Consider the following 455,914-nt stretch of genomic DNA (forward strand, 5'->3'; position numbering starts at 1 on the left):
AAGATGGCCGACGAGGTTATTTGGCATTTGACAAGTGCACGCTGTTGAGTTCTCAAGGATCAGACGCACCCACCCACCAACCACCACACAAGGCAGCCAGCACAGCAGGGCAACTTCACTATTCTAGCTCTCGGTTCTCGACCCGTCAAACTGACGTTCCTCGCCTCGAGGGCTACCCTTCCCGGCCCGAGAGCCGTCCGGACCAGATCCTGATCCAGTGGAGGGGGTTCGTTCTCCGCTTGAGGGGGCGGGGCCTCTCGGCCGCTCCGCTCTACCCTTTGGGGCGAACAAGAGATACTCTACGTCGGACTCGCGCCGGCTGGCCAATCGGCCGTGTCTCCCGGGCGTGTCGCGGTCACGGATCCGCGAGATTCCGGGGTGAACCGCCACCGCGCTAGCGTTGACCGCATGAGCGAAGAACGATGGGTGTGGGGCGTGGGCCTCGCGACGCTTGCTGACGACGGAACGATGCTGGACACGTGGTTCCCCTCCCCCGCTGAAGGCCGCATCCCGCTCGGCTACGACCCGCAGATGCCGCCCGACGAGCTCGAGCGGCTCGCCGTCGCCGACGCACGGCGATCCGTCACCGTCGAGGTGGTCACCGTCGAGATCGAACTTGACGTGGCGCCGGCATCCACGGCCGACGCGTACCTGCGCCTGCACGCGCTTTCGCACCGGGTGGTCCGCCCGAACGAACTGAACCTCGATGGCATCTTCGGTCACCTTCCGAACGTCGCATGGACGACGGCGGGGCCGATGCACCCCGATGCACTCACGCGCCTGCGGCCGTTCCTCGCACGCGACGGCATCCAGGTGCAGGGACTCGACAAGTTCCCCCGCCTGCTGGACTACGTCACTCCGGCCGGCGTTCGCATCGCCGACGCCTCGCGCGTGCGGCTCGGCGCGTATCTCTCCCCCGGGACCACGGTCATGCACGAGGGCTTCGTGAACTTCAACGCCGGGACGCTCGGTCAGAGCATGATCGAGGGCCGTGTCTCGCAGGGTGTCGTGATCGGCGACGGCAGCGACATCGGCGGTGGCGCCTCCATCATGGGCACCCTCTCCGGCGGCGGAACGCACAAGGTCTCGGTCGGAGCCCGCACGCTCCTCGGCGCGAACGCCGGCATCGGGATCTCACTCGGAGACGACTGCATCGTGGAGGCCGGCTTGTACGTCACCGCCGGCACCAAGATCGTGGTGGCAGACGCGCCGCCGCGCGCCGAGGGCGGCCCTCAGGTGGTCAAGGGGTCCGAGCTGTCAGGACGCGACGGCCTGCTCTACCGCCGCAACTCCGTGACGGGCGCCGTCGAGGTCGTTCAGCGCGCCGGCACCGGCGTGACACTCAACGAGGCTCTGCACGCCTGATCGCCCCAGAGCGGAATCGGCCCGGACGCGTCAGCGTACCGGGCCGATTCTTCGGGTCGTGCGCTCACGCAGTGCCGGGATAGTCGCGCTCGCGAGCGCCCACGTACAGCTGCTGCGGACGGCCGATCTTGGTCTGCGGGTCCCCCGAGGCCTCGCGCCACTGCGCGAGCCAACCGGGAAGACGTCCGATCGCGAACAGCACCGTGAACATGCGCGTGGGGAACCCCATCGCCTTGTAGATCACGCCGGTGTAGAAGTCCACGTTCGGGTAGAGACGGCGCTCCTTGAAGTAGTCGTCGTTGAGAGCGATCTCTTCGAGCTGCTTGGCCAGGTCGAGCAGCGGATCGCTCACCCCGAGCGCCTCGAGCACTTCGTCGGCGGACTCCTTCACGAGCTTGGCGCGCGGGTCGTAGTTCTTGTAGACCCGATGGCCGAAGCCCATGAGCTTGACGCCGTCCTCCTTGTTCTTGACCCGCTCGACGAAGCGCTGCACGCTCTCGCCGGAATCGCGGATCTGGCCGAGCATGTTCAGCACGGCTTCGTTCGCCCCGCCGTGGAGCGGCCCGTAGAGCGCGTTGATGCCGGCCGAGATCGACGAGAACTGGTTGGCGCCGGTCGAGCCGACCAGGCGGACGGTGGACGTAGAGGCGTTCTGCTCGTGATCCTCGTGGAGGATCAGCAGCCGCTCGAGCGCGCGTGACATGACCGGGTTCACGTCGTACACCTCGCTCAGGACGCCGAAGTTGAGCTTGAGGAAGTTGTCGACGAATCCCAGCGAGTTGTCGGGGTACAGGAACGCCTGCCCGATGCTCTTCTTGTGCGCGTAGGCGGCGATCACCGGCAGCTTCGCCAGCATGCGGATCGTGTTGAGCTCGACGTGCTCGGGGTTGTTCGGGTCGGATTCGTTCTCGTAGTAGGTCGAGAGCGCGGCTGTCGCCGCCGACAGCACCGACATCGGGTGCGCGGTGTGCGGGAGCGCGGAGAAGAAGCGCTTGAGATCCTCGTGCAGCAGGGTGTGTCGACGGATGCGGCCGTCGAACTCGGCGAGCTCGTCGGCCGTCGGAAGCTCGCCGTAGATCAGGAGCCACGCCACCTCGAGGTAGGTGCTGTTCTTCGCCAGCTGTTCGATCGGGTACCCGCGGTAGCGCAGGATGCCCTGGTCGCCGTCGATGTAGGTGATCGCGGACTTGGTCGCCGCGGTGTTCACGAAGCCGTAGTCCAGTGCCGTGTGCCCGGTCTGTCGCGTGAAGGTGGAGATGTCCACGCTCGGGGTTCCGTCACTCCCGCGCAGCAGCGGGAAGTCGGCCGTTTGTTCGCCGATCGTGAGGGTGGCCTTCTCCTGCTGGGTGCCCGCGTCGCTCACGGCGCCTCCTCGCGATTTCTGGTCGTGCCGGGGGTGTCGTCCCGCCCCTGCGGGGACGCAATGGCGTGTCCGCGAGGAACGAGGAGCGGGGACGGAGATGCCGCACCGCCGCTCATACAGCCTAGTGCGCCACCGCGCCTACTGCTGACACGGCCAAAGGGACGGAGCATCCGGTGGAGGAATCCTCACACCGACGCCGACAGCCGCGCAGCCGCTGCGGCGACGCGCTCGTCGGTGGCGGTCAGCGACAGCCGGATGTGCTGCGGGAAGTGGGTTCCGTAGAAGTGACCGGGACCGGCCAGGATGCCGAGATCGGCGAGCCGGCCCAGGCTCTCCCAGGCATCACGACCCTCTGTCGCCCACAGATACAGGCCCGCCTCGCTGCCGTCGATCCGGAAGCCGGCCGCCTCCACAGCGGGCCTCAGCACGTCTCGGCGGCGGCGATACCGCTCCTTCTGCTCGACCACGTGCCGGTCGTCGCCCAGCGCCGCGACCATTGCGGCCTGCACCGGGAGCGGCAGCATCAGACCGAGGTGCTTGCGTCCCGTGAGCAGGCGCGAGACGAGCTCAGGGTCGCCGGCCAGGAATGCCGCGCGGTAGCCCGCGAGATTGGACTGCTTGCTGAGCGAGTACACCGACAGGATGCCACGCAGCTCGCCGTCCGTCACTCGAGGATCCAGCGACGAAGGGATTCGGGTCCAGTGCCAGGGCTCGTCCCAGCCGAGCTCGGCGTAGCACTCGTCGGAGACCAGGACGGCGCCCAGCTCACGCGCGCGCGCGACGGCCGCGCGCAGCGCCGCGACGTCCAGCACCCGCCCGTCGGGGTTGCCGGGCGAGTTCACCCACGCCAGCCGTGTGCCCACCGGCCACGCCGCCGGATCGTCTGAGGCGACCGGCGTCGCGCCGACCAGACGCGCGCCGACCTCGTATGTCGGATACGCGGCTCGCGGATGGACGACGACATCGCCGGGGCCGAGGTCGAGCAGCAGCGGCAGCAGCGCCACGAACTCCTTCGACCCCACGGTCGGCAGAACGTGATCGGCCGTGAGTCCCGGAACGCCGCGCCGGTGCGCGTACCACTGCGCGATCGCCGACCGGAGAGCGGGCGTGCCGACGGTCTGCGGGTAGGCGTGCGCGTCGGTTGCGGCGCGCAGCGCCTCGGCCACGACATCGGGCGTCGGATCGACCGGCGACCCCACCGACAGGTCGACGATCCCGTCGGGATGCGCGCGAGCGAGCGCAGCGTACGGCGCGACGGCGTCCCAGGGGTAGTCGGCGAGGTCGGCGACCCCCACGTCAGTGTTCCTGCGGTGGCAGTGCGGCGATGATCGGGTGGTCCTTGTGGATCACGCCCACCTTGGCCGCACCGCCGGGCGAGCCCACATCGTCGAAGAACTCGACGTTGGCCTTGTAGTAGTCCTGCCACTCGTCGGGCAGGTCGTCTTCGTAGTAGATCGCCTCGACCGGGCAAACCGGCTCGCACGCACCGCAGTCCACGCACTCGTCCGGGTGGATGTACAGCGACCGGTCACCCTCGTAGATGCAGTCCACCGGGCACTCGTCGATGCAGGCGCGGTCCTTGACATCGACGCAGGGAAGAGCGATCACATACGTCACAGGACCAGTCTAGTTGCGCGGCCCCGGCTCGGGTCGCCGTCGGCGACCGGTCCCGCGAGCGATGCCGGCGGTCAGTGTGAGACGGTGCGCGCGGCGCCCCGCCGCGTCCGCTCGGGCCACGCGACGATCACCGCGACGAGGATCGGCACCGCGAAGGTCCATGCGACGGCCAGTTCGGTCTGCGGCACGATGACCGATCCTCCCGGCCCGCTTCCCGAGAACACCAGGGTCGCGAGCATCATGCCCAGGCCGGTGGCGAGCGTGGCCCCACGATCGGCTGTCAGCAGGCGCACGGCCAGCAGCAGCGCGGCGCATCCGATCGCGGCGAGCACCAGACCGACCGGGAGCCATGCGATCCGGTAGGCATGCGCGATCGTCCCGGCCAGCCCGTACACGGCGCCCACGAGCAGTGCGACGATCCAGGTGCCGATACGGGCGAGGACTGACGTGCGCACCCGTCGACTCTAGCCGGGCAGGAGCCTCAGCCGTGTCGCGATGCGCTCATGCTGCCCAGCCCCACAGCCGCAGGAGCGCCGCCACCAGTGCCGCCGCGACGACCACGACGAGGAACGGCGCCCGCAGCAGAAGCAGCCCTGCGGCGACGAGCACCGCCGGGACGCGAGCGTCGACGACCACGGCCTGACCGGCGCCGACGGTCTGCACCGCCACGAGCGCCGCCAGCAGCGCGACGGTGAGCAGGTCGGCGATCCGCAAGGGGCGCGGCGACTCGACCCATCGCGGCGGGATGAGGTAGCCGATGGTCTTGAGCGCGACGCAGATGATGGATGCCAGGAGCACCGCGTTCCACATGGTCATGGCATCCCCTCCCGCTCGGGAACGTCGTCGGGCTCGTCGCCCAGCGCTCCGGCGACGGCCGCCTGTGTCTCCGGTCGTCCCAGCCAGTTCGTCCATCCGACGACGATCGCCACGGCCGCGGCGATGATGACGGGCAACCCCGGCATGAGCACCGGCGTGAGGATCGTGGCGATGACCGCCGCGGCGATCCCCACCACGATCGGCTGCCGTGCACGCAGGCGCGGCCACAGCAGTGCCAGGAATGCGGCGGCCGCCGCGGCATCCAGCCCATACGCCCGCGGGTCGCCGAGCACGTCACCCAGGAGCGCGCCCGCGAGGGTCGACAGGTTCCACCCGACGTAGATGCCGATTCCCGTGACCCAGAAGCCGACCGTGCGGGCGCGCTGTCCCGTCTGAGCGAGGGACACGGCGGTGGACTCGTCGATCGTGAACTGCGCGGCCGCGGCCCGCCGCCAGAAGCCGGAGCCGATCACGGGCGACATGCGGATGCCGTAGGCGACGTTGCGCACGCCCAGGAGGGCCGCGGAGGCGATCGCCGACGGTACCGCAGGGAGGCCGCCCGCGGCCACGATTCCGACGAACGCGAACTGCGATCCGCCCGTGAACATCACGAGGCTCAGCACGCAGGTCTGCCAGACGTCGAGCCCGGAGGCCACTGCCAGCGCACCGAACGAGATTCCGTAGGCGCTGGTCGCCAGCGCGACCCCGAGACCCTCGCGTACGGCTCTGCGTGCCTCACCGGCGCTGTGCGCATCGTCGAAGTGCGCGCCGTCGACGGCATGGTGGGGACTCACCTCGTCATGCTAACGAGGGCGCGCGACATCGGCGCCGGGCCGACACGCGGTCAGTGGCCTGGTCACCACCGGAGGCGCAGCATCCGGTGGGGAACCTCTTACGCGTTGGCGTCCTGACGCTTGAGGCGCGCGGTCGTCCGGCCACGCTCGGTCGCGTTCAGCACGACCTTGCGGATGCGCACGATCTCGGGCGTCACCTCGACGCATTCGTCGTCGCGGGCGAACTCCAGGCTCTCTTCGAGCGACAGCTGCCGCGGCGGCGTCATCGACTCGAACGTGTCGGAGGTCGACTGACGCATGTTCGTCAGCTTCTTCTCCTTGGTGATGTTCACGTCCATGTCGTCGGCGCGCGAGTTCTCGCCGATGACCATGCCCTCGTACACCTCCTGCGTGGGCTGGACGAAGAACGACATGCGCTCCTGCAGCGCGATGATCGCGAAGGGCGTCACGACGCCGGCGCGGTCGGCGACGATCGAGCCGTTCTGGCGTGTCACGATGTGACCGGCCCAGTCGTCGTAGCCGTGCGAGATCGCGTTCGCGATGCCGGTGCCGCGCGTGGTCGAGAGGAACTCGGTGCGGAAGCCGATGAGGCCGCGTGAGGGGACGATGAACTCCATGCGCACCCAGCCGGTGCCGTGGTTGGTCATGTTGTCCATGCGGCCCTTGCGCGCCGCCATGAGCTGCGTGATGGCGCCGAGGTACTCCTCGGGGGCGTCGATGGTGAGGTGCTCGAACGGCTCCTTCACCTTGCCGTCCTCGCCCTTGCGGGTGACGACCTGCGGCTTTCCGACGGTCAGTTCGAAGCCTTCGCGACGCATGTTCTCGACGAGGATCGCCAGCGCCAGCTCACCGCGGCCCTGCACCTCCCACGCGTCGGGGCGACCGATGTCGACGACCTTGAGCGAGACGTTGCCGATGAGCTCCCGGTCGAGGCGGTCCTTCACCATGCGCGCGGTCAGCTTGTGGCCCTTGACCTTGCCGACCAACGGGCTGGTGTTGGTGCCGATCGTCATCGAGATCGCCGGGTCGTCGACGTGGATCTGCGGCAGCGGCCGGACATCCTCGGGGTCGGCGATGGTCTCGCCGATCGTGATGGAGTCGAAGCCGGCGATCGCGACGATGTCACCCGGTCCGGCCGACTCGGCGGGGTAGCGCTCGAGGGCACGGGTCTTCAGCAGCTCGGTGATACGGGCGTTGCTGGTGGTGCCGTCGTGACGCACCCACGCGACCGTCTGACCCTTGCGAAGCGTGCCGTTGAAGACGCGCAGCAGCGCCAGGCGACCGAGGAACGGGCTCGAGTCGAGGTTGGTCACCCACGCCTGCAGGGGCGCCTCGTCGTCGTAGGACGGTGCGGGCACGTGCTCGAGGATCGCCTCGAACAACGGCTCGAGGTCGGCGTTGTCGGGCAGTTCGCCGTTGGCGGGACGGGTACGGGATGCCGCGCCCGCACGGCCGCTGGCGTACACGACGGGCACGTCGAGCAGTGCGTCGACGTCGAGGTCGGGGACGTCCTCGTGAAGATCGGAGGCCAGGCCCAGCAGGAGATCGTGCGCCTCCTCCTCGACCTCGGCGATGCGAGCGTCAGGACGATCCGTCTTGTTCACCAGAAGGATCACCGGCAGCTTCGCCTCAAGCGCCTTGCGCAGCACGAAGCGGGTCTGCGGCAGCGGGCCCTCGCTCGCGTCGACCAGCAGCACGACGCCGTCGACCATCGAGAGGCCGCGTTCGACCTCGCCGCCGAAGTCGGCGTGGCCGGGGGTGTCGATCACGTTGATCGTGACCGGCACATCCGTGTGAGCGCCGTTGTAGGTGATCGCGGTGTTCTTCGCGAGAATCGTGATCCCCTTCTCGCGCTCGAGATCGTTCGAGTCCATCGCACGCTCTTCGACGTGCGCGTGCTCGCCGAACGAGCCGGTCTGGCGGAGCATCGCGTCGACGAGAGTCGTCTTGCCGTGGTCGACATGGGCGACGATGGCGACGTTGCGGAGGTCCGGACGGAGGGCGCGGGCCATGAGGGAATCCTTGCGAAAGTGGGAGATGCCGGAATTCGGCATCCCCCACTCTATCGGTCACGCCTGTGCGTCAGCTCGCAGCCGAGCCGCTGCGCTGCAGCAGAGCGGCCCGCGCCTCGCGGCGCACTCGCTGCTCCTCAGGGTTGGGGACGGGCACCGCGGCGATGAGTCGCTGCGTGTACGGGTCCTTCGCGCCGCGGAGGATCTCGTCACGGGTGCCGGTCTCGACGAGCTTGCCGTGGTGCATCACCGCGATGCGATGAGCCAGGATGTCGACCACGGCCAGGTCATGGCTGATGAAGAGGCAGGCGAACTGCAGCTGCTGCTGCAGCTCCTGGAGCAGATCCAGGAACCGTGCCTGCACCGACACGTCGAGCGCGGACGTCGGCTCGTCCGCGACCAGCAGCTCCGGAGCCAGCGCGAGTGCGCGTGCGATGCCGACACGCTGCCGCTGACCGCCCGAGAGCTCGTGCGGGAAGCGGTTGCGGTACGAACGGGGCAGCTCCACCTGCGTCAGCAGCTCCTCGACGCGCTTGTCGAGATCCTTGCCCTTCGCCACACCGGCGAGCAGGATCGGCTCGCCGATCGACTGACCGATCGGCATGCGCGGGTTGAGCGAGGACGCCGGGTCCTGGAAGACGATGCCGGTGCGACGTCGGATCGCGAACAGCTCCTTCTGCGAGGCGTGCGAGATGTCCGTCCCGACAGCGCTCAGCTTGCCCTCGGCGATCGGCAGCAGGCCGATCGCCGCGCGGCCGAGTGTCGTCTTGCCCGAGCCGGATTCGCCCACGAGGCCCACGATCTCACCGGGGTAGATGGCGAGGTCGATGTGCTCGGCGGCCCGGAAGGCGGGGATCCGGCCGCGCTTGGGGTAGTCGATCGCGACGTCCTCGAAGTGCAGCACGGGTGTGCGCTCGTCGATGATCTCGTCGGCTGCCTCGGAGGCCCGCTCTCGGATGGCCGACACCGCCGGCACCGTCGAGGTCTCAGTCGCCACCGCGGTGGGGCCGGCATCCGCGTCCTCCAGCACGCCGAGTCCCAGGTGCGGGACCGACGCGAGGAGCTGCTGCGTGTACGGGTGCTGCGGGTCGTGGAAGATCTTCTCGACCGTGCCGGATTCGACCACGACGCCGTTCTTCATCACCATGATGCGGTCGGCGAGGTCGGCCACCACGCCCATGTCGTGGGTGATGAGGATGATCGCCGAGTCGAGGCGCCTGTGGAGATTGCGCAGCAGGTCGAGCACCTCGGCCTGCACGGTGACGTCCAGGGCGGTGGTCGGCTCGTCGGCGATCAGCAGCAGCGGGTCGCACGAGATCGACTGCGCGATCATCGCGCGCTGACGCTGCCCGCCCGACAGCTGGTGCGGGTACTTGTGGAACGACTGCTCGGGGTTGGGCATCTCGACCATCGTGAGCAGCTCGATCGCGCGGGCCTTCGCCTCGTTCGGAGAGAGCGAGCGGTCGTGCGATCGCAGCGACTCCATGATCTGGAACCCGACGGTGTAGACCGGGTTGAGCGCCGTCATCGGCTCCTGGAAGATCACCGCGATCTCATTGCCCCGGAGCGAGCGCAGGGTGGCGTCGTCGGCACCCCGCAGCTCGCGGCCGAGCAGCTTGATCGAGCCCGTGACGCGGGCATTCTCCGGCAGCAGGCCGAGCAGAGCCATCGAGCTCGTGCTCTTGCCGGAACCCGACTCGCCCACGATCGCGAGAACCTCGCCGCGGCGCACCTCGTAGTTCATGTCGATCGCGGCGGGGTAGAACTCCCCCTCGACCCAGAACTCGACGCCGAGCGTGTCGACCTGCAGGATCGTCTCCGGCAGGACCTCGTGCGACGCGGTGGTTCCTGCGTCGATGCCCGTCGTGTCAGTCATTCGTGATGTCCCATCTGCGAAGCTTGAAGTCATGTCGTTCCAGGAGGTCCACTACCGGCCGGTCTTCGGCCGCATCCTCGCTGTCGTGACCGTTGTGGTGTGCGCCCTGGGCGTCGTCGCCGTGATCTGGTCCGACCCCGCCTCGGCGTTGCGCTACGTATGGCCGATCCTGCTCGTCGCCGTTCTGGCGTGGGCCCTGTTCTGGCGCCCCAGCCTTCGGGTGCAGGAGCACGGCATCACCGTCGAGAACGTGCTGCGCACGCGTTTCGTGCCCTGGCCCGCGATCACCGCCATCGATACGCGCTACTCGCTGACGCTGCACACCGCCGACGGTCGCGTCCCGGTGTGGGCGGCGCCGGCGCCGGGCCGTCACCGCACGCTCGGTCTCGCGCCCAAGGATTTCGACGGCATCGGCGGTTCGGCCCGAGGCGGCGCCGGCGAGCTGAGGCCCGCCGACGCCGTCACGGTGCCCAGCGGCAACCTGGCTCAGCTGATCCGCGGCCACTGGGAGCGGCTGCGGGATGCCGGAGCCTTCGCCAGCGGCGTGGACCCCGAGGCGTCGACCGCGACGTGGCACTGGGCCACGATGACGAGCCTCGTGGCCCTGGCGGTCGCGACGGTGGTCGGCCTGCTGATCTAGCAGCGCCACCGTCATCGCTCCGGGTCGAGGGGCTTGTGCTGCACGTCGCCCGGCTCTTCCGGCCGCGGGTCGTGGTAGTTGACCACATCGCCGGTGTAGGCGGTCTCGATGCCGACATCCACCATGTGGCCGTCGGTCGTCGACGGCGTGGTGTCGACAGCGGTCGGACGCGGTCCCTTGGCGCGACCGGCACGGGCCATCGCACGCTCGCTGGGCATCTTCTTCTGGCGCGGGTCGAACGCGTCGCGCAGACCGTCGCCGATGAAGTTGACGCACAGCGCGATGGCGATGATGAAGATGCCGGGCCACCAGAAGATCCACGGCCGCGTCGAGAAGGCCGCCTGGTTCTCGGAGATGATCTTGCCCAGCGACGTGTCGGGCGACTGCACACCGAAGCCGAGGAAGCTCAGCGCCGACTCGAGCAGGATGGCGCCGGCCATCAGCAGCGTCGCGTTGACGACGATCACGCCGACGGCGTTGGGCAGGATGTGCCGGAAGATGATCCGGCGGTCGCGAGCGCCGGATACGCGGGCGGCGTCGACGAACTCGCGTTCGCGCAGTGAGAGGAACTCCCCTCGCACCAGCCGGGACATGGTCGTCCAGGCGAAGAGGCCGATCACGACGCCGAGCACGGCCGCGCCGAGGCTGCCGAAGGCGTTGCCGAGCACCGATCCGATCACGATGAGCGGGATGGTGATGATGATGTCGGTGAAGCGCATCAGCACCGAGTCGGTCCACTTGCCGTAGTAGCCGGCGACCGCACCGATGACGACGCCGATGATCGTCGCCACGACGCCGGCGATCACCATGACCATGACGGACTGCTGGGTGCCGCGCATGACGACCGCGAAGATGTCGCGGCCCACTTCATCCTGACCGAACGGGTGGTCCCCGAACTGGAGCGGCCACAGGCTCAGCGTCGGGACGCCGTTGTTCACCTTCGGGGGGATTTCGTTCCACGAGTACATCCACCAGCCCGGGATGCGTAGACCCCACAGGTCCACGCCCACTGAGGTGAACGCGAGGATGATGATGAACGCCAGGACGAAGATCGAGATCATCGCTGCGCGGTGGCGGAAGAAGCGCCGCCGGACGATCTGCCCCTGGCTGAGGCCCTCGGTCTCCTTCTGCTCGATCGTGATCTCGCCGATGGCCTGAGTCTCGAGGCCGGGCTCTTGTGAAGTCGTGCTGTTCATGTCAGCCCACCTTGATTCTCGGGTCGAGGGCCGCGTAGACGAGGTCCGCGATGAGGTTGAAGACGACGGCCAGCGTGCCGGTCACCACGAAGAACGCCATCACCGGGTTGGGGTCGTGGGCGTCCAGGGCCGTGACGAAGAGGCGCCCCATACCGGTCCAGCCGAAGACCGTCTCGGTGATCACCGCGCCGCCGATGAGCGCGCCGATGTCGAACGCGATGATCGTGGTGATGGGAATCAGCGCGTTGCGGAACGCGTGGCGCACCACGACGGTGCGCTGGGTCAGGCCCTTCGATCGCGCCGTGCGGATGTAGTCCTGGTTCATGACCTCGAGCAGGCTCGCTCGCGAGTAGCGCGTGTAGCTCGCGAACGAGATCAGGATGATCGCGATCGTCGGCAGCAGCAGGTGGGTGTAGAGATCGATGCCCTGCACCCAGAAGTTTCCGCCGAGCCCGGGAGTCGAGGCCCCCACCGTTGCAATCGGACGCCCGCGGACTCGGCTGGAGTTCGCGTACGCCTCCCAGTACGAGAAGTACTTCTCGAGGGCGATGAACGAGGCGACGAAGAAGCCGACGATGGCCGTGGTCCGCACGACGGGCCCGCGATCGGGCGCGCCCATGAACCAGCCGATCGCTCCGCTGACGACCACGGCGAGGACCGCGAGCACCAGGAAGAACCAGAGGGTCATGTTGTTGAGGATCGAGTTCATCATCGGGAAGTACAGCGCGATGCCGATGACGGCGACGATCAGGGACGCGTAGAGGGCCTTGCGGTTGCGCAGACCGGTCGAGATCGCCGTGACGCCGACCGCGGTGCCCAGCGCCAGCGCCGCGTACACGACGATGCCGATGCTCGGGTCAGCGAACCACTGCGTGACCGAGAGGAACGTCAGCACCGCGGCCGTCGCAACCGCCGAGACGCCGAGGACGATCAGCCGCCGCTTCCATCTGCCGCCGATGAGCGACATCCACACCAGGCCGGCCACGACCGAGATCCCGGCGATCGCGGGTATCGAGATCGTCGGATCACCGAGCCAGTTGTTCAGCTGGATCGCACCGTACTGCTTGAGGAGCACGGCCACCCAGAAGATCGGCAGGGAGAAGAACAGGAACGCCAGCAGGGTGACGGAGTAGTCGAAGCCGGTGTACTGCCGCAGCGCCGACACGATACCGACGGTGATGCCGAGGACGATCGCCACGATCGTGGCGGTGGTGACCAGCGTCAGCGTTGACGCGATCGCATTCCCCAGCAGCGCGTTGACGGGCTGATTCTGGATGCTGACCCCGAGGTCGCCGCGGAACAGGCCGCCGAGCCACAGGAAGTAGCGCAGCGGGGGCGGGACGTCGAGATTGAGGAGCTTGGTGCGAGCTTCGATCAGCTCGGCCTTGTTGGGCGCGTTGCCCTGTCGGAGATCCTCGAGCGGGTCACCCGAGAGTGACGTGAGGATGTACATCAGGAACGTGGCGGCGAAGAGCACGAAGATCGACGCGATCAATCGCCGGATGATGAATGAAGCCATGGTGTGGCCGCCTGCCAATCGGTGAGAGAGCGCGAGCAGGCGACCGGATCGTGTCCGGTCGCGGGCTCAGCCACTCGGAGGAGTCTAACGCGGGCGGGGTGCAGGCCCCTTGGGACCTGCACCCCACCCGGTGCGCGCTCAGCCCGAGCCGGGCGCGCACCGCGCTATCGGATTACTCCTCGGAGCCGCCGTCGGTCACGGCCCAGTCCCACGCGTTCCAGAAGATCGTGGGAGCGATGATCGACGGGTCGATGTTCTCCACACGGTCGCTGTACGCGGTGACACTCGGGAACTGGAAGATGGTCACGCCGTAGAAGTCCTCCCACAGCAGGCGATCCATCTCCACCTGGAGCTCGATCTGCGTCTCCGCATCGAAGGTGCCGTTCAGCTCGGTGATGATCTCGTCAACACGCTCGTTCGAGTAGAAGTTCATGTTGTTGATACCACCGGTGACGAACGTCGGCAGCGAGTTGGTCACACCGAGGCTGGTCGACTGCCATCCGAAGAGCGATGCGTCGTAGGCGCCCGGCGTGCCGAGCAGGCCGCCCCACTCCTCAGAACCGCAGTCGGTGACGTTGAAGCCGGCCTGAGCGGCCGACGCCTGGATGAGCGCGAACTCGTTCACACGACGCGGGTTGTTCGACGCGTACAGGATGCAGACCGAGGTGTCGGTGATGCCGGACTCGGCCAGCAGCGCCTTTGCACCCTCGATGTCGACCTCGGCGAAGTCCGCCGACGTGTTGGTCGAGGCCGCCTCGTCGTAGCCCTCGGCACCCGGGACGAACAGCTGCGAGTCACGCAGGATCGCGTCGTCGCCGATGATCGGCTTGATCAGCGTGTCGACGATCTCCTGACGCGGGATGACCTTCATGAAGGCCTCGCGCGCCTTGGCGTTCGAGAAGATGTTCTGCGAGTTCTTGCCCTGGTCGAACTGCAGGTCGACGTGCTCGTACGTGCCCTCGAGACCGGTCAGGACCGTGATGCCGTCGATGCCGTCGAGCGCCGTCTTGATGTCGGCGGTCGCCTGCGGCGAGATGATGTCGACCTCGCCGTTCTCCAGCGCCTGAACCGCAGCGAGCGGGTCCGGGATGAAGCGGATCGTGATCTCTTCGATGTTCGCCGCGTTCTCACCCTTGTACTCGGGGTTCGCCTTGAGCGTGATGTACTCGTCGGCCACGAAGTCCGTGATCATGTACGGGCCGCTCGCGAGGTAGCGCTCCGGGTCGTCGGGCAGCTCGGTGAAGTTGAAGCCCGAGTTCCAGAACGACGAGATGGGCGCGAGTGCAGCCGCGTCCTCGCTCTCGATGGCATCGAGAAGAGCCTGCTTGGCCTCCTCGTTGTCTTCGATGCCGAGGGCGTTCTTGGCCACCACGTGCGCCGGGAGCGGCGGGGTGAAGACCAGGTCCCAGTCCACGAAGGGCTGGTCGAACGTCATCGTGATCGAACGGCCGTCTTCGCCGATCTCCGGCGTCTCGGACACGAGGCCCATGCCGGACTCCGGCGTGGCGCCCGAGTCGAAGTACACGACGTCGGTCGGGAACGACTCGGTGAATTCACCGGTGTCGGGGTCGGTGAAGTCGTCCGGGCTGAAGTCGGGCGTGTCCAGCGCGCGCGACAGAGCGGCCCAGTTGAGCATGAGGTCGGCCGCGTCGATCGGCGTGCCGTCCGACCAGGTGACATCCTCGGCGAGCGTGAACGTGACGGTGAGCGGGTCCTCGCTGACGAGCTCGTAGGTGCCGAACGACGTGTTCTCCACCAGCTCCGGCGTGTTGTTGTAGTAGTTGAACCCGTCGAGCGTCAGGTAGTTGATGTTGTTGTTCGCCGTGGCGTTTCCGAACGACGTGTTGCCGTTCATCGAGTAGAACGCCTGGTTCCACGCGGCGGTGATCGCCGAGCCTTCGACAAGACCCGAATCGTCGCCGGTGTCGTCGCCGCCGCCCGCGGCGCAGCCTGAGATCACCAGGGCGCCGGCTGCGGTGAGCGCCACCGCGGCCGAGATGCGCTTCATTCTCACTGTTCCTCCTGTGCAGGGTTGTGCGCACACGTCAGGCCTTGGCCGAACGGGGCGCGGATGGGAAAACCATAAGCACCCGTTGTGAGATGGTCAAAACGATGGACGAAAACGTTACAGAGCCTTAACTCAATCGACCCGAAGTGTGACAATCTGACAAGATGACGGCGACCAATCGGCTTCCGGATGTGAGGGAATCGACGATCGCGGTTCCGGTCTCGGCAGGAGAGCGTCGGCGGCTCACGTGGGAAGTGTGCCTGGTCCTCGCGATATCGGTCGGCCAGTCCGCCGTCTACTCGCTCCTGTCGCTCCTGCGCCGCCTCCTCGCGCCGGTCCCGCTGGGCTCGCAGCAGACGCAGGTGAACCCGTCGCGCGACGCACTCGCGCTGTGGGACATCGTGTACCAGCTGCTGGCGGTGTTCTTCGATCTCGCCCTCGTCGCGCTCGTGATCTACCTGCTGTGGGAGCCGGGGCAGAACGCCCTGCGCCGCATCGGCCTCGACTTCACGAGGTTCGGCGGAGACCTCGGCCGCGGCATCCTGCTCACCGCCGTCATCGGGATCCCGGGGCTCGCTCTCTACGCCGCCGGCCGCGCGCTGGGCGTGACGGTCGCCGTCGTGGCATCGCCGCTGGATGCCTCGTGGTGGACGGTGCCCCTGCTGATGCTGGCGGCGCTGCGGGCGGGGCTCACCGAAGAGGTGATCTTCATCGGCTACCTGTTCGACCGGCTCCGGCGGTTCGGCTGGAACTGGTGGGCCATCATCCTGTCCACCGCCGCACTGCGAGGTGCCTACCACGCGTATCAGGGCATCGGCGCGATCGTCGGCAACGTCGCGATGGGGATCGTGTTCGGCTGGTGCTACAAGCGATGGGGTCGCGTCATGCCGCTCGTCATCGCCCACACGATCCTCGACATCGTCGCCTTCGTCGGATACCCCGTCGCCGCCGCGCTGTGGCCGGCCGTCTTCGCCCCACCCCCCTCGCCCACTCCGACCCCGACCCCGACCCCGAGCCCGGGTTCCTGACGCCGGGTCAGGCGAAGGCCTCGATCGGCGGGCACGCGCATACGAGGTTGCGGTCGCCGTATGCCTGGTCGATGCGACGGACCGGCGGCCAGTACTTCGTGCGCACGAGCGAATGCACCGGGTAGACCGCCGTCTCGCGCGAGTACGGGTGGGTCCACTCCCCCGCCACGACCGCCTCGGCGGTGTGCGGGGCGTTGACGAGCGGGTTGTCCGCCGCGGGCCATTCGCCGGCCGCCACGGCCAGCGCCTCGGCCTTGATCGCGATCATCGCCTCGATGAAGCGCTCGATCTCACCGAGGTCCTCGGACTCGGTGGGCTCGACCATGAGCGTCCCGGCGACCGGGAACGACATCGTCGGTGCGTGGAAGCCGTAGTCGATCAGGCGTTTGGCCACATCGTCGACGCTCACCCCGGTCGCCTCCCGCAGCGGACGGAGGTCGAGGATGCACTCGTGGGCGACCAGGCCGCCCTCGCCGGTGTAGAGCACCGGGAAATGCTCGCGCAGGCGCGCCGCGATGTAGTTGGCCGACAGAACGGCCGACGCCGTGGCATCGCGGAGCCCGTCGGCGCCCATCATGCGCACGTACGCCCACGAGATCGGCAGGATGCTCGCCGAGCCGTGCGGCGCGGCCGAGATCGGGCCGCCGTCGAAGACGCCGCCCGCGTGGTCCTTGCGCTGCGAGAACGGATGCGACGGCAGGAACGCCGCGAGGTGGGCTTTGGCCGCGACGGGTCCGACCCCGGGTCCGCCGCCGCCGTGCGGGATCGCGAACGTCTTGTGCAGGTTGAGGTGCGAGACGTCGCCACCCAGGTCGCCGAAGCGCGCATAGCCGAGGAGGGCGTTGAGGTTGGCGCCGTCGATGTACACCTGGCCGCCGGCGTCGTGCACGGCCTGCGTGATCTCGAGCACGTCGTGCTCGTACACGCCGTGGGTCGACGGGTACGTGATCATGAGCGCCGCGAGCTCGGACGCGTGCGCCGCGATCTTCGCGCGCAGGTCGCCGAGATCCACGTTGCCGGCTTCGTCGCATGCCACGACGACCACCCGCATGCCGGCGAGCACCGCCGAGGCCGCATTCGTGCCGTGCGCCGACGACGGGATCAGGCACACGGTGCGATCCAGGTCGCCGTTCGCGCGGTGGTAGCCGCGGATGGCCATGAGCCCTGCCAGCTCGCCCTGCGAGCCGGCGTTGGGCTGCAGCGAGACGGCGTCATAGCCGGTGACCTCGGCCAGCCACACCTCGAGCTGCTCGATGAGGGCGAGGTATCCGTGCACGTCGGCCTCGGGCGCGAACGGATGCACCCGCGAGAACTCGGGCCACGACACCGCCGCCATCTCGGTGGCCGCGTTGAGCTTCATCGTGCACGAGCCGAGCGGGATCATGCCGCGATCGAGGGCGTAGTCGCGGTCGGCGAGCTGCTTGAGATACCGCATCATCGCCGTCTCGGAGCGATGCGTGTTGAAGACCGGATGGGTCAGGAACTCATCGCGACGTCGCAGCACCGACGGGACCGCCGCGAGGGGCGCGGCATCCGTGAAGGGCACCGTCCGCTCCCCCTGCTCGCCTGCGCCGGCGAACTCGTCCTCAGGCAGTCCGAACGCCCATGCGACCGCGGCGAGGTCGGCGTCGGTCGTCGTCTCGTCGACCGAGACGCCCACGGTCGCCTCGTCGACCCACAGCAGCTGGTAGCCGAGCGAGCGCGCCCGCTCGATGACGCGGCCCGACGGCCCGGGAGTGGTCACGCGCACGGTGTCGAAGAACGAGTCCGACGCCAGCGACAGCCCGTAGGAGCGCAGCCGGACGGCGAGGGCCTCGGCCTTCTGCGCGACCTCCGTCGCGATGGCTCGCAGGCCCTCAGGCCCGTGGTAGACCGCGTACATCGACGCCATCACGGCGAGAAGCACCTGCGACGTGCAGATGTTGGACGTCGCCTTCTCCCGGCGGATGTGCTGCTCGCGCGTCTGCAGCGCGAGACGGTAGGCCGGATGCCCCGCCGCATCCTGCGACACACCCACCAGCCGTCCGGGCAGCTGCCGCTCCAGACCCTGCCGCACCGCCATGTATCCCGCATGCGGCCCGCCGAATCCCAGGGGCACGCCGAAGCGCTGCGTCGTCCCGACCGCGACGTCGGCGCCGAGCGAGCCCGGCGAGCGCAGCAGCGCGAGACCGAGGAGGTCGGCCGCGGCGACGACGAGACCGCCGGCCACGTGCACGGCGTCGATCACGCCCGACGGGTCCCACACGTTCCCGGACGCACCGGGATACTGCACGAAGGCGCCGAACACGGACTCGGGCACGGCCGCCCCGTGCGCGAGGTCGAGCTCGAGCAGCTCGATGCCGACGGCGGCGGCGCGGTGGGCCAGCAGCGCCTTGGTCTGCGGCAGCGCGTCGGCGTCGACGGCGAACACGTTCGACGCCGACTTCGAGGCGCGCCGGGCGACCAGCATCCCCTCGACGACGGCGGTGGACTCGTCGAGCATCGACGCGTTCGCGGTCGCGAGTCCGGTGAGGTCGGTCACCATCGTCTGGAAGTTGATGAGCGCCTCGAGCCGCCCCTGCGAGATCTCGGGCTGATACGGCGTGTAGGCGGTGTACCACGACGGGTTCTCGAAGATGTTGCGCGCGATCACCGAGGGCGTGAGTGTGTCGTAATAGCCGAGCCCGATCATGGGGCGTGCCGTGCGATTCTGCGAGGCCAGAGCGCGCAGCTCGGCGAGCGCCTCGGCCTCGGTGGCCGCGGGCGGGATGTCGGTCGTCGCGCGAGGACGCGAGCGGACGGATGCCGGCACTGCCGCCTGCACGAGAGCCTCGACCGTGTCGTAGCCCAGCGCGTGCAGCATGATGCCCTGGGCGGCCGCATCCGTTCCGATATGCCGCTGCGCGAACCCTCCCGTCACTGGTCGCCGCCCGTGAAGGCGACGTACGCGTCGCGATCCAGCAGCTCGGCGACGTCGGTTGCATCGACCCGGAGCCTGACCAGCCAGCCCTCGCCGAACGGGTCGGAGTTGACCAGCGACGGGTCGTCGACGACGGCGTCGTTGGCCTCGACGACGACCCCGGTGAGTGGGGCGTAGAGCTCGCCGACCGATTTCGTCGACTCGATCTCGCCCACGACCGTGGCAGCGGTGACGGTGGAGCCTGTGGCGGGCAGCTCGACGAACACGACGTCGCCGAGCTTGTCTGCGGCGTAGTCGGTGATGCCGACCGTCGCGATGTCGCCGTCGAGTGCGACCCACTCGTGCTCGTCGGTGTACTTAAGGCTGTTGAGGTCGGTCATGAGTTCCTCCGGTAGAAGGGCAGGGTGGTGACGGTGGCGGGGATGCGGGTACCCCGCACGTCGATGAAAAGGGCGGTGCCGGGTTCGGCGAGCGCCGGCGGGACGAAGGCCATGGCGATCGGATGCCCCAGGGTCGGGCTCAGCGCTCCGCTCGTGATCTCGCCGATCGGCGTCTCGGCGTCCGCCGCGTCGAGCACGGCGTAGCCGGCACGTCCGGCACGCCGACCCTCGGCCTCGAGTCCGACGAGCACGGGCGCATCCGGCGTAAGGACGGAGGCCAGCCCGTCCTTGCCGGCGAAGTCGGCCTTGTCGACGGCGACGGCACGGCCGAGGCCCGCCTGGGCCGGCACGATGTCGAGCGACAGCTCGTGGCCGTAGAGCGGCATCCCGGCCTCCAGACGCAGAGTGTCACGGGCGGCGAGGCCGGCCGGCACGAGACCGTGGGGTTGGCCCGCTGCGAGAAGTGCGTCCCACAACGCAACGGCGACCCGGTTCTGCACGAGCAGCTCGAACCCGTCCTCGCCCGTGTAGCCGGTGCGGGCGACGAACAACGGTTCGCCCTCGAACGTCCCGGCAGCCCATGCGTAGTAGCCCAGATCGGCGAAGGCCGGCCAGACGTCGGCGATCCCCGTCGTCGCCTCGACGACGGGGAGGGCCGCCGGGCCCTGCACGGCGATGAGCGCCACCTGGTCGGTGACGTCCTCGACGGTTGCGACCCCCGACACGCCGTCGATATGCGCAAAGTATCCGGTTCCCGTGACCGCGGGCGGTTCCCGCAGGAACGTGGCGGCGACCGGCGCGCGGTCGACGCGCTCGGCGAACGCGGTCGCGACGGCGTCACGATTGCCGGCATTCGCGATCACGAGGAATCGGTCCGCGGCGATCCGGTACACGATGACGTCGTCGACGATGCCGCCGGACTCCGCCAGGACCAGGGAGTACTTCGCCTTGCCGTCGCGCATCGCCGAGATCCGCCCGGCGAGCGCGTAGTCCAGGAACGCCCCCGCGTCCGCCCCGGTCACGAGGAACTCGGCCATGTGCGAGATGTCGAACAGGCCCGCGGCGGAGCGCACGGCGTGGTGCTCGGCGAGGTCGGAGGTGTAGCGGACCGGCATGAGCCAGCCGCCGAAGTCGGTGAAGGAGGCGCCCAGCGCTCCGTGGCGGTCGTGCAGCACCGTGGTGCGCGGGGGTGGGGCGGATGCGGTCATGAGTTCTCCCGGGATGGGCGGGCGGACGCCTGGCGACGTCCGTGAACTCCCCCTCTGTCATGGGCCTGAGAGTTTCGCCGGATGCAGCACCCGGGTTTCACCGTCGGCGGATTCGCAGTGAATCGCTTTCCAGAGTCGGCCTCACCCGAGCGGTACGCGGTACCTGAGAGATTGGCGGGGAGGCTTGCTCCTTCGGTGCTCGGCGATGATGCTGCCGAGGCTCTCCCGCGCGGGTCGTTGGCCGTTATTGACTTGCGCAGTCAGCATAGCCTCCGACGCGTCATCCCACGCAGTTTCCGGATGACACGCGGTCCGACAGCGACGGCGCCTGCGCGGCGACCGGCGTGAGCTCGGTCATCGTCATGGCGTACCCGAGGTCGGGATCGTTCTCGCCGCGCGCGAACACGACGCCCGCGAGCGCCCCGTCTCCGGTCAGCAGCGGACCTCCCGAGTTGCCCGGGCGGACCGCGGCCTGCAGCGCGTAGATGTCGCGCGGGTTCCAGCTCTCGTCGTAGATATCGGGAACCGGGACAGTGCCCGTCGAGAGCACGCCTGCGGGCTCCATCGTGAAGGGACCGCCGTGCGGATACCCCTGCACGACGGCGGCCGTCCCCGGTGCCAACGTCTGCGAGAACGGCAGCGGCGCGACGCCCAGGTCGTCGATCGCGATGACGGCCAGATCGTCGATCGCATCGAAGTAGACGATGCGCCCTTCGCGTGCCGGGACGCCGGGCAGCTCGACAACCGGCGTGTCGACCCCCGCGAGCACGTGCGCGTTGGTGACGACCCGGTCCTCGGCGACGACGAATCCGCTGCCGGTCAGTCCCCGTCCGCACGCATACGCGGTGCCCGAGACACGGGCGACGGATGCCGCGGCACGGGCCAGTTCGGGATCGTCCAGCTCGACCGGCGGAGCGGGTTCGGCCGACGCCGGGCCGAGCAGGCTGCCGAGTTGCGGCAGTCCGTCGTCGATGACGGCGCCGCGCAGCTGCGCGAGCGCGGCGTCGACCGGGTCGGGCGTGAGCGCCTCGATGCCGCGCAGCACCTGCGACGACGCGACGGCCGACGACACCACGGGCACGCCGGCGACCGCGATCGCGGGTGCGACGAGAGCCAGGGCCAGCGCCGCCGCGACGAGGGAGGCGATGCCACCGAGGAAGCGCTCGACACCGCGGAGTTTCAGCCGGTCGGCTCCCGAGCGCAGGGCTGCTCCCACCGCGGCACCGAGGACCGCCCCGAGGGCGACCAGTCCGAGCGCCGTGGCGAGCACGGCCGGGCCGCGCCACGCGGGCGAGGCCACCCATGTGCTGACGAGCGGCGTCAGCCAGTACGCCGCGAAGGCCCCGGCCGCGAGTCCGGCGAGTGTGCCGATGCTCGCGAAGAATCCGCGTCGGATGCCGGCGGCGAGGGCGGCGATCAGCAGCAGCACGATCAGCACGTCGACGACGATCACGCGCACTCCTTCCGGGGTCGTCCGGCCAGGCTACGCACGCAGCCTGAGAGGGCGCCGCGACGGCGGCCGCCGGCATCCGCTGTCACACGTTTTGAGTTCTGGTCAACGTGACACTATGATCGGAGTAAGGAGTTAGAGTCACTATGACCAGAACGGTGCTCATGCCCGCACAGACGATCCCCACCGTCGCCGACGACGCCACCCGCGTCGCGGTGTCGACGGTGATCTTCACCCTGCGGCGCCTTGCCGGCAGCGATGCCGCGGCGGTCGCGCTTCCGCTCGTGCGCCGCACGCGCGACCCCCACGAGGGTCAGTGGGCACTTCCCGGCGGCTGGCTCGACGTCACAGAGGATCTCGGGGCGGCGGCATCCCGCACCCTCGCCGAGACCACCGGGCTGGCTCCGAGCTACCTCGAGCAGCTGTACGCCTTCGGAGCGGTCGACCGCTCCCCCACGCGCGTCGTCTCGATCGTGTACTGGGCGCTCATCCGTCCCGACGAGATCGTCGACGCCGTCGAGAACGTCTCGTGGTTCGACGCCGCCGCGCTCCCCGAACTCGCGTTCGACCACAACGAGATCGTCGACTACGCACTGTGGCGGCTGCGCAACAAGGTCGGCTACAGCCGCATCGCGCACGGGCTCCTCGCCGACGAGTTCACGCTGGCAGAGCTGCGCGAGGTGTACGAGACGATCCTCGGCCGTCGCCTCGACCCGGCGAACTTCCGCCGGCAGGTCGAGAACTCCGGCAACCTCATCCCCACCGACCGCTTCCGCACCGGAAGCCACCGGCCCGCGCGGCTGTACCGCTACAACCAGGACGTCGAGCTGGCCGAACGCGGCCCCCTCGGCGCCCGCGACTGACGACCCGAACGGAGCACCGTCATGCCCGCCGTCAACATCACCCTCACCCACCCGGAATCGGCCGACGCATCGGTCGACCACGCGATCCAGGCGATCGTCGCGGGGGCGTCGACCGCCGAAACCTGCAGCACCGACCTCGCGGTCGGACCGTGGGACTTCGACACGCGGCCCGGCTACGGCCCCGGGTCATCCATGGGCGACGTCATCCCGACCGGGTCCCCTCGGCAGGGCGAGCTGCCGCGCGAGTATCGCGAGGCGTCGGAGGACGAGCTCGACGCGCGCATCCGTGCGGCCAAGGCGACGCTCGGCGAGCGCGTCGTGGTGCTGGGTCACTTCTACCAGCGCGAAGAGGTCGTGCGCCACGCCGACTACGTCGGCGACTCGTTCCAGCTCGCGAACGCGGCGCTGGAGCATCCCGACGCTGAAGCGATCGTCTTCTGCGGAGTGCACTTCATGGCCGAGACGGCCGACCTGCTCTCGCGTCCCGAGCAGGCCGTGATCCTGCCGAACCTCGCCGCCGGCTGCTCGATGGCAGACATGGCCGACATCGATCAGGTCGAGGAATGCTGGGAACAGCTCGCCGAGGTCTACGGCGACATGGACACCGTCGACGCGGACGGGCTCGTGCCGGTGATCCCGGTGACCTACATGAACTCCTCGGCGGCGATCAAGGGCTTCGTCGGGCGCCACGGCGGCATCGTGTGCACCTCCTCCAACGCCCGCACCGTGCTGGAGTGGGCGTTCGCGCGCGGGCGTCGGGTGCTGTTCTTCCCCGATCAGCATCTCGGCCGCAACACCGCCAAGGCGATGGGCGTGCCGCTCGAGCAGATGCCGATGTGGAATCCGCGCAGGCCGCTGGGCGGAGCATCCGTCCCGACCCTCGAGGACGCCCGCGTGATCCTGTGGCACGGCTTCTGCTCGGTGCACCGCAGGTTCACCGTCGACCAGATCGAGGCGGCACGGGCGGAGCACCCGGGCGTGCGCGTCATCGTGCACCCGGAGTGCCCGATGGAGGTCGTCGACGCGGCCGACGAGGCCGGGTCGACCGACTACATCCGCAAGGCGATCGAAGGCGCCACCGAGCCGACCACCTTCGCGATCGGCACCGAGGTCAACCTCGTGCAGCGCCTGGCCGCCCAGCACCCGCAGCACGAGATCTTCTGCCTCGACCCGGTCGTGTGCCCGTGCTCGACGATGTACCGCATCCACCCCGGATACCTCGCATGGGTGCTCGAGGGGCTCGTCGAGGGCCGCGTGGTCAATCGCATCACGGTCTCGGCCGACGTCGCCACGCCGGCGCGCGTGGCGCTGGAGCGGATGCTGGCGGCCAAGCCGCCGGCCGGGCGCGTCGAGAAGGCATCATGACGCCGGCTCCCGCGGCATCCCCGCACGCCGTCATCGTCGGTTCGGGCATCGCCGGACTCCTCACCGCGCTGCACGCCGTCGAGCACGGCTGCCGGGTGACGCTCGTGACGAAGGACGTGCTGGACCACGCCAACACGCGCTTCGCCCAGGGCGGGATCGCCGGGGTCATGTTCGCCGACGACCGGACCGACGACCACGTCCGCGACACGCTCGTCGCCGGAGCGGGCCTCAGCGACGCCGCCGCCGTGCAGGTGCTGGTCGACGAGGGCCCCGCGCGCATCCGCGAGCTGGTGGCGCTCGGCGTGGCCTTCGACCGCGACGGCGAGGGCGCCTTCGTCAAGGGGCTCGAGGCGGCCCACTCCTACCCGCGCATCCTGCACGCCGGAGGGGATGCCACCGGCACCGCGATCGAGAAGGCACTGGTCGCCCGGCTTCGCGCCAGCGATGTGGCCGTCATCGAGCATGCGTTCCTCGTCGGCCTCGTGGTCGCGCAGCAGCGCCTGCGCGGCGTCGACCTCCTCGTCGGCGAGACCGCCGACACGGTAGGCACGCGCCGGGTGGTCGAGGCCGACGCGGTGGTGCTCGCGACCGGCGGCGCCGGCGAACTCTACGCGCACTCGACGAACCCCGTCGTCGCCACCGGCGACGGCATAGCCGCCGCCATCGGCGCCGGCGCGGCCGTGGCCGACCTCGAGTTCTTCCAATTCCACCCGACGGTATTGGCGGCCGGGGAGTCGTTCCTGGTGTCGGAGGCGGTTCGAGGGGAAGGTGCGACGCTCCTCGATGAGCAAGGGCGCCGATTCGCGCTCGACGCGCACCCCGACGGCGAGCTGGCGCCGCGCGACGTCGTCGCCCGTGCGATCGCGCGCCGGATGGAGGCTCAGGACGGACGCCCGGTGTTCCTCGACGCGACGTCGCTGGGAGCGACGGATGCCGCGGCCCGCGCCGCCTTCCTCGCCCGGCGCTTCCCCACCATCGACCGCGCCGTGCGCGAGCGTGGACTGGACTGGGCGCGCGAGCCGATCCCCGTGACGCCCGCGGCCCACTACCTGATGGGCGGTGTCGTGACCGACCTCGTGGGGCGCACCACCCTGCCGGGGCTGTACGCCGTGGGCGAGGTCGCCCGCACCGGCGTGCACGGCGCGAATCGGCTGGCCTCCAACTCGCTGCTCGAGGGCGCCGTGTTCGGCGCACGCGCCGGCGACGCGATCGCCGGCGATGCGGCATCCGGCGCCTGGCCCTCGCTCTCCCCCGCGCCGGTTCACTTGCCCTCCATGTACGACCGAGCGCCCGTTTCGCGTACATCCACGGCAGGTGAACCTGCAGGTGGCGAGGAGTTCTCGCGGCGAGCGCTGCAGGAGCTCATGTGGGAGCACGCGGGACTCGTGCGGGATGAGCGAGGCCTCGGGCACGCCGCATCCGTCATCGCCGGCTGGCGGGCGCAGTCGCGCGCCGTCCATTCGGAGCGCGACTTCGAGGACGAGAACCTGCTGCTGGTCGCCGAGCACCTCGTCGCGGCAGCCCTTGCCCGGCGGGAATCCGTCGGCGCGCATTTCCGCAGCGACGCCGGCCAGGCCGAGCCCGCCGCGGCCCGACAGGAGGCCCTCGCGTGCTGAACCGTGCCACCATCGACCGCATCGTCGCCGCCGCCCTCGATGAGGACGCACCCTGGGGCGACCTCACGAGCGAGTACCTCATCCCCGAGAACGCCCGCGCCCGGGCCGACCTCGTCGCGCGCGAGGCCGGGGTCCTCAGCGGTGGCGACGTCTTCGCCGCCGCCTTCCGCCTGACCGACCCCGCCATCGACGTGCAGCTCGTCGTCGAGGACGGCGAGTGGTTCGAGCCGGGCGCCGTGCTCGCAGTCGTGACGGGTCCGGCGCGGGGCGTGCTGACGGCCGAGCGCATCGGCCTGAACTTCCTGCAGCGCATGTCGGGCGTCGCGACTCTCACCGGCCGCTACGTGGCCGAAGTCGCCCACACGCATGCGCGCATCACCGACACGCGCAAGACGACGCCGGGTCTGCGCGCGTTCGAACGCAAGGCCGTGCGCGACGGCGGCGGACGCAACCACCGCCATTCGCTGTCGGATGCCGTCATGGCCAAAGACAACCACCTCGCCGTGCTCGCGCGGCGCGCCGAGCCTGAGGCATGGGGCGCCACGATCACGGCTGCTCTGCAAGCCGCCAAGGACCGCCTGCCCCACACGACGCATCTCGAGGTGGAGGTCGATCGCCTGGACCAGATCGAACCGGTCCTCGCCGCCGGCATCGGCACGATCATGCTCGACAACTTCACGCTCGACGAGCTGCGCGCCGGCGTCGCGCAGGTGGCCGGCCGTGCCACGGTCGAGGCGTCGGGTGGCGTCTCGCTCGAGACGGTGCGGGCCATCGCCGAGACCGGGGTCGACGTCATCTCGGTCGGCGCGCTGACCCATTCGGCGCCCGCGCTCGATCTCGGCCTCGACGTGCGCATCGACGCTCCCTGAGGCCGCGGGGCGACCAGCATGCTGTATCTCGACAACGCGGCCACCACGCCGGTGCGACCCGAAGTGCTCGACGCGATGATGCCTTACCTCACGCGCTGGTTCGGCAATCCGTCGAGCCACCACACCGTGGGCGAGGCGGCCGCGGATGCCCTGGCCGATGCCCGCGCGCGGGTCGCACGCGTCCTGGGCATGCGGACCGGCGATGTCGTCTTCACGTCGGGCGGCACCGAGGCGAACAACCTCGCGGTCAAGGGCATCGGGCTGGGCGCGTGGCAATCCCGCGGCAAACGCCACCTCGTGACGACGCCGATCGAGCACGAGTCCATCCTCGAATCCGCGTCCTACCTCGAGCGCCTCCACGGCTTCGCGGTGACGCGCCTTCCCGTCGACGAGTACGGACGGGTCGATCCGGACGCGCTCGCCCGCGCCGTGACCGGCGACACGGCACTCGTGAGCATCGGCTACGCGAACAACGAGGTCGGAACGATCCAGGACGCCGCAGCCCTCGCCGCGACCGCGCGCGAGCACGGCGTGCCGTTCCACGTCGACGGGGTGCAAGCGGCGGGATGGCTGCCGCTGTCGGCCGCCGAGCTCGGATTCGACGCCATCTCGCTCGCCGGCCACAAGCTCGGCGCCCCCAAGGGCACCGGCGTGCTCGCCGTGCGGGGACGGATTCCACTCGAACCGCTCCTCCACGGCGGTGGTCAGGAGCGCGGACGACGCAGCGGCACCGAAGACGTCGCCGGTGCGGTCGGCTTCGCGACGGCGCTCGAACTCGCCGAGGGCGAAAGAGCCGAGGCATCCGCCCGCGTCTCGGCGATCCGCGACCGCTTCATCGCACGCGTCCTTGCCACGGTGCCGGCGGCCGCCGTCACCGGTGATCCCGTCCATCGCCTGCCGGGCACCGCGAGCTTCACGTTCGCAGGCACGAGCGGGGAGGCCGTCCTCCTCGAGCTCGAACGGCGCGGCGTCGTCTCGTCGAGCGGCTCCGCGTGCGCCGCGGGGAGCGACGACCCCTCGCACGTGCTCGTGGCGATGGGGGTGACACCCGCCGTCGCGCAGACAGCGGTGCGCCTCACGTTCCCGCACTCGCTGCGCGAGCCGCTCGATGCCGTCGCCGACGCGGTCGCGGCATCCGTCACGGCCGTACAATCGGGCCCGTGACCTCGCCGAGTCCCTCCCCGACCGCGCCGCTCGTGACCGTCGTCGTGCCCGGTTTCGATGTCGCGGAGTACGCGGGCGAGGCACTCGACTCGCTCCGCGCGCAGAGCTTGAGCCAGTGGACCGCCGTCCTCGTCGACGACGCCTCGTCGGACGCCACCGGCGCGATCTTCGACGCCGCCGCGGCCGCCGATGCGCGCTTCGAGGCCGTTCATCATCGCGAACGGCAGGGGCTCGGCGCCGCACGCAACACGGGGCTCGAGCGCGTACGCACGCCGTTCGTCGCGTTCCTCGACGCCGACGATCTCTACACCCCTCAGGCTCTGGACCGGCTCGTCGCGACCCTGGCCGCGAGCGGCAGCGACTTCGCGCTCGGTGCCTACGTGAGACTGCGACCGGACGCCACGGGCGGATATGCCGCGGGCGTCGTGCAGCCGTGGGTCGCGGCCGCCACGGACCCGGCTCGATCGGGCATCACGCTCGAGGCCCACCCCGAGGCATCCGGCAACATCGTCGCCTGGTCGAAGGTGAGCCGCACAGACTTCTGGCGGCGCGCGGACCTGCACTTCCCGGTCGGGAAGATGTACGAAGACCAGATCGTCGCCCAGCAGATGTACACCCGTGCACGCGCGTTCGATGTCATCCCCGACGTCATCGTGCACTGGCGCGAGCGGGCCGACGGATCATCGATCACCCAGCACAAGGACGAGCTGCCCGTGCTGCGCGACTACCTCGAGGCGCTCGCAGGGGGCATCGCCGTGCTGGATGCCGCCGGCCAGGCGCGCGCGGCGGCCGCCCGGATCCGGCTCGTGCTCGCGATGGACGTGCCGCCGCTCGTCGCGCTCGCGATGAACCACCCCGACGACGCCTACCGGCGGGCGCTCGGTACATTCGTGCGCGGGTTGTGGGACAGAGCCGACGGCGATGCGCCGGCCGAGCCCGTGGCGACCGCTCTGGCCGCGGCGCGCCTGTGGTGACCTGCGCTCAGCGGACGTCGGGCGCGGCGTCGGCGCGGCGCTCGGCGAGGTCGGCCGGCGGCACGGACTCGGCGATGTCGAGCTCGGTGTCGAGCACGCGGGTCGTCGCCAGCTGCTGAGCGGCGAGTTCGGCGTAGAGCCCTCCTGCCGCAAGCAGCGAAGCGTGCGTGCCGGACTCCACGATGCGCCCCGCCTCGACGACGTGGATGACGTCGGCGGCGATCACGGTCGACAGCCGGTGCGCGATCGACAGCGTGGTGCGCCCGCGCGCCGCCGCGTCGAGCGCCTCCTGCACGACGCGCTCCGAGACGGTGTCGAGCGCCGACGTCGCCTCGTCCAGCAGCAGGACCGGAGGGTCCTTCAGCAGCACACGTGCGATCGCGATCCGCTGCTTCTCTCCGCCCGACAAGCGGTAGCCGCGCTCGCCGACGACCGTGTCGTAGCCGTTCTCGAACCGCTCGATGACGTGGTGGATGTTCGCCGCCCGGCACGCGGCCTCGAGTTCGGCATCCGTCGCATCCGGCCTCGCATACCGCAGGTTCTCGCGGATCGTGGCGTGGAACAGGTATGTCTCCTGCGACACGATGCCGACATGGTCGATGATCGATTCCTGGCGCAGGCGCCGCACGTCCTCCCCCGCGAACAGGACGGCGCCGTCGGAGGCCTCGTACATCCGCGGCGTCAGGTACAGCACCGTGGTCTTGCCGGCCCCGGACGGACCGACGAACGCGACGTGCTGCCCGGGCTCGGCCACGAAGGAGACGCCGCTGAGCGTCGGGCGCGCATCGGCGGAGGCATCCGGATACCGGAAGACCACGTCGCGGAACTCGATGCGCCCGATCGGGCCGGGCGCGTCGTCCACCGAGATCGCGTGCGGGTCGTCGCGGATCGCGGGGACCAGATCGAGGTACTCGAAGATGCGGGCGAAGAGCGCCGCCGATGTCTGCAGGTCGAGCGAGACCCGCATCAGCCCCATGAGCGGCATGAGCAGGCGCGCCTGCACCGTCGTGAACGCCACGACGGTTCCGGCGGTGATGGCGTCGGTGCCGCCGACGATGAAGTAGCCCGACACGAGGTAGATCACCGCGGGGACGCTCGACATCAGCACCTGCACGACCGCGAAGAACCCCTGCCCGCTCATCGCGCGGCGCACCTGCAGCCGGACCTGGTTGCGGTTCTCGTCGGCGTAGCGAGCCGACTCGGTGCGCTGCCGGTTGAAGGATTTCGACAGCAGGATGCCCGAGACGCTGAGGGTCTCCTGCGTGATCGCGGTCAGCTCCGACAGCGACTCCTGCGTCTCGCCCGCGATGCGGGCACGAACCTGACCGACGCGCCGCTGCACGATCACCAGGATCGGCATGAGGACCACGGCGATGATCGTGAGCCGCCAGTCGATCAGGATCATCGCGACCAGCGACGCCACGACCGTGACGGTGTTTCCGAGGATGCTCGTCACGGTGTTCGTGAGCACGCCCGACACGCCGCCCACGTCGTTCTGCAGGCGCGACTGGATGACGCCGGTCTTGGTGCGCGTGAAGAATCCGAGCTCCATCGCCTGGAGATGATCGAACAGCTTCACTCGCAGGTCGCCGGTGACGCGGTTGCCGACCGTGGAGGTGAGCCACGTCTGCACCACGCCCAAGGCGGCCGAGAGAAGGAAGAGTCCGATCATGAGGCCCACGAGCCGCCACAGCAACGGGATGTCGGGGGCTCCGCCGTCTACGGGGAAGAGCGCGTCGTCGAAGATGCGCTGCACCAGCAGTGGCGGGATCACGGCGATGCCGGCGCCCACCACGACAAGCACCCCCGTGATGACGATCGACCACAGGTAGGGACGGAACAGTGCGACCACGCGCCGCCCGAGGTTCGGGATCTTGGGCGCCTCGGCATTCAACCGTCGTTGCGCATCGTTGTCGACGGGGCGGAATCCGGGATGGCCGCCGCCACCTCCTCCGCCTCCGCCGCGCATGCTCACGCATGCCAGCCTAATGAGGCCCCCGGACGCGGCGGCGGGACTGACGGATCCGGATGCCGCGGCGCTAGGCTTGCGCCATGACCTCGACGTCCGGCAGCCCCGAGCACGACGGCAGCGACCTCGCCGAACTGCGCAAAGAGATCGACGCCCTGCAGGCGATCCCGCACGAAGAGGTCGTCAACCCGCTGCCGAAGAACGTCGAAGAGCGCGAGCCCACGCCGCACGCGACCGACGCGATCGGCTCCGAGAAGTGGGACGAGCCGGCCGAGGACGAGACGCTCGAGGGCTGATCCGCCGGATTTCAGGATCCGTTTCCCGAGATCGGGAATGCGATGTCGGTGGTCGTCGTTATGGTGGAGGCTTGCCATCCTCGGGTGGCGTTTTGCTGTCCATCCGAGCCCCGAGGAGACGACCTATGGCCGCCATCGACACCACCCCCGGAACGGGCAGCATGCCAGCCGTGAATCCCGCCGCCGCGGCGACCGTCCCGACACTGGGACGTGAAGAGAGCCGTGTCATCTGGCTGCTGCTGGCAGCCGCGTTCGTCGCCATCCTCAACGAGACGACGATGGGCGTCGCCATCCCGCACCTCATCGATGACCTCGGCATCACCGCGCTCGCCGCGCAGTGGCTGACGACGGCGTTCATGCTGACGATGGCGGTGGTCATCCCGATCACCGGCTTCCTGCTGCGCCGTTTCACCACCCGCACGATGTTTGTCGCCGCGATGGGCTTGTTCTCCGCCGGCACGCTCATCGCGTTCCTCGCGCCGGGCTTCCCGGTGCTGCTGGTCGCCCGCATCGTGCAGGCGTCGGGCACCGCGATCATGATGCCGCTCCTCATGACCACGCTCATGACCGTCGTGCCCGCGGCGATCCGCGGCCGGATGATGGGCCGCGTCAGCATCGTGATGTCGCTGGCTCCGGCCATCGGCCCGACGCTTGCCGGTGCGTTGCTGAACGCCTTCGAATGGCGCTGGATCTTCGGCGTGGTCCTGCCGATCGCCGTCGTGGCACTCGTCGTCGGCGCCCGGTGGATCCACAACCTGGGCGAGACCACGCGCGCCCCGATCGACGTGCTCTCGGTGATCCTGTCGGCCCTCGGGTTCGGCGGTGTCGTGTTCGGACTCAGCCAGCTCGGCGGAGGCGGTCACGGGACAAGCGCCGAGGCCGCGGCCGCGACGGCCACCTCGAACACGACACTCGTCGTGGCGCTCACCGTCGGGGTCATCTCGCTCGGCCTCTTCGGCTGGCGTCAGGTGCTCCTGCAGCGGAAGGACGACGCGCTGCTCGATCTGCGGGTCTTCCGGTCGGCGAACTTCTCGCTCTCGATCGCCCAGATGGCCATCATGTCGATGGCGTTCTTCGGCGCCATCACTGTCGTTCCGCTGTACCTGCAGCGCGTTCTCGAAGTCGACCCGCTCGTCACCGGGCTGGTCGTCCTTCCCGGCGCGCTGGCGATGGGGCTCGCCGGTCCCGTGATCGGCCGCATCTACGACCGCTGGGGCACGACGGTCCTGCTGGTGCCGGGCGCCGTCATCACCACGGCGATGCTGTGGTCCTACACGACGTTCTCGACCCAGACGCCGGTCCCGCTGATCGCCGTCGCGCAGACGATCCTGTCGTTCGGTCTCGCGCTGTCGTTCACGCCCCTGTTCACCGCGTCACTCGGCTCGCTGCAGCCGCGGTTCTACTCGTACGGCTCGGCGATCCTGGGCACGGTCCAGCAAGTGGCCGGCGCTGCGGGCATCGCGCTCATGTTCGGTGTCATGGCGGCGGCGACCGCCGGTGCCGCCGCGGGCGGTGCGGGCGAGATCGCGGCCGAAGCGGCGGGGACGCAGGCGGCATTCCTCGTGGCCGCGATCCTGGCGCTGCCGCTTCTGGTGGGCGCGTTCCTGATCCGCAAGCCGGCCGACCAGCCGATGGGAGCACTGGCCGCGCACTGACCGCCGGCCGACCCGGCAGAAGGACATGCCGGAACGGATGCCCCACCCCTCGACGCAGGGGTGGGGCATCCGTCATTCTGGATGCCCCACCCCGCGCCCGACCGGAGGTTCCGATGATCGTCACCACACCCGCCGTCGACGAAGCGGCCGGTCACGCCGCCGAGATGTATGACGAAGACCTCCGCGCGGACGGGTTCGTGTTCGCGTACACCCGCGCGATGGCCGTGAATCCCGAGGCACACGAGGCGTTCGTGGCTCTCGTGCGCGCGATCGTGCCCTCGATCGGCGTGCGCACGTACGAGTTGGCGACACTCGCCGCGGCACGGGCGATCGGATCGCCGCACTGCCTCCTCGCCCATGCGCGCAAGTCCCTGCGCGCCGGCGTCCTGGACGAGGACCAGTTGGAGCGTTTCGCACGCACAGGCACCGCCGAAGGACTGGACGAACCGGACGCGGCCGTCGTCGCGTTCGCCGAGAAGCTGTCGGTCGCGCCCGGGAACATGACGGACGCCGACACGCTGCGCCTGCGCGACGCCGGCTTCACCGATCGTCACATCGTCGATATCACCCTCGCGGCCGCCGCTCGCAACTACTTCAGCCGCGCGCTGCTGGCGCTGGCGGTTCCGATCGACGAGGTCCCGGGGCTCAGCGCCGAGCTGTCGTCGGCGCTGCGGTCGGCGTCGCTCAAGCGCGACGTCAGTGGTGAATGATCGCCTTCAGCGCGATCAGGATGCCGCCGAACGCCGCCGTGATGACACCGCCCAGCAGCCGTGAGGCCCAATGGGTGCTCCACGCCGCGACGGCGATCCATCCGAGTGCACCCAGCATGACGGTGTTGACGATCAGCGCGAGCCAGATGGCCAGCGTGTCGTCGATGAGGTCCGTCGTGCCGAGCAGCAGGATCAGCAGAGGCGGCACGGACGCGACCAGCAGCCCGAGCGAATGGCGTGCGGACGCGAGCAGGCTCTCGCCGAGCCCGGCCTTGCCGTCGGTCATCGCCAGGCGTCCCAGTGTGCCCGCGTAGACGTGCGCGATGAAGAAGACCACCACGGTGACGGCTGTCGTGATGAGGGCGTTGGCCGACGTGCCGACGATGGAGCCGCTGACGACGATCATCCCCGATACGAGGATGAGTCCGTAGACGGCCTCTTCCGACATGAGGACACGGGCCAGTCGCGGGGTCACCCGCAGCTGCTCGTCGGTCACGGCCGTGGGTTCCGCGGTGGGGCGCGTCAGCCGATGCTGCAGCTGCCGCCACCGCAGCAGGAGTCCGACGACTCGACCACGGTGAGAAGATTCTTGTCGTCCGGCACGGGCTGAAGGGTGACCGGGGACGGGAGCTGCGACGTCGTCATGGCGACCATGCTACCCGCGCCACGGCGACGTGGCCGCGCCCGTCACTGAGACACCGATCTCAGAGCGGCGCGTCCCCGGTCTGACACGTCGGACAGTACTGCGCCGAGGCGCCCGAGAAGGTGAAGTCGCGCACCGTGCCGCCGCATACCGGACACGCCTCGCCCGTGCGACCGTGCACCCGCATCGCGGCGACCTTGGCGGCCTTCAGCTGATCGATCGGGATGCCACGACGGGCGTCGATCGCTCCCCGCAGAACGGCGACGGTCGCCTCGAAGAGCCGCTGTCGCTCTTCGTCACCGAGGGCGGCGGCGTGGGCGACCGGCGAGATCTTGGCGGCATGCAAGATCTCGTCTGAGTACGCGTTGCCGATCCCCGCGAGCGATTCCTGCTCCTGCAGGATCGCCTTGATCTGCTTGCGGCGACCGCCGAGCGCGGCGTCGAACGCCGCCCGCGAGAATCCGGGGTCGACGGGATCGGGCCCGAGCTTCGCGATCGCCGGCACGTGGGCCGGATCGCCGACGACGAAGAGTCCGAGCGAGACCCAGGTGCCGGCATCCGTCATCTGCATGGCCGCATCGCCCGACAGCTCGAACGTCGCCAGCGCCGGGGGCTGATGCGGGTCGGTGTCGACAGCGTCCCGCTCACCCTCGACCCAGCGGATCCAGCCGTGCCGCCCGAGCGACACGACGAGACTGTCATCGCCGACCTTCAGCTCGATGTGCTTGCCGTGGCGCGCAGCACCGGTGATCGTGCGACCGATCAGCGTCGAGGGCGGGGAGTCTCGCGTCTTGACGATGCGGAACTCGAGCACGTCCACCGCCTCGATCCGCCGGCCCGATGCGGCAGCGTCGAGGAATCCGGCGAGCGCATCGACCTCGGGTGACTCTGGCATGCGCCCATCCTGCCACCGGCTGCGGACACCGCCCCGTCAGGCGTGCGCGGGCGGACGATGCGGGATCGGCTCCGGCTTGAGGGCTCCGGCTCCGCGGGAGCGCTCGACCATCTGGACCGCGGCGCGGAACATCCCCTCGAGCGACGGGTAACGGGCCACGCCGAAACCGATCGAGACCCAGACGACTTCGTACATGCCGCTCTCGACCAGTTCGACGTAGGCGACGACGCTGGCGGCGTCGCTGCGCGCCACGCTGCGGTCGCAGAGCCGCCACGAACGCTCGGCCAGCGGCACGAGCGCGAGTTGATGGACGTCGTCACGGTGCATGTCTTCCTCCTGTGCGCACGACTACTCGTGGCGGTCTGCCGGAATGGGCCGCGCCCGCTCGAAGCGCCGTCGCTCGGCCGCTTCGGGCGGCCGCTCACTCGCCGCTGCGCGGTCGGTTCCCCGGTCCGGGTCGGCGGTGCGCGCGGCGTCCCGTTCGTGTTCGGTCGGTGCGACGGTGCGTCGACCACTCGAGGCGTGGGCCATGGCGAACCTCCTGAAAAGAAGGATGCGCCGTCGTCGGTCCCGGGGCCAGGGGCTTGACACATCGACCCCGCCCGGGATAGCTCCGGTGGGCGTCGTGCATTTCCCCCGTCGGTGTCCTCGCTACGCTCGCCGGAACGGGGTGTCAACCCCCTGCGCTGGGTGCCTCACGCGTCCGTAGCGTCGGTGGCGAACAGTGCCGGAGCGACCGTCCGCACGGGTCGCGCCGGCAGCGCCGAACCGAGAGGAGCACACCATGACCGTCGCCCGTGACATCATGACGCCCGACCCGCGCTGCGTGGGCGAGAACGAGACCCTGGTCGAGGCGGCACGTCTGATGGCGTCCCTGGATGTCGGCGCCCTGCCGATCTGCGGAGAGGACAAGCGGCTGAAGGGCATGCTCACCGACCGGGACATCGTGGTGAAATGCCTTGCTCAGGGAGGCGATCCCGCGACCACCAACGCCGGTGCGCTCGGCGAGGGCAAGCCGATCACGATCGGCGCCGACGACGACATCTCCGAGGCGCTGGACACCATGAAGCGCCACCAGGTGCGACGCCTGCCCGTCATCGACGGACACGACCTCGTCGGCATCATCAGCCAGGCCGATATCGCGCTCGCGCTCTCGGCGGAGGACACCGGCGAGACGGTCGCCGAGATCTCGGAGTGACCCCGATCACGGCCGGCTGAGCTCCGCGAGACTCCACGCCTGCTCGCGCTTCACGAGAGCCCGCGGATCGCCGCGAGCAGGCTTCCCGCGCACCGGGCGAGGAAGTCGCTCTGATCCTGGCCGACATGGTGCAGGAACACCTCGTCGGCGCCGGCCGCGGCGAGCGCGGCCACGCGCTGTGCCACCTCGCTCTCGTCGGCGGACACGAGCACGCCCCGGCGCAGCGCGTCGACGTCGTCCGGATCCGAGACGCGGTCGAATTCCTCCGGCTGCATGATGTCCCACATCAGCTCCGCCGGCGCGGTGGAGTGACGCCACTGGTCGGCAGCGATCCGAAGCGCCTCGGTCTCGCTTCCGGCCAGGCTGACGTGCATCTGCACCGCGCACGGGCCGGTGCCCCCGGCATCCCGGTATGCCGTCAGGATCCCGCTCACGGCGTCGGGGTCGTGGCCCACGGTGATGAGGCCGTCGGCCCACGATGCCGCCCACGCTGCGGTCGGTGCGGAGGCCGCCGCCGCGCGCAGCGGTGGGGGCTGCGCCGGCCGACTCCAGACGCGCGCGTCGTGTACCTGGAACATGCCGTCGTGGTCGACGCGCTCTCCCGCGAGGAGGCGCCGTATGACGGTTGCCGATTGCAGCAGTCTTTCCTGCCTCTCGCCCTTCGGGGGCCACGGGTCGCCGGTCACATGCTCGTTGAGCGCCTCGCCGCTGCCCAGGGCCGGCCAGAAGCGCCCGGGGAACATCTCGCCCAGCGTCGCGATGGCCTGCGCGGCGATCACGGGGTGATACCGCTGGCCCGGCGCCGTCACGGTGCCGAACGGCAAGGACGTCGTCGCCAGCGCCGCGCCGAGCCAGCTCCACGAGTACCCGGACTCCCCCTGCGGCAGGCCCCACGGTGCGAGGTGGTCCGAACACATGGCTCCGTCGAAGCCGGCGCGTTCCGCCTCTTGGACGTCTGCCAGCAGCTGCGACGGAGGGATCTGCTCGTGGGAAGCGTGGTAGCCGAGAAACACCATGCTCCCAGCCTGCGCATGGCGCAGTGGGCCCGCCACGGCGTTGCCTCACGGCCGGGATCGTGATAACCCCGGCAGCGCTCAGCGCGTGTCGGGGGCAACACCCCAGAGCTGGTAGCTCATCACGGATCCCGTCGGCAGCGGCACCTCGGGATCGTCATCGAGGTAGATGGTCTCGCTCGCGACGATGTGGCCTGTCGCCGTCGAGACCAGCAGCACCTCCTCGTGGCCACCGTCGGCCGAGACGGCCGAGAGGCCGAAGACCTCACGCCCGGCGCGGTCCTTGCTGATGCCGAGCAGCTCGAGATCGGGGTATTCGCCCAGCACTGTCAGCAGATCGGCCTGCTGCGCGTTGGTGAGCGTCCAGTGGTTGAGCAGGTCCTCCACGGCTCGCAGCGCCCCGGTGGGATCGCCCTCGGACATCGCGACCGCCTCGGCGACGTAGGCGCGGTAGAAGTCGGCTCCACTCCCGGCCACCAGGAACGGCAGGGGCTCGCCGTCGATCATCATCTGCTCGCCGGGGATCTGGTCGTCGCGCAGCACGGATCCCTCGGGTGCGAGATCCTCTCGCGTCGGCGGTTGCGCGCCCTCGCCGCCCACGACGTATGAGCCTCCCGCGGTCACCCGGATGCGCATGTCGAGGTTCTCGTCCCACGTCGTCGTCATCACCTCCGGCGAGATGACGGTGCCCTTGTCGGGGCCGTCCATCGTGATGTGGGCGTACCACGCGATCGTCGTCGCCTCGCGCAGCGGTCCGGCGGGACCGGGGCTTTCGGCCAGTCGGGCCCGCGCGCGTTCCAGATGCCGTTCGAGGGTGAGATCGGATGCCTCGTAGCGCAGCGGCGGCAGGCCCTGTGCCGCTGCGGGCGCGGGGACGGCGAAGGGGTTGACGACCAGCACCACCACCACGGCGACCAGGGCAGCCGCCAACGCCGGGAGCGACACGCCCCACCACAGGCGGGCGCGGCGCGTGCGCCGGCCGGTTGCCTGCTTGCCAGCGTCGGCGGCGTCGGCATCGATCGCGGCGGCGATGCGCGCCCACGTTCGGTCCTGCCGTTCGGCGAGCTCCTCTTCCGTCACGTGCCGCGCGGGATCGAGGGCGCGGATCAGGCGGGCGAGCTCATCATCGTCCATCTCGTTCCGACGCATAGGTCTCGGCCTCCTCTCCGTCGATCGGGTCCGTCGGCCACGCCGCCCGCAGCGCCGCCTTCGCGCGGCTGATGCGCTTCCACGCCGCCTGCTCCGAGCACCCCAGCACCACCGCGATCTGCGCGGCCGTCAGCCCGTCCCAGTAGGCGAGCCGCAGGATCTCGCGCTGCGCCTGCGGGAGCTGTCCGAGCAGCCGGTCGAGGGTGTCGAGTTCGCTGCTCTCGTCGTCGGGAGCATCCATGATGTCCGCGTCGCGGAGGGCGCGCCGTTCACGGGCTTGCCGGCGCAACTCCGCCTTGACGAGATTGCTCGCCGTTCGGATGAGCCATCCCACCGGCTGCGGGTGGTCATCGGGGAGCTTCCGCCACGCGAGCTCGAACGTCGAGGCGACGATGTCGTCCACGCCCGGCCCACTCAGCCGCCGGGTCGCGAAACGGTGCACCGCCTCGTACTGCGCGCGGTAGAGCGCCTCGAACCCGTCTCGCATACCCGTCCTGAACCCGGAACCAACCTCGCAATGCTCTCACGTGGGGCTGACGCCTCTTCACGATGGCGCCATTCACGACAGTGCCATTCACGACAGTGCCATTCACGACAGTGCCATTCACGACAATGCCATTCACGACAATGCCATTCACGACAATGCCATTCACGACAATGCGGTGGACGGTGGTGTCCATCCGTGCGCCTCCTTCGGCCCCTCACAGGGGAATGCTCGGTTGGGCGCGATCCTGACCGATGTTCGCGGTAGCGTGAGAATGGACATGCCATGACGAACGAATTCGACATCACCCTCGAAGAACTCGAGCGGCCGACCGCCCCGAGCGCTTCAGTTCGTCGTTCCTCGCGGTGCTGCCAGTGACGGGCGCCGCGGTCTCCACCGTCGGCCGGGTGATCGGCAGTGAGACGGTGTCGGCCACCGATGACGTCGCGGCACGCCTGGACGAGCTGCAGTTCGATCTGGGCGAGGGGCCCTGCTGGGAGGCCGTCGGGGGTGCGAGCTTCGTCGCCGAACCGGACTTCCGCTCCGACGGGGCACGTCGGTGGCCGCGATTCGTCGCAGCGGCGGCCGCCGGGGACGAGATCGCCTCGATGTTCGCGCTCCCCCTCGCCGTCGGCGACCTGAGGTTCGGAGCAGTCGATCTCTACTCGAGACAGCGTCTCATGCTCGACGACCGCCACATCCGCCAGGCGACGGCGATGGCCGAGATCATCGGGCGCCACGTGCTGCGCGATGCCCTTTCGAACTTCGAAGGGGACGCGGCCGCCGACGCCAAGCCGTACTCGCGCCGTATGGTCCACCAGGCGAGCGGCGTCGTTCTCGCACAGCTGGGCCTCTCGCCGGACGACGCCCTGCTCGTGATCCAGGCCCACGCCTTCGCGACCGGCGAGAGCATGATGCAGGTGTCGAAGGACGTCGTCGCGGGTCGGCTGCGTTTCGTGCGCCAGGCATCCGGAATCGAGGCGACGAGATGACACCGCTCACGCGTGAGGCCCGTCTTCTCGAGACCTTCGCGATCCTGGCCGACACCTTGGTCGACGATTACGACGTCGTGGAACTGCTGCAGACGCTGGTCGACGCGTGCCGTGACCTCTTCGACACGACGGATGCCGGCATCCTGCTGGCCGATTCCACCGGGGTTCTCGAACTGATCGCCTCGACCAGTGAGGCCGCCGAGCTCGTGGAGCTCATGCAACTCGGTGCCGAGGCCGGTCCGTGCGTCGAGAGCTACCGCAGTGGGAACCGCGTTTCACTGCCGGACATCGAGGATGCCCCGGAGACCTGGAGAGCGTTCCAGCAGTCCGCACGAGACAACGGGTTCGCCGCCGTTGAGGCGATCCCGATGCGGCTGCGCGACGTCACGATCGGCACGTTGAACCTGCTGCGATCGACGCCAGGAGCGCCTCCCGAGGAGGATGTGGCCACCGCGCGTGCCTTCGCCGATGTCGCCACGATCGGCATCCTCCACGAACGAAGCCTGCGCGAGTCTGAGATCCTGGCGACGCAGCTGCAGACCGCGCTCAACTCCCGCGTCCTCATCGAGCAGGCCAAAGGGGTCGTCTCCTTCACCGCGGGGGTTCCGGTGCACGAGGCGTTCACACTGATCCGCGCATATGCGCGCGGACGGGGCCTTCACCTCAGCGACGTGGCTGCGCGGCTGGTGAGCCGTGAGCTCCGTCTCGACCCCGACCCGCACTGACTGCGCACCCAGGAACCTCCCGGCTGCGCCGCTGCTTCCCTCCGGTCATTGACGTGGCGTCTCCCGGTTGGGATGCTGACCACGTCACATACGGCGCTGGGGACGAAGGTGATGACCGTGGCGATATCGATTCGTGCCGCTCAGGCGAAGTCGACTGTGGACGTCGTGACGACGTTCCTGGCACGCATCCGTGCCCTCGCGGATGATCCCGGCACGCTGGATCTCACGTTCGGGAACCCGCACGAGATGGCGCTGCCCGGCTTCACCGACGCCGTACGTGCGCAGATCGAGCCCCGATCGGTGGACTGGTTCGGGTACAAGGCCAGCGAGCGCGTGGCGCAGGAGGCGGTCGCCGCCGGACTGAGCGCGGAGCTCGGATTGCCGTTCGAGCCCGAAGACATCGCGATGACGCAGGGGGCGTTCGGTGCGATCTCGCTCGCCTTCGCTCTCTTGACCGATGCCGCGGACGAGGTCGTCATCCCGGCCCCGGGCTGGTTCTGCTACGAGCCGACGCTGCATGCCGTCAACCTCGTCCCCGTACGCGCGGCGCTCGACCCGGCCACTTTCGATCTCGACCTCGACGCCATCGCGGGTGCGATCACTCCGCGCACCAGGATCGTGATCGTCAACTCCCCGGCGAACCCCACCGGTCGCATCTACTCGAAGCAGACGTGGGATGCTCTCGCCGATGTCCTCGAGCGGGCCTCCCACACGCACGGGCGCCGAATCTGGCTGCTCTCCGATGAGCCGTACCGGCGGATCCGCTTCGACGGGCTGGACTTCGCCTCCCCCGCCGCTTCCTACCCGTGGACCGTCATCGATTACAGCTATGGAAAGGTGCTCCTGACACCTGGACAGCGGCTCGGGTATCTTGCGCTGTCCCCTCTCATCCCCACCGACGAGCGCGAAGAATTGCGCGATGCTCTCATGCCCCTCGGGCTCGCGATCGGATGGGGGTTCCCCGATGCTGTCATGCAGTACTCGGTGCCCGCCCTCGAGAAGCTCTCCATCGATCTGGCCGAACTGACACGCAAGCGGGATCGGCTCTACGGTGCGCTGACGGATGCCGGACTCGAGGTGACGCGACCCGAGGGCACCTTCTACCTCTGGGGGCGTGCGCCCGGCGGCGACGCTGTCGCCTTCTGCGACGCGCTCGCGGAGCGCGGCGTCTACGTGATGCCCGGCACGCTGTTCGATCAGCCGCAGCATTTCCGCATCTCGTTGACGGCGACCATGGAGATGATCGAGGCCGCACTCCCCCACCTGCTCGACGTCATCGCCGCGAGCCGCGGCGAGGCCGCGTGACGCGCTGAGGAGGTCAGGCGCGCCCGTCCACGTCGAGCGCCGACTGGATGTCGCGGATGATCGAGCCCAGCACGCCGGATGCCAGCAGCCCGGCTCCCAGCGGACCGGCGGAGTCCTCGCCCAGTGCCGGCAGCTTCCGCAGTGCGGCGACGACGTCGTCCGGCATCCGCTCCACCTGCCACCGCACCTCCGCCCGAGTCGCGTCCGTGCCACCGGGTGCCGCCAGGCCCGCCGCCCTGGCGGCGTAGGCCGCCGCGCCGAGCGCATGCGCGCCCATGTGTGCGACGCCTGCCGCCTGCGCGGCCGCCCGCGCTGCCGCCACCGCCGCTGGATCGCTCACGCCACGGGCCGCGCGGCCGGCGACGAACCTTCGCCGGATCTCGACCGCGGCGGTCAGCTCACCGCGGGCGAACGCGCGCGCCCGGGCGATCGCATCACGCGGCCGCTGGTCACCGGGCACCGCGGTCTCGAAGAGAGGCAGGACGCGCTCGGCACAGTCCGCCGCCCACGCGGCCACCTTGCGGCGATCCGCTTCGCTGAGCGTCTGCGGCGAGCTCACTCGGCGGCTCCTCGCCGGCCGCGACGGAGGGCGCGCGCCCGCGCCTCCTCGTGGGCCGTGCGCAGCAGCAAGATCACCGCGGCCCCTGTCGCGTCGGCCGGGTTCACCACCGACACCCACCCCGCGGCGCCGTAGAGCGGGTGTGCGAAGAACGCATCGGCCTGCGCCGGCACGGCGCCGGAGTCGACGATCTTCGCAGCAAGCTCGCGCCCGACGTGGATGTTCACCCGGAACCGGCCGGCCGTGCCGAGCTCGGACGTCTCGTCGTCGGGATAGTCCTTGGTGATGATCGTCCCGTAGGGCTGGGTCCGTTCCGGCATCATCCCGTCCGGCGCGTAGTAGAAGAACGCGTCGCCCCACGCGAGCTCAGGGTACGGGCCGCTCTCGTCCGGAACGATGACGAGCGCTCCCTCCAGTGATCGGACGGCACCCACGAGTTCTTGAAACTCCATTCCTCCATGGTGGACTTCATGTGCTTATGTGGACTTCGCCCGCGAGAATGCCCGTGAATCGAAGGAGCGGGGATGGCAAACCCTCCAGAGCGGCTGCTGACCACCGCGGCCGTCGGCCGGCTCGTGGGGTACTCGGTCCAGCAGGTGCGCGATCTCGAGCTTCTCGGTGTCATCCCTCGGGCGCAACGCGCGCCGAACGGCTACCGCGGCTACGACGATCGCCACGTGACGGCGCTTCGGGCCTACCGGGCGATCGCGGCGGCGATCGGCCCCGTACCGGCACGGCGGATGTTCCCGACTCTCGTCGCGGGCACCGTGGACGATGCCGCGGAGGCGATCGACGACCTGCACGCCGGGATCGCGCGCGAACGCTCGGACGTCCGACAGGCGCTCCGCGGCCTCGGAGCAGTGCTGGCAGACCCGACCGATGAGTCCGACGAGCGCGACGTCATGGCGATCGGCGAGCTCGCCGAGGCCCTCGGCGTGCGACCGTCCGCTCTGCGGCACTGGGAGGATCAGGGACTCGTCCACCCTGCCCGCGCGCGCGACTCCCGCCGCTACGGCACCCGGGCGATCGCCGAAGCCCGGATCGTATCGGTGCTGCGCGCGGGTGGCTACGGCATACCGCAGATCGCACGGGTGCTCGGTCAGTGGCGCACCCGCGGTCTCACCGCCGAGGCGACGGCGATGCTGCACGCACGCCTCGCGGACCTCACCTGCCGCAGCATCCGCCTGCTCGAGGGGGCGGGCCATCTGCACGCCCTGCTCGACGGGAGTCAGCGCGAGACGACCCGCTGATAACGCTCGAACACCACGCCGTCCGCGAAGGTCCGGGTCTCGATCAGCTTCAGCTCGATGCTTTCGGCGACGGGCGGCAGGAACGGTGTCCCGCCGCCGACCACGATAGGGTTCCGGAACATCCGGAACTCGTCGACCAGTCCGAGTCCGATCGCGGTTGAGGCGAGCCCCGCACCGCCGATCTCGACGTCCTTGTCCGTTGCGGCCTGCGTGGCGGCGACCTCATCGGCGAGGGATCCCGCAGCCAGACGTGCGTTGCCTTCCACGCGATCGAGCGTACGTGTGAAGACCACCTTGGGGATGGCGCTCCACGCATCGGCGAACGCCTCCGCGTCCTCGCTGTCGCGGAGCGCCGGGTCGGTCTCCCACGGCAGCATGGTCTCGTACAGCTTCCTCCCCAGGAGGCAGGCGCCGAGCTCCCGCACCTCGTCGACATGGAACCGGAACTGCTCGTCGCGTGGAGCGCTCCACGCGAACCCTCCCTCACGGTCGGTGATGAATCCGTCGGCGGAGACGCTCATGGAATAGACCAGCATGAGTCAGTCCTACCGCACGTCATCGACAGAGGATGTCACGCGTTCCGACCTCAGCTCCGCAGACCTGACATGGTACGTACGCGAGCGTGGAACTCAGTCCCAGTCGAGGTACTCCTCGATGACGACCGCCGTCTGGATGGGATGCGTGAGCGGGAACAGATGACCCGCGCCGGGAATGCCGGTGACACTGGCGCGATCGCGCGCGGTCGCGTGCAGACGCTCGCCGTTCGCGGGCGGCGTGACGTCGTCGTCGGTTCCCTGGATGATCAGCACGGGGATCGCCGGAGGCAGATCGATCTGCTCGTCCTGCACCCCCAGCAGCAGCACGCCGTTGACCCGACCGGTCTGCTCCGCGGCGAACGCCCGGGCAACGGTGCCACCGAATCCGTGGCCGCCGATCCAGGTGTGATCCAGGCCCAGGTGATCCAGAACGCCCGCGATCGCGCTCACACGCTCGCTGAGACCTTCGCCGTCGCCCGGCAGCTCCGACACGGCCGGGGTGCTGATGCGTACGACGCGGAAACCCGCCTCCTCGGCGAGATAGTGCCCGACGACGCCGAGCGCGTCACGCTCCAGCCCGGGCTCCGGGATCAGCACCAGGGCGACGGGGCCCTCGCCCTCATCGACGTAGCGGATCGCGCGGCCGTCGGGCTCGAAGATCTGGGTTTCGGTCATGACGGAGGATCCTCTCGCGTAGGAACTGATCGGGGGGTGTGCGAGCCCAGGCGGACGGGCCGGTGACGCGGGGTCAGACGTTGAAGCGGAACTCGACCACGTCGCCGTCCTGCATGACGTAGTCCTTGCCCTCGAGGCGGGCCTTCCCCTTCGCACGGGCCTCGACGACCGAGCCGGTCGCGACGAGGTCGTCGAACGAGATCACCTCGGCCTTGATGAAGCCCTTCTCGAAGTCGGTGTGGATGACTCCGGCGGCCTGAGGAGCCTTCCAGCCCTTGCCGATCGTCCATGCGCGGGCTTCTTTCGGCCCGGCCGTCAGATAGGTCTGCAGGCCCAGAGTGTCGAAGCCGATCCGGGCCAGCTGATCGAGACCCGACTCATCCTGACCGGTGGAGGCAAGCAACTCCGCGGCGTCCTCCGGATCGAGGTCGATCAGCTCGGATTCGATCTTCGCGTCGAGGAAGACGGCCTGCGCCGGCGCGACCAGCGCCGCCAATGCCGCCTTGCGCTCGGCATCCGTCAGCACCGCCTCGTCGACGTTGAAGACGAAGATGAAGGGCTTCGCGGTGAACAGGCCCAGCTCACGGATCGGGGCGAGGTCGATTCCCGACGCCGACAGCAGCTCGCCGCGCTGGAGCGCCTCCTGCGCGGCCTGCGCGGTCGCCAGCACGTTGGGGTCGAGCTTCTTGCCCTTGACCTCCTTCTCGTACCGCGTGATCGCCTTCTCGAGGGTCTGGAGGTCGGCGAGCTGGAGCTCCGCGTTGATCGTCTCCATGTCGTTCCGCGGGTTCACCGCGCCCTCGACGTGGACGACGTCGTCGTCGTCGAATCCGCGCACGACCTGGGCGATCGCATCCGCCTCACGAATGTTGGCGAGGAACTGGTTGCCCAGCCCCTCCCCCTCACTGGCGCCTCGCACGATGCCGGCGATATCGACGAACGACACCGCGGCGGGAAGGATCCGCTCGGAGTGGAAGATCTCGGCGAGCTTCGCAAGTCGCGGATCCGGCAGGTTGACCACCCCGATGTTGGGCTCGATCGTCGCGAAGGGATAGTTCGCCGCGAGCACCTGATTCTTGGTCAGGGCGTTGAAGAGGGTCGACTTGCCGACGTTCGGGAGACCGACGATTCCGATGGTGAGAGCCACGGGCATCCAGCCTACCCGCCGCCGAAGCGCGGGCCCGGCCGCTCAGTGCGGATCCACCCGCCACCGCATCAGGACGTTCCCCGACTCCTCCCACACCTGGGTGCCGAGCAGCTTCAACGCGACAGGAGGGCGTGAGTCGAACAGCGGCACGCCCGTTCCGGCAATCAGGGGGAAGGTCACGAGGTGCAGCTCGTCGACCAGCCCCGCGTGCATGAGGTCGTTCCACAGCACACGACCGAGGAGGATCAGGATGCCGCGCCCATTGCCCTGCTTGAGTCCGCGGATCTCGTCACGCGCCTCGGCGATGCGCACGATGCGCGCGTTCTCGTAGGGCGCGAGGTCGTCCTCGGTGATCGTGTCCGACACGACGAGCTTCTCGACGCCGAGGATCAGCTCGGCGAACTCGCGCCGGATGACGGTGGCGGTGCGGTCACCGCGGACTCCGGTCCAGTATTCGAGGTTGCCCAGCGCCGAGCGCCGCCCCGAGAGGACGAGCGTGTCTGATTCCCGCAGCAGTGCCGTGGTGTGGTGATCGAACGAATCGGCGCCGGCGTAGTCCGGATGCTGGTGCTCGAAGAACGACGCGATGTCGTGGCGGTCGTCCTCGTAGCGGCCGTCGACCGTGACGAAGTTGCAGACGGTGAGCGTGCGCATCGCCTCACGCTAGCCGGATCGGCGAGGGGGATCCACGGACAACGCCGACGCGGTCGCGGTCATCGTCAGCCGCGGATGCCGCGATAGGCCCGTGTCACATAAGGAATGTCGACGACCTCCGCGCCGGACTCGTCACGGCGTCGCTGCGCATCGAACAGCTCTCCCACGGCTGCCAGTATCCGCGCGCGTTCCTCGGTCGTCGCCGTGATGATGTAGCTGCGCGACGACACCATGTCGAGGAACGGCGCCCGCGTGAGCGTGCGCGTCCAGTGCCACCGGTGCTCTTCGAGAGGGCCGATCGGCGCCGCGACCTGCGCGCCGCCGTCGGCGAGCATCGTCTCTGCGTGACTGCCGTGCATCACGCGAGTGAGCTCAGCGATCCACGGGACGGCCTCGTCACGGATGTTCCACACGAGCCCCAGGACGCCTCCGGCCCGCAGCACGCGCCCGGCCTCCTGGGACGCGGCGGCCACGTCGACCCAGTGCCACGCCTGGCCGAGGAGCACCGCGTCGAGCGACGCGTCGGGCAGCGGCATCCGCTCGGCCGTTCCCACGAAGGTGGGCACGCCGTGGACGTGCTCGCGCAACTCGGCGAGCATGCCGGAGTCGGGGTCGATCGCGACGACGTCTGCACCAGCCTCGACGATCGTGCGGGTGAGCTTGCCGGTTCCGGCGCCGACATCCGCGACGCGTAGCGCGCGATCGTGCTGCCGGACCGGCGCGAGCATCCAATCCACCGCTTCTCGCGGATAATCCGGCCGGCCCGACTCATAAGCCCCGGCCACAGCGCCGAACGACACCGACATCTCTTCGTGGCTGCTCATACCCCGAGCCTATGACGCCCCCGCCTGGCCGCGCCGAGCACGGCGCGCCTGACGCGGCGATCCCCGACGCCGGGTGAGTCTGAGGGGGTGCCTCTGGATTTCACCGCGATCGACTTCGAGACGGCGAACTCCAGCAGCGCCTCCGCCTGCGCCGTCGGGCTCGTTCGCGTGCGCGACGGCGAAGTGGTCGACAAGACCGGGTGGCTGATCCGGCCGCCGGCCGGACACGACGTGTTTTTCGAACTGAACACGCGCATCCACGGCATCCGTGCCGAGGACGTCGTCCACGCGCCGACGTGGACCCAGCAACTCGGCGCCCTCACCGCATTCGCCGGCGACGACGTGCTGGTCGCCCACAACGCCGGCTTCGACATGGCGGTCATCAAGCGCGCCTGCGACGCCACCGGCGACGACTGCCCGCCCTACCGCTACGCCTGCAGTCTTCAGGTGGCCCGCAAGGTGTATCAGCTGGACTCCTATCGCCTGCCCTTCGTCGCCGCCGAGGCGGGCTTTCCCGACTTCCCCCATCACAACGCCACGGCGGACGCCCTCGCCTGTGCCCACGTCATGATCGACGCGGCGCGCCGCCTGGGCGCCGATGACGTCGACGCGCTCGTCCACGCTGCCGGTGTGCGCGTCTCGCAGATCCTCATCGCCGAGACGCCGGCGATCTCGTTCGCCGTCGCCTGACCAAGACCTGGCCCGCTCAGAGCGGCATCGGGTCGGGCTCACCCCTCCGGGGCGCGGTACTTGTTCTCTGGTTCCCAGACGATGTCGGCGGTCTCATCCAGCTCCGCCGACACCGCGCCGCTCGTCGGTCAGCACGATAGCGGAGCGCCGAGCACCGCCGGCGAGCGAGTGGCAAGCCGTGCGAGGCGCCGTCGGGCGCGCCACCGACCCGATGTCGGGGGTCGCAGGCACCCTGGGTCTATGGACGGCCTCCTCATGTCGATGCTCGCGATCGCGACGCTCGTTCTCGGCGCGCTGGCAGGCTGGGCGGCCGGACTCGCCCGAGGCGCGGCACGCGCCGTCCGTGAGACGGCGGACCTGCGCGCGCAGCTGGCCGCGTCCGAAGCAGCACATCGGGGCGTGCAGGCGCAGCTGGACCATCAGCACTCGCTGTACCGCGAGCTGGCGTCTCAGGCTCGACACGACCAGGCCGCCCGCGAGGAGCGCGAGCGTCGCGAGCAGTCGGTGCTGCGCGCGCTGGCACCCGTGCAAGAGACACTCGCCGCGATGCACCACAAGGTCGACGAGCTCGAACGCGACCGGCACACCCAGTTCGGCACGCTGGCAGAGCAGCTGCGCCGCGCCCACGAGTCCGACGAGGCGCTGCGCGCCACCACCGAATCCCTCGCCGGAGCGCTGCGCTCCGGCGCGACACGGGGCGTCTGGGGAGAGACGCAGCTGCGCCGCGTCGTCGAAGCGGCGGGTCTGACCCACCACGTCGACTTCGACCTGCAGGCATCCATCACCTCCGATGCGGGAGACGGACGCCCCGACATGGTGATCCGCCTGCCCGGCGACAAGGCGATCGCCGTCGACGCCAAGGTCCCGCTCGACGCCTACCTCGAAGCCAGCGCGATCCCGTTCACGGCGCAGGGTCCGGAGGCGGCCCGCCGCACCGCCCTGCTCGGCAAGCACGTGAAGGCCGTCCGCTCGCACGTGGACGCCCTCGCGCGCAAGACGTACTGGGCCGGGCTGTCGTCGAGCCCCGAATTCGTCGTGTGCTTCGTGCCCAGCGAATCTCTGCTGGCCGCCGCGCTCGAGGCCGACCCGTCGCTGCTGGACTATGCGTTCAGCAAACGGGTCGCCCTCGCGTCGCCGGTGAACCTGTGGGCGGTGTTGAAGACCGTCGCCTTCACGTGGACCCAGCAGGACGTCTCGCAAGAGGCGCGCACCCTGTTCGAGCTGGGCAACCAGCTCTATGAGCGGCTGGGCTCGCTAGCCTCCCACGCCGACGACCTGAGGCGTGCGATCGAGCGGACCGTCGACAGCTACAACCGCTTCGCCGGCTCTCTCGAGACCCGCGTGCTGGTGAGCGCCCGCAAGTTCCCGGGCATCGACGCGACCAAGCTCGACGCCGTGAGCGAGCCGGCGCCGATCGAGAAGGCACCACGCCGCCTCACGGCTCCCGAGATGCTCGACCCCGCGCTCGAAGAACCCGCACGTGATCAGCCGTCGCGTGATCACGCACTGGGCGAGCCGATGCCCACCTCGATCGCGGAGCTCGGCGACGTGCGCGCTCGCATTGGCGACGCGAACGGGTAGCCGCGAGAGGTCAGGCGCCGCCGGGGACGAAGCTGAGCAGGACGATCACCGCGGCCGAGACGCCGACGAACGCGCCGACCATCCACCACGCGCTGAGCTCGTGACCCTCTTCGCGCCGCACGCGCAGGAGCACGTCAGGACGCCGGGCGGGATCCACGGCGTTCTTCACGACCGCGTTCTGAACGACGGCATGAGCGCCGGTCTGGGGCGAGGACTTGCCCACCGTTGCAGACATCGACAACCCCCTACGGACTGGGAAACAACGAAGTGTCCCCCTCGACACGTCTCCGATTCTGCCAGACATCCCTCCGCATCAGCGTCACGAAACGGTCACACCGGTCCCATGAGTCCCCACAGTCCCATGAAACACGGCAGTCCCATGAGGGTCCTCACATGCGCGTCGCCCGACGTCCGCAAGACTGCGCCGGGTCAGAGCCACTTCGAGATGAGGTGTTCCGATGTGATCCGGCGCAGTGTGCCGGACGCCCCGCGCAGCACCACACTCTCGGTGTAGACGTACCCGCCCTCGCGACGCACCCCTGCCACCAGCTGGCCGTCGGTCACTCCCGTCGCGACGAAGATCGTGTTGCTCCCCCGCACGAGCTCGTCCGCTTCATAGACGGTGCCGTCCAGCTTGAGGCCGGCGTCGATGCCCTTCTGCTTCTCGTCGTCGTCCCGCGGCCACAGGCGTCCCTGGATGTGCCCGCCGAGCGCCTTGATCGCGCATGCCGTCACGATCCCCTCCGGGCTGCCACCGATGCCGACGCACATGTCGGTACGCGCGTTGTGGCGCGCCGCGTTGATGCCGCCGGCCACGTCGCCGTCGCTCATGAGACGCGTGCCGGCTCCCGCCTCACGGATCTCGGCGATCAGCTTCTCGTGGCGCGGACGGTGCAGCACTGAGACGACGATCTCGTCGACGGGCTTGCCGAGGGCCTTCGCCAGCCTCCGGATGTTCTCGCCGATGGGCAGCCGAATATCGACGACCCCCACGCCAGCGGGACCTGTCACCAGCTTGTCCATGTAGAACACGCTCGAGGCGTCCAGCATCGTGCCGTGGTCCGAGACGGCGATCACCGACAGCGCGTTGTTGCGACCGGCCGCCGTCAGCGATGTGCCGTCGATCGGATCCACCGCAACATCGGCCTGCGGCCCGCGACCGTTGCCGACACGCTCCCCGTTGAAGAGCATGGGCGCCTCGTCCTTCTCGCCCTCGCCGATGACGATCGTGCCGTCGAAGTTGACCGTGGTGAAGAACGCCCGCATCGCGTCGACGGCCGCACCGTCCGCGGCCTCCTTGTCACCCCGGCCGATGAACGGGACGGCCCGGATCGCTGCCGCCTCCGTGGCACGGACCAGCTCGAGAGCGAGGTTGCGGTCGGGTTGCAGGGGACTCATGTCCGCGGTCAGGCTCACCATGTCGGTCAGCCTAGCCAGCATGCACCCGCACGACTCGAGCTTTCGGCCCGCACGCGACGAAGGAATCGCACTTCTTTCGCGGATGACAGGACCGCCGACTCCGCGCCCACTTCACACACCGGCGGCCGGTCCGGTGACCCCGGCTTCGCTAGGCTTCTTCGTGAAGCTCGTCCCGATAGAAACAGAACTAGGGAGCACTCATGCCCGTCGCCACCCCGGAGCAGTACGCCGACATGCTGGACCGCGCGAAGGCCGGTGGCTTCGCGTATCCCGCCATCAACGTCTCGAGCTCGCAGACCATCAACGCGGTCCTCCAGGGGCTGACCGAAGCAGGATCCGACGGCATCCTCCAGGTCACCACCGGCGGCGCGGATTACTTCGCCGGCCACACCGTCAAGGCCCGGGCAGCCGGCGCCCTCGCGTTCGCGAAGTTCGCCACCGAGGTCGCCAAGAACTACCCGATCACGGTCGCTCTGCACACCGACCACTGCCCCAAGGAGGCCCTCCCCGGCTTCGTGCTGCCCCTCATCGAGGCGTCGGAGGAAGAGGTCAAGGCCGGTCGCAACCCGATCTTCCAGTCGCACATGTGGGACGGCTCGGCCGTGCCCCTCGACGAGAACATCGAGATCGCCAAGGAGCTGCTCCCCCGCCTCCGCAACATCAACGGCATCCTCGAGGTCGAGATCGGCGTCGTTGGCGGCGAAGAGGACGGCGTCCAGCACGAGGGCTCGAACGACGCACTGTACACGACCGTCGCCGACGTCACGAAGGCGGTCGAGGCGCTCGGTCTCGGCGAGAACGGCCGCTACATCTCAGCCCTTACCTTCGGCAACGTGCACGGCGTCTACAAGCCCGGCAACGTCAAGCTGCGTCCCGAACTGCTCGGCGAGATCCAGGAGGGCATCGCTGCCAAGTTCGGAACCGGACCCAAGCCTCTCGACCTCGTCTTCCACGGCGGCAGCGGCTCGACTGACGACGAGATCGCGCTCGCGGTGGCCAACGGCGTCGTGAAGATGAACATCGACACCGACACGCAGTACGCCTTCACCCGCTCGATCGCCGGCTACATGTTCTCGAATTACGACGGCGTGCTGAAGGTCGACGGCGAGGTCGGCAACAAGAAGCAGTACGACCCGCGCGCGTGGGGCAAGATCGCCGAGTCGGCGATGGCCGTCCGCGTCGTCGAGGCGACGAAGCAGCTGGGCTCGCACGGCAAGAGCCTCGCCGCGAACTGACTCAGAAGAACGGATGCCGCGCCACCGAGCCCCTGAAGGGCCAGGTGCCGCGGCATCCGTCGTTTCCAGCCGGCAGGCACTCGTCTGCTGCGTGGCGCCGCCGGGTCGGAATCACCCGCGGTCCGGCGCTCCGTCGAGATCGCTGCGCATCAGCACGCTGTCGTCGTCGAGCGCACGGATCTCGATCGCCACGATGTCTCCAGCGTCGAGCGCGGTCGCCGCGCTCAGCCGCGCCGTCGTGCCCGGCCGTGCGCGCCACGTCGAAAGCTGCGTCGCGGTGCCCTCGGCGTCGATGACGACCAGCGCATAAGGCCAGCTCTTGCTGCTCTCCCCCTCGCCGCCGGCATCCCCCGCGTACCGGCACTCCATCTCGAGGCGGGTTCCCCACGCGGCATCCGACAGCTCCACTGTCGCCGTCCACGGCACATCCACGACAGGATCCAGCGCCACCACCTCGATGCTGCGAAACCCCGGCGCGATGACCAGCGTCACCGCGATCACGATCGCCGCCGCCACCCCGGCGACCGCGACGATGCCTCCGGTCCACGCCCATCCGCGCCGTCTGCGCGGTGGACGCGATGTGCTCGGCCGCTCCCGCCCGAGCGAGATCAGCTCGTCGCGGCGCCGCGGATCGGGGCCGCCGTCGGGCACACCCGCCGTGAGCATCGCGTCGGCTCGTTCGGGTGTGATCCGGCCGAGAAGCCCCAGCGTCGGCGCCAGCTCCCCGATCGCCGCGCGGCAGATCGGGCACTCCTCGAGGTGCGCTTCGTAGCGTCGCCGGTCCGAAGGGCTGAGCGCTCCGAGCACGTATGCGGCGTCCCACTCCGCGACCTCAGCGTGTCCCGGGTTCATCGCGTCACCCCCCTCTCCTGCAGCGCGAGCCGCAACGCCCGCAGCCCGTAGTGCAGTCGTGACTTCACAGTGCCCTCCGGGATCTCCAGCTCGGCCGACATCTCGGCGATCGTGAGGCCGCCGTAGTACGCGCGCACCACGACCGCACGATGCTCGGGCGACAGCGCGGCCAGGGCCTCCTCGATGAGGATCGCTTCGAACAGCGCGTCGGTCGCGTCGGCCGACGCCCGCTCGGGCATCTCGGGCACGTCGATCTCACGTCGGCGCCGCGCACTGCGCACCTCGTCGATCACCAGGTGGCGGGCGACCGTGAACATCCACGACCGCGCGGCCGACGGTTCGTCCGCGAGGATCTTCGGCGTGCGCCACGCGCGCAGCAGCGTCTCCTGCACGACGTCGTCCGCGCCGGCACGATCGCCCGTGAGATGCACGACGTATCTCCACACGGGCGCTGCGTGCGCGTCGTACAGCGCGGCCAGACGCACGGCATCATCCGCGGGCCCGTCCGCGGCGTCCTCCGTCGCGCGTTCGCGTCTCATCCTCACCTCCCGCAGGAGACACGAGGCCCGCGCGTGCGGGGTTCATCCGCACCTGGATTCGCACGCCTCGTGATCAGAGTATGGACCTCTTGCGCGCCATGTTCGCGACCCCGCCGCACCTCGCTCCAGCGTCGGTGTGGGAGATCGCCGGCTGCCCCGTCGGCGTCGGGGACATCCTCGTCGATGGTGTCAGCGCAGTGTGCCGAGGAGGGCTTCCCACGCGGCCGGGTCGTTCATCAGGGGAATCACCATGAGCACGCCCGCGAGGAAGGTGAACAGCACGCCGGCGACCAGCGGGATCCACCACGTCAGCCGCCCCTTGCTCACGCTCCACCACGAGACCGCGGCCGTCGCGAGCCAGCCGACGGTCAGCAGCAGCGCTGCCGCAATGCCCCACGGGCGCCCCGAGGCCGGATCCGACAGCTCGGCCTCGACACCGAGGACAGTGAACATCGTGTCCGCGTATGCGGAGTAGTCCAGGAACGCCGGGAACGACGAGATGACGTTGACCAGCCCATACGCGAGCAGGGCGAACGTGACGATGCGATCGACCGCGCGCCGCCGCGTCGGCACCACGTCTGCACTCGGTGCGGCTACCGCGGGCGCCCCCACCGGGGCGGCCTGCTCGACGACGCGCCCGGCGTCGAGGGCGACGGTCACGTCGGGCTGCCGGATCCGCGCCCGCTGCTCCTCGGGCGTGGCGTACTCGCCATATTGCGGCCGGGGCCGCGATGATTCAGCACTGTGCGGCCGGGGCCGCGATGATTCAGCACCGCCAGGGCTCGGCTCGGGAACAGCCGCGTCGGTCACGCGCGGGCCCGCCCGCCCAGGGCCCGGTCGTCACGCTTGCCCGAGGCATCCGTCCGCAGCTCCTTGGGGAGCGAGAACTGCAGGTCCTCTTCGGCGGTGCGCACTTCTTCGACGTCGCGGAAGCCGGCGCCGGACAGGTCGCGCAGCACCTCCTGCACCAGGACGTCGGGCACCGACGCGCCGCTGGTCACGCCGACCGTCTCGACACCCTCGAGCCACGCCTGCTCGATCTCGTCGGCGTAGTCGACTCGGTACGCGGCCTTCGCACCGTACTCGAGCGCGACCTCGACGAGCCGAACGCTGTTGGACGAGTTGGCCGAACCGACGACGATCACCAGATCGGCGTCTTTCGCGACCTTCTTGATCGCAACCTGGCGGTTCTGCGTGGCGTAGCAGATGTCGTCCGACGGCGGGTCCTGCAGGTGCGGGAACCGCTCGCGCAGGCGGCGGACGGTCTCCATGGTCTCATCGACCGAGAGCGTCGTCTGCGACAGCCACACGACCTTCGACGGATCGCGCACCTCGATCGTGTCGGCCTCGTCGGGCGAGTTGACGATCGTGACATGATCGGGTGCCTCGCCCGCCGTGCCCTCGACCTCTTCGTGGCCTTCATGGCCGATGAGCAGGATCTCGAAGTCGTCGCGTGCGAACCGCACCGCCTCGCGGTGCACCTTGGTTACGAGCGGGCACGTCGCGTCGATGGCGAGCAGACCCCGATCGGATGCCGCGTTCACGACCGCCGGCGAGACCCCGTGCGCGCTGAAGACGACGTGCGCTCCCTCGGGCACCTCGTCGACCTCTTCGACGAAAATCGCCCCCTTGCCCTCGAGCTCGGTGACCACATGGATGTTGTGAACGATCTGCTTGCGCACGTACACCGGGGCGCCGAAGCGCTCGAGCGCCTTCTCGACGGCGATGACCGCACGATCCACCCCCGCGCAGTAACCACGAGGCGAAGCCAGCAGCACCCGCTTGTGTCCGGGGACGGCGTTATCCTGGAGCGGTTCGCGCCGCCGCGGGATTCGCGGGACGGGCATGCTCACAGATCTCGTACCCAAGGTGCCGGTGCTCACCCCACGAGTCTACGGGCGGCCCCGTGGACGGGACCTGTGAGTGAGAGGACCGCATGACCACGTTCCAGCCCGCCACGATCCCCGGCGAGCCGCCGCCCGCGGACTCGGTCCGACCGCGGGACTCCACACCTCAGGCGCCGACGTCGGTGGCTCGGCTGAACGACACGATCCGCGGCTTCATCCAGAACTGGGGCTCGGTCTGGGTCGAGGGCGAGATCACGGCGTGGAACCAGCGGGGCGGCAACGTCTTCGGCCGCCTCAAGGACCTGGCCACCGATGCGACCATCTCGTTCCGCATCTGGTCGTCCACGCGCGAACGGCTGCCCGATGACCTCAAAGTCGGAGATCACGTCATCGCCTGCGTCAAGGCGGACTACTTCAGCAAGACCGGCGACTTCAGCTTCGGGGTCTCCGCCATGCGCCACGTCGGGCTCGGCGACCAGCTGGAGCGGCTCGAGCGCCTGCGGGTGCAGCTGCGCTCCGAGGGGCTGTTCGACCCGGCTCGCAAGAAGCGGATCCCGTTCCTCCCTCACGTCATCGGCCTCATCACCGGAGAGAACTCGGATGCCGAGAAGGACGTGCACCGCAATGCCGAGCTCCGCTGGCCGCAGGTGCGCTTCCGCACCAAATACGCCGCCGTGCAGGGCGACCGCTGCGTGCCCGAGACGATCGCCGCACTGAAGGCCCTCGACGCAGCCCCCGAGGTGGATGTGATCGTCATCGCCCGCGGCGGCGGCGACCCGCAGACGCTCCTGGGCTTCAGCGACGAGCGCCTGGTGCGTGCCGTCGCCGCCGCGACCACTCCCGTCGTGAGTGCGATCGGACACGAGAACGACCACCCCCTCCTGGACGACGTCGCGGACCTGCGCGCCTCGACGCCGACGGATGCAGCCAAGCGTGTGGTCCCGGATGTCGCCGAGCAGCGCGCGATCGTGGCACAGCTGCGCTCACGGCTGACCTCGCGCTTGACACAGCGGCTCACCCACGACATCGCGCAACTCGAGCAGCTGCGCTCGCGGCCGGTGCTGCGAGCCCCGGAGTCGCTGCTGACCTCGCGCGCTCACGAGATCGAGCTGCTCGCCGCACGCGGCCGGGAGCGGGTCGACCGCGCGCTGGACGTGCAGGGGCGCCGCACGGCAGAGTTGCGCGCGACCCTGCGTGCCCTCTCCCCCGCGTCGACGCTCGCGCGCGGCTATGCCATCGCGCATCTGGCCGACGGCGTCATCGTGCGCGACGCCGCTCAGGCTCCGGCATCCACCGCCGTTCTCGTGACGGTGGGCCGGGGATCGTTCGCGGCACGATCCGAAGGGCCGATCGAGGAGGACCCTGGCGACGGGGCTTCCGGGGCGCCGACGTAGGATGGAAGCCATGACCGAGACCAGCGGCGCGCCTACCGACGTCGCGTCGCTTTCGTTCGAGCAGGCCCGCGACGAACTCGTGCGCGTGGTCGCCGAACTCGAGCAGGGATCGCCGACGCTCGAGCATTCGCTGGCTCTGTGGGAGCGCGGCGAGGCTCTCGCGGCACGTTGCGAGGAATGGCTGCTCGGCGCCAAGCGCCGACTCGAGGCCGCACGCGCATCGACCGCGCGCGACGAGGGCGGCGAGGCGTGATGGCGCGCGATCCCCGTGTCGTCGCCGAGCTCGGCCGCCCCGAGACTCCCGATGAGACCGCCGCCCGCAAGGCCGAGTCCTCACGGGTCTACCGATCGAGCCAGAACACGCGCAATCTGGTCGCGGCGCTGCTGGTGACGCTCGCGGTGGTCGCGGTGATCATCTTCGCCGTCCCGCGGGGCACACCGCCCGAACGGGAGCCGATCGACATCGCCGCGGTCGCCGAACGCGCCGGGAACGCCGAGGGCCGCGAGCTGATCGCGCCCGAGCTCTCGGACGACTGGATCGTCAACAGCGCCGCCGTCGAGGACGAGGGCTCATCCCGGGCGTGGACCATCGTGCTGGCGCCCGCAGACGAGAACCAGCCCGGGTTCCTGCGCGCCTCCCAGGGCTTCGACGCCGACGAGGCCTGGCCCGCGCGCGTTCTCGCCGGTGCCGCGCCGGTCGACACTGTGACCATCGGCGGGATCGCGTGGGACCGCTACGAGCTCGACCCGTCACGCAACGGCAACCTCTCGGTCGCCCTCGCAGCCCCTGCGGGTGCCGACACCGTCCTGATCTACGGCACGGCCGACGACGACGCACTCCAGGAGGTCGCCGCCGCCGTCGCCGCCGAAGTGGCCGCTCTGCGAGAGGAATCGGAATGACCGCACCGTCGATGCCCGGGGCCGAGACCACACCCGCGAAGGCCTGGCGCGAGATGCAGCGCGGCAACGCCCGATTCGTCGCCGGTGAGCCGCACCACCCCCGGCAGGACGTCGACCGGCGCCACGATCTGGCGAGCGGGCAGCGCCCCCGGGCGGCCCTGTTCGGCTGCTCCGATTCTCGCCTCGCAGCCGAGATCATCTTCGACAAGGGACTCGGCGATCTGTTCGTCGTCCGCAACGCCGGGCAGGTCATCTCCGACTCCGTGATCGGCAGTCTCGAGTACGCCGTGGCCGTCCTGGAGGTTCCGCTGATCGTCGTCCTCGGGCACGACGAGTGCGGGGCGGTCCGCGCCGCCATCGACAGCACGGACCCGGATGCCGCGCCCCTGCCGCCGCACATCTGGCGTCTGATCTCCCCCATCGTGCCCGCGGTGCGCCGCGTGCAGCGCGCCGCGAAAGACCATGGCGCCCCGACGGATCACATCGACGCCGAAGAGGTCGGCCGCGAGCACCTGCGCGACACCGTGGGCGAGCTGCTGCACTCATCGGAGCTGATCAGCGACGCCGTGGCCGAGGGCCGCCTGGCGATCGTGGGCGCGAACTACCGCCTGGCCGAAGGCGCCGCGGTTCCCGACGTGGTCGTCGGCATCGCCGAACCGGCCTGACCCGACTCTTCCCTCTCCCGCACCGTACGAAACGTGAGGAACAACGACGTGACCGACATCGAGTACCGCATCGAGCACGACACCATGGGCGAGGTCCGCGTCCCCAAGGACGCGCTCTACGCCGCGCAGACGCAGCGCGCGGTGGAGAACTTCCCGATCTCGGGCGACCCGCTGGAGCCGGCGCAGATCGTCGCACTCGCGCGCATCAAGAAGGCGGCGGCCCTCGCCAACAAGGAGCTCGGGACGCTGGATCCCCGCATCGCCGACGCGATCGCGGGCGCCGCCGACCGCATCATCGCGGGCGAATTCGCCGACCAGTTCCCGATCGATGTCTACCAGACCGGCAGCGGCACCTCGTCGAACATGAACATGAACGAGGTGCTCGCGACGCTGGCGACCCAGTCGCTCGGCTCGCTCGTGCACCCCAACGACCACGTCAACGCGTCCCAGTCGTCGAACGACGTCTTCCCCACCTCGGTGCACATCGCCGTCACCCAGGAGCTCATCGACGACCTCATCCCGGCGCTGGACCACCTCGCGGTCGCCCTCGAGGCGAAGGCCGAGGCCTGGAAGAGTGTCGTCAAGTCCGGTCGCACGCACCTGATGGACGCCACGCCCGTGACCCTCGGACAGGAGTTCGGGGGCTACGCCCGTCAGATCCGCCTCGGCATCGAGCGGGTGCAGGCCGTGCTGCCCCGTGTCGCCGAGGTTCCGCTGGGCGGCACCGCGGTCGGCACCGGCATCAACACGCCGCTCGGCTTCCCGCAACGGGTCATCGAGCTCATCGTGGCCGACACCGAACTGCCGATCACCGAGGCGAAGGACCACTTCGAAGCGCAGGCCAACCGTGACGGCCTGGTCGAGGCGTCCGGCGCCCTCCGCACCATCGCGGTGTCGCTGACGAAGATCAACAACGACCTGCGGTGGATGGGCTCCGGTCCGAACACCGGTCTCGGCGAGCTTCACATCCCCGACCTTCAGCCAGGATCGTCCATCATGCCGGGCAAGGTGAACCCCGTCGTTCCCGAGGCCACCCTCATGGTGTGCGCGCGTGTGATCGGCAACGACGCGACCGTCGCGTGGGCCGGCGCTTCGGGCGCCTTCGAGCTCAACGTCGCCATTCCCGTCATGGGCACCGCTGTGCTCGAGTCGATCCAGCTGCTCGCCAACGCCTCGCGCCTGCTCGCAGACAAGACGATCGACGGACTCCAGGCCAACGTCGAGCGCGCGGCCGCCTACGCGGGGATGTCGCCGTCGATCGTGACCCCGCTCAACAAGCTCATCGGATACGAGGCTGCGGCCAAGATCGCGAAGCACTCCGTCTCGAAGGGCATCACCGTCCGCGAAGCTGTCATCGACCTGGGCTTCGTCGAGCGCGGCGAGGTGACTCTCGAGCAGCTCGACGAGAAGCTCGACCTGCTCTCGATGACCCACCCGGGCTGAACGGCACGCCCACGACGATGCTCATGGAAACGCCGCCGCGCGCGGCGGATCCGCCCCCGGTGCCGCAATCGCGTCTGCGGCGGGATAATCGGGACGTGGCCCGAACCGCCCGTCCCATTCCCGCACGCGTCAGGATCCTCGCGGCGATCCTCGCGGTGGCCTGCGTGGGCCTTGCGATCGTGGGGAGCGTGACGTTCTGGGTGCAGCGCGAACAGGTCGTGCAGAGCGTGGACGACCGGCTGAAGAACCAGGTGCAGTTCCTGCAGGGGCTCGCCGAACGCGACAGTGCCGGAGAGACGGGCTCCGGCGCCGAAGAGGCGACGGCCGAGGTCGACGTCGACGACTACGACACCGTCGACGGATACCTCAACGCGGTGGTCGCTCAGCTCGCCCCGGCGCGCAACGAGGCGTCGCTGGCCCTCCTCGACGGCGCACCACGCTGGATTCCTGCGACCCTCTCGGGCTTCGACGTCTCGGACAACCAGGCATTCATCGATCGCATCCTGGCCGAGACGCAGGACGGAGAGGCCCATAAGGGCACCGCAGTCACCGACCAGGGGTCGCTGCGCTACATCGCGATCCCGGTGACGATGCCCGGCGACCCGCAGCAGGGGCTCTACGTGCGGGCGATAGACCTGGGCGCCGAACTCGAGCCCGTGACGATCGCGATGCTGACCTACATCATCGCGGCGATCGCGGTGCTGGCGGCCATCGCCGTCGTGGGCTGGTTCGTGACCGGGCGGCTGCTGTCGCCGATCCGGCACCTGCGCGAGACGGCGGATGCGATCTCGATCACGGACCTGTCGCTGCGATTGTCGCCGCAGGGCAACGACGACATCGCCGACCTGTCGAGGACGGTGAACTCGATGCTCGATCGGCTGGAGGGATCGGTCGACGTCCAGCGTCAGCTGCTCGACGACGTCCGGCACGAGCTGAAGACGCCGATCACGATCGTACGCGGGCACCTCGAGCTGATGAATCCCCGCGACGCGTCCGATGTGTCGGCTGCCCGCGAGATCGGCATCGCCGAGCTCGACCGGCTCGCCCGTCTGGTCGAAGACATCGACCGGCTCGCCACGGCCGAGGCCGACACCTATGCGGCCGCCGAAGTCGACCTCGCCGGCCTGACCGCCCGCGTGGGAGAACTGGTCGCCGTCATCCCCGGCCACGTCTGGACGGTGGAAGAGCACGCCACCGGCACGATCCTCGGGGACCACGACAGGCTGTTGCAGGCGTGGCTGCAGCTCGCGGACAACGCGGCGAAGTACACGCCCCAAGGCACGGCCATCGAGATCGGCAGCTCGCTGGATGCGGACGGCGCCCACCTGTGGGTGCGCGACCACGGCCCCGGTATCCCGCCGGCTGCCCGGCACCGCATCTTCCGCCGCTTCGACCGCGCGCAGGGTAAGCGCGCAGTCGGCGGGTCGGGTCTCGGGCTCGCGATCGTCGAGGCCATCACGAAGGGCCACGGCGGCCGCTGCGCGGTGACCGACACTCCCGGCGGCGGCGCGACGTTCACGATCCATCTTCCCCCTCACGAGACGGAGCTTCCGGCGCCCGTGAGAGCCGGGGATGTCGTCCTGCAACGAGAGGCTTCCGGATGACGAAGATCCTGATCGTCGAGGACGAGCCGCGTATCGCCTCGTTCGTCAGTCGCGGGCTCGAGGCCGCCGGGTACGAGACTGTGGTGGTCGAGGACGGTGCGGACGCGCTCGCGGCCGCATTGCGCGGCGATGCCGACCTCGTGCTGCTGGATGTCGGGTTGCCCACGATGGACGGGTTCGAGGTGCTGCGCGAGCTGCGATCCCGCGGCTCGGTTGTGCCGGTCATCATGCTGACCGCACGCTCGAGCACGCGCGACACGGTCGAGGGCCTGGACGCGGGTGCGAACGACTACGTTCCGAAGCCGTTCGTGTTCGAAGAGCTCCTCGCCCGCGTGCGCTCGCGTCTGCGCGAGACGGTGCCGCAGCCGGGCGTCGCGATCTCGCACGGCGACGTCGTCCTGGACATCCTCGCCCGCCGTGCCACCGTGGCCGGCAGGGAGGTCGACCTCTCGGCGCGCGAATTCGCCCTCGCCGAGCAGTTCCTGCGCAACCCGGGCAGGGTGCTCAGCCGCGAGCTCCTCCTCAGCCGGGTGTGGGGCATGGATTTCGACCCCGGCTCCAACGTCGTCGACGTGTACGTACGGTACCTCCGAGGGAAGCTGGGCTCGGACCGCATAGTGACGGTCCGCGGCGCCGGCTACCGCTGGGAGTGATCCCCTCCCCCGCCGGGCAAGAGGAAGCCCCCGGTGCTGGGGGACACCGGGGGCTGGGAAAGGCCGGATTGGGGGATCCGACCGGTTATCGACCGCGCCTGTCTGGGGAATCGCGCGATCGATCCTTGTTCGAGCCCGGCCGGTCTGGCCGCTGCTCGTGATCGGGGCCCGCGTGTGCGGGATGCGAGTCTGGACCCGCATGGGCTGGACGTGAGGAGGGGTGTTCAGGGGTGACCGGGGCCAACTCTGGTGCGGGTGCGGGCTGCCTGTCGGCGCTCAGCTCGTCACCGCCGAGCTGACCCCACTCGTCCTGCCCGGACTGCCGCTCGTCTGACCGCTTCTCGTGAGACCCCTGCTCGCCTCGGTCGTGGTCGGGCCGGGCATTCGGACGGCGCTCGGCTTCGGCTTGCAGGCCCTGCACCCACGCTTCGATGCGCTCCGTCGACCAGCCGTGCGTGCTCGCCCAGGAGCGGACGTCGTCCCACCGGCCGGCGGCCGCAGCGGCGGCGACGCCTTGCTGAGCGTCGGCGGGCGCGGCAGGGGTGACGGGTGCCTCGGAAACCGATGTCGCGGGAAGGGCCTGCGGCGGGTCGACCACGAGCGGGGTCGGCGCCGGGAGCGTCTCGGGACCGGAAATGGACTCGGAAGGCGTCGGAGCCGACGAGGGCGACGCGGGCACGACCACACTCGCTGCGGCGACGCTGGAGCCGACAGAATCGGCCAGAGCCGCCGAGTTGCTGATGGCGACCGCGCACACCACGGCGACGCTCGCCGCGACGGTGGACACGCCACCCATCACGAGCCCCACCCGTCCGTCCACGGTCGTCCTCCCCTTCCGATGGCGTGAAAACGCCCTCGTCCATGGTGACAGACCCCACGGGGGTCAGGTCACCAGAGGCCATGAGACTCTTCTCATTCGCCCCCGACTCCGCACACCATGCCTGCTCGCCCCACATGGCACGGCCGCCGGCAACACGACGGGATCGGGATGCCGTGGCATCCCGATCCCGTCTCTCCTCCCACGTATCAGGCGAGCTCGCCGGCCTCCAGCAGATCGGTCACCAGCGCGGCGATGGCCGAGCGCTCCGACCGCATCAGCGTGACGTGGCCGAAGAGGCCGTGGCCCTTCAGCGTCTCGATCACCGAGGCGACGCCGTCGTGCCGGCCCACCCGCAGATTGTCGCGCTGTCCCACGTCGTGGGTGAGCACCACACGCGAGTTCTGACCGATGCGGCTGAGCACCGTGAGCAGGACGTTGCGCTCCAGCGACTGCGCCTCGTCCACGATCACGAACGCGTCGTGGAGCGAGCGCCCGCGGATGTGGGTGAGCGGCAGCACTTCGAGCATGCCGCGCTCGATCACTTCTTCGAGGACGTTGGAGGACACCACCGAGCCGAGCGTGTCGAACACGGCCTGGCCCCACGGGTTCATCTTCTCCTGCTGGTCGCCGGGAAGGTAGCCGAGCTCCTGCCCGCCGACCGCGAACAGCGGACGGAACACGATGATCTTGCGCTGCTGCTGGCGCTCGAGAACGGCCTCGAGTCCCGCGCAGAGGGCCAGCGCCGACTTGCCGGTACCTGCCCGTCCGCCGAGCGACACGATCCCGACCTCGGGGTCCAAAAGCAGATCGATCGCGATGCGCTGTTCCGCCGACCGGCCGTGCAACCCGAACACCTCACGATCCCCGCGCACGAGCCGGTACTCGCTGTCACCCACGACGCGTCCGAGCGCGGAACCGCGCTCGGAGTGGATGATCAGGCCGGTGTTGACCGGCAGGCCCTGAACGTCGCCGCTGATTGCGACCTCGCTCTCGTACAGGTCGCTGACGTCGTCGCCCGACACGTCGATCTCGGCGATGCCGGTCCAGCCGGAGTCGACGGCCTGCTCGGCAAGGTACTCCTCCGCGGAGATGCCGAGCGAGGCCGCCTTGACGCGCATCGGCAGGTCCTTCGACACGACAGTCACCTCCTGCCCGTCCTGGGCCAGGTGCATCGCGACGGCGAGGATGCGGCTGTCGTTGTCGCCGAGGCGCATGCCTGATGGGAGCACCGTGGCGTCGGTGTTGTTCAGCTCGACCCGGAGGGTGCCGCCGGCGCCGACCGGGACCGGGAAGTCGAGCCGGCCGTGCTCGACGCGAAGCTCGTCGAGGTGACGCAGCGCCTGCCGGGCGAAGTAGCCGATCTCGGGGTCGTGTCGCTTGCCCTCCAGCTCGGTGATCACCACGACCGGGATCACGACGCTGTGCTCGGCGAAGCGGAAGAAGGCCCGCGGATCGCTCAGCAGCACCGATGTGTCGAGCACGTAGGTGCGGAGATCCTGATCGATCCCCCCGACCTGCTCGAGGCTCTGACTGCGCTGCTTGTGTGGTGCTCGTGTGGTCACAACCCACTCCCGCCCCGGGTGGAGAACCCGGCAGTCACGAGTCGACCAGGGTCACGAGTCGTTTCCGAAAGGCCGACTCGAACGGGCGCCTTGCCCGATGTGATGAACGTACGTCCGCCCGCCGACATCCGGTGCGCACGACACGCACAGGATCGTGTCGTTCTGGTGAACTTCAGCTCACCAGACGCGAGCAGAGGAGAATGCCGCGAGTGCGTCGCCGAACAGGCGCAGCGTGTCTGCTCCGGTGCCCACGTGCGGGGCCACCCGGATGCGGCCGGCACGGGTCGTCACGGTGAGCCCGTGGTTGGCGAGGGACGCGGCCAGGGGCGCAGCATCCTGTGCGGCGGGCTCGAGGGTCACGATGCCGGCGCGACGCTCGGGTTCGCGCGCCGTGACGACGGGAACGTCGTAGCGGTCGGCGAAGAACATGACGTCGGCGGTGCGCGCCGCCAGCTCGGCCTCGATCGCGGCGACGCCGACGTCGGCGACTTCGCGCAGCGCGGTCGCGAGCCGCGCGGCGGCGAGCATGTCGGCGCCCGCCACCGAGAACGCCTGGGCCGACGACGACGGCGCCGGAACCGCGTCGACCGGCAGATCGCCGTCGACCCCGTGGAATCCCGACAGCACCGGCGCGATCCGCTCCAGCGCCCGATCGCCGAACCATGCGAAGCCGGTGCCCCGCCCCGCGCGCAGCCACTTGTAGCCGTGCGCGCACACGACGTCGGCGACGGTGTAGTCGACATCCACCACCCCGAAGCCCTGCGTCGCATCGACGATGAGCAGCCGGTCGCCGAGCACTTCGCGCAGCGCCGGGAGGTCCGCTCGGTAGCCCGTGCGGAAATCGACGAGGCTCACCGCGAGCGCCCGCGTCTCGTCCACGAGCGCGTCCCGCACCACGTCGGGGGTGATGCAGCCGTCCTGCGGTTCGAGCCACTGCACATGGATCGTCCCCAGCGCCTCCGATGCCCGGGTCGCGGCGACGGTGAGGCTCGGGAACTCACCGCGCCCCAGCATGAGCCCGCCGGCGAGACCGTAGATCGCGTGCATGAGGCCGTACGTCGTGGACGGCTGCAGGACGACCTGCGCGGCATCCGTCGTCCCGATCAGCTGCGCGGCGAGCTGCCGCGCCTCGCGGACGTGGTCGCGCACGAGCTCGATGCTGCTCCGCCGCCCCGAGCCGAGCAGTTCGGTGTCGCCCTGCGCCTCGGTGCGCACCGCGGGTGAGAGCGGTCCGAACGCGGCCCAGTCGAGATATCCCGGCTCCCCATCGAACGAGGCCGCATATGAGTCCAGATCCACGCCGTCATTCTGGCAGAGCCGGGAGCTCGCGTGCGCGCGGGTCGGGCGCGGGGTCAGCCGCCGAAACGGCGGTCGCATGACGCGAAATCCCGGATCGCCCGCAGGAAGTCCACCTCGCGCAGGTCGGGTCCGAGGGCCTCGACGAAGGAGAACCTGCGAATGTGAACGACGCGGGCGCTCAGCCGCCGAAACGGCGGTCCCGTGACGCGAAATCCCGGATCGCCCGCAGGAAGTCCACCTCGCGCAGGTCGGGTCCGAGGGCCTCGACGAAGTAGAACTCCGAGTGCGCACTCTGCCACAGCAGGAAGTCGCTGAGCCGTTGCTCGCCCGAGGTGCGGATCACGAGGTCGGGATCGGGCTGTCCGCCGGTGTAGAGGTGTTCGCCGATCTGCTCGGGGGTCAGGCTCGCGGCGAGCTCCTCGAGCGAGCCGCCTTCGCGGTCGTGCTTGGCGATGATGCTGCGCACCGCGTCCACGATCTCGCCCCGGCCGCCGTAGCCGACGGCGAGGTTCACGTGCAGTCCGGGGTGGTCGCGTGTGCGCTCCTCCGCATCGGCGAGCACGCGCGCCAGCTCGGCGGGGAGAGCTGCGGAACGACCGACGTGCTTGACTCGCCAGTCCCGCTCGTGCGAGAGCTCGTCGGCCAGCTCGGCGATGATCTCGATGAGGTCGGAGAGCTCGCGCGAATCGCGCTTGACCAGGTTGTCGTTGGACAGGAGGTACAGCGACACCACCCCGATGCCGACGTCGTCGCACCAGCGCAGGAACTCGCGCATCTTCGCCGCGCCGGCCCGGTGCCCGTGCGAGGCTGAGTCGAAGCCGAGCTGCCTGGCCCAGCGCCGGTTGCCGTCGATCATCATCGCCACGTGCCGCGGCACGGTCTCGGGGTCGAGCCGTCGGCGCAGGCGATTGATGTAGACCCGGTAGAGCGGTCCCCTGCCCTCATTCGACGAAGCACGCGCCACACGCCTACGCTACCCCGCCCGAGGGTGCTCCGCCCATGTGCCGACACGGGCATGCATCGCCCCCTACCCTGGGATCATGAGCCGCCGCGCACGCCTTCCGCAGGCCCCAGAGGTTCCCGTGCTCCCGCTCATGGACGCCGCGGCAGTGGACGCGGCCGCTCCTGAGCTCAAGCCCACCTGGCGGGGATGGATCCATGCCGGCACCTTCCCGGTCGCGATCGTGGCCGGCATCGTGCTGATCGTCGCGGCGCAAGGGGAGCCGGCGAAATGGGCGTCGGCGGTCTTCATGACCACGTCACTGCTGCTCTTCGGAAGCTCGGCGATATACCACCGCTTCGATTGGAAGCCGCGCACGAAGGCGATCCTGAAGCGGATCGACCACGCCAACATCCTGCTGCTCATCGCCGGCACCTACACGCCCATCGCGACGCTGGCTCTGCCGCCCGAGAAGGGAATCCTGCTGCTGTCGGTGGTGTGGAGCGGCGCCTTGCTCGGCATCCTGTTCCGCGTCTTCTGGCTCCACGCGCCCCGCTGGCTGTACGTGGCCCTGTACCTCGTGCTCGGCTGGGCGGCGATCATGTACATCGTCGACCTCTTCAACGCCAACGCCGTCATGATGCTTCTGGTCATCATCGGCGGTCTGCTCTACACGTTCGGCGCGGTCGTCTACGCGCTCAAGCGCCCGAATCCGTGGCCGGGACACTTCGGCTTCCACGAGATCTTCCACGTGTGCACCGTGCTGGCGTTCCTCTGCCACTGGACGGCATGCCTGCTGATCGCACTCGATCCGTACTCGCCGTCGCTCGGCATGCCCGGCTGACGAGATCGCGGATGCCGCGGCCCGGTCAGGTTCGCGCGGGCGGCTCGTCCCCGGCGTCGGTGCTCTGGTCGTCGGCATCGGTGGCCTCGATGGCCCGCTCCGCCTGCTCCTCGGCGTCGAGCTCTGCTCGCAGCTCTTCTTCGATGTCGGCGCGGACCCGTCCGCGGCGGATGCGGCGCAGCATGTCCCATACCAGGAGGATCACGGCCACCGCGACCAGCGCGGTGATGATGAAGCCTTCGACACCGGGGGTCACCAGCTCGGGATCGACCTGCGGCGTCGGGGTCGGCGTCGGGGTCGCCGCGGCACCGGCCAGGGCGGCGAGCACGTCGTGCATGGGTGTCCTCGTTCTGCCCGGTGGCGGGCCGTGCGGGTGTCGGCGGCGACACGCGGGAGCGCATAGCCTGGAGTCCCAGCCTAATCTTCCGACGGATCCGAGATGACGACGCAGGACATGCTCGACGAGCGCTACGGGCGCCGCCGCTCGCCCGCGCGACGGTGGCTGATCGGCGGCGCCGCCGTCCTCGCCGTGGCCGTCGTCGCCGCCTTCGGCTGGCTCACGGTCCAGGGCTCTCTGGACGCGGTCGACGTCGACACCACTTCGTTCGCGATCGTGGACGAGCACGCGGTCGAGCTCGGATTCCAGATCACCGCTCCCCCCGGCCGAGCCGTCGCGTGCGCCATCGAGGCCCAGGACGAGGACCACGGGGTCGTGGGCTGGCGCGTCGTCGAGATCGAGGCATCCGACACCCATGCGCGAGCTTTTCGCGAGCTGATCCCGACCACCGCCGAGGCCACGACGGGCTTCGTGAACTCGTGCTGGGTTTTGTCCTCGTCCGCAACCTGACGTAGTCTGTCGGGACTGCAGTCGATCCGCGCCCTGGCCGAGAGCCGGGGCGTTCGGTTTATCGACGTGCCCCCGCCGACCGAAGGAGTCAGCCGTGTCGAACGATGCACCCGAGACCTTCCTCACCCAGGATGCCTACGACCGTCTCGCCGCCGAGCTCGAGCACCTCTCCACCACGGGCCGCGAAGAGATCGCCAAGCGCATCGAGGCCGCCCGCGAAGAGGGCGACCTCAAGGAGAACGGCGGCTACCACGCGGCGAAGGACGAGCAGGGCAAGCAGGAGGCACGCATCCGTACGCTGCAGCACCTGCTGAAGTCGGCCAAGGTGGGCGAGGCGCCCGAGAGCAACGGCGTCGTCCAGCCGGGCACCGTCGTCACCGCGGTCATCGCGGGCGGCGAAGAGGTGTTCCTGCTCGGCAACCGCGAGATCGGCGTCGGCTCCGAGCTCGACGTGTACAGCGAGGCGTCGCCGCTGGGCGCGGCCATCATCGGCCGCAAGGAGGGCGAGAAGACGTCCTACACCGCGCCGAACGGACGCGAGATCGCCGTCGAGATCGTGAAGGTCGACACCTACAACGGTCAGTGACCCGGCGCGCCGCGGTCGCCGTCAGTCCGGAACCACGTTCGGCGTGTAGCCGGCGTCCTCGAGCACCGAGATGACGTGCGCGCGGTGCTCCTCACCGCGGGTCTCCACGCTCAGCTGCAGGATGACCTCGCTGATCTGAAGCCCCTGGCCGTGCCGGGTGTGGAGCACTTCGATGACGTTCGCGCCCGCGAGCGCCAGCAGTTCCGACACCCGCGCGAGCTGGCCCGGGCGATCGGGCAGTGGGATCTGCAGCGTCATGTATCGACCGGATGCCGAGAGCCCGTGAGCGACGACGCGCTGCAGCAGCAGGGGGTCGATGTTGCCGCCTGTCAGCACGCTCACAGTGGGACCCGTGGCCTCGATCTTGCCGGCGAGGATCGCCGCGACGCCCACGGCGCCGGCCGGCTCGACCACCTGCTTCGCCCGCTCGAGGAGAACCAGGAGCGCACGGGCGATGTCATCCTCGGTCACGGTGACGACCTCGTCGACGAGCTCGCTGATCATGCGGAACGGCAGGTCACCGGGCCGGGCGACCGCGATGCCGTCGGCGATCGTCGGCTTGGTGGCGACTTCGAGAGGATGCCCTGCATGCAGCGACGCGGGATAGGCCGCGGAGTTCTCTGCCTGGACTCCGATGACGCGGACGGTGCGACCCGCCGCGGCGGCCCGCGCCTTGACCGCGGCCGCGACGCCCGCGATCAGGCCACCGCCGCCGATGCCGAGCACGATGGTGTCGAGGTCGGGCATCTCGTCCATGAGCTCGAGGCCGAGCGTGCCCTGACCGGCGATCACGTCCGGATGGTCGAAGGGGTGGATGAAGACCGCACCGGTACGCTCGGCGAACTCGGCTGCCAGCCGCAGCGGCGTCTCGACGGTCGCGCCCTCCAGGACGACGTCGGCGCCGTAGCCCCGCGTGGCGAGGAGCTTCGGTACCGGCACGCCGAGCGGCATGAAGATCGTGGCGGGGATGCCGAGCGACTTGGCGGCCAGCGCCACGCCCTGCGCGTGGTTGCCCGCGGAGGCCGCGACCACGCCGCGTCCGCGTTCTTCGGCCGTCAGCTGAGAGAGCCGGTAGGTGGCGCCGCGGATCTTGAAGGATCCGGTGCGCTGCAGATTCTCGAGCTTGAGGTGGACGGGAACGCCCAGCAGCTCCGAGAGGTGCTGCGACTCCTCGAGGGGTGTGCGCACGATGACACCGCGTAGTACGGCCGCGGCATCCTCGACGTCCGACAGCGTCGGCACCTCGGCTCGATGCGAGTGCATGGTCGTCACGGGCGGATCCTCCTCGGGCGGGGAACGGTGCTCCAGATCAGATCACCGCTGGGTCTGACGCCGGTCTCCCACGCCCGTTGGCCGAGATAGACCGCGACGACGTTGACGAAGGCCGCGAGCGGCACCGCGAACAGGGCACCGGGGATGCCGGCGATCATGGCGCCTCCGGCCACGACCAGCACGACCGCGAGCGGGTGGACCTTCACCGCCGAGCCCATGAGGAGGGGCTGGAGCACGTGGCCCTCCAGCTGCTGGACGCCCAGGACCACGATCAGCATCCACAGCGCGATCCACGGACCGTTGTACACCAGGGCAAGGAAGACCGCGACTGCACCGGTGACCACGGCGCCGACGAACGGGACGAACGCGCCCAGGAAGACCAGGACCGCGACGGGGATGGCCAGCGGCACGCCGAGCAGGAATGCGCCCAGGCCGATGCCGATGGCGTCGATGGTCGCGACCAGCAGCTGCGTGCGCGCGTAGTTCACGACCGTCACCCAGCCCGCACGGCCGGCGCCGTCGGCGGCGGGGCGCGCCCGCTTCGGGAACAGCCGCAGCACCCAGCGCCAGATGCCGGCGCCGTCGGCCAGCAGGCACAGCAGGATGAAGATCGCCAGGAGCGTCCCGGTGACCACGTGCCCGACGGTGGAGCCGATCGCGAGGGCGCCCGACCACAGCAGCTCGGCCTGTTCCTGCAGGAAGCTCCACCCCTGGGCGAGCAGATCGTCGATCTGTTCCGCGCTGAGATGGAGGGGGCCGTCGATGAGGTACTGGCGGAACTGGCCGATCGCATCGACCGTGCGGTCCTGCACTGTGGACCACTGACGGGTGATCTGCCAGACGGCGAGCCAGAGCAGACCGGTGACGATGGCGAGAGTGCTGACGACCGACACGACGATCGCGATCCACCGCGGCACGCGGTGACGCAGCATCCACGTGAACCAGGGGTACAGCAGCGCGCTCACGAGGATCGCGATGAGCAGCGGGATCACGAGGAGCTTGAGCTGGATCACCAGCCACACGGCCACGCCGATGGCGGCGGCGACCACGAGGAACCGCCAGGAGTACGCGGTCGCGATCCTGAGGCCGCGCGGCATCGAGCCGGACAGCTCGGTCGAGACGACTCTGCTCCTGTCGCGAAGGGCGTCGAAGAGCGAGCCGCGGGGCTTTTCGTCGGAGCCGCTCATCCCGCCAGTCTAGGACTGTCGCATTCCGCGGGAGTCATGCACCGCCGCTCCTCGCGGCACCGCCGTGGCGTGTCGGTGCCCGTCGCTAGGCTGACGCGCGTGAAGTCGAACCTGAGCGCCGTCGAGGCGCGCCGCATCGCACTGGCCGCTCAGGGGTTCGGGCGTCCGCGTCCCGCCACCGCGGGAACCCGGCAGCTCAACGGCGCTCTCTCCCGGATGGCGACGCTGCAGATCGACTCGGTCAACGTGTTCGCCCGCTCGCACTACATGCCGCTGTTCTCGCGACTGGGTGCCTACGACACCGCGGCCCTCGACCGGCTCCTCTTCGCGCGGCGCGCGCCGTACGTCGAGTACTGGGCACACGTCGCCGCCTTCATCCCGGCGTCGGACTGGGGCCTGTTCGGCTTCCGCATGCAGGCGTTGCGCGAGAAGTACGGATCGCAGCCCGGCGGGTGGTTCGACACGCACCGCGAGACGGTCGACTGGATCCGCGCCGAGCTGGCCGATCGCGGGCCGCTGCGCCCTGCGCAGATCGAGCACGACTCCCGCAAGGCGTCGCGCGGACCGTGGTGGGACTGGGACGTGGTCAAGCACGCGCTGGAGTACCTGTGGCTGTTCGGCGAGGTGGCGATCGCGGGGCGTCGCGGCTTCGAGCGGCGGTACGGGCTCGCGGAGCAGGTGATCCCGCCCGAAGCGCTTGCCGTGCAGGTGCCGCGCGACGAGGCGATCCGCGAGCTCGTCCGCCGTGCCGCCCGCGCCTACGGCGTCGCGACGGCGGCCGATCTCGCCGACTACTGGCGCATCGCCGATCGCAAGGCGGTGCTCTCGGCGATCGCCGAACTGACCGATACCGGCGAGCTTTACCCCGTCACCGTGGCGGGCTGGACGACCGGCGGGCGACCGGCGAAGGCGTGGCTGCACGCGGATGCGTCGGTTCCGCGTCGCGTCGACGCGACCGCCATCCTCACTCCGTTCGACCCCGTCGTGTGGTTCCGCGATCGCGCCGAGCGCCTCTTCGACTTCGAGTACCGCATCGAGATCTACACGCCCGCGCACAAGCGGCGTTACGGCTACTACTCGCTGCCTGTCCTGGTGGGCGACGACATCGTCGGCCGTGTCGATCTCAAGGCCGACCGTGCGACCTCCCGGCTGCTCGTCCAGTCAGCGTGGTGGGAGCACGGTGCACCCGTCGACGCGGCCGCGCGGCTGGCCGAAGAGCTGCGCACCGCCGCAGCATGGCAGGGGCTGGAGGCGGTGTCGATCTCACGCTGGGGGGACGCGGTCGACGACCTGGCGCGCGCGATGCCCGGTGCGCTGCGCCACGACGCCGGCTCACGCGAGCCCGTCGCGCTCGCTGCCGACGAGCCGTCGGGCTAGCGTGGTGGGGTGAAGCGGGCTGCCGTCGTGGGGATCGTCGCAGGTGCCGCCGTGGCGGTCGCGGCGACCGGTGCGGTCGCCTGGATCCTGCTGCGCCCCGCGTCGGCGGACGACGTCGCGCGCGACTACCTCGCCGCCCTCACCGAGGGCGACTGGGAGGCGATCGACGGGATGCGCGCCGACCGGCTCGCAGACGACGCCGAGCAGATCGTCGCGGACGCCTTCGTCGGCGCGGCCGGCTACGCGCAGGAACCCCTCATCCTTACCGTCGGCGAAGAGCGCGATGGGCGCGTCGACGTGGAGGCGACTGCCGAGATCGACGGTTCGTCTCGCGACATCCTGTTCACTCTGACCCGTGTCGGCTCGGATTGGAAGCTCGCGGGAGAGGACTACCTCGCCTCGCTCACGGTCCGCGCCGCGATCGAGGACGGCACGACGCTGCCCGCGGTGCGGATCGGCGACGCCGTCGCTCCCACCGAGACCGCCGTAGCGCTCCTGCCGGCCGTGTACGACATCGGGCCGGCCCCTTCCGGCGTCCTGGAGGGCGGCGCCGTCATCGGGGTGAGCAACGACGAGCCGGCGACCGTCGAAGTCGCGGCATCCTTCTCTCCGGACGCCGCCGCTCAGGCACAGGAACAGCTCGACGCCCACGTCGAGTCGTGCACTCGGGCCAGCGCCGAGGTGCCCGCCCACTGCGGCCTGATCGTGCCATGGCAGGCCGACCTGGCCGAGCTCGAGCGCATCGCGTTCCGCGTCGAGCGGCTTCCCGAAGTGACCCTCTCCCCCACGGGCACGTCGTTCGACGCCACCGGCGGCATCGTGGTCGCCACCGCGCACGGCCTGCGTCGCGACGGAACTCCCGGCTCGTTCACGTACCGCGCCGACGACTGGGCGCTGCGCGGCTCGATCCGCTTCTCGGGCGATGAGATGGTGCTCGCGGTCCGGTGATCAGTCCGTCGAGGTCGCGACTCCCCGCACTTCGAGGCTGACCCACCGGGCGAGATCGGCGATCTCGCCATCGACTGCTCCGGCCAGCGCCTCGTCGAACGGCTCGTCCTCGTGCACGGCGAAGACGCGCAGCACACCCTGCTTGCGGTCGGCCTTCGCGTCCAGCTTGCCCACGAAGCGGTCGCCGTGCAGGATCGGCAGCGCGAAGTAGCCCCACCGCCGCTTGGCGGCCGGCTTGTACATCTCGAGCAGGTACTCGTAGCCGAACAGCTCCTCCAGCCGCCGTCGGTCGAACACCAGACGATCGAAGGGCGACAGCAGCACGGTTCTCGGCTCGAAGCCTCCCTCGTCGTCCCGCAGCGCCTGCGCATCGACGCGCCACGTGCCTTCGATGCCGTCCACGACCGCCTCTTCGCCGACCTCGCCCACATCGATCGGCTCGAGGGGCTGAGCGATGCTCTTCGCGCGAGCAAGACCCAACGACGCCAGGCGGCGCTCGGCCCGCTCCCGAGCGGCGTCTTCGTCAGAGAGTTCCGGCACGTCTGCCGGATACACCCGTTCCGCCAGGTCGAACAGGCGACCCGCGCGATCCCGCGACGAGATCGCGACTTCGCCGCGCAGCACGAGCATCTCGAGCAGTTGCAGGGTGTTGCGGTTGTTCGTCCACCCGGACGACCGCCACGAGACCTGGGCCGTGTCGGGGATGTCCGCCGGGCGCAGAGGTCCTTCGCTGCGCAGCCGTTCCATCACCTCACGACGGAAACGGTCGTTCGCCGCGAGCCATTCGCGCGCCTCGGCGGACCGCGGGCGCTGTCGCATGTCGGGCAGCAGCAGCGGCAGGTCGGTCATCGTCCGGTAGAACCCGCCCCACTCGAAGATCGCGCGATCTTCCTCCACGAGTCGCACCAGATCCGCCGGCTGATACGGCCACCCCAGACGACTCCACAGGATGTGGTCGGCACTGGGCGCGATCGCCGCGGTGGGCTCGATGTTGACGATCGTCAGTGCGTCGATGGTCTCGACGATGCCGGCCGGTCGCTCCCCGCTCAGCAGCTGTGCGCGCACGGCGATGCGGCGCGCCTGCTCACGGGAGAGGCGATGCGGCATGCGTCAGAACTGGACGCGCGGGGGTTCCGAGATGGCGGCGCCGTCGATGACCTCGAAGAACTCGCGCTCGTGGAAGCCCAGATTGCGGGCGAACATGTTGTTGGGGAACACCTTGATCTTGGTGTTCAACTCGCGCACCCCGCCGTTGTAGAAACGCCGCGAGGCCTGCACCTTGTCTTCGGTGTCGACGATCGACTGCTGCAGCTGCAGGAAGTTCTGGCTCGCCTGCAGCTGCGGGTAGGCCTCGGCCACGGCGAACAGCGACTTCAGAGCCTGTTGCATGTGCCCCTCGGCGACGCCCGCCTCGGCGGGGCCCGACGCCGAGAGCGTCTCGGCCCGTGCGCGGGTGACGTTCTCGAACACCGCCTTCTCATGAGCGGCATAGCCCTTGACGGTCTCGATCAGGTTCGGCAGCAGATCGGCGCGCCGCTTCAGCTGCACCGTGATGTCGCTCCAGGCCTCGTCCACGCGGACGTTCAGCTGCACGAGCGAGTTGTAGGTCGCCCACAGGTAGATGCCGGCGATCAGCACGAGCGCCACCACGATGATGACCGCGATCAGCCATTCCATACCGAGACTCCGTTCGAGGTTTGCCCTCATCCTAGCCACGCGCACCGGAGCGGAATGCGCCCGCGACCAGGACTCTCAGCCGTTACCCACCGAGCACGCGGTCCAGATATGGGTTGCGCAGCAGCCGGTCGGGATCGAGGCGGTCGCGCAGAGCGAGGAAGTCGTCGAACCGCGGATAGCGTTCGCGCAGGACGCCCGCGTCCAGCGAGTGCATCTTGCCCCAGTGCGGGCGCCCGCCGTGGCGCAGCATGATCTGCTCGACGGCATCGAAATACTCCGTGGGATCGTCCCGCCAATACCGGTGTACGGCGATGTAGCCCGTCGCCCGGCCGTACGCGGTGGACATCCAGACGGGATCGGCCGCGGCGAACCGCACCTCGACGGGGAACGAGATGCGCCAGCGGCGCTCGTCGACCAGTGCGCGCAGTTCGTCGAAGGCCGCCCGCACGTTCTCGACGGGCAGGGCGTACTCCATTTCACGGAATCGCACCGCCCTGGCCGTCGCGAACACGCGGGCCGAGGCATCCGTGAACTCCCGATCGCCCCACATGCGCACCGACAGGCGGTTGATGGCTGGGATCGTCACGGGCAGCGCACGCGCGACGCTGCATGCGACCTGATGCAGACCGGTGCCGACGAGAGCGTCGTCGATCCACTTGCCGACGGGGGTGAGCGGATGCCGCGGCGCATTGCCGGGCAGCCGCGTGTTGGTCTTCGTCATGGCGCGGTCGGTGTGCGGGAACCAGTAGAACTCGAAGTGGTCGGCCGCCGTCGCGCGCTCTTCGAGGGCCGCAAGGACCTCTTCGAGCGGTTCGGGCCGCTCCACGGCGTGCAGGACGAACGACGGCACGCATTGGAGGGTCACCTCGACCAGAATCCCGAGCGCTCCGAGGCCGAGCGCCACCGCCGGCACGAGGTCGGCGTTCTCGTCCTCGTGGATCCGCAGCAGCTCGCCCTTCGCGGTGACGATGGTCGCTCCCACGACCTGCGTCGCGAGGCCGCCGAACCTGGCACCCGTGCCGTGCGTTCCGGTCGAGATCGCACCGGCGATCGACTGCCGGTCGATGTCCCCCAGGTTCTCCATGGCCAGTCCGTACGGCGCCAGCAGCGCGGGGACCTGGTGCAGGCGCGTGCCGGCGAAGAAGGTGGCCCTCCCCCGTTCGACGTCGACGGAGACCAGCCCGGCCAGATCCCGCAGCTCGAGGAGCACGCCGGGTGCTACCGCGATGCCGGTGAAACTGTGTCCGGCGCCCACCGCCTTGATCGGAGCTCCGCGCCCGGCGGCCGCCGTCACCGCCCGTTGAACCGCCTCGATCGTCGGCGGGAACTCCACGCGCTGGGGACGTACGCGCTCGGACCGCCCCCAGTTCTGCCACGTGCCGCCCGGGCGCGTCACAGGAACGCCTGCCCGTCGCCGCGGTAGGTCGCAACCGTGCCGACCGTGCCGCCGGGCACCGCGCTGTCCACGAGGTGGTAGCGATCGATCCGTTCTGCCAGCTCGCCGCTCTTGGCGTGGCGGAACCACACCCGGTCGCCTACCTTCAGAGCGCGCGCCGCGTCGCCACGCAGCGGCGTATGCACTTCACCCGCCCCCTCGCGCGCAGCCGTCCGCAGCTCCGGCGGCCACACGGCCCGCGGCTGCCGCGACTCCAGTGCCGGTCCTGACGCGATCCAGCCACCGCCGAGGACGGTGGCCACATCGGGTGCGGGCTTGCGCACGACCTCGAGTGCGAACGCGGCGGCGGGGGCCGGATCGAACGCGCGGTAGCCGTCGAACAGGTGGCCGGCGAGCAGCCCGCTGCCCGCGGTGAGCTCGGTGACGGAGAGATCGGATGCCGTCAGCTCGAGCGAGCCGGTTCCGCCGCCGTTGACGAACTCCAGCGGCGCGATGTCACGCAGCGCGGAGACGATCGCGGCACGCCGGTCGAGCAGCTCCGCCGCGGAGCGTCGCTGCATCCACCGGATGATCGTATCGCCTGGACCGGTGGCATCCCCCTGGCCGGCGATCTGCGCCTCGTACATCATGAGGCCGACCAGCCGGAACCCGTCGCGGCCCGCGATGGTGCGTGCCAGTGCCGCCACCTCTGCGGGTTCGTGCACGGGCGAGCGGAGGACGCCGACGTGGCCGAGCCCCGGCGCCCGCCATGACGCGTCGGCGTCGATCGCGACGCGCACTTCCGGACGCGATCCGGGCGCGGCCGTCGAGTCGACGAGGTCGAGCTGGGCCGGATCGTCCACCATGAGCGTGATCCGCGAAAGCGCGTCCTCGTCCGCGACGAGCGCGGCGATCGCCGCGCGGTCGGCGGTGGGGTATCCGAGCACGATGTCATCGTGAGCGGGCATCTCGCCGTGCGGCTTCGAGAGCCACAGCGCCTCCGGCAGCGTGAAGGCCAGGATGCCCCGGTAACCCGGCAGTGCGAGCACCGAGTCGAGCACGGCGCGCACACGCACGGACTTGCTCGCCACGCGGATGGGGACACCGCCCGCACGCACCACCATGTCGAGGGCGTTGTAGCGCAGCGCGTCGACGCTGAGCGCGGCCACCGGCCCGCTCACCGCCGCGACGGCGCGCGACATCGCCCCCCAGAAAGACGAGGGTTGCTCCCACGGCTTGGTCGCCGGGGTCGTGGACAGCAGATCGAGATTCATACGTCCCGCTTCGGGTGCGCGCGCATGGGCAACAGCCTAGAGGCCGCCGGACTCGTACCCCCGCTGGGACTCGAACCCAGACTGAAGCGATTTTAAGTCGCCTGCCTCTGCCGATTGGGCTACGGGGGCGCGGTCGAACCCCGGACCGGGATCGACGTCCCTCAGGCTACCGTCAGACGCTGCAGGGCGCGGTCTCAGCGGCTCGCTGACACCTTGTCTGCTTCGACCTTCTCGGGCTGATCCGCCTGCTTGCCGGCGCCGCGAGGCTCGGCCGGCGGCGTGACCGCGGGCTGCACCGGGCGCGGACGTGCCGCGAACTCCTCGAACACGTAGCGAGGGCTCTGCACGGTCGACAGGTTGACCAGGTCGCGACCGAGCCAGAAGTTGTTCCACCAGCCCCACAGCACGCGCCACTTGCGCTCCCACGACGGCATCGCCAGGCCGTGGTAGCCGCGGTGGGCGAGCCATGCGATCGGACCCGTGAGGGCGAGCTTGCCGGACTGGAAGACGCCGACCCACAGGCCCAGGCCCGCGACGGCGCCCAGGTTCTTGTGGAAGTACTCGCGCGGCAGCTCGCCGCGCAGCACCCCGACGAGGTTCTTCGCCAGCAGCTTGGCCTGTCGCACGGCGTGCTGCGCGTTCGGCACGCAGTATCCGCCGACACCGCCGCCGGACAGGTCGGGCACGGCCGCCACGTCGCCGGCCGCCCATGCGCCCTCGACGAACTCGTCTTCGCTGCCGACGCGCAGGTCGGCGCGGGTGCGGATACGGCCGCGCTCCTCCACCGGAAGGTCGCCGCCGCGCACGACAGTCGGGTTGGCCATGACGCCGGCGGTCCAGATGATCAGGTCCGTCGGGAGCACCTCGCCGGTGGACAGCTCGACGTTGCCGTCGACCGCGCCGGTGACCTGCGTGTCGAGGTGCACGGACGCGCCGCGCTTGGCGAGGTTCTTCAGCACCCACTCGCTCGTCTTCAGCGAGACCTCGGGCATGATGCGGCCCATCGCCTCGATGAGGTGGAAATGCGTGTCGTCGAAGGTGAGCTGCGGATAGCTCTTCACCAGCGATGAGGCAAGCGAGCGCAGCTCGGCGAAGACCTCGATGCCGGCGAACCCACCGCCGACCACGACGACCGTGAGCAGCCGGTCGCGCTCGGGACCGGGGGGAAGGACGGACGCCTTGTCGAAGTTCGACATGAGCTTGTCGCGGATCGCGACGGCCTCTTCGATCGTCTTGAGGCCGATCGCGTTGTCAGCGATGCCGGGGATCGGGAAGGTGCGCGACACGGCGCCGGCGGTCACGACGATCTGGTCGTACTCGAACTCGTAGGGATCGCCCGCGACGGGCGTGATCGTGGCCACCTTGCTCGCGTGATTGATGCCGGTGACCTTCGCGGCCACGACGTGCGTGCGCTTGAGGTGCCGACGCAGCGCCACGACGGAGTGGCGAGCCTCGATGGAGCCTGCCGCCACCTCCGGGAGGAAGGGCTGGTACGTCATGTAGGGCAGCGGGTCGACGATCGTCACGTCGGCCTCGCCCTTGCGCAGGTGCTTCTCGAGCTTCCAGGCAGTGTAGAAGCCTGCGTAGCCGCCACCGACGATGAGGATCTTGGGCACGGTGTTGGTCACGAGTGGAGAACTCCTCCTGTGTCAGCGGCTCGGCGCGCGGGACGCCAATCGGATGCGTCGGACAGCTGCGGTGACGCCGAGCGCCACCAGTATAGCCGCCGCTGTGGCGGCAGTGAGCGGCAGCGTGCCGTACAGCAGGGTGTCGGCGTCGGGAAGGAGCGGCGAGGACGCACGCTCGACCGGTTCGGCGGGCGGGAGCGCCGGAACATCGATGGTCGGCGCCGGCTCTTCCGGGCGTGGCTCGCTCTGCGCACGACGATAGACCAGCACCCACTCCTCGAGGCTCCCCATCGGATTCGAATCGACTTCGGGCACCGACGCCGAGACGGCTGCCGCGGCATCCACCAGTCCGTTGCCGTACAGAAGCGGATCTGATTCCGTGGCACCGGCCGGCGGCCGCGCCGTGCGGACGATGCGGTTGATCACGTTGTCGGCGTCGAGGTCGGGATGCGCGGCGCGCACGAGTGCCGCGATGCCCGCGACGATGGGCGCCGCGCCGCTCGTGCCGTCCCACACGACGATCCGGCCATCGGCCGAGACGCCCAGCAGCTCTTCACTCGGTGCGGCCACGCCGATCGTGATGCCCTGCGTCGACGCGTCTACGCTCGCGTTGCCCTGCGGGTCGACACCGGCCACGGTCAGCACGCCGGGGATCGTGGCGGGCGCGCCGACCCGGGTGGTGCCGCTCCCCCTGTTGCCGGCGGCGACGACCACGACGACGTCGTTCTCGAACGCATACAGGAACGCGTCGTCCCAGCTCTCGGGCCAGTCCGGCACGTTCGTCGTGAGCGACATGTTGATGATGTCGGCGCCGTGGTCCACCGACCAGCGGATCGCCTCGGCGATCTGGTCGGCGAAGGGACGCGTGGCCGTCGAGCCGAACCCGACCGAGACGGACAGCAGCTGCGCCTCCGGCGCGACGCCGATCATGCCGGTGTCGGGACCGGTCCCCCGGCCCGCGGCGAGCGAGGCGACCCAGCTGCCGTGGTCGGCGTCGACGGCCCCGACAGGAGTGCGGCCGTCGTCCGAGCCGACACCCGATACGTCGGTGCCCCCGGTCACGGCTCCCGTGAACTCGACCGGGCCGCGCGCGATGCCGGTGTCGATGACGGCGATCGTGACGCCCGCGCCGCGCGTGGTCTCCCACGCCTTCTCGATCCCGTAGTCCTCGAGCCAGTACTCCGCGGCGCGGACCGGGTCCTCGGCCGGCGGAGTCGGCGCGACCGCCGGCGGCGTCGATGCCTGCGCGGCCGCCGACGGCGCCACCGCGAGGCTGAGCGCGAGTCCCGCGGCGGCCGCGGCCAGCAGGCGCCGCGTCATCCGGCCGTTCCCGGCTGCGCGCACACGCAGCGCAGCGGCGACCACGTCGACATCGCCAGCGCGCGGTCGCCGATCGGATTGACCCCGGGACCGGCCGCGAGAGCGTGTCCGGCCAGAGCATGCAGACATTTCACCCGCGTGGGCATGCCGCCCGCCGAGATCCCCGAGATCTCTTCGACCTCGCCGTACTCGGCGCGATCGCGCAGATACGCGGCGTGGGCCTGTGCGTAGGCGACGGCGAGGTCCTCGTCGGCGGCGAGCTCGTCGTTGAAGGCGCGCATGACGTGGTCGGCCTCGAGCACCGACATCGCCGCCGTGGCCGCGGGATGCGTCAGGTAGTAGAACGTGGGAAAAGGGGTGCCGTCAGGCAGCCGCGGTGCGGTGGCCACCACCGTCGGGTTGCCGCACACGCAGCGCGCCGCGACGCCGAGCACGCCTCTCGCGGGGCGGCCGAGCTGCTCGCGCAGAACGGCGAGGTCGGCCTCGCTGACCGCGGGGAACGGCGGGGTCGTCACAGGGGCCTCCAGGTCGCGGGGGTCGAGACAGTCGTGGTCAGAGTACCGGCGGCGCCTGGGACGGCGCTGGACCGCACCGCACGTCAGGGCGTCGGCGTGGGACCGGGATCGGGGACGCCGACCGTCACCGGTGCGACGGTCTGCGCGAGGCCCGCCTCGGTCACCGACCGCACGAGCTGCGACATCCAGTCCGTCCGAGTCTGCTCGACGTCCTCGCTCACGGGCGCCTGCTCCTGCGGCTCGAGCTCGGGAGGAAGATCGTCATCGACGAGGTAGATGACCTCGCCCGGCTTGACGTAGTACAGCCGTTCGCGGGCCTGCGTGGTGATGTAGGCAGGATCGTTCCAGCGCTCGCGCTGCGACTCGAGCTCTTCGACCTGTTCGCGGCTGAGCTGCACCGCCGCCTCCAGCGCCGCGATCTGCTGCCGCTGATCGACGTAGGTGCCGATCGTGGGCACCAGCACGAATGCGGCCAGGACGACCAGCCCGAGCATGATGACCATGAAGCCCGACAGCCGGATGCCACCGAGCCACTCCCTCACGTCCACCGGTCGTCGCGGGGGACGCTGCCGCGGCGGGCGCGACGCACCCCCGGGACGGGAAGGGGAAGCCGTCATGTCCGCCACGGCTCCCCCTCTCGTCATCCGTCGTCGCGTCAGCCCTTGTAGCGCGGGAAGGCGGCCCGGCCGATGAACGTCGCGGCGTCGCCCAGCTCTTCCTCGATGCGCAGAAGCTGATTGTATTTCGCGACCCGCTCGCTCCGGGCGGGCGCGCCGCTCTTGATCTGACCCGCACCCGTCGCGACCACGAGGTCGGCGATGGTGGTGTCCTCGGTCTCGCCCGAGCGGTGGGAGATCATCGCGGTGTAACCGGCACGGTGCGCCATGTCGACGGCATCCAGCGTCTCGGACAGCGTGCCGATCTGGTTCACCTTGACCAGCAGGGAGTTGGCCACACCACGAGCGATGCCGTCGGCCAGACGCGTCGGGTTCGTGACGAACAGGTCGTCACCGACGAGCTGGATCTTCGACCCGAGCGCGTCCGTGAGCGCCTTCCAGTTGTCCCAGTCATCCTCGGCCAGCGCGTCCTCGATCGTCACGATCGGGTAGTCGTTGACCAGGCCGACGTAGTACTCGGTCAGCTCGGCGGCGGTCCAGTCCCTGTCGTCCAGGCGGTACACGCCGTCGTTGAAGAACTCGGTCGCCGCGACGTCGAGACCCAGTGCGATCTCGGTGCCCGGCGTGAAGCCCGCCTTCTCGATCGCCTTCACGAGGAAGTCCAGGCCCTCGCGGTTGTTCGGCAGATCGGGGGCGAAACCGCCCTCGTCGCCCAGACCCGTCGCGAAGCCGGCGGCCTTCAGCTCGCCTTTGAGGACGTGGTAGACCTCGGTCCCCCACCGCAGCGACTCCGAGAACGTCTCGGCGCCGATCGGGGCCAGGAAGAACTCCTGCATGTCGATGCCGTTGTCGGCGTGCGATCCGCCGTTGATGACGTTGAACAGGGGCACCGGGAGGACATGCGCGTTGGGACCGCCCAGGTAGCGGAACAGCGGCAGGTCGGCCGAGTCTGCGGCGGCCTTGGCGACGGCGAGCGAGACGCCCAGGATCGCGTTCGCGCCGGTGCGCGACTTGTTCTCAGTGCCGTCGGTCTCGATGAGGATCTCGTCGATGACGCGCTGCTCGCTCGCCTCCACGCCCTCGATCGCCGGGCCGAGCTCGTCGATGACGGCGGCCACGGCCTTCAGGACGCCCTTGCCCCCGTACCGGCTCTTGTCGCCGTCACGAAGCTCGTACGCCTCGAAGGCGCCGGTGGATGCGCCGGAGGGAACGGCGGCGCGCTGGACGATTCCGTCGTCGAGCAGCACCTCCACTTCGACGGTCGGGTTTCCGCGCGAGTCGAGGATCTCGCGCGCGCCTACAGCCTCGATCAGTGCCACTGAGGGACTCCTTGCTTGTGGAGGGTGGTTCGTCGGAGCATCGTCGGTCCGCACCCGAGTCTAGTGATCCGCCCGGCACCCCCACAGGCACGCAGGTCACACGACCAGCGCGATCGCGATCCCGTCGTAGCCCTTCGCATCGAGAGTCTGTATCGCCGTGGCGTCGAAGCGCGGGTCCCGCCCGAGCATCTCGAGCCCGCGCTGCACGCCGATGATCTGCGCGCTCTCGGTCGCGGGATTGGCCACCTCTCCCCCGCGCACCGTGTTGTCGACCACGACGACCGTCCCCGGGCGTCCCAGCCGCGCGGCCCAGTCGAGGTAGACGGTGTTGGACTCCTTGTCGGCGTCGATGAAGACCAGGTCGAACGGTGCGGTGCTTCCGTCCAGGATCGCCTCGGCGAGCGTCGGGAGCACGTCGGCGCCGCGGCCGAGCCTGATCTCCACCTTCTGGCCGACCCCGGCCCGCTCCAGGTTGGCACGAGCGATGTCGGCGATGCGGGGCTCGGCCTCGATCGTCACGACCCGCCCGTCATCGGGGAGGCCACGGGCCAGCCAGATGGTGGAGTACGCGCCGAGCGTCCCGATCTCGAGCACCCGCTTCGCGCCGGTCATGCGTGCGAGGAGGTGAAGGAGCTTGCCGTTGACGGGCGCCACTTCGATCGGAGGAAGGCCCGCGGCGTTCTGGTCGGCGACGGCCTGCTCGAGGTTCGGATCGTGCCCGACGAGCGTGTCGGTCAGGTACGTGTCGACGCGTCGCCACACGTCAGGGGTCGGCTGGCTCATGAGCCCAGCCAACAAGCGGCGGGCGCCGCCGTCAAGGACGCGCCGCGGTATCGCGCACAGCGAGCGCCGACAGCACCGCTGCCCCCGTCGCCGCATCGTCGACCGTGACGACGAACGGGCCGCCGCTCCGGCGAGCGACCTGGATCGCCTCGCCGCCCCGCAGCACGATTCCGAAGCGTCCGTCCAGACCCGACCGGATCCCCCAGCCTCCGAAGTCCGCCATCGGTGCCACGCTCACGACGGAGACACCGGCGACATCCGCCAATGCCACCCCGAAACGGGGGAATCCGGCGATCGAGGTCACCCGCAGTCCCGCCTCGGACACCCGGACGCGGAAGACGCACGTCGTGGCGGACAGGATCGCGAACAGCACCGCCAGGGCGGTGAAGAGCCACCACAGCTCGCCACCGGTCAGCCCGGTCACGATCGCCAACCCCGCCATCAGCGTCGTCACACCGATGATGGCGACGATCGCAGGGCGCGCCATCGTCGTGGTGCGCAGCCAGACCGCGCGTTCACCAGGCTCGAGGTCCAGCGCCGAGGCCGGGATCGCCGCCGTTCCGCCGCTGACGGCCACCGCCGGCTGCAGGAACCATGCGACGATTCCCGTGATGATGCCCGCGCCGGCGGCGATCGCGAGAGGGATCAGGATGCTGGGCGCATCGGCGGCATCGTCGAGTCCGCGCTGCGCGGCAAGGGCCGCGGTGATGAGCGTCATGAGGAAGAGCGACAGGCCGCAGCTGAGCGCACCGAGGAACCGCAGCACCGGCCCCCATTCCCCGGAGCGGCTCCCCGCGATCCCGATGCCCGCGAAGAGACCGGCCAATCCGTAGCCGAGGATCGCCGCCAGCAGCGGCGACGACCATGCGGGACCGAACCGGTCCGGCGCGCCGTCCGGGCTCCAGTGGACGGCGATGTCGGCCGGCACGTCGCCCAGCCACATGATCATCAAGGCGACGGCGACCGACGTCCCCGCGATCGGGATCCAGGTCGCGACGGCGAGGTAGGCGCGGCGGGCCCGCCGGACGTCGGCTGTGGATGTCGTGGTCATCGATGCTCCTTCACGAGTGAGGCGAGTGTGTCGGCCGACAGGCCCAGCGCCTTCGCGCGGGCCGTGAGCGCTGCGATGTCGTCGTTGAGCTGCGAGAGCGGCAGCGCGGCGTCGGTGAGAACCGCTCCGCGCCCGCGCCGCATGTCGACGAGGCCCTCGTCACGGAGCTCCTGGTAGGCGCGCAGCACGGTGTGGAGATTCACCCCCAGCGCCTCGGCCACGTCCCGCGCCGACGGCAGTCGGTCACCCGGACGCAGGCGCCCGGCTGCGGCATCCGCTCTCACCGAGGCGGCCACCTGCGCGAAGAGCGGGTCATCGCTCGTCGGGTCGATTCGGATCAGCACGCGACTATTCTATAACAAGTAGAACAGTTGCACGATCCTCACCGGCGTGGATTGTGGGTCGTCGACAACGGATTGGAATCCTCGCGCGCGAATGCGCCAGCATTCTGCGCATGCGCGTGACTCCTCGTCGTCTTGCCGTCGGAATGAGCCTGTGGGCGCCCAACCTGTGGAGCGGCATCCGCGTCCGCAGGTTCGCCGAGGACTGGACGAGCGCGACGGTCGAGCTGCACGTGAACCTCATCACCCGCAACTACGTGAAGACCGCGTTCGGCGGATCGATGTCGGCCATGACGGATCCGTACTTCTTCATGCTCGTGATGCACCAGCTCGGGCGGAACTACGTCGTCTGGGACACTCGCGGCGAGATCGAGTTCGTGAAGCCGGGTCGCGGCGTGCTGACGGCGCACTTCGAGGTGCCGCGCGAGAAGGCCGACGAGCTTCGCGAGCGGGCCCGCGGTGGCGCGAAGGTGCTCGAATGGTTCGAGACCGACATCACGGATGTCGCGGGAGACGTCGTCGCGCGCGTGCGCCGCGAGGTCTACGTGCGAGAGAAGAAGCGCGTCACGCAGTCCACGACGGGCGGCGTGTGAGCGCAGACCGCGGCATCACGTGGCGGCGCGATACTCCGACGGCGTGAACCCGAGCACCGTGCGGAAGTCGTTCGCGAGGTGCGCCTGGTCGGCGTAGCCGAGCTCGGCGGCCACATCGGCCAGCAGCACCCCGGCATCCTCGCGCACGCGCTGCGCGGCCTCCTGCAGTCGCCGGCGACGGATCATCGCCGCAGGCGACAGTCCGACGGTCCGATGCGCGAGACGCTGCAGTGTGCGCACCGAGACGCGCAGCTGCTCCGCCGCGTCCTCGACGCGCAGGACTCCGGGGTCGGTCATGAGCAGATCCGCCATGTCGTTCGCGAGCCGGCCCTCGGCACTGGGCGGCCCGGCCCGGTGGACCAGCCACGACGCCACCACGAGCGTCGCCGCATCCACATCGGGCATCGCCGCCACGACAGCGGCGTGCATCTCGCCCGCGTCCAGCGCGGCGAAAGTGTCGACCAGCGCGCTCGGCGACGACGCCAGGCGCGAGAGGGCCGCCGGGCGCAGCAGGGCTCCCACCGCCCAGCCGCTGCCCGTCAGCACGCGCTCGGACGCCCGCGTCGTCGAACCCCAGAGGGTGACGCCGTCGGGTTCGACGGCCAGGTTGGCAGCCGGGTAGCCGAGGATCGGCTGACGCGTCTCGACGCCGTCCGGAAGGTCCCACTGCGGGATCCAGAACCATGAGACGAGACCGGATGCCTCCGCCGGCGGGGGCATCCGCGTGAAGCGCGGGAGCCGGTCAGGGAAGAGCACGCCGCGGGCAGGATCGATCGCACGCGAAGAGTCGGTCACGCCGCCCACGCTAGTGCGCGGCACCGACGTCACAGGTTGTCGTGAATCTCCAAGCCCGGCGAGCAGGTCGCGGCGCACGATGGGGACATGACCGATGAAGAGAACACCACCGGCGTGACCGGTGCGCATACGACCGCCGGCCGCCCGAACGTCGCGACGACGCTCACCCCGTTCCTCGCGATCCGCAACGCAAAGGCGGCCCTGGAGTTCTACCGTGACGTCTTCGGCGCGAGGGTCAGCGACGTGACCGAATTCGACGGCGTCGTGGTCCACGCGGGCCTGGACTTCGGCCTCGGCCTGCTGCAGATCGGCGACCCGAGCCCCGCGTACGGCACCGTGCCGGCGCCGGAGGGCGATGACGACTGCTATTCGATCGGCATCTACGTGCCCGACGTCGACGCCGTCACCGCACGAGCCGTCGCCGCCGGCGCAACCGTGCGCGAGGAGCCGTCCACCTTCGTCTCGGGCGATCGCTTCGCCAGCATCCGCGACCCTTACGGCGTGCGCTGGTCGATCATGACTCGCGTCGAGGACCTCTCGGAAGAGGAGAGCGCAGCTCGTGTCGCCGAATGGGCGGCCTCCGTCAGCACCGGCTGACCCGCTTCCGCGCGGCGGACGCTGCTACGGCGTGGCCAGGACCTCGAGGGCGGCCGGCAGCAGCGCCTCGGCCGTGCGGCGGTAGCCGAGCGCGCTCGGATGGAAGCGATCCAGGCTGAACATCTCGTCGGGCTGCGTGATGAAGAACGGCCCCACCGCACGCCGCAGCGACACCGCGCGGGCGCCGTGCCGCTCCGCCGCCCGCGCCTGCGCCTCGGCGAGCGCCCTCGACAGCCGCGAGCCGAGCGATCGGAGCGGTTGGGGCACCGGGCGCAACGCCCCGAGGTCGGGGCACGTACCCACGACCACCCCCGCTCCCAGCGCCTGCAGCCGCACGACGGCGTCCTCGAGGTGCCTGACCGCGACCGGGATCGGCACACGGTGGGTGACGTCGTTCCCGCCGACGATCACGACGGCCACGTCGGGACGATAGTCGTCGGGAAGGGTCGCCAGCTGCGCCGGCAGGAGGGACGACTCCGCCCCGACCATCGCCGCCGTGCGCAGCCGCACCGGCCGGCGCGCGGCCCGCGCGAGACCTTTGGCAAGTCGTGCGCCCAGGGTGTCCTTGCGCCGCTCCGCACCGAGGCCGGCGGCGATCGAGTCGCCGAGCACCACCAGCTCGATCGGCGGGGCGTCGTAGCGCCGACGCCAGACGCGATCGGCGTCCAGTGCCTCCTCCCCCAGCGGCTTGCCGATGCGGCGCCGGGCGACCACAGCCTGCCGCCGCAGGACGGCGCGCGCCCCGATGAGCGCGACGCCCCCTCCGACGAGGACGCCCGCAGCGCCGATCACGACGCTGCGCGACCAGACGACGCGCGCACGAGGCATGCCGACATCCCACAACGGCCACGTGAACGGATGCCGTCACGCCGGTGACCGTTCTCCGACGCCGACGCCGCGGCTACGGGCCGGTCAGGTCGGCGACCACCGCGGCGATCCGGCGCTCGCGCGTCTCGGGCCGCTTGGCCTCGGCCACGCCGCGCGCGAGTTCCTTGCGGCGCGAGTACGACAGAGCCTCGAAGGCCGCGCGCACGCCCGCTGCGGCATCGAGAGCCGCCGCGAGATCGCCGGGCACGTCGACCTCCCGCTCGGTGGTGTCGAGCCGGATCGTGGCATCCACCTCGTCGCCGATGTCCACACCCAGCTGCGCACGCACGGCCTTCGACAAGCCGATCACGTTGCGGCCGTCCATCACGCCGAGCCGCACTCGCGCGGTGCGACCGCCGATGTCGACGACGACCGCGGCGCGCTTGCCGCCGCCGAGCTCCTCGACCTGGGTGTCGGTCAGATCGATCGCGGTCGCGGGCCCGAACGGGGCCAGGACGGTGTGGAGGTGCAGAGCCATGCGACGATCATGCCCCGCCGAGACGCACCCTCGCGACCCGGCACCGTCGCCGTCACCGCGACCGGATAAGGTGCGCGCATGGCGTCTCCTTCGCTCCAGCGACGACTCGGGCTGACCGATGCCGTCTTCATCGGGCTCGGTGCCATGATCGGCGCGGGCGTGTTCGCGGTGTGGGGGCCGGCAGCGGATGCCGCGGGCAGCGGCCTGCTCATCGGGCTGGCGATCGCGGCGGTCGTCGCGTTCGGCAACGCCACGTCGTCGGCGCAGCTGGCGGCCGTTCACCCCACGTCGGGTGGCACGTACGCGTACGGCCGCGCCGAGCTCGGCCCGTGGTGGGGCTTCACCGCCGGCTGGGGCTTCGTGATCGGCAAGACGGCCAGCTGCGCAGCGATGGCGCTGACCTTCGCGGCGTACGCGGCTCCGCCCGGGTGGGAACGGCCCGTCGCGCTCGCCGCGGTCGCCGCCTTGACGATCGTCAACTGGTTCGGTGTCACCCGCACCGCCCAGGCCGCCCGCGTCATCGTGGTCGCGGTGCTGCTCGCGCTGGCTGTGGGCGTGACGGCGAGCATCTCGGCCGCCGACGCACCCGGCTGGCTCAGCCCGGACACGCTGGCGGAGGGTGGCGTCTACGGCACACTGCAGTCGGCGGGCCTGCTGTTCTTCGCGTTCGCCGGGTATGCGCGCATCGCGACGCTCGGCGAGGAGGTGCGCGACCCGCAGCGCCTCATCCCGCGGGCCATCGTCCTGGCGTTCCTCATCGCCCTCGCGGTGTACATCGCCGTCGCGGTCGCGGTGCTGAGCACCCTCGGGCCGGCCGGCACCGCGGCATCCGCCCAGCCGGTCGCGGACGCCGCGGCGGCGTCGGGCTGGGCATGGGTCGATCCGGTCGTCCGCATCGGGGCGGCGGCGGCATCCCTCGGCGCCCTGCTGGCACTCATCGCCGGCGTCAGCCGCACGACGTTCGCGATGGCCCGCGAGCACGACCTGCCGGTGGCGCTGGCTCGCGTGCATCCGCGATGGCACGCGCCGCATCGTGCCGAGCTCGCCGTGGCGGCCGCCGTGCTGCTGCTGGTCGCATTCGTAGACCTGCGCGGAGCGATCGGATTCTCGTCCTTCGGGGTGCTGCTGTACTACCTCGTCGCGAACGTCGCAGCCTTCCGCCAGCGTGGCGACGCGCGGCGTTACCCCGTCGCGCTGCAGGTGATCGGCGGGATCGGATGCCTCGTGCTCGCCGCGACACTCCCTTGGCAGTCGGTCGTGGCAGGCGTGGTCGTCGTCGCCGCCGGCATCGCCTACCGCGCCGTCCGGCTCAGGCGAGCGGCTTGACCTCGAGCGCGTCGCGCGTCGTACCCGCCGTGACCGTCGCGAACGCGGCATAACCGTCGGAGGCCGCGCGCTCGAGCAGCGCCTTGAGGTTCTTGGTGCGCTGCTCCAGCCGCACGCGCGACCCTTCCGCGATCAGCGCGGCCTTGAGCGCGAGAAGCCGCCCGTCGGGCACGTCGCGGTCGTGGACGAGCACGATCGCCCGGCCCGCGGCATCCGTCTGCCCCTCGACGAGGTCGACGAGACGCTCGAAGCCGATCGAGAATCCCACGGCGGGCACGTCCTGCCCGAGGAAGCGGCCGATCATGCCGTCGTAGCGACCACCGCCACCCAGCGAGTACGCGACGGACGGGTGCGCGAGCTCGAAGATCGTGCCCGTGTAGTACCCCATGCCGCGCACCAGGAACGGGTCGAACACCAGCGGGATGTCGCCGGGGGTCTCCGGCTCCGAGGCCTCGGTGGTCCGTGCTGCGGCGACAGCCTCTCCGATGCCGACGAGGTGGGCCACGATGTCGTCGGGAGCGCCCTCGGGAAGCGCCTTGCGGATCTGCCGCTCGCCGTACGCGTTGTACTCGAGCGTCTGCGGGCGGTTCAGGAACGCCTCGAAGGCGTCCACGGCGCCGGGGGTGGCGCCGCGCTCACGCAGCTCGACGACGATGCCCGCCGGTCCGAGCTTGTCGAGCTTGTCGATCGTGATGAGAACGCCCGGCCGCTCCTCGGCGCGGAATCCGAGGCTGTCGAGCATCCAGTCCAGCACGCCCCGGTCGTTGATGCGCACGCTGCCACCCTCGAGCCCGAGCGCGTCGAGGGTGTCGAGCGTCGCGACGATGAGCTCGGACTCGGCACGGGACGAGGCATCCCCGATCATGTCGATGTCGCACTGCATGAACTGGCGGTACCGCCCCTTCTGCGGCCGCTCGGCGCGCCACACCGGGGCGATCTGGATCGAGCGGAAGACAGGCGGCAGCTGCCCGCGATTGGTCGCATAGAACCGCGCGAGCGGCACGGTCAGGTCGTAGCGCAGCCCCAGATCGGTGAGCGCGGACGGGTCGTCGGCGGCTGCCCGGATCGCGTCGGCATCAAGTCCGCGCTTGAGCACGTTGTAGGCGAGCTTCTCGTTGTCGCCGCCGATGCCGGCGTGCAACCGGCCGTGCTCCTCCATCACCGGGGTCTCGATCTCGTCGAACCCGTGCGCGCGATAGCGCTCGCGGATCACGGCGAGCACGCGCTCGCGGCGGGCCTTTTCAGCGGGAAGGAAGTCGCGCATTCCGCGCGGCGGATTGACGGATGCCACGAAGCCATCTTTCCAGGTCGCGTCCACCGATCGATTCCGCCGTGTTGTCCGCGGCATCCCCGGCCGCTCCGCCGACCCCACGCCTCGCGAGATCAGGTGATTTCACGAGCGTAGGACGTTGGCGCGTGGATCGTCCTCCCCCGGTGACATCACCTGATCTCGTCGCGGCGGGAAGCCGCCTCAGTCGCGCGGATGTCTCCCTCGAGTCTTCGCAGCCGCTCGCGGAGCGCCCGCTCAGCGTCCCAGCCGTTCTCCCGCGCCGTCGCCACGAGCTCCAGGAGCGTGTCGCCGAGCTCGGCCTCCGACCTCGGTTCGGCCGGTTTCGTCTCGTCGCTGCGCTCCTCGCTCAATGCCCGGGGGGTCGGCGGGAGGTCGACCTGGGCTGCCTTGCCAATGAGCTTCTGGGCGAGCGCGAGCGACGGCATCCGCTCGCTCACGCCGTCGAGGACGCTCGTGCGCTCGTTCTTCTCGGCGGCCTTCGCGGCGTTCCAGTGCACGAGCACCTCTTCGGGCGTCGTCGCGACCGCATCACCGAAGACATGCGGATGCCGCCGGACCATCTTGTCGGTGAGCCCGCGCGCCACGTCGTCGATGTCGAACGGCTCGTCGGGGTCTCGCGAGGCGATCTCGGCGTGGAAGAGCACCTGCCACAGCAGGTCGCCCAGCTCTTCGCGCAGCTCGGCACGCGAGCCCTCCTCGACGGCGTCGATGAGCTCGGCGCTCTCCTCGATCAGATACGGCACGAGCGCGCGGTGGTCGATCTGCTGCGTCCACACGCACCGGTCCCGCACCGCCCGCATCGTGTCGGCCGCCTCGCGCAGGGCGTCGGAGGATCCGGCGGTCTCCGTCATGCGATCTGGCCATTCTGCTCGTCCATGCGGGGCAGCTCATCGCCGCGCGACGAGGGATCGATCCGGCGGTAGTGGCGAGCGCGCAGTGCGACCAGGACCGCTGCGAGAACGATCGAGATCGCCGAGCCTCCGAGGACGCCCAGCGTCGCTTCATCGCGGACGAGCGGGGCACCGGCGAAAGCGAGCTCGGAAAGCAGGAGCGACACGGTGAAGCCGATGCCGCCGAGTGCGCCGGCAGCGAGTAGATCGGCGAAAGACAGATGCGGGGCGGCGCCGCGGTTCCCGATGCGCAGCGAGATCCAGCCGGCGATCGAGATTCCGATGATCTTCCCTACGGGCAACGCCACGAGAATCCCCCAGAACGCCGGCGAGAGCTGCGACGGCGAGACGGCCGGGATGACGACGAGTGCCGCCGAGAACGCGAACAGCGGCAGGACGATCCCGTTCACCCAGGGCTCCAGCTCATGACGCGCGCGCAGGGCGGGCTGCTGCGCCATCGCCAGTCCCAGAGCCACGCCTGCGATCGTCGCGTGCACGCCCGACAGGTAGACGAGGACCCACGCGGTGATCGCGAGGACGATCAGGATGATCGCGATCGGGATGCGACCGCGCGTATCGAGCTGACGGCTGAGGATCCCGAAGACGATCACCGCCACGCCTGCCAGGGCGAGCAGGCCGACATTGACGTCGTTGGTGAAGAGCACGGCGATGAACACGATGCCGACGATGTCGTCGAGGATGGCCAGGGCCAGCAGGAAGATCCGGATGCCGGAGGGAAGGCCCTTGCCGAAGACGGCGAGAACACCCAACGCGAATGCGATGTCGGTCGCCGTGGGAATGGGCCATCCGTCTGAGGCATCGGATCGGGCTGCGAACAGGAGGAAGACGGCGATCGGGACGAGCACGCCGCCCGCCGCCGCGATCGCGGGCTGGAGAGCCTTGCGGGCCGAGTTCAGCTCGCCGTTGGTGAGTTCGAACTGCAGCTCGACCGCCACGATGAAGAAGAAGACGGCGAGAAGACCGTCCTGCACCCAATGCCCGACCGACATCTCGAAGACGCCGGGAATGCCCAGGTAGGCGTCCTTCACAGCCGCGATCCCTGGTCCGGCCGGTGAGTTGGCGAGAATGAGGGCGAGAACCGCTGAGACCAGGAGGATGATCGCTGGAAAGCGGGCAGAGCGGAGCAGGGACACACGGGTCCTTTCGTCGGGGTCGGCGGATCGCGCCACAGCGCATCGCCGACCAGACTTCCCGGCACACCAGGGGGCAAGTCTACTGACACCCTCGGCTGCACGGGTCCGGGCCGCGTCACACGAAGACCCGTGTCATCGGGGCGGTACGAGCCGCCGTTAGCCTGGACGGATGCGCGAACTCACCCACACCGAAGCGATCGACGTCGTCGGACGATTCGAGGCGGAGCAGGAGATTCCCGAGCGCATGCGCGCCGATGTGCGAATGCTGGGCACACTGCTGGGGCGCGTCCTGCGAGAGAGCGGATCGCCCGGCCTGTACGAGGACGTCGAGCGGCTGCGGATCGCGACGATCCAGGCCTACACCGACGAGACGCCCGAAGCGTTCGCGCGCGCGGCGGCGATCGCCGACTCGTTCACGATCGAGCGGGCCGACGAGGTCGCCCGCGCATTCACCGCGTACTTCCACCTCGTCAACCTCGCCGAGGAGCACCAGCGCGTGCGCATCCTGCGGGAGCGGGACGGCCGCCCCGACCGTGAGCGTGCCACCGACTCCGTCGCCGCGGCGTTCATGCGCCTGGCCAGTGAGGTCGGCGACGACACCGCGCTCGCGCACCTGCAGAACATGCGCTTCCACCCGGTCTTCACCGCGCACCCCACCGAGGCCCGCCGCCGGGCCGTCTCGTCCAGCATCCGTCGGCTGGCTGCACTGCTCGAAGAGCACGACTCGTCGCTTCGCAACGGTGCGGATGAGCGGCGCGCCGAGCGACGAATGATCGAAGAGGTCGACACGCTGTGGCGCACGGCGCCGCTCCGCCCCGAGAAGCCCTCGCCCGTGGACGAAGTGCGTGCCGTCATGGCGGTCTTCGACGAGACGCTGTACACCGCGGTCCCCCACGTCTACCGTCGCGTCGACGACGCGCTGCAGGGGCCGGCCGCCGGCGGACGCGCGCCCGTGGTGCGGCCTTTCGTGCGCGTGGGCTCGTGGGTCGGCGGCGACAGGGACGGCAACCCGTTCGTGACGGCATCCGTCACCCGCAAGGCGGCGAAGATCGCCAGCGAGCACGTCCTGCTCGGACTCGAGCGCACCACCAGCCGCATCGGGCGCACGCTCACGCTCGACGCGACGACCACGCCGCCGAGCCCGGCGCTGCTCGCGCTGTGGCAGCGACTGAAGGCCGCCGACGAGGAGGCCGCGAAAGAGATCGCCAAGCGCTCGCCCGACGAACCGCACCGGCGCATCCTGCTGCTCGTCGCGCGCCGGATCGAGGCGACGCGCGAGCGCAACGCCGACCTGGCGTATCGGGACCCCGAGCACCTGCTCGCCGACCTGCGCGTCGTGCAGGACTCGCTCGTGCAGGCGGGCGCCCCCCGCCAGGCATACGGGCACCTGCAGCAGCTGCTGTGGCAGGTCGAGACCTACGGCTTCCACCTCACCGAGCTCGAGGTGCGCCAGCACTCCGCGGTGCATGCGAAGGTCCTCGCGGAGCTGGATGCCGCGGCATCCAGCGGCGCACCGCTCAGCGAGCTCGCCGATGAGGTGCTCGACGTCATCCGCACGATCGCGTTCCTGCAGGAGCGCTACGGCCCGCGTGCCGCCGGTCGCTACATCGTGTCGTTCACGCAGTCCGCCGACGACCTCGCCGCCGTGCACCGCCTGGCCCGCCACGCGGTCGGGCCGGACGGCACGCCCCCCGTCCTCGACGTCGTGCCGCTGTTCGAGACGTTCGCCGACCTTCAGGCCGCACCCGGCATCCTCGCCGAGATCGTCGATCACCCCGAGTTCGCGGCCCGCCTCGAGGCGACCGGGCGCCGCCTCGAGGTCATGCTCGGCTACTCCGACTCGTCGAAGGACGTCGGCCCGGTCGCAGCGAACCTCGCGCTCTACCAGGCGCAGGCGGCCATCTCGGCCTGGGCGCGGGAGAACGGGATCGAGCTGACGCTCTTCCACGGCCGCGGCGGCGCCCTGGGGCGTGGCGGCGGGCCCGCGAACTCGGCGATCCTCGCGCAGCCGCCGCACTCGGTGGACGGGCGGTTCAAGCTCACCGAGCAAGGTGAGGTCATCTTCGCCCGCTACGGCGACCCCGCGATCGCCATGCGCCACATCGATCAGGTCGCCGCGGCGATCCTGCTCGCTTCGGCGCCCTCGAACGAGGAGCGCAACCGCGCGGCCGCCGAGCGGTACGCGGACGTGGCGGCGACGCTGGATGCGGCATCCCGCGAACGCTTCCTCGCCCTGGTGAAGGCGCCCGGCTTCGCCTCGTGGTTCGCGCGTGTGACTCCCATGGAAGAGATCGGGCTGCTCGCGCTCGGCTCGCGCCCCGCGCGGCGCGGGCTCTCGGTCGAGTCGCTCGAGGACCTGCGCGCCATCCCGTGGGTGTTCGCGTGGACGCAGGCCCGCATCAACCTCGCCGGCTGGTTCGGCCTGGGCACCGCGCTCGAGGCGGTCGGCGACGAGCCGCTCCTGCAGCGTGCGTACCAGGAATGGCCCCTCTTCCGCACGCTGGTCGACAACGTCGCGATGAGCCTCGCGAAGGCCGACGACCGCATCGCGCGCCACTATCTCGAACTCGGCGACCGCGACGATCTCGCCGCCCTCGTCCGCGACGAGATGGCGCTCACCCGCTCGTGGGTCATCCGCGTCACCGGCGGCACCGAGCTGCTCGGCAACAAGCCCGTGCTGCAGCGCGCCGTCAAGATGCGCAGCCCCTATGTCGACGCGCTGTCACTGCTGCAGCTGCGCGCCCTGCGCGCGCTGCGCGACGCTCCCGAAGACGCCCCGGTCGATCCCGAGCAGCAGCGGCTGCTGCTGCTGTCGGTCTCGGGAGTCGCCGCCGGCCTGCAGAACACCGGCTGATCAGAACACCGGCTGAGCGTCCGCGCCGACACGCGCGTCGCTGCCGCATGTGTGGGCGGCCGGGGTTACCGTCGGCGCATGGGCAGAGCAGGAGATGACGCGACGCTGACGCTCGCGATCGACGTGTGCCCGGTGTGCGCGTCGTCGGAGGTCCGCATCGCCGAAGAGTGGTTCGTGCTGGAGTTCGACCGCGGCGACGAGTTGCGCCATGGACAGTTGGACGCCAGCCCGCACTTCGGCTGCCGCGACTGCGGCGCGGACTGGAGCTGACGATCGATCGCGTCAGTCCACGCGGCGATCGTCCGCGTGCCGCGCGAGACTTCGCCCGTATCGCTCGGTGAGCTGCACCATGAGGTCGGGCGTCTCGCGGTCCAGGCCGAAGACGTAACCCGGAAAGTCCAGCTCGCGCTGCGCCGCCCAGATCTCGTCGTGGCGCTCGGGTGGCAGGATCTGCACCGGATCCCCCACAGCGACCCAGCCGATCGGCACCGTCGTCTCGGGGGCGAGCGTCGTGCGCAGGTGGACGACGCCGTTGATCCGCACTTCGCTGCGCCGCCCGATCCTGGCGCCGTTGAAGACACGCGTTCCCGTCGCGAGGAACACCTCGTCCTCGATGACGGCGCCCGAGACGCTCGCCATCGGACCGATCAGCACGTGGTCTCCGACGTGCACGGGGTTCGTCGCCGTCGCACGGACGAGCGCGTTCTCCATCACGATCACATTCGCGCCCAGGGTGATGGGTCCGCCCTCAGCGGTGATCACGGCGCCGTGCAGGATCTGGCAGTCGGCGCCGACCTCGACGTCGCCGCTGATGACGGCCGTCGCCGCGACGACGGCATCGGGATGGATGCGGGGCTGGGCCCCGAGGTGCTCGAATCGCATCGGTCCTCCTGATCGGCGCCAGCGTAGCGCGGCCCGGCGCCCTCGCGTCACTCACCCGAGCAGGCGGGTTAGGCTGGAGTCTCCCCTCCGAGCTATTGCGCGTTCTGCGCATGCCACCGGCCACCACCGCAGATCCGCGTCCGGCCGGATGCCCCGCGAACCCGCGGGTGCGGGCCGCCGGCCGGGGAATCCCCTGGCTCCGGCAAGAAAGCTCCACCCGTGACCGAAACACTCGTCGCTCTGCCCCCTGTCGTTCGCGACGTCTACGCCACCGTCCTCGCCCGCAACCCCCACGAGCCCGAGTTCCAGCAGGCCGTGCACGAGGTGCTCGAGTCGATCGCCCCCGTGCTGGACGCGCACCCGCAGTTCGTGGACGGCGGCATCGTGGAGCGACTCGTCGAGCCCGAACGGCAGATCCTCTTCCGGGTGCCGTGGGTCGACGACCGCGGCCGGCTGCAGGTGAATCGCGGCTTCCGCGTGCAGTTCTCGTCGGTGCTCGGCCCGTACAAGGGCGGGCTGCGCTTCCACCCGAGCGTCAATCTCTCGATCGTCAAGTTCCTCGGCTTCGAGCAGATCTTCAAGAACGCCCTGACCGGCCAGGGCATCGGCGGCGCGAAGGGCGGCAGCGACTTCGATCCTCACGGCAAGTCCGATGCCGAGGTCATGCGCTTCTGCCAGTCGTTCATGAACGAGCTCTACCGTCACCTCGGCGAGCACACCGACGTGCCCGCCGGCGACATCGGCGTGGGTGCGCGCGAGATCGGCTACCTCTTCGGCCAGTACCGCAAGATCACCAACCGGCATGAGTCGGGCATGTTCACCGGCAAGGGCGTGCAGTGGGGCGGCGCCGAGGTCCGCACCGAGGCCACCGGCTACGGCGCGGTGTTCTTCGTCCAGGAGATGCTCGCGATGCGCGGCTCCTCGCTCGAGGGCACTCGCGTCGGAGTATCCGGCTCGGGCAATGTCGCCCTCTATGCGATCAAGAAGGCCTGGCAGCTGGGCGGCACTCCGGTGACGGCATCCGACTCGTCCGGCTACGTCGTGGACGACGCGGGCATCGATGTGGACCTCCTGCGCGAGATCAAAGAGGTCGAACGCGCCCGCATCGCGGAGTACGCCGCGCGACGCCCCGGTGCGCGCTTCGTCGAGGGCGGGCGCCCGTGGGAGGTCCCTGTGGACATCGCGATCCCGTCGGCCACGCAGAACGAGCTCGACGAGGACGACGCCCGCACCCTCATCGGCAACGGCGTGCGTGCCGTCGCCGAAGGCGCGAACATGCCGTCGACGCCCGGCGCGGTGGCCGCGTTCCAGGAGGCGGATGTGCTGTTCGGTCCCGGCAAGGCGGCCAACGCGGGCGGCGTCGCGACGTCGGCGCTCGAGATGAGCCAGAACGCAGCGCGCCAGCGCTGGAGCTTCGACGACAGCGAGGCCAAGCTGCGGTCGATCATGAAGGACGTCCACGACGCGGCGTTCGACGCCGCCGCACGCTACGGCCGCCCCGGCGACTACGTCGTGGGGGCGAACTCGGCCGGGTTCGAGCGCGTGGCCCACGCGATGCTCGCACAGGGCGTCATCTGACCGATCCACCGCGACGGTGGTGCGGGTTGGACGTCAGGCCAATTCCGATACGGCGACGTCGGTCTTGACGGGCCACAGCTGGTCGAGCAGCTGCCCGACCCACGCGATGAGGTCTGCATCCGACACTCGCTCGCCGCCGGCGGTCGGCAAGGGCACCACGACCGCCTCGCCGCCGGACATCAGCTTGGCTTTCGGGTAGAGGCGCTGCAGCCGCACCCGCATCGAGTCGGGCAGATTCGCGGGCGCGATGCGAAGGTTCGGGCCCATCGCCACGACATCGGCGAGCCCCGCCCGCCCAGCCCGACGACGCAGGCGGGCGACCGCGAGCAGCCCCTCGAGCTCGGCCGGCGGCTCGCCGTAGCGGTCGGTGAGCTCGTCGACGACGAGGTCGAGGGCGTCGTCCTTGGCCGACGCGGATGCTGCGGCCGAGAGCTTCTGGTAGGCCTCGAGACGCAGCCTCTCGCTGTCGATGTACGACTCGGGGATCCGCGCCTGCACCGGCAGCTCCAGCCGCAACTCGGTCGGGCCCTCGGCCTCTTCGCCGCGGAACGTCGCGACCGCCTCGCCGATCATGCGCAGATAGAGGTCGAAGCCGACCCCTGCGATGTGCCCGGCCTGCTCGGCGCCCAGCAGATTGCCCGCACCCCGCAGCTCGAGGTCCTTCAGGGCGACCTGCATGCCGGAACCGAGATCGTTGTTGACGGCGATGGTCTCGAGCCGATCGGCCGCGGTCTCGCTGAGCGGCTTCTGCTCGTCGTAGAGGAAGTACGCGTAGGCGCGCTCGCGCGCCCGTCCCACGCGGCCGCGCAGCTGATGCAGCTGCGACAGCCCGTATTTGTCGGCGCGGTCAATGATGATCGTGTTCGCGTTGGAGATGTCCAGGCCCGTCTCGACGATGGTGGTGCACACCAGCACGTCGAAGCGACGCTCCCAGAACGCATCGACGACCTCCTCGAGCGCGTGCTCCCCCATCTGCCCGTGGGCGACGGCGATGCGCGCCTCGGGGATCAGCTCGGCCAGCTGCGCCGCGACCCGCTGGATCGACGACACGCGGTTGTGGACGAAGAACACCTGGCCCTCGCGCAGCAGCTCGCGGCGGATCGCCGCGGCGATCTGCTTGTCGTTACGGGGGCCGACGTACGACAGGATCGGATGCCGGTCCTCGGGCGGCGTCTGCAGCGTCGACATCTCGCGGATGCCGGTGACGGCCATCTCGAGCGTGCGCGGAATCGGCGTCGCGCTCATGGCGAGGATGTCGACGTTGGTCTTGAGCTTCTTCAGCTGGTCCTTGTGCTCGACGCCGAACCGCTGCTCCTCGTCGATGATCATGAGACCGAGGTCCTTGAAGAGCACCTTCTCGGTGAGGATCCGGTGCGTGCCGATCACCATGTCGATGGTCCCGTCGGCGAGTCCGGCGACCACCTCGCGCGCCTGCTTGTCGGTCTGGAACCGCGAGAGTGCCTTCACCTTGACCGGGAAGCCGGCGAAGCGCTCGGTGAAGGTGTCGAGGTGCTGCTTGACGAGCAGCGTCGTGGGGACGAGCATCGCGACCTGCTTGCCATCCTGAATCGCCTTGAACGCGGCGCGGACGGCGACCTCTGTCTTGCCGAACCCGACGTCGCCCGACAGCAGCCGGTCCATCGGGATCGGCTTCTCCATGTCGGCCTTGATCTCGTCGATCGTCTGCAGCTGGTCGGGCGTCTCGGCGAACGGGAACGCCTCCTCGAGCTCGCGCTGCCACGGCGTATCGGGGCCGAAAGCATAGCCCTTGGCCGCCATGCGGGCCGAATAGAGCTTCACGAGCTCGACGGCGATGTCGCGCACCGCGCGGCGTGCCTTGCTCTTGGCCTGCGCCCAGTCGCTGCCGCCCATCTTCGACAGGGTCGGAGCCTCGCCGCCGACGTAGCGTGAGAGCAGGTCGAGCTGGTCGGTGGGCACGAAGAGCTTGTCGCCCGGATAGCCGCGCTTGGACGGCGCGTATTCGAGCACCAGGTATTCGCGCACGCTCTTGACCGGGTTGCGCCCGCCACTGGACACCTCGCGCTGCGTGAGCTCGACGAACTTGCCGATGCCGTGCGTCGCGTGCACGACGTAGTCGCCGTTCTTCAGCTGCAGCGGATCGACGACCGCCTTGCGACGCGACGCGAGCTTCTTCACCACGCGCTGGTCGCCGCCGATGGTGCGGCCGTAGAACTCCGACTCGGTGAGCACGGCGAGCTTGGCATCAGGCACTTCGAAGCCGCGCTCGAGCACCGAGACGACGAGGTGGGCGACGCCCGGCTCGGGCGCTCCGAGCACGTCGTCGACGCGGCGTGCCGCGATCCCCCGCTCGGCGAGGACGTCGCGTGCGCGCTCGACCAGTCCGGTTCCGGATGCCGCGACCACGACGCGCCAGCCGTCGGCCAGCAGTGCGCCCACATGCGCGGTCGCACCTTCGACGTTGCCATGGAACGACGGCACGGCGGTTCCCGGCACACGGATCGTCGTCGCGGCCTGCAGGGCGACGTCGATGTCGGCATCGACCGCGGTGTCCAGCAGTCCCTCGGCTGCGGCATCCGCCTCTCCGGAATCGAACGCGCTCAGCGTCCACCAGACTCCGCCGCGATCGCGGGTGGCCTCGCGCAGGCGCGGAAGCGTCAGGAAGTCTCCGGCTCCGAGGTCGACGGGCGTCGAGGCGCCGGCCGTCGCGGCGCTCCAGGCCGCGTCGAGGAACTCCCTGTTGGTGTCGCCGAGCGTGATCGCACGCGTCACGGCACGTTCGGGATCGGTCAGGGCGACCGCGGCCGCCTCGGGCAGATAGTCGACCAGGGTCACGAGCCGGTCCACGACCACGGGAAGAAGCGATTCCATACCCTCGACGGGGATGCCCTCCCCCATCTTCTCGAGCATCCCGGCCAGGCCCGGGAACTCGTCCCGGAGTCCGCGGGCGCGTGACCGGACGGCATCCGTCAGCAGCAGCTCGCGGCTGGCGAGCAGGGTGACCTCGGCGACGTCGCCGGGCAGCGAACGCTGATCGGCGACCGAGAACGCGCGGATCTGGTCCACCTCGTCGCCGAAGAACTCGACGCGGTACGGGTGCGCGGCCGTCGGAGGGAAGACGTCGAGGATGCCGCCGCGCAGGGCGAACTCTCCGCGCCGCGAGACCATGTCGACGCGGTGATACGCCAACTCGACCAGACGTGCGGCGACCTCGCCGAGATCGTGTCCGCGTCCCCCGGCGACGAGTTCGACCGGGGCGACATCGGTCAGCCCCGCGGCGAGCGGCTGGCTCGCGCCGCGAACGGAGGCCGTCACGACCAGAGGAGTCGACGCATCCCATCGCGCGATCCGCGTCAGGACCTCGAGCCGGGTGCCGACGGTCTCGGCACTCGGACTCAGGCGTTCGTGGGGCAGGGTCTCCCACGCGGGGAAGTGCAGCACCTCGGCACCGGGGAGCAGTGCGCCCAGGGCCGGGCCCACGGACTCGGCGCGACGCCCCGTGGGGGCCACCAGCAGCACCACCGGCGGCTTGCCGGCCGCCCGCCGCCGTTCGACCAGGGCGGCGAGCAGCGGTGCGCTCAGACCCTCGACGAGCGAGAAATCGGCGTCGACCGATGCCGCGGCGACCGCATCCTGGAATGGTTCAGCCTGCTCGAGGGCGCGCACGATCCCGGGAACTGTCACCGCACGAGTCTACGTCGCACCACCGACACAGGGGTCGCCGCCCCTCGTCGCGTCGGCCTCTCCTCCTAGGATGAGACGCGTGAGCGACCCCACCGAGCCCGCGCCCGCCGCCGCCCCGAATCAGGGTGCCTCCGCGGATGAGGGCGCCTCCGCGACTCAGGAGCAGGGCGCCAAGCGGAACGTCGCCCCGCATGCGGCGCCTGATTCCGCGTCGCACGGCGGCTGGGCAGCCCCGGCCGCGCCACCCTTCGGCGTGCCGGCGGCACCTGACCAGCAAGGCGGCGCCACGGCCCGGTTCGCTCCCCCGCCCGGATACGCGGCGCCCGCGGGTTACCCCGCGGCGACCGGCTACCCCGGCGCGGTCGCGCGATACCCCACGGGCGCACCTGCCACCCGCGGCCGCGCGCTCGGCACCGTGGCACTCGTGCTCGGACTCCTGGCCACGGTCGGGGCGAGCCTGCTCGCCGCCCTCGCCTCGTTCAACATCGGGCTGGGCACCGGGCGCCAGATCGCGATGGGCGCTCTCGGCACCGATTTCGACTGGTCGATCCTGACGCCGGTGCGCGACTGGGTCCTCATGGGCGAGATCGCGTTCTGGGCCGGCACGGCGATCGGCATCTGGGCGCTCGTCCAGGGGATCGTCGCCATCGTCACCCGCCGCGGCCGCGGTGCCGGCATCGCCGCCGTCGTGATCGCCGCCGTCGGACCGCTGATCTTCGGCGCCGTCGTGCAGGGATTCCTCACCGCCGGGTTCGCCGCGGGAAGCGGCATCGGCGGCTGACCCGTCACGCCCGCGGAGCGTGGTGCTTCTGCTGCGCGGCCAGCAGGCCCTCGTCGACGAGCTGCTCGACGGCGTCGGCGGCGTCCCCGACGAGGATCGGCAGGTTCTTGCGCTCCGCCGCACCGAACGGGTCGAGCACCCAGTCCGCCGGATCCTGCCGGCCTGCGGGGCGGCCGATGCCCACGCGCACGCGTGCGAACTCGCCCGAGTCGAGCGCCTTCGCCACGTCGCGCACGCCGTTGTGGCCGCCGTGCCCGCCGCCGGTCTTGAGCTTGATCGTGTCGAACGGGATGTCGAGTTCGTCATGCACGACGACCACATGGCCCGGCTCGACACCGTAGAACTTCGCCAGACCGGCGACCGGCCCGCCTGAAACGTTCATGAACGTGTTCGGCTTGGCGAGGATGAGCTTCGCCCCTCCGGGACGCAGCCACGTCTCCACGACGCGGGCGTTCGCCTTGTGAGCGCGGAAGGTCTCGCCGCGTCGCGCGGCGAGCTCGTCCACGACGAGCTGCCCCACGTTGTGGCGAGTCAGTTCGTAGCGGGGGCCGGGATTGCCCAGTCCCGCGATCAGCCAGACCTGTGCCATGTCTCCATCCTGCCCGACCGGGACGATCGCGATCGCCCCGGCGAGACGAACGAGGGGGCGCGGTGTCCCGCGCCCCCTCGTCACATGCTCTGCGACGTTTACTCGGCCGCTTCGCCACCCTCTTCTGCCTGCTCGGCCTGCTCGGCGGCGACCTCGGCATCGGCCTCGGCGATCTCGTCCTCGGCGGCCAGCGTGGCGGCCGGGACCGAGATGGCGACCACGAGGACCTCGGGGTCGGCGGCCAGCGCCGCGCCCTTGGGCAGCTTCAGGTCGGCCGCGGTGATGTGCGTGCCGTCCTCGAGGCCCTCGACGTCGACCTCGATGTTCTGCGGGATGTGGGTCGCCTCGACCTCGAGCGCGATGGTCTGCGCGTCGAGGTTCGCGATGGTGCCGGCGAACGGCTCGCCCACGACGAGGATCGGCACCTCGACCTGGACCTTCTCGCCCTTCTTGACGACGAGGAGGTCGATGTGCTCGATGACCTGGTGCACCGGGTCCTTCTGGACGTCCTTGACGAGCGTCAGCTGGTGAGTGCCGTTCACGTCGAGCTCGAGCACCGCGTTCGCGCGGCGGATGAGCAGCGCGGTCTGGTGACCGGGCAGCGCGACGTGCACGGGCTCGGTGCCGTGGCCGTAGATGACGGCGGGAATCTTGCCGGCCGCGCGAAGACGGCGGGCGAAGCCCTTGCCGAAGTTCTCGCGGAGCTCGGCGTGGACTTTGGTGTCGGGTTCGGTCGACATGGTTCTCCTTGCGGGCACATGGCCCACTTCTGTGCGGCTCGAAGCCGGATGAATCGGCCTGCGCGGTGGCGGGGCCCGGGATTATGGGATCTGTTCTCGACTCGAACGCACACGCGTGAGGAAAGCCAGGTGGGCCTGCATCACCGCGTCGATCACGGATGCCGCAACCCGACGCTGCCGCCGGGCGCGAGGCATCCCTCGCCGAAGTTCGAGACCAGTCTACCAGCGCCCCCGCTACGATGAGGAACGCCCCCGCTTCACGACCCGCGGGCGACGGAGGATCCCATGGATTACGGCTTCTGGTCCCACGCTCTGCTGTGGCTGATCGGCGCGATGGCGGCCATCGGCGGTCTCGGCGTCATCCTGTCATTCTGGGGTCTCGGGCGTCAGGCCTACCGCAAGGACTGATCGGTCACCGCTGCGCGCGCCGTCGCGCGTCGAGCGCGCGCGTGACCTCGGTGACGACATCGTGGGGCGCGCGGTCGTTGTCCACCACGACACCCGGCTCGTCGTCGTCGAGGTGCTCGAGTGCCTGCAGCTGTGACGCCAGCAGGGCCGGAGGCATGAAGTGCTGACGCGTGCTCATGCGCCGCGCCAGCTCGCCGGGCGAGACGCGCAGTTCGACGAACACGGCGTCGGGCGCCCCCTCGAGGATGCGCTGCCGATAGCGGCGCGCGAGCGCCGAGCACGCCACCACGGCCCCCTCGGGCGCCGAGGCCAGCGCGTCCGCCACGATGTCGAGCCACGGCATCCGGTCGCTGTCGTCCAGCGGCGTGCCCGCCGCCATCTTTGCCACGTTCCCGGCAGGATGCAGATCGTCCGCATCGATGAACGCGACGCCGAGACGCTCGGCGAGCACCGCGCCCACGACCGACTTGCCCGACCCGCTCGGGCCCATCACCACGATGCGCCGTCGTCCGGTCTCCGCCTGTTGTCCCTGAGCCACGCGGCCACGTTAGCGGACCGGCCTCACATCCCTGCCGCGCGCGGGGTGAGCACACGGCCACGCGGTGTAACACGGATGGGCCAGACTCTAGGCTGGATGTGACCCCGACCCCAGGAGCATGTGTGTCTTCGAACGATCCTTCGCGCACCGGCGAGCAGGCCCAGACCAGCATCTCGACCGATCAGGACCAGGCTCCTGACGAGGCCACGACGGCGCACGAGGCCGCCCCCGCCGCCGAGGACGTCCCTCGCCCGACTCCGGAGCCGGAGGGTCCGGATGCCGTCGCGGCCGCGACCGCGAACATCGGCGTCGTGGGACTCGCGGTGATGGGCTCCAACCTGGCCCGCAACCTGGCCAGCCGTGAGGGCAACACCGTCGCGGTGTTCAACCGCAGCCACTCCAAGACCGATGAGCTGCTCTCGACCCACCCCGAGGCGAACTTCGTGTCGGCGTTCTCGTACGAGGAGTTCGCCGCGTCGCTGACCACGCCGCGCACCGCGGTGATCATGGTCAAGGCCGGTAAAGCGACCGATGCCGTCATCGACGCGCTCGTGAACGTGTTCGAGCCGGGCGACATCATCGTGGACGGCGGCAACGCGCTGTTCACCGACACCATCCGCCGCGAGAAGGCGGTGCGCGAGACCGGCATCAACTTCGTCGGCATGGGCGTCTCGGGCGGCGAGGAAGGCGCGCTGCTCGGCCCGTCGCTCATGCCCGGCGGCTCGGACGAGTCGTGGATCACGCTCGGACCGATCCTGCGCTCCATCGCCGCCGTCGCCGAGGGCGAGCCGTGCGTCACCCACGTCGGCCACGACGGTGCCGGGCACTTCGTCAAGATGGTGCACAACGGCATCGAGTACGCCGACATGCAGCTGATCGCCGAGGCGTACGACCTGATCCGCCGCGGCACCGGCCGCTCCCCCGCCGAGATCGCCGACGTGTTCGCCGAATGGAACCGCGGCGAACTCGAGTCGTACCTGATCGAGATCACCGCCGAAGTGTTGCGGCAGGTGGATGCGGCCACCGGCAAGCCTCTCGTGGACGTCATCGTCGACCAGGCGGGCGCGAAGGGCACCGGCGCATGGACGGTGCAGACCGCCCTGTCTCTGGGCGTGCCGGTCTCTGGCATCGCCGAGGCCACGTTCGCGCGCTCGCTGTCCTCGCACCCCGAGCAGCGCGCCATCTCGCGTTCGCTGCCGGGCGCGGAAGAGGACCTCGAGGTTGAGGACGTCGACGCCTTCATCGAGGACGTGCGCCTCGCGCTGTACGCGTCGAAGATCGTCGCCTACAGCCAGGGCTTCGACGAGATCCGTGCCGGCGCCGCCGAGTACGGCTGGAACATCGATCTGGGCGCCATTGCCAAGATCTGGCGCGGCGGCTGCATCATCCGTGCGCAGTTCCTCAACCGCATCACCGAGGCCTACGCCGAAGCACCCGACCTGGCGGTGCTGCTGACCGCGCCGTACTTCGTCGACGCGCTCGGCCGTGCTCAGGGGGCGTGGCGCCGCATCGTATCGACCTCGGCGAACTCCGGCATCCCCGCCCCGGCGTTCTCGTCGTCGCTGGCCTACTACGACGGCTTGCGCGCCGAGCGCCTGCCCGCCGCGCTCATCCAGGGCCAGCGCGACTTCTTCGGCGCCCACACCTACAAGCGCATCGACAAGGACGGCACCTTCCACACGTTGTGGTCGGGTGACCGCTCCGAGATCGAGGCAGAAGACACGCACTGAGCGACGGACCCGCCGCGGGTCGCGCTCCGCGCGTCCGCTGCGGGCATCGCGCAGAAGGCCGGGCACCCGCGAGGGGCCCGGCCATCGTGCGTCGCGGGGAGGTCAGGCCGGCGCGATGTTGTGGTTGCGTCGGAACACGTTCTGCGGATCCCACTCGCGCTTGACCGCGGCCAGACGCGCCATCGTCTCGGCCGGGTACATGCGCTGGGCCCACGAGGGGTCGGTCGATGTCGTGAAGTTGCCGTACACGCCCGCACCGAGAGCCTCGATCGCGTCCCATGCGGCCAGCGCGGCAGCGCGACCGGCGTCGTCGAGCATGCCGGGCACGTCGAACGCCCCCGCCATCGCGAACCACGTCGCATCTCGTGCAGGGAAGGGCGTGTCGGCCTGCGCGACGTCTGCATAGGCGCCGCCCAGTGAGCGCAGGAACGCCACCGACGCCGGGTTCTGCTGGCGGAAGGCGACGATGCGCTCGATCGCGTCGTCGCCGAGTTCGCGCAGCAGCGTGTTGCCGCCGACGAACCCGGGCATGGGGCGCTCGGGGTCGAACTCGGGCGTCTCGAGGAGGATGTCGGGGTACGACTGCACGCCGAACTCGCGTTCGGCCAGGCCGGGCGTCTCGAAGAGGGGCGCGAGGGCGCGTCGTGCGGCGTCCTCGTCGTCGCCGATCCACACCGCAGTGATGGTCGCACCCGCGGGCGCGCTGGGATCCATCGCGGGGACGTCCATGTACGTCACCGTGAGGTCGCGGGGGGCGCCGGTCATGACGTCGCGCAGGGCACGGAGCACCGGTCGCGCATCGCCCTCGACGCCCAGCACGGCCACGACGACGCGGTCGAGCGGGTGCGCCTCGAAGTCGAACCGCGTGACGACGCCGAAGTTCCCGCCGCCGCCCCGCAGCGCCCACATCAGTTCGGGGTGCGAGGCATCCGTCACCTCGACGACATCCCCTCCGGAGGTCACGAGCTGGGCGCCGACGAGCTGATCGGCGGCCAGTCCCCACGCGCGGACCATCCACCCGATGCCCCCGCCGAGCGTGAGCCCGCCGACGCCGACCGAGGCGGTGTCGCCGGAGCTGATGCCGAGCCCGTGCTCGGACAGCGTGTGCGCCACGGCACCCCACTGCGCCCCGCCGCCGACTCGGACACGGGTGCCCTCGACCGAGATGTCGTCGAGGGCGGAGATATCGATCGTGAGGCCGCCGGCCACGGTGCCCCACGCGCTGTGCCCGCCTCCGCGGACCAGGACGTCGAGCCGCTCGGCGGCGGCGTATCGGACGGCGCCGCGCACGTCGTCGACGGTGCTGGCGCGGATGATGAGGGCGGGTTCTCCGATGCCGGAGTGGAAACGGCGGGCGGATTCCCAGTCGGAGTCGCCCGGACGGATGACGGTACCGCCGATGGCGGTGGTGAGATCGTCGATGGTCATGACCGCAAACATAGAGTGCACCGCCGACATCCGGCAGTGTTGTTCGCCGTCAGCGAGTGAGACACGCCGGGGCTCCCGCCGGCGCACCGGCGATGCACGAGGTCGGCCGGGCCGCGTAGGCTCGGCGCTGTGACGAGCATCCTGTACATCGGCGGAACCGGGACCATCAGCGCGGCATGCGTGCGGCGGTCAGTGGCACGAGGTGACGAGGTCACCGTGCTCAATCGCGGGACCGCTCGACGCCCGTTGCCGGACGAGGTCGAGGTCGTCCAGGCCGATGTGCGAGACGGCGATGCCGTGCGCAGCGCGCTCCAGGGCCGGCAGTTCGATGTCGTCGCCGAATTCCTCGCGTTCACCCCGGATCACGTCGCCGCCGACCTCGAGCTGTTCGAGGACCGCACCGGCCAGTACGTCTTCATCAGCTCGGCATCGGCGTACGAGAAGCCGCCCCGTCGCGTGCCGGTGACCGAGTCGACGCCGTTGCGCAACCCTTTCTGGGCATATTCGCGCGACAAGATCGCGTGTGAGGACGTCCTGGTCGCCGCGCATCGCGAGCGGGGACTGCCCGTGACGATCGTCCGTCCGTCGCACACCTACGACGAGCGGCTGCTGCCGACGCTCGGCGGCTGGACCGACATCGCGCGGATGCGCGAGGGCCGCCCGGTCATCGTGCACGGCGACGGCACCACTCAGTGGACGATCACGCACAGCGACGACTTCGCCGTCGCGTTCACGGCGCTGCTCGGAAATCCGGCGGCGATCGGCGACTCGTTCACCATCACCGGCACCCACGCGCCGACCTGGAACCAGATCTACGGCTGGCTGGCGGACGCCGCGGGCGTCGCCGAGCCGGACCTCGTGCACGTCGCCTCGGAGACGATCGCCGCGTTCGCGCCCGATCTCGGTCCGACGCTGATCGGCGACAAAGCCCATTCGATGGTGTTCGACAACTCGAAGATCACCACGCTCGCCCCCGAGTTCCGCACCACGATCACCTTCGACGAGGGCGCTCGCCGGATCCTCGCCCACTACGACGCCCACCCCGAGGACCAGCGGGTGGACGCGGACCGCGACGCGGTGTTCGATCGCATCGCGAGCCACGTCCGCACTGCGGGCTGACGCCGGGCAGCAGCGCCGGCCGGCGCGGAGGCATCCACCGGTCGTCTGCCCTCCCATTCACAGGTCGCGCATAGCGCTCTCCATAGGAACTGCATAGGTTCACGGCCACAATGGACGCATGACCTCACCCGCCCCTGCGCTCCTCCGCCCCGACGGCTCGGCCCTTCGCGTGCTCGTGGTCGACGACGAGCAGATGCTCACCGACTTGCTGTCGATGGCGCTGCGGATGGAGGGCTGGGAGGTGCGCACCGCCGGCTCGGGCTTCGAGGCGCTGCAGGCCGCGCGCGATTTCGGACCCGACGCGATGGTGCTCGACATCATGATGCCGGATCTGGACGGTATGGCCGTGCTGCAGCGGTTGCGCCAGTCCGGCGACGATGTGCCGGTGCTGTTCCTCACCGCGAAGGACGCCGTGAGCGACCGCGTCGCGGGCCTCACGGCCGGCGGCGACGACTACGTCACCAAGCCGTTCAGCCTGGAGGAGGTCGTCGCCCGCCTGCGCGGGCTGATGCGTCGCGCGGGCACGGCGCACACGGCCGGCGCCGAGCCGATCCTGCGCGTGGGCGACCTCTCGCTCAACGAGGACAGCCACGAGGTCGAGCGCTCCGGCGACGAGATCGAGCTCACCGCGACCGAGTTCGAGCTGCTGCGTTACCTCATGCGCAATCAACGCCGCGTCGTCTCGAAGGCGCAGATCCTCGATCGCGTCTGGAACTACGACTTCGGCGGACGCTCCAGCGTCGTGGAGCTGTACATCTCGTACTTGCGCAAGAAGATCGACGCCGGCCGCGAGCCCCTCATCCACACCGTGCGCGGCGTCGGGTACATGATCAAGGCTCCACAGTGACCGATGCCCCGGCCCCGCGCCCGGCGGAGGCGGGAGCCCTCCCCGAGCAGGATCAGCAACCGCCGCGGCACGCCCCCTGGACCCTGCAGCGCAAGCTGATCGTCACCGTGGTGTCGATCACGTCGTTCATCCTGGTCCTGGTCGGCGTCGCCACGAGCGCGATTCTCGGCGCCGTCGTCGAAGAAGGGCTCACGAGCGAGCTGCGCGAGCAGACCCAGCGCACGGCGAGCTTCGCGCGGCCGTACCTGGTCGGCGGCACGTCGGCCGAGGACATCCTCGCTCAGCAACCGATGCCCGCCGGCACGCTCCTGGTCGTCCAGACCCTGCCCGCTGCCGCGACCGCCGCCTACGTGGACGAGGACGGCGCAATCGTCGCGCTCACCGACGAGCAGCTCGAGCAGCTCGTCGCGACCGTCCCGAGCGAAGGACCGCTCGTGGTCACCGTCGACGACGTGGGCACGTTCCGGGTGGAAGGCGAGCGAATCGGCCAGTCGTCGTTCGTGGTCGTCGGCCTGTCCCGCGACAAGGTCGCCCACACGATCGCGCAGATGCTCACCACGATCGGGCTGTTGACGGCGGGCGGCCTGATCCTGCTCGCGACGGCGACCGCCTGGACGATCCGTGCGGGCCTTGCGCCGCTTCGCGCCGTGGCCGACACGGCGGCGCGTGTGTCGACGCAGCGGCTGGACCAGGGCGAGGTGTCCATCGCCGAGCGCGTGCCCGCCGCCCAGGCGGATCCGCGCACCGAGGTCGGGCGCGTGGGCGAGGCACTGAACTCGCTGTTGGATCACGTCGACGAATCTCTGACGGTCCGCCAGCGCAACGAGGAGCGGATGCGGGCCTTCGTCGCCGATGCGAGCCATGAGCTGCGCACGCCGCTGGCCTCCATCCGCGGCTACTCGGAGCTGTCGCTGCGTGCACTCGGCCGGGATCACAGCGCCGACACGATCGATAACACCGAGACATCGCTCGAGCGCATCCAGGCGCAGTCGCTGCGCATGACCTCGCTCGTCGAGGATCTGCTGCTGCTCGCGCGTCTGGACGAAGGACAGGAGCTCGTCTTCGGCACCGTCGACCTCACGCGGCTCGTGATCGACGCCGTCGGAGACGCGCGCCCCACCGGGACCGGCCACACGTGGGTGCTCGACGTGGGCGACGAGCCGGTGCTGATCGCGGGTGACGCGGGACGGCTGCACCAGGTCGTGGCCAACCTGCTGGCGAACGCACGCACGCACACTCCAGACGGGACCACGGTCACTGTGAACGTCGCCCGCGAGGGCGCGAGTGCGGTGGTGCGCGTGCACGACGACGGCCCCGGCGTCGACCCGGCGATCGCGGACGAGCTGTTCGAGCGCTTCTCGCGCGCCGACCGCTCGCGGGCTCGTCAGACCGGCGGCACCGGGCTGGGCCTGTCGATCGCGCGTGCGATCGTCGACGCGCACCGCGGCACCCTCACCGTCTCCAGCTCGCCCGGCGACACGACCTTCGAGGTGCGGCTGCCGGCGCGTCCCGCCGACCCCGCCGTCTGACCCCGGCCGGTTCGGCGAGCATCCACCTGACGGACGAAACGGCGGGTGGCACCCGCGGAGGGGGCGCGAGAATGAACGCGGCGGGGCGGATCAGTAGCCGCTGAACGCGTCGGTCGTGATCGACCGGGCCCGCTCGAGCGCCGGCGCGAGATCTGCGATCAGGGCCGCCGGGCCGGAGATGTACGCGTGTCGCGCACCGATGTCGGGGACGACCCGCAGCAGGCCGTCGGCGTCCAGGCGCACGCCGCGCGCCCGCTGCCAGTGCGGCGGCAGATCGGCGGGACGGTCGCGCGAGAAGACCACGACGTGGACGCCGGATGCCTCGATCTCTTCGCGATACGCCAGCTCCGCGGCATCCGACACGACGTAGACCAGCACGATGTCGCGCTCCTGGCCCGTCAGCCGCGCGTGGCGCAGCTGCGAGACGAACGGGGTGACACCGATGCCGGCGGCGACCATGAGGATCGGCGCGGTGTCGCGCTTGGGCAGCAGGAAGTCGCCCCATACCCCGGTGATCGCGAGCCGGTCGCCTTCGCCCACTACCGCGAGGGCCTTCTTGTACGAGCTCAGCGGCTTCGTGCTGGAGCCGTCCTTGAACGCGACCTTCAGCTGCGGCAGATCCTCGGGCGCCGAGGCGATGCTGAACTCGCGCCGCGTGCCACGCGCATCGGGATGCCGGTGCGGGACCTCGAGCTCGAGGTACTGCCCGGGTACGAACGACAGCCGGTCGTGCACCCGGAAGGTGAGCTCGCGCACGGTCGGGGTCGGCTCGGCACGCGAGACCAGCGTCAGGCGCACAGCCGTGCGCACCGCGAAGGCGAAGGCGACGAGGTTGCCGATGAGCAGCGCTCGCTCCTGCCCGAGCGTGATGTCGCCGACCGGGATCGGCCAGCCGGCCAGGACGCCGACCACCGCGGCGACGGTGAACTGCTGCCAGCGGCGCGGCGGGAGCGTGAGCGGCTCGGAGAGCATGAACGCGCCCAGGAACAGGAACGGCGACGACCACAGGATGGGCCACAGCAGTTCGAGAACCTCGACCTCGACCCCGGCGGACTGGTACTGCGCGGCCGTGCGCACCACGGCGACCGCCACAGCGATCACGACGAATCCGGTGATCACGCGCAGCTTCTCGGTGCGCACCAGCAGCAGGACGCCCAGCACGATGACGGGTGCGGCCATCGCCGGCGTGCCGACCCACCACGATGACGAGCCGAGTGCCGGCCACGCGACGCCGAGCAGCGTGAGCACGGTCGCACCGACGGCGGCGGGGTTGAAGATGTGACGCCCCCGCCACGCCAGGACGTATTTCGACAGCGACGCGGCGAGAGCGGCGATCGCGATGCCGGCGACGCCCGCGAGCTCGAGAGTGGGCCGCAGCACGAACAGCAGGATGTGGGCGGTGATCAGCGAGGACTCGATGCGCCACGGCAGGCCGAGCACACGCTGCATCGCCGCGTCCACGCCGACGCAGACCACCGCCAGCACGGCCAGCGTCACCACGAGCTCGAGCGGGCCGGGTCCCACGAGCCCGAAGAACGACAGGAGCACCGCGATCACCGCGAGCGCCGCGAGCGCGAGGTAGGCCAGGCGGTACATCGACACCCGCCCGAGCACCGCGAAGACGCGGTTCCAGACCGCCGTCAGCGTTCCGAGCATGTCAGGCCGCCCGCAGCGGCTCGAGAGCGAGGGAGTCCGTCACCCTTAAACGCTATCCCGTCGCACGAACAGGTCGGCGCGGCAACCGGGAGACCACTCGACGTGGCCGTCGGTCGTCATGCGCACCCACTCCACACCCCAGTCGTGCGCGATCCGCGGGCCGCCCTCGAAGAACAGCGCGGTCGCGATCGCGTCGGCGGTCATCGCATCCGCGGCGACGGCCCACGTGGCCGCGATGGTGCGCACCGGCTCCCCCGTGCGCGCATCGAGCACGTGATGCAGCCCCGCCCCGGTCGCTCCGGGCCACGCGCGCCGATTGGTGGCAGAGGCGCAGAGAGCGGCATCCGTCACCTCCCACACCCCGATGGCGCGCCGGGGGTCGAACGGATGCTCCAGCCCGATGCGCTGCGGTGCGCCGCGCACCGCGAGATCGCCACCCGCGTCGACGACGAGGTCGCCGCCGGCGGCGGCGCCGACCACCCCGAACACGAGGTCGACCAGCCGGCCCTTGCCGATCGCACCGACGTCGATCGTCGCCTGCTGCCGCAGTTCGAGGACGCCGTCCTGCCATGTGAGCAGGTCCTGCCACGCCGACGGCGCCGGCACCGCGCCGGAGTCGCGGAACGAATATGCCGCGTCGTAGCCGCGACGCTCGAGCACGTCGCCGACCAGCGGATTCACCGCGCCGGCCGTGGCGTCGGACAGCGCCGCGTAGGCATCGAGCATGGCGACGGCGTCGATCGGCGCCGGGATGCTCCGCGGCCGCCGGGCCAGATCGCTCACGGTGGAGTCCTCGCGGAATCGCGACCATGCGCGATCGAACCCCTCGATTACCCGCATCGTCGCATCCCGCACTGCGGCGGGAAGCTCGTGCGCGGTCACGACCTCCCACCGCGTACCGATCGCGTCGAACCGCCACACCGCCGGTGCCGCGCCCGCGCCCGTCATCGCGTCACCGGGCCCCGTCACTCGGCGGCGTCGGCCTTGATCGCCTCGATCGCCTGGTTGAACCCGCCGCTGGTGAGGGAGGAGCCCGCCACGCGGCTGACCTGGATCTCGTCGATGTCCTGCCCGACCACCACGTCCGCGATCCCGCCGATGAACTGGCCCTGGTACTGCTCCGATTCGGCGCGCTGCGGGTCGCCGGTCACCTCGACCTCCGTGACCGCACCGCCCTCGAGGGTCACGGTGACAGAGATGGTCTCGACCGTCTCGGGAGTCGCGTACGTGCCCGCGGCGGTGTACGTGCCGTCGGCGTACGTGCCGGACCCCGTCGAACCGGATCCGGTCGAGCCCGCGTCATCGGACGGCTCGTCGGCGGCGCCACCCGACGCCGGTGTGCACCCGGCAAGGAGGGCGATCCCCGCGACAGCCGCCAGAGTGGCGCCGACGCGAGCGGGACGGTGGGCGAGTGCGGTGCGGATCATGACGGTCCTCCTGGCTCGTGTCGTCGAAGCCGTGATGTCGCGGCCCCGCTGGAATCCTCGCAACGCGTCCTATGAAGTGCCTTTGAAGGGTGCCGCCGTCGGGGACGAAGACTGTCGTACGCGCAGGGCGGCCTTGAGGCCCTCGACCGCCAGGAAGATCGCGACCGCCAGCACGACGGGCAGCACCCAGTCCACGAGCGCGAGCGGGCGAGCATCGAACAGCACGTGCATGAACGGGACGTAGGTGTAGATGGCCTGCAGCACGAGGAGCGCCAGAGCCGACCACCATACGGCGCGGTTGCCGCGGAGCACGTCGGTGGTCAGGCTCGACCGAGTCAGGAAGCGGCAGTTGAACAAGTAGGCCAGCTGTCCGAGCGCGAGCATGAGGACCGCCTCGGTGCGGGCGACCTCGACATCCACTCCGGCGGCGACCACGCCGTAGAACACGCCCATCGCGGCCCCGCCGATCAGGAGCGAGACTGCGAGCACGAAGCCCAGCTCGCGGCCGTCGATGATCGGGCCTCCGCTCGGGCGCGGAGGGCGGCGCATGATGCCGCGCTCGGCCGGTTCGTAGGCGAGCGCGAGCGACAGCGTGACCGCCGTGACCATGTTCACCCACAGCACCTGCACCGACGTGAGCGGCAGCGTGAGGCCGAAGAGCACCGCGACGAGGATCACGAGGGACTGCGCGCCGTTGGTGGGCAGCAGGAAGACGATCGACTTCCGCAGGTTGTCGTAGATGCGCCGGCCCTCGGCGATCGCGCTGCGGATCGTGGCGAAGTTGTCGTCGGCGAGCACGAACTCCGCCGCCTCTTTCGTCGCCTCGGTGCCCTTGATGCCCATCGCGATGCCGACGTCGGCGCGCGTCAGCGCCGGCGCGTCGTTCACGCCGTCGCCCGTCATGGCCACGACCTCGCCGTGCGACTGCAGCGCCCGCACGATGCGGATCTTGTGCTCGGGGCTCGTCCGGGCGTACACGTCGACGTCGCGCACGACGTCTTTGAGCTGCTCCTGGCTGAGCGCCTCGAGCTCGGCGCCGGTCAGCACCTCGGCATCGGCACCCGCCAGGCCCATCTCGGTCGCGATCGCCAAGGCCGTCCCGGCGTGGTCGCCGGTGATCATCTTGACCCGGATGCCGGCGGCGTGACAGTCCGCGATGGCGGCGATCGCCTCGGGCCGGGGCGGGTCGACGATGCCCCACAGGCCGAGGAACTCCAGGTCGATGAGGTCGTCGAGCGTCACCGCGTCGGTCCCGGCCCTGACGGGCTTGCGCGCGGCGGCGAGCACTCGCAGGCCTTGCGAGCTGAGCTCGGCGACCGCCGCCTCCCACCGGACGAGGTCGAGCGGTTCCGAGCCGTCCGCGCCGCGCTGGGTCAGCGAGCGCTCGAGCAGCCGGTCGGGCGCACCCTTGACCAGGATCGCGCGCGAGGCACCTGCCGCGCCCGAGCTCTGCGCCGACTCGTTCACGGTCGCCATCAGCTTGTTCGCCGAGTCGAACGGCAGCACGGCGACCCGCCGGCTGGTGCCGCTCGACACGCCGCCCTTCATCGCCACGACCTTGAGCGCGCCCTCCGTGGGCTCGCCCACCAGGCTCCAGGAGCCGTCGTCTGCGCGGACGATGTGCGCGTCGTTGCAGAGGGTTCCCACCGAGAGCACCGCGGCCAGATCCGCTCCGGCCGCAGCCCCCGTCGCCGGCACGACCGCGCCCTCCGGTGTGTAGCCGATGCCGCTGACGTCGTAGTCGGCGAGCGGCGTCACCACCCGCCGCACGGTCATCTCGTTGCGGGTGAGCGTGCCTGTCTTGTCGGAGCAGACAGTCGTCACCGATCCCAGCGCCTCGACGGCGGGGAGCTTGCGCGTGATCGCGTTGTGCCGCGCCATCTGCTGCACGCCGATCGCGAGTGTGATCGTGACGAGCGCCGGCAGCCCTTCGGGGATCGCCGCGACGGCGAAGCCGATGGCGGCCGAGACGAGCTCGGCGAACGGCATCCCGTGCAGGAAGCGCCCGATCATGAGCATCACCGCCGCCATCGCGAGGATGACCAGCGTGAGTACCCGGCCGAAGCCGTCGAGCTGACGCGTGAGCGGGGTGGCCAACGCGCCCGCTTCGTCGGCGAGACTCTGGATGCGGCCGATCTCGGTGTCGGACCCCGTCGCGGTGACCACGCCCCTGCCCTGCCCCGCGCTCACGATCGTGCCCGAGAACGCCATCGATCCGCGGTCGCCGACCCCGGCATCGGGGGCGACCGGGTCGAGGCGCTTGGACGACGGCAACGACTCCCCCGTCAGCGCCGACTCGTCGACCCGCAGCTGGAAGGCCTGCAGCAGCCGCAGATCCGCCGGAACCTTGTCGCCGGGCATCAGCCGCACGACGTCGCCCGGCACGAGGTCGGCCGACGGCACCGTGACCCAGCCGCCGTCACGGCGCGCGCTGGCGTCAGCCGACAGCATCCCCCGGATCCCCGCGAGCGCCTTCTCGGCTCTGCCCTCCTGGATGAAGCCGATCACGGCGTTGATGATCGCGACGGCCATGATCACCGAGAAGTCGACCCAGTCGCCCATGAGCGCCTTGATGACTGCCGCGCCGAGCAAGATGTAGATCAGCGTGTCGTTGAAGTGCGACAGGAACCGCACCACGGCCGGCCGGCGGACCGGCTCGGGCAGCCGATTCGGCCCGGCCAACGCGAGACGCTCGCGGGCGGATGCAGTGCTCAGGCCCGCGGCATCCGCGCCCAAGTGGGCCAGCACGTCGTCGGCAGGCTGCGCCCACGGACGATCCACGGTGAGACGGGCCTCGGTCAGCTGCTGTGTCATCGCGCCCCTGGTCCCTCCGTCGTGATGCGGTCTGCGCTCAGGCCGCCCCGTCGAACATGCTCGTGACCGATCCGTCCTCGAAGACCTCGTGGATCGCACGGGCCAGCAGGGGCGCGATCGGCAGGATCGTCAGCTTCGGGAAGCGCTTCTCTTCGGGGATCGGGATGGTGTCGGTCACCACGACCTCGTCGATCGCCTCGCTCTGCAGGCGCTCGGTCGCCGGATCGCTGAAGATCGCGTGCGTCGCGGCCACGATGACGCGCACGGCGCCGCTGGCCTTGAGAGCCTCGGCGGCCTTCACGATCGTGCCGCCGGTGTCGATCATGTCGTCGACCAGGAGGCACACGCGACCGCTCACGTCACCGACGATCTCGTTCACGGTCACCTGGTTCGCCACGTTCGGATCGCGCCGCTTGTGGATGATCGCGAGGGGCGCCCCCAGGCTGTCCGACCATGTGTCGGCCACCCGCACACGCCCGGTGTCGGGTGAGACCACCGTGAGCAGCTCGCGGTCGGCGGCGGTGAGCGTCGCTTGGAAGTACTCCAGCAGCACGGGCTTGGCGAAGAGATGATCGACGGGGCCGTCGAAGAATCCCTGGATCTGCGCAGCGTGCAGGTCGACGCTCATCACACGATCGGCGCCGGCCGTCTTCAGCAGGTCGGCGACCAGACGCGCGCTGATGGGCTCGCGCCCGCGTCCCTTCTTGTCCTGCCGGGAGTACGGGTAGTACGGCGCGACGACGGTGATGCGCTTGGCCGACGCGCGCTTGGCGGCATCGAGCATGATGAGCGTCTCCATCAGCCACTCGTTGACCGGCGGGCCGAAGCTCTGGATCAGGAAGAAGTCGCAGCCGCGGATCGACACCTCGAACCGCGTGAGGATCTCGCCCGAGGCGAAGGTGCGGTACTCGGTGGGCACGAGCTCGGTGCCGAGATGCTCGGTGACCTCGGCGGCCAGCGCCGGATGCGAACTGCCGCGCGCGACGACGAGGCGCTTCTTGGTCTTCGCGACGAGGCCGGGGGCGATGTCGTTCGCCCGGTCGAGCTCAACGGTCTTCTTCTTGCGCCCCATCGTCCGCCTTCTGTGCGGACCGAGCCTTGGCTGCGGCATCTGCCGCACCGGTTCCCGGTCTGTTCTTCTCGACCCAACCCTCGACGTTGCGCTGAGGGGCGACACTGAGCGCCAGGGCTCCGGCAGGAACATCCTTGCGGACGACCGCCCCGGCCCCGGTCTTCGCGCCGTCCCCCAGCCTAACGGGCGCCACGAGCACGGTGTGCGAACCGGTGTGCACCTCGTCGCCGATCACGGTCCGGTGCTTGGCGACATCGTCGTAGTTGGCCGTGATCGTCCCGGCGCCGAGGTTCGTGTGGCTGCCGACCTCGGCGTCGCCCAGGTAGATGAAATGGGGCACCTTCGTGCCTGCGCCGACCGTGGCGTTCTTCGTCTCGACGAACGACCCCATCTTGACGCCGTCGGCGAGGATCGTTCCGGGCCGCAGGTGGGTGTACGGCCCGACCGTGACTCCGGCGCCGATGACGGCGAGGTTCGCCTCGATGCGGCGCAGCACCGCGCCCTCGCCGACCTCGCAGTCGACGAGGCTGGTGTCGGGTCCGACCACGGCCCCGGTCGCGATCGTGGTCGCCCCGAGGATCTGCGTGTTCGGCAGCACCGTGACATCGGGGGCGAGCGTGGCGTCCACATCGATCCACGACGTGGCGGGATCGACGACGGTCACGCCCTCGAGCTGCCAGCGCCGCACCGTGCGCGCATTGAGCACGCGCCCCGCCTCGGCCAGCTGCACCCTGTCGTTCACGCCCAGCGCGGCCGCAGCATCCGGAGCCGGCGAAGCCGCCACCGACAGGTGTGACGCGCGCAGCAGGGCCACGACGTCGGTGAGGTATTTCTCGCCCTGCGCGTTCGCGGTGCCCACGAGCGACAGCTGCGCCCGCAGCTCGGCGGCGCGGAAGACGTAGACGCCCGCGTTGATCTCGGTGACGGATGCCTCGTCGGGCGTGGCATCCTTCTGCTCCACGATGCGCGAAACGGTCCCGTCGGCGTCCCGGATGACTCGCCCGTAGCCCGACGCGTCGTCGACGACGGCGCTGAGCACCGTTGCCGCAGCCGAGGTGTCGCGGTGCATGCGGATGAGGGCGGACAGCGAGTCCGGCTCGAGGAGCGGAACGTCGGCACTCAGCACCAGGACGTCGCCGGCGAAGTCCGTCAGCGCGTCGAGGGCCACCTCGACCGCGCGCCCGGTGCCGGGGATCTCGTCCTGGTCGACCACGACCGCCGCCGGCGCGACCTCGGCGACCGCTTCGGCGACGCGATCGCGCTCGTGCCGCACCACGACCACGACCCGCTCGGGGCCGAGCGCGGATGCCGTGTCGAGCACATGGCCCACGAGGGGGCGACCCCCGATGCGATGCAGCACTTTGGGCAGCGCCGACTTCATACGGGTGCCCTGGCCGGCAGCCAGGACGACGACGGCCAGACGGCTCTCAGGAGTGGTGTCGGTCATGCTCCGCCGCCAGGACTCGAACCTGGACCTAACAGCTCCAAAGGCTGTCGTGCTGCCATTACACTACGGCGGACCGCGGCAGCCCAAGGGCGGAATGCCGCCCGACAAGTCTGCCAGACCCTGCGACGGTGCCCCTCCGCAGGAACCGCCCGCCACGGCCCCGATAATGGGGGGATGACGGCGCAGAGCGACGAGGTCGACCGCATCGTCGAGGCATGGACCGCGCAGCGGCCAGACCTCGACTTCTCACCACTCGGCGTGCTCTCCCGCGTCGACCGGCTCTCGCGGCATCTGGATCGCGCCCGTCGCGACGCGTTCCGCCGCAGCGATCTCGAGCCGTGGGAGTGGGACGTCCTTTCGGCGCTGCGCCGGGCGGGCGAGCCGTTCCAGCTCAGTCCCAAACAGCTGCTGCAGCAGACGCTGGTCTCGAGCGGCACCATGACGAACCGCATCGACCGGCTGGTCGGGCGCCGCCTGGTGCGTCGCGAGGCCGATCCCGACGACGGTCGCAGCGTCCTGGTCACCCTCACGGACGAGGGCAAGATCCGGGTGGATGCCGCGATCACGCGTCTGGTGGATGCCGAGGCCGTGCTGCTGGGCGCCCTGTCGCGCAGCGACCGCGACCGGCTGGCGGCGCTGCTGCGCAAGCTGAGTCTCGGTTTCGACACCGCCGGCTGACTGCCGGCGCGGGCGAATCGCCCGCGCCGGCGACGTCTACCGTGCGGCTCGCCGCCGTCGGACGACCAGCACGACGCCGATGCCGAGGACGAGCAGGAGCAGCGCGACGGACAGCGTCGGAACCACGTCCACTCCGGTGAGCGGAAGTGAGCCCGCGCCCGCACCGGCCACGGCCGAGAGCGTGAACCGATCCGACATCACCGAAAGGCCGGACGCCCCGATCGCCTCGAGCCGGTGCGTGCCCGGCGCCGCCTTGACCGGGACCCCGAGGATTCCGGTCACGGTGCCGTCCGCACCCGCCGTGAGCACCTCCTCCAGTGCGAGCGGAGCGGAGTGGAGCACGAAGCGCACCTCCTCGCCGGGCTGGAAACCGCGGAATGCGACCTGCATGCGCCCACCCGGAGCCAGCGCGTATCCGGGTGCCGGTCCCACGCTCCCCGAGGGCACGACGGTCCCGCCATCGCCCGGCTCGCCGTCACCGGGGTCGCCACCGCCCGGCTCCCCTTCACCGGGGTCGCCGCCGCCCGGCTCCCCTTCGCCGGGCTCCCCTTCACCGGGGTCGCCGCCGCCCGGCTCCTCGCCCGGGTCGGTCTCGCCCGGGATGGTCGTGAAGGTGCGCACCGGCGAGTACTCGATGCCGCCGTGCGGTCCCTCGGCGATCACGTACCAGCCGTGCTCGCCGTTGGCGAGGTCCTCCCACGACACGGTCGCGCGCTCCCCCGACGGCGCCCCTGTGACGGCGCCGATCTCGTTCGCGGTCAGGATCTCGGCCCGGAACGAATCCGTCGCGAGGGTCTTCGCCTGCGGAACGATTCCCGCCGCCGCATAGGGGATCTCGAACTCCTGCATTCCGGGCGGGTCGTTGAGCGAGGCGTCGTCGGAGTCGAAGTCGTCGAGCGACGGCGAATACGTGCGGAAGACGATCCGCCCGCCGTCGTTGTCGAAGTGCGCGAGCCGCAGATAACCCTGACCGCCCTCGGGCAGACCCTGGTAGTCGAACAGCATCGAGTAGACCGTGCGATCCGCGACGCCGTCGCCGTCGTCGTCGATCTCGTCCGTGCGCGTATAGGCGTCGTGGTAGTGACCCGAACTCACCGCGAACACGTTCGGGTTCGGCGTGACGACTTCTTCGAACACGCGCTGCGGGAACGGCCCCAGACCGCCTGTCGTCAGCATGTACTCATGCAGGTTGATCCAGACCTTGCGCTCGGGGAACTGCCGGATCACCTCGTTCATCCATGCGATGTCTTCGCTGTTGGCCGCCTCGTCGTTCGGCGTCGGCCACCCCATGTACAGGAACAGGAAGTCCACCCCGCCCACCGACACGAGGTCGTAGTGACCTCGGTTGTCTTTATACGAGCCGCCGTACCAGGGGTTGCCGGCGAAGCGCGCCTCCCCGAAGAACTGCGAGTACTGGGTGTAGTCCGCCGCGAAGCCGCCGACGTCGTGATTGCCGGCGAGCACGCCATAGGGCAGCGCCGCGTCGTCGAGCATGCGGTACGCGGCATCCGCGTTCGCCCACTGGTGCGGCTGGGTGTGGACGTTGACGATGTCGCCGTTGTGGATCAGGTACTGCAGGTTGAGATTCGCCCGCTGCTCGAGCAGGAACTCGTGGATCGCGAGCTGATGCGGGTAGTACCCGTCGGTCTCGTTGTAGTACTGCGTGTCGGACTCGATTCCGACCGTGAAGTCGAACTCGCCGCGCGACGTCGCCCCGGGATGGTAGGGATCCACCGGGCTTTCACGGGTGGACAGATCCGTGGCGGCGAAGCCCTCGGAGTGCTGCACCAGGAAGGTCAGCATGCCGTCGGACGCGTGAGCGTCGACCGGGACGAGCGCCTCGAGCGTGAACTCGGTCGCCGCGCCATCGGTCGTCAGCACCTGGTCGGCCTGCGCCCACGCGCCGTCCACCGTGCGCGCGTAGAGCGTCACCTTGGCGTCGGCGTTCGCACTCCCGCGCCAGTCGGCGCGCACGAGCGACCCGCCGCCGGCACCCTCCGGCACCGCGACGGTGAAGAGCTGGTACGGAAGAGCGGTCGTGCTCGTGGTCTCGACGTTCACGCCGTCGGTGCCCAGCAGCTTCGCGAGGTCGTCCGCGCCCAGTGCGACTCCGGCGCTGCGATCCGCGGTGCCCGAGTCGGTCACCGTGCCCGTGGACGCCGTCATGCCCGCGTCTCCGGGTGCGAAGCCGTACCCCTCGCGGAAGCTCAGGTCGAGGGCGTCCTGCTCAGGCGAGCTCGGCGTCGCTGTGAGATCGGCACGGTCTCCCTCGACGATCTCGCCATCCCCCGGCCCGTCCAGCACGACGCCGGGCTGCTCGTCCGCGGTCTGGAACGCGATGCTGCGCGTCACCGCGTTGCCGACCTCGTCGGTCGCGGTGAACTCCGCGACGTGCGCGCCGGGCTGCAGCGCCAGCGAGGTGGTCGCCAGCGGAAGCGAGATCGGGGCGCCGTCCAGGGTCGCCGTGATCGTCTTCACACCCGCTCCCGCGTCGGTGGCGGTCGCGTCCACCGCGAAGTGGCCGCGGTAGCGCTCCCCGTCGACGAGCGGGCTCTCGATGACCGGCGCCGTGTTGTCGACGTGCACGGTGCGCTCCGCCGCGGACTCGCCGGCGGTCGCCGCGACGATGTGGGCGCCGTCGGCGACCTCGGTCGTCTTCCACACCGTCGACACCGAGGTGAACGCGTCCTCCGGGATCGTGAACGTGGCCAGGAACGAGACGAGGTTCGCGTCGGAGTAGGCGATCCTCGAATCGGGCGCGGGGCACTCGACGAACGCGGGGGCGGTGACGGCCCCCTCCTGCTCCTTCGTCGTGGCGCAGTGTTCGGGCCGCAGGACGCGGCCGTCCGGCAGCGCGAGTCGCAGGTTCATCGTCGTGAAGTCGTCGTTGTTCTCGTTGACGTTCGCCTCGGGCCAGGCCTTGGTCCCGGCCGCGATGGTGAGCGTGAGCTGCTGCCCTGGCACGACCCGCTCCACCGGCACCGTCGCGTCGACCGTGACGATGCGCGAGTAGTAGCCCTCGTCGAAGATCCGCAGCACCTCGTCGCCGAGCTTCACGCCGTTGCGGAAGAAGGCGTCGGTGTTCGTGGCCTCGAAGGCGAAGACGGGACCGGTCTCGAGCGAGGGGACGGCATCCGCGACCGGCTCGCCGTCGATCGTCAGCTCCAGTTCCGACCCGCCGATGTCGGCTGTGGCCGAGATTCGGGCGTCGCCTCCGACGAACTGGCCTTCGACGAGGTTGATCCGCACCGGGTCCGGCTCGCCGTCGACGAGGTCCACCCGCACCGGGCCGAGCTCGGCCTCCTGTGATCCGTCGCTCGCGATCAGCGTGTACTCGATCCAGCGCTTGCCGAACAGATCGGCTGCCGGCACGGAGTAGTAGTACCGGTTCGCGGCCTCGAAGGCGAGATTGCGGGTCTCGGTCGCGCCGAGGTTGTCGCGCATGCGAAGCGTGACCGTGCGCACGAGGACGTCGTCGGTCACATCGAAGCCGAGGTCGAGATCCGCGGTGTCGGGCACGTCGGAGCTGCCTGTCAGGTCGGTGATCGCCGGCGCGCTGCCCGCCGCCGGGGCGACGACGAATCCCGCGGGCACCTGATCCGCGCGCACAGAGCCGGGTGTGGGCGCATCGAGTCGCATCATCGTCTGGACGGTGCCGTCCGCCGGTGCAGGTGCCCACAGCGGAGCCGCCGCGACGGGGTTCCATCCGTACTGGATCGCGGTGCTCGCGGTGGTCTGGTCGTCGGCGAAGTAGTACGCGCGGCTGATGTCGTGCCCGGTGTTCGTGCGCACCTGAAGGCCGCGCGACCCGCCGTTGGCCATGCCGCCGTTGAACAGTTCCACGATGTCTTCCCCGAGCACCAGGCTCGTGCCGAACGCCTCGTTGAAATCGGCGACCGTCAGCCCGGCGGCCACGCCCGCGGGGTTCTTCACCCAGAGCACGAGCGTGGCGCCGGCAGCGATCGTGACGTCGCCCGGCTCGGCGGGCCACAGCGTCGAGCTCGTCGTGACGGGCCCGGCGAGCGCGTTGTCGGTGTAGAGGTACGACAGCGTGTAGTCGCCGAAGTCCACCGGTGCGTCCGAGGCGTTGTAGACCTCGACGAACTCGTAGGCGTCACCGCCCCCCATGTTCGCGGTGTCGGGTGCGACCTCGGTGATCTGCAGCACGGGCGCGCGCAGCTCCGGGTCGGTGGGACGGGTGAGCGCGCTCGTCACCTGCTCGAGCGTGACCGTGCCCGGAGTGACCGGGACGGCGGGGCCGGCTTCCTGCAGGACCGCGTCGACGCCGCCGATGGTGCTCGGCACGGCGAACCGCGCGTTCCAGTTGCCGGCGGGGTCGGTGTCGGCGGGCGCCCACGCGCGGCTGATCGTGCCGTTCGCGCCGACGAGGCTGAAGCCCCGATCACCGCCGTTGGCGATGCCGGCCTGCGGCCCGAAACGGTAGACCGGCACACTCGTGTCGGCGCCGACGGCAGCACGGAACTGCTCCTTCGTCAGCGCCGACTGGGCGGAGTCGGCGCCGTAGTTCAGCCAGAACAGCGCCGAGACGCCGGCGGGGATCACGACCGGCGCATCGTCCTCCCCATCGAGGTGGAGGAACGGCTGAGGTGTTCCGGCGTTCCACTCGCTGGTGTGGTACCGAAGCCCGATGCCGGCCGCTGTCAGGTCGATCGGCTCGGTCGTGGTGTTCGTGACCTCGACGAACTCCGCGACGTCGGCCCCGGGATTGTCGCCGTGGATCTCGGTGATCGCGAGGGGGAAGTACTCCCCCGCGTTGCCGTCGGCGCCCGGACCGGGCTCGGCCGGCTCGCCCGGCGTCGGCGTCGCCGTCGGCGTCGGCGTCTGCTCGGGCTCGGGCTCAGGGCGCACGAGCTGATCGGGCACGGTGACGCCGGGTGTGGCGGGGCCCGTCGTCGGGTTCGTGAGAGTGATCCCGGTCTCAGGTACGCGGAAGTGGTCGGACTGACCCTTGGCCGCCGCGGCGCGGTTGTAGTCCGACCCGGAGACGGGGTCGGTGCCCTCACCCGCGTAGAGGCGCAGCGATCGCGCACCCGAGTTGGCGAAGCCGCCTTGACCGGCGGCGTGGAAGAGCGGATAGGTCGAGTCCGCGTCGCCGTAGTGCGCGCGGAAGTCCGCCTCCGCGAGCTCCCACTGCTCGACGGCGGCCTCGCCCGTCCCGACGGCGTAGCGCAGCCAGAACACGGCGCCGGCGCCCGCGGGGATCACCGCGTCGGCGAGTGCCGCGCCCGTTCCCGGCTCGACGGCGCGGATGAGCGCGGCGTCGTTGTACCGAAGCCGGTAGTCGGCGAAGTCGACCGGCTCGGCCGTGGTGTTGGTGACCTCGAAGAATTCGAAGTAGTCCTGGTCGCTCGGCGTGCCGGCGTTGTCCTGCATCACCTCGGTGATGATCAGAGGCGGCAGGGCGTCCCCGGCGGCAACTGCCGGTGTGGTGACACCCACCCCGGTCAGGGCGACGGCGACGGCGGCGAACGAGGCGAGGGCAGCGCGCGGGCGCGCCAGGACACGGGAGATCACGATGTCCGAGCACACTCACGACATGTGTCACGCAGGGGTACGCCGGGTGAACGGGAGCGGAATCGCGCCCGACCGTTCCGGCGTCCAGGCGATCCGCTCGGTCAGCCGATGTGCTCGGTGAGCTCGAACCAGCGCTCTTCGACGCCGTCGCGCTCCTTCTCGAGATCCGAGATGCGCGCCATCTCGGCCCCGAGACCCACGTAGTCGGACTGGTCGTGATCGGCCAGGGCGGTCCGGGCGGCGGCGATCTGCGCCTCGAGCTTCTCCAGCCGCCGCTCCAGGGCGGTGACCTCTTTCTGCGCGGCGCGCAGCTCGGCGCCGGAGAGCGCGGGAGAGGCGGATGCCGCGGCCGGGGCATCCGCCTCTGCCGGCCGTTTCGTCTCGCTGCGCTCGCTCAACGAGCGGGCGCGCAGGCGCAGATACTCGTCGACGCCGCCAGGCAGGTGGCGGAGGTGCCCTCCGAGGATCGCGTACTGCTGATCCGTGACGCGCTCGATGAAGTATCGGTCGTGCGAGACCACGAGGAGCGTCCCCGGCCACGAGTCCAGCAGGTCCTCGATCGCTGCCAGCATGTCGGTGTCGAGGTCGTTCGTCGGCTCGTCGAGGATCAGCACGTTCGGCTGCTGGAGGAGGATCAGCAGCAGCTGCAGACGGCGCTTCTGGCCGCCGGAGAGGTCTTTCACGGGCGTCGACAGCTGGGCGCTCTGGAATCCCATGCGCTCGAGCAGCTGACCCGGCGTGAGATCCTGCGCCTTCGAGCCCGTGCCGAACGTGTAGGTGGTGCGCAGCCCCGAGATCACGACCCGGACCGGATCGCCGAGGTGCTCGTCCAGCTCGTCCATGCGCTGCGAGAGGTTCGCGACCTGGACCGTCTTGCCACGCTTGACGCGCCCCGACGTGGGCGTCACCTCGCCCGAGACGAGCCCCAGCAAGGTCGACTTGCCCGCGCCGTTGACGCCCAGGATGCCCGTGCGCTCACCGGGAGCGATGCGCCACTCCACCGGGTGCAGCACCTCACGCCCGTCATAGGCGACAGACGCGTCCAGCAGGTCGACGACGTCCTTGCCCAGGCGCGACACCGCGAGCGACTGCAGCTCGGTCTTGTCGCGGATCTCGGGGACGTCCGAGATCAGCTCGTTCGCCGCGTCGATGCGGAACTTCGGCTTGGACGTGCGCGCCGGAGCCCCCCGCCGTAGCCAGGCCAGCTCTTTGCGGGCGAGGTTCTTGCGGCGGGCCTCGATGGCCGCGGACTGGCGATCGCGCTCGACTCGCTGCAGGATGTAGGCCGCGTACCCGCCCTCGAACGGCTCGACGATGCGGTCGTGCACCTCCCACGTGCGGGTGCAGACCTCGTCGAGGAACCAGCGATCGTGCGTGACGACCAGCATCGCGCCCTGGTTCGCCGACCAGCGGCGCTTGATGTGGTCGGCCAGCCACGCGATCGCCTCGACATCGAGATGGTTGGTCGGCTCGTCGAGGAAGAGCACGTCGTGGTCGGCGGCGAGGAGCGCCGCCAGCGCGACGCGTCGGCGCTGCCCGCCCGAGAGTCCGGTGACGGGACCGTCCCACTCGATCTCGCCCAACAGACCCGAGATCACTTCGCGCACGCGTGCGTCGCCTGCCCAGTCGTGCTCCGGGCGATCTCCGACGACCGATTCACGGACCGTCAGCGCGTCATCGAGCGTGTCGGCCTGATCCAGCACGCCGAGGCGCACGCCGCTGCGCACCGTGACGCGCCCCGAATCCGGTTCGAGCCGGCCGGCCAGCATCGCCAGCAGGCTCGACTTGCCGTCGCCGTTACGACCCACGACGCCGATGCGGTCGCCCTCGTCGACACCGAGCGAGACGCCGTCGAAGACGACCTTGGTGGGGAACTCCAGATGCAGGGCCTCGGCCCCGAGAAGATGTGCCATGTCTCCCCAAGGCTAGGCGAGCAGGAGGTCAGTCGACGATCTGCACCCTGCGGTCGAACGCCACGTATCCCGAGAAGTCCCGCCCGACACGCTCGATCGCCGTCGGGTAGAGCGTCGGATACGACCACGCGCCGTCTGCCAGCGCGGCGCCGTCCTTGCTCACCGAGAAGTACTGAGCCTCGCCCTTCCACGGGCACGTGTAGGGCGTCGGGCTCTCAACGAGCGCGTCGTCCGAGAGCGAGACCGGCGGCCAGTACCAGTTCCCCTCGATGCGCACCAGGTCGTCCTTGTCGGCTTCGGCGATCGTCACGCCGTCGAGCACTGCCTTCATGTTTCCTCCGTCGGGGATGGTTGCACCCGTCAAGCCGAACGCCGTCCGCAACCGGGATGTTCCCACCGGTGCAGACGGGCGTTCAGTACCAGATGCTGAGCCGAGGCGCCGTGTGCCAGCCGAAGACGCGGGCAGCGGCCTCGATGTCATCCGACTGCACGCGACGGGCCGCCGCGAGCGTCGCCAGCGACACGCCGCCGAGGTAGACCGCCGACAGTTCCTGGATTCCGAGGGTCACGGTGACCGCACCCGCCGGCGTCTCATCAGCCGGGAGAGGCGTCACACGGCCGGCGCCTTCCGCTCCGACTTCGAGGAGGAAGCGACCGCCGGCCAGGCCGAGCGGATCGGACACGTCGAGCAGCAGCGTTCCGGCGACCGGGTACCGGCGGGTCTCGAGCGCCCGCGGGACGTCGAGGATCCGCACGTACTGGTGGTCCGTGAGCGTGACGGTCGCCGCGCGCTGATCCGCGATCATCCACAGCAGCGGCTCGTCGGCGGCGAGCTCGGACGCGCGCACCTCGGCGACCAGATCGAGTTCGAGGAGGAAACGCCACAGCGCCGCGTAGGCGTCATCGGTCTCGGCGAGCAGGTACCCGACGTTCACGGTGGCCTTGGTGAAGTCGTCGTGGTTCTCGCTCACCGTGTACACGGCGAGGCCGTGCACCTCTCCCGACGCGTCGGTGTACTGCACGGCACGCTTGTCGCCCGCCTTCTCGGCGTCCGGACGGGTGCCGGCGAAGTTGTCCCAGTGTCCACCGGGCACATCGATCTCGCCGGGCACACGACGGCGCGAGCGCTCGTGCAGGACGGGGAGCAGTTCGCGCAGCCGCTCTCGCGAGATGAAGTCGACCCGGCCTTCGGGCCGCGGGCCGATCCAGGTGGCACGACGGGTCTCGATGCGCCACGCCGCCGCGGCAGCCGCCGGCGCGAACCCGTAGCGGCCGTACAGGGTCGACTCGCTCACCGTGAGCATCGCCATCGGGATGCCTGCGGCATGAGCCGTGCGCAGCTCGCCCTCGAGCATCGCGCGGGCGATGCCGCGGCGTCGGTGGGTCGGCGAGACGGTGACGGCAGAGATCGCCGCCGAGGGGATCGCACGATCGCCCGGCACACTGAGCTCGCCCAGCCATGAGGCGATCGTCGCCGCCGGCGCATCCGCCGTCGGGGCGGCGGAATCGAAGACGCCGGTGACGCGTCGATAGCCGCTGCGCTCCCGCGTGGCCGCGATCTGCTCGTCGCTGCGTTCACCGTCCTGGAATCCGCGGGCGGTGACCTGAAGCCACGACGAGAAGCCGTCGCCGCCGACCTCGACTCGCCGGTACTCCAGACCGTTCTCGGCGAGACGGGTGCGCGACTGCTCGTCCAGAGGCGCAGCGCGGAAGGCATCCCGAGCCGACTCCGGGGCGACCGGGGCGTCGGGCTGGGTGGTCGTGGTCATCGTGTGTCCTCCTCGGTTATCACGGGTCGGTGGCCTCGTCCGGGGTCGCAGTCGGGGTCTCGGCAGGTCTCAGGCGGCGACGCGGGCGCCGGCGACGGGTCCGTGCACGTGAAGCGCCTCGAACCCCGCAGCCGACAGCGTCACCTGCAGCTCGAGCGCCGACTCCGGGTCGGCGGTCAGGAATGCCAGCGTAGGGCCTGACCCCGACACGAGGCCCGCCAGCGCACCCGTCTGCTCGCCCAGCTCGAGGGCGCGGCGCAGTTCGGGACGCAGCGACAGCGCGGCGACCTGCAGGTCGTTGCGGATGTGCGCCGCCAGGGCGACCGGATCGCCCGCGCGCAGCGCGTGCAGCACGGCAGGGTCGACCTCGGGCACGCTCGGGGCGGCGACGATGTCGGGGCCGGTGCGCAGCTCGTCCAAGTGCGCGTACACCTCGGGCGTCGACAACCCGGAGTCGGAGGGCAGCACCACCCAGTCGAAACGTCCCTTGGCCAGCGCCGGGCTCAACTGATCCCCGCGCCCGGTCCCGACCGCGGTCCCGCCCATCAGGGCGAAGGGCACGTCGGCGCCCAACCGCGCCGCGAGCTTGTGCAACTCGGTTCCGCCGAGCTCCGCCCCCCACAGCGCGTCGCACGCGACGAGCGCTGCCGCGGCATCCGCTGATCCTCCGCCCATGCCGCCCGCCACCGGGACGTGCTTGACGATGTCGAGGTGCACCCCGCCGTCATAGCCGATCCGCTGCGCGAGCAGTCGGGCCGCCCGCACGGCGAGGTTGCGGTCGTCGGCCGGGACGCCCGACACGTCGACGGTGCCCGAGACCGCCACGGTGAACTCGTCGGAGGGCGTCGCCCACACGTCCTCGAACAGCGACACCGCCTGATACGCCGAAGCGACGTCGTGGTAGCCGTCCTGCTGCACGCCGCCGACCTCGAAGAAGAGGTTGAGCTTTCCCGGTGCCCGCACGTGGACGCCGGCGGCGGCGAGGGCCTCGCTCACCGTCGCGCCGATTCCGCCCAGAGGTCCACGTCGATGCCGTCCGACAGTGCGTCGATGCGCTCGATCTCCTCGGTGCTGAAGGCCGGGCCGTCCAGCGCGCGCAGGTTCTCGTCGAGCTGCTCCGGACGGGAGGCGCCGATCAGCGCGGAGGTGACCACCGGGTCGCGCAGCACCCACTGGATCGCCAGCTGGGCGAGCGACTGCCCGCGCTCCTTCGCGATCACGTCGAGCCCGCGCAGCACGGCGAGCCCCTTCTCCGAGAGTTGCTGCTGCGGGAGGGACGCCCGCTGCTGCGCGCGTTCGGCGGGTCCTCCGCCGAGGTACTTGTCGGTGAGCAGCCCCTGCGCGAGCGGGGTGAATGCGATCGCTCCCATGCCCTCCTGCTTGAGCACGCCGGTCAGTCCGTCCTCGATCCAGCGGTTGAGGATCGAGTACGCCGGCTGGTGGATGACCAGCGGGGTCCCGAGCGAGCGAGCGACGGATGCCGCGACCGCGGTGCGCTCCGCGCTGTACGACGAGATGCCCACGTAGAGCGCCTTGCCCTGCCGCACCAGCGTGTCCAGGGCGCCCACGGTCTCTTCGATCGGCACGTCGGGGTCGACGCGGTGCGAGTAGAAGATGTCGACGTAGTCGACGCTCATTCGCTTCAGGGACTGCTCGGCGCTGGCGAGCAGGTACTTGCGAGAGCCGCCGTTGCCGTACGGTCCGTGCCACATGTCGTAGCCGGCCTTGGACGAGATGATGAGTTCGTCACGGTACGGCGCGAAGTCCTCGCGCATCATCCGGCCGAAGTTCGTCTCGGCCGAGCCGTAGGGCGGGCCGTAGTTGTTGGCGAGGTCGAAATGCGTGATGCCGCTGTCGAAGGCGTGACGCAGCAGCGCCCGCTGGTTGTCGAACGGGATGTTGTCGCCGAAGTTCCACCACAGGCCGAGCGAGATCGGCGGAAGGGTGAGGCCGGAGGTGCCGACCTGTCGGTACTGCCCACCGGCGTACCGATCCTCGACGGCGGAGTAGGGGCGGTGGAGGTCGCCTCCACGGGAACGGTAGCGCGGCTCGTCGGTCACCGGTCCAGGCTATCGACGTCTCGCCCCGCCCGCAGGAACGCGGCGACACGCGCCCGCAGCAGGGAAGTCGCTGCGAGGAAACACGAACGACACATGAAGCGCCTACTGTAGGAGCAGCGCAGTCCCCTGCGCCGCCGCGGCTTCCCGTGAGTTCCGACCGGTCAGCCGCATCCCTCGCCAGACGCCTGGACGTCACCGGCGTTCCCCCTCGCCGCGAAGGAGGTTTCGATGCCCGCTCTGTCGGTAGTCCCCCCGCAGCCGGACCCATGGTCCGAACTGCTCGATCGTCGTGATGTCGTGCTCGATCGCGGCATCCTGCATCTCGTGCATGACACGGTGACGCCGGAGCAGGCGCGCATCGAAGACCTGCTGCTCGTCGCCTCCGCCCTCGAGGACGCCGGGATCGGGGTGACGCTGATCCGTCAGGATCGCGCCGTCCCGGCACTCGTCGTCGACGTCGCCGCGCGCGACGCCGCCTTCGCCACGCTCGGCGCGCTCTGCGACCGCGAGCCGCTCTACATCAAGGCCAAGCGGCGCCCGCCCGTGCTGGCGAATGCCGCGGTCGTCCCCGGCGCGGAGCCGTCGGTGGTGCGGGCCTACCGCCCGCGCGTGAGCGCGAACGGCTCGCTGCGGTACGGCGCCTCACTGGCTGCCCGCATCGAGTTCTGGCGACAGCAGGACGACGTCCTCGAGGCACCGAACGACAACGCCCTCACTCGCCGGCTCGTGCCCCTTGCCGACCTGACCTTCACCACCGTGCAGCGCTACGGGCGCACGTGGCGCACCGTCTCGGGCATGTTCGACCCCCAGCCGCACGAGTTCACCGAAGACGTCGACATGGTGTTCTCGTGGGTCGACGGCTCGTCAACCGAGTTCCAGCGTCAGCGCGCCGCGCGCATGGCCGAGTACGTCGTCGGCGAGGGAGACGACAGCCCCGCACGCTACCGGCATGTCGACGAACTCAGGTATGCCCTGCGCAGCGTCCACATGTACGCCCCGTGGGTGCGGCGCATCTTCATCGCGACCGACTCGCCGGCGCCCGCGTGGCTCGCAGACCACCCGAAGGTGACGATCGTGCGCAGCGAGGAGTTCTTCGCAGACCCGTCCGTGCTGCCGACGCACAACTCGCACGCGGTCGAGGCTCAGCTGCACCGCATCCCGGGCCTGGCCGAGCACTTCCTCTACTCCAACGACGACATGTTCTTCGGGCGCCTGATCGAGCCCGAGCTGTTCTTCACCCCGGGCGGGGTGACGAAGTTCGTCGAGTGCGAGGTGCGGATCGGCGCGGGAGAGCCTGCGCTGCACCGCAGCGGGCACGACAACGGTCTGCGGGTCAACCGCGCTCTGCTGCGCGAGCGATTCGGCCGCACGATCGTGCGCGACCTCGAGCATTGCGCGGCACCGTTGCGCAAGAGCGTGATGGCCGAACTCGAAGAGGCGTTCCCCGAGGACTTCGCCCGGACCGCGGCATCCCGTTTCCGCTCCGCGAGCGATATCTCTGTCACCAACAGCCTCTATCACTACTACGCCCTCATGACCGGCCGCGCCGTGGCCACGCACCGGCCCCGCGTTCGGTACGTGCAGACGACCTTGTCGGCGTCGCTGCGGCGCCTGGAGCGGCTCGCGGAGCGCACCGACATCGACATGTTCTGTCTCAACGACGGCGGCGAAGTCGAGGTGCCCGAGGCGATCCGCGTCGAGGCCATGCGTACCGCGCTGGAGCGGATGTTCCCGGTGCGGGCTCCGTGGGAGCGGGCCGAGGCTGCCGAGACCGGCTCGGCGGTAGAGGTCAGCGGATCAGAGCGATCGGCTCGGTCGGCGCATCCCTCGGCGCGCGCGCGGCGTCCGCGGGCGCGTCGCTGAGCGGGCGCACACCGGCCGCACGAAGACGGTCACGCGCTTCGTGCGCATCGATGTGCTCGAGGGTGCGCGGAACGTCGACCGGCACGACCGAGTGGACGATGGTGTCGTCGTACACGTGCACGAGATTGAAGGCCTGAGCCCCGTCCTGCGGCCTCGTGCCCCCGGTGGGCACCGTGAGGTCCTGGGCATAGCAGGTGGACGAGGCGACCGAGACGGGGATGCCGGCGAAGGTCGCGAAGGTCGAATAGTGCAGGTGCCCGGCGATGATCGCGCGCACATCGGTGCCGCGCACCACGTCGGCCAGGCGCGACTGGTCGAGCAGCTCGACGCTGGCAGCCAGCGGCAGCACGCTCGGCACGGGCGGGTGGTGCATCGCGAGGATCGTGCCCAGCGGTGCAGGGGTCGCGAGCGCGTCGCCGAGCCATTCGAGCTGGCCGTCCGTGAGCTCGCCGTGGTGGTGCCCCGGCACGGTGGAGTCGAGTGTGATCACGCGCAGCCCGTCGAGCTCGTCGACCCGGTCGATCGTGTCGACGCCGGGGAGTTCTCCGAGGAGCGAGGTGCGGAACGCCGCGCGATCGTCGTGGTTGCCCATGACCCACAGCACCTGCGCGCCCAGCCGCTCCGCGAGCGGTTCGACGATGTCGCGCAGTTCTCGGTACGCGCCCGGCTCGCCGAGATCGGCGAGGTCGCCCGTGAAGATCAGCGCGTCGGGCCGCACGCCGCTGGCCTCGACCGCGTCCAGGGCTCGCGCAAGCCGTTGCGCTCCGTCCACGACGTCGAACAGGCGTGAGCCCCCCGCACGCAGGTGCGTGTCGCTCACGTGCAGCAGGATCCGCTCGGGTGCGGGGTACTCTGCGGTGCGCATCGTCTCGCCTTCTTCGCCTCAACCAGCCGGCTCGCCTCGACCACCGGGACCTGTCGGCAGGCTACCCCCGCGGCACGGGCGGGCCCTGGCAACACGGTGAACGTTGCGTGAATGGCCGAGATCAGACCGCGAGCGCGATCCGCACGAAGTCGTCGATCGAGAGCTCCTCGCCGCGCGCCGTCGGGGCGACTCCCGCGCGTTCCAGCACGGCCGTCGCCTCGGCGGCCGAGCCGCCCAGCACGGCGGCCAAGGCCTGCCGGAGCATCTTGCGACGTTGCTGGAACGCGGCATCCACGATCCGGAATGTGCGGCGGCGCAGGTCGACGTCGCCGCGCGGCTCCTTCCCGCTCGAATCGGCACCGTTCGAATGGGCACCGTCGCGATGGAATCCGACCAGCACGCTATCGACATTCGGCACCGGCCAGAACACCTGGCGCGACACGGTGCCGGCCAGGCGCCACGGTCCGTACCAGGCGGCCTTGACACTCGGCGCTCCGTAGACCTTCGAGCCGGGCGGAGCGGCGAGACGCTCCCCCACCTCGGCCTGCACCATCACGACACCGCGCTGCAGGCCGGGAAACGTCTCGAGCAGATGCAGCAGGACGGGCACCGACACGTTGTAGGGCAGATTCGCCACGAGCACTGTGGGGTCGCCGGGCAGCTCGGTCACCCGGAGCGCGTCGGCGTCGACCACGGTCAGCGCGCCGTCGGCGACGCCGTGCGCGGCCGCGGTCACCGGCAGGCGCTCGGCGAGCCGATGGTCGATCTCGACGGCGGTGACGGCTGCCCCGGCCTCGAGGATCGCAAGCGTCAACGATCCCAGCCCCGGGCCCACCTCGACCACGCGCTCACCCGGCGACACCTGGGCGACCTGGACGATCTTTCGGACCGTGTTGGCGTCGACGACGAAGTTCTGGCCCAGCTTCTTGGTCGGAGTGACATCGAGTTCGGCGGCCAGCGCGCGGATCTCCGCCGCGCCGAGGAGAGTCACAGGCATGCGATCACTGTACGGCGTGCCGGGACGCAACCTCGGATCCGCAGGTGCGGAGCCACTGCATGACACGCCGCCGTCGCATGCCGGCGCGGCGGCGTGTCACGTCAGCGATCCGCTCATGCGGATCCGATTCAGTGCGCCGCGCGTCCCTCTCGGCCGCGGCGCGGTCCGACCGATAGCGTGACGGCATGAACACGACCGCATCCATCCCCGCCGACGCGTTCTCGCTCCGCAGCTCGTACGGACGCCGGGCGATCGGCCTGTCGGTGGCAGCGGCCGTCGGCGGCTTCCTGTTCGGCTTCGACTCCTCGGTGATCAACGGCGCCGTCGACTCCATCTCGGCCGACTTCGGCATCAACGAGATCCTCACCGGGTTCGTCGTCGCGATCGCCCTGCTCGGGTGCGCGGTGGGCGCGATCCTCGCCGGCAACCTGTCGGACCGCTGGGGGCGCCTGCGGGTGATGTTCATCGGCGCGATCATGTTCTTCGTCAGCTCGCTGGGCGCGGGCCTGGCATTCGCCGTGTGGGATCTCGCCCTGTGGCGCGTCATCGGCGGCCTGGGAATCGGCATCGCGTCGGTCGTCGCGCCGGCCTACATCGCCGAGGTCGCACCCCGCCAGATCCGCGGCGGCCTGGCCTCGCTGCAGCAGCTCGCGATCACCCTCGGCATCTTCGCGGCGCTCCTCTCGGACGCGCTGCTGGCCAACACCGCGGGCGGCGCCGACAGCCCCCTGTGGTTCGGGCTCGAAGCATGGCGGTGGATGTTCATCGTGGGCGTCGTGCCGTCGGCCGTGTACGGCATCCTGTCCTTCACCCTCCCCGAATCGCCGCGCTATCTGCTCGCCAAGGGTCGCACCGAAGAGGCCCGGGCGATCTTCTCCCGCCTGGTGCCCCCCGCCGACCTCGACCACACGATCCGCGACCTGCAGACCGCGATCGAAACCGATCGCAAGAACGCCGGCGTCTCGCTCCGCGGGCCGGTGCTCGGCCTGCAGCGCATCGTGTGGGTCGGCATCATCCTGTCGGTGTTCCAGCAGTTCGTCGGGATCAACGTGATCTTCTACTACTCGACGAGCCTGTGGCAGTCGGTGGGCTTCGACGAGACCGACTCGTTCACGATCAGCGTCGCGACCTCGATCACGAACGTGCTGGTCACCCTGATCGCGATCTTCCTGGTCGACCGGGTGGGCCGAAAGCCCATCCTGCTCACCGGCTCGGTCATGATGACGCTGTCGCTCGCGCTCATGGCGGTGTCGTTCCTGTTCTCCGAGACCGACGCAGAGGGCGCCGTCACTCTTCCCGCCCCCTGGGGGCCGATCGCCCTCGTGGCCGCCAACGTGTTCGTCGTCGGATTCGGCGCGTCGTGGGGGCCGCTGGTGTGGGTGCTGCTCGGCGAGATCTTCCCCAGCCGCATCCGCGGCAAGGCGCTCGGTGTGGCCGCCGGAGCGCAGTGGGTCGCGAACTTCCTCATCACGATCTCATTCCCCGCGATGTCGGCGCTGTCGCTGCCGCTCACCTACGGCATGTACGCCGTCTTCGCGGCGCTGTCGTTCGTGTACGTCGCGTGGCGGGTCCCCGAGACCAAGGGCATGGACATCGAGCAGACCGAGACGCTCTTCATCCGCAAGAGCGCCGCGCCCACGACCTGAGACGGATGCCGCGGCCGCGGCATCCGTCATCGTCCGCCTCTCGTAGGATCGAGGGATGCCCTCGCTCGGCGATCTGATCGCACCCCGCCGCCTGGGGGTCGACTTCCGGTGGCTGCTCGCGTCGTCGTGGACCAGCAACATCGGCGACGGCATCGCCCTGTCGGCGGCGCCGCTGCTCATCGCCTCGATGACGTCGTCGCCGATGCTCGTCGCGGCCGGCGCGATGATGCAGTTCCTGCCCTGGCTGCTGTTCGGGCTGCTCGCGGGTGCTGTCGCCGATCACCACGACCGGCGACGGCTGGTCATGCTCGCCAACGGCTCACGCGCGGTGGTCGTACTCGCCCTCGTCCTCTTCCTCGTGACAGGGCACGCGAACGTGTGGATCGTCCTCGCGACGGCCTTCCTCTACGGCACCGCTGAAGTGTTCGCCGACTCGGCCGGCAGCACACTTCTGCCGATGCTCGTACGACCCGTCGATCTCGGGATCGGCAACGCCCGCATGCAGGCGGGCTATCTCGTGGGAAACCAGCTCGCCGGTCCCCCGCTGGGCGCCTTCCTGTTCGCGATCGGCTCGTTCTGGCCGTTCCTCGTTCAGATCCTCTGCGTCGCCCTGGCCGTGGTCCTCATCTCGCGGATCGCACGAACACCCGTGCCCGCGCGGGACGCCCCCGAGCCCGGCGCGAAGGCGCATCCGATCCGCGAGGGCCTGCACTGGCTGCGCGGCAACGCGCCCGTGCGCACGCTCGTGATCATCATCCTCGCCTTCAACGTCACGTGGGCGGCGCCGTGGAGCGTGCTCGTGCTCTACGCGACCGAGCACCTCGACATGGGTCCAGTCGGGTACGGCGCGCTCACGACGGCGTCGGCGATCGGCGGCTTGATCGCGATCGCGAGCTTCGGCTGGCTAGAGCGCCACATCTCGTTCGCGACGCTCATGCGCGTGTGCCTCTCTCTCGAGGCCCTCATGCACCTCGCTTTCGCATTCACCACGTCGGCGGCCGTCGCCTTCGTCCTCATGTTCGGCTTCGGACTGTACGCATTCGTGTGGGGCACCATATCGACGACCGTCCGTCAGCGCCTCGTGCCGCTCCAGCTGCAAGGCCGCATCGCCTCGGTGAACATGGTCGGCGTCTTCGGTGGCCTCGTGATCGGTCAGTTCATCGGCGGCATCCTCGCCCAGACCTGGGGGCTGACCGCGCCCTGGTGGTTCGCGTTCGCCGGAGCGGCGATCACGCTCGCCCTCGTATGGCGTTCGATCTCGCACATCGCGGCGGCCAAGCCGGTTCTCGATGCCGACGACGCGGAGGAAGCGGCCCGAGAAGAGGAGCCGGGCGCCGGAGGTCTTCCGCTGATCGACTGATCGCCGCCGTCAGTCCTCGAATGAGCCGTAGACCTCGAGGGTGTTCGCGGCCAGCTGCGCGCACAGCTCGTCGAGCTCCACCTCGAGCTGGACGGCCAGGAAGCGCACCGTCACCGGGATCAGGTACGGCGCATTCGGGCGACCTCGATGCGGCGTCGGCGTCAGGAACGGGGCATCCGTCTCGACCAGGATCCGCTCGCGCGGCGTGACCTTCAGCGCATCGCGCAGGTTCTGCGCGTTCTTGAACGTGACGTTGCCCGCGAACGACAGGTAGTAGCCGCGCTCGGCCGCGACCTCGGCCATCGCGACGTCGCCCGAGAAGCAGTGGAACACCGTCCGCTCGGGCGCGCCCACGCGCTGCAGCGTCTCGAGCACGGCATCGTGCGCGTCGCGATCGTGGATCTGCATCGCGACGCCGTGCTTCTTCGTCAGCGCGATGTGCGCCTCGAAGCTCTCGTACTGGGCCGCCAGCCCGTCCTCCCCCGTGCGGAAGAAGTCCAGTCCCGTCTCGCCGATGGCGCGCACGCGCGGCTGCGCGGCGAGCGCGTCGATGACCGCGATCGCCTCGTCGAGGCGACCGGCCACCGCATACGCCGGGGCCTCGTTCGGGTGGATCGCCACGGCCGCGAGGACACGGGGGTGGGATGCCGCGGCCCACGCCGACCAGCGGCTCGAGTCGATGTCGCCACCGGCCTGAACCACCCCTGCGACGCCCACCGCGGCGGCGCGGTCGAGCTGCTCGTGCAGCGAGAGGGGTTCCTCGCCGTCCTCGATCTCGAGGTGCGCGTGGTTGTCGTACACCGGCACCGTGAGCGGCTGGGGCGGATCGGGGTAGGTGACGTCGCGCCCGCCCTTCTCACGCGTGCGCACGTACTGCGACGGATCAGCCGATTGACTCATGGCACCTCTTCTGTGACACGACGGGTCGTCAGACCGACTGCTCCACGCGGGGGAAGAGCGGGGCCAGGCCGTTCACCGACGTGCCGGGCTTGAGGACGCCCCACGCGCCGGCGTCGCGGATCGGCTGATCCTGCAGGCGCCCGATCGACTCCGCCGCGCCGAGCGCGATCCACAGCTTCTCGGTCGAGACCGGCATCACCGGCGAGAGCAGCACGGCCAGCGCGCGCAGCCCCTCGGCCGCCGTGTACAGCACGGTGCCCAGACGCTCGCGCTGGGCGTCGTCCTTGGCGAGCGCCCACGGCTCGTTCTCGGTGATGTAGAGGTTGAGCGCGTCGACGATCGTCCAGATCGAGGTGATCGCCTCGTCGATCCGGAACCGCTCCATCGCGGCGTCGGCCGCGGCTGCGGCATCCGCCACCGTCTTGTGGATCTGCTCGTCGGCCTCGGTGTACGCGCCCGGCGGGGGCACGACGCCCTCGAAGTAGCGCTCGACCATCGCGGTCGTGCGCGACGCGAGGTTGCCGAACCCGTTGGCCAGCTCGGCCTGGTACCGGGCCGACAGGTCCTCCCACGAGAACGACCCGTCCTGCCCGAACGCGATCGCCGACAGGAAGTAGAAGCGGTACGCGTCCGAGCCGAACACGTCGGTGATCTCGGTCGGCGCGATGCCGGTGAGCTTCGACTTCGACATCTTCTCGCCGCCCACCAGCAGCCAGCCGTGCGCGAACACGCCCTTGGGCACCTCGACGCCGGCAGCCATCAGCATGGCGGGCCAGATCACCGCGTGGAAGCGCAGGATGTCTTTGCCGACCACGTGATAAGCGGGCCAGCGGCGGGAGAACTCCTCGGGGTCGGAGCCGTAGCCGACCGCCGTGGCGTAGTTGAGCAGGGCGTCGACCCACACGTAGATGACGTGGCTCTCGTCCCACGGCAGCGGGATGCCCCAGTCGAACGCCGACCGCGAGATCGACAGGTCCTTCAGCCCGTTCTTGACGAACGAGACGACCTCGTTGCGCGCCGAGTCCGGGCGCACGAAGTCCGGCACGCTCGAGTACAGCTCGAGGAGCTTGTCCTGGAACTCGCTGAGCTTGAAGAAGTAGTTCTTCTCCTGCAGCAGCTCCAGCGGCTTCGAGTGGATGGCGCAGACCTTGAGGCCCTCGAACGCGCCGGTGCCGTCGACGATCTCGGACTCGGGCTTGAACTCCTCGCAGCCCACGCAGTACAGCGCCTCGTACTCGCCCGCGTAGATGTACCCGCGGTCGTAGATGGCCTGCACGAACTGCTGCACGCGCTCCTCGTGCCGAGGCTGCGTCGTGCGGATGAAGTCGTCGTTGGCGACGTCCAGCGTCTCGAGCAGCGGGAACCACGACTCGGTGACGAGCTTGTCGACCCACTCCTGCGGCGTGACCCCGTTCGCCGACGCGGCGCGCATCATCTTCTGGCCGTGCTCGTCGGTGCCCGTCAGCATCCATGTGTCGTCGCCTGCCTGGCGGTGCCAGCGGGCGAGCGCGTCGACGGCCACGGTCGTGTAGCCGTGGCCGATGTGGGGCACGTCGCTCGGATAGTAGATCGGCGTCGTGATGTAGAAGGACTGGCGGCCGGAAGTCACCCGACGAGTCTAGTTCGAGCGGATGCCGCGCCCGGCGGTGTGACAGCGGACCCCGGGCATCTCGCCCCCACCCGGTTCGTTCGTCACATATGCACGGGAAAACGCCCGATCGCGTACATGTGTGACGAATGAACGCGGTGGTCGGGGCAGCGCCCGCTGCGAGCGTCAGGCGAAGAAGCCGAAGGAGCGCTAGGCCGGACCCGTCAGCGACGCCTGGTAGAGCTCGCGGCTGGAGTGGCTGGTCAGTCCCGCCACTTCGGCCGCGGCATCCTTTCGCCGTACGCCCTCGCCGACGAGTGCCCGCACCTGCGCGACCGCATCGGCGAACGGCACCTCCCGCGCGGCGCCGCCCTCCACGACGAGTACGACTTCGCCGCGCACACCGCCGTCGGCCCAGGTCGCGAGCTCTGCCAGGGTGCCGCGCACGACCTGCTCGTGCAGCTTCGTCAGCTCACGGCACACGGCGCCGCGCCGGTCGGCGCCGAACACGGCCGCCATGTCGGCGAGGGTCGCCGCTACACGTGAGGGGGCCTCGAAGAACACCATGGTGCGCGGCTCGGCGGCCAGCAGACGCAGCGCTCCCATGCGCTCACCGTGCTTGCGCGCAACGAAACCCTCGAACGTGAAGCGATCGGTCGGAAGGCCCGACACGGCGAGCGCGGTGACGACGGCGCTGGGTCCGGGGATGGCGGTGACCTCGACACCTGCGGCCGCGGCCGCGGCCACGACGCCGTAGCCGGGATCACTGACCGTCGGCATGCCGGCATCGCTCAGCACGAGCACGTCCTGCGTCCGCGCGAGCTCGACGAGCTCCGGCGCGCGGTCCTTCTCGTTGTGGTCGTGAAGGGCGATCAGGCGCGGTCGGTTCGTCACCCCGAGAGCAGCGAGCAGACGCTGCGTGGTGCGGGTGTCCTCGGCGGCGATGATCGTCGCCTGCTCGAGCGCTTCGACGAGGCGGCGGGAGGCATCCCCCAGGTTTCCGATCGGCGTCGCCGCGAGGATGATCACGCCCTCAGCCTAGACTTGGCCGGGTGACGGACGCCCTCCGGCCAGCTGCCGACCCGCCTGCCGCACCGCTCCTCCCCCCGCCTTCCCGCCGGCCCGCGCGCCCGAGTCTGTACGACCGGTTCGCGCGGCGCGTGAACGCCGACGAGCGGGCGCGGCGGCTGTACCGGTGGCTCGGGCCGGCGATCGTCGTCGTGCTCGCCGCCGTCGCGCGGCTGTGGAACCTCGGCGCCGCCCACGACCTGATGAACCAGTTCGACGAGACGTACTACGTCAAGGACGCCTGGACGCTGCTGCAGCTGGGCTACGAGGGGTCGTGGCCCGAGGACGGCAACGCGAGCTTCCTGTCGGGCGACGTCGGCGTCTTCTCGACCGACCCCGCATTCGTGATCCATCCGCCGCTCGGCAAGTGGATCATCGCCCTCGGCATGCTCGCGTTCGGCCCGGGCTCGGGATGGTCGTGGCGTCTCACGACGGCGCTGCTCGGCACCGCCGCGGTGCTGCTCCTGATGCTCATCGCCCGGCGCCTCACGCGGTCCACCACGTTCGCTGTCGTCGCGGGACTGCTGATGGCCTTGGACGGCCTCGCGATCTCGATGAGCCGCGTAGCACTGCTCGACACCGCACTCACCTTCTTCGTCCTGCTGGCGTTCCTCTTCGTCCTGGTCGACCGGGAACGCACCATGACGCGCATCGCCGAGACGGTCGCCGCCCGCTTCGACAGCGACACGCCCCCGTCATGGGGGCCGCTGCTGTGGAACCGGCCGTGGATCCTGGCCGCCGGAGCAGCCCTCGGCGCCGCGTGCGGGGTCAAATGGTCCGGGGTCTGGGTGCTCGCAGGCCTGGGCATCTACCTCGTCGTGACCGACGCGCTCGCCCGCCGCCGCGCGGGCGTGCTGTTCTGGCCCTCCGACGCGCTGCGTCAAGGCGGCGTCACCTTCATCCTCCTCGTCCCGATCGCCGCGCTCGTCTACCTCGCCTCGTGGACCGGCTGGCTCGTCACCGACGGCGGCTACGACCGCCATGTCGCCGACGCGAACCCCGCGACCGGGCTGTTCTCATGGGTGCCGCTGCCGTTGCAGAGCCTGTGGCAGTTCCACGTGACCATGTACAACTCCGCGGCCGGCATCACATCGGGTCACACCTACGCGAGTCCCGCGTGGCAGTGGCCACTGCTGCTGCGCCCGACCGGCATGTACTACCACCACGATTCGCTCGGCGTGGACGGCTGCGCCGCGGCGAACGGGTGCTCGCAGGTCGTGTCGAGCATCCCGAATCCGCTGGTCTGGTACGCCGGGGTGGCCGCGGTGCTGTACCTGGCGTACAGGTTCGTCGTGTCGCGCGATTGGCGCCACGCCTTCGTGCTCACCGGGATCGTCGTCACTTACGTGCCGTGGCTGTTCTTTCCCGAGCGAACGGTGTTCCAGTTCTACACGGTGCTGATGCTGCCGTTCATGCTGCTGGCGCTCACCTTCGCCCTGCAGCGCATCGCCGCATCCGGCAGCGCAGACGATCGCCGCCACACCGGCCAGCGGCTCGTGCTGGTGTTCCTGGGCGTGGCGCTGGTCCTCGCGGCGTTCTGGTACCCGGTGATCTCGGCGATGAACGTGCCCTACGACTTCTGGCGGCTGCACAACTGGCTGCCCAGCTGGATCTGATCTCAGTCCCCCAGCTCGGCGGGATCGGTCACCGGCAACCGGCACGCGAAGTCGCGGCAGTCGTAGGCCGTGGGAAGCCCGTCGCGCGTCGCCTTCTCGGCGAAGAGCTCGAACCCCGCCTCGCTCCACGCACCCGCGACGCTCTGCGCGAGCACCGTGAACAGATCGGAACGGATGCCACGGCCCGCCGCCACGAGGCTGGCACCGGTGGCGACACCCGACACCGGGCTCGATACCGACTCGACACCGCCAGCACCCGCGGCTGCACCCGCGGCTGCGGCATCCGGCAGCACGATCACGAGCTGGCGCGGCGCCGTCGCAAGGGTCGCCGCCACGCGCAGCAGCGCCCCGTACGCGAGGGGCTGCTCGACGGCGGCCCGGATGTGCGGCGCTAAGATGCGCTCGGCCATCGCGCGATAGCGGTCGCCGGCACCCGCGAGCCACAGCGCCACGGCAGCCTCGGCGAGCGCCGCGCGCCCGGAGGGTTCATCGGCGTCGGAGGCGGCATCCGGCGCACCGATCCCCTGCGCCGCCAGCACCGGGTCGCCACCGCCCGGCACGGCGACCTCGCCGTCGTCGGCCACGCACGCGTCGACCAGCTCCCGCGCACGCACCGCGTAAGCGACTTCTCCGGTCGCGAGGGCCAGGGCCGTCAGCCCGGCGGCGAGCTGCCCGTAGTCGGCCGGTGTCGCAGCCGCCGAGGACGGGATCTCGTCGAGGGACGCGCGCAGCAGGCGGCCGTCGGGCGTCACGTTGCTCTCGAGCACCGCATCGGCCGCCCAGCGGGCCGACTCGAGCCAGCGCTCCTCGCCGTAACGCGCCCCGGCACGGGCCAGAGCGCCGATCGCGAGGCCGTTCCAGCCCGTCACGACCTTGCCGTCGACCGCGGGTGGCTGCAGGTCTGCGCGGGCGGCGGCATCCCGTGCGTAGTAACCGCCCTCACTGCGCTCGCCGCCGATCCATGACTCCGAGTCCTGCGCGGCCCCGAACCCGCCGGTCGGCTGCTGCAACACGTCGATGAGGAAGCCTGCGATACCCCTCGCGACGTCGTCCGAACCGGCATCCGTGGCGACGTCGAGCAGCTGCGCGTTGTCGGTGAGCATGCGCTCGTAGTGCGGCACCGTCCAGTCCGGGCGCGTGGCATACCGGAAGAACCCGCCCTCGACCGGGTCGCGCAGCGGCGACGCGGCCATCGCGGCGAGGGCGCGGTCGGCGACGACGGATGCCTCGGCGGCCGTCTCGCGCACGAGGCGGGCCTGCAGGAACTTCAGGGCGGTGGCGACGGGGAACTTCGGCGCCGCCGACGCGGGGGCGCCGAAGCCACCGTAGCGCGGATCCTCACGTGCCGCGAGTGTGCGCGCTGCTTCGGCGATCTCGGGCGCGGTCAGCACTTCGACGGTCACCTCACCGGCGGGCCCGGAGCCCACCGAAGCGCGGACGTCGGCGAGCGCGCTCGCGACAGCATCCGCCGTCCCGTCGATCTGATCGCGGCGCTCGGTCCACGCCTCGCGCACCGCCGCCAGCACCTGGCGGAACGACGGCAGGCCCCCACGAGGCTCGGGCGGATAGTACGTACCCGCGTAGAAGGGGCGCCCCTGCGGCGTCACGAAGACCGTGAGCGGCCAGCCGAGGTTCGGCGCGAAAGCCGAGGCGGCGGCCATGTAGGCGGCGTCGACCTCGGGATGCTCCTCGCGGTCCACCTTGATCGCGACGAAGCCGGCGTCGAGGTCGGCTGCGGTGTCGGCATCCTCGAACGACTCGCGCGCCATCACGTGGCACCAGCGGCATGTCGAGTAGCCGATCGAGACCATGACCGGCACATCTCGTGCGCGAGCCTGCGCGAAGGCCTCCTCGCCCCACGGGAACCACGCCACCGGATTGCCCGCGTGGGCTCTCAGGTACGGGCTCGTGGCTTCCGCGAGGCGGGGATTCATGGCATCCGGTCCCTCCGTCAGTTCACCTCGTCGGGGTGCGAGCTGACGCGTCCCGAACCGTCGCCCGGGTCCATCGCGTCGATCGCGGCCACCTCGCCGGGGCTGAGCTCGAAGTCGAAGACGTCGAGGTTCTCTTCCAGCCTCTCGCGCCGAACCGACTTGGGGAAGACGATGAAGCCCTTCTGGAGGTGCCAGCGCAGCACGGCCTGCGCCGGCGTCTTGCCGTGCGCCTGCGCGGCGGCAGCGACGGGCTCGGCGCCGAAGAGGTCGTACTTGCCCTGGCCGAGCGGACCCCACGACTCGATCCGGACGTCGTGGGCGGCGGCCCAGTGCGTGATGTCGCGCTGCTGGTACGCGGGGTGCAGTTCGATCTGGATCACGGCCGGCACGACGCCGGTGGCCGCGATGATGCGCTCGAGGTGCGGCACCAGGTGGTTCGAGACGCCGATGCTGCGCGTGAGGCCGGCCTCGCGCAGCTCGACCATCTTCTCCCACGCGTGGACGTACTCGTCTTTGGCGGGCGCCGGCCAGTGCACCAGGTACAGATCGACGTGGTCCAGGCCCAGCCGCTCGAGGCTCTCTCCGATCGCGGCGCGCGGCTCCTCGTCGTGGTGACGGTCGTTCCACAGCTTGGTCGTGACGAACAGCTCGTCCCGAGCGATGCCGCTCGCGGCGATCGCAGCGCCGACGCCCTCTTCGTTGCCGTAGATCGCGGCGGTGTCGATGTGCCGGTAGCCGACCTCCAGCGCCTCGGCCACGGCTCGCTCGGTGTCGGCAGCAGGCACGCGGAAGACGCCGTAGCCGAGCTGCGGGATGGTGTGGCCGTCGTTGAGAGTCAGGGTGGGAATCGTCATGACTCCCAGCCTACGAGCGCCGCCGCGTCCCGCCGCGAGATCAGGTGATTTCACCGGGGCAGGACGAATCCGGCCGAAACGACCTACGCCGGCGAAATCACCTGATCTGGTGAGGAGCGTCAGCGGAAGCGGCGGCCCTGGTCTCGTCGGAACAGCGTCACCGCGAGCGCGAAGGACGTGACAGTCCACACGACGATGCCGACCCACACCCACCACTCCAGCGGACCACCCTGGACCGCCCAGATGACGAACTCGCGGGCCTCGCGCGACGGCGTGAAGCGCGAGATGGTGTCGAGCCAGGGCGCGAACATCTCGGGTGGCAGGAACAGACCGCCGATGAAGGCGAGCGAGAACATCACGATCTGCACCACGGCGATCGCGGCCTTGAAGGGCAGCGCATAGCCGATCGCGCTGCCGATCAGCATGAACGGGAGCGACGCGACCGCGAGCGCGACGAGGCCGGCCAGGAGGCGGCCAGGCGAGGCCTCGGCCGCGGTGAACAGGCCGCCCACCACGATGACCGGCACGATCGCGATGAGACCCAGCACGCCGGTGGACAGGATCTGCGCGAGCACTCGTGCGGTGCCCGGAGCCGGCAGCGTCCGCAGATACGGATCCCACGGCTTCTCGCGGTTCTCCGAGATGTTCAGGCCGAACGAGAAGAGCGCGTTCGACATCACGGCGAACACCGAGAGCGAGATCACCGCTTGTGTCGCGTACTCGGGGTTGTCGGCGACGACCCGCTGCGGCACCACGAAGAACAACAAGGCGAGAGCCGGGAATACGAGGGTGCCGATCACCGCGATGGGCACCCGCAGCGTCTCGATGAGCACGTACTTGGCGTGGAGGAAGGTGAGCCGGGCCGTCGAGACGGGCCGTGCCGTGATGGTGGTCATGCTGCCTGCCCAGCCTTTCGAGGGGACTCATCTGCAACGCGGGATTCGGTCAGCGCGAGGAAGGCCTCTTCGAGCGTCGCTCCGCGCACGGTGAGGTCATGGAACGCCAGCCCGGAGCCGACCAGCTCCCGCACGAACTCGTCGGCATCCGTGACCGTGAAGATCTCGCGGTCGTCGGACCGTTCGTGGCGCACGACGCTCGCCAGCTGCTCGATGCGCTCGGGCTCGTGGCTCGAGAGCTGCACGCGTCCGACTCCGACACGCGCCACCACGCGGGCGACCGTGTCATCGGCGAGCATCCTTCCCTCGCCGACCACGATCACTCGCTGGGCGAGCGCCTCGATCTCTTCGAGGTAGTGGCTGGTGATGACCACGGTGGCGCCGGCCTCGTGCTGGCGCCGGATGGCCGCCCACAGCGTTCGCCGGGCATCGACGTCGAGGCCCGTGGTGGGCTCGTCCAGGAGCACGAGGCGCGGGCGCCCGACGAAGGCGAGCGCGACCGCCAGGCGCCGCTTCTGCCCGCCCGAGAGCGCGCCGCACTGACGACGGAGCATCTCGGCGAGGCCGAACTCCTCCGCAAGCTCACCCGAGGGCACGCGATCGGCGAAGTGACCGCCGACGTAGTCGATCACCTCGCCCACCCGGAGCGTCTCGGGCAGCGCCGTCTCTTGCGGCGTGGTCCCGAGCGCCGTGCGGCGGCGGGCATCCTGCGGACTGCCGCCGAAGAGGGTCACCGTGCCGGCGGTCGGACGGCGCAGCCCCTGCAGCAGCGAGAGCAGCGTCGTCTTGCCGGCGCCGTTGGGGCCCAGAAGGCCCACGAGGGTGCCGGCATCGATCGTGAGCGAGATGTCGTCGACCGCCACGACGTCGCCGTAGCGGCGCGTGACGTGGTCGAACTCGGCAAGGGTCATGGTTGTTCTCCCAGAACGGAACGGAGGGTCTCGACGTAGTCCTCGAAGGCACGTCGCCCCTGCTTGGTGAGGGACAGGTAGGTGGTCGGGGTGCGACCCCGGTGCGTCTTCTCGACGGCGACGTATCCCGCCTCCTCGAGCTTGCGCACGTGGGTGGAGAGGTTCCCCGCGGTCATCTCCAGCAGCTCCTGCAGACGCGGGAACGTGATGCTCTCGTCCCGGTGGAGCGTCGCCAGCGCCGCGGTGATGCGCAGCCGCGCCGCGGCGTGGATGACCGGGTCGAGCTCACTCATCGACGTCCTCGGCGGCGTCCGGCCGGCGACGGCTGCCGCGCAGCCATAGCCACGCGACGAGTGCGCCCAGGAGGAAGACTCCGCCGGCGGCGAGCGCGAACACCAGGTAGTGGGTGGGATACCCGAAGAACGGCGCGACGGCGGCGACCACGATGAACCAGCCGCCCATCGCGATGGAGAGCCAGTTGCGCCAGATCCCGCCCGCGAGCACGTACATGATCCCGACGAAAATCGTCGAGGCCGTCGGGTAGTAGATGCTCGCCAGCTCGGGCGGCATGCCGTTCACGATCAGCGCCTGCCCGAGCGCGGTGAGCGACAGGAACCCCACCGGCCACACGAGCCCGTACACCGTGCCCGTCCACGCCGCGCCCGGTGCGGAGCGGATGCCGCGGCTCATGCGGGCGCCCATGACCGCGCTGACCACGAGGGCGCCCGCCATGAGCAGCGCGAAGGCGATGGCCGCCACCGCCACGGGAACCGAGATCGCGGGCCGCGCACCGTCGATGAGCCACAGCAGCATGAATCCCACGAACCATGCGATGCCCCACGCGAGCAGGATGGCGGGCACTCCGGCGGCGAGTCGGCGGCTCATCCGCTCCTGTTCGGAGCGGATCAGGTCGAGCATCGCGGCGACATCGGCCGGCTGCTCTCCGTCTTCGTCGGGGGCTTCAGGGGATCGCATCATGCTCCGTTCGCGAGGAGGAAGGGGACGGCCAGCGACGGCAGCGACGTCAGGAGGTTCACGAGCCCGTGCGCGACGATGAGCGGCAGCAGCCGGCGCTGCCGCCACGCGATGATGCCGGAGCCGACGCCCCAGACGAAGAACGCGCACGCGTAGACCAGCACCGCGTCCGGCGTCGGCGCGTACCAGATGTGCTGGAGCCCGAAGAAGACCGACGCCACGACGATGGCCAGAGCCACCGGCATCCGTCTCGAAAGATCCTGCTGCGCCGTTCCGCGATAGACGAACTCCTCGACCGGCGCGTTCAACGGCGCGAACGTCACCACGGCGACGATGGCCAGGACGGATGCCGCAACCGGAGACAGCGGCGGGAGCGCCTCCGGGTCGAAGAACACCGTCTCGAACGCGACGAACATCGCATCGCCGTGGAGCACGCGCATGACCAGCATGATCGTGAGGACGAACGGCACATACAGGACCACGAGCCACAGCAGCCCCCACAGCACGTCGCGACCGACGCGGCCCCGGCGGTAGGCCACGAGGTCGCCCAGTCCGCGACCCTCTGCGCGCAGCCGGCGCAGGACCAGGCCGAGGCATACGAGATTCACGGGGAGCATGGCCACCGCCGCGATCAGCGGCGGCACGGGGAAGGCGGTCGCGGTGCCCGACGCCCAGCCCACGATGAGCCACGCGAGCGTGCACGCCGCCGCGACCATCGCGACTCGTGCGGCCGGCAGCCCGAGCCCCCACGCGAGCGCGCCGGCTCGCGACCTCGCGGCGGCGGGGCTGCCCGTGGGCGTCTGTGTCATTGCGACCATGTGAACTTTGTACCGCAAAGTACTCTGCGACACAACACGGCCGTGATTCAGCCGGGGCGAACCGCCCGCCGAGCGGGATACGATCAAAGGCTATGTCCGCGCCCGAACCTGTCATCTCCTACCCCTCCGAGCTGCCCGTCAGCGCGGCGCGGGCAGAGATCGCGGCAGCCATCCGCGACCGTCAGGTCGTGATCGTCGCCGGGGCGACCGGGTCGGGCAAGACCACGCAGCTGCCGAAGATCGCCCTCGAGCTCGGACGCACGCGCATCGCCCACACCCAGCCGCGGCGCATCGCCGCCCGCACGATCGCCGAGCGCGTCGCCGAGGAGCTGCAGGTGCCGCTGGGCACCACGGTGGGTTACAAGGTGCGCTTCACCGACAAGGTGTCGGCCGACACTCGCGTCGCACTCATGACCGACGGCATCCTGCTCAACGAGATCCATCGCGACCGTCTGCTGCGCCGCTACGACACGATCATCGTGGACGAGGCCCACGAGCGATCCCTCAACGTGGACTTCCTCATCGGCTATCTCACCCGGATCCTGCCGAAGCGCCCCGATCTGAAGGTGATCGTCACGAGCGCGACGATCGATCCCGAGAGCTTCGCCAAGCACTTCGCGGAGCCGGACGGCACGCCCGCGCCGATCATCGAGGTGTCGGGCCGCACGTATCCGGTCGAGATCCGGTACCGGCCGCCGGCCGCGCCCAGCGCGTCGGCCGAGAACGCCGGCGGGGATGACGTCGACGGAATCACGGCGGCGCTGCGCGAGCTCGACCGCGAGTCCGCCGGCGACGTCCTGGTCTTCCTGCCGGGCGAGGCCGAGATCCGCGACGCGACCGATGCCGTCCGCGGCATGTACGCGAAGGATGCCGCCCCCACAGAGGTGCTGCCGCTGTACGGCCGACTGAGCTCGGCCGAGCAGCACCGCGTCTTCGAGTCCTCGAAGGTGCCGGGCGTACGGCGCCGGGTCATCCTCGCCACCAACGTCGCCGAGACGAGCCTGACGGTCCCCGGCATCCGGTATGTCGTCGACACCGGCACCGCGCGCATCTCGCGCTACAGCAACCGCAGCAAGATCCAGCGACTGCCCATCGAACCGGTGTCGCAGGCGTCGGCACAGCAGCGCTCGGGGCGTGCAGGACGCACCAGCCCGGGCGTGGCCATCCGGCTGTACTCGGAAGAGGACTTCGCGTCTCGGGACGAGTTCACCGAGCCCGAGATCCTGCGGACGAGCCTCGCCTCGGTCATCCTGCAGATGCTCTCGCTGGGGTTCGGCGACATCTCGTCGTTCCCCTTCCTCACTCCCCCCGACTCGCGCGGAGTGCGAGCCGCGCTCGAGCTTCTCGTCGAACTCGGCGCGGTGCGCCCCTCGAGCGGCTCGCAGGCGCGATCGGGTGCGGGATCCGGCGATCACCGGCTGACCGACCTGGGCCGCGACATCGCGCGCCTGCCGATCGATCCCCGGTTCGCCCGCATGATCCTCGAGGCGCAGCGCACAGGGGTCCTTCGCGACGTGCTCGTGATCGTCGCGGGGATGTCGATCCAGGATGTGCGCGAGCGACCGGAGGAGCGTCGCGAGGAGGCGGACCGGCTGCACGCGCGCTTCACCGACCCGACGAGCGACTTCCTCACGCTCCTGAACCTGTGGAACCATCTGCAGGAGAAGCAGTCGGAGCTGGGGTCGAGCGCGTTCCGGCGGATGTGTCGAAGCGAGCACCTCAATTACGTGCGCGTGCGGGAATGGGTCGATGTCCACCGGCAGCTGAGCGCGCTGGCCGGTGCCCGCAAGTCAGCGCCGGGATCCTCCGGCGGCGCCGACGAGATCCACAAGGCGATCCTGTCGGGGCTGCTCTCGCACCTGGGCATGCTGGATGAGCGGACGACGTCGAAGGAGCCGGCGCGAGGCCGTGGCGGTGCGGGTGAGCGGGAACAGCGCCGCTCGGCCGAGTACGTCGGGTCGCGCGGGACGCGGTTCGCGATCTTCCCCGGCTCGGGCATGAAGAAGAAGCGGCCGCAGGCGGTCATGGCCGCCGAGATCGTCGAGACCAGCCGCCTGTTCGCCCGCACCGTGGCCGCGATCGACCCCGCGTGGGCGGAGCCGCTGGCCGGTGACCTCGCCAAGCGCCGGTTGAGCGAGCCGCACTGGTCCAAGGCGGCGGGTGCGGCGTCCGCCTACGAGAAGGTCACGCTGTTCGGCCTCGAGATCGTGCCGCGGCGCCGGGTGCAGCTGGCGCGGTTCGACCGCCCGCTCGCGCGCGAGCTGTTCGTGCGGCACGCGCTGGTCGAAGGCGACTGGGACTCGTCGCACCTCGACAAGCGGCTCACCGCCTTCGAGCGCCGCAATCTCGAGCTGCGGCGCCGGCTCGAGAAGATCGAGGAGCGCGAGCGCCGCCGCGACATCCTGGTCGGCGACGAGGCCGTCTTCCGGTTCTACGACGCGCGGCTGCCGCGCGACGTGTTCGATGTGCGCTCGTTCGAGGCGTGGTGGCGGGATGCCGCGGCCCGCACGCCACGTCTGCTCGACATGAGCGAGGCCGACCTGCTCGACGAGGCCTCGCGGGGAGACGAGCGCGACTTTCCGGCGCGGTGGCAGCAGGGCGACCAGGTGCTCTCGCTCGCCTACCGCTTCGAGCCGGGCGCTCCCGACGACGGTGTGACCGTCGTCGTGCCCCTCGCCCTCCTGGCCCAGCTGCGGCCGGACGGCTTCGACTGGCAGGTGCCGGGCATGCGCGACGAGCTCGTGACGGCGCTGCTGCGCTCACTGCCCAAGGCCATCCGCCGCCACGTCGTGCCCGCGGCGGACTGGGCGGCCACGCTGTCGGCCGAACTCGACGGGCAGGGTCCCGAAGCCACGCGGGGGGTGCCGCCGACGCCGCTGCGCGATGCGCTGGCGGCGCGCATCCAGCGCGTCGCGAACCAGCCGGTGTCTGCCGGCGACTTCGAGCTCGAGCGGGTGCCCGCGCATCTGCTCATGTCTTTCCGCGCCGTCGATGAGCGCGGCCGCACGGTGGGCTCGGATCGTGATCTCACGGCGTTGCAGGACCGGCTCGCCGGACGCGCGCGCGACTCGGTGGCGCGTTCGCTGCGCGCCCCCGTCGGGTCGTTGAGCGAGGAGCGAAGCGCCGAGGCGAAACGCCTCGAGCGACTTCGGGACGTTCCGGGCGTTTCGTCTCGCTTCACTCGCTCAACGAACGGAAAAGCGTCCTTCGCCGAGCGCACGGGGCTCACCGAGTGGTCGTTCGGCGACGTGCCGGCGGTCGTCGACACGAAGGTCGCCGGCGGCGTCGTCCGCGGCTATCCCGCGATCGTCGACGAGGGCGCCTCCGTCGCGCTGCGGATCGAAGCGACGCCCGAGGCCGCGGACCGCGCGACCCGCGACGGCATGCGACGACTGCTGCTGCTGTCGGTGCCCTCGCCGGTGGCATACGTGCTGGAGCATCTGACCTCCGCCGAGAAGCTCGCACTGGCGGCATCCCCCTACCCGTCCGCGAAGGCCCTCGTCGAGGACTGCCGCGTCGCGGTGGCGGATGCCGTCATCCAGCGCACCGCGGCCGGCCCGGTCCGCACGCGCGCAGAGTTCGAGGCGGTGCGCGACGCGCTGTCGGCGGTCGTTGTCGATGAGCTGTTCCAGACGGTGTCGCTGACCGCGCGGATCCTCACCGCCGCGCGCGAGGTCGAGAGAGCGCTGCGAGAGCAGAATTCGCTGACACTCCTCGGAGCGCTGAACGATGTCAAGGGCCAGGTGGCCGGCCTCGTCTTCCCTTCCTTCGCCTCGCGAACCGGCACCGCCCGCCTGACGCACCTGCCCCGCTACCTGCGCGCCGCGCTCGACCGCATACGCGCGCTCTCCGACAACGCCGGCCGTGACCGGCAGCGCATGACCGAGTTCGAGCGGGCTGCGGCGCTCTACTCCGACGCGGGCGGGACGATCCCGCCCTCGCGGGATGCCCCGCCGCACCTGGTCCACGCACGGTGGCTCCTGGAGGAGTACCGTGTGAGCCTCTTCGCCCAGGCGCTGGGCACCGCCGAGCCGGTGTCGCTGCCGAGGATCCAGAAGGCCCTGAGCTCCGGCTGAGCGGGGATGGTGACGGCGTCGCCTCATGACGCGCCAGGAATATCCGATACGCAGAGGAAGGTTGCGCCCGACATGAGCGTTGCCATCGCATACACCGAGTTCGGCGGCCCCGAGGTGCTCCGTCAGATCGACATCCCGACCCCCGTTCCCGGGCCGGGTGAGGTCGTCGTCCGGGTGGAGGCTGCCGGCGTCAACCCGATCGACGCCAAGCTCCGATCGGGCCGGCGCCCCTCGGGCGAGATCACCCAGCCACGCCGCGTCGGCAACGACGGCGCGGGGGTCATCGCCGCCGTCGGCGCAGATGTCGACGGACTCCGCGTCGGCGACCCCGTGGCCTTCTCGGGCGCCACCGGGGCGTACGCCACGGAAGTGCTGCTGCCGGCCGGCCGCGTGCATCCCCGGCCGCCCGGCGTGAGCGCGGCCGACGGCGCTGCCCTGGGAATCCCCGTCGGCACCGCGTACCAGACGCTGCGCTCTCTCTCGGTCGGCGCCGGCGACACCCTCCTCGTGCACGCCGGCTCGGGTTCGGTGGGACAGGCCCTGATCCAGTACGCCGTGCTGTGGGACGCGACCGTCCTCGCCACATCATCGGAGCGCCGGTACGACCGCGTGCGCGCGCTGGGCGCCACACCGATCGTGTACGGCGACGGCCTGCTCGACCGCGTCCGGGCCGCCGCGCCGCAGGGCGTGACCGTCGCGATCGATGCGGCCGGCACCGACGAAGCGCTGCAGACCTCGATCGAGGTCGTGGCCGACCGGCAGCGGGTCGCGACCCTCGTGCGGGGGAAGGATGCCGCGGGCTGGGGCATCCGCGCGTTCTCAGGCGGTGCTCCCATCCCGCTCACCGCGCAGCAACTGGCGTGGCGCGACGAGGCGGTGCCCGTCACGCTCGCCCTCCTGGCGGCGGGACGCTTCTCGCTCGAGCTCGGCCCGACCTTCCCGCTGGCGGACGCGGCGGAGGCCCACCGGGTGGTCGAGTCCGGCGTCGACGGCAAGGTGACGCTCGTCCCGTAGCGGCGGGCGGGCGCGCGGTCACGGACGGCGCAACAGTTCGACACACGACGGGGGCGGGAATGCCCGTGGCCCGACAATGGTTCGCATGCCTCACGACCCCCGACCCGCCGTGTCGCCGCGCCCGGCTGCCGCGCCGCGCTCGTTCGCGACGGCGCAGGTGCAGGCCGGGTTCGACCCGGGTATCGCCGAGAACACCGCCGTGCCCGCGATCCACCAGTCCAACGGGTTCGAGTTCCGCTCCCTGAGCGAGGCGCGCGACCTGTTCGCCCTTCGCCGCGAGGGCAACATCTACAGTCGCGCGGCCAACCCCACGGTGCTCGTGTTCGAGAAGCGCGTGGCCGAGCTCGAGGGCGGCATCGGCGCCGCCGGCGTCGCGTCCGGGCAGGCCGCCGTCGCGGTCGCGCTGCTGGCATTGGCCCGTCAGGGTGAGCACATCGTCGCCGCGCGCCAGCTGTACGGCGGCACCGTCGACCTGCTGCAGGACACCTTCGCCGACTGGGGCATCGACGTGACCTTCGTCGATCAGGACGACACGGATGCCTGGGCCGCGGCGATACGCCCCACCACGCGCGCGCTGTTCGCCGAGTCGATCTCCAACCCCATCGCGCAAGTCCTCGATCTCGGGGCGGTCGCGGCCGTCGCACGAGCCGCAGGGGTTCCGCTCGTGATCGACAACACCGTCGCCACCCCGTACCTGCAACGCGCGAAGGACTTCGGCGCCGACATCATCGTGCACTCGGCCACCAAGTTCCTCGGCGGTCACGGCACGTCCCTGGGCGGCGTCGTGGTGGATCTGGGCACTTTCGACTTCTCCGCCGAGCCCGATCGCTGGCCGCAGCTGACCGACACGTACCGCCGCGTGCCCGACGGGAGTCTCGTCGAGCGCTTCGGCGCCACCGGATCGCCGTACATCGCCTTGGTCAAGACGAAGTACGTGCACGACCTCGGGCCGTCGCTGTCGGCGTTCAACGCGTTCCAGCTGCTGCAGGGCCTCGAGACCCTCGATCTGCGCGTCGAGCGGCACACGGCGAGCGCGCTCGAGGTGGCGCGATTCCTCGACGCGCACGCCGCCGTCGCGCGCGTGCACCACCCGGGCCTCGAATCCAGCCCCTGGCATGCCAACGCGCAGACCTATCTGCCCCGGGGCGTGAGCGCGGTCTTCGCGTTCGATCTGCTCGCCACGGGCGACCCCGACACGGATTTCGAGCTGGTCGAATCGTTCATCTCGCGCCTCCAGGTGATCAGGCTCGTCGCGAACATCGGCGATGCCCGCAGCCTCGTGGCGCACCCGGCGTCCATGACGCACAGTCACATGTCACCCACTCAGCTCGCCGAGGCGCACATCGGATCGACGACGGTGCGGCTGTCCGTGGGCCTGGAAGACCCGCGAGACCTCGTCGCCGACCTGGCGCGCGCGCTCGAGCCGCTCACGGTGCCGCAGCCGCAGCTCGCCGACAGCGCGGCACGCTAGCCCGGGTTCAGCGTCGCGGCGGCGGGCAGTAGCCTCGGAGTCATGACCTCGCCTGCTTCCCCGTCCGCCGCCGGTCTTCGCTGGGGCATCCTCGGTCCCGGTGGCATCGCACGTGCCTTCGCCGACGATCTGCGCACCGCGGGACTCGACCTCGCCGCCGTCGGCTCGCGGAGGCTGGAGTCGGCCGCCGAGTTCGCCGGGCGGTTCGACATCGCACATGCCCACGGCTCGTACGAGGACCTCGTCGCCGACCCGGACGTCGACATCGTGTACATCGCGACGCCGCATCCGATGCACGCCGAAGGCGCACTGCTCGCTCTCGACGCGGGCAAGCACGTCCTCATCGAGAAGCCGTTCACCATCAACGCCGCCGAGGCGGCTGCGGTGCGCGATGCCGCGGCCGACCGCGGGCTGCTCGCGATGGAGGCGATGTGGACGCGGTACCTGCCGCATATGGTCCGCATCCGCGAGATCGTGGCGTCGGGCATGCTCGGCGAGCTCCGCGCGCTGACGGCCGATCACACGCAGCGGATCACGAGCGATCCGCTGCATCGCATCAACGCCCTCGAGCTGGGCGGCGGGGCCCTGCTCGATCTCGGGATCTACCCGATCTCGTTCGCCTGGGACATCCTCGGCGCGCCGCTGTCGGTCGCCGCGTCCGCCCGACTGGGCGAGACGGGAGCCGACACCGAGGTGGCCACGATCATGGCGCACGAGTCGGGTGCACTGTCGACGACGATCTCGGCATCCCGTGCGGCGGGTCCCAACACCGCCGCGATCATCGGCACCGATGCCCGCCTCGAGATCGCCCGTGTCTGGTACACCGCCACATCGTTCCGGGTGGTGTCGCACGACGGCACGATCCTCGAGGATTACGTGTCCGAGATCGACGGGCGCGGCATGCAGTTCCAGGCGCTGGCCGCCGAACGCTACATCTCAGGCGGCGGCAACGACTCCGACATCCTGCCCATCGACGAGACGGTGGCGATCATGTCGACGCTCGACGAAGTACGCGAACTGGTCGGGGTCCGCTACCCCGGGGAGGAATGACATGCCCGACATGCAGAACGCGCGGGTCGCGGTGTACCTCGACTTCGACAACATCGTGATGTCCTGGTACGACCGGGTGCACGGCAAGAACTCGTACGCGCGGGATCGCCAGAGGATCGCGACGGATGCCTCCGCCCCTGAGATCGCCGAACGGCTGGCCGCCGCGACGATCGATGTGGGCGCGATCATCGACTACGCCACGTCGTTCGGCACGCTCGTGCTGACGCGGGCATATGCGGACTGGTCGGCCCCCGTCAACGCCGTGTACCGCTCGCAGCTCGTGGCCCGCGCCGTGGACCTGGTGCAGCTGTTCCCGGCCGCGGCGTACGCGAAGAACGGCGCCGACATCCGGCTGGCCGTCGACGCCGTGGAAGACATGTTCCGGCTGCCCGACCTCACGCACGTCGTGATCGTCGCGGGCGACTCGGACTACGTCCCGCTGGCACAGCGGTGCAAGCGGCTGGGCCGCTATGTCGTGGGAGTCGGGGTGGCGGGCTCGACCGCGAAATCCCTGGCCGCGGCGTGCGACCAGTTCGACTCGTACGATGCGCTCCCGGGCGTCGCCGCGCCGCCGGTGACAGACAAGAAGGATGCCGCACCCACCCGCCGCCGCGCCAAGAAGGCGGCAGCCGACCCGGCAGGCGCGCTTCTCGAACGCGCGCTGCGCCTGGAGAGCGACAAGGAAGACGTCGAGTGGCAGCACGCGTCGGCGGTGAAGAGCCTGATCCGCCGGCTCGACCCGTCGTTCAGCGAGAAGGCGCTCGGGCACAAGAGCTTCTCCGAGTTCGTCAAGGCCCATCCGACGGTGGCCGAGGTCGACGAGTCCGGCAACATCGTCCTCATCCGCCTCGCCGCCGATCAGACCTGAGCCTCGGTCGAGGGAAAACGCTCTTCCGGTACAGTGTGCTCTGTGGCACGCCGAAACCCGCCGCCGGGCTCGCAGACCTCGCTGCGCGAGGCCAATCGGGCGCGCGTGGTCGAGTCCCTCAAGCGCCACGGCCGTCTGACGCAGATCGAACTCGCCGGCAGCACCGGTCTGTCGCCTGCCACGGTCTCGAACATCGTCAAGGAGCTGACGGCCTCCGGCCTGCTCCACACGTCCTTCACGTCGCGCAGCGGCCGGCGCGCGACGCTGGTGTCGCTCGCGCGCAGACTGGGCCTGGTCGCCGGCGTTCACTACAGCTCGCGGCACCTGCGGATCGCCATCGCCGACACCGCCCGCACGATCGTGACGCAGTCCTCGCTGCCGCTGCCGCTGGACCACCGCCACGACGCCGAACTCGACCGGCTGGCGCTGCTGCTCGGCGACATGATGGAGACGATCGGCGGATCGCTGTCGGATCTGCTCTCGGTCGGGCTGGCTCTGCCCGCCCCCATCGATCCCCGCACCGGCATGATCTCGACGCCGGGCCTGCTCCGCGGCTGGGAGGGCGTCGCGGTCGCCGAGAGCCTGTCGGCCCGCATCGGCCGCCAGGTGCACGTCGACAGCGAAGCCAACCTGGGCGGACTTGCCGAGGCTCGCGAGGGCAACGGCCGCACGGCCGCCTCCTCCGTCTTCATCCGCGTCGGCCACACGATCAGCGCCGGGCTCATCGTCGGCGGTGACCTCTTCCGCGGCTTCAACGGCAAGGCCGGCCAGATCGGCCACGTGACACTGGACGAGAACGGTCCGATCTGTCGCTGCAGCAATCGCGGATGCCTCGAGACGTATGCCGGCGGACCGGCTCTGCTGTCGCTGTTCCCGCCGAGCGTCGGAATGCACCGGCTGGGCGACCTCCTGCACGCGGCCGAGGCCGGCGACGGCAGCGCCCGGCGCGTGATCGCCGACGCGGGCAGGCACATCGGCATCGCGGCGGCGAGCCTGTGCAACCTCTTCGACCCCGAGCTGATCGTCGTGGGCGGCGAGCTGGGTCAGGCAGGCGAGATCCTGATGGCTCCGATGCGGCACTCCCTCGAGCGCACGGCGCTGCCCGCGGCGGGTGGCCTGCCCGAGATCGTGGGCGCCTCTTTCGGGGAGTGGGCCGAAGCGCGCGGAGCGATCGCGATCGCCGTCGACCACGTCACGGTCGATGCCCAGAACCTGCCCGCTTCACCCGATCTTCCCGCCGCGTCGTCGCTGCCGTTCTCGGCGTAAACTCAACCGATGCCGGGATCGGGAGCAGCCCTCACGAGGGCACGTCGAGCGGTGGCGGCAGCATCCGCCGCCGCCGTCCTCAGCGTGGCGCTGGCCGCGTGCGCTGGGTCGGCCGATCCCGGAGCGAGCGGGGCGGCCGACGACACGATCGCCCTGCTGCTGCCCGATGCCAAGACGGCGCGCTACGAGACGTTCGACCGGCCGCTGTTCGAGGCTCGCGTGGCCGAGCTCGGCGACTACGACGTGCTGTACTCCAACGCCGATCAGGATGCGGCGAAGCAGCAGCAGCAGGCCGAGTCGGCACTGGCCGCCGGTGCCGGCGTCCTGGTCCTCGATCCGGTCGACGCCAACGCCGCGGTGAGCATCGTGAACTCGGCGAACGCGAAAAGCGTGCCGGTGGTGTCGTACGACCGGCTCGTCGCCGGCGGTGACCTGGCGTACTACATCTCGTTCGACAACGAGAAGGTGGGCCTGCTGCAAGCGGAGGCGTTCGTCGAAGGCATCGGCGATGCGGCCGCAGGCGAGGGCATCCTGATGGTCAACGGCTCCCCCACCGACAGCAACGCGGCGCTGTTCAAGCGCGGCGCGCACAGCGTCATCGACGACAGCGGCCTGCGGGTGCTGGCCGAGTACGACACACCGGGATGGAACCCCGAGAAGGCGCAGGAGTGGGTCGCCGGTCAGATCGCGCAGCACGGCGACGCGATCACCGGCGTGTACGCCGCGAACGACGCCACCGCCGGCGGTGCGATCGCGGCGCTGCGCGTGGCTAACGTCGATCCGCTTCCGATCGTGACGGGGCAGGACGCCGAGCTCTCGGCGATTCAGCGGATCCTGACGGGCGACCAGTACATGACCGTCTACAAGGCGATCAAGCCGCAGGCGGAGCTCGCGGCCGAGGTCGCCGTGGCGCTGTTGCGCGGTGAAGAGGTGACCGCGCCGATGGAGATCGACGGCACACCCACGACGCTCCTGGAGCCGGTCGCGGTGACCGTCGACAACATCATGGAGACGGTCGTCGCCGACGGCTTCTGGAGCGTCGACGACATCTGCGCGCCCGCGTACGCCGATGCGTGCGAAGCTGCGGGCATCGGGTAGGGTCCTGTCCCTGGTCGGGGATTCGAGACGGCGGAGAGGTCGGGGCGATGATGTCGATGACGCACCCGCGGGCGGGACGCCCACGGGAGCGCGTGCTGACGATGCGGGGAATCGGAAAGCGATTCGGTGCGGTCAGGGCGCTCACCGACGTGGACTTCTGGGTCGACGAGGGCGAGGTGGTCGCGCTCGTCGGCGACAACGGCGCCGGCAAGTCGACGCTGGTCAAGGTGCTCGCCGGCGTCCACCCGCCCGACGCCGGCACGATCGAGTTCGACGGCGATCTCGTGCAGATCGGCTCACCGGCCGACGCGCAGGAGATGGGGATCGAGACGATCTTCCAGGACCTCGCGCTGTGCGACAACCTCGATGTCGTGGCCAACCTGTGGCTCGGTCGTGAGCTCATCGACGGGGCCACACTCGACGAGGTCGACATGGAGCAGCGCACCTGGACCCTGCTGCGTGAGCTGTCGGCCAAGATCCCCTCGGTGCGCGTGCCGGTGGCTTCGCTGTCGGGGGGCCAGCGGCAGACCGTCGCGATCGCCCGCTCGCTCATCGGAGACCCGCGCGTGGTCATCCTCGACGAACCCACGGCAGCCCTCGGCGTCGCTCAGACCGCGGAGGTGCTGAACCTGATCGAGCGGCTGCGCGAACGCGGACACGGCGTCATCCTGATCAGCCACAACATGGCGGACGTGCTGGCCGTCGCCGACCGCGTCGTGGTGCTGCGGCTCGGACGGAACAACGGGGTGTACAACGTCGCCGACGTCACGAGCGAAACCCTCATCGCAGCCATCACCGGCGCCGCCGACAACGCCGCCTCGCGCCGCGCGGCCGAACAGCCCGGCCCGGTCGCACCGCCCCCGGACGACGTCGTGCCCGCCAATACCGACGGCGACGACGCAGCGCCTCCGACGGGCGGTGGAACGGTGATCCGGATGCCGCAGACCGGCGCGCGCCGTCGGCCCGGCGGCCGTACGGACGGGCGTCGATGAGCCTCGCGGGCGACGAGGTCGCAGGCGACGACGGCGGGGGGCTGTTCGGGTCCGGTGGAGTGCGCGCCGGACTCGCGATGTTCGCCGCTCGATTGCGCGGCGGGGACCTCGGCGCCGTGCCGGCGGTCCTGGGCATCGCGGTGATCTGGCTGGTGTTCCAGCTTATCAATCCGGTGTTCCTCTCGAGTGAGAACGTCGGCAACCTCGCCATGCAGTGCGCGGCGACCGGCACGATCGCGCTGGGAGTGGTGCTCGTGCTGCTGCTGGGCGAGATCGACCTCTCGGTCGGATCGGTCTCGGGCCTTGCGGCGGCCGTGCTGGCCGTCACATTCGTCCAGCTGCAATGGCCGCTCGTCTTCGCCCTTCTGGCCGCCCTGGCGATCGGATGCCTGGTCGGGCTGCTCTACGGGTACCTGTTCACGCGCTTCGGCCTGCCGAGCTTCGTCATCACGCTCGCGGGCCTGCTCGGCTTCCTCGGGCTGCAGCTGTGGGTGCTGGGCGAGACGGGTTCCATCGGGATCCCGTTCGACTCGTGGATCGTCCAGTTCGCCCAACAGATGTACCTGCCCGCGTGGGCGTCGTACGTGGCCGCGGTGCTGGCGGTCGCCGCCTTCGCCTGGTCGCTCGTGCGGCGCGCCCGGCGCCGCGCGTCCGCGTACCTGGTGAGCCAGAGCTACACCCAGATCGCGCTGCGCAGTGCCGCTCTGCTGGTGTTCCTCGTCGTCGCCGCGTGGTACCTCAACCTCGATCGCGGCGTCGGCGTCATGTTCGTGTTCTTCCTGGTCCTCGTCGTGGTCGCGAACTTCGCGCTCACGCGCACCCGCTGGGGCCGTTCGGTGTACGCCGTCGGCGGCTCGGTCGAGGCGGCGCGACGTGCCGGCATCCGGGTCGAGCGGATCTATCTGTCGGTCTTCGCCCTCTGCTCGGCGCTCGCTGCGGTCGGTGGGATCCTCGCCGCCGCGCGGCTGGCCTCGGCCAACCAGAGCTCGGGCACCGGAGACGTCAATCTCAACGCGATCGCCGCCGCCGTGATCGGCGGGACGAGCCTGTTCGGCGGTCGCGGCTCGGCGTACTCCGCGCTGATCGGGATCGTCGTCATCCAGTCGATCTCGTCGGGACTGACACTCATGAACCTCGACTCGTCGGTGCAGTTCATGGTCACCGGCGTCGTGCTGGTGCTGGCCGTGATCGTGGACTCGATCTCGCGACGCACCCGCGCGGCGAGCGGACGCGCCTGACGCGACACGACCCGATCTGCCTTCATTTCACGAACGCAATTCCCCCGGCACGCGCTCGAGGCGTCCGGCGTTGCCAAAGCGTTACGTTCAAGACTTGACGCCAAGAATCGATCAGGAAATGATCGCTCCAAGCACGATGTGCGCCAGGGCGACCTGGGAATCGCACCCTTCAAAGACGAAAGGCAAGAGATGAAGAAGTCTTCACTGCTCACCGTGGCCGCCCTCACGGGCTCCGCCGCGGTGATGCTCGCCGGCTGTGCCGGCGGCGGCACGCCGACCGACGGCGGCGATGGCGGCGACGGTGGCGGCGACGCCGCCGGCCGTGCGTGCGTGATCCTGCCCGACGCGGCCTCGTCCCCCCGCTGGGAGAACTTCGACCGCGTCTACCTGCAGGAGGGCCTGGAAGCAGCGGGCTTCGAGGTCGACATCCAGAACGCGCAGGGCAACGTCAACACCTACTCGACGATCGCCGATCAGCAGCTCACGCAGGGCTGCGGCGTCATGCTGCTCGTGGACTACCAGGGCGCCGCTGAGGCCGTGGCAGCCGATGCCAAGGCCGAGGGCATCCCCGTGATCGCCTACGACCGCCCGTTCGCCGGTGCGGACTACTACGTGTCGTTCGACAACGTCGAGGTCGGCCGCCTGCAGGGTCAGACCGTCCTCAACGGCCTCGAGGCCAAGGGCGTCGCCCCGGCCGACGCCACCGTCGTGTACATGGGCGGCGACCCGACCGACGGCAACGCGAAGATGTTCCACGACGGCGCCGTCGAGGTCATGGAGGAGGCCGGCATCACCGCGGCCGCCGAGCCCCCCGGGGTGTGGGACCAGGCCGAGTCGCAGACCAACTTCGAGCAGGCCCTCACGAGCTTGAACGGACAGGTCGATGGCGTCTGGGCAGCCAACGACACCAACGCCGCCGGCGTCATCAAGGTGCTGCAGGACAACAACCTGCAGGGCGTGGCCGTGTCGGGTCAGGACGCGAACGTGGCCGGTCTGCAGAACATCCTGCTCGGCTGGCAGACCGCGACCGTCTACAAGCCCGTCGCCGATGAGGCCGCCGCCGCGGTCGAGGTCGCGATCGCGCTGCTCAACGGCGAAGACGTCGAGACGGACGCCGAGCTCGATGACGGCACGCCGTACATCCAGGTGACGCCGGTCCTGGTCGGCCCCGAACAGGTCAAGGACGTCATCGCGGCCGGAGACGCGTCGTTCGACGATGTCTGCACGCCCGATGTCGCTGCCGCCTGTGAACAGTACGGAGTGACCGAGTAACGTTCGGACCACGGCCGCGAGGGCGTCGCGTCATCGAAGGCGCGGCGCCCTCCGCGCGCTCGGCACCCGACAGCGCAAGGAAGCGAGCATGTCAGACACCAACGTCCTCCCCGCCACCGGCCTCGGCACAGATCCGATCATCCGGCTCATCGGGGTCAAGAAGTCATTCGGCCCGGTCAGCGTCCTCAAAGGCGTCGACCTCGAAGTCCACCCCGGAAGAGTCACCGCATTGGTCGGCGACAACGGCGCGGGCAAGTCCACACTCATCAAGGGTCTCGCCGGCGTCCAGCCGTACGACGAGGGCGAAGTCCTCATCGACGGCGAGCACCGCGACCTGCACACGCCACGAGACGCGGCGCATCTCGGCATCGAGGTCGTGTACCAGGACCTCGCCCTGTGCGACAACCTCGACATCGTGCAGAACATGTTCCTCGGACGCGAGGAGGTGTCGCTCGGCACGTTCGACGAGGGGCGCATGGAGAAGGACGCCTCCGACACGCTGCGCTCCCTCTCGGTGCGCACAGTGAAGTCGGTGCGGCAGAAGGTCTCGAGCCTGTCGGGCGGGCAGCGGCAGACTGTCGCCATCGCCCGCGCGGTGCTGAAGAAGGCGCGCGTGGTCATCCTCGACGAGCCGACCGCCGCACTCGGCGTCGCGCAGACCGAGCAGGTCCTGAACCTGGTCAAGCGTCTCTCCGAGCAGGGCGTGGCAGTGGTCCTCATCAGCCACAACCTCGCCGACGTGTTCGAGGTCGCCGACGACATCGCCGTGCTCTACCTCGGCCAGATGGTCGCGCAGATCCCGACGAGCCAGACGACCCGCGACGACGTCGTGGGATACATCACCGGCACCAAGACCCTCGGCGTGCAGATCGTCGGCACCGAGACCATCCGCACCGAAGGAGGCGTGGAATGAGCAGCAACGCGACCCGGACCGAGGCGGCACCCGACCCGGTCGCGAGCGACCTGATCGGCAGCGGCGTCGAAGGCGGGCTGATGGATCAGGTGCAGGCCTGGTGGCAGCGCGTGCGCGGCGGTGACATGGGGGCACTCCCCGCCGTCGGCGGACTCGTGGTGCTCGGCATCCTGTTCTCGATCCTGAGCCCGTTCTTCCTCACCGAGCGCAACTTCGCCAACCTGCTGAACCAGGCGGCCACCCTCGTCGTGCTCGGCATGGCGCTGGTGTTCGTGCTGCTGCTGGGCGAGATCGACCTGTCGGCCGGTGTGACCGGCGGCGTGGGCATGGCGCTGTTCGTCGTGCTGAACGCCCAGTTCGGCATCCCCTGGCCGCTCGCGCTGCTCATCGGCTTCGGCTTCGGCTTCCTGACCGGTGCGTTGATAGGTTTCTTCGTCGCCCGGATCGGGATTCCATCGTTCGTCGTGACGTTGGGGCTCTTCCTGGGATTCCAGGGCCTGGCGCTTGTCATCATCGGCCCCGGCGGGCTGTACCGTCTCGAGGTGCCCGAGCTCGTCGCGATCCAGAACGGCAACCTGCCGGTCTGGGGCGGCTGGCTGATGCTCGTGATCATGCTTGCGATCTCGGCCGGGACCTCGTTCTGGGACCGCGCCCGGCGCTCCCGTGCCGGTGTGCCCAACCGCACGGTGTCGCTGGTGTGGATCAAGCTGGCGGTGATCGCGGTCATCGGCGGCACCGTGGTGTACATCCTGAACCAGAACCGCGGGCAGTCCGTGGTCGAGGTCGCCGGTGTGCCGATCGTCGTGCCCGTCGTGCTCACCATCCTGTGGATCGGGTCGTTCGTGCTCGACCGCACGAAGTTCGGGCGCTACGTCTACGCGATCGGCGGCAACGCCGAGGCCGCGCGTCGTTCGGGCATCAAGGTGCGCTGGATCAAGTGGTGGGCGTTCGTCATCTGCTCGAGCCTCGCGGTGTTCTCGGCTCTGCTCAGCGTCGCCCGCGTGGGATCGGTCGACGCCACCGTCGGCCGCGACATCGTGCTCTCGGGCGTCGCCGCGGCCGTCGTCGGCGGCGTGAGCCTGTTCGGTGGACGAGGGCGCCTCATCCACGCCGCGATCGGCGCGCTCGTGATCGCCGTCATCACCAACGGCCTTGCCCTGCTGAACCTGCCGGCGGGCATCAACCTGCTCGTGACCGGTGGCGTGCTGATCCTCGCCGCGACTGTGGATGCCCTGTCGCGGCTGCGCTCAGGCGGTGCCAGAACCTAGTCGATCGGACTGCGTCGCGGGCGCCGGGCGGGTATCCGTCCGGCGCTCGCGCGTGTCACGGTCCGTGGATCGCGAGGCGCTCCTCCACCCATCCCGGCACGACGCGGCTCGCCGGGCCGGCGCGCACCTCGTCGAAGGGCACGAGGGCCTCGCTGGGCTCGAGGTTCAGCTCGACCGTGCGCGCACCGCAGGCCGCCGCCAGCGCGGCGTACCCGGCCGCCGGATACACGGCGCCCGACGTGCCGATCGAGACGAAGATGTCGCACACGAGGATGGCCTGCTCGATGCGCTCGAGGTCGTACGGCATCTCGCCGAACCAGACGACGTCGGGGCGCAGCATCCGCTCGCCGCAGGCAGGGCAGGGCGGACGCTCGATCAGGTCCGACTGCCACACCGGGCGTGCACCGCACGCGGCGCAGAGGGCGCGCAGCAGCTCGCCGTGCATGTGCACCAGGTTGCGCGAGCCCGCGCGCTCGTGAAGGTCGTCGACATTCTGCGTCACGACGAGCAGGTCATCGCCGATCGCCCCCTCGAGCCGGGCGAGCGCGCGGTGGGCAGGATTGGGCTCCACGCCCGCCAGAGCCCGGCGCCGAGCGTCGTAGAAGGCCAGCACGGTCTCGGGGTCGATCTCGAACGCCTCCGGCGTGGCGACGTCTTCGACGCGGTGCCCCTCCCACAGCCCGTCGGGACCGCGGAAGGTCGGCACGCCGCTCTCGGCCGAGATACCGGCGCCGGTGAGCACGACGATCCGTGTCATCGAGTCGGGTCCTACGCGTCCCCGGCGGTGGACGTGGACGCGGACGGCGACCGGCTCAGCAGCGCGCGCAGCGACTGGATCGTGTCGGCCTCGTCGGGGCGCTTGTCGGGCCGGTAGCCCTTCACGCGCGCGAACCGCAGCGCGACACCGCCCGGGTAGCGCGTCGAGCGCTGCACGCCGTCGATCGCGATCTCGACCACCGTCTCGGGTCGCACGTGCACGGCATAGGCCGAACGGTGCGTCTCGATCGTCGGAAAGTGCGCGGTCTGCCACCGCAGGGTCTCGTCGGTGAGCCCCTTGAACGTCTTGCCCACCATGACGAAGCCTCCGGGTTCACCGAACGACCCGTCGGGGTCGCGCGCACCCAGGTGCAGATTGGACAGCTGCCCGGTTCGTCGTCCCGAGCCCCACTCCACGGCCAGCACCACGAGATCGAACGTCAGCACCGGCTTGACCTTGATCCAGCTCTTGCCCCGCCGCCCGGCGGCGTAGGCGGAGTCGATGCCCTTTACCATGACGCCCTCGTGGCCGGCTGCGAGCGCCTCGCGCGAGAACTGCTCGGCCCGCTCGGCGTCGTCGGTCACGATGCCGGGCATGCGGGAGGGCCCCGCGATCTGCTCGAGCACATCGAGCCGGGTCGCGAGCGGTTCGTCGATCAGGTCCCGGCCGTCCAGGTGCAGGATGTCGAAGAACCACGGCCGCAGGACGGCCGCCGCGCCCTCGTCACGCCCGTCGACGATCAGCGAGCCGAACCGGGCCATGGTGTCCTGAAACGGCCTGGGTCCGCCGTCCTCGTCGAGCGACAGCGTCTCGCCGTCGAGGATCACGCGCTGCGCGGGCAGAGCCCGGGCGGCATCGACGATCTCGGGCACACGATGCGTGATGTCGGCCAGGCTGCGAGTGAAGACGCGCACGGTGTCGCCGTCGCGATGCACCTGGATGCGGGCGCCGTCGAGCTTGTACTCGACGGATGCTGCGCCTCCGAGGGCAGCGAGCGCTTCCGCCGTCGAGGCCGCCGTCGAGGCGAGCATCGGCAGGACGCCGCGGCCGACCTCCAGGCCGACGGCGTTGAGGTCGTCGGGGGTGCCGGTGAGCGCGATACGCGCCGTCTCGCCCAGATCCCCTGACAGCATCGCGGCACGGCGCACGGTCGCGGCATCCCGCTCGGAGGCCTTCGCGATCGCGTCGAGCAGGACGCCCTCGAGCGCGCCGGTGCGCAGCTCGCCGAGGATCACGCGCGCGAGGAAGTCCCACTCCCCCGCCGTGGACCGCCCCGCAAGCTCGTCGAGCGCACCGCGCCGGACGGCGACGGATCCTGGTCCGTCGGCGACGGCGAGCCGCGTGAGGGCCGTGTCGACGTCGAGCACGGACAGCGACGGTTCGGCGGCATGCTCGATGTCGAGGTTGTTCAGGCTCCGCCAGCCGACGCCGATCCGGCCCTGCCGGGGGCGAGCCGTGAGCAGGCCGATGGCCGGCGGGATCTCGTCCGGGTCGAGATCGCGCAGCGCCGCCGCGAGCGCGGCGACCTTGGCCAGCCTCGACGACGTCGCGGTCACGGCATCCGTCGCCGTCACGAGCTCATGCAGCAGCATTCCCGCATTCTCGCACCCGCGGACGACACCGGCCCGCCCGATGCGGCCGCGCCTGCTCGGTGCGACGCGGTCCCGGCAGCAGGCTGGCTCGGCGCCGCCCTCCCCCGCAGGACGCGAATCCGCCGCTCCCGTCACACCCGACCTCCGCCCGGGCACGCATCGCCGGAAAGCGTCACGCGCGCGCCCGCGCGACCACCTCGCGCAGCGCACCCTCGAGCTCGGGGAAAGCGAACGCGTAGCCCGCCGCGGTCAGCACGGCAGGCGCCGCCCACCGGCTCTTGAGCACCAGCTCGGGCTCGGTGCGCAGCACCCACATCGCCGGCTCGAGCATGAAGCGCCACGCCGGAAGCCCGATCGGCGCGCCGACCGCCCGCCGAAGCGTCGCCATGAGGCTGCGGTTGTCGCTCGCCCCGGGCGCGGCGAGGTTGACCGGACCGGCGATGCCGGGGTCGTCGCGGATGAATCGCACAGCCCCGACGACATCGTCGATATGGATCCAGCTGAAGCGCTGCCGCCCGCGCGACCGGTGCGAAGGCGCACGCCCGTTGCCGGTCGGGTGCGATCCGATGCCCCGGTAGCGGCGGTGCGTGAACCACCAACCGTCGTACTGCGGCCCGCCCAGCCCGAGACGGGCGAGTCGCACCAGCGTCGCTGTGGCCGGTCCATCGCCGAGCACGATCGCCATGCGAAGGGCGACTCGGCGAGTCGCGGGAAGGTCCCCTGAGAAGAACTCCTCCTCCCACGCCCGCGCGACGTCGACCGAGAACCCGCTGCCGAGCTCGCCGTCGGCCTCGGTCTGCGGGCGGTCCATCGCGTACCGGTAGATGGTGGCGGTGCTGGCGTTGAGCCACAGCGGCGGCGGGGCTGCAGCATCCGTCACCGCCTGCCGCAGGAGGCGTGTCGTCTCGACGCGCGAACGCAGGATCTCGTCGCGGTTCGCGTCGGTGTAGCGGCAGTTCACGGACTTGCCGGCGAGGTTCACGACGATCGCCGCGCCGTCGACGAGCGACCGGATGCCGCGGCCGTCGACCCACGTGACGTCGGCGCCGGAGCGACCGATCGTGCGGACGTCGTAGCCGTCATCGGCGAAGGCACGCACGAGAGCAGTGCCGACGAAGCCGGACGCCCCCGCGACGACCGCGCGGCCTCGCGCCACGGGCGCATCGATACGGGGATCCATCGCGTTCAGTCTGGCACCAACCCGAGAGCGACTGCGGACGCACAGAGGATGATGGAGTCATGCCCGCTCCCCACCGCCCCGGTCTTCGGGTCAGTTCGGGACTCACGATCCCCGAGTCCGAGCTGTCCTGGCGGTTCTCGCGGTCGTCCGGCCCCGGCGGGCAGGGCGTGAACACCGCCGACTCCCGAGCGGAGCTGGTGTGGGATGCCGCCCGCTCCGCTGCGCTCTCGCCGGTGCAGCGTGAGCGACTGCTCGAGCGCCTGAGCGGTCGTCTCGTCGACGGTGTGCTCACGATCGCGGCCTCGGAGCACCGCGCACAGCTGCGGAACCGGGATGCCGCGCGCGCCCGCCTGGCGGCCGTCGTGGCGGAGGCGATCCGGCCGCCTTCTGCCTCGCGGCGACCGACGACCCCGAGCCGGGGCGCGAAGGAACGGCGGCTGACGGCGAAGAAGCGGCGCACCGACGTCAAACAGCTGCGCCGCCGCCCCGCAGACTGAACCCAGGGACGGGGAGCGGAACAAGCGGCATCCCGTCGGACGGTGTTCTTCCGCGCGTCACCTGGCACGCCTAGCGTTGACGACACCCCCTGTACGACGCCGTCCCGAAGGAGACCCGATGTCCCCCCGCTTCCGCTGCACGCTCGCCGTGGCCGGCGCCCTCGCGCTGGCCGACACCGGCGCCGCCACCCCGGCTCTGGCCGCTCAGCCGCACGTCGGGTCCCCCGAAGCGGCCCAGGCCGATCCCCTGCGCGTCGCGACGTTCAACCTGTCGCTCAACCGCAACGCGCCCGGACAGCTCGTCGCCGACCTCTCCACCGGCGCCAACGCGCAGGCGCGCACAGTGGCCGAGATCATCCAGCGCGCCGACCCCGACGTCGTGCTGCTCAACGAGTTCGACTACGTCGAGGGCGGGGTCGCCGCCGACCTCTTCCGCGACAACTACCTCGAGGTGAGCCAGAACGGCGCACCCGCCCTCGACTACCCGTACGCGTTCGTCGCTCCCTCGAACACCGGCATCCCGAGCGGATTCGACCTCAACAACGACGGCACCGTGGGCGGCGGCGACGACGCCTTCGGCTTCGGCGTGTTCGAGGGCCAGTACGGCATGGTCGTGCTGTCGAAGCATCCGATCGTCACGGACGACGTGCGCACCTTCCAGCGCTTCCTGTGGAAAGACATGCCCGGCGCGCTGCTGCCCGACGACCCGGCGACGGCGGCACCGGCCGACTGGTACTCGCCCGACGAGCTCGCCGTGATGCGGCTCTCGAGTAAGTCCCACTGGGACATCCCGGTACAGGTCGGCCGCCAGACCGTGCACCTGCTGGCCTCGCACCCGACTCCGCCCACCTTCGACGGCGCCGAAGACCGCAACGGGCGTCGCAACCACGACGAGATCCGCTTCTGGGCCGACTACGTCACCCCGGGTCAGGGCCGCTACATCTACGACGACGCCGGCGTGTGGGGCGGCCTCAATCCGTCACAGGCCTTCGTGATCGCGGGCGACCAGAACGCCGACCCGCTGGACGGCGACTCGGTGGACGCCGCGATCGATCAGCTGCTCGGCAACAAGCGCATCGTCGACCCGCTGCCGACGTCGGACGGCGCCGTCGAGGCCGCCGCGCTGCAGGGCGGCGCGAACGCCACCCACCGTGGCGACCCCGCCTTCGACACCGCCGACTTCGCCGACACCGCGCCGGGCAACCTGCGCGCAGACTACGTGCTGCCCTCGCGCAAGCTGCGGGTCGCCGATGCCGGCGTGTTCTGGCCCGTCTCGTCCGACCCGCTGTCGGCCCTCACCGGGACGTTCCCGTTTCCGAGCAGCGACCACCGCCTGGTGTGGATCGACCTGGAGCTTCGCCACGCCGGCCACTGAGTGATCGTCAGGCCGTGGCGGCAGCCGACTCCGCCGCCACGGCCTCGACGAACCGCTCGTAGTCGTCGGGCCTCTCGTCCGCGACGATCGCGCGCAGCACGACCTCGTCGGCAGCGTCACGATAGTGACGGATGCCGTCGGCGAACCGATCCGGACCGATCACGGTGTCGCGCGCGGTGATGCCCAGTCGCGTGAAGTTGGCGGCGTACGACGGGTAGCCCGCATAGCGCTCCGCTTCGGCCTCGAGTCGCGCCCCGGCGGCAGGTTCGCTTGCCGCCCGCACGTACAGCGCCACGTGCGCGGCGGGCGCCAGGGCGTGCGCCTCGTCGGTCTGCGCGCGTGCCCGGTCGGGTGTCAGCCAGCTCAGCAGAAGCCCGTCGGATGCCTCGGCCGCGAGCCGTCGCATGCGCGGCCCGAGCGCACCCACCACGACATCGGCGCTGCCGGACGGGCCCGTCCCGCGCATCGCCCTCAGAGCCGTCGAAACGCGACCGAGAGAGCCCGGTGCCCCGGCGCCGGAGCCGATGCCGAGCACGAGCCGGTCGACGGGCAGTCCGAGCTCGTCCACACGGGCGAGGACCTCGGCGGGCGGGCGCCGATCGATGGGGATCACGCCGGTCGCCAGCACCAGTCGCTGCGTGACCTGGGCGGCGGCGGCGAGCACCGCGAGCGAGTCGTGCCCGGGCGTGTCGTTGACCCACAGGGCGTGGAGCCCTGCCCGTTCCACCAGCGGTGCGAGCCGAGCCGCCAGCTCGGGTCCTGCCGCCGCGGCGATTCCGATCGACAGGAGGCCGGTCACCGGGCGGCCGTCGCGTCGACGAGACGACCGACCTCACCGGCGGCGGCGTAGAACTCCGCCAGGTCGACGCGTGACGAGGGCAGCAGGATGACCTCGTCGACTCCCGCCTCGAAGAAGGCCCGCGCGCCTTCGGCGACCCGCGCCGGATCACCCCACACCGCGCGTTCGAGTGGGTCGGGCTTGTCGCCCACGTCCGCGCGGGCACGGGCCTCGGCATCCGTTCCGAACGCCGCCACCACGTAGGCGACGATGTCCAGCTCGCGGGCGCGGTTCTCGGCGGCGCCCTCCCAGCCCGCCGCTGCCCGCGCCTCGCGGATCGCCGCGACCGCGGTCGCGATCTCGCCCGGCGTATGACCGCTGTCGAGCACGGTGCCGTCGGCGACCTCTCCGCTCAGCTGCAGCGTCTTGGGGCCTTCGGCGGCGGCGTACACGCGCGGGGCGGCCTCGGGCGGGTAGTCCAGTCGGACGGCGTCGAGCGTCACGTAGCGCCCGTCGACGTCGACCTGCTCGCCTGCCAGCAGCGCGCGCAGCGCCGGCACGTATTCACGCATCAGGGTCAGCGGCGAGGCGACGCGGGCGCCGACCTGGCCCATCCATGGCAGCACGCCGTGCCCCACGCCGGGGAGCAGCCGCCCGGGGAACAGGCGCTCGATCGTGGCGATCTCCATGGCGGTCGCCGCCACGTTGCGCAGCGGCATCGGCGCGATGCCGATGCCGATCTTGAGTCGCTCGGTCCACGCGAGCGCGGCGCCGACGGTCGCGAACGCCGACTGCCGGAAGCAGTCCTCCCAGATCCACAGCTCCGGCACGCCGGCCGCCTCTGCGGCGAGGACGGCGTCGCGGAATTCGTCGGGTGAGTGCGTGTACGGGTTGAAGATCGCGCCGATGCGTGTCATGCGACCACTCTGTCAGCGGGGGACGACACACGCGAGCCCGGGGTCAGGCGACCGGCAGCCTGGGCACTGCCTTCAGAAGCTGTGCCGTGTACGGATGCCCCGGCTGAGAAAGCACGCGATGGGTCGGCCCCTCTTCGACCACCCGTCCGCTCTGCAGCACGGCCACCCTCGCGCACAGCGCCGAGACGATCGTGAGGTCGTGCGACACGAGCACCATCGCGATGCCGCGTTCGCGCGCGAGGCGCTGGAAGAGCTCGATGACCGTCATGCGCACCGAGGTGTCCAGCGCGCTGACCGGTTCGTCGGCCAGCAGCAGCCGCGGGGCGGGTGCGAGCGCGCGCGCGATCGCGATGCGCTGCCGCTGGCCCCCCGAGAACGCGTCGGGATAGCGGGATGCCGCATCCGCCGGCAGATCCACCGCTCGCAGCAGCTCGGCCACACGGCCGGCGCGTGCGGCGCGGTCCAGCCCCAGTCCGAGTGAGCGGATGGGCTCGGCGATCGAGTCGCCCACCCGCACTCGGGGATCGAGCGACGAGAACGGATCCTGGTACACCGGCTGCACCGCGCGGCGGAAGAGGCGCATCGCGGCCCGGTCGCGGCGATCCAGCGGCGCGCCGTCGAACAGAACACGCCCGCCGGTGGGCGTCGCCAGTCCGAGCAGGACGCGCAGGAGCGTCGTCTTGCCCGCACCCGATTCCCCGACGAGCCCCACGCTCTCACCCGCGGTCACGGCCAGGTCGATCTCATGCAGGACCGGGGCGTCGTGGTGATAGCGGAAGCTCACTCGGTCGGCGGCCAGCAGCGCCGACTCTCGCGGCGGCCTCGTGCCCTCGGCATCCGTCATCGTCGCGTCCCCTCTCCGCCGCCGGGCAGGAACGACTCGAGTTCACGCGAGGCCGACACCAGGGTGCGCGTGTAATCCGCGGCGGGTGCCGTGAGCAGCGTCGTGGTGCCGGCGAGCTCGATCTGCCGGCCGTCGCGCATCACGAGCACGCGGTCGGTGATGCCGGCCACGACCGGCAGGTCGTGGCTGATGAAGATGAGCGACATCCCCCGTTCCTCGACCTCCCGCTGCAGCAGGGCCAGCACGCCGGCCTGCACCGTCACGTCCAGCGCCGTGGTGGGCTCGTCGGCGATGAGCAGTCGCGGACCCGCCGCGAGCGCGAGGGCGATCGCCACGCGCTGGCGCTGACCGCCCGAGATCTCGTGGATGTACGCGCGCGCGATGCGCTCGGGGTGCGGAAGCTGCACGTCGGCGAGCGCGTCGAGCACCGCGCGTCGCAGGGCGTCGCCGCGCAGTCCGCGATGGTGGGCGAAGGGCCAGGCCAGCTGCTTGCCGATGCGCATCAGCGGGTCGAGCGAGGCCAGCGGCTCCTGGAACACGGCACCGACGGCGGACCCGCGCACGCGATCCAGCCTGCGCTGCGACGCGGCGACCACGTCGACGTCACCCCCGGATGCCGACAGCACGGCGCGACCGCAGGCGCGCAGGGGGTGCGCGAGCAGGCCCAGGATCGCCAGCGCCGTCAGGGACTTGCCCGACCCCGACTCCCCGATGATGCCGAGGCGCTCGCCCTCGCCGAGCTCGAACGAGACGTCGTGCACCAAGGTGCGGGGCTCGGCTCCCTCGAACCGCACGCCCAGTCCGTCGAGGGTCAGCAGGGCGGTCACCGGATGCTCCTCGAGGCGGGGTCGGCGACGTCGCGCAGTCCGTCGGCGAGCAGGTTCATGCCGATGATGGTGGCCACGAGCAGGATGCCGGGGAGGATGGCGGCGGCCGGCGAGACGAGCACGGTGCTCTGGGCCTCCTGCAGCATGCGTCCCCACGATGCGTTCGGGGGCGGCGACCCGAGACCCAGATACGACAGCGATGCCTCGGCCACGACCGCGCCGCCGAACTGCAGCGCGAACGGCACGATCAGCGTCGGCCACACGTTGGGCAGCACGTGGATGCCGATCAGGCGCAGCATCCCCGTGCCCGAGGTGCGCGAGGCCGTGATGAAGTCCTGCGCGAGGACGCGCGTCGTGGTGATCCGGGTGAGCCGGGCGATGACGGCCGCGCCGGCGAGCCCGATGGCCAGGATCGCCGACTCCATCGAGGCGCCGCGCCAGGCGACGATGAGCATCGCCAGCAGCAGCGTCGGGAAGGCGATCGCGATGTCGAGCAGGCTCGAGATCGCATCGTCGAGCCACCGGCTGGCGACGGCGGCGATGAGCCCGAGCGTCACACCGAGGATCGCGGCGATCAGCACGGAGCCGAACCCGACGATCAGAGCGAGCCTCGCGCCGACCATGAGCTGCGAGAAGAGGTCGCGGCCCAGGCGATCGGTGCCCGCCCAGTGCTCTGCAGACGGCGGCATGAGGCGCTCGCCCGTGGTGTCCTCCAGGCCGAACGGCGTCCACACCAGCGACACCAGCGCGACGACCGCGATGACGCCGAACAGCACGCCGCCCACGGCGAGGTTGATCGAGCGCCGGGCACGAGGACGCCGTCCGGATGCCGCCGGCGAGGTCGCGTCGTCGGGGATGGTGGGGATCGTCACGGTCATGCGGCCGCCTCCGCGGTGGTCGCATCGGTCTGCGCCGGTGCCGTGCGTCGGTTGCCCGAGAGCGAGCCGCGCAGGCGCGGATCGATCAGGCGCTGGATCACGTCCGCGGCGAAGCCCAGCAACAGCACGAGGGCGGTCGAGAAGAGCAGCACGCCCTGCACGCTCGGGAAGTCCTGCTCCTTGATGCCGACCAGCAGCATGTCGCCCAGGCCGGGCAGTGCGAAGACGCGCTCGATCACCACCGCGCCGACGAACGTCGTCGAGAGCATGATCGCCAGGATCGAGATGACCGGCACGACGGCGTTGCGCACGCCGTGCCGCCACAGCGCCGTACCGAAGCTCTGTCCCGTCGCGCGAGCGGCTCGCATGTACTGCTGACCGAGGATGTCGAGGGTCGCGCTGCGGACATAGCGGGCCAGGTCGCTTCCGGCCACGAGCGCGATGGTCGTGACCGGCAGCACGAGCGCGTAGAGCGCGGCGCCCGGGTCCTCCCAGTCGGTGCGCGGAAAACCACCGGCGGGGAACACGCGCCAGCCGAGCGAGAGCACCGCGACGAGCAGGATGCCGACCCAGAACACCGGCACCGCTCCCCCGAGCTGCGACAGCGCCGAGAACGTCGCGCCGTACCAGGTGCGCGACTTCCAGGCCGCGAAGAAGCCGACGGGCACCGCGATGAGCACGGCGAGCAGGAACGAGAGCAGCGTCAGCGGCAGCGTGACGTTCAGGCGCCGGACGATCTCGTCGCCGACCGAGAGGCGGTTCGTGAACGATTGGCCCAGGTCGAGCGTGACCAGCTGGCGCAGATAGTCGACGTACTGCTCCCAGATCGGGCGGTCGACGCCCAGGCGAGCCGCGGCGGCTGCGATGTCGGCATCCGTCGCCCCCACCGAGATCAGCGCGAAGACCGGGTTTCCGAGCACGCGCAGCACGACGAACAGGATTGTCGCCGCCAGCACGAAGGCCAGCAGCAGCAATCCTGTCCGTCGGAGGAGATAACGGCCTATGATGCCGCCTTCTCGATGCCGTACACGTAGAACAGCGAGTTCAGGCCGTTCTGCGGAACACCACTGACGCCCTCGGCGGCGATCCGCAGCTGCGGGTTGAGGTACAGCCACACGCTCGCCGCGTCGTCCGAGATCTGCTGGTTTGCCTTCTTCACCAGCTCGGTCTGCTCGTCCGTCGACGCCGCCTTCTCGGAGTCGGCGAGCCACGTCTGCACGTCGGCGTTGTCGTAGCCCCAGTAGAAGTCGGGGTTGCCGTAGAAGTTGATGTCGCGGTCGTTGACGTGGCCCTGGAGCGTCGCCTGGAAGTCCTTGTCGGTGTAGACCTTCTGGTACCACTCGTCATCGGTGATCACGTTGATCTCGACAGTGATGCCGACCTTCGCGAGCTCTGACTTGACGAACTCGGCGACGGTCGAGTGCACGCCGGAGTCTGGCGTGTCCAGCGAGAAGGTGAAGCCGTCGGCGTAGCCGGCGTCGGCCAGCAGCTCCTCGGCGAGTTCGACGTCGTACGGGTTGTTGTCGGCGAGGTCGATGAACCACGGCTCCGACGGCGGCACCATCGAGCCGATGAGCTGGCCGCGGCCGTCCCAGATAGCGTCGAGCAGCTTCTCGCGGTCGATCGCGGAGTAGATCGCCTTGCGAACCTCGACGCTGTCGAACGGCGCCACGCGGTCGTTGAACGCGAGGAGCTCCTTCGTGGTGGACGTGCCCTCGATGATCTCGAAGCCGGCGGCCTCGAACTCGGCGAGGCTGTCGGGGTTGGACTGGCTCGTCACCAGGTCGACCGCGCCGGTCAGCAGCGCGTTGTTCAGCGCGGTCGGGTCGGCGTAGTACTGGTAGACGACGCCGCCGTTGGCCGGAGCCTCGCCCCAGTACTCGTCGTTCAGCTCGAGGGTGATCGAGTCGCCCTTGCGGTAATCGGCGAGCTGGTAGGGACCGCTGCCGTCCTCGGTCGCCGTCAGGTCGCCCGCTGCCGGATTCACGATCCACACGTAGCCGAGGTTGTACGTGAAGCTGATCGAGGGCTGCGTGAGGGTGACGGCGACGGTCTTGTCGTCCACGACGTCCACGTGGTCGATGACGCTCAGCTGCCGCTTGCGCGCCGCGATCGACTCCTCGCTCACGAACCGCTCGAGGCTGTACTTGACCGCTTCAGCGTCGACCGGGTCGCCGGAGTGGAAGGTCGCGTCCTCCTGAAGGGTGAACGTGTAGACCAGGCCGTCCTCCGACACCTCGGTCTCGGCCGCGAGGAGCGGCTCGACCGTGGCGTCGTCGGTGATCCGGAACAGACCCTCGTAGACGTTGCCGGTGAACACCTCGGTCACGCCCGAGCTGCCGCCGAAGATCTGGTCGAGGTTCGTGGGCTCGTTCTGCGAGCCGACGACGATCTCGGCGTTCGGGTCGGCCTCGCCGGTGGCGCCGCCCGAGGACGGTGCGCCGGAGGCGCAGCCCGCGAGGACGAGGGCGGCGGCGGTGAGAGCCGCGGCCGCGGCTCCCAGACGTCGGATACGTGAGGACACGTCGGTTCCTTTGCTGTTCGGGTGAAGCAGGTGCTGGTCGGGTGTTCGCGCCGGCGGCGCGCCGGGCTACAGCGTGAAGCCGTCGGCGAAGCGCACGCGCTTCTCGCCGGCCCGGATGGGGAAGGGCAGCCGGTTCTGCAGCGGCGGCAGAGGGCAGTTCATCTGGTTCGAGAATCCGCACGGCGGCACGGTCGCGCGGTTGAAGTCGATCGTGATCGGGATGCTGTCGCCCGGGGCGAGCGCGTGGTCCGAGGTCGGGTGGTCCAGGAACAGGAACCGCCCCGCCCCATAGCTCTCGGCTCCGTTCGTGCGGTCGCCGAACACCAGCTGCAGCTTGGCGTGACCGCCGTAGACCGTGTCGAACGCGTTGAGGCGGTACTCGGTGCCGTCGACCTCGAACACCAGGTCGCCCGAGACCGGCAGCGCGCGGGTGGCGCCGGCATCCTTGATGTGCTCGAACGGCACGACGCGTTCTTCGTCGACCAGCTCGAAGCGGCCGGGAAGGATCCACGCCGGGTCGTAGTCGTAGTATTCGATCTCCTCGAACGCCTGCTGCGCCGGCGAATCCTGCCGCCAGATGCGGTAGCCCTCCTGCGTCAGACCGCTTTCGAGGTCGGCTCGCTGCAAGCGGGTGAAGAGCGCGTCGTCGGGATGCCCCGTGCGCGCTTCGCTCTCATCGACCGGCGGCCGGCCGGCCGGCGACCAGTGCGTCAGCACCAGCGACAACGCGCCGTCGGGCTCCGTCACCTTGCGGCGCCGGGCTGCGATCCAGTCTTCGTGCTCGAGCAGAGCTGTAGAACTCACCATCACAGGAGATCAAATCGCGAGCGCCTTCCGGAAATTCCGTTTCACAGTGTTTCACTATGAACGAAGGGTTCGGGCAAAGTGCGAATCCGCCGAGGTCAGCTCCATAGTGGCCGCGCGCCGTGGGGACAACCCCGTTTCGCCGCCGGTCGCGCCCGTTGCACGCTGGCGCCATGGCACGCGTCGGAACGTCGGGATGGGTGTACCCGCATTGGCGCGGCGCGGTCTATCACGGACCGCAGAGCGGCTGGCTCGCGCAGTACGTGGCCGAGTTCGACACCGTCGAACTGAACGGCAGCTTCTACCGCTGGCCGGGCGAGGCGCGCTTCGCCGCGTGGCGGGAGCGCCTCCCGGAAGGGTTCGAGATGACGGTGAAGGCGCCGAGGGGACTGACCCATGCCCGGCGCCTTCGCGAGCCGGAAGTGTGGATCGACCGCGTGACCTCAGGACTCCACGCCCTGCGAGGGCGCCGCGGACCGCTGATCGTGCAGCTGCCGCCCACGATGGAGCGCGACGACGCGAGGCTGGATCACTTCCTGACGTCGCTGCCGGACTGGACTCGGCCGGTCGTGGAGTTCCGGCATCCGTCATGGAACGAGGAGGAGGTGTTCCAGCTGCTGGAGCGTCATGGCGCCGCGTACTGCGTCATGAGCGGCGCGAAGCTCCCCTGCATCCTCCGCGCGACCAGCCGCCTGGTCTACGTGCGGTTGCACGGTCCCGACACCGAGCGGCTGTACGGCGGCTCGTACTCCGACGACGATCTGGCGTGGTGGGCCGAGCGCATCCGGGAGTGGGAGCGCGCCGGCCACGACGTGTACGCCTACTTCAACAACGACGGCGAGGCGCACGCAGTGTTCAACGCACGGACCCTGAAGCGGATGCTGGCGGCGTGAGCCCCGGCGGGACGCTCTCGATCACGCCCCGACCACCCATTCGAAGCCGTCGGGGTCGACGAATCCGCCGCCGTCCGAGTGGATGCGCAGACGGTGCGACCCCGACCCGTCGGGGTCGACGCCGGCGGACTTCGCGAGCGCACGCCGCTTGTACAGGCCGAGGCCGATCGTGCTCGACGGCGTCGCGAAATCGACGTAGCTGCCGAAGCTCTTCGCCACCCGGAGTCCGCGCTCGGAATAGAACCGCTTGCTCGCCGGCACGTCGTCAGCCCCGAGCAGGAGCACGATGTTCTCGAAGGCACGGCTGACGGGCATGGTGTCCTTCTTCGCCGATGTGGCGAGGTTCCAGATCGCGCCGTCCGGTGCCTGCACGACGCCGCCGACGCCCCACAGCGATTTCTGCACCGGCTTGAGGACGCCGGCGCCCCGCGCCACGGCGGCGTCGAAGAGCGCAGCCACGTTCGCCGGCTGCGCCACGACCAACGACATGGTGAATCCGCGGAAGCCGTCGCTCGGTGACTCGGCCGCGCGCGTACGGACCTCGGAGTCGAGTCCGAAGGCGTCGCGGTAGAACGCCGAGGCCACCTCCGGCTCAGCTGCCTCGAGCGTGATGGAGTGGATGTTCGTGATGGTGTGGATGTTCGTGTCGGTGCTCATACGGACGACGCTACGCACGCGCATCCGACGACGCTTCTCGATTCCTGCTCGATACGGCGAACGCCCGGCCCCTCGCGGGACCGGGCGCTCGGACCTACGGACGAGACCTATGCCGCCGCCGGAATGCGGGCTGTGGCGCGCACCACGAGCTCGTCGCCCGCGGCGTCCACGCTCACGGATCCGCCGTCGACGAGCTCGCCCGACACGAACAGCTCGGCGATCCGATCGTCGACCTCGCGCTGGATCAGTCGGCGCAGCGGGCGCGCGCCGTACTCGGGCTCGTAGCCGTGCTCGGCCAGCCAGTCCACGGCGGCGTCGGTCACCTCGAGCGAGATCTCGCGACGGGTGAGGCGCCCCTCGCTCGCGCCCAGCAGCAGCCGTACGATGTCGCGCAGCTGCGCCTTCTCGAGCTTGCGGAACAGCACGATCTCGTCGATCCGGTTGAGGAATTCGGGACGCATGGCCTCGCGGAGCTTGCCGAACACGCGGTCGCGCAGGTCCTTCTCCGAGCCGAACCCGGTCGAGCCGCCGCCCTCGGCGATGAAGCCGATGGCGCCGCCGCGCGAGGCGAGGAACTCCGAGCCGAGGTTCGAGGTCATCACGACCACGGTGTTGCGGAAGTCGACAGTGCGTCCCTGACCATCGGTGAGGCGACCGTCGTCGAGCACCTGCAGCAGCAGGTTGAACACGTCGGGGTGCGCCTTCTCGATCTCATCGAACAGCACGATGGAGTACGGGTTTCGGCGCACTCGCTCGGTGAGCTGACCGGCCTCGTCGTAGCCGACGTATCCGGGAGGCGCACCGACCAGCCGCGACACCGTGTGCCGCTCGCCGAACTCGCTCATGTCGAAGCGGATGACCGCGCCCTCGTCGTCGAAGAGGGACGCCGCGAGCGCCTTCGCGAGCTCGGTCTTGCCGACGCCGGTGGGACCGAGGAACAGGAACGAGCCCACCGGACGGTGCGCGTCGCCCATGCCCGTGCGGTTGCGGCGGACGGCCTTGGCGACCGCTGCCACGGCGTCCTCCTGGCCGATGACGCGGGCGTGCAGCTCTTCCTCCAGCTGTGCGAGCCGCTCGCGCTCGGTCTCGGTGAGGCGATTGACCGGGATGCCGGTGGCCCGGCTGATCACGGCGGCGATCTCGGGCTCGTCGACGATCGCGTCGGGGCGCACGGCGGCACCGGCGCTCGTCGCCTCGTCCAGGCGGTCCTGCACGTCGGCGATCTCGTCGCGGATACGGGACGCCTCCTCGTAGTGCTCAGCCGACACCGCGGCGTTCTTGTCCGCCTCCAGCGTCGCCAGCCGCTCCACGAGCGCTGTCACATCGACCTGGGCGCCGAGCCGCAGGCGCAGCCGCGCACCCGCCTGGTCGATGAGGTCGATCGCCTTGTCGGGCAGCACACGCTCGGTGAGGTACCGGTCGCTCAGCTCGACGGCGGCGCGCAGCGCCTCGTCGGTGTAGACGATGCCGTGGTGCTCCTCGTACGCGGGCTTCAGTCCGTGCAGGATGCGGACGGCATCCTCGACGGACGGCTCACCGACCTTGACCGGCTGGAAGCGGCGCTCGAGCGCCGGATCCTTCTCGACCGTGCGGTACTCCTTGAGCGTCGTCGCACCGACCAGGTGCAGGTCGCCGCGCGCGAGGCGGGGCTTGAGGATGTTGCCCGCGTCCATGCCGCCGTCGCCCGCGCCGCCGGCGCCGACGACCGTGTGCACCTCGTCGATGAAGACGATGAGCTCGCCCTTGTGCTCCGAGATCTCGTCCATCGTCTTGGTCAGGCGCTCCTCGAAGTCACCGCGGTAGCGGGTGCCCGCGAGCATCGCGGCCAGATCCAGCGCGACCACGCGCTTGCCGAGCAGCTGCTCGGGAACGATGCCGTCGACGATCGCCTGGGCCAGACCTTCCACGATGGCGGTCTTGCCGACGCCGGCCTCTCCGACCAGCACCGGGTTGTTCTTGGTGCGGCGGCTGAGGATCTCGATCGTCTGCTCGATCTCGTCGGCGCGGCCGATGACCGGGTCGAGGTCACCCGCCGCCGCGCGTGCGGTGAGGTCGGTGCCGTACGTGTCGAGCATGGGTGTTCCGGATGCCGCGGCATCCGGTCCCGCATCGGTGGACGCGTCGCCGCTCGGGGCGACCGTCTCGCGCACGCTCTGGGTGAGCGCCTCGGCCGTGACGCCGGCGCGAGCCAGCACCTGACCCGCGGGGGTGTCCTGGGCCAGCACGAGGGCGAAGAACAGGTGCTCCGGGTCGACGTAGGTCGACCCCGAAGAGCGGGCAACCTGGAAGGCGTGGAACAGCGCGCGCTGCACGGACGGGGTGACGACCGCGCCATCGACGTCTGCCGCCGCAGAGGCGGACGGCAGCCGTTCCTCCGCCGCGCGCACGATGGCGCGTGCGTCGGCCCCGATGCGCTCGATCGCGTCGGAGGCGGGCGGTTCGGATGCCAGCACGCGCAGCACGTGCAGAGCGTCGAGCTCACGCTGACCGCGCTCGAGCGCGTAACGACCCGCGCGCTGCAGCAGGTCCTGCGTGCGCGCACCGAGGAAGCGACTCAGATCGATCGACCGCTCGGCGCGGGCTTGTTCGCCCGCGAGGTAGCGCGCGAGGAACTCGTCGAAGGCGCGCGAGCTGTCGTCGGCACCGTTCGAAGGGGTGAAGTCTTCGGGCATTCGATTCTCCTGAACTTGAGTGGAGGAGTGTCAAGTTTACGAACTTGAGCACAGCCGTATCAAGTTCAACGGCAAGAGTTGCTCGCTATTCCCGCCCTCGTTCGCGGACAGCGGACGTCCGGGGTGCGGCGTAACGTGAGCGACGAGGGCCGCCGGGGCCCCGCGGACAGGAGGCAGTGCCATGGATTGGAAGATCGAGCTCATCTTCGTGCCGGTGAGCGACGTCGATCGTTCGAAGGAGTTCTACGAGCGCATCGGATTCCACGCCGATCACGATCAGACCCCGTACGAGGGCCTGCGATTCGTGCAGATGACTCCGCCCGGATCGGCCTGCTCCATCGCCTTCGGCACCAACCTCGGCAGCACCCTCGCACCGGGACAGCAGAACACGATCCAGGTCGTCGTACCCGATGCCGATGAGGCACTCGCGCACCTGCGCGGACTCGGCGTGGAGGCTCAGGGTGTGGATGAGCAGGCATGGGGCCGCTTCGTCACGTTCGACGACCCGGACGGCAACACCTGGACGCTGCAGCAGCTGCCGCCGCGCGACTGAGCGATCGCCTCAGTCCCAGCCGCCGGGCGGGCCAACGATCAGAAGGATGACGAACACCGCGATGACGGCGGCCGCGAGCAGGATCGCGAGCGTCCACGGGCGGCGCAGGAACCACCGCATGAGCCGGTCGTGCCACGCGGCGTCGCGGGGATCACCGGTGGGCTCGAGGCGCCACGGCCCCTCGAGCCTGCCGGAACGGTGGAGCCACAGCTCGGTCGGGATGGTAGCGTACGGCACCACCGCGCTCGCGATCGCGATCACCGCCGGACCGGCACCCCACCGCTGATTCTTCGCGACCAGCACGGCGGTCGCGCCGTACGCGAGGAAGACGAAACCGTGGATGCCGCCACCGATCGTGACCGCGATCGAAAGGTCCGCACTCGCCCGCAGGATGAGCCCGAGGATCAGCAGGGTCCATGAGATCGCCTCCGCGATCGCCAGTGTGCGGAACAGATTCAGGGGCGCGCGGAACACAGGTCTCCTCGGGTCGGGTCTTCCAGCCTACGGTCGTCCCGCAGGCCGCCACGGCAGACGGCTACCGTTGAGCGGTGACCTTCTCGCTGGACGCGCTGCGCCGCTGGCCCGACATCGAGGCCCCTGATCTGGTGGCCGCCGATGCCGCCGATCGGCTGCTCCTGGACGAATCGGCGTCCGCCCGGGCAGCTGCGGATGACGGCGCGCTCGTGGTGATCGGCGACGGCTACGGCGCGCTCACTCTCGGCGCGGCGGATGCCGGTGCCCACAACATCCGCACCCATCAGGATCCCCTGACGGGCGAGCGCGCACTCGTCGCCAACGCCGAGCGCTTCGGGCTCGCCGGGGATTACACGTCCCTGCCGCTGGATGCTGACCTCGTGCAGTGCGCCCAGGTCGTACTGCTGCGGCTGCCCAGGTCGCTCGACGCGCTCCGCGACATCGCGGGCCTCGTCGCGGCGCATGCCGCGCCCGAGGTCGTGCTGTATGCCGGCGGCCGTGTGAAGCACATGTCGCTCGCGATGAACGAGGTGCTGCGCGAGCACTTCGGCCGTCTCGACGTCACACACGCGCGGCAGAAGTCGCGGGTGCTCGTGGCGCGGGAACCCCACGACGGTCGCGATCCCGCACCCCTGCGCGACACCCACGGCGACCTCGTCGTCTGCGCCTTCGGCGGTGCGTTCGCGGGCACGTCGATCGACATCGGCACGCGCTTCCTTCTCGAGCACCTCCCTTCGGATCTGTCCGCCGTCGACGAGGCGATCGACTTCGCATGCGGCACCGGTGTCGTCGCCGCAAGCCTTGCCCGACAGCATCCGGAACTGCGTGTCTACGCGAGCGATCAGTCGGCAGCGGCCGTCGCCTCGGCCCGCGTCACGGCTTCCGCCAACGGCGTCGGCGACCGCGTCACGGTCGCCCGCGACGACATGCTCTCGGATCGTCCGGACTCGAGTGCCTCGTTCATCGCGCTCAATCCGCCGTTCCACTCCGGCTCCGCCGTGCACGAGGGCATCGCACCGCGTATGTTCGCCGATGCTGCGCGCGTGCTGCGGTCCGGTGGTGAACTGTGGACCGTCTGGAACTCAGGGCTGCGCTACCGTCACGCCCTGGAACGGCTCGTCGGGGCGACGCGTCAGGTCGCGCGAAACGCGAAGTTCACGGTGACGGTCTCGACGAAGCGGTGACGCCCGGCATCACGCGTCCGCCCAGCCGGCACAGCCATCGCCGTCGAGGAACGGCTCGAGGACATCCAGGAAGAGATGACCGGGGGGCCGGCGCGAGTTGGCCGGCTCCCCCGATGGTCGCGAACTCGGGACTCGCGACCGGGGGCACCGGATCGGGGGTCCGGCACACGCCCCTTCGATAGAGACGGAAGCGCGACGGTTCTATTACGCCACTCGGCGGAACACGCACAGGGTACGAACGCTGGGCCCCGGCAGGGGATGCCCGGGGCCCAGCCGCCACGGCCATCGAACTCCCCCAAGGCGAACGAGCTCCGTGGCATGGAGGGGTGCTGGGGACACCATCTCCGAGGGCGCTGGGGACGCCCTGGTTTTGAGATTAGTGCCACCGCAGTCCCTCCACCCGGGGCGACACTTCGGATGACTTGTGCGGTTTTCGGCTCCCAGGCAGCACAAACGACGAGCGCCCTGCCCGACAGCAGTCGGACAGGGCGCTCGCCACGGATGGGGAAGACCGTGTCGAGGCGCCCCCTCTCCTCGACGACTCGCGCGACGGCGGCTCGCACTTCATCTTCCGCGGTGACGTCTGCCTGGATGAAGCTCACGTCCGCTCCGGCCAGCTGCCACTCCCTCGCCACATCCGCGCCGGCGGTCGAACGGTCAAGGATCACCACGCTCGCTCCTTCCGCAACGAGCGCGTTGACGCAAGCTCGGCCGACGCCGGAGGCTCCTCCGGTGACCAGCGCGACGTGACCTGTCAGCTCGAGGTTCATGAGCGGGGCCCCTCAACTTCGCGCACGGTGCTGGTCATCCTCGCGCCTTTTCGAAAGCGAGCGTGGGAAGGTCCACGATGTGCGCGCCCCCGTCGGCAACGATGGTCGCTCCGGTGATGTACGAAGACTCCGCGGAGCCCAAGAAGCGCGCGACCGCGGCGACCTCGGCTGGCGCTCCTGCTCGTCCGAGCGGAAGGTCGACAGTGACAGCCTCGTAGGCCGACTCCCGGCTGGAGAACACGTTGGCTGCGACGAGCTCATCCATCTCTTCGTCGGCCATTGGGGTACGTATCCATCCGGGGCAGATGGTGTTCACTCGGACGCCGTGAGCGCCGTAGTCGCGTGCCAGCGACTTCGTGAGGCCGATGAGTGCGTGCTTGGCCGCCGTGTACGCGGCCATTGACGGTCCCGCGAACAGTCCAGATAGTGACGAGATGACCACGATGCGCCCTCGGGACTCGATGAGCGCAGGCAGGAACTCCCGGGTCATGACAAAGGTGGTGTTGAGGTTGGCGTGAACCGCCGTAGCCCAGTCGTCGTCGCTCGTGTCGCCCACCGCGGCGAAGCCGGGTCCCCCGGCGTTGCAGACAAGCGTGTCGATACGGCCGTACATCTCGAGCACGGTCCGGAGCGTTGACTTCGCGTCAGCGGCGTTTCCCGCGTCGCTGACCAGCGGCGTCGCGCCGATGCGCTCGGCGATCTCCCGCAACGGTTCGGGGCGCCGTCCCGTTATGACTACCCGAGCACCTTCGGTTGTGAACCGTTCGGCGATGGCAGCGCCGATTCCGGTCCCGCCTCCAGTGACAAGGACGACGTCGCCGTCGACGGTGGAGCCGGAGTAGGGCATGCGAGTTCCAATCCTCAGGGCGAGCAGGCGGTGAGAAAGAGTGAGGGAGGCCGTGCTCGCTCACGGCCTCCCTCGGGTCGCCTCGGGAGTCAATCGAGGCGACAGCTTCAGTCAGCGGCTGATCACCTTGGGTGCTGCGACCGCCTTGAGTCCGGCGACGCCGAACTCCTGTCCGTATCCGGACTGCTTGGTGCCACCGAACGGGACGACCGGGTTGAGTGCGCCGTGCTGGTTGATCCAGACCGTTCCCGCCTGGATGCGCTTCGCCACTTCGACGGCGGCGTCAACATCGCTCGACCACACCGACGCTCCGAGGCCTTGCTCCGAGGCGTTGGCTCGACGGACGGCGTCGTCGACGTCGGTGTAGCGGATGACGGGGATGGCGGGGCCGAACTGCTCTTCGTCCACCAGTCGGGCGCCGTCGTCGATGTCTGCGACGACGGTGGTGCGGTAGAACAGAGGGCCGAGGTCTTCAGCCGGCTCGCCGCCGGCGACGATCCTGGCTCCGTTAGCGCGCGCGTCGTCCACCAAGTCCTTGACGATGTCGAACTGGCCCTGGTTCTGCAGCGGTCCGAGGACGTTGCCTTCGCCGAGGCCTGGACCCATGGGCATGGCGTTCGCCATTCCTGCCAGCGTCTCGACCACCTGGTCGTACACCGAGTCGTGAACGTAGAGCCGCTTGAGGGCCGCGCAGGTCTGGCCGGTGTTGATGAAGCAGCCCCAGAACAGGTTCTCGGCGATGGCCGAAACATCCGTCCCGGGGAGGATGATCCCGGGGTCGTTGCCGCCCAGTTCGAGGGTCAGTCGTGCGAGGTTCTGCGCGGAGGACTCGACGATGCGGCGACCTGCTTCGGTTGAACCGGTGAACATGATCTTGTCGAGGCCCGGGTGCGAGGCGATGGCTGCGCCGACGTGACGGTCACCGGAGATCACCGTGAGGACGCCGTCGGGCAGGTGGCGGTTGAAGACCTCGGCGAGGGCGAGCACCGACAGCGGGGTGTAGCTGCTGGGCTTGGCGACCACGGTGTTGCCCATCCGGAGGGACGGGGCGATCTGCCAGACCGTGATCATCATCGGCCAGTTCCATGGGCCGATGGCACCGACGACCCCGAGGGCGTCGTAGTGCACTTCGGCACGGGCGGGCCCGTCTTCGAAGACGACCTCGGGTTCAAGGACGGTGTCCGCCGCGTTCCGCGTCCAGGCTGCGCACGCGCCGACCTCGAACCGAGCGTTGGGTCCGTCCAGCGGCTTGCCCTGCTCGCGGGAGAGGATCTGCGCCAGTTCCTCGAGGTTGGCCTCCAGGTCGTCGGCGATGGCGTTGAGGATGCGCGACCGCTCGGCGTGGCCGAGGGCGTTCCAGGCAGGCTGCGCTGCCCGGGCTGCAGCGATGGCGGTCTCGAGGTCGTCGACGGTGTGCACCGGGACGTGGCCGATGGTCTCGCGTGTGGCGGCATCGGGGATGGCGCGCCCTTCGCCTTCAGGAACGGTGATGGCGTCGAGGATCGTGGTGGTGGTCATGATTTCTCCTAGGTCCCAGAGTTGTGCAGCAGTGCACTACTCGTTCGGGTATGGGGTGTCGTCGAGGATGGTGAACTGGCTGTCGAACGGGATGTGGACCGTGTCCAAAGTGGGTCCGTCCCAGCAGAACATCCGGCCGACCGACCGCTTGTTGGTGAGGTCGATGGTGACGATGGACTCCACGGGCATGACCTGCTCGCTCCAGTGGAGCAGCACGATGCCGTCGGCCAGTTCGAATACCTGGATGGGGTCGGCGCACGCGAGACCGACTTCCGCGCCCTTCACGCAGTGCCACACGAATGTGCCTGCGTTGAGGTAGATGTGCTCGTAGTGCTCCGTCGGGCTGTACCGGTAGTAGATCCGCTTTCCGACCAGCTCGCTGGTGTTCGGGCGGGGCTCGATTTCTCCGGCGCCGGTGACGCGGCCGGAAAGGATGTCGGTCTTCATTCGTACCCGGCCGTCGCGGTCGACGAACGAGGAGTCCGCGACGGTGATGCGCCCGTCCGATGCGTCGATGACCATGGAGACGTCGCTGGAATGGATGCCTTCACCCTTGATGAAGTCGACGAAGAAGATGCCGGGGCGAACTTCGACAGCACGATAGGGGTGGGTTCCTGTGAGCCCGGACCCGTCACCGTCGATGATCTCCCAGGTGATCTGCCCGTCCTCGAACGTGTGGCGGATGGTCCACCCGTTCTCGAACCGAACGTCGATAGGGCTGCCTTCGAGCTTCTCGCTGGCGGGGAGGCTGGGTTCACCGAATCCTTCGAGCATGGCGGTGACGTCCGGCCATTGCTCGGTCGGGACGAACCCCTGCTCGGTGGGGGCGAGCTGACTGGGGGTGCTCGACATGGTCTTCCTCTCGGACGGGGTGGGGCTAGTTACCGGCGCCGACGACGGTTTCGAAGTCGACGTTCTTCTTGAACACCGGCAGCAGGGCGCCGAGGACGAATGCCAGTGGGATCGACCACAGGAGCGTGCGGGCGACAACACCGTCGTCGAACAGCAGCGCGTTGTAATTGAGGATTGAGATGATGAGCACCGCGACCATGAGGGCCACGGCGGAGAACGGTGCCACTCGAGTGGTCCAAAATCCGCTCTCGAGCTTCTCGCGGATGAAGAAGACCACGATAGCGACCGATGCGAACGCCATCATCACGACGAATCCGATGGTGCCGAGGGCGACGAACCACGCGAACACGACGGTGATGGGATCGGCGCCGGACCAGAGGAATGCCATCAGGATGACACCGACGACGATGCCGTTGACGAGGGCAGCACGTGCCGGGGCCTGCGAACGCTTGGTGACCTGGGCGAGCGGCTGAGGCAGCGCGCGGGCGCGGGCGAGAGCGTACATGTAGCGGGCGAACATGTTCTGCACCCCGATGAGCATCGCGATGAAACTCGACACGACGAGGACCTGCATCAGCACGTCCAGCCACGGGCCGACGAAGTCGCGGGCAACTGCGAAGATGATGCCCGCGAGGTCATTGGCGGCGGCTTCCTGGACGTTGTCAGGTCCGACCGCGACGCTGACGGCCCAGGTGGCGAGAGTGTAGAAAACCCCAACGAAGATGATGACGGCGAAAAGCGCGCGCGGGATGGTGCGGCGGGGCTCGCGTGCTTCTTCGCTGAAGACCGTCGTGGCCTCGAACGTGGTGAAGCACGCGAAGACGAACAGGATCGCCACACCAAGGCCCGGCTGCACGAGGCCGGAGGGCGCGAAGCTGACGAGCGAGAGGTCCTTGCCAGCCGAGTTTGCGAACACGCCGATGATGAGCGCGGCAACAGCGATGATCTCAAGGATGAGGAGCACGCCGAGGATCCGAAGGTTCAGGTCTACGCCGAGCATTGTCAGGCCAGTCGTGAGGATCAAGAATCCAAGGCACCACACCCACACGGGCAGGTCGATCCCGAGGAACGTAGCGAAGAGTTGCTGGGCGAAGACACCGAACTGTGACCACAGTCCGATCTGCAGGGCGATGTATGTCACGACGACGATGCCAGCGGCCCCCGTCGCGGCGTGCCGGCCTAGGCCGCGTGCGATGTAGGCGACGAAACCGCCTGCGCTAACGACGTGTCGGCTCATCTTCAGGTAGCCAATCGCGAACACCGCAATGACGGCCGCGACGAGCACGTAGGTCAGGGGAACGACCGGTCCCATGATGGAGAAGATGACCGGGCTGGCTCCGACGAATGCGGCCATCGGAGCCGCGGCGGAGATGACAAAGAATGCCACCCCGATGAACCCGAGGCTGTTCGCCTTCAGGTTTGTCTGCCCCATCTGCGGAGCAGTCAGGGGGTGTTCTGTCGCATTGCTCACGGGTACTCCTTTGGACCAGGTCATCGCGGCGAGCGAACGGAATCTTCGCTCTGTTCGGGTAAGGGCATCTCTACGCGAAGCTGAGTTCATGGAACTAAGCATTTGCTTAGTGGAAAGTTACGCCCGGTTCCCTACTGCCGTCAAGAGGGCACTTCCGGATCAGTGGTCACGGTTGGACCCAGGCCGCAACGCTGTGCTTATGCTGAGGGCATGACCCGCGAATCGAGGGCCCTTGGCTATGGCGACGGACGGGAAGCTCTCCTGAAGGCGACCGTCGCGGTCGTCGCGCGCAAGGGCCTGCGGGGACTGACGTTTCGCGCGGTCGCCGAGGAAGCCGGAGTGAATAACACTCTCATCGCGCACTACTTCGGGAACAGAGACGGCCTCCTCGCGGCCGCTCTCGAGTGGAGCGCAGACCGCTCCATCGGTGCGGCAGATCTGTCCGAGTATGCAACGGATGCTGAGCACTTCCGCGCCGCACTGGTGAGCAACGTGCTCTCGGAGCCCGATGTCGAGATCTTCCAGTTCGAGATGATTCTTGAGTCCAGCCGCCGGCCAGAGCTGCAAGCACCAGTGCGGCGCCTGTACGAGCGCTACGTAGCCGCACTCGCGGCCGGTCGCGAGAAACTAGGCGCCCCAAGCAGCGAACCGCTGAACCTCGCCCTCTTTGCAGCTCTCGACGGACTGATGCTCCAGTACCTCAGCCGATCCATCACCGCTGAGCAACTCGAGGATGCCGTCGCCGCACTTGGCATCGCCGTGGCATCGGCGCCGGCGACGTCGTCCACCTCTGCCTAGACGGTCAGCCGTGGCGGGTCATCGCTGGCGGTAGTCAAAACTAAGCATTTGCTCTATTGTCTTCCTCACCGCACTGCTGCGGACCTAGGAGGACACAGATGTCAAGCAAAGCGTTCACAAGTGCAGGCACCCTTGACCGCAACGCGGCCGAGCCGTTCGAGGTAGGGGTCGTCCAGTGGCTGCGCCGACCCGGAGACGGCGAGCGAGCGGACCTGTCGTCCGGTTTCTGGTTCATTCACCCTGACGAGACGCCTGGCCCGATGGTCGTTGTCGGGCATGCGGACGAAACCGTCTACATCCTCGAAGGGCGCGTGCGGATTCAGCCGGACGGCGGCGAGGAGATCGAGTTGACTGCAGGCGGGTCAGCATCCATCAACAAGGGCGTTTCGGCCACCTGGACCGTACTCGAGCCGACCGTCGAGTTCTTCGTTTACTCCTGAATCGAGCATTCGTGGCCAACGACTACGACGTCATCGTCATCGGAGCGGGCTTTGCCGGTCTCACCGCTGCTCGCGAGCTCTCCCACGCAGGCAAGCGGGTGGCAATCCTCGAAGCACGTGACAGAGTCGGCGGACGCACTTGGCTCGCTGAGCGAATGGGCATGGACCTCGAACTCGGTGGAACCTGGGTGCATTGGACGCAGCCCCACGTCTGGGCTGAGTTGCGCCGGTACGGGATCGGGCTTGTCCCGAGTCCCACCCCGCAGGACGCCTATTGGTGGGATGGAAGCCGAGCACGCGTCGGCACGCCTAGCGAACTGCTGGAGTTGCTCGACCACCCGAACAGACTCCTCTTGGCGGGTGCGCGGGACGTCTTCCCGCAACCGTTCGACGCTCTGTCCTCGCCCCGCGCGGCCGAAATCGACGGGCTCTCGCTGCGGGACCAGATCGACTCGCTGCCTCTTACACCAGACCAGGCCACGCTTCTTCGCTCGTTCTGGACGCTCAACTTCAATGGCCGCATCGACGACGCGGCCTTCACGCAAGCACTCAGATGGGCGGCCTTGGCGAACGGCGACTGGAAGGTGATGTTCGAGGCGTGCGCCAGCTACAAGGTCGCGGGTGGCACGTCAGCACTCGCTGAGGCGATGCTGTGGGACATCGACGCCGACGTCCGCTTCAACGCGGACGTGCAAACCATCACACAGGAAGACAGCCAGGTAGTGGTGACCAGCGCTGACGGCTCGGTCCGCACTACCGACCATGTCGTCGTCACCATTCCTCTCCACGCACTTCCACGAGTGGCCTTCACTCCCCCGCTGTCAGAAGAGATCAACGGCGCCGTCGAGCTGGGTCAACTGGGACTCGGCACGAAGATCTGGTTCACCATCGACGGAGAGCACCCCGCATTCGTCGCGTTCGGCGGAGAGGACTGGCCACTGAACTTCTTCCAATCCGAGTACGTCCGAGACGGACGAACGTTCGTCATCGGCTTCGGCCCGGATGCTGGCGCCATCGATCCCGGGGACCTAGACGCGATTCAAGAGGTGCTGCGGCGATTGATGCCCCACGTCCGTGTGGTCGAGAGCGCAGCCCACGACTGGGTCGCCGACGCGTTCGCGCACGAGACTTGGCCGATGCATCGCACGGGGTTCCTCACCCGCTCGCTCGAGGCGCTGCAACGACCGCAAGGACGAGTGCTGCTTGCCGGCTCGGACGTAGCCGACGGCTGGTGCGGCTTCATTGACGGGGCCATTGACAGTGGCCTCAAGGCCGCACGCACCGTCATGCAAACCGCGGAACTAGCGCCCCCTCGAGTCGTCTGACCGATGCGGCGACAGAGTGTGACCGCCTGCAGGTTCGACCCTTCCCGAAAGTCAACAGGAGCCGGCACTCACGCAGGACGACCCCGAAGCTCGGGTGTCCCGAAGGTTCAAGTGATGCGACTACTCCCGACACGCAACTCGCCACATCGTGCGCCCATCCTGCCAGTCCTCGAAACCAGCAGATCGAAGCGAGCGCATTAGGCCGGTCAGTGCCTTGTCGCGCTCCGCTCCCGGCGGATAGCCTCACCGTGGCGGAGATCGGAACTGCGTTGGGCGTGGGGCGTTCGACGATCCACCGCGCACTCCGGAGAGCGCGCAACTGGGCGTTCACGCGGACCCCAAATTGGACATTGCGGAGACGTCGAATGCAGCCGGAACCAGATCTTCCCAACTCCGGTAAGTCACTCACGGATGCCGAAATCGCTTTCGCCCTGGCAGCTGGGGTCCCAGGACGCGCGTTGTCAGAGGAGGCGCGACTTCAAAGCCAAGAACACGAACAGTGGTCAGCGGAGGTCATTGCTGCGGAGCTTCGCAGCTGGCCCACCCTCGATGACGTTGCAGGCATGCTGAATGTTGAGTCCCTGGCTGTGCGACAGCTCGTCCAGGACGGGGAGTTGACGAGTGTAGTCATCGGAGGCGCCATCGCTATTCCGCCATGGCAGCTCACGGACGATGGTCGGTTGCTGCCCGGCCTGAAAGCGGTCATCGCAACGCTTACGCCCCACGATCACCCCTATTTCGTACAGCGTCTAATGACGTTCCCCGTCGACGAGCTCGAGAACAGATCCGCAAGAGAGGCATTGGAAGAAGGCGAGCCAGTCTCACTGATCATCGAGTGGCTTAGCTGGCGCGGAGGTGGGGGCCGACGAAAACTCGCCCAAACCGACCGCGAGCCCCCAATGCTGGCTACCGCCGCCTCTACTTGCGAGTGGGCTATCCGCGCTACTGCAATACAACGCCGTTACGCGACGTCTCCCCCGACAAACTCCTCGATGAAGTCGATGAACTTGAGGGCGTCGGCCCGCGTGGCGCCATGCTTCACGAGCGCCTTTACGAGCTCGGGCTTCAGCCGCTCCCGCAGCTCAACCGGAATGACGTCCATGGAGAGCATGTTTCCCGCGTAAGCAACTGCCCGTACCGCCGCAAGTAGCCCGTCCCGTCGCAACGCGATCTCATCCTCAGAGAGTCGCGAGCGATCCAGCCCACCATGTCCCTCACCCGCGAGCAACACGGAGTATGCCAGGACCTTGGCCGCGCGACTAACGTCTCCATGCTGGAGCCACACATTCGCAGACGGCCACAGCCCCTCCGCGAAGAGCAGCTGAGTCTCGTGCTTCTGTGATGACTACCTTGCCAGAATGAGGACGCCGCTTAGGCAGCCATCCCGTTCACGGGGTCCTGAGTCAGGCGGTCGCGGAGCTGCGTTGGCAGAATGCCTCGACTCGCGAGCACGCTGGCGACGAGGTCACGCACCTCGGTGGGCTGTCGACCTGGCGCCTTCGTGAGGAGCTCTTCTCACGCGGCTTCGACGTCGTACGCGATCTCGCTCACTAGTGCAGGCGCATCGAGATGTACGTGGGCTTCTGCACCCTTGGCGCCATCGGTGTCCACTACCTCGGGTACAGACGCGCCCCGAGTGCTTGTTCAAGTCGTGCGACCGTTCGGATGTCCGGCCACACGTCGCCGGCAAGGACCTTTCGCACCGTGGCCTCGTCAAGTTCCGCCGCGCGGGCGACACCCCTGACACTCGTCGCCCCCATCGCGACGCGCAGATTCAGCACGATCTGCCGCGCGATCTCTCCCGCAGCGTCCCTGGACTCACTGTCCGGCCAAGACCTCGTCAGTTCGGCCGGCTTTGCGCGCTTCGAGTCACTCACAGAGCCCTCACCCACGCGTTGGTTGCGATCCCAGTGGTTTCATGTGCCAACCACGCAATCTGTGCCACGTCGCATGATGTGTGCCAACTTCAGCGAGTTGAAATGCCACAATGCGAGCCGCCGCACAGGGACCTAGAAGTCCCAGTCGTCGTCCTCGGTGGCCTCGGCCTTGCCGATGACGTACGACGAGCCCGACCCGCTGAAGAAGTCGTGGTTCTCGTCGGCGTTGGGCGACAGCGCCGACAGGATCGCCGGGTTCACGTCGGTGACGGTCGCGGGGAACATCGCCTCGTAGCCCAGGTTCATGAGGGCCTTGTTGGCGTTGTAGTGCAGGAACTTCTTGACGTCCTCGGTGAGGCCGACGCCGTCGTAGAGGTCCTGCGTGTACTGGATCTCGTTGTCGTAGAGCTCGTACAGCAGCGAGAACGTGTAGTCCTTGATGTCCGCACGCGTCGCCTCGTCGACCTTCTCGAGCCCCTTCTGGAACTTGTAGCCGATGTAGTACCCGTGCACGGCCTCGTCACGGATGATGAGGCGGATGAGGTCAGCGGTGTTGGTCAGCTTCGCCCGCGACGACCAGTGCATCGGCAGGTAGAAGCCGGAGTAGAACAGGAACGACTCGAGCAGGGTCGAGGCGACCTTGCGCTTGAGCGGCTCGTCTCCTCGGTAGTACTCCATGACGATCCGAGCCTTCTTCTGAAGGTTCTCGTTCTCGACCGACCACCGGAAGGCCTCGTCGATCTCCTTCGTCGAGCACAGCGTCGAGAAGATCGATGAATAGGACTTCGCGTGCACCGACTCCATGAACGCGATGTTGGTGTACACCGCTTCTTCGTGCGGCGTGATCGCATCCGGGATGAGCGAGACGGCGCCCACCGTGCCCTGGATGGTGTCGAGCAGCGTCAGTCCCGTGAACACCCGCATCGTCAGGGTCCGCTCCTCGGGAGTGAGCGTGTTCCACGACTGGATGTCGTTGGACAGCGGCACCTTCTCGGGCAGCCAGAAGTTGTTGACGAGGCGGTTCCACACCTCGAGGTCCTTGTCGTCCTCGATGCGGTTCCAGTTGATGGCCTGGACGTGATCCAGGAGCTGGAGCTTCTCGCTCATGTTCTCTCTTCCTAAAATCCCAGATCAGACTGTCAAAGTGTGCACGAGACGCACTCCGCCATGTCCGTGCCCTCCAGCGCCATCTGGCGGAGGCGGATGTAGTAGATCGTCTTGATGCCCTTGCGCCACGCGTAGATCTGCGCCTTGTTGATGTCGCGCGTGGTCGCGGTGTCCTTGAAGAACAGCGTCAGCGACAGACCCTGGTCGACGTGCTGCGTCGCGGCGGCGTACGTGTCGATGACCTTCTCGTAGCCGATCTCGTAGGCGTCCTGGTAGTACTCCAGGTTGTCGTTGGTCATGAACGCGGCCGGGTAGTACACGCGACCGAGCTTGCCCTCCTTGCGGATCTCGACCTTCGCGGCGATCGGGTGGATCGAGCTCGTCGAGTTGTTGATGTAGGAGATGGAGCCGGTCGGGGGCACCGCCTGCAGGTTCTGGTTGTAGATGCCGTACTGCTGGATCGAGGCCTTGAGCTGGCGCCAGTCGTCCTGCGTCGGGATGTGGTGACCGGCGAACATGTCCTTGACCTTGTCGGTGGCCGGAACCCACTCCTGCTCGATGTACTTGTCGAAGAACTCGCCCGTGGCGTACTTCGAGTCCCAGAAGCCGTCGAACACCTGGCCGCGCTCGATCGCGATCTTGTTCGAGGCGGTCAGAGCGTGGAACAGCACCGAGTAGAAGTAGATGTTCGTGAAGTCGACGCCCTCTTCCGAGCCGTAGTACACGTGCTCGCGAGCGAGATAGCCGTGCAGGTTCATCTGGCCCAGGCCGATGGCGTGCGACCGGTCGTTGCCGTCCTCGATCGAGCGCACCGAGCGGATGTGGCTCTGGTCGCTCACCGCGGTGAGCGCGCGGATGCTGGTCTCCACGGTCCTGGCCAGGTCACCGCCGTCCATCGCCAGCGCGATGTTGAGCGAACCCAGGTTGCACGAGATGTCCTTGCCGATCTGGTTGTAGGACAGGTCCTCGTTGAACGTCGTCGGAGTGTTCACCTGCAGGATCTCGCTGCAGAGGTTCGACATGTTGATGCGGCCCTTGATCGGGTTGGCCTTGTTCACCGTGTCTTCGAACATGATGTACGGATAACCCGATTCGAACTGGATCTCGGCGAGCGTCTGGAAGAACTCGCGCGCGTTGATCTTCGTCTTCTTGATCCGCGGGTCGTCGACCATCTCGCGATACTTCTCGGTGACCGAGATGTCGCCGAAGGGCACTCCGTAGACGCGCTCGACGTCGTACGGCGAGAAGAGGTACATGTCCTCGCCGTTCTTGGCGAGCTCGAACGTGATGTCGGGAACGACGACACCGAGCGACAGCGTCTTGATGCGGATCTTCTCGTCGGCGTTCTCGCGCTTGGTGTCGAGGAACCGCATGATGTCGGGGTGGTGGGCGTTGAGGTAGACCGCGCCGGCGCCCTGGCGTGCTCCGAGCTGGTTGGCGTAGCTGAAGCTGTCTTCGAGCAGCTTCATCACGGGGATGATGCCCGAGGACTGGTTCTCGATCTGCTTGATCGGCGCACCCGACTCGCGGATGTTCGACAGCAGCAGGGCGACGCCGCCGCCGCGCTTGGACAGCTGCAGCGACGAGTTGATGCCGCGCGAGATCGACTCCATGTTGTCCTCGATGCGCAGCAGGAAGCACGAGACGAGCTCGCCGCGCTGGGCCTTGCCGGCGTTGAGGAACGTCGGGGTCGCCGGCTGGAACCGGCCCGAGATGATCTCGTCGACGAGGCTGGTCGCAAGCTGCTCGTCGCCGTCGGCGAGGGCGAGGGCGGTCATGACGACGCGGTCTTCGAAGCGCTCGAGGTAGCGCTTGCCGTCGAAGGTCTTGAGCGTGTAGCTGGTGTAGTACTTGAACGCTCCGAGGAACGTCTCGAAGCGGAACTTCTTGCCGTAGGCGAAGTCGTTGAGCTTCTGGATGAACTCGAACGAGTACTTCTCGAGCACGGCGGGCTCGTAGTACTCCTTCTCGACCAGGTAGTCCAGGCGCTCCTTGAGCGAGTGGAAGAACACCGTGTTCTGGTTCACGTGCTGCAGGAAGTACTCCCGTGCGGCGCGCTTGTCGGCGTCGAACTGGATCTTGCCGTTGGCGTCGTACAGGTTGAGCATCGCGTTGAGGGCGTGGTAGTCCATGCCTTCGAAGCGCGCCTCTGTCTTGAATGTCATCTCGGTCAGTGCAGTGTCTGCCATCTTTCCAATCCCTCGCTCACGCGTTCCACGTCTTCAGGCGTGCCGAATACCTCGAGCCGGTACAAGTGCGGCACGTGGCACTTGCGGCTGATGATGTCGCCGGCGAGACAGAAGTGCTCGCCGAAGTTGGTGTTTCCCGCGGAGATGACTCCGCGGATGTGGCGCCGGTTGCGCTCGTCGTTGAGGAACCGGATCACCTGCTTGGGAACGGCGCCCTTCTCCTCGCCCCGCCCCTGGCCTCCGCCATAGGTCGGCGTGACGAGGATGAAGGGCTCGTCTACCACGAGCGGCGGATCGGTCCCGTGAAGGGGGATCCTCACCGCCCGTGCGCCCAGCTTGTCGATGAAGCGCGCCGTGTTCCCCGAGATGCTCGAGAAGTAGACCAGCAGCGGCGCATCCGTCACGACGCGCCGCGTCGTGAGCGCCGACATGTCAGGCCAGACGCGAGGCGAGTTCGTCGATCTTGTCGGGACGGAAGCCCGACCAGTGGTCTTCGTCGGTGATGACGACGGGCGCCTGGAGGTAGCCGAGCGCCTTGACCTGCTCGAGGGCCGCGGGGTCCTGTGAGAGGTCGTGGATTTCGTATTCGATGCCCTTCGAGTCCAGCGCTCGGTAGGTCGCCGTGCACTGTACGCACGCGGGCTTCGTGTAGACCGTGATCGCCATGTCGATCTGCTCTCCTCAGTACTCTTCCGGAAGAATCCGGGTGATTCTCCGGCAGGCCCCCCACCGGGAGTCCAATACTACATATGGGTACCGACATTCGATAGCACCACAAGGGCTAGTAGTTACATCCGTGTGATTTTCCACCGTTGTCCCCATGTACAACACAGGTTCTCCACCGATTCATCCACAGCCGGCGACGCGATCACGAGTCTGGAAAATCCCTGAATCACGCGCGTTTCGGATGCCGCGGCCGCATCCATCCACAGAGCGGACGCTACGCGCGGCCTCCGACATCGGATGTGCCTGTGGATGGCGTCCTCGGCGTGTCGCGGCGTGTCGCGCGCCGGCGTGCGGGGACGCCCCGTGCATGGCAGAGCGGCACGGCGCAGTAGCGTTGTCCAGTGGCTGGCTACGGTGATCTCCTTCGCACTCCGGGAGTCGGCCGCATCATCGCCGCACAGCTGACCGCGCGCTTCCCGAACGGCATGACGAGCCTGGCGATCCTGCTGCACATCGAGCATGTGACCGGCTCCTACGGCGCCGCCGGCCTGGTGCTGGCGGCCACCTCGATCGGCCAGGCGGTCGCCGGCCCGGTGACCAGCCGATGGATGGGCCGCTGGGGCATGCGCCGGGTGCTCACGGCGACGCTCGCCGTCTGCGCCGCGTCGCTCGCGGCGATCGCCCTCTTCTCGCTCCCGGTGCCCGCGTACATGGCGCTGGGCCTGATCTGCGGCCTGGCCACGCCGCCGGTCCAATCGGCCGTGCGCACGATCTACCCCAAGATGGTCACGTCCAGGCAGCTCACCCCGCTCTTCTCGCTCGATGCGTCGCTGCAGGAGATCATCTGGATCTTCGCGCCGGTGCTCATCACGTTCGTCGCCACGCAGGCGGGCACCGTCCCGGCGCTGCTGCTCATCGTGGCGACGCTCATCGGCGGTGGCGCGTGGTTCATCCTCTCCCCCGAGGTCGGCCGCGTGCGCATACCGCGCAGCCGCCGTCGCCTGGGCCGCGTCCTGGCCAGACCGCCCGTGCTGCTCGCGACGATCGTCGGATTCCTCCTCATCGGCGCGTGCGCGGCGGTGGAGGCCGGCGTCGTCGCCACGTTCGATCACGGCGGCCTCGAAGCGGGTCTCGTCCTCGGCGTGTTCGCCGTGGGCAGCCTGGCGGGTGGCCTGTCGTTCGGCCACCTGCCCATCGGTCGCTGGGCGATGGCCCGACGCCTGGGGATCTTCACGGTGGGCATCGCATTGACCGTGATCTCGCTCAACGTGTGGTGGCTCGGAGGCACGCTTCTGCTCGCGGGAGCGGGGATCGCCCCCGCGCTGGCGGTGATCTACGCGATGACCTCGGCGAGCGTGAAGTTCAGCGACACCGCCGAGGCGTTCGGGTGGATCGGCACCGGCCAGCTCATCGGCGCCGCCGCGGGATCGGCGATCGCCGGATTCCTCATCGACGACATCGGACCGACGGGCGCGCTGATCGCCGGAAGCGGGTTCGCCGTCGCCGGCCTGGCGGTCGCCATCATCTTCGTTCGCGGCTTCCCCGACCTGCGCGATCGCGATGCGAGCCCGATCCCCGACACCGAGCCCGTCCAGACGATCGGCTGACGCGGGCCGGCGCTGCGAGGGCTACGCGATGCGGCGCAGCAGCTCGAGCACGGCGAGCGCGTACGCATCGGCAGGTTCGGGATGCTGGAACGCACGCTGCTCGTCACCGAGCACGATCTCGACCTCGTGAGTGTCGGGCAGCCGCCGCAGCGCCCGGAACGCGCCGCGGAGCAGCTCACGCAACTGGTGCTCGTGCGGCAGCCACAGCGCGTCCTCGAGCGCCACGGAGTCCAGCGCCCACTCCGTCGTGCCGTTGAAGGCGAGGATCCGTCCGGTCGGGTACTCGCGCGGCTCGATCGTCATCTCACTGACAGTGAAGACGTCGGCCTCGAACTCGGGCTCGTCGAGCTGGAACCGGTCACCCGAGCTCGGGTGCCACACCAGCCCGGCATCGCGCAGCGCGACAGCCATTTCCGTCGAGATCATCCCTCCATTGTGGGACCATCACGCCGCGACGAGCTCTCCCGCCTCACTGCGTGCAACCTGCGCGGCCGGCGCCGAGGCGAACGCCGGCTCGGGGAGCGAAGCCGCCTCCTCCTGCCACTCGAGCACGATGCCGCCGCTCGAGTTGGCCTGGTTCGCGAGGTCCCGCAGGTACTCTCCGTCCAGAGGCTCGGGATCGGGGTTCGCGAAGACGAACCGCAATGGGATCGACGGCTGCATCCAGATAGAAGTGCGACCCGGCGCATGGCCGTCGAAGTGCCGCCATGTGAGGAGGAAGCTCTCGCCGCGGCGGAGCTTGGTGGTCACGACGACTTTCACGTGCGCCAGGACCCGGTCGGGGATTTCAGCGGGGCCGGTCTCGGACCCGTAGTAAAGGTGCGCCATGTCTCTCCCCTTCTCGTGTGTCTACACTGTATCTCGTGCAGTGTATTTCTAGTTCAGTGTATATGTAGTTTACTAACTAAGAAATCATGCATCTGTCCTAATGCGTGGTGTACTATGCTGAGGCGCACGAAGCTTCGCGGAGGTCTGCCATGCCACTCACCGTCGTCCGTCACGAAAGTGAGCACCTGTACGCCGAACAGCCCGAGACCGATGCCGGTCGCAGGCTGAGCGAGGCGATCCTTCACCTGTGGCGTGCTGAGCGCGATCAGATGGAACAGGCGCAGCAGTCGTCTGAACTCTCGACCATGGACCTCACCGCCCTGCGCTACCTCGTCCAGGGTCGGCGTGATGGCCGAGACCTCGGCCCCAAAGACCTCATGGTGATGCTCAACACGTCGAGCGCGACCGTCACCAACGTCGTGGACCGACTCGTCGCACGCGACTACGTCCAGCGTGTCGATCACCCGACCGATCGGCGCGCCCACTACCTCGTCGCGACCGATGCTGCGGTCCAGCGCGTGGACGACTCCTTCGCGCCGCACCACTCCGCGATCGTCGCCGTCATCAACGAACTGCCCGAGCACGAGGCCGAGTGCGCGGCCGACGTCGTGCGTCGCATCGCGAAGGAACTCGACAAGTTCGTGTGACGCGGCACGAGGCCGCCCTAGGCTGGAGGCCGTGTCTGCCCCGGTGCTCCTCCCCCGCCTGACGTGGGGGTTCGTCACCGCCTCCCGTCGAGCGCTCCTCGTCCACGGCCTCGGCTCGAACGGAGCGCTGATGTGGCGCTATGGCGTGGCGCTGGCTGATGCCGGCTGGCGGGCGGATGCCGTGGACCTGCGCGGTCACGGCACGGCCCCGCGAGCACTGGACTACCGCATCGCCGCGTACGCGGCCGATCTGGCTCAGACGCGCCCATCGGACGGCGGCGCGTGGGACCTCGTCATCGCGCACTCTCTCGGGGGCGCGGCATCCGTCGTCGCCGTCGCGGACGATCCGCAGTGGACCCGCCACCTCGTCCTCGTCGACCCGGCGATCGCGCTCACCGACCGCGACCGCGAGATCGTGCGAGACAGCCAGACGCGCTCGTTCGAGGATCCGAGCCAAGCCGCCGTGCGGGCGGAGCACCCCGGCTGGCACGAGCACGACATCGAGCTGAAGGCGGTGTCGGCGCAGCAGGCGAGCCGGTGGGCGGTCGAGCAGACCAGCTCGCAGAACGAGACGTGGGACGTGACGGATGCCGCGATCCGCGTGGACGTGCCCACACATGTGATCGCGTCGGACCCCGCCGTCTACTCGATCTTCCGCGGCAAGCCGGCGGAGTCCGTCGTGACCCGGAATCCGCGGTTCGCGATGTCGGTGGTGCCAGGCGCCGGCCACTCGCCGCACCGCGATCAGCCCGAGGCGACGCTCGCGGCACTCCGTGATGCCCTCGAGGGCTGGGGCTTCAACCGCTGAGCAGCCCGCGGAGTGCAGCGCCGGCATCCGCCCGACCCGGCCCACGACGCGCCGCACGCGGCCACAATGGGATCGTGACCGCCGACTTCGACCCGACCGCGATCCTGTCCGATGAGCTGCTCGAGCGCGTGCGCGGACGCGCCGCCGCGCACGATCGCGAGAACACCTTTCCCGATGACGACCTCGCCGACCTGAAGCAAGCCGGTTACCTGGGCATCCTCGTGCCTCGTGAGCTGGGCGGTCTGGGGCTGGGGCTGGCCGAGGCATCCGTCCTGCAGCAGCGGCTGGCGGGAGCGGCACCTGCCACCGCCCTCGCGATCAACATGCATCTGGTGTGGACGGGTGTCGCGAAGGTGATGGCGGACCGCGGCATCGACGCCCTGCGATTCGTGCAGGAGGGAGCCGCGGCCGGCGAGGTGTTCGCGTTCGGCATCAGCGAGGCCGGCAACGACCTGGTGCTGTTCGGGAGCGGGACGGATGCCGCGCCCCTCCCTGACGGGAGCTATGCGTTCACAGGCACCAAGATCTTCACCTCGCTCGCCCCGGTGTGGACCCAGCTCGGCCTGCACGGCCTGGACACGTCGTCGCCGGACGCCCCGCAGATGGTGTACGCGTTCGTGCCGCGGTCCGAGATGCAGGCGGACCGCGTGGTGGTGCGCGACGACTGGGACACCCTGGGCATGCGGGCGACGCAGTCCCGCACGACCGAGCTGCACGGCGCAGTCGCTCCGGCTGACCGCGTGGTGCGACGGCTCACGCCCGGCCCGAACCCCGATCCCCTCGTGTTCGGCATCTTCAGCGTCTTCGAGCTGCTCCTGGCGTCGGTGTACACCGGGATCGCGCGCCGGGCGCTGGATCTCGCGGTCACGGCCGCCGGCACCCGCACGTCGAAGCGCACCGGCAAGGCGTACAGCCAGGATCCCGACATCCGCTGGCGCATCGCCGGCATGGCACTCGCGTACGACGCGCTGCCGCCGCAGATCGAGGCGCTTTGCTGCGACGTCGACGAGCTCGCCGATCACGGTCCACGGTGGTTCTCGCTGCTGGCGGGCGTCAAGCACCGGGCCGTCACTGCGGCGAAGGCCATCGTGGACGACGCCGTGCTGGTCGCGGGCGGCTCGTCGTACTTCTCACGCAATGAGCTCGGCCGCCTCTACCGCGACGTGCTGGCGGGGCTGTTCCACCCCTCCGACCCCGAGTCGGCGCACTCGACGGTCGCGAGCGCGTGGCTCGGGCCGTTGGAGGAGTAGCGGACTCAGGCGTCCTGGATGTAGTGGCGCACGGTCTCGTCGCGCTGCACCAGGAAGTCGTCGTCCTCGGGGTAGTACACCGCGGCGTCGACGTCGGCCCCGGCGAATTCGCGGACGGCGTTCATCGACTCCCACCGCGACACCGTGAGGATCTCGGTCGTGCCGTCGCCGAGGTCGCGCGTGAGGATCCAGGCGTCGAGGTTGCCCGGCGTCGACCGGTACTCCCCCATCCCAGTGCGTTCGACGTACTCGACGTACTCGTCGCGCTCCTGTGTGCGGATCACGCCGCGCCACACGCGGACGACGGGCTGGTGCGAGGTCATGAGCCCATCCTGCGATGATCCGGGGCGCGACGGAAGGGCTCGCGGCGCATATGGGCGCCCGTGCGAGGATGACCGCATGGCGCGAACTCCGACCCACCTACTGAGCGCGGCCGACCAGGAGCGCCGGCGCGGACTGCGATTCATGAAGGGTGTCGCACTGGGCGCGCTGGTGTTCATGGCCGTGCTGTTCGCCATCTCGTTCGCGTTCCAGCAGCAGGTTCCCGCGCTCACGTACGTGCGTGCGGCGGCCGAGGGCGGCATGGTCGGCGCGCTCGCCGACTGGTTCGCGGTGACGGCTCTGTTCCGGCATCCGCTCGGAATCCCCATCCCGCACACCGCGATCATCCCCAGCCGCAAGGACGAGATCGGACGCACCCTCGGCGAGTTCGTCGAGACCGAGTTCCTCCGCGGCGATGTGGTGCGCACCAAGCTCGAGGCGACGGCGATCGCGTCGAGGCTCGGCGACTGGCTGCGGCATCCCCCGCACGCCGAGCGTGTGGCGGCCGAGGCCTCGGTCATGGCCGCCGGCGTGCTGCAGGCCCTCAGTGACGACGACGTGCAGGATGTCATCGAAGACCTCGCGCGCGAACATCTGATCGCCCCGGAGTGGGGTCCGCCGCTGGGCGAATGGCTCGGGCGCATCGTCGAATCAGGTGCGCACCACGGCGCGGTCGACATGGCGCTGGAGAACATCGCGACGTGGCTGGGCACCAACCAAGCCGCGTTCAGCGGTCTCGTCTCGCGACGGCTGCCGTCGTGGGTCCCCTCGGTCGCGCACCGACTCGTCGACGACACCGTGTACAACGAGGCGGTCAAGTTCGTGGCGGCGATCCGTGCCGACGCCGATCATCCCGCCCGCCGCGCGGTCGACGGGTACCTCGAGCGTCTCGCCGACAACCTGCAGCGCGACCCCGCCACGATCGGCCGGCTCGAAGACGCCAAGCACGCGGTGTTCGACAGCCCGCGCATGCGGGCGCTCGCCGCCGAGGCGTGGAACACCGCGAAAGCCGGACTGCTGCGTTCTCTCGCCGACCCCGACAGCGGTCTACGGCGCCGCGCGGCGCGGGCGCTGGCCGAGATCGGCGAGCGATTGACGACGGATGCCGCACTCCAGCGCCGTGTGGACTCCTGGGCGACCGGCGCCGCCGTCTTCCTCGTCGAGCGCTACCGCCACGACATCGCGTCGATCATCACCGACACGGTGGAGCGGTGGGACCCCGCCGAGACGACCGAGAAGATCGAGCTCATGGTCGGGCGCGACCTGCAGTACATCCGCCTGAACGGCACGATCGTCGGCGCGCTCGCGGGGCTCGCCATCTTCTCCGTCGCCCACGCGTTGCTGGGGTGAGACGGGCTACCCTGAAGCCGTGTCGCGCGACGAGCCCATCGACCAGCCCACGGATGAACCCACGCAACTCCTCTTCAGCTACGGCACGCTCCAGCACGCCGACGTGCAGCTCGACACGTTCGGGCGCCTGATTGCGGGCGACGACGATGCGCTGCCGGGCTACACCGTCGACTATGCCGAGATCGCGGACCCGCGCGTGGTGGACCTGTCGGGGCTCTCGGTGCATCCGATCGTGCGCGCCACGGGCAACCCGCTCGACAAGGTGCTCGGCAGGGCGCTGTGGGTCACCGACGACGAACTCGACGCGTCGGACGAGTACGAGGTCGCCCTCTACCGGCGGGCGTCGGTCGTGCTGGCCAGCGGACGCACGGCCTGGGTCTACGTCTCGGCATGACACGGCGGTAGCGTCGTGGGGTGACGTCTCCCGCTGACCCGCCGCCTGCCGCCGACCAGCTCTCCGTCGATCCGCTGTGGCCTCGCGCGGGCGGCTGGCCGCGAATCGGCGACGATGGCGGATGGGATGCCGCGGTGCTGGGTCTCCCGGCATTCCGCACGTCGCTCTCGCCGACGGGAGCCCACGCCACGCCCGCCGCCGTCCGGGCGGCGTTGCGCCGCTTCAGTCCCACGCTCATCGGACCGCCGCCGATCGACCTCGGCGAGGTGCTGCGCATCGCGGACGCCGGCGACGTCGATGAGCCGGACGGACCGGCCGGCGAGGCATCCGTCCGCACCGCCGTCGCGTCCCTCAGAGAGCGCGCCGGCCTCGTCGTGGCGCTCGGCGGCGACAACTCGATCACGTACGCGGTCGCGCAGGGTGCGGCAGCCTCCGGACTGATCACCCTCGACGCGCACTTCGACCTGCGCGACGGCGTGTCGAACGGGTCCCCGGTGCGACGGCTCGTCGAGGCCGGCATGGACCCCCACCGCATCGTGCAGGTGGGCATCGCCGACTTCGCCAACTCCGCCGCGTACGCGCGCCGCGCCATCGACCTCGGCATCACCGTCATCACCCTCGACGAGGTGCGGCGCCGCGGCATCCCGGACGTAGTCGCCCACGCGCTCGCGATCGCGGGCTCCGACGGCGGCCGGATCCATCTCGACATCGACGTCGACGTGTGCGACCGGGCGGTCGCTCCCGGCTGCCCGGCCTCGGTGCCCGGCGGGCTGCAGGCCTGGGAGCTGCGTGCGCTCGTGCGAGCCGCGGCATCCGATTCCCGCGTGCACAGCGCCGACATCGTCGAGGTGGACGCGACGGCGGATGCCCCCGACGGGCGCACCGTGCGGCTCGCGGCGCTGTGCGTCCTCGAACTTCTCGCGGGAAAGGCGATCGCGCGATGACCGGCGCGGGGATCACGCTCGTGCTCGTGCGGCACGCCAAGTCGGACTGGGGCGACCCTCACCTCGACGACCACGACCGCCCGCTGAACGATCGTGGCCGGCGCGACGCGCCGCGCATGGCGCGGCGGCTTGCCGAGACGGGATTCCGGCCCGACGCGCTTGTGTCGAGCACCGCGGTGCGGGCCCGCACGACGGCCGAGGCGTTCGCCGAAGAGCTCGGCGCCGCCGTGACGCTCGACCCCGAGCTCTATGGAGCGCCGGCGCGCGCCCTGCTTGCCGCCGCCGCGGCGACCGGCGTCCGATCGGTGCTCGTCGTGGCGCACGACCCCGGGATGAGCGTGCTCGCGGCTCAGCTGTCGGGCGACGGCATCGCCCACATGCCCACGTGCGCCGTCGCGACGTTCCGCTGGGACGACGGGGACTGGGATGTGGCGACCGCCCTCGATCCCGCCGAGTGGACGCTCGACACACCCCGCTGAGCTCGCCGCGGTCTCGCCGCTCTCAGAGCCGCTCCCCGCCGACCCACACCGTCCGCACCAGCGGCACGCCGGGTCGGTAGGCCAGGTGCACGCGCGTGGGGGCGTCGAGCAGCACGAGGTCCGCTCGCATGCCCGGAGCGATCCCGCCGACGTCGTCGCGGCGCAGCGCCCGCGCACCGCCGGCGGTCGCCGCCCACACGGCCTCGGCCGGCGTCATGCCCATCTCGCGGACGGCGAGCGCGACCATGAGCGGCATCGAACTGGTGAAGCTCGACCCCGGGTTGCAGTCGCTGGCCAGCGCGACCGTCACGCCCGCATCGATCAGGCGGCGAGCTTCGGGGTAGCGCTGGCGGGTCGAGAACTCGACGCCGGGCAGCAAGGTCGCCACGGTCCGCGAACCCGCGAGGGCCGCGACGTCCGCGTCGCTCAGGTAGGTGCAGTGGTCGACGGATGCCGCCTCCAGCGCCACCGCGAGGCGCACGCCCTCGCCCGGCCCGAGCTGGTTGCCGTGCACACGAGGCGCGAGTCCGTGGGCGATGCCCGCCACGAGGATGCGCTCGCTCTCGGCCGGAGTGAACGCACCACGCTCGCAGAACACGTCGATCCAGCGACTGTGCGCCGTGCAGGCACGGAGCATCTCGCCGCAGACGAGCTCGACGTACTCCTCGCGGCGATCGGCGTACTCGGCCGGCACGACGTGCGCCCCGAGGAACGTGACCTCGGTCGTGACCTCCGCCGCGAGCCGGGCGAGGCGTGCTTCGTCGGCCACCGTGAGCCCGTAACCGGTCTTGATCTCGAACGTCGTCGTTCCCTGCACGTGCAGCTCGTCGACGAATCCGGCGAGCCTCGCCCGCAATTCCTCGTCGCTCGCCTCGCGCGTCGCCGCCACGGTGCGCCGTATGCCACCGGCGGCATACGGCGTGCCCGTCATGCGCGCCTCGAACTCGTCGGCACGGTCTCCGCCGAAGACGAGATGCGTGTGGCTGTCGACGAACCCCGGGATCACCGCCCGCCCGCCCGCATCGACGACCTCGACCCCGCCTCCGCCGTCGCGATGGCGCGTGATGTCGTTCGGACGCTGAGACCGCAGCTGCTCTCCGGCACCGTGGCGCGTCGACGCCACGTCGCGGTCGGAGATGCGCGAAGCGGCGTCGGACGCGGCCCCGACCCACGCGATACGCGTGCCCTCGATCAGCACGGCGGCGTCCCGGAGCGTGCCGCAGGGATCACCGTTGCGGCCGACGTTGGTCGTCAGCTCGCCGATGTTCGTGATCAAGGTCGCGCCCACAGCATCCCTCTTCCCTCGCGAGACTTCACCGCTGTCACGGTTCCGGCGTCGAAACCTTGCACACGCGGAGTCGCGAGACGAGATCGCCGTCGCTACGCACCGAGCATCGGCACGTTCAGGCCGCGCTCGCGGGCGACCTCCTTCGCGCGATCGTAGCCCGCGTCGACGTGCCGCATGACCCCGGTGCCCGGATCGTTGGTGAGCACGCGCTCGAGCTTCTCCGCCGCCAGGGCAGTGCCGTCGGCCACCGTGACCTGTCCGGCATGGATGCTGCGGCCGATGCCGACGCCGCCCCCATGATGGATCGAGACCCATGCCGCTCCCGATGCCGTGTTGAGCAACGCGTTCAGCAACGGCCAGTCGGCGATCGCGTCAGACCCGTCGGCCATGGCCTCGGTCTCGCGGTACGGCGAGGCGACCGAGCCGGCGTCGAGGTGATCGCGGCCGATCACGATGGGGCCGGTGAGTTCACCCGAGGCCACCATCTCGTTGAACTTCAGGCCGGCGAGGTGGCGCTCCTTGTAGCCGAGCCAGCAGATGCGCGCGGGCAGTCCCTCGAAGTGCACGGCGTCACCGGCCTTCTCGAGCCAGCGCACCAGTCCGGCGTTGCCGGGGAACAGCTCCATCATGGCGCGGTCCGTCTTGCGGATGTCTTCGGGATCGCCCGACAGCGCCACCCAGCGGAACGGGCCGCGACCTTCGGCGAACTGCGGGCGGATGTACGCCGGCACGAAGCCCGGGAAGGCGAAGGCCCGCTCGAACCCGCCGAGCTGCGCCTCGGCGCGCAGCGAGTTGCCGTAGTCGAAGACCTCGGCTCCGGCATCCATGAACCCCACCATCGCCGCCACGTGCTTGGCCATGCTTCCGCGCGCGCGAGCCGTGAAGGCCTCGGGATCGCGGGATGCCTCGGCCTTCCAGTCCTCGAACGCGATGCCCGCGGGCAGATAGGCCAGCGGGTCGTGGGCGCTCGTCTGGTCGGTGACGATGTCGACCGCGACCTCGCCCGCGCGATGGCGGAGCAGGACGTCGCCGAAGACCTCAGCCGCGTTGCCCACGACACCCACCGACAGCGCTTCGCCGGCGTTCTTGGCCGCCACGACCCGGGCGACGGCGTCGTCGAGGTCGGTGGTGTACTCGTCGAGGTAGCCGTGCTCGACCCGGCGCTGGAGGCGGGACTCGTCGACATCGACGATGAGGACGGCCCCGCCGTTGAGCGTCACCGCGAGCGGCTGCGCCCCGCCCATGCCGCCGCAGCCGCCGGTGAGTGTCAGGGTGCCGGCCAGGCCGTCGCGGCCGAGGGAGCGGGCGACCGCGGCGAACGTCTCGTACGTGCCCTGCAGGATGCCCTGCGTGCCGATGTAGATCCACGAGCCCGCGGTCATCTGCCCGTACATCGTGAGGCCCAGGTGCTCGAGCCGGCGGAACTCGGGCCAGGTCGCCCAGTCCCCCACGAGGTTCGAGTTCGCGATGAGCACGCGCGGCGCCCACTCGTGCGTACGGAAGACGCCGACAGGCTTGCCCGACTGCACCAGGAGCGTCTCGTCGGGCTCGAGCTCGTCAAGGGTGCGGACGATCGCGTCGTACGCCTCCCAGCTGCGCGCGGCCTTGCCGGTGCCGCCGTACACGACGAGGTCCTCCGGGTGCTCGGCGACCTCCGGGTCGAGGTTGTTCATGAGCATGCGCTTGGCAGCCTCGGCGCCCCAGCTCTTCGCCGTGCGCTCGCCGCCGCGTGGCGCGCGAACGGTTCGCGAAGCACCGAGCGACGCGCTCCGGGTCGGGATGGTGTCGGTCATGAGGTCGATTCCACACGCCCGGCCGCGCCGCGGCAACGGCATTCGCCGCCGCGGCGTCTGAGATACCAGACATACGCCCCTGGCATTGCCTGGGCCCGACAGGGACTGGTCCAATGGCAGGCATGACCGCCGCATCGGCTCGCACCGACCGCGAACGCGGAGAGCAGCTACGCGCGATCCTCCGTGGAACCGGCGTCCCCTCGCAGCGGCTGCGCGACGACGGCCTGATCGAAGAGATCCCCGAGCTCGCCGCGCTCGCCCGCACACCGCAGGATCCGATGTGGCATCCCGAGGGCGACGTGCTCGTGCACTCCCTGTGGGCAGCCGATCTTGCCGCGCAGCATGCCGACGAGACGATGCCGCCCCCGCCGCAAGACGCGCGCGAGCTGCTCGTGCTCGCGGCGCTGTGGCACGACATCGGTAAGCCCGAGACGACCCAGCGACGCAACGGCCGCATCACGTCGTACGGCCACGCCGAACGAGGTGCCGAGATCGCCGTCGCTCTGGGGCGCAGGCTCGGGCTGCCCGTCCCGCTCGTGCGCGCAGCATCCGCCATCATCGCGACCCACATGGCGCACGTATCGGTGGCCGGCCGGCCGAGTCCGAAGGCGGTGAAGCGGCTGCGCGACCGTCTGCGTGCCGCCGGCACGTCGCTCGAGGACTGGGCTGTCGTGGTGCGCTGCGACGGCGACGCGCGCGGAGCCGCTGCTCGACCGGATGCGTCGATCCCGTGGTTGCGGGTCGCCGCGACGCTGCCGCCGCTGCTGGAATCTTGAACATATGTGTTCGGCTTGCTAACGTGACGCCCGCGCCCTAACTCGTACACTGCTGTTCGCAAACCGTGCGGGGCGCGGAAGGAGCGAAATCCATGAGTGACACCTCTGGCCGCATGGGCACGGGGCTGCCCGCCACGCCGCCGACCGGCATCCGGATTCGACGGGCGACCGAAGCGGATGCCGCGCTCGTCGACATACTCGTACGCGAGATCGCCGCGCACCAGGGCGATCACGTCCAGGCGACTGCCGCCGACTGGGGGTCTATGCTGACGCGCGACGATGTGTGCGTGCTGCTCGCCTTCGACGGCGAGCGGCCCGCCGGCTACGTCTCGACGCTTCGACGGTTCCACCTCTGGTCCGCGTCGGACCTCATCGCCCTGGACGACCTCTGGGTCCGGCCCGAGGCGCGCGACAAGGGCGTGGGCCGCGCGCTGATGCAGGCGGTCGCGGATCTCGCCGCACCCGAGCGACTTGCCATCGTGTGGGGTGCACGCGCCGACAACGAGGCCGCGCACCGGTTCTACCTGCGCCTCGGCGCCGCCATGACGACGAAGGAGATGTTCAGCTGGCGCCCGGCGTCATCGGGCGTCTGAATCCCGCTTGTTGAACACTCGTGTTCATGTTATCTTCATCCCGTACATAGTCGTTCGACTTATTCGAAGGGTGAAACGATGTCGACCTCTCCTCGTGAAACGCCCGTGGCGACCGAGCAGTACCGTCGTCGCTGGCAGATGCTGGCCTTCCTCGGGATCGCCCAGCTCATGCTGATCATCGACGTCACCGTGGTCGCGCTGGCGTTGCCGCAGATCGGCTCAGACCTCGAACTCTCCCGCAGCGCCCTGACCTGGGTCGTCAGCATCTACGCCCTCGTCTTCGGCGGCCTGATGCTGCTCGGCGGCAAGGCGGCCGACGTGTTCGGAAGCCGCAGGGTCGTCCTCATCGGGCTCGCCGTGTTCACGATCGCGTCGCTGCTGACGGGATTCGCGTCCGATCCGGTCACACTTCTCGTCGGTCGCGGGCTGCAGGGCCTGGGGGCAGCGGCGATGTCGCCCGCGGCGCTCTCGGTCATCGCGCGCACCTTCGCGGGCGCCGAGCTGGCGAAAGCGCTCGGCGTGTGGTCCGCGCTGGGCGGCGCCGGCGCGGCACTCGGCGTCCTGCTCGGCGGACTGTTGACATCAGGCCCCGGCTGGTCCTGGGTGTTCTGGGTCAACGTCCCCATAGGAGTCCTCCTCTTCGTCGCACTCCAGCGCACCGTGCCGAAGCTGTCGGGAGCGGGTGGCGCGCTCGATTGGCTCGGCGCCGGGCTCGTGACGCTCTCGACCGCGGCCGTGATCTACGGACTCGTGGCAGCCGGAGAGAGCGGCTGGCTCAGCCCTGTCGTGCTGCTGCCCATCCTCGCCGGCGCGATCGGGTACTCCCTCTTCGCGTGGCGACAGCGCGTGGCTCGCGCACCGCTGATCGACCTCAGCATGCTCACACGCCGCCCGGTCGTCGCCGGGCTCGGACTCATCTTCGTCGCGACGGCGCTGATGATCGCCGTCTTCTTCCTGGGCTCGTTCATCTTCCAGCGTGTGCACGGATTCTCAGCCCTCGACACCGGCCTGGTGTTCCTCCCCGTCGCCGTCGGCACGATCGCCGGCGCGCAGGTCGGCGGCCGGACGCTCCCCCGGTTCGGTCTGCGCACGATCGCCGTCACGGGCCTCGTCATCACGACCATCGGGCTGGCCGCGGCCGCGGCGATCGCCAGCATGACGGTCCTCGTCATCGCGATGAGCGTCGCGGCATTCGGGATCGGCATGGTGTTCGTCGCCGCCTCGACGAGCATGTTCACCGCTGTCGCACCGCATGAGGCGGGCGTCGGGTCGGGCGCGCTCAGCACGATGCACGAGTTCGGCGCCGCGACCGGCGTCTCGGCGGTGTCGAGCGTCGCCGCGGCCGCGCTCGTCGGCAGCGCCCTCACCGCGTACAACCTCGCACTGTGGTTCGGCGTCGTGGTGGCCGCGGTCGCTGCCGTCGTCGCGGTACTGGTGGTGCCGGGTCGCTCGCCGGCCCGGACGAGTTAACTCGCAGGCGCTGCGAGTGCCGCGAGCACCGTCTCGGTGACGAGTCGAGGGGCGTCGGCGGCCGTGATCTCGCCGCGGTGCACAGCACCGGACGCGGCGTGCAGCACGGCCTGGATCGTGGTGATCTGCCACTCCACCGGCATGTCAGCCCGGAACTCCCGCTCCTGCCTGCCGCGCCTGAGGAGCGCTCGCACGCGCTTCGCCGGCCCCTCGTGCGCGCGCCGCAGCTCGTCCGGCGGCAGCGCCTGGCCCGCGGCGACGACGATCGCGCCGAAGCGATGCGTGAGCAGCCAGGTCGCCTCGAGCAGCTTGGCCATCGCCTCGCGCGGATCGCCGCTCAGGTCCAGATCCCGCAGCGACTCCTCGGTCTGCGCGATCGCCCGCGTGGCGACCTCCGTGATCAGGGCCGTGCGCGAGTCGAAGTGCCCGTAGAGGGTCACCCTCCCGACGCCCGCAGCCTTCGCGATGTCCTGCACGCTCGCATCGGGATTCACTGCCAGCAGCGCGGTGGCCGCGTCGATGATGGACTCGATGTTGCGCCGGGCATCGGCACGCTTCGCCTGTGCGGTCACCGCAGCCATCGCCGCTCCTTCCCGTACAACTCTGTTCAGCTTAGCGGCTCGGTCTGCGGCGGCCAGGAATTCGGGCTCACGCGCGAGCGTGCGCAAGACCGGCATTCGCCACCGCACCGCTTGCCACGAGCGCGGCGACGGCCTCCATCTCGGGTGAGAGGAATCGGTCGGTCCCAGGCCCATCGACGCCGGCCGCGCGCACCAGACCGCGCACGGCAGCCGTCGCAGGCCCGGGCTGCAGCGGCGCTCGCAGATCGAGCGCGCGGGCGGCGGTCAGCACCTCGATGGCGAGCACGCGCGTGAGTCCGTCGAGCGCGCGGCGCAGCTTGCGCGCCGCTGCCCAGCCCATCGAGACGTGATCCTCCTGCATCGCAGACGACGGGATGGAGTCGACGGATGCGGGCACCGCGAGCCGCTTGAGCTCCGAGACGATCCCGGCCGCCGCGTACTGCGCGATCATCAGCCCGGAGTCCACACCCACTTCGTGTGCGAGGAACGGCGGCAGTCCGTTGCTGCGGGCGGGATCCAGTGCGCGGTCGGTGCGGCGCTCCGAGATCGAGGCGACATCGGCCACAGCGATCGCGAGGAAGTCCAGCACGTATGCCACGGGCGCGCCGTGGAAGTTGCCGTTGGACTGCACGCGGCCGTCGTCGGTGATCACGGGATTGTCGACGGCGGCGGCGAGCTCCCGCGACGCGATCAGACGCGCGTGCTCGACGGTGTCACGCGCCGCGCCATGCACCTGCGGCGAGCACCGCAGTGAATAGGCGTCCTGCACGCGCGTGCAGACGGACGGGTCGCGATGCGATGCGACGATGGGCGAATCGGCGAGCACGGCGCGCAGGTTCGCCGCCGACGCCGCCTGCCCGAGCTGGGGACGCAGCGCCTGCAGATCGGCGGCGAACACCGCGTCGGTGCCGAGCTGCGCCTCGACCGACATCCCGGCCGCGACATCAGCCGTATCGAGCAGCATCGACAGGTCGTCGATCGCGAGCAGCAGCATCCCGAGCATGCCGTCCGTGCCGTTGATGAGGGCGAGCCCCTCCTTCTCCCGCAGGACGAGAGGGGGGACGGTCCCCACGCCCCCTCCAGGCGCCGCTGGCGCGTCGCCCGGAGCCTCCGGGCGCGTGGGCCCAGCCGCGGCGAGGGCCTCCGCGGCAGGCACGAGGTCGCCCTCCGCTGTGCGGACCTCACCCTCGCCCATCGCGGCGAGCGCGACGTGCGACAGCGGGGCGAGGTCGCCCGAGCATCCCAGGGAGCCGTATTCGCGCACGATCGGCGTGATCCCCGCGTTGAGCATCGCCGCGTACGTCTGGACGACGACCGGACGCACTCCGGTATGACCGGTCGCCAGCGTCTGCAGCCGCAGCAGCATCAGCGCCCGCACGACCTCGCGCTCGACCTCGGGGCCGACGCCGGCGGCGTGCGAGCGGATCAGGCTGGCCTGCAGCTGCATACGCCGGTCGGGGGCGATGAAGGTCGTGGCCAGCGCGCCGAATCCTGTCGAGATGCCGTAGTGCGGCTCGGGGTCGTCGGCGAGCCCCTCGACCAGCGCGCGTGTCGTGGCGACGCGGGAGAGCGACTCCGGGGCGACCTCGACGCGAGCGCCGTGGCGCGCGACGGCGACGACGTCTTCGGGACGCAGCGGTGTCTCGCCGATCGTGACGACGGTACTCTCGCGGGTCTCGTGGGCAATGCTCATGCCTCGATTCCACACCGCATGACTTCCGCAGGACAGTGGGCCGTGGCATCCTGTGTCTGTCATGCCAGACGGATTCGCGACCGCCGGTCGCCCCCAGGTGCCCGCGGCGGATCAGACGCTGCGCATCCTGTCATTCCTCGCCCGCCAGCGCGGGCCGGTGCCGGCGCGCACGGTCGCCACGGCTCTCGGCATCCCACGCTCGAGCGTCTACCACCTGCTGGCCGCACTACAGGAGCATCAGTTCGTCGTCCACCTCCCGGAGGACCGGCGCTGGGGCCTCGGCATCGCGGCGTTCGAGCTCGCCAGCGGCTACGCCCGTCAGGAGCCCCTGGCGCGGCTCGGCGGTCCCGTGCTCGCCGAGCTCGTCGACCGCACGCACGAGAGCGCGCACCTCGCCGTGATGCACGGCCGCGACGTGCTCTACATCGTCGAGGAGCGGGCGGCACGGCGGCCGGCGCTCGTGACCGACGTCGGAGTTCGCCTGCCCGCGCATCTGACCGCCACCGGAAGGGCGATGCTCGCCGCCCTGCCGGCCGAGCAGGTGCGGGCGCTCTACCCGGATGCGGCGTCGTTCTCGGATCGCACCGGACAGGGCCCGCGGCGACCCCGCGAGCTCCGCGAGGTGCTGCGCGAGGTGCGTGCCCGCGGATACGCCACCGAGGATGGCGAGGTGACGCTGGGGCTCGCCTCTGTCGGTGTCGCCGTGCTCGACCACGTCGGCTGGCCGGTGGCGGCGATCGCCGTCACCTATCCGACCGAGGGCGACCGCGATCCTGTCGAGTTCGCCGGAGTGATCGGAGCCATGGCACGGGAGCTCGGGCGGCGTATGGGGGGACCGCGGAAGGTGGATCCGAAACTCTGAAAGACCCTTGCAGGAAGTCAGGTCACGACCTAATCTGAAATCCCCTTTCAGATTGGACGATCATGTCGCCGCGAGAGCTGAAGCGCACCATCACCGATCCGGCCGCCCTCGACGCGCTCGCCCACCCCGTCCGCCTCGACCTGCTCAGTTATCTGATGTCCCACGGCGCGGCAACCGCGTCCGAGTGCGCGAGAGCGGTCGACGACAACCCCTCGAACTGCAGCTACCACCTGCGTGTGCTCGCGCGACACGGGCTCGTCGAACCCGTCGAGTCCCCCGACGGCCGCGAACGGCCATGGCAGGCGACGGTGACCGGTCTGCATCTGGATCTCGAGTCGGACGACCCGTCCGTGGTGGCGAGCGGGACTGCGATGCTCGAAGCATCCCTGCAGCTGGACCACCAGCTCGCTCGCGAACACGTTCGGCATCGCGATCGGATCGAGGGCGCGTGGCGCGATGTCGACGCGCACGCGCGCTATGGGCTGCGCGTCAGTCCGGCCGAGCTGCGGTCCATCGTCGAGCGCATCGACGCCATCGTCCGCCCCTACATCGCCGCGACGCGCGACGATGACCCGGACGATGCCGACATCGCCCATCTCTCCGTCGTCGCGTTCCCGCGGCCCGCCTTCCGCGACGATCCGACGTGAGCTCGCCCTCCGCGTTCGCGATCCCGGCCTTTCGGCGGCTGTGGGCGGCCGGACTCATCTCCGACACCGGCGACTGGCTGCTGTTCATCGCGCTGCCCCTCGTCGTGTTCCAGCTGAGCGGCTCGGCGCTGGGCGCGTCGATCGCGTTCCTGCTGGAGCTGGCCCCGGCGGTTCTCCTCGCTCCGCTCGCCGCCCGGCTCACCAGCCGCTTCGACAGGCGGTGGATCATGGTCACCGTCAATGTCGGGCAGGCGCTCGCCCTTCTGCCGCTCCTCACGGTGCATGGTGCGACCGAGCTGCCGATCGCCTACGGGGTGATCGTGGTGCACGCCTCCCTGAGCACGCTGTTCGAACCTGCGAAGAACAGTCTGCTGCCGGACCTGGTCGCGAACGACCGCCTGGTCTCGGCGAACGCGCTGATCGGGCTGAACCAGAATCTCGGTCGCCTCATCGGCGGACCGATCGGGGGACTCCTCCTGATCGTGGGCGATCTACGTCTCATCGTCGCGGCCGACGCCGTGACCTACCTCATCTCCGCCGCGCTGATCTCGACGCTACCGGCGACCTCCACCGCCGCGGCGCGCGGGATCCCCGGAACGGACACCGAGGCCCGGCGGTCGATCGGACTGAGCGCGGCGCTGCGGATGCGCCGGCTGAGCGGTGCGTACGCCGTCATCTTCGTATCCAGCGTCGCACAGGGCATGTTCGTCGTGCTGTTCGTCCTGTTCGCCCTGGGCCCGCTGCGCGGATCGGATGCTGACGTCGGCCTGCTGCGAGGCATCCAGGCCAGCGGTGCGATCGTCGCCGGGATCGTCCTCGGCTTCCTTGCCCGAGGTGCGTCGCCGCGAGTACTCGCGGGGGCCAGCCTGCTCGTGTTCGGCGCGCTCTCCCTCGCGACATGGAACCTGCCGCCGATCACGACCGACCTGTGGCCGTACGTGCTTCTGTTCGCGGCCGTGGGCGCCCCTGGAGTGGTCATGCTCGCAGGGCTCATGAGCGTGCTCCAGGAACACTCCGAACCGCACCACCGGGGGGCGGTCTTCGCGGCGGTGGGGCTGGTCGCTGCGGTCGGCCAGGCCGGCGGAATCCTGCTCGGCGCTCTCTCCGACGGTCCGGTGGGGCTGATGCCGCTGCTGCAGGCACAGGGCTGCCTCTATCTGCTGAGCGGTGTGATCGCCTTGCGATGGCTCCCGCGAGCGGATCGGGACCGCACGCCCGCGGGGCCGGCGGGGGCGGCCACCCGCGGTCGCCGCGCTTGATCCGGTGGCGAGGAGAGCAGTTCGGGCGCGGGCGCGCAGCGCCTCGGGCGGCTCCCGTCGAAACCGCGGTCGCTACCGCAGGACCAGCCGAGGTTCGACGAGGACGTGGGCTTCTCCGGATGCCGTGATCCGTGGTGCGACGACGCTGCCGGTCGGTCCCATCAGCAGCTCGAGCACGCCGGACGCCACGCGCTCGGGGAGCTGTTCGACGCTGGACAGCCCGATCGCCTCGATGGCGGGCGTGTTGTCGAAGCCGATCACCGGAAGGTCGGGTCTGCCGGCCGACGCCGCCGCGAGATGCGCACCGATCGCGAGCGAGTCGCTCACGCACACGATCCCGTCGATGGGGGCACGGTCCTCCCAATCCTCTGCGAGGGCCGTCGCCACGACGCCGCGGGCGCGGCCGACGCTCTCTTCGGAGGTGAAACGCAGGGTACTCGCTCCGGCCGCCGCCATCGTCTCTCGCCAGCCGCGTTCGCGATCATCACCGGTCCCGGATCCGGCGGGCCAGCCGAGAAAGGCGATGCGCTCCCCCGCGTGGGCCAGCAGATGCTCGGTGGCAGCGCGCGTGCCGGCGGCGCCGTCAACGTCCACCCAGAGGTGCGCGGGTGAGGCGACGTCGTCCTCTCCCCACGGCCGGCCGAACGAGACGAACGGAACGGCGTTGTCCGCCAGCCAGCGCGTGCGCGGATCGCCGTGGAAGGTTCCGGTGATGACGACGGCGTCGACTTCGCCGCTCTCGGTGAGCTCTCGCATCCGGTCGATCTCGTCGATGGGCGTGCGCGCCGCGTAGAGCTGGATGCGCATCCCGCGGTCACCGGCACGCTCGGTGAGGGCGTGCACGAAGCGGTCCAGGACGACTCCCGAGATCCCGCCCGCGTAGGGATCGAGATGGATGCCGATCGTCGAGCTGCGTCGAGTGCGCAACCTTCGGGCCGCCGCGTGAGGGCGATAGCCGAGCTCGGCGATCGCGCCCTGCACCCGCTCGCGGGTCGCTTCGCGCACGATCTCGGGCGTGTTGAGCACATTCGACACGGTCTGGCGCGAGACGCCGGCGGCGCGTGCGACGTCTTCGACGGTGGGCGGCTTCGCCATGTTCGACCTTTCGCGCCGGGAATGAGATCGTTCAAATCGTTATCCTATGACCCGCCCACGGCCCTTGACAGCGCGCCGATCACCTTCCTAACGTGAGGGTGGCAACAGATTTTGATCGTTCCAATTCCAGCGATCGATCCGTCACGACTCATCGAAGGAGAGAGACTCATGACACGGCACACCACGCGCGCCCTCCTCGGCACGGGCGCCCTCCTGCTCACCGGAGCACTCGCGCTGACCGCCTGCGGCTCCGGCTTCACCGACGACACGGCCGGCGGCGGCGATGGCGAGCTGACCTCCAGCGACGACGCGCTGTCGGTCCTCATCGGCTCCTCCGGCGAGGCCGAGACGGCGGCCGTCGAAGAGGCGGTGGCCGCCTGGTCCGAAGAGTCCGGCATCGACGCCGAGGTGCAGGTCGCCAATGACCTGCCCCAGCAGCTGTCGCAGGGGTTCGCTGCCGGGTCTCCGCCCGACGTGTTCTATCTCGCCACCGAGGCGCTCGCCGGCTATGCCGGCAACGGCTCGATCCTCCCCTACGGCGACCTGCTCGAGAACAAGGACGACTTCTATCCGTCGCTCGTGGAGAACTTCACCTTCGAGGACGAGTTCTACTGCGCACCGAAGGACTTCTCGACCTTGCAGCTCATCATCAACAAGGGACTGTGGGATGCCGCGGGCCTGACCGATGCCGACATCCCGACGACCTGGGACCAGCTGGCCGAGGTCGCCGCGACGCTCACCACAGGCGGCGTCACCGGGCTGGCATTCGGACCGGAGTACCAGCGCATCGGCGCGTTCATGGCGCAGGCGGGCGGGCAGCTCGTCAGCGACGACGGCACACAGGCAGTCGCGAACAGCCCCGAGAACGTCGAGGCCCTCACCTACGTGCAGGAGCAGATGAACGCCGGGAGCTTCGCATACTCCTCCGACCTCGACGCCGGCTGGGGTGGCGAGGCGTTCGGCAAGCAGTTGTCCGCCATGACCATCGAGGGCAACTGGATCACCGGCGCCATGACGAACGACTTCCCGGATGTGGAGTACGTCGTCGCCGAACTGCCCGAGGGGCCGGCCGGTCAGGGCACGATGCAATTCACAAACTGCTGGGGCATGGCGGCGGACAGCCCGAATCAGCAGGGTGCGCTCGAGCTCATCGAATACCTGACGAGTGCCGAGCAGCAGCTCGCGTTCTCGGAGGCGTTCGGCCCCATGCCGTCCGTCGAGTCCGCCGCCGAGCAGTGGACGAGCGACAATCCCGAGCTCGCGCCGTTCCTCGCCGGCGCGGACTACGCGCAGGGCGTTCCGACGAACGACGGCATCGCGGCCGTGATCACGGACTTCAACGCCTCACTCGAAGGTCTGAAGACGGGCGATCCGCAGCAGATCCTCGACACCGTCCAGAGCAACGTCGAAGCGGTCGTGGGCTGATCCCATGGCCTCGGCCGTATCGGCGCCTTCCCGCGCCCGGAGGCCCCGCTCGGGCATCCGGGGCGGGGAGGCGCTCGCCGGATGGCTGTTCACCACCCCGGTGATCGTCATCCTGGGAGTGTTCCTCCTCGTCCCGGTCCTGATGGCGCTGTGGGTGAGCTTCTCCGATTGGTCCGGGCGCGGCAGCCCGCTGTCGGGCAACGTCGGGTTCGTCGGGCTCGAGAACTACGCGGCCATCACGGTCGACGGCGGACTGCCCACACGGGACTTCGGCACCGCACTGCGCAACAACGCGTGGTACGTGGTACTGGTCGTACCCCTTCAGACCGCGCTGTCGCTCTTTCTCGCTGTTCTCGTGAACCGGGCGATCCTGCGCGGGCGAGGGATCTTCCGCACCGCGTTCTACTTCCCTTCGGTGACCGCATCCGTCGCGATCACCGTGCTGTGGCTGTTCCTCTTCTCAGCCTCCGGCGTCGTCAACGAGATCCTGTCGTGGGTCGGCATCAATGGGCCCAACTGGTTCCAGGACCCGAGCGGCATCCTCCACAACGCCCTCGGCGCGGTCGGCGTGACATCCGGCCCCGCTTTCCTGACGGAGAACGACTTCCTCGGCCTGTCGTGGTGGAACTGGCTCGCGGGGCCCTCCGTCGCCATGACCGCGTTCATCTTCATGGCCGTCTTCACCACGAGCGGCACGTTCATGCTCCTCTTCATCGCCGCGCTGCAGAACATCGGCGGCGACATCCAGGAGGCTGCGATGATGGACGGCGCGAACGCCTGGAAGCGGTTCTGGCGCGTGACGCTGCCGCAGCTGCGGCCGACCCTGTTCACTGTGCTCACGCTCGGCCTGATCGGCTGCTGGCAGGTGTTCGACCAGATCTACACCGGCACGCAGGGCGGACCGGGCAAGACGACGCTCACGCCCGCCTACCTCTCCTACTCGGCGGCCTTCCTCGATCAGGACTGGGGACAGGGAGCGGCGATCGCGTTCATCCTCTTCGGCATCATCGTGTTGTTCACCATCCTTCAGCGATGGGTGCTGCGCGAGCGTCCCGTATCCAAGCGGCGAGCGCGCCAGTATCAGCCAAGGCGCCCGGCACCCGCTCAAGGAGGTGATCCGCGGTGACCGGCACGACCGTGACCGAGACGGATGTGCTCATCCGCCAGCGTCAGCCGGCGCCTGCGGCGCGGCCACTGCGCCGGTTCCGCGCGAGCGTCGGGTGGCAGATCGCTCTCTATGCGCTGCTGATCGCACTGGCCATCGTCTACATCTATCCGTTCCTGGTGCAGGTCTCGACCTCGTTCAAGACGGATGCCGAGGCTGCGGTCAACCCCGTCTCGCTGATTCCGCAGACCTGGTCGACCGCGGCGTACGAGCAGCTCTTCCTGCGCAGCGATTTTCCGGTGTGGTTCGCCAACTCCGCGATCGTCACCGTCTTCGTGACGCTCGGTCGCGTGTTCTTCTGCTCGCTCGCCGGCTACGCGCTCGCTCGGCTGCACTTCCGGGGCCGCGGCGTCGTCTTCGCCGCCGTGGTCGCGGTCATGGCGGTGCCGACGGTCGTGCTGCTCATCCCGAAGTTCCTCGTCATCAACCAGCTGGGAATCTACGACACGTATGCCGGCATGATCCTGCCGCTGCTCGTCGATGCGGCGGGGGTGTTCATCATGAAGAACTTCTTCGAATCGATCCCCGTCTCCGTCGAGGAGCAGGCGCGCATCGACGGAGCGGGGACCTTCCGGGTGTTCTGGTCGGTCGTGCTTCCCATGGCGCGTCCGGCGCTGATCACGATCGTGATCCTGTCGTTCCAGGGATCGTGGAACGAGCTGTCGCACTTCATCGTGTCGACGCAGTCGCCCGCGCTGACCACGCTGACCAAGGGCGTGGCGTCGCTCGCCTCCGGCCAGCTGAGTCAGGGGACGCAGTACCCCCTGAAGCTCGCCGCCGCGCTCATCATGACGATCCCGGTCGCCGTGATGTTCTTCATCTTCCAGCGGCGCATCTTGAACGCCAGCGAAGGAGCCGTCAAGGAATGAACTCCCCCACGTCGAGCACACCGTCACTGCAGCCGTTGCTGAGCGACGCGGTGATCGCCTTCCGCGCGCCGACGCAAGTGTGGTCGGCTCGCGACGGAGAGATCGGCGCGGCGTCGATCGACGGCATCTACCACGGCGACGTGCGGCACGTGCGGGCGCAGCGGCTGACGTGCGACGGGTCTGCGATCGAGTGGATAGCGACCGCGGCGCACGGCGCCGACCGCGTGGTCTTCGAAGGTCTGCTCCGCGGCCTGGACGACGCGTGGCCGGATCCCAAGGTGCGTCTGGCGCGCGATCGTCGCGTCGCGCCGGGGCGCGTCGTCGAATCCGTGACGGTGAGCTCGCATCTCGGCGAATCCATCCGCACCGCGCTCACGCTGCGCCTGGAACCGGATTTCGCATGGCTGCACGAGGTGAAGTCCGGCGGCGCGCAACCTCGTGCCGCCCTTCTGGAGGTGAGGGTCCGCGCGGCCACGGCGTCCGCCGGGGACCAGCGGTTCGTGCTCCGAGCGCCGGGCTCGACGGTTCGCGACGAGGCGGGCGCCCTCATCGCGGAGTGGGACCTCACTGTTCCCGCACGGGGGTCCGTGACGGTGAGCTGGCAGATCGACCTTCACGACGACGCCCTGGTCGTGCGCGCTCCCAGGTCGCGGGCCTCATGGGACGCGACCGCTGTCGCCGCGGCGGCACGCACGTCCGACCCTCGGCTGGGCAGCTGGCTCGAGGTCGCGCTCGACGACCTGGACGCACTGCGGCTCGCGCTGCCCGACAGGCCTGACGACGAGTTCTTCGCCGCCGGCGCCCCGTGGTTCTTCACGCTGTTCGGCCGGGACTCGCTGTGGGCCGCTCGGCTCGCGCTGCCGCTCGATGTGCGGATGGCGGCATCCACTCTCCGCGTTCTCGCGAGGCTGCAGGGCACCGCCGACGATGTCGACACGGCGCAGGAGCCCGGAAAGGTCCTCCACGAACTGCGGGCGACGAGTCTCGAGCTGCCGGGTGAGGGGATCTCGTTGCCTCCTCGGTATTACGGCAGCGTGGACGCGACCCCGCTGTGGGTGTGTCTGCTCGCCGACGCATGGCGAGCCGGTATGCCCGAGGCCGAGGTGCGTGAGCTGCTGCCGGCGCTGGGTCGTGCGCTGGACTGGATCCTCGAGCACGGCGACAGCGACGGTGACGGGTTCCTCGACTACGTGGATCGCACGGGCCGAGGTCTGGCCAATCAGGGCTGGAAGGACTCGGGCGACTCGATCCAGTGGCGCGACGGGTCGCTCGCCGAGGGACCGATCGCGCTGTGCGAGGTGCAGGCCTACGCGTACGAGGCGGTGCGCGCCGGTGCCGACCTCCTCGAGGCGTTCGCTGCGGACGCCCGGGCGATCGCCGCTCCCGATCCCGGCGCGCTGCGCACCTGGGCGGCGGATCTCCGAGCCCGGTTCGCGGAGTCGTTCTGGGTCGAGACGCCCGAAGGGCGCTACCCCGCGATCGCCCTCGATCGGCACAAGCGTCCGGTCGACACCCTGACCAGCAACATAGGGCACCTGCTCGGAACCGGCCTGCTCGACCCGGACGAAGAGGCGCACGTGGCTGCTCTCCTTGCCGGCACCACGATGTCGAGCGGGTTCGGTATCCGCACCATGTCGACGCAGGCTGACGGGTACTGGCCGCTGTCGTACCACGGTGGCAGTGTCTGGACCCACGACACCGCGATCTGCGCGCACGGCATGGCGCGCGCCGGTCTGCTCGCGCCGGCGCGGGCGGTGGTCGAAGGACTGCTCGCCGCCGCCGAAGGTTTCGACTACCGCGTCCCCGAGCTCCATGCCGGCGACTCCGCCTCGGCGACGCCGACGCCGATCCCCTACCCGGCGGCGTGCCGGCCACAGGCCTGGTCTGCCGCAGCCGCCATCACGTGCCGCGAGATCCTGAGCCGGAGCGCTGAGTAGCGCGGCCGCGCCGCGCCTCAGTCGACCTTCGCGACCGTCCCGCCGGTGAGGCGCACGAGTTCGTCATAGGTCAGCGGGAACACTGTGTGCGGCGTGCCGCCGGCCGCCCAGATCTCGGCGTAGCGCGCGAGGTCCTCGTCCACGATGGTCGTGAGGGGAGCCGGATGCCCCGTCGGGGCGACGCCGCCGATGGCCTGACCGGTGGCATCCCGCACCTGCTCCGGCGTCGCACGCGTGATCTTCGTGCGGCCGAGACGCTCCGCCAGCGCTGCGGTGTCGACGCGGTGCGCGCCGCTGGTCATCACCAGCAGCGGCTCGCCGTCGCTCCAGAAGACGAGGCTGTTCGCGATGGCGCCGACCTCGACCCCGAGCGCCGCCGCAGCGAGCGCAGCGGTGGCCGCGGCATCCGGAAGCACCACGATGTCGCCGGCGATGCCGGAGGCACGCAGGGCGTCGTGGACGAGCCGGCTGCGGGTGGGGAGGTCGACGGGGGCAGGCGTTTCGGTCACGGCTCCACCCTACGAGTGAGCGGTCAGACCGCGCGCGAGGATCTCGCCGTGCGGCATCAGCAGCCATCCGTCCTCGGATGCCGCCCATTCGCGCCAGCCGTCCGAGATGCGCTGCAGCAGCGCGTCGTCGGCGCCCGTCGCGCGCGCGGCGTCCGCGAAGGCCGACTGCCACACACGGTCGGCCCACATGCCGCCCCACCAGGCCCGGTCGGCCTCGTCCTCGAAGAGCCACGTCGACGCGGTGGCGCGGACATCGGCGAAGCCCGCTTCCCGCGCCCACGCCTTCAGCCGGCGCCCGGCGTTGGGGTCGCCGGCGACGCTGCGGTGCGTCGCGACGTACAACTCGAGCCACTCGTCCAGCGCGGGGATCAGCGGGTACCAGATCACGCCGAGGTAGTCCACGTCGCGCGCCGCGACCACCCCATCGGGTCCGGCGACCCGGCCGATTTCGCGGAGCATGTCGACGGGCCGCTCCACGTGCTGCAGCACCTGGTGCGCGTGCACGACATCGAACTCCCCCGCCGCGTACGGCAGGGCATAGGCGTCGCCCACCTCGAACGAGAGGCCCGCCGCCTGGTGGTCGGCCGCGGCCTGCGCGACGACGTCGGCCGAGGCATCCGTTCCCACCACGCGGCCGGGCGCGACCCGAGCCGCGAGATCCGCGGTGATCGTGCCCGGACCGCTGCCCACGTCGAGGATCGACATCCCGGGCTTCAGGTGCGACAGCAGGTACGCGGCGGAGTTCTCGGCAGTGCGCCACCGGTGCGAGCGCAGGACGCTCTCGTGGTGGCCGTGGGTGTAGGCGTCGGGCATCCGTCGATGCTACCGAGCATTCGCACTCTGACGATTCCGCACGGCCAGAGCGTCGGATCGTGACGCAATGTGCGTAATCGTCGCGGTGACGGTTGAACAATTCGTCGCGACGGTGTGCAATGGAGACGGATGCCGCAAAGCCGCGGCGTCCGCAGCGCACTGCCCACGAGGCCCGCCGAAGGAAGACCCGCGATGATGCACACCCTGCCCCTGCCCGACTTCACCCACGAACGCGTGGAGGTGATCATCGGACGACGCAGCGGCCTGTTCATCGCCGTCGCGCTGCATTCGTCCGTGCTCGGCTCCGCACTCGGCGGTGCGCGCCTGTGGACCTACCCGCACTGGAGCGACGCGCTCGGCGACGCACTGCGCCTCTCGGCCGCGATGACGCTCAAGAATGCGGCAGCTGGACTCGATGCGGGCGGCGGCAAGTCCGTGATCGCCCTGCCCGAGGGGACGATGCTCGACGCCGAGCGCCGCCGCGCGGCGTTCCTCGACCTGGGCGACGCGGTCGAATCTCTCCACGGCCTGTACCGCACCGCCGAAGACGTCGGCTCGACCACGGACGACATGCTCGTCGTCAGTGAGCGCACCGAGCACGTCGTCGGCCTGCCCGACACGGTCGGCGGCTCCGGCGAGCCCGCCGGACCGACCAGCCTCGGCGTCTACGAGTCGCTGCGTGCGACCCTCGAGCGCGTCACCGGCTCGTCCGATGTGGCCGGGCGTCGCGTCACGATCTCGGGGCTCGGCCAGGTCGGCAGCCGACTGGCCGTCCGCCTGTCCGCCGAGGGGGCCACGCTCACCGTGACCGACGTCAACCCCGCCAAACGAGACCTCGCGCGCGAGCTCGGGGCCGAATGGGCGACGCCGGGCGAAGAGCACCTCGTGCCGGCGGACGTGTTCGTCCCCGCGGGGATCGGCGGCCTGCTGACCGACGACGTCATCGACGCACTCGACGCGAAGGCCGTGTGCGGCCCCGCGAACAACCCCCTCGCCGAGCGCGCCGGTGCCGAGCGGCTGGCCCAGCGCGGCATCCTGTACGCCCCCGATTTCGTCGTGAACGCCGGGGGCGTGATCTACCTCGACCTCGAGGCGAAGAAGCTCGGCACGCGCAGCGAGATCATGGAGCGGGTCGCGCACATCGGCGACACCGTGCGCCGCGTCTTCGACGAGGCGGCGTCGCGCGGCGTGACTCCGCTCGAAGCCGCCGAGGGTCTGGCCGCCGAGCGGCTCGCGGCCGGCAACCGCCAGTCGGCACTGGTGCACGGAGTCGCCTGACCCGACCTCACGCGGGGTGCGGTCCAGGTTCAGCAGGGTACGGATGCCGCAAACCTGCCGAACCTGGACCGCACGATCCCGGCCGACCACTAGGTTGGCGCCATGGACGGCATCTGGCTCGCAGCGCTGAGCGGGTTGATCGGCGGGGGCACGCTGCTGGTCGGGGCCGCCGTCGCATGGTTCGTCGACATCCCGCAGCGCCTGGTGGCGGGCATCATGGCGCTGGGTGCCGGGGTGCTCATCTCGACTCTGGCGTTCGAGCTCGTCGAGGAGGCCGCCGCGGACGGCGGCCTGGTGCCGACGACGGTCGGGTTCCTCGCGGGCGCGGTGCTCTACATCGTCGCGGACTGGCTCGTGTCGCGTCCGACGCAGCGGCCTGCCGATCCGCCGGCGAACATCGTCGCCCGCCGCGCCGGCGCCAAGCTCGCAGGCGGCACCGGCGTGGCGATCGCGATCGGCGCCCTCATCGACGGCATCCCCGAGTCGATCGTGATGGGACTCTCAGTGCTCCAAGGCGGCATCAGCATCCCGATCGTGGCGGCCATCGCGATCAGCAACTTTCCCGAAGGGCTCGGTTCGACGGCCGCGCTCAAGCGGAGCGGCTCGGGCGGCAGGTCGGTCGCGCTGCTGTGGACGGGGATCGCGCTGGTGACGGTCGTCGCCGCCGTGCTGGGCTTCGTGGCGTTGCAGGCCGCGCCCGCCAACCTCATCGCGCTCATCACCACGATCGCGGCCGGCGGTCTGCTCGCGATGGTCTGCAACACGATGATCCCCGAGGCGTTCGACGAGCAGCACGCGCTCACCGGCCTGTGGGCGACGTTCGGGTTCCTCGGCGCGTTCCTGTTGCACGAGCTCGCCGGCTGACGGATGCCGCCTAGAGCGGGCCGTCGGGTCCGTACGAGCGACTGACGGTCGCGACGCGGACCTGGTAATCCTCGTACCAGACAGCGCGACCGCGTTCCTGGGCGATGAGGTGCTCGGTCACTTGCTTCCACGCTGCGGCCGAGGAGTCATCCGCCCAGTACGAGACCGTGATCCCCAGCCCCTCGCGCGCAGACTCGACGCCGAGGAAGCCGGGCTGCTGCGCGGCGAGATCGACCATCCGCTGCGACATCACGCCGTAGCCGTTCTCCCCGTCCGTGCGAAGTGACGTGAAGATGACGGCGGTGTAGGGCGGTTCGGGCGTCTGCGCGATCGACATGATCACATCCTGACATCGTCGAGAGTCCGGGATGCCGGGGCCATCGACCGCCACGATCGCCCGAGTCGCCCGATCACGCCCCGGGGACGGCGACTCGTCCGCGGCGTCGCCCGCGGACTACGCGGTCGCCGACCAGGGGTCGTCGTCGAGAGCGGCGGCGCCACCGGCGGCCGATTCGACGTTGATTGCGAGCCCGTGCAGCAACTCGAGCGCTGCGCGCGCCTCAGCGATCCGCCCCTCGACTGCGAGCTCCCGGATTCTCACGGACGGGCGGTGCAGCAGCACGCCGGCCAAGTGCCGCAGCGCGGCCTCGGTCTCGTCACCGGCGCCGCGGGCGCGGGCCCGGGCGATCTCGTCCTCGACGAGCGCGAGAACGTCGCTGCGCAGCGCAGTGATGGCGGGCCCGGCGAGTCGGTCCGCGTGGAACTCGGTCGCGGCATCCCCCACGATCGCCCGCGCGTCGGCGTGCGCGCTGAACTCGGCGAGCGGCGCGTGCAGCCGGATGGTCTCGAGGTCGAGCAGCTCTACCCCGGTCACACCGCCCACGTCGGGGGCGACGTTGCGCGGCAACCCCAGGTCGATGACCAGCACGCGGTGTCCCGGTGTGAACGCCTCGGCGTGCACCACGGCGTCGGCCGTGCAGGTGATCACGACGTCGGCCTCGGCCGCCGCCGCGCGGAAGTCCGTGACGGGCACGAGCGAGTGCTTGACGGCGAACGCCTCGGCGCGACCCGACGGCGAGAAGACGTGGATGTCGCCGGCACCGCGGGCGCGCAGCGCGTCGACGGTGCGCGCGGCGTACCGCCCGGTGCCCACGACGACCACGCGTGCGGCAGCCCAGTCGGCGACGCGGCTGGATGCCAGTTCGAGGGCGAGGCGGACGAGCGAACGATGCGCGCCGCGCAGCCGCGTGCGATTGCGCACGCCACGGCTGGTGTGCGTCGCCCGCTGGAACAGGCGCTCGAGCTCGCCGCTGGTCAGGCCGTCGGCCCGCGCGGCGTCGAGTGCACGGCGCACCTGGCCCGAGATCTCGTCCTCGCCGACGACCATCGACTCCAGCCCGCTCGTCACCGCGAAGAGGTGGGCTGCGGCATCCGCTCCCTGGTGCACGGCGACGGAAGACCGCAGGTGGTCGACGGGAATTCCGGATGCCCCGGCCAGCGCGTCGACGACGGATTCGACCGCGACGGCCTCGCCGCCGGTGAGCGGCTCGTCGATGTCGAGGTATGCCTCGAACCGGTTGCAGGTGGCTAGGACGACGGCGCCGGAGACGAAGATCTCGTCGTGCACGAGGGCGCGGGTGGCCGACGGTGCGCCCACGGAGAGACGCTCCAGGATGTCGAGGCTCGCGTTCCGGTGGTTCGCGGTCAGACAGAGGAGCACGCCCCCATCTTAAGGCACCGCTGCGGACACCGGCTGCGATGGGGGTCCCACAGAGCGGGAGCCTAAGGTGGAAGGCGTGCCGCTCGACTCCTCCCACCCGATGCTCGCTGAGGGCTACACGCCTCCGCCCCTCGTTCGCGCGTACCGCGGCGAGCGCCTCGAGACGCCCCCGGTGTGGTTCATGCGGCAGGCCGGGCGCTCACTGCCCGAGTACCGCGAGCTGCGGGTCGGCACCGACATGCTCGACGCCTGCCTGAACCCCGAGCTCGCCAGCGAGATCACCCTCCAGCCGGTGCGCCGGCACGCCGTGGACGCCGGCATCTTCTTCAGCGACATCGTCATTCCCGTCAAGGTGGCGGGCGTCGACGTGCGCATCGTCGCCGGTCGCGGACCGGTCCTCGAGCATCCCGTGCGGACGGCGGCGGATGTCGCGGCACTGCCGGTTCTCGATCCCGCAGCGCTCGCCCCGATCCGCGAGGCCGTCGCGCTCACCGTCGGCCAGCTCGGCACGACACCGCTCATCGGGTTCGCCGGGGCGCCGTACACGCTCGCGTCGTACCTGGTCGAGGGTGGCCCGTCGAAGGAGCAGCTCAAGACACGCGCGCTCATGCACTCCGACCCCGAGACGTGGAGGGCACTGCTGTCGTGGTGCGCCGGGATCACAGGTGCGTTCCTCGCAGCCCAGGTCGAGTCGGGAGCTTCGGCGGGCCAGCTGTTCGACTCGTGGGCCGGCTCGCTCAGCCTGGCCGACTACACCGAGCACGTGGCACCGTTCTCGGTCCGCGCGCTCGAGCCGGTGCGCGAACTGGGCGTGCCGCTGATCCATTTCGGCGTCGGAACCGGCGAGCTCCTTGCGGCGATGCGCGACATCGGAGTGGATGCCGTCGGCGTGGACTGGCGTCTTCCCCTCGATGAGGCGGCGCGACGTCTCGGCGGCGACGTGACCCTGCAGGGCAACATCGACCCCGCTCTGCTGCACGCGCCTTGGCCCGTGCTCGAGGCGCACGTGCGCGACGTCATCGAACGCGGTCGGGCCGCCCGCGCGCACGTCGTCAACCTCGGCCACGGCGTCCCGCCCGACACCGACCCGGCCGTGCTGACGCGCATCGTGGAGTTCGTCCACCGAGATGCCTGAGTTCTCCGTGGTCGGCGGCGGTGTCGCCGGCCTGGTCACCGCGCGGCGGCTCGCCGCCTCGGGCGCCGCGGTCACGCTCTTCGAGGCATCCGATCGCCTGGGCGGCACGGTCGCGCGGCACGAGGTCGCGGGGATCACGCTGGATGCCGGAGCAGAGAGCTTCGCCATCCGCGGTGGCGCCGTCGATGCGCTGCTGACCGAGCTGGGCATGGCAGGTGACATCGTCGCTCCGGCGCCGGGTCCGGCGTGGCTGCAGCCGGCCGCCGGAGATGCGGTGCCGCTGCCGGCGACCGCCCTCCTCGGCATCCCGTCCGATCCGCTCGCCGACGACGTGGTGCGGGTCGTCGGGCGCGAAGCCGCCGAGCGTGCAGTCGCGCTCGACGCTGCGCCGGTCATCGCCGTACCGCCGACGCTGGGCGCGCTCGTGCGTGAGCGGCTCGGGAGCGACGTGCTCGATCGGCTCGTCGCGCCGGTGGTGCACGGCGTGCACTCGCAGCATCCCGACGACGTTCCTGTGGCCCGCGCGCATCCGGGTCTGACGGATGCCGTCATCGCGGCGGGCTCGCTCTGCGGTGCCGTCGCGCGGCTGCGTGCCGCTGCACCTCCCGGCTCGGCGGTCGCCGGCATCCGCGGTGGCATCCATCGGCTGGTCCCCACGCTGGCTGAGGATCTCGTGAACCTGGGTGGCGACATCCGCCTCGGCACGCGGATCGACGACCTCGAAGCCCTCGGCGGCACGGTGATCGTCGCCGGCCCCGGCATCGCCGCCCCGGCGGGACCCGGCCGCCGCATCGACCTCGTCACCCTGGTCGTGGAGCAGGACGAACTGGATGCCGCGCCTCGAGGCAGCGGGATGCTCGTGGCCCAGGGCGCACCGGTCGGCGCGCGTGCACTCACGCACGCGACCGCGAAGTGGGCCTGGCTGCGCGAAGCCGCCGCCGGACGCCACGTGCTGCGCCTGTCGTACGACGCGACCCCCGTCGAACCCGTCGCGTCGGCGCGCGCCGACGCCGAGACGATGCTCGGCGTGCGATTGCCGGCCGTGGTCGGTACGGCGGTGGTGTCGTGGACGCGGCCCGCTCCCACCGCGCCGCCCGCGGGCCTCGCCGTCGTCGGCGAGACCGTCGCCGGCTCGGGTCTGGCCGGCATCGTCGCCCACGCCGAGCGCACCGCGGCCCAGCTCCTCGCCCGCTGACCCCTTCGGTCGCCGCGGCCGCCCCGGTTGCGCGACCGCCGCGGTTGCCGGGAACAGGTGTTCTGCCGCACACAGGCCGGCTCCGCCCTGAACCGTCCTGCACTCGGAAGAGCACCTGTTGCGCGCAGCGGACGGCTGACCCCCCGGGCAGGACGCTCCCGCCAAGGTGGGAGGATGGATCTATGAGCGATTCCTCGGCCGCGAACCCGTCCGCAGACCAGGCGCCCACCGCCGAAGCCCTCGGATACACGCTGTGGGCCGTGTTCCGCCGCGATCCCGCCATGTCGGCCGGCGGACCCGCGCCGTCGGCGACCGGAGGCGACCTGGTCGCGGCAATCGAGTGGGTCGAGGCATCCGGCGTCGCCGTCCGCGGGATCTACGACGTCTCGGGCATGCGGGCCGACGCCGACATCATGGTGTGGCTGCACGGCACGATCGACGAGAACGGCGTCGGAACCGCCCCGGAGGTGCTGCAGGCGGCGTTGCGCAAGCTGCGCCGGACCGAGCCGCTCGCTTCACTGCTGCCGGTGTGGAACGCGATGGGCGTGCACCGCGACGCCGAGTTCACCTCGAGCCATCTGCCGGCCTTCATGCGCGGCAAGGAGCCCGAGACCTGGCTGACGGTGTATCCGTTCGTGCGGTCGTACGATTGGTACATCCTGCCCGACGACGAGCGGCGGCAGATGCTCGCCGACCACGGCCGCAAGGGCGCGCGGCACCGCAGCGTTCTGAGCAACACGGTGGCCTCGTTCGCTCTCGGCGACTACGAGTGGATCCTCGCTCTGGAAGCGCCCGAGCTGGTCGACCTGGTGGATCTCATGCGCGACCTGCGCCAGACCGAGGCGCGCCGCCATGTGCGCGAAGAGGTGCCCTTCTTCACCGGCCGCCGGATCCAGCTCGACCAGATCCCCGAGGTGCTGGCATGAGCGTGCTCCGCATCGGCACGCGCGGCAGCACGCTCGCGCTCACACAGACCGGCATGGTCGCCGACGACCTGGCCGACGCGACCGGGGCCACGACCGAGCTCGTCACGATCACGACCGACGGCGACCGCTCGAACGAGCCGCTCTCGCGCGCCGGCGGCACGGGCCTGTTCACCGGCGCCCTGCGCGACGCCCTCGTCGACGGGCGCTGCGACGTGGTCGTGCACTCGCTCAAGGACCTGCCGACCGCCCCGCACGACCAGCTCGTGGTCGCCGCGATCCCGGCGCGCGAGGATCCCCGCGACGCCCTGTGCGCGCGCGACGGTCTCACTCTCGACGCGCTTCCTGCGGGCGCCCGCGTCGGCACCGGGTCGCCGCGCCGCATGGCACAGCTTCGCCGGCGACGCCCCGACCTCGAGGTCGTCGACATCCGCGGCAACGTCGACACCCGTCTCGGCAAGGTCTCCAGCGGGGAGCTGGATGCCGTCATCCTCGCCGCCGCCGGGCTCAACCGCATCGGGCGTACCGACGTGATCACCGAGCTCCTCGACCCCGATACATGGCCGACGGCTCCGGGTCAGGGCGCCCTCGCCGTCGAGGTTCGTCGTGGTGAGGAGGATCTCGTCCAAGCCCTCGATCACCCCGAGACGCGCGCCGCCGTCGAGGCGGAGCGCGAGGTCCTCGCGCTGCTCGAGGCCGGATGCTCGGCGCCCGTGGGCGCCCGTGCCGTCGTGGACGCCGGCCTGCTGCTGCTCTCGGCCAGCGTCTACAGCCTCGACGGCGCGACGGCGCTCACCTCGTCCCACGCCACGCCCTGGCCCGACGATCAGGGCGATCCGTCGCGCGAGGTCGCGGCATCCGTCGCCCGTGAACTGCTCGGCGCAGGCGCCGCCGACCTGACCGGAGCCCGCCCATGAACAGTGCCTCTCCCGAGGGGGCCGGCCCCCTCGGCCCCCGGAGCTCATCCGCGGGCGACCGCCCCCTCACCCCCGTGCGTCCCCGTCGCCTGCGCGCCACCCCGGCGATGAGGCGCCTGGTCGCCGAGACCCGGCTGCACCCCGCCGAGCTGATCCTGCCGATGTTCGTCCGCGAGGGCGCGACCGCGCCGATTCCGATCTCGTCGATGCCGGGTGTCGTGCAGCATTCGACCGAATCGCTCAAGAAGGCGGTGACGGATGCCGCGGCCGCCGGCATCGGCGGCATCATGCTGTTCGGCGTGCCCGAGCACAAAGACGCCGTGGGCTCGGGCGCGACCGATCCCGACGGCATCCTGAACGTGGCGACCCGGATCGCGGTCGCCGAGGCCGGGGACGCGCTCGTCGTGCAGACCGACCTGTGCCTGGACGAGTTCACCGATCACGGCCACTGCGGTGTGCTCGACGAGAACGGCTACGTCGACAACGACGCCTCGCTCGAGCGGTACCGCGACATGGGCGTGGCCCAGGCCGAGTCCGGCTCGCAGCTGCTGGGACTGAGCGGCATGATGGACGGCCAGGTCGCCGCGGTCCGGGATGCGCTCGACGATGCCGGCTTCGGCAACACGCCGATCCTCGCCTACGCCGCGAAGTACGCCTCGGCGTTCTACGGGCCGTTCCGCGAGGCCGTGCAGTCGTCGCTCGAGGGCGACCGCCGCACCTACCAGCAGGACCCGGCCAACCGCCGCGAGGGCATGCGCGAACTCGACCTCGACCTCGCCGAGGGCGCCGACATCGTCATGGTCAAACCCGCCATGAGCTACCTCGACGTGCTGGCGGACGCCGCGGCGACGAGCCCCGTCCCCGTGTGGGCCTACCAGGTGTCGGGCGAGTACGCGATGATCGAGGCCGCCGCGGACCACGGCTGGATCGATCGGCGTCGCGCGATCGAGGAGTCGGTGCTCGGCATCCGCCGTGCCGGCGCCGACGCCGTGCTGACCTACTGGGCAACCGAGCTTGCGGGATGGATCCGATGACGACGAACGCACAGGAATTCGCCCGCGCCCGCGGCGCCATGCCGGGCGGAGTGAACTCGCCGGTGCGCGCGTTCGGCTCGGTGCACGAGACCCCGCGCTTCTTCGTCGCGGCGTCGGGCGCGTATGTCACCGACGTCGAAGGTCGCGAGTACGTCGACCTCGTCGGGTCGTGGGGTCCCGCGATCCTCGGGCACGCGCATCCCGCCGTCGTGAAGGCGGTGCAGGATGCCGCGGCCCACGGTCTCGGCTTCGGCGCGAGCACCCCCGGCGAGACCGAGCTGGCCGAGCTCATCGCCTCGCGCGTGGTCCGTGACGGTGCCGCTCATCCCGTCGAACGCGTACGGCTGGTCTCCACCGGCACCGAGGCGACGATGACGGCCATCCGGGTCGCCCGCGGCGCGACCGGGCGCGACCTCGTGGTGAAGTTCGCCGGCCATTATCACGGGCACTCCGACGGACTGCTCGCCGAGGCGGGTTCCGGGGTCGCGACGCTCGCACTGCCGGGCTCTGCCGGCGTCCCCGCGCCGATCGCCGCGCAGACTCTCGTCATCCCCTACAACGACCTGGACGCCGTCCGCGAGGTGTTCGCCGCGCGCGGCGCCGAGATCGCCGCGGTGATCGTCGAGGCGGCGCCCGCCAACATGGGCATCGTGCCGCCGGCGCACGGCTTCAACGCTGCACTCGCCGACATCGCGCACGCGAACGGAGCCCTGCTCATCCTCGACGAGGTGCTGACCGGCTTCCGCGTCGGCCCCGCCGGCTGGTACGGCATCGACCCGGTCCCGTTCGCGCCCGACCTGATCACGTTCGGCAAGGTGGTCGGCGGCGGGCTCCCGCTCGCGGCACTCGGAGGATCCGCGGCACTGATGGAGCTGCTCGCACCGCTCGGCCCGGTCTACCAGGCCGGCACGCTGAGCGGCAATCCGCTCGCGGTCGCGGCCGGGCGGGCGACGCTCGATCACCTCGATGCCGCGGCCTATGCCCGCCTCGACGCCGCGTCGACGACGATCGCGGATGCCGCGGCATCCGCTCTCTCGGAAGCCGGTGTGACGCACGTCGTGCAGCGCAGCGGAAACCTGTTCTCGATCCAGTTCGCCGAAACGGCGCCGCACGACTACGACACGGTCAAGGCGCAGGAGGCGTTCCGCTATCCGCCGTTCTTCCGGTCGATGCTCGAGCAGGGCGTCTCGCTTCCGCCCTCGGTTTTCGAGGCGTGGTTCGTCTCCGCTGCGCACGACGACGCGGCGGTCGCCCGGATCGTGGACGCGCTTCCTGCCGCCGCTCGTGCCGCTGCGGCGGGTGCCCCAGACTGATCGTCGAAGATCAGGATCGATCGAGTCGCGCCTGCAGAGCGCGCGCGATCTCTCCGGCGGCGACCAGCTGGTCCGGCGTCAGCGCGTCGACGAAGAGCTCTCTGATCGCGCGGAAGTGCGGCGTGATCGAACCGCGGAACGCCGCCGCCCCGGCATCCGTGAGCACGATCTCGGCTCCGCGGTTGTCGGTGGCACAGTCTTCGCGCGAGATCAGGTCGCGTCGTTCCATGCGCGCCAGGTGATGTGAGAGCCGACTGCGCTCCCATCCGATCTCGGATGCCAGATCCGACGACCGCAGCCGATGCCCGGGCGCCTCACTGAGACCGAGCAGCACGACGTAGTCCCCCGGCGACAAACCGGTGTCGTTCTGCAGCCGCCGCCCCAGCTCGGCGCGGACCGCCTCGGTCGTCTCCACGAAGGCGCGCCACACCTCGAGCTCTTGCCGGTTCGGGGTTCGACGACCTGGTCGACTCGTGCTCACGGCACCTCCTTGATTGACACGTCAACTATATCGGGTCCATACTTGATCGCAAAGAGATTGACACGTCAATCTTGTGGATCGGCTCGCGACCCGAGCCTGGACGTGAGGAACCCGCGATGAACGACATCGAGTTCGGACTGAACACCTTCGGAGACGTACCGGAGGGCGACGACGGCACCCTCGTCAGCTACGCCGCTGCGATCCGTCAGACGGTGGATGAGGCGGTGCTGGCCGACCAGCTCGGTGTCGACGTGTTCCTCGTCGGGGAGCACCACCGCCCCGAGTACGCCATTTCGAGCCCCGAGACCGTGCTCGCCGGTATCGCCACGCGCACCTCCCGCATGCGTCTCGGCTCCGGGGTGACCGTGCTGTCGTCCGACGATCCGGTCCGCGTGTTCCAGCGTTTCGCGACCCTCGATGCACTCTCGAACGAACGCGCCGAGGTGATCCTCGGCCGCGGTTCGTTCACCGAGTCGTTCCCGCTGTTCGGCTACGACCTGGCCGACTACGACGTGCTGTTCGAGGAGAAGATCGAGCTCTTCGCCGAACTCGTCAAGGAGCGCCCGGTGACCTGGTCGGGCACGAAGCGCGCGCCACTGGTCGATGCCGACGTCTTCCCGAAGACCGAGTCCGGGCGGCTGAACACCTGGGTGGGTGTCGGGGGATCGCCGCAGTCCGTCGTTCGCACGGCGCGCTACGGATTCCCCCTCATGCTCGCCATCATCGGCGGCGCTCCCGAGCGCTTCGCCCCCTACGTCGACCTGTACCGGCGTGCGTCCGAGCAGTTCGGCACGATCGCCCATCCCGTCGGCATGCACTCCCCCGGCTTCATCGCCGACACCGACGAAGAGGCGCGCGAGCTCGTGTGGCCCCGCTATCGGGTCATCCGCGACCGGATCGGGGCATTGCGTGGCTGGCCGCCGATCCGTCGCGAGGACTACGACGCCGACATCGCCCACGGCTCGATGTACATCGGCTCGCCCGAGACCGTGGCGCGCAAGATGGCGCACGCGATCCGCGCGCTCGACGTGGGACGGTTCGACCTCATCTACACGACCGGCACGATCCCGGCGAGCGCCCGGCTGCGGGCGGTGGAGCTCTATGGAACGCGCGTGATCCCCATGGTGCGCGAGCTGCTCGCCGAGGCTCCGGTGAGCGCTTCGGCCGACGTCCGGTCATGAGCGACCAGGCAGCGCCTCACGCCACGACGCTGGGCATCCTCGGCGCGGGCAAGGTGGGCACGGTGCTCGCCCGCCTTGCCGTCACCGCCGGCTACCGAGTGCTCATCGCGGGCTCCGGTGAGGTCGAGCGCATCGCGCTCACCGTCGAGGTCCTCGCTCCCGGCGCGGTCGCCACCACGGCGCGCGAGGCCGCAGCGGGCGCCGACATCGTGATCCTCGCCCTGCCTCTCGGCAAGCACCGTGCCCTGCCGGTGGAAGAACTGCGCGGCAAGCTCGTGATCGATGCGATGAACTACTGGTGGGAGGTCGACGGCGTGAGAGACGACCTCAACGACCCCGCCACCTCGACGAGCGGCATCGTGCAGCAGTTCCTGCCGCAGTCACGCGTCGTGAAGGCCTTCAACCACATGGGCTACCACGACCTCGAGGCCGAGGCGCGCCCGAACGGCAAGCCCGGCCGTAAGGCGATCGCCCTGGCCGGCGACGACCCCGACGACCTCTCCGCGGTCGCGCGGCTCATCGACGACGTGGGCTTCGACCCGGTGCCCGCGGGCACCCTGGCCGACGGCATCCGTCTCCAACCCGGCGCAGAGGCGTTCGGCGCCAACGTGACGGCCGGCGAGCTGCGGGCCATGCTGGATCGCTTCCCAGAGTCGGCCGGAGGGCTCGAGGCGCTGTTCGCGCGCTCCTGAGGGGGGACGGATGCCTCGGCTATCGCTCGCCGCACCCTCGGCGTAGCCTTCTCAGCCATGAGCCGTCGTGCGCTGGTCGTCGTCGTGACGCTGCTCGCCGGCATCCTGGCCGGCTGCGCCGGCCCGGCCGACACCGCCGGTCGGTCCGCGAGCGCGACGGCGCCGTCCACTCCGACACCCACCACCTCCGAGATCCGTCACGAGACCGCCGCCGCGATCGACACGGCGTTGCGCGACGAGCTGCTCGAGATGCTCGCGCAGGACCAGGCAGATCGGCTGTCCGGCGATGGGGACGGGACGGATCAGGAACGCACCGAGCGCCTGGCCGAGATCCTCGCTGAGCACGGCTGGCCGTCGTACTCGCTCGTCGGCGAGGAGGCCGAAGATGCCGCGTGGGCGATCGCGCAGCACTCCGACCACGACCCCGAGTTCCAGCAGCTGGCGCTGCGATACCTGCAGGCCGCCGTCGAGGCCAATGACGCTTCGCCCGGCAACCTCGCCTATCTCACCGACCGGATCGCCGTCGGTGCCGGCCAGCCGCAGGAGTACGGCACGCAGTTCGGCTGCGGCGAGGACGGACCGGCGCCCGCCACACCCATCCGCGATGAGGCGGGCGTCGATGCCCGCCGCGCCGACGCCGGACTACCACCCCTCGCCGACTATTACGCCGAACTCGAGGCGGTCTGCTCCGAGGAGGAGCAGTACTGATCGCGACAGGCAGGGAGCATCCCGATGACACGACCGACGAATCCGGGGCCGGCGGCGGGCGCGCGCGACAACGGGTCGCCGCCCGCACTAGTGTCGGGGCTGAGATGGCTCAAGTCGACGACGTCCGCCCGCTCGGCACCGAACTCGAGCGCTCGTACGAGGTGTACGTGCGCGGCCGGTTGAAGTTCCGTGTCGGGCAGATGGTCTATGTCGCGTTCTCGCTCGACGAGACGGTGATGGGCTTCGCGTTCCCCAAAGAGGAGAGGGCGGCCCTGGTCGGGGGCTCGCCGCACAAGTTCCAGCTGCCCTCCGAGGCCGACATGCGCTTCCACTGGGTCCACGCCGACCTCGCCGCACTCGACCCGGCCGAGGCGCGCGAGCTGGTCGTGGATGCCTGGCGCATGGTGGTCCCGCAGAAGGTCGCGCGCGCCTACGACCTTGCGAATCCAGACGGCCCGGGCGGACCGCCGACGACGAAGAAGTCCTGAGGTTCGCGGTCGTCCGGCGGGAGCCTGAGCGTAGGTTCGCCCTCTGATCGGACTCACCCACCCGGAACTTCGTCGTCCGGGCGCCCGCGGAGCAGCGCGGCTCCGTGCCCATGTCGTCGTCACACGGCACTCTCGGCGGTCAGGTGCAGGAGCAGGGCCTGACCCGGGTTGAGCACCGGCAGCGGGAGACCCTCAGCGAGCACGGCTCCGGTGCAGGCGAACGAGGCGTCGGTCATCCACGCGGGATCGGCGATCTGGTGACGGATGCCGCCCCCGATCTCGTCGCGGACGCGCACCCGATACGTGAGGGACGGGTCTAGTCCAGGGATCGGCACCCGGGGGCTGTGCGCCGTCGCGCTGGTCGCGGTGCGCACCCACGCGAAGACGGCTTCGGATCGGTCGGGACGGACGACGCCGTGAAGGAGCGCGCCGTCGTCGACGTCGTCGGCGCGCACGGTGGTTCCGGTGTGCAGCAGGTCGCGAAGCTCCCGGTACAGGCTCGCCCATGCGGTGATGGCGGCGCGTTCCTCGCGTGTGGCCGTCGTAATGTCCCACTCGAGGCCGGCGTGACCGAACAGGGCAGTGATCGCACGGAAGGAGAAGCCGGCGTGACGGTGTGTGGTGTGCGCCTCGGCAGGTCCGACGTGCGCGCCGATCAGCTCCGGCGGCAGCAGTGTCTGCGTCCAGCGCTGGATGTACTGCCGTTCGACGGGGTCGTTGCAATCCGATGCCCACACCCGGTCGGTGTATTGCAGGATGCCGAGGTCTTCGCGCCCGCCGCCGCTCGCGCAGGACTCGATCTCGAGCCTCGGCTGACGACGGCGGACCTCATCGAGCACCCGATACACCCCGCGCGTGTGCGCGTGCACCTGGCGGGTGCCCCGCACACCGAGCGCGGCGTGGAGGTCTCGGTTGTGGTCCCACTTCACGAAGTCCACTCCCACGCTGTCGACGATCCCATCGAGCCGATCGACGATGTAGGCGACGACCTCATCGCGGGAGTAGTCGAGCACGAACTGATGCCGGGACTCGAGCAGCGGGGACTCCTGCAGGATCCAGTCGGGATGCTGTCGGGCGAGGTCGGAGTCGGGGTTGACCATCTCGGGTTCGAACCAGAGCCCGAACTGCATCCCGAGCGCGTGCACCCGGTCCGAGAGTGGCTTCAGCCCCTCCGGCCAGACCGTGTCGTCGACGTACCAGTCACCGAGACCGGCGGTGTCATCGCGTCGACCGTGGAACCAGCCGTCGTCGAGTACGAAGCGCTCCACGCCCACGGCCGCGGCGGTCTCGGCGAGCGCGCTCAGCGTGGCCAGGTCGTGGTCGAAGTAGACGGCCTCCCAGGTGTTGAGCAACAGTGGCCGCGGCGATCGCGGGTGGTTCGGCCTGGCGCGGAGGGACGTGTGGAATCGGGCGGTGATGCCGTCCATGCCGGCGTCGCTCCAGGCGAACATCACGGTGGGCGATTCGTACGAGGCGCCGGGGGCAAGCCTCACCTCTCCCGCGTCTACGAGCTCGCCGCCGCCGACCACTGACGTATGCACGCCCGCACCCTCCGGCAGTCGCTCAACCAGAGTCTCCTGATTGCCGCTCCAGGCCACGTGGGCTGCCCAGACCTCCCCGCTTCGGAACCTGAAACCGTCTGTCCCGGTCATGGTGAGGTACGACGAGTCGTGCCCGGGACGGCCGCGGCGCGAGGAGCGAAGCCAGGTGCCGTCACGTACCTCCGAGCGCTGCGGCGAGTGCTCGCGCGTCCACCGCCCGGTGAAGTCGATGATCTCGCTCGCGCGGGCCGGCAACGGCATCAGACTGCGGAGCGCGGTGACGTCCATCCAGTGTTTCGAGGAGATGTTGCGCAGTGTCAGGTTCACATGAAGGATGCCGGCCTCGTCCAGTCGGTACGCGAAGGTCGCCTCGGCCGACGATGTGGCGTCCCGCAGCGTGAAGGTGACACGGGTGCCGTCCTGGTCGGTGGAGGCCAGCGCGAACGTGTCCAACATGACGTCGTCGGAGTGCGCTTCCACCGCCGGGGTGCCCGACCATCCGTACGCACGGGCGGCGACGATCGAGAACGAGCGCGGGATGTCGGGCGAGCTGTTCATCACGGCGGGCGTCGAACTGGCCACAAGTCCGGGCAGGTCCGAATCGGCGAGCTCGGCTCCCCAATGCACCACGGCCGGCACGCCGAAACCGTCTGCCGCGAAGACCACGCTCGTTCCCGCCGCGTGCAGATGCACGACGGATGCCGCGGCTCGAGCGGCCTCCCCGACTTTCTGAGCGGCGTGAAGTTTGATACTTGACGTCATGAATTAATGATGCGTACCCTCGACCCAGACCGCAACCCGAAATCCCGATCGACAACGGAGTCTTGTGTGAACGCTTCCGTCCCCGTCACCGCTGTGGAGGTCCGCCACGGCGCTCGGCACGCGACTCTGGCCATCGTCGACGGCCGCCCGTCACTGGATCTTCGTGTCGACAACGCGTCGCTACTGCGGGTCAGCCTGGGGGTGACCGTGGACGGCATCGACCTCGGAAGCGACGCCGAAGTAACCGGCAGCACCGAGGCCAGCGTGCACGAGCAGTGGCACGCCGCTTTCGGCAAGGCAGCCGGCATCCGCAAGGTCGACCACCGCGAACTCACGGTGACGCTTCGCACCGGCGCCGTCGAGTGGGCGGTGATCGTGCGGGTCGCCCCCGACGGCTTCGCGTTCCGCTACCGGCTCCCCGACTCGGCGACCCGACTGGGCGCGGAGCACACGCGCGTGGCAGTCTCCGACGACTCGCGGGTATGGACTCTGGCCTACCAGACCTGGTACGAGACCCCCCGGTTCGGGGCCGACCTGCGTGACCTGGCACCGGGCGAGTACGGCTTCCCTCTGCTCGCGGAGGTGAGCCGCGGCGCCTTCGTGCTGCTCAGCGAGTCCGACATCGACGGCCGCTCCTCGGGAGCACACGCCACCTTCGACGGCGAAGCGTTCACCGTCACACCAGCCGACGCCGAGCTCGACGTCGCCGGCGGACACCTCACTCCCTGGCGCGCAGCGCTCGCCGGCACGCTGCCCGAGATCGTCGCCTCCACCCTTGTAGACGACCTCGCCCCGGCGGCCTCCCCGTCGGCGGTCGCGGCCCGCCCAGGCCGCGCGGCCTGGTCCTGGTGGTCCAGTCAGTACTCCGGCGCATACCTGGATGTTCAGAAGCGGTTCACCGACTTCGCCGCAGAGCAGGGATGGGAACACGTGCTCGTCGACTGCGGCTGGGACCCGGCGTGGGTGCCGGATCTGGTGGCATACGCCAGCGCCCGCGGCATACAGGTGCATCTGTGGAGCGCGTGGAACGACCTCGACGGGGAGGAGAACCTTCGCAAGCTCGCACTGTGGCGCTCGTGGGGTGTCGCCGGAATCAAGGTCGACTTCATGGAGTCCGAGGCTCAGGAGCGTTACCGGTGGTACGACGCGATCATCGCCGAGACCGCCCGTGTCGGTCTCGCCGTCAACTTCCACGGCTCCGTGATCCCCCGCGGCTGGGCGCGCACCCACCCGCACGTCATCACCTACGAGGGCATTCGCGGAGCGGAGTACTACGTCTTCTACGGTGATCCGCTCACGGCCGCCCACAACGTCATCCAGCCGTTCACCAGGAACGTCGTCGGCTCCATGGACTACACGCCGGTGACGTTCAGCGCCCCGCACCGCGAGACCAGCGATGCGCACGAGCTCGCGCTCGGCGTGGTCTACGAGAGCGGCATCACCCACTTCGCCGACGACCCCGACGAATACCGGTCGCGTCCGCTGGTCGCAGAGTTCCTCGCAGAGATCCCCCCGCGCTGGGACGAGGTGCGACTGCTGGACGGCCACCCCGACTCGCACGCGGTCGTCGCCCGCCGCAGCGCCGACCGATGGTTCGTAGGTTGCATCGCCGCGGCGCCGAACGAGACCGTCGTCACCTTCGACCCGGCCGCGCTCGTCGGATCGCCGGCGGACGTGTGGTCGATCCGCGACACCGACGGCGCGCTGAAGGAGGCGACGACCACGGGTGTGCTCGACAGCGTCGAGGTGCGCCTGGAGCCCCGCGGCGGATTCGTCACGGTCGTCGCCCCCACCGGCACCGCGCTGCGGCGCGCCGCTGCCCGCCCCGTGCTCACGGCACCGCGCGCAGGACACCGGACCGTCGTGTTGACCGGCGACGAGGTCGCCGTCGAAACGGATGCCACGCGCGTGCGCGTTCCTCCGGGCTGGACCGCGGCCCGGACGGACGCGGCCGAATGGGTCGTCCGGCCGGCGGCGCGACTGCCGGCCGGAGATCTCGCGGTACTGACCCTCGAGACTGACGGCGATGACGGCGTACCCGTCGTGACGCACGTCCGGGTGGTCACGCCGCTGACGGGCGGGCCCCACGACCTGTCCACGATGCCGTTCCTGTCGGCGCGCAACGCGGTCGGCCCTGTCGAGCGCGGAGCCGCGAACGGCGGAGGTGACCCGCACGACGGCGGACCCCTGCAGGTGCAGGGACACGTTTTCGTCGACGGTCTGGGCGTCTCGCAGGATTCTGCGGTCGAATTCGCGATCCCCGGTACCGCGACCCGCCTGACGGGATCTGTCGCGATCGACGACGAGACACCCGATGCGTCGGCCGTCGCCGAGATCCTCGTCGACGGAGCGAGCCGAGCCCGATTCGCTCTCGCCGGCAACACCGAACCGCTCGGGTTCGAACTCGACGTCGCGGGAGCGAGGGTGCTCTTGCTGCGCACATACAACGACTCGGCCGAGGAGGCGCACGTCGACTGGCTGACGCTGCGGCTGAGCGAATGAAGCCCTGGCGTCACGGCCAGGCTGACCAAGAGGAGAACGATCACATGCGCAAATGGATTGCGGGGAGCGTGACGGCGGTCGCCGCTGTCACCCTGCTCGCCGGATGCTCCGGCACCGGCGGCGGAGCGGGCACCGAGGGAGGCGACGTCACCCTGACGTACGGGGTGTGGAGCCAGGACGAGACGATGCAGCAGCTCATCGACGCGTTCGAGGACGAGAATCCCGGCATCACCGTGGACCTGCAGGTCAACCCGTGGACGGAGTACTGGACGAAGCTGCAGGTGGGCGCACAGGGCGGCACAGCCCCAGACGCGTTCTGGATGCTCGGCGACCGCTTTCAGGTCTACGCCGCCAACGACCAGCTGCTCCCGCTCGGCGACGCGATCGAGCAGGCAGGGGTGGACACGGGTGTCTACCCTGAGGCCCTGGTGAACCTGTTCACCTACGACGGTGAGCTGTACGGCCTTCCGAAAGACTTCGACACGATCGGCCTCTGGTACAACAAGGCCCTGTTCGACAAGGCCGGTGTCGCCTACCCCACCGACGAGTGGACGTGGGGCGACGTGTCGGCCGCCGCCGCAGAGCTCACCGATCCCGCCACCGGTGTGTACGGGATCGCCGCTCCGCTGAACCGGCAGGAGGGCTTCTACAACACGGTCGCACAAGCCGGCGGGTACATCGTCGAGGACGGCAAGTCCGGCTACGACGACCCGAAGACGCAGGAGGGCCTCCAGTTCTGGACCGACCTGCAGGCGGCCGGCGTCTCCCCGACGCTCGAGCAGTTCGCCGACACGGAGGCCGTCGCTCAGTTCGAGAACGGCACCGTCGCGATGTACTACGGGGGCTCGTTCTACGCGCAGCGGTTCTACGACAACGCCGAGCTGCGCCCGAACGTGGATGTCACTGTCCTCCCGCAGGGTGCCGAGCGGGCCACTGTGATCAACGGCATCCAGAACGTCGGCTTCGCCGGCACCGAGCACCCGGAGGAGCTGAAGAAGTTCCTGCTCTTCCTGGGGGGCAAGGAAGCGGCCGAGATCCAGGCGGCGACCGGTGCGGTCATCCCCGCATACGAGGGCACGCAGCAGGCATGGGTGGACTCGATGCCGGAGTTCAACCTGCAGGCTTTCATCGACGAGGTCCCCTACGGTGTGGTGTATCCGGTCTCGGCCGACACCGCCGCATGGAACGCCCTCGAGGACCAGTACCTGCCGCCCGCGTGGAACGGCACCGAGACCGTGCAGGAAGCCGCCGACAGGCTCGCCACGGCCATGAACGACGTGCTCGCGAAGGAAGAATGAGCAGTCATCCGAACGGGCGGAGCGCCGGCCGGCGCTCCGCCCCCATCTCCCGCTCCCGCAGCCGTCTGAGGCAGAACCTTCCCGGGCTGGCGTTCATCGCGCCAGCGCTGGTGGGACTGCTCGCTCTTTACATCATTCCGTTGCTCACCACCGTCTACCTCAGCTTCACCGAGACCAAGCCGTTCGGCGGCGAGACGTTCACGGGCATCGACAATTACGCCACCCTGATCGGCGACCCGCAGTTCTGGTCCGCGCTGCGCAATAGCGCGGTCTACACCCTCATCGTTCTGATCGGCATCCCGATCGGCATCATCATCGCGACTCTCATCCACAACGTCCGCCGCGGGAAGAGCGTCTACCGCGTGCTGTTCTTCCTCCCCATCGTCACGCTCCCCGTCGCGGTCGGGATGGTGTGGCGGTACATCTTCAACGGTGAGTTCGGAGTCCTCAACCAGGCGCTCGCCGTCGTCGGCATCGACGGCCCGAGCTGGGTCGCCGACCCGACCTTCGCGATCTACGCGGTCGCCGTCGTCGGCATCTGGATGAGCCTCGGCACCAGCATCATCATCCTCGGCGCGGGCCTGCAGGGCGTTCCTCCCGAACTTCACGAGGCCTCATCGATGGACGGCGCAGGACCGGTCCGGCAGTTCTTCGCGATCACGCTCCCGCTGCTCTCGCCGAGCATCTTCTTCGTGTCGGTGCTGTCTGTGATCTCGTCGCTGCAGATGTTCGACTTGATCTACGTGATGCTGATCCGCGGTTCGGAGGCCGAGACCGCATCGCAGACCATCGTGTACTTCTTCTTCCAGCAGACCTTCCTGCGCTTCGACCGCGGCTACGGCGCGGCGATCGCCATCGTGCTGCTGCTGTTCATCATGCTCGTGACGGCCGCACAGTTCCGGCTGCAGCGAAGGGCGGTGTTCTATGGCTGAGACCGCCACTCTCGTCACGAACAAGCCGGCGGCCCGGGTCGCAGAGCCGGTACGCCGCAGGGGTCCTCGATGCTCGCAGTGGTACCTGCACGCCGTTCTGATCGCGTGCGCCGCGCTGATGGTGTTCCCGTTCCTGTGGCAGATCCTCACCGCGTTCAAGACGATCACCGAATCACGCGCCGTGCCGCCGGTCTTCTTCCCCGAGTCGCTCGATCTCGGCGCGTTCGAGCGATTCTTCGCCACCGTCCCGTTCGGGAGCATGCTCGGCGTGTCGGTCGGAGCACTGGTCATGCGTGTCATCGGTCAACTGGTGGTCTGCACGCTGGCCGCCTACGGTTTCGCGAGATTCCGGTTTCCTGGCCGCAACGTCCTGTTCGTGCTGTTCCTGGTCATGTTGATGGCGCCCAGCCAGCTGTTCCTGATCGCCCAGTTCGACCTGATGAAGGCTCTCGGGCTGTTGAACACGGTCCCCGCCATTGCGATCCCCGGCATCTTCTCGGCGTTCGGCACGTTCCTCCTCCGCCAGGCGTTCCTCGCCCTCCCGGCCGACTACGAAGAGGCGGCGCGACTCGACGGCGCGAACTCGTTCCAGATCTTCTGGCGAATCATGCTTCCGATGGTCGGTCCCACCGTCGCCGCGCTCGCGGTCCTGACCTCCCTCTACTCGTGGAACGACCTGCTCTGGCCGCTCATCGTCACGTCGTCGCCCGACACGATGACGCTGCCGGTCGGACTGGCCAATCTGCAGGGCCAATATGGAACCGACTACCCCACGCTCATGGCCGGCTCGTTCATCGCATCGCTCCCGCTCGTGCTCATCTTCATCGCGCTGCAACGGCAGTTCTTCGCCGGCATCGCCTCAAGCGGACTGAAAGGCTGAATCCGTGAATCGCATCCCGGTCACCTCCCCTGCCTCCGTCGCCGTCTTCCGCCGCATCCTCACCCATGGGCCGATCGGACGCGTCGACATCTCGCGCGCGACCGGACTGTCGCAGGCGGCGGTCACGAAGGCCGTGACCCCCCTCATCGGCGCGGGCTTCATCGTCGAGAGCGACGAGAACCGGCCGTCGCCGTCGATCGGCCGCCCGATCAGCCCACTCGCCGTCGCACATGACCGCGCGCACATCATCGGGGTCAAGATCACCGCCGACCGCACGTACGGCGTGCTGACCGACCTCGGCGCCAACACCCTCGCGCGCACCGAGGAGCTCAACGCCACGCCTGCCGTCGCAGACGTGATCACCGCGGTGACGCGGGTCGTGGACACGCTGCGCGCCGCCTCCGGCACCCCGATCGACGGACTCGGCGTGGCGGTGTCGGGCGATGTCGATCGTGATGGCGGCGTCGTCCGCGACTCACCGCTCCTCGGATGGCGCCAAGTGCCCCTGGCGAAAGCGCTCGAGGAAGCCACCGGCATCCCCACGGTGCTCGAGAACGACGTACGCGCCCTCGCCGTCACCGAGCTGTTCTTCGGATCGGGCAGGGACGCCGAATCGTTCGCGATCGTCACCATCGGAACGGGCATCGGCTGCGGCATCTACCTGCACGGCCGGGTGGTCCAGGGCGCTCACGGCGTCGCCGGGGAGATCGGGCATCTGCCCCTCGCGTCCGACGACGCGGTGTGCGCGTGCGGGCGGCGCGGATGCGTGGAGGCGGTCGCGTCCACTGCCGCGATCCTCGATCTCGTGCGCCGCGGCCACGACGACGACTCCTTGACGATCGACGACGCCTTCGCGCTCGCGCACCAGGACGATCCCATCGCGCGGAACGCCTTCGAGCAGGCGGGTGCCGTCATCGGGTCCGCGCTCGCGGCGCTGGTCAACCTCATCGGCCCGGAGCTCGTCGTGATCGCGGGCGAGAACGTCACCGAGTACGAGCTGTACGAAGCGCACCTTCGCTCCACGTTCGCCGAGCATGCGTTCGGCGCGGCGAGCGACTGCGAGATCGTCCTTCGACCCCACGTGTTCGACGACTGGGCCAGAGGCGCCGCTGCATGCGTCGTGGAGGTCATCGCGAGCGGCGTCTCCGCAGGAAGCTAGGGGTCAAGCCGCCCAGCGCCGCGCCTAGAGCAGAAGCCGGACGCCCGATCAGACATGCTTTGCATGTCCGGTCGGGCGTCTGATCGGTGGACCTGAGGGGAATCGAACCCCTGACCTCCTCGATGCGAACGAGGCGCGCTACCAACTGCGCTACAGGCCCGTGAACCTCCGCAACATTATCACGGCTCCCCCGCCCCTCCCGAATCGAGCGGGGCCGTGACCGACGGGCTACTGACCCGAGGCGCGACGCTCGAGAAGCTGCCGCACGTGCGCCTCGATCTCGGCGTCATCGACGTAGCCCATGCGCGAGAAGTCGGTGTCATTCTTGGCCACCCGCGCCGTGCGCGCGGTGTCGATCGACGGGGGACGCTCGGCCTCCGCCCGTGCCCGCATCGCCTCTTCGAGGGCCGCCTGCCGCAGCGCTGCGCGTGCCGCAGCGGCGTCGAGCACGGCGGCCGCGCGCGATCCTGCCGAAGCCGTGAGCGGACGCGGCAGCTCGCGCGGCGCCCACTCGCGCTGCTCGGGCTCGAGTTCGACGTCCTGCAAGGGTGTCGCACGCCGGGGCGCGGCATCCGCCATCCGGACCGTCGCGCGGGCGGTCACGCGCGACATGCGCTGGAGGACGAGAACGGATGCCGCGGCCACCGCGACGCCACCCCACATCAGCAGCTGCGCACCACCCGTGAGCACCTCGAACACGCCCCAACCGGTGAGCGCCATCCCGGCGATGCCGGCGAGCGTCGCGACCAGACGCAGCCGCCGGCGCGCCCGCGCGCGGCGCGATTCCGGAAGCGACCGCGCCTCGGCGAGCGCGGCCGCAGCCGCGGCCTCTGCCGCCGCGCGCTCCGCGCGAGCCCGCTCCAGGTCGACACGGGCTGCGGCTTCCGCTGCGATGCGCTCTGCGCGGGCTCGTTCCACATCGACCTTGGCGTGCTCGATCGCTGCCTGCTCACGCTCGGCGAGCGCGCGCTTGGCGAGGCGCTGCTGGGCGGCGGCGGTGCGGGCGTTGAGCTCGAGGCGCACCTCTTCGGGGGTTTCGCTCGTCTCGGCCAGCACCCGCAGGGCCTGGTTCAGGCGGACGGCGTTGCGTTCGGCGGCGTCGTATTGACGCCGACTGTGCCACGACGGCAGCAGATAGACCAGCCACAAGAGCACGGCGACGAGCACGATGACGCCCCCGCCCAGCACCTGCCCGTCCATGCTGACCACGGTAAGCGACCGGATGCCCGTGCCCCCGCATCCGCTCGCGTGTCGGCGCGCCCCGCTCGCTGTGGATTACGCGTGAAGTCGGTCAGACGGCGGCACCGTGGCCGCGTCCTGAGGCGCTCGGCCCGAGACCCACCGCTGCAGCACGCCCTCGGGAACGTCCTCCCGCACCAGCGCGAAGGCGTAGTGATCGCGCCAGTCGCCGTCGATGTGGATGAAGCGGCGCCGCAGCCCTTCGTAGCGGAAGCCGAGTTTCTCGACCACGCGCAGGCTCGCGCGGTTCTCGGGACGGATGCAGATCTCCATACGGTGAAGCCGCAGTTCCGAGAAGCACACGTCGGTCGCGAGAGCCACCGCGGTGGGGGTGATCCCGCGGCCAGCGAACCGGCGGCTCACCCAGTAGCCGATGGTCGCCGAGGCCAGCGAGCCGCGTGCGATGCCCCACACGTTGAGCTGCCCGGCTACTTCGCCGTCGTACTCCATGACGAACGGCACGCCGCCGCCGTCGCGATACTGCTGCAGCAGCCGACGCACGCCGACGCGCATGTCGAACGACACCGGCCCGTCGGGGCTCGTGGCCTCCCAGGGCCGCAGCCAGTCGCGGTTGCTGAGCAGCTCGTTCTGCAGCACGCGCGCATCGCGCTGGCGGATCAGCCGGATCGACACCAGGCCGTGCCTGCGGGGAGCCGTCAGGTCCATGTGACCCCCTCGAACGGGCGGCGTCAGAGCTTCGCCGCGAACTCCTTGAACCAGGGACGCAGATCCGGACCGAGGTCTTCGCGATCGGCCGCGAGCTGCACGATGGCCTTGATGTAGTCCACCCTATCGCCGGTGTCGTATCGACGGCCACGGAACACCACGCCGTACACGCCGGGCCCGTCCGGGTCGGCCGCGAGCTCCTGCAGCGCGTCGGTCAGCTGGATCTCGCCGCCCTTGCCGGGCTCGGTGCGCTCGAGGACGTCGAAGACGTCGGGCGCCAGGACGTAGCGGCCGATGATCGCGAGGTTCGAGGGCGCCTCCTCCTTCTTCGGCTTCTCGACGAGGCCGGTGACCTTGACGAGGCCGTCGTCGCCCGTCTCTTCGACCGAAGCCACTCCGTAGAGGTGGATGTGGTCGGGGTCGACCTCCATCAGCGCGACGACCGCCGCGCCGGTGCGCTCGTGCGCGGCGATCATCGTCGTCAGCAGCTCGTCGCGCTCGTCGATCAGGTCGTCACCCAGCATGACGGCGAAGGACGCGTCGCCGACGTGGGCGCGCGCACGCAGCACCGCGTGGCCGAGTCCCTTGGGCTCGCCCTGCCGCACGAAGTGGATGTCGGCGAGGTCGCTGGATTCGAGCACGCGACGCAGCCGGTCGTCGTCGCCCTTGTCTTTCAGCTTCTCTTCGAGCTCGGGCACCGAGTCGAAGTGGTTCGAGATGGCGTTCTTGTTGCGCCCGATGATCACGAGGATGTCGTCGATGCCCGCCTGGGCCGCCTCTTCGACCACGTACTGGATCGCGGGCTTGTCGACGACGGGGAGCATCTCTTTCGGCATCGCCTTCGTGGCCGGAAGGAAGCGGGTGCCGAGGCCTGCGGCCGGGATGACGGCCTTGATCGAGGTGTGGGGCATGGACCGATTCTAGGCTCAGCCAGGGTTCCGCCCGCGCTCGCCTGCCGTCGCACTGTGACCGCCACGTAGAATCGGGGCATGCCCGACGCCATCGCCGATGCCAAGCGGGCGCTGCGCGCAGAGATCCGCGAGCGGCGCCAGCTGCTCTCCGAGCAGGCGCGCGAGTCGGCCGCGGACGGCATCCAGGCCCAGCTCGACGCCCTCGTCGACGAGCTCGGCGTCCGATCGATGTCGTGTTTCCTCTCGACCACCGCCGAGCCGGGCACCCGGGCTTTCGTGACGGATGCTGTGGCCCGCGGCATCCGGATCCTCCTTCCTGTGACGCGTACGGACGGCCTGCTCGACTGGGCGGTCGCCACCGACGACGGCGATATCGCAGAGGGCATGTACGGCCTGCCCGAGCCGGTGGGCGAACTGCTCGGGCCGATCGCGGTCAACGACGTGGACCTGCTCGTGATCCCCGCGGCCGCGGTCGACCCCACCGGCATGCGCCTGGGCTGGGGGCGAGGATTCTTCGACAAGACCCTCGGCTCGATGCAGCACTGCCCTCCGGTCTACGCGGTCGTCTACGACTCCGAAGTGCTCGACGAGGTCCCCAGCGACGTCCACGACCAACCCGTGACCGGAATCGTCACACCGACTCGCACCATCACCCTCGCGCCGACCCGGCGCTGAACGCACCCGAGACCCTCCGAGAGAGCCATGCCCACCTACGCCTACGCCTGCAAGCAGTGCGGCCACCGCTTCGACGCGGTGCAGTCCTTCGCCGACCCCACCCTCACCGAATGCCCCGAATGCGGCGGACCGCTGCGCAAGGAGTACGGCTCGATCGGCGTGACCTTCAACGGCTCCGGCTTCTACCGCACGGATTCCCGCGCCGGCGCGAAGAGCGCCGGCGAAAAGTCCTCGGCGGGCGGCTCGGAGGCGTCGGGTGGCGCCTCGACGCCGGCTCCGACATCATCGAAGACCGAGGCGAAGGCCTCGCCCGCATCCACGGGTTCATGACCGGCTCGCGGCCGGAACAATCGAGGGGTATTCACGTGATCAAGGGCTTCAAGGAGTTCATTCTTCGCGGCAACGTCATTGACCTGGCGGTCGCCGTCGTCATCGGCGCGGCATTCACGGCCGTTGTCAATGCGATCGTCTCGAGCCTCATCAACCCTCTCATCGCCCTCTTCTGGCAGCCTGACGCGAACGGTCAGATCGGCGTCACCGTGAACGGTCTATGGGGCGAGGTCACGTTCCCGATCGGCGACCTGATCAACGCGGTCATCGCGTTCCTCGCGGTCGCGGTCGTGGTGTACTTCGTGTTCGTCTACCCGATGAACCGACTCAAGGAGCGCGCCGCCGCGAAGGCCGGCATCACTCCCGCCGACGAGGAGCCGAAGCTGCCCACCGAGCAGGAGCTGCTCGTGCAGATCCGCGACCTGCTCGAGAAGCAGCGGGCCTGAGTCAGTAGTGCGGCGGGACGTCTCGCTTGAGGCGCTCGTCGTTCGGACCCTGTGAGGTTCCGGATGCCTCAGCTGCGGCATCCGGAATCTCGTCGTCTGCGGGGGTGGGCTCCGGGGTGGTCCCGGGCGCGGGCGTGAGCTTGGCCCGACGGGACCCGGGCACCCGCTCGATCCGCTGACGCCTAGTCGACGACATCGATCGGCTGCGTCTCGCTGTCGACACGCGGGGCGTCGGGCGGCACGCCGAGCATCGCCGCGATGCGCTTGGCGACATCCGCGGGATCGCGATAGAGGTCGAACGAGTGCACGCGCACGTAGTGCCAGCCCAGGCGCCGCAGCACCTGCGGGCGCAGGCGGAGGGATTCGCGCAGCGACTCGCCGATGGTCTCGGGGTCGCTCTCGACGACGACGGCCTTGCCGTCGTACTGGGCGACCAGCGGCAGCCGTCCGCGATAGTGGACGTCCACCGACAGACCCGCGCGGCGCAGTTCGCGAGCGAGGGCCAGAGTCAGAGGGTCGGCGAGGTCTTCGAGCCGGGCCTCGCGCGCCCGCGCGGCGATGCCGCCCAGGATCGTCATGAGCGTCGCGGCGCCGTATTCGAGACGGCCGTCGTCGAAGGCGGACGGGCGGATCGACGACACGATCACCATCGAGCGTCGGGCACGCGTCATCCCGACGGTCAGCAGGCGCTCGCCGTCCGGCGTCGAGAGGTCGCCGAAGTCGCTCAGCACGCGACCGTGCTTGGTCAGGCCGAAGCCGAGCGAGAAGATGACGCGGTCGCGGCTCTCGGCCACCGATTCTTCGAGCGTCAGCACGGCGAACGGCTCGGCCGTGTCGCGCGAGACGAAGTCGGCGACGTCGGAGCGGCCCGCGAAGGCCGCCTCGACGGCCGCGCGGATGCGCTCGGCGTGCCGGGTGCTCGCCGTGACGACCATGAGCGACTCACTGCCGCGGTTGACGGCATGCTCGACGACGAGGGTCACGACGCGGGCCACTTCGGCATCGGGGCTCTCGACCGCGCCGGTGATCGGGTCGGGCGTGCCGTTGCCTCCCTCGACGTAATCCACCGCGAGGCTGCCTCGACCGAGGTACGAACCGGCCCACGGCAGCGACACCAGCTCACCGCCGTAGAACGCGTCGTTGACGAGCTCGGCCAGGTCCTCGCCACCCGCGCGGTAGCTGCGGGTGAGCGTCTCGACGGGCAGCAGCTCGGCGAGGCGCTCGAACACGCTCGTGGTGTCGAAGGGCACCTCGGATTCGTCCTCGTGAGGCACCGTCGTGGTCGATCCCGGTCCGGGAGCGCTCGTGAAGCTCGCGGCGACGCGGAACGGCGTCGGCTTCTGGGTCACCGGGTCGCCGAAGGCGACCACCTGCACACCGCGACGCAGCGCCGGCGCAGCCTCTGCCAGGCACAGGGCTGCGGCATCCGCCACCACGACGACGTCGAATCCGATCGACGCGGGGATTCGGGGAACGTCGTAGGGCGAGGCCAGCCACACCGGAGCGAGCGTGCGAGAGAGCGTCGGGGCCACCGCGGCGAGTTCGCCCGCCGAGATCGTGCCGCGCTTGAGCGCCTTCTTGAGCGCATCGGCCTCATCGGCATGGTCGACGATGCCGATGCGCCACTGCGTCGCCAGCTGCGCCGCGAGAAGGGGGCCGGATGCCGCGGCATGGGCTTCGTCGACGAGCCGGAAGTCTCGTTCGAGCCGGTCGACGACGGCGGTGTTCGCGCCCAGGACGGCGCGGTCGGTTCGCAGCAGGAGTTCGAGCGCGGACTGCCACCAGGCGAACTCGAGCTCGGCGGCGACGCGGTCTTCGGGAACGTGCCGCACCGACAGCTCGGTGAGCAGCGGCTCGAGGCCCAGCGCGGCCAGTTCGGTGCGCAGCGTCGCGCGCTCCTTGAGGTTGTCGAACACGTCCGAGTCGGCGGCGAGCCCCGCCAGCGTGCGCACGAGCTGCTTCACGGGCATGCTCGCCAGCTGTTCGGGCGCCTCACGGCCGAGGACCGCGTCGAGTTCGGCGAGGTCGGCGTCCACGCGCTGCCATGCGACGTGGACGTCGCTCAGTCCGAGGGGCAGCTCGGGGCTGACACCCGCATCGACGTAGCGCTGCCATTCGGTGCGCTGCTGGTGGATCCGCACGAGCGCCTCGTGCATGTCGGGCACGTGCACGCCCGGCCGCACATACTCCCGTGACAGCCGGCGCAGGCGCCGGCGGTTCGGGTTGGTCATGTTCGGCGAATCGCGGCGCGATCCGTGCGCCTGGATCAGCTCTCCCAGCGGCCGCTCGTAGACGGTCAGGCTGAAGCGGTCGAGCGAGTCGCGGATGCCCTGCAGCAGCCGCAGGTAGGTGCCCAGCTCGGCGATCGTGCGGAACGGCCGCATACGCGTCTGCCCGATCAGCTCGTAGCCGCGCTCGAGCAGGCTCGGCACGTCGCTGCGATGCAGTTTGCCCGCCAGGGCGTGCGCCGCGCGGGCCTGGTCGACGGTTGCGAAGGTGACGCCGTACCAGGGTGAGTCGTCCGGACCGAAGCGGAATTCACCCAGCCGCGCGGCGGTGGCGAGCTTGGTCGCCGCCTCCCGGCGTGTGGTCGCGAGGCGCTCGAGCGCGTCGACGTCGAACCGCGCCGCAGTCTGCGGCGGCGAGTCGCCTTCGGCGAGTGAGGCGAGCGCGCGCAGGATCTCGAGCACCGAGACGCCGAGTGACGGATGCCGCGCCGTCACGGCCGTGCGGTAATCGCGGAGCACCCCTCGTAGGCGCACGAGCGCGTCGTCGATGTCGGCGACCTTCGGCGGCTGCGCCTTCTCATTGCGCCCGATCGCGCGGATGAGGTCGCGCTGCAGCCGGTCCGGCGAGACGGCCAGTCCTGCCAGCCCGACGCCGGCGAGGCGGTGCCGCACGCCGTCGAGGGTGGACCGGCGGGCGCTCACGACGAGCACCCGCTTGCCGTCGCGCACGAGGGCGCCGACGGCGTTGATCACTGTCTGGGTGCCGCCGGTGCCCGGCAGCGTGTGCACGACAAGGGACTGGCCGGCGGCGATCCGTGCCAGCACCTGCTCCTGCTCGGAGTCGGCGTCGAGCAGCAGCATGTCCGCGGCAGGCGGCCGGTCGTCGGGGCTCGTCCACGCGGGCCGTTCGCGGCGCGCCGTGAGGGCTTCGCGGTCGGCGGGGTGCCCGGCCAGCGCGTTGAGCACAGGGTGGTTCAGATCGGCGGCGTCGGCTGCCATGGGCCCGCCGACGTCGGCGAAGCTCGAGACGAGCAGACGAGGGCTGACGGCATACGACTCGATCGACGACGTCAGCGCCCGCAGGTGGTCGATGACCGGCTGCGGCTTGAACACGCCGCCCTCGTACGCGAGCGCCGACAGGCCGCCGGCGTCGATCGAGATGCCGAAGTGGGTGCGCAGCGCACGCACCAGCTCGGGGTTGACCGAGAACGTGCCGTGCAGCTTCAGCTCGAAGTCGCCGTGGTGGCGGCGGATCGCGAGAGGACGCAGCAGCACGGGTGCCGTGCAGGCCAGCCCGCCGATGCGCCATGAGGCGAGGCCGACCGCGAGCCGCACCGAATCGAGGCCCCGAGTGGTGCGCAGTTCCAGGTTCTTCGCGGTGATGCGCTCGGCGGCGAGGCGGGCACCGCGCAGCGCGACCTCGTCGCGGAACAGGTTCGACAGCAGCGTCGATCGTCCGGTGATGAACTGGGGCAGGCTGCCGGGGTGTGCCTTGGTGATCTCGATCGCGGCATCGGCATCCGCGAAGTGCAGCAGCGTCGAGCGCCCGCCCAGAGCCGCGGACTGCTGACGCAGCCGATCCCGTTCCGGCTCGGCGACGTGGACCACCGTGACGTCCGGTTCGGCGAGGCCGAGGTCGCCCGGGGTCACGTCGGACCCGGGTACGGCGTCCTCTGCGCCGACCACGGCGCTCCGTTCTCCTCGCCACACACGAGCCACCCTAAGCGCGACACGCTCAGGGCACTTGCAATGGACCTGAGTTTCGCGGTATTGGCGCGCCGGGGCCTCGGCGGCTCCTCCCCAGGCGGCCTCTCACGCGGGTTGCCCACAGTCCGGTCCCGCATCAGGCGCCGCGTCGGATCGAGCGGCCAGGATGGGCACATGCCCACGCCGGAACCGCCCCGCTATCGCGTCCACCCGTCGCCGATCGGCGACATCCTGATCGTCACCACCGCGGAGGGGATCGTCACCCTCCATCCGTTCGACGGCGCGCTGCACTCCGAACTCGAGCGTCTCGCGCTGCGCCTGCGCGCGCTGCCCGTGCCCGAGGATGAGTCCGGTCAGGACGACGGGCCCGACCCTGTGGCCGCGGCGGCCGCGGCGCAGCTGGACGAGTACTTCGACGGCACGCGCCGCGAGTTCGACCTGCCGCTGGACTGGCGGCTGGTGCGCGGCTTCACGCGTGCGGCGCTGGAAGCCGTGCGCGAGATCCCGTACGGCGAGACGGCCGGCTACGGCGAGGTGGCGATCGCCGCCGGCTCTCCGCGCGCGGCACGAGCAGTCGGCACTGCGTGCGCGACCACCCCGTTCTCGATCGTGGTGCCGGTGCATCGGGTGGTGCGCGCAGACGGCTCGCTCGGCGAGTACGGCGGCCGGCCCGAGATGAAGCAGTACCTCATCGACCTCGAACGGGCGTCGGACGTGTAGGCCGTCCGTCACGCCGAGCGGCCCGGGCGGATCGCTCCACCCGGGCCGCATTCCTCCGATCGATCGCGATCAGTGGTGCGTGGCCTTCTCCGCGCCGAACCCGGTCAGCGAGCGCACTTCCATCTCGGCGGCCTTGACCCGGTCCTCGGGTTTGCGCGAGGTGACGGTGCCCAGCCAGCCCAGGAAGAACCCCAGCGGGATCGAGACGATACCCGGATTGTTCAGCGGCCAGATGGCCGTGCCGACCTTGAAGACGCTCGTCTCCGCGCCCCAGAACACCGGCGACAGCACGATGAGGATGATGGCCGCGGCCAGTCCCCCGTACATGCTCCACACCGCGCCGCGGGTGTTGAACCGCCGCCAGAAGAGCGAGTACAGGATCGTGGGCAGGTTCGCCGACGCTGCGACCGCGAAGGCCAGCGCGACGAGGAACGCCACGTTCTGTCCCTGCACGGCGATGCCGCCGAGGATCGCGAGCACGCCGATCACGACCACCGTGCGCCGAGCGACCTTGACCTCGCCGTCGGGCGGCACGTTGCCCTTCTTCACCACGTTGGCATAGATGTCGTGGGCGAACGATGCCGCAGCGGTGATCGTGAGACCCGCGACCACCGCGAGGATCGTGGCGAACGCCACCGCCGAGATGAAGCCGAGCAGCAGCGGACCGCCCAGCGCGAGAGCCAGCAGCGGCGCCGCCGAGTTGACGCCGCCCGGTGCCGCCTTGATGGTCTCGGGGCCGACCAGCGCGCCCGCGCCGTACCCGAGCACGAGGGTGAGCAGGTAGAACAGGCCGATGAGCCAGATCGCCCACACCACCGACCGGCGGGCCTCCTTCGCCGTCGGCACCGTGTAGAAGCGCATCAGCACGTGCGGCAGACCCGCGGTGCCCAGCACCAGCGCGATCGCGAGCGAGATGAAGTCCCACGGGTTCGCGCCGTACTGCAGCCCCGGTCCGAGGATCGCGTCCTGCGGATCGGAGGTCGACTGGGCGACGGCGCTCTCGAGCAGCGTGTTGAGGTTGAACCCGTTGATGGCGAGCACCCAGATCGTCATGACCAGCGCGCCGCCGATGAGAAGGAACGCCTTGACGATCTGCACCCAGGTCGTGCCCTTCATGCCGCCGACCAGCACGTAGACGATCATGAGCACGCCGACGACCGCGACGACCAGCGAGATGCCGATGGCGTCGTCGATGCCCAGCAGCAGGGCGACCAGTCCCCCGGCGCCCGCCATCTGCGCGAGCAGATAGAAGAAGCACACCGCCAGAGTCGTGATCGCCGCGGCCATCCGCACCGGTCCCTGCTTGAGGCGGAACGACAGGACGTCGGCCATCGTGAACTTGCCGGTGTTGCGCATGAGCTCGGCCACGAGGAGCAGCGCGACCAGCCACGCCACCAGGAAGCCGATCGAATACAGGAATCCGTCGTACCCGTTGATCGCGATCGCGCCGCAGATGCCCAGGAACGATGCCGCCGACAGGTAGTCGCCCGAGATGGCGAAGCCGTTCTGCGGACCGGTGAAGGACCGCCCAGCCGCGTAGTAGTCGGCAGCGGTCTTGTTGTTGCGGCTGGCGCGGATGACGATGAACAGCGTGATGGCGACGAACGCGCCGAAGATCGACATGTTCAGCAGCGGGTTGTTCTCCACCGTGGTCACGCTGCTCTCGATGGCGGTGTGGATGGCTGCGAGAACGTCGTTCATGACAACCCTTCCTGCGTCTCGAGGTCGGAGCGGATCTCTTCGGCGATGGGGTCGAGCTTGCGGTTCGCGTACCAGACGTAGGCCATCGTGATGGCGAAGGTCGTGACGAACTGGCCGAGCCCGAACAGCAGCCCGACGGTGACGTCGCCCCACACGCGCTGCGACATGAACTCACGCGCGAAGGACGACAGCAGGACGTACGCGAAGTACCAGACGAGGAATGCGATGGCGAGCGGGAACACGAATCCGCGCTGCCGCTTCTTCAGTTCGACGAATCGCGGGGACTCCTCCACCGCGAGGTAGTCGATGCCGCCGGGCGGGGCGGTGTCGGTTCTCGGATCGGACATGTGGCCTCCTTGCCTCATGGTCGGACGCACCGGTGCGCCCTGTGGGGGAACGCCCGGGCACCGGCACATGACTGCCCGAACGGCCGATATCCCGAGTGGTAGGGTCGACGCTACGAAAACCGGCGAGGATGCCGTCACCCCCGGAAGTAGGTAGTCGTGGGAGCGCCAGATCTCGAAGCGACGGACGATGCGCTGGCACTTCACCGCGCAGTCACCGACCTGGTTCGGCGCACGCGGTTCCCTGTCGCCTTCGGCGGCCTCGCACGCGACGGAGCCATCCACGTCACCTCGATCGTGGGTGCCCGCACCCACAGCCTCGAGGGGCTCGTGGTGCAGGAGTCCCGGGGACTCGGCGGCCGCGCCCTGGTCGAGAAGCGGCCCCGCCTCGCTTTGGACTACCGCTCATCGCGCAGCATCACGCACGATTACGATCGCGCCGTGCTCGGCGAAGGCATCGCGACGCTGTTCGCCGTCCCCGTGCTCGTCGGCGGGCGCGCACGAGGGGTCATCTACTGCGGATCGTGGGCCGAGGCGCCGGTAGGCGACGTCGTCGCACGGCCCGCGTTCGCGGTGGCCGACGCCCTGTCGAGCGAGCTGCGCATCCGCGAAGAGGTCCAGCGGCGGCTGGCCCTCGCGCAAAGGCCGCCCGAGGGTGCGACGATCGCGCCCGCCGCTCGCGAGGAGCTGCGCCGCACGTATGCCGAGCTGCGCAGCATCGCCGCCGTCGTCGATGACCCGGCAGTCCGCGAGCGACTCGCTCGGGTCGAACGGCGCCTTGCCGCGCTGTCGCAGGACGGTCAGCGCCCCGCCGAGCATGTGGACGTCCGGCTGTCGCCGCGCGAGGTCGATGTGCTCTCGTGCGCGGCCCTCGGCGCGACCAACGCCGAGATCGCGGCGACGCTGGAGCTGAAGGAGGGGACGGTCAAGTCCTATCTCCAGTCGGCGATGTCGAAACTGGATGCCTCGACCCGCCACGCGGCGGTGGCCACCGCGCGTCGGGCCGGCCTGCTGCCCTGACGCGGCGTTTCGACGAGACCGATATCGGCGCGGAATTCCCGCTCGCGCTTTTCGCCTTTTTACATTCGACGCCACCGCGCGACAATTGCACGCTATTGTGCCTTTCATGGCTCGCAGAATCGTGCATCAACTCGTCGACGATATCGACGGAACTCTTCTAGACGTCGGAGAAGGCGAGACCGTCCTGTTCTCGCTGGACGGCACCGCCTATGAGATCGACCTCACCGACGAGAATGCCGCGGCATTGCGCGGTGCTCTCGAGCGCTACACCAAAGCCGCGCGCACCGTGTCCGGTTCGCGGGGTTCGTCCGCGGGATCGGCCGCCGGCCGGCGCCGGCGCCGCTCCGGTCAGCAGGATTACGGCGAGATCCGCGATTGGGCGAAGAAGAACGGCTATCAGGTCTCGGATCGTGGCCGGGTTCCGGCATCCGTTCTCGACGCCTACGAAGCCGCGCACTGACGAAAGCCGTCCCGAGGCTATTCACGAGCGATTCGTCGTTGCTTTCACGTCGGTGGCGAGGTGCATGAGAATCTCGTCGACTTTCTCTTTCGCGTCTCCGAACAGCATCTGGGCGTTCTCGCGATAGAAGAGCGGATTCTGCACGCCGGCATATCCGGATGCCATCGAGCGCTTGAAGACGATGACATTCCGGGCCTCCCACACGCGAAGCACCGGCATTCCCGCGATGGGGCTGGTCGGGTCCTCGGCGGCAGCCGGATTCACGGTGTCATTCGCGCCGATGACGAGCACGACGTCAACGTGTGACAGGTCGTCGTTGATCTCGTCCATCTCGAGAACGATGTCGTAGGGCACCTTCGCCTCGGCCAGCAGCACGTTCATGTGGCCGGGCAGGCGACCCGCTACGGGATGGATGCCGAACCGCACGTCGACGCCGCGTTCGCGCAGCTTCTGCACGAGGTCGGCGACGCCGTGCTGGGCCTGCGCGACGGCCATGCCGTAGCCGGGCGTGATCACGACGCTCGTCGCTCCCGCGAGCATGTCGGCCGCTGCTTCAGCGTCGATCTCTCTGTGCTCACCCTGCAGGTCGTCGCCGGTCTTGGGCGCCTCGATGCCGAACCCGCCCGCGATGACCGACAGGAACGACCGGTTCATGGCCTTGCACATGATGTAGCTGAGGTAGGCACCCGACGAGCCGACCAGCGCGCCGGTGACGATCAACAGGTCGTTGTTGAGCAGGAAGCCCGCCGCCGCGGCCGCCCAGCCGGAGTAGCTGTTCAGCATCGACACCACGACGGGCATGTCGCCGCCCCCGATCGAGGCGACGAGGTGCCATCCCAGCGCGAGCGCCAGCGCCGTCACCAGCACGAGCAGCCACAGCTCGGGCGTGATGACGTACCAGACCGTCAGGGCGAGGAAGGCGGCGAGCGCTCCGACGTTCAGGACGTTCTTGCCGGGCAGCATGAGCGGCTTGGACGAGATCCGCGCCGAGAGCTTGAGGAACGCCACGATCGAGCCGGTGAAGGTGACACCGCCGATGAAGACGCCGATGAACACCTCGGCGTGGTGGATGTCGGCCAGCGCCCCCTCGAGCCCGGTCTCGTACAGCGCGCCGTTCCAGCCGACGAGCACGGCGGCCAGCCCGACGAAAGAGTGCAGCAGGGCGATGAGCTCGGGCATCCCCGTCATCTCCACGCGCCGTGCGCGCCACAGCCCGATCGCACCGCCGATCAGCACGGCGGCGACGAGCAGCACGAGCCCGGTGACCGCCGACGGCTCGCCCCACGCGGAGGCCGCCGTCAGCCACACGGTGGCGACCAGCGCGATCGTCATGCCGAGGATGCCGTACGTGACGCCGCGCCGGCTGGTCTCGTGCTTGCTGAGCCCCGCGAGGCTCAGGATGAACAGCAGCGCCGCGACGATGTACGCGGCCCCCGCGACGGCACCGGCGACGGCGATCATCGGGTCTCCCCCTTCTGGAACATCGCGAGCATGCGCCGGGTGACGGCGAATCCGCCGAAGATGTTGATGCTCGCCACGAGCACCGCGATCGCCGCCAGGATCTGCACCGTGAGATCCGGTGCCGTGATCTGGACCATCGCTCCGACCACGATGATGCCCGAGATCGCGTTCGTGACGCTCATGAGCGGCGTGTGCAAAGCGTGGGCGACCTTGCCGATCACGTAGAAGCCGACGACGATCGCGAGCGTCAGCACGAGGAAGTGCTGCGGCAGTGGGGGCGGCGCGAAGGCGCAGATGAGGAAGAGCGCGCAGATGCCCGCCGCGACGAGCGCCGTCCGTCTCGCCGACGACATGGCCTTCTTGGTGGGCGTCGGCTGGACCGCCTTGGCCGTCGCCGCCGGAGCGGCCGAGACCTGCACGGGTGGCGGCGGCCACGTGACGGCGCCGTCACGAACGACCGTGACGGTGCGCTGCACGACATCGTCGAAGTCCAGGGCGAGCTCACCGTCCTTGCCGGGGGTCAGCAGTTTGAGCAGGTTCACGAGATTGGTCGCGAACAGCTGCGACGCCTGCTGCGGGAGCCGTCCGGGAAGGTCGGTGTAGCCGAGGATCACGACGCCGTTCTCGGTCACCACCCTCTCCCCCGCGACGGATCCCTCGACGTTGCCGCCCTGGCCCGCCGCCATGTCGACGATGACGCTGCCCGGCTTCATGCTCGCGACGTCGGCCGCCGTGATGAGGCGAGGTGCCGGGCGGCCCGGGATGAGCGCGGTGGTGATGATGATGTCGACGTCGGCGGCCTGCTCGGAGTAGATCTCGGCCGCGCGCTGGTCGTAAGCCGCGCTCGTGGCCTTGGCATATCCGTCCGCCGAGACCTCCTTCGCCTCGTCGGGCACGACGACCTCGAGATACTCGCCGCCGATCGACGCGACCTGATCGGCCACCTCCGGCCGCGGGTCGGTCGCGCGGACGATCGCGCCGAGGCTCGACGCCGCGCCGATCGCCGCGAGTCCGGCGACCCCGGCGCCCGCGACGAGCACCTTCGCGGGCGGTACCTTGCCCGCCGCCGTCACCTGCCCGGTGAAGAAGCGTCCGAACTCGTGCGCCGCCTCGACGACGGCACGGTACCCCGCGATGTTCGCCATCGAACTCAGCACGTCCATGGACTGCGCCCGTGAGATCCTCGGCACCGCGTCCAGCGCGATCGCCGTGATTCCGCGCGTGGCGAGCGACTCGACGAGGTCGGGGCGCAGCGCCGGGCTCAGCGTCGCGACGAGGATCGCGCCGTCCGCGAGCTGCTCGATCTCGGCCGGCGTGGGCGCGTTGACCTTGAGCACCACCGGCGACGCCCACGCGGTGGCCGAGTCGACCACGGTCGCTCCGGACGCCGCGTAGGCGGCATCCGGAAAAGAGGACTCGGCGCCCGCGCCGGCTTGGACGGCGACGTCGTAGCCGAGCGCGATGAGCTTCGGGACGGTGGTGGGCGTTGCGGCCACCCGGGTCTCTCCGGGCGCTTCGGCGACGATGCCAATGCGGGTCATGCGTTCCTCGTGATCTGGTGCGGCAGTCTGCGGTGCGGGATCCGACAGGGAAGACGCCTCCACCCTGTCAGACCGGCGCGACATCGGCCGACTGGAACATGGGAATCGCCTCCGAATGGCCGTGCAGCCTTGCGGGCCGGCGCGAATCTCGGAATCGTGGCCGGTCCGGAACCGCAAACGGAAGGAACCAGCATGACTCTCACGCTGACCCAGACCGCCGCCGAGGCCGTCAAGCAGATCGTCGCCCGCGTCCCGCAGGCCGAGGACGGAGGTGTGCGGATCCGCGACACGGGAGCGCCCAGCGGCTTCGAGCTGAGCGTCGCACCCGATCCTGAACCGCGCGACACCGTCGTCGTCAGCGACGGAGCGCGCGTCTTCCTCGATGAGGTCGCGGCCGCGTCGCTTAAGGATCGCGTTCTGGATGCAGAGCTCGCCCAGGACGGCTCCGTGCGCTTCGCCCTCGGCAGCCAAGTCTGACCCGGGCTGCATCAGGCAGGGTCTGCCCCCTCACCGGAACCCCGGCGCCGCGACGGCGCCGGGGTTCCGTGCATGCAACCCGTAGAATGGCGTGGCCAGCCTCTGTAGCTCAATGGAAGAGCAGTTCCGTCCTAAGGAAACGGTTGGGGGTTCGAGTCCCTCCAGGGGCACAGTCTTTTTTTGCCTTTGACCAGGTATTTCTTCTGTGGTCAGACCACTCAGAATGCGTTTTTGGCCGCTTTTTGGCCGCGTTTGAGAAAGCTGTGAGCCGAGGATGAGGCAGGTTCGACCCCCTTCACGGTGCGTCGTTCGACGCCTCAGAACGACGAAATCGAGCATTTCTGGCGTCCTGAGCCTCGTCGAAAAGTTGAGCAGTCTGCTCCCCGGCGTCACGTCGGTCGGGCGTAGCGCGTCTGCGGGCCGGACGGCAGCGCCACGAGCGGCATCGCATCGTTGAGGCGCGATGCGACGGCATCCAGATCGTCGTCGAAGAGGTCGGCGTAGGTGTCCAGCGTCATCGCGGCCGACGCGTGGCCGAGCATCCGCTGCACAGCCTTCACGTTTGCGCCCGAGCTGATCGCGAGCGATGCGGCGGTGTGGCGGAGGTCGTGAGGCGTCAGCCGCGGGATCGATGGGTCCACAGCCTGCGCGCGGCGGACCGCGTTCGCGAACCACCCCTGTGCGCCTGAGTTGCGCATGTGGTTGACGCCGTCGCCGAAGAGCAGTCCTTCCGGCCCCTTGCCGGCACAGGCCTGCTCGATCATCGGAGCGAGCCGCTCGGGGTAGGGCACCGAGCGCTTCTCGTGCGTCTTGGGCGTGCCGACGTGGATCTCGTAGGCGATCATCACCGCGTTCTCCTCGATCACGAAGCGTCGACGCAGTCGATTCACACTCCGCACGCGCAGCCCGGTCGCCTCTCCCCACCGCAGACCGGTGTAGGCCAAGGTCAGGACCATCGTCGGATGCGCCGAGCATGCCGCCAACGTCGCCACCTGGTCGTGCGAGAGATAGACGCGGCGCTTGCCTGGTCCGCTCCGAGGGAGATTGCGGATGTGTCGCGCCGGATTGTTCGCAAGGCGACGATCATCGATGGCGACATCGAGGACGCCTGCGAGGACTCCCAGCGCGCGAAGAACGACCGTGCGCGACTTCTCCGTCGCGAGCTCTGACACCCAGTCCTGAACTTCAGACCGCCGGATCGACCAGATCTCCCTGTCTGCCCACACGGGAGCGACGTGGTTCTTCCACGCCCGCTCAAGCGTCATGTAGTACGAAGGCTTCGACATCGGCGGCTGCTTCGACCGCAGCCAGCTGTCGGCGAACATCCGCACCGGCACCCGCGACGCCACGGGATCGATGTACTCGCCCTTCGACTTCGACACCGTGACCATCGAGAGGTACAGCTTCGCCTCGCGCATCGTCGTGAAGCCGCGCTTCTGCGCCTCGGTGCGATCAGGCTTGCGGTAGCGCACGCGGTAGCGGCGACCCTTCGCCGTTTCGTACGGGGTGATGGTGCCCATCTCGACCTCCGCTCATGCCGGCTCGACAGTCAGTATCGGGCCAGTGTCGGACACTGCTCGGATGCCGTCAATGCGTCCGATGAGCGATGCGGACAGATGTCGGAAGACGTCGCCAATTGGCGTTGGGTTGGAGAGAGGCCTCCCCTCCGACGCCGAGAGTGTAGCGATCGGTCACGCCTCCGTTCTCGCCGCTCACTCCTTGCAGACTCCGCGCTGGCGCGCGTCGCTTAGCTGTGATGTCCAGGCAGGTTGTTGAGTCTGCTGATGGGTGCGGCTCCGATGGCGGAGTGTTGCCTGTGGTGATTGTAGAAGTGCAGCCAGTCGGGCAGTGCGTTGCGCCGTTCGGTGTCTGATTCGTAGAGGCGGGCGTAGGCCCATCCGTCGGCGAGGGTGCGGTGGAATCGCTCGATCTTCCCGTTCGTCTGCGGGCGATAGGGCCGGATGCGTTTGGGTCGGATGTCGAGCTCGACGCACGCGTCACGCCACGCGTAGGAACGATAGGCCGAGCCGTTGTCGGAGAGCACCCGCTCCACGGTGACGCCGCGTTCGGCGAACCAGGCGACCGCGTTCCGGAGGACGGCGATCGCGGTGTCGGCCTTCTCGTTCTCGCGGATCTCGACGTAGGCGACTCGGGAGTGGTCGTCGAGGACGGTGTGCAGGAACGCGGTGCCGGTGCGTGCGTGCCGGTCCGCGCTCCACTTGCCCGTGCGATGTGATGTCGCGGACTTGTTCCTGTTGCCCTGCTTCACGCCGACGAACCGCCAGCCGCCACCATCAGGGATCTTGCCGAACTTGGTCACGTCGACGTGGATCAGCGACCCTGGATGGTCGTGCTCGTAGCGGCGGATCGGCTCACCGGTGACCCGATCAATCCGGGACAGTCGGTTGATCCGGCACCGGGTCAGCACGGCGTGAACGGTGGAGGCCGGCATCCCGAGCTCGCCGGCGATCTGCACCGGTCCCAGGCGACGCCGCCAACGGATGTCGACGATTCGCTTGACCACCGCCGGGGCCGTCTTAGTCGGCATCGACCGCGGCCGACTGGACCGGTCGGCCATCCCCGCACGACCCTCGACGCGGTATCTGTCCGCCCATTTGCGGGCGGTGACCGGCGAGACCATGAACATCTTCGCCGCGACCAACGCCGACCAGCCGTCGTCGACGATGAGCCGCGCCAGCCTCAAACGAGCACGCGGAGTCAGAGCAGCATTAGCGTGGGACACGAAGGCCTCCTGGTTCGTGAAGCGGTTTCTAGACAGCTCCACTTCACAACCGGAGGCCTTCGCCCATCAGCAGCTCAACCGCGATTCACAAACAACGTCCCTGCACATCACACTTAGCAGCCGTTCTACGACGAGCACTGCGCCGCGCCCGAGCGCTGTCGCGGCTTGATGTCGGAGGAAGGCCGACCTGGTCGAGCCCCGTCTGGTCGGATCCACAGCGTCTTTGCCGCAAAGCGGGATGAGGGGTTCGTCGCTATGTTGAAGCCCAACGGTCTAGAGCGAGGGGCATCATGGCGCGAATTGTGTCGGTCACGGCGGGGCATCAGGATGTGCGTCCGCATCAGTCGGAGGTCGAGTGTATTGTGCAGGAGCTTCGCGGCGCGGATGACGAGAAGCTCGTCCACATCAGCACCTTCGGGTCAGCTCAGCGACAGTCTCACCCGAAGAGCAGCCAGTCGATGCAATTCGACAAGGCGACGGCATCCACGCTCGTCGAGCAATTCGTGACGGTGTTTGGCGAGGACGTGCTCGCTCCGCGTTGAGTGAGTGCTTGCGGCGCGCTGTTGGCAACCACAGCGTGACAAGTCGGGGCACTGGCGTCAGCCCACGCGAACTACGAATGTCGACGGGGAGGGCGGAGGTCGATCGTCGGCACTGAGTCACCATCGACGCCTCGCTTTGCGAGCATGTCGACCATGTCCTCCTGACGAGGCTGGCCGAGCGTCAACCGGTAGAGCGTCAGTGCGCTGCGCAGTCGCTCGTACTTCGCGATGTCGCGGCTCAGCGGGTACTGCGCGATCACACGGTGAATGCGTGCCGAACCCGGGTAGAGCCACCAAGGGGAAAACTCGCCGAGCTCATTCTCGACGTCCGACGCCGCGTCGAAGGCGGCCCGCCACGCGCGTACGTCGTCGGATGCCAGCACATCGGGCCAGTGCGACGCGGCGACGTTCTTGCGGACGGCGTGACCCGCGAAGCGGTTGACGCGGCCTTCGCGCTGCTCGAAGTCGACCGGATTTGAGGGGAGGTTCCAGTGCACAACCGAGTGGCTCCACCAGTGAAAGTCGATACCCTCCTGTCCGACGCTGGTTGACGCAAGCACGAAGGGTGCGAATGGACTGTTGAACGCGGCCCTAACCTCAGCCTGACGCACGCCCGAGGTGTCATCCGACTCGGTGGCGTACTTACCGCCGTACCGCAGCGCAAAGCGCGCCATCATCGGGATCTCGTCACGTGCGGTCGTGTTGTCGCGAGCGACGTAGCGAGCGGGACGAAGCTCCATCGACTCGACTGTGCGGCGAGCGAGAGCTGCGAGCCCGGCATCGTCAAGGTCGCCGCCACCGGTCTCGCTGAGCAGTTGGTACATGTACTCGTCCATGACGGCCTGCAGGTTGCCGTCGGCGCAGTAGTCGAGCACGCTCCGCCAGAACGGCTGCTCATCGCCGTACAGCGTGACGAGCAGCGCGATCGATTCGGTGCGGTTGAAGAGGGTACGGATGCCTCGCACGAGTTCGAAGGCGGCAGCCCAGAGTCCGGCCGGAGTGACGTTGGGTCCGGCGATGGTGCGCAGGGCCCGCCATGCAATGTTCCCAGGCGAGTGGACGGCCACGCGTGCGAGATCCGGGTGCGAGAAGACACCGTTCGACGACGGTTCCACTGCCAGCCGAACGTGCTCCAGGAGGCCGCCGATTCGACCCCCCTCGGCGCGAGACTCGACGAGCTGTTCCGCTGTCGCCGCTTCGAGTTGGGCTGGCAGCATCCCGGGATATGCGAACACGGCGTCCGCAACCTGGTCCGTCTCCGAACCCGTGGTGAGCTTCGCGTCGACGGTCGCGAGCAGAGTATCTGCCGACACGGCCACGCCCGCGGTTCGTGCGACATGCAAGGGGTCCCCGAGCTCGGCCAGACCCGGGTGGGGCCAGAACAGTGCGAGTGTCGACATGGCGGCTGGGCGGCCTTCTGCGAGTCGGTACTGCAGGCGTGCGCCGACCGCCTTTCGGGCATCGGGTGTGTTCTCGCGGAGGAGCGCTCGATCGTCTGCCGTAAGACGGTCGGCCTCGTAGCTGAGCAATGATGCGATCGCGGTGGGTACTCCGGTCCAGGCCGAGAACACCACGTGCTTCGTTACCGATCCGTCCGACAACGGCGCATAGATCGGCCCCGGTTGGACGTACGGCATCGTCGGCGGGACCCAGAGCAGCCGCCACCACCCGCGCTCCAGCGTCTCGTCTGCGAGTGCACGCAGATGTCCGTTGCCGAGGTCGACCGGATCGAACGAGGCGACCGCGCCCGCCTCGAGCGATCTCGTGGAGGCAAGCACGGACGCCACGGCGGCAGCATCCGGACCGTCCAATGCTGCCTTCACCCGGTCCGCAGACTTGTACCCATCCATGAAGCTGGCGAAGTAGGGAATCGACTTCCAATACTCGAGGTCGATCGGCGAATCGACGGTGCGCCCGAGCGCACGCAGTGAAGCCCACTCACGAAGGTCGGCTGCGGTTGGGGATCCGGTCGCCAGGTGCCGCACAGCGACGAGATCTTCGCGCTCACCGATGGGCGGTCGCTCTGACCTGGTCATCAGCGGCGTCAGTGCCTCGCTGACACGGCGAGCTGCGGCAGCCGCGTCACCGCCGACCAGGAGTGACTTGCGGTATGCCGCGAGCGCTGCGGCAACCTCTCGTTCGGCCCCGGGCGCCCCGCCCGCGAGGAAGCGCACCGTCGCGAGGAAGTCCTGATAGTGGTCGTCGTCGGCGTCGTCGCTGTTGGAGAAAGGCTTGTACGGCGTTGCTGAGAGCAACAAAACCTTCGCATCAGGATGTTCGAAGAGCGCGTGGGCCAGTTCGGCGGCGTCGCCAGACTCCGGATTGAGAAGGTGCCGAAAACGCTGGAACTCGTCGAGGATGATGAGGTCCGGCTCCAGGGTGTCGACACCCGCCTTGGCGAGTGCCTGGCGGAACTCGGCGATGAGGTCGTGGTTCCGATGCCAGAGCTCAGCCGGGACAGACTGCTTGCGACGAACCTCATCACGGAGCGCGATAAAGCGGTCAAGGGAGCCATCAGCTTCGATCATGCGAGTGAACGCGGTCACGATCCGCGGGTCGGGCTCACCGGCGAGTTCACGCAGCAATGGCTGGACATACCACTGGTCGAACCGCTTGGCTGTCTTCACAGTGCCGTGCATCAGCAGACGCGTGACCCGTCGGTCCGAGTCGGTACGGTTCGCGATCCTGTCGAGAATCACGGTCAGCATCGCTCGCTCGGGCGCCGACCCCTGCCGCCACCCGCCCTCGCTGAAGGACGTGCCCGGTGTGAACGAGACGAGGTTGACCTTCTTGCCGGCGTCCGATGTCTTCTCCGACAGGCGCCGACTTTCCTTGGCGAGCAGCGTGAGCCGGGTCGCCATGCCGATGTGTTTGTCGCCCGTGACGTTCAGGCGGCGCAGGTTCTGCGTAGCAAGGTCGACGTTGCTGCAGACATAGACGATGTCGATGCGGTCGACGTGATCAACATCCTGCAGGTGCTCGATCGCCTTCGCGATCACACCGCGCGCGACGATGCTCTTGCCGAGTCCCGTTTCGTCAGCGACGAGAAAGCGACCGGAAGCCTCACCCGACGCGGCACCGTAGAACCGCTCGATGACGTGGTCGACGGCATCTCGCTGAAAGCCCTTGAGCCCCGCCATGACCGCGTCGACATCGACAGTGCTCACGCGTGACCTCCGATCAGTTCGAGGTGCGCCGACCAGACCTGACTCCACAGCTCATCGAAGCCGTCGGGCAGTACGGTGTCTTCGTCGTGCTCGCGCAGGTAGTCGATGATGCGCCGAGCATCGGCGAGTCCGTGGTGGCCTTCGCCGACGGCGCGTACGAGTGCCTCGAACAGACCGGTGCCAGTGCCGGAGGCATCCGCGGTTCCGAAGAAGCCGGCCGCGCCGGAGCTGGATGTCGTCAGGGTCCAAGCGCCGGACAGCTCCAAGAGCAGCGTCAGGAGGCGCACGAACGCCGAGCGGTCGGTGAGCTGGCGCGCGATGATCGCATCGTGCCGGCTCGCGACGTCGTCGAGCAGCCGTGCGAGAACGATGGTGCGACGCTCGTTACCGGCGGCATCGCGAGCGACCAACACGACGAATGGGGTGATGTCGGCGAGCGGAATCCCCGGAAGCACGACTCCCTCTGACTCGGCCACGCTCACGATGCTGCTGCCCAGGTCCGGACGAGTGAGCAGGTGCCATTGCACGGAGATTTCGCCCCCGCGACTGGCCAATGCGGACGTGACGGATTCTTCCGCCCATACCTGCAGCGCATACGGATCCGCGGGTAGCACGCGGGCCGAGAATCGCGCGCCCGCAAGCGTGCGCACGAAGGCTTCGAGCTTGCGCCCTGCCTCCTCTTTGGCGTCTGGCTCAATGCCACCCGTGGTGACGTACTCCTCCTTCAGATCACCGAGCGCATCCAGCGTCGCCTCTACCCCGACCTTCGGGATAGGTCCGACGAACTCGACCATCACCTCGACGTTGCTCTGCCAGCCTGCATCTGTTGCGTTCGCAGACCCAAGGAACACGTGAGCGCCGTCCAGACGATCGACGACGACTGCTTTCGCATGCAGGCCCGCAAGTCGGTCGCCGGGAGGGACGAACGCACCGTGGTCGTCAGCGTCGTCCGTGGAGTAGGTCGCGGCTTCGTCCAATACGTACGTCGAGAGCTTGGCATCGAGGGAGTCAGGCAGCAGTCGGTCGAGGCTCTCGGCGCGTGAGAGAACGTGCGTCTGCGTGCGAACGCCGGACCGAAGCATACGCAGTCCGTCATCTGACAGGAAGGGCGACACGATCAGCGCGCGCTTGCCGTGGAGGTCAGGTGCACTGGCGCCGGGCACGCCGAAGACGTGGAACGCGCTGCTGCGCATCGGATCGGGCTGCTCCCAGACGACGGTGCGCCAGCGCTCAGCCAGCTCGTCGATGCGCGCCCGCCGTTCTGGATGGAGAGAATGAACCGCCAGCGAAGGGAGCCGGCGCAGCAGCTCGACGAGCGAACGGTTTACAGCCGCAGCTTCGCGTTTCTGTCCGGGCGCCGCGGGTTCGCCGTCTAGACGGACGATGACGTCCCAGCTGCGATCGGCCGTGAGATTCCGGCTCGCACAGAGGAGGCGGTAGGCGGTGCGCTCCCCCGCGCGATACTCCAGAAACCACACCTTCGGGTGGAACAGGCCACGACGGAGCGCGACCGGGTGCACCATCGGCTCGAGGAACGCGACAAGGTCAGAGCGCGCGCCCATCGAGATCTCGCCGGCCTGCGCGAACACGTCGACGCGATCGGCGGCCCGGCGAATCGCGTCGAGGACGCCGAGAGTGTCGTTCTGCACCGACAGTCGATGCGAGGCGAACGACAGCGGTACAGCCAGCGCGGTGGCGAGGTCGAGCGTGAATGTGGTGCCGACGGCATGCGAGAGCTCGAACCCCGTCGGCGGTTTGAGCTGCTCGGTGAGCGCCGCGCGAGACTGTGGCTCAAGCATCCGTCATCTCCGGTGTCCGTTCGAGACCGTCATGGATGTCAAGAAGGATGCCGCGGACCTGTGGCCATCGGTACACCAGTGCGCCAGCGCCGGAGCTACCGCCCCAGCTGGCGAGGCGGGCGCGGTTGCCGAGACGCGCCTGGGCACCCTTGTGCTGCCGCTCACGTCGGGTCATGAAGGCGCGTGCCGATGCGCTGTCGACGAGCGCGTCGGTTCCCTGTTCGGCGAGGAGATCGCGCCAGCCCCGGACAAAGCGACGGGAGTTGAGGTTGATCGGTGACCCTCGCGTCAGCCCGACTCGGGCCAGCAGTGCGTCGAGGTTCCAGGTCGTGAGATCGACCATCGAGGGGAGATCGTCGGACCATTGGGTGAGGCGATCACGGAACGCCTCGCTGGGATCGCTGAGGCGGTCGTAGCCAGCATCCTGATACTCCTCAGCAAGCAGCAGGTTGTAGAGCAGCTGCGCGCCGTGCATCAGGGCCGAGAATGCGCGCGCATCGGCGAGCAGCTCGTGGGCCTCGCCGTCGACGGAGAGTGCGGCGGAGTCGGCCCAGGGCGCGGAGCTCTCGGCGGTGGGGCGTTCCACGGCGAGGTGAGCGAACAGCGATCCGGCTGCCTCGTCGAGGATGCGGTCACGCAACCACGCGGCTTCGTCCGGCTGGAGGGAGAACCCGTCGGGGATCGACTTCGGAAAGCCCTCGGGAGCCGAGGGCAGCGTCGTCGACCAGGCGTGAAACCGGGTGCCGGACATGTCGCCGAAATCGTCGCCGGAGGTGCTCATGCCGTCGAGTCGGAGGGCATCGTCGCGCGACAGAGAGGCGTCGGTGAGGATGCCGTAGTGACGCAGCATCGTCCAGTAGATCGCGGAGGGGAGGTTCTTCAACGCCTCGCCGGCCTGCATGCCCAGCAGTCCCGCGTAGTCGCCCGAGTCCTTCACCGCGTGGATGATGTCGCGTTCATATCGGTCGGCGTCGGACGCGGGATTCGGACGCCGTGAAGCCTTCTGATAGGCCCATGGCACGAACAGCAGATACCGCGCACGCGTGAGCAGCGTTGACGTGCCAGGGAAAAGCGAGTCGGCGATCGCGTCTCGGATCTGGCCGAGGCCGAGCTCGTCGCGACTCTCGCGCTCGGCGAAGAGACGGATGATGTCGCGCATGCGGCGCTGTTCTTCGCTCGACGCGTCGAGCCACGCGATGAGGGAGGGCACCGACTACTCGAAGAAGTCCTCGTCGATCTCGACGATCTGAACCGTTTGTTTCGTCTGCACTCCGACGCCGAACCGGATCATGAGCGAAGTGAGACGTTCGCCGTCGATCAAGATGATCCGTGTCGGCACGGCTTCCGCATACTGTCGCGCGCCGGGGCTGAAACGTCCGGTGGTGATGAAGACCCCGCCGTCCGCCTTCCCGCTCAGGGCGCCCACGAATCCCTGCACTTCGGGGCGATTGACGGGGTTGTCGGGCGCGTAGCGTTTGGCCTGAACGTAGACGCGGCTGAGTCCGAGTGTGTCCTGGTCGATAACTCCATCGATTCCGCCGTCGTTCGACGCGGACGTCACGCGGGCCTGCCCCTCCGCACCGCCGTATCCCATCGCGACGAGGAGGTCGACGACGGTTGCCTCGAAGAACGTGGGCGACTTTGCGAGCATGCGCGTGAGGAGTTCAGCGGCAACCTCCTCGTGAATCTGCTTAATCCCCTGATCGATCAACTCGGCTGGATCAAGGGACTCGACATCATCGGACGTCTCGATTGTAGGCCCGGCGATGGTGCGGGCTCGGCGGTAGCCGGTAACCGTCTCGACGTCCTTCCGAGTGACGGCAGGGTAGCCCGACAGGAGCGTGCGGCCCTGTTCGCCGATGACATATCGGCCGCGCTCAGGGCGCAAGAGCGCACCGGCTTTCGTGAGGTGTGAGATCGCCCAGCCAACGCGGTTCGCGTACATTGGCTGCCCGGTCGTCAGCGTGACTTCGCGCTCGGCTGGTGACAGACCAACCTCGTTCGCCGAGGCCTCGGTGATTTCGCTGCGATCTCGGGTGACCCCATCGTTCATAACGCGCAGGACCGGCGCCATGAACTCGTGCCACTTCGGTATCGACATGTAGATCTCCTCACGGCCCCTGGCCTCTTCGTCACTCGGTCGCTCTGCCATCTCAAGGTCGACCGTAATGCTCAGTTGGTTTCGCGTCGGTCCCCAACATGACGCAGCGGTACTTCGCGCGCGTGAGAGCGACATACAGCAGGTCGTTCCACTCAAGCCCCTGCGACGCGACGAACTCGGTCGCGTCGGTCCCGAGGTCCGTAAGGACGACGGCGTCGGCATCCAGTCCCTTGAACTTGAAGACGGACCGCCATCGGATCCTGCCCGGCAGTCCCTCGCTCTGCAGCTGCTTGCGCAACCAGCGTTCGTCTTGCGTCTTCTCGGCGCGCGAAAGCAACCGACCGGCGAGTGACCGCTTCTCGGCGAACGGGCTCAGCACGACGATGTCTTCGGCTGCGTGGTGCTGCAGCAACTCGCCGAGAGCGGACGCCAGTGCCCTGGTCTCATTGCCATCGACGATGTCGACCGTGCTCAGCCCGCCCCGGACGCTCTTTGCGACGCGGTGACGGCTGTAGCCGAGCTGCTGCCTGAGGGTCGACTCAACAGCCGAGGTCAGACCGGGAACCGACCGGCAGTTGCGTAGTACGCGCACATGCACGAGGTCGGGGATCAGGCTCTTCGCGATCGCGAACGGGTTCACCTGTTCGTCGACCCGGCGCATGATCTGCGGGCGTGAGTCGCCCGCGAAGACGAGCTTTGTGCCGGCCGGGCGACCCGTGCCCGCAAGTGCAAAGATGAGCTCCAGCACCAGAAGGTTGCCGGCGACGTCCTGGAACTCATCGATGCAGATCGCCTCGTACCCGCCCAGATGCGGCTTCTCCTGAAGCACGGCGAGTGCCCGCTCGGGCAGCTCCCGGGTGTACCACTCGTGTGGCGCATCCGGGGGATTCGCTGGCATTCCGACCAGCCGCAGCATGAGCGAGTTCAGGTCAGTGACATCGACGTTTGGCAGCCCTCCGACAAACCGCTGAAGTTCGTCCGCCATGAGGACGTTCCAGCAGGCGACGAGCGTCGTTCGCCCTTCGCCGTTGAGACGGCGCGCCGCCTGAGTGATCAGGTAGGACTTGCCAGTTCCGGCCGGGCCTTCGAAATAGACGTGATCGTTCGTGTCGATCAGCTCAAGTACGACCTCCTGCGATCCCAGCAGCTTCATCTCGGTCACCCGGCGTTCGTGTGCGCGCTCTTCGGGTGTTTGCTTCGCGACGAAGTCCGAAACGAGCGCGTCAGCGATGAGCTCGACGCGCTCAGCTGTCAGCGCCGCCGGATCGTTCGCAACTTCGTCGACGGACGAGTACCAGGTGTCGTACTCCGCGAGTGTCTTCTCGATCAGCCAGGCGGGCCGGCTGAGGTCATCGCTCCAGCCCAGCTCCCACTCGAAGAACTGCAGGTCGCCTGGTGTCCTGTTCTCGAACTGGTGGCGCCCGATCGAGGTGAACCAGACGAGGCGGGCGATCGGCTCGCTTCCGGTGAGCAAGTCGCGTTCGCGGAGATGATGACGGATGCTTCGTCGGGCACCGTCGAGCTGCTTGAGCGGGTCCTTGTTCGGCGAGGGGAGGCGATCGAGGTACCAGTCACCGCCCTTGTACTCGACGTACGCTGGCGACTTCACCTCGATGACGAGGATACCCTGGCCCGGCGCGAGGACGATGAAGTCTGCTTCACCCTGGAACGCCGACGCGTGGCGCCCGATGCCGAGCGAGTGGATGGCCACCCAATCGTCGTGCCCTTGGATGGCCTCGAGCGCGTTGAACACCTTGCGCTCGGAGATGTTCGCACCTTCGCGCGGGTACTCCGGGATCATGCGGACCATTGCTTGCGCCTCCCAGTCATGGAGCGCCGACGGCTTGGAACAGCCCGCGATTGTCGCGTTCGATTCGTCCGGTCTCGAGGCCGCGCTGCAGTCCGGAATCGAGTCGCGACGAAACCCCTTCGGTGAGGCGCTTGCCGCCGAAGAGAGCGAGCGACTCGCGCTTGAGCTCGTCCACGTTCATGCCACCGCCGAGTTCGGCGACGACGGCCATCGCGTTCGCGATCTCCTCGAGGGGAACGTGGTCGATGTTGCGGCCATCGCCGGGCTGGCTGCGGCGGACGTCTCGCCACTCGAGAGGATCGAGTCCGGTCGGCCATGCGCAAGATCGGTCGGTCGTGCGGAGATACTCCTGCGGCAGGCAGCGCAGGATCGCGTCGGCGCGCGCCGCCGCGACGCGGTTCAGTCCGAACGACTCCGCGGTGAGCCTGGCGAGCCTCATCTTGTGGATGGGGCCCTCTTTCTGCACGATCTCCCGCAGCACCGAGCGCACCTTCTCGGTCGCGGCGTCGTGCGGCAGGCGATCGAGCGTGTCGATCGTGCCGAATCGCTTCGGTTCCCACTCGACGTACTGGCGCAGGTGAGGGTGACGCAGCTCGGTGCTGAACGGTGCGGCCGCGTCGGTCCGCGAAACCGAACGGAGCAGCTTCGGGACGTCGGCCGGCGGGCGTGGATTAACGGACACGACTGAACGCGACGTGGAAGAACCTGGACGAGCCTCGGCCTTCAGCTGCTCGAGCCGGAGCACAGCGCCAGCTTCCACAACGGCCGCCGAGAGTCGGGCGAGCGTCGACTCACGCTCCTGAAGCCATTCAGGTAGCCATACCCGCTCGACGCCCGGCCACTTCATGAGGCTCTTGAGCACGTCAACGGGGAGGCCATCGCGGTCGGCGACTGTGCGGCGTGCCCGCCAGCTCTCGCCGTCAAGCAGAACCGCGACCAGCGGCTGCCCCGGATCAGCCGCATCGGCTATCGAGATGTCCACGCGGAAGTCAGACAATCCGATGTCGGTCTGAACAGCGAACCCGCGGTAGCGCAGTTCGTCCGCGATCTCGTCCCGGTGGCGATCGGTCAGGCGGTCGCGATGGGCACTGTCAGTGGTGGATTCGACCCCGGATGCGGCGAGTTCGAGGTACCCCTTGAGGTGCTTGATGCCGATCGATGCTGTCTCTTCGGCGCGCAAGTCGGAGGGGTCGAAGCTGGCGAAGAGAATCACCTGGCGACGGGCTCGGGTGATGGCGACGTTGAGCCGTCGCTCGCCGCCGGCACGGGACAGGGGGCCGAAGTTGAGTGGGATGACTCCGCGTTCGTTCGCGCTGAACGCGACGGAGAACAGGATGGTGTCCCGTTCGTCGCCCTGCACGTTCTCGAGGTTCTTCACGAACAGCCCGTCCCGCTCGTCCAGGGCGTGAGCGAGCCTGTCGTCGGGCGCTTCTCGCAGCAAGGTCTCGATGAGCGTGCGCTGCTGTGCGTTGAAGGTGATGATCCCCAGCGACGGCGTCTCGTTGGGCGAGCTTGCGAATCGCTGCGCGACCTCGCGGACGATGGCTTCGGCTTCGGCGGCGTTCGTCCGCAGGTCGCGACCTCGGCCGGAGCGATTGAAATGACCCGCGACGCGCACGATAGAGATTCCGTGGTCGGTGTCGACGGTGGAAGCGTCGTCGGACCAGGGCGCAGGGAACGACGAGAGGCGACTGTCGTAGTAGGCGTGGTTGCTGAACGAGATGAGAGCCTCATCCTGGCTGCGGTAATGCCAAGACAGCCACTTGCGTGGAACGCGGGCCTGAACGCACTCGGTGAGGATGGATTCCTCGTCTGCCACGACATCGGCGCCCGACGAGGCATCCGAATCGATGTCATTGCTCACCTCGGCGAAGCTCGACGGCGGCATCTGCTTGCTGTCTCCGACGACAACGACAGAGGTGCCGCGGCCCATCGCGCCGACAGCGTCTGCCACGCGGATCTGTGATGCCTCGTCGAATACAACGATGTCGAACATCTTCGCCCTCGCGGGGAAGAAGCGGGCCACCGACTCGGGGCTCATGAGAACGCAGGGGGCGATCTGGGTGATGAGGTCGCCGTAGTTCTCGAACAGGGCGCGCACGGTCATTCCGCCCCGCTGGCGTGAGAGCTGGCGTTTGAGTTCGCCCATCATGCCGCCCTCGTACGCGGGATCGATTCGGCGCTTGGCAATGATCTCCGCCGGGATCCACCGAGGTAGAGCGTCGCGAATTGCGGCGGCGCTGGAGGTGAACCGTCCGATGGTGCGGTTGTGTGCGGGAACGTCGAACGCCGCCATGGCCTGCGAGTCCGCCCGCTCAGCGATCGACGCCTGAGCGATGCCCTTGTCGAGCGAGAGGGAAGCCAGGTCTGCGGGAAGAACGCCGGTGAGAAGAGCGTCGTGGGCTGCCGTCATCCCGAACCGGATGAGCGGCTCGAGGTGCTGCCGGAAGGCAACGCACCGATCGAGAGTGACAGGCTCAGTGGTCGCAAGATTGCGGGCACCTGCCGTGGATATCCACGTCGCGAAGAACCCATCTGACCCGGCCCACGTCGTGAAAGCATCCGTTCCATCACCTGAGGGCTCGGCCACGCCGCTCGCTGCGGCGAGCGCACGCCACGCGTTTGCGAGTCGGGTAAGCGCGCCGGCGAGGTCAGCGTCGGGGCGGCTCGCACCGTAGTAGCCACGGAGCGCCTGCCGAAGGTCGGGATTGCCGTCGCCTGAAGCGAGCGCGGAGCCCAACCACACACCCCACGCGAGAGTGGCTTTCGCGGGCTCCACCCCTTCTCGCAGGTAGGGGTTCCATTCGGACGACACGAGCGGAAGTGGGAGGGTCGCGAGCGCCGCACGCAGCGTATTGATCTCGTCGGCTGCGCGCGCGACGTCGGCGGTCAGGGGGGTCACGCCCCGGGCGGGGAACGAGCGTGCATCAGCCCGCAGTGCGCTGCCGAATTCCGCGAGGACCGCGCGTTGACGTTTCCGGCGCCCGAAGAAGCCCGAGGCGTCGGCCGCGATCGCCGCCCGGTGTACGGCGTGAACGTCTCGGTCCAGCGCTTCGGGGCTCACCGAGGCGAACCAGGGGCGATCGGTGTTGCTGGTGTTCAGCCGGTCCTGGAGGGCTGGGACTTCACCGGAGAGCGTGCGCCTGTGCAGCGCGTCGATCGCGTCGAGCGGGTGTCGTGGCGCATTCGCCAGCGACGCCCAGCGATCGAGATGACTCGGCGCGGAGGCAAGGGCAAGCAGTCCGGGGTCCGGCTGACGAGCGTGCAGGTTGGCGAGAGCAGCGTCGAACTCCTGCGCGGCCGCGTGCAGCGCGTTCGTGTCGAGGGGCTTCGCCGAGGACACTGTCACGAAGCCCCATGGATGCAGCGTGGACGGATGCGCGAGGTCCGCAGTCTCGGGCAGTGTGCGCAGCAGGTCGCGAAGATACCCGAACTGTTCCTCCGTCCCGGTCGCGACCAGCGTCGCCGGGATGTCGAGCGGCTCGATGTCCTCCGCCGAGGCGAGAAGTTGTGCGCGGGCAGAGTAGAGAGACAACCCAGCGGAGTTTGGCTCGTGGAGGCGCTGCGCATACCGCTTGAGGGAGCCGCGACTCGTGGCTGCGGTTTCGGTGTAAGCCTTGAGCGCCGCCCCGTCAGGCCGCGCGATCGCGTCGATCGCGGCTCGGATCTGTGCGCGCACTGCGGTGGGACGCGCTCCCTTGTCGTGCAGGTCGAGCGAGAACGGGCCGAGACCCACGGCATCCAACCGGTCCTTCACCACGTCCAGGGCCGCGCGCTTCTCCGCGACGAACAGCACCCGCTTCCCGTTGGCGAGCGAGTGCGCGAGCAGGTTGGTGATGGTCTGCGACTTACCCGTGCCGGGAGGGCCCTCGAGGACGAACGTGCGCCGGGCCTCCGCCTCCGCAACCGCTTCGAGCTGCGAGGAGTCGGCCGGGACCGGGACAGCATTGTTCAGCGCGTCGAGGTCGACGGCCGTCGGTTCCGGGAACGGGTCGATGAACTCCGCGGTCGGTGTGTGGATCAGGTGGGTGACTAGGGAGTTGCTTGCCAGTTCCTTCCAGTTCTCGTCCAGGTCCTTCCACAGTCGGTACTTCGCGAACTGGAGAATCGAGAGGTCGACCGTGTCTTCGACGGTGAACGGGAGTCGTGCCGACGCGAGCGCCCGCCGTGTCGCGGTGAAAGCCGCGGGCAGATCGATTCCCGAGTCATCCTTCGCAGGATTGGCGAGGCCGGGGATGTCGAGCCCGAAACTGAGTCGCAGCTTTTCCAGCAGGCAGTAGTTCGGCGTGGACTCCCCCGCCTCGTCGATGCTCAGGCGGAAGGTGTTGCCGCCGCCCGATGCCTCGAGGCTGACGGGGACGAGCACGAGCGGAGAACGCAGCTCGCGGTCGTTGAAGGTCCAGCGCAGCATCCCGAACGCGAGATAGAGGTTGTTGGCGCCCGTCTCTTCGATGATCGTCCGGGCCTTGTAGGCGAGCGCCCGCAGACGTGCGGTGTAGGTCGCCTCGGTCACGCCGACGAAGACCTGCTTGCGTTCGGTCAGCATCCCTGCGCGGGCGGTCTCCGGGAGATCCTGACCGAAACGGATGCCGCGGCTGCCGTCGACCGTGGGGATGCGATCGTTCGGCACCAGCGTGACCGTGGTGCCGTTGTTGATCATGTCTTCGAACCGGGCCAGAGACGGCTGCGGGACCGCGAGCGGGTATCCGGACTTCTCACCGTAGTTGATGAGTCTGTTCCGCAGACTCAGGTCGAGCAACGTGTTCTTCCAGAGCGCGACACGAGCGGGCACCTCGCGCGCGACGCCTCCGGCGATCGCCTCCGAGGACGGCGCGTAGTGCAGGGCGTCAGGTGCTTGAGCGACGGCGTACTCGAAGATCTTCAGCTCACCCGACTCCTCGACTGCGCGACTGGGCAACGGATAGATTCGCGCGAGGCGCGCCTGCATGATGTCGGTGATACCGAGCACCGACGAGATGTCGCCTGCCAGCGTGGTGGTGTGATGTTGCCGGCGTGCGTCCGCGAACGGCTTTGATGTCGTGCCGCCGGTGAGGGACGTCGTCTCGACGACCTCGATCTGCCCGATGCCGACGTAGTTCACGGCCTCGGAAGGATCTAGCTGAGCGGGCCCGTCGAGGCTGGCCTCATCGCGCCAGTAGCCGAGGAAGATGTGCCCGGGCAGCAGCCAGAGGGTCGAGTTGATCCCGGCCTCCTCGAGCGCGGCTGCGAGCGTCACCGTAGTGTCGAGGCAGGTGCCAAGCCGTCCTTCGAGGACTTCGGAAGGCGTGCGTACCTTCTGGCCGTCGAGCCCCCAACTCGCCGGGGGCTCGGCGTAGCGGATGTCGCGGGCCCGCATGCTTTCGTAGACGGCCTCGACGATCGCATCGACCCGCTCGCGGGAGCCCTGCTGATATCCGTCGAGGGCTGGGTTGCCGGTCTTGAGCTGCAGACGGTCGGATGCCTCGACGAGGAGAGGCCCGATCGCGGGAGAGTTCGGCTGCACGAACGAGGCGAGCAGCTCAAGGCTGAGCTGTGGTGGGTTCGCACGCCATTGATTCGCCGCGAGCACCGTCACGGGACTGTCATGGTGCGCGATCACACCGCCGTCGGCATCACGCAGAGTGACACGCACCACGCCGTCCGTCGGATATTCGACGGCGAGCATGCGAGCGGGATCGAGCACGAGATCCGCGTTGCGCAACGTGGTAGGAGTGGTTCCGTCGAGATCGACGATGACCACCTTCGGATCCCCCAGCGAGCCGAGCCTGCAGATCGCTTCGATCTCGACTGACGCCGCCCGCATCTCCTCACCTTGATAGTCGATCGTGACCTCGTCGACGATCGCGATCGAGTTGCGGGCGTGCGCGTAGCTCAGGTCGGGAAGAGCACTGACCACGATCGCCGCGGTGGTGTCAGGACGGGATGCCGCGGGCTCTGGGAAGACAGGGGCGGCGACCGTGGGGGTCGCTGCGACCTCGGGCCTGGTTGCCGAGGTGTCGGGTGCCGCGGGCGGGGAGTCGAGCGATGAACTGGAATCCTGCACCGGTGCCGCCATTCCCGATTCGGCAGTCATCGCCGCGAGCACCGGTACTTTGAGCTCTCTCAGGCGATCCGCCTGGCTGTCCGCACGGAGCCCGCGCAACAGCATCTCCGCCGAGTCAAGCGCGCGATAGGTCTCGGCGATTGAGAATTCCTCGTTGTGCGCCCACTTGTTGCGGACGTTGCGCAGCTCACTTGCCCAGTTCTGCGCCTGCCGGCCGAGGAAACCCGCGAACGGGTAGCCCAGGGATCCAAATGACTCTGTAAACGCGCGGAGAATCAGCGAGAGATCGCGCGGGTTGTAGCGGGCGAAGTTGCGGCCCGCTTGCCGGTCCTTGCGCTCGAGAATCTCGGTCCAGTCCTTGACCTCCGGTGTGAGTTCACGGAAACGCTCCGCAACAACTGGGCCCAGCCCGTCGCTCAGCGCATCGAGCGCCGCTTCGACGTGGTCCCGCGCATCGAACTCAGGCATCGCACTCCTTGCAAACTATTCCGGCGAACTCGTCGTCGATCCCACACTCATGCATACATTCGTTGGAGCAAGCGGCGGAACGCTTCAGTCATACCTCTAGATGAGGTCGTGTTCCGCGTCGTTCTTCACGGACTCCGCCCACGACTTCAGCAGTGTCGAGGTGTACTCGACTTCGAGGTGGGACTGATAGTCGTTTCCGTGGAGAAGAAGGACGATCTCCGTCTGAGGCGTTGCCCAGGAGGCGATGAAAGTTAGATCGCCGCGCTCAACCGCCCGACCCCAATCGTCGGGATCCTCTCGGTACAGGTCGTCATGCCAGATCGCGCGATCGTCGCCAGGCTCGCCGTACTTCCCCGAGAAGAGGGTCTTGACCCGGATGAACGCATCGAGGTACCGATTAGCGCTCGTGAAATCCTCGCGGAATATGTACTTTGCCCGAGCGAGTCGCCCTGAAACGAAGAGGTACACCGCGTCGGCGTCCATATCGACGAGGCGCTCAGGATAAACGAGGACGTCGCTGTCCTCGTACTTGGCTTCCCGGTTCTCCCTTGCTTGAACTTCCGCCGTTGACGCACCCCACGCAACACCGCGGAAGTCGCCGGGCTCAACCGCGGACCTTGTCGTCTTGGTCCACGTTCCGTCGCTCCTGAGTTCGACCACCATGCCATCGTCAGTTACAGCAATTGCCATCCCTGTTCCCCTTTCGTCAATTGCTGAGGTTACGGTCGACGGTCGTCCGCGTAGCGCGGTGCCATCGACTCCATCTGATCCATGACGAGCTTGATCGCTTCGGGCTGCTTGTCGGGCGGGTACTTGTACTTCACCAGCAGCCGCTTGATCGACGAACGCAGCTTCGCGCGCACGTCGTCGCGTACGGTCCAATCTGTGCGCACGTCGCGCCGCATCACGGCGACGAGTTCGCGCGCGATTTGCGCCAGCACGTCCTCGCCCTGCACGTCCACCGCTGACTCGTTCGAGGCGACAGCGTCATAGAACGCGAGCTCGTCGCTCGACAGCGGCGGCGAGAAAAGCGATCCACGGGATGCCTCGGCCGCGACTTCTTTCGCCAGCTCGACCAGTTCGGCGATGACCTCGGCCGAGGTGAGCTGCTGGTTCGTGTAGCGGTTCATGATCTCGGCGATCCGTTCCGAGAACGCGCGCTGCCGCACGAGGTTTCCACGGGTCGCGGCGGAGCCAGCGTCGGTCAGCGACTTGCGCAGTGCCTCGATCGCGAGGTGCGCGTTCGGCGCGGCCTGGGCTTTCGCGAGGAACTCTGGACCCAGGTCGTCGAGGGCGAGGCGGGGCAGGCCGGCCGCTTCGTAGATGTCGAGCACGTCTCCGGGCGCGATCGAGTCCGCGACCAGGGTGCCCAGCAGACGCGAGATCTCTTCGGGGATGGGCTCGTCGCGTGACTGCCGCTCAGCGGCGTCGAACTTCGCCATCCATACGCGGACCTCTTCGTAGAACGCGATCTCATCGTGCAGCTCGGCGAGCCCGGCACGACCCGACGCGAGTGCCCATGCCCGCGAGAGCCGCCCGGTCGCCGTCCTGAAGCGAGATGCGAGCCGGTCCGGCCCCAGCTCCGAGGCATTGAGCGGGTTCGTGGCGTCGCGTAGGTAGTTGGTTGCCGTGGTAGCCGCGGTCCGCCAAGCGCGTGACCCGCCCTCCTTCGCGATCGAGCGCCAGTCGCACTCGGCGAGCATGTCGCGGATCTGCACCACCAGCTCGGTCGCGATCCCCACCGCTTCGTCGACGTCGCGCCCGATCGGCTTGTTCTCCTGGTCCGAGACGGTGTACTCGGACAGTGCCTTGGCGAGGTTGTCGGCCAAAGGCGCATAGGCGACGAGCAGTCCGTCCTGCTTGCCCTTGAACGTGCGGTTCACACGCGCGAGTGTCTGCATCAGCAGCGCGCCCTTAAGAGGGCGGTCGAGGTAGAGGGTATGCAGTGGCGGTGCGTCGAACCCAGTCAGCATCATGTCTTTGACGATCACGAGCTCCAGCTCGTCGTCAGCGTTCTTCAACCGTGCCTTGATCGCCTTGTTCTCGGAGTCCCGCCGCACGTGATCGCTCACCGGCGGTTGGTCGGACGCTGAACCCGAGTAGACGACCTTGATGCGGCCCGAGTCCAGCGCGTCGGAGTGCCAATTAGGCCGCAGCGCGATGATCGCTGAATAGAGCCGCGCGCAGATCTCGCGCGTTCCGCCCACAATGAGCGCCTTGCCCGGCGATTCGAGGAACGGCTTCATGCGCTCGCGCCGCTCTTCCCAGTGCGCGACGAGGTCCGCGGCCAGAGTCTCGATGCGCTCGGGCGCTCCGTACACGGCGTTGACGACGGCGACGGATGCTTCCAGCCGAGCCCGTTCGGTGTCGTCGAGGCCGAACGTGTACTCGTCGGCGGCGCGGTCGATGTCTTCTTCGGTCGCGCCGTCGGCGAACGAGACCTTGATGAGCCGCGGCTCGAAGTAGACCGGGACTGTCGCGCCGTCATCGACCGCCCGCGTCAGGTCGTAGATGTCGATGTAGTCGCCAAACACCGCACGGGTGTCGCGCTCGGCAAACGAGATCGGCGTGCCAGTGAAGGCGATGAGTGTTGCGTTGGGCAGCGCGTCGCGCAGGTGACGGGCGTACCCGTCCAGATCGTCGTAGTGACTGCGATGCGCTTCGTCGACGACGACGATCACGTTGCGTCGGTCGGTGAGGAGCGGATGCTGCGTGCCCGACAACTTCTCGGCCTCGGTCAGGCCGAACTTCTGCAGCGTCGTGAAGTAGATCCCACCGGTGACGCGATTGCTCAGCTCGCCGCGCAACTGGGCGCGCTCGCGCACCTGCACCGGCTTCTCGGCGAGCAGCAGGCTCTGATCGAACGTCTGGAAGAGCTGGCCGTCGAGCTCGGTGCGGTCGGTCACCACGATCACGGTGGGGTTCTTGAGCTTCGGATGCCGCGACACGAGGTTCGCGTACAGCTCCATCTCCATCGACTTGCCCGAGCCCTGCGTGTGCCACACGACGCCGGCCTTGCCGTTGGTCTCGACGGCCTGCACGGTCGAGCCCACGGCCTTGGTCACCGCGAAGTACTGGTGCGGCTTGGCGATGCGCTTCGTGAGCCCGTCGGCGTTCTCGTCGAACGCGGTGAAGCTGCGCACGAGCTGCAGAAAGCGCTCTTGGTTGAAGAGCCCACTGAGCGCGTCGTCGATGGGCTCGACCGACGCGCCATTCTCGATCCGCGGTTGTGTGAGGGGCGCACCGTCGTCGTCGACGTTCCAGGGCGCGAAGTGATTCAGCGGAGTGAACGGGGTGCCGTACTTGGCCTCGAGCCCGTCACTGGCGAGCGTAAGCACGCAGAACCGAAATGCCATCGGGAACTCGCGCAGGTACGTCTGCAGCTGCGCGTGCGCCGGGGCGACACCGGTAGATGCCGACCCCGCACGTTTCAGCTCGACGATGCTGAGCGGCATCCCATTGACGAACAGCACGATGTCGAACCGGCGGTGCAGGTCACCCTGACGCAGCGTGACCTGGTTGACGGCGAGCCAGTCGTTGTCGGACGGGTCGGAGCCGAGCAGCCGCAGACGAGGGGTCTGCTCGACGCCGTCGGTGTCGATGTAGCTCAGCGGATACCCACCGACGAGGTACTGATGGATGCGGTGGTTCTCGGTGATTGCGTCTTGCGACTTCGGGGACGCGATCTCTGCGACGGCCTGCTGCAGGTACTCGCCCGGCACGCCCGGGTTGAGTCGGCGCAGCGCGTCGAGTAGACGCGGACGGATCAGCAGGTCGTCCCACGTGTCGCGCTCGCCGCTCCCAGGTGCGACTTCATCGCCCTTCGCCGGTCGCCACCCCAGCGGCTCGGCGAGCGTCTCGAGAGCGTCCTGCTCCCACGCAGATTCAGGTAGCGCGGTCATCGGTCATCACCTCTCGAGCAGCTTTGCGAGTCCGTCTTCACTGACGATCGGGATCCCGTAGTTGCGGGCCTTCTTCGCCTTGCCCGAGAGCGAGTCAGGATCGGCGGCGACGACGAGCTTGACCTTCTTGGTCACGGTCGGGTGCGGCAGATAGCCGCGGTCACGCAGCTCCGCCTCCCACACCTCGCGTGCACGCAACATGTCCCCCGTGAGAACGACCATGTCTCCCGCCGCGAGAGCAAACGCTTCGGAGCCAGGCACGTCTACGTCCGGCCGCACATCATCGACGGCCGCCGCAATGTCGCTCTCATCGAGCTGCAGCAAGGCGCCCACGGCGCGGAGGTCGGCCTTCTCGTCCTCCGTCAGCACTCCGTCTGCCCACGCGCGTCGCTCAAGCTCGACGAAGTAGTTGCGGTGGATGCTATGAACCGCAGTTCGCGTCAGGCCGAGCTCTGTGGCGACCGCACCGAGCTGTGCACCTTCGCTCACAGAGATGGTTCCGTCGAGCAGGCAGCGGTCGAGAAGCGCCGTGTACTGGGCCGCTGCTCCATCCACCGCTTCCCGTACGGACTCGGTCGAGATGCGCTCGAGAAAGCTGACGGGAGTGACGGATGCCGCGGCCCGAGGCTTGGCCGTTGCGCTAGTCCGCCGACCCGCGGGGTATGCGTGCGCCCGGCCGGTCTCTGCTGTGCGCTGCCAGTACTCTGCCCATCCGGGCCACGTGGAGCTCGTCCGTTGGTAGTGCGAGAGCAACTGAGCGGTCGCGTAGGAATCGGAGCCGGCGCTGTGCGAGAGGCCGGGCTCGATGGAACACGTAACGCACGCATGCGCCAGGGAGCAGGAAGAACCGAGGCCGAAGCTCGATCCCAGCGCCATCGTGCAGACGCTGGGCGTATCGGCATGCAGCCAGTACCCGGCCCGTTCGAACTCGGCGTGCAAGAACCGCAGATCGAACGTTGCGTTGTGCGCTGCGAACACCCGTCCGCGCAGCAGATCGGCGAACTCCGCGGCGATATCGGCGAACACGGGCGCATCCAGGATGTCGGCGGCGCGGATCCCGTGGATGCTCTGCGATCCCAGATCGCGTTCGGGATTGACCAGAGTCTCCCACCGCGCGGTGATCGTGCCGTCAACCTCGACGTGGGTGACCCCGATTTCGACAACTCGGTGGTGGTATGAGGGCAAAATTCCCGTGGTCTCGAAGTCGACTACTGCGAATGCCATCAGTTTGAGCCCCTCACGACTTCGCGATCTTCTGTTCAGCCATCTTGCGGAAGACGTCCAGGAAGCCGGGCACATAGTCACCCAACGAGTCGTTCACCTTCGCGAGGTCGAGCTTCCCGGTGTGCACCTGCTCGCACAGACGCATCCAGCCCTCGCCGGTGGCAGCGGTGAGGGCGGCCGCCACTCCCGCGTTCACGACGCTGCCGACTCCAGGGATCACCTTGATGGCGCTGCTCGCGAGTGCCTTGCCCGCCAGCTGCACGCCCAACTGCGCGAGAGCTCCCGCTGACAGCATCGTCTTGATCTCGAGGTCGTAGATCGTGGCGATGCGCCCCATCATTCCGAGCTGGATCGGCGCCAGAATCGCGGCATCTGCGATCGGAACGGGAACTGCGGCGGCCGCGGCGGCAGCAGACGCGGCTCCTGCGATGACCGGTCGGGCGAGCTCGCGCTTCCAAGGCAGATTGAGTCGCTGTGCGATGCGAAAGGCATCCTTCTCGTCTTCGGGCGAGAGAGCGAGGGTCTCGGTGACGAGCTCACCGAGGCCATACCCCGAGGCCTTCCCGTGCTTGTCGCGGGCCGCAGTCAGGATGACGCGCTTATAGGGGATATCGATCGACTCATTGTTCTCATCGACGGGGTTCTCGAGCCAGTCGACGAACTCCTGCACGCCCTTCGGGATCGACCGCTTGCCCGGAATGATGACATTCTTCGCGGCGTCAACCTTGGTCAGCACGAGGATCACAGGCAGGCCCTCGGCGTCGAGTTCGCGCATCATCTCGATGTCTGCCGGAGTGAGGCGATCGTCGTTGGACTTCACGCAGTACCAGACGACCGCGATCTGCCGATCCGCCGGGTGCTCCGCGATGACCTTGAGATTGGCTCTCAGCTGTTCGCGCGGCGCGACCGGTGACCCGATCTCGAACCCTTCGACATCCCAGATGCCCAGTGAGTCGTCGTTGTAGTACTGAACTCCTCGGGTCACCGGCAGTCCCTTGCCGACCTTTGCCCAGTCACGCCCGAACACCGCGTTCACTAGCGACGACTTGCCGACACCGGAACCACCGATCACGGCGAGATTGAACCGTCCGTACCGGGACTTCGCCTCGGACGTCGCGTCGAGGAACGGGCGCTCATCAAATTCGTGTTGCTGCCGTGGCGGTTCGGGCGTTGCCTCAGCAGCGGTGGCATCGGTGCCGGGTTTGGATTCGGATTCGGACGTCATTCTGAGGTCCCCTTCGTGAAAGGCGCTGTCGGTCATTCGGAGAACTCGAACTCGAGAGTGATCGTGGGGTCGATGGCGCTCACGATCTTGGTGTAGAAGGTTTCGGCTTGCTCTTCAAGCACGGGGCGAAAGCCGTCGATGTGCTCGTCGACCGCCTGCTCTGACAGCAGCTCTTCGAACACCTCAGTCGTGTCGATTTCGGGCGTCGTCCAGCTGAGAACGCCGTTCTTTTCGTTGGCGATGCTCAGATCGGGGTTGGCATAGCCCAGGTAGATGAACTTCGGGATCGTGACGCGATACGAGTCATCGCCCGTTTGCACGATCTCGACATCCTTGCCCTCGATCCCGAACTTCGCGTCGTATTCGTAGCGCACGAGCATCGACCGTTCAGTGCCGGCCAGGGTGAAGAGCTTGATGTCGCCGATCGCCAGCTTGAGACCATCACCGCGCTCTTCCTGGACATCCGTCATGCCCGCGGTGAGAAGGATGACCTGCTCTTCACCCGTGATCGAGCGGATGACCTGGGTGTCTCGGGCCTCGGTCGCGCCGAGGAACTTCCCGAATGTCAGCCCGGCGAAGCCGGCTGCGGCGATCAGGCCGAGCACGAAGAGGACGAGCAGAAGCTTGGCCCAGAACGGCGTCTTCTTGACGGGCTTGGGCGCAGGTGCGGTCGCCGAAGGCGGCGCGGCCGTGGTGGTCATGCGGTGAATCCCCCAAGATTCATGCAACGGTGCAGTCTTGTGAATGTATCGGGTCTGGGTGTCGCTCGCGCTCAGGCGCCGGCTCGGGATGCTGCATCCTCGGCATCGCGGACACGAAGCCTGCCCGACAGGAGCTGCGGAAGTAGCGCGTCGCGGGCTGCGGCGAGGGTGGCGTTCTCGGCGCGTGCCGCATCCTGGCAAGCCGAAAGAGCCCGAAGCGCCGCGCCAAGACGCTCAGCACGCTCCGGACTCGGGATCCGTATCCGAGCGCGTCCGAGTTCGACTCGGCTGAGCTCGGTTTGACCCGTGCTGCCCTCACCGAGGGCTTCGATGTCGGCTTCGATTGCGAGAATCGCCTGCCCAATAACTGCAGGATCGCTGACATTGGAATCGGGCCTCACGATGGTGATGTGGGAGTCGACGGTGGCCGGCTCCGAGAGAGTCCAGCGCGCTACGCGCCCGAGAGTGCCCTGGCCCGTCGAGTTGACCAAGACGTCGCCGACAGCGAGGAGCTTCTCCTGCTTCACCTTCACGTCGTCTGTCCACCTGGAGGGCTCGAGCGCCACCACCTGATCGCGCACACACTTCTGGTTCAGCACCCGGGTGCCTTCGCCGTCAGGCAGATACCGCGGCGTGATCCCCCGCGTGAGGAGGATCGACGCTTCCTCGATCGGCAGTTCAAATGCCCCATCGCCGATTGTCGAGCGCAACTCCACTCTGGCGACGGAGGCGGTGTTGGCGGCGAGGGCGGTGTTGGCAGCGATCTTGTCGTCGAGGGCGCCCAGCACCTCGGCGATCGCCTGCTGCTCGGAGAGCGGCGGCAGCGGGATCGGGATGCTGCGTAGCGACGTGAGTGGCTGCCCGATTCCAGGTGTGCCCACTGTCGATGCGCGGTTCAGCAGCTCGTCACGGCCCTTGTCCCGGAAGTAGAGAAGAACGAACCGCGAGTCAGCCACGTTCGGATCGACTGTGAGCTTCATCATGCTAGATGAGAGCAGCCACTCCTGGTCATCGACTCGTGCGACTCGACCGATCGCGCCGCGATGAGGGAAGACCAGATCACCGGGCCTCACCACGCAGGCTGGGAACTCATCGGCGGTCTCGCGAGCTACATAGACGACGTCGTCGGTTGAGAGTCCCCACCGATCGCCGATGTTCTGGCCGCGCACAACAGGCACACCGCTGCTCGTGTAGCGCTCAGCGCGCAGCGCCGATCCGAAAGGCCCAATCGCGATTGATCGCGACTCGGGTGCGGCGATTTCGGCGACGGTGACCGTCCGCATCATGACACCCTCCCCAGTTGCTCGCGCACGACCTCGGCCAGCCGTACTGATTCGGTGAACTGCGCCTCCAGCTCAACGCGCAGGCGCGCCAGCTTCTCCTCGATCGGCTCGCCGTCATCCACGACCTCGGCGGCGCCCACGTAGCGACCCGGCGTCAAGGCGTAGTCAGCGGCTTTGATCTCGGCGAGGGTCGCCGAGTAACAGAAGCCTGGGACGTCCGCGTACTCGTCGGGTGCGGCATCCGATTCGATTCCTCGCCACGCGTGGAACGTGCCCGCGATCTTCGCGATGTCGTCGTCAGAGAGCTGGCGCTCAGCGCGATCCACCATGTGCCCGAGATTGCGGGCGTCGATGAAGAGCACCTCGCCGGCGCGCGCGCCCTTGTCTTTTGCGAAGAACCACACGCACACGGGGATGCCGGTCGAGCGGAACAGCTGGGTCGGCAGGGCGACCATGCACGACACGAGGTCGGCTTCGACGATCTCGGCGCGGATCTGGCCCTCGCCGCCGGAGTTCGACGACATCGAGCCGTTGGCCATGACGACGCCGGCCTGACCGCCGGGGGCGAGCTTGGACAGGATGTGCTGGATCCACGCGTAGTTCGCGTTGCCTGCCGGTGGCACGCCGTAGCGCCAGCGGGGGTCGTCTTCGTTGCGCGCCCAGTCCTTGATGTTGAAGGGCGGGTTCGCCATGACGAAGTCGGCACCATTGGCACCTGTCAGTTCCGGGTGCAAGTCGCGGGCGAAGGTGTCCTGCCACCGCGAGCCGAGCTGGCCGTTCAGCCCATGAATCGCGAGGTTCATCTTGGCGAGGCGCCAGGTTCGCTCGTTTAACTCCTGCCCATAGACCGAAATGTCTGTTCCCTCGCCGTGGTGCGCGTCGATGAACTTCTCGGCCTGCACGAACATGCCGCCCGATCCGCACGCCGGGTCGTACACGCGACCGTGAGTCGGCTGCAGCAGTTCCACGAGCACACGCACGACTCCGGCGGGCGTGTAGAACTCGCCACCCCGCTTGCCTTCCGCCGCGGCGAACTTCTCCAGGAAATACTCGTACACCTCGCCGAGTAGATCGCGGGCGCGGCGTCCGTCGGACCCGCCCTGCCCCTGGGTGGCGAACCGTGCCGAGTTGAACAAGTCGACGAGTTCGCCCAGGCGGCGCTGGTCGACGCTGTCGCGATTGAAGATGCGCGGGAGCGTGCCCGAGAGCTGAGGATTCGCCTGCATGACGGCATCCATCGCTTCATCGATCAGCGCGCCGATCGACTTCTCGTGGGTGTCCATCGTCGGCCCCAGGCCCTTGGCGTTCTCGGCGAGGAAACCCCACCGCGCGTTCGCGGGCACCCAGAACACGCCGCGGCCGGTGTACTCGTCGGTGTCGTCGATGAGTTCGGCGATCTGCTCGTCGTCGTAACCCTCGGCGGTCAGCTCAGCGCGGATGCCGGCACGACGCTCGTCGAATGCATCCGATACGTACTTGAGGAACACGAGCCCGAGGATGACGTCTTTGTACTGCGAGGCATCCATCGATCCGCGCAGCTTGTCAGCCGCCTTCCAGAGCGTGTCTTTCAGCTCCTTCATCGTCGACGGCGCCTGCGCGGCGGCTTTCGGGGTGCGGGGCATGCGTGTTCCTTACTGCGTGGATGCCGCATCCGCGGCGTGGTTCGAATCGATCATGGTCACCGCTCCCGACGTCGCACCGGCGACGATCAGGGCGGAATAGTCGCTGAGGCGCGCGGCGCGGGCCTCGAGGTCTTCGCGGGCGGCTGCGATGTCGGCCAGGGCTTGGCGGAGCGGCGCGATGGTGTGCGGGGCGACGCGGCGCAGCATCCATCGCTTCCATGCGCCGGGGCCGGCGGTCGCGCCGGTGATGTCGGCGGCGATCACCTCGGGCACGAGCCCGCCGGGGTCGCCCACGGTGATGCGCAGCACGCGGGCGGGGTAGGCGACGACCTTCGAGCCGTCGGTGTCGACCCATGCCGCCGCGGTCGGGCTGGTGCGGAAAATCACGTCGCCGGGGCGTGTGAGCTGCGCGTTCGGGTGCTGCGTTGCGAGCGTGAGCTGATCCACGCGGGTGCGACCGATCGTCGCAGGGTTATCGAGATCGGATGACGTCACGACGATGAGTCCTTCCGAGCCCAGCAGGTTTGGATCGAGGCGGGTGCCCTGGATCCTCCTCAAGTGTCGGGCATTGATCAGCTCGGGCACCGACGTGGCGCGCGGGACGTCGTGCGCATCGGTAGCGATCTCGATCGGGGCGATGTCGTCACGAACTGTGTCGGCGGCGATGTCGAGAAGCGCAGGAAGGTGTGTCGCGTCCGTGGTGGCGGGTACGGGCTTCGGGGTCGCCGATGCCACGAGCGAGCCACTTCGAGCCTGCAACGACGTCGTCCGAACGAATGTCGCGAACCGGAATTGATGGGCGCGCAAGTCCCGTCCGCTGCCCATGCCCGCGATCATGTCGGATACGAGGTCGGCTCGCGCAGCGGGAGTGAGCGGAATCGCGGTGAGATCCGCAACAGCGGTGAGTCGCTGCGCCGGCGTGACCTCACCGACCGGCTCTCCGAACACCCAGAGCGCGAGTGACTCACGTGTCGCGCTCTCGACCATGCCGGCCGACAAGCGTGCGATGCCACGTATCCGGCCAGAACGAAGAATCTCGGCGCGCGCCCGCTCGTCGGTGGGCGTCAACGGATCGACGAGGGCCCTCGCGGGGCCGATTACCACTGCCGCATCCGGATCGCGCAACGACAAGGAGACCTCATCGACCGCCCGCAGCATCCCGGCGACGTCGTCACCTCGATCCGACGGAATGCGCGCGACAACAACGGAGCGCGTCAGATGTTCCTCTGCATCTGCGAGCCAATGACCGTCGACGAGCAGCTGGCGTCGAACTCGCCGGCTGTGCGTTCCGGCAGGCAGCACGATGCTCACGTCGTCACCGAATTTGCGCGCGAGCATCGAGGAGAGCGTGGCGTCGCCAGCATCCAAGGTCACGGCATCGCCGTCGCCCACAAGCGCGAGCGTCGCGTCGACGACCAAGGCAATCGCATCGGCCACGAGCGGTCCAGCGGACCCTGCCGCTCGGTGCGACACAGCGTGCCGACGGGTCACAAGCGCCAACGCCGCCGACGGCGAGTATGCCGCGTCGATCAGGTGCGCTGAGTACTCGAGCCACGGCGCACCCCGCCGCACGTGTGCGGAGATCTCGGCCTGGAGCATGCCATCGAGAGGGTCGACTTCAGCGGCGGCCTCCTCGATCTGCGAATGCGTGAGCTCGCCCAGGTCATCGGTCTGCGAGTGGAGGGTGATGAGCGATTCCAGCTCTGCGACCGCGCTCGAGTCGGCGAACGAGAAGTCCGCCGGGGCGGCCGCTGCCGCGGCATCCTCGCGTGCTTCTGGATTGTTGCCATGCCCTGTGCGAACGAGCCAGTCGGCGACCTGTTTAGCCTCGAACTGCGGCCGGCCACCCATCTCGCCGGACGGCTCCGGAAAGGGGTCGGACGTCGACGCGAATCGCGAACGCCACATCGATGCAACGGGTCGCTGCACGCCGGCCAGCCGGGCGACGCCGGCCAGGTCGATGAGGAGCGATGGCGCGGTGGACATACGACAAAGGTACTGCGATTCGACCCGCGGCGCTTTGCAGGTTTGATAAGTGGCCTTATCAGCCCTAGTAGATCGTGTGACCTCGATTCTGGTCCACGATCTGTTCCGGGCGGCATCAAGTCGCTGCTGCAGGCGGGGCGCTTCTGGGGGGCCGCCCCGCCTGCAGGATTCGCTCTCGCCCCTCCCAGGAGATACCCATGACTGAGATCACATCCACCATCGCCTCGAACGAGATCAAGTGCCCGCACTGCGGCACCCTCTTCACCATCGACGAGGCGCAGTACGCCGACATCGTGCAGCAGGTGCGCACCACCGAGTTCGAGCACGAGCTTCACGCACGTCTCGCGGAAGCCGAGAAGTCTAAGGCCACCGAGATCGCCCTCGCCGTGGCCAACGCAACCCAACAGGCGCAGAAAGTGAGCGCTGCCAAGGACACCGAGATCCAGCAGCTCAAGTCCGAGCTCAAGTCGGCGGCGACCGACCAGGAGCTGGCTGTCGCAAAGGCTGTGTCTGCTGCGGAGAAGAACCTCAACGAGGCGAAGAGCAAGCTGGAGCTTCAGGCGGCCGAGCAGAAGGTCAAAGACGCCGCGCTCAAGGAGTCGCACACCAAGGAGCTCGCTCTCAAGGATGAGCTCATCGATCGCTACAAGGACATGAAGGCGAAGCTCTCGGTCAAGCTCCTCGGCGAGACCCTCGAGCAACACTGCGAGATCGAGTTCAACCGCATGCGCTCGCTTGCCTTCCCCAACGCAGAGTTCGGCAAGGACAACGACGCGTCCGCCGGCACGAAGGGCGACTACGTCTTCCGCGATTTCAGCGACGACGACGTGGAGTATGTCTCGATCATGTTCGAGATGAAGAACGAGTCCGACGCCACCACGACGAAGAAGAAGAACAGCGACTTCTTCGCCAAGCTCGACAAGGACCGCAACGACAAGGGCTGCGAGTACGCGGTGCTCGTCTCGATGCTCGAAGAGGACTCCGACCTCTACGCCGGCATCACGGACGTGTCGCACCTGTACCCGAAGATGTTCGTCGTCCGCCCGCAGTTCTTCCTCGCGATCATCGCGCTTCTGCGCAATGCCGCCCAGGACACCATCCTGGTCAAGGCCGAGCTCGAGCAGATCAAGAAGCAGAACATCGACATCACCGACTTCGAGTCCGAGCTCGAGGGATTCAAGTCGGCGTTCGGGCGCAACTACCAGCTCGCCAAGGGCAAGTTCGATACCGCGATCAAGGAGATCGACAACGCAATCGATCGACTCCAGAAGGTCAAGGACAACCTCCTCGGATCCGAGAACAACCTCCGCCTCGCGAACGACAAGGCGACGGCGCTCACCGTCAAGAAGCTCACCAAGGGCAACCCGACCATGGCGGCCAAGTTCGCCGAGCTGGACTCCGCCGAAGAGCTGGACGCCGCGTAGCACTCCGCGGATGGGGAGTCCTCCAGGCGTGAGGACTCCCCAGCGGTCGCAGCGCCGCGTTGAGCCAGATCGCGAGCGATTCGAAGGATGGAAGCTGATGTCACTGCACCGATCGCACACGTGCGGCAAGATCCGGTTCCGCGACCACCGCGAGGCCGTCTCGGCGCTTCATAGCGCGGCGACGCTGCGTCAGCGTGCTGCCGAGGCGATGCTCTCGACACGTCGCCACGAAATCCGCACATACGAATGCGATGCCTGCCATGGCCACCACCTAACGAGCCTCGTGGCATAGCGGGGCATCACGCGCGACACCCCCATAAATAGCGCGACACCCCCCGTGGATAGATGGAGTGTCGCCATAGCCGGACAAGCGCCCGGCATCCGAGAGAACCATACCGACGCACCGAGAGCACACAGACGAGACCCAAGACACAAGGCCCAAGACGAACCGAGCCACGAAGGGAGAAGGAAGAACCGAGCCAAGAAGAGAGAGAAAGAACCAGCGATGCACGCAGGCACCGTGGGTGAGCGAGACCCTTTAGAAGCACTCTCCTACACATAGCTGCAAGCCACAAAAATGCCTGGATAACGTGCAAAACTCACCCTATCCTGGCGGCATGCGCGGCGGCCTCGAGCGTTGGAAGCGAGGTGTCGAGTCCAGAGGGGTTCGACAGGCGATCGGCTACGCCTTCGGGGGCAGCTGCGACGCTCACCTGCAGCACTCCCCCGGCGTCGACGCTCTCGAAGCGTACGGTGCGGCATCCGGTTCGACCGTCTCCCGGTTCATCGTGGCGAACGGCGTCATCACCTCCGACGAACTCACCGCCGGCGGCCTTCGTGTCTGGCTCACCGGCCACGACCCGGTGACTGGGGAAGAGCGCGGCCATCAGCGGCTGAGCCCCGACGCCGACCTGCTGCTCGACGGGACGATCAACCACCCGAAGTCGTACAGCATCGCCGCGCTGCTGCATCCCGAACTCGCCGCCGAGTTCGAAGCACTGCAGGACCGGCTGCGTGAACGCATCCTTCTCACGTGGCAGACCGAGCTCAACGCGCGGCGCGGGCACGGCGGGCTCATCCGCGAGGAGCTCACCCGCATCGAGGTCGTCGAGCTGCAGCATCGGCGCTCGCGCGCGCTCGATCCGCACATCCACCGTCACCTCTGGCTGAACATCAAGGTGCTGGGCGCGGACGGCAAGTGGTCGAACCTCGACTCGCGCGTCGCGATGAAACTCCATACCGTCGTCAACGCCGAGGGCGAGCTCGCCGCCCGCACCGACCCCGCCTGGATCGCCGCGCTCGCCCGGCATGGATACACGCTCGACGACACCGGCGAGATCGCCGAACTCGCCGGCGCCGTCCGACCCGTCTCGCGTCGGTCGGCGCAGATCGAAGCCAACCGCGCACGCCTGATCGCGGAGTGGTGTGCGACGCACGGAGGGTCCGCGCCGAGCGTGGAGGTGCTGCAGCAGATCGATCGCCGCGCGTGGGCGGTATCGCGTCCGAACAAGCCGGCCGAAATCGATGAGGCGTCCTGGGAGGCGCGCGTCCGCGACGAGATCGCGGCGATCGATCCGAGCCTGATCGCCCCGCGCGCACCCATTCCATTCGCTGCGACAAAGCCTCCTGCGCTCGATCTGGATCTGCTCGCGGCACAGGCGGTCGTCGACGCGGACGAACGGTCCACATCATGCGGCGGGAGGTTCAGCATCTTCGACATCCGCGCGGGTGCAATACGCGCGCTCTCGCGCACGGGCGTCGTTGCGGAGCGCCACCGGCTCGACGGCGTGCTCGCCGAGATCACCGAGCGTGCCACGACTGCCCTCTACCGGCTCGTCGCGGACGATCCACCGGCCCACGTCAAGGCGTTCATGGCGACCAAGACCGTGCGCGCCAAGGTGCGTCTCGCCGGCCGCTTGGACGTGCTCGCCCGACCCGGGCGCTCCCTGCTGCAGGGCGAGTTGCACCGGCTCGCACCGGACGCGGATCTGTCGGCGCTGGATGCCTCGCAAGGTGTCGCCGCGTGCGCCATCGCCGGCACGGACGGCCTCGTGACGGTGACCGGCCCCGCCGGCGCGGGCAAGACGACGATGCTGCGCGCTGCGGTCGCCGCGCTCACGTCGCAACGGCGGCGGATGCTCGTCGTTGCTCCTACGCGGAAGGCGGCATCGGTGGCGTTCCGCGAGGTCGGGGCCGCGGCATCCAGTATTCATGCCCTGCTCTTGGACCATGGCTACCGGTGGGGCACCGACGAGGCCGGCGCGAAGGTGTGGACCAGGCTTCGAGTGGGAGAAGTCGATCCCAGCACGGGCTCCGTATACGGCGGACCAACCCGGTACGTATTGCGTTCTCGCGATCGGATTGTCGTCGACGAAGCCGGCATGGTCGACCTGCAGACGGCGAATGTCCTCGTCGAGCTCGCGATCGAGCAGGGCGTCGGACTGGCCTTCGTGGGTGACACGCATCAGGCGTTGCCGGTCGGACATGCGGGCGCGATGGGCTCCGCGATCCGGCACGCGAACGCTGCGGTCGAGCTCGATACGGTGCACCGGTTCCGCGATCCCGACTACGCGGCGCTCACGCTGCGGCTCCGGGATGCGGGTGATCGCGAGCGTGCGCGGGTGGTCGCGGGCGAGCTTGCCGAGCACGGTCACCTCGACCGGGTTGATGATCACGACGCGGCGCGTGAGCGGATGATCGACGCCTACTTCGATTGGCACGCACGCGGCAAGCGGGTGACGCTGGTATCCGGCACGAATGCTGAGGCGGATGCGATCAACGACGCCATCCAACAGCGGCGAGTCGACCAGGGCGAGCTCGACGTTCGCGTCGTCGCGTGTGGAATGGCGCAGCAGCGCATCCTCATCGGCGACACCGTCCAGACCCGTCGCAACGACCGGCTCACCGGCGTCGAGAATCGCGCGCAGTGGATCGTGCGCGGCATCCGCGACGAGTACCTCTCTCTTGTCTCCGTGAGCGACAGCGGCGAGGTGGCGCGCGTGTCCACCGAGTACGCGCGCGAGCACCTGCAGCTCGCCTACGCGTCCACCGTGCACGGCGTGCAGGGCGACACCGCCGATGCATCGGTGGTCGGGCCGGACGTCGATGCCGCGGGACTCTATGTTGGCCTCACACGGGGGCGGCTACACAACGTCGCGATCGTCGTGGCACGGACGGATGCTACAGCCCGCGAGTGCCTGGCCGAATCGATGCAGCGCGGCACTCCGGAGTTGACGATCCAGGATGCTGTGCGCGCTGCCCAGGCGGAGGTGCGGCGGGCGGCAAGGAGCCGGGAGGCGGCGATTGCTACGGGGCCGGTGGTCGGGGCGCCGAGCGCAGGGCGCGGGATGGGGATGTAGCTGCGTTCGATTTAAGGGGCGCTCAGCGGGCGGGCCTTCCGGCTGGCTATTCGGGCGGGTCGAATGCCTCAGGGAAGGCGCTCGCGACATCTCCTCGCCTGTCTTGATGAAGGACAGTGTCCGTACGCGGGGAAGACCGGTGGCGCGTGCCGGCGACGGCCGTCGCTCCTGGCGCGTGCGCGGCCGGGGCGGCTTCCCCTCCCCCTGCCTGACATGCTCCTGATCAGGATTTTTCTTCAACGTCCTGCGTGGCCAGTAGGGTGTTCTCGGGCCGCGTCGACGCGGCGCGTCGTGCACCCCAGACGACACTGGTCGTGTTCGCTTGGAGGTGAACGCCAAAGTCTGGAAGGAGTGCTGGCGCGTGGCGAAGTACGCAGTGAAGCTCGAACGCTCAGTGCCGCTCACCCTTCCGCGACATCCCGACGCCCCCGATGACAAGAGTTTCGCCGATTGGTGCGCCGCCGAGAAGGAAGCCGGACGTCCGCTTGCCATCGACCTGTTCTCAGGAGCGGGCGGCCTAGGCGCAGGTGTTGAGGCGGCCGGATGGACGGTGGTCACCGCTGTCGACCATGACAAGGCCGCTCTGGAGACACACCGCGCGAACTTCCGTGGGCACGCGCTCGAGGTAGACATGTCTGACGAAGCCCAGGTCGGCGCGCTGATCGAGAGGCTGCGTCCGCTGGGCATTGATCTCGTCGCCGGAGGGCCACCTTGCCAGCCGTTCAGCCGGGCTGGCCGGGCGAAGATCCGCAGCCTCGTCGAAGATGGCGTGCGTGATGCAGTCGATGCACGAAAAGAGCTGTGGCGTTCCTTTATCGACGTCGTGACGGCGCTGCAGCCCCGCGCGGTGCTCATGGAGAATGTCCCCGATATGGCCATCGGCGATGATCTCATCGTGATTCGAGAGATCGCGGAGATCCTCGAAGGCGCCGGCTACATCGTCGACTACCGGCTGCTCGACGCGTGGCGCCACGGCGTGCCGCAACACCGTAAGAGGTTCATCCTCCAGGCCCGACGCGACGGCGCCGTTCCCAGATGGCCATCGTTCAGCGACGACCGCCCGACTGTCCGCGATGCCATCGAAGATCTTCCATCTTTGGGGGGAACGACCGGCGCTCGAGAGCTTCCCTATTCCAGCGAGCCGACGAGCGAGCTCGCGAGGCGGCTCCGTGCCTCGGCAAAGTCAGGCGTCATCCACGACCATATGACTCGTCCCGTACGTGCTGACGACAGGGAAGCGTTCGAGCTCATGACGTCGTCCACGCTTTACTCCGACCTACCGGATCGCCTCAAGCGTTACCGCTCCGACACCTTCAACGACAAGTACAAGCGCCTGGCCTGGGACGATCTGAGCAGGACCATCACCGCCCACATCGCGAAAGACGGCTACTGGTACATCCACCCAGCCGAGCATCGGACTCTGACGGTAAGAGAAGCCGCGCGCATCCAGACCTTCCCTGACGACTTCCGATTCGCGGGCACTAGGAGCGACGCGTTTCGACAGATCGGGAACGCTGTTCCTCCGACCCTCGGCCGCGTCGTCGCGGAGATGGTGCTCCCGCTTGATGTCCCCCGGACTGATGTCGCTTCGCTGCCTGCGATGCGCGATCGACTCACCGCCTGGGCGCGAAAGCAGCGCGAGTCCACGTGGTGGCTCTATCCCGGACCCGAGATGACTGCCGCTTCCGCGGCGGTCGTCGCGATACTCGATCTCCATCGCCTCCCGAGTGAGGCTGCCGCTTCGATCGTGGGTCCCCTCCGAGGAGTGCAGGAGCTGTCTGTCGCGTCGCTTCAGCACATCAACGTCCAAGCGCTGAGCGCGACCAGGAAGCAAGCGATTCGCGAGCTGCGCGAGATGCTCCGTGTGCGAGGAGCCGTGGACTGGACGCCCTTGGTGGCCGCCTCACTAGGGACGGCGCAGCGCAAGATCTTCTCCCTCCTTCGAGGAGGCGACGAATTGATCGTCAACGAACGCGTGAAGAACGTCGTCGCCCTGCTCATGGACCTGCCTGAAGCCCAGACCGGTCTCCACACCGATATCAAGGTCGCTCTCGCGCAGCTCGTGTCTGGCGGTCCTGACGCCGCCCTCAGAATGAGCGCGCTGCGCTTCATCACAGTGTCGGAGGCCCGCGCGCTCATCAAAGCAACTTCGAGTACGGGCACCAACACGAAGGCGGCCTCATGAACGACGACGCCTCACGACCTGCTCAAGACGCCCCGGACGGACGGGGCGCGTTGAGGCCCCGCGCGCGCCTGCTCCGCACCCTCGGCAATGACCTCATCAGTAGCGACAAGGTCGCACTCATCGAGCTTGTCAAGAATTCGTATGACGCGGACGCCACGACGGTCCTCATCCGATTCCATGGCCCACTGGAAAACGAGAAGGGCCGCATCGAGGTCTGGGACGACGGGCAGGGGATGGACATTTCCACCCTTCAGCGATCCTGGCTTGACATCGCGACCGACGCCAAACGACGGAAGCCTAAGAGCGACGGCGGACGCCGTGTCCTCGGCGAGAAGGGCATCGGGCGACTGGCGGCTGCGAGGCTCGGCGGCGAGCTTCTGCTGGTCACGCGGAAGGCCGACGCCCGCGAGGTCAACCTCCTCATCGACTGGTCGCAGTTCGACCGAGAGGACGCCTATCTGGACGAGATCGAGGTGGCCTGGGAGATCGGCGACCCCGATGTGTTCTCGCGGGAGGGACAAGCCGCTTCAGTCTTCTCCGAATCCGGCAGCCAGACATGGAGGCGTGGCCACGGGACCGTGCTTCGGATCGAGAAGTTGACTCACGCCTGGGTTGCCAACGACTTCATCGAACTCCGCACCGCATTGACCCGGCTGATCCGTCCGCGTCCCACCAGTCAGTCCGAGGCGAACGGCGCGGTCAAGGCGGGTCATTCGGCAGACGACCAGAAGGCAACGCAACCTGACTTTCAGATCCTCGTCGAGCTGGAGGACGTCCCCGAGTCGCTGGAGGGCTTCGCCGGACCGATAGACCCGTCCGGCGATCTGAGGACACCGCACTATCAGCTGAGCGGGTCGGTCGACTCCAACGGCGTCGCAACCCTTCGTTACGTGCAGCAGGAGCCGCTGGTTGACGAGAACCTCGGCGCGAAGACGCTCTGGAACAACGACAAGCGCGCCCCTCAAGCCGGACCGTTTGAGTTCGAGATCAACGTCTGGGACCGCGACAAGGAAGCAATCCAGCGAACGCTGACAGCGTCGAGCCCGGACGGGCCGCCCCCGACACCGAGAGACCTCAAGGGCTTCCGGGAGACCCTCGATGATGTCGCGGGCGTCAGCATCTACCGAGACGGGTTCCGCGTGCTGCCTTTTGGCGAGAGCGGCGACGACTGGCTCGGCCTCGACCTTCGACGAGTCCAGAGCCCCACTCTTCGACTCTCGAACAACCAGATCGTCGGCCACGTGTTCATCGGCGCCGATGCGAACCAAGGCCTCAAGGACCAGTCCAATCGTGAAGGCTTCCTCGCGGGAACGGCATACTCCGATCTCCAGGTGCTCGTACGCGCGGCGCTCAATGAGCTGGAGGGTCGTCGCTATAAGGTCCGTCATCCGGATACTCCGCGGCCCGAGAAGAAGGGCGGCCTGTTCGAGCGGTTCGACCTGGGAGAAATCCGCGCCGCACTGGCAACAAACTATCCCGGAGACTCCCGCTTGATCGGCCTGATCGACGACAAGCACCGCGACATCCAGGAAGGCGTCGCCGAGGTGCAGCAAGTCCTGTCCCGGTACTCGCGTCTTGCGACGCTCGGTTCGCTCGTTGACCGCATTCTCCACGACGGACGAACCGTCTTGACGCGCTTGAAGAACATTGCACGGTTCGGCAAGCGCGACATGGAAAAGGCGACTCTCTCGGCCGACGAAAAGATTGGGATTGCCCAGAAGTCGATGGAAGAGACCGCAGACCAAGCGGAGATCCTGTCGTCGCTCTTCAACCAGATCGAGCCCTTCGGTGGGCGCAAGCGGGGCCGTCCGAAAGAAGTTTCGACTCGCGAACTGATCCGGAAGGCAATCTCGATCATGCAGGTCGAAGCGGACGACCGTGGCGTCAATCTTGCAGGCGGAGACGCAGACATATCTACCCGAGTCGACGAAGCGGAAGCACTGCTCGTGCTCGTCAACCTCATCCAGAACGCGCTCTACTGGGTCTCTACGCAGCCGCGAGACTCAGAGCGCAGGGTCGTTGTGGACGCCCGCAGCAACGCTGACCTATCACTGACTCTGATCGTCAGCGACTCGGGCCCAGGCGTCGCCGACGATCTTCGCGACCGCATCTTCGATCCCTATTTCTCGACCAAACCGGACGGCGTCGGCCTTGGCTTGAGCATCGCGGGAAACATGGTCGAGGACATCTATGGTGGCGAGCTGGCTCTCGTCCAAGAAGGCCCTCTCGACGGAGCGACGTTCGAGGCCACGCTCAGGAGACGCGTCTAATGACCGGAAAGACATGGCGGGTCCTCATCATCGACGACAACCCTCAGCTCGCGGCAGACGCGCAGCGCGAGATCGTCGACGGGTTCGAGAAGAATCCGGATATAGATGTTGAGGTCTCGATCGAGACGGACTTTGACAAGGGCTTCAACATCGTCAAGGACGGTGGGAGCGACATCGTCGTCCTCGATGTGCGACGCGATGCCTCGAACTTGGCACCCGTCGACGAGACCGTCGGGCACGCGGTGTTCCTTGAGATCAAAGAAGCGCGATTCGCTCCGGTCATCTTCTGGACCGCGCTCCCCGGTAACGTCGAAGAAGAGGCGATGGCACCGCTTGTAGCCGTGCTAGGCAAGGGCGACATCGAAAAGTTACCCGCTGCTGTCGAAGCGGCCATCGCCAGTCGCGCAATCGACACGATCGCCGACATCGAGAACCATGTGACATCCGTGCTCACGAAGCACATGTGGACCGAGCTCGGCCCGCACTGGGCGGAGTACACGAACGGCGCCGACCCGGCCACGGTGGCTCAGGTGCTCATCAGCAGGCTAGCTCGCGTCCTAGACGAAGACCGCGAGCAAAAGTTCACAGCCCATCCAAGCCATCGCTACATCTATCCGCCCGCATCGGGTATGCGCTCACCAGGCGACGTGATGCGCGATCCTGATGGCGATTGGTGGGTCGTCCTGACACCAGCCTGCGACTTCGAGCAGAAGAAGTTCGAGTTCGTTCTCCTGGCTCGTGCAGGACGGCTGGACGTCCACAAGAAGTACCTCGGCTGGACGGAGGCGAAGTCCGTCGGGAAGTGGTCTGAGCTCCGAAAGGACGTCCTGATGGCAACGCAGGGTCGCTACCACTACCTGCCTGCATTTCGCGACATCCCGGACCTCGTCATTGACCTCGAGAACGTTCGTTCGGTTACCTCGGACGGGCTAGGTGCGATGGAAGCGGTCGCTTCTCTCGTGAGCCCGTTCTCCGAAGCGCTTCTTGTTCAGCACAGCCACTTCCGCGGCCGGATCGGTGTGCCCGACCTGGACCCGGAACTGATCAAGAGGCGGCTGGAGTCCGCGCAGTCAATTACTGCGTAGGGCCGGTTCCTTATACGAACGAAGACTGAAGGGTGAGGATCGGTCCGCTCCCCAAGCCTCAGCCACCTAAGCAGCCCCGGTCGCGGGCTCGGCCGAGAAGCGGGCGACAGGCCGATGTCGCCGATCGGTTCCCTGTCAGGCGTCGACGCCGAAGGCGCGCAGCAGCGGAACACGCGGGATCATGCGGCGTGGGCCGAGTTGGACCGTGGGGATGGTCCCGTTCTCGATGCCGAGCTTGATTGTGCGGTAGTCGACGCCGACGAGCTTCGCGGCATCCTTCATCGTCAGGGCAAGCGAATTCGGCGATGAGTTCATGACCTTCTCCTTCGCTGGTTGGTAGATGTCATCACTTGCTCACGCACTGTACACCCGTGAGCGATCGATGTCATCACTTGCTCGCGGTTCCCGAAACTGGGAAACTCGCAGCATGCCTCAACTCTCGATCGAGCTGATCGACGACGAGATCCTCGACGCCGGCGACGGCATTCACATCCCCCGCTCGTGGGTCGCCGTGGTCACTGGCCTTCCTGACGTTCCGGGCGCCGTGCGCGCGCACGTCGTGTACGACCCGACGCTGCGGCGGGCAGCGGCTGAGTCGATTCGAGTGGATCGGAGCGGCCAGGGCGAGGAGGTGACCACCACGCTGCTGCGCGACCTCCGAGTGCAGGCCATCGTCAAGTGGGCTGCAACTCGCGTCGTCCGCATCGACGGCGGTCTGTCCGAGACCGAGACCTACGGACAATACCTGACGCGGCTGAAGGCGGACGAGTCGCGCTCGGAGGACCAGAACCTGCGCGAGGCGGTCAGGCTCTACCGGCTCGCCTCGGTCATCAACGACGGTCCGCTCAAGCTCGTCTCAGAACAGCTCGGCGTCAGCGTCAGCACTGCTACGCGCATGATGAATCGGGCCCGCATTGCCGGCCTCGTCGACGAGGCCACCGGTCGCGAGGTGCTTGTCCAGACTCGCGAGCAGCAGCTCCGCGAGCAGTTCACCGGACCCTCGGTCAGGCCAGCTTCATCGGGGCCCTCCATCGGGCGCTGACACCATCGGGACCCGTTAAGCCGCAATTGAGCACTTTGCAAAGCAAGACGCGCTTCCGTGAGCAGAGTGACCAAGATCACGCATTTCAGTTAGCGACCAATACCGGTTTGCCCGCACTTAATTCCGAGGTGAGCCTGAAAGCCGCTCCAGGACTGGCAAGTCTTGCCCGCATTTTGGCCGCATCCTATTCGCCACTGGCTGTTTTCAGACGTCGCACGATGCCGCGCGACCCTCGAAAACCCGCGTAGTTCCGCGGAAGTTGTCGTTTCACGTCGCTATGCAGAATGCTGAAAACGTGTTCGAGTCCCTCCAGGGGCATCTCTCCTTTCTCTGGGGTGACCAGAGATTTAGACCATCATCCGTAGTCTCCGGCTATGTGACCTCTCAACCAAGACAGGAGTCCGCGCTGCGTGCTCGATCTGTGCGAGGAACCGATTGTCCTCCGCCTGCGTCTCATACCCCGCAGGGTCGCGGACGCAGTCGGGGCACCAATGACCGCCAGTGAGTATGAGGCGCGGACGGCCGGCGAAGATGTGACCGAGCGCGCATCGCCAGAGCAGCGGTAGGGTGACATCCCCTGTCCGCACGTCGTCGCTGAGAATCTCTCCGCCACGGTAGGCGGCGACGCCGACATAGTCGTCACGACTCCAGGTAGACGAGGGCCTGTCCTCGTCGTATCCATGATCCAGGAACATGGGGGTGCGCGATGGCTCCGGCGGCAAGAAGGACGCCCAGTCGCCGATCGCCCGCCACTGCTCAGAGGAGCCGTAGTGAGCGGCGATCTCCTCGATGTTGTTCGCTCGCACGGCAGCCATGGTGCCGCGCGGCTGCAGAGTGAGAGGTCGCATGACCAGGTGCTTGACGACCCACGTCGGCACCTTTCCGGCGGAGCGCACAGCGATCGGTGCAGCGGCAATGGCGCGTTCCAGCGCCTCGTCGAACGTGTCCCGCCGGAAGGGCACCAGGTTCTCGAGCCGATCGCTGTCGGCGTACCACTGCCCGTGGAAGTTCTTCAGCGCGAACCAGTTGCGGTCGTACCAGCGTCGAATGTCGGTGACGCCCATCGCGGCACCGAGGGCGTTCTGAAGCTGCCAGTTCGTCAGCCTCCAAGACTCCCCTCCACCGATGTTGTAGATGCCACCCCAGAACTCGTCGGGGATGTCAGCGGCGGATGCGCCGACCAGCAGGCGTGCTGAGTCCTCCGCCGACACCCATTCCATGACGCCGGTGAGCGGCGAGTGGGTCATGATCGGGTCGCGGATTTCGAGTATGCCGGGGTGAAAGATCCCGGTCTGGCGCAGCCACGCCCACTTCGGCAGGCCGGAGTCGACGAGCAGCCTCTCCGCGACCACCTTCGTCTGCCCGTACTCGTCGAACTGCGATACACGCAGCGGATCACCGACTCGTCCCCAGTGCACCGGCTCCTGACGGTCGCCGGTCTCGGCGACGGATCCGATGCCGATGACGCCGACGCGGCGGGGGTCTTCCTGCCCGCGCACGGCGCGGATGATGTTCTGCATCGACTCGATGTTCACGCGCCGGGCGAGAGCAGGGTTCGCGTCGGCCAGTGGTGACACGACCGCGCCGACGTGGAGGATGACGTCCACGCCGATGACAGCGTCGTGGACGTCGGCGTAGCGCGTGAGGTCGCCCCAGATGACGTCGAGGTTCTCCATGTCGCGGAAATCCTCGAGCACCGCCTTGTCCGCTCGCGTTGGCACGGCAAGAGCTCGTACACGTATGTCGGACCGCTCTCGGAACAGCTGTAGTGTCGCCCGCCCCCAGTTGCCGGTCGCGCCGGTGAGGAGCACCGTCCGTCGATGGGCGGTCATACGGGGTGGCCATCGAGGCTGAGATTGATGAGCTGCTCCAGTGCCTCGTCGGGGATCTCTACGCCGGGGAACCGGGCGAACTGACCCATAGGCATCGACTCGACCATCTTGAGCATGTTGCCGTTGTCTTCGGCCGCGGCCATCTGCTCTGGGGTGGCATTGGCCATCATCGCCTGCATCAGCGCCGGGCCGACGACCGGATGACCGAACCACTGACCGACCGTCGACTCCAGCGTGAGTGGCGCGGGGCGATCCTCATCACCGTCCAGCGTGACCCGGGCCGCCAGGACGATGTCGGTCGAGGACCGGCCGACCTCGACCCCGTACGAGCCCGGCTGCACCCACCACCGGTCCTTGGTGACATCCCAGTACGCGAATGCGCGTCGGTCCAGCGGCACCTCCACGGTGCGCGACTCCCCCGGCTCAAGTCGGATCTTCTCGAAGCCCGCGAGCTCCCGCCGCGGTCGGCGCACCGGCGCCGCGGCCGGCGCCACGTAGACCTGAACCACCTCCGCGCCGGCGACCTCCCCTGCGTTGCGGACCGTCACGCGCGCGACCGCCGAGTCCGCACCCGTCACCGTCAGCTGCAGGTCTTCATGCTCGAAGTTCGTGTAGGACAGGCCATGCCCGAAGGGGTAGCGCGCGGGGCGACCGACGGTGGTGTCATGCCGGTATCCCACGAAAACGCCTTCGCCGTACCGAACCACCTCGTTCTCGCCGGGGAAGTTCAGGAACGACGGAGTGTCCTCCAGGCGATGCGGGATGGACTCCGCCAGGCGACCCGAAGGGTTCACCGCTCCGGTGAGCACATCAGCGAGCGCGCCGCCGACCGCTTGTCCCAGCGCCCAGCCCTCCACGATGGCGTCGACCGAGTCGTGCCACGGCTCGAGGGTCACGACTCCCCCGTTGGAGAGGACGACGACGGTGCGATCGGCGCGTCCCGCGACGGCCTGGATGAGCGCGACATGCTCCTCCGGCAGGTCGAGTGTCGTGCGGTCGAAGCCTTCGGACTGGTCCTCCTCAAACAGACCGACGAAGACGACCGCGACATCCGCGGCGGCCGCGACGTCGACCGCTTCGGCGCGGAGCGCTTCCGCGTCGCCATCAGCGGCGTATCCGGGTGCGTACGAGACCACGTCCGCGCCGAGTGCTGCCCGCAGCTCCTCGAACGGGATGTCCAACCGGGTGGGGTTGACGTGGGAGCTGCCGCCGCCCTGGAACTGCGGCTCGACGGCCAGCGATCCCAGCACCGCGATATTCTGGCCGCGGCGGAGCGGAAGCGTCTGGTGCTCGTTGCGGAGCAGGACGATCCCGGACGCTGCCGCTCGACGTGCCAGGGCGTGGTGGGCGTCCGCGTCGTACGTGGGAGGGGTTTGCGTGAGTTTGGTGCGCTGCGCGAGGGTGGCCACCCTTGCGGCGGCCTGCTCCACCACAGTTCGGTCCAGCCGTCCGTCGCGAACGGCGGCGAGGATGTCATCCGTTCCGTCATCGCCGGTTCCGGGCATCTCGAGATCGAGGCCGGCGCGCAGCGCTTCGACGCGGTCCTTGATCGCACCCCAGTCGGAGACCACGGCACCGTCGAACCCCCACTCATCGCGAAGCAGGTCGGTCAGCAGCCATCGATTCTCGCAGGCGAAGACTCCGTTGATCGCGTTGTATGCGCTCATCACGGTGGTGGGTGCGGCATCCTTCACCACACGCTCGAAGGCGGGGAGGTAGATCTCGCGGAGCGTGCGTTCGTCGACCTCGGCGCTGACCCGCATCCGGTCGGTCTCCTGGTTGTTCACCGCGAAGTGCTTCACGGAGGTGCCGACGCCGGTCGACTGGACGCCATGCACGTACTCCGTGGCGAGCACTCCGGTGAGCAGCGGATCCTCGGAGAGGTACTCGAACGTGCGACCGCCCAGGGGCGACCGCTTGATGTTGATGGCGGGTCCGAGGAGCATGTTGACGTTCAGCGAACGCGCTTCCTCGCCGAGGGCGGTGCCGATCTCGCGCATGAGAGCGGGGTCCCAGGTCGACCCCATCGCCGCACCGGTGGGGAAGCAGGTGGACGGCAGGCTGTCGTTGAAGCCGAGGTTATCTGCGGTGCCGGCTTGACGGCGGACGCCGTGCGGACCGTCGACCATTACCATCGAGGGGGCACCAGCGGCTTCCCGGGTCGACCAGAAGTCGCGCCCGGACAGCAGCGACGCCTTTTCGAGTAGCTCGGGGTCGTCGACCTCGGGTGCCGGGGCGGTGAGGATGTCCGCGGGGATCTCCTCGCCTGCGGCGAGCGCGGCGAAGCCCCGCTCCAGGTCCGCGAGGACGCCGGCGGGATCGGGCAGCATCGCGGTGATTTGCCGTGGCGTGACCTCGTCCTGGCCCCGCATTCCGCCGGTCATGTGCTCGGCTGCCCCGGGCACCCACTTCGCGATGACCCCGGTGAAGACCGCCATGGCCGGCTTGCTGTCGATGAGGTCACCGAGGCGCGAGTCGACAGTGAAGACGTGGCCGGTTTCCGGCTCGACCTCGAACGGTTCGCTCCACTCGTGTATGCCCGATGCGATTGTGAACGTCCGGCCGGAAGGAAGGGTCACGTCAGCGTCGACACCCACCGGCACCGACGCCGTGATGCGGATTTCTTCGCCGACGATCCTCCACTCGGCGGACGCGGTTCCATACGGGGTCGCCAGGGTGGCGGTCGCGGAGGTCAGGCCTCGCCGCGGCGGCTGCGGGGCGATGAGCAACCGGCGGTATCCAGGTGCAGCTGGAGCGAGACCGGCCACCACGCGATGCATCCAGTCGGCGACGGCGCCGAACGCGTAGTGGTTGAAGGAGGTCATGCCGCTGGGGTTGACCGTGCCGTCGGGAAGGAGCGAGTCCCACCGTTCCCAGATCGTCGTGGCCCCCTGCTCGACGGTGTACAGCCAGGACGGCGCGTCGGTCTGCAACAGGAGCCGGTAGGCGGCGTCGGCGTGACCGTTGGCGCTGAGCGCGTCGGTGATGATCGGCGTACCGATGAACCCCGTGGAGATCTTGTAGCCGTTCCCGGCGACGATCTCGGCGAGCCGGTCGGCAGCGCGCTGCCTGGCGTCCGCGTCGTCGATCAGGTCGAACACCAGCGCGAGCGCGTACGCAGTCGCCGAGTCTGAGAGCAGCCGGCCGGCCCCGGAGACATACTCGCGGTGGAAGGCGTTTTTCACCTCGTCCGCCAGCGACTCGTACTTCTCCGCCTCGGCGGTGCGACCCAGCAGCTTCGCCGTGTCGGCGACGATGCGAGCGGAGCGGGCGAAGTACGCGGTCGCAACGATCTCCGGATAAGTCTGTGCCTGCTCCGGCCGGTTCGCAGGCGCCGTCGGGTCGAGCCAGTCGCCGAACTGGAATCCGGCGCTCCAGACCCGGCCGTCACCGGCGGCCGCGGTCACCTCGTCGACCCACGCGACCATGCTGTCGAACTGCGTCTCGAGCACGCCCACGTCGCCGTATGCCTGGTAGATCGCCCAGGGGACGACGGTGGCGGCATCTGCCCACCCGGCTGTCGGCCCGCTGTAGCCGGTGACGATCGCGGGAACCACCATCGTGGTGCCGCCGTACTTTCGCTGCTCGGCCGCGAGGTCCTTCAGCCACGACACCAGAAAGCCGGCGGAGTCGTACAGGTACGTCGCCGTCGGAGCGAACACCTGCAGGTCGCCCGTCCACCCCAGCCGCTCATCGCGCTGAGGGCAGTCGGTGGGGACGTCGACGAAGTTGCCTTTCATTCCCCACACCACGTTCTCGTGCAGGCGGTCCACGAGCGGGTTGTCGGTGGAGAACCAACCGGTGCGCTTCATGTCCGAGTGCAGCACTTCAGCCGTCACGGCGGCGGGGTCGAATTCGCCGGGCCACCCGGTGACCTCGGCGTAGCGGAATCCATGGAAGGTGAACCGCGGTGCCCAGGACTCCGCTCCCGCGCCCGCGAGCGTATAGGTGTCAGTCGCCTTCGCACCGCGGAGCGGCTCCAACGCAAGCTCACCCGCTTCGAGGACCTCCGCATGGCGCAGCGTCACGACCGTTCCGGCCTCTCCCGTCACCGTCAACCGCAGGCGACCGACGAGGTTCTGTCCGAAGTCGAGGATCGTCTTGCCTGACGGCGAGGTGAGCACCTCCTCAACCGCTCGCGTCTCGATCACGCGCACCGGCGGGCCGTCCGGGGCGACGAGCTCCACGTCGCCGAGATCACGGGCGACGACCGGTGCCCACGCGCTGGCGTCGAAGTCAACGGTGGACCACGCCGGGTCGAATGCCCGGGCGTCGAAGTCCTCGCCGTTGTAGAGGTCGGCGGAGCGCATGGGTCCGGCAGCCGACACCCAATCAGGCCCGGAGCCGATCACCTGGCGACTGCCGTCGGTGTAGTCGATCTCCAGCTGCAGCATCACACCCAGGTCGTTGCCGTACAACGCCCTGTTCCCACCCCAGCCGAGGTATCCGCGCCACCAGCCGTCGCCCAGCCACGCGCCGATCACGTTGTCCCCGGCGTGAACCAGGTCGGTGACGTCGTATGTGAGGTAACGCAGACGAGACTCGTACGCCGTCCAGCCGGGGGCCAGTTCGTCGTCGCCGACACGCTCCCCGTTGAGCTCGAGCTGGAATACCCCGTGGCCGGTGGCGTAGACCCGCGCCCGACGGATCTGACGGTCGCCCGGCGTGGCGAACGTCCCGCGAACCAGCGGTGAGGCGATACCGGGATCCTCTGGCCCGATCATCTGCGCGGTCCAGTCATCGGGCTCGAGAAGACCGGTCTCCACGGCCGCCCACTCGCTCCACTCGCTGAGGGAACCGTCCCGGCCTCCTACTCGCACGCGGATCTCCCGACGCTCGCGCGAGGGCAGGGCATCGAATGGCCACGGCACCAGAACGGAGTCGCCGCTGTCGACGCGGATGCTCTCGCCGTCACGCTGCTGCAACTCATAGGCGGCTTGCGACCAGCCGTCCGAGGCATCCGTGATGATCCAGGAGAGCCGGGGACGGGAGTGACCGATGCCGAATGCTTGGCGGTGGTGCTCGAAACGGACGGGCGTGACGGTGAGAGACATCTGCGACAGTGCTTTCTGCAGGGGACGGTCAGCGAACAGAGCGGATGCGGAGGGCGACAGCGCCGGCGAGAACCACTGCGGCGGCGGCGACGATGAACAGCAGCGTGTAGTTGCGCTCATCTCCGGTGACACCGATCAGGAGGATGCCGGATGCCACCAGCGGGGCGATCGACTGCGGAATGGATGTGGCGAACCCGGTGATGCCCATGAAGCGACCGGCATCCGTCTCCCGTTCCGGAAGGACATCCAGCAGGAGCGCCTGGTCGACGGCGGCGAACAGGCCCAGTCCAGCGGACGTGATCAGCGATCCCGCGATGAGCAGCGCCAAGTCGGGCGCGAAGGCCTGCAGAAGCATGCCGAGTGCCATGATGAGACCGCCCAGCAGGACGAACAGGCGACGCCGCTTCAGCCGATCGGAGAGGAAACCTCCCCCGATGGCGCCGAGGGTGACCGCGAGGATCCCGCCCAGGCTGAGGGTCGCAATAATGCCGGCGACCGACTCCACGCTGATGCCGAGACGGTCGGCGAAGAAGAAGGCCGTGTAGGTCGTGTTGAGCGTGATGCCGGTGTAGAAGAGGAAGCGAGCGAGCCAGTTCCAGGAGAAATCGCGGTGCTTACGCGGGTTGTACAGGTATTTCGAGAGCAGCTGCAGCACCGTGATCGGGTCCTTCGGCAGGGGACGGCTGTCGTCCTCGTGCACCAGCGTCACGAACAGCAGGACGAAGATCACGCCGACCGCGCCAGGGACGAGGAACAGCAGCAGCGGGTCGCCGGTGAAGAACTGAGCGAGGATGACACCGAAGACCGGCGCGATCTGAGTCGCGAAGCTGGTGAGGCCCGCCACCTTGCCGCGCTGCGACTCCGGCAGCCGGTCGGCGGTGGAGATCTGGAGGTTGCTGAGCGTCGTACCCCATCCCCACTGGGCGAGAACCCATCCGAAGCCCACGACGAACACGTTCGGGGCCAGCGCCATCACGATCAGGGACACCACGCCGACGAGCATCCCGCCGATCATGAACGGGCGTCGGCGGCCGATGCGAGTGCGGGTGCGGTCACTCCAGATGCCCATGAATGGCGAAGTGAGCATCACGAACAGCGCACCGGCGCCCGTGATGTAGCCGAGGTACTCAGGATGCCCCGGGGCCAGAGTGTTGACCCGGATCGTCAGCGAGATTGCCAGCGGGGTGATGAAGGCCATGAAGACGCCGAACTGCGCCAGGACCATGAACCAGATGTAACGCGCTCCGACCTTGGGCAGATCGGGAGCGGGCTGAGACGCCTCTTGCAGCTCTACGGCATTCGCTGTCGGTGAAGGAACCGAAGCCGGAAGCGGCGTGATGAAAGGTTCTTCATTGCTCGGGGTCATCGTGGGGACTCCATTGTCGGGTGGGTGCTAGCGCGTGCTAGTGACTGAAGCAGGATGCTACGGTAATATCACTAGCGCGCGCAAGTCAGAGGAGCAGGATGTCAGGATCGGCGACGAAACGAGTGACAGCGGCGGATGTTGCCCGCTCCCTCGGCCTCTCTCGCGCCACCGTCGGGTTCGTCCTCAACGAGACGCCCGGCCAGACCATCCCGGCCGCCACGCGCGATCGGGTGCTCGCTGAAGCGAAGCGGCTCGGTTACCGTGCCAACACCGCAGCACGAGCACTGGCCAGCGGTCGAAGCCGGATCATTCTCCTGGTCCTGCCCGACTGGCCGCTGGACTACAGCATGCGCACCCACCTGGACGAGGCGTCGCTCGCCCTCGACGAGGCTGGGTACTCACTCGTGACGATGACCCCGCACCCAGGCGGCCACGCGCAGCCGCTCTGGGCAACGCTTCGCCCCGATGTCGTCATCGGCATGGCGCCATTCACCACAGAGCAGCTCGCCGAGATCCGAGGGAGCGGTGTCGATCAGATCATCCCCTCCGTGGCTGCGGGCGAGGAAGGATCAGTGGGCGACCTCGGATTCGCTGATGGGCCACGCCTGCAGGTCGAGCACTTGCTCGCGCGCGGGCGCCGCCGGCTGGTGTTCGCCGCCTCGGCGGATCCGCGGATAGCCGACCTCGTCACGCAGCGGCGCGACCTCGCGAGCCGGACACTGACAACGATCAGTGGGGCGTCATTCGTCGTGGAGTCCGTCGTCACCGAAGACAACGCGGCATCCGAGATCCGCCGCTGGATCGACCACGGCGTGGACGGCGTGGTCGCCTATAACGACGACATCGCTGCGATCACCCTTGGCGCCGCACTCCGCGCCGGCATCGCCATCCCCCAGCAACTGGCAATCGTCGGCCATGACGACACGCCGCTCGCTCGCCTCATCGTGCCTTCCCTATCGACGGTTCGCGTCGACAACGCAGGCCTGGGTCGCTACCTCGCCGAGCTCGCGCTCAGCGCCGCGACCGGGGCGGCTCCCCCGCTCGCCGGTCCAGAGACGGACGCCAATCTCGTGGTCCGCGAGACCACCTAACTTGCCCACAACTCGCCCACACACTTCGTTCTGAGGCGCAGATGACTTGTGTGCCTGACACAGGTCTTCGCGTTCGATCTGAGGGATCATCTGCCATCGGATGACACGGAGTCCGGCTGCTCGGCCGCGAGCTCGGTGCTCTCGCCGTCCTGCGGGACGAGTGTGAGCCCGCCCGTCGAGTTCGCCGATCTCGTGAGCGACTCGATCCACGCCCTGTCGAGTTCCGGGCCACGGGGTTCCGCGAACGTGAACATCAGCGGGATGGACGGCTGCAGCCAGACCTCGCCAGCCGCGCACCCAGCGGCACTGTCGAATCCTGGCCCCGGCCAAGGCATGTCTCAGCTGGTGGATTCGGCGGGCACACGCACCCTGAGCTTCCCTGGTTCCACCCACGTTCGGATGGCGACGGCTTGTCCGAACTCGTCGCCGTCGAGCTCGATCAACTCAGGACGGCTCACGGTCATAGTGAAGCGCCGCCCCTTGATGTAGTTGAGCGCCTTCACCTCCTTGGTGCGGAACTTTCGCCCGAGCCGAGTGCGGCTGAGCACTCCGTTCTCCCAGATGATCTTGGTGACGATCTGCGCCCAACTGACGAATCCCTCGGGCCGGAGCAGGACGATATCCAGCTCACCGTCATCGACGGCCGCGTCAGGCATGAGCAGCACGTTGGCTTGAAGAGATCCGCAATTCCCGATGATGACGGTGTGCGCGCGCAACGACCGAGAGCGACCGGCATCCAGCTTGTAACGGACCCTGAGTTGATTCTTGTCCCGTAGCGCGATGGCGATCGCTTTCACGTACGCGAGCCAGCCGATCTTCGCCTTGAGCTCGTCGTCCGTATTCGCGAGCATCTTCGCATCCAGTCCAAGCCCGGCCATGACCAGGTACGCGTGCCGGTCCACGCTCGAATCCTCGCGCCGTATCTCGATCATGCCGAGGTCGATCTGCCGGTCGTCGCCGGTGAAGGCGGAATGGATGGAGTGCTCGAGGTCGTCCAGCGTCAGCTTGAGATTGCGGGCGAGAAGGTTGCCCGTGCCCGAGGGCAGCAACGCCAACGCCACGTCATGCGTGCTGACGGCTTCGGCGACGGCCCGCACGGTACCGTCCCCTCCGGCAACGATGATCATGGTGACGTCTTGAGCGAGCGCCGCGTCGGTCGCGCCCTTGCCCGGGTCGTCCGCCGTGGTCTCGAACCACAGCGTCTCCCCCCACCCGGCAGCAGTCTGCTCCGCAGCGACGACGGCTTCAATCGCCGGCAGATCCACTTTGATGGGGTTGTAGATCACTGCAGCGACACGTGGGCGGTCCGCTGCAGTGTCTCCGGCGCGATCATCATTGTGATCCGGGTTGATCATGTGGGCTCCCGCTTCCGGCGTGCATTCCTATACGCGCCACGGCCCCAGGCAAGCAGATCGCCCCGATATCGGCTGCCCCATTGATTTCCATCGATCACGTCAGGAGAGATCCTGTCCGGCCGTACGGCGAGGATCCGCATCAGCGCCGGCACCCCTGGCGACGATGGCACGCGCGGCGTACTCTTTTCGACCGGGAGTGTGCAATGGGGTACACCGCAAGACCGTGGGCGCTGGGGTGCCTCGTGGGGATGCTGGCCCTGATTGCCGCATGCGCGGCGTCGCCCGGTGAGCCCGGCGACGCATCTGGCGCCCCATCGCGGTCGACCGCACCGCCCGCCGACTTCGCTCGCACGTTCGACATCGGCGATGGGCGGAAGATGTTCATGGAATGCCGCGGCGCCGGCTCGCCCACGGTCGTGATCGTCGCCGGCCAGCGGGCCGCCGCCGGCGACTGGATGGTCGTGGCCGACGGAGTCTCGTCGCCACCGGCATTCGAACTCGCGGCCGAGAAGACCCGGGTCTGCGCCTACGACCGGCCCGGCACGGTGGCAGGTGAGACCCTGAGCCGCAGCGATCCGATCGAGCAGCCCGCCAACTCGCAGGGCATGGTCGACGACCTCGATGCGCTCCTCAAGGCCGCGGATGTCTCCGAGCCCATCGTTCTCGCCGCGCACTCCGCCGGCGGCCTGGCCGCACGACTGTTCGCGTCCGAGCATCCGGATGCGGTAGCGGGCATGGTGCTGGTGGACACGTTGTCTGAGGCGATACAGGATTCCATGACCCCGGAACAGTGGGAAATCCAGAAGCCGCTGTTGCGAGGCAATATCGACGAGGCGATCGCCGAATATCCCGCGCTCGAGTGGATCGACGCCGAGACGAGCTTCGAGCAGTTGCGAGCGGCATCCCCACTGAAGCAGATGCCGCTCATCGTGGTCTCCTCAGACCAGCTGATCGGCCCGACTATCCCCGGGCTCAAGGCCGCGGGGGTGATCGGGCCGGAGATCCCCGATGACTTCGGCTACGTGACCGACATCGGGCACGAGAAGAGCCAGGCCGATCAAGCAGCGCTCGTCGCGGGCTCCATCCACATCATGAAGACCGACAGCGGGCACAACGTGCACATCGAGCGGCCGGAGCTTGTGGCGAATGCGATCGTCGACGTCGTCGAGCGCGTGAGAGACGGCGCCGACACGGCGAGCCGGTGACGACCTGCGACTCGATCGCTGCCGCTGGGGCTGTCGGGCCGGCTCGCGGGGTAGCAATCACCACAACTCGCGCGCGAGGTCAAGCCCCAAGACGGATGCCGGCCGCGTGGATATCCCTGATCCACTGATATCCACCCCGTCCCGAAGGGGAGCAACATGTTCACCTCAGCAGCCGCCGTCATCCGTTCCTTCGCGGCATCCCTGGGAAGGCTCCTGCATCGCCCTCGCCGGCGCCGCAGCACGTGGAGGGCCACGCTCGCCGACGCCCGCCGCGCGGAAGTCCACCACTCCTCGATGGCGTGAGAGCAGACCATGACCGATTCACCGATCCCCCGGCTGTCGCCGGAAGACGGCAATCCCGCCAGTGATCTGACACCCGATGTCGTCAACGACGAAGCCTCAGCTGTCACGGGATGACATGGCGTACCGTCGCAGCATGCCGAGCGATATGGGCGCAGATTCCGGGCCTTCACGATCCGGGCCGACAGCCGCTCGCCAGAATGAGGCCAGCGGAGTGCTTGCGACCGCGGTCGCACTCAGCGAAGCGATCGTCTCCAACGATCCCGCGCGGATCGCCGCGCACCTCGGCGAACAATGGCGGCTCGTCGACTCCGATGGGATAACGACGCGGCAGAGGCTACTCGACGTCGTCGCCAGCGGCCGCCTCACCCACTCGAGAATGCACGCCTCCGGCGAGATCTCCGTGCAGATCTACGGGTCGACCGCAGTCGTCGTTGCGCGCGTCCTCAACACCGCGCACTTCGACGGCGAGGAGTTCGAAGCGGATGAATGGACCACCGATGTCTTCGTCCGTGACGGTGCGGAGTGGCGATGCGTCCACAGCCACGTGACCGCGGCCAACGATGCCTGGCCTGATCCACCCCGGACACCGCGGACGGACGGACACCCCGACGGTACGCACGCTCCTGGATGACCGCGCGTCGTCGTCCGTCACGGCGGATCCCGCCGCGGTAGAGGGGTCGATGGTACGGTTTCGGGAATCCGGATGCGGAGCGGCCGCAGGTGGGGACGACGATGAAGTTGAAGATGCTCGCTACAGTGCCGGTGGCGGTTGCGTGCCTCGCGGTGCTCTTGGGAGGCTGCGCTGGGAGTGGGGCGTCGTACGCCGCACTGGACCGCGACATTCAGGCATCGGATGAGCTTCCTGAACTTGTCGCAGAGGGCAGCACCGACATCGATGCGGACTCTGCGAGATATGTCGGTGAGCACGAAGGTGTGGAGTTCTGGGTCGCACGGATGGATGAGCCAGACAGCGTGTGCCTGGTTGTCTATCCGAATGACACCGACTGGGTGGCCGGCTGCGGTGCGTACGGGGGCAAGCTCGGCGTAGGCGGGCCTTCCGGCGACTATCTGCTCGTGCCAGACGGTCTGCCCGCACCCGAAGACACGACAAAGCTCACCGACAACGTGTATTTGGTGCGCGACAGACAGCGCTGACGCAGTGGCAGAGCATCGGCGATGGCGGCACGTCGCGCGACCCGCGCGCTCACGACGCGGGCTCCCCTAGGCGGAGTCCGGCTGCTCGGCCGCGAGCTCGGTGCTAGCGCCGTCCTGAGGGACGAGTGTGAGCCCGCCCGTCGAATTCGCCGATCTCGTAAGCGATTCGATCCACGCCCTGTCGAGCTCTGGGCCGCGGGGCTCCTCGAACGTGAACATCAGTGGGATGGACGGCTGCAGCCACACGGTGCTTCGACCCTCCCGCTCGTCACTCGGGTGTCGCCAAGAGAGGGTGAAGCTCTCGTCACGTCGCAGTTTGGTCGCGATGACGACCTTCAGGTGCGCGAGAGTGCGGTCCTCGATGTGGATGGGCAACCCGGAGTCGCCGTAGTACATCGTTCCCATCCGCCACAGGCTACGCCCCTTGGCACTCGCTCGCAGCAGGTGCCGCGCCATCCTCATCGACGTCCTCGGCCATCCCAATGGTCTGCAGCGAGAGCTCGACAGATGAGACGGGTGTGGAAGAGTCGGTGCCATGTTGCGTGATGACGATCGCGAGTTGATGCGCGCGGTCTCCGAGTACCTCATTCGAGTCAACGAGCTGGCCGGCCGTGAGGCGTCGGCCGCGCGGACACCGCTGGCCGACATCATCAGCGACCACCTGGGAACTGACGCGTCGCAGGTATCGGTCGTCGTGGAGCACATCGCCGACCACCGCCTGGTCGACGCAGATATCGCGTTGAACGCGCTGGGGTCGGACGGCGAGGGGCGCCTCATCGGCGTCACAGGCGGGGACCAGAGACATCATCAAGGGCTGACGGAGTGGATCACCAGCCCCCACGCGCGCTACGCACCCGGCCCAGTGGATTACGCCGAGCGAGCCACCGGTCCGAGCTCGAGCGCAAGAGTCGTGTCGCTGGGCGTTCGGCTGCTGCGCTTCGAGGGAGTGCCGATCGTGCTGGCACAGCGTGCCGCCGCACCGCAGTTCGGCAGGCCGGCCGCGTCCGTTGAGGTCATGGGCACCGACGACGCAGTGGTGGCTCGCTTTCTCGACACCTTGCGGCGAACAATGATCGAGCGCAGCGTGCTGCGCGGTCAGGTGCTGTCGTTTCAACCCACCGAGTACGGCCGAGAGGCCGGCGCGACATTCGTGGAGCGACCATCGGTCTCGGCCGAGGACGTCGTGCTCGCGGACGGTGTGCTGGAGGAGATCGTCCAGCACGTCGTCACGATCGGCGAGCAGAGCGAGGCACTGCAGCGAGCAGGCCAGCACTTGAAGCGCGGTGTGCTGCTGTACGGCCCACCGGGGACGGGCAAGACCCTCACCATCCGTCACCTCCTCACCGCGACGCCCGACATCACCGCCGTGGTCCTCACCGGCTCCAGCATCCGATTCATCAGTGCGGCCGCAGAGATCGCGCGCACTTTCCAGCCCGCGCTGGTGGTGCTCGAAGACATCGATCTGGTCGCCATGGAACGGCACGGCTCACCCCAACCACTGCTGTTCGAGGTACTGGACGCCCTCGATGGCCTGGACGGTGATGCCGACGTGGCCTTCATCATGACGACCAACAGGGTCGAGGTGCTCGAGCGCGCCCTCGCCGAGCGTCCGGGCCGGGTCGATCTCGCCGTCGAGGTCCCGCTTCCGGCGCCGACGGAGCGGCGTCGCCTGTTCCGACGCTATGCGCATGGCCTTCCGTACACCGAGGCGGCCCTGGAGGCGGCGGCAGAACGTGCCGAGGGAACCACAGGGTCCTTCGCGAAGGAGCTGATCCGGCGGAGCGTGCTCCGCGCCGTCCAAGATGGGCGCGAGCCCCACGATGAGGATTTGGCGGCCGAACTCGACCGCCTGATGGATTCGCGCGAGCAACTCACCCGTTCCATGCTCGGATCCACCGTCGACCGCGACGTTCCGCCACCGAACGGGCACCACGCGGCCAGTCCCGGGTGGCACGCCGGCTGACCAGGCCGAGTTTCGAGGAGTTCGCGATGGGCACATCAACCAACGGGTCAGACTGGATCTCCCCGGCCGAGTTCCACCGGGCCGCCGATGTCGCTGACTGGCGCGTCACCGCGACGGGTCCGCAAGCCGTCTTCAGCGCGACATCCATCGCCCAGGCTGCCGACCTCGTCCCGCCGGTCGTCGCCGCCGCGGAGCGATTCGGCATTCTGCCGGACGTGGATCTGCGTCCCGAGGGCGTCGTCGTGCGCATCCCCTATCGCGGCGCGGAGGGCATCCCTGCCGCGGCAGTGGAGTTCGCGGCGACAGTATCCCGGGTCGCCGCCGAGCAACTGCTGACCGCTGATCCCTCGCGTGCACAGTCGGTCGGCATCTACGTCGCCCAGCACTCTCGAGCCGACGTGCGACCGTTCTTCATGGCTGCTCTCGGCTACGACGCGTTCGGCGAGACGGATGCTGTCGATCCCCTGCGCTGCGGACCACAGCTCGCATTCAACCCGATCACGGGAGACGCGCCGTCGAGAGGACGCACCCACCTCGACGTCTTCGTGCCGGCCGACCAGGCTCAGGCGCGAGTGGGGGCGGCCCTCGCCGCGGGCGGCAGACTCGTCGACGATTCGCACGCGCCCGCCTGGTGGTCGCTCGCATCACCGGACAATCACGGCGTGGACATCGCGTCCTGGACCGACACCTTCGACTGACAGACACCTGCGCTCGAGCACGGTCGACTGCCGTCGCTCCGCCTTGGTCATCGCTGGGAACTTCCGGCCAAACTCCTGCATCCGTCCGGCATCGCTCCGGGCAAGGCGCACACTGAGCGCATGTGGTGGAGATTCCTCAAGGCCGTCAGAGGGCGGCAGCACCGCGTCGCGGCGACGACGTGGGTCGCTGCCATCGCCGCTGTCGTCTACACCTTCGCGCCGATCGATCTGATTCCCGAACTGGTGCTCGGCCCGCTTGGACTCGTCGACGACCTCGGCCTCTGGGGCATCTTCGCCGTGCTCTTCGCCCGCGAGCAGCGCCGCTGGCTGACGGGCCTCGAGTCGAAAGCACGCACGGCCAGCGCTCTCTGAGAACAGCTCAGAGTTCTGATGCGGCGGTCATAGCCGGCAGCGCGGGATCCCCGCCGGGGGACCGCTTCACAGGAGAGCCGCAGCGTGGCTGTCAGCCCACAACCGCCTGATCCCAGTGAGCGAGGATCCACTCCACCGTCTGCTCTGCGGACTGCCCGGTCGAGTCCACCCACAGCCCGATGGACGGGGTCTCGGCGAGCCAATCATCGAACCGGCGCACGGCATCGACGATCGTCCCCTCTCCGAGCCACGCGTCGTAGGCGCCGGTGCCGCGTCGGGCCTCACGCCCCGCCACCGCTTCGACGCTCGGCCGCAGCACCACCAGCGCGCGCCGGCATGACAGGCGATCGAGCTGGTCGGTGACCCCGGTGCCGTAGATGTTGTCGACGTGCACGGCGTGGATGCCCGCGCCGACGAACGACTGGCTCAGCATCGCGCCGTGCCGGTACCGCAGCTGAAGTTGCGCGAGGGCGGCATCGCTCGGCGTCTCGCTCATATCGGCACGACCGCTGACGACCATGCGCCACAGGTCATCACCCTCGATGAACGCGGCCGGCGACAGCCGCTCCGCCAGCAGCCGCCCGACGGTCGTCTTGCCCGAAGCCTGCACACCGGTGATGAGTGTCGCGGTCGGCTCCCGGACCGACCCGGTCCCGATCGAAGTGCTCATCCGAGAAAGCGTATGCGACGACATCGGAGCGATCGCGAACCGGCGTCCTCACCTCTCGTCCTCCGACGACGTCACTGAACGCCTCGGAAGCGGCGCCGGCGGTACCAGAACACCGATCCGCCGAGAACAAGCGCGATCGTCGATCCTGACACGGTCGCCACGAGCACGACGGGGAACGGCTCATCTACCGCCCCCGGAGCATCCGAGTCGCCGCCGCGCTCGTCAGGCTCCTCCCCCACCGACGAACCCGGCGCCGCAGCGTCCTCCCCGCTTCCGACGGCGAAGCTGAACGTCCCTGAAATGGGGTGTCCGTCCGACGACACCACCCGCCAAAGCACGACGTACCCGCCATCCGGCAGGACGTCGGGGATCACCACGGTCACGAGGTTCTCGACCACCTGGGGTTCACCGATTGTCCAGCTCTCGTCCCGGTCATCCGTGACGGCGACGATGGCGCCGGCATCCATGATCTCCGCCGAGAACGTCAGCCTCACCTCCGCCGGCGCCGATGCCAGCACCGCGCCCGCGCTGGGGCTCGACTCGACGAGCTCGTCGTGCGCCGCCGCCGGCCCCACTGAGACGATGACCAAAGCGGACGCGAACAGAACCCCGACGATGTTGATCCTCAGCCGCATCACAACCGCCTCCGTTCCGCTCCCCGCTCGACCAGGTCAATGCCGAGCGCGCTCCAGCATGGCTTGCGCGTCCCACGCGCAGATGCTGTCCGGAGGCGGCATCCGATGTCGCTTGCTGACGTAACGCGGCGCGACCGATCCATCGCAGAATGATCGAAGCCCCATCGGCTGTCCCGCACTGACGCCGACCGGCGGTGCACGGCTGAAAGGACAGAAGTGACCGAACTGACCATCCGGCCGGCGCTCGCGAGCGAGTCCGAGACGATCTCGGCCCTCGCGCTGCGGTCCAAGGCGCACTGGGGCTACTCGCCGGGCTTCCTCGAGCAGTGCCGAGCCGAACTCACCTACACGCCGGACCGGTGCGCATCGGGCCGGGTCTTCGTCGCGGCCCGAGACGGTAGCATCCTGGGCTTCTACGCCACGGAGGGCCACCCACCTCGAGGCGAGCTGGACGCTCTGTTCGTCGACCCCGACCACATCGGCACTGGCCTCGGCGGACTGCTGCTTCAGCATGCGCTCACCCAGGCGGCGAGCGCCGGCTTCATCGAGCTGTGTCTAGACGCCGACCCCTACGCCGCCGACTTCTACCGCCGCCACGGCGCGGTCGTCATCGGCGAGGCGCCGAGCGGCTCGATCCCGGGTCGATCACTCCCCCGCATGCGATTCGAGCTCGGCAACGGCCGCGACGCCGCGCCACCGAGCCGGCGCATGTCCGCCGCCGACCAGCGCGACGCGCTCAACGGCATCGCGGCGCTCATCGAGCGCCACTACGTCTTCGCCGACGTCGCCGCCGAGTGCGCGCGAGAACTGCGGGAGCGACCGGTCGCCGACGAGGGGCCGACGACCGTCGAGTTCAGCCGTCAGCTGACGCAGCAGCTTCGGGAGCACGATCGCCACTTCTCCGTGACGTGGGGTGCTCCTACCGACCTGCCGCTCCGAAGCGCCTCGCAGCGAGACGACGCCACCATCAGCTTCCATCGCGACGGCCGGGTCGGCATCCTCACCATCCGGCTGTTCGACGATGCTGACGACGAGCGTGCCGCAGACCAGACCAGGGAGGCGCTCGACCAGCTGTCTCAGTGCGACGCTGCCGTGGTCGACGTGCGCAGCAACCCCGGCGGCTGGCCGTCGATGGTGGAGTACGTGCTCGGACCGTTCCTCGGACCCGACCCGGTCACCATCGTCACCTTCCAGAGCACCGATCACCCCGAGGTGATCTCGCGGTCACGACCCGAGCCGGCCCTCGCTGGTCTGGAACGGATGCCGCTGTTCGCGGTCATCGGGCCGGGCACGGCCTCGGCAGCGGAGAGCTTCGCCTACGCCCTGCACACGACGAAGCGGGCGACGCTCGTCGGCGAGCGCACGGCCGGGGCAGCCAACCCCGTCGAGTCGTTCCTCGACAGCAGCGGGTTCGCCGTCTACATCTCGACCGGCGCGCCGATCGACCCGCGCACGCAGACGAACTGGAATCACACCGGAGTCGCAGCCGACGTCGAGGTCGACGTGGAGCGTGCGCTCGATGTCGCCATCGGCTTGGCACGCAACGCGCGCCTCTAAGTGGTCGGGTCCTCTCCCTCGCGAACGACCTGCAGGACGCCCTCGCTGAACGCGCGCAGCCCGAAGCCGCTGCCGGACGGAGGCTTTCCGCCCAGCCGCACTGCCACCGCGTCCAGCGAGGGGACGACCATCAGGATCTGGTCGTGGAACCCGAGGGCCCAGAACGTCTCTTCGGGTGCGCCGGGCACGAGGGGCCCTTCGATAGCTCCGCCCTGCGCGCTCGTAGCCACCTCGGGCGTGACGGCAGGTCCGGGGCGGTTGAGCCACCACAACAGCCCGTAGGCCGCGTTCAGGTCGGTGCTCGGCCCACCCACCGCGTCATCGAGGAATTCCTTCGAGATCACACGCACACCGCCGGCCATGCCGTGGTCCAGGAACAGGCGACCGAGGCTGGTCAGATCATCACAGGTCGTCCATACCCCGGCGAAGACGTTCGCGTTGCCGGCCTCGTCCTGCTCGATCCGCGTGCCGGTCATTCCCAGCGGTTCGAACAGCCTCGTCTGCGCGAACTCATCGACGTCCATCCCCGTCGCCGCTTCGAGGACTGCTTCGAGGACCTGCACGGCGGAGTTGTTGTAGATCCACGCCTCGCCAGGGTCGGCATCCTGCCCCAGTCCCACGGCGAAGGCTGTCTTGTCGTCCGCCTGCGAGGCCATCTCGCGATAGTCGGTCCGGCTGTCCCACTCTCGCCCCGATGTGTTCGTCAGCAGATCCCGGATGGTCACCGCCGCGGACGGGGTGTCCTGCCATTCCGGAACGAAGTCGGCGACCGGATCGGAGATTTCGAGGAGTCCCTCGTCCTGCGCGATGCCGACGAGGAGCGACGTGACCGACTTCGTGATCGAGAACGCGCGAACCGGGTCGCCATCCGGATCGCCGTCGCTGACGAGCGTCGTATCGCCCGCGGCGACCGAGACGCAGGTCGAATCCGCGGCCGCCGCGCTCTCGACGAGCTGCGCGCGCGCCGAGTCCTGGGGGGCCGGACTGGCCTCAGCGACGGCATTGCACCCCAGCAGCAAACCGGGCGCACCGGCCAGGAGCAGCACGAGCGCGATTCGCCGCAGGACACCTCCAGCCGCGGGGCGAGCGGATGCCGCAGCGGGCAGGCCTTCTCGCTCACTCACCCGGGACTCCGGAAGGTGTGATCGAAGGTCCAGAGGCAGTTCGCGAGATAGGCCGCGCGCGTCTCGGGATCATCGACGGCGTACCGGAAGTCCTCGAGCCATTTGCACCGCGCATGGAAGCGGATCCGCGCACGCTCGTCGTCGGTGAGAGGACCGTCCAGCCCGGCGGCGATGGCGAACGCGACGTCGCTTCCGAGGTCGCGATAGAGCAGCCCGAGATCGCGAGCAGGGTCGGCGCGCGCGGCGTCCGTCCAATCGATGATCCCCGTCACGCCGCCCCCCGGGTCGGCGAGGAGGTGCTCGGCGCCGAGGTCGTTGTGCTGCGGCACCACGAGATCCCGGGTCGGCGGTGGCTGATCGCTCAGGAACGATGCGACGGCGGCGGCGTGCCGCGGCTCGAAGTGCGCCTGCGCCGCACGGAAGTTCTCGACGGCGTCGGCATGCCAGGCGTCGTTCGGGTGGTCGTCTCGGGGCAGCTGCTGGGCGACGGGCAGCTCCCGCAGCGCGCCGAGCACCTGGGTCAGCGCGTCCACGACACCGGTCGAGCGCCGCTGGGGTCGGCGCAGCAGGGGCTCGCCCGGCAGCGTGCGATAGACGATGAGCCCCAGCGCGGCGTCGTGTACCAGCGGCACCGGCGTCGCGAGGGGTGTCGCCTCGGCGAGCGCGTGGAGCAGTGCGACCTCACGGTCGACGGCCTCACGGTCTTCGTTGACGCGCACGACGCAGTGGGCGACCGCGAAGGTGGTGTTCTCTCCGCCTCTGGCCAGAGGGACGACGGCGGCGTCCTCGGGCCACAGGGCGTAGCGCGCGCCCAGCTCGGCCAGCGTCACCTGCTCGGCGGGGGTGACGGAGCGCAGCTCAGACGAGGGTGTCACCGAGGTAGCCGTCCTTTCCGAAGCCAGGCAGGATCGCGAAGAGGGCGCTTCCGGTGTGCTGGATGAAGGCGTTCAGCCGATCCTGCTCGGCCATGCGCTGCTGCGCGGCGATGAACTGGTTGTCAGGGTCATTGCCGTACGCGCAGAACAGCAGCCCGACGTCGAGCTTGCCGTGTCCGCCGTGATGGTGGTCTGCGGTCCCGGGAGCGTGTGGATGGTTCTCGGGGTGCTCCAGCGGATCGGGACTGCCGCCGGCCATCGCGGTCAGAAAGCCGTAGTCGTAGTTGTAGCTGCGCCGCAGCATGGAGAAGCCATGCACCCGCCGGATGTGGGCATCCGAGGCGATCACGGTCGTGCCGTCCGCACCCTGCGCCTCGAGGTCAGGCTCATCGAACTCCTTGGTTCCCGTGAGCGGCGCCCCGTCCGCGCGGCGGCGGCCGATCACCGCATCCTGCTCGTCTCGGGCTGTGAGATCCCAGTTCGCCGTCTTCATCCGGATCTTGCGGAAGACCAGGTACGAGCCTCCAGTGAACCATTCCGGCTCGTCGGGAAGCGTCCACACGGTGTCTGCGAACTCGGGCGAGTCGGTGGGCGGGTTCGAGGTGCCGTCCTTCTGCCCGAACATGTTGCGCGGCGTCCCGCCGGCCTTCGGAGGGCTGATGAACCCGGACTGGGTCCAGCGGATGACCGCGTAGCCGGGCAGCCGCGCGCGCACTGCCCGCATCGCGGCGCTGACCACCTGGGCATCGTCCGCGCAGATCTGGAAGATCAGGTCTCCGCCGCCCCACCGCGGGTCGAGATGATCGCCGGCGAATACCGGGAGCGGTCGAAGGCGCCGAGGCGCTTCTCGTGTCATCCCGGGCAGTTCGAACACCCCGGCGCCCACCCCGATGGTCACCGTCAGGCGCGAGGGCGAGAGACCGGTCGCGAAGTCTGTCGGAGTGGTCGCGCCCTCGGGGAACATCCGCGACGGCGGTGGTTCCTCGCCGCGCGTGATGAGGGCCACCGTGGCGGAGAGGTCGACCATCATGCGACGAAACGACGCGGCATCCGAGACGGTCAGATCGGCGGCGACGAGAGTGGCGTAGCGCTGCTGGGCTGTGGCTATTCCGGCCTGGTGCGCCCCGAACGCCGAGACGATGTCGGAGTCCTCGGAGGGAGCCGGCTGGGCCGCTGTCTCATCTGCGCTCGCGATCAGATGCCCTCCCGTGAATCCCACCACGGCTGCGCCACCCACCGCCGCGAGGGCGGATCCCAGCAGAGCCCGCCGCGACACGGCGAGCGTGCGGCGGTTCGCCGGTGACTCGGCATCATCGTCATCGGGGAGAACGGGGAGGTCGGTGTGGTGCTGTCCAATGGGTTCGGTGGTGTTCACGAATATCCTTCGAGTCGTTGGTCGGAGGTGGGGCCGGGGTCAGTGCGTGCCGTGCCCACCCCCGCCGCCGGAAGGCTCGGTGTTGCGGCTGGGCTCGCTCCTGCTGACGACGAACTGCGACATCAGCCCCTCGTCTTCGTGCAGCAGCAGATGGCAATGGATCATGTAGGGCTTGTCGTCGTCGACGTAGTCCTCGAACCGCATCATGATGCGGTACTGCCGGCGCGGCTCGAGGTAGATGGTGTCCTTCCAGCCCAGCAGCTCGGCGGGCGGCGGTGCGCCGTCGATGTCGAGCACTTGGAACTGGACGTCGTGAACGTGCCAGTTGTGCGGGAACAGGTCGCGGTTCGTGACGGTCCACAGCTCGGTCGAGCCGATCTGCATGACCTCGTCGATTCGGTGCATGTCCATCCGCAGTCCGTTGATCTCGCGGTTCTGCACCTCGAACGTGCGCTCGTAGTCGGCGTCTCGCTCGGTGAACCGCTCTACCGGCGCGAACCGGTCGGCGAGGGATGTCGAGGGCTGCAGCGCATCGGCGGCCTTGAGCAGCAGCACGTCGAACTCGTCGGTACCGCCGTAGGCCGACGACAGAGCGACAGCCCCGAGATCCGGCGGGAGCGAGCGGAGCATCGCCTCGGATCCGGGCTCGAGCCCCACCACGATCTCGGCGCGCTCCCCTGGCGAGAGGCGTACGTGATCGGTGGAGTGCGGCGCCTCGAGGAGTCCTCCGTCGGTGCCGACGAGCGAGAATTCGCGACCGTCGTCGAACGCGAAGTCGTAGGTGCGCGCGCTCGAGCCGTTCAGGATCCGGAGCCGCACCAGCTCGGTGGTCACGTCGAGGACGGAACCCCAGGCACCGTTGGTGAGGATGACGTTGCCCAGCAGGCCGACCTCGTTCCCCTGCGCGTCGAGCTGGAACTCACCGTCGGCCGTGAACTTCTTGTCCTGCACGACGAGCGGGATGTCGTCGACCCCGTATTGTGTGGGCAGGCCGTAGGCGCCGGTGTTCTCGTCGTCGAGGATGAACATCCCCGAGAGGCCGCGCAGCACATGCTCTTCGGTGTCGCCGTGCGGATGCGGGTGGTACCACAGCGTCGCGGCCGGCTGATCGATGCGCCACGAGGCGCGCCACTGCCCGTCGGGTTCGATGGGCTGGTGCGGTCCGCCGTCCATCGCGGCGGGAAGATGCATGCCGTGCCAGTGCACCGTCGTCGTCTCGGGCAGGTTGTTGGTCACCTCGACGGCGACCTTCTCGCCTCGCGTCGCGCGGAGCGTCGGGCCCAGGTAGTCGCCGTTGAAGCCCCACGTCGGCGTGGTCATGCCGGGGGTGAACTCCATCTGTCCCTCATCAGCCGTCAGCGAGAACACCCGCGTGCCGTCGACGACCCGCGACTCCGCCAGCGGGGGGACGGGCAGGGGCGTGTCGAAGGCCGGCGGCGCCTTCGGCTGGAAGACCGACGAATCCGAGAAGCCCGGCCCGATGGTGCAGGCCGTGACGACAGCCGCCACCGTCAGCAGGGTTGCCCCGAGCAGCACGACGGGTCCGACGGCGTTGCGGCGACGACGTGGCATGGGCGTCAGGAGCGGGATCGAGGGCGGCGCTGTGGTCATGGCAGGGACGATACGAACCCTGGCGGTGGCGTCGCGTCCGCACCGAGGCAACATGTCGAGTCGATTCGAAGCGACATGAGGTGTGTCGCCTGCGCGCGACACCCACACCCGCTCCCCGTCGATATCGCCGACGCGGTGCCGCCCGGTACCGTCGGGCGGGACGAGAAGGGGTGATGCGGCGTGGCCAAGCACGATGCGGCTGCTGCTCGGCGGCTGGGGCGGTCGCGGCATGGGCGATCGCGGCACGGCGCACGCCGCCCGGTCGCGACCTACCATGTCAGCATGATCGATGACGATCGCGGCATCCCCCGGTCCGAAGCGGGACCCGCACCCTGGGTCCTCGACGTCCTGCTCGGTATCGGCGTCGCCCTCACCGTGTCCCTGGTCATCGCCGCGGACATCAGCCGCGACCAGCCCGACGCGTGGGCATACCTCTGGGCCGTCGGTCTCGGTGCCCTCATGCTCGTGCGCCGCAGGTACCCGGTCGTCGTCGTCGCGCTCTCGGTCGTGGCCGTCGTCGCCTATTACGCGGCCGGCAACCCGCCGATCGGCGTCGCGGTGCCGTTGGCCGCAGCAGTTTTCTCCGCCGCCGAGTACGGGCGGATCGGTGCCGCGATCATCGCATCGGCGTCCGTCATGACGATCTCAGTCGTCTATCGTCTCGCCGACGATCAGGACCCGTCCTTCGTCGTGGGCTACGACCTCCCCGGGCACGCGCTGCTCCTGGCCGGCGCGGTCGCGCTGGGCGACAGCGTGCGGTCACGCCGTGAGCTTCGACGGCAGGCGGCGCAGATCGCCGAACTGACGGCGGAACGCTACGCGCGCGAGGCCGAGCAACGAGTGCTGGCCGAGCGCTTGGCGATCGCCCGCGAGCTGCACGACTCGGTCGGGCATGCTCTGACCGTCGTCACACTGCACACGCAGGTGGTCGAGGATGCCCTCGGGTCGGATGACGCCGAGGTCCGGCGTTCCCTCAAGGCAATCGCCGACACCACCGACGCGACCTTCACCGACCTGCGACGCACGGTCGCCAGCTTGCGCAAGGACGGCGTCGCATCGCGGGCGCTCCTGCGCATCTCGGACCTCGAGTCGGCGACGATCCCCGCGCGCCAGGCCGGCCTCGACGTGCAGCTACGAGTCGACCTTCGCTCCACGCCATCACCGACGGTGGAGGCCGCCGTGTACCGGCTCGTGCAGGAGTCGATCACCAACGTCGTCCGGCATGCCGACGCCACCCGCGTCGACGTCGACGTTCACGAGACCCCGGACGGAATGATCAGTGTGAGTATCGCCGACGACGGTCAGCGCGCGCCTCGTGCGCCGTCTGCCGCGGCTGCCGAGGGCGGGAACGGCATCGCGGGCATGCGGGAGCGGGCGCACCTTCTCGGAGGCACGTTCTCGGCGGAGAGTCGGGGTTCGGGATTCGCCGTGAGGGCGTCGATTCCTCTGGAGGTGGTGGAGAAGTGACCACGGTCTTGCTGGTCGACGACCAGGACCTGGTGCGCGCCGGACTGCGCGCACTGCTGACTCGGGATGAGTCGATCCATGTCGTCGCCGAGGCGACAGACGGGCGACGCGGCGTCGAGGCGGCGCGGAAGCACAGACCCGACGTCGTGCTCATGGACCTCCGCATGCCGGTGATGGACGGCATCGAGGCGACGCGCGTGATCCGAGCCGACGAGCAGTTGGCCGGCACGCACGTCGTCGTGCTGACCACCTTCGACGACGATGCCGACGTCGTCGAGGCGATCCGCGCGGGCGCGATCGGGTACCTGCTCAAGAACACCCCGCGTGACGAGCTGCGCGATGCGGTCAGGCGTGCCGGACAGGGCGAGCGTCTGCTCTCGCCCGCGATCACGCAGCGTCTGATGGACATGGTCGCGGCCGGTCACGCCGCCCCGGTGCCCGATCCTCGCCTGACTTATCTGAGTGCGCGCGAGCTCGAAGTGCTGACGAGGATCGGGCACGGCGATACCAACGACGAGATCGCGGCCATCCTGCACTTGAGCCCGGCGACGGCTCGGACGTACGTGAGTCGCATTCTCGCCAAGGTCGGGGCCCGCGACCGGCCCGAGCTGGTCGTCATCGCCCACAAGTCAGGCCTGGTCGTGTCGTAGCGCCTATGCAGCAGGGCGGCGCATGAACCAGCAGGGAACCCCGATGACCTCCGCCTCGTCGACCACGACGTAACCGAACCGCTCATAGAACTCGACGGCTCGCGGGCGGTCGGTCTCGAGGTAGCCCGTCGCGCCCGTCGCATCGAGCCTCGTCACGTGACGCAGCAGCAGCAGGCCCCCGATGCCCTGGCCGCGCAGATGCCGGTCGACCGAGACCGGTCCCAGGTGGACGTGCGGTGCGTCGGGGTCGTGCCGCGACCATGCGCTCTGCCACGACACCAGCCGTGAGGCAGCACCCGCGCCGAACGTGGACGCCCGTCCGAGCAAACGCAGCCGTGCCGCCAGGGTCGGCTGGCAATGGCCGGGCGGGGCCGATGCCGCGACCCCGGCGAGCGCGTCGCCCCGGTCGACCCCCTCGATCTGCCATGAAGGCGAATGGCGAAGAAGGGTGCGCATCAGCAGCTCGTGACGGCGCGCCCGCGAGGCGTCGTCACCCCGGTACGCGGCGACGTGCACCGGATTGTCGGTCATTCCCCGTCCGAGCAGCGTGGCTGCGGCGTCCAGATCGGAGCCGCCGAGGGAGCGAACGGACAGATAGGGCGATGAGGTTGCCATCTCGGGGCCTTCCTACGCGTCGATTGGGATCCCATCCTGCGATCCGCGGCGATTCGGAGGATGCCCCCGCCGGACGACTTTCCGACCGAGACCCGGCGCTCACCTCGTCGACGCGAGGCGACCCCGGTTGTCGTCCCGCGATGGTGCCCGCGGCGGCGCCCTGCGCGGGCACACGGGGGATCGTCCGGGGACGACGAGTGTCGCTCCGGAGCGACAGCATGACCGATCCCCGGCTGACGCGGATCTTCCGCCATCGCCGTTAGCTGGCTGCATGAGCCACGTCGACCCGTCGCCGCACCCGGCGACACCTCCGATTCCCGTCCGTGGCCGGATCAGCTGGGCGTCGGTGATCGGCTTCGGCACCCTCGGGCTCTTCTGGCCGGTACTGCGCCTGGTAAGGCTCGAAGCGTTGATCGGGGATCTCGGCACGGCGCTGGTCGCGCTCGTCGGGACGCTGCTGGTCTGGATGCTCGGCGCCGGATTCGGCGACGTACCGCGACCTGTGCTCACCCTCACGCTCTCCGGGGTCCTGTCCGGCGCGTTGCTCATCGCAACGACGGTGCTCGTCGGCGAATGGCCCGATTACGGCGTCGGCTTGAACGTCACGGCGGGCACCATCGAGATCTCGCGTGCTGCGGGTCTCGGAGCCCTCGCCGGCGTCATCGCAGGCGCCATCCAGCGGGTCCGGCGCCGACGAGCCTGATGCGCCCATTGACCGGTGTGTCGTCACCGCGCGACTCAGGTGTCGCTTCCGGGAGGACGACCTCGGCGGTGGTCGAGACCTAGCGTGACCACCATGACCTCCCACACACCTGCGAACCCGACTCCTCCCGTCCGACGACGTCCGCTCGGACTATCCGTTCTTGCCCTCATCGGGCTCGCGGCACTCGGTTTGCCGCGCGTGATCCTGCACGACCTTCACATCATCGAGGAGATGCAGCCGGCGTCATGGTTCCTGGCGCTCGCACCCGTCGCGGTCTGGATCGCCGTCGCCGTGGCCAAGAAGGTGCCGAATCCGTTCCTGACGGTCTTCGTCATCGGCCTGATCTTCGCGGTCATGCTCGCGATCACGCATCAGCTGCTGTGGTCTTCGCTGTATGCGGGCAATCCCGCCTTCCTCGACGACAGCGGCGTCCCGGGGGTGATCCCCCGACTGGCCGTTCTTCCCGGGAGCCTCTTCGCCGGCGCACTCACCGGCGCGGTCGGCGGACTCATCGCCTGGGGCATCCAGGCGGCGACCAGGTCCCGGCCGCCCCGGCCCTGAGCGCGCGGATGCATCCCCTCGTGCGATGCATCCACTGTGCCCGTCCTAGCTCGCCCGCGCCGCGGAGATCGTCGGCATGTGGTCGTCGCCCCAGTCTCCGAGCGGGCGAAGCGCCAGCTCGAGAGAGGTCCCCGCCGGGGTGAGGCTGTAGACGACTTTCGGGGGCACCTCCTGATGCACCTCGCGGTGGACGATGCCGTCACGCTCGAGCTCACGCAGGTGCTGCGTCAGCATCTTCTCCGAGACGCCCGGAAGCTCTCGCCGCAGCTCGCCCGTGCGACGGGGCCCCGTCGACAGGGCCCAGAGGATCAGCGGCTTCCACTTTCCGCCGACGACCGCCACCGCAGCATCCAGTCCGCAGAAGAACTCAGTCATGGCACATGTCTCCTTACCAATCGGTGGGTAGGGAACAAAATAGTGGGTACTTGCGCGATCGACGGTGCTCAGAAGACTGAGAATGTGACGACTGATCCAAATCCCCATGCCACGAACACCGTCTCCGTCCTCGGTCTCGGTCCGATGGGCACCGCACTCGCGCAGGCGCTGCTGAGCGCGGGCGCCGACACCACGGTCTGGAACCGCACGGCTTCGAAGGCACAGCCGCTCGAGCAGGCAGGTGCCACGGTCGCGCCGGATGCGGCCGCCGCGGTGGCGGCATCCGATCTGGTGATCACATGCCTGCGAGACCACGCCTCGACGCGGGAACTGCTGGACGAGCTGCCTGCTGAGGCGCTCGCCGAGCGCACCGTCGTGGTGTTCGCCTCCTCCACACCCAGTGAGGCGAGGGCGACGCAGGCCTGGGCGGACGACAAGGACATCCGCCTGCTGGTCGGAGCGATCATGGTGCCGACGCCCCTGATCGGCTCGCCGGAGGGACTCATTCTCTACAGCGGCCGGGAAGACCTTCTCGAAGCGCACCGCCCCACCCTCGAGAAGCTGGCGCCCCGCTCTCCGTTCGTCGGCGCCGACCCGGGAATGGCGTCGGTGCTCGACACCGCCATGCTGGAGGTCTTCTTCACCGGCATGACGGCGTTCCTCCACGCGGCCGCCGTCGTCACGGCCAACGGGCTGTCGGCCGCCGACTTCGTCCCGTGGGCGAACTCGATGCTCGACATCCTGCCCGAGACCTTCCGAGGCCTGGCCGAAGACACGGACCGCGGCGAGTATCCCGGGACCGAAGACAACCTCGCCATGGAGCTCTCCGCCCTCAGGCACATGGTCCACGCCAGTCACGACGCCGGAGTCGACTCCCGTCTGCCGGCTCTCCTGCGCGACGTCGCGCAGGACGCCGTCGACCGCGGGCACGGGGCCGACGGGTGGTCGCGAGTCGTGGAGGTGCTCCGCCAGCCGCGGTGATCCGATCGAGATCGTGGTGCGGCCAGCGGAGCGCACGTGCTCGCGGGAGCGTAGACGCGGAGTCACTCGAGCCACTACGTTGTGCACGACTCACGTTTCGTGAGGGGGGAACGACAAAGGAGCACGTCCATGGCGCAGTCACGTCCCGTCGGGGTCACCATCGTCGCAGTCCTCGCCTGGATATCCGGATTCTTCAGCATCCTGGGCGGGATCCTGTTGCTCATCAGCGGCCTGGAAGTCGCGAGCATGAGTCGGGAAGCCCTGATCATCGCTGCCGTCATCTCGATCATCGTCGGGATCGTCGTCATCATCGTGAGCTTCGGACTGTTCCGAGGCAGCAATGTCGCCCGGATCATCACCACGGTCGTGTTCGTGCTGAACATCGTCAACGCGGTCGTGCAGATCTTCACCGGCACTCAGAGCCTCTGGACGGCACTCCTGTCGGCGCTGCCGTCGATCATCGGTGTGATCCTGCTCTACACGAAGTCCGCGAACGCCTTCTTCAACCGATAGGCGCGCGGGGGCGGCCTACGCGGGCGTCGGCCTCAGGCGCTGTTGCGGGGATCGACGCGGTCGAGGAACGGGCGAACGCACCTCAGCGCCTCGTCCAGATGCGTCTCGAGCAGCCAGTGCCCGCCATCGAAGATGTGCAGTTCGGCATCCGGAAGATCGCGCAGGTATGCGCGGGCGGCACCCTCCGGCATGTAGCCGTCGTGCCGGCCCCATACGATGAGCGTCGGCGGTCGATGCTCGCGCAGGTAGGCCCGCTGCAGCGGAAAACGCTCGAGCGTCGTGCGCTGGTCGTGGAACAGCCGGGCGTACTCGTGGCGGCCTGGTGTCATCAACGCCCAGTGGAGTGTCCACAGGTCAGGCGGAACTCGAGTCGCGAGGTCGGCCGGGAGCTCGCCGACGAACTCGTCGCGGAATCCCTCCTCACTGATGTTGGCTGCCAGCTCGCGCAGCCCGAGGGGAGACGGGGCGTCCCAGTAGCCGCGGAGTGCCTCGTACTTGGGGCCGAACTGGTCTTCGTAGATGTCGCCGTTCTGGATCACCAGAGCAGTCACCCGCCCGGGATGCCGCATCGCGAGCTCAAGCCCGAACTGCGACCCGTAGTCGTGCAGGTAGAGCACATACTGATCGAGCGCGAGCTGCTCGGCGAACGCCTCGAGCCAGTCCGTGTATGCCGTGAAGGTGTACGGGAAGTCGTCGGGCGATGGCGTCGCGCTGTAGCCGAAGCCCGGAGCATCCGGAGCGATCAGCCGCCACCGATCCCCAAGCGCCGGCATGAGCGCGCGGAACTCGTACGAAGACGCCGGGTAGCCGTGCGGAAGCAGGAAGACCGGAGCGTCGCGGTCGCCGGCCTCACGATAGAACGTCGGGATGCCGCGCACGTCGACCGTCGACGTCGTCACCGGCGCGATCACGACGAGTGTCCCGTCGGTCGGGGCGTCCTGTGCGCCTCATCGAATCGCCGGTGTCGCGCTGCCATGCCGACAGGATACACACCATGTGTACAGCGTCAACATCGCACCGACCCGCCGGCCCCGGGCGCGCAGGCACGGCGTGCCACGACCCTGAGCCGAGGGGTGGATCGGCAGAGCCTGGCTCGCGTCACCGGCGGACGGTAGGAAGGATCCAGGCGAACGGGCGGACGAGAGGGCGTCGATGATCGATCGCGAGGGTCTGGCCGAGTTCCTCCGACGGCGCAGGGAGTCGCTCCAGCCCGAGGATGTCGGGCTCTCGCGCGGTCCGCGCCGGCGGACAGGTGGGCTGCGGCGCGAGGAGGTCGCCGCGCTGTGCCACATGTCGACGGACTACTACGCCCGCCTCGAGCGCGGCACCGGCCCGCAGCCGTCGGAGCAGATGGTCGCCTCGATCGCGCAGGGGCTGCACCTGTCATTGGACGAGCGCGATCACGTGTTCCGCCTGGCGGGTCACAATCCCCCGACCCGCGGCGCGTCGAGCGAGCACATCAGCCCGGGTCTACTGCGCATCCTCGACCGGTTGTCCGATACTCCGGCCGAGATCGTCACCGAGCTCGGCGAGACCCTGCGCCAGTCCCCGATGGGGGTCGCACTGCTCGGCGATGCGCGCCTCCGCGAGGGGCCCGCACGCAGTCTCGGGTACCGCTGGTTCACCGACCCGCAGACGCGCACGCCGTACCCGCCGGACGAGCAGCGGATGCTGTCGCGCGTGTACGCATCGGGTCTGCGCGAGCTCATCACCGTGCGAGGGCCGGAATCACGGCCCGCGTACCTCGCCGACCTTCTCATCGCCCAGAGCCCGGAGTTCCGGGAGCTCTGGGACTCCCACGAAGTCGGCGTGCGACCGCCCGAGGTCAAGAGGTTCCACCATCCCGAGGTCGGTGCGCTCGAGCTGAGCTGCCAGACCCTGCTCGACCCGGAGCAGTCGCACCGCCTGCTCGTGTACACCGCGGCGCCCGGCAGCGAGAGCTACGACAAGCTCCAGTTGCTCAGCGTGATCGGATCGCAGAGCCTGCGTTGACCGCATCCGGCACTCGATGCCGGCGCGACGACGGCGAGGGGTGGATCGGCGATCAGTGGATCGACGGGCACTGAACGCGGAAGCGACACCACCCGAGCATGGTCATGAGCACACCGCTCCCCGACCTGAAAGGGCCATCGCCATGACTCGTACACCCGGCATCCGGATTCCCGACCTGAACGGAAAGCTCGCCGTCGTGACCGGCGCCAGCGACGGCATCGGGTATGTCATCGCCTCACGACTCGCACAGGCCGGAGCCGAGGTCGTCATGCCGGTGCGCACTCCGGCCAAGGGCGACGCCGCGGCCGACCGCATCCGTCACCAGATCCCGGATGCCGCGGTCTCGACCCGTGCGCTCGACCTGTCGTCCCTGGAGTCGGTGACGGCGCTGACGGGCACCCTGCGGGGCGAGGGCCGCCCCATCGACATCCTCATCAACAACGCCGGCGTCATGACCCCGCCGAACCGTCAGCTCACGAAGGACGGCTTCGAGCTGCAGTTCGGCACGAACCACCTCGGCCACTTCGCGCTCACGCTGGGCCTGCTCCCGCTGCTGCGGCAGGGGCGTGCGCGGGTGACGCACCAGACGAGCATCGCGGCACGCAGCGGCGCCATCAACTGGAGCGACCTCAACTGGCAGAACGAGTACGACGGCATGAGGGCGTACGTGCAGTCCAAGATCGCGGTCGGGCTGTTCGCCCGTGAGCTCGACGCGCGCAGCCGGCGGGAAGGCTGGGGCATCAGCAGCAACCTGTCGCACCCCGGCGTTTCGCCGACGAACCTGCTGGCCGCGCAGCCGGCGCTGGGGCGAGCCCGCGAGGTCGGCGGTCGCCGCGTGATCCGGATGCTGTCACGCATCGGCATCGCGGGGACGGTGGCCAGCGCCGCCCTGCCGGCACTGATGGCGGCGACGGATCCGGATGGGCGCGGCGACGAGTTCTACGGTCCGAAGCGCGTCATGAGCGGACCGCCCGCCCGACGGGAGCTGTGGGCACCACTGACCGCCATGGACGATGCCCGCCGGGTGTGGGAGGAATCCGAGCGCTTCATCGGCGCGCACGTCGCCCGCTGAGGCTGCCCGACGCCGAGCGGCACCGAGCCTCAGACGAAGCGCACCCAGTTCGCCCCGCGACCGGTCTCGGCGCGCTGGAGCAGGTCGAGCCGGTCGCCGTCCACCGCGTACAGCGAGACCGTGGTCGACCGCTCCCCCGCCGCGATCAGGTACGCGCCGTCGGGGCTCACCGCAAAACCGCGAGGCTGCGGCTCGGTCGTGATGAAGTGCTCCGGCGCCGACACCGACCCATCGGCCTCGACGGCCACCGCGCCGAGCGTGCTCTCGGTGCGCTCGGTGCACCACAGGCGCCGGCCGTCGCCTGCGAAGTGGATGTCGGCACCCCAGATGAAGTGCTCCTTCATCGGGTCCGCCCCGAACCGGCTGTGACCGAGACCCTTCGAGGTGTCGAACGCCGTGGCGGCGTCGCGAAGCGCGAGTGTGCCCGCCTCGGTGTCACGCGTGAAGTGCAGCACCTCGCCCGAGAACTCGGTCAGCACATAGACGGCGTCCTGCGCGTCGTTGAGCACGAGGTGACGCGGACCACTCCCCGCGGGCGCAGCGACCGTCTCGGGCGTGAGCGGCACCAGCCGCAGGTCGTCGGCCAGCGAGTACTGGGCGACGAGGTCGGCGCCGAGCGACACGAAGTACGCGAAGCGGCCGTCGGCGCTGGGCAGCACGGCGTGCAGGTTCGGGAAGGCGATCCGCGAGACCGGCTCGCCGACGGCCCCGTCATCAACGGCGCAGCTGATCCCGTACCCGCCCCCGTACGACGCACCGAGCAGCCCCGTGCCCTCGCGCGTCAGGGCGAGGTAGTTCATGCCGCCGTCCGGCAGATCCAGGCGCGAGAGCGGCTCGAGCTGCCCGGTGTCGCGGTGCAGCCGCAGAGTCAGGATGCCGGCGCCCTCGTCGGCGGAGCGCCCCTTGACCCCTGCGTACACGAGGTCGCGGTCCGGATCCACCGCGAAAGTCGAGCAGCCCGACAGTCCGTCTGTCACGGCGAGGCGCTCGAGCGTCCCCTCCTCGATCCGGAACGTGCTGATGCTGCCGTCGCCGGCGTTGGCCACGAGTACGAGAGGGGCATCCGTCATGCCTCGATCGTACGCAGGCCCGGGCGCGCTCGCGCGAGCATCCGCGAGGGCTCAGCGCCGCGGCATCCGTCGCCCGCATCGCCCCGCGGCACCGCTCCGGCGGCCTCAGATCCAGAGGTCGGTCTCGTCGGGTCCCGACTCGGACCGCACGTTCTCGAGCTCCCGAAGCTCGTAGTGGTCGTTGTCGACGACATCGATGTGCTCGATGTAGATGGCTGTCGCGGGCGTCACCAGCACCTCGGCGGTGGTGACCGCACCGGCGGGCACCTCGACGAAGGCGCCGCCGTCGTGGACCGCGGTGAGGATCGCATGCTTCACGTCGACGACGCGGTCGTCGTCGGCGAGTGGATACGTGTGGCCATTGATGACCAACTGGTGGCGCGTTGTCACGTCGACCTTCCTGCCGCTCTCCCGGGAGCGGCACGAAGCGTCAACCCGTCATCGTCGAAAGGCGGGTATTCAGCTCCTGGCTTGTGTGAACTTCCTGGTCGAGGTTCTGCTGAAGAAGCGCGACGGCGTCGGCTGCTCCCATCGAGCGCGTCGCGAGGATGAGCGACTCGTACGCGGAGATCTCATAGTGCTCGTTCCCCAGGGCCGCAGAAAGCGTGACCTGGTCTCGCAGGGCGGGCGCGGATCGTTCGATCAGCGACGTTGCCTGCTTGGAGATGCCCTTGGTGCTCGGTGAAGCGGCGCTCGATACGGGGAAGCCGAGGACGCCGAACACACGACGCAGGATCTCGATCTGCTCCTTCGTCTCATCCGCGTGGTGGCGGAAGAGCTTCTTGACGTCGGCGGACTTCGCGGCCTGCGCAAGTTCGCCGAGGGCGGCCAGCGAGTCCTCCTCCATCGTGAAGGCGGTCCGCAGCTGGAAGCGGAGCAGGTCGGTGGGGGTTTCGAGCTTCGTCTGTGACATCAATGGTTCCTTTCGATGCTGCGACGTTACGTGCGCCCCCTTCAACGCCGTAGGGGGTTGCACCGAGGGCCGAGCGCCGCTACAGCGTCGGATGCGGAGCGCGACACGGGTCACCGGAAGTCCCGGGCCCGGTGCTGCACCCCCACCCGCAGATCCTCGAACCGGTCCGCGACGAGATTCGTCACGCCTTCGGCCGAACGCTCGAGAATGCCTCGAGCGATCAGCGCCGGCGAGTCGCGCACGATGCGGCGATAGCGGTTCCACACCCCCACCGAGCACACGACGTTGACGAGGCCGTGCTCGTCCTCGAGATTGAGGAAGGTGACTCCGGATGCCGTGGCCGGCCGTTGCCGGTGCGTCACGAGTCCCGCGACCTCCACACGGCGGCCCGTCTCGTGGCTGCGCAGCTCGCGCGAGGTCAGGATGCCGCGGGCATCCAGCTCGGACCGGTAGTGCGTCATCGGGTGATCGTCGGTCGAGATACCGGTGGCCCACAGGTCGGCGGCGAGGATCTCGTAGCTGGTGGGATCGGTGAACAACGGCGGCTGCACCGAGACGAGGGAGTCGGGCAGGAACTCCGGACGGTCCTGGGCCGCCGAGCCGGCGAGCCAGATCGCCTCGCGGCGGGCCAGCCCCAGGCTCTCGAAGGCTCCTGCCGTCGCCAGCGCCTCGACCTGCGCGGCGGTGATCCCGGTGCGGCGCACCAGATCGCGCAGATCGCGGAACGTCCCCTGCGCCTCGCGCTCCGCGACGATGCGCTGCGCGACCGACTTGCCGATGCCCTTCACCCCGGCAAGCCCCAGTCGCACCGCAAAGCCCGCGTCGCGGCGATGCGCCGCCGACTCGTCGGGGGCGTGGAGGTCGAACTCTCCCACCGGCGGCTGGTGCCGGTCCAGGCACGAGTCCAGCCCGGTGGGCCGGGCCTCGGTCGTTGAGCGAGCGAAGCGAGACGAAACGTCCTGCGGCGGCCCGGAGCGTTTCGTCTCGTCGCCGCGCTCCTCGCTCAACGACCGGGGGTCGTCCATCGGTTCGAGCACGGCCTCGACGCCGGACAGGTGCAGGTCAGGGCGACGGACCTCCACACCGTGGCGGCGCGCGTCCGACACGAGCGTGCCGGGCGAGTAGAAGCCCATCGGCTGCGCGCGCAGCAGCCCCGCCAGGAACGCCGCCGGGTAGTGCAGCTTGATCCACGAGCTGGCGTACACGAGCAGCCCGAACGACAGCGAGTGCGACTCGGCGAACCCGAAGTTCGCGAACGCCTGGATCTTCGCATAGATCGCGTCGGCGTCCTCCCCCACGAGGTTGTTCTTCGCCATGCCGGCGTAGAGCTTCTCCTTCAGCGAGTCGATGCGCTCGATCCCGCGCTTGGAGCCCATCGCCCGGCGCAGCAGGTCGGCATCCTCACCGCTGACCTCGCCGACGGCGACCGCCATCTGCATGAGCTGCTCCTGGAACACCGGGATGCCGAGGGTCCGCGCCAGCACCGGCTCGAGCTTCTCGTGGGCATAGGTCACCTTCTCGAGCCCCATCTTGCGCCGCACGTACGGGTGCACCGCGCCGCCCTGGATGGGTCCGGGACGGATCAGCGCGATCTCGATCACGAGGTCGTAGAAGCGTCGCGGCTGCAGCCTCGGCAAGAGCCCCATCTGTGCACGTGACTCCACCTGGAACACCCCGATGGAATCGGCGCGGCACAGCATGTCGTACACCGCCCTCTCCTCCTTGGGGATGGTCGAAAGCTCCCAGTCCTCGCCCGTCGAGGCGCGGATCATGTCGAAGCAGTACTGCAGGGCCGCCAGCATCCCGAGCCCCAGCAGATCGAACTTGACCAGGCCCATCCACGCGGCGTCGTCCTTGTCCCACTGGATCACCGTGCGGTTCTCCATGCGCGCGTGCTCGATGGGCACGACCTCGCCCACAGGCCGGTCGGTGAGCACCATGCCGCCGGAATGGATGCCGAGATGCCGCGGCGCCTTCAGCAGTTCCGAGGCGAACTCGATGACCTGGTCGGGGATGTCGTGGTCGTCGCCGGTATCGAGCATCGCTCCCCAGCGCTCCACCTGCTTCGACCACGCGTCCTGCTGGCCCGGCGAATGCCCCAGCGCCTTCGCCATGTCGCGTACGGCGTTCTTGGGCCGGTACTGGATCACGTTCGCGACCTGGGCGGCGCGCTCGCGCCCGTAGGTGGCGTAGACCCACTGGATGATCTCTTCGCGGCGATCCGAGTCGAAGTCGACGTCGATGTCGGGCTCCTCGTCGCGCAGGCTCGACAGGAACCGCTCGAACGGCAGGTCGTACGCGATCGCATCGACCGCCGTGATGTCGAGCAGGTAGCAGACGGCGCTGTTGGCCGCCGAACCGCGGCCTTGACACAGGATGCCGCGGCGCCGGGCTTCTTGCACGATGCCGTAGACGATCAGGAAGTAGCCAGGGAAGTCCTTCATCTCGATGACCCCGAGCTCGCGCTCGATGCGGTCGCGGTCCTTCGCCGCGAGATCGGGATACTTGCGGGGCACTGCGTCCCACACCAGCTTCCGGAGATACGACATCGGCGTATGCCCCTCGGGCACCTGCTGCTTCGGCAGCGCGGGCTTCGCGCGACGCAGCGGGAAGGCGAGCTCGTCGGCCAGCGTCACGGTGCGGGCCACGGCATCCGGATACCGCACGAACCGCTCCGCCATCTCTGCCCCCGAGCGCAGATGAGCGCCCGCGTGCGACGGCAGCCAGCCGTCGAGTTCGTCCAGGCCCCGGTTCGCGCGCACCGCCGCGACCGCCGCGGCCAGCAGCTGCCGCCGGGGCACCGCGTAGTGCACGTTGTTCGTCGCGAGGAGCGGCAGTCCTCGCTCCCGGGCGAGCCCCGCCAGCACGTCGTTGTCGCGCGTGTCGAGCGGGTTGCCGTGATCCATGAGCTCGACGTGTACGGCCTCGCGCCCGAACAGCGCCACCAGCCGGTCGAGTTCGCGGGCCGCGGCATCCGGTCCCTCCCCTCCCGGCCCCAGCGCGCGACGCACCGCACCCTTGCGGCACCCGGTGAGGACCGCCCACTCCCCGCCGGCCTGATCGGCGAGCTCTTCGAGGTCGTAACGCGGCCGCCCCTTCTCGGCCCCCGCCAGCTGCGCGTGGGTGAGCGCGCCCGCGAGCCGGTGGTACCCCTCCTCGCCGCGCGCCAGCACGAGCAGATGCGACCCCACCGGGTCGGGCTCGCCGTTCTGCGGCTGCGGAAGCTCGAGCGACAGCTCGGCACCGAACACGGTCTTCAGCTCGAGCGACTCTGCGGCCTCGGCGAAGCGCACGATGCCGTAGAAGCCGTCGTGGTCGGTGATCGCGAGCGCGTGCAGCCCGAGCCTCTCGGCCTCTTCGGCGAGTTCTTCGGGAGAGGACGCACCGTCGAGGAACGAGAACGACGAGTGCGCGTGCAGCTCCGCGTACGGGATCACCTCGGGCGGGCGATCGATCTTCGGCGGCACATACGGACCGCGCTTGTGCGACCACGCCGGGCTGTCGCCGCCGTCCGCATCCGCGGGGCGCGCGTCGGGACGGCGGCGCCCGCTCAGCACGCGCTCCATCTCGGACCACGGCACACCGGGGTTGTGGAAGCCCATCAGCGATCACCGCCGTCACTCGTCGGCTCGAGGCGTTTCGTCTCGCTCGTTCCTCGCTCGCTCAACGACCGGGCTCCCGGTCGTTGGGCGAGCGAAGCGAGACGAAACGCCCCGCGGAGCGCGTCAGTCATACGCCGCCTCCGCCGTCCACGTGTCGCCCTCGCACACGAGCAGCCACGCCCCACCCTCGACGTCGACGACCTGGAACCGGTGCGCGCGACGCGCCCGCGCGGCATCCCATCCCCTCTCGACCACCGGCCACGGCCCCGCCCATGCTTCGATCCCGCGCCGGCGCCCGCTCTCTACGAGAAAGGCCGGGACCGCCGAGACATTGCCCCGCTCGTCGACGTCGATGATCTCGCCGCCCAGGGCGCGCACGTCGACCGGCACCGGGTCGGCGAACACCGTCGCCGGCAGCGGATCGGGCAGACTCCCCGGCCACGGCCGGCTGCGCTGCGCGGCGAGTCCGTCGGGGCCCTTCTCGTGTCGGTCCCCCCACGGCACGAGCACCTGCCGCTCGGCGAGCCACCGGCCCCCGCCGATCGCGGGGGTCAGCACACCGCGATGGCCGAGCATCGCCTGCACGCGCGACAGCGCATGGTGCACGCGCTCCTCCGGTCCGCCGCCGAAGAGCGCGGGGGCGTGATGGGATGCCTCATCCACCGCCTCGGGCGAGATCCGCACGAGTGCGACCCCGCTGCGCAGCCCTCCCCCGTCCGTGCCGCCGCCGACGTCCTCGGCGAGCTGCCAGCGCACCCGGTCGACCACCGCGGCGGCGTCGAACGAACCGGGATGCAGCCACACCCGCTCGCTGCGCTCGCCCCGGTCGCCGACGAGCTCGACGCGCAGCTCGGTGCACACGAGATCGACCGCTCCGAGCCCCGCGATGAAGTCGTCGGCGGTCAGGCGCATCGCGAACGCCACCTGGTCGGCGATCTCGAGCGGCGGCTCGAACGCGACCTCGCGCTGCAGCTCGGGCGGGGGCGTCCGAGGCTCGACGGGGCGCGAGTCGCGGCCGGCCGCCAGGGCGTGCACGCGGGTGCCGCGCTCGCCGAACCGCTCGCGCACCCGATCGGGCTCCATCGCGGCGAACGCGCCGAGCGTCTGCACGCCGAGTCTCGCAAGCAGTCCCACGAGGTCGGCCGTCTCGCCCGCGGAGAACGACGAGGCATCGAGCACCGCCACCGACAGCGGAGCGAGGAAGCCGGCGGCGCCGCCCGCGGGCACGACGAACACCGGGTCCCGCGTGCTCGCACCGGCCTTCGCCGCCTGCTCGGCCGTGAACGGCCCGTCGGCGATCCCCGCCCGCACCTCGTCGAGACCGAAGCCGTGCAGCGCCTCGATCAGCACGCGCGCCGCCTCGGCCTCACCGCCGTAGTACCGGGCGGGGCCTCGCACCCGCAGTGCGCAGAGCCCTGCACGCACCAGCTGCACGCCCGGCGCCTTCTCTTCGATCAGCGACACGATCGGCGCGAACGCGCGATGCTCGCGCGCAGCATCCCCCGCCACCACCGTCAGCCCCGGGCAGCGCGCCTGCGCATCGCGGCGACGCTGGCCGCGGCGCACCCCCTCGGCACGTGCCGCAGCCGAGCACGCGACGACGAGATTGCGCTCGACGACGGCGACCGGACGCGCCGGATCCATCGACACCGCCGCGTCACGGGCCAATGCCGTGACCGGCCAGTCCGGAAACCACAGCACCAGACTGCGCACCGGAGACCGCAGCGCCATGTCAGCCCACCGCCCTGGCCTCGAGGGGGTAGGCCGATCCCGCCTCGACATCGACGGGACGCACCGGCTGCATCCGCGCCTGCTCCGGCGTCGCCGAGACGTGTCCCGCGGCATCCGGCAGCATCACCCGCGCGCGACGCGGGCGCGGCCAGCGCCGGCTGGAGGCGGTGAGGGTCACCTCGCGCCCGGCGAGATACCCGTGGCCGCGCCCCACGCCCTCCCACACCGGGTCGCCGACCTCGAGCGCCGCCTCGGCCTGCGGCCACGGCCCCTGCACCAGCAGCACGGCACCACGGTCGCGCAGCCGCGCCGCCAGTCGCGCCACCTCGCCGTCGGGTGCCCGCCCGGACGGGCGGACGGCCACCACTGGCAGCACCTCGGCGACGGTCGCGGTCACCGCGAGCCAGCGGGCGCCCGGATCCGGAACGAGCACGAGCCGCGACAGATCGACTCCCAGCGCCTCGGCCGCTTCGGCGCCGAGCCGAGGCATCCCCACCACCCCGCACCACGACCCGGACTGCGTCGGCTGCGCCAGCAGCGCCAGCAGCAGCGACGTCGAGCGCGGGAGCGAGTACGCCGCGCCCGGCTGCAGGCCCCCACCCGGAAGCAGGGCCGCGAGCGCGGGATGCACCGGGAGCACCGGCGCGTCGAGCCGGCGACCCTGCACGCGCTCGACCTGGGCGCGCAGCCGCGCGACAGTGCTCGTCAGACCAGTGCTCGTCAGACCAGCGCCCGTCAGACCAGCGCCCGTCAGACCAGCGCCCGTCAGACCAGCGCCCGCCAGCTCGACGCCGCTCGACTCTGCGCCCCCCGGCTCCTGGCCGACGGGCTCGAGCACATGCTGTGCTGTGAGCTGCACGATCGCCCCCATCCCCTCAGGCTAGAACACATGTTCTATGTGTTCAACCGCAGGGAACGAGGATACCTCGCACTTCCGACAGTTATGTTCGAGGAAAGTAGCCGTCCTGCCCGGGCGAGGCCCCTCTCGCGCTGCGGAAACCGGCGTCCGCGGTCCGTTCGGCGCGGGTGCCGATGGTCGCGCGGTCGAAACCTGCACGCGCTACCGTCCTGTACGGGCGCGACCGCCGGTTTCGGCAGCGCGGACCAGCGTCAGCGGAACAGCACGAAGGACCTGAGCTGATTCGGAGCGAAGTCGTGCGCTTCGACGAGCCCACGCGACTCGTAGAACGCCCGCTGAGCCGGTTCAGCGTCGGTCAGCAGGACCAGTTGACGGATGCCGTCGGTCCGAGCCAGGATATCGTCCAGCAGTGCCCCGCCGACGCCCCGTCGCTGGTACTCGGGCGCGACGAGGATGTCCTGCAGGTAGGCGACCGTCAGCCCATCCGAGACAGTCCTGGCCAGACCTACGAGCCCGCCGGACTCGCTCCGCGCCACGAGCACGCAGTACGAGGCGTTCACCGCGTCGACGAGCCGCTCCGCATCATCGGTGTAGGCGGTCCAGCCCACCGATCGGTAGAGGTCGACCAACTCGGTCGCCGCAGGCAGCTCGGCCGTGATCGTGAACGTCATCCACCGATCCTGACAGTCTGGATCGGGCTCAGCGAATCACGCGGCACGCGCGGCCGAAACCGGCACACGCGGCAATCCTCTGCGGGCGCGAATGCCGGTTTCTGCAGCGCGGGCGAATCCCGTCACGACCTCACGCGGCGAGCGCGAGATACGGCTCCCACCGCGGGTCGGTGCGCTCGGTGCCGCGGACGGTCCACTGCGCACCGCGCGGCGGGTGCGGTGTGAAGCGCAGCTCCCAGTTCATCTCCTGCGGCGTGCGATCGCCCTTGGTGTTGTTGCAGCGCAAGCAGCACGCGACCAGGTTCTCCCACGAGTCCGCACCCCCGCGCGAACGCGGCAGCACGTGATCGATGGTCGAGGCGGCCTTGCCGCAATAGCCGCAGCGATGGTTGTCGCGCCGGAGCACCCCTCGCCGGGTCACCGGAACACGGCGACCACCGGGAACGCGCACGTAGCGCGTCAGGATGATCACCGCCGGGCGCTCGTACGAACGTCTTGTCCCCCACACCGGTTCGGTCTCGGTGTGCTCGATGACGGTCGCCTTCTCGTTCATCACGAGCACGAGAGCACGTTTGAACGACACGACCGCGAGCGGCTCATAGCCCGCATTCAGCACCAGAGTGCGCATTGATCATCCTCTCGAATGGCCGGGACGGCTTCTCGGTTATTCGAATTCGTGACGATCGAGTGCGCAGGGGCACGAAAAAAGGCGCTGTCTACAGACAGCGCCTTGGCGCCACGGCGAGACCGTGGCATCCGCTCGTGCAATGCCGAAGGACGAGGCGTCCGAGCGCATCCGTGGTTCGGATGCGTGGTGTGCGGCCCATCGGCTCCCTCCGCTCTCTCAGCGTCGGATCTCAGGGTAACCCACGCCAGAGACGTCGGGGCGGCAGCGCCCGTGAACGGCGCGTTGCGCGACGACGAACGGATGCCGCGACCCGGCGCGGGTCGCGGCATCCGTTCTCGTCTGAGATCTGTGTGTCAGCCGGCGTTGGACTGCAGCCACGCCCACGGGTCGACGTTCGAGCCGTTGATGTACGTCTCGAAGTGCAGGTGGTTCGCGGTGGAGCGTCCGGTGCTGCCGACGAAGCCTATGATCTGGCCGGCCTCCACGGTCTGGCCGGGCACGACCTGGCGGCTGCCGTACGTCATGTGGCCGTACAGAGTGCCCACGCGCTGGCCGTTGATGGCGTGGTCGATCGTGACCGCGACGCCGTAGCCGCCGTAGCTCTCCTGCGACACCTTCACGACACCGGCGGCGGCGGCGAAGATCGGCGTGCCGGCCGGGGCGAGCATGTCGACGCCCATGTGCGCGCCGCCTCGCGTGCCGAAGCCCTCACCCAGGGTGAAGTTCGCCAGCGGCCAGCGCACGGCGCCGCTGCCCGGCGCGACCATGCTCAGATCGAACTTGACGCCGGGCGACGTCGTCGCCACCTGCGCCGCGAGTCGCGCGCGCTCGGCGGCGGCTTCGGCGGCCTTCTTCTTCTCGATCTCTTCGGCGGTCGTCGCCGAGTAGCTCTCACGCGAGAGCTCGGTGGCGTTCGCATCCGACGCGGCCACGAACGTCTGCGCGTCGTCGACCGCCATCTGCTGCAGGGTGACGGCCTCGTCGCTCGGACGCGCCGCGGCGAACGCGGGGATCGCGACGGTGGCGACCATACCGCCGACCATGCTCAGGATCACCAGACTGCGCAGCGGCTTGATCACGCGATTGGGCTTCTTGGGCGCCGCCACGGCGGGTCGCACCGACGACGGTGCAGGGGTGGTCTTGGCGGGCGCGACGGGTCGGGTAGGTCGCGCGGGGGTCTTCCGGTGCCGTACGCGACGAGTCACACTCGTCGCGTCACGGTCGGGTTCGCTCGCGGGCGACTCGATCTCTTCAGCCAAACGTTTCCTCCAGCGCCTCTGCGCCGAGGGCGCCTGGCTCGTCAGCATTCGATGTCGGGGCACGATATGCGGGCTTCACCACGTGAACGACGAGCCGGAGAGGCAATCCACGCGGGGTCCGGTCGGCGGGCTTCTCGCCTGGTGGACTGTTCGAGGCTACCCGAAGGTAACGAATCTGTCACGCTCCGCGCCTGGCAGGTTGCCGGGCGGAACCGATAAACGGATGCCGCAACCCCTGGCCGTGGGCCCACGCGCCCCGAGGCTCCGCGCAGCGCGAAGCGATGCGTGGAGAGGGCGTGGGGAGCATCCGTCAGCCTCTGTCAGCGTGCCTCGTCGACCAGGAAGATGTGCGACGCGACCTCGACCGGAAGCTCGAGACCCTCGTCATTCCCGTGCATCTGCACGAGCACGTACCCCTCGTTGTAGCGGTAGTCGCCGCTGGCGCCGGGGATGACGCCCGCGCCCTTCAGCTGCTGCAGCAGTTCGGGGTCGACCTGCGCCGGCTCGGCCAGGCGCCGTACCGTGCCGGTGATCGGCTCGCCGGCGTCGTTGAGGCGGCGCACGAGACCCACGACGCCCTGCTCGAACTCGTTGGCCGGAACGTCGCCGAGCTGGTCGAGTCCGGGGATCGGGTTGCCGTACGGAGACTCGGTGGGATGCCCCAGCAGTTCGACGAGGCGACGCTCGACCTGCTCGCTCATGACGTGCTCCCAGCGGCATGCCTCGTCGTGGACGTACGCCCAGTCGAGGCCGATCACGTCGGACAGCAGGCGCTCGGCGAGGCGGTGCTTGCGCATGACGTCGACGGCCTTCTGACGGCCCGCGCCGGTGAGCTCGAGCGTGCGATCCTCCGACACCACGACGAGTCCGTCGCGCTCCATGCGTCCGATCGTCTGCGAGACGGTCGGACCCGAGTGTCCGAGGCGCTCCGAGATGCGCGCGCGAAGCGGCACGATATTCTCCTCTTCGAGTTCGAGGATCGTGCGCAGGTACATCTCGGTGGTGTCGATCAGGTCGGTCATGTCGCGATTCCTCGATGCTCGAAGTGGGTAAGGACAGCCTATCTTCCGCGGCGACACGCGGGCCTCGTGGCGCGGGCGTCCGGGCGCAGGCGGCCGGGCGTAGGCGGCCGGGCGTAGGCGGCAGTCGGCCAGCCCGCGGCATGCTCTCCGCAGGCGGCCAGCGCGCTCGATCCTCTCCGCCGGGCGGCGACTGCTCAACAGGTCAACCGGGCTTCTACAGGACGTTCAGCCGCAGATTCCTCCTGTAGAAGCCTGGTTGACCTGTCGAAGGCGCCGAGGCAGCGGACCGCGGCGCAGCTGCTGCAGGCTCCGTCCGCTCGGCGGGGCAGTCCTCGTGCACCGAGACGGCCAGCCCGATCGACCCTCTCCGCAGGGGCGGCTACCGCTCAACAGGTCAACCGGGCCTCTACAGGACGTTCGGCCGCAGATTCTTCCTGTGGAAGCCCGGTTGACCTGTCGAAGGTCGGCTACGGGGTGGGGTTCCGGACAGGCCAGCGGGATGCCTGGTGGCCGCTGTGTGCAGGCCCTGGGCGACCACGCGCTGAACGAGGTCCTGGACCTCATGCCAGCGCTCGACCACCTGCACGTAGGTCACACGGATCACGTGGTACCCCAGCAGTGTCAGCGCGGCGTCGTGCGCGACATCCTCCGCGCGCTGCAGACCCACGTGGTGTCCTCCGTCGACCTGCAGCACGAGACGGTCTCCGATGAGAAAGTCCACCCGGTGACCGGCGATCCAGATCTGCACCCGGATCGGAAGCCGCAGCCACTTCAGTCGCACCACCACGAGCGTCTCGAGGCCCGAGTCCGAGAACGGCGAGGCATCCGCGAGCAGCCGACGAGCCCTCGGTCGCAGCGGGAGCCTGGCAAGCTCCTCTTTGGTCACGAGCCCCTTGTTCAGCGCCGACTCCCAGACGGCGAGGGCAGTCTCATACGGCTGGCAGGTCGCCACCACGACAAGAGTGTTCAGGATGCCGTCCTCCAACGTGCCGGGCGCACGCGGTACAACCGGCACACTCCAGTGCACTGTCGCTGTGGGCAGCGCGAGCCGCGAGGCGGTCGGGGGCGCTCCGACGTGCGAGCGGTCCTCATCCAGCACCCACAGTCCGAGCCGCCTCGCCTGCGTGACACAGGTCAGCACGACGCCGGCACGCGCCGCGGCCACAAGGTAGGGATCGGCATCCTTCGCCGCGATCCATCCTCGCCGCGGCACCGTCACCTCCCCGCACGCCACCGCTGCCGCGAGCGCGAGCCGGCTGAACCCGGCGTCAACGAGCACGGCCGCACGCACGACCCCGCCCCTCTTCATCACCGTGTCGATGAGCTGTTCCATCCCGCAACTGTGAGCGGATGCCCCAACCGGGGGTCGCGGCATCCGTTCATCCGTGGACAACTCGACCCGCCATCCTCCTGTGGAGGAGGCAGCTCAACAGGTCAACTACGCCTCTACATGACGATTGGCCGCGAATCCCTCCTGTGGAACCCCGGTTGACCTGTTTGGCGGCAAAGCAAGGCAACCGGGCCAGCGGACCGGCGCACCAGGCACGGCCCCAGTACTGCCCGAGCACGGCGAGGGCACGGCGCCCGGGAAAGGACACGGGACGGATGCCGGGAGTGCGGGCAACGGATGCCGGGAGTGCGGACAACGGATGCTGGGAGTCATGCGGGCAACGGGAGGGCGGCATCGGATGCCGAGCGTGAGGGCGACGGATGCCGGGAGTCATGCCGCGTCACGCGAGAAAGGCGGGTTCGGCGCGCTCTCTAGAATCGACGCATGCCCCACATCGAGCTTCCGCGAGAGATCCTGCCCGCCGACGGACGATTCGGCTGCGGCCCGTCGAAGGTCATCCCGGCCCACCTCGAGGCGCTCGCGGGGCGCGGCGCGGCGCTCATGGGCACCTCGCACCGGCAGGCTCCGGTGAAGAGCCTCGTGGGCGAGGTGCGCGCCGGTCTGCAGGAGCTCTTCCGCATCCCGGACGGCTACGAGGTGATCCTCGGCAACGGCGGCTCGACGGCGTTCTGGGATGCCGCCGCGTTCGGACTGATCCAGTCGCGCAGCCAGCACCTCGTGTTCGGCGAGTTCGGCGGAAAGTTCGCCAAGGCCGCGAAGACCCCCTGGCTCGAAGCGCCGGACGTTCGCGAGGTCGCCGCGGGCACGCGCACCACCCCCGAGGCGGTGGACGGCGTCGACGTGTACGCGTGGCCGCACAATGAGACCTCGACCGGCGTCGCAGCCCCTGTCGCGCGGGTTCAGGGCGACGAGGGCGCGCTGACCGTCGTCGACGCGACCAGCGCCGCCGGCGGCATCGACTTCGCCGCGGCCGAGGCCGACGTGTACTACTTCGCACCGCAGAAGAACCTCGGCTCGGACGGCGGACTGTGGTTCGCCCTCGTGTCGCCCGCTGCGATCGAGCGGATCGAGCGCATCGCCGCGTCGGGCCGTTACATCCCGGAGTTCCTGAGCCTCAAGCAGGCGCTGGACAACTCCCGTCTGAACCAGACCCTCAACACCCCCGCGCTGGCCACGCTGTTCCTGCTCAACGAGCAGCTGACGTCGATCAACGGCAACGGCGGCCTCGCCTGGGCCGATGCCCGCACCCGCGAGTCGTCGCGGGCGCTGTACGACTGGGCCGAGGCATCCGGTTTCGCGACGCCCTTCGTGGCCGACCCCGCCGACCGCTCCCCCGTCGTCGTGACGATCGACTTCGACGAGAAGGTGGATGCCGCGGCCGTGGCCAAGAGCCTCCGCGCCAACGGCGTCGTCGACACCGAGCCGTATCGCAAGCTGGGCCGCAACCAGCTGCGCGTCGCGACGTTCGTATCGATCGAGCCCGACGACGTGCGTCAGCTCATCCGCTGCATCGACTACACCGTGGCGCGACTGGGCTGAAGGCCCCGCGTCAGGTCAGCGGTGAGGGTGCGGGCGACAGCACGGCGCTGACGATCGCCTCGATGGCGAATTCCGAGGCGGCCGCGAGATCGACCGCGTCGGGGTCGAGCAGCCACTGCACCTGCAGTCCGTCCATGACGGCCAGGATGCTCGCGGATGCCGCGGCCACCGTATCGGGTGCGGTCACGCCGCGCTCTGCGCACACGACCGCGAAGGCGTGGGCGACCTCGGCACGCAGCGTCTCATAACGCTTCTGGAAGAAGTCCCGACCCGGGTGGTCGTCGGTCACCGACTCGGCCGACAGCACGACGTACGCCTGCACGATGCCTGCACGGTGCGCGTTGACCAACGCCGTGCGCACGAGGTGACGGAACAGCGGCATGCCGTCGGGGATGTGCTGCTCTTCGAGATCGGCGACGTCGGTCTCGTCGCGGTGACGCAGCACCTCGAGCAGCAGCTGATCCTTGGATCCGAAGTGATGCAGGATCCCGGCGTGGGTCATGCCGACCTGGTCGGCGATCTCCTGCAGGGTTCCGCCGGTGAACCCTTTGCTCCCGAAGATCTCGACCGCGGCGTCGAGGATGTCTCGGCGCCGCGCGAGTGTCTCGGGTCTCGAACGCGGTTGCCGCCGCTGAGTTGCCACGGTCGGCACCCCCTTCTTCGCTGCGTTTCCAGAGTCTACGCACGCGGGCGGCACTGGCTCGCCGACACGCACTTGCAATAGTTACTTACTTGATTGTAAGTTGATGCCGCAATCACTCGCGACGCCGTGGTCACACCTGGATTCACGGCGCCGTGCACCCATCACGAAGGAGTAGCAATGAGGCTCAGAACCTCCCTCGTCGCCGTGGGCCTCGCCGCGGCGATCACGCTGACCGGCTGCGCAGGCGGCGGCAACGACCCGGCCGAACCCGAGGCCGGCGCAGCACTCACGATCGCCAAGCCCGACGGCCCGATCACCACCGAAGGCAACAACCCGTGGGTCGGCGACTCGTCCGCCCTGCGCCTGGGCTATGCCAACGCGATCTTCGAACCGCTGGGCATCGTCAACCTCGTCGACCCCAGCGCCGACGTCGTGCCCTGGCTTGCATCCGAGATCACATGGGCCGACGACTACCGCTCCGTGCAGCTGACAGCTCGAGAGGGCGTCACCTGGAACGACGGCGAAGACTTCACCGCCGAAGACATCGCCTTCACGTTCGAGCTCATCAAGGACAACCCCGCGCTGGACACCACCGCACTGGGCATCACGGATGTCGCGGTCGACGGAGCGACCGTGACGGTGTCGTTCGAGAACCCGATGTACATCAAGCAGGACAAGGTCCTGCACAAGCTCATCGTGCCCGAGCACGTCTGGGCGGAGGTCGACGACCCGACGACCTTCACCAACGAGGAGCCCGTCGGCACCGGCCCCTACACGCTCGAGAGCTTCAGCACGCAGTCCGTCGAGCTGACCGCGCGGGACGACTACTGGGGTGGCGAACTGGCCGTGCCGACGCTCTACTACGTCTCCTACGCCGACAACACCGCCCTCACCACGGCACTCGCGAACGGCGACGCCGACTGGGCGCAGTCGTTCATCCCCAACGTGCAGTCGGCGTACCTCGACAAGGGCGAGGACAACGTGTACTGGGCGCCGGCGGGCTTCGGCATCGACACGATGTTCGTCAACACGCTCGAGAAGCCGTTCGACGACGTGGCCTTCCGCCAAGCCGTGAACATGGTGATCGATCGCGCCAAGCACGCCGAGATCGCGCGCGAAGGCGGCGTGCCCGAGCTCACGTCGGTGACCGGACTGCCGACACCGGCTGGCGACGACTACATCTCGGCGGAGTTCGCCGGGCAGGACTTCGCGGTCGACGTCGAGGGCGCCAAAGCCGTGCTCGAGGGCGCCGGATACACGTGGGACGGCGACACCCTCGTCGACCCCGACGGCGAGCCGGTCACCTTCACGCTGACGGTGCCGCAGGGCTGGAACGACTACGTCACGGGCATCAGCCTGATCTCGGATGCCGTGAAGGAGCTCGGCGTGGACGCCGCGGTCGACACTCCCGACGCCGACAGCTGGTGGGAGGCCAAGGGCGCCGGCGACTTCCAGGCGATCCTGCACTGGACCGACTCCGGCGCCACGCCGTACGACCTGTACAGCGACATGATGGACGGCCGGTTCCTCAAGCCGCTGGGCGAGGCCGCGGACTTCAACTTCGGGCGCTACGACAGCCCCGAGGCCACGGCCGCGCTCAACGAGTACGCCACCACGACGGATGAGGCCGCCCGCGCGACCGCGCTCGAGACGATCCAGCGGATCTTCGTCGAGGACGTACCGACCATGCCGATCGGCACGCGCCCGTTCATCAGCCAGTACAACACCCGCAACTACGTGGGCTGGCCGAGCGACGAGGACCCGTACGTCAACGCCGATCCCACGCAGCCGACCGCGGTGTACATCCTCACGAAGCTGCAGCCCGCCGGCTGACCTCGATCACGTGCGGGGCCGGGCCCACGGCCCGGCCCCCGTTCCGTGACACCGCGTTCGCGAGTCGACGACCCTTCCCACACGAAATCGAGACATGACCGAAGACGTTCTGCTGACGATCTCCGACTTCAGCGTCACCTACGACGTCGATCCGCCCGTCGAGGCGGTCCGCGAGGTGAGCCTGCAGCTGCGGCGCGGCGAGATCCTGGGCCTGGCCGGCGAATCCGGCTGCGGCAAGACCACCCTGGCCTACGGCATCCAGCGCCTGCTCAAGCCCCCGGCCGTCATCACCGGCGGCGAAGTGCTCTTCCATGATGCGAGCGGTGAGCGGGTCGACATCGGCGCGCTGTCGGACGACGACATGCGGCATTTCCGCTGGGACAAGGCATCGATCGTCTTCCAGGGGGCGATGAACGCCCTCAATCCCGTCATCACGATCGGCCGGCAGCTCGCCGACGTCTTCACGACCCACCGTCCCGAGCTGTCCCGCCGCGAGCGCACACGGGCCTGCGGCGACCTGCTCGATCTCGTCGGCGTCGGCCGCGAGCGGCTGAAGTCCTACGCCCACGAGCTCTCGGGCGGCATGCGACAGCGCGTCATGATCGCCATGGCGCTCGCGCTGCATCCGCAGCTGATGATCATGGACGAGCCCACGACGGCCCTCGACGTGCTGGTGCAGCGCGAGATCCTGCGGCAGATCTCGGATCTGCGCCGCGAGTTCGGCTTCTCGGTCATCTTCATCACCCACGACCTGCCGCTGCTCCTGGAGATCTCCGACCGCATCGCGATCATGCGGGAGGGGCGCATCGTCGAGCTCGACACCGCCGAGAACATCTACCGCGATGCGCAGCACGAATACACCCGCACGCTGCTGTCGTCGTTCCCCAGTCTGACCGGCGAGCGTGGCGACTTCGTCCGCACCGGCGCCGGCGCGACGGAGGTGCCGGCATGACGACTCTCGAGTTCCGCGGCGTCTCGAAGCGCTACCGCGTACGGGGCGCGGGCCACATGCTCGCGCTCGACGACGTGAGCTTCACGCTGACCAGCGGCCAGACCATCGCCCTTGTCGGCCAGAGCGGCAGCGGCAAGTCCACGATCGCCAAGATCATCACGCAGCTGGAGAGGCAGAGCGCGGGACAGGTCCTGCTCGACGACGCCCCGATCCCCCGACGTGGCCGTGGTCTGCGGCGCTACCGGCAGCAGGTGCGGATGGTGTTCCAGGACCCGTTCGCGTCGCTGAATCCGTACCACACCATCCGCCACCACATCGAGCGGCCACTGCGCCTGGACCGTGTCGTGCCGGGCGATGAAGTCGAGGCCGAGATCCGGCGCCTGCTGGAGCGGGTGCGGTTGAACCCCGACAGCACGATCGACCGTCGCCCGCACGAGCTCTCGGGCGGGCAGCGCCAGCGTGTCGCGATCGCCCGGGCTCTGGCATCCCGCCCCCGCCTGCTAATCGCCGACGAGCCGGTGTCGATGCTCGATGTGTCCATCCGGCTCGGCGTGCTCAACCTGCTCGCCGATCTGCAGCGTGAGTCCGACCTCGGTGTGCTCTACATCACGCACGACCTCGCGACGGCCCGCCACTTCAGCGACGAGATCATGGTGCTCAACCGCGGCCGTGTGGTGGAGCGAGGCCGGGCCGACGACGTGATCCTGCGCCCGCAGGACGAGTACACACGCCGGCTGCGGGACGCCTCCCCCGACCCGGACCGCCACTTCGCCCGTCCCGATTCGACCGCGCCCGACCAGCAAGGAGCGTTCGCATGAGATTCGCGCTGCGACGCGCCGCCTTCTACCTCTTCACGGCCTGGGCGGCCATCACGATCAACTTCCTCCTGCCCCGGATGATGAAGGGCGACCCGATCTCTGCCTATCTGCAGAAGAACCAGGGCAAGATCAGCCCCGAAGCGGTCGCCGCACTGCGGACCCTCTTCGGGCTCGACACCGAGCGCTCGCTGTGGGAGCAGTACATCGACTACTGGAAGCTGCTCTTCAGCGGCGACCTGGGCCGCTCGTTCTCACACGGCCTCTCACCGGTGACCGACATCATCGGCACCGCGCTTCCCTGGACGGTCGGGCTCGTCGGGCTCGCGACCATCGTCTCGTTCATCCTGGGCACCGTCGTCGGCGCCGTCATCGGCTGGCGACGCGGACGCGGGTCGGATGCCGTCATCCCGGTCGCCACGTTCTTCTCGACTGTTCCCTACTTCTGGATGGGCCTCATCGCGATCGCGGTCTTCTCGTCGGCGCTCGGCTGGTTCCCCGCATCCCACGCCTACGGCAAGGGGACGCAGCCCGGACTGACGCCCGAGTTCATCGGCGAGGTCATCTACCACGGCGCTCTGCCGGCCATCACGATCGTCATCGCGTCGCTCGGCGGCTGGATCCTCGGCATGCGCAACATGATGATCACGGTCCTCGACGAGGACTACATCACCGTCGCGCAGGCCAAGGGACTGCCCGATCGCGTCGTGGTGCGCACGTACGCGGCACGCAACGCGATGCTGCCGCAGCTGTCGAGCTTCGCCCTCGCACTGGGCTTCATCGTGGGCGGCACGCTCGTGATGGAGCTCGTCTTCTCCTATCCCGGCATCGGCAAGCTGCTGCTGGATGCGACCAACGCCAAGGACTACCCGCTCATGCAGGGCATCTTCCTGGTGATCACCCTCGCGGTGCTGGCCGCGAACATCCTCGCCGACATCGCGTACGTCATCCTCGATCCGCGCGCCCGTCAGATGGAGGCCTGACATGACCGTCCCCACCACGACCGCGCTCGAGGCGGAGTCCGCCGCCCCCGCGCCGGCGCCACCGGCCCCCGCCCCGGCCGCGCCCGCCGGACGCTCGACGCTCGCCCGCCTCGGCTCCTCGTTCGCGATGTTCCGCAACCGCAAGTCGATCACCGGACTCGCGATCCTCGGGTTCTTCGTGCTGATCGCGGTGTTCGGCGACCTGATCGCGCCGTACGGACCGCTCGAGAAGGACTACACCGCCCTCAAGCAGCCACCCTCGTGGCAGCACATCCTGGGCACGAGTCACATGGGCGAAGACATCCTGAGCCAGCTCATCTACGGCACGCGCGGCGTGCTGATCGTAGGCCTTCTCGCCGGCGTCCTGGCAACGGCGCTGGCCGTGGCCATCGGCGTGACCGCCGGCGTCGTGACCGGGTGGAAGAGCGAATCTCTGTCGGCACTGACCAACGTCTTCCTGGTGCTGCCGGGCCTGCCGCTCATGATCATCATCGCGTCGCAGTTCGACGACCCCAGCCTGCTGCTGATCGCCGCTGTGCTGGCGCTCACCGGGTGGGCGTGGGGCGCCCGGGTTCTCAGAGCCCAGACCATGTCGCTGCGCAACCGCGACTTCGTGCAGGCCGCGCGCGCCAACGGCGAGCCGCTCGGGCGCATCATCACGGTCGAGATGCTGCCGAACCTGATGGCGATCATCGCCTCCAGCTTCGTCGGCACCGTGACCGCCGCCGTGCTGGGCCTGACGACCCTCGCGTTCATCGGGGTCATCCCGATCAACAACCTCAACTGGGGCACGATCCTGTTCTGGGCGCAGCAGAACGGCGCCTTCCCCGACTACTGGTGGTGGTACATCCCGGCGGGACTGTGCATCGCCGTGCTGGGCATGGCCCTGTCGCTGATCAACTTCGGCATCGACGAGTACGTCAACCCCCGCCTCCGCTCCGCCGGCGAGCGGGCACGTGCCCTGCGCAAGAAGGGCATCAAGCCGGCAGGCGGCGTCACCGCCGTCCGCAACGACACGACCGCGACCGCGGCGCCCCGACAGGAGACCCCGTGACCGACGCCCCCTCGACATCCGAGCGTTCGCGACCGCCGTACCTGGATCCCTCGCTCCCGGTCGCCGACCGGATCGCGGACCTGCTCGCGCGCATGAGCGTCGAGGAGAAGGTCGGGCAGATGCTGCAGCTCGACGCGCGTGACGACCTCGACGAGCAGGTGCTGCGCATGCACGCCGGCTCGATCCTGCACGCCTCCCCCGAGAAGGTGCTGCGCGCCAGGGAGCTCACCCTGCAGACCCGCCTGCGGATTCCGCTGCTCGTGGCGGAGGACTGCATCCACGGCCACTCGTTCTGGGAGGGCGCCACCGTCTTCCCCACGCAGCTCGGCATGGCGGCGACCTGGGACCCGCAGCTGCTCGAGCAGGTCGCCCGCGCAACCGCCGTCGAAGTGTCGGCCACCGGCATCCACTGGACCTTCTCGCCCGTCCTGTGCATCACGCGGGACCTGCGCTGGGGCCGGGTCGACGAGACCTTCGGCGAGGACCCGTTCCTGATCGGCGAGCTCGCCTCGGCGATGGTGCGCGGGTACCAGGGCGGCGGACTGGGCGACCCGACGGCCATCCTCGCCACCGCGAAGCACTTCGCCGGCTACTCCGAGACGCAGGGCGGGCGCGACGCGAGCGAGGCCGACATCTCGCAGCGCAAGCTGCGATCGTGGTTCCTGCCGCCCTTCGAGCGAGTGGCGAGGGAGGGATGCCACACCTTCATGCTGGGCTACCAGTCCATCGACGGCGTGCCCATCACCGTGAACGACTGGCTGCTGAACGACGTGCTGCGCGGCGAGTGGGGATTCACCGGCACACTGATCACCGACTGGGACAACGTGGGCCGCATGGTGTGGGAGCAGCGGGTGCAGCCCGACTACGCCCACGCCGCGGCCGCGGCCGTCCGCGCCGGGAACGACATGATCATGACGACCCCCGGATTCTTCCGCGGGGCGCTGGACGCGATCGAGCAGGGGCTGCTCACCGAGGACGCGCTCGACCGTGCCGTGGCTCGCGTGCTGCTGCTGAAGTTCGAGTTCGGGCTCTTCGAGGACCCTCGGCTGCCCGATGCCGGGCGCATCCGCGAGCAGATCGCCTCCGGCGCGCACACGCGCCTCAACCTCGAGGTCGCGCGCCGTTCGCTCGTGCTGTTGCGCAACGACGGCGTCCTCCCGTTCGCGGGCGGTCTCACCGCCGACACGTCGGGGCGCGCTGCGCCCTCAGCCGCCGGTCCGCGACGCGTCGCGGTCATCGGCGCCCTCGCCGACGACGCGCAGACGCAGCTCGGCGATTGGGCCGGGTCATCCGGACAGGTCGACTGGCTGCCTGACGGCCACCCGCGCGCGGCGATCACCACCGTGCTCGACGGGTTGCGCACGCACGCCCCCGACGAGTGGAGCATCGAGTACGCGCCGGGATACGGCATCCTGACCCTCGAGGACGACCCGGCGGGATCGTTCTTCCCTGACGGCCAGCCTCGCCCCCAGATCGTGGTGCCCGCCGAACCCGACGAGGCGATGATCGCCGAGGCGGTCGCGACGGCGAACGACGCGGACTACGCGGTCGTCGTCGTAGGCGACCGTATCGAGCTCGTCGGCGAGGGCCGGTCGACGGCCACGCTCGAGCTGATCGGCGGGCAGCGGGCGCTGCTCGAGGCGGTCGCCGCGACCGGCACGCCGCTGGTCGTGGTGCTGCTGGCGTCCAAGCCGCACGTGCTGCCTGCGGCGGTGGCGGATGCCGCGGCGCTCGTGTGGACAGCCAACCCGGGCATGCAGGGCGGACGCGCGGTCGCCGAGCTGCTGCTGGGGCTGATCGAGCCGCAGGGCAGGCTGCCGCTGTCGTTCGCGCGCCACGCCGGGCAGCTGCCGATCTACTACAACCAGATCCGCGGGCAGCACGGCGACCGCTACGCCGATCTGACCCAGAGCCCGGCCTTCGCCTTCGGTGAAGGTCTGACCTACTCCTCGGTCGAGTACAGCGACCTCCGTCTCATCGACGACGAGCCGGGATCGGACGACGTCGTGACGGCGCGCGTCACGGTGCGCAACACCGGTGACCGGCCCGCTCACGAAGTCGTGCAGGCGTACGTGCGCGACAGCGTGACCTCGGTCAGCTGGGCCGACAAAGAACTCAAGGCGTACCGTCATGTCGACGTCGCGCCAGGCAGATCCGAGACGGTCGAGATCACACTGCCGGTGGCAGAGTGCACGATCGTGGATGCTGCGGGCCGGCGCATCGTCGAACCGGGCGAGTTCGAGCTGCTCGTGGGGCCGTCCTCACGCGACGAGGTGCTGCTGAGCGCGGTCTTCCGCGTCGCAGACACCGCTGCCGTGCGGACGCCGGCCGAGGCGGAGGCCGCCGGACGAGCGTGACGCCGCGCGCCGTGAGGCGCGTGGGCCGTCAGTCGTCTGAGTCGTCCTCGTCCGAGTCATCCTCGTCGTCGTCGTCCGATTCATCCTCGTCGTCGGAGTCGTCCTCGTCGTCGTCCGAGTCGTCGTCGTCCGAGTCATCCTCGTCGTCGTCGTCATCCTCGTCGTCGTCGTCGTCGTCCGAGTCATCCTCGTCCGAGTCATCCTCGTCGTCGTCGGAGTCATCCTCGTCGTCGTCCGCGAGCTCGTCGATGTCGACCCCGTCGACGTCGCCGGCGTGCAGGATCGACGAGCCGTCGTGGTCGAAATCGACCGCGTCCAGGTCGTCGACGTCTTCGAGGTCGTCGTCATCGAGATCGTCGTCGTCGAGGTCCTCGTCCGACTCGACGTCCTCGCCTGCGGCGCGCGCAGCCTCGGCGAGCGCTGCCTGCGTGGCGTGGTAATCGGCCAGGCGGACCGCCCACGGCACCCAGTCCGGCGCGAGCAGTGCCCCGTCCCCGGGGAGCAGTTCGACCTCGAGCACGGTGGGCTCAGCGCCCTCGACGCGAGCCAGACTCACGGTCCAGAACCAGCCGGGGTAGCCGGGCAGCCGATTGCCGAAACGCAGCGACACGACGCCGCCGGCCTCGAGCCGGTAGTCGGCCGGCTCACCGATGGTCGACTCCGGCGTGATCTCACGCAGCGCCGCGAGTGCAAGGTCACGAGACTCCAGCAGCGCGGCATCGGCCTCGGCAGGCTCGACCTCGTCAGCCGAGTCCGGCACAGGCTCAGCCTCCCCGGTGGACTCTTCAGCGGCAGTCTCGACAGACGCCTCGGTCTCGTCGCCCGCCTCGGGGCCTGACTCCGGGGTGTGCTCGGCCTGCTCAGGCATCAAGCTCCTCGGCCACCTTGCGGAGCACCGCGGCGACCTTCTTGGCGTGAGCCCCGCTCGGGTAGCGGCCACGGCGAAGGTCGCCTCCGATGCCGTCGAGCAGCTTCACGAGATCCTCGACGATGATCGCCATGTCATCCGCCGGCTTGCGCGAGCGCTTGGCCAGGCTGACCGGCGCGTCCAGGACGCGGACCGAGAGGGCCTGCGGACCGCGCTTGCCCTCGGCCACGCCGAACTCGAGCCGCGTACCCGCCTTGGGCGCGGGCGCGCCGGCGGGCAGGGCGGTGGCGTGCAGGAAGACGTCCTGGCCGTCATCGGAGGCGATGAAGCCGAACCCCTTCTCCTCGTCGTAGAACCTGACCTTGCCGGTGGGCATTCAAGACCTCGCTGGGTGACGGCGCCTCGCGATCGGGCGCGGGCGGAACAGAGCATGACGAATGCGGGAACCCTGCGATCCCCACCCGTCCAGCCTACCCGTATGCCCCTTCCCCGGGAGCCGGGGCATCCGGGGCGGGAGCGAACGGTTAGGCTGGAGCGGATGAGCACGAAGTCTCCGGGCGAGGACGTTCCGATCCGCCGCATCGACCGCATTCTTGCGTTCATGTCGCTCGGACTGCTCGTGCTGTCGATCATCAGCTTCTTCGCGATCATGATCGGCTCGTCCGCGGGCGCGGACTTCAGCTCAGGGATCTGGCCGCTGGTCGGCGTTCTGGTGTACGTCGCGCCGATCGTGGCGTTCGCGCTGCTGCTGGCCGTGCTCATCATGAGCTTCGTGCGGAGGGCTCGGGCCAACGGAGGGAGCTGACGACGTGGCCTCCGATGCGCGCGCTCTCGCGACCTGGCTCGCGGCTCGCGACGACGGCGTGCTCGCTGAGGCGCTGGCCGCACGCGGCGTCTCGCCGTCGATCGGGTGGCACGACTTCTTCGACGCGGCCGAGGGTCTGCTCGAGCCGGCATCCGTCGACCGGGCACTGACGCGCCTGGACCGTGGCGAACTGATCGCCCTGGCATCCCGTGGATCCGTCGCCGGCGGGCACGCAGCCCGGCTGGCTCTCGCCGACGACGCCGGACGCGCCTTCTCTCCGGTGACGACGCGGGTCGAGGCCGCCGCGGCCGCACACCCCGAGGCGTTCACACCCGCCCGGCACGAGGATGTGCCGGCCGTCGCGGACGCCCGGGCGGTCGCCGCCGCGGCGGAACGCGCGTTCACGACGGCGGGAGCACTCGCCGATGTGCTGCTGGCCTGCCTGCACGCACCGCTGGCACGCACCGGCGCAGGCGCGGTCAGCGCCGCGGATCGACGGCGGCTGGCGGATGCCGGAGCGATCGCCGCACCCGAAGACCTCGACGATCTGCTCGCGTCCGCTGCCGCGGCCGGCCTCGCCGTGGCGCGCGAGCGGGACTGGGCGGTGACCGCGACCGGAGAACGGTGGCTGGAGACACCTACGCCGGAACGGTGGGCGCAGATCGCCGAGGGGTTCCGGGCGGGCCTGCCGCAGGGCCTGCGCACCCCCGACGGCGGCTTCGTGGCCCCCGGTTCATGGTCGTCGGCCTACCCCCTCGACCCCGTGTGGCCGGCCGAGTCCGAGCGTCTGCACCGGGTCGGCGCCCGCTGGGGCTTGCTGGCTGCGGACAGCGAGGAGTTCCCGTGGACGCAGGCGCTGCGCACAGGCGCGCCGACGGATGCCGCAGCCTTGGCCTCGCATCTGCCCTCCGAGATCGATCGCGTCTATCTGCAGGCCGATCTGACCGCCATCGCCCCGGGGCCGCTCGCCCCCGCGCTCGATCTGCGTCTGCGCTCGCTGGCGCTGCGCGAATCCCGTGCGCAGGCGTCGACCTACCGGTTCACGGCCGAGTCGCTCGGGGCGGGCATGACCGACGGCGAGACGGCCGAGTCGATCCGGCAGTTCCTGGCGGCACTGTCGCTGACAGGCATCCCCCAGCCCCTCGACTACCTCATCGAGAGCACCGCCGCCCGTCACGGCCTGGTTCGGGTGCGCGGCGACGAGGAGCTGGGACGCACGCGCGTCGATAGCCCCGACCGTGCGTTGCTGGCCGCGATCGCCGTCGACCAGGCGCTGCGTCCGCTCGGGCTCATCGAGACGAGCGACGGCCTGACCTCGAGGGTTGCGCGCGACGCCGTGTATTGGACTCTCGCCGACGCCCGCTACCCCGTCGTCGCGCTCGACGCTTCGGGCGCCCCCGAGTCGGTGCATCGACGAGCCACGGTCGCACCGGTCGAGCCGCGCGCCACTCCCCTGCAGACTTACGCGCGGCTCATCGCGACCCTGCGCGGCGGGCACGGCACCGAAGGAGAGACCGGCTGGCTCGAGCGCGAGCTGGAGCAGGCCGTCCGCGGCCGCGCCGAGATCGTCGTCGTCGTGCGCATGCCCGACGGATCGGAGCGATCGCTGACGCTCGAGGCATCCGGGCTCGGCGGCGGCAGGTTGCGCGGCCGCGATCGCGCCGCCGACATCGAGCGCACGCTCCCCGTCTCGAGCATCGTGAGCGTGAGGGCGCCCTGATCGCGGCCCCGCAGACGCCCGTCACCCGGCGCCCGGGTAGACTGGCACGTTATGGCTGACGGCCCCCTCATCGTCCAGAGCGATCGCACCGTGCTGCTCGAAGTCGCACACCCCGACGCTGAGAGCGCCCGGCACGAACTGGCGATCTTCGCCGAACTCGAGCGGGCGCCCGAGCACATCCACACCTACCGCATCACACGGCTGGGCCTGTGGAACGCGCGCGCCGCCGGACACGACGCCGAGGACATGCTCGCCACCCTCGAGCGGTGGTCGCGCTTCCCCGTTCCGCCGTCGGTGTCGATCGACATCTCCGAGACCGTCGGCCGTTACGGACGCCTCGTCATCGACCGCAACCGCGTCGAGGACGGCGGCGAGGGCGAGCTGATCCTGAAATCGACGGATGCCGCGGTGCTGGCCGAGGTCTCGAAGAACAAGCGCATCCAGCCCCTGCTGATCGGCCACCCGTCGCCCGACACGTTCGTGGTCGACGCGTGGGCCCGCGGCCACATCAAGCAGGAGCTGCTCAAGATCGGCTGGCCAGCCGAAGACCTCGCGGGCTACACCCCCGGCACACCGCATCCGATCGCTCTCGCCGACGAGGGCGAGGGGGCCGAATGGACGCTGCGCCCCTACCAGCGACAGGCCGTCGACATCTTCACGGAGGGCGGCTCGGGTGTCGTCGTGCTCCCGTGCGGCGCCGGCAAGACGCTCGTGGGAGCGGCGGCCATGGCCGAGACCAAGACGACGACCCTTATCCTCGTGACCAACACGGTGAGCGCGCGGCAGTGGCGCGACGAGCTGCTGCGTCGCACCTCGCTGACGCCCGAAGAGATCGGCGAGTACTCCGGTCAGGCGAAGGAGATCAAGCCGGTCACCATTGCGACCTACCAGATCCTCACGGCCAAGAGGAAGGGCGAGTACGCCCACCTGGCGCTGCTGGACGCCCTGGACTGGGGCCTCATCGTGTACGACGAGGTCCACCTGCTGCCGGCGCCGGTGTTCAAACTGACCGCGGATCTGCAGGCGCGTCGCCGACTGGGCCTGACGGCCACCCTGGTCCGCGAGGACGGCCGCGAAGGCGACGTGTTCAGCCTCATCGGCCCCAAGCGCTTCGACGCGCCGTGGAAGGAGATCGAGGCCCAGGGGTTCATCTCGCCCGCCGTCTGCTACGAGGTGCGCGTGGATCTGCCCGCGGGCGACCGGCTCGAGTACGCCGCCGCGGCTGACGACGAGCGCTACCGCCTCGCCGCGACCGCTCCCGCCAAGATCGACGTCGTCCGTCAGCTCGTGGAGCGGCACGAGGGCGAGCGCATCCTCATCATTGGGCAGTACCTCGACCAGATCGATGTGCTCGCCGACGCCTTGAACGCTCCGAAGATCACCGGCCAGACGCCGGTGGACGAGCGGGAGGAGCTGTACCAGGCGTTCCGCGTCGGCGAGATCTCGGTGCTCGTGGTGTCGAAGGTCGCGAACTTCTCGATCGACCTGCCCGAGGCATCCGTCGCCATCCAGGTCTCGGGATCGTTCGGCTCGCGGCAGGAAGAGGCCCAGCGACTCGGACGCCTGCTTCGTCCGAAGAAGTCCGGCAACACGGCCAGCTTCTACACGCTCATCGCCCGCGACACCGTGGACCAGGACTTCGCGCAGAACCGCCAGCGGTTCCTCGCCGAGCAGGGCTACGCCTACACGATCCTGGACGCGCACTCGCTCGCCGCCTGAGCCCTGACGGATGTCGCGGGGGCGACCCGCTCCTGGACGGAGGAGCGCTCAGCCCCGGACGGTCTCCGCGTCATCCCGCCTGGCGGAACCAATCGAGCGCGAGCTCGGCCACAGCCGCGGGGGCGTCCTCCGGGATGAAGTGCGAGGCCTTGTCGACGAACGCGAACTCGACGCGGACCGCACGTCGCTCGTGGTTGCGGCTGATCCTGCGCACGACATCCTCGGTGAACGTCGAGTCCTCACGCCCGAACACGAAGAGGGTGGGCGGCTGCAGCCGTGCGCGCTTGAAGTCGCCGCGCATCATCTGCATCGCCGCCGGAACCACCATGCCGCGGTACATCCGATGGACTGAGGCGAGCACTTCCGGGCGCTGCTCCGGCGCGAGGTATGCGGCGGTCTCATCGTCCGTGAACGGCCGGTGCTGGTACGCCGGGTTGAACAGATACCCGACGGAGGCCGGCGGACGGTGCAGGAGCAGCTTCGGCATATGACGGAAGGCCGGGATGAGCCTCGGGCTGAACTCCATGAACCCTGGCGGGACGGCGAGCTGCACCACAGCACGAATCCGGTGGGGGTGGCCATACGACAGCTGCATGGCTGAGATCGCACCCATGTCGTGCGCGATCACGTGCGCACGCTCGATGCCCAGACCGTCAAGCACCGCAAGCACGTCGCTCAATTGCGTCTCACGGTGGAAGGCGGGATCGTCGGACTCGGTCCAGCCGGACCCTCGCAGATCGGGGCAGATCGCGCGGTAGCCGTGCTCGGCGAGCACGGGGGCGATCGCATGCCATTGCCACCAGTGACCGGGAAAGCCGTGCAGCAGCATGACCGGCTCACCGGCACCGATGGTGGCGACGTGGCGGCGTACGCCTGAGGTCTCGACGACGAGATGCTCGAAGCCGGGGGCTTGCGGAAGAGGCGGCGACCAGGCCTTCGCGGTCGGGTCCAAGCGGGGTGTCGACGCGTCCATGATCGCGATCGTACTACGATCGTAGTGACCTGTCACTACAAATATAGTGCCACTGCTAGGCTCACTGCGTGACGACCCGCGAACGCGCCCTCGAAGCGGCGGTCGAGCTCGTGGGGACGCAGGGCATCCGGGCCCTCACTCACTCCCGCGTCGACACCCAGGCCGGGCTCCCCCGCGGCTCGACCTCGAACCACTTCCGAACACGCGCTGCGTTGCTGTCAGGCGTGACACAGTGGATCGCCGATCAGGAGACCCGCGATCTCGGCGCGATCCTCGCCCGGCAGTTCGACGACCTGGAGGGCTTCATCGACATCTACAGCTCGGCGATCGAGCTGCTGACCGGCCCCTACGCCGTGCGCACCCGCGCGCGCTACGCGCTCTTCCTCGAAGCGGCATCCGACCCCGACCTGTTCGCACCGCTGCATGCTCGGCGAGAGGGCATGGCTGCCTGGTCCAGGAGCCTGCTCGTCGCGCTGGGGGCGAAGCATCCCGACACCGCCGTGCACGCCTTCATGGCGTTCAGCGACGGCATCGTCCTGCACCGGCTGAGCGTCGACCCCGGCGCGCCGGTGCGCGAGAGCGTTGCCGTCGCCGTTCGCGGCTGCCTCGCAGCCTGACGCGGCGACGCGTTCACCCCGCTACTCACGTGCCAAAACACCAGCCGGTAACAAGACACGCTGGCTTCTGTCGAACGCCCACGGCGTGTCGTCGTCACCGACTGGTGTTTCCGCACGCGTGCGGGTCGTCGGCGTGCGGTGACAAGGCGGACGACGGGTCAGGAAGCGACGTAGCGGAGGAGCGCGAAGCCCTCGTCGTCGATGATGACGCCGGCCAGCGCGAACCGACGGTCCGACTCGCGCGCGCCCTGCACGATGCGACCGGCCGCTCCCCCGACGAATCGTGGAGCCACCGTGACGCACACCTCGTCGACGAGTCCGGCGTCCAGCATCGAGCCGAACAGGTGCGGTCCGCCCTCGCACAGCACCTGCGTCCACCCCCGGCGCGTGAAGGCGTCGAGCATCGCGGAGAAATCCACGGACTCGGTGCCCGCGGCCAGCACCTCGGCCACAGCGCCGAAGACTCCGCCACGTGCCCTGGCCGAGGCATCCGTCGTCACCACCACCGGCCGACCCACCGCGTCGGCGAAGACGGAGTCGCCGGGCTCGAGCCGCAGGCCGCCGCTCACGATCGCGAGCGCGGGCTGGTCGTCGAGCCCGTGCTCACGCCGCCACGCGACGTCGTCGTCGCCCACGCGGATGTCGCCGTAGCCCTCGGCGCGGACGGTACCGGCTCCGACGAGCACGACGTCAGCCATCGTGCGCAGCACCTGCATCGCCGAACGGTCCGTGTCGCCGCCGAGCCCGCCGCTCAGCCCTCGGAGCGTCACCGCCCCGTCGGCGCTCTCGACGAAGTTCATCCGCACGCGGGTGCGGTCGCGGTCGGGCAGCGCGTACGCGGCGAACAGCTCGTCGCGGCTCGGCATCAGTCGTTCCCTTCGGGACGGGCGTTGTGCCATTCATAGGCGGGCTGGCGCCAGCCGAGGATCGACTCGACCATGCGCATCGCATCGACGGTCTCGCGCACGTTGTGGGCGCGCACGATGCGCGCGCCCCGCAGCACACAGAAGACGGCGGCGGCGAGCGAGCCTGCTACGCGGTCGTCGCGCTCGCGGCCGAGGCTCTCGCCGACGAAGTCCTTGTTCGACAGCGCCACCAGCAGCGGCGAGCCCAACGTGGTCAGTTCGGCGAGTCCCCGCGTGAGCTCCAGCGTCTGCCGTGTGCTCTTGTTGAGGTCGTGCCCGGGGTCGAGCACGATGCGCGAATCGGGCACGCCGTGCTCACGGGCGACATCGCGGCGGCGCGCGAGGAAGGCACCGACATCCCCGACCACGTCGTCGTATCGCGGGAGCGGATGCCGGGTGCGCGGCTCGGCGAGGCTGTGGGCGATCACGATACCCGCACCGCCGGCTGCGACGACCTCCGCCATGCGAGGATCGCGCAGCCCCGTGGTGTCGTTCACCATCGCGGCGCCGGCCTCGATCGCGGCGCGCGCCACCTCGGGCTGGAACGTGTCGACGCTCACGCGCACGAAAGGCGCCAGTTCGCGCACCACCGGGACGACACGGGCGAGCTCGTCGTGGACGGGCACCGGCGGCCCCGGAGCGAACTTCACACCACCGACGTCGACGATCTCGGCGCCGGCCTCGACAGCGGCCAGCCCCGCGGCCACCGCCGCATCGAGCGCGAAGGTGGCGCCGCGGTCGTAGAACGAGTCAGGAGTGCGGTTCACGATCGCCATCACCGCAACATGACGGGTGAGGTCCAGGGCGCCGCCCGGCAGATCCAGCAGCAGCGGTGCCTCCTCCGGCACCGCTTCCCCCGGGACCAGCGGCCTCGCGGATGTCGAGACCAGCCCTCCTGCCGTCACGGGAGCAGACTCTCCAAGGGCACGTCGGCATCGGCGAGCCGGTCGGCGCCCACCCGCGCGCCGGAGCGGATGAGCTCCTGCACCGTCTCGTTGACGTCCCACACGTTGACGTTCATGCCTGCCACGACGCGATCATGGTCGACCCAGAACGCGATGAACTCGCGAGCATCGAGATCTCCGCGCACGACCACCTCGGCATCCGCCATCAGCGGGGCGTAGCCCGACAGCTCCATGCCCAGATCGTACTGATCGGTATAGAAGTAGGGGATGTCGTCGAATGAGGCGGACATGCCCAGCATCGACCTCGCGGCGATCTTGCCGGCACCGAGCGCGTTCGCCCAGTGTTCGCTGCGCAGGTGACGCTGCAGCACCGGGTGGAAGGCGTTCGCCACGTCACCGGCGGCGTAGACATCGGGCGCGCTCGTGCGCAGCGCCGAATCGGTCAGCACGCCGTTGAGGATCCGCAGGCCCGCTTGCTCGGCGAGCGCCGTGTCGGGGGTCGCGCCCACGCCGATCAGCACGAGGTCGGCGGCGAACGTCTCGCCGCCGGCAACCACTCCATCGGCCTGCTGCGTCCCGGTGATCCGCTCGATGCCGATCGATGTGCGCAGATCGACCCCGTGGTCGCGGTGCAGCGAGGCGAACACCGCGCCCATGTCGGATCCGAGCGCCGCGGCGAGCGGGACGGGATCGCGCTCGAGCACCGTCACCTCGTTGCCGAGCTCTCGCGCGGTCGCCGCGACCTCCATGCCGATCCATCCCGCCCCGATCACGACCAGACGGCGGCCGCCCTCGCGGAGGGCGGAACGCAGCGCCTCGGACTGATCGAGTCGTCGCAGCATGACGACGCCATCCAGGTCGGCGCCGGGCAGGGGCAGCGACCGCGGCTGCGCGCCCGTCGCGAGCAGCACGGCGTCGTAGGCCAGGTCCGTTCCGTCCGAGAGCGTCGCGCGCCGCGCCGACGCGTCGAGCGCCGTCACCGACGTCGAGGTGCGCAACGCGATGCCGCGCTCGTCGTACCACTGCGGCTCGTGCAGGATCGCGGCATCCGTCCCTTCCTTGCCCGCCAGGAATCCCTTCGACAGCGGCGGGCGCTGGTACGGCGGGTAGGGCTCGGCGGCGACGATCGTGATCTCGCCGTCGTGCCCGTTCTCTCGCAGCGCCTCGGCGGCGGTGCCGCCGGCGAGACCGCCCCCGATGATCAGCATGTGCGTCATGACGACTCCTCTCGAGTGAACCTCAGGCCGAAGGCGCCGCAGACGCGAAGCGCGCCTGCGCCGCAGGATCGCCCGCGAACTCGCCGCGGAACGCCGTCGTGACGGTGGTGGCGCCTTCGGAGCGGATGCCGCGCACCGACATGCACAGATGCTCGGCTTCGATTATGACGCCGACTGCGCGCGGCGCCAGCGTCGACTGGAGCGTGAGGGCGATCTGTGCGGTGAGGGACTCCTGCACCTGCAAGCCGCGCGCGTGGTAGTCGACGACACGCGCGAGCTTCGACAGTCCGACCAGCCGTGCGCCCGGAAGATAACCGATCGTCGCCGTGCCCCGGAACGGCAGCAAGTGGTGCCGACAGAGCGAGGCGAACGAGATTCCACGGACCAGCACGGGTTCGTCATAGCCGTCGTCGTTCGGAAAGGTCGTCATCTCGAAGGGCACCGGGGAGAGCATCTCGATGAACCCGTCTGCCACGCGTCGCGGCGTGTCGGCGAGGTCCTCGTCGTCGAGATCGCGCCCGAGGGCGATCAGCAGATCGGCCACCGCGTTCATCGCCCGATCACGGTCGAACGCCGCGTCGTCGGGCACCGCATGAAGCGGTGCTGCCCCGGCAGTGATCGCCATCGCATCCCCCTTCGTCCTGGCCCCGACGCTAGATCTGATCCAATCTTTTGTCAACATGTTTGTTTTTAGAGTTAGACTCCCCCCGTGAGCGCATTGGTCCCCCAAGGCGCCGGCGCGCTGGCCGCGCTGGCAGACCCGATCCGTCGTGAGCTGTACCGTCTCGCCGCCGACCATGCCATCGGCCGGGACGAGGCCGCCGAGGCCCTCGGCATCCCCCGCACCACCGCGGCCTTCCACCTGGATCGGCTGGCGGATGCCGGACTCCTCGCCGTCTCGTACGAACGCCGCAGTGGGCGCACCGGACCAGGCGCCGGCCGTCCCGCCAAGCTCTATCTCGCCACCGAGAGCGAGCTCGCGCTCACCGTTCCGGAGCGCCACTACGAACTCGTCGGCGATGTGCTCGCCGGCGCCGCCGACCGCGCCGATGCGGACGGCGTGCCCATCCGCGATGCGCTGGCCACCGAGGCCTTCGCTGCCGGCTCGGCGATCGGCGCCACCCGGCCCGACCTCGAGTCGGCGCTCACCGCGTGCGGCTACGAGCCCAGGGACGCGGGGACCGGCGACCTCGTCCTGGAGAACTGCCCGTTCCACGCCCTGGCCAGGCGCCACACGGCGCTCATCTGCGGCGCCAACGTCGAACTCGTCCGAGGTCTCGCCGCCGCGACGGGCGATGATCGCACCGCCGTTCTCGCCCCTGCGGCGGGGCGCTGCTGCGTCGAAGTGCGTTCCTCGTCGTCCTGACGATTTGCCTCCCGTGTCGCCGATATCCAGCGAGCCCGGCGGTTACGCCGACATAATGGGCCCATGACCGCACCGCGCATCCTCGTCGTGGACGACGAACCGAACATCCGCGATCTGCTGATCACCAGCCTGCGATTCGCCGGGTTCCAGGTCCGGGCCGTCTCCAACGGAGCCCAGACGATCTCGGCTGTCCTGGAGGAGGAGCCGGATCTCATCATCCTCGACGTCATGCTCCCCGACATGAACGGGTTCAGCGTCACCAAGCGACTGCGGGGCGCCGGCTACACCGCCCCCATCCTTTTTCTCACCGCCAAGGATGAGACCGAAGACAAGATCGCCGGTCTCAACGCCGGTGGTGACGACTACGTCACCAAGCCGTTCAGCCTCGACGAGATCGTCGCGCGCATCCAGGCGATCCTGCGGCGCACCATGCAGGCCGACGAGGAGTCGGTGATCCGCGCCGGCGAGCTGACGATGGATCAGGACACCCACGACGTCCAGGTGGGCGAGGTCTCGATCGACCTCAGTCCCACCGAGTTCAAGCTGCTCCGCTACCTGATGCTCAACCCGAACCGCGTGCTGTCGAAGGCGCAGATCCTCGACCATGTGTGGGAGTACGACTTCAACGGCGATGCCGGCATCGTCGAGAGCTACATCTCTTATCTGCGTCGCAAGATCGACCCGCACTCGACCGAACCGCTCATCCAGACCAAGCGCGGCTTCGGCTACATGCTGAAGGCCGGCAAGACCGCCTGACCCGGCGGCATTCGAAGGGGGCGACCTGGCGCACAAGCCCGACGCGGTCACCCGGTGGTGGCGCGGCACGAGCCTGCGCGCGAAGGTCACCGGGGTCACTGTCGTGCTCCTGGCGCTCGGCCTGATCGCCGCCGGCTTCGGCACCGCGGTATTCCTGCGGAACGCCCTGGTGACAAGCGTGGACGAGCAGGTCCAGCAGCTGGCGTCGACGGATGTCGCAACCGGTCTGTTCGACATCGAGGTGACAGCCGACGGCGCCCGCTTCACGAAGAAGCCCGATGTGCCCTCATCGACCTATTTCGTTGCGATCTACGGCCCCGATGGCTCGTTCATCGCGAGTGCGGGCGGAAGCGGCGGACCACCGCCCGATTTCCCCGAGGTCGTCACTGTGGAGGAGGCGACCATCCGAGGGGTCACCCCGTTCCCGCTAAAGAATGCCGAAACCGGGTCGTCGTACCTCGCCAGCACCGACCTGTATCCGGTCGACGACATCACGGGCTACTACATCCAGCTCGTCGCCATCCCGCTCGGACCGACGAACCAGATCGTCGCACAGTACATCGGCATCTACGGGATCCTGCCCATCCTCATCCTCCTCGCCGGCGCGGTGGCGACGCGCGGACTCGTCACACTGACATTCCGCAGCCTCGGCCAGGTGGAATCGACCGCCGACGCGATCGCGGCCGGGGATCTCAGCCAGCGCATGACCGACATCGAGCCGACCACCACCGAGGTGGGCCGGCTCAAGACGGCCATCAACGCGATGCTGAACCACGTCGACGCCGCGATCTCGCAGCGCGACGCGACGGTGCGGCAGATGCGCCGTTTCATCGGCGACGCCAGCCACGAACTGCGTACACCCCTGGTGACCGTGCGCGGGTACGCCGAGCTGTACCGGATGGGCGCCGTGCGCGGCGACGAGGACGTCGCGCAGTCGATGGATCGCATCGAGAAGGAGGCGATCCGCATGGGTCTCCTCGTCGAGGACCTGCTCGCCCTGGCACGCCTGGACGAGAAGCGCGACGTCGTCATCGCCCCCGTCGACCTCCGCCCGATCGCCCGGGATGCCGCGCTCGACGTGCGCGCCGCCTCGCCTATGCGGCCCGTCGCGGTCATCGACACGACCGACGGCGCGGCTCTGCCCACGGCACCGATCGATGTCGACGAGCCCGAAGCGAAGCGCCGCACCGGATCCACCTCGGCCATCGCCCGTGCCGGCGCGACCCTGTCGCTGCTTCGGCGCCGGCCCAAGCCGTTGCCGGCCACGGAGGCCAACGGCGTGAGCGCCGACACCCTGCCCACCGTGCTGCCGACACTGCACGGCGGACCAGCTGCGCCACAGCTTCAGCCCATCGTGCTCGGCGACGAGAACCGCATCCGTCAGATCGTCACGAATCTGCTCGGCAATGCCCGCCGGTTCACGGCGGACGACTCGCCGATCGAGCTGCGGGTCGGTGTCGATCACACCGCCCGCATGGGATGGATCGAGGTCGTCGACCACGGCGAAGGTGTGCCCGATCAGATCAAGGAGAAGATCTTCCAGCGCTTCTGGCGGGCTGACACATCGCGCACGCGAGAGACCGGCGGATCCGGTCTCGGCCTGTCGATCGTCGCGTCCATCGTGGAAGCGCTGCACGGCTCGGTCGACGTCGTCGATACCCCGGGGGGCGGCGCGACCTTCCGCGTGTCGTTCCCGCTTGCGGACCCTCGGGATGCTGCCGAGCACCTCGACATCCAGACGCAGCCACTCGCCCGCCCCCGGCCCGCAGATCCCGGCGCCCCGGACTGAGGCCGGCTCCTCCCCAGGCACACTCTGCGCGGCCATCTCCACAGCTTCGCCCCACTCACGGCGATGCGCTGCCTCCGGCTCCTAGCCTGGCAGGCGAAGGAGGCGCGGCATCCGTCCCGCCCTTCGAAGGGAGCATCATGGCCGTCTTCTCCGTCGACAGCGACGCCGTCCTCGCCGGCACCGCGACCGTGCGCGGCACGATCGAGCGGCTGCAGGCCGAGTCCAACGCGATGATGGCGCAGCTCACCCAGCTGCAGTCGTCGTGGACCGGCTCGGCGTCGATCGCCTTCCACGGCGTCGTCGACCAGTGGCGCGCCACGCAGCGCCAGGTCGAGGAGTCGCTCACCGGCATCAGCGCTGCGCTGGCGGCAGCAGGCCGTCAGTACGCCGACACCGAGCTGTCGACGACGAGCCTCTTCCGCTGACACCGTGCAACGACGATGGGCCCCTCCCGAAGGAGGGGCCCATCGTTATGACGCTAGACGCGAGACGGCTTCTGGATCAGAAGTCCATGCCACCGGTCGGGTCGCCGCCGGCCGGAGCCGAAGCCTTCTCGGGCTTGTCGGCGACGACGGCCTCGGTCGTGAGGAACAGCGCGGCGATCGACGCGGCGTTCTGCAGGGCCGAGCGGGTCACCTTGGCCGGGTCGATGATGCCCTGTGCGAACAGGTCACCGTACTCGCCGGTCGCGGCGTTGAGACCGAAGCCGGGCTCGAGCTCTGCGACCTTGTTCGCCACGACACCCGGCTCGAGGCCGGCGTTCAGAGCGATCTGCTTGAGCGGCGCCTCGATCGCGACGCGAACGATGTTCGCACCGGTCGCCTCGTCGCCCGTGAGCTCGAGGCCCTCGAACGCGACCTTGCCGGCCTGGATGAGCGCGACGCCACCACCGGGGACGATGCCCTCCTCGACGGCTGCCTTCGCGTTGCGGACGGCGTCCTCGATGCGGTGCTTGCGCTCCTTGAGCTCGACCTCGGTCGCCGCACCCGCCTTGATGACGGCCACGCCGCCGGCGAGCTTGGCGAGGCGCTCCTGGAGCTTCTCGCGGTCGTAGTCGCTGTCGGTGTTGTCGATCTCGCGACGGATCTGGGTGACGCGACCCTCGATGGCAGCGGCGTCGCCGGCACCCTCGACGATCGTGGTCTCGTCCTTGGTGACGATGACCTTGCGCGCACGGCCGAGCAGGTCGAGGGTGGCGTTCTCGAGCTTGAGACCGACCTCCTCGGTGATGACCTGGCCACCCGTGAGGATCGCGATGTCCTGCAGCTGCGCCTTGCGGCGGTCACCGAAGCCGGGAGCCTTGACGGCGACCGACTTGAAGATGCCGCGGATCTTGTTCAGCACCAGGGTCGCGAGCGCTTCGCCCTCGACGTCCTCGGCGATGATGACGAGCTCCTTGCCGTCCTGGATCACCTTGTCGACGATGGGCAGAAGGTCCTTGATGTTCGAGATCTTCTGGTTCGCGATGAGGATGTAGGCGTCCTCGAAGACCGCCTCCTGGCGCTCCGGGTCGGTGACGAAGTAAGGGTTGATGTAGCCCTTGTCGAAACGCATGCCCTCGGTGAGCTCGAGCTCGGTGCCGAAGGTCTGCGACTCCTCGACGGTGACGACGCCTTCCTTGCCCACCTTGTCGATGGCCTCGGCGATGAGCGCGCCGATCTCGGGGTCAGCGGCCGAGATCGAGGCGGTCGCAGCGATCTGCTCCTTGGACTCGACCTCCTTGGCGCTGGACAGAAGCTCAGCGGTGATGGCCGCGACGGCCTTCTCGATGCCCTTCTTGAGCGAGATGGGGTCGGCGCCGGCCGCGACGTTGCGCAGGCCCTCGCGCACGAGCGCCTGGGCGAGCACGGTCGCGGTGGTGGTGCCGTCACCGGCGACGTCGTCGGTCTTCTTGGCGACCTCCTTGACGAGCTCCGCGCCGATCTTCTCGTACGGGTCGTCGAGTTCGATCTCCTTGGCGATCGAGACGCCGTCGTTCGTGATCGTGGGGGCGCCCCACTTCTTCTCAAGCACGACGTTGCGACCGCGCGGGCCGAGCGTCACCTTGACGGCGTCGGCCAGGATGTTGAGGCCGCGCTCGAGACCACGGCGGGCCTCCTCGTCGAAAGCGATGATCTTTGCCATGTGTGTGTCGTCCCTCCGGAACGTAGGCTTTGGGTATTAGCACTCCACAATCACGAGTGCTAAATCATTCTGGCACTCGCACCTATCGAGTGCAAGCCGCCGGACCGGTTCCGAAACGCGAAGAAACGGGATGCCTCCCGGCATCCCGTTTCGTGTGATCGCGGCTGGGCGTGGTCAAGCGACGACGCGGACCGCCTCGGCCTGGGGGCCCTTCTGACCGCTGCCGACGGTGAACTCGACCGTCTGGCCCTCTTCGAGGACGCGGAATCCGGTCATGTCGATGTTCGAGTAGTGGACGAAGACGTCCTGGCCGTCGGCGACGGTGATGAAGCCGAATCCCTTCTCGGCGTTGAACCATTTGACGGTGCCCTGGGTCATGCGAAATCTCCTGTTGCCGGCGGTACTGGGCTTCATCGTATGCATCCACGACAGTGCCGCCACCCCGGATCGTCACTTGTTGACATGAGCGAACGCAACTGTTTACCGGCTCGAAACACACTCCGCCCGGAGTGGCGCTGGAGCGCCAGGAGAGGACTTCAGGGCGTGGGTGTCGGCGCGCCGGCCGCGGTACGGTCCAGGCCGATGACCACCGTGAGCTGCTTCATCGCGGGGTCGGCCGGCGGGTACGCATCGCTCTGCTCGATGTTGGCCCCGCCGATGACATCGGCCAGTCCGGCGGCAGCGGCCTCGTCCTCGGGGTTGACGTAGAAGACGGTGGTCTCGGGGAAGTCCTCCGAGCCCGCGCCGCCGGCCAGGACGCTGCCGTCGGCCCATCCGGCGGTGACGATCACGTCCTTCATCTGCGTCGCGAGGCCCTGCTCGGGCGTCGCGTTGAGGATCTGCACCTGGTAGCTGACGTCGACGACCGGCGTGACCTCGGGCTCTGGCTGGACCGTCGGCGTCGGCTCGGGGAAGAGCTCGATGCGGCCCGAGGCCAGCAGCGTGCCGAAGATGCCGACCGCGACGAGCACGACGGTCGCCAGTGCAGCCCAGAGCAGCACGACCCAGCCGCGCATGCGAGGATTCTCGGCTCGATGGGCGCCGACCCGGTCCGTCTCGGGAAGATCGTCGAAGCGATCCCGGGGAAAGGTCGATCTCGGCACCCGTCGATGCTACCCGCCGAACCGGTGAGGACCGTGCGCGACGGTCCGTTCAGCGCATGTCGGCGGCGCGCCCGACGTGCGCGGCCGTGCGCGCGTCACGCAGCCTGCGCAGCCGCTTGACGAGCATCGGGTCGTGCTCCTGCGCCTCGGCCGTGTCGATCAGGCGGCCCAGGAGCTGGTAGTAGCGCGCCGGTGACAGGCCGAGCTCCGCCCGGATCGCCTCTTCCTTGGCACCTGCATGACGCCGCCATTCGCCCTCGAAGTCGAGGATGGCGCGATCGCGATCGGTCAGGGGCACGCTGCCACGCTAGCCCGCGGCATCCGTTCCTCCCGCGCGCCACTCCACGAAAGCGCCGAGTGGGTCCACCGCCGCGAGCGGCACGCCGTCGCGGCCGAGGACGAACCCGCCCCACGTCGCAGAATCGACCGGCGGTCGCCACGCGTCGTGCAGTCCCGGGGGGTCGATCGAGATCCAGACGGCGTCCATCGCCCGCAGCGTCGCGATCAGCCGGTCGCGACCGGCCCGCGGGATGTGCGGCAGGACGCCGGGTGTCGTGACGACCAGTGTGGCGTTGCCGGGTGCACCGGCCACGAGCGCGGCGAGCGCATCGGGATCGGTCGCATCGCCGGCGATGAGCCGTGGCGGATCGGCGGCGGCGATGTCGAGCGCGGCGGTGATCCGATCGGCGCGACCCTGCTCCCCCGGCCAGACGAGACTCGTGAGGAATCGCCGATCGTCGGCCGAGGCGGCGTCGAGGGGAACCAGGTCGATCCCGGCGCGCCACACCACGTGCGGCATGCGCAGCGGTGGTGTGCCCGTGAACTCGCATTCGAGCACGACCGGGGCCGGTCCGTCATGCGGGTCGAGATTGACGACGCGCCCCGAACCGCGGTCACGGTAGCGGTACGAGTAGCGGTCGGGATACAGGCACAGCCCCGCACTGGCACCGATCTCGAGCAGTGCAAGTGGTCCGTCGACGCCGGCGAGGGCCGGCAGCAGGGCCGCGCAGCGCTGCGGCTCGTTCGTCTGAAGACTGCGGCGGGATGCCTCGGCCACGAGTTCGCCGGCATGCGCGGCGACCCACTGCGCCCACGCCCGGTAGCCCCGCTCGGGCGCCCCCAGCATGCGGCTCACAGCGAAGACGAGCGGAGGCTGGCGACTCGCCGCCGGGACCCTTCCCAGGATGGCGGCCACCCCGGAATCGGCGCCGACGCCTGCCGCCCACTCGGTGTACAGCTCCGAACGCCCTGGCGCCTCCTCGCGGGCGAACCGGGCGTACCGCTCCATGACCGCGGCCGTGACCGCGGCGGACTCGGCGGCTGCGGCATCCGTTCTTCCCACGCATTCATCCTCTCCTACCGCCTGCTTCGCGGTGAACGCCCAGTCGCGACGGAGCGCGGCGGCTGCGGCTGAGGTTGAATGGAAGCACTGGATGCACCGAGGAGGGGCCATGACGTACGCCGTCGACAAGAGCGATGAGCAGTGGCGCAGCGAACTGACGCCCGAGCAGTACGCGGTGCTGCGAGAAGCCGGCACCGAACGCCCGTGGACGGGCGAACTGCTCGACGAGGAACGCGCCGGCCTGTACACCTGCGCGGCGTGCAACGCCGAGCTGTTCCGCAGCGGCACGAAGTTCGACTCGCACTGCGGCTGGCCGAGCTTCTACGAGTCGATCCGCCCCGAAGCGGTCGAGCTCATCGAAGACGACAGCCACGGCATGGTGCGCACCGAGGTGCGGTGCGCGAACTGCGGCTCGCATCTGGGCCACGTGTTCCCGGACGGGTTCGGCACGCCGACGGGCGACCGGTACTGCATGAACTCGATCTCGCTCAACTTCTCCCCCGGCGCCGCGGAGTGACCGCGCCCTCGCCCCGTCCGCACCCGTCGGAGTCCTCGAACGGAGTCTCCGTGCGGACAGCCCCCGCGCTCGAGGCGATGAGGGCGCGGCGCTCGTGGTCGAAGGTCACCGACGACGCACCCACCCACGCTGAACTGCTGCGGCTCGTCTCGGTGGCCGGACGCGTCGCCGATCACTCGTCGCTCCAGCCCTGGCGCCTGATCGAGCTGCGCGGCACCGACCGCGAGCGCCTCGGCCGAGCGATCAGCAAGGCCGAGGGCGACAAGGGATCCTCGGCCAAGCCGCTGCGCGCTCCTCTCCTCGTCGCGATCGTCGCGAGCTACCGCAAGAGCGACAAGGTACCGCGCTGGGAGCAGGAGGCCGTCGCCTCGGGCGTCGCACACGCCCTGAGCCTGCTGCTGGACGAAGCCGGATGGGGCGTCATCTGGCGGACCGGTCACTACACCCGGTCCAAGGCCGTCGCGAAGGCGCACGGACTCAAGAAGGACGAGGAGCTGCTGGGATGGCTGTACGTGGGCGGCAAGCCCGCACGCAGCGGGGCGGGGCGACGCAAGGCCGTCGACGCGCGCACGCTCCTGACACGGATGCCGAAGCCGGCGAAGGACTGACGCTCAGGGTCGGCGCCACCGCTTCCAGGGCACGGCGGCGACCACGACCGATACGAGCGCGACGACGACCATCGCGAGCGCCTGCATGAGACCGGGACCCGCCGGAGCAGGCCAGACGACATCGAGCACCAGCGAGGTCACGAGCTGTCCGACGACGGTGCCGAGTCCCAGCAGCAGCACCCCGGTGTGCTGCACCACGACCGCTCCCACCGCGATGTAGACCACGCCGATCACGCCGCCGACATACAGCCACGGGTCGGCCGGGAAAGGGGCGGGCGCTCCGGTCACCGCGACGTGCACCACCGTCGCGAGTGCCAGCAGCAGCGTGCCGCCGGTGAAGTTCACGAGCGTCGCGATGAGCGGTGTGCCGACCCGCTGCCGCAAGCGTCCGTTCGTCGCCTGCTGCCACGCGATGCCGGCGCCGGCGAGCACGGGCAGCAGCGCCATCCAGATCGGGATGCCGGCCAGTCCGTCGCCGGCGAGGGCGATGCTGACCGCGATCAGCGCCAGGGCACCGCCGACGAGCCGCGGCACGGTCACCGCCACCACGCCGGCCGGGCCGAATCCGGCGCGGTCCAGAAGAAGTCCGCTGACGGTCTGACCCGCCACCACTCCCACGGTGAACAGTGAGACGCCGATGATGCCCACCGCAAGGCCCTGCGTCGCGACCGTGAGGGCTCCGGCCGCGCCGCCCGCCAGCATCCACCAGGGAATGCCACGGGTCCGCACGCCCGCGATGAGTCTGCCGAATCCCGCCCTGCCGGACGGCAACAGGCCCGACAGCGCGATCAGCACCACCAGCCCGGAACCGAACGACACCAGCGCCGCCACGAAGCCGTCTTCGAGGCGCACCCCCAGCTGTCCGTTGATGCGCGCCTGGACCGCCGTCATGACGCCGATGCCCGCGGCCGCTGCGAGCGCCAGCCAGGCGGGCATTCGGCGAGCGGTCACTCGTCCCATCTTGCCCGCCTCTCTCGGCTCGGGCGAACACGTGAGCCCCGGTTACGCTGGAGCATGGCCGTCTCCGCTCGCACCCGCACGTTGCTCACGTGGCTTCCGGCCGCCGTGCTGGTGCTGATCATCGCCGGCGTGGTCGTGGCATCCCTCGCGATCCAGGGCTCGTGGTGGACCGAGGAGCATCCGGCCGCGTCCGAGGACCAGAAGGCGCCGGACGGATCGAGCATGCTCACCGACGCGGGCTTCGACTACGCCAACGTCGAGGGTGTCGTCCGGGTGCGCGTCGGCGACGGCGGCCTGTCGGCGACCGAACTGGGACTTCCCGCTGACGGCGAGAAGTCGGCGGAGTTCCGTCGGCCGGTGCGGGCGATCGTCGCAGCGGGCGACGAGGTGCACGTCCTGGACGACATCGCGGCGCTCAGCGCGAGTGCGCAGGACGATCGCCTGGCTGCCGTGACGCTGACTCCCGATGTGGTGCGCGGCTGGACCGGCGCAGTCGGCTACCTGCAGGCGCTCGGCGCCGAGTTCGGATGGGATGCCGCCCAGCTGGACGCGCTCGAGGAGGACCTCGCCGAGTTCAACAGGTCGGGCGAAGGCGAGACTTTCACGGCGACGATCGGTCCGTCCTCGGGCGGCGCGGCCATCGCCTCGGCCACCCTCGAGTTCGATCGTGCGACGGGCGCGACGCCCCTCACGATCACGTTCGAGCCCGCGCCGGAGTGAGCCGGCCAGCCGGAGCCGGTGTGACCGGGTCGACGCCATGCGTTTGCGCCGACTGCAGGACTTGAACCTGCAACCCGCGGATGACAAGTACGGGTCGACGCCATGCGTTTGTGCCGGCTACAGGACTTGAACCTGCAACCCCCGTATTACAAGTACGGTGCGCTACCAATTGCGCCAAGCCGGCAGAGCGCCCAGTCTACCGACGTGCGGCGCGGCGCCCGATCAGGGGGTGGGCGTCACCGTCGGGGTCGGTGTGGGCGTCGACTCGTAGTAGGTGTCGCTCGCGACCGTCAGCACGAATTGCGCGAACTCCTTGGGGTCGTCGAGGGCGCCCACGTACTGGGTGCCGTTGACGAGCACCATCGGGGTGCCGGTCAGCGCGACCCCGTCGGTGCCCGGAAGCTCCTTGAGCGCCCGCTCGGTCGCCGTCTTCGCCCACGACGCGTAGGACTGCTTCTCGATGCAGGAGCGCACCAACTTGGGTCCGTCCACGCCGGTCGCGATCGCGAGGGCGGCGAGCTCGGTGTCGGTGAAGCCGTCGGAGTCGACGTCCGGCTGCTCCTTGAGCAGTGCGTTGTTGAACGCGAAGAAATGGTCGGGCGAGTGCTGGGCGACGCATGCCGCCGCCGCCGCCGCGCGCAGCGAGTACTTGGTGCCGTTGGACTTCGCGGTGAGCATCGCGACCGGGTAGTAGGTCAGTGTCGCGGCGCCCTCGTCGACCCAGTCCGACAGCTGCTGCACGTTGGACACCTGGAAGTCGCGCGAGCCGGTCGACAGGTAGTCCACGTACACACGGATGTCGACGGCAGCGGTCTCGGCAGGAGTCGCGGTCGGTGTCGGCTCGGTCTCGGCCGGCGGCTCGGGGGTGGGCGTGGGCGTCTGCGCGTCCTGCACGGCGCCGTCCGCGCCGGAGTCATCGGTGGTGAGGCCGACACCGGTGACACCGGTGACCATGAAGCCGTCGTCGACCACATTGGCCGGGCTCATGGTCGGCCGCGACGCGCTCGACGAGACCGTCCACGTCACGACGAGCACGGTGACGGCGACGACCGCAAGGATGCCTGCAGCCAGCGACGTGCGGCGGATCAGACGCGCACGGGACTGGCGCGCCTGCACCTGCTGCGCCTTCTCGCGCACGGCGTCGCGGCGCTCGCTGGTCGCGGCGTTCGATGACTCGTCGCTCGACATGGAACCTCTCGGGACGGACGGGGCCGTGAATTCGGCCAGGGTCGCACGGGAAGGCGACCGAGATCGATGGTAGTCAGCCACCCTGGGAAATGCCCAGACGCAACCTCCGCGGAGCCCGTGTCATACTGTTCCATGCGCCCGATGGCGGGCGCGCGGGATAGCTCCCGCTCATCCATCACTACGGATCGTCCGGCACGTACCTGCCGGTGAAGGAGAAGAAAGCATGGCGTCCGTCACGTTCGACAACGCAACCCGCCTGTACCCCGGAGGCACCCGTCCCGCCGTGGACAAGCTCAACCTCGAAGTCGCCGATGGCGAGTTCCTGGTTCTCGTCGGCCCCTCGGGCTGCGGTAAGTCCACCTCGCTGCGAATGCTGGCCGGCCTCGAAGAGGTCAACTCGGGCCGCATCCTCATCGGCGACCGCGACGTCACCGACGTCCCGCCGAAGGACCGCGACATCGCGATGGTGTTCCAGAACTACGCGCTGTACCCCCACATGACGGTCGCCGAGAACATGGGCTTCGCCCTGAAGATCGCCGGCGTCGGCAAGGAGGAGCGCGCCGCTCGTGTGCTCGAGGCCGCGAAGCTGCTCGACCTCGAGGAGTACCTGACGCGCAAGCCGAAGGCACTCTCGGGTGGTCAGCGTCAGCGCGTCGCGATGGGCCGCGCGATCGTCCGCCAGCCGCAGGTGTTCCTCATGGACGAGCCGCTGTCCAACCTCGACGCCAAGCTCCGCGTCCAGACCCGTACCCAGATCGCGTCGCTGCAGCGCCGCCTCGGCGTCACCACCGTCTACGTCACGCACGACCAGACCGAGGCCCTCACCATGGGTGACCGCATCGCGGTGCTCAAGGACGGCCTGCTCCAGCAGGTCGGCACCCCGCGCGACCTGTACGAGAAGCCGAACAACGTGTTCGTCGCCGGCTTCATCGGCTCGCCGGCGATGAACCTGTTCCCGGCGGACCTCGCCGAGGGCGGCGTCCGGTTCGGCTCCGAGGTCGTCCCGCTCGAGCGCGACACGGTCGGCCGTGCACACGGCAGCCAGGTCACCGTCGGCGTGCGTCCCGAGGACATCGTGGTCGGCCCCGCCGACGGCAAGGGCCTCTCGGTGGTCGTCGACCTCGTCGAGGAGCTCGGCGCGGACGGCTACCTCTACGGGCACACCGACATCGCCGGCAAGCGCACCGACATCGTCGCGCGCGTCGATGGCCGCATCCACCCGAACGCCGGTGACACCGTCACGCTGGCGGCGTCGGCCGGTCACGTGCACGCCTTCGACATCGAGTCGGGCGAGCGCCTCAGCGACAAGCCGGTCGTCTCGGCCTGACAGCAACATCGCAACGGCGCGGGTGGATTCGCTCCCCCGCGCCGTTGCGCATTTTCCAGGGGGTGACGTGCCCGACGCATTGAGTATCACGGCCAGCAGCGTCGATCCCGGCCTGCTGACGCTGCCGTGGTCGACCCCGCTCGCCGACTGGCCGTCGAGCAACATCGTCTACCTGCCCAAGGGCATCTCGCGCCACCTGGTGCGCTTCGCCAATCTCTCCGGCCGTGTGGTGGCCGTCAAGGAGACGACCGAGGCGATGGCGCGCCGCGAGTACGACATGCTCGGAAACCTCACGCGCCTGGATGTCCCGTGCGTGGATCGCGTCGCCGTGATCGCGGGACGGACGGATGCCTCGGGCGACCCGCTCCCGGCGGTGCTCGTGACCGCGCATCTGAAGTTCTCGCTCCCCTACCGTGCGCTGTTCACGCAGGTCCTGCGACCCGACACCGCGAACCGCCTGGTCGACGCGCTCGCCGTGCTCCTGGTGCGGCTGCACAACGTGGGCTTCTTCTGGGGCGACGTCTCACTGTCGAACACCCTCTTCCGCCGGGACGCGGGCGCGTTCGCGGCCTACCTCGTCGACGCCGAGACCGGCGAGCTGCACGAGAGCGGACTGACGCCGGGCCAGCGAGCGCACGACCTCGACGTGGCGCGCACCAACATCGCCGGCGAGATCATGGACCTCGAGGCCGGCGGCAGGCTCGAGGGCGGCGTCGATGCCGTCGCGATCGCCGACGGCATCGTCTCGTCGTACCACTCGCTGTGGGCCGCGCTCACCGACACCGAGACGTTCCGCGCCGACGAGGCGTGGCGACTGACCGAGCGCGTGCAGCGACTGAACGACCTCGGCTTCGATATCGGTGAGATGTCGATCCAGGCCACCACCGACGGCGCGAAGGTGTCGATCCAGCCCAAGGTCGTCGACGCCGGGCATCACCAGCGCCGGCTGCTGCGCCTGACCGGCCTGGACGTCGAAGAGAACCAGGCCCGTCGTCTGCTCAATGATCTGGATGAGTTCCGCGCCCGGATCTCGCGGCTCGGCGACGACGAGGAGATGGTCGCGCACGAGTGGTTGACGCGCGTGTTCGAGCCCGTCGTGAAGGCCATCCCCTGGGACCTGCGCGCCAAGCTCGAGCCCGCCGAGGTCTTCCATCAGCTGCTCGAGCACCGCTGGTATCTGTCGCAGGCGAAGGGCAAGTCCGTGCCTCTCGCAGAGGCGCTGTCGAGCTACATCGACGACGTGCTGCGGCATCGCCGGGACGAAGCCACGCTCATGGGTCCGCCGACCGAGACGATGTCTCTCTCGGTCATCACGTCCGCCAATCCCGTCGTCGACGACGACGACGAGGTCGACTGGCGTGACCTGGTCTAGCAGCCGCTCACCTCGAGGAGATCGATGATCCTGCACCTGGCGGTGTTCACCTGGAACGACTCGGTCACCGACGCCGACGTCGAGGAACTCACCGGCGCGCTCACGACGATGGCCCGCGGCATCCCGGAGCTGCACTCCTACATCGCGGGGCCGAACCTGCGGTTGCGTCCTGGAGGGGATTACGCCGTGGCTGCCATCGTCGACGACGAGGAAGGGCTGGCCGCGTATCTCGACTCACCCGCCCACCAGTCCGTCTACGAGCGCCACCTGGGCCGCATGATCGCCCAGCGCAGCGCCGCCCAGCTGCCGCTGGACGCCGGGTCGTTCCGGGCGCCGCAAGAGTAGAGCGGGCCGGCGCTTCGAGCGGACCCGCTCCCTCTCACTTGGCGTCAGTATCCGACGGTGAAGCGCGCGCGAGAGTGCTTCGGCGCCTCGATCTCGTCGACGACGGCGACACCGAGGTCCGGGCCGGAGATGTACGAGTCGCCGTTCTCGTCGGTGACCAGCACCTCGCCGCCGTCGCGGTAATGACCCGTCCGCTCGCCGGGAGCCCACACTCCGAAGCCGCCCGCCGGGTGGATGTAGAACCAGTCGTGGCCCTTGTCGTCCGCCTGCAGGTCCTCGAGGATTCCAATGGCCTCGAGCGACTCCGGCTTGTACTCCTCTGTGAACGACGGCTGGTCGATGAGCCGCTCGCCACCGGGCGCGACGAGGCTCCCGCCCGCGCCGCCGATGACGCCGATCCGCACAGTCGCCGGCAGCTCCGACACGAGCTCGGCGACGTTGTTGCGCAGATTCCCGAGCATGTCGCCACGAGCCGGTACCGTGCACACGACGACGTCGACGCCCTCGAGCTCGGCGACCAGGCTCGGGACGTCGAGCAGGCTTCCCTCGATGTACGTGGCACCCTCGACGCGCTCGTCCGCGACCTTGCGCGCGACGGACACGACGGTGTGGCCACGGCTCACCGCCTCGGCGACGATGTTGCTGCCGGCGTAGCCGGTTCCTCCGATGACGGCGATACGAGCCATGACGTTCCTTCCGGTGGGGTACGGGTTCCTGTGGTTCAAGGCCGGGCCGGTACAGCGCATTCCCAGCATGCGGCACTTCGCCGTATGGCGGTCGCGCACGCGTCGAGCCTGCCAGCCGCCGGCGTCAGCCGGGCGGAGGCAGCACGAGTGTCTTGATGGCCGGCGGGCGGCCCTCCGCGATCGGCCGCAGCGCGTCGTCGACGATCCGCTCGGCCGCGATGGGCGCCGGTGCGACAAGCCCCCACTTGCCGGCCCGGGCGGCCACCAGGCGCGCGGCCTCGGCCAGATCGGTCTCTCGCACCATGGCGTTGGTGCCGATGAGCGACAGCTCGCGCACGGTGACGCGCCCGAGATCGAGGGGGAAGGCCGCCTTCGCGATGCCCACCTGCACGATCGTCGTGCCCATCGGTACGACGTCGAGCGCGAGCGCGACGCCGCGCGGCGAGCCTGTGACCTCGAAGAAGACCGGGATGCGGTCCGCCCACGTCGCCACGAGAGCCGCGGCGGTATCCTCCGTTCCCCCGACGACAGTGGTCTCGGCGCCGAGCTCGCGGGCGACCCGCAGCCGATCGGCGGCGAGGTCCACGGCCACGACACGCACGCCTTGAGACGCGAGCACGTGGATGAGGAAGGCGCCGACGCCTCCCACGCCCTGCACGACCGCGACGTCGTCCGCGCCGACGCCGGATCGGCGGGCTGCGTGGACGGCGATCGACATCGGCTGCACGAGCGCGGCATCGACATCGTCGATGCCGAGGGCACCGACATCCACGCAGCTCGCGGCGGGCACCGCCACGTAGCGTGCGAGCGCACCGTGCCGGTGCAGGCCGACAGCGGCATAGCGGCGGCAGACGTTGGATCGTCCGCCCGTGCATTCGGCGCAGTCGCCGCACGGCGCAGCGCCGCACGATGCGACCAGCGTGCCGAGAAGGGTCTCGTGGACGCCCTGGCCGACCGCGACCACGCGCCCGGCGAACTCGTGTCCGATCACCAGCGGGCCGAGGTGACCAGTGATCGGATGCCGCGACTCGAGCGGCATGAGCTTCGGACCGTACTCCCACTCGGCGGCGTCCGTCCCGCACACGCCGACGGCCGTCACCTCGACCAGCAGCTCGCCGCGCGTCGCGCGGGGAACCGGGACGCGTTCGAAGCGCAGATCATGCCGCCCGTGGAGCACCGCCGCGATCATCGTGGTGGCATCCGCCTCCGCCTCGGCCGACGGCATCCCGTTCAGTCTCATGCCTCGGCGTAGCGGTGGCCGGTTCCCGGCGCGGGTGCTCCTGCCACCTCGCCCGAGGTGTGGACCACGTCGCCGCCGACCATCGTCAGCACCGACCTGGTGGCGGCGAGCTGCTCCTCGGGCACCGAGAAGAAGTCGCGGTCGAGCACGACCAGATCGGCGTGGCTGCCCGGCTGGATACCGCCGAGATCGTCTTCGCCGATGAACCACCGGTTGTCCCTGGTCGCGAGCCGGATGGCCTCGTCGCGAGTGACCTGCTGGCCGGCCTCCCACACGAAGTTCCCGCGCAGGTTCTTTCCCGTGATCATCGTGTAGAAGTTCAGCCAGGGATTGATCGCGGTGATGTCACCACCGTCCGAGTGGTAGCCGACGGGTATGCCGCTGTCGATGATCATGCGGTGCCGGGGTCCGAGGTTCGTCCCGTTGCGAGTGGGACCCCAGCCGACCTTCAGACCGACGCCCATCGCCTTGAGGCGGCTGACGTGATCCGCGGTGATGTTCGGTACGTGCGACACGACCCAGCGCAGGTCGCTGATCGGCACCTCCGCGTGCACCGCCTCCCAGCCGGCGACGATCTGCGCGATGTCGTTCGCCGAGAGCGAGTGGTTCTCGTTGCGCCATCCTGCGCGGGCGACCGCCTTCGCGCCGGCGATCCAGATCTCTCCGCCGATGGCAACGGCACCTCCGCCGAACCCGTTGACGGTGAACTCGCCGATGCCGCCCGAGCGCATCATGTCGCTGCCGTAGAAGGGGAAGGAGTTCTTCAAGCGCGCCGTCAGCCGCGGCAGCTCTGCCGTGGAGTCCTCTTCGAGATAGTCGAACCGGATGCGGGCGGGCAGCCTCTCGGCACGATTCAGCGCGAGAAAGCCGTTGTGGAGGGTGTAGGCGTTCTCGTTCCAGATCGCCGTTCCGGGCGTGTCGACATGGAACGCCCCCTCGTCGAGGTGCGTGGTGATTCCGAGACCGGCGTAGTACTCGAGCGCGGCGAGCGCGTTGCGCTCGCGTTCCTCCGGGGTCATCTCCTGACGAAGTCGCTGCAGCGCGAGACCGACGCCCGCTCCGGTCGGGTAGCCGGCGGCATTGATCGTGATCGTGATGCCCTTCGCGGCGAAGAAGTCGACGGCGGCCTGGTTCACCGCGTTCCCACCCTGCTCGGCCATGATCATGACCGGCCGCGGCACCGCGTTGAGCATCGTCAGATTCGGCAGGGTGTTGCTCGGGAACTGCATCGCCACGATGGGCCCGAGCGATGTCACGAGCTCGCCCGCAGGCACCGTGACGGCCTTCGCCGTGAGTCGCGCGACGGCGTCCTCGTGCGTGAAGACATCCTCCAGCCCCACCCAGTGGCCGGGGCGGTTGGCGACGAGGGCGATGTGGTTGTGCGAGTCGATGATGCCCGGGATGACGGTCCGTCCGCCCAGGTCGATCCGGTTCCGGGCCTTTCCCTCACGGATCGCGTCCTGGCCGACGGCGACGAAGCGTCCGCCACGAACTCGCACGGCTTCGGCGACGGAGTCGTTGTCGTCGAAGGTGTGGATCCTGCCGTTGACCAAGAGGATGTCGTCGCCGGCACCGCCGGGCTGCGCGGATCTCGCGGTCGTGTGGACCGGGCCCGCGGCGGTGTGCGGCGCGGCCGCGGACGCTGCTCCTCCGCCGCTCAGGACGGCGGCGACGGCCGCGGTCCCGCTGCCGACGATGAGGCCGCGGCGGGAGATCCCGCGCTGATCTTCGTTTCGTGGACCTTGCTCTGATTTCTTTCCCATGAGTGCTCCTGCTGACGGTCGACGTTGACGATCTCGGGCCCCGGGCGGCAGTGTCCAGCAATACTGCACACCTGTTCAGCCGGACGATAGCAGCTTCAGGCCGCGACCGACAGTGAAAGTTGCGGTGCGCTGCGTTTCGCCGCGACAACCGGCTCTTCCGCACACAGCCGCATACTGCTACTGTCCGAGCCTGAACACTCTGTCCAGTCGCACTGGACGCATGTCCGCCACCCGTGGACAGAGGATCCGTCTCGCCTGCAGGGCGGGACGACGCGTGCATGCACCGATGCGTGCCGCTGTCACCGTCGACACCGAGTGGGAGCACTCCATGGGTAAGAAGTCGTCGCAAGGTCCACGGAACGAAGATCAGGGCGGGATATCCCGACGCGGCCTTCTCATCGGCAGCGGTACCGCCGCCGCTGCCGCCGTCCTCAGCGGCGGACCGGCCGCGGCGGCTCCGGGCGCGGGTGCCATCATCGTCGCGGGCGCGGGACCGGCGTACACGAACGCTCGCGCCGCCCGCGCGGGTGGCGGTCAGGATGTCCTGCTCGTCAACGGGCGGATTCATACGATGGACGACGCGGGCACCGTCGTCGAGGCCGTCCGCATCGCGAGCGGACGCATCACGGCGGTGGGAAAGGAGGCGCAACGCAGCGGGAACTCCTCGAACCGGATCGATCTGGGTGGGCGCACAGTCATACCGGGCCTCATCGAGAGTCACACCCACTTCGTGAGTCTCGCCAACCGTCCCGGCTACCACGTCGCCGAGTGGGAGCTCGCCAAGGACGTCGCCGGAGTACTCGCGGCGCTCGTCGCGCGACGACCCGAAGTGCCGGAGGGCGAGTTCCTCACCGCGATGGGAGCCGGCACGCCGCGCATATTCGCGGAGGGCCGGATGCCCACGCTGGCAGAGATCGACGCGGCGGTCCCCGACCGACCGGTGTTCCTCTACCAGAACTTCAACGGTCCGGCACGTGTGAACACCCTGGGCAAGCAGTTCTTCCAATCGGTCACCGATCCCTCCGTCGCGGTCGCGGATGACGGGTCGATCACCGGAGACGCCGCGAACTTCGCCCTGTACCACCTGCGCATCCGCCAGAGCGAGCAGGACAAGCGGCGCAGCGCGCTGGACGCCATGGCGTTCTCGGCGAAGATCGGGATCACCCTCAACTACGACCAGGTCCTCTTCGCGACGCCCAACGGCACGCTCGACCCCTCCGCGTACGAGACGCAGCCGAACGACGGCCTCCGCAAGCTGAACCACTACCGCATGTACGATCCGTACCTCTCACTCAACCGCGAGGGCGCGGCGTACGTGCGACTGTGGATCAACTATCTGCACCAGCAGGGCTACATCGCGGCGCTGGGCGGGCTCGACAAGCAGCTGCCCGAACTGCGCGAACGGCTGAAGAACGCCTTCCCGGAATTCGGCGACGACATGGTGCACGTCCGCGGTATCGGCGAGTGGGCCGCGCCGTTCGCCGCACCGTCCAACCCGAACGGCTACGCCGTGTGGCTCGAGGCGCAGCGCCTCGTCGCGGAGGCGGGCTGGCACAACGAGAACGCCATCCCCGGCACGGCGACCGACCAGAGTCAGATCGAGCAGGTCGTCTCCACGTGGGAGTCTCTCGACGCCGAATACGGCATCCAGCACCTTCGGTGGGGACTCCAGCACGCCGACCACGCCACCTCGGAGCAACTCGCACGACTCAAGGCGCTCGGGTCAGGAGTCTCACTGTCGGGCTTCCGCTGGCTCAGCGGCACGCCGCGCGCCGACGGCCTGCCGTTCGGCCCGGCGTTCAAGCGGACGCAGGACAGCGGCATCCCGTTCGCCATTCACGAAGACGGGGTTCATATCGCGCCGCACAACCCGTGGTTCGCGCTGCACTATGCGACCACCGGACTGAACGTGCTCGGGCAGCAGATCAACCCGGGCCAGCAGATCACGCGCCACGAGGCGCTGCGGGCCTACACCCGCGGCGCCGCGTGGTTCACCGGCGTCGACGATCGACTCGGCTCGATCGAGGCCGGCAAGCATGCCGACCTCGTCGTGCTGGACAAGGACTACTTCACGGTGAGCGAGGCGGAGATGCGGGACATCCGTCCGGTCATGACCTTCATCGACGGCTCGATCGTGCACGACACCGGCGTCGTCCGGGGCCGGCGCGACTGGCAGCACGACAGCGATCACGTGTTCGATGAGACCTGGTGGCAGTAGCCGGACGACGCCGGGCGCGAGCGAGGGGCCGGGGCCCGAGGCGGGTCCCGGCCCTTGGTGCGCGATCAGACGAGCAGACTCAGCGGGTTCTCGATGCGACGAACGAACGCTGCCAGCCACTGCGCGGCGAGCGCGCCGTCGAGGACCCGATGGTCGGCCGAGAGCGTGACCGTCATGACGTTCGCCACCGTGAGCTCGCCGTCCGCACCGACCACGGGGCGCGGCGCGGCGGCGCCGACGGCGAGGATTCCGGAATGCGGCGGGTTGATGATGGCCGAGAACTCCTTCGTGCCGTACATGCCGAGATTCGACACCGAGAAAGATCCGCCTTCGAGTTCGTGCTGCTTGATGCGGCCCTCCCTCGCCCTTTGGGCGAGTTCGCGCGACGCGCCGCTGAGCTCGCCGAGGGTCATGCGCTCGACGCCTCGGAGAACGGGCGTCACGAGTCCCGCCGGAACGGCCACGGCGATCGCGATGTCGACGTCCGTGAAGCGGCGGGTGGCCTCGTCGGTCCAGATCGCGTTGGCCTCGGGCACGTCGCGCATCGCCCACGCGACCGCCTTCAGCACGAAGTCGTTGACCGACACCTTGAGCTCCGGCTGCTCGTTGATCCGCGCCCGCAACGAGAGCAGCTCGTCGACCCGGCAATCAGCCACGACGAAGAAGTGCGGCACGGTCGTCACGCTCTCGGTGAGCCGCCTCGCGATGGCCCGCCGCATGCCGGTATGCGGGACGTCTTCGTGGGCACTGCGTACCGAGGCCGGCGACGACGGAACGGATGCCGGAGCCCCCTCGGCAGCGACCGGCACGCCGCCGCTGATCGGGGTCGCAACGGGTTCGGCCGAAGGGCGGACGAGGTCGTCGAGGTCCCGCCGGACGATGCGTCCCTGCGGACCTGAGCCTCGAATGGTGCTCAGATCGATCCCGCGCTCGCGCGCGAGGCGCCGAACGAGCGGGCTCGCGAACAGGCGGCGCGCACCGGGAGAACGTGTCGTGTCGCCGGCCGAGGACTCGACGGAGTCGACAGGGGCAGGTGCGGGAAGCAGCCCGTCCTCGGAGGACTCGGTGGGCGACGCCGGCACGGGCGTCGCGGGCTCCGGGTTCGCAGGCTCAACGGCTTCGGGCACGGACACCGGCGCGGCGGTCGATCGCGCACCTTCCGAGGCAGCTGCGACGAGCGCCTGCTCCGAGGACTCCCCCGATTCAGCCAGGACGGCGATCGGCGATCCGACGGCAGCCGAGTCGCCGTCGGGAACGAGGATCCCCGCGAGCACGCCGTCCTGCTCGGCCTCATACTCGACCACCGCCTTCTCGGTCTCGATCTCGACGATCGCCTGACCCTTCACGACCGTCTCGCCGACACCGACGAGCCAGGACTGGATGGCGGCCTCCGCGGCGCCGGCGGCGAGGGCGGGCATCCGGACGACGGCGGCCATCAGCGTCCTCCCCAAGCGGCGCGCACCCGCTCGAGGCCGGCGACGACCTCTTCGGTGCGGGCGATGGCGGCGCGCTCGAGCACCTTCGAGATGCTCGGGCTGGCCTCGCCGCCGGTGACACGCTCGATCGGCTGGTCGAGCCAGTCGAAGTAGCGGCGCTGGATCTCGTCGGACAGCCACGCTCCGTACGACGTCCCACGTGCGCCCTGCTCGACGATGAGAACGTTGTTCGTCTTCTTGATGCTCTCGCCGATCGTCTCCCAGTCGATCGAAGCGCGATCCAGCCAGCGCAGATCGATGACCTCGGCATCGACATCCGTCTGCTCGACGGCCTCGAGCGCGTGACCGACCATCGACAGATACGCGAGCACCGTGACCTCGGACCCCGCTCGGCGGATCGCCGCGGAACCCGGTGGGATCACATAGTCCAGGTCGCCGTCGGGCACGCGATCGGGCAGGCCGTACAGGTCGACATGTTCGATCACGAGCACGGGGTCCTCCAGCGCGAGCGCGGCGTTCATCAGTCCGACATAGTCGGCCGCATTCGACGGAGCCACGATGCGCCAGCCCGCCGATGTCGCGAAGATGCCGGCAGGGTCCATGAGGTGCTGTGATCCGTAACCCGATCCCATCGCCACCTTGGTCCGCAGCACGAGAGGCACGGAGTTGTTGTCCCCGAACATGTGCCGCGCCTTCCCGATCTGGTTGAACACCTGGTCGGCAGCGACCCACATGAAGTCGGGATACATGAATTCGACGATCGGACGGAAGCGGCCGTCCAGCGCCATGCCTCCCGCCAGTCCGAAGAAGCCGTTCTCACTGATCGGCGTGCCGATGACGCGCTCGGGACCGTACTTCTTCGCGATGCCCTTGGTGGCGCCGTTCGTCCCGCCGTTGAGCCGGTGCACGTCTTCGCCGAGGATGACGATGCGGGAGTCGGTCTCCATGCGTCTGTCCATCGTCGCGGCCACGGCGTCGACGAACTTCGTCTCGCGCCACGTACTGTCATGCTCGGCCGGGTCCCGCGTGTCGGAAGCCGCCAGCTCCGACGCATCCCCGCGGATCCCGGTGTCGACGACGCTCGGATCCGGCCACAGTTCGGGGCGGATGCGGCGACGCCCGGGATTGTCGGGATCGTCCTCGGTCAGCGCGCCGACAGCATCCGCCATCGCCTCCTGCGCCTGCGCGCGCACCGTCGACGCTTCGTTCTCGGACAGCAGGGACAGCTTCTTCATCTCGTTCGCGACGCGCTCCAGCGGATCGCGGGCGCGCCAGGACGCTTCCTCGTCCTTCGTGCGGTACCCGAACGCCGAACCGGGGTACGGGCCGTTCTGATGGAAGAAGCGGTACACCTGCGCCTCGATGATCGCCGCGCCCTCGCCCGCACGCATCCGCTCGAGCGCCTCCTGGGTCGCGAGGTGCACCGCGAGCGGGTCCATGCCGTCGACCCGCCACGACGGGATGCCGAAGCCCTGCCCGCGTACCGAGAACCGCGGATCGGCGGTGACCTCGTCGGCGTGGGTCGACACGGCGTAGAGGTTGTTCTCGATGAAGTACATGACGGGCAGCTTCCAGGCGGCCGCGAGATTCATCGACTCGAGCACCGATCCGATCTGGCTGGCACCGTCGCCGAAGTAGTTGATCGACACGTCGGTGGTGCCCGAGTGCTTCTGCGCCCACGCCGTGCCGGTGGCGATGGGGGCTCCGCCGCCGACGATGGCGTTGGTGCCGAGAGCACCTGCCTCGAGCCACTGCAGGTGCATCGAGCCTCCGCGTCCACCCGAGAACCCCTGCGCCAACCCGAGGATCTCGGCGAGCGTCCTCTGCAGGAGGGTCTGCATGTCGGCGGTCACGAGCGCGTCCAGTGCGAGCGATCCTCCGCTCACATGCGTGATCGCCTTCGCGAGGAACTGGTGATGCCCCCGATGCGAGCCGTTGACGGCGTCCTGCGAGCGCAGCGACACGATCGACCCGACGGCGCCACCCTCCTGCCCGATGCTCGAGTGAGCCGGGCCGTGCACGAGATTGGCTCCCGCGAGATCGAGGACACTCTCCTCGAAGGCGCGGATGAGATGCATCTCGCCGAGCATCGTCGCCAGCAGCGCCGGGTCAGCCCGTTTCCAGTCGGATGCCGTCGTCGTGAGCTCGATCCACGGCACCTCCGTCTCCAGCACGCGCCGTCGCGCCATTTCGTCTCCGTCGATGTCCTGGACCGATGCCCGGTCATGAGCATGGTAGGCCGCGATTGCATCCAATCACAAGACCCTTCGCGCCGATGTTGGCGAAATGCTTGCCGAATCCTCTCGCGTGGATACAATCAGGAGCATCCGCGAGGACGCGACGAAGGGAACCGGAATGCCGCTGCCAGGCATGCAGGGTGCTGACCACATCGGGTTCACCGTGCCCGACCTCGACGAAGCGGAACGCTGGCTCGTCGACATCCTCGGTGCGGTGCCGGTGTACACGCTGGGGGCGAAGCGCGCGGACGACGACTGGATGACCGTGCAGCTCGGGGTGCATCCGAGGACCGTCATCGACGAGATCCGGTTCTATCGCCTCGGCAACGGGTCGAACCTCGAGGTGTTCGCCTACGACAGCGCCGATGGACAGGCGCCGCAGCCGCGCAACAGCGACATCGGCGGACACCACATCGCGATCTACGTGGACGACATGGACGCGGCGGCGCAGTTCCTCCGCGACAAGGGCGTGGACGTGATGGGTGAGCCGGTGACGAGCGCGGGAGCGTCCGCGGGCCAGCGATGGCTCTACTTCCGCAGCCCGTGGGGCATGCAGTTCGAGCTCGTGAGCTTTCCGGCAGGGAAGGCCTACGAGACGGAAGCGACGACGCTTCTGTGGCATCCTGCGAATCCCGCCGCATGACCGGCGACAGCGGCGCGCCCGCGACGGCGATCGACGCGTCACGCAGCCGCGACGGCGATGCCGGCGCGCGCATCGCCCACGGCATCCGGACCGCGATCATCGCCGGCGCCTACCCGCCCGGCACACGGATCCGGCAGGAGGACGTCGCCGCCGAGTTCGGGGCCAGCCGGGTTCCGGTGCGCGAAGCCATCCGGCAGCTCGAATACGAAGGGCTCGTCACGGTCGTCCCGAATGCCGGGGCCTGGGTCTCGCGACTCACCCTCGCAGAGTGCGAGGAGGTCTACCAGATGCGGGAACGCCTGGAGCCCCTCCTCCTGCGCTACAGCGCTCCCGGGCTCGACGACGACCGGCTCGGTCACCTCGGCGAGCTCGCGCAGCGCATCAGCGACGCCGGCGACGACACCGAGGCCTTCCTGACCCTCGACCGCGAGTTCCACCTCGCGAGCTACGCCGCCGCACGCACGGCACAGCTGGACGACCTCGTCCTCAAGCTCTGGAACACGACGGCCCCGTACCGCCGGGCGTACGTCGCGAGCTGGAGTGCGGAGGCGCGACGCATCGCCCACGAGGAGCACCACCTGATGGTCGCGGCTCTCCGCGACGGCGATGTCGAAGAGGCAGAACGTGTGCTCGCCGCGCACATCCGCCGCACCCGACGTCAGCTCGCGAAGCATCCGCACGTCTTCGACGCCGCCGCCGGCGGCGTGTGACACCGACGAAAGGCAGCCCTGTGGCGATCGCATCCATCAACCCGGCGACGGGCGAGATCATCCGTGAGTTCCCGGCCCACACCGCCGACGAAGTGGAAGAGCGCATCGCCTCCGCGCACGCGGCGTTCGGTCGGCTGCAAGAGACCGACTTCGCGACGCGGGCGCGCTGGATGCACGCGGCCGCCGACCTCCTCGAGGAGGACGTCGAGCAGGTGGCGTCGATGATCACCGAGGAGATGGGCAAGCCACTCGTCCAGGCGCGCGCCGAAGCGCGCAAGTCGGCCACGGCCATGCACTTCTACGCCGATCGCGCCGAGGAGTTCCTGTCGGGGCGATCCCTGGATGACCCCTCAGCGGTCAATGCCTCGGCGGCCACCACGCGATATCAGCCGCTCGGTGTCGTGCTCGCCGTGATGCCGTGGAACTACCCGATCTGGCAGGTCGTCCGCTTCGCAGCGCCCGCTCTGATGGCCGGGAACACCGGGCTGCTCAAGCACGCCTCGAACGTGCCGCAGGCCGCGCTCTACCTCGACTCCCTGTTCGAGCGCGGTGGCTTCCCGCCCGGGTCCTTCCGATCACTTCTCATCCCGGCCGCTGCCGTCGAAGGAGTGCTGCGCGATCGGCGGGTCGCCGCCGCGACGCTCACCGGCTCGGAGCCCGCAGGGCGCTCGGTCGCCTCCATCGCCGGCTCCGAGGTCAAGCACGTGGTCCTCGAGCTCGGCGGCTCGGACCCCTTCGTGGTGATGCCCAGCGCGGATCTGGACAGCGCGGTCGCCACCGCGGTCACCTCGCGCACGACCAACAACGGCCAGGCGTGCATCAATGCGAAGCGCTTCATCGTGCACGACGAGATCTACGACGCCTTCGTGGAGCGATTCTCCGCGGCGATGGAAGCGCTGACGGTCGGAGATCCGCTGGACGCGGCGACCGACATCGGGCCTCTCGCGACCGCATCCGGGCGCGACGAGCTGGCCGCACTGGTCGACGACGCGCTGGCCAAGGGTGCGACGGCGCGGGTCGGAGGCAGCACGGCACCGGGGCGCGGCTGGTTCTATCGACCGACCGTGCTGACCGACGTCGACGGGGGCATGCGCCTCTACGCCGAAGAGGCCTTCGGCCCGGTGGCGACCGTGTTCCGCGTCGCCGATACCGAGGAAGCACTCCGCATCGCGAACGACACGACCTTCGGACTGAGCTCGGCGGTGTGGACGCAGGACCCCGCCGAGGAGGAGCTGCTCGTCGCCGGGCTGCAGGCCGGCGCCGTCTTCGTCAACGGGATGTCGATCTCGTACCCCGAACTGCCGTTCGGCGGGATCAAGGACTCCGGTGTCGGCCGCGAGCTCTCGGCCGAGGGCATTCGCGAGTTCTGCAACCTGAAGTCGGTGTGGAAGGCCTGAGGACACGACGGCCGACGGTCGAGCCGCGGCCGGTCAGGTCATCCGTGCGGCAGCGGGTCGTGCGCGTCCCGGTCGCGCACGAACCAGACCGCGCGCACCTCGACATCGCCCTCGTTCCAGAAGCGATGCGGGAGCTGCGAGTCGAAAACGATCGAGTCCCCCACCTCGAGGACGGCCGAGGCGCCGTCGACCTCGACATTCAGCGCGCCCGCGATGACGACCCCGTACTCCCTGCCCAGGTGATGGATGTGCTCGACCGGGGAACGCGTATGCGGGGCGTACACCACCTCGAGGAACTCCGCATCCGACTCCCCCACGGCTGTCAGCCGGCTCCATTGCGGGCCCGAGCTGAGCTTGATGGTGGGATGGTCCGCCACGCGCTGCACGATGCCGGCGGCCACGAGATCGGTGACGCCCTCCGCGCGGGGGGCGACCACAGCCTCCGCCTCGACGGACGGCGCCAGCAGATCGTTCATCGAGACGCCGAGCTCGCTGGCGACCGAATACAGCGCGGGGACGCTGAACGCGCCCAGGCCACGCTCGACCTGCGACACGTGACTCGCCGAGACGCCGATCCGCCGTGCGAGCTCGCGCACGGTGAGACCCGCCGTCGTCCGCGCGGCGCGCACACGGTGTCCGACGAGGTCCCACGGGGTGTCGAGATCGGGCATGGCGGCTCCTGTGCGCTCAGTCTTCCGAGCGCCCGGGGATGCGGCTCATCGCGTCCAGGACGTCGACCGCGCTGCGCATGACATCGGGCCTCTCGTCGGGTGCGGCGTCGCGGCGCCCCTGCCCGGTCACGAACCAGACGCCCTCGGCGACGGCATCCGTGTGATTGAAGAAGAAGTGGGGGCGCATGGAATCGAAGCAGAACGAGTCGCCCACACGGAGCACGTAGCTGTCGAAGTCGATCTTCAATGTGATCTCGCCGCGGATGATGTAGCCGTACTCGACGCCGTCGTGCCGCATGTGCGTGCCGTCGAGCGAGCTGGCCGCGCCGGGGTCGTACGTCACATGGAGCGCATCGACGTCGCCGCCCCCCGAGACCGCCAGTCCCCGCCACGAGACGCCGTTCTCCATCAGGATCTCGGGCGCTGCGTCCCAGCGCTGAACCGGATCGGCCCGCAGACGCCGTCGCGGGCCGCCTTGTGCCGACGGGGTGCCGAGCACCTCGTCGACCGACAGGCCGAGGCAGTTGACGATCGCATAGAGCGTGCTCACCGAGGGCTGAACCTTGCCGGTCTCGACCTGCGACAGGAGGCTCGGCGAAATCGCCGCCTCAGCGGCCGTTGCGCGCAGGCTCAGGCCGCGAGCCATGCGCGCCTGCCTGATCCTCGCACCGAGGTCCTCGGTCATGCCGCTCCCTTCCGATGATCGACACTATCGCCCTGTACCGTCACACTGAACGCGACGCTCCGCACGTCAATCCCGGTACGGGCTCGCGACGAAGAGATCCTGCGCAGGGAACCTCGTGAGCACCTCGATGCCGTAGTCGGTCACGACAACCTCCTCCTCGATGCGCGCGGCCGAGAACCCGTCCGACGCGGGGCAGTACGTCTCCATCGCGAACACCATGCCGGTCTTCAGCTCGACAGGGTCCTTCATCGAGTTCAGGCGCGAGATGATCGGCCGCTCGTGCAGTCCGAGCCCGAGACCGTGTGCGAACTGCAGTCCGAACGCCGCCAGTTCGTTCTCGAAGCCGAAGTCCTCCGCACGTGGCAGCACGGCCGCGACGACGTCGCTGCCCACACCGGGCCTGATCGCGTCCAGTGCGGCATCCATCCATTCCCGTGCCTGCTTGTAGGCGTCGCGCTGACTCTCGGTCGCCCACCCCACACCGAAGGTGCGGTAGTAGCACGTGCGATAGCCGTTGAACGAGTGGATGATGTCGAAGAACGCCTGATCACCCGGGCGCACGATGCGGTCGGTGAAGTTGTGCGGATGCGGGTTGCACCGTTCACCGGAGATCGCGTTGACGGCCTCCACCTGGTCACTGCCGTACTCGTAGAGACGCTTGTTGGCCAGTGCGACGATCTCGTTCTCGCGCACGCCCGGCTTCAGCGCCTCGGCGATGTCCTGATAGACGCCGTCGACCATCGCAGCGGCCTGGTTGAGCAGCATGATCTCATCGACGTTCTTGATCACGCGAGCGTCGAGCATCGCCTGCTGCGCATCTGCGATACGAAGTCCCTGCCGTTGCATCTCGAACAGGAAGGGCGGCTCGATGATGTCGACGCCGACAGGCGCGTCCGCGAGTCCTTCGGCGCGGAGGATCGAGACGATCTCGGCCACCGCGTCCCGCATCAGTCCGGCGCCGTCGGGATCGACCGCGCCCCGGAAGCCGAGGAAACCGGCGCGGTAGTTCTCGTCCGGCACCCAGTCGGAGTAGAGCTTGTGGTGACGCACCGCCGACCCGAAGTCCCACAGGATCGGATCCCGCCCACGCATCAGCAGGGCGTACCGGATCATCTTGTCGCCGAGGGCGCCGCCGATCCACGTCTGGGTCGTGTAACGGATGTTGTAGAAGTCGAACAGCAGGAACGCCCCGCACTCGGATGCCTCGAGGGCGGCCTTCGCGCGGTCGAGCCGGTACGCGCGCAGTCGCTCGAAGTCGACGCGGTGCTCGTAGTCCACCGCATTCTGGCCCGGCGCTCCGAGCGGACGCACGCCGGGCGGGCGGGAGACGGGACGCTCGAAACGCCCGCTCCTCGAGTGCCCATGTCCTGCCCCCATCAGGAGTCCCCGAGACCGTCGGTGACCTCGGCGTTCTCCGATGCGATGTCCAGCCCGGAACCGTGCGCGATCGTCAGGATCAGCGACGCGAAGTCCTGGTCGACGTTGCCGTTGCCGACCTCCTGTGCCACGAGATTCCGCGTCACGCTCGCGAGCGGCATGACGACGCCCAGCTCCTTGGCCGCCGCGAGCCCGAGGTCGAAGTCCTTCTGCAGCAGCACGTTCGTGAACGTCGGGGTGAAGTCGAGGTTCACCAGCGCCGGCGTCTTGTACTGCGTGAAGACCGACCCCATGACGGAGTCGTTCAGGAACGCGAGGAAGGCCTCACGCGTGACGCCGGCCTTCTCGGCGAGCACCGTGATCTCTGCGAGCGACTGGATGACGATGCCGAGGAAGACGTTGTGCGCGATCTTGACGACGCGCGCGAGCTCCGCCTCGCCCACATACGTCACCCCGCGCCCCCACGTGCGCAGCAGCGGCTCGACCTCGTCGTAGGCCAGCCGGGGGCCGGATGCGGCGACGGTGAGCTTGCCCGCGGCGATGACCTTCGGGTTGCCCGAGACCGGTGTGGCGAGAAACCCCACGCTGCGCCCCTCCGCCGCCGACCGCACCGTCTCGGAGGCTTCGACCGACACGGTCGACGCATCCCCGATGATCCGCGGTGCGCGCGACGGGTCGCTCAAGAGCCCGTCCGCACCGAGCATCACGGTCTCGAGGTCGTTCGACGCGGACACCATGCTGAACACGATGTCGCGGTCGGCGAGGTCGGCGGGACGGTCGACGATCGTGGCGCCGAACTCCGTGAGCGGCTCGGCCTTGGCCCGTGTGCGGTTGTACACCGCCACCTGGTATCCGGCGTCGAGCAGGCGCTTGGCCAGCTGGAAGCCCATCCGTCCCGTGCCGATCCATCCCACCGTGGGCTTGGCGTCCGTCATGAGCGTCTCCTTCTTGTGTCAGGGATGAGAGCGAGGATGCCGTCTATGCCGGCGCGGCGGCGACGACGTGGAACTCGAATCGCAGGCGGCGGTCCGTCGCCAGGCGGGTGACCTGAACGGTCGTGCTGGTGGGGATGTGGCCTCCGAACCACTCCGCCTGGTGAGCGTTCACGACATCCTGGTCGGCCTCGACATCGGTGAAGAAGCGGATCATGTTCACCACGTCGTGTCGCCGGCAGCCGGCCGCGGTCAACGCCTGGTCCAGATGCTCGAACGCGTTGCGAACCTGCCCGGCAGCATCCGTCGGCATCGAATCGAAGACCTCGGGCACGTGAGGGTGGTCGTGGTAGACGGGCGCCCCGGTCACGCCGCTGATGAAGACCAGGCGCGCGTTGGACACCGTGCGGATCGCCGGCACGAACGGACTCACGATGGAATCGTCGAAGCCTTCGTGGTGGATGATGTCGGCGTTCCCGACGCGGCGGGGTGCGGGGATCTGGCTCATGCTGGTCGTTCCTCTCGTCCGGCGGCTCAGCCGCCGAGCCCTCCCGCGTCGTGGGTGACGCGGCCGTTCACGATGGTCAGTTCGCTGAGGATGTCGCGGAGGTCGTCGTCCGCGCACGCGAACGGATCCCGGTCTGGTACGCACAGGTCGGCGTCGTATCCGGGCACGATTCGCCCACGGTGCCCCTGTTCGCCGGTGAACCATGCGGCGTCTCGCGTGTAGGTCGCGATCGCGGCCGACCGCGACAGCCGGTGCGCAGCCGCGCGCTCACCTCGGCCGTTCAGCGTGCCGCCCGTCACCAGCCACCAGATCGAAGCCCACGGCGAGAACCAGTTCGCGCGCGTCGCGTCGGTGCCGCCACCGATCGGGATCCCGAGATCGCGCATGTCGCCGATGGGGGGCGCCGAGGCCGTCGCCTCTGCTCCCCATGCCGAGACGTAGTCGCCGCCCTTGAGCAGCAGGCGGTTCTGCACCAGGATGCCGGCGCCGAGCCGCGCGACGCGCTCCAGGCTCGCACGCGATGCCTCGTCGGCGTGAACGATCGACCAGCCACGTCCGGCGACGAGGCCCGTCTCGTTCTCGACGCGCTCCCACGCATCCAGGATCCGTCGGAGAGTGGCCTCGAGCACTGCGTGGACGCTCATCCGCCATCCCCTCGTCGCGCACAGCCGAACCACGTCGACCAGTTCGGCGAAGGCGCCGTCCTCGATGTCGAAGGGCTCGAAGCCCTCCATGTCGTGGCAGCCGAGGTGAGGGATCTCGCCGATGCCCGCCACTCGCAGCATGGCGTCACCCATGTCCGGCTGCAGGAAGGTGGTCATGGCCTCGACATCGGCGACCTCACCACCGCGGGTCCAGGCCGAGTGGAAGAGCCGCGCGCGGACGTCCAGTCCGCCCTTCCGCCACACGGCGTACAGCGGGTCGTAGTCGCGTGGAGTGACGAGGAGCCCTCCCCCGTCGACGAAGCCGGTGAGGCCGTGCCGCGCGAAGACGGAGCACATCGCTCGCACACCGGCCTCGGACTCGGGTGCGTCCACGCGCAGCGCGAGCGCGAGCGGCACCGCGAACGCACCGACTCCGCGAATCTCACCGGTGAGCGAACCGGATGCGTCGCGCACGAGAGTCCCGCGAGCGGGGTCGGTCGAGTCGTCGTCGAAGCCACAGGCCCGCAGGCCCGCCGAGTTCAGGATGCCGCGGTCGTACAGCTCCTGGACGTAGACGGGATTGTCGGGGGCCGCCGCATCGAGCTCGGCGCGGGTAGGCGTCCGGTCCTCGGTCAGCTGAGACGAATGCCATCCGCCGACCACCGACACCCATGCGCCGGGTCCGCGGTCTCTGGCGTCCTCGCGAACCCGGACGAGCGCCTCGGCGATGGAGCGGACATCTTCCCAGTGCATCGTACGAGTCCACGAGACACCGCCCCGTACGGCGTGGACATGGGAGTCGTTGAGGCCGGGCAGCACGCGGCGGCCACCCAGATCGATCGTGCGCGCGCTGAGAGGTCGCAACGGCGCCAGGTCGTCGTCGGATCCTACGGCGATGATGCGCCCACCCGCGACGGCGACGGACTGCGCCTCAGCGGCGCCCTCATCGGGATCCGCGAACGTCGTCACGCGTCCGTGATGCAGCAGCAGATCCACCAAGGGAACAGTCCGCTGCGCGGCGTCGGTGTGCACGTCGTCCTCCGCCTCAGATGCTCAGGTGCTTCTCGAGCACGCGGCCGTCGGCGCGCAGCTCTGCAGGAGAACCCGACCACGCGATGGTGCCCGAGTCGTCGATCACGATGACATGCTCCGCGATGTCCAGCGCGAGGTCGACGTTCTGCTCGGCGATCAGGATCGACAGGCCGGAGCTGCGCAAGCCCGCGAGACGGTCCTGGATGACGTCGAGCACGCTGGGGGCCAGGCCCTCGCTCGGTTCGTCCATGATGAGAAGCGTCGGATTCGTCATGAGGGCTCGGCCGATCGCGAGCATCTGCTGCTCGCCTCCCGACAGTGACCGCGCCATCGAGCCGGAGCGCTCTGCGAGGCGCGGAAAGAACTCGAACACGCGCTCGACGGTCCACGTCTCGCCGCGCGAGGGCTTCGACCGCCGGACGACGGTGAGATTCTCCAGCGTCGTGAGGGAGCCGAACACGCGACGTCCCTGAGGGACGATGGCGATTCCGGCTCTCGAGATCAGATGAGTCGGCTTGCGGGTGATGTCCACGCCGTCGTACTCGATGGTGCCGTGCTGCACGGTCGGCGGCCGAAGACCGCAGATCGTGCGCACCAGCGTCGTCTTGCCCATCCCGTTGCGGCCCAGCAACGCCACGGACTGACCGTCGTCGATCGCGAAGTCCACGCCGTGCAGCACGCCCGCGGTCGCGTATCCCGCGTGCAGTCCCTTGACCTGAAGAGTCACTTCTTGTCGCGCCTTCCCAGATAGATCTCCTTCACCGTCGGATGGTCGCGGACCTCGTCCGGGGTGCCGGTGACGACGTGCTTGCCGTTCTCCATGCACATGACGCGATCGGTGAGGCCGAGAGCGAGGGTCATGTCGTGCTCGATCAGGAGGATCGGGAGCGTGCGAGGGAGCTCCTCGATGAGGCGGCGGAGGGTGGCGCGCTCCATGGCGCTCAGACCGGCGGCGGGCTCGTCGAGCAGCAGGATGGTGGGGCGGCTCACGAGCGCCATCGCGATCTCGAGCTGGCGCTGCTCGCCGTGGGAGAGGTCCGCGACCGTGTCGTCGCGGCGTGCGTGAAGCCCGACCGACTCCAGCATCATGGTCGACTCCTGGGTCACCTCGTCACGCCGGCCCTGCACGCGCCAGAACACCCGCGCCTTCGAGGATCCGCCGCGCGCTGCGACACGGACGTTGTCGAGAACGGTCATCTCGCGGAAGAGATTGGAGACCTGGAATGTGCGGCCGACGCCCAGGCGGGCTCGGCGTGCCGTCGACAGCTTGGTGACATCGCGCCCGAACAGCTCGATGGTGCCGGCCGTGGGACCGACGTCGCCCGCGATCATCTTGAACAGCGTGGTCTTTCCGGCACCATTCGGCCCGATGACCCCCATCCGCTCGCCCGGGGCTAGATCGAGCGAGATGTCGTCGACCGCCTGCACGCCGCCGTACCGCTTGCCGAGGCCCGCGACGACGAGCGCGGGGGCTGGGGCCCCGGACCCTGCCGGGTCCGGGGCCTTCGCCGTCGTCGCTTCTGTCACTCGAGCCCCTGGAAGGTCTGCGAGTACGTCGGCTGCGCGAGCGCCTCCTCGGGCGTGCGCCCGAGCCACTGGTCGACGTCCTCGAAGGTGGCGATCGGAACGTTGTACAGATTCCCGTCGTCCAGCTTCTCGACCTCGCGGATGTAGACCGGGCCGACCGTGTTGTTGTACTCGTCCCACTGGACGCGGCCGAAGATGCTGTCCTCGAAGGTGTACTCGGTGATCGCCGACACCAGCTCCTCGCCCGTCACCAGGCCGTTCTCCTCCAGCACCGAGGCCACGAGCGACGCCGTGATGTAGCCGCCGGCCACGTAGGCGCCCGGAACCTTGCCGTCCGAGAACTCCTTGTAGGCCTCGATGAACTCGGCGACGACCTCGCTGTCACGTCCCTCCGCCCAGTAGCTGATCGACTTCAGGCCGATGATCGAGTCGCCCATCGTGCGCAGCGTCCCCTGGTCGGCGGCGCAGCAGTTCACGAGGAGCTTGTCCATGTCGAGCCCGAGGCCGAGGTAGGCGTTGAGGAAGTTCGGACCGGGTGCGCCACCCGCCGTCGCGACGTACACGACATCGGCATCAGCCGCCTGGATCTGCGACGCATATGTCGAGAAGTCGGTCGTGGAGTTCGGGAACCAGATCTGCTCCACGACCTCGCCGCCGTTCTCGACGAAGCCCTGCACGAATCCTGCGCACGACTCCCAGCCGAATGCGTAGTCGGCGCACAGGGTGACCGCCGTGTCGAAGCCGCCCTCGGTGGCCGCCCACTCGCCGCCGGGGTAGTTCGCCTGCGATCCGCCCATCGATCCGGTGCGAACGGTGAGGTCGTTGGCGTTGCGCTGTGTCAGATCGTCGGATGCCGCCACCGGGTGGAGGTTCGGCACCCCGACGCTTGCCGTGTACTCGGCGACGGCGAGCGCGGTGTTGGCGATCAGGGGGCCGACGATCACGTCGACCTCGTCCTGCTCGACCAGCTTGCGGGCCTTCGTGAGCGAGGTCTCGGGGTTGCCCGCATCGTCCTCGACGATGGTCTCGATCGTGACGCCGTTCACTTCATTGCCTTGCGTCTCCCAGTAGAGGTTCCAGCCGTCCACCATCTCCTGCCCGGCGACGGCGAAGTTGCCCGTCGTCGGCGAGATGTAGCCCACCTTGAGGGCTCCGGTCTCACCGGCAGGCGCGGAGGCGTCCCCCGACGGCTCGGCGGCTCCGGGCGGTGCGCAGGCCGACAGGGCGAGCGCCGCGGCGGCGGCGATTCCTGCGGCGGCCACGGCTCGGCGGCGCAGGAAGGTCGACGTTGACTTCATGACAGATCCTCTCGACGTGCTTGCTGTGTGTGTGATGCATCGGACCCGGGTGGTTCCGGTGGTGGCCCTCCGTCACCCGGTGGTGCGGAGGGGGGATGCCTGCGAAGGCGATTGACGAGTTTGCGCGTGCTCCCGGCGATGCCGGCCCGCGCGAAGAGGATGACGAGGATGAAGATGAGCCCCAGGACCGTCGGCCAGCGGTCGACATAGCTCGACAGCACGGTCTCGACCAGAACGACGACGGCGGCGCCGATGAGCGGCCCGAGGAGCGTGCCGATACCGCCGAGGATCACCATGACGATGAGGTGGACGGAGCGGTCGACGCCCGCCGACGACGGGCTCACGAAATGCGTGTGCCACACCGACAGAAGTCCCGCCAGGCCCGCCACCGTGCCCGAGATCATGAAGGCGCTCAGCTTGTACGAGGCGACGCTGTAGCCCAGGCTCCGCATGCGGCTCTCACTGTCGCGGACGCCGCGCAGACTGGCGCCGAACGGAGAGTTGCCGACCACCCAGAGCGCCGCGGTCAGCACGACGAAGGCACCCAGCACCACGTAGTAGAACATCCAGTACGACGCCATCCACTCAGGACGCTGGATGCCCGAGATCCCGTTCTCTCCGCCGGTGACCGTCGACAGCCGGAAGGCCAGGCCGTAGATGAGCATTCCGACGGCCAGCGTCACCATGAGGAAGTAGATGCCGTTGGTCCGCATCGACAGCAGGCCGTAGACGAGCGAGACGAAGAGGGTGAGGCCGAGCGCGAAGACGACCTGCATTCCGGGATCGAACCCCTGCCGGGAGGCCCAGCCCGCGCCGTAGGCTGCCGCCGCGGCGATTCCGGCGTGACCGAGCGACACCATGCCGCCCTGACCGGCCAGGAAGTTGACGCTGGAGGCCAGTGTCGCTGCGATGAGGATGGTCGAGGTCAGCGAGACCGCGAATCCCGAGACGCCCAGGTAGGGCAAGGCGATGGCGAGGACCAGCAGTGCGCCCAGCAGCACGAGGTTGATCGTCATGGTCCGGGAGTCGCGCGGGATGCCGAACGTCCGGACCGTCTTGGTCTCGACGATGCGGTTGCTCATCAGGCTGCCTTTCCGAACAGGCCGGTGGGGCGCAGCACCAGCACGAGCGCCATCGGCAGGAAGATCGTGAAGTAGGCGAGCTCGGGTATCCACGCCTTCGCGAAGGCGTCGATGAGCCCGATGAGGACGCTGCCGATGGCGGCGCCGGGGATGCTGCCGAGGCCGCCGATGATGATGACGACGAGCGCGTACAGCAGGACTTCGTTCTGAACACCCGGAAGGATGCTCTGCACGCCCGCTCCGATCGTGCCGCCTATGGCGGCGAGGGCGGCTCCGACGACGAACATGCCGGTGAACACCCACTTGATGTTGATGCCCATCGCGGTGATGATCTCGCGGTCGTCCACGCCGGCCCGCACGATCGCACCGACACGCGTCTTGTACTGCACGAGAGCGAGCGCCAGCCCGATGACCACCGCGACGGCGATCACGAAGATGCGGTACCAGGGATAGATGAACTCGCCGATCATCAGGGCGCCGGGGATCTTCACCGAGGCCGGCAGATTCTGCGGGTCACCGCCGAAGACGGCGAGGCAGAGATCGGCGATCACGAACGAGACGCCGATGGTCAGGAGGACTTCGGGCATCTCCTGGCCACGCACGAACCGGAGCAGCACGACCTCGACGATGAAGGCGGTTCCCGCGACCACGATGATCGCGACGATCACGGCGAGCAGCAGATTGCCGGTCAGCGTTGCGATCACGACGCCGATGTATCCGCCCAGCATGTAGAACGCGCCGTGCGCCATGTTGACGATGCGCATGAGACCGAAGACGAGCGTCAGACCGCTCGCGAGCAGAAAGAGGAGAGCGCCGAAGCTCAATCCGTTGAGCACCTGTTGTGCCAGGAAGACGGGTTCGAACACCGATGTATCGGACCTTCCACGTCGTCGGGGAGTGCCTGCGGGATCGCTGGTGCCCCCAGTGAACCAATGCTTCTCAGGTCTGTCAAGTGTCACTGCACAATCGATAAATTGTGAGTGCACAGTGCAGGTGACGAACGATCAGTGCGTGCGCACACCACGCGTAGAAGCGGGGCCGGAACAACCGGCCCCGCCCCGCTCAGACTTGAGACTCGCCCCGGCCCTCAGGAGTGTTCAGGTGGGACTGCGAGTCGCGAATGCCGGGAAGCGCGCCGTTCACGGTGAAGTACCGGCCACCGCCCGCCACGAGCAGGGTCTCCGCGGGGAACTTGGTGATGACCTCGCAGCCGTCGGCGGTGACGACGACCTCCTCCTCGATGCGGGCGGCGCCCCATCCGTCGGAGGCCGGCCAGTACGTCTCGAGCGCGAAGACCATCCCCTCCTCGAGCACCTCCGGGTGCTCGAGCGAGGTGAGCCGGGAGAAGATCGGCTTCTCCCAGATGGACAGACCCACCCCGTGCCCGTACTGCAGCGCGAAGGCGGCCTCCTCGTCCGGGAATCCGAACTCCTCGGCCTTGGGCCACAGGCTCACTATGTCAGCGGTCGTCGCGCCGGGCCGCACGGCGGCGATCGCGACATCCATGTACTCCCTCGCCCGCGTATACGCGTCGACCTGCGCCGGGCTGGCCGAACCGACGGCGAACGTGCGGTAGTAGCACGTGCGATAGCCGTTGAACGAGTGGAGGATGTCGAAGAACGCCGGGTCTCCCGGCCGCACGGCGCGGTCGGAGTACACGTGCGGGTGCGGCGCGCAGCGCTCCCCGGAGATGGCGTTGACGCCTTCGACGTACTCCGAACCCTGGTCGTACAGCGACTTCGCGACCAGGCCCACGGCCTGGTTCTCGCGCACGCCCGGGCGCAGGAACTCGTACAGCTGGTCGTACGCGGCGTCGACCATCGACGCCGCCGTGGTGAGGAGCGTGATCTCATCGGGTGTCTTGATCCGCCGTGCCTCCATGAAGACCTGCTGGCCGTCGGCGACGTCGATCCCCTCCTTCTGAAGCGCGAACAGGATCGGCAGCTCGATCACGTCCACGCCGAGGGGCTCGCCGAGCAGCCCGAACCGCTCGAGCTCACGCCGGATCTTGCGCGCCACCTCCTCCGCGATGCCGGCTCCCGGCGGGAAGGCGCCGCGGAGAGTGGAGATCCCCGCTCGCGCACCAGACTCCAGGCGCGGCCGCTTCGCACCATGATGCGGTGCATGAGGATCGGCATCCGCCTCCATGTGGGTCTCGTGCAGCCACGGATTCAGCAGATCATGGTGCTTGGCAGCAGAGCCGAAGTCCCAGACGATCGGGTCGGTCTTGCGCGTCACGAGGCAGAAGCGGATGAGCTTGTCCATCGCCCACGTGCCGATGTGCGTCGCCGACGCGTACCGGATGTTGCCGAAGTCGAACGCGAGCACGGCGCCCAGCGACGAACGCTCCAGTTCGGCGTGCAAGCGCGCCAGGCGCTCGTCGCGCAGCCGCTCGAAATCGACGCGGGCCTCCCAGTCGACGCCCATCGTGCCGCGTGTGGCGATGCTCATGATCCGCTCCTTCTCGTGTGGGGTCCCGTCGTCGTCCGGCCGATCATGTGATGCGCCAGCCGCGGTCCACATTCAGACTGTGAGCCGAGACGCCCCGGTTGAACAGCAGGAACCGGACGGCGTCGACGACGTCGGCCATGGTGGCCAGGGTGCCGCCCGGCGTACGGCTCTCGTACCCGGCGAGCACCCCGTCCGGCTTGCCGGCCCAGAACGGGCTGTCCCCGATGATTCCGGGGTGCAGCGAGTTCACGCGGATCGGCGCGAGCTCATGGGCGAGGGTGTTCATGAGCCCGTCCACGCCGCCGTTGATGGTCGACACCGTGGTCGACCCGGGGTACGGAGCATCCTTCGCGCGACCGCCGAACAGCACGATCCCCGTCTCGACGCTCGGCGTCAGTCGATCCAGCAGCGTGTGCACCGTCTCGGTGTAGCCGATGAGCTTGAGGGTGATGAGCCGCCGGGCGCGGGTGATGTCGTAGTCGCGGATGGTGTTGGCGTCCCGTTCGATCGCCGCCATGACGACGCCGTCGAGGGCGGGGACGCCCCGCAGCTGGTCCGCGATGCCCTCCGGCTCGGAGACGTCCAGCGCCATGCCCGTCGCGTTCGCACCCAGTCCCGCGGCGACCTCGTCGGCCGTCTCGCGGCTCCGGCTGGTCACGATCACGCGATCGCCTCCGGCCACCAGATCCTTGGCCAGCTCGAGCCCGATGCCCGATGATCCGCCGGCGACGAGTATCGTCCGTCCGCTCACAGTTCCTCCTCCAGTCGTTCCTCCAGGTACTGCCAGTCCCGTGCGAAGCGATACGCGTGGCGCGGGGGCATCTGGGGCGCCTGCGTCTCGAGCCAGCGCACCGGTGCACCGGTGGCGGCGAACGAGTGCTCGCAGCCCACACCCGCCCACGCGATGTCGCCTGTCTCGAGGAGGAACTCCTCACCGTCGAACGTCGCCGCCACCTGCCCCTCCGTGATCAGGTACGCCTCTTCGAGGGGATGGTCGTGCGTGCCGGCCTTGCCATCGGGCTCGTACTGCACCATGAACATCGTTCCGAGCGTCGCGCCGAGGTCCGAGTCGACCATCATCTTGAGCGTGATCCCGCTGTAGACGAGCAGCGCGGTGCGCATACTCGCCGAGACCGCGAGCAGCTCCTGCGACTGCCGGCCGGGATTCATGTGGTCGGCCGTGATGTTGCCGAACGAACGCGTGCGCGGATCTCGCGGGTCGACGGCGATGGGCGGGACGTCGGGAAGGTCCGCCACGCGGTAGGTGTCCGAGCCGTGTCGGGCACGGGCGGGAGGCGTGAACAGGTCCGACCACGCTGCCCGGTGCCCACCGACCGCCCGCCAGGCGTGGGGCACGCCGATGGGTATCACGCCGTAGTCGCCGGCGACCAGGTGGACCGTGGCTTCCGGCGTGGCGAGGATCACCTCGCCTTCGAGGATGTGGAAGCTCTCCTCGAACGAATGCACGTGCGTCGGAATGCGACCGCCGCTGTCCAACCGCGTGATGCCGAAGTCCGTGTGCGCGGCACCGTCCTCTTCGCCGACGGCCCGCCAACGGGTCGCGCCCTCGGCGCCCGGCGCGAGCGCCCCCGGGTCGGTGTACTCGGCCTCTCGTGCCCGTCGGACGACGAACCGCGCCATGCGCTGCCTCCTTGCATCGGCCTTCACGGCGCGCCTTCGCACCGCGGTGTGACACAGAGACGACGGGAGCAGCCCGCGGAATCACTGTTCAGTCACACTGAACCCATGTAAACGCCCGTACGCAGCGGTTGTCAAGCGTCGACGGCCCTTCTCATTCGCGAAGGTGAGCGATTTCTGCCTCTACCCATATGCGGATGAATGCGTCATGCTGGTGCCGTTGCGACGTTCGTCGTCACTGCACAGCTGCTTAACACCGCATGACCGAACGACCCCGGCCCGCATCGCACCTCATCTGGCTCAGCCCGCTGATCGAAGGAGATCACCGATGACAGATTCACCGTCCCCGCGCGACGGCCAGCCGATCGTGTTCCGCAACGGGATCGTCCTCACGATGGATGATTCCCGCACCGTGCTGCCTCGCGGCGACGTGCTCGTCAAAGACGGCAGGATCGCCGAGGTCGGCGTCGAGGTGACGGCGCCGGACGACGCCTTCGAGATCGATGCCGGCGGCGGCATCGTGATGCCCGGCATGGTGGACACGCACCGGCACATGTGGCAGACGGCGATGCGCGCGTACGGCGCGGACTGGACGTTGACGCAGTACTTCGTCTGGTACTACCTGCAGCACGGGGCGAAGTTCCGCCCTCAGGACTACGCCGCCGGCAATCTGATCTCCGCGCTGGACGCCATCGAGTCGGGAGTGACGACGAGTGTCGACTGGTCGCACGGTCTGCGCACCGTCGAGCACGGCGAAGCCGCGTTCGACGCTCTCGTGTCCTCACCGGGGCGCTTCGTCTTCGCCTACGGCAACATCCACCAGTCGCCGTGGGAATGGACGGCCGACCCCGCCGTGCGGGCGCTCCTGGAGAAGTCACGAGACGATTCGCGGATGTTCGGCACGCAGATCGCGTTCGATGTCCCCAATCAGAACGAGGAATTCCCCGAGCTCGCGGCCTACCGCGCCGCCAAGGATCTGGGACTGCGCGTGACGACCCATGCCGGAGTGTGGGGGGCTACGAATGACTGGGGCATCCGGAACGCATACGATGCGGGCGTCATGGAGGAGGGCTTCACCTACGTCCATGCCGCCTCGCTCTCCGCCGAGTCGTACCAGAAGATCGCCGCGACAGGCGGCAACGTGTCGCTCGCCACCGAGTCGGAGGACACGTGCGGACAGGGATACCCTCCCCTTCACCACCTTCGGCGCTACGGCATCCCGGCCTCGCTCTCGGTGGACACGAGCGTGTGGTTCAGCGCCGACCTCTTCTCCGCCATGCGCGCGACGGTCAACGCCGACCGTGCTCTCGAGCACTTCCTCGCCCACCAGCTGGAACCGGCCGAGACGGTCACCCACGTGAAGCTGCGCGCGCAGGAGGTCGTGGAGATGGCGACGAGGGGCGGAGCCAAGGCGATCGGCAAGGACCACCTCATCGGCTCGCTCGAAGCCGGCAAGCTCGCCGACGTCGTGCTGCTCAAGAACGAGCACTCCCCCACGTGGGCGCCGCTGATCAATCCCTGGGGTCAGGTGGTCTATCAGGCGCAGCGCGGCGACGTGCACACCGTGCTGGTCGGCGGCGAGGTCGTCAAGCGCGAGGGCCGTGTGGTCGCCGGAGACCTGGAAGGGGTCCGCGCGAAGCTCGATGAGACGGTGGCCTACCTGGAACGCGAAGTGGGCGACGACTGGAAGGCGGGACAGTTCCCCGACATCCCCGAGCCGGAGGTGCTCTACAACCCCTACCAGTACAAGGACTGACGTGGCTGCCGACAGGCTCGTCCGCAACCCGGCGCCGGTGTTCCCGGGAATCTCCGACAGCGTTCGCGTCGCATCCGGAGATCTGCTGTTCGTGTCCGGAGCCGTCGGCTACGAGGACGACGGGTCCGCCCCCGACGACTTCGAGCGGGCGGTCGAGCTCACTTATGCGCAGCTGCGCCGGGCACTCCATGCGGGCGGGGCGACCTTCACTGACCTCGTCCGCGTGAACGTCTACATCGTCGGGCTCGACGAGCAGCGCCTCGCGGTCTGGCGCTCGGCGCGGGACCGCATCGTCGGCACGCAAGAGCTGCCGGCGAGCACGCTCATCGGCGTGCAATCCCTGGTGGGCGGCGCCCAGATCGAGGTGGACGCGATCGCAGCGGTCTAGCGTGGCAGCCGCCGGGTGGCGGCATCGATCAGTTCCCGCCCTGAGCCCGGGTCGTGGCCACCTGATAAAGGGCGACGGATGCCGCGATCCCGGCGTTGAGCGACTCGGTGGAGGCCGAGATCGGGATCGACACGACCTGGTCGCACGTCTCGGTCACCAGTCTCGACAGGCCTTTGCCCTCCGAGCCGACGACGATCACGACGGGACGGTCGGCGAGCTCGAGCGCCGGAAGCGAGACGTCCCCGCCGCCGTCGAGACCGAGGACGAAGACGCCCTGCTTCTTGAACTCCTTGAGCATCGACGTGAGGTTCGCGGCGATCGCGACAGGGATGCGCGCGGCCGCGCCGGCGCTGGTCTTCCACGCCGCCGAGTTGACGCTGGCCGACCGGCGCTGCGGGAGGATCACGCCCTGCCCGCCGAAGGCCGCCGTGGATCGGATGATTGCCCCGAGGTTGCGCGGATCGGTCACGCCGTCCAGCGCGACCAGCAGCGGCGTCTGGCCGCGATCGATGATCTGCTCCAGGAGGTCCTGCGGGTGTGCGTACTCGTACGGCGGCACCTTGAGTGCCACACCCTGGTGCACACCGTCGAAGCCCGCCATCCGATCCAGCTCAGGGCGCGTGACCTCGAGCACGGGGATCTCGCGGTGGGTCGCGATCGACAGCATCTCCTTGACACGGTCGTCCATCTCGACGCGCTGGGCGATGTAGAACGCGATCGCCGGGATCTTGGCGCGCAGCGCCTCGAGCACCGAGTTGCGTCCGGTGACGGTCTCTGTGTCGTCGTCCTTCTTCGCCGGACGCGACGAACGCGACGACGACGTACCCGGTGCGCCCTTTCCACCGGCTGCGGCGTAGCGCTCGGCAGCGGCCTTGCGCTTGCCCGCCGGGTGCCACGCGCGATCCTCGGCCTTCGGGGTCGGTCCACGACCCTCGAGCGAGCGCTTGTTCTTGCCGCCGGTGCCCTTCGTGGGCCCCTTCTTCTTGCCCCTGCTCGCGCCGGGGCGTCCTGCCTTGTTCATGAGTTCTCCTTCATGGGCGGACGCTCACCGGACAGCGTCCAGTGAGTCCCGTCCGCCGTGTCTTCGAGGGCGATGCCGGCCGCCGCGATCGCGTCGCGGATGCGGTCGGCCGTCGCCCAGTCCTTCGCAGCGCGCGCGTCGGCGCGCTGCGTGATCATGGTCTGCACGAGAGCGTCCAGAGCGGATGCCTCGGCTGAGGCATCCGTCGACGCCCACTGCGGGTCGAGGGGGTCGATCCCGAGGATGCCCGCCATCACAGCGACCTCCGAGAAGGCTCGCAGTGCCGCATCCCGGTCGCCGGTGTCCAAGGCGGTGTTGCCGTCACGCACGGTCTCGTGCAGCACGGCGAGCGCCTGCGGCACGCCGAGGTCGTCGTCGAGCGCGGCTGCGAACCGGGCCGGGACCTCGGCTGTGCCCCCGCGCCCGGAGGCTCGCGACGCCGCGCCAGCGGCGCCGGGAGGGGGCGTGGGGACGACGTGGACGTCGGTCTCGTCCTCGCGCAGCGTGCGGAGCGCGCGCTCGAGGAAGCTCCGGATCCGGTCGACAGCCGCCTCCGCCTCGTCGAACGACGAGTCAGTCACGTCCAGGCTCGACCGGTAATGGGCGGCCGCGAGCGCGTAGCGCACCACCAGCGGATCGCGCTCGCGAAGCACGTCCTCGGCCAGCACGAAGTTGAACAGCGACTTCGACATCTTCTGAGACCCGACAGTGACCAGGCCGTTGTGCACCCAGTACCGTGCGAAACTGTCGCCCGCTGCCGTCGACTGCGCGAGCTCGTTCTCGTGGTGAGGGAATCGCAGATCGAGGCCGCCGCCGTGGATGTCGAACTCGGGGCCCAGGTAGCGCCGCGACATCGCCGAGCACTCGATGTGCCATCCCGGCCGCCCAGCGCCCCACGGCGAATCCCACGACGCGGACGCGGGTTCCTCGCGCTTCGCGCCCTTCCACAGGGCGAAGTCCCGCGGGTCGCGCTTGCCACGAGGATCGGCGTCGGCCGCCGGCTCCATCGCGTCCAGACTCTGCCGGGTCAGCTCCCCGTAGTCACGCCAGGACCGCACGTCGAAGTACACGTCGCCCGCGGCATCCGAACCCTCCGGTGCGGCGTAGGCGTGGCCCGCCGCGATGAGCCGCTCGATGAGCTCCTGCATCTGCGGGATCGATGCCGTGGCGCGGGGCTCGTAGGTCGGCGGCAGGATGCCGATCGCGGTGTAGGCGCGCGTGAAGGCGAGCTCCATGCGGTAGGCCAGGGCCCACCACGGCTCGCCGTCGGTGGCATTGGCGAGCACCTTGTCGTCGATGTCGGTCACGTTGCGCACGAACGTGACACGGCCGAAGCGGTGCGTCAGCCAGCGACGCAGGATGTCGAAGCTCAGCGCGCCCCGGAGGTGGCCGATGTGAGGCGCGGACTGCACCGTCGGCCCGCACACGTAGATCGTGACGTTTCCGGGGTCGAGTGGCACGAAGTCGCGCAGGACCTGCGCCTTGGTGTCATACAGCTGAACCGTCACCGCACCAGCCTACCGGCCGAGTATCCGCTAGAAATGGGAGCGTGCACGTGCTCGCCGTCCTCGCCGCCGCCGTGCTGTTCGGCACCACCGGCACGTCCCAGGCTCTGGGCCCCGACGGCACGACACCGCTGTCGATCGGCGTGATGAGGATGGTGATCGGGGGCACCGGGCTCGCCGTCTTCGCGTTCGCTCTCGCCGCCCGCCACGCCCGCAGACGCCCCGCCGAAGCGACCCGTCCGCGACCGGGTCTCCGTCCGATCGCGCTCATGGTGCTCACCGGTGTCTGCCTTGCGGTGTACCAGCCGCTGTTCTTCCTCGGGACGGCCCGTAACGGCGTCGCGGTCGGCACCGTCGTCGCACTGGGCTCCGCTCCGATCCTCGCCGGGCTGCTGGAATGGGCGCTCACGCGCCGGATGCCGTCACCGACGTGGATGGGCGCCACCGCCCTCGCCACGATCGGCGTCGTGCTCCTCGGATTCGGGGGCGATGCCGAAGGCGCCGGAGGCACCGATGCGGTCGGGCTGCTCGGGTCGGTCGGCGCCGGAGCGTCGTTCGCCGTCATCGCCAACGCGCAGCGACGCCTGCTCGACGAAGGCTGGGATCCGTTCACCGTCGTGGGCGGCATGGGGGCGAGCTCCGCGGCGCTGAGCGCGCTGGCGCTGCCGTTCGTCGATCTCGCGTGGCTCGGCACGACCCGAGGCCTCGTGATGGCACTGTGGCTGGGCCTTGCCACCATCGCCATCGCGTACGTGATGTTCACGTGGGGGCTCAGCGGCCTCACCGCGGCGACCGCCGCAACGCTCACACTCGGCGAGCCGCTCACCGCGAGCGTGCTCGGGATCGCCGTGCTCGGCGAACGGCTCTCGATGCTCGCGATCGTGGGGCTCATCGTGCTCGCGGCCGGCCTCGCGCTGCTCGCATGGGGTTCGCGCAGCCCGCGCGACCCCGCACCCTACGCCGTCGAGGCCTGAGGGGCGCGAAACATCGCGGCAACGCGGGGGTGGCACACTGGGCGCGTTATGCAGCGCACTATCGAGATCCGCACCGACGACCTCTCCGGCGACGAGACGAGGCGCCTGGTCGCCTTCCACCTCGCCGGCATGCACGACACCTCGCCCCCAGAGAGCGTGCACGCCCTCGACATCGACGCTCTGCGGGATCCGTCCGTCTCCATCTGGTCGGCGTGGATCGAGGGCGAGATCGCCGGCATCGGCGCACTGAAGACGCTCGATGAGGCACGCGGCGAGGTGAAGTCGATGCGGGTGAGCGACCGGTTCCGGGGCTCCGGAGTCGGGCGAGCGCTGGTGCGGCACATCATGGCGGCCGCCCGCGAACGGGGCATGACCAGCCTCTGGCTCGAGACCGGCACGACGGCGGACTTCCTCGCCGCCCAGCGACTGTACGAGGGCGAGGGGTTCACGACCTGCGGTCCGTTCGCGGACTACGCGCTCGACCCGTTCTCGGTGTTCATGACGCGCGAACTCTGACCGCAGCGCGCGTCACGCCGGGACGACGACGGCGACCGCGAACGCCGCGACGCCTTCGCCGCGGCCGGTGAAGCCGAGGCCGTCGGTCGTCGTCGCCGAGATCGACACCGCAGCACCCCCGAGCGCCGCTGACAGCGCGCGCTCCGCCTCGCCACGGCGAGCGGCGAACCGCGGACGATTCGCCTGCACCTGCACGGACACGTTCCCGACGCTCCAGCCGGCTTCGCTGAGCAGCGTCACCGTCCTGCCCAGGAAGACGTCGGCGTGGGCCCCGGCGTACTCGGGGTGGTCGGTGCCGAAATGCGTCCCGATGTCGCCGAGGCCGGCAGCGGCCAGCAGTGCATCGACGATCGCGTGGGCGACGGCATCCCCGTCCGAATGACCCGACAGAGCCAGCTCGCCGGGCCAGTGCAGGCCCGCGAGCCACAGGTCGCCGCTGCCCCCGAACGCATGCACATCCGTTCCCATGCCCACACGAGGCAGGGCCGCGACGACGCGACCCGCCACGGGAAGGGGCGCCACGAGATGGCGCGCACGGTCGAGGTCGGCGGCGGTCGTGATCTTGAAGGCGAGCGGATGCCCCTGCACGGCGACGACGGCATGCCCGGCCGTGGCGACCAGCGCGGCGTCGTCGGTGAAATCCTCGGTGGCGGCAGCATATGCCCGGTCGAGAACATCTCGCCGGAATCCCTGCGGCGTCTGCGCCGCCGACAGCTCGGAGCGGTCCACGGCGGCCACGATCTCGTCGCCGGCCACGCGCTTGAGGGTGTCGATCACCGGAAGAACGGGGATCGCCCCCACGGCACCTTCTTCGATGGCTGCGATGACTCGCTCGAAGACCTCGGGCGGCGTGAGCGCGCGCGCCGCGTCGTGCACGAGGACGATATCGAGCCCGGGAGGCAGGGCCGCAAGCCCTGCAGCGACCGACTGCTGACGCGTGGCGCCGCCGGCGACGACAGAGACGATGCCGGCCAGTTCACCCGCCGCCGCGCGCACGTCGGCCAGCGCCTCGTCTTCACGACCGGGGGGCGCGACGACGACCATATGCGCGCGAGGCGCGGCGAAGACACCGCTCAACGCATGGCGCAGGATGCTCCGGTCATCGATCGCGACGAACGCCTTGGGCCCACCCGCACCGAGGCGGGTGCCGGATCCGGCCGCGACGACGACGACACCGACGCGCGACACGGAAGGCAGGCTCACACGTCCACGCTACCGGCGTGGTGTGAGTGCGAGCGACGGCCGGGTCAGGAAGCGAGCACCTCGTCGAGGATCACGCTGGCCTGCTCCTCGTCGGTCTTCTCTGCGAGCGCGAGCTCGGAGATCAGGATCTGCTTCGCCTTGGCCAGCATGCGCTTCTCGCCCGCCGACAGGCCGCGGTCCTGGTCGCGGCGCCAGAGGTCGCGCACGACCTCGCTCACCTTGATGACATCACCGGAGGCGAGCTTCTCGAGGTTGGCCTTGTATCGGCGCGACCAGTTGGTCGGCTCCTCCGTGAAAGGAGCGCGCAGCACCTCGAAGACCTTGTCGAGGCCATCCTTGCCGATGACATCGCGGACGCCGACGAGGTCGACGTTCTCAGCGGGGACCTCGATGATCAGGTCGCCCTGCGTGACGTTGAGCTTCAGGTACTTCTTCGTCTCGCCCTTGATGATTCGGTCTTTGACCTCGATGATCGTTGCCGCGCCGTGGTGGGGGTAAACGACCGTCTCGCCAACCTCAAAAAGCATGGAGTTATGTCCTTTCGGCAACCTCCAGGATACCACAGGAGAAATACGCTAAGGTTCTCCGCCCCAGGGCTGAGACCGCCCGCGGAGCCGTTCACCACGCCGCCGACGGCGTGCCCATAGAATGCATGGGAACCGTCATCCGTCCCGGGAGGATCTGTGTACTCGCGCCCCATCGCGTCGCTCGCCATCGGAGCCGCGCTCGTCCTCACTGCTACCGGATGCAGCATGATCTCGCCGCAGGCGACCACGATCGAATACTCCGGCGCCGAGGGCACGAACGTCTACGGCGCCGGCCCGGTCGAGGTCCGCAACGCGCAGATCGTCGCCACCGAGGACGGCTCGGAGGGCAACTTCGTCGCCGCCCTCGTCAACGACACCGAGGAATCGCAGACGCTGAACATCGAGTTCCGCGGCGCGGAGTCCGAGATCACCCTGTCGGTCCGCGTGCCCGCGAACACGACGGTGAGCCTCGGCACCGAAGACGAGGACCCGATCCTGCTGGAAGACCTCGACACCTTGCCGGGTCAGGACATCGACGGGTACTTCCAGTCCGGCGACGCCGAGGGCGTGCTGGTCTCGGTGCCCGTGCTCGATGGCAGCCTGAACTACCTCGCGCCGCTGACCCCCTGATCTGCCCGCGGGACAGGCCCGCCCCGCACACGGGCTGCGCGCCGTCCGAAGACGGCGCGCAGCCCGTGTGCGTCAGCCTTCGAAGCGGTAGCCCAGCCCGCGAACGGTGACCAGCATCTCCGGCGAGCTGGGGTTCTGCTCGATGCGCGAGCGGATGCGCTTGATGTGCACGTCGAGCGTCTTGGTGTCGCCGAAGTAGTCGCTCCCCCACACCCGGTCGATCAGCTGCCCGCGCGTGAGCACTCTGCCGGCGTTGCGCATGAGCACCTCGAGCAGTTCGAATTCCTTGAGGGGCATGTTGATCTCGGCGCCTTCGACGGCCACCGTGTGGCGGTCGATGTCGAGCACGACACGTCCGCCCTCCAGCACGCGGTCTTCGAGATCGGTCTCGAGCTGCGCGAACCGCCGCAGAACGGCCCGCATGCGCGCCAGCAGCTCCCGCGCCGAGTACGGCTTGGTGACGTAGTCGTCGGCACCGAGCTCGAGCCCCACCACGATGTCGACCTCCGAGTCCTTCGCCGTCAGCATGATGATCGGCACGGCCGACGTCGTGCGGATCTGCCGGCATACCTCGGTTCCGGGCATCCCGGGCAGCATGAGGTCGAGCAGGACGATGTCGGCGCCGCGCTCGCGGAACGCCGTGAGCGCGGCGGGGCCGTCCTCAGCGATCTCGACGTCGTACCCTTCGCGCCGCAGCAGGTAGGCGAGCGGGTCCGAGAGGTCGGGTTCGTCTTCGACGATCAGAACGCGGGTCATGCAGGGTCTCCGTTCGTGGAAAGCGGGCGTGCGGTCGCACCGGCGGTCGATCGTTTCTTCCTGCGACTCCGCTTGGGCGAGGAATCGGCGGCAGGCGCCTCGATCTGGGGCAGGCGGATGGTGAAGGTCGAGCCGCGGCCCGGACGGGACCACAGCCGCACTTCGCCGCCGTGGCGCTGCACTGCGTGCTTGACGATCGACAGGCCCAGACCGCTCCCGCCGGTGCGACGGGCCCGTGCCGGGTCGGCACGGTAGAAGCGCTCGAACACCCGGTCCTGGTCGCCCTCGGCGATGCCGATGCCGCGGTCGGTCACGGCGATCTCGACGATGCCGTCCGCGGCTTTCACACCGATTCCCACGCTCGAACCGCGTGGCGAGTAGGCGATGGCGTTCGCGATCAGATTGCCGACCGCCTCGCTGAGCACCTGCGCATCGCCGCGAACGTACACGCCGCGGGCCCCGCCGCGCACCACCTCGACCCCGGCCGAATCCGCCTGGATGGCGTGGGCGTCCAGCGCGGAGGCGACGACCTCGTCGACCGACACGTCCTGCTGGGTCAGCTCGTCCGAGGCCTGCAGTCGCGAGAGGTTCATGATGCGCGACGTGAGCAGCGCAAGACGGGATGCCTCGGCCGACAGCCGTGCGGCGAAGATGCGCACCTGCGGCGGATCGTCGGCGGCCGACTCGATCGCCTCGGCGAGCAGACTGACGGCACCGACCGGCGTCTTCAGCTCGTGGCTGGTGTTGGCGACGAAGTCACGTCGCATCTCTTCGACACGCTCGCGCTCGGTGATGTCGCGCAGCACGAGGAGGGTGAGCCGCGGCGAGATCCGGCTCGCGCGCACCACGACCAGGCGCGGCTCGGCCGGCGGCGCGCCGCGACGCAGCCGCAGGGTCTCGGTCGCGGTCGTGTCGCTGTTGCGCATGCCACGCGCGACCGCACGCAGCTCGTCCGAGGGCAGCACCCTGCCCTCGATCAGCTCGAACGGCACGGCCGCGGCCGACGCCGCGAGCACCGTCGACGAGGCGTCCACCACGACGGCCGCGTCGTCCATGCCGTGCAGCACTTCGCGGACGCCGTCGGGGATGTCCAGCGAGGTCTCGGCCCGCGCGCGATCACGTGCGCGCAGCGAGACGACGATGACCGCCGAGATCGAAGCCCCGATGACGATGCCCGCCAGGAGGGCCAGCAGCGCGAGCTGCGTGGTGTGCATGCCAACAGCGTATGCGTACGGCGGGCGGCCTCCCGTCCGGGCGCCGGAGTGCGGCGAGGGGCGCCGACTACTATTCACCGCGGCGGCACCATCCGTTAACCTTCGCTGACGAGAATCGCCGGGGCGCGGAGCAGATGCGTGCCCGGAATCAGAAAGGTGCGTCGCATGCGCGAAGTGTTCCACCAGTCGCTCGAGGACGTCCAGGGACGTCTCGTCGAGATCGCCGAGCTCGTGACGGTGGCGATCGACAAGGCGACGCGGGCCTTCGGCACGAGCGATGTCGCGCTCGCCGAGGAGGTCATCGAGGCCGACGCCGTCATCGACGAGAAGGCGATCGCGCTCGACGAGCTCGCCATCGAGATCCTCGCCCGCCAGCAGCCGGTCGCACGCGACCTGCGCATCGTCGTGAGCGCACTGCGCATGAGCGCGTCGCTGGAGCGCATGGGTGACATCGCCGAGCACATCGCGCAGCTGACCCGCATGCGCTTCCCCGAGCGCGCGATCCCCAAGGGCCTGAAGTCCACGTTCCTCAAGATGGGCGAGCTCGACGTCGAAGCAGCCCGCCAGCTCGCCGAGCTGCTGCGAACGCAGGACGGCGACTTGATCGACGAGATCCGCAACGCCGACGACAAGCTCGACGAGCTGCACGTCTCGGTGTTCGAGAAGGTGCTGAGCGACAGCTGGCAGGGCGAGGCCGCCGCGACGGTCGACGCGACTCTCGCCAGTCGTTACCACGAGCGCTTCGGCGACCACGCCGTGTCGGTTGCTAAGAAGGTCGCCTACCTCTCGACGGGAGACTGGACCACGTCGACCGACGCGATCGACATCGTCACGCCGCAGGGGTAGGCCCGCAGCATGAGATGAGCGGATGCCCAGGGAAGGGGCATCCGCTCATTCTGTCTTCTGCAACGGCGGTCTGTGTCAGCCCTTGCCCTGGTTGGCGACCGCGGCGGCACCCGCGGCCGCGGCCTCGGGGTCGAGGTATTCGCCGGCGCCGATGGGCTTCAGGTCCTCGTCGAGGCGATACACCAGCGGGATGCCGGTCGGGATGTTCAGCTCGGCGATGTCGGCGTCGCTGATGCCGTCGAGGTGCTTCACGAGGCCGCGCAGCGAGTTGCCGTGCGCGGTCACCAGCACCGTCTTGCCCGCTTGCAGGTTGGGGGCGATGTCGCTGTGCCAATACGGCAGCATGCGGTCGATCACGAGCCTGAGTGACTCGGTGTCGGGCACCTCGCCGTCGATGCCGATGTAGCGCGGGTCGCCCACCTGGCTGTACCGGTCGTCGGCGGGCAGCGGCGGGGGCGGGACGTCGAACGAGCGCCGCCACAGCATGAACTGCTCCTGCCCGAACTCCTCGAGCGTCTGCGCCTTGTCCTTCCCCTGAAGGGCGCCATAGTGACGCTCGTTCAAGCGCCACGTGCGCTTGACGGGGATCCACAGCCGGTCCGCCGTGTCGAGCGCGATGTCGGCGGTCTGGATCGCGCGGCTGAGCAGCGAAGTGTGGAGGACGTCCGGCAGGATGCCCGACTCGGCGAGCAGCTCACCGCCGCGCGCGGCCTCCGTCTTGCCCTGCTCGGTGAGACGGACATCGACCCAGCCCGTGAACTGATTGGTCTTGTTCCACTCGCTCTGGCCGTGTCGGAGGAGGATCAGCGTGTAGGGCGCGGTCATGGCCCCAATGATATCCGCGCGGGGCAGGCTCCCCCGGCCGGGTGACGGCCGGGGCTGCAGCTCGTGGTGGGACGATGGGGTCATGCCTTCCGCCCGCTCGTCTCCGGCCGTGGTGGGCCAGATCACGCGTGGGACGACAGGCACCAATCGGCTGCGCCGCGTGGACCGCTGGATCGCCCGGCACTCGGCGCTGAGGCGCGCGGCGGACCCACTCGTGGTCGACCTCGGCTACGGCGCGAGCGGAGTCACCGCCTTGGAGCTGCACGCGCGCCTGGCGCGTGCGCGGCCCGACGTGGAGGTGCTCGGCCTCGAGATCGACCCCGCGCGCGTGGCGCGCGCCCGCGAGCAGCTCGCCGAGGTGCGTGCCGGGCGGACGTCGTTCGCAGCGGACGCACGCGTGTCGTTCGCCCGCGGCGGCTTCGAGATTCCGCTGTCGGGCGGCCGGCGGCCCGCGGTGATCCGGGCTTTCAACGTCCTGCGGCAGTACGACGAGCACGAGGTCGGCGCGGCGTGGGCGTCGATGGCAGCACGCCTCGCGGCGGGCGGTCTGCTCGTCGAGGGCACGTGCGACGAGCTCGGCCGTATCGTCACGTGGGTCGCGCTCGGCCCGGACGCCGTGCCGCGGACACTCACGATCTCGCTCCGGCTCGCCGGGCTGGAGCATCCCTCGATCGCCGCGGAGCGCCTGCCCAAGGCTCTCATCCATCGCAATGTGCCCGGCGAGCGCGTACACCGGCTGCTGACCGCGCTCGACGCGGAGTGGGAGCGCGCCGCATCCGTGTCGCCGTTCGGCGCCGAGCACCGGTGGCGGACGACCCTCGCAGGGCTGGAGGCATCCGGCTGGCGGCTGCAGGAACGCGCACGCTGGCGGCTGGGCGAACTGACGGTGCCGTGGGATGCCGTCGCCCCGCGCGCGGCGGGTTAGAGGCGGGGCAGCACGGCGCGCGCGTCGGCCGAGGTCATCCCCGTCGCGGTGAGCAGGTCGACCGCGAGGGGGCGCAGCGCCGTGATGAGGTTCTGCTCGCTCATCGATCCGTCCGGCAGGATCGCGCGGGGGTCGAGTCGCGCGGCCACGACGCGGACGGCCTCTCGCGCGACCGGCTGCAGCGAGATGTCGTCGAGACTCTCCTCCACCAGCGTCGCCGCGCGCATGAGGTCGGCGAGCACCTCGGCCAGAACGGGCCGTCGCTGCCCGTCGTCGCAGAGGTAGACCGCGCGCCGGGCGACGACCCGGAGATTGCGCGTGGCCAGATCCATCGCATCCAGGACGGCGCGATGCCGCCTCAGCTCGGCGCGCTGCGGACGCAGCCATGGCGAGAAGGACGAGACGGCGATGCTCGATTCCAGCGAGGCCCGCCAGTTGTCGACGTGGGGTGCGATCGCGCGGGCCTTCTCCAGTGCTCGTGCGGCCCGCAGAGCGTCGCCGCGACGAAGTGCCTGGACGATGGTGCGCGCCGCGTCCGCGGCGGCAGAGAAGACGGTGCGCCCGTCGCGCAGCTCTTCGCGGCGCGGGTTGCGCGGGATGAGCGCGGTCGCCGCGAGAGCCGCGACCCCGCCGACCGCGCCGTCGAGCAGACGGTCGAAGGGCTGCGCGGCCGGCAGCGACATGACGATCACCGCCTGCACGGCTGCCATGATCGCGAACGGCGGATAGGGCGAGAGGAATCGTGCGACGAACAGGGTCGCACCCAGCGCGAGGGCCAGCTGCCACCAGCCGGGACCGACGACGAGCACGAACGCGTCCGCGACCACGATGCCCACCAGCATCCCGATCACCGTCTCGAGCACGCGCCGCGGTCTCGCATCGCGCACCAGCCCGAGGCTCGAGATCGTCACCGTCGCCGCCAGCAGCGGCGCAGGATGCCCGAGCACGTACAACGAGAACGCCCATGCGGCCGTGGCGGCGACCGCGATCTGAACGATGGCGATCGCCGAGTCCCGCACCCGCCAGACGTTCGGCCGCAGGTCCAGGCGCGCGCGCCACCCCGTCGGCACCGCCCGGGTGACCGGCGCCGAGTCGGCGTCGCCGCTCACGGCGCCTACTGGGCCGCCGACCGGCGCGAGAGCCGGGTCAGACGCGGCACATTGGCCGTTGCTCCCGCGTCCGGTGGCACCACGACCTCCTGCGCCGCCGCGACCACGCCGTCGTCGGTGTCGACCGTGAGTTCGGCGTCGACGGCGACCGAGCGCCGCACCACGGCGAGCGCGATGGGGCCCTCCTCGTGGTGGAACGCGGCCGAGGTAACCGCTCCCACCTCGTCGCCGTTCACCCGCACCGCGGCACCGCGGACGGGAAGGACGCTGTTGCTGCCATCCAGCTGCAGCGCCACGAGGCGCCGAGGCGGGTGACCGAGGTTGTGCACCTTCGCGACCGTCTCCTGGCCGCGGTAGCAGCCCTTCTCGAGGTGCACGGCGGTGCGCAGCCAGTCCACCTCGTGCGGCAGTGCGCGCTCGTCGACCTCGCGCGCCCAGCGCGGGCGCCATGCCGCCACGCGCAGCGCGTCGGCGGCGACCAGCCCCGCGAGCGCGAGGTCGCCGGCGACCGCGGCCTGCAGCATCCGGGTCTCTTCATCGTGCGTGACGATCGCCTCGGCCCACACGCGATCGGCGCCGGGGTGCGGCTCGACCGCCGCGTACGCGTGCCCGCCGACCGCGACGGCCGGCCACGGGTCGGTCCACACCAGCGGCAGTCCGGCCGGCGCTGCCGGCGTGATCCTCGCGAGCGCCTCGGGAGTCCCGCCGACGACAGCGTGGGCGTCAGCTTCTCGGGGATCCACGCGCAGGCGGAAGCGCATCTTGCGGAGCCAGCCGAGCAGCCCCTCGGCGTCGCCGCGGTCGACGATCAGCCAGGTCGTCTCGCCGTCGTCGAGAACGGATGCCGCGTGCTCGACGCGTCCCTGCGGGTCGAGGACGAGCATCTCGGTGCTGACACCGGGTGCGAGATGTGTGAGGGCCTGCGACGACAGCGAGTCCAGCCACGAGAGCCGGTCCTCGCCCGATACCGCGAGCACGGCTCGGTCGCCGAGGGGAGCCAGCGCCTCGCCGGAGGCCAGGCGACGCTGTTCCACGACCGGATTGCCTAGATGCTGCAGGCCGGCCTCGTCGACGACAGCGCCGGGCAGTGCGGAGTACGCGGCGCCCATCACTCGGCCCGCGCGAGACGCGCCGACGCGTGGGCGCCCAGTTCGTGGCCGAGGGCGGCGATGTCCCACGCCCACAGCAGGTGACCGTCGACCAGGCCGTACATGCGCGTGGCCGCCGCGTACGCCTTCGCACTGGCGGGACGCACGACCGCGTCGGTCGCGATGTCGATGCGGGGTCCGCGGATCTGGCCGAGATACAGCTCGCTCACCCCGTCGGCGTGGACGATGACGGCCTCGATGTCGAAACCACCCTCCGGGTTGCGCAGCAGTTCGACGTCGTCCGCGGTACGAGGCACCGAAGAGGCGGCCGGCGGCAGCAGGCCGGGACCCGCATCCGAGTCTCCCGCGGGGCGCGAGAGCCGCCAATAGCCCATCTCGGCGACGAGGCGGGTACGCGAACCGTCAGCGGCGCCGTCGTCGTGCAGCCATGCCTCGGCCGAGTAGTTCAGATAGTCGCCGCCGTCATGGCTGAAGCTCACGCGGTGCGTGAACTCGCCGGTGTATTCGTGGTCGCCGTAATCGATCACGCCGGTGCCGTCCCACACCCCCACAAGCCACGACAGGGGCACGAGATCGGCGGGGAGGTCGGTCGGCAGCTCGATCACGACGCGACCCGTCAGCGCTGGCCGCGGTACAGGTTCTTCACGACCACCGCGGACACGAAGACGATCGCGAGCGACGCGAGGCCGAGCAGGCCCACGAAGAACAGTTCGAGCGCGACGAGATCCATGCGAACGAGTCTAGCCGGGAACGATCGATGCGAGACCGAATCCCAGGCTGATGACGCCCATCACCAGGGCGGCTCCGAGGACGCTGGCGGCGACCCGCTCGGTGAAGCCCTGCGAGCGGCCCGACCAGAGCTGGATCGCGAACGCTGCGACGAGGCATCCGCCCAGCCCCACCGCGAGCCAGGCACCGCGCCACTGGGCCGCCGCGAAGACGCCGACCACGACCCCGATGAGGGCGGCGAGGACCCACACGGCGACGACGCCGCCGAGTGTGCGACGGGGAGCGAGTTCGGGCACGGCCACACGCCCATCTTCGCGCACGAGGGGCTCGCGCGCATCAGAACGGATGTCCCGGCGCGTCACCACCGCGGATTGACGCACCGCGCACGCCCTACACTGGGGGCACACGGCGCTCGCCCACGCGCCGGAAAGGCGACGCATTGGCACAGCTCCTGGTCCTCAGTTCCGCACAGGGAGGCGGCCCTGTCCTGCCGTCTCTCGAGCTGCTGAGCCACCGCGTGCGCCAGATCCCGGCCGAACCCGCGCAGCTGGTCAACGCCCCGAGCGCCGACATCATCTTCGTGGATGCCCGCGTCGACCTCGTCGGGGCGAAGTCGCTCTGCAAGATCCTCAACACGACGGGCCTGGACGCCCCGCTGCTGCTCGTGGTCACCGAGGGCGGGCTCACCGCGGTCTCGACGGACTGGGGCATCGACGACGTCATCCTGGTCACTGCCGGACCGGCAGAGGTGGACGCCCGGATCCGGCTCGCGGTCGGACGCCAGTCGGCGGAGCAGGTGTCGACCCGAATCCAGACCTCCGGCATCACGATCGACGAGTCGTCGTACTCGGCCAAGGTGCACGGCAAGCCGCTGGATCTGACGTACAAGGAGTTCCAGCTCCTCCACTTCTTCGCGACGCACCCTTCCCGGGTGTTCACGCGCGAGCAGCTGCTCAGTGAGGTGTGGGGCTACGACTACTTCGGCGGCACGCGCACCGTCGATGTGCACGTGCGGCGCCTGCGCGCCAAGCTGGGCGACCTCGAGCAGCTCATCGGCACGGTGCGCAATGTCGGCTACCGATTCAACGTCTATGAGGACGACCAGATCCCCGCACCCCGTGAGCGCAACCAGACCTGACCACAGAGTCTTGTTCACACTCTCGTCACGCGACCCTGCAATGATGAGGGAATGATCGAACCCGAGGTGCTCGACGCGGGTCTGGGCGACGCGGACGACGACGACTTCGACATGACGGAGGCGTTCGACTCGCAGCTGCCCGACCACCGCTATCTCGACCGCGAAGTGAGCTGGCTCGCCTTCAACCAGCGCGTGCTCGAACTCGCGGAGGACCCCAACCTGCCGGTGCTCGAGCGGGCGAACTTCCTCGCGATCTTCGCCAGCAACCTCGATGAGTTCTTCATGGTGAGGGTGGCCGGACTCAAGCGCCGCATCGTCACCGGGCTCGCCGTCCCGACCAACGTCGGCCGTGTGCCCGTCGACGTTCTCGCCGACATCTCGGCCGAAGCCCACCGGCTTCAGCTGCGGCACGCGGACGCGTGGATGAAGGGCGTCAGGCCCGCGATGGCGGATGCCGGCATCGAGGTCGTGTCGTACGACACCCTCGACGGCGACGAGCGGCAGCGCCTGTACGACTACTTCCAGTCGCAGGTCTTCCCGGTACTGATGCCGCTCGCCGTGGACCCCGCCCACCCGTTCCCCTACATCTCGGGGCTCTCGCTCAATCTCGCGATCCGCATCCGCAACGCCCGGACCGGACGTCAGGAGTTCGCGCGCCTCAAGGTGCCGCCGATGCTGCCGCGGTTCGTCGAGCTTCCGCCGGCCGACGGCGTTGCGCGCTACCTGCCGCTCGAGGACCTCATCTCCAGTCATCTCGACGACCTGTTCCCCGGGATGGAGGTGCTCGACCACCACGCGTTCCGCCTCACCCGCAACGAAGACGTCGTGATCGAGGAGGACGAGACCGAGAACCTCATCCAGGCCCTCGAGGCCGAGCTGCTGCGCCGTCGCTTCGGCCCGCCGATCCGGCTCGAGATCACCGACGACATGGACGAGGTCACACTCGACCTGCTGCTCAAAGAGCTCGACATCACGCAGCAGGAGGTCTACCGTCTCCCCGGCCCCCTCGATCTGCGGGGGCTGTTCGACCTCTCGCGCATCGACCGGCCGGATCTGCGCTACAAACCGCACGTGCCGACGACGGCGCTGGCTTTCCAGCCCGGCGACAACAACGAGCGCCCCGACGTCTTCGCCGCCATCCGCAAGGGCGACGTGATGGTGCACCACCCGTACGAGTCGTTCGCGACGAGCGTGCAGGCCTTCCTCGAGCAAGCCGCGAAAGATCCTCACGTGCTGGCGATCAAGCAGACGCTGTACCGCACGTCGGGCGACAGCCCGATCGTCGAGGCGCTCATCGACGCCGCCGAGGCAGGCAAGCAGGTGCTGGCGCTGGTCGAGATCAAGGCGCGCTTCGACGAAGCGAACAACATCGTGTGGGCCCGCAAGCTCGAGAAGGCCGGCGTCCACGTCGTCTACGGCCTGGTCGGCCTGAAGACCCACTGCAAGCTCGCGCTGGTCATCCGCCAGGAGGGCGGCGTGCTGCGCAGCTACAGCCACATCGGCACGGGCAACTACAACCCCAAGACAAGCCGCATCTACGAGGACTTCGGGCTGTTCACGGCCGACGACCAGGTGGGCCGGGACCTGACCCGCCTGTTCAACGAGCTGAGCGGCTACGCGATCGAGAAGAAGTTCAAGCGCCTGCTCGTGGCGCCCCTGCACCTGCGCAAGGGGCTGCTGCGGCTCATTGAGAAGGAACGGCGCAATGCCCTCGCCGGCAAGCCGGCGAGCGTGCGCATCAAGGTCAACTCGATGGTGGACGAGCTCATCATCGACGCGCTCTACCGTGCGAGCCAGGACGGCGTGAAGATCGAGGTGTGGGTGCGCGGCATCTGCTCGCTCAAGCCCGGCGTGCCGGGTCTGAGCGAGAACATCACGGTCCGCAGCATCCTGGGCCGCTATCTCGAGCACTCGCGCATCTTCGCGTTCCACAACGACGGCGATTCGCAGATCTACATCGGCAGCGCCGACATGATGCACCGCAACCTGGACCGCCGTGTCGAGGCGCTCGTGCGCGTGAACGCACCGGCGCATCTGCGGGAGCTCGACGAGCTGTTCACGCTAGCGATGAGCGACACCACCAGTTCGTGGCATCTCGGTCCGGACGGCGAATGGGTGCGCCACAACATCGGCGACGACGGCAAGCCCCTGACCGACCTGCAGGATCGCACCATGGCCAACGTGCAGCGACGGCGGCGCGCGCGGGCGGTGCGATGACCGAGACCGCGGTGTACGCGGCTGGTGGGGTGGTCTGGCGAATCGTCGACGGCAAGCTCCGCGTGCTCCTGATCCACCGCACGAAGTACCGCGACGTGACGCTGCCCAAGGGCAAGGTCGATCCCGGCGAGATGCTCGCCGAGACGGCGGCTCGCGAGATCTTCGAAGAGACCGGCATCCGGGTCTCGCTCGGCGTGCCCGTCGGCGTATCGCGTTACCACCTGCCGAGCAAGCGCACCAAGATCGTGCACTACTGGGCCGCCGAGGCGACAGACGATGCCATCCGCGCGTCGGCGTTCGTACCCAACAAAGAGATCGCCGCCCTCGAGTGGACGTCGCCCAAGAAGGCCCTCGCACGGCTGAGCTACCCGGTCGACGTCGAGATCCTCGAGTACTTCGTGCGTCTCGTCGAGGAGGGCGTGCTCGGCACCTTCCCCATCGTCGTGCTCCGGCACGCCAAGGCGGTCGCGCGCGAGGAATGGGACGGAGACGATGCCACGCGTCCGCTCTCGCCCCGAGGCAAGAAGCAGGCGAGCTCGATCGTCGGGCCCTTGCGGGCCTTCGGTGCTCGCAAACTCATCTCGAGTCCTGCGGAGCGCTGCCTCAGGACGCTCGAGCCGCTCTCTGCCGCCCTCGATCGCAAGGTCCGCACCACGCCCCTCATCAGTCAGGATGCGTGGGAGGGCGGCAACTCGGATGCGCGCGCCGTCGTCGGCGAGCGGGTGCGCGCACGCAAGCCCGTGGTGCTGTGCAGTCACGGCCCGGTGCTTCCCGAGATCCTCAATGAGATCGCGCTGGCGACGGGGACCCTCCGAGGCTCGTACCTCGGCAGCGCTTCGGCTCTGGATCCGGCGGCGTTCTCCGTCGTGCACCTGTCGACCACCAATCCCGGCTCGGGCATCGTTGCCATCGAGACGCATCAGCCGAAGGTCTGACCTGGACCGGCGTCCGGTCGTGGAGGTCGCGTGGCGGCGCGTACCCCGTGCCGCGCCCCGCCGCGACACCGCGTGGGCGCTGCTGCGCGAGATGCTGCCGGCCGGCGCATCGCTCGGCAACCGGTGCAGCCGCTGCGGCGGACCGCACGGTGCGATCGTGGTCGAGAACGCGCCGTTCGCGGCGAGCGTGTCGTACGCGGGTGACCTCGCGGTCGCGGCGGTGGCACCTCTCGGCGACGGCGTGATCGCGATCGGGGTGGACGCCGAGTCCGATGTCGCCCCGCAGCGCGACCGCGTCGGACTGCGGGGCGTCCTGGGCGGCGACCGTGAGGTGCCGGTGCGGGAGTGGACACGGGTCGAGGCTGCGCTCAAGGCCGACGGGCGCGGGCTGCGCGTCGACCCGGCCGGCGTGCGGCTCGTCGTCGGCGCAGCGGGCTGGACGGCGAGCGTTCCCGGCGGTCACCGGATCATCGGATGGGATGCTGCCGCGCCGGCCGGCGTGACCATCAGCGTCGCGGTGAGCCTCGGCTCCTGACCGGTCAGCGGTCGAGGCGCTCGCCGATGTCCGCGAGCGGCAGCGGGGGAAGCGCCGGCCGATCGAGCCACGCATCCAGGAGCGCGGCGTGCGCCTCGCCCGTCACCAGCTCGACGCATGCGCGGAAGTCCTCGGTCGAGACGACCGAGTGGCGATGGGTCCTCGCCCAGTGGTGCACCACCTCGCCGAAGGCATCCGCACCGAGCGTGCGGCGCAACGCCTCGAGCGCGAGCGCGCCGCGCTTGTAGACCCGATCGTCGAACATCGTGGCCGCACCCGGGTCCGACAGCACGAGGTTCTGAGGCATCCGGCTCAGCCGATCGTGGTGAAGCGCTGCCAGCTGCGCGATCGTCGGGCCGCCCGACGCCTCGGACCAGATCCACTCCGCGAAGCACGCGAATCCCTCGTTGAGCCAGATGTCGCGCCACGCGACCACGCCCACGCTGTTGCCGAACCACTGATGAGCCAGCTCGTGCGGGATGAGGCGAGCCGACTCGTCGTCGAGGTGATTCGCTCCGAACACCATGAGCCCCTGCGCTTCGAGCGGGATCTCCAGGACGTCCGGGGTCACCACGAACGTGCACTCCTCCTGCGGATACGGCCCGAACGCGGCTTCGAAGCATGCCCGTATGCGGGGCACGTCGGCGAACGCACGCCTGACCTCCGCCTTGAGCGAGGCGGGGTGGACGAATCGCGCGCCGCCGATCCGCTGCTCGCGGTAGCGGCCGATGTGGACGGCGGCGAGGTACGTGGCGGTCGGCACCTCCGACACGAATTCCCAGCGCCGGCGAGCGCCGACGGACACCGGCGGCCTCGGGACCCCGGTGGCGGCCACGGAGTACTCCGCCTCGGTCGTCACGGCGATGCGATAACGTGCACGATCGTCCGGGCGGTCGTTGCAGGGGAACCAGGTGGGTGCGCCGGTGGGCTGCGCCGCCACGAGCGAGCCGTCCTCCAGCTCCTCCCAGCCGATGGCGCCCCATCGGGACCGCCGCGGCGCCGGTGCGCCGGAGTAGGCGACCTCGATCGAGAACTCCTCGCCCGCCTCGACGGGCTGCGGGAGCGTGACGCGAAGTGCGCGAGGTCCCTGCCGGAATGTCGTGCGCGGGTTGCCGTCGACCCGTACGCGCGTGGCCCGCAGACCGACCAGGTCAAGGGCCACCGACCGAACGCGCTCGGCCGCCACGGCGTTGATCACGGCGCGGCCGACCAGCCGGTTGGTGCGCACCCTGTAGTCGATGTCGAGGTCGTACGAGACGACGTCGAACGCGGGATCGCCGCTCTGCGGGGCGTACGGATCGTGGCCGCTCACGATGTCGACTGGTACGCGCGCACCTTCACCGCCCGCCACGGCCCGATCGGATTGCCGCTCCAGCGCGAGCCGACCGGCACTCTCTCGCCGCGCATCACGAGCGAGGCGGGACCCACGGTCGCGTGGGCGCCGATGCTCGCGGCAGGGAGGATGACACTGTGCGGACCGAGCGTGGCACCGGCTTCCAGTTCGACGGTGTCCATGCTCATGATTCGATCATGGAACAGGTGCGTCTGCACAACGCATCCGCGATTGACGGTGGATCCGTCGCCGAGGGTGACCAGGTCGGGCTCGGGAAGCCAGTAGCTCTCGCACCACACCCCACGCCCGATTCGCGAGCCGAGGGTGCGCAGCCAGACGGCGAGCGCCGGGGTGCCTGACGCGGCCCGTGCGAACCACGGCGCCGCCACCATCTCGGTGAACGTGTCCGAGACCTCGGTGCGCCACACGAAGCTCGACCACAGCGGCTGCTCTCCGGCTCGGATCGTCCCGACGATCAACCACTTGGCCACTGTCGTCACGCCTGCGCCGACAGCGCCGGCGACGAGCAGGACCAGACCCGACAACAGCAGCGCGACGGCTCCCCCGGCGGCCTGTACGAGCCCCGCGAGCGCGAACAGGACCAGCAGCCCGATCCCGCACGTGACGAACACCGGGACGATGCGGCACAGCTCCCACAGCGCCCGCGCGACCCGCAGTCGCGTCGGGGGTGCGTAGGTGCGGCTCTGATCGCCTTCGTTCGACTGGCGCCGCAGGCGTACGGCGGGCGAACCCAGCCAGGACGAGCCGGGCTTGGCCTTGACCGGCGCAGCCGAGAGCACGGCGACGAGTCCGTCGCGCGGCACCTTGTGCCCGGGGGGAGCCATACCCGAGTTGCCGAGGAAGGCGCGCTTGCCGATCCGCACCTCGCCGATCCGCAGCCAGCCGCCGCGCAGTTCGTACGAGGCGACCATCGTGTCGTCGGCGAGGAAGGCGCCGTCCTCGATGTGGGCCATCGACGGGATCAGCAGGACGGTGGATGCCTCGACGTCCCTGCCGACGCGGGCTCCGAGCAGCCGCAGCCAGACCGGCGTGAACAGACTGGAGTAGAGCGGGAACAGCACCGTCCTCGCCGAGTCGAGCAGGCGCTCGATCGTCCACGCCTGCCATCCCACACGGCTGCGGACCGGGTGCGTGCCCGCCGCGAGTCCGAGCGAGAGCAGCCTCACGAGCACCACCACGGCGCCTGCGAAGACGACGCCGACGGTCAGGGTGGCGGGGACCAGCCATGCGAACGCGGCTGCCAGCGCTGCGCCGAGGTCGGCCGCTCCGCGCATTCCCTGAGCCAGGACGACGGCGCCGGCCGCGAACGCCACCACCGGCAGCAGCGCCAGCGTGGCGGCCGACGCGCCGTACGCCCACAGCCAGCCCGGTCTCGCGGGCGGGCGGTGTGCCGGCCAGCCCTCGGCGGTGCCGCCGACGCGTGCGGCGGGCGACCCCGCCCATGCCTGGTCGGCACGGACGCGGCCGAAGACGGCCGAGCCGGGCGCGATCTCAGCGCGCTGCCCGATGCGGGTGCCGGGCGCGAGCGTACTGCGGGCACCGACAGCAGCGTCCGCCCCGATGCGCACCTCGCCGACGCGAACGAGATCGCCGTCGATCCAGTAGCCGCTGAGGTCGACTTCCGGTTCGACCGACGCGCGATCGCCGATCTCGAGCATCCCGGTGATGGGAGGCAGCGTGTGCATGTCGACATCCCGGCCGATCTTCGCGCCGAGCGCTCGTGCGTAGTAGGTCACCCAGGGGGCGCCGGCAAGACCGACGGCATCCACTTGGTCGGAGATCTGCTCCGCCAGCCACAGCCGCAGGTGCATCATGCCGCCACGCGGATGGTCGCCGGGCCGGAGCCCCGCGAGCAGCAGGCGAGCGGATGCCGCGGCCACCGCCATTCGCCCGAACGGCGTCGCGAAGACGAGAAGGCCGAGCACCAGGAGCCACCAGGGCGCGGTGGGGAGCGCCTCGAACCCCGGGAACAGCTGGAGGATCGTGCCCGCGGTCAGCATGTACAGCAGCCAGCGAACCCCCGACAGGATGAACAGCGGCACACCCAGCAGCGTCTGCGCCCATTGCGTGACACGCGGCGTGGGTTCGGGCATGCGGAAGGCGTGGTCGTCCTCCTCGGCGAGGAACGGCCCGAGGGCCTTCGCCATCGCCCCGAGGCGCGGGACGTCGTAGATGTCGGCCACCGAGAACTCGGGGACGCGTGCGCGGATACGCGAGACCAGCTGCGCCGCAGAGAGGGAGCCGCCGCCGAGATCGAAGAAGTCCGCCTTGCGGCTGGGCACCGGCTGCCCGAGCACCGCCTGCCACTGCTCGGCGAGCCAGGCCTCTGGCGGACTGAATCCGGGGTCGGGGACCTCCACTCCCGGAAGCGGCCACGGCAGCGCCGCCCGGTCGACCTTGCCCGAGGTGCGGACCGGAAGATCGTCGACGACGGCCAGCAGCGGGACGACGGCCGCCGGCAGGCGTTCGGCGAGCTCGGCTCGCGCCGCCGCGCGGTCGACCTCCCCGTCCACGACGAGATAGCCCACCAGGACCGGCACTCCGGCGTCGGTCGTGCGCACCGCCGCACTCGCGGCGGTGACGCCCGCGAGATCCTGCAGCGCCGCTTCCACTTCGCCGAGCTCGATGCGGCGGCCGCCGACCTTGACCTGGTCGTCCGCCCTGCCGAGGAACACCAGGCCGTCCGGGTCGTAGCGGACGAGGTCGCCGGACCGGTATGCCCGATCCCAGCCGAGCGACGGCATCGCCGCGTACTTCTCCGCATCCTTCGCGGGGTCGAGGTAGCGGGCCAGCCCCACCCCACCGATGATCAGCTCACCGGTCTCACCGGCGGGCACCGGCTGATCGGCGGCGTCCACGACGGCGAGCGCCCATCCGTCGAGCGGGAGCCCGATGCGCACCGGGCCGGCACCGTCCAAGAGCGCCGCGCACGCGACCACCGTCGCCTCGGTCGGCCCGTACGTGTTCCACACCTCGCGACCCTCGGCGACAAGTCGTGCGACGAGCTCCGGCGGACAGGCCTCTCCGCCGAAGATGAGCAGCCGCACGTTCTCGATGGCGTCCGGCGGCCACATCGCGGCCAGCGTCGGAACCGTCGAGACCACGGAGATGGACTGACGGATCAGCCAGGGCGCGAGGTCTTCGCCGGAACGCACGAGCGATCGCGGCGCGGGCACGAGGCAGGCCCCGTGGCGCCAGGCGAGCCACATCTCCTCGCACGAGGCGTCGAACGCAACCGACAGACCGGCCAGCACGCGGTCTCCCGGACCCAGCGGCGCATCCTGGAGGAACAGCCGCGCCTCGGCGTCGACGAACGCTGCGGCCGAGCGGTGCGAGACCGCGACGCCTTTGGGCACTCCGGTCGACCCCGACGTGAAGATGATCCAGGCATCGTCGTCGACGGTCGGCGGCGGCACGGTCACGACGGCCGATGTGCTGGGATGGGGCACCGCGCCGTCGAACAGACGCATCGTCGAGGCATCCGCCCCGGTATCGGATGCGATGTACTCTCCTGCACCGGTGATGACACCGCGCACCCCCGCCTCACCGAAGACCAGACGTGCCCGCTCATCCGGGTCATCGGCGTCGACGGGCACATAGGCGGCACCTGCCGCGAGGATGCCGAGGATCGCGATGTACAGCTCCTTCGATCCCGACGCCATGCGCACGCCGACGCGGTCACCGCGGCGCACGCCCGCCTCGCTCAGTCGCGCGGCAGTGCGTGAGGCACGTGCCGTCAGCTCGCGATAGCTGAGCGCCCCCGAGCCGTCGTCGATCGCGGATGCCTCGGGCACACGTGCGGTCGTCGCGCGCAGCACGTCCAGCAGCGTGCGCGGGGGCGGAGCCGCATCGGTGCGGTCCAGCTGCGCACCGATGCGGCGCATCGGGGTGCGTGGGCGGTCGGTCGCGTCGCCGAGCGTCACGTCAGGACAGCAGCGCGACGAGCTCGGCCTTGCTCAGGCGCGAGTAGCCCACCTTGCCCGCACTCTTGGCACGCCCCCGCAGCTGCGCCACGGTCAGCGAGGCGAGATCCTGCGCCTGCTCGACCTTTGCCGTGCGCGGAGTCCGCGGGCGAGACGAGGTGGCGCGACGCGGCCTGGACGTGGGCCGGGCCTCGGCGGCGTCATCGACATCGGCCTCGGGTGCAGCGGAATCGGGCGCCGCGACGGCTGGAGCCGCGGCATCCGTCGCTCGCGGGTCGTCATGTGGCACGAGCTCCTGATCCAGCCGTGCATCAGCGGTGCGCGCCTCCTCCTCGGCCCTGGCCGCTGCCCGCTCGGCCTTGGCCGCGGCCTTCTTGAGCGCCTTCGCCTCTTCCTTGCGTGCTGCGGCCTCGGCTGCGGCGCGCTCAGCCTCCGCCGCCGCGCGCTCGGCCTCGGCACGCAGACGCGCCTTGTTCTCGGCTTTGGCGATCGCGGCACGGGTCGCCTTGCGCACACGTTCCGTCGCGCGCGCCGCGGCCTTCGCCACCTTTCGAGGCTTGTTCCGCAGCTGCTTCTTCGACACGTCGCCGGCATCGATCGCGTCCACCGCGAGCTCGCGCAGCTTCTTCGCGGATTTGCCGGGCAGCTCTTTCGCGACCCGCTTCGCCTGCTTCGCCGCCGCAGCGGCATCGTCAATCGCCTCGAGCGCCTTGCGCTCCGCCTTCGTCGTCTTCGCCATGGCCGAGCACCCTACCGGGCCGGGGTGAACGAACGGGGTTGCGTTGCCCGGAATGACGCGGCCGGACCGTCCGGCGCCGTCGTCGGAGTGCCTTGATGTCGGCGCCCCGTTCACCTTCCGTTCACCCGCGCAGCCCACTCTCTTAAGAGTCCGAGCCTACGTTTCAGATCGAGCCCTGCACCGGGCTCCCACCCGAAGGCCTTACCCGGGCCTCATTCCCTGACACGTGAAGGATTCACACAGTGAAGATCTCCCGCATCGCCCAGGTGGGCGCTGTCGCCGCAGTCGCGGCTCTCGCCCTCGCCGGCTGCGCTTCCAACGAGCCCACGGGCAACCCCTCGGACGGCCCCGCCGCGGGCGGCCTCTCCGGCGAGCTCGCCGGTGGCGGCGCCTCGTCGCAGGAGGTCGCGGTCCAGGCGTGGACCGCCGGCTTCCAGACCGCCAACCCCGAGGTCACCATCACGTACGACCCCGCCGGCTCCGGCGCGGGTCGCGAGTCGTTCCAGGCGGGCGCATTCCCGTTCGCCGGATCCGACCGCGCGTTCACGGTCGAAGAGATCGAAGCCGGCCCGTTCGACGCGTGCGTCGACGGTTCGGGCATCATCGAGCTGCCGACCTACATCTCGCCGATCGCGGTCATCTTCAACCTCGAGGGCGTCGACACCCTCAACCTCGACGCGGCGACCATCGCCGGCCTCTTCGCGGGCACCATCACGACGTGGAACGACCCGGCGATCGCCGCGCTCAACCCCGACGCGACGCTTCCCGACACGGCGGTCACCCCGGTGCACCGCGCCGATGACTCGGGCACGACTGAGAACTTCACCGACTACCTGTTCCAGGCCGCACCCGACGTATGGACCTCGGAGCCCGACGGCGTGTGGCCGCTGTCGACCGGCGAGGCTGCTCAGGGCACGTCGGGTGTCGTATCGGCGGTCGCCGGCGGCAACGGCACCATCGGCTACGCCGACGCGTCGCGCGCTGCCGAAGAGGGTCTCTCGACCGTCGCCGTGCAGGTCGGCGAAGAGTTCGTCGAGTACTCGCCCGAGGCCGCGGCGGCCATCGTCGACGCCTCGCCGTTCGAGGAGGGCCGCGGCGAGGGAGACCTCGCCATCGCACTCGACCGTACGTCGGCCGAGGCGGGCGTCTACCCGATCGTCCTCATCAGCTACATGATCGCGTGCCAGGAGTACGCCGACGCCGCGGTCGCCCCGCTGGTGAAGGGCTACCTCGAGTACATCGCGAGCCCCGAGGGCCAGGACGAGGCCGCCGCTGCCGCCGGCAGCGCGCCCATCTCGGACACCCTGCGCGAGCAGGTCACCGCGGCGATCGACTCGATCGTCACGGAGTAGGACACACCGATACCCGGTCCGGCAGCTCGCGCCGGGCCGGGTATCGCCCTGAGAAACCACCGACCCGAAGGACACCATGACGACGACGACCGACCCGGCCGTCAAGCCGAAGCCCAAGCAGCGGCCGGGCGACCGCTGGTTCTCGGGCACCGCGGTCTTCGCGGGGTCAATGATCCTCGTGACGCTGGCCGCCGTCGCGATCTTCCTCATCGTCCAGTCGATCCCGGGTCTGACAGCCACGAGCGAGACCGCATCGCTGCTCCCGGGCAACTTCTGGGCGTATGTCTGGCCTCTTGCGTTCGGAACCGTCTGGGCATCCTTCCTCGCCCTCATCATGGCCGTGCCGCTGTCGGTCGCCGTGGCGCTCTTCATCTCGCACTACGCTCCGAGGCGCCTCGCGCAGGGCCTTGGCTACATCGTCGATCTGCTCGCCGCAGTCCCCTCCGTCGTCTTCGGCCTGTGGGGCATCCTGGTCCTCGCGCCCGCGGTGCAGCCGGTCTACTCGTGGCTCTCGGTCAACGCGGGCTGGTTCCCCCTCTTCAGTGGCACCGTCTCGGCGACGGGGCGCACGATCTTCACGGCAGCCATCGTGCTCGCGGTGATGGTGGTCCCGATCATTACCGCCATCTGCCGCGAGATCTTCCTGCAGACGCCCGTCCTGCACGAGGAAGCGGCTCTCGCCCTTGGGGCGACCCGTTGGGAGATGATCCGCATGGCGGTCTTCCCGTTCGGCCGCAGCGGCATCGTCTCGGCCTCCATGCTGGGGCTCGGCCGCGCGCTCGGCGAGACGATGGCCGTGGCCATGGTGCTCTCCGCGACCGGCGTCGTGACCTTCCAGCTCTTCACCTCCGAGAATCCCAGCACGATTCCCGCGAACATCGCGCTGACCTTCCCCGAGGCATACGGCCTCAACATCAACGTCCTCATCGCAACGGGTCTCATCCTGTTCATCGTCACCTTCGCCGTCAACGCTCTCGCCCGCTGGATCGTGAGCAGGCGCAAGGAATTCTCGGGAGCGAACTGACATGACCGTGACGACCGCTCCACCCCAGTCCCCGACCGACCTGACGCAGCGTGAATCGCCGCGTCTGACCAGCGGACACCTTCCGCCGTGGGCGCCATGGGCCCTCCTCGGCGCGAGCCTCGTGATCGGCGCCCTGCTGTTCGCCATCATCGCGATCGCCGAGAACAGCGCCTTCAACGTCGCCGGCTGGGCCGTCGTCAGCGCGATCCTCTATCTCGTCCTGATCGCGATCATCTCGAGCCTGGTCGAGGGCCGGCGCAAGGGCGTCGACAGGCTCGTGACCGGCATCGTGAGCGCGGCCTTCGCCATCGCCATGGTCCCGCTGGTCTCGGTCGCTGTGACCGTCGTCATCAACGGTGTGGCCGGCATCTCCGCCGACTTCTTCACGATGTCGATGCGCAATGTCGTCGGCGAGGGCGGCGGCGCGCTGCACGCGATCGTCGGCACGCTGCTGATCACGCTCGCCGCGGCGATCATCTCGATCCCGATCGGTCTCTTCACCGCGATCTACCTGGTCGAGTACGGCGCCGGCAAGCGGCTCGCACGGGGCATCACGTTCCTGGTCGACGTCATGACCGGCATCCCCTCGATCGTTGCGGGCCTGTTCGCGTACGCCCTGTTCGCGCTCATCTTCGGCCCCGGCATCCGCATGGGCATCATGGGTGCCGTCGCGCTGTCGGTGCTGATGATCCCCGTCGTCGTGCGCTCGAGCGAAGAGATGCTGCGCCTGGTGCCCAACGAGCTGCGCGAGGCGTCGTTTGCGCTGGGTGTGCCGAAGTGGCTCACGATCGCGAAGGTCGTGCTGCCCACGTCGATCGCCGGCATCACGACGGGAGTCATGCTGTCGATCTCGCGCGTCATCGGCGAGACGGCTCCCCTGCTGCTCACCGCCGGCGTGACCACCTCGATGAACTACAACCTGTTCGAGGGACGCATGATGACGCTCCCGGTCATGGCGTACTCGCAGTACATGAACCAGGGCATTCCCGCCCAGGCATACCTCGACCGCGCATGGGCCTGTGCCCTCGTGCTCATCGTCATCGTGATGCTCCTGAACCTCGTCGCGCGACTGGTCGCGAAGGTGTTCTCGCCCAAGCTGGGCCGCTGAGGCATCCCCAACTACCCGAAAAGAACCTGAGGAATCGTGTCCAAGAGCATCGAAGTCAACGATCTCAACGTCTACTACGGCGATTTCCGCGCCGTCGAGGGCGTCTCGCTCGACATCGAGCCGCGCAGCGTGACGGCTTTCATCGGCCCGTCCGGATGCGGCAAGTCGACCTTCCTGCGCACGCTCAACCGCATGCACGAGGTGATCCCCGGCGCGCGCGTCGAGGGAAGCGTGCTGCTGGACGGCGATGACCTCTACGCGCCGAACGTCGACCCGGTGCTGGTGCGCCGGCAGGTCGGCATGGTGTTCCAGCGTCCCAACCCGTTCCCGACGATGTCGATCAAGGAGAACGTGCTGGCCGGGGTCAAGCTCAACAACAAGCGCATCTCGAAGTCCGACGCCGACGCGCTGGTCGAGAAGTCGCTGAAGGGCGCGAACCTCTGGAACGAAGTCAAGGACCGGCTCGACAAGCCCGGCTCGGGCCTGTCGGGCGGACAGCAGCAGCGCCTGTGCATCGCGCGCGCCATCGCGGTCTCGCCCGAGGTCATCCTGATGGACGAGCCGTGCTCGGCCCTCGACCCGATCTCGACGTACGCGATCGAAGAGCTGATCGGCGAGTTGAAGAACGACTACACGGTCGTCATCGTCACGCACAACATGCAGCAGGCGTCGCGCGTGAGCGACAAGACGGCGTTCTTCAACATCGCCGGCACCGGCAAGCCGGGCAAGCTCATCGAGTACGACGACACCCGCACGATCTTCACGACCCCGTCCGTGCAGGCGACCGAGGACTACGTCTCCGGCCGCTTCGGATAAGGCTGCTTTCCGGCCGGATCAGTCGCGGGCGCTCAGCAGGTAGCGGTTGAAGGATGCTGTGAGCTCTTCGTCGACCGCCACGTCGACGCCGTCGATCGCCCTGATGGGTGCGGCCAGCCGCACGCTCGACACCAGCCACGCGGCATCCGCCTTCGTCAGCGACGCGACCGGAATCACCTCGTACCCGGTCTGCAGACCCTGAGCCGCGAGGTGCTCGAACAGGCTGAGCTGTGTTGTGCCGTGCAGGATGCCGCCGTTCGGAGCGGGGGTGATGTACCGGTCTCCGAGGCGGAGGATGAGCGACGCGGTCGGCGCCTCGAGGACGAAGCCGTCGGACGAGACGAAGATCGCGTCGTCGGCGCCGCGTCGTTTGGCCTCGCGGATCGCTGCCATGTTGACGGCGTACGACAGGGTCTTCGCACCCAGGAGAAGCCACGGCGCCCGCGCGGGCGTATCGATCCCGTAGCCGCGGTCGAGCGTGACCACCCGGACGCCCCGCTTGCGCACCGCGGTGTTGTCGGCGGCCTGAGCAGCCGTGACCCACGCGGTCGGCGTGGGTCCGTGCTCGACGCCTCGGCTGAGGATGAGCTTGATGACGCCCTCCCCCTCGGGCGGGCAGTGCGCGGCGGCCACAGCGACCGCCTGCCGCCACTGCTCGAGGTGGGGGGACGGCAGGTCGCACAGACCCGCCGAGTGCGCCAGGCGGTCCAGGTGCGCCTGCGTCTCCTGCGGGTGACGGTCGACGACGCCGATCGACTCGAAGATCCCGTCGCCGCGCTGTGTGCTCAGCTCGCCGACGCTGAGCGCCGGTGCAGAGGGGTCGATCTCGCGGAAAGTCGCCGAGAAGTCGGTGCGGGAGTCGTCAGATGCCGCGGGCTCGATCACGAGCGCGAAACGCCAGGTCATGCTTCGAGCCTAGGACGTCGGGAATGCCCTGCCCCTCGCCTCGGTTACACTGGTTCGGCCGGGCCGCAGTAACCCCGGGCTCCATCTTCTGCCGCTGCGAGCGGCCTCGCGCCGAGAGGCGTTCTGCGGCCCGGCACTTACTTTTCCGGGGCGACGTGCCCTGGCGCCGGGATGCCTCTCCACGCGGCTTGCCGTCGGCGGGCTGCGGCCAGTCCGGGCTGCGGCCGGTTCGCGCTGCGGCCGGTTCACGCTTCGCCCGGTTCACGTTGCGGTCGGTCCGGGCGTCGGCCGGTGGGGCGGCGGCCGGTGCGGGCGGCGGCCGGTGCGGGCGGCGGCCGGTGCGGGCGGCGGCCGGTGCGGGCGGCGGCCGGTGCGGGCGGCGGCCGGTCCGGGCTGCGCGGCGGCGTCGGAATCGTGGGGCCATCCGCTCTGCACAACATCGGATCCGCAGGTGCGGAGGAGCCGGCTGACACGCCGTCATCCGGCTCCATCGTCCGGCGTGCCGCACGCACGGTCCGCGCCTGCGGATCCGATTCTGTGCACGCACAGCCCGCACCTGCGGAGCCGAGATCTCGACCGATGCAGCCCGCACCTACGGATCCGATTCTGTGTACGCCCAGAGCGCCAGTGGATCGGATTCTGCGCGTGCGCAGCCGACGTCAGACCAGGTGGATTCCGCGGTCGATGTAGGCCAGAATCGCCATCTCGACCGTCGGCCAGTCGTGGACGACCAAGCTGTAGTCGAACCGCAGGGTCACGAAGCCCCAGGATGCGGCGTTCGCGTCTCGGACGAGGTCCTTGTGACGGTGGGATTCGTCGTCGTGATTCGGTGCGCCGTCCACCTCCACGATGAGGCGGTCGCCGATCAGGAAGTCCACGCGACCCACCGAGACGAGCCTCACCTGCGTGCGCACGGGCAACCTCCGCGCGCGCAGCCTCCACCGCAGCAACGACTCGAGTCCGCTGTCTGCGTCATCACGCGAGTACTCGATGGCCTCGCGCGCCGCAGGTCCCACGCGGGCGCGGAGCCAGCTCAGCCCGGTCGCCTTCAGTTTTCCCAGCCGGCGCGCGGACTCCAAGGTGACGAAGAAATCCTCGAGGCCGCGGCACAGCAGGATCTGCCGCAGTATGCGCGGGACGGACGGGAGCCCGAACGCGTCCGTCGTCGTTCCGTCGTCCCAATGTGCGACGCACCGGCACGCGGCGTGCGGGTACGACCGACCGTGTGCGCCCAGCCAGACATGAGGGGCGGCATCCGTCTCGAGCACCCACAGACCCTCATGGCGCGCGGCTGTCACGCAAGCAAGGGTTCCGCCGTGCGTCGCTGCTGTGGCGACCACGTCGCACGCGCCCGCGGCCGCGTACACGCCACGACGAAGCGGCCTGAGGCTGCCGTCGGCGACACTCTCCCCGATCTTCGCTCTGGTGAAACCCGCAGACGTCAGTTCGCGGAACGTGGACACGGCTCGTTGCTGGATCGTGCACATTCGCCCAGGCTGGCGGCTGCGGCATCCGAACGCCGCCGGCGTTGAGGACTCTGTGGACAACCGGGGCGATCGACGGTCTGGGGAGGAGACGGCCCCGCGCCGCGCACAACATCGGATCCGCAGGTGCGGAGGCTCCAGCCGACACGCCGTGAGCGGGGGTAGCAGCCCGGCGTGTCGCACGCGCGGTCCGCACCTGCGGATCCGATTCTGTGGAGCCGCGGTCACCGCGGCCTGGCGGAGCAGGGCGCGGGCCGGCACCTGCGGATCCGATTCTGTGTGGAGGCGCGGTCACGCGGCCAGGCGGAGCGCGGCGCGTGATTCGGCGTCGGATGCGTCAGTTCAAGGCGTCACGGCGCCACAGGCCGGCACAGGCCGAGAGGTCGCCGGCGTAGTCCGACAGGCGCAGAGCGCGCGTCGTGAACGCCGAAGCCCGGTCGGGCTCGGTGGCCTCGTAGTCGTCGGCGACGTGCGTGGCGCCGGATGCCTGCACCCTCGCGAACGCGGCGGCCCGGTCGAGCGCGACCGCGAAGTCGCCTTCGAAGAGTCCGCGCATGATCGTGTCGATGAGGGCGACGAGTTCGTCGGGGCCGGCAGGCGACGGCGCACCGGCCACGATCTCGTCGACCGAGCCGAGCTCAGCTCGCCCGCGCTCGTACAGCAGGGCCGCGGTGTGCGGGTCGTCGTGGATCATGAGCTGAAGCAGGTACAGCCGCCACAGCGTGCCGGGAAGCGTCCGGGCGGGCGAGCGCGACCACAGCTCGGCAAGATCGTCCAGCCCGTGCTCGTCGGTGAACGCCACCAGCCGCTCGACGATCGCACTCTCGGGGTCTGCCCGCACCCGCGCAAGCAGCGCATGGGCGGTGGAATGGGCGATCCGAGACACCTCGGCCGGATCCTCGGCCGAGAACAGCCGATCGAACAGTTCGGCCGGCCGCCGGACGGGCTTGTGGAACTCCCGGGACTCGTCACTCACCTGGTCCAGGCTACCCGCCGCAACGACCGCGAGGGCTCGTTCGGGCAGGTGCGGCATCCACGGCAGGCACATGTTCGCTCTTCCCGTCCGGCGTGACCGGGTCAGGCCTGGTTGATGCGGATATGGTTGCCGGCCGGGTCGCGGAACGCGCAGTCCCGGGCTCCCCAGTCCTGCGAGATCGGCTCCTGCAGCACTTCGGCGCCTGAGGCCCGCAGACGCTCGAACGTGGCGTCGAGGTCGTCCGTCGAGAAGACGTACGGACCGGGCCCGATGCCCTTGACGATGAGCCGCTCGAGCGCCTCGCCGTCCTCGGGCGAACGGCCCGCGGTGGGGTCCGACACCACGAGGGCGAGACCCGGCTGACCGGCGAATCCGAAGCTCACCCAGCGGTGACCGTCGTACGACACATCGTTGACGATCTCGAGGCCGAGTCCATCGCGATAGAACTCGACGGCGGCGTCGACATCGTCGACGGTGAGAGGGCTGTATGCAAGGGAGATGGTGGTCATGATGCCACGCTAGCTGCGGCATCCACCGCTCCGCTTCTCCGATCCTGCTCGGTCGGCCGGCGTCCGTTCAGACGTACCGCGCGGGCCTCGTCAGGATCTTCGCGATGCACAGCGGCATGGCCTCCGCCGCGTCGTGCGAGCGTGAGCGGTACGAGCTGGGCGTCTCGCCGACGATGGAGGTGAACGTCGAGCTGAACGAGCCGAGAGAGGTCGCACCCACCGCGATGCAGGCATCCGTCACCGACATTCCGCCGCGCAGCAGCGCCATCGCGCGTTCGATGCGCCGGGTCATCAGGTACGAGTAGGGCGTCTCGCCGTACGCGGCCTTGAACTCACGCGAGAAGTGCGCGGGCGACATGAGCGCCTTCGCGGCCATCGTGGGCACGTCGAGCGGCTGAGCGTAATCGCGGTCCATCAGGTCGCGCGCGCGTCGCAGGTGGACGAGCGTCTGCGGGGTCTGCGGGGCGGATGCCACGGCCTCAGGATATCGGGATGTACCGCTCTCACGCGGTCGGGATGGCCACGATGGGGTCTGTGGTCGGCACGCCGTCGGGGGCGCCGCCCTCAGGCTCGACCGTGACTGCGACGGTGTCCTCTTCCGACCATGGGCCGTCGAGCAGCACCGTGGTGTCGCCGTCGGCGCCCGCCTCGAACGTTCCGGCCGAGATCGGGTCGCCGTCGCGGATCCACCACAGCTCGAACGTCTCGTCCTCCGGGATCTCGGGCATCCCGTTGGTCACGAGGACGACTTTGCCCACCGACGGCGCCCAGTGCGCGGTCGCTGTGCCGCCGCCGGTGACTTCGACCGTGGCAGATGCGGCGTCGGGCGCCGACTCGATCTCGTCGAGCGCCACGACGGCGGGTGGCCGGTTGACCAGCTCGTTGATCGACGCCGCGCCGAAGCCCAGCACGGTGAGCACCACCAGGCACGCGGCCAGTGCGAGCAGCCCGCGGCTCCAGTTGCGCCGGGTCACGGCCTGGATGGTCGAGGTGTTCGGCGGAGGCTCCGCGCTCGGGCGCTCGTCCTCGGGCTGCGGGGTGAGCGGCTCGCCTGCCTCGATCGCGGCGGCGGCCTCGGCGGCGCCGATCGCGGGGACCTGCGGCGTCGTCGCGATGCGCGAGAGCAGACTGGAACGCATCGTCAAGGGCGGCGCGGCCTCGACGACGCCGTCCGCGAGGACGGCCGCGGTGGCGGCATCCGTCCTCACCCAGTGCTCCCATTCCGGATGCCGCGCCCACTCCGCCTCGAAGACCGCGCGGTCGTGCGGCGAGAGGGCGTTCAGCGCGTATCCCGCCGCCAGTTCGGCGAACTCCTGCTCGTTCACGCCGTCACCCCCATCGCATCCCTCAGTCGAGACAGTCCGTCTCGCATCCTCGTCTTGATCGTCCCCAGCGGCGCTCCCACCAGCGCCGCGATCTCGCTCTGACTGTAACCGCCGTAATAGGCGAGGGTCAGGGCTTCCTTCTGCACTTCGGGCAGAGTCGACAGCGCCGCGGTGAGCTCTCGGCTCGCGAGACGCAACTCGACCTGTTCGGCGACGCCGTCGTGGGCGACGTCCAGGTCGCGCAGCCCCGCCCGTACGTCACGATCGCTGCTCGCCTGCGACGCCCGCACGCGGTCGACAGCCCGGCGATGAGCGATCGTGAGGACCCACGATCTTCCCTGACCTCTGTTCGGAGTGAACCGCGCAGCGGATTGCCACACCTCGAGGAACACCTCCTGCAGGACTTCCTCACTCTGCGCTCGGTCGACGAGAACCCGCAGGATGAGGCCGAACACGCGCGGCGACAGCAGGTCGTAGAGGCGGGCGAAAGCGTCCTGGTCTCCCGCGGCGACGCGCTGCAGCAGCACCGCGATGCGGTCGATCCGCGTCGTGCCGTCCTCGGGCACGTCGACACCATCGATGACCATGTCCACCAGCATGCCTCATCCCCTGTGCCCGTCGATATTCCGGCACGGGTCCCGTCATCCGGACCCATCCGATTCCGGCCCGCCTCCGAACACCCCAGTACAGCCGCTCCTGCGGCCGGCTCCCGTCCTGCGGGGCCTGCACATCACGGTCCGAACGGACCCCACTGAGGAGAAAGTCATGTCACGCACTCGAACGTTCACTTCACGCCGTACCCGCATCTCGGCGGGTCTCGCTCTCGCCGTCGCCGCCACTTTCGCGCTCTCCGCCTGTTCCATGGGCGGCTCGGCCGCCGAGCCGTCGGACGAGCCGTCGGCAGCGCCCATGGAGACCGAGGAGGCCGAAGAGCCGATGGTGATGGACCCCGCGGCGAACCTCGTCGGCCCCGGCTGCGCCGGCTACGCCGAAGCCGTTCCGGACGGCGCCGGATCGATCGAGGGCATGTCGACGGAGCCGGTCGCGGTCGCAGCATCCAACAACCCGATCCTCACCACGCTGGTCGCCGCGGTGAGCGGGCAGCTGAACCCCGAGGTCGATCTGGTCGACACGCTCAACGGTGACGAGTTCACGGTGTTCGCGCCGGTCGACGACGCATTCGCCAAGATCGACCCGGCCACGATCGAGGCGCTGAAGACCGACTCGGCCACGCTCACGACGATCCTCACCTACCACGTCGTGCCCGGACAGGTCGCCCCGGATGACATCGCCGGCACCCACACCACCGTGCAGGGCGCCGATGTCGAGGTGACGGGCAGCGGGGACGCGCTCATGGTCAACGACGCCAACGTCATCTGCGGCGGGGTGCAGACCGCGAACGCCACCGTCTACCTCATCGACTCGGTCCTGATGCCTCCGGCTCAGTGACCACCCGCCGGCACTGCCGGCGAGGGAGCGGCGCAGTCGCCGGCACCAGCGAGGTGGTGCCGGCGGCTTCGTCGTGCCGAGCCATTGCACTGATCGCGCGCGGCGTCAAGGGCGTGTCGGCCTCTCTTCCCGCCGCCTAGGTTCGGAGAAGCTCGGAGCGCCCGACCCCCACCCGACACCTGCGTGACGCACCCGAGCGGGGAGGACCATGACTGACGTGCGCGAGGCGGAGGACATATCCACAGGCGAACTGCTCGACGGGCGCTATCGCCTCGAGCGTCGCATCGGCGAAGGAGGCATGGCGCGGGTGTACCGCGCCGAAGACAGCCACCTGAACCGCACAGTGGCGATCAAGGTGCTGCGCGGTCCGATCGGCGGATCGGAGGTTCTCGAGCGCGCCCGAGCGGAGACCCGTGTGCTGGCCTCGCTCAACCACCACTCGATCGTGACGGTGTTCGACGCCCGCATCTCGGAGTCCGACGGCAGCTACATCGTGATGGAGTGCGTCGAGGGGGTCACGCTTCGCGACCGCATCCGGCAGGGACCAATCGACGAACGCGACGTGGCGACCATCGCGGTTGACATCGCAGAGGCTCTGCACGTCGCCCATTCGGCAGGTATCGTCCACCGCGACATCAAGCCCTCGAACGTGCTGCTCGGACCCTCACC

At 69.3% G+C, this 455,914-nt stretch carries 415 protein-coding genes, 5 tRNA genes and 2 riboswitches (1 of these 422 cut by a window edge); of the genes, 180 read left to right on the top strand and 240 right to left on the bottom strand.

Features of this window, described 5'->3' with window-relative positions:
• Positions 1-408: 408 nt before the first annotated feature.
• Positions 409-1,365: a 2,3,4,5-tetrahydropyridine-2,6-dicarboxylate N-succinyltransferase gene (dapD, locus tag ACLKM7_RS00005; RefSeq protein WP_436444957.1), complete on the top strand. Its 957-nt coding sequence runs from the start codon at positions 409-411 to the stop codon at positions 1,363-1,365.
• 64 nt (positions 1,366-1,429) lie between these two features.
• Here the strand turns inward: dapD and ACLKM7_RS00010 are convergent, their stop codons facing one another.
• The 8 genes from ACLKM7_RS00010 to ACLKM7_RS00045 all read right to left on the bottom strand — a co-directional run bounded on the left by ACLKM7_RS00010 (position 1,430) and on the right by ACLKM7_RS00045 (position 9,843).
• Positions 1,430-2,728, bottom strand: a complete 1,299-nt coding sequence (locus ACLKM7_RS00010) for a citrate synthase (protein ID WP_436444958.1) — start codon at positions 2,726-2,728, stop codon at positions 1,430-1,432.
• A 185-nt stretch (positions 2,729-2,913) separates the two neighbouring features.
• Entirely contained in the window at positions 2,914-4,023 is a 1,110-nt protein-coding gene (dapC, locus tag ACLKM7_RS00015; protein WP_436444959.1) for a succinyldiaminopimelate transaminase, read from the bottom strand.
• A gap of 1 nt (position 4,024) precedes the next feature.
• The gene (gene fdxA, locus ACLKM7_RS00020; protein ID WP_219982340.1) at positions 4,025-4,345 is read right to left on the bottom strand and encodes a ferredoxin; all 321 of its coding nucleotides are present in this window, start codon (positions 4,343-4,345) and stop codon (positions 4,025-4,027) included.
• Positions 4,346-4,416: 71 nt separating this feature from the next.
• Complete coding sequence (locus tag ACLKM7_RS00025) at positions 4,417-4,800, bottom strand: DUF6113 family protein (protein WP_436444960.1); 384 nt, start codon at positions 4,798-4,800, stop codon at positions 4,417-4,419.
• A 46-nt stretch (positions 4,801-4,846) separates the two neighbouring features.
• Positions 4,847-5,161 carry an AzlD domain-containing protein gene (locus ACLKM7_RS00030; RefSeq protein WP_436444961.1) on the bottom strand — a complete coding sequence of 105 codons (315 nt, stop codon included), beginning with the start codon at positions 5,159-5,161 and terminating at the stop codon, positions 4,847-4,849.
• Positions 5,158-5,955, bottom strand: a complete 798-nt coding sequence (locus tag ACLKM7_RS00035; RefSeq protein ID WP_436444962.1) for an AzlC family ABC transporter permease — start codon at positions 5,953-5,955, stop codon at positions 5,158-5,160. The genes ACLKM7_RS00030 and ACLKM7_RS00035 overlap by 4 nt, the downstream gene beginning before the upstream one ends.
• Positions 5,956-6,053: 98 nt before the next feature.
• Positions 6,054-7,967 carry a translational GTPase TypA gene (typA, locus tag ACLKM7_RS00040; RefSeq protein ID WP_436444963.1) on the bottom strand — a complete coding sequence of 638 codons (1,914 nt, stop codon included), beginning with the start codon at positions 7,965-7,967 and terminating at the stop codon, positions 6,054-6,056.
• A gap of 70 nt (positions 7,968-8,037) precedes the next feature.
• Positions 8,038-9,843 carry a dipeptide ABC transporter ATP-binding protein gene (locus ACLKM7_RS00045; RefSeq protein ID WP_436444964.1) on the bottom strand — a complete coding sequence of 602 codons (1,806 nt, stop codon included), beginning with the start codon at positions 9,841-9,843 and terminating at the stop codon, positions 8,038-8,040.
• 31 nt (positions 9,844-9,874) lie between these two features.
• Here ACLKM7_RS00045 and ACLKM7_RS00050 point away from each other — a divergent pair, with 31 nt between their 5' ends.
• On the top strand, positions 9,875-10,483 hold the full coding sequence (locus ACLKM7_RS00050) for a PH domain-containing protein (protein ID WP_436444965.1): 609 nt from the start codon (positions 9,875-9,877) through the stop codon (positions 10,481-10,483).
• A gap of 11 nt (positions 10,484-10,494) precedes the next feature.
• Here ACLKM7_RS00050 and ACLKM7_RS00055 read toward each other — a convergent pair whose 3' ends face one another.
• The 3 genes from ACLKM7_RS00055 to ACLKM7_RS00065 form a co-directional block, all read right to left on the bottom strand.
• A complete protein-coding gene (locus tag ACLKM7_RS00055) occupies positions 10,495-11,679 on the bottom strand; it encodes an ABC transporter permease (RefSeq protein WP_436444966.1) in 1,185 nt (394 codons plus the stop codon).
• Position 11,680: 1 nt separating this feature from the next.
• Positions 11,681-13,198, bottom strand: coding sequence for an ABC transporter permease (locus tag ACLKM7_RS00060; RefSeq protein ID WP_436444967.1), 1,518 nt, complete (start codon positions 13,196-13,198; stop codon positions 11,681-11,683).
• Positions 13,199-13,370: 172 nt separating this feature from the next.
• The gene (locus ACLKM7_RS00065; RefSeq protein ID WP_436444968.1) at positions 13,371-15,206 is read right to left on the bottom strand and encodes an ABC transporter family substrate-binding protein; all 1,836 of its coding nucleotides are present in this window, start codon (positions 15,204-15,206) and stop codon (positions 13,371-13,373) included.
• 164 nt (positions 15,207-15,370) lie between these two features.
• Between ACLKM7_RS00065 and ACLKM7_RS00070 the strand changes: the two genes are divergently transcribed.
• Positions 15,371-16,234: a CPBP family intramembrane glutamic endopeptidase gene (locus ACLKM7_RS00070; RefSeq protein ID WP_436444969.1), complete on the top strand. Its 864-nt coding sequence runs from the start codon at positions 15,371-15,373 to the stop codon at positions 16,232-16,234.
• A gap of 7 nt (positions 16,235-16,241) precedes the next feature.
• Here ACLKM7_RS00070 and gcvP read toward each other — a convergent pair whose 3' ends face one another.
• From gcvP to ACLKM7_RS00090, 4 genes are all read right to left on the bottom strand, one after another.
• Positions 16,242-19,076, bottom strand: coding sequence for an aminomethyl-transferring glycine dehydrogenase (gcvP, locus tag ACLKM7_RS00075; RefSeq protein ID WP_436445732.1), 2,835 nt, complete (start codon positions 19,074-19,076; stop codon positions 16,242-16,244).
• Positions 19,077-19,129: 53 nt separating this feature from the next.
• Entirely contained in the window at positions 19,130-19,513 is a 384-nt protein-coding gene (gene gcvH / locus ACLKM7_RS00080; RefSeq protein WP_436444971.1) for a glycine cleavage system protein GcvH, read from the bottom strand.
• Positions 19,510-20,721, bottom strand: coding sequence for a glycine cleavage system aminomethyltransferase GcvT (locus ACLKM7_RS00085; protein ID WP_436444972.1), 1,212 nt, complete (start codon positions 20,719-20,721; stop codon positions 19,510-19,512). The genes gcvH and ACLKM7_RS00085 overlap by 4 nt, the downstream gene beginning before the upstream one ends.
• Positions 20,722-20,765: 44 nt before the next feature.
• Positions 20,766-20,860, bottom strand: a riboswitch (glycine riboswitch).
• Between the two features lies 1 nt (position 20,861).
• Positions 20,862-20,959: riboswitch (glycine riboswitch) on the bottom strand.
• A 42-nt stretch (positions 20,960-21,001) separates the two neighbouring features.
• Positions 21,002-22,174, bottom strand: coding sequence for a MarP family serine protease (locus ACLKM7_RS00090; protein WP_436444973.1), 1,173 nt, complete (start codon positions 22,172-22,174; stop codon positions 21,002-21,004).
• A gap of 161 nt (positions 22,175-22,335) precedes the next feature.
• Between ACLKM7_RS00090 and ACLKM7_RS00095 the strand changes: the two genes are divergently transcribed.
• From ACLKM7_RS00095 to ACLKM7_RS00120, 6 genes are read left to right on the top strand one after another with little or no spacing between them, the layout of a single operon-like run.
• Positions 22,336-23,034, top strand: a complete 699-nt coding sequence (locus tag ACLKM7_RS00095) for an NUDIX hydrolase (RefSeq protein ID WP_436445734.1) — start codon at positions 22,336-22,338, stop codon at positions 23,032-23,034.
• 21 nt (positions 23,035-23,055) lie between these two features.
• Complete coding sequence (gene nadA / locus ACLKM7_RS00100) at positions 23,056-24,399, top strand: quinolinate synthase NadA (RefSeq protein ID WP_436444974.1); 1,344 nt, start codon at positions 23,056-23,058, stop codon at positions 24,397-24,399.
• Positions 24,396-26,015, top strand: a complete 1,620-nt coding sequence (nadB, locus tag ACLKM7_RS00105) for an L-aspartate oxidase (protein ID WP_436444975.1) — start codon at positions 24,396-24,398, stop codon at positions 26,013-26,015. Before nadA ends, nadB begins: the two co-directional genes overlap by 4 nt.
• Entirely contained in the window at positions 26,009-26,884 is an 876-nt protein-coding gene (nadC, locus tag ACLKM7_RS00110; protein WP_436444976.1) for a carboxylating nicotinate-nucleotide diphosphorylase, read from the top strand. Before nadB ends, nadC begins: the two co-directional genes overlap by 7 nt.
• An 18-nt stretch (positions 26,885-26,902) precedes the next feature.
• Positions 26,903-28,048, top strand: a complete 1,146-nt coding sequence (locus ACLKM7_RS00115; protein WP_436444977.1) for a cysteine desulfurase family protein — start codon at positions 26,903-26,905, stop codon at positions 28,046-28,048.
• Complete coding sequence (locus tag ACLKM7_RS00120) at positions 28,045-29,022, top strand: glycosyltransferase family 2 protein (protein WP_436444978.1); 978 nt, start codon at positions 28,045-28,047, stop codon at positions 29,020-29,022. The genes ACLKM7_RS00115 and ACLKM7_RS00120 overlap by 4 nt, the downstream gene beginning before the upstream one ends.
• Before the next feature lie 7 nt (positions 29,023-29,029).
• On the opposite strand, the gene ACLKM7_RS00125 is transcribed toward ACLKM7_RS00120, so the two are convergent.
• Positions 29,030-30,991 carry an ABC transporter ATP-binding protein gene (locus ACLKM7_RS00125; protein WP_436445736.1) on the bottom strand — a complete coding sequence of 654 codons (1,962 nt, stop codon included), beginning with the start codon at positions 30,989-30,991 and terminating at the stop codon, positions 29,030-29,032.
• Positions 30,992-31,074: 83 nt separating this feature from the next.
• Here ACLKM7_RS00125 and ACLKM7_RS00130 point away from each other — a divergent pair, with 83 nt between their 5' ends.
• From ACLKM7_RS00130 to ACLKM7_RS00140, 3 genes are all read left to right on the top strand, one after another.
• Complete coding sequence (locus ACLKM7_RS00130) at positions 31,075-31,287, top strand: hypothetical protein (RefSeq protein ID WP_436444979.1); 213 nt, start codon at positions 31,075-31,077, stop codon at positions 31,285-31,287.
• Positions 31,288-31,412: 125 nt separating this feature from the next.
• Positions 31,413-32,942, top strand: a complete 1,530-nt coding sequence (locus ACLKM7_RS00135; RefSeq protein WP_436444980.1) for a DHA2 family efflux MFS transporter permease subunit — start codon at positions 31,413-31,415, stop codon at positions 32,940-32,942.
• A gap of 113 nt (positions 32,943-33,055) precedes the next feature.
• The gene (locus tag ACLKM7_RS00140; RefSeq protein ID WP_436444981.1) at positions 33,056-33,652 is read left to right on the top strand and encodes a carboxymuconolactone decarboxylase family protein; all 597 of its coding nucleotides are present in this window, start codon (positions 33,056-33,058) and stop codon (positions 33,650-33,652) included.
• Here ACLKM7_RS00140 and ACLKM7_RS00145 read toward each other — a convergent pair.
• Genes ACLKM7_RS00145 through ACLKM7_RS00160 form a run of 4 tightly spaced genes read right to left on the bottom strand, consistent with a single transcriptional unit; the run spans position 33,639 to position 35,517 of the window.
• Positions 33,639-34,148, bottom strand: a complete 510-nt coding sequence (locus tag ACLKM7_RS00145; RefSeq protein ID WP_436444982.1) for a hypothetical protein — start codon at positions 34,146-34,148, stop codon at positions 33,639-33,641. The genes ACLKM7_RS00140 and ACLKM7_RS00145 overlap by 14 nt on opposite strands.
• Positions 34,149-34,174: 26 nt before the next feature.
• Positions 34,175-34,297, bottom strand: a complete 123-nt coding sequence (locus ACLKM7_RS00150; protein ID WP_277348797.1) for a hypothetical protein — start codon at positions 34,295-34,297, stop codon at positions 34,175-34,177.
• A gap of 59 nt (positions 34,298-34,356) precedes the next feature.
• Complete coding sequence (locus tag ACLKM7_RS00155; RefSeq protein ID WP_436444984.1) at positions 34,357-35,190, bottom strand: Fpg/Nei family DNA glycosylase; 834 nt, start codon at positions 35,188-35,190, stop codon at positions 34,357-34,359.
• Positions 35,191-35,226: 36 nt separating this feature from the next.
• Positions 35,227-35,517: a hypothetical protein gene (locus tag ACLKM7_RS00160; protein WP_436444985.1), complete on the bottom strand. Its 291-nt coding sequence runs from the start codon at positions 35,515-35,517 to the stop codon at positions 35,227-35,229.
• 457 nt (positions 35,518-35,974) lie between these two features.
• Here ACLKM7_RS00160 and ACLKM7_RS00165 point away from each other — a divergent pair, with 457 nt between their 5' ends.
• Positions 35,975-36,388 carry a CBS domain-containing protein gene (locus ACLKM7_RS00165; protein WP_436444986.1) on the top strand — a complete coding sequence of 138 codons (414 nt, stop codon included), beginning with the start codon at positions 35,975-35,977 and terminating at the stop codon, positions 36,386-36,388.
• A gap of 50 nt (positions 36,389-36,438) precedes the next feature.
• On the opposite strand, the gene ACLKM7_RS00170 is transcribed toward ACLKM7_RS00165, so the two are convergent.
• The 3 genes from ACLKM7_RS00170 to ACLKM7_RS00180 form a co-directional block, all read right to left on the bottom strand.
• Entirely contained in the window at positions 36,439-37,404 is a 966-nt protein-coding gene (locus ACLKM7_RS00170; protein WP_436444987.1) for a TIGR03885 family FMN-dependent LLM class oxidoreductase, read from the bottom strand.
• Positions 37,405-37,482: 78 nt separating this feature from the next.
• Positions 37,483-38,550: a hypothetical protein gene (locus tag ACLKM7_RS00175; protein ID WP_436444988.1), complete on the bottom strand. Its 1,068-nt coding sequence runs from the start codon at positions 38,548-38,550 to the stop codon at positions 37,483-37,485.
• Entirely contained in the window at positions 38,525-39,037 is a 513-nt protein-coding gene (locus tag ACLKM7_RS00180; RefSeq protein WP_436444989.1) for an RNA polymerase sigma factor, read from the bottom strand. Before ACLKM7_RS00180 ends, ACLKM7_RS00175 begins: the two co-directional genes overlap by 26 nt.
• Positions 39,038-39,077: 40 nt before the next feature.
• On the opposite strand from ACLKM7_RS00180, the gene ACLKM7_RS00185 reads away from it, so the two are divergent.
• From ACLKM7_RS00185 to ACLKM7_RS00200, 4 genes are all read left to right on the top strand, one after another.
• Positions 39,078-39,323, top strand: a complete 246-nt coding sequence (locus ACLKM7_RS00185) for a hypothetical protein (protein ID WP_436444990.1) — start codon at positions 39,078-39,080, stop codon at positions 39,321-39,323.
• An 85-nt stretch (positions 39,324-39,408) separates the two neighbouring features.
• Complete coding sequence (locus tag ACLKM7_RS00190) at positions 39,409-40,026, top strand: GAF and ANTAR domain-containing protein (protein WP_436444991.1); 618 nt, start codon at positions 39,409-39,411, stop codon at positions 40,024-40,026.
• Entirely contained in the window at positions 40,023-40,751 is a 729-nt protein-coding gene (locus ACLKM7_RS00195; RefSeq protein WP_436444992.1) for a GAF and ANTAR domain-containing protein, read from the top strand. Before ACLKM7_RS00190 ends, ACLKM7_RS00195 begins: the two co-directional genes overlap by 4 nt.
• 111 nt (positions 40,752-40,862) lie before the next feature.
• The gene (locus ACLKM7_RS00200) at positions 40,863-42,056 is read left to right on the top strand and encodes an aminotransferase class I/II-fold pyridoxal phosphate-dependent enzyme (protein ID WP_436444993.1); all 1,194 of its coding nucleotides are present in this window, start codon (positions 40,863-40,865) and stop codon (positions 42,054-42,056) included.
• Between the two features lie 13 nt (positions 42,057-42,069).
• On the opposite strand, the gene ACLKM7_RS00205 is transcribed toward ACLKM7_RS00200, so the two are convergent.
• Together ACLKM7_RS00205 and ACLKM7_RS00210 are read right to left on the bottom strand one after the other, a co-directional pair.
• Positions 42,070-42,615 carry a putative immunity protein gene (locus ACLKM7_RS00205; protein ID WP_436444994.1) on the bottom strand — a complete coding sequence of 182 codons (546 nt, stop codon included), beginning with the start codon at positions 42,613-42,615 and terminating at the stop codon, positions 42,070-42,072.
• On the bottom strand, positions 42,612-43,067 hold the full coding sequence (locus ACLKM7_RS00210) for a DUF6194 family protein (protein WP_436444995.1): 456 nt from the start codon (positions 43,065-43,067) through the stop codon (positions 42,612-42,614). Before ACLKM7_RS00210 ends, ACLKM7_RS00205 begins: the two co-directional genes overlap by 4 nt.
• Before the next feature lie 72 nt (positions 43,068-43,139).
• On the opposite strand from ACLKM7_RS00210, the gene ACLKM7_RS00215 reads away from it, so the two are divergent.
• A complete protein-coding gene (locus tag ACLKM7_RS00215) occupies positions 43,140-43,865 on the top strand; it encodes a MerR family transcriptional regulator (protein WP_436444996.1) in 726 nt (241 codons plus the stop codon).
• Here ACLKM7_RS00215 and ACLKM7_RS00220 read toward each other — a convergent pair.
• The 5 genes from ACLKM7_RS00220 to ACLKM7_RS00240 all read right to left on the bottom strand — a co-directional run bounded on the left by ACLKM7_RS00220 (position 43,844) and on the right by ACLKM7_RS00240 (position 47,701).
• Positions 43,844-44,401 (bottom strand): dihydrofolate reductase family protein, encoded by a 558-nt coding sequence (locus ACLKM7_RS00220; protein WP_436444997.1) that lies wholly within the window; start codon positions 44,399-44,401, stop codon positions 43,844-43,846. The two genes, ACLKM7_RS00215 and ACLKM7_RS00220, sit on opposite strands and share 22 nt — an antisense overlap.
• A gap of 93 nt (positions 44,402-44,494) precedes the next feature.
• Complete coding sequence (locus ACLKM7_RS00225) at positions 44,495-45,076, bottom strand: alpha/beta fold hydrolase (protein WP_436444998.1); 582 nt, start codon at positions 45,074-45,076, stop codon at positions 44,495-44,497.
• Positions 45,077-45,149: 73 nt separating this feature from the next.
• A complete protein-coding gene (gene ychF, locus ACLKM7_RS00230; protein WP_436444999.1) occupies positions 45,150-46,223 on the bottom strand; it encodes a redox-regulated ATPase YchF in 1,074 nt (357 codons plus the stop codon).
• A gap of 42 nt (positions 46,224-46,265) precedes the next feature.
• Entirely contained in the window at positions 46,266-46,877 is a 612-nt protein-coding gene (locus tag ACLKM7_RS00235) for a dihydrofolate reductase family protein (protein ID WP_436445000.1), read from the bottom strand.
• Between the two features lie 65 nt (positions 46,878-46,942).
• On the bottom strand, positions 46,943-47,701 hold the full coding sequence (locus ACLKM7_RS00240) for a class I SAM-dependent methyltransferase (protein ID WP_436445001.1): 759 nt from the start codon (positions 47,699-47,701) through the stop codon (positions 46,943-46,945).
• A gap of 87 nt (positions 47,702-47,788) precedes the next feature.
• Between ACLKM7_RS00240 and ACLKM7_RS00245 the strand changes: the two genes are divergently transcribed.
• On the top strand, positions 47,789-48,391 hold the full coding sequence (locus ACLKM7_RS00245; protein WP_436445002.1) for an exonuclease domain-containing protein: 603 nt from the start codon (positions 47,789-47,791) through the stop codon (positions 48,389-48,391).
• A gap of 240 nt (positions 48,392-48,631) precedes the next feature.
• Complete coding sequence (locus ACLKM7_RS00250) at positions 48,632-49,972, top strand: DNA recombination protein RmuC (protein ID WP_436445003.1); 1,341 nt, start codon at positions 48,632-48,634, stop codon at positions 49,970-49,972.
• 10 nt (positions 49,973-49,982) lie between these two features.
• Here the strand turns inward: ACLKM7_RS00250 and ACLKM7_RS00255 are convergent, their stop codons facing one another.
• On the bottom strand, positions 49,983-50,207 hold the full coding sequence (locus ACLKM7_RS00255) for a UDP-N-acetylmuramyl pentapeptide phosphotransferase (protein ID WP_168910802.1): 225 nt from the start codon (positions 50,205-50,207) through the stop codon (positions 49,983-49,985).
• A 194-nt stretch (positions 50,208-50,401) separates the two neighbouring features.
• Complete coding sequence (gene glpX / locus ACLKM7_RS00260) at positions 50,402-51,391, bottom strand: class II fructose-bisphosphatase (RefSeq protein ID WP_436445004.1); 990 nt, start codon at positions 51,389-51,391, stop codon at positions 50,402-50,404.
• 200 nt (positions 51,392-51,591) lie between these two features.
• Between glpX and fbaA the strand changes: the two genes are divergently transcribed.
• Complete coding sequence (gene fbaA / locus ACLKM7_RS00265) at positions 51,592-52,626, top strand: class II fructose-bisphosphate aldolase (protein ID WP_436445005.1); 1,035 nt, start codon at positions 51,592-51,594, stop codon at positions 52,624-52,626.
• A 111-nt stretch (positions 52,627-52,737) separates the two neighbouring features.
• On the opposite strand, the gene ACLKM7_RS00270 is transcribed toward fbaA, so the two are convergent.
• The 4 genes from ACLKM7_RS00270 to ACLKM7_RS00285 form a co-directional block, all read right to left on the bottom strand.
• Positions 52,738-53,478 (bottom strand): zf-HC2 domain-containing protein, encoded by a 741-nt coding sequence (locus ACLKM7_RS00270; protein ID WP_436445006.1) that lies wholly within the window; start codon positions 53,476-53,478, stop codon positions 52,738-52,740.
• Positions 53,475-54,017 carry a sigma-70 family RNA polymerase sigma factor gene (locus tag ACLKM7_RS00275; RefSeq protein WP_436445008.1) on the bottom strand — a complete coding sequence of 181 codons (543 nt, stop codon included), beginning with the start codon at positions 54,015-54,017 and terminating at the stop codon, positions 53,475-53,477. The genes ACLKM7_RS00270 and ACLKM7_RS00275 overlap by 4 nt, the downstream gene beginning before the upstream one ends.
• A gap of 189 nt (positions 54,018-54,206) precedes the next feature.
• A complete protein-coding gene (locus ACLKM7_RS00280; protein WP_436445010.1) occupies positions 54,207-54,827 on the bottom strand; it encodes a DUF6264 family protein in 621 nt (206 codons plus the stop codon).
• Complete coding sequence (locus tag ACLKM7_RS00285; RefSeq protein ID WP_436445011.1) at positions 54,824-55,864, bottom strand: 4-hydroxy-3-methylbut-2-enyl diphosphate reductase; 1,041 nt, start codon at positions 55,862-55,864, stop codon at positions 54,824-54,826. The genes ACLKM7_RS00280 and ACLKM7_RS00285 overlap by 4 nt, the downstream gene beginning before the upstream one ends.
• Before the next feature lie 89 nt (positions 55,865-55,953).
• On the opposite strand from ACLKM7_RS00285, the gene xseA reads away from it, so the two are divergent.
• The 7 genes from xseA (at position 55,954) to ACLKM7_RS00320 (ending at position 62,523) form a co-directional block, all read left to right on the top strand.
• Entirely contained in the window at positions 55,954-57,258 is a 1,305-nt protein-coding gene (gene xseA / locus ACLKM7_RS00290) for an exodeoxyribonuclease VII large subunit (protein WP_436445012.1), read from the top strand.
• A gap of 10 nt (positions 57,259-57,268) precedes the next feature.
• Positions 57,269-57,511, top strand: a complete 243-nt coding sequence (locus ACLKM7_RS00295; RefSeq protein ID WP_168910808.1) for an exodeoxyribonuclease VII small subunit — start codon at positions 57,269-57,271, stop codon at positions 57,509-57,511.
• The gene (locus tag ACLKM7_RS00300; RefSeq protein ID WP_436445013.1) at positions 57,511-58,158 is read left to right on the top strand and encodes a DUF4245 family protein; all 648 of its coding nucleotides are present in this window, start codon (positions 57,511-57,513) and stop codon (positions 58,156-58,158) included. The genes ACLKM7_RS00295 and ACLKM7_RS00300 overlap by 1 nt, the downstream gene beginning before the upstream one ends.
• Entirely contained in the window at positions 58,155-58,823 is a 669-nt protein-coding gene (locus tag ACLKM7_RS00305; RefSeq protein WP_436445014.1) for a carbonic anhydrase, read from the top strand. Before ACLKM7_RS00300 ends, ACLKM7_RS00305 begins: the two co-directional genes overlap by 4 nt.
• 48 nt (positions 58,824-58,871) lie before the next feature.
• On the top strand, positions 58,872-60,266 hold the full coding sequence (locus tag ACLKM7_RS00310; RefSeq protein ID WP_436445015.1) for a class II fumarate hydratase: 1,395 nt from the start codon (positions 58,872-58,874) through the stop codon (positions 60,264-60,266).
• Between the two features lie 95 nt (positions 60,267-60,361).
• Positions 60,362-61,870 carry an ATP-binding protein gene (locus tag ACLKM7_RS00315; RefSeq protein WP_436445016.1) on the top strand — a complete coding sequence of 503 codons (1,509 nt, stop codon included), beginning with the start codon at positions 60,362-60,364 and terminating at the stop codon, positions 61,868-61,870.
• The gene (locus tag ACLKM7_RS00320) at positions 61,867-62,523 is read left to right on the top strand and encodes a response regulator transcription factor (RefSeq protein WP_436445017.1); all 657 of its coding nucleotides are present in this window, start codon (positions 61,867-61,869) and stop codon (positions 62,521-62,523) included. The genes ACLKM7_RS00315 and ACLKM7_RS00320 overlap by 4 nt, the downstream gene beginning before the upstream one ends.
• Before the next feature lie 85 nt (positions 62,524-62,608).
• On the opposite strand, the gene ACLKM7_RS00325 is transcribed toward ACLKM7_RS00320, so the two are convergent.
• The 4 genes from ACLKM7_RS00325 to ACLKM7_RS00340 form a co-directional block, all read right to left on the bottom strand.
• On the bottom strand, positions 62,609-63,343 hold the full coding sequence (locus ACLKM7_RS00325; RefSeq protein WP_436445018.1) for a hypothetical protein: 735 nt from the start codon (positions 63,341-63,343) through the stop codon (positions 62,609-62,611).
• A gap of 206 nt (positions 63,344-63,549) precedes the next feature.
• The gene (locus ACLKM7_RS00330; protein WP_436445019.1) at positions 63,550-64,905 is read right to left on the bottom strand and encodes a PhoH family protein; all 1,356 of its coding nucleotides are present in this window, start codon (positions 64,903-64,905) and stop codon (positions 63,550-63,552) included.
• Between the two features lie 177 nt (positions 64,906-65,082).
• On the bottom strand, positions 65,083-66,204 hold the full coding sequence (locus ACLKM7_RS00335) for an aminotransferase class V-fold PLP-dependent enzyme (RefSeq protein WP_436445020.1): 1,122 nt from the start codon (positions 66,202-66,204) through the stop codon (positions 65,083-65,085).
• Between the two features lie 178 nt (positions 66,205-66,382).
• Positions 66,383-67,168, bottom strand: coding sequence for an isoprenyl transferase (locus tag ACLKM7_RS00340; protein WP_436445021.1), 786 nt, complete (start codon positions 67,166-67,168; stop codon positions 66,383-66,385).
• A 76-nt stretch (positions 67,169-67,244) separates the two neighbouring features.
• Between ACLKM7_RS00340 and trhA the strand changes: the two genes are divergently transcribed.
• Positions 67,245-67,988, top strand: coding sequence for a PAQR family membrane homeostasis protein TrhA (gene trhA, locus ACLKM7_RS00345; protein WP_436445022.1), 744 nt, complete (start codon positions 67,245-67,247; stop codon positions 67,986-67,988).
• A 25-nt stretch (positions 67,989-68,013) separates the two neighbouring features.
• Here the strand turns inward: trhA and ACLKM7_RS00350 are convergent, their stop codons facing one another.
• A complete protein-coding gene (locus ACLKM7_RS00350) occupies positions 68,014-68,325 on the bottom strand; it encodes a hypothetical protein (protein WP_436445023.1) in 312 nt (103 codons plus the stop codon).
• A gap of 102 nt (positions 68,326-68,427) precedes the next feature.
• Between ACLKM7_RS00350 and ACLKM7_RS00355 the strand changes: the two genes are divergently transcribed.
• Both ACLKM7_RS00355 and greA read left to right on the top strand, forming a co-directional pair.
• A complete protein-coding gene (locus tag ACLKM7_RS00355; protein ID WP_436445024.1) occupies positions 68,428-68,835 on the top strand; it encodes a DUF4307 domain-containing protein in 408 nt (135 codons plus the stop codon).
• A 94-nt stretch (positions 68,836-68,929) separates the two neighbouring features.
• On the top strand, positions 68,930-69,421 hold the full coding sequence (gene greA / locus ACLKM7_RS00360) for a transcription elongation factor GreA (protein WP_436445025.1): 492 nt from the start codon (positions 68,930-68,932) through the stop codon (positions 69,419-69,421).
• 21 nt (positions 69,422-69,442) lie between these two features.
• Here greA and ilvA read toward each other — a convergent pair whose 3' ends face one another.
• Positions 69,443-70,684 (bottom strand): threonine ammonia-lyase, encoded by a 1,242-nt coding sequence (gene ilvA / locus ACLKM7_RS00365; RefSeq protein ID WP_436445738.1) that lies wholly within the window; start codon positions 70,682-70,684, stop codon positions 69,443-69,445.
• Between the two features lie 5 nt (positions 70,685-70,689).
• Positions 70,690-71,880 (bottom strand): AI-2E family transporter, encoded by a 1,191-nt coding sequence (locus ACLKM7_RS00370; RefSeq protein WP_436445026.1) that lies wholly within the window; start codon positions 71,878-71,880, stop codon positions 70,690-70,692.
• A gap of 99 nt (positions 71,881-71,979) precedes the next feature.
• On the opposite strand from ACLKM7_RS00370, the gene ACLKM7_RS00375 reads away from it, so the two are divergent.
• Both ACLKM7_RS00375 and ACLKM7_RS00380 read left to right on the top strand, forming a co-directional pair.
• Entirely contained in the window at positions 71,980-73,257 is a 1,278-nt protein-coding gene (locus ACLKM7_RS00375) for a winged helix-turn-helix domain-containing protein (RefSeq protein WP_436445028.1), read from the top strand.
• Between the two features lie 9 nt (positions 73,258-73,266).
• Positions 73,267-74,205 carry a hypothetical protein gene (locus tag ACLKM7_RS00380; protein WP_436445029.1) on the top strand — a complete coding sequence of 313 codons (939 nt, stop codon included), beginning with the start codon at positions 73,267-73,269 and terminating at the stop codon, positions 74,203-74,205.
• Here ACLKM7_RS00380 and ACLKM7_RS00385 read toward each other — a convergent pair whose 3' ends face one another.
• The 13 genes from ACLKM7_RS00385 to ACLKM7_RS00445 all read right to left on the bottom strand — a co-directional run bounded on the left by ACLKM7_RS00385 (position 74,206) and on the right by ACLKM7_RS00445 (position 86,108).
• Positions 74,206-75,312 (bottom strand): DNA glycosylase AlkZ-like family protein, encoded by a 1,107-nt coding sequence (locus ACLKM7_RS00385; RefSeq protein ID WP_436445031.1) that lies wholly within the window; start codon positions 75,310-75,312, stop codon positions 74,206-74,208.
• Between the two features lie 3 nt (positions 75,313-75,315).
• Entirely contained in the window at positions 75,316-75,882 is a 567-nt protein-coding gene (locus ACLKM7_RS00390) for a LemA family protein (RefSeq protein ID WP_168910826.1), read from the bottom strand.
• A gap of 82 nt (positions 75,883-75,964) precedes the next feature.
• Complete coding sequence (locus ACLKM7_RS00395; RefSeq protein WP_436445033.1) at positions 75,965-77,278, bottom strand: D-arabinono-1,4-lactone oxidase; 1,314 nt, start codon at positions 77,276-77,278, stop codon at positions 75,965-75,967.
• Positions 77,275-78,531 carry an alanine racemase gene (locus ACLKM7_RS00400; protein WP_436445034.1) on the bottom strand — a complete coding sequence of 419 codons (1,257 nt, stop codon included), beginning with the start codon at positions 78,529-78,531 and terminating at the stop codon, positions 77,275-77,277. The genes ACLKM7_RS00395 and ACLKM7_RS00400 overlap by 4 nt, the downstream gene beginning before the upstream one ends.
• A 55-nt stretch (positions 78,532-78,586) precedes the next feature.
• Positions 78,587-78,660, bottom strand: a tRNA-Leu gene (locus ACLKM7_RS00405).
• A 65-nt stretch (positions 78,661-78,725) separates the two neighbouring features.
• Positions 78,726-80,147 (bottom strand): NAD(P)/FAD-dependent oxidoreductase, encoded by a 1,422-nt coding sequence (locus tag ACLKM7_RS00410; RefSeq protein ID WP_436445739.1) that lies wholly within the window; start codon positions 80,145-80,147, stop codon positions 78,726-78,728.
• Between the two features lie 33 nt (positions 80,148-80,180).
• On the bottom strand, positions 80,181-81,524 hold the full coding sequence (locus ACLKM7_RS00415; protein WP_436445035.1) for a S8 family peptidase: 1,344 nt from the start codon (positions 81,522-81,524) through the stop codon (positions 80,181-80,183).
• Positions 81,476-81,994 carry a DUF501 domain-containing protein gene (locus ACLKM7_RS00420; protein ID WP_436445036.1) on the bottom strand — a complete coding sequence of 173 codons (519 nt, stop codon included), beginning with the start codon at positions 81,992-81,994 and terminating at the stop codon, positions 81,476-81,478. Before ACLKM7_RS00420 ends, ACLKM7_RS00415 begins: the two co-directional genes overlap by 49 nt.
• 83 nt (positions 81,995-82,077) lie before the next feature.
• Positions 82,078-82,536 (bottom strand): FtsB family cell division protein, encoded by a 459-nt coding sequence (locus ACLKM7_RS00425; RefSeq protein WP_436445037.1) that lies wholly within the window; start codon positions 82,534-82,536, stop codon positions 82,078-82,080.
• Positions 82,537-82,649: 113 nt separating this feature from the next.
• On the bottom strand, positions 82,650-83,930 hold the full coding sequence (gene eno, locus ACLKM7_RS00430) for a phosphopyruvate hydratase (protein WP_436445038.1): 1,281 nt from the start codon (positions 83,928-83,930) through the stop codon (positions 82,650-82,652).
• Between the two features lie 96 nt (positions 83,931-84,026).
• Positions 84,027-84,713: an O-methyltransferase gene (locus ACLKM7_RS00435; protein ID WP_436445039.1), complete on the bottom strand. Its 687-nt coding sequence runs from the start codon at positions 84,711-84,713 to the stop codon at positions 84,027-84,029.
• Between the two features lie 31 nt (positions 84,714-84,744).
• Positions 84,745-85,764, bottom strand: coding sequence for a DUF1648 domain-containing protein (locus ACLKM7_RS00440; RefSeq protein ID WP_436445040.1), 1,020 nt, complete (start codon positions 85,762-85,764; stop codon positions 84,745-84,747).
• A complete protein-coding gene (locus ACLKM7_RS00445; protein ID WP_436445041.1) occupies positions 85,761-86,108 on the bottom strand; it encodes a GntR family transcriptional regulator in 348 nt (115 codons plus the stop codon). The genes ACLKM7_RS00440 and ACLKM7_RS00445 overlap by 4 nt, the downstream gene beginning before the upstream one ends.
• Before the next feature lie 110 nt (positions 86,109-86,218).
• Here ACLKM7_RS00445 and ACLKM7_RS00450 point away from each other — a divergent pair, with 110 nt between their 5' ends.
• Positions 86,219-86,698 (top strand): DUF4442 domain-containing protein, encoded by a 480-nt coding sequence (locus ACLKM7_RS00450; RefSeq protein ID WP_436445043.1) that lies wholly within the window; start codon positions 86,219-86,221, stop codon positions 86,696-86,698.
• A 15-nt stretch (positions 86,699-86,713) separates the two neighbouring features.
• On the opposite strand, the gene ACLKM7_RS00455 is transcribed toward ACLKM7_RS00450, so the two are convergent.
• On the bottom strand, positions 86,714-87,493 hold the full coding sequence (locus tag ACLKM7_RS00455; protein WP_436445044.1) for a helix-turn-helix domain-containing protein: 780 nt from the start codon (positions 87,491-87,493) through the stop codon (positions 86,714-86,716).
• Between the two features lie 87 nt (positions 87,494-87,580).
• Here ACLKM7_RS00455 and ACLKM7_RS00460 point away from each other — a divergent pair, with 87 nt between their 5' ends.
• Positions 87,581-88,090, top strand: coding sequence for a VOC family protein (locus ACLKM7_RS00460; protein WP_436445045.1), 510 nt, complete (start codon positions 87,581-87,583; stop codon positions 88,088-88,090).
• A gap of 24 nt (positions 88,091-88,114) precedes the next feature.
• Here ACLKM7_RS00460 and ACLKM7_RS00465 read toward each other — a convergent pair whose 3' ends face one another.
• Positions 88,115-88,918 (bottom strand): SGNH/GDSL hydrolase family protein, encoded by an 804-nt coding sequence (locus ACLKM7_RS00465; protein WP_436445046.1) that lies wholly within the window; start codon positions 88,916-88,918, stop codon positions 88,115-88,117.
• Positions 88,919-88,991: 73 nt separating this feature from the next.
• The gene (locus tag ACLKM7_RS00470; protein ID WP_436445047.1) at positions 88,992-89,435 is read right to left on the bottom strand and encodes a YdeI/OmpD-associated family protein; all 444 of its coding nucleotides are present in this window, start codon (positions 89,433-89,435) and stop codon (positions 88,992-88,994) included.
• A 78-nt stretch (positions 89,436-89,513) separates the two neighbouring features.
• Here ACLKM7_RS00470 and ACLKM7_RS00475 point away from each other — a divergent pair, with 78 nt between their 5' ends.
• Positions 89,514-90,761: an APC family permease gene (locus ACLKM7_RS00475; RefSeq protein WP_436445048.1), complete on the top strand. Its 1,248-nt coding sequence runs from the start codon at positions 89,514-89,516 to the stop codon at positions 90,759-90,761.
• Here the strand turns inward: ACLKM7_RS00475 and ACLKM7_RS00480 are convergent.
• From ACLKM7_RS00480 to ACLKM7_RS00490, 3 genes are all read right to left on the bottom strand, one after another.
• Positions 90,745-92,025 carry a histidine--tRNA ligase gene (locus ACLKM7_RS00480; RefSeq protein ID WP_436445741.1) on the bottom strand — a complete coding sequence of 427 codons (1,281 nt, stop codon included), beginning with the start codon at positions 92,023-92,025 and terminating at the stop codon, positions 90,745-90,747. The genes ACLKM7_RS00475 and ACLKM7_RS00480 overlap by 17 nt on opposite strands.
• Before the next feature lie 176 nt (positions 92,026-92,201).
• Positions 92,202-92,903: a MazG family protein gene (locus tag ACLKM7_RS00485; RefSeq protein WP_436445049.1), complete on the bottom strand. Its 702-nt coding sequence runs from the start codon at positions 92,901-92,903 to the stop codon at positions 92,202-92,204.
• Positions 92,900-94,096 (bottom strand): Na+/H+ antiporter NhaA, encoded by a 1,197-nt coding sequence (locus tag ACLKM7_RS00490; RefSeq protein WP_436445051.1) that lies wholly within the window; start codon positions 94,094-94,096, stop codon positions 92,900-92,902. Before ACLKM7_RS00490 ends, ACLKM7_RS00485 begins: the two co-directional genes overlap by 4 nt.
• 169 nt (positions 94,097-94,265) lie before the next feature.
• Between ACLKM7_RS00490 and ACLKM7_RS00495 the strand changes: the two genes are divergently transcribed.
• Together ACLKM7_RS00495 and ACLKM7_RS00500 are read left to right on the top strand one after the other, a co-directional pair.
• Positions 94,266-96,950 carry a phosphoenolpyruvate carboxylase gene (locus ACLKM7_RS00495; RefSeq protein ID WP_436445052.1) on the top strand — a complete coding sequence of 895 codons (2,685 nt, stop codon included), beginning with the start codon at positions 94,266-94,268 and terminating at the stop codon, positions 96,948-96,950.
• Positions 96,951-97,028: 78 nt separating this feature from the next.
• Positions 97,029-97,220 carry a hypothetical protein gene (locus tag ACLKM7_RS00500; protein WP_436445053.1) on the top strand — a complete coding sequence of 64 codons (192 nt, stop codon included), beginning with the start codon at positions 97,029-97,031 and terminating at the stop codon, positions 97,218-97,220.
• A 12-nt stretch (positions 97,221-97,232) separates the two neighbouring features.
• Here ACLKM7_RS00500 and ACLKM7_RS00505 read toward each other — a convergent pair whose 3' ends face one another.
• Positions 97,233-97,832 carry a gamma carbonic anhydrase family protein gene (locus ACLKM7_RS00505; protein WP_436445054.1) on the bottom strand — a complete coding sequence of 200 codons (600 nt, stop codon included), beginning with the start codon at positions 97,830-97,832 and terminating at the stop codon, positions 97,233-97,235.
• A 219-nt stretch (positions 97,833-98,051) separates the two neighbouring features.
• Here ACLKM7_RS00505 and gdhA point away from each other — a divergent pair, with 219 nt between their 5' ends.
• Positions 98,052-99,410 carry an NADP-specific glutamate dehydrogenase gene (gdhA, locus tag ACLKM7_RS00510; RefSeq protein ID WP_436445055.1) on the top strand — a complete coding sequence of 453 codons (1,359 nt, stop codon included), beginning with the start codon at positions 98,052-98,054 and terminating at the stop codon, positions 99,408-99,410.
• Positions 99,411-99,443: 33 nt separating this feature from the next.
• Here gdhA and mfd read toward each other — a convergent pair whose 3' ends face one another.
• The gene (mfd, locus tag ACLKM7_RS00515; RefSeq protein WP_436445056.1) at positions 99,444-103,073 is read right to left on the bottom strand and encodes a transcription-repair coupling factor; all 3,630 of its coding nucleotides are present in this window, start codon (positions 103,071-103,073) and stop codon (positions 99,444-99,446) included.
• Between the two features lie 70 nt (positions 103,074-103,143).
• Here mfd and ACLKM7_RS00520 point away from each other — a divergent pair, with 70 nt between their 5' ends.
• Positions 103,144-103,854 carry a hypothetical protein gene (locus ACLKM7_RS00520; protein ID WP_436445057.1) on the top strand — a complete coding sequence of 237 codons (711 nt, stop codon included), beginning with the start codon at positions 103,144-103,146 and terminating at the stop codon, positions 103,852-103,854.
• Positions 103,855-103,858: 4 nt separating this feature from the next.
• Here ACLKM7_RS00520 and pth read toward each other — a convergent pair whose 3' ends face one another.
• Both pth and ACLKM7_RS00530 read right to left on the bottom strand, forming a co-directional pair.
• Positions 103,859-104,443, bottom strand: a complete 585-nt coding sequence (gene pth / locus ACLKM7_RS00525; protein WP_436445059.1) for an aminoacyl-tRNA hydrolase — start codon at positions 104,441-104,443, stop codon at positions 103,859-103,861.
• A 98-nt stretch (positions 104,444-104,541) separates the two neighbouring features.
• Entirely contained in the window at positions 104,542-105,183 is a 642-nt protein-coding gene (locus ACLKM7_RS00530) for a 50S ribosomal protein L25/general stress protein Ctc (RefSeq protein ID WP_436445060.1), read from the bottom strand.
• A gap of 285 nt (positions 105,184-105,468) precedes the next feature.
• On the opposite strand from ACLKM7_RS00530, the gene ACLKM7_RS00535 reads away from it, so the two are divergent.
• Positions 105,469-105,591 (top strand): hypothetical protein, encoded by a 123-nt coding sequence (locus ACLKM7_RS00535; RefSeq protein ID WP_436445062.1) that lies wholly within the window; start codon positions 105,469-105,471, stop codon positions 105,589-105,591.
• Positions 105,592-105,595: 4 nt separating this feature from the next.
• Here the strand turns inward: ACLKM7_RS00535 and ACLKM7_RS00540 are convergent, their stop codons facing one another.
• Positions 105,596-106,081, bottom strand: coding sequence for a gluconokinase (locus ACLKM7_RS00540; RefSeq protein ID WP_436445742.1), 486 nt, complete (start codon positions 106,079-106,081; stop codon positions 105,596-105,598).
• A 350-nt stretch (positions 106,082-106,431) separates the two neighbouring features.
• Between ACLKM7_RS00540 and gndA the strand changes: the two genes are divergently transcribed.
• On the top strand, positions 106,432-107,859 hold the full coding sequence (gene gndA / locus ACLKM7_RS00545; protein ID WP_436445743.1) for an NADP-dependent phosphogluconate dehydrogenase: 1,428 nt from the start codon (positions 106,432-106,434) through the stop codon (positions 107,857-107,859).
• 102 nt (positions 107,860-107,961) lie between these two features.
• Here gndA and ACLKM7_RS00550 read toward each other — a convergent pair whose 3' ends face one another.
• A complete protein-coding gene (locus ACLKM7_RS00550; RefSeq protein ID WP_436445063.1) occupies positions 107,962-109,287 on the bottom strand; it encodes an FAD-binding oxidoreductase in 1,326 nt (441 codons plus the stop codon).
• Between the two features lie 129 nt (positions 109,288-109,416).
• Between ACLKM7_RS00550 and ACLKM7_RS00555 the strand changes: the two genes are divergently transcribed.
• The 3 genes from ACLKM7_RS00555 to ACLKM7_RS00565 all read left to right on the top strand — a co-directional run bounded on the left by ACLKM7_RS00555 (position 109,417) and on the right by ACLKM7_RS00565 (position 112,782).
• Positions 109,417-110,406: an NAD-dependent epimerase/dehydratase family protein gene (locus ACLKM7_RS00555; RefSeq protein WP_436445064.1), complete on the top strand. Its 990-nt coding sequence runs from the start codon at positions 109,417-109,419 to the stop codon at positions 110,404-110,406.
• 118 nt (positions 110,407-110,524) lie between these two features.
• Positions 110,525-111,253 carry a response regulator transcription factor gene (locus tag ACLKM7_RS00560; RefSeq protein WP_436445065.1) on the top strand — a complete coding sequence of 243 codons (729 nt, stop codon included), beginning with the start codon at positions 110,525-110,527 and terminating at the stop codon, positions 111,251-111,253.
• On the top strand, positions 111,250-112,782 hold the full coding sequence (locus tag ACLKM7_RS00565) for a sensor histidine kinase (protein WP_436445066.1): 1,533 nt from the start codon (positions 111,250-111,252) through the stop codon (positions 112,780-112,782). The genes ACLKM7_RS00560 and ACLKM7_RS00565 overlap by 4 nt, the downstream gene beginning before the upstream one ends.
• 90 nt (positions 112,783-112,872) lie before the next feature.
• Here the strand turns inward: ACLKM7_RS00565 and ACLKM7_RS00570 are convergent, their stop codons facing one another.
• The 7 genes from ACLKM7_RS00570 to ACLKM7_RS00600 form a co-directional block, all read right to left on the bottom strand.
• Positions 112,873-114,438, bottom strand: coding sequence for an FAD-dependent oxidoreductase (locus ACLKM7_RS00570; protein WP_436445067.1), 1,566 nt, complete (start codon positions 114,436-114,438; stop codon positions 112,873-112,875).
• Between the two features lie 45 nt (positions 114,439-114,483).
• A complete protein-coding gene (locus ACLKM7_RS00575; RefSeq protein WP_436445069.1) occupies positions 114,484-115,386 on the bottom strand; it encodes an FAD:protein FMN transferase in 903 nt (300 codons plus the stop codon).
• A gap of 17 nt (positions 115,387-115,403) precedes the next feature.
• Positions 115,404-115,865 (bottom strand): hypothetical protein, encoded by a 462-nt coding sequence (locus ACLKM7_RS00580; protein WP_436445070.1) that lies wholly within the window; start codon positions 115,863-115,865, stop codon positions 115,404-115,406.
• Between the two features lie 69 nt (positions 115,866-115,934).
• Positions 115,935-118,679, bottom strand: a complete 2,745-nt coding sequence (locus ACLKM7_RS00585; protein ID WP_436445071.1) for a cation-translocating P-type ATPase — start codon at positions 118,677-118,679, stop codon at positions 115,935-115,937.
• Between the two features lie 37 nt (positions 118,680-118,716).
• Positions 118,717-119,751, bottom strand: a complete 1,035-nt coding sequence (locus ACLKM7_RS00590) for a ribose-phosphate diphosphokinase (RefSeq protein WP_436445072.1) — start codon at positions 119,749-119,751, stop codon at positions 118,717-118,719.
• Positions 119,726-121,198 carry a bifunctional UDP-N-acetylglucosamine diphosphorylase/glucosamine-1-phosphate N-acetyltransferase GlmU gene (gene glmU / locus ACLKM7_RS00595; protein ID WP_436445073.1) on the bottom strand — a complete coding sequence of 491 codons (1,473 nt, stop codon included), beginning with the start codon at positions 121,196-121,198 and terminating at the stop codon, positions 119,726-119,728. The genes ACLKM7_RS00590 and glmU overlap by 26 nt, the downstream gene beginning before the upstream one ends.
• A gap of 1 nt (position 121,199) precedes the next feature.
• Positions 121,200-121,271: transfer RNA gene (locus ACLKM7_RS00600), tRNA-Gln, on the bottom strand.
• Positions 121,272-121,372: 101 nt separating this feature from the next.
• Here ACLKM7_RS00600 and ACLKM7_RS00605 point away from each other — a divergent pair.
• Positions 121,373-121,876, top strand: coding sequence for a MarR family winged helix-turn-helix transcriptional regulator (locus ACLKM7_RS00605; protein WP_436445074.1), 504 nt, complete (start codon positions 121,373-121,375; stop codon positions 121,874-121,876).
• 36 nt (positions 121,877-121,912) lie between these two features.
• Here the strand turns inward: ACLKM7_RS00605 and ACLKM7_RS00610 are convergent, their stop codons facing one another.
• The 6 genes from ACLKM7_RS00610 to mgrA form a co-directional block, all read right to left on the bottom strand.
• The gene (locus tag ACLKM7_RS00610) at positions 121,913-127,411 is read right to left on the bottom strand and encodes a lamin tail domain-containing protein (protein ID WP_436445075.1); all 5,499 of its coding nucleotides are present in this window, start codon (positions 127,409-127,411) and stop codon (positions 121,913-121,915) included.
• A gap of 101 nt (positions 127,412-127,512) precedes the next feature.
• The gene (locus tag ACLKM7_RS00615; protein ID WP_436445076.1) at positions 127,513-129,324 is read right to left on the bottom strand and encodes an ABC-F family ATP-binding cassette domain-containing protein; all 1,812 of its coding nucleotides are present in this window, start codon (positions 129,322-129,324) and stop codon (positions 127,513-127,515) included.
• 28 nt (positions 129,325-129,352) lie between these two features.
• Complete coding sequence (locus ACLKM7_RS00620) at positions 129,353-129,655, bottom strand: DUF427 domain-containing protein (RefSeq protein WP_436445077.1); 303 nt, start codon at positions 129,653-129,655, stop codon at positions 129,353-129,355.
• An 82-nt stretch (positions 129,656-129,737) separates the two neighbouring features.
• A complete protein-coding gene (locus ACLKM7_RS00625; RefSeq protein ID WP_436445078.1) occupies positions 129,738-131,093 on the bottom strand; it encodes a GNAT family N-acetyltransferase in 1,356 nt (451 codons plus the stop codon).
• Positions 131,094-131,162: 69 nt separating this feature from the next.
• Entirely contained in the window at positions 131,163-132,089 is a 927-nt protein-coding gene (locus ACLKM7_RS00630; protein WP_436445079.1) for a 4-(cytidine 5'-diphospho)-2-C-methyl-D-erythritol kinase, read from the bottom strand.
• Complete coding sequence (mgrA, locus tag ACLKM7_RS00635) at positions 132,086-133,153, bottom strand: L-glyceraldehyde 3-phosphate reductase (RefSeq protein ID WP_436445080.1); 1,068 nt, start codon at positions 133,151-133,153, stop codon at positions 132,086-132,088. Before mgrA ends, ACLKM7_RS00630 begins: the two co-directional genes overlap by 4 nt.
• Positions 133,154-133,381: 228 nt before the next feature.
• Between mgrA and ACLKM7_RS00640 the strand changes: the two genes are divergently transcribed.
• Positions 133,382-135,016 (top strand): stealth conserved region 3 domain-containing protein, encoded by a 1,635-nt coding sequence (locus tag ACLKM7_RS00640; RefSeq protein ID WP_436445081.1) that lies wholly within the window; start codon positions 133,382-133,384, stop codon positions 135,014-135,016.
• Here ACLKM7_RS00640 and ACLKM7_RS00645 read toward each other — a convergent pair.
• Both ACLKM7_RS00645 and rsmA read right to left on the bottom strand, forming a co-directional pair.
• Positions 134,943-135,881: a phosphodiesterase gene (locus ACLKM7_RS00645; RefSeq protein WP_436445082.1), complete on the bottom strand. Its 939-nt coding sequence runs from the start codon at positions 135,879-135,881 to the stop codon at positions 134,943-134,945. The two genes, ACLKM7_RS00640 and ACLKM7_RS00645, sit on opposite strands and share 74 nt — an antisense overlap.
• A 121-nt stretch (positions 135,882-136,002) precedes the next feature.
• Complete coding sequence (rsmA, locus tag ACLKM7_RS00650; RefSeq protein ID WP_436445083.1) at positions 136,003-136,878, bottom strand: 16S rRNA (adenine(1518)-N(6)/adenine(1519)-N(6))-dimethyltransferase RsmA; 876 nt, start codon at positions 136,876-136,878, stop codon at positions 136,003-136,005.
• A gap of 185 nt (positions 136,879-137,063) precedes the next feature.
• On the opposite strand from rsmA, the gene ACLKM7_RS00655 reads away from it, so the two are divergent.
• Together ACLKM7_RS00655 and ACLKM7_RS00660 are read left to right on the top strand one after the other, a co-directional pair.
• A complete protein-coding gene (locus ACLKM7_RS00655; RefSeq protein ID WP_436445084.1) occupies positions 137,064-138,524 on the top strand; it encodes a sugar porter family MFS transporter in 1,461 nt (486 codons plus the stop codon).
• A 55-nt stretch (positions 138,525-138,579) separates the two neighbouring features.
• On the top strand, positions 138,580-139,884 hold the full coding sequence (locus tag ACLKM7_RS00660; protein ID WP_436445085.1) for an MFS transporter: 1,305 nt from the start codon (positions 138,580-138,582) through the stop codon (positions 139,882-139,884).
• A 9-nt stretch (positions 139,885-139,893) separates the two neighbouring features.
• Here ACLKM7_RS00660 and ACLKM7_RS00665 read toward each other — a convergent pair whose 3' ends face one another.
• The 3 genes from ACLKM7_RS00665 to rsmI all read right to left on the bottom strand — a co-directional run bounded on the left by ACLKM7_RS00665 (position 139,894) and on the right by rsmI (position 143,401).
• On the bottom strand, positions 139,894-140,784 hold the full coding sequence (locus ACLKM7_RS00665) for a TatD family hydrolase (RefSeq protein ID WP_436445087.1): 891 nt from the start codon (positions 140,782-140,784) through the stop codon (positions 139,894-139,896).
• 28 nt (positions 140,785-140,812) lie between these two features.
• The gene (metG, locus tag ACLKM7_RS00670; protein WP_436445088.1) at positions 140,813-142,393 is read right to left on the bottom strand and encodes a methionine--tRNA ligase; all 1,581 of its coding nucleotides are present in this window, start codon (positions 142,391-142,393) and stop codon (positions 140,813-140,815) included.
• 189 nt (positions 142,394-142,582) lie between these two features.
• Entirely contained in the window at positions 142,583-143,401 is an 819-nt protein-coding gene (gene rsmI / locus ACLKM7_RS00675; protein ID WP_436445089.1) for a 16S rRNA (cytidine(1402)-2'-O)-methyltransferase, read from the bottom strand.
• Positions 143,402-143,424: 23 nt separating this feature from the next.
• Between rsmI and ACLKM7_RS00680 the strand changes: the two genes are divergently transcribed.
• Positions 143,425-145,056, top strand: a complete 1,632-nt coding sequence (locus tag ACLKM7_RS00680; protein ID WP_436445090.1) for a dolichyl-phosphate-mannose--protein mannosyltransferase — start codon at positions 143,425-143,427, stop codon at positions 145,054-145,056.
• A 2-nt stretch (positions 145,057-145,058) separates the two neighbouring features.
• On the opposite strand, the gene ACLKM7_RS00685 is transcribed toward ACLKM7_RS00680, so the two are convergent.
• The 7 genes from ACLKM7_RS00685 to ACLKM7_RS00715 form a co-directional block, all read right to left on the bottom strand.
• Positions 145,059-146,990, bottom strand: a complete 1,932-nt coding sequence (locus ACLKM7_RS00685) for a thioredoxin domain-containing protein (RefSeq protein ID WP_436445091.1) — start codon at positions 146,988-146,990, stop codon at positions 145,059-145,061.
• Positions 146,991-147,007: 17 nt separating this feature from the next.
• On the bottom strand, positions 147,008-147,844 hold the full coding sequence (locus ACLKM7_RS00690; RefSeq protein ID WP_436445092.1) for an aldo/keto reductase: 837 nt from the start codon (positions 147,842-147,844) through the stop codon (positions 147,008-147,010).
• Between the two features lie 119 nt (positions 147,845-147,963).
• Entirely contained in the window at positions 147,964-148,740 is a 777-nt protein-coding gene (locus ACLKM7_RS00695; protein WP_436445093.1) for an ABC transporter permease, read from the bottom strand.
• Positions 148,737-149,651, bottom strand: coding sequence for an ABC transporter ATP-binding protein (locus ACLKM7_RS00700; RefSeq protein WP_436445094.1), 915 nt, complete (start codon positions 149,649-149,651; stop codon positions 148,737-148,739). The genes ACLKM7_RS00695 and ACLKM7_RS00700 overlap by 4 nt, the downstream gene beginning before the upstream one ends.
• Positions 149,648-149,944: a winged helix-turn-helix domain-containing protein gene (locus tag ACLKM7_RS00705; protein ID WP_436445095.1), complete on the bottom strand. Its 297-nt coding sequence runs from the start codon at positions 149,942-149,944 to the stop codon at positions 149,648-149,650. Before ACLKM7_RS00705 ends, ACLKM7_RS00700 begins: the two co-directional genes overlap by 4 nt.
• Entirely contained in the window at positions 149,937-150,629 is a 693-nt protein-coding gene (locus ACLKM7_RS00710) for a hypothetical protein (RefSeq protein WP_436445096.1), read from the bottom strand. Before ACLKM7_RS00710 ends, ACLKM7_RS00705 begins: the two co-directional genes overlap by 8 nt.
• A complete protein-coding gene (locus ACLKM7_RS00715) occupies positions 150,626-151,444 on the bottom strand; it encodes a CPBP family intramembrane glutamic endopeptidase (RefSeq protein WP_436445097.1) in 819 nt (272 codons plus the stop codon). Before ACLKM7_RS00715 ends, ACLKM7_RS00710 begins: the two co-directional genes overlap by 4 nt.
• A 92-nt stretch (positions 151,445-151,536) precedes the next feature.
• On the opposite strand from ACLKM7_RS00715, the gene hrpA reads away from it, so the two are divergent.
• From hrpA to ACLKM7_RS00775, 12 genes are all read left to right on the top strand, one after another.
• Positions 151,537-155,520, top strand: a complete 3,984-nt coding sequence (hrpA, locus tag ACLKM7_RS00720; RefSeq protein ID WP_436445098.1) for an ATP-dependent RNA helicase HrpA — start codon at positions 151,537-151,539, stop codon at positions 155,518-155,520.
• Positions 155,521-155,592: 72 nt separating this feature from the next.
• Positions 155,593-156,534 (top strand): quinone oxidoreductase family protein, encoded by a 942-nt coding sequence (locus ACLKM7_RS00725; protein WP_436445099.1) that lies wholly within the window; start codon positions 155,593-155,595, stop codon positions 156,532-156,534.
• Between the two features lie 76 nt (positions 156,535-156,610).
• Positions 156,611-158,005: an O-acetylhomoserine aminocarboxypropyltransferase/cysteine synthase family protein gene (locus ACLKM7_RS00730; protein ID WP_436445100.1), complete on the top strand. Its 1,395-nt coding sequence runs from the start codon at positions 156,611-156,613 to the stop codon at positions 158,003-158,005.
• 42 nt (positions 158,006-158,047) lie between these two features.
• Complete coding sequence (locus tag ACLKM7_RS00735) at positions 158,048-159,055, top strand: Gfo/Idh/MocA family protein (RefSeq protein WP_436445101.1); 1,008 nt, start codon at positions 158,048-158,050, stop codon at positions 159,053-159,055.
• 1 nt (position 159,056) lies between these two features.
• Positions 159,057-159,923: an NYN domain-containing protein gene (locus tag ACLKM7_RS00740; RefSeq protein WP_436445102.1), complete on the top strand. Its 867-nt coding sequence runs from the start codon at positions 159,057-159,059 to the stop codon at positions 159,921-159,923.
• A 42-nt stretch (positions 159,924-159,965) separates the two neighbouring features.
• Complete coding sequence (locus ACLKM7_RS00745) at positions 159,966-161,189, top strand: ROK family transcriptional regulator (protein WP_436445103.1); 1,224 nt, start codon at positions 159,966-159,968, stop codon at positions 161,187-161,189.
• A 9-nt stretch (positions 161,190-161,198) separates the two neighbouring features.
• Positions 161,199-162,287, top strand: coding sequence for a sugar ABC transporter substrate-binding protein (locus ACLKM7_RS00750; protein WP_436445104.1), 1,089 nt, complete (start codon positions 161,199-161,201; stop codon positions 162,285-162,287).
• A gap of 56 nt (positions 162,288-162,343) precedes the next feature.
• Positions 162,344-163,279 (top strand): ATP-binding cassette domain-containing protein, encoded by a 936-nt coding sequence (locus tag ACLKM7_RS00755; RefSeq protein WP_436445105.1) that lies wholly within the window; start codon positions 162,344-162,346, stop codon positions 163,277-163,279.
• 77 nt (positions 163,280-163,356) lie between these two features.
• Entirely contained in the window at positions 163,357-164,517 is a 1,161-nt protein-coding gene (locus tag ACLKM7_RS00760) for a sugar ABC transporter permease (RefSeq protein WP_436445745.1), read from the top strand.
• A gap of 189 nt (positions 164,518-164,706) precedes the next feature.
• Entirely contained in the window at positions 164,707-165,789 is a 1,083-nt protein-coding gene (locus ACLKM7_RS00765; RefSeq protein WP_436445106.1) for a substrate-binding domain-containing protein, read from the top strand.
• 88 nt (positions 165,790-165,877) lie between these two features.
• Complete coding sequence (locus ACLKM7_RS00770) at positions 165,878-166,702, top strand: ATP-binding cassette domain-containing protein (RefSeq protein WP_436445107.1); 825 nt, start codon at positions 165,878-165,880, stop codon at positions 166,700-166,702.
• Positions 166,699-167,970 carry a sugar ABC transporter permease gene (locus tag ACLKM7_RS00775; protein ID WP_436445108.1) on the top strand — a complete coding sequence of 424 codons (1,272 nt, stop codon included), beginning with the start codon at positions 166,699-166,701 and terminating at the stop codon, positions 167,968-167,970. The genes ACLKM7_RS00770 and ACLKM7_RS00775 overlap by 4 nt, the downstream gene beginning before the upstream one ends.
• A gap of 55 nt (positions 167,971-168,025) precedes the next feature.
• Here the strand turns inward: ACLKM7_RS00775 and ACLKM7_RS00780 are convergent, their stop codons facing one another.
• The 3 genes from ACLKM7_RS00780 to ACLKM7_RS00790 all read right to left on the bottom strand — a co-directional run bounded on the left by ACLKM7_RS00780 (position 168,026) and on the right by ACLKM7_RS00790 (position 171,499).
• A complete protein-coding gene (locus ACLKM7_RS00780) occupies positions 168,026-168,727 on the bottom strand; it encodes an NAD-dependent deacylase (RefSeq protein WP_436445109.1) in 702 nt (233 codons plus the stop codon).
• A gap of 11 nt (positions 168,728-168,738) precedes the next feature.
• A complete protein-coding gene (locus ACLKM7_RS00785) occupies positions 168,739-170,319 on the bottom strand; it encodes an ATP-dependent DNA ligase (protein WP_436445110.1) in 1,581 nt (526 codons plus the stop codon).
• A 172-nt stretch (positions 170,320-170,491) separates the two neighbouring features.
• Complete coding sequence (locus tag ACLKM7_RS00790; protein WP_436445111.1) at positions 170,492-171,499, bottom strand: epimerase; 1,008 nt, start codon at positions 171,497-171,499, stop codon at positions 170,492-170,494.
• Positions 171,500-171,558: 59 nt separating this feature from the next.
• On the opposite strand from ACLKM7_RS00790, the gene arfB reads away from it, so the two are divergent.
• Positions 171,559-171,996, top strand: a complete 438-nt coding sequence (gene arfB, locus ACLKM7_RS00795) for an alternative ribosome rescue aminoacyl-tRNA hydrolase ArfB (protein ID WP_436445112.1) — start codon at positions 171,559-171,561, stop codon at positions 171,994-171,996.
• Positions 171,997-172,114: 118 nt separating this feature from the next.
• Positions 172,115-173,371, top strand: a complete 1,257-nt coding sequence (locus ACLKM7_RS00800) for an endonuclease/exonuclease/phosphatase family protein (RefSeq protein ID WP_436445113.1) — start codon at positions 172,115-172,117, stop codon at positions 173,369-173,371.
• A gap of 7 nt (positions 173,372-173,378) precedes the next feature.
• Here the strand turns inward: ACLKM7_RS00800 and ACLKM7_RS00805 are convergent, their stop codons facing one another.
• The 8 genes from ACLKM7_RS00805 to ACLKM7_RS00840 form a co-directional block, all read right to left on the bottom strand.
• On the bottom strand, positions 173,379-174,170 hold the full coding sequence (locus ACLKM7_RS00805) for an LLM class flavin-dependent oxidoreductase (protein ID WP_436445114.1): 792 nt from the start codon (positions 174,168-174,170) through the stop codon (positions 173,379-173,381).
• Positions 174,167-175,066 carry an LLM class flavin-dependent oxidoreductase gene (locus ACLKM7_RS00810; RefSeq protein ID WP_436445115.1) on the bottom strand — a complete coding sequence of 300 codons (900 nt, stop codon included), beginning with the start codon at positions 175,064-175,066 and terminating at the stop codon, positions 174,167-174,169. Before ACLKM7_RS00810 ends, ACLKM7_RS00805 begins: the two co-directional genes overlap by 4 nt.
• Positions 175,067-175,109: 43 nt before the next feature.
• Positions 175,110-175,910, bottom strand: coding sequence for an ABC transporter ATP-binding protein (locus ACLKM7_RS00815; protein WP_436445116.1), 801 nt, complete (start codon positions 175,908-175,910; stop codon positions 175,110-175,112).
• Positions 175,907-176,737 (bottom strand): ATP-binding cassette domain-containing protein, encoded by an 831-nt coding sequence (locus ACLKM7_RS00820; protein WP_436445117.1) that lies wholly within the window; start codon positions 176,735-176,737, stop codon positions 175,907-175,909. Before ACLKM7_RS00820 ends, ACLKM7_RS00815 begins: the two co-directional genes overlap by 4 nt.
• Positions 176,734-177,615 carry an ABC transporter permease gene (locus ACLKM7_RS00825; RefSeq protein WP_436445118.1) on the bottom strand — a complete coding sequence of 294 codons (882 nt, stop codon included), beginning with the start codon at positions 177,613-177,615 and terminating at the stop codon, positions 176,734-176,736. Before ACLKM7_RS00825 ends, ACLKM7_RS00820 begins: the two co-directional genes overlap by 4 nt.
• Positions 177,612-178,622 carry an ABC transporter permease gene (locus ACLKM7_RS00830; protein ID WP_436445747.1) on the bottom strand — a complete coding sequence of 337 codons (1,011 nt, stop codon included), beginning with the start codon at positions 178,620-178,622 and terminating at the stop codon, positions 177,612-177,614. Before ACLKM7_RS00830 ends, ACLKM7_RS00825 begins: the two co-directional genes overlap by 4 nt.
• A complete protein-coding gene (locus tag ACLKM7_RS00835) occupies positions 178,616-180,139 on the bottom strand; it encodes an ABC transporter substrate-binding protein (RefSeq protein WP_219982203.1) in 1,524 nt (507 codons plus the stop codon). The genes ACLKM7_RS00830 and ACLKM7_RS00835 overlap by 7 nt, the downstream gene beginning before the upstream one ends.
• Before the next feature lie 66 nt (positions 180,140-180,205).
• Positions 180,206-180,943, bottom strand: a complete 738-nt coding sequence (locus ACLKM7_RS00840; protein ID WP_436445119.1) for a DUF1684 domain-containing protein — start codon at positions 180,941-180,943, stop codon at positions 180,206-180,208.
• Positions 180,944-181,116: 173 nt separating this feature from the next.
• Here ACLKM7_RS00840 and ACLKM7_RS00845 point away from each other — a divergent pair, with 173 nt between their 5' ends.
• Positions 181,117-181,836 carry a DUF72 domain-containing protein gene (locus ACLKM7_RS00845; RefSeq protein WP_436445120.1) on the top strand — a complete coding sequence of 240 codons (720 nt, stop codon included), beginning with the start codon at positions 181,117-181,119 and terminating at the stop codon, positions 181,834-181,836.
• A 21-nt stretch (positions 181,837-181,857) separates the two neighbouring features.
• Here ACLKM7_RS00845 and ACLKM7_RS00850 read toward each other — a convergent pair whose 3' ends face one another.
• Positions 181,858-182,493: a glyoxalase gene (locus ACLKM7_RS00850; RefSeq protein ID WP_436445121.1), complete on the bottom strand. Its 636-nt coding sequence runs from the start codon at positions 182,491-182,493 to the stop codon at positions 181,858-181,860.
• A gap of 107 nt (positions 182,494-182,600) precedes the next feature.
• A complete protein-coding gene (locus ACLKM7_RS00855; RefSeq protein WP_436445122.1) occupies positions 182,601-185,165 on the bottom strand; it encodes an ATP-dependent Clp protease ATP-binding subunit in 2,565 nt (854 codons plus the stop codon).
• Positions 185,166-185,346: 181 nt separating this feature from the next.
• Here ACLKM7_RS00855 and ACLKM7_RS00860 point away from each other — a divergent pair, with 181 nt between their 5' ends.
• The gene (locus ACLKM7_RS00860; RefSeq protein ID WP_168910917.1) at positions 185,347-185,718 is read left to right on the top strand and encodes a VOC family protein; all 372 of its coding nucleotides are present in this window, start codon (positions 185,347-185,349) and stop codon (positions 185,716-185,718) included.
• 9 nt (positions 185,719-185,727) lie between these two features.
• On the opposite strand, the gene ACLKM7_RS00865 is transcribed toward ACLKM7_RS00860, so the two are convergent.
• On the bottom strand, positions 185,728-186,192 hold the full coding sequence (locus ACLKM7_RS00865; protein WP_436445123.1) for a DUF3817 domain-containing protein: 465 nt from the start codon (positions 186,190-186,192) through the stop codon (positions 185,728-185,730).
• Positions 186,193-186,266: 74 nt separating this feature from the next.
• Between ACLKM7_RS00865 and ACLKM7_RS00870 the strand changes: the two genes are divergently transcribed.
• Entirely contained in the window at positions 186,267-187,376 is a 1,110-nt protein-coding gene (locus ACLKM7_RS00870; protein WP_436445124.1) for a class I SAM-dependent methyltransferase, read from the top strand.
• Here ACLKM7_RS00870 and ACLKM7_RS00875 read toward each other — a convergent pair.
• The 5 genes from ACLKM7_RS00875 to ACLKM7_RS00895 form a co-directional block, all read right to left on the bottom strand.
• Complete coding sequence (locus tag ACLKM7_RS00875; RefSeq protein WP_436445125.1) at positions 187,325-188,146, bottom strand: SDR family NAD(P)-dependent oxidoreductase; 822 nt, start codon at positions 188,144-188,146, stop codon at positions 187,325-187,327. The genes ACLKM7_RS00870 and ACLKM7_RS00875 overlap by 52 nt on opposite strands.
• A gap of 34 nt (positions 188,147-188,180) precedes the next feature.
• Positions 188,181-188,993: an SDR family NAD(P)-dependent oxidoreductase gene (locus tag ACLKM7_RS00880; protein ID WP_436445126.1), complete on the bottom strand. Its 813-nt coding sequence runs from the start codon at positions 188,991-188,993 to the stop codon at positions 188,181-188,183.
• Between the two features lie 111 nt (positions 188,994-189,104).
• On the bottom strand, positions 189,105-190,514 hold the full coding sequence (locus tag ACLKM7_RS00885) for an aldehyde dehydrogenase family protein (protein ID WP_436445749.1): 1,410 nt from the start codon (positions 190,512-190,514) through the stop codon (positions 189,105-189,107).
• A gap of 33 nt (positions 190,515-190,547) precedes the next feature.
• The gene (locus tag ACLKM7_RS00890) at positions 190,548-191,363 is read right to left on the bottom strand and encodes a MoaF C-terminal domain-containing protein (RefSeq protein WP_436445127.1); all 816 of its coding nucleotides are present in this window, start codon (positions 191,361-191,363) and stop codon (positions 190,548-190,550) included.
• A 25-nt stretch (positions 191,364-191,388) separates the two neighbouring features.
• Entirely contained in the window at positions 191,389-192,795 is a 1,407-nt protein-coding gene (locus ACLKM7_RS00895) for an APC family permease (protein ID WP_436445128.1), read from the bottom strand.
• 249 nt (positions 192,796-193,044) lie between these two features.
• Here ACLKM7_RS00895 and ACLKM7_RS00900 point away from each other — a divergent pair, with 249 nt between their 5' ends.
• The 3 genes from ACLKM7_RS00900 to ACLKM7_RS00910 all read left to right on the top strand — a co-directional run bounded on the left by ACLKM7_RS00900 (position 193,045) and on the right by ACLKM7_RS00910 (position 195,397).
• Complete coding sequence (locus tag ACLKM7_RS00900; protein WP_436445130.1) at positions 193,045-193,632, top strand: TetR/AcrR family transcriptional regulator; 588 nt, start codon at positions 193,045-193,047, stop codon at positions 193,630-193,632.
• A 98-nt stretch (positions 193,633-193,730) separates the two neighbouring features.
• Positions 193,731-194,072: a cupin domain-containing protein gene (locus ACLKM7_RS00905; protein ID WP_436445131.1), complete on the top strand. Its 342-nt coding sequence runs from the start codon at positions 193,731-193,733 to the stop codon at positions 194,070-194,072.
• Between the two features lie 11 nt (positions 194,073-194,083).
• Complete coding sequence (locus tag ACLKM7_RS00910) at positions 194,084-195,397, top strand: flavin monoamine oxidase family protein (RefSeq protein ID WP_436445132.1); 1,314 nt, start codon at positions 194,084-194,086, stop codon at positions 195,395-195,397.
• Between the two features lie 961 nt (positions 195,398-196,358).
• Here the strand turns inward: ACLKM7_RS00910 and ACLKM7_RS00915 are convergent.
• The 5 genes from ACLKM7_RS00915 to nrdH all read right to left on the bottom strand — a co-directional run bounded on the left by ACLKM7_RS00915 (position 196,359) and on the right by nrdH (position 201,236).
• Positions 196,359-196,508: a hypothetical protein gene (locus ACLKM7_RS00915; RefSeq protein ID WP_436445133.1), complete on the bottom strand. Its 150-nt coding sequence runs from the start codon at positions 196,506-196,508 to the stop codon at positions 196,359-196,361.
• 898 nt (positions 196,509-197,406) lie between these two features.
• Positions 197,407-198,381, bottom strand: coding sequence for a class 1b ribonucleoside-diphosphate reductase subunit beta (gene nrdF / locus ACLKM7_RS00920; protein WP_436445134.1), 975 nt, complete (start codon positions 198,379-198,381; stop codon positions 197,407-197,409).
• 32 nt (positions 198,382-198,413) lie between these two features.
• Complete coding sequence (gene nrdE / locus ACLKM7_RS00925; protein WP_436445750.1) at positions 198,414-200,546, bottom strand: class 1b ribonucleoside-diphosphate reductase subunit alpha; 2,133 nt, start codon at positions 200,544-200,546, stop codon at positions 198,414-198,416.
• A gap of 5 nt (positions 200,547-200,551) precedes the next feature.
• Positions 200,552-201,001 carry a class Ib ribonucleoside-diphosphate reductase assembly flavoprotein NrdI gene (nrdI, locus tag ACLKM7_RS00930; protein WP_168910923.1) on the bottom strand — a complete coding sequence of 150 codons (450 nt, stop codon included), beginning with the start codon at positions 200,999-201,001 and terminating at the stop codon, positions 200,552-200,554.
• Position 201,002: 1 nt separating this feature from the next.
• Positions 201,003-201,236, bottom strand: coding sequence for a glutaredoxin-like protein NrdH (gene nrdH, locus ACLKM7_RS00935; protein WP_109210303.1), 234 nt, complete (start codon positions 201,234-201,236; stop codon positions 201,003-201,005).
• Between the two features lie 401 nt (positions 201,237-201,637).
• Between nrdH and ACLKM7_RS00940 the strand changes: the two genes are divergently transcribed.
• Positions 201,638-202,843, top strand: coding sequence for an MFS transporter (locus ACLKM7_RS00940; protein WP_436445135.1), 1,206 nt, complete (start codon positions 201,638-201,640; stop codon positions 202,841-202,843).
• Positions 202,844-202,864: 21 nt separating this feature from the next.
• Here ACLKM7_RS00940 and ACLKM7_RS00945 read toward each other — a convergent pair whose 3' ends face one another.
• Positions 202,865-203,269: a pilus assembly protein CpaE gene (locus ACLKM7_RS00945; RefSeq protein ID WP_436445136.1), complete on the bottom strand. Its 405-nt coding sequence runs from the start codon at positions 203,267-203,269 to the stop codon at positions 202,865-202,867.
• Between the two features lie 18 nt (positions 203,270-203,287).
• On the bottom strand, positions 203,288-203,671 hold the full coding sequence (locus ACLKM7_RS00950) for a DUF7882 family protein (protein ID WP_436445137.1): 384 nt from the start codon (positions 203,669-203,671) through the stop codon (positions 203,288-203,290).
• Between the two features lie 149 nt (positions 203,672-203,820).
• Here ACLKM7_RS00950 and ACLKM7_RS00955 point away from each other — a divergent pair, with 149 nt between their 5' ends.
• The 3 genes from ACLKM7_RS00955 (at position 203,821) to ACLKM7_RS00965 (ending at position 206,376) form a co-directional block, all read left to right on the top strand.
• The gene (locus ACLKM7_RS00955) at positions 203,821-204,318 is read left to right on the top strand and encodes a MarR family winged helix-turn-helix transcriptional regulator (protein ID WP_436445138.1); all 498 of its coding nucleotides are present in this window, start codon (positions 203,821-203,823) and stop codon (positions 204,316-204,318) included.
• 31 nt (positions 204,319-204,349) lie between these two features.
• On the top strand, positions 204,350-205,126 hold the full coding sequence (locus tag ACLKM7_RS00960) for an alpha/beta fold hydrolase (RefSeq protein WP_436445139.1): 777 nt from the start codon (positions 204,350-204,352) through the stop codon (positions 205,124-205,126).
• Between the two features lie 71 nt (positions 205,127-205,197).
• Positions 205,198-206,376 (top strand): acyl-CoA dehydrogenase family protein, encoded by a 1,179-nt coding sequence (locus ACLKM7_RS00965; protein ID WP_436445752.1) that lies wholly within the window; start codon positions 205,198-205,200, stop codon positions 206,374-206,376.
• Positions 206,377-206,381: 5 nt separating this feature from the next.
• Here the strand turns inward: ACLKM7_RS00965 and ACLKM7_RS00970 are convergent, their stop codons facing one another.
• Complete coding sequence (locus tag ACLKM7_RS00970) at positions 206,382-206,699, bottom strand: hypothetical protein (protein ID WP_436445140.1); 318 nt, start codon at positions 206,697-206,699, stop codon at positions 206,382-206,384.
• A gap of 76 nt (positions 206,700-206,775) precedes the next feature.
• Here ACLKM7_RS00970 and ACLKM7_RS00975 point away from each other — a divergent pair, with 76 nt between their 5' ends.
• From ACLKM7_RS00975 to ACLKM7_RS00990, 4 genes are read left to right on the top strand one after another with little or no spacing between them, the layout of a single operon-like run.
• Entirely contained in the window at positions 206,776-208,047 is a 1,272-nt protein-coding gene (locus ACLKM7_RS00975; protein WP_436445141.1) for a DUF445 domain-containing protein, read from the top strand.
• A gap of 19 nt (positions 208,048-208,066) precedes the next feature.
• Positions 208,067-208,441 carry a gamma-glutamylcyclotransferase family protein gene (locus ACLKM7_RS00980; protein ID WP_436445142.1) on the top strand — a complete coding sequence of 125 codons (375 nt, stop codon included), beginning with the start codon at positions 208,067-208,069 and terminating at the stop codon, positions 208,439-208,441.
• Positions 208,442-208,461: 20 nt separating this feature from the next.
• Positions 208,462-209,385 (top strand): agmatinase family protein, encoded by a 924-nt coding sequence (locus ACLKM7_RS00985; protein ID WP_436445143.1) that lies wholly within the window; start codon positions 208,462-208,464, stop codon positions 209,383-209,385.
• On the top strand, positions 209,382-209,864 hold the full coding sequence (locus tag ACLKM7_RS00990) for a SixA phosphatase family protein (protein WP_436445144.1): 483 nt from the start codon (positions 209,382-209,384) through the stop codon (positions 209,862-209,864). The genes ACLKM7_RS00985 and ACLKM7_RS00990 overlap by 4 nt, the downstream gene beginning before the upstream one ends.
• Before the next feature lie 22 nt (positions 209,865-209,886).
• On the opposite strand, the gene hutI is transcribed toward ACLKM7_RS00990, so the two are convergent.
• A complete protein-coding gene (gene hutI, locus ACLKM7_RS00995; protein ID WP_436445145.1) occupies positions 209,887-211,152 on the bottom strand; it encodes an imidazolonepropionase in 1,266 nt (421 codons plus the stop codon).
• A 92-nt stretch (positions 211,153-211,244) separates the two neighbouring features.
• Positions 211,245-212,945 (bottom strand): urocanate hydratase, encoded by a 1,701-nt coding sequence (hutU, locus tag ACLKM7_RS01000; RefSeq protein WP_436445147.1) that lies wholly within the window; start codon positions 212,943-212,945, stop codon positions 211,245-211,247.
• A gap of 122 nt (positions 212,946-213,067) precedes the next feature.
• On the opposite strand from hutU, the gene ACLKM7_RS01005 reads away from it, so the two are divergent.
• The 3 genes from ACLKM7_RS01005 to ACLKM7_RS01015 all read left to right on the top strand — a co-directional run bounded on the left by ACLKM7_RS01005 (position 213,068) and on the right by ACLKM7_RS01015 (position 215,784).
• Entirely contained in the window at positions 213,068-213,721 is a 654-nt protein-coding gene (locus tag ACLKM7_RS01005; protein WP_436445148.1) for an HD domain-containing protein, read from the top strand.
• Positions 213,722-213,813: 92 nt separating this feature from the next.
• Complete coding sequence (locus ACLKM7_RS01010; RefSeq protein WP_436445149.1) at positions 213,814-214,314, top strand: N-acetyltransferase family protein; 501 nt, start codon at positions 213,814-213,816, stop codon at positions 214,312-214,314.
• A 78-nt stretch (positions 214,315-214,392) separates the two neighbouring features.
• Positions 214,393-215,784, top strand: a complete 1,392-nt coding sequence (locus ACLKM7_RS01015; RefSeq protein WP_436445150.1) for an MFS transporter — start codon at positions 214,393-214,395, stop codon at positions 215,782-215,784.
• On the opposite strand, the gene ACLKM7_RS01020 is transcribed toward ACLKM7_RS01015, so the two are convergent.
• Together ACLKM7_RS01020 and hutH are read right to left on the bottom strand one after the other, a co-directional pair.
• The gene (locus tag ACLKM7_RS01020) at positions 215,781-216,365 is read right to left on the bottom strand and encodes a TetR/AcrR family transcriptional regulator (protein WP_436445151.1); all 585 of its coding nucleotides are present in this window, start codon (positions 216,363-216,365) and stop codon (positions 215,781-215,783) included. The two genes, ACLKM7_RS01015 and ACLKM7_RS01020, sit on opposite strands and share 4 nt — an antisense overlap.
• Positions 216,366-216,432: 67 nt before the next feature.
• Positions 216,433-218,058, bottom strand: coding sequence for a histidine ammonia-lyase (gene hutH, locus ACLKM7_RS01025; RefSeq protein WP_436445152.1), 1,626 nt, complete (start codon positions 218,056-218,058; stop codon positions 216,433-216,435).
• 61 nt (positions 218,059-218,119) lie between these two features.
• Between hutH and ACLKM7_RS01030 the strand changes: the two genes are divergently transcribed.
• From ACLKM7_RS01030 to ACLKM7_RS01040, 3 genes are all read left to right on the top strand, one after another.
• Positions 218,120-218,920, top strand: coding sequence for an IclR family transcriptional regulator (locus tag ACLKM7_RS01030; protein ID WP_436445153.1), 801 nt, complete (start codon positions 218,120-218,122; stop codon positions 218,918-218,920).
• Between the two features lie 62 nt (positions 218,921-218,982).
• Complete coding sequence (locus ACLKM7_RS01035; RefSeq protein ID WP_436445154.1) at positions 218,983-219,567, top strand: winged helix-turn-helix domain-containing protein; 585 nt, start codon at positions 218,983-218,985, stop codon at positions 219,565-219,567.
• A complete protein-coding gene (locus tag ACLKM7_RS01040; protein WP_436445155.1) occupies positions 219,564-220,826 on the top strand; it encodes an MFS transporter in 1,263 nt (420 codons plus the stop codon). Before ACLKM7_RS01035 ends, ACLKM7_RS01040 begins: the two co-directional genes overlap by 4 nt.
• Before the next feature lie 72 nt (positions 220,827-220,898).
• On the opposite strand, the gene ACLKM7_RS01045 is transcribed toward ACLKM7_RS01040, so the two are convergent.
• Positions 220,899-221,921, bottom strand: coding sequence for a LacI family DNA-binding transcriptional regulator (locus tag ACLKM7_RS01045; protein WP_436445156.1), 1,023 nt, complete (start codon positions 221,919-221,921; stop codon positions 220,899-220,901).
• A gap of 168 nt (positions 221,922-222,089) precedes the next feature.
• Here ACLKM7_RS01045 and ACLKM7_RS01050 point away from each other — a divergent pair, with 168 nt between their 5' ends.
• From ACLKM7_RS01050 to ACLKM7_RS01065, 4 genes are all read left to right on the top strand, one after another.
• A complete protein-coding gene (locus ACLKM7_RS01050; protein ID WP_436445158.1) occupies positions 222,090-223,346 on the top strand; it encodes a sugar ABC transporter substrate-binding protein in 1,257 nt (418 codons plus the stop codon).
• Positions 223,347-223,350: 4 nt separating this feature from the next.
• Positions 223,351-224,472: a carbohydrate ABC transporter permease gene (locus ACLKM7_RS01055; protein WP_436445159.1), complete on the top strand. Its 1,122-nt coding sequence runs from the start codon at positions 223,351-223,353 to the stop codon at positions 224,470-224,472.
• 68 nt (positions 224,473-224,540) lie between these two features.
• Complete coding sequence (locus ACLKM7_RS01060) at positions 224,541-225,380, top strand: carbohydrate ABC transporter permease (protein WP_436445754.1); 840 nt, start codon at positions 224,541-224,543, stop codon at positions 225,378-225,380.
• Positions 225,377-227,317 carry a glycogen debranching N-terminal domain-containing protein gene (locus ACLKM7_RS01065; RefSeq protein WP_436445160.1) on the top strand — a complete coding sequence of 647 codons (1,941 nt, stop codon included), beginning with the start codon at positions 225,377-225,379 and terminating at the stop codon, positions 227,315-227,317. The genes ACLKM7_RS01060 and ACLKM7_RS01065 overlap by 4 nt, the downstream gene beginning before the upstream one ends.
• Before the next feature lie 17 nt (positions 227,318-227,334).
• Here ACLKM7_RS01065 and ACLKM7_RS01070 read toward each other — a convergent pair whose 3' ends face one another.
• Together ACLKM7_RS01070 and ACLKM7_RS01075 are read right to left on the bottom strand one after the other, a co-directional pair.
• A complete protein-coding gene (locus ACLKM7_RS01070) occupies positions 227,335-227,826 on the bottom strand; it encodes a YbaK/EbsC family protein (protein ID WP_436445161.1) in 492 nt (163 codons plus the stop codon).
• 9 nt (positions 227,827-227,835) lie between these two features.
• Entirely contained in the window at positions 227,836-228,639 is an 804-nt protein-coding gene (locus ACLKM7_RS01075; protein ID WP_436445162.1) for a methyltransferase domain-containing protein, read from the bottom strand.
• A gap of 192 nt (positions 228,640-228,831) precedes the next feature.
• Here ACLKM7_RS01075 and ACLKM7_RS01080 point away from each other — a divergent pair, with 192 nt between their 5' ends.
• A complete protein-coding gene (locus ACLKM7_RS01080; protein WP_436445163.1) occupies positions 228,832-229,917 on the top strand; it encodes a Glu/Leu/Phe/Val dehydrogenase dimerization domain-containing protein in 1,086 nt (361 codons plus the stop codon).
• 102 nt (positions 229,918-230,019) lie between these two features.
• The gene (locus tag ACLKM7_RS01085; protein ID WP_436445164.1) at positions 230,020-230,781 is read left to right on the top strand and encodes a ZIP family metal transporter; all 762 of its coding nucleotides are present in this window, start codon (positions 230,020-230,022) and stop codon (positions 230,779-230,781) included.
• Positions 230,782-230,791: 10 nt separating this feature from the next.
• On the opposite strand, the gene ACLKM7_RS01090 is transcribed toward ACLKM7_RS01085, so the two are convergent.
• Complete coding sequence (locus tag ACLKM7_RS01090) at positions 230,792-231,118, bottom strand: antibiotic biosynthesis monooxygenase family protein (RefSeq protein WP_436445165.1); 327 nt, start codon at positions 231,116-231,118, stop codon at positions 230,792-230,794.
• Positions 231,119-231,235: 117 nt separating this feature from the next.
• The gene (locus ACLKM7_RS01095) at positions 231,236-232,501 is read right to left on the bottom strand and encodes a glutamyl-tRNA reductase (protein WP_436445166.1); all 1,266 of its coding nucleotides are present in this window, start codon (positions 232,499-232,501) and stop codon (positions 231,236-231,238) included.
• 76 nt (positions 232,502-232,577) lie between these two features.
• On the opposite strand from ACLKM7_RS01095, the gene hemE reads away from it, so the two are divergent.
• The 6 genes from hemE (at position 232,578) to hemL (ending at position 239,018) form a co-directional block, all read left to right on the top strand.
• Positions 232,578-233,636 (top strand): uroporphyrinogen decarboxylase, encoded by a 1,059-nt coding sequence (gene hemE, locus ACLKM7_RS01100; RefSeq protein WP_436445167.1) that lies wholly within the window; start codon positions 232,578-232,580, stop codon positions 233,634-233,636.
• Positions 233,629-234,831, top strand: coding sequence for a protoporphyrinogen/coproporphyrinogen oxidase (locus tag ACLKM7_RS01105; RefSeq protein ID WP_436445168.1), 1,203 nt, complete (start codon positions 233,629-233,631; stop codon positions 234,829-234,831). Before hemE ends, ACLKM7_RS01105 begins: the two co-directional genes overlap by 8 nt.
• Positions 234,832-235,013: 182 nt before the next feature.
• On the top strand, positions 235,014-235,757 hold the full coding sequence (gene hemQ / locus ACLKM7_RS01110) for a hydrogen peroxide-dependent heme synthase (protein ID WP_436445169.1): 744 nt from the start codon (positions 235,014-235,016) through the stop codon (positions 235,755-235,757).
• On the top strand, positions 235,754-236,671 hold the full coding sequence (hemC, locus tag ACLKM7_RS01115) for a hydroxymethylbilane synthase (protein WP_436445170.1): 918 nt from the start codon (positions 235,754-235,756) through the stop codon (positions 236,669-236,671). The genes hemQ and hemC overlap by 4 nt, the downstream gene beginning before the upstream one ends.
• Before the next feature lie 74 nt (positions 236,672-236,745).
• On the top strand, positions 236,746-237,705 hold the full coding sequence (gene hemB, locus ACLKM7_RS01120) for a porphobilinogen synthase (RefSeq protein WP_436445171.1): 960 nt from the start codon (positions 236,746-236,748) through the stop codon (positions 237,703-237,705).
• Entirely contained in the window at positions 237,702-239,018 is a 1,317-nt protein-coding gene (hemL, locus tag ACLKM7_RS01125; protein WP_436445172.1) for a glutamate-1-semialdehyde 2,1-aminomutase, read from the top strand. The genes hemB and hemL overlap by 4 nt, the downstream gene beginning before the upstream one ends.
• Before the next feature lie 10 nt (positions 239,019-239,028).
• Here hemL and ACLKM7_RS01130 read toward each other — a convergent pair whose 3' ends face one another.
• A complete protein-coding gene (locus ACLKM7_RS01130) occupies positions 239,029-239,499 on the bottom strand; it encodes a MarR family winged helix-turn-helix transcriptional regulator (protein WP_436445173.1) in 471 nt (156 codons plus the stop codon).
• 116 nt (positions 239,500-239,615) lie between these two features.
• On the opposite strand from ACLKM7_RS01130, the gene ACLKM7_RS01135 reads away from it, so the two are divergent.
• The 4 genes from ACLKM7_RS01135 to ACLKM7_RS01150 all read left to right on the top strand — a co-directional run bounded on the left by ACLKM7_RS01135 (position 239,616) and on the right by ACLKM7_RS01150 (position 242,568).
• A complete protein-coding gene (locus ACLKM7_RS01135) occupies positions 239,616-240,680 on the top strand; it encodes an LLM class flavin-dependent oxidoreductase (protein WP_436445174.1) in 1,065 nt (354 codons plus the stop codon).
• On the top strand, positions 240,677-241,372 hold the full coding sequence (locus tag ACLKM7_RS01140; RefSeq protein WP_436445175.1) for an NADPH-dependent F420 reductase: 696 nt from the start codon (positions 240,677-240,679) through the stop codon (positions 241,370-241,372). The genes ACLKM7_RS01135 and ACLKM7_RS01140 overlap by 4 nt, the downstream gene beginning before the upstream one ends.
• Positions 241,373-241,429: 57 nt before the next feature.
• The gene (locus ACLKM7_RS01145) at positions 241,430-242,080 is read left to right on the top strand and encodes a DUF6624 domain-containing protein (RefSeq protein ID WP_436445176.1); all 651 of its coding nucleotides are present in this window, start codon (positions 241,430-241,432) and stop codon (positions 242,078-242,080) included.
• Positions 242,081-242,184: 104 nt separating this feature from the next.
• Entirely contained in the window at positions 242,185-242,568 is a 384-nt protein-coding gene (locus ACLKM7_RS01150; protein ID WP_436445177.1) for an MmcQ/YjbR family DNA-binding protein, read from the top strand.
• A gap of 119 nt (positions 242,569-242,687) precedes the next feature.
• Here the strand turns inward: ACLKM7_RS01150 and ACLKM7_RS01155 are convergent, their stop codons facing one another.
• Entirely contained in the window at positions 242,688-244,871 is a 2,184-nt protein-coding gene (locus ACLKM7_RS01155) for an alpha-galactosidase (RefSeq protein ID WP_436445178.1), read from the bottom strand.
• A gap of 66 nt (positions 244,872-244,937) precedes the next feature.
• Here ACLKM7_RS01155 and ACLKM7_RS01160 point away from each other — a divergent pair, with 66 nt between their 5' ends.
• Genes ACLKM7_RS01160 through ACLKM7_RS01180 form a run of 5 tightly spaced genes read left to right on the top strand, consistent with a single transcriptional unit; the run spans position 244,938 to position 251,642 of the window.
• The gene (locus ACLKM7_RS01160) at positions 244,938-247,373 is read left to right on the top strand and encodes a glycoside hydrolase family 97 catalytic domain-containing protein (RefSeq protein WP_436445179.1); all 2,436 of its coding nucleotides are present in this window, start codon (positions 244,938-244,940) and stop codon (positions 247,371-247,373) included.
• 44 nt (positions 247,374-247,417) lie between these two features.
• Positions 247,418-248,671, top strand: a complete 1,254-nt coding sequence (locus tag ACLKM7_RS01165) for an ABC transporter substrate-binding protein (protein WP_436445180.1) — start codon at positions 247,418-247,420, stop codon at positions 248,669-248,671.
• Positions 248,668-249,603, top strand: coding sequence for a carbohydrate ABC transporter permease (locus ACLKM7_RS01170; protein ID WP_436445181.1), 936 nt, complete (start codon positions 248,668-248,670; stop codon positions 249,601-249,603). The genes ACLKM7_RS01165 and ACLKM7_RS01170 overlap by 4 nt, the downstream gene beginning before the upstream one ends.
• Positions 249,596-250,483, top strand: a complete 888-nt coding sequence (locus ACLKM7_RS01175) for a carbohydrate ABC transporter permease (protein ID WP_436445182.1) — start codon at positions 249,596-249,598, stop codon at positions 250,481-250,483. The genes ACLKM7_RS01170 and ACLKM7_RS01175 overlap by 8 nt, the downstream gene beginning before the upstream one ends.
• Positions 250,484-250,487: 4 nt before the next feature.
• Complete coding sequence (locus ACLKM7_RS01180; protein ID WP_436445183.1) at positions 250,488-251,642, top strand: ROK family transcriptional regulator; 1,155 nt, start codon at positions 250,488-250,490, stop codon at positions 251,640-251,642.
• An 87-nt stretch (positions 251,643-251,729) separates the two neighbouring features.
• Here the strand turns inward: ACLKM7_RS01180 and ACLKM7_RS01185 are convergent.
• From ACLKM7_RS01185 to galU, 4 genes are all read right to left on the bottom strand, one after another.
• Positions 251,730-251,802 (bottom strand) — tRNA-Ala (locus ACLKM7_RS01185).
• Positions 251,803-251,870: 68 nt separating this feature from the next.
• Positions 251,871-252,842, bottom strand: coding sequence for a large exoprotein (locus ACLKM7_RS01190; RefSeq protein ID WP_436445184.1), 972 nt, complete (start codon positions 252,840-252,842; stop codon positions 251,871-251,873).
• A 75-nt stretch (positions 252,843-252,917) separates the two neighbouring features.
• Entirely contained in the window at positions 252,918-253,547 is a 630-nt protein-coding gene (locus tag ACLKM7_RS01195; protein ID WP_436445185.1) for a GNAT family N-acetyltransferase, read from the bottom strand.
• 23 nt (positions 253,548-253,570) lie between these two features.
• The gene (galU, locus tag ACLKM7_RS01200; protein ID WP_168910963.1) at positions 253,571-254,458 is read right to left on the bottom strand and encodes a UTP--glucose-1-phosphate uridylyltransferase GalU; all 888 of its coding nucleotides are present in this window, start codon (positions 254,456-254,458) and stop codon (positions 253,571-253,573) included.
• A 78-nt stretch (positions 254,459-254,536) separates the two neighbouring features.
• Here galU and ACLKM7_RS01205 point away from each other — a divergent pair, with 78 nt between their 5' ends.
• Genes ACLKM7_RS01205 through mscL form a run of 3 tightly spaced genes read left to right on the top strand, consistent with a single transcriptional unit; the run spans position 254,537 to position 255,909 of the window.
• Positions 254,537-255,133, top strand: coding sequence for a 5-formyltetrahydrofolate cyclo-ligase (locus tag ACLKM7_RS01205; protein ID WP_436445186.1), 597 nt, complete (start codon positions 254,537-254,539; stop codon positions 255,131-255,133).
• A 27-nt stretch (positions 255,134-255,160) separates the two neighbouring features.
• The gene (locus tag ACLKM7_RS01210) at positions 255,161-255,463 is read left to right on the top strand and encodes an FmdB family zinc ribbon protein (protein WP_436445187.1); all 303 of its coding nucleotides are present in this window, start codon (positions 255,161-255,163) and stop codon (positions 255,461-255,463) included.
• 35 nt (positions 255,464-255,498) lie between these two features.
• A complete protein-coding gene (gene mscL / locus ACLKM7_RS01215; protein WP_436445188.1) occupies positions 255,499-255,909 on the top strand; it encodes a large conductance mechanosensitive channel protein MscL in 411 nt (136 codons plus the stop codon).
• 1 nt (position 255,910) lies between these two features.
• Here the strand turns inward: mscL and ACLKM7_RS01220 are convergent, their stop codons facing one another.
• Both ACLKM7_RS01220 and ACLKM7_RS01225 read right to left on the bottom strand, forming a co-directional pair.
• The gene (locus ACLKM7_RS01220) at positions 255,911-256,072 is read right to left on the bottom strand and encodes a hypothetical protein (protein WP_436445189.1); all 162 of its coding nucleotides are present in this window, start codon (positions 256,070-256,072) and stop codon (positions 255,911-255,913) included.
• A gap of 19 nt (positions 256,073-256,091) precedes the next feature.
• Positions 256,092-259,823, bottom strand: coding sequence for an AAA family ATPase (locus ACLKM7_RS01225; protein ID WP_436445190.1), 3,732 nt, complete (start codon positions 259,821-259,823; stop codon positions 256,092-256,094).
• 195 nt (positions 259,824-260,018) lie between these two features.
• Between ACLKM7_RS01225 and ACLKM7_RS01230 the strand changes: the two genes are divergently transcribed.
• Positions 260,019-260,564 (top strand): methylated-DNA--[protein]-cysteine S-methyltransferase, encoded by a 546-nt coding sequence (locus ACLKM7_RS01230; protein WP_436445191.1) that lies wholly within the window; start codon positions 260,019-260,021, stop codon positions 260,562-260,564.
• A gap of 69 nt (positions 260,565-260,633) precedes the next feature.
• Here ACLKM7_RS01230 and ACLKM7_RS01235 read toward each other — a convergent pair whose 3' ends face one another.
• Together ACLKM7_RS01235 and ACLKM7_RS01240 are read right to left on the bottom strand one after the other, a co-directional pair.
• On the bottom strand, positions 260,634-262,265 hold the full coding sequence (locus ACLKM7_RS01235) for a solute symporter family protein (RefSeq protein ID WP_436445192.1): 1,632 nt from the start codon (positions 262,263-262,265) through the stop codon (positions 260,634-260,636).
• Positions 262,262-262,612 carry a DUF485 domain-containing protein gene (locus tag ACLKM7_RS01240; RefSeq protein WP_436445193.1) on the bottom strand — a complete coding sequence of 117 codons (351 nt, stop codon included), beginning with the start codon at positions 262,610-262,612 and terminating at the stop codon, positions 262,262-262,264. Before ACLKM7_RS01240 ends, ACLKM7_RS01235 begins: the two co-directional genes overlap by 4 nt.
• Before the next feature lie 156 nt (positions 262,613-262,768).
• On the opposite strand from ACLKM7_RS01240, the gene ACLKM7_RS01245 reads away from it, so the two are divergent.
• Together ACLKM7_RS01245 and ACLKM7_RS01250 are read left to right on the top strand one after the other, a co-directional pair.
• Entirely contained in the window at positions 262,769-263,629 is an 861-nt protein-coding gene (locus tag ACLKM7_RS01245; RefSeq protein WP_436445194.1) for a response regulator transcription factor, read from the top strand.
• Positions 263,630-263,735: 106 nt separating this feature from the next.
• Complete coding sequence (locus ACLKM7_RS01250) at positions 263,736-264,089, top strand: histone-like nucleoid-structuring protein Lsr2 (protein WP_436445195.1); 354 nt, start codon at positions 263,736-263,738, stop codon at positions 264,087-264,089.
• Between the two features lie 21 nt (positions 264,090-264,110).
• On the opposite strand, the gene pntB is transcribed toward ACLKM7_RS01250, so the two are convergent.
• Both pntB and ACLKM7_RS01260 read right to left on the bottom strand, forming a co-directional pair.
• Complete coding sequence (gene pntB, locus ACLKM7_RS01255; RefSeq protein ID WP_436445196.1) at positions 264,111-265,550, bottom strand: Re/Si-specific NAD(P)(+) transhydrogenase subunit beta; 1,440 nt, start codon at positions 265,548-265,550, stop codon at positions 264,111-264,113.
• Positions 265,547-267,091, bottom strand: coding sequence for a Re/Si-specific NAD(P)(+) transhydrogenase subunit alpha (locus ACLKM7_RS01260; protein WP_436445197.1), 1,545 nt, complete (start codon positions 267,089-267,091; stop codon positions 265,547-265,549). Before ACLKM7_RS01260 ends, pntB begins: the two co-directional genes overlap by 4 nt.
• A gap of 192 nt (positions 267,092-267,283) precedes the next feature.
• Here ACLKM7_RS01260 and ACLKM7_RS01265 point away from each other — a divergent pair, with 192 nt between their 5' ends.
• Positions 267,284-267,568 (top strand): Fe-S cluster assembly protein HesB, encoded by a 285-nt coding sequence (locus tag ACLKM7_RS01265; protein ID WP_436445198.1) that lies wholly within the window; start codon positions 267,284-267,286, stop codon positions 267,566-267,568.
• A gap of 98 nt (positions 267,569-267,666) precedes the next feature.
• Positions 267,667-267,738: transfer RNA gene (locus tag ACLKM7_RS01270), tRNA-Arg, on the top strand.
• A 219-nt stretch (positions 267,739-267,957) separates the two neighbouring features.
• On the opposite strand, the gene ACLKM7_RS01275 is transcribed toward ACLKM7_RS01270, so the two are convergent.
• Both ACLKM7_RS01275 and ACLKM7_RS01280 read right to left on the bottom strand, forming a co-directional pair.
• Positions 267,958-269,088, bottom strand: a complete 1,131-nt coding sequence (locus ACLKM7_RS01275) for a tyrosine-type recombinase/integrase (RefSeq protein ID WP_436445199.1) — start codon at positions 269,086-269,088, stop codon at positions 267,958-267,960.
• Positions 269,089-269,315: 227 nt separating this feature from the next.
• Positions 269,316-270,311 carry an IS481 family transposase gene (locus tag ACLKM7_RS01280; RefSeq protein ID WP_436445200.1) on the bottom strand — a complete coding sequence of 332 codons (996 nt, stop codon included), beginning with the start codon at positions 270,309-270,311 and terminating at the stop codon, positions 269,316-269,318.
• Positions 270,312-270,601: 290 nt separating this feature from the next.
• Here ACLKM7_RS01280 and ACLKM7_RS01285 point away from each other — a divergent pair, with 290 nt between their 5' ends.
• A complete protein-coding gene (locus tag ACLKM7_RS01285) occupies positions 270,602-270,853 on the top strand; it encodes a hypothetical protein (protein ID WP_436445201.1) in 252 nt (83 codons plus the stop codon).
• A gap of 71 nt (positions 270,854-270,924) precedes the next feature.
• Here ACLKM7_RS01285 and ACLKM7_RS01290 read toward each other — a convergent pair whose 3' ends face one another.
• The 14 genes from ACLKM7_RS01290 to ACLKM7_RS01355 form a co-directional block, all read right to left on the bottom strand.
• Positions 270,925-274,020: a helicase-related protein gene (locus ACLKM7_RS01290; RefSeq protein WP_436445202.1), complete on the bottom strand. Its 3,096-nt coding sequence runs from the start codon at positions 274,018-274,020 to the stop codon at positions 270,925-270,927.
• Positions 274,017-275,819: a phospholipase D family protein gene (locus ACLKM7_RS01295; RefSeq protein ID WP_436445203.1), complete on the bottom strand. Its 1,803-nt coding sequence runs from the start codon at positions 275,817-275,819 to the stop codon at positions 274,017-274,019. The genes ACLKM7_RS01290 and ACLKM7_RS01295 overlap by 4 nt, the downstream gene beginning before the upstream one ends.
• The gene (locus ACLKM7_RS01300; RefSeq protein WP_436445204.1) at positions 275,812-277,029 is read right to left on the bottom strand and encodes a DUF6361 family protein; all 1,218 of its coding nucleotides are present in this window, start codon (positions 277,027-277,029) and stop codon (positions 275,812-275,814) included. The genes ACLKM7_RS01295 and ACLKM7_RS01300 overlap by 8 nt, the downstream gene beginning before the upstream one ends.
• A 3-nt stretch (positions 277,030-277,032) precedes the next feature.
• A complete protein-coding gene (locus ACLKM7_RS01305) occupies positions 277,033-277,920 on the bottom strand; it encodes a restriction endonuclease (RefSeq protein ID WP_436445205.1) in 888 nt (295 codons plus the stop codon).
• Between the two features lie 52 nt (positions 277,921-277,972).
• Positions 277,973-279,730, bottom strand: a complete 1,758-nt coding sequence (locus ACLKM7_RS01310) for an NERD domain-containing protein (RefSeq protein ID WP_436445206.1) — start codon at positions 279,728-279,730, stop codon at positions 277,973-277,975.
• Positions 279,731-279,746: 16 nt separating this feature from the next.
• Positions 279,747-286,241, bottom strand: coding sequence for a DUF3320 domain-containing protein (locus tag ACLKM7_RS01315; protein ID WP_436445207.1), 6,495 nt, complete (start codon positions 286,239-286,241; stop codon positions 279,747-279,749).
• Positions 286,242-286,337: 96 nt separating this feature from the next.
• The gene (locus tag ACLKM7_RS01320) at positions 286,338-286,931 is read right to left on the bottom strand and encodes a hypothetical protein (protein WP_436445208.1); all 594 of its coding nucleotides are present in this window, start codon (positions 286,929-286,931) and stop codon (positions 286,338-286,340) included.
• Between the two features lie 29 nt (positions 286,932-286,960).
• Positions 286,961-290,143, bottom strand: coding sequence for a type I restriction endonuclease subunit R (locus ACLKM7_RS01325; RefSeq protein ID WP_436445209.1), 3,183 nt, complete (start codon positions 290,141-290,143; stop codon positions 286,961-286,963).
• 6 nt (positions 290,144-290,149) lie between these two features.
• On the bottom strand, positions 290,150-291,367 hold the full coding sequence (locus ACLKM7_RS01330) for an exonuclease domain-containing protein (RefSeq protein ID WP_436445210.1): 1,218 nt from the start codon (positions 291,365-291,367) through the stop codon (positions 290,150-290,152).
• 13 nt (positions 291,368-291,380) lie between these two features.
• Positions 291,381-292,592: a GTPase family protein gene (locus ACLKM7_RS01335; RefSeq protein ID WP_436445211.1), complete on the bottom strand. Its 1,212-nt coding sequence runs from the start codon at positions 292,590-292,592 to the stop codon at positions 291,381-291,383.
• A 32-nt stretch (positions 292,593-292,624) separates the two neighbouring features.
• Complete coding sequence (locus ACLKM7_RS01340) at positions 292,625-293,293, bottom strand: hypothetical protein (protein WP_436445212.1); 669 nt, start codon at positions 293,291-293,293, stop codon at positions 292,625-292,627.
• Positions 293,294-293,364: 71 nt separating this feature from the next.
• The gene (locus ACLKM7_RS01345) at positions 293,365-294,579 is read right to left on the bottom strand and encodes a restriction endonuclease subunit S (protein ID WP_436445213.1); all 1,215 of its coding nucleotides are present in this window, start codon (positions 294,577-294,579) and stop codon (positions 293,365-293,367) included.
• Positions 294,576-296,198, bottom strand: a complete 1,623-nt coding sequence (locus tag ACLKM7_RS01350; RefSeq protein WP_436445214.1) for a type I restriction-modification system subunit M — start codon at positions 296,196-296,198, stop codon at positions 294,576-294,578. Before ACLKM7_RS01350 ends, ACLKM7_RS01345 begins: the two co-directional genes overlap by 4 nt.
• 9 nt (positions 296,199-296,207) lie before the next feature.
• Positions 296,208-298,184 (bottom strand): hypothetical protein, encoded by a 1,977-nt coding sequence (locus tag ACLKM7_RS01355; protein WP_436445215.1) that lies wholly within the window; start codon positions 298,182-298,184, stop codon positions 296,208-296,210.
• A 197-nt stretch (positions 298,185-298,381) separates the two neighbouring features.
• Here ACLKM7_RS01355 and ACLKM7_RS01360 point away from each other — a divergent pair, with 197 nt between their 5' ends.
• The 6 genes from ACLKM7_RS01360 to ACLKM7_RS01385 all read left to right on the top strand — a co-directional run bounded on the left by ACLKM7_RS01360 (position 298,382) and on the right by ACLKM7_RS01385 (position 308,507).
• Complete coding sequence (locus ACLKM7_RS01360; protein ID WP_436445216.1) at positions 298,382-299,608, top strand: DUF2130 domain-containing protein; 1,227 nt, start codon at positions 298,382-298,384, stop codon at positions 299,606-299,608.
• 97 nt (positions 299,609-299,705) lie between these two features.
• Positions 299,706-299,900 carry a hypothetical protein gene (locus ACLKM7_RS01365; protein ID WP_436445217.1) on the top strand — a complete coding sequence of 65 codons (195 nt, stop codon included), beginning with the start codon at positions 299,706-299,708 and terminating at the stop codon, positions 299,898-299,900.
• Between the two features lie 325 nt (positions 299,901-300,225).
• On the top strand, positions 300,226-302,967 hold the full coding sequence (locus ACLKM7_RS01370; protein WP_436445218.1) for an AAA family ATPase: 2,742 nt from the start codon (positions 300,226-300,228) through the stop codon (positions 302,965-302,967).
• Between the two features lie 361 nt (positions 302,968-303,328).
• Positions 303,329-305,152 carry a DNA cytosine methyltransferase gene (locus ACLKM7_RS01375; protein ID WP_436445219.1) on the top strand — a complete coding sequence of 608 codons (1,824 nt, stop codon included), beginning with the start codon at positions 303,329-303,331 and terminating at the stop codon, positions 305,150-305,152.
• Positions 305,149-307,422 carry a sensor histidine kinase gene (locus ACLKM7_RS01380; RefSeq protein WP_436445220.1) on the top strand — a complete coding sequence of 758 codons (2,274 nt, stop codon included), beginning with the start codon at positions 305,149-305,151 and terminating at the stop codon, positions 307,420-307,422. Before ACLKM7_RS01375 ends, ACLKM7_RS01380 begins: the two co-directional genes overlap by 4 nt.
• Positions 307,422-308,507 (top strand): hypothetical protein, encoded by a 1,086-nt coding sequence (locus ACLKM7_RS01385; protein ID WP_436445221.1) that lies wholly within the window; start codon positions 307,422-307,424, stop codon positions 308,505-308,507. The genes ACLKM7_RS01380 and ACLKM7_RS01385 overlap by 1 nt, the downstream gene beginning before the upstream one ends.
• Positions 308,508-308,642: 135 nt before the next feature.
• Here the strand turns inward: ACLKM7_RS01385 and ACLKM7_RS01390 are convergent, their stop codons facing one another.
• Complete coding sequence (locus tag ACLKM7_RS01390; protein ID WP_223169206.1) at positions 308,643-308,822, bottom strand: DNA-binding protein; 180 nt, start codon at positions 308,820-308,822, stop codon at positions 308,643-308,645.
• 112 nt (positions 308,823-308,934) lie between these two features.
• On the opposite strand from ACLKM7_RS01390, the gene ACLKM7_RS01395 reads away from it, so the two are divergent.
• Positions 308,935-309,549, top strand: coding sequence for a hypothetical protein (locus tag ACLKM7_RS01395; RefSeq protein ID WP_436445222.1), 615 nt, complete (start codon positions 308,935-308,937; stop codon positions 309,547-309,549).
• Positions 309,550-309,896: 347 nt separating this feature from the next.
• On the opposite strand, the gene ACLKM7_RS01400 is transcribed toward ACLKM7_RS01395, so the two are convergent.
• From ACLKM7_RS01400 to ACLKM7_RS01410, 3 genes are read right to left on the bottom strand one after another with little or no spacing between them, the layout of a single operon-like run.
• A complete protein-coding gene (locus ACLKM7_RS01400; protein WP_436445223.1) occupies positions 309,897-311,381 on the bottom strand; it encodes an NAD-dependent epimerase/dehydratase family protein in 1,485 nt (494 codons plus the stop codon).
• Entirely contained in the window at positions 311,378-316,435 is a 5,058-nt protein-coding gene (locus ACLKM7_RS01405) for a family 78 glycoside hydrolase catalytic domain (RefSeq protein WP_436445224.1), read from the bottom strand. The genes ACLKM7_RS01400 and ACLKM7_RS01405 overlap by 4 nt, the downstream gene beginning before the upstream one ends.
• Before the next feature lie 28 nt (positions 316,436-316,463).
• Positions 316,464-317,801, bottom strand: a complete 1,338-nt coding sequence (locus tag ACLKM7_RS01410) for an MFS transporter (protein WP_436445225.1) — start codon at positions 317,799-317,801, stop codon at positions 316,464-316,466.
• A 98-nt stretch (positions 317,802-317,899) separates the two neighbouring features.
• On the opposite strand from ACLKM7_RS01410, the gene ACLKM7_RS01415 reads away from it, so the two are divergent.
• Positions 317,900-318,892 carry a LacI family DNA-binding transcriptional regulator gene (locus ACLKM7_RS01415; protein ID WP_436445227.1) on the top strand — a complete coding sequence of 331 codons (993 nt, stop codon included), beginning with the start codon at positions 317,900-317,902 and terminating at the stop codon, positions 318,890-318,892.
• 86 nt (positions 318,893-318,978) lie between these two features.
• Here ACLKM7_RS01415 and ACLKM7_RS01420 read toward each other — a convergent pair whose 3' ends face one another.
• Both ACLKM7_RS01420 and ACLKM7_RS01425 read right to left on the bottom strand, forming a co-directional pair.
• A complete protein-coding gene (locus ACLKM7_RS01420; RefSeq protein ID WP_436445228.1) occupies positions 318,979-319,227 on the bottom strand; it encodes a DUF7882 family protein in 249 nt (82 codons plus the stop codon).
• Positions 319,228-319,230: 3 nt separating this feature from the next.
• Entirely contained in the window at positions 319,231-320,247 is a 1,017-nt protein-coding gene (locus tag ACLKM7_RS01425; protein ID WP_436445229.1) for a diacylglycerol/lipid kinase family protein, read from the bottom strand.
• 203 nt (positions 320,248-320,450) lie between these two features.
• Between ACLKM7_RS01425 and ACLKM7_RS01430 the strand changes: the two genes are divergently transcribed.
• The 4 genes from ACLKM7_RS01430 (at position 320,451) to ACLKM7_RS01445 (ending at position 322,910) form a co-directional block, all read left to right on the top strand.
• A complete protein-coding gene (locus tag ACLKM7_RS01430) occupies positions 320,451-321,452 on the top strand; it encodes an alpha/beta fold hydrolase (RefSeq protein WP_436445230.1) in 1,002 nt (333 codons plus the stop codon).
• A gap of 156 nt (positions 321,453-321,608) precedes the next feature.
• A complete protein-coding gene (locus ACLKM7_RS01435; protein WP_436445231.1) occupies positions 321,609-321,755 on the top strand; it encodes a hypothetical protein in 147 nt (48 codons plus the stop codon).
• Between the two features lie 211 nt (positions 321,756-321,966).
• On the top strand, positions 321,967-322,386 hold the full coding sequence (locus ACLKM7_RS01440; protein ID WP_436445232.1) for a nuclear transport factor 2 family protein: 420 nt from the start codon (positions 321,967-321,969) through the stop codon (positions 322,384-322,386).
• A 101-nt stretch (positions 322,387-322,487) separates the two neighbouring features.
• Positions 322,488-322,910 (top strand): hypothetical protein, encoded by a 423-nt coding sequence (locus ACLKM7_RS01445; protein WP_436445233.1) that lies wholly within the window; start codon positions 322,488-322,490, stop codon positions 322,908-322,910.
• Positions 322,911-322,976: 66 nt separating this feature from the next.
• On the opposite strand, the gene ACLKM7_RS01450 is transcribed toward ACLKM7_RS01445, so the two are convergent.
• The gene (locus tag ACLKM7_RS01450; protein WP_436445234.1) at positions 322,977-323,315 is read right to left on the bottom strand and encodes a DUF7882 family protein; all 339 of its coding nucleotides are present in this window, start codon (positions 323,313-323,315) and stop codon (positions 322,977-322,979) included.
• 130 nt (positions 323,316-323,445) lie between these two features.
• Between ACLKM7_RS01450 and ACLKM7_RS01455 the strand changes: the two genes are divergently transcribed.
• The 3 genes from ACLKM7_RS01455 (at position 323,446) to ACLKM7_RS01465 (ending at position 325,943) form a co-directional block, all read left to right on the top strand.
• A complete protein-coding gene (locus ACLKM7_RS01455; RefSeq protein ID WP_436445235.1) occupies positions 323,446-324,873 on the top strand; it encodes an AAA family ATPase in 1,428 nt (475 codons plus the stop codon).
• A 26-nt stretch (positions 324,874-324,899) separates the two neighbouring features.
• A complete protein-coding gene (locus tag ACLKM7_RS01460; RefSeq protein WP_436445236.1) occupies positions 324,900-325,571 on the top strand; it encodes a VOC family protein in 672 nt (223 codons plus the stop codon).
• A gap of 120 nt (positions 325,572-325,691) precedes the next feature.
• Positions 325,692-325,943, top strand: a complete 252-nt coding sequence (locus tag ACLKM7_RS01465) for a YkvA family protein (protein ID WP_436445237.1) — start codon at positions 325,692-325,694, stop codon at positions 325,941-325,943.
• A 91-nt stretch (positions 325,944-326,034) separates the two neighbouring features.
• On the opposite strand, the gene ACLKM7_RS01470 is transcribed toward ACLKM7_RS01465, so the two are convergent.
• Both ACLKM7_RS01470 and ACLKM7_RS01475 read right to left on the bottom strand, forming a co-directional pair.
• Entirely contained in the window at positions 326,035-326,613 is a 579-nt protein-coding gene (locus tag ACLKM7_RS01470; protein WP_436445238.1) for a phosphotransferase, read from the bottom strand.
• 71 nt (positions 326,614-326,684) lie between these two features.
• Positions 326,685-327,248: a copper resistance CopC family protein gene (locus tag ACLKM7_RS01475; RefSeq protein WP_436445239.1), complete on the bottom strand. Its 564-nt coding sequence runs from the start codon at positions 327,246-327,248 to the stop codon at positions 326,685-326,687.
• A 216-nt stretch (positions 327,249-327,464) separates the two neighbouring features.
• On the opposite strand from ACLKM7_RS01475, the gene ACLKM7_RS01480 reads away from it, so the two are divergent.
• Positions 327,465-328,805, top strand: coding sequence for a GNAT family N-acetyltransferase (locus ACLKM7_RS01480; protein ID WP_436445240.1), 1,341 nt, complete (start codon positions 327,465-327,467; stop codon positions 328,803-328,805).
• Here ACLKM7_RS01480 and ACLKM7_RS01485 read toward each other — a convergent pair.
• Genes ACLKM7_RS01485 through ACLKM7_RS01500 form a run of 4 tightly spaced genes read right to left on the bottom strand, consistent with a single transcriptional unit; the run spans position 328,802 to position 333,790 of the window.
• Positions 328,802-329,929 carry a serine hydrolase domain-containing protein gene (locus tag ACLKM7_RS01485; RefSeq protein WP_436445241.1) on the bottom strand — a complete coding sequence of 376 codons (1,128 nt, stop codon included), beginning with the start codon at positions 329,927-329,929 and terminating at the stop codon, positions 328,802-328,804. The two genes, ACLKM7_RS01480 and ACLKM7_RS01485, sit on opposite strands and share 4 nt — an antisense overlap.
• Positions 329,926-330,804, bottom strand: coding sequence for a phosphotransferase family protein (locus ACLKM7_RS01490; RefSeq protein WP_436445242.1), 879 nt, complete (start codon positions 330,802-330,804; stop codon positions 329,926-329,928). The genes ACLKM7_RS01485 and ACLKM7_RS01490 overlap by 4 nt, the downstream gene beginning before the upstream one ends.
• Positions 330,788-332,179: a Dyp-type peroxidase gene (locus tag ACLKM7_RS01495; RefSeq protein WP_436445243.1), complete on the bottom strand. Its 1,392-nt coding sequence runs from the start codon at positions 332,177-332,179 to the stop codon at positions 330,788-330,790. The genes ACLKM7_RS01490 and ACLKM7_RS01495 overlap by 17 nt, the downstream gene beginning before the upstream one ends.
• A 39-nt stretch (positions 332,180-332,218) precedes the next feature.
• Positions 332,219-333,790 (bottom strand): multicopper oxidase family protein, encoded by a 1,572-nt coding sequence (locus ACLKM7_RS01500; protein ID WP_436445244.1) that lies wholly within the window; start codon positions 333,788-333,790, stop codon positions 332,219-332,221.
• A 282-nt stretch (positions 333,791-334,072) separates the two neighbouring features.
• Here ACLKM7_RS01500 and ACLKM7_RS01505 point away from each other — a divergent pair, with 282 nt between their 5' ends.
• Together ACLKM7_RS01505 and ACLKM7_RS01510 are read left to right on the top strand one after the other, a co-directional pair.
• Complete coding sequence (locus ACLKM7_RS01505; protein ID WP_436445245.1) at positions 334,073-335,257, top strand: sensor histidine kinase; 1,185 nt, start codon at positions 334,073-334,075, stop codon at positions 335,255-335,257.
• Positions 335,254-335,907, top strand: a complete 654-nt coding sequence (locus ACLKM7_RS01510) for a response regulator transcription factor (protein ID WP_436445246.1) — start codon at positions 335,254-335,256, stop codon at positions 335,905-335,907. Before ACLKM7_RS01505 ends, ACLKM7_RS01510 begins: the two co-directional genes overlap by 4 nt.
• Positions 335,908-335,910: 3 nt before the next feature.
• Here the strand turns inward: ACLKM7_RS01510 and ACLKM7_RS01515 are convergent, their stop codons facing one another.
• Entirely contained in the window at positions 335,911-336,522 is a 612-nt protein-coding gene (locus ACLKM7_RS01515; RefSeq protein WP_436445247.1) for a GNAT family N-acetyltransferase, read from the bottom strand.
• 271 nt (positions 336,523-336,793) lie between these two features.
• Between ACLKM7_RS01515 and ACLKM7_RS01520 the strand changes: the two genes are divergently transcribed.
• Positions 336,794-337,225, top strand: coding sequence for a hypothetical protein (locus ACLKM7_RS01520; RefSeq protein ID WP_436445248.1), 432 nt, complete (start codon positions 336,794-336,796; stop codon positions 337,223-337,225).
• Between the two features lie 93 nt (positions 337,226-337,318).
• Entirely contained in the window at positions 337,319-337,786 is a 468-nt protein-coding gene (locus ACLKM7_RS01525) for a hypothetical protein (RefSeq protein WP_436445249.1), read from the top strand.
• A gap of 45 nt (positions 337,787-337,831) precedes the next feature.
• Here ACLKM7_RS01525 and ACLKM7_RS01530 read toward each other — a convergent pair whose 3' ends face one another.
• A complete protein-coding gene (locus ACLKM7_RS01530; protein ID WP_436445250.1) occupies positions 337,832-338,161 on the bottom strand; it encodes a winged helix-turn-helix transcriptional regulator in 330 nt (109 codons plus the stop codon).
• Positions 338,162-338,245: 84 nt separating this feature from the next.
• On the opposite strand from ACLKM7_RS01530, the gene ACLKM7_RS01535 reads away from it, so the two are divergent.
• Both ACLKM7_RS01535 and ACLKM7_RS01540 read left to right on the top strand, forming a co-directional pair.
• On the top strand, positions 338,246-339,142 hold the full coding sequence (locus tag ACLKM7_RS01535) for an NAD(P)-dependent oxidoreductase (protein WP_436445251.1): 897 nt from the start codon (positions 338,246-338,248) through the stop codon (positions 339,140-339,142).
• A gap of 129 nt (positions 339,143-339,271) precedes the next feature.
• Positions 339,272-339,655 carry a hypothetical protein gene (locus ACLKM7_RS01540; RefSeq protein WP_436445252.1) on the top strand — a complete coding sequence of 128 codons (384 nt, stop codon included), beginning with the start codon at positions 339,272-339,274 and terminating at the stop codon, positions 339,653-339,655.
• A 32-nt stretch (positions 339,656-339,687) separates the two neighbouring features.
• Here ACLKM7_RS01540 and ACLKM7_RS01545 read toward each other — a convergent pair whose 3' ends face one another.
• Positions 339,688-340,554 (bottom strand): alpha/beta fold hydrolase, encoded by an 867-nt coding sequence (locus ACLKM7_RS01545; protein WP_436445253.1) that lies wholly within the window; start codon positions 340,552-340,554, stop codon positions 339,688-339,690.
• A gap of 253 nt (positions 340,555-340,807) precedes the next feature.
• Between ACLKM7_RS01545 and ACLKM7_RS01550 the strand changes: the two genes are divergently transcribed.
• Positions 340,808-341,647, top strand: coding sequence for a helix-turn-helix transcriptional regulator (locus ACLKM7_RS01550; RefSeq protein ID WP_436445254.1), 840 nt, complete (start codon positions 340,808-340,810; stop codon positions 341,645-341,647).
• 142 nt (positions 341,648-341,789) lie between these two features.
• Complete coding sequence (locus tag ACLKM7_RS01555; RefSeq protein ID WP_436445255.1) at positions 341,790-342,719, top strand: SDR family oxidoreductase; 930 nt, start codon at positions 341,790-341,792, stop codon at positions 342,717-342,719.
• 29 nt (positions 342,720-342,748) lie between these two features.
• Here the strand turns inward: ACLKM7_RS01555 and ACLKM7_RS01560 are convergent, their stop codons facing one another.
• From ACLKM7_RS01560 to ACLKM7_RS01610, 11 genes are all read right to left on the bottom strand, one after another.
• Complete coding sequence (locus tag ACLKM7_RS01560) at positions 342,749-343,789, bottom strand: lactonase family protein (protein WP_436445256.1); 1,041 nt, start codon at positions 343,787-343,789, stop codon at positions 342,749-342,751.
• 105 nt (positions 343,790-343,894) lie between these two features.
• Positions 343,895-344,179 (bottom strand): hypothetical protein, encoded by a 285-nt coding sequence (locus tag ACLKM7_RS01565; protein ID WP_436445257.1) that lies wholly within the window; start codon positions 344,177-344,179, stop codon positions 343,895-343,897.
• A gap of 40 nt (positions 344,180-344,219) precedes the next feature.
• Complete coding sequence (locus ACLKM7_RS01570; RefSeq protein WP_436445258.1) at positions 344,220-344,702, bottom strand: ferritin-like domain-containing protein; 483 nt, start codon at positions 344,700-344,702, stop codon at positions 344,220-344,222.
• A 110-nt stretch (positions 344,703-344,812) separates the two neighbouring features.
• On the bottom strand, positions 344,813-348,304 hold the full coding sequence (locus ACLKM7_RS01575) for an error-prone DNA polymerase (RefSeq protein ID WP_436445260.1): 3,492 nt from the start codon (positions 348,302-348,304) through the stop codon (positions 344,813-344,815).
• A gap of 123 nt (positions 348,305-348,427) precedes the next feature.
• A complete protein-coding gene (locus ACLKM7_RS01580) occupies positions 348,428-350,035 on the bottom strand; it encodes a DNA polymerase Y family protein (protein WP_436445262.1) in 1,608 nt (535 codons plus the stop codon).
• A gap of 1 nt (position 350,036) precedes the next feature.
• Positions 350,037-350,759, bottom strand: coding sequence for a hypothetical protein (locus ACLKM7_RS01585; RefSeq protein WP_436445756.1), 723 nt, complete (start codon positions 350,757-350,759; stop codon positions 350,037-350,039).
• A gap of 386 nt (positions 350,760-351,145) precedes the next feature.
• Positions 351,146-351,565 (bottom strand): GNAT family N-acetyltransferase, encoded by a 420-nt coding sequence (locus tag ACLKM7_RS01590; RefSeq protein ID WP_436445263.1) that lies wholly within the window; start codon positions 351,563-351,565, stop codon positions 351,146-351,148.
• A 130-nt stretch (positions 351,566-351,695) separates the two neighbouring features.
• The gene (locus tag ACLKM7_RS01595; protein ID WP_168911026.1) at positions 351,696-352,193 is read right to left on the bottom strand and encodes an HNH endonuclease; all 498 of its coding nucleotides are present in this window, start codon (positions 352,191-352,193) and stop codon (positions 351,696-351,698) included.
• A 353-nt stretch (positions 352,194-352,546) separates the two neighbouring features.
• The gene (locus tag ACLKM7_RS01600) at positions 352,547-353,299 is read right to left on the bottom strand and encodes a M23 family metallopeptidase (protein ID WP_436445264.1); all 753 of its coding nucleotides are present in this window, start codon (positions 353,297-353,299) and stop codon (positions 352,547-352,549) included.
• A gap of 473 nt (positions 353,300-353,772) precedes the next feature.
• Positions 353,773-354,474, bottom strand: coding sequence for a metal-dependent transcriptional regulator (locus tag ACLKM7_RS01605; protein WP_436445265.1), 702 nt, complete (start codon positions 354,472-354,474; stop codon positions 353,773-353,775).
• Positions 354,475-354,880: 406 nt separating this feature from the next.
• Positions 354,881-355,807 carry an endonuclease domain-containing protein gene (locus ACLKM7_RS01610; protein ID WP_436445266.1) on the bottom strand — a complete coding sequence of 309 codons (927 nt, stop codon included), beginning with the start codon at positions 355,805-355,807 and terminating at the stop codon, positions 354,881-354,883.
• A gap of 441 nt (positions 355,808-356,248) precedes the next feature.
• Between ACLKM7_RS01610 and serC the strand changes: the two genes are divergently transcribed.
• Entirely contained in the window at positions 356,249-357,364 is a 1,116-nt protein-coding gene (serC, locus tag ACLKM7_RS01615) for a phosphoserine transaminase (protein WP_436445267.1), read from the top strand.
• 10 nt (positions 357,365-357,374) lie between these two features.
• Here the strand turns inward: serC and ACLKM7_RS01620 are convergent, their stop codons facing one another.
• Positions 357,375-358,007, bottom strand: a complete 633-nt coding sequence (locus ACLKM7_RS01620; protein ID WP_436445268.1) for a TetR/AcrR family transcriptional regulator — start codon at positions 358,005-358,007, stop codon at positions 357,375-357,377.
• A gap of 177 nt (positions 358,008-358,184) precedes the next feature.
• Between ACLKM7_RS01620 and ACLKM7_RS01625 the strand changes: the two genes are divergently transcribed.
• The 6 genes from ACLKM7_RS01625 (at position 358,185) to ACLKM7_RS01650 (ending at position 366,001) form a co-directional block, all read left to right on the top strand.
• Positions 358,185-359,840, top strand: a complete 1,656-nt coding sequence (locus ACLKM7_RS01625) for an ABC transporter substrate-binding protein (protein ID WP_436445269.1) — start codon at positions 358,185-358,187, stop codon at positions 359,838-359,840.
• Between the two features lie 94 nt (positions 359,841-359,934).
• Positions 359,935-360,792, top strand: a complete 858-nt coding sequence (locus tag ACLKM7_RS01630) for an ABC transporter ATP-binding protein (RefSeq protein WP_436445270.1) — start codon at positions 359,935-359,937, stop codon at positions 360,790-360,792.
• Positions 360,789-361,610, top strand: a complete 822-nt coding sequence (locus ACLKM7_RS01635) for an ABC transporter ATP-binding protein (RefSeq protein ID WP_436445271.1) — start codon at positions 360,789-360,791, stop codon at positions 361,608-361,610. Before ACLKM7_RS01630 ends, ACLKM7_RS01635 begins: the two co-directional genes overlap by 4 nt.
• Positions 361,607-362,590 carry an ABC transporter permease gene (locus tag ACLKM7_RS01640; protein ID WP_436445273.1) on the top strand — a complete coding sequence of 328 codons (984 nt, stop codon included), beginning with the start codon at positions 361,607-361,609 and terminating at the stop codon, positions 362,588-362,590. The genes ACLKM7_RS01635 and ACLKM7_RS01640 overlap by 4 nt, the downstream gene beginning before the upstream one ends.
• A gap of 1 nt (position 362,591) precedes the next feature.
• Positions 362,592-363,644, top strand: coding sequence for an ABC transporter permease (locus ACLKM7_RS01645; RefSeq protein WP_436445274.1), 1,053 nt, complete (start codon positions 362,592-362,594; stop codon positions 363,642-363,644).
• Positions 363,641-366,001 (top strand): glycoside hydrolase family 3 N-terminal domain-containing protein, encoded by a 2,361-nt coding sequence (locus ACLKM7_RS01650; protein WP_436445275.1) that lies wholly within the window; start codon positions 363,641-363,643, stop codon positions 365,999-366,001. Before ACLKM7_RS01645 ends, ACLKM7_RS01650 begins: the two co-directional genes overlap by 4 nt.
• Positions 366,002-366,029: 28 nt before the next feature.
• On the opposite strand, the gene ACLKM7_RS01655 is transcribed toward ACLKM7_RS01650, so the two are convergent.
• Positions 366,030-366,869 (bottom strand): DUF3027 domain-containing protein, encoded by an 840-nt coding sequence (locus ACLKM7_RS01655; RefSeq protein WP_436445276.1) that lies wholly within the window; start codon positions 366,867-366,869, stop codon positions 366,030-366,032.
• Positions 366,862-367,245: a cold-shock protein gene (locus tag ACLKM7_RS01660; protein WP_436445277.1), complete on the bottom strand. Its 384-nt coding sequence runs from the start codon at positions 367,243-367,245 to the stop codon at positions 366,862-366,864. Before ACLKM7_RS01660 ends, ACLKM7_RS01655 begins: the two co-directional genes overlap by 8 nt.
• 162 nt (positions 367,246-367,407) lie before the next feature.
• Here ACLKM7_RS01660 and ACLKM7_RS01665 point away from each other — a divergent pair, with 162 nt between their 5' ends.
• The 3 genes from ACLKM7_RS01665 to ACLKM7_RS01675 are packed head-to-tail and all read left to right on the top strand — an operon-like array spanning position 367,408 to position 371,113.
• Positions 367,408-367,674, top strand: coding sequence for a multidrug ABC transporter ATPase (locus ACLKM7_RS01665; RefSeq protein WP_436445278.1), 267 nt, complete (start codon positions 367,408-367,410; stop codon positions 367,672-367,674).
• Positions 367,675-367,678: 4 nt separating this feature from the next.
• Positions 367,679-369,394 carry a helicase-associated domain-containing protein gene (locus tag ACLKM7_RS01670; RefSeq protein ID WP_436445279.1) on the top strand — a complete coding sequence of 572 codons (1,716 nt, stop codon included), beginning with the start codon at positions 367,679-367,681 and terminating at the stop codon, positions 369,392-369,394.
• Between the two features lie 51 nt (positions 369,395-369,445).
• Positions 369,446-371,113 (top strand): DNA repair helicase XPB, encoded by a 1,668-nt coding sequence (locus ACLKM7_RS01675; RefSeq protein ID WP_436445280.1) that lies wholly within the window; start codon positions 369,446-369,448, stop codon positions 371,111-371,113.
• 70 nt (positions 371,114-371,183) lie between these two features.
• Here ACLKM7_RS01675 and ACLKM7_RS01680 read toward each other — a convergent pair whose 3' ends face one another.
• Entirely contained in the window at positions 371,184-372,086 is a 903-nt protein-coding gene (locus ACLKM7_RS01680; protein WP_436445281.1) for an alpha/beta fold hydrolase, read from the bottom strand.
• A gap of 68 nt (positions 372,087-372,154) precedes the next feature.
• Between ACLKM7_RS01680 and ACLKM7_RS01685 the strand changes: the two genes are divergently transcribed.
• Positions 372,155-372,703, top strand: coding sequence for a TetR/AcrR family transcriptional regulator (locus ACLKM7_RS01685; RefSeq protein WP_436445282.1), 549 nt, complete (start codon positions 372,155-372,157; stop codon positions 372,701-372,703).
• Positions 372,704-372,861: 158 nt separating this feature from the next.
• Here ACLKM7_RS01685 and ACLKM7_RS01690 read toward each other — a convergent pair whose 3' ends face one another.
• The 4 genes from ACLKM7_RS01690 to folE are packed head-to-tail and all read right to left on the bottom strand — an operon-like array spanning position 372,862 to position 376,355.
• Positions 372,862-373,569, bottom strand: coding sequence for a dihydrofolate reductase family protein (locus ACLKM7_RS01690; RefSeq protein WP_436445283.1), 708 nt, complete (start codon positions 373,567-373,569; stop codon positions 372,862-372,864).
• Positions 373,569-374,513: a dihydropteroate synthase gene (gene folP / locus ACLKM7_RS01695; protein ID WP_436445284.1), complete on the bottom strand. Its 945-nt coding sequence runs from the start codon at positions 374,511-374,513 to the stop codon at positions 373,569-373,571. Before folP ends, ACLKM7_RS01690 begins: the two co-directional genes overlap by 1 nt.
• Positions 374,510-375,730, bottom strand: coding sequence for an NAD(P)/FAD-dependent oxidoreductase (locus ACLKM7_RS01700; RefSeq protein WP_436445285.1), 1,221 nt, complete (start codon positions 375,728-375,730; stop codon positions 374,510-374,512). Before ACLKM7_RS01700 ends, folP begins: the two co-directional genes overlap by 4 nt.
• 22 nt (positions 375,731-375,752) lie before the next feature.
• Positions 375,753-376,355: a GTP cyclohydrolase I gene (gene folE, locus ACLKM7_RS01705; protein WP_436445286.1), complete on the bottom strand. Its 603-nt coding sequence runs from the start codon at positions 376,353-376,355 to the stop codon at positions 375,753-375,755.
• A gap of 84 nt (positions 376,356-376,439) precedes the next feature.
• On the opposite strand from folE, the gene ACLKM7_RS01710 reads away from it, so the two are divergent.
• The 4 genes from ACLKM7_RS01710 to ACLKM7_RS01725 all read left to right on the top strand — a co-directional run bounded on the left by ACLKM7_RS01710 (position 376,440) and on the right by ACLKM7_RS01725 (position 380,066).
• Complete coding sequence (locus ACLKM7_RS01710) at positions 376,440-377,096, top strand: helix-turn-helix transcriptional regulator (RefSeq protein ID WP_436445287.1); 657 nt, start codon at positions 376,440-376,442, stop codon at positions 377,094-377,096.
• A gap of 63 nt (positions 377,097-377,159) precedes the next feature.
• Positions 377,160-377,852, top strand: a complete 693-nt coding sequence (locus ACLKM7_RS01715) for a response regulator transcription factor (RefSeq protein WP_168911048.1) — start codon at positions 377,160-377,162, stop codon at positions 377,850-377,852.
• 103 nt (positions 377,853-377,955) lie between these two features.
• Positions 377,956-379,641, top strand: a complete 1,686-nt coding sequence (locus tag ACLKM7_RS01720) for a sensor histidine kinase (protein ID WP_436445288.1) — start codon at positions 377,956-377,958, stop codon at positions 379,639-379,641.
• A 137-nt stretch (positions 379,642-379,778) separates the two neighbouring features.
• Positions 379,779-380,066 carry a WXG100 family type VII secretion target gene (locus ACLKM7_RS01725; protein ID WP_168912027.1) on the top strand — a complete coding sequence of 96 codons (288 nt, stop codon included), beginning with the start codon at positions 379,779-379,781 and terminating at the stop codon, positions 380,064-380,066.
• A gap of 76 nt (positions 380,067-380,142) precedes the next feature.
• Here the strand turns inward: ACLKM7_RS01725 and groL are convergent, their stop codons facing one another.
• From groL to ACLKM7_RS01750, 5 genes are all read right to left on the bottom strand, one after another.
• A complete protein-coding gene (groL, locus tag ACLKM7_RS01730) occupies positions 380,143-381,765 on the bottom strand; it encodes a chaperonin GroEL (RefSeq protein ID WP_436445289.1) in 1,623 nt (540 codons plus the stop codon).
• Between the two features lie 174 nt (positions 381,766-381,939).
• Entirely contained in the window at positions 381,940-382,143 is a 204-nt protein-coding gene (locus ACLKM7_RS01735) for a cold-shock protein (protein WP_168911050.1), read from the bottom strand.
• 158 nt (positions 382,144-382,301) lie between these two features.
• Complete coding sequence (locus ACLKM7_RS01740; protein ID WP_436445290.1) at positions 382,302-382,868, bottom strand: LytR C-terminal domain-containing protein; 567 nt, start codon at positions 382,866-382,868, stop codon at positions 382,302-382,304.
• A gap of 49 nt (positions 382,869-382,917) precedes the next feature.
• Positions 382,918-383,166, bottom strand: coding sequence for a DUF3263 domain-containing protein (locus ACLKM7_RS01745; protein ID WP_436445291.1), 249 nt, complete (start codon positions 383,164-383,166; stop codon positions 382,918-382,920).
• Positions 383,167-383,175: 9 nt separating this feature from the next.
• Entirely contained in the window at positions 383,176-384,210 is a 1,035-nt protein-coding gene (locus ACLKM7_RS01750; RefSeq protein WP_436445292.1) for a DUF2332 family protein, read from the bottom strand.
• 109 nt (positions 384,211-384,319) lie between these two features.
• Here ACLKM7_RS01750 and msrB point away from each other — a divergent pair, with 109 nt between their 5' ends.
• On the top strand, positions 384,320-384,727 hold the full coding sequence (msrB, locus tag ACLKM7_RS01755) for a peptide-methionine (R)-S-oxide reductase MsrB (RefSeq protein WP_436445293.1): 408 nt from the start codon (positions 384,320-384,322) through the stop codon (positions 384,725-384,727).
• 77 nt (positions 384,728-384,804) lie between these two features.
• Positions 384,805-385,335 (top strand): nitroreductase family protein, encoded by a 531-nt coding sequence (locus ACLKM7_RS01760; RefSeq protein WP_436445758.1) that lies wholly within the window; start codon positions 384,805-384,807, stop codon positions 385,333-385,335.
• Positions 385,336-385,338: 3 nt separating this feature from the next.
• On the opposite strand, the gene ACLKM7_RS01765 is transcribed toward ACLKM7_RS01760, so the two are convergent.
• Positions 385,339-386,295 carry a DMT family transporter gene (locus ACLKM7_RS01765; protein ID WP_436445294.1) on the bottom strand — a complete coding sequence of 319 codons (957 nt, stop codon included), beginning with the start codon at positions 386,293-386,295 and terminating at the stop codon, positions 385,339-385,341.
• A gap of 54 nt (positions 386,296-386,349) precedes the next feature.
• Here ACLKM7_RS01765 and ACLKM7_RS01770 point away from each other — a divergent pair, with 54 nt between their 5' ends.
• Positions 386,350-387,015 (top strand): hypothetical protein, encoded by a 666-nt coding sequence (locus tag ACLKM7_RS01770; RefSeq protein ID WP_436445295.1) that lies wholly within the window; start codon positions 386,350-386,352, stop codon positions 387,013-387,015.
• Between the two features lie 111 nt (positions 387,016-387,126).
• Here the strand turns inward: ACLKM7_RS01770 and ACLKM7_RS01775 are convergent.
• Both ACLKM7_RS01775 and ACLKM7_RS01780 read right to left on the bottom strand, forming a co-directional pair.
• Positions 387,127-387,199 (bottom strand) — tRNA-Thr (locus tag ACLKM7_RS01775).
• Between the two features lie 38 nt (positions 387,200-387,237).
• Positions 387,238-388,203 (bottom strand): DsbA family protein, encoded by a 966-nt coding sequence (locus ACLKM7_RS01780; protein WP_436445296.1) that lies wholly within the window; start codon positions 388,201-388,203, stop codon positions 387,238-387,240.
• A gap of 223 nt (positions 388,204-388,426) precedes the next feature.
• Here ACLKM7_RS01780 and ACLKM7_RS01785 point away from each other — a divergent pair, with 223 nt between their 5' ends.
• The 3 genes from ACLKM7_RS01785 (at position 388,427) to ACLKM7_RS01795 (ending at position 391,247) form a co-directional block, all read left to right on the top strand.
• Positions 388,427-389,530, top strand: coding sequence for an ABC transporter ATP-binding protein (locus ACLKM7_RS01785; protein WP_436445297.1), 1,104 nt, complete (start codon positions 388,427-388,429; stop codon positions 389,528-389,530).
• 67 nt (positions 389,531-389,597) lie between these two features.
• A complete protein-coding gene (locus ACLKM7_RS01790) occupies positions 389,598-390,902 on the top strand; it encodes a DUF4032 domain-containing protein (RefSeq protein ID WP_436445298.1) in 1,305 nt (434 codons plus the stop codon).
• A 24-nt stretch (positions 390,903-390,926) separates the two neighbouring features.
• Positions 390,927-391,247: a Dabb family protein gene (locus ACLKM7_RS01795; protein ID WP_436445299.1), complete on the top strand. Its 321-nt coding sequence runs from the start codon at positions 390,927-390,929 to the stop codon at positions 391,245-391,247.
• A gap of 44 nt (positions 391,248-391,291) precedes the next feature.
• On the opposite strand, the gene ACLKM7_RS01800 is transcribed toward ACLKM7_RS01795, so the two are convergent.
• The 3 genes from ACLKM7_RS01800 to ACLKM7_RS01810 form a co-directional block, all read right to left on the bottom strand.
• On the bottom strand, positions 391,292-391,933 hold the full coding sequence (locus ACLKM7_RS01800) for an NAD(P)-dependent oxidoreductase (protein WP_436445300.1): 642 nt from the start codon (positions 391,931-391,933) through the stop codon (positions 391,292-391,294).
• A 124-nt stretch (positions 391,934-392,057) separates the two neighbouring features.
• On the bottom strand, positions 392,058-393,158 hold the full coding sequence (locus ACLKM7_RS01805) for a zinc-dependent alcohol dehydrogenase (RefSeq protein ID WP_436445301.1): 1,101 nt from the start codon (positions 393,156-393,158) through the stop codon (positions 392,058-392,060).
• Between the two features lie 11 nt (positions 393,159-393,169).
• Positions 393,170-394,936, bottom strand: coding sequence for an amidohydrolase (locus tag ACLKM7_RS01810; protein ID WP_436445302.1), 1,767 nt, complete (start codon positions 394,934-394,936; stop codon positions 393,170-393,172).
• 286 nt (positions 394,937-395,222) lie between these two features.
• On the opposite strand from ACLKM7_RS01810, the gene ACLKM7_RS01815 reads away from it, so the two are divergent.
• The gene (locus tag ACLKM7_RS01815) at positions 395,223-397,154 is read left to right on the top strand and encodes an amidohydrolase (protein ID WP_436445303.1); all 1,932 of its coding nucleotides are present in this window, start codon (positions 395,223-395,225) and stop codon (positions 397,152-397,154) included.
• 65 nt (positions 397,155-397,219) lie between these two features.
• Here ACLKM7_RS01815 and ACLKM7_RS01820 read toward each other — a convergent pair whose 3' ends face one another.
• Together ACLKM7_RS01820 and ACLKM7_RS01825 are read right to left on the bottom strand one after the other, a co-directional pair.
• Entirely contained in the window at positions 397,220-398,590 is a 1,371-nt protein-coding gene (locus ACLKM7_RS01820; RefSeq protein WP_436445304.1) for a dihydrolipoamide acetyltransferase family protein, read from the bottom strand.
• Positions 398,590-400,779 (bottom strand): alpha-ketoacid dehydrogenase subunit alpha/beta, encoded by a 2,190-nt coding sequence (locus tag ACLKM7_RS01825; RefSeq protein WP_436445305.1) that lies wholly within the window; start codon positions 400,777-400,779, stop codon positions 398,590-398,592. Before ACLKM7_RS01825 ends, ACLKM7_RS01820 begins: the two co-directional genes overlap by 1 nt.
• A 166-nt stretch (positions 400,780-400,945) precedes the next feature.
• On the opposite strand from ACLKM7_RS01825, the gene ACLKM7_RS01830 reads away from it, so the two are divergent.
• From ACLKM7_RS01830 to ACLKM7_RS01840, 3 genes are read left to right on the top strand one after another with little or no spacing between them, the layout of a single operon-like run.
• Positions 400,946-401,470, top strand: coding sequence for a VOC family protein (locus ACLKM7_RS01830; protein WP_436445306.1), 525 nt, complete (start codon positions 400,946-400,948; stop codon positions 401,468-401,470).
• The gene (locus ACLKM7_RS01835) at positions 401,467-402,180 is read left to right on the top strand and encodes a GntR family transcriptional regulator (protein WP_436445307.1); all 714 of its coding nucleotides are present in this window, start codon (positions 401,467-401,469) and stop codon (positions 402,178-402,180) included. Before ACLKM7_RS01830 ends, ACLKM7_RS01835 begins: the two co-directional genes overlap by 4 nt.
• 20 nt (positions 402,181-402,200) lie before the next feature.
• Positions 402,201-403,577, top strand: a complete 1,377-nt coding sequence (locus ACLKM7_RS01840; protein WP_436445308.1) for an NADP-dependent succinic semialdehyde dehydrogenase — start codon at positions 402,201-402,203, stop codon at positions 403,575-403,577.
• A 38-nt stretch (positions 403,578-403,615) separates the two neighbouring features.
• Here the strand turns inward: ACLKM7_RS01840 and ACLKM7_RS01845 are convergent, their stop codons facing one another.
• From ACLKM7_RS01845 to ACLKM7_RS01910, 14 genes are all read right to left on the bottom strand, one after another.
• A complete protein-coding gene (locus ACLKM7_RS01845; RefSeq protein WP_436445309.1) occupies positions 403,616-404,248 on the bottom strand; it encodes a helix-turn-helix domain-containing protein in 633 nt (210 codons plus the stop codon).
• A gap of 16 nt (positions 404,249-404,264) precedes the next feature.
• The gene (locus ACLKM7_RS01850; protein WP_436445310.1) at positions 404,265-404,933 is read right to left on the bottom strand and encodes a cupin domain-containing protein; all 669 of its coding nucleotides are present in this window, start codon (positions 404,931-404,933) and stop codon (positions 404,265-404,267) included.
• A 66-nt stretch (positions 404,934-404,999) separates the two neighbouring features.
• Entirely contained in the window at positions 405,000-406,211 is a 1,212-nt protein-coding gene (locus ACLKM7_RS01855; RefSeq protein WP_436445311.1) for a M24 family metallopeptidase, read from the bottom strand.
• Positions 406,212-406,309: 98 nt separating this feature from the next.
• The gene (locus ACLKM7_RS01860) at positions 406,310-407,245 is read right to left on the bottom strand and encodes an NAD(P)-dependent oxidoreductase (RefSeq protein ID WP_436445312.1); all 936 of its coding nucleotides are present in this window, start codon (positions 407,243-407,245) and stop codon (positions 406,310-406,312) included.
• A gap of 43 nt (positions 407,246-407,288) precedes the next feature.
• A complete protein-coding gene (locus ACLKM7_RS01865; protein ID WP_436445313.1) occupies positions 407,289-407,750 on the bottom strand; it encodes a RidA family protein in 462 nt (153 codons plus the stop codon).
• 26 nt (positions 407,751-407,776) lie between these two features.
• Positions 407,777-409,426: an amidohydrolase gene (locus ACLKM7_RS01870; RefSeq protein WP_436445314.1), complete on the bottom strand. Its 1,650-nt coding sequence runs from the start codon at positions 409,424-409,426 to the stop codon at positions 407,777-407,779.
• Between the two features lie 13 nt (positions 409,427-409,439).
• The gene (locus tag ACLKM7_RS01875) at positions 409,440-410,153 is read right to left on the bottom strand and encodes an ABC transporter ATP-binding protein (RefSeq protein ID WP_436445315.1); all 714 of its coding nucleotides are present in this window, start codon (positions 410,151-410,153) and stop codon (positions 409,440-409,442) included.
• Entirely contained in the window at positions 410,150-410,953 is an 804-nt protein-coding gene (locus ACLKM7_RS01880) for an ABC transporter ATP-binding protein (protein ID WP_436445316.1), read from the bottom strand. The genes ACLKM7_RS01875 and ACLKM7_RS01880 overlap by 4 nt, the downstream gene beginning before the upstream one ends.
• Positions 410,950-412,251: an ABC transporter substrate-binding protein gene (locus ACLKM7_RS01885; protein ID WP_436445317.1), complete on the bottom strand. Its 1,302-nt coding sequence runs from the start codon at positions 412,249-412,251 to the stop codon at positions 410,950-410,952. The genes ACLKM7_RS01880 and ACLKM7_RS01885 overlap by 4 nt, the downstream gene beginning before the upstream one ends.
• Positions 412,248-413,333, bottom strand: a complete 1,086-nt coding sequence (locus ACLKM7_RS01890) for a branched-chain amino acid ABC transporter permease (protein WP_436445318.1) — start codon at positions 413,331-413,333, stop codon at positions 412,248-412,250. The genes ACLKM7_RS01885 and ACLKM7_RS01890 overlap by 4 nt, the downstream gene beginning before the upstream one ends.
• Positions 413,333-414,199: a branched-chain amino acid ABC transporter permease gene (locus ACLKM7_RS01895; protein ID WP_436445319.1), complete on the bottom strand. Its 867-nt coding sequence runs from the start codon at positions 414,197-414,199 to the stop codon at positions 413,333-413,335. Before ACLKM7_RS01895 ends, ACLKM7_RS01890 begins: the two co-directional genes overlap by 1 nt.
• Positions 414,200-414,395: 196 nt before the next feature.
• Positions 414,396-415,784 carry a M24 family metallopeptidase gene (locus ACLKM7_RS01900; protein WP_436445320.1) on the bottom strand — a complete coding sequence of 463 codons (1,389 nt, stop codon included), beginning with the start codon at positions 415,782-415,784 and terminating at the stop codon, positions 414,396-414,398.
• A 43-nt stretch (positions 415,785-415,827) separates the two neighbouring features.
• Positions 415,828-416,535, bottom strand: coding sequence for an SDR family NAD(P)-dependent oxidoreductase (locus tag ACLKM7_RS01905; RefSeq protein WP_436445322.1), 708 nt, complete (start codon positions 416,533-416,535; stop codon positions 415,828-415,830).
• Positions 416,532-417,425, bottom strand: a complete 894-nt coding sequence (locus ACLKM7_RS01910; protein WP_436445323.1) for a cupin domain-containing protein — start codon at positions 417,423-417,425, stop codon at positions 416,532-416,534. The genes ACLKM7_RS01905 and ACLKM7_RS01910 overlap by 4 nt, the downstream gene beginning before the upstream one ends.
• A gap of 325 nt (positions 417,426-417,750) precedes the next feature.
• On the opposite strand from ACLKM7_RS01910, the gene ACLKM7_RS01915 reads away from it, so the two are divergent.
• Together ACLKM7_RS01915 and ACLKM7_RS01920 are read left to right on the top strand one after the other, a co-directional pair.
• Positions 417,751-419,178, top strand: a complete 1,428-nt coding sequence (locus ACLKM7_RS01915; RefSeq protein WP_436445324.1) for an amidohydrolase family protein — start codon at positions 417,751-417,753, stop codon at positions 419,176-419,178.
• Position 419,179: 1 nt separating this feature from the next.
• Positions 419,180-419,566: a RidA family protein gene (locus ACLKM7_RS01920; RefSeq protein WP_436445325.1), complete on the top strand. Its 387-nt coding sequence runs from the start codon at positions 419,180-419,182 to the stop codon at positions 419,564-419,566.
• A 28-nt stretch (positions 419,567-419,594) separates the two neighbouring features.
• On the opposite strand, the gene rlmB is transcribed toward ACLKM7_RS01920, so the two are convergent.
• Positions 419,595-420,587 carry a 23S rRNA (guanosine(2251)-2'-O)-methyltransferase RlmB gene (gene rlmB / locus ACLKM7_RS01925; protein ID WP_436445326.1) on the bottom strand — a complete coding sequence of 331 codons (993 nt, stop codon included), beginning with the start codon at positions 420,585-420,587 and terminating at the stop codon, positions 419,595-419,597.
• On the bottom strand, positions 420,584-422,095 hold the full coding sequence (gene cysS / locus ACLKM7_RS01930) for a cysteine--tRNA ligase (RefSeq protein WP_436445327.1): 1,512 nt from the start codon (positions 422,093-422,095) through the stop codon (positions 420,584-420,586). The genes rlmB and cysS overlap by 4 nt, the downstream gene beginning before the upstream one ends.
• Before the next feature lie 41 nt (positions 422,096-422,136).
• Here cysS and ACLKM7_RS01935 point away from each other — a divergent pair, with 41 nt between their 5' ends.
• Both ACLKM7_RS01935 and ACLKM7_RS01940 read left to right on the top strand, forming a co-directional pair.
• The gene (locus tag ACLKM7_RS01935; protein WP_436445328.1) at positions 422,137-423,066 is read left to right on the top strand and encodes a DMT family transporter; all 930 of its coding nucleotides are present in this window, start codon (positions 422,137-422,139) and stop codon (positions 423,064-423,066) included.
• Between the two features lie 48 nt (positions 423,067-423,114).
• On the top strand, positions 423,115-423,582 hold the full coding sequence (locus tag ACLKM7_RS01940; RefSeq protein WP_436445329.1) for a GNAT family N-acetyltransferase: 468 nt from the start codon (positions 423,115-423,117) through the stop codon (positions 423,580-423,582).
• A gap of 12 nt (positions 423,583-423,594) precedes the next feature.
• Here ACLKM7_RS01940 and ispD read toward each other — a convergent pair whose 3' ends face one another.
• Entirely contained in the window at positions 423,595-424,785 is a 1,191-nt protein-coding gene (gene ispD, locus ACLKM7_RS01945; protein WP_436445330.1) for a 2-C-methyl-D-erythritol 4-phosphate cytidylyltransferase, read from the bottom strand.
• A 44-nt stretch (positions 424,786-424,829) separates the two neighbouring features.
• Complete coding sequence (locus ACLKM7_RS01950) at positions 424,830-425,312, bottom strand: CarD family transcriptional regulator (RefSeq protein ID WP_436445331.1); 483 nt, start codon at positions 425,310-425,312, stop codon at positions 424,830-424,832.
• A 156-nt stretch (positions 425,313-425,468) separates the two neighbouring features.
• On the opposite strand from ACLKM7_RS01950, the gene ACLKM7_RS01955 reads away from it, so the two are divergent.
• Positions 425,469-425,942: a DNA modification methylase gene (locus ACLKM7_RS01955; RefSeq protein ID WP_436445332.1), complete on the top strand. Its 474-nt coding sequence runs from the start codon at positions 425,469-425,471 to the stop codon at positions 425,940-425,942.
• A 72-nt stretch (positions 425,943-426,014) separates the two neighbouring features.
• Here the strand turns inward: ACLKM7_RS01955 and ACLKM7_RS01960 are convergent, their stop codons facing one another.
• Both ACLKM7_RS01960 and ACLKM7_RS01965 read right to left on the bottom strand, forming a co-directional pair.
• Positions 426,015-426,698 carry a response regulator gene (locus ACLKM7_RS01960; RefSeq protein ID WP_436445333.1) on the bottom strand — a complete coding sequence of 228 codons (684 nt, stop codon included), beginning with the start codon at positions 426,696-426,698 and terminating at the stop codon, positions 426,015-426,017.
• Entirely contained in the window at positions 426,695-427,912 is a 1,218-nt protein-coding gene (locus ACLKM7_RS01965) for a sensor histidine kinase (protein ID WP_436445334.1), read from the bottom strand. Before ACLKM7_RS01965 ends, ACLKM7_RS01960 begins: the two co-directional genes overlap by 4 nt.
• A gap of 165 nt (positions 427,913-428,077) precedes the next feature.
• On the opposite strand from ACLKM7_RS01965, the gene phoU reads away from it, so the two are divergent.
• Positions 428,078-428,758: a phosphate signaling complex protein PhoU gene (phoU, locus tag ACLKM7_RS01970; protein ID WP_436445335.1), complete on the top strand. Its 681-nt coding sequence runs from the start codon at positions 428,078-428,080 to the stop codon at positions 428,756-428,758.
• A 75-nt stretch (positions 428,759-428,833) separates the two neighbouring features.
• Here the strand turns inward: phoU and ACLKM7_RS01975 are convergent, their stop codons facing one another.
• Positions 428,834-429,583: a phosphoglyceromutase gene (locus ACLKM7_RS01975; RefSeq protein WP_436445336.1), complete on the bottom strand. Its 750-nt coding sequence runs from the start codon at positions 429,581-429,583 to the stop codon at positions 428,834-428,836.
• An 82-nt stretch (positions 429,584-429,665) separates the two neighbouring features.
• Between ACLKM7_RS01975 and ACLKM7_RS01980 the strand changes: the two genes are divergently transcribed.
• Positions 429,666-430,508 (top strand): class I SAM-dependent methyltransferase, encoded by an 843-nt coding sequence (locus ACLKM7_RS01980; protein ID WP_436445337.1) that lies wholly within the window; start codon positions 429,666-429,668, stop codon positions 430,506-430,508.
• On the opposite strand, the gene ACLKM7_RS01985 is transcribed toward ACLKM7_RS01980, so the two are convergent.
• The 4 genes from ACLKM7_RS01985 to ACLKM7_RS02000 form a co-directional block, all read right to left on the bottom strand.
• On the bottom strand, positions 430,505-431,617 hold the full coding sequence (locus tag ACLKM7_RS01985; RefSeq protein ID WP_436445338.1) for an FUSC family protein: 1,113 nt from the start codon (positions 431,615-431,617) through the stop codon (positions 430,505-430,507). The genes ACLKM7_RS01980 and ACLKM7_RS01985 overlap by 4 nt on opposite strands.
• Positions 431,618-431,622: 5 nt before the next feature.
• Entirely contained in the window at positions 431,623-432,726 is a 1,104-nt protein-coding gene (ygfZ, locus tag ACLKM7_RS01990) for a CAF17-like 4Fe-4S cluster assembly/insertion protein YgfZ (protein ID WP_436445339.1), read from the bottom strand.
• Entirely contained in the window at positions 432,726-433,331 is a 606-nt protein-coding gene (locus tag ACLKM7_RS01995) for an FABP family protein (protein WP_436445340.1), read from the bottom strand. Before ACLKM7_RS01995 ends, ygfZ begins: the two co-directional genes overlap by 1 nt.
• Before the next feature lie 135 nt (positions 433,332-433,466).
• Entirely contained in the window at positions 433,467-433,757 is a 291-nt protein-coding gene (locus ACLKM7_RS02000; RefSeq protein ID WP_436445341.1) for a hypothetical protein, read from the bottom strand.
• 137 nt (positions 433,758-433,894) lie between these two features.
• Between ACLKM7_RS02000 and ACLKM7_RS02005 the strand changes: the two genes are divergently transcribed.
• From ACLKM7_RS02005 to ACLKM7_RS02020, 4 genes are read left to right on the top strand one after another with little or no spacing between them, the layout of a single operon-like run.
• Positions 433,895-434,593, top strand: coding sequence for a response regulator transcription factor (locus ACLKM7_RS02005; protein ID WP_436445342.1), 699 nt, complete (start codon positions 433,895-433,897; stop codon positions 434,591-434,593).
• A 51-nt stretch (positions 434,594-434,644) separates the two neighbouring features.
• Entirely contained in the window at positions 434,645-436,810 is a 2,166-nt protein-coding gene (locus ACLKM7_RS02010) for an RNA degradosome polyphosphate kinase (protein ID WP_436445343.1), read from the top strand.
• A complete protein-coding gene (locus ACLKM7_RS02015; protein ID WP_436445344.1) occupies positions 436,807-437,745 on the top strand; it encodes an NUDIX hydrolase in 939 nt (312 codons plus the stop codon). The genes ACLKM7_RS02010 and ACLKM7_RS02015 overlap by 4 nt, the downstream gene beginning before the upstream one ends.
• 19 nt (positions 437,746-437,764) lie before the next feature.
• On the top strand, positions 437,765-438,280 hold the full coding sequence (locus ACLKM7_RS02020; protein WP_436445345.1) for a chemotaxis protein CheY: 516 nt from the start codon (positions 437,765-437,767) through the stop codon (positions 438,278-438,280).
• Positions 438,281-438,284: 4 nt separating this feature from the next.
• On the opposite strand, the gene ACLKM7_RS02025 is transcribed toward ACLKM7_RS02020, so the two are convergent.
• The 3 genes from ACLKM7_RS02025 to ACLKM7_RS02035 are packed head-to-tail and all read right to left on the bottom strand — an operon-like array spanning position 438,285 to position 444,296.
• A complete protein-coding gene (locus ACLKM7_RS02025) occupies positions 438,285-439,592 on the bottom strand; it encodes a M1 family metallopeptidase (protein ID WP_436445346.1) in 1,308 nt (435 codons plus the stop codon).
• Positions 439,589-443,518 carry a Pls/PosA family non-ribosomal peptide synthetase gene (locus ACLKM7_RS02030; RefSeq protein ID WP_436445760.1) on the bottom strand — a complete coding sequence of 1,310 codons (3,930 nt, stop codon included), beginning with the start codon at positions 443,516-443,518 and terminating at the stop codon, positions 439,589-439,591. The genes ACLKM7_RS02025 and ACLKM7_RS02030 overlap by 4 nt, the downstream gene beginning before the upstream one ends.
• Positions 443,519-443,558: 40 nt before the next feature.
• Positions 443,559-444,296 carry a hypothetical protein gene (locus ACLKM7_RS02035; RefSeq protein ID WP_436445347.1) on the bottom strand — a complete coding sequence of 246 codons (738 nt, stop codon included), beginning with the start codon at positions 444,294-444,296 and terminating at the stop codon, positions 443,559-443,561.
• Between the two features lie 242 nt (positions 444,297-444,538).
• Between ACLKM7_RS02035 and pstS the strand changes: the two genes are divergently transcribed.
• The 4 genes from pstS (at position 444,539) to pstB (ending at position 448,596) form a co-directional block, all read left to right on the top strand.
• Positions 444,539-445,648, top strand: coding sequence for a phosphate ABC transporter substrate-binding protein PstS (gene pstS / locus ACLKM7_RS02040; RefSeq protein ID WP_436445348.1), 1,110 nt, complete (start codon positions 444,539-444,541; stop codon positions 445,646-445,648).
• Between the two features lie 76 nt (positions 445,649-445,724).
• Complete coding sequence (gene pstC, locus ACLKM7_RS02045; RefSeq protein ID WP_436445349.1) at positions 445,725-446,672, top strand: phosphate ABC transporter permease subunit PstC; 948 nt, start codon at positions 445,725-445,727, stop codon at positions 446,670-446,672.
• Between the two features lies 1 nt (position 446,673).
• Positions 446,674-447,780 carry a phosphate ABC transporter permease PstA gene (gene pstA / locus ACLKM7_RS02050; protein WP_436445350.1) on the top strand — a complete coding sequence of 369 codons (1,107 nt, stop codon included), beginning with the start codon at positions 446,674-446,676 and terminating at the stop codon, positions 447,778-447,780.
• A 36-nt stretch (positions 447,781-447,816) separates the two neighbouring features.
• Positions 447,817-448,596, top strand: a complete 780-nt coding sequence (gene pstB, locus ACLKM7_RS02055) for a phosphate ABC transporter ATP-binding protein PstB (protein ID WP_436445351.1) — start codon at positions 447,817-447,819, stop codon at positions 448,594-448,596.
• 18 nt (positions 448,597-448,614) lie between these two features.
• Here the strand turns inward: pstB and ACLKM7_RS02060 are convergent, their stop codons facing one another.
• The 7 genes from ACLKM7_RS02060 to sigK form a co-directional block, all read right to left on the bottom strand.
• The gene (locus ACLKM7_RS02060; RefSeq protein ID WP_436445352.1) at positions 448,615-449,502 is read right to left on the bottom strand and encodes an aminodeoxychorismate lyase; all 888 of its coding nucleotides are present in this window, start codon (positions 449,500-449,502) and stop codon (positions 448,615-448,617) included.
• A gap of 659 nt (positions 449,503-450,161) precedes the next feature.
• Positions 450,162-450,800, bottom strand: a complete 639-nt coding sequence (locus tag ACLKM7_RS02065) for an endonuclease domain-containing protein (protein WP_436445353.1) — start codon at positions 450,798-450,800, stop codon at positions 450,162-450,164.
• A 523-nt stretch (positions 450,801-451,323) separates the two neighbouring features.
• A complete protein-coding gene (locus ACLKM7_RS02070) occupies positions 451,324-451,962 on the bottom strand; it encodes a DNA-directed RNA polymerase subunit beta (protein WP_436445355.1) in 639 nt (212 codons plus the stop codon).
• Positions 451,963-452,063: 101 nt separating this feature from the next.
• Entirely contained in the window at positions 452,064-452,471 is a 408-nt protein-coding gene (locus ACLKM7_RS02075; protein ID WP_436445357.1) for a VOC family protein, read from the bottom strand.
• A gap of 67 nt (positions 452,472-452,538) precedes the next feature.
• Complete coding sequence (locus tag ACLKM7_RS02080) at positions 452,539-452,886, bottom strand: helix-turn-helix transcriptional regulator (RefSeq protein WP_436445762.1); 348 nt, start codon at positions 452,884-452,886, stop codon at positions 452,539-452,541.
• A gap of 88 nt (positions 452,887-452,974) precedes the next feature.
• Complete coding sequence (locus ACLKM7_RS02085; RefSeq protein ID WP_436445358.1) at positions 452,975-453,796, bottom strand: anti-sigma factor; 822 nt, start codon at positions 453,794-453,796, stop codon at positions 452,975-452,977.
• Positions 453,793-454,395 carry an ECF RNA polymerase sigma factor SigK gene (sigK, locus tag ACLKM7_RS02090; protein ID WP_436445359.1) on the bottom strand — a complete coding sequence of 201 codons (603 nt, stop codon included), beginning with the start codon at positions 454,393-454,395 and terminating at the stop codon, positions 453,793-453,795. The genes ACLKM7_RS02085 and sigK overlap by 4 nt, the downstream gene beginning before the upstream one ends.
• Before the next feature lie 166 nt (positions 454,396-454,561).
• On the opposite strand from sigK, the gene ACLKM7_RS02095 reads away from it, so the two are divergent.
• Positions 454,562-455,245, top strand: coding sequence for a fasciclin domain-containing protein (locus tag ACLKM7_RS02095; RefSeq protein WP_436445360.1), 684 nt, complete (start codon positions 454,562-454,564; stop codon positions 455,243-455,245).
• A 208-nt stretch (positions 455,246-455,453) separates the two neighbouring features.
• A protein-coding gene (locus ACLKM7_RS02100; RefSeq protein WP_436445361.1) for a serine/threonine-protein kinase crosses the window boundary here: on the top strand, positions 455,454-455,914 show its beginning. 1,147 nt of this gene lie beyond the right edge of the window; 461 of the gene's 1,608 nt are visible here — the first part of the coding sequence; its start codon is at positions 455,454-455,456; its stop codon lies beyond the right edge, outside the window.

This window comes from Microbacterium sp. I2 (assembly GCF_051364985.1).
Taxonomy (GTDB): Bacteria; Actinomycetota; Actinomycetes; order Actinomycetales; family Microbacteriaceae; genus Microbacterium.

Excerpts from the sequence above, each read along its gene's own strand:
- gcvP (WP_436445732.1), bottom strand. The coding sequence starts at position 19,076 with ATGCTGCACGCGCTGGGCTACGACACGGTCGAGGCTCTCGTGCAGGCG.
- ACLKM7_RS00810 (WP_436445115.1), bottom strand. The coding sequence starts at position 175,066 with ATGACACGCATCGGCGCGATCTTCAACCCGTACACGCACTCACCCGAC.
- ACLKM7_RS01410 (WP_436445225.1), bottom strand. The coding sequence starts at position 317,801 with ATGACCCCGAGCAATGAAGAACCTTTCATCACGCCGCTTCCGGCTTCG.
- hrpA (WP_436445098.1), top strand. The coding sequence starts at position 151,537 with ATGTCCGCGCCCGAACCTGTCATCTCCTACCCCTCCGAGCTGCCCGTC.
- ACLKM7_RS01795 (WP_436445299.1), top strand. The coding sequence starts at position 390,927 with ATGATCCTGCACCTGGCGGTGTTCACCTGGAACGACTCGGTCACCGAC.
- ygfZ (WP_436445339.1), bottom strand. The coding sequence starts at position 432,726 with ATGGGCGCCGCGTACTCCGCACTGCCCGGCGCTGTCGTCGACGAGGCC.
- ACLKM7_RS01960 (WP_436445333.1), bottom strand. The coding sequence starts at position 426,698 with ATGACCCGCGTTCTGATCGTCGAAGACGAACCCGACCTCTCGGACCCG.
- ACLKM7_RS00750 (WP_436445104.1), top strand. The coding sequence starts at position 161,199 with ATGCCGGGATCGGGAGCAGCCCTCACGAGGGCACGTCGAGCGGTGGCG.
- ACLKM7_RS01635 (WP_436445271.1), top strand. The coding sequence starts at position 360,789 with ATGACGACTCTCGAGTTCCGCGGCGTCTCGAAGCGCTACCGCGTACGG.
- ACLKM7_RS00390 (WP_168910826.1), bottom strand. The coding sequence starts at position 75,882 with ATGGAATGGCTGATCGCGGTCATCATCGTGGTGGCGCTCGTGCTGATC.
- ACLKM7_RS00400 (WP_436445034.1), bottom strand. The coding sequence starts at position 78,531 with ATGAATCTCGATCTGCTGTCCACGACCCCGGCGACCAAGCCGTGGGAG.
- ACLKM7_RS00895 (WP_436445128.1), bottom strand. The coding sequence starts at position 192,795 with ATGGGGCAGACAAACCTGAAGGCGAACAGCCTCGGGTTCATCGGGGTG.
- ACLKM7_RS01725 (WP_168912027.1), top strand. The coding sequence starts at position 379,779 with ATGGCCGTCTTCTCCGTCGACAGCGACGCCGTCCTCGCCGGCACCGCG.
- ACLKM7_RS01540 (WP_436445252.1), top strand. The coding sequence starts at position 339,272 with ATGGCGCAGTCACGTCCCGTCGGGGTCACCATCGTCGCAGTCCTCGCC.
- ACLKM7_RS01415 (WP_436445227.1), top strand. The coding sequence starts at position 317,900 with ATGTCAGGATCGGCGACGAAACGAGTGACAGCGGCGGATGTTGCCCGC.
- ilvA (WP_436445738.1), bottom strand. The coding sequence starts at position 70,684 with ATGCACTCGCATCGAGCCGAGGTGCCGACGCTGTCGGACGTCGAGGAT.
- ACLKM7_RS00560 (WP_436445065.1), top strand. The coding sequence starts at position 110,525 with ATGACCTCACCCGCCCCTGCGCTCCTCCGCCCCGACGGCTCGGCCCTT.
- ACLKM7_RS01820 (WP_436445304.1), bottom strand. The coding sequence starts at position 398,590 with ATGGCCGCCGTCGTCCGGATGCCCGCCCTCGCCGCCGGCGCCGCGGAG.
- sigK (WP_436445359.1), bottom strand. The coding sequence starts at position 454,395 with ATGCTGGTGGACATGGTCATCGATGGTGTCGACGTGCCCGAGGACGGC.
- ACLKM7_RS01295 (WP_436445203.1), bottom strand. The coding sequence starts at position 275,819 with ATGCTTGAGCCACAGTCTCGCGCGGCGCTCACCGAGCAGCTCAAACCG.
- ACLKM7_RS00130 (WP_436444979.1), top strand. The coding sequence starts at position 31,075 with ATGACCTCGACGTCCGGCAGCCCCGAGCACGACGGCAGCGACCTCGCC.
- ACLKM7_RS01550 (WP_436445254.1), top strand. The coding sequence starts at position 340,808 with ATGATCGATCGCGAGGGTCTGGCCGAGTTCCTCCGACGGCGCAGGGAG.
- ACLKM7_RS00235 (WP_436445000.1), bottom strand. The coding sequence starts at position 46,877 with ATGCGCACGCTCACCGTCTGCAACTTCGTCACGGTCGACGGCCGCTAC.
- ACLKM7_RS01700 (WP_436445285.1), bottom strand. The coding sequence starts at position 375,730 with ATGACGCACATGCTGATCATCGGGGGCGGTCTCGCCGGCGGCACCGCC.
- ACLKM7_RS02030 (WP_436445760.1), bottom strand. The coding sequence starts at position 443,518 with ATGCGCCGCATCGGTGCGCAGCTGGACCGCACCGATGCGGCTCCGCCC.
- ACLKM7_RS00585 (WP_436445071.1), bottom strand. The coding sequence starts at position 118,679 with ATGACACAGCAGCTGACCGAGGCCCGTCTCACCGTGGATCGTCCGTGG.
- ACLKM7_RS01325 (WP_436445209.1), bottom strand. The coding sequence starts at position 290,143 with ATGACCGCGCTACCTGAATCTGCGTGGGAGCAGGACGCTCTCGAGACG.
- ACLKM7_RS00655 (WP_436445084.1), top strand. The coding sequence starts at position 137,064 with ATGAACACGACCGCATCCATCCCCGCCGACGCGTTCTCGCTCCGCAGC.
- ACLKM7_RS00135 (WP_436444980.1), top strand. The coding sequence starts at position 31,413 with ATGGCCGCCATCGACACCACCCCCGGAACGGGCAGCATGCCAGCCGTG.
- ACLKM7_RS00225 (WP_436444998.1), bottom strand. The coding sequence starts at position 45,076 with ATGACCGAAACCCAGATCTTCGAGCCCGACGGCCGCGCGATCCGCTAC.
- ACLKM7_RS00285 (WP_436445011.1), bottom strand. The coding sequence starts at position 55,864 with ATGCCCGTCCCGCGAATCCCGCGGCGGCGCGAACCGCTCCAGGATAAC.
- ACLKM7_RS01390 (WP_223169206.1), bottom strand. The coding sequence starts at position 308,822 with ATGAACTCATCGCCGAATTCGCTTGCCCTGACGATGAAGGATGCCGCG.
- typA (WP_436444963.1), bottom strand. The coding sequence starts at position 7,967 with ATGGCCCGCGCCCTCCGTCCGGACCTCCGCAACGTCGCCATCGTCGCC.
- pstC (WP_436445349.1), top strand. The coding sequence starts at position 445,725 with ATGACGACGACGACCGACCCGGCCGTCAAGCCGAAGCCCAAGCAGCGG.
- ACLKM7_RS01045 (WP_436445156.1), bottom strand. The coding sequence starts at position 221,921 with ATGGCGAAGCCGCCCACCGTCGAAGACGTCGCACGCGCCGCCGGCGTC.
- ACLKM7_RS00305 (WP_436445014.1), top strand. The coding sequence starts at position 58,155 with ATGACCGCACCGTCGATGCCCGGGGCCGAGACCACACCCGCGAAGGCC.
- ACLKM7_RS01455 (WP_436445235.1), top strand. The coding sequence starts at position 323,446 with ATGTTGCGTGATGACGATCGCGAGTTGATGCGCGCGGTCTCCGAGTAC.
- gcvH (WP_436444971.1), bottom strand. The coding sequence starts at position 19,513 with ATGACCGACCTCAACAGCCTTAAGTACACCGACGAGCACGAGTGGGTC.
- rlmB (WP_436445326.1), bottom strand. The coding sequence starts at position 420,587 with ATGAACAAGGCAGGACGCCCCGGCGCGAGCAGGGGCAAGAAGAAGGGG.
- ACLKM7_RS01350 (WP_436445214.1), bottom strand. The coding sequence starts at position 296,198 with ATGCCCCGCACCCCGAAAGCCGCCGCGCAGGCGCCGTCGACGATGAAG.
- ACLKM7_RS00495 (WP_436445052.1), top strand. The coding sequence starts at position 94,266 with ATGCGCGAACTCACCCACACCGAAGCGATCGACGTCGTCGGACGATTC.
- ACLKM7_RS01785 (WP_436445297.1), top strand. The coding sequence starts at position 388,427 with ATGGCGTCCGTCACGTTCGACAACGCAACCCGCCTGTACCCCGGAGGC.
- ACLKM7_RS01345 (WP_436445213.1), bottom strand. The coding sequence starts at position 294,579 with ATGATGCGGACGGTCACCGTCGCCGAAATCGCCGCACCCGAGTCGCGA.
- nrdF (WP_436445134.1), bottom strand. The coding sequence starts at position 198,381 with ATGAGCGAGAAGCTCCAGCTCCTGGATCACGTCCAGGCCATCAACTGG.
- ACLKM7_RS01445 (WP_436445233.1), top strand. The coding sequence starts at position 322,488 with ATGAAGTTGAAGATGCTCGCTACAGTGCCGGTGGCGGTTGCGTGCCTC.
- ACLKM7_RS00945 (WP_436445136.1), bottom strand. The coding sequence starts at position 203,269 with ATGATCTCGACGGAAATGGCTGTCGCGCTGCGCGATGCCGGGCTGGTG.
- ACLKM7_RS00690 (WP_436445092.1), bottom strand. The coding sequence starts at position 147,844 with ATGACGATTCCCACCCTGACTCTCAACGACGGCCACACCATCCCGCAG.
- ACLKM7_RS00875 (WP_436445125.1), bottom strand. The coding sequence starts at position 188,146 with ATGAACCTCGAGCTGACAGGTCACGTCGCGCTGGTCACCGGAGGAGCC.
- folE (WP_436445286.1), bottom strand. The coding sequence starts at position 376,355 with ATGGCGATCACTGCCGGGGCAGCACCGCTTCATGCGGTGCCCGACGAC.
- nrdI (WP_168910923.1), bottom strand. The coding sequence starts at position 201,001 with ATGTCGGCGCTCACGACGCGGCGCGTCGTGACGGATGCGCCGCTGCTG.
- ACLKM7_RS01105 (WP_436445168.1), top strand. The coding sequence starts at position 233,629 with ATGCCTGAGTTCTCCGTGGTCGGCGGCGGTGTCGCCGGCCTGGTCACC.
- arfB (WP_436445112.1), top strand. The coding sequence starts at position 171,559 with ATGCCCGCTCCCCACCGCCCCGGTCTTCGGGTCAGTTCGGGACTCACG.
- nrdE (WP_436445750.1), bottom strand. The coding sequence starts at position 200,546 with ATGACATTCAAGACAGAGGCGCGCTTCGAAGGCATGGACTACCACGCC.
- ACLKM7_RS01845 (WP_436445309.1), bottom strand. The coding sequence starts at position 404,248 with ATGCCCGATCTCGACACCCCGTGGGACCTCGTCGGACACCGTGTGCGC.
- ACLKM7_RS00735 (WP_436445101.1), top strand. The coding sequence starts at position 158,048 with ATGACCTCGCCTGCTTCCCCGTCCGCCGCCGGTCTTCGCTGGGGCATC.
- ACLKM7_RS01405 (WP_436445224.1), bottom strand. The coding sequence starts at position 316,435 with ATGTCTCTCACCGTCACGCCCGTCCGTTTCGAGCACCACCGCCAAGCA.
- ACLKM7_RS01265 (WP_436445198.1), top strand. The coding sequence starts at position 267,284 with ATGACTCTCACGCTGACCCAGACCGCCGCCGAGGCCGTCAAGCAGATC.
- ACLKM7_RS00180 (WP_436444989.1), bottom strand. The coding sequence starts at position 39,037 with ATGCGAGACGGGTTCGAGGCGCTCTACCGCGCGCAGTACGAGGCGGTG.
- ACLKM7_RS01135 (WP_436445174.1), top strand. The coding sequence starts at position 239,616 with ATGAACGACATCGAGTTCGGACTGAACACCTTCGGAGACGTACCGGAG.
- ACLKM7_RS00625 (WP_436445078.1), bottom strand. The coding sequence starts at position 131,093 with ATGACCACGACCACCCAGCCCGACGCCCCGGTCGCCCCGGAGTCGGCT.
- ACLKM7_RS00240 (WP_436445001.1), bottom strand. The coding sequence starts at position 47,701 with ATGAGCAGCCACGAAGAGATGTCGGTGTCGTTCGGCGCTGTGGCCGGG.
- ACLKM7_RS00575 (WP_436445069.1), bottom strand. The coding sequence starts at position 115,386 with ATGACGGGCGCGGGCGCGGCACCGGCGGTGTGGCGGTTCGACGCGATC.
- trhA (WP_436445022.1), top strand. The coding sequence starts at position 67,245 with ATGAGCCGCCGCGCACGCCTTCCGCAGGCCCCAGAGGTTCCCGTGCTC.
- ACLKM7_RS00950 (WP_436445137.1), bottom strand. The coding sequence starts at position 203,671 with ATGGCGCACCTTTACTACGGGTCCGAGACCGGCCCCGCTGAAATCCCC.
- ACLKM7_RS00250 (WP_436445003.1), top strand. The coding sequence starts at position 48,632 with ATGGACGGCCTCCTCATGTCGATGCTCGCGATCGCGACGCTCGTTCTC.
- ACLKM7_RS00845 (WP_436445120.1), top strand. The coding sequence starts at position 181,117 with ATGGCACGCGTCGGAACGTCGGGATGGGTGTACCCGCATTGGCGCGGC.
- glmU (WP_436445073.1), bottom strand. The coding sequence starts at position 121,198 with ATGACCGACACCACTCCTGAGAGCCGTCTGGCCGTCGTCGTCCTGGCT.
- ACLKM7_RS01030 (WP_436445153.1), top strand. The coding sequence starts at position 218,120 with ATGCCAGACGGATTCGCGACCGCCGGTCGCCCCCAGGTGCCCGCGGCG.
- ACLKM7_RS01555 (WP_436445255.1), top strand. The coding sequence starts at position 341,790 with ATGACTCGTACACCCGGCATCCGGATTCCCGACCTGAACGGAAAGCTC.
- ACLKM7_RS00270 (WP_436445006.1), bottom strand. The coding sequence starts at position 53,478 with ATGAACCCGGGACACGCTGAGGTCGCGGAGTGGGACGCCGCATACGTG.
- ACLKM7_RS00220 (WP_436444997.1), bottom strand. The coding sequence starts at position 44,401 with ATGCTGGTCTATTCCATGAGCGTCTCCGCCGACGGATTCATCACCGAC.
- ACLKM7_RS00070 (WP_436444969.1), top strand. The coding sequence starts at position 15,371 with ATGACGGCGACCAATCGGCTTCCGGATGTGAGGGAATCGACGATCGCG.
- ACLKM7_RS01865 (WP_436445313.1), bottom strand. The coding sequence starts at position 407,750 with ATGAGCCAGATCCCCGCACCCCGCCGCGTCGGGAACGCCGACATCATC.
- ACLKM7_RS00570 (WP_436445067.1), bottom strand. The coding sequence starts at position 114,438 with ATGCTCGGAACGCTGACGGCGGTCTGGAACCGCGTCTTCGCGGTGCTC.
- ACLKM7_RS00095 (WP_436445734.1), top strand. The coding sequence starts at position 22,336 with ATGCCCGCACAGACGATCCCCACCGTCGCCGACGACGCCACCCGCGTC.
- nadA (WP_436444974.1), top strand. The coding sequence starts at position 23,056 with ATGCCCGCCGTCAACATCACCCTCACCCACCCGGAATCGGCCGACGCA.
- ACLKM7_RS01655 (WP_436445276.1), bottom strand. The coding sequence starts at position 366,869 with ATGCCTGAGCAGGCCGAGCACACCCCGGAGTCAGGCCCCGAGGCGGGC.
- ACLKM7_RS01560 (WP_436445256.1), bottom strand. The coding sequence starts at position 343,789 with ATGACGGATGCCCCTCTCGTACTCGTGGCCAACGCCGGCGACGGCAGC.
- ACLKM7_RS00140 (WP_436444981.1), top strand. The coding sequence starts at position 33,056 with ATGATCGTCACCACACCCGCCGTCGACGAAGCGGCCGGTCACGCCGCC.
- ACLKM7_RS01205 (WP_436445186.1), top strand. The coding sequence starts at position 254,537 with ATGCCCGACGCCATCGCCGATGCCAAGCGGGCGCTGCGCGCAGAGATC.
- rsmA (WP_436445083.1), bottom strand. The coding sequence starts at position 136,878 with ATGCCTGTGACTCTCCTCGGCGCGGCGGAGATCCGCGCGCTGGCCGCC.
- ACLKM7_RS01590 (WP_436445263.1), bottom strand. The coding sequence starts at position 351,565 with ATGACGTTCACGATCACGGCCGAGCTGCCTGCGGCGACCGAGTTGGTC.
- ACLKM7_RS01240 (WP_436445193.1), bottom strand. The coding sequence starts at position 262,612 with ATGTCCGATCCGAGAACCGACACCGCCCCGCCCGGCGGCATCGACTAC.
- ACLKM7_RS00475 (WP_436445048.1), top strand. The coding sequence starts at position 89,514 with ATGGCGTCTCCTTCGCTCCAGCGACGACTCGGGCTGACCGATGCCGTC.
- ACLKM7_RS00915 (WP_436445133.1), bottom strand. The coding sequence starts at position 196,508 with ATGCTCTCCATGGACGTCATTCCGGTTGAGCTGCGGGAGCGGCTGAAG.
- ACLKM7_RS01355 (WP_436445215.1), bottom strand. The coding sequence starts at position 298,184 with ATGTCCACCGCGCCATCGCTCCTCATCGACCTGGCCGGCGTCGCCCGG.
- ACLKM7_RS00785 (WP_436445110.1), bottom strand. The coding sequence starts at position 170,319 with ATGCTGCTGCATGAGCTCGTGACGGCGACGGATGCCGTGACCGCGACG.
- ACLKM7_RS01150 (WP_436445177.1), top strand. The coding sequence starts at position 242,185 with ATGGCTCAAGTCGACGACGTCCGCCCGCTCGGCACCGAACTCGAGCGC.
- hutH (WP_436445152.1), bottom strand. The coding sequence starts at position 218,058 with ATGAGCATTGCCCACGAGACCCGCGAGAGTACCGTCGTCACGATCGGC.
- pth (WP_436445059.1), bottom strand. The coding sequence starts at position 104,443 with ATGGCACAGGTCTGGCTGATCGCGGGACTGGGCAATCCCGGCCCCCGC.
- ACLKM7_RS01530 (WP_436445250.1), bottom strand. The coding sequence starts at position 338,161 with ATGACTGAGTTCTTCTGCGGACTGGATGCTGCGGTGGCGGTCGTCGGC.
- ACLKM7_RS01660 (WP_436445277.1), bottom strand. The coding sequence starts at position 367,245 with ATGCCCACCGGCAAGGTCAGGTTCTACGACGAGGAGAAGGGGTTCGGC.
- ACLKM7_RS00295 (WP_168910808.1), top strand. The coding sequence starts at position 57,269 with ATGACCGAGACCAGCGGCGCGCCTACCGACGTCGCGTCGCTTTCGTTC.
- ACLKM7_RS01450 (WP_436445234.1), bottom strand. The coding sequence starts at position 323,315 with ATGGGAACGATGTACTACGGCGACTCCGGGTTGCCCATCCACATCGAG.
- ACLKM7_RS01475 (WP_436445239.1), bottom strand. The coding sequence starts at position 327,248 with ATGCGGCTGAGGATCAACATCGTCGGGGTTCTGTTCGCGTCCGCTTTG.
- xseA (WP_436445012.1), top strand. The coding sequence starts at position 55,954 with ATGACCACGTTCCAGCCCGCCACGATCCCCGGCGAGCCGCCGCCCGCG.
- ACLKM7_RS00645 (WP_436445082.1), bottom strand. The coding sequence starts at position 135,881 with ATGCGCACCGCAGAGTACCCCGCACCCGAGCGGATCCTGCTGCACGTG.
- ACLKM7_RS00150 (WP_277348797.1), bottom strand. The coding sequence starts at position 34,297 with ATGACGACGTCGCAGCTCCCGTCCCCGGTCACCCTTCAGCCCGTGCCG.
- ACLKM7_RS01385 (WP_436445221.1), top strand. The coding sequence starts at position 307,422 with ATGACCGGAAAGACATGGCGGGTCCTCATCATCGACGACAACCCTCAG.
- ACLKM7_RS01335 (WP_436445211.1), bottom strand. The coding sequence starts at position 292,592 with ATGACGTCCGAATCCGAATCCAAACCCGGCACCGATGCCACCGCTGCT.
- ACLKM7_RS01830 (WP_436445306.1), top strand. The coding sequence starts at position 400,946 with ATGCCGCTGCCAGGCATGCAGGGTGCTGACCACATCGGGTTCACCGTG.
- ACLKM7_RS01680 (WP_436445281.1), bottom strand. The coding sequence starts at position 372,086 with ATGGACGCGTCGACACCCCGCTTGGACCCGACCGCGAAGGCCTGGTCG.
- ACLKM7_RS00740 (WP_436445102.1), top strand. The coding sequence starts at position 159,057 with ATGCCCGACATGCAGAACGCGCGGGTCGCGGTGTACCTCGACTTCGAC.
- ACLKM7_RS00115 (WP_436444977.1), top strand. The coding sequence starts at position 26,903 with ATGCTGTATCTCGACAACGCGGCCACCACGCCGGTGCGACCCGAAGTG.
- ACLKM7_RS01690 (WP_436445283.1), bottom strand. The coding sequence starts at position 373,569 with ATGCCGAGCCGCGACGAGCTGTTCGCCGCGTACGCGCTGCCCGACCGC.
- ACLKM7_RS00520 (WP_436445057.1), top strand. The coding sequence starts at position 103,144 with ATGAGACGCGTGAGCGACCCCACCGAGCCCGCGCCCGCCGCCGCCCCG.
- dapD (WP_436444957.1), top strand. The coding sequence starts at position 409 with ATGAGCGAAGAACGATGGGTGTGGGGCGTGGGCCTCGCGACGCTTGCT.
- ACLKM7_RS01515 (WP_436445247.1), bottom strand. The coding sequence starts at position 336,522 with ATGGCAACCTCATCGCCCTATCTGTCCGTTCGCTCCCTCGGCGGCTCC.
- ACLKM7_RS01210 (WP_436445187.1), top strand. The coding sequence starts at position 255,161 with ATGCCCACCTACGCCTACGCCTGCAAGCAGTGCGGCCACCGCTTCGAC.
- ACLKM7_RS00275 (WP_436445008.1), bottom strand. The coding sequence starts at position 54,017 with ATGAGACGCGAACGCGCGACGGAGGACGCCGCGGACGGGCCCGCGGAT.
- ACLKM7_RS00855 (WP_436445122.1), bottom strand. The coding sequence starts at position 185,165 with ATGCCCGAAGACTTCACCCCTTCGAACGGTGCCGACGACAGCTCGCGC.
- ACLKM7_RS01770 (WP_436445295.1), top strand. The coding sequence starts at position 386,350 with ATGGCCGTCTCCGCTCGCACCCGCACGTTGCTCACGTGGCTTCCGGCC.
- ACLKM7_RS00590 (WP_436445072.1), bottom strand. The coding sequence starts at position 119,751 with ATGGGGCGCAAGAAGAAGACCGTTGAGCTCGACCGGGCGAACGACATC.
- ACLKM7_RS01015 (WP_436445150.1), top strand. The coding sequence starts at position 214,393 with ATGTCGACCTCTCCTCGTGAAACGCCCGTGGCGACCGAGCAGTACCGT.
- ACLKM7_RS00355 (WP_436445024.1), top strand. The coding sequence starts at position 68,428 with ATGACGACGCAGGACATGCTCGACGAGCGCTACGGGCGCCGCCGCTCG.
- ACLKM7_RS01975 (WP_436445336.1), bottom strand. The coding sequence starts at position 429,583 with ATGACCGCGCCCTACACGCTGATCCTCCTCCGACACGGCCAGAGCGAG.
- ACLKM7_RS01470 (WP_436445238.1), bottom strand. The coding sequence starts at position 326,613 with ATGAGCACTTCGATCGGGACCGGGTCGGTCCGGGAGCCGACCGCGACA.
- ACLKM7_RS01190 (WP_436445184.1), bottom strand. The coding sequence starts at position 252,842 with ATGGACGGGCAGGTGCTGGGCGGGGGCGTCATCGTGCTCGTCGCCGTG.
- hemQ (WP_436445169.1), top strand. The coding sequence starts at position 235,014 with ATGAGCGATTCCTCGGCCGCGAACCCGTCCGCAGACCAGGCGCCCACC.
- ACLKM7_RS00825 (WP_436445118.1), bottom strand. The coding sequence starts at position 177,615 with ATGACCGTGACGATCCCCACCATCCCCGACGACGCGACCTCGCCGGCG.
- ACLKM7_RS01940 (WP_436445329.1), top strand. The coding sequence starts at position 423,115 with ATGCAGCGCACTATCGAGATCCGCACCGACGACCTCTCCGGCGACGAG.
- ACLKM7_RS00200 (WP_436444993.1), top strand. The coding sequence starts at position 40,863 with ATGACCGTGGCGATATCGATTCGTGCCGCTCAGGCGAAGTCGACTGTG.
- ACLKM7_RS00060 (WP_436444967.1), bottom strand. The coding sequence starts at position 13,198 with ATGGCTTCATTCATCATCCGGCGATTGATCGCGTCGATCTTCGTGCTC.
- pntB (WP_436445196.1), bottom strand. The coding sequence starts at position 265,550 with ATGATCGCCGTCGCCGGTGCCGTCGCGGGGGCCGCGTACATCGTCGCG.
- ACLKM7_RS00170 (WP_436444987.1), bottom strand. The coding sequence starts at position 37,404 with ATGGTGTTTCTCGGCTACCACGCTTCCCACGAGCAGATCCCTCCGTCG.
- ACLKM7_RS00125 (WP_436445736.1), bottom strand. The coding sequence starts at position 30,991 with ATGCGCGGCGGAGGCGGAGGAGGTGGCGGCGGCCATCCCGGATTCCGC.
- ACLKM7_RS00030 (WP_436444961.1), bottom strand. The coding sequence starts at position 5,161 with ATGACCATGTGGAACGCGGTGCTCCTGGCATCCATCATCTGCGTCGCG.
- ACLKM7_RS00195 (WP_436444992.1), top strand. The coding sequence starts at position 40,023 with ATGACACCGCTCACGCGTGAGGCCCGTCTTCTCGAGACCTTCGCGATC.
- ACLKM7_RS01520 (WP_436445248.1), top strand. The coding sequence starts at position 336,794 with ATGAGCCACGTCGACCCGTCGCCGCACCCGGCGACACCTCCGATTCCC.
- serC (WP_436445267.1), top strand. The coding sequence starts at position 356,249 with ATGCCCCACATCGAGCTTCCGCGAGAGATCCTGCCCGCCGACGGACGA.
- ACLKM7_RS02010 (WP_436445343.1), top strand. The coding sequence starts at position 434,645 with ATGATCGAACCCGAGGTGCTCGACGCGGGTCTGGGCGACGCGGACGAC.
- msrB (WP_436445293.1), top strand. The coding sequence starts at position 384,320 with ATGACGTACGCCGTCGACAAGAGCGATGAGCAGTGGCGCAGCGAACTG.
- ACLKM7_RS01055 (WP_436445159.1), top strand. The coding sequence starts at position 223,351 with ATGGCCTCGGCCGTATCGGCGCCTTCCCGCGCCCGGAGGCCCCGCTCG.
- ACLKM7_RS00500 (WP_436445053.1), top strand. The coding sequence starts at position 97,029 with ATGGGCAGAGCAGGAGATGACGCGACGCTGACGCTCGCGATCGACGTG.
- ACLKM7_RS00465 (WP_436445046.1), bottom strand. The coding sequence starts at position 88,918 with ATGCCTCGTGCGCGCGTCGTCTGGTCGCGCAGCGTCGTGATCGGCGCT.
- ACLKM7_RS02075 (WP_436445357.1), bottom strand. The coding sequence starts at position 452,471 with ATGACCACCATCTCCCTTGCATACAGCCCTCTCACCGTCGACGATGTC.
- ACLKM7_RS01425 (WP_436445229.1), bottom strand. The coding sequence starts at position 320,247 with ATGATCAACCCGGATCACAATGATGATCGCGCCGGAGACACTGCAGCG.
- ACLKM7_RS00440 (WP_436445040.1), bottom strand. The coding sequence starts at position 85,764 with ATGACCACGACATCCACAGCCGACGTCCGGCGGGCCCGCCGCGCCTAC.
- ACLKM7_RS00765 (WP_436445106.1), top strand. The coding sequence starts at position 164,707 with ATGAAGAAGTCTTCACTGCTCACCGTGGCCGCCCTCACGGGCTCCGCC.
- ACLKM7_RS00880 (WP_436445126.1), bottom strand. The coding sequence starts at position 188,993 with ATGCCCTACTCCGGCTCCACCGTCGACGGCGACGTCGTCCTTGTCACT.
- ACLKM7_RS00780 (WP_436445109.1), bottom strand. The coding sequence starts at position 168,727 with ATGACACGGATCGTCGTGCTCACCGGCGCCGGTATCTCGGCCGAGAGC.
- fbaA (WP_436445005.1), top strand. The coding sequence starts at position 51,592 with ATGCCCGTCGCCACCCCGGAGCAGTACGCCGACATGCTGGACCGCGCG.
- ACLKM7_RS00045 (WP_436444964.1), bottom strand. The coding sequence starts at position 9,843 with ATGACTGACACGACGGGCATCGACGCAGGAACCACCGCGTCGCACGAG.
- ACLKM7_RS00800 (WP_436445113.1), top strand. The coding sequence starts at position 172,115 with ATGTCCCCCCGCTTCCGCTGCACGCTCGCCGTGGCCGGCGCCCTCGCG.
- ACLKM7_RS01420 (WP_436445228.1), bottom strand. The coding sequence starts at position 319,227 with ATGCCTTGGCCGGGGCCAGGATTCGACAGTGCCGCTGGGTGCGCGGCT.
- ACLKM7_RS02080 (WP_436445762.1), bottom strand. The coding sequence starts at position 452,886 with ATGGACCGCGATTACGCTCAGCCGCTCGACGTGCCCACGATGGCCGCG.
- ACLKM7_RS01020 (WP_436445151.1), bottom strand. The coding sequence starts at position 216,365 with ATGGCTGCGGTGACCGCACAGGCGAAGCGTGCCGATGCCCGGCGCAAC.
- ACLKM7_RS01915 (WP_436445324.1), top strand. The coding sequence starts at position 417,751 with ATGACAGATTCACCGTCCCCGCGCGACGGCCAGCCGATCGTGTTCCGC.
- ACLKM7_RS00300 (WP_436445013.1), top strand. The coding sequence starts at position 57,511 with ATGGCGCGCGATCCCCGTGTCGTCGCCGAGCTCGGCCGCCCCGAGACT.
- ACLKM7_RS00615 (WP_436445076.1), bottom strand. The coding sequence starts at position 129,324 with ATGGCACATCTTCTCGGGGCCGAGGCCCTGCATCTGGAGTTCCCCACC.
- ACLKM7_RS01165 (WP_436445180.1), top strand. The coding sequence starts at position 247,418 with ATGCGCAAATGGATTGCGGGGAGCGTGACGGCGGTCGCCGCTGTCACC.
- ACLKM7_RS00530 (WP_436445060.1), bottom strand. The coding sequence starts at position 105,183 with ATGTCGACCGAACCCGACACCAAAGTCCACGCCGAGCTCCGCGAGAAC.
- ACLKM7_RS01400 (WP_436445223.1), bottom strand. The coding sequence starts at position 311,381 with ATGACCGCCCATCGACGGACGGTGCTCCTCACCGGCGCGACCGGCAAC.
- ACLKM7_RS00540 (WP_436445742.1), bottom strand. The coding sequence starts at position 106,081 with ATGGGCCCGAGCGGGTCGGGCAAGTCGGTCGTGGGCGCGGTGCTCGCC.
- ACLKM7_RS01315 (WP_436445207.1), bottom strand. The coding sequence starts at position 286,241 with ATGCCTGAGTTCGATGCGCGGGACCACGTCGAAGCGGCGCTCGATGCG.
- ACLKM7_RS00485 (WP_436445049.1), bottom strand. The coding sequence starts at position 92,903 with ATGACGGAGACCGCCGGATCCTCCGACGCCCTGCGCGAGGCGGCCGAC.
- pstA (WP_436445350.1), top strand. The coding sequence starts at position 446,674 with ATGACCGTGACGACCGCTCCACCCCAGTCCCCGACCGACCTGACGCAG.
- ACLKM7_RS01235 (WP_436445192.1), bottom strand. The coding sequence starts at position 262,265 with ATGAACGACGTTCTCGCAGCCATCCACACCGCCATCGAGAGCAGCGTG.
- ACLKM7_RS01260 (WP_436445197.1), bottom strand. The coding sequence starts at position 267,091 with ATGACCCGCATTGGCATCGTCGCCGAAGCGCCCGGAGAGACCCGGGTG.
- galU (WP_168910963.1), bottom strand. The coding sequence starts at position 254,458 with ATGCCCCACACCTCGATCAAGGCCGTCATCCCGGCCGCAGGCCTCGGC.
- ACLKM7_RS01380 (WP_436445220.1), top strand. The coding sequence starts at position 305,149 with ATGAACGACGACGCCTCACGACCTGCTCAAGACGCCCCGGACGGACGG.
- ACLKM7_RS01850 (WP_436445310.1), bottom strand. The coding sequence starts at position 404,933 with ATGACCGAGGACCTCGGTGCGAGGATCAGGCAGGCGCGCATGGCTCGC.
- ACLKM7_RS01760 (WP_436445758.1), top strand. The coding sequence starts at position 384,805 with ATGAGGGCGCGGCGCTCGTGGTCGAAGGTCACCGACGACGCACCCACC.
- ACLKM7_RS01525 (WP_436445249.1), top strand. The coding sequence starts at position 337,319 with ATGACCTCCCACACACCTGCGAACCCGACTCCTCCCGTCCGACGACGT.
- ACLKM7_RS01890 (WP_436445318.1), bottom strand. The coding sequence starts at position 413,333 with ATGAGCAACCGCATCGTCGAGACCAAGACGGTCCGGACGTTCGGCATC.
- ACLKM7_RS00065 (WP_436444968.1), bottom strand. The coding sequence starts at position 15,206 with ATGAAGCGCATCTCGGCCGCGGTGGCGCTCACCGCAGCCGGCGCCCTG.
- ACLKM7_RS00085 (WP_436444972.1), bottom strand. The coding sequence starts at position 20,721 with ATGACCGCATCCGCCCCACCCCCGCGCACCACGGTGCTGCACGACCGC.
- ACLKM7_RS00700 (WP_436445094.1), bottom strand. The coding sequence starts at position 149,651 with ATGACCCTTGCCGAGTTCGACCACGTCACGCGCCGCTACGGCGACGTC.
- ACLKM7_RS00210 (WP_436444995.1), bottom strand. The coding sequence starts at position 43,067 with ATGGAGTTTCAAGAACTCGTGGGTGCCGTCCGATCACTGGAGGGAGCG.
- ACLKM7_RS02015 (WP_436445344.1), top strand. The coding sequence starts at position 436,807 with ATGACCGAGACCGCGGTGTACGCGGCTGGTGGGGTGGTCTGGCGAATC.
- ACLKM7_RS00320 (WP_436445017.1), top strand. The coding sequence starts at position 61,867 with ATGACGAAGATCCTGATCGTCGAGGACGAGCCGCGTATCGCCTCGTTC.
- ACLKM7_RS01885 (WP_436445317.1), bottom strand. The coding sequence starts at position 412,251 with ATGAAGTCAACGTCGACCTTCCTGCGCCGCCGAGCCGTGGCCGCCGCA.
- ACLKM7_RS01305 (WP_436445205.1), bottom strand. The coding sequence starts at position 277,920 with ATGTCGATACCGAAGTGGCACGAGTTCATGGCGCCGGTCCTGCGCGTT.
- ACLKM7_RS01570 (WP_436445258.1), bottom strand. The coding sequence starts at position 344,702 with ATGTCACAGACGAAGCTCGAAACCCCCACCGACCTGCTCCGCTTCCAG.
- ACLKM7_RS01175 (WP_436445182.1), top strand. The coding sequence starts at position 249,596 with ATGGCTGAGACCGCCACTCTCGTCACGAACAAGCCGGCGGCCCGGGTC.
- ACLKM7_RS00055 (WP_436444966.1), bottom strand. The coding sequence starts at position 11,679 with ATGAACAGCACGACTTCACAAGAGCCCGGCCTCGAGACTCAGGCCATC.
- ACLKM7_RS00580 (WP_436445070.1), bottom strand. The coding sequence starts at position 115,865 with ATGATCCGCACCGCACTCGCCCACCGTCCCGCTCGCGTCGGCGCCACT.
- ACLKM7_RS00890 (WP_436445127.1), bottom strand. The coding sequence starts at position 191,363 with ATGTCGAGCACCCCCAGTCAGCTCGCCCCCACCGAGCAGGGGTTCGTC.
- ACLKM7_RS00710 (WP_436445096.1), bottom strand. The coding sequence starts at position 150,629 with ATGATGCGATCCCCTGAAGCCCCCGACGAAGACGGAGAGCAGCCGGCC.
- ACLKM7_RS00900 (WP_436445130.1), top strand. The coding sequence starts at position 193,045 with ATGACCCGCGAATCGAGGGCCCTTGGCTATGGCGACGGACGGGAAGCT.
- ACLKM7_RS00165 (WP_436444986.1), top strand. The coding sequence starts at position 35,975 with ATGACCGTCGCCCGTGACATCATGACGCCCGACCCGCGCTGCGTGGGC.
- ACLKM7_RS01980 (WP_436445337.1), top strand. The coding sequence starts at position 429,666 with ATGCCTTCCGCCCGCTCGTCTCCGGCCGTGGTGGGCCAGATCACGCGT.
- ACLKM7_RS00775 (WP_436445108.1), top strand. The coding sequence starts at position 166,699 with ATGAGCAGCAACGCGACCCGGACCGAGGCGGCACCCGACCCGGTCGCG.
- ACLKM7_RS00705 (WP_436445095.1), bottom strand. The coding sequence starts at position 149,944 with ATGAGTGAGCTCGACCCGGTCATCCACGCCGCGGCGCGGCTGCGCATC.
- ACLKM7_RS01460 (WP_436445236.1), top strand. The coding sequence starts at position 324,900 with ATGGGCACATCAACCAACGGGTCAGACTGGATCTCCCCGGCCGAGTTC.
- ACLKM7_RS00755 (WP_436445105.1), top strand. The coding sequence starts at position 162,344 with ATGACGCACCCGCGGGCGGGACGCCCACGGGAGCGCGTGCTGACGATG.
- ACLKM7_RS00480 (WP_436445741.1), bottom strand. The coding sequence starts at position 92,025 with ATGCGCGACTTCCTTCCCGCTGAAAAGGCCCGCCGCGAGCGCGTGCTC.
- ACLKM7_RS02035 (WP_436445347.1), bottom strand. The coding sequence starts at position 444,296 with ATGGCGAAGACGACGAAGGCGGAGCGCAAGGCGCTCGAGGCGATTGAC.
- ACLKM7_RS01665 (WP_436445278.1), top strand. The coding sequence starts at position 367,408 with ATGAGCACGAAGTCTCCGGGCGAGGACGTTCCGATCCGCCGCATCGAC.
- ACLKM7_RS01430 (WP_436445230.1), top strand. The coding sequence starts at position 320,451 with ATGGGGTACACCGCAAGACCGTGGGCGCTGGGGTGCCTCGTGGGGATG.
- ACLKM7_RS01090 (WP_436445165.1), bottom strand. The coding sequence starts at position 231,118 with ATGTCGATCGCGCAGACGCCCGAACCGCCCTACACCGCCGTCATCTTC.
- ACLKM7_RS01625 (WP_436445269.1), top strand. The coding sequence starts at position 358,185 with ATGAGGCTCAGAACCTCCCTCGTCGCCGTGGGCCTCGCCGCGGCGATC.
- ACLKM7_RS01310 (WP_436445206.1), bottom strand. The coding sequence starts at position 279,730 with ATGGTCCGCATGATCCCGGAGTACCCGCGCGAAGGTGCGAACATCTCC.
- ACLKM7_RS01340 (WP_436445212.1), bottom strand. The coding sequence starts at position 293,293 with ATGACCACCACGGCCGCGCCGCCTTCGGCGACCGCACCTGCGCCCAAG.
- ACLKM7_RS00715 (WP_436445097.1), bottom strand. The coding sequence starts at position 151,444 with ATGGTCGCAATGACACAGACGCCCACGGGCAGCCCCGCCGCCGCGAGG.
- ACLKM7_RS00435 (WP_436445039.1), bottom strand. The coding sequence starts at position 84,713 with ATGAGCCAGCCGACCCCTGACGTGTGGCGACGCGTCGACACGTACCTG.
- ACLKM7_RS00665 (WP_436445087.1), bottom strand. The coding sequence starts at position 140,784 with ATGAGTCAATCGGCTGATCCGTCGCAGTACGTGCGCACGCGTGAGAAG.
- ACLKM7_RS01170 (WP_436445181.1), top strand. The coding sequence starts at position 248,668 with ATGAGCAGTCATCCGAACGGGCGGAGCGCCGGCCGGCGCTCCGCCCCC.
- ACLKM7_RS01965 (WP_436445334.1), bottom strand. The coding sequence starts at position 427,912 with ATGCACACCACGCAGCTCGCGCTGCTGGCCCTCCTGGCGGGCATCGTC.
- ACLKM7_RS00535 (WP_436445062.1), top strand. The coding sequence starts at position 105,469 with ATGGATTACGGCTTCTGGTCCCACGCTCTGCTGTGGCTGATCGGCGCG.
- ACLKM7_RS01900 (WP_436445320.1), bottom strand. The coding sequence starts at position 415,784 with ATGAGCATCGCCACACGCGGCACGATGGGCGTCGACTGGGAGGCCCGC.
- ACLKM7_RS01050 (WP_436445158.1), top strand. The coding sequence starts at position 222,090 with ATGACACGGCACACCACGCGCGCCCTCCTCGGCACGGGCGCCCTCCTG.
- ACLKM7_RS01675 (WP_436445280.1), top strand. The coding sequence starts at position 369,446 with ATGGCTGACGGCCCCCTCATCGTCCAGAGCGATCGCACCGTGCTGCTC.
- ACLKM7_RS01195 (WP_436445185.1), bottom strand. The coding sequence starts at position 253,547 with ATGGACCTGACGGCTCCCCGCAGGCACGGCCTGGTGTCGATCCGGCTG.
- ACLKM7_RS00050 (WP_436444965.1), top strand. The coding sequence starts at position 9,875 with ATGTCGTTCCAGGAGGTCCACTACCGGCCGGTCTTCGGCCGCATCCTC.
- ACLKM7_RS01065 (WP_436445160.1), top strand. The coding sequence starts at position 225,377 with ATGAACTCCCCCACGTCGAGCACACCGTCACTGCAGCCGTTGCTGAGC.
- ACLKM7_RS01275 (WP_436445199.1), bottom strand. The coding sequence starts at position 269,088 with ATGGGCACCATCACCCCGTACGAAACGGCGAAGGGTCGCCGCTACCGC.
- ACLKM7_RS01735 (WP_168911050.1), bottom strand. The coding sequence starts at position 382,143 with ATGACCCAGGGCACCGTCAAATGGTTCAACGCCGAGAAGGGATTCGGC.
- ACLKM7_RS00640 (WP_436445081.1), top strand. The coding sequence starts at position 133,382 with ATGCCCGCTCTGTCGGTAGTCCCCCCGCAGCCGGACCCATGGTCCGAA.
- ACLKM7_RS01370 (WP_436445218.1), top strand. The coding sequence starts at position 300,226 with ATGCGCGGCGGCCTCGAGCGTTGGAAGCGAGGTGTCGAGTCCAGAGGG.
- ACLKM7_RS00975 (WP_436445141.1), top strand. The coding sequence starts at position 206,776 with ATGGCGCGAACTCCGACCCACCTACTGAGCGCGGCCGACCAGGAGCGC.
- ACLKM7_RS00760 (WP_436445745.1), top strand. The coding sequence starts at position 163,357 with ATGTTCGCCGCTCGATTGCGCGGCGGGGACCTCGGCGCCGTGCCGGCG.
- ACLKM7_RS00685 (WP_436445091.1), bottom strand. The coding sequence starts at position 146,990 with ATGAATCCCCGCCTCGCGGAAGCCACGAGCCCGTACCTGAGAGCCCAC.
- ACLKM7_RS00175 (WP_436444988.1), bottom strand. The coding sequence starts at position 38,550 with ATGCGTCGGAACGAGATGGACGATGATGAGCTCGCCCGCCTGATCCGC.
- ACLKM7_RS01075 (WP_436445162.1), bottom strand. The coding sequence starts at position 228,639 with ATGCCCGACGCCTACACCCACGGCCACCACGAGAGCGTCCTGCGCTCG.
- ACLKM7_RS01825 (WP_436445305.1), bottom strand. The coding sequence starts at position 400,779 with ATGGCGCGACGGCGCGTGCTGGAGACGGAGGTGCCGTGGATCGAGCTC.
- ACLKM7_RS00860 (WP_168910917.1), top strand. The coding sequence starts at position 185,347 with ATGGATTGGAAGATCGAGCTCATCTTCGTGCCGGTGAGCGACGTCGAT.
- ACLKM7_RS01640 (WP_436445273.1), top strand. The coding sequence starts at position 361,607 with ATGAGATTCGCGCTGCGACGCGCCGCCTTCTACCTCTTCACGGCCTGG.
- ACLKM7_RS00385 (WP_436445031.1), bottom strand. The coding sequence starts at position 75,312 with ATGCCGCATCGCCTCTCCCGTGAGCAGGCGCGCCGCATCGCCGTGCGC.
- ACLKM7_RS02060 (WP_436445352.1), bottom strand. The coding sequence starts at position 449,502 with ATGACCTGGCGTTTCGCGCTCGTGATCGAGCCCGCGGCATCTGACGAC.
- ACLKM7_RS01085 (WP_436445164.1), top strand. The coding sequence starts at position 230,020 with ATGGACGGCATCTGGCTCGCAGCGCTGAGCGGGTTGATCGGCGGGGGC.
- ACLKM7_RS00505 (WP_436445054.1), bottom strand. The coding sequence starts at position 97,832 with ATGCGATTCGAGCACCTCGGGGCCCAGCCCCGCATCCATCCCGATGCC.
- ACLKM7_RS00350 (WP_436445023.1), bottom strand. The coding sequence starts at position 68,325 with ATGCACGACGTGCTCGCCGCCCTGGCCGGTGCCGCGGCGACCCCGACG.
- ACLKM7_RS01365 (WP_436445217.1), top strand. The coding sequence starts at position 299,706 with ATGTCACTGCACCGATCGCACACGTGCGGCAAGATCCGGTTCCGCGAC.
- ACLKM7_RS01810 (WP_436445302.1), bottom strand. The coding sequence starts at position 394,936 with ATGGGAAAGAAATCAGAGCAAGGTCCACGAAACGAAGATCAGCGCGGG.
- ACLKM7_RS00605 (WP_436445074.1), top strand. The coding sequence starts at position 121,373 with ATGACGGCGCAGAGCGACGAGGTCGACCGCATCGTCGAGGCATGGACC.
- ACLKM7_RS01780 (WP_436445296.1), bottom strand. The coding sequence starts at position 388,203 with ATGTCGAGCGACGAGTCATCGAACGCCGCGACCAGCGAGCGCCGCGAC.
- ACLKM7_RS00215 (WP_436444996.1), top strand. The coding sequence starts at position 43,140 with ATGGCAAACCCTCCAGAGCGGCTGCTGACCACCGCGGCCGTCGGCCGG.
- ACLKM7_RS01435 (WP_436445231.1), top strand. The coding sequence starts at position 321,609 with ATGTTCACCTCAGCAGCCGCCGTCATCCGTTCCTTCGCGGCATCCCTG.
- ACLKM7_RS00450 (WP_436445043.1), top strand. The coding sequence starts at position 86,219 with ATGCGCGTGACTCCTCGTCGTCTTGCCGTCGGAATGAGCCTGTGGGCG.
- ACLKM7_RS00970 (WP_436445140.1), bottom strand. The coding sequence starts at position 206,699 with ATGACCTCGCACCAGCCCGTCGTCCGCGTGTGGCGCGGCGTGATCCGC.
- ACLKM7_RS01575 (WP_436445260.1), bottom strand. The coding sequence starts at position 348,304 with ATGGGCTTCCACAACCCCGGTGTGCCGTGGTCCGAGATGGAGCGCGTG.
- ACLKM7_RS01645 (WP_436445274.1), top strand. The coding sequence starts at position 362,592 with ATGACCGTCCCCACCACGACCGCGCTCGAGGCGGAGTCCGCCGCCCCC.
- ACLKM7_RS01145 (WP_436445176.1), top strand. The coding sequence starts at position 241,430 with ATGAGCCGTCGTGCGCTGGTCGTCGTCGTGACGCTGCTCGCCGGCATC.
- ACLKM7_RS01500 (WP_436445244.1), bottom strand. The coding sequence starts at position 333,790 with ATGACCACAGCGCCGCCCTCGATCCCGCTCCTGACGCCCATGCCACGT.
- nrdH (WP_109210303.1), bottom strand. The coding sequence starts at position 201,236 with ATGGCGATCACGGTCTACACGAAGCCCGCGTGCGTACAGTGCACGGCG.
- ACLKM7_RS01765 (WP_436445294.1), bottom strand. The coding sequence starts at position 386,295 with ATGGGACGAGTGACCGCTCGCCGAATGCCCGCCTGGCTGGCGCTCGCA.
- ACLKM7_RS01330 (WP_436445210.1), bottom strand. The coding sequence starts at position 291,367 with ATGGCATTCGCAGTAGTCGACTTCGAGACCACGGGAATTTTGCCCTCA.
- ACLKM7_RS00550 (WP_436445063.1), bottom strand. The coding sequence starts at position 109,287 with ATGACCATCGACGATCTCACCACCGCCATCGGCGGTACCGTCATCCGT.
- nadB (WP_436444975.1), top strand. The coding sequence starts at position 24,396 with ATGACGCCGGCTCCCGCGGCATCCCCGCACGCCGTCATCGTCGGTTCG.
- ACLKM7_RS01230 (WP_436445191.1), top strand. The coding sequence starts at position 260,019 with ATGCCCACGCCGGAACCGCCCCGCTATCGCGTCCACCCGTCGCCGATC.
- ACLKM7_RS00255 (WP_168910802.1), bottom strand. The coding sequence starts at position 50,207 with ATGTCTGCAACGGTGGGCAAGTCCTCGCCCCAGACCGGCGCTCATGCC.
- ACLKM7_RS01805 (WP_436445301.1), bottom strand. The coding sequence starts at position 393,158 with ATGCCGTCGGCCGAGGCGGAGGCGGATGCCACCACGATGATCGCGGCG.
- ACLKM7_RS00770 (WP_436445107.1), top strand. The coding sequence starts at position 165,878 with ATGTCAGACACCAACGTCCTCCCCGCCACCGGCCTCGGCACAGATCCG.
- ACLKM7_RS01580 (WP_436445262.1), bottom strand. The coding sequence starts at position 350,035 with ATGGCGCTGCGGTCTCCGGTGCGCAGTCTGGTGCTGTGGTTTCCGGAC.
- ACLKM7_RS00790 (WP_436445111.1), bottom strand. The coding sequence starts at position 171,499 with ATGGATCCCCGTATCGATGCGCCCGTGGCGCGAGGCCGCGCGGTCGTC.
- ACLKM7_RS00990 (WP_436445144.1), top strand. The coding sequence starts at position 209,382 with ATGACCGGCGCGGGGATCACGCTCGTGCTCGTGCGGCACGCCAAGTCG.
- ACLKM7_RS01630 (WP_436445270.1), top strand. The coding sequence starts at position 359,935 with ATGACCGAAGACGTTCTGCTGACGATCTCCGACTTCAGCGTCACCTAC.
- ACLKM7_RS01715 (WP_168911048.1), top strand. The coding sequence starts at position 377,160 with ATGACCGCACCGCGCATCCTCGTCGTGGACGACGAACCGAACATCCGC.
- ACLKM7_RS01800 (WP_436445300.1), bottom strand. The coding sequence starts at position 391,933 with ATGGCTCGTATCGCCGTCATCGGAGGAACCGGCTACGCCGGCAGCAAC.
- ACLKM7_RS01950 (WP_436445331.1), bottom strand. The coding sequence starts at position 425,312 with ATGCTTTTTGAGGTTGGCGAGACGGTCGTTTACCCCCACCACGGCGCG.
- ACLKM7_RS01035 (WP_436445154.1), top strand. The coding sequence starts at position 218,983 with ATGTCGCCGCGAGAGCTGAAGCGCACCATCACCGATCCGGCCGCCCTC.
- ACLKM7_RS00725 (WP_436445099.1), top strand. The coding sequence starts at position 155,593 with ATGAGCGTTGCCATCGCATACACCGAGTTCGGCGGCCCCGAGGTGCTC.
- ACLKM7_RS00695 (WP_436445093.1), bottom strand. The coding sequence starts at position 148,740 with ATGACCACCATCACGGCACGGCCCGTCTCGACGGCCCGGCTCACCTTC.
- hemL (WP_436445172.1), top strand. The coding sequence starts at position 237,702 with ATGACGACGAACGCACAGGAATTCGCCCGCGCCCGCGGCGCCATGCCG.
- ACLKM7_RS01835 (WP_436445307.1), top strand. The coding sequence starts at position 401,467 with ATGACCGGCGACAGCGGCGCGCCCGCGACGGCGATCGACGCGTCACGC.
- ACLKM7_RS01285 (WP_436445201.1), top strand. The coding sequence starts at position 270,602 with ATGGCGCGAATTGTGTCGGTCACGGCGGGGCATCAGGATGTGCGTCCG.
- ACLKM7_RS00905 (WP_436445131.1), top strand. The coding sequence starts at position 193,731 with ATGTCAAGCAAAGCGTTCACAAGTGCAGGCACCCTTGACCGCAACGCG.
- hemC (WP_436445170.1), top strand. The coding sequence starts at position 235,754 with ATGAGCGTGCTCCGCATCGGCACGCGCGGCAGCACGCTCGCGCTCACA.
- ACLKM7_RS01910 (WP_436445323.1), bottom strand. The coding sequence starts at position 417,425 with ATGGCGCGGTTCGTCGTCCGACGGGCACGAGAGGCCGAGTACACCGAC.
- ACLKM7_RS01080 (WP_436445163.1), top strand. The coding sequence starts at position 228,832 with ATGATGCACACCCTGCCCCTGCCCGACTTCACCCACGAACGCGTGGAG.
- ACLKM7_RS01140 (WP_436445175.1), top strand. The coding sequence starts at position 240,677 with ATGAGCGACCAGGCAGCGCCTCACGCCACGACGCTGGGCATCCTCGGC.
- ACLKM7_RS00470 (WP_436445047.1), bottom strand. The coding sequence starts at position 89,435 with ATGGCTCTGCACCTCCACACCGTCCTGGCCCCGTTCGGGCCCGCGACC.
- ACLKM7_RS01005 (WP_436445148.1), top strand. The coding sequence starts at position 213,068 with ATGACCGCCGCATCGGCTCGCACCGACCGCGAACGCGGAGAGCAGCTA.
- phoU (WP_436445335.1), top strand. The coding sequence starts at position 428,078 with ATGCGCGAAGTGTTCCACCAGTCGCTCGAGGACGTCCAGGGACGTCTC.
- ACLKM7_RS00955 (WP_436445138.1), top strand. The coding sequence starts at position 203,821 with ATGCCACTCACCGTCGTCCGTCACGAAAGTGAGCACCTGTACGCCGAA.
- ACLKM7_RS00850 (WP_436445121.1), bottom strand. The coding sequence starts at position 182,493 with ATGAGCACCGACACGAACATCCACACCATCACGAACATCCACTCCATC.
- ACLKM7_RS00155 (WP_436444984.1), bottom strand. The coding sequence starts at position 35,190 with ATGCCAGAGTCACCCGAGGTCGATGCGCTCGCCGGATTCCTCGACGCT.
- ACLKM7_RS01010 (WP_436445149.1), top strand. The coding sequence starts at position 213,814 with ATGAGTGACACCTCTGGCCGCATGGGCACGGGGCTGCCCGCCACGCCG.
- ACLKM7_RS01505 (WP_436445245.1), top strand. The coding sequence starts at position 334,073 with ATGATCGATGACGATCGCGGCATCCCCCGGTCCGAAGCGGGACCCGCA.
- groL (WP_436445289.1), bottom strand. The coding sequence starts at position 381,765 with ATGGCAAAGATCATCGCTTTCGACGAGGAGGCCCGCCGTGGTCTCGAG.
- ACLKM7_RS01360 (WP_436445216.1), top strand. The coding sequence starts at position 298,382 with ATGACTGAGATCACATCCACCATCGCCTCGAACGAGATCAAGTGCCCG.
- ACLKM7_RS01465 (WP_436445237.1), top strand. The coding sequence starts at position 325,692 with ATGTGGTGGAGATTCCTCAAGGCCGTCAGAGGGCGGCAGCACCGCGTC.
- ACLKM7_RS01815 (WP_436445303.1), top strand. The coding sequence starts at position 395,223 with ATGCGTGCCGCTGTCACCGTCGACACCGAGTGGGAGCACTCCATGGGT.
- ACLKM7_RS01610 (WP_436445266.1), bottom strand. The coding sequence starts at position 355,807 with ATGGAACAGCTCATCGACACGGTGATGAAGAGGGGCGGGGTCGTGCGT.
- ACLKM7_RS02095 (WP_436445360.1), top strand. The coding sequence starts at position 454,562 with ATGTCACGCACTCGAACGTTCACTTCACGCCGTACCCGCATCTCGGCG.
- ACLKM7_RS00460 (WP_436445045.1), top strand. The coding sequence starts at position 87,581 with ATGACCGATGAAGAGAACACCACCGGCGTGACCGGTGCGCATACGACC.
- ACLKM7_RS00160 (WP_436444985.1), bottom strand. The coding sequence starts at position 35,517 with ATGCACCGTGACGACGTCCATCAACTCGCGCTCGTGCCGCTGGCCGAG.
- ACLKM7_RS00730 (WP_436445100.1), top strand. The coding sequence starts at position 156,611 with ATGGTTCGCATGCCTCACGACCCCCGACCCGCCGTGTCGCCGCGCCCG.
- ACLKM7_RS00370 (WP_436445026.1), bottom strand. The coding sequence starts at position 71,880 with ATGAGCGGCTCCGACGAAAAGCCCCGCGGCTCGCTCTTCGACGCCCTT.
- hutU (WP_436445147.1), bottom strand. The coding sequence starts at position 212,945 with ATGACCGACACCATCCCGACCCGGAGCGCGTCGCTCGGTGCTTCGCGA.
- ACLKM7_RS01860 (WP_436445312.1), bottom strand. The coding sequence starts at position 407,245 with ATGACGGACGCCAAGCCCACGGTGGGATGGATCGGCACGGGACGGATG.
- ACLKM7_RS01395 (WP_436445222.1), top strand. The coding sequence starts at position 308,935 with ATGCCTCAACTCTCGATCGAGCTGATCGACGACGAGATCCTCGACGCC.
- ACLKM7_RS01250 (WP_436445195.1), top strand. The coding sequence starts at position 263,736 with ATGGCTCGCAGAATCGTGCATCAACTCGTCGACGATATCGACGGAACT.
- ACLKM7_RS01595 (WP_168911026.1), bottom strand. The coding sequence starts at position 352,193 with ATGCGCACTCTGGTGCTGAATGCGGGCTATGAGCCGCTCGCGGTCGTG.
- glpX (WP_436445004.1), bottom strand. The coding sequence starts at position 51,391 with ATGGTGAGCCTGACCGCGGACATGAGTCCCCTGCAACCCGACCGCAAC.
- ACLKM7_RS00620 (WP_436445077.1), bottom strand. The coding sequence starts at position 129,655 with ATGAAGGCAGTGCTCGACGGCGTGACGATCGCCGAAGCCGACAAGGAC.
- ACLKM7_RS01155 (WP_436445178.1), bottom strand. The coding sequence starts at position 244,871 with ATGACGTCAAGTATCAAACTTCACGCCGCTCAGAAAGTCGGGGAGGCC.
- ACLKM7_RS00815 (WP_436445116.1), bottom strand. The coding sequence starts at position 175,910 with ATGACGGATGCCGAGGGCACGAGGCCGCCGCGAGAGTCGGCGCTGCTG.
- ACLKM7_RS01320 (WP_436445208.1), bottom strand. The coding sequence starts at position 286,931 with ATGGCAATTGCTGTAACTGACGATGGCATGGTGGTCGAACTCAGGAGC.
- ACLKM7_RS01605 (WP_436445265.1), bottom strand. The coding sequence starts at position 354,474 with ATGACCGACCTGATCGACACCACCGAGATGTACCTGCGCACGATCCTC.
- ACLKM7_RS00660 (WP_436445085.1), top strand. The coding sequence starts at position 138,580 with ATGCCCTCGCTCGGCGATCTGATCGCACCCCGCCGCCTGGGGGTCGAC.